At 64.2% G+C, this 461373-nt stretch carries 370 protein-coding genes, 5 tRNA genes, 4 pseudogenes and 1 riboswitch (1 of these 380 only partly in view); of the genes and pseudogenes, 183 read left to right on the plus strand and 196 right to left on the minus strand.

All coding sequences use genetic code 11. The features are described 5' to 3' along the window. Nucleotides 1-20 precede the first annotated feature (20 nt). On the minus strand, nt 21-3200 hold the full coding sequence (locus NHH73_16735) for a TonB-dependent receptor (protein USX24273.1): 3180 nt from the start codon (nt 3198-3200) through the stop codon (nt 21-23). A 184-nt stretch (nt 3201-3384) separates the two neighbouring features. Between NHH73_16735 and NHH73_16740 the strand changes: the two genes are divergently transcribed. Together NHH73_16740 and NHH73_16745 are read left to right on the plus strand one after the other, a co-directional pair. Continuing rightward, nucleotides 3385-5058, plus strand: a complete 1674-nt coding sequence (locus tag NHH73_16740) for an FAD-dependent oxidoreductase (protein ID USX24274.1) — start codon at nt 3385-3387, stop codon at nt 5056-5058. A gap of 82 nt (nt 5059-5140) precedes the next feature. Beyond that, entirely contained in the window at nt 5141-7354 is a 2214-nt protein-coding gene (locus NHH73_16745) for a patatin-like phospholipase family protein (GenBank protein ID USX24275.1), read from the plus strand. A 16-nt stretch (nt 7355-7370) separates the two neighbouring features. Here NHH73_16745 and fabI read toward each other — a convergent pair whose 3' ends face one another. The 6 genes from fabI to NHH73_16775 all read right to left on the minus strand — a co-directional run bounded on the left by fabI (nt 7371) and on the right by NHH73_16775 (nt 13239). After that, nucleotides 7371-8147 carry an enoyl-ACP reductase FabI gene (fabI, locus tag NHH73_16750; GenBank protein USX24276.1) on the minus strand — a complete coding sequence of 259 codons (777 nt, stop codon included), beginning with the start codon at nt 8145-8147 and terminating at the stop codon, nt 7371-7373. Beyond that, nucleotides 8144-9337, minus strand: coding sequence for an acetate/propionate family kinase (locus NHH73_16755; protein USX24277.1), 1194 nt, complete (start codon nt 9335-9337; stop codon nt 8144-8146). The genes fabI and NHH73_16755 overlap by 4 nt, the downstream gene beginning before the upstream one ends. Before the next feature lie 4 nt (nt 9338-9341). Continuing rightward, nucleotides 9342-10301: a phosphate acetyltransferase gene (locus tag NHH73_16760; GenBank protein ID USX24278.1), complete on the minus strand. Its 960-nt coding sequence runs from the start codon at nt 10299-10301 to the stop codon at nt 9342-9344. A gap of 105 nt (nt 10302-10406) precedes the next feature. Continuing rightward, nucleotides 10407-11633 (minus strand): S8 family peptidase, encoded by a 1227-nt coding sequence (locus NHH73_16765; GenBank protein ID USX24279.1) that lies wholly within the window; start codon nt 11631-11633, stop codon nt 10407-10409. A 50-nt stretch (nt 11634-11683) separates the two neighbouring features. Further along, nucleotides 11684-11772: riboswitch (cyclic di-GMP riboswitch) on the minus strand. 127 nt (nt 11773-11899) lie between these two features. Continuing rightward, the gene (locus tag NHH73_16770; protein USX24280.1) at nt 11900-12070 is read right to left on the minus strand and encodes a hypothetical protein; all 171 of its coding nucleotides are present in this window, start codon (nt 12068-12070) and stop codon (nt 11900-11902) included. Further along, nucleotides 12067-13239, minus strand: coding sequence for a PepSY domain-containing protein (locus NHH73_16775; GenBank protein USX24281.1), 1173 nt, complete (start codon nt 13237-13239; stop codon nt 12067-12069). The genes NHH73_16770 and NHH73_16775 overlap by 4 nt, the downstream gene beginning before the upstream one ends. Before the next feature lie 130 nt (nt 13240-13369). On the opposite strand from NHH73_16775, the gene NHH73_16780 reads away from it, so the two are divergent. Further along, on the plus strand, nt 13370-15559 hold the full coding sequence (locus NHH73_16780; GenBank protein USX24282.1) for a TonB-dependent siderophore receptor: 2190 nt from the start codon (nt 13370-13372) through the stop codon (nt 15557-15559). A 114-nt stretch (nt 15560-15673) separates the two neighbouring features. Here the strand turns inward: NHH73_16780 and NHH73_16785 are convergent, their stop codons facing one another. The 6 genes from NHH73_16785 to NHH73_16810 form a co-directional block, all read right to left on the minus strand. Then, nucleotides 15674-16300 (minus strand): hypothetical protein, encoded by a 627-nt coding sequence (locus tag NHH73_16785; GenBank protein ID USX24283.1) that lies wholly within the window; start codon nt 16298-16300, stop codon nt 15674-15676. Nucleotides 16301-16362: 62 nt separating this feature from the next. Then, entirely contained in the window at nt 16363-16590 is a 228-nt protein-coding gene (locus NHH73_16790) for a hypothetical protein (protein USX24284.1), read from the minus strand. Nucleotides 16591-16756: 166 nt separating this feature from the next. Continuing rightward, nucleotides 16757-17026: a hypothetical protein gene (locus tag NHH73_16795; GenBank protein USX24285.1), complete on the minus strand. Its 270-nt coding sequence runs from the start codon at nt 17024-17026 to the stop codon at nt 16757-16759. Between the two features lie 405 nt (nt 17027-17431). Then, nucleotides 17432-17980, minus strand: coding sequence for a hypothetical protein (locus NHH73_16800; protein ID USX24286.1), 549 nt, complete (start codon nt 17978-17980; stop codon nt 17432-17434). Next, the gene (locus NHH73_16805; GenBank protein ID USX24287.1) at nt 17981-18223 is read right to left on the minus strand and encodes a diguanylate cyclase; all 243 of its coding nucleotides are present in this window, start codon (nt 18221-18223) and stop codon (nt 17981-17983) included. A 937-nt stretch (nt 18224-19160) separates the two neighbouring features. Next, nucleotides 19161-20558, minus strand: a complete 1398-nt coding sequence (locus NHH73_16810) for a DUF2799 domain-containing protein (protein USX24288.1) — start codon at nt 20556-20558, stop codon at nt 19161-19163. A gap of 93 nt (nt 20559-20651) precedes the next feature. Between NHH73_16810 and NHH73_16815 the strand changes: the two genes are divergently transcribed. The 3 genes from NHH73_16815 (at nt 20652) to NHH73_16825 (ending at nt 23490) form a co-directional block, all read left to right on the plus strand. Continuing rightward, nucleotides 20652-21818 carry a DUF5009 domain-containing protein gene (locus tag NHH73_16815; protein USX24289.1) on the plus strand — a complete coding sequence of 389 codons (1167 nt, stop codon included), beginning with the start codon at nt 20652-20654 and terminating at the stop codon, nt 21816-21818. 9 nt (nt 21819-21827) lie between these two features. Further along, nucleotides 21828-22898 (plus strand): heparan-alpha-glucosaminide N-acetyltransferase domain-containing protein, encoded by a 1071-nt coding sequence (locus NHH73_16820; protein ID USX24290.1) that lies wholly within the window; start codon nt 21828-21830, stop codon nt 22896-22898. Between the two features lie 85 nt (nt 22899-22983). Beyond that, nucleotides 22984-23490, plus strand: coding sequence for a hypothetical protein (locus NHH73_16825; protein USX24291.1), 507 nt, complete (start codon nt 22984-22986; stop codon nt 23488-23490). A 49-nt stretch (nt 23491-23539) separates the two neighbouring features. Here NHH73_16825 and fusA read toward each other — a convergent pair whose 3' ends face one another. Then, the gene (gene fusA / locus NHH73_16830; protein ID USX24292.1) at nt 23540-25651 is read right to left on the minus strand and encodes an elongation factor G; all 2112 of its coding nucleotides are present in this window, start codon (nt 25649-25651) and stop codon (nt 23540-23542) included. 269 nt (nt 25652-25920) lie between these two features. On the opposite strand from fusA, the gene NHH73_16835 reads away from it, so the two are divergent. After that, a complete protein-coding gene (locus NHH73_16835; protein ID USX24293.1) occupies nt 25921-26967 on the plus strand; it encodes a phospholipase A in 1047 nt (348 codons plus the stop codon). A gap of 30 nt (nt 26968-26997) precedes the next feature. Here the strand turns inward: NHH73_16835 and NHH73_16840 are convergent, their stop codons facing one another. From NHH73_16840 to NHH73_16850, 3 genes are all read right to left on the minus strand, one after another. Next, nucleotides 26998-27198, minus strand: coding sequence for a hypothetical protein (locus tag NHH73_16840; protein ID USX24294.1), 201 nt, complete (start codon nt 27196-27198; stop codon nt 26998-27000). A gap of 168 nt (nt 27199-27366) precedes the next feature. Further along, complete coding sequence (locus NHH73_16845) at nt 27367-27615, minus strand: hypothetical protein (protein USX24295.1); 249 nt, start codon at nt 27613-27615, stop codon at nt 27367-27369. A gap of 58 nt (nt 27616-27673) precedes the next feature. After that, on the minus strand, nt 27674-28597 hold the full coding sequence (locus NHH73_16850) for a methyltransferase domain-containing protein (GenBank protein USX24296.1): 924 nt from the start codon (nt 28595-28597) through the stop codon (nt 27674-27676). Nucleotides 28598-28844: 247 nt separating this feature from the next. On the opposite strand from NHH73_16850, the gene NHH73_16855 reads away from it, so the two are divergent. Both NHH73_16855 and NHH73_16860 read left to right on the plus strand, forming a co-directional pair. Then, complete coding sequence (locus tag NHH73_16855; GenBank protein ID USX24297.1) at nt 28845-29408, plus strand: MbcA/ParS/Xre antitoxin family protein; 564 nt, start codon at nt 28845-28847, stop codon at nt 29406-29408. Continuing rightward, entirely contained in the window at nt 29405-29878 is a 474-nt protein-coding gene (locus NHH73_16860) for an RES family NAD+ phosphorylase (GenBank protein USX24298.1), read from the plus strand. Before NHH73_16855 ends, NHH73_16860 begins: the two co-directional genes overlap by 4 nt. A gap of 72 nt (nt 29879-29950) precedes the next feature. On the opposite strand, the gene NHH73_16865 is transcribed toward NHH73_16860, so the two are convergent. Genes NHH73_16865 through mltG form a run of 6 tightly spaced genes read right to left on the minus strand, consistent with a single transcriptional unit; the run spans nt 29951 to nt 34554 of the window. Further along, the gene (locus tag NHH73_16865; protein ID USX24299.1) at nt 29951-30628 is read right to left on the minus strand and encodes an ankyrin repeat domain-containing protein; all 678 of its coding nucleotides are present in this window, start codon (nt 30626-30628) and stop codon (nt 29951-29953) included. Between the two features lie 7 nt (nt 30629-30635). Continuing rightward, nucleotides 30636-31415, minus strand: a complete 780-nt coding sequence (locus NHH73_16870) for a TatD family hydrolase (GenBank protein ID USX24300.1) — start codon at nt 31413-31415, stop codon at nt 30636-30638. A gap of 57 nt (nt 31416-31472) precedes the next feature. Continuing rightward, complete coding sequence (locus NHH73_16875; GenBank protein ID USX24301.1) at nt 31473-31853, minus strand: PilZ domain-containing protein; 381 nt, start codon at nt 31851-31853, stop codon at nt 31473-31475. Between the two features lie 10 nt (nt 31854-31863). Continuing rightward, nucleotides 31864-32901 (minus strand): DNA polymerase III subunit delta', encoded by a 1038-nt coding sequence (locus NHH73_16880; GenBank protein ID USX24302.1) that lies wholly within the window; start codon nt 32899-32901, stop codon nt 31864-31866. A gap of 26 nt (nt 32902-32927) precedes the next feature. Continuing rightward, on the minus strand, nt 32928-33560 hold the full coding sequence (tmk, locus tag NHH73_16885; protein USX24303.1) for a dTMP kinase: 633 nt from the start codon (nt 33558-33560) through the stop codon (nt 32928-32930). Between the two features lie 4 nt (nt 33561-33564). After that, the gene (mltG, locus tag NHH73_16890; protein USX24304.1) at nt 33565-34554 is read right to left on the minus strand and encodes an endolytic transglycosylase MltG; all 990 of its coding nucleotides are present in this window, start codon (nt 34552-34554) and stop codon (nt 33565-33567) included. A gap of 162 nt (nt 34555-34716) precedes the next feature. Here mltG and NHH73_16895 point away from each other — a divergent pair, with 162 nt between their 5' ends. The 4 genes from NHH73_16895 (at nt 34717) to NHH73_16910 (ending at nt 37313) form a co-directional block, all read left to right on the plus strand. Next, nucleotides 34717-35733, plus strand: coding sequence for a folate-binding protein (locus tag NHH73_16895; protein ID USX24305.1), 1017 nt, complete (start codon nt 34717-34719; stop codon nt 35731-35733). A 1-nt stretch (nt 35734) separates the two neighbouring features. Beyond that, nucleotides 35735-36022, plus strand: a complete 288-nt coding sequence (locus tag NHH73_16900) for a DUF4936 family protein (GenBank protein ID USX24306.1) — start codon at nt 35735-35737, stop codon at nt 36020-36022. Beyond that, on the plus strand, nt 36013-36756 hold the full coding sequence (locus NHH73_16905) for an NRDE family protein (protein USX24307.1): 744 nt from the start codon (nt 36013-36015) through the stop codon (nt 36754-36756). The genes NHH73_16900 and NHH73_16905 overlap by 10 nt, the downstream gene beginning before the upstream one ends. A gap of 170 nt (nt 36757-36926) precedes the next feature. Next, complete coding sequence (locus NHH73_16910) at nt 36927-37313, plus strand: VOC family protein (protein ID USX24308.1); 387 nt, start codon at nt 36927-36929, stop codon at nt 37311-37313. Between the two features lie 25 nt (nt 37314-37338). Here NHH73_16910 and NHH73_16915 read toward each other — a convergent pair whose 3' ends face one another. The 3 genes from NHH73_16915 to NHH73_16925 all read right to left on the minus strand — a co-directional run bounded on the left by NHH73_16915 (nt 37339) and on the right by NHH73_16925 (nt 41035). Next, nucleotides 37339-37602 carry a hypothetical protein gene (locus tag NHH73_16915; GenBank protein ID USX24309.1) on the minus strand — a complete coding sequence of 88 codons (264 nt, stop codon included), beginning with the start codon at nt 37600-37602 and terminating at the stop codon, nt 37339-37341. A gap of 3 nt (nt 37603-37605) precedes the next feature. Then, nucleotides 37606-39345: a S8 family serine peptidase gene (locus NHH73_16920; GenBank protein USX24310.1), complete on the minus strand. Its 1740-nt coding sequence runs from the start codon at nt 39343-39345 to the stop codon at nt 37606-37608. Nucleotides 39346-39406: 61 nt separating this feature from the next. Beyond that, complete coding sequence (locus tag NHH73_16925; protein ID USX24311.1) at nt 39407-41035, minus strand: acyl-CoA ligase (AMP-forming), exosortase A system-associated; 1629 nt, start codon at nt 41033-41035, stop codon at nt 39407-39409. Nucleotides 41036-41322: 287 nt separating this feature from the next. On the opposite strand from NHH73_16925, the gene NHH73_16930 reads away from it, so the two are divergent. From NHH73_16930 to NHH73_16945, 4 genes are read left to right on the plus strand one after another with little or no spacing between them, the layout of a single operon-like run. Continuing rightward, entirely contained in the window at nt 41323-42186 is an 864-nt protein-coding gene (locus NHH73_16930) for a hydrolase 2, exosortase A system-associated (protein USX24312.1), read from the plus strand. Then, the gene (locus tag NHH73_16935; GenBank protein ID USX24313.1) at nt 42176-43027 is read left to right on the plus strand and encodes a hydrolase 1, exosortase A system-associated; all 852 of its coding nucleotides are present in this window, start codon (nt 42176-42178) and stop codon (nt 43025-43027) included. The genes NHH73_16930 and NHH73_16935 overlap by 11 nt, the downstream gene beginning before the upstream one ends. A 26-nt stretch (nt 43028-43053) precedes the next feature. Next, a complete protein-coding gene (locus NHH73_16940; GenBank protein ID USX24314.1) occupies nt 43054-44325 on the plus strand; it encodes a glycosyltransferase in 1272 nt (423 codons plus the stop codon). After that, a complete protein-coding gene (locus NHH73_16945; protein USX24315.1) occupies nt 44322-46754 on the plus strand; it encodes a hypothetical protein in 2433 nt (810 codons plus the stop codon). The genes NHH73_16940 and NHH73_16945 overlap by 4 nt, the downstream gene beginning before the upstream one ends. On the opposite strand, the gene NHH73_16950 is transcribed toward NHH73_16945, so the two are convergent. Both NHH73_16950 and NHH73_16955 read right to left on the minus strand, forming a co-directional pair. Beyond that, nucleotides 46751-47188, minus strand: coding sequence for a GNAT family N-acetyltransferase (locus NHH73_16950; protein ID USX24316.1), 438 nt, complete (start codon nt 47186-47188; stop codon nt 46751-46753). The two genes, NHH73_16945 and NHH73_16950, sit on opposite strands and share 4 nt — an antisense overlap. Then, nucleotides 47185-48120, minus strand: coding sequence for a LysR substrate-binding domain-containing protein (locus NHH73_16955; GenBank protein USX24317.1), 936 nt, complete (start codon nt 48118-48120; stop codon nt 47185-47187). Before NHH73_16955 ends, NHH73_16950 begins: the two co-directional genes overlap by 4 nt. A gap of 97 nt (nt 48121-48217) precedes the next feature. Here NHH73_16955 and NHH73_16960 point away from each other — a divergent pair, with 97 nt between their 5' ends. After that, entirely contained in the window at nt 48218-49297 is a 1080-nt protein-coding gene (locus tag NHH73_16960; protein USX24318.1) for a tartrate dehydrogenase, read from the plus strand. Between the two features lie 147 nt (nt 49298-49444). On the opposite strand, the gene NHH73_16965 is transcribed toward NHH73_16960, so the two are convergent. The 5 genes from NHH73_16965 to NHH73_16985 all read right to left on the minus strand — a co-directional run bounded on the left by NHH73_16965 (nt 49445) and on the right by NHH73_16985 (nt 54528). Further along, nucleotides 49445-49972, minus strand: coding sequence for a superoxide dismutase family protein (locus tag NHH73_16965; protein USX24319.1), 528 nt, complete (start codon nt 49970-49972; stop codon nt 49445-49447). A gap of 127 nt (nt 49973-50099) precedes the next feature. Next, nucleotides 50100-51098 carry an NADP-dependent oxidoreductase gene (locus NHH73_16970; GenBank protein ID USX29641.1) on the minus strand — a complete coding sequence of 333 codons (999 nt, stop codon included), beginning with the start codon at nt 51096-51098 and terminating at the stop codon, nt 50100-50102. Nucleotides 51099-51104: 6 nt separating this feature from the next. Next, a complete protein-coding gene (locus tag NHH73_16975; protein USX24320.1) occupies nt 51105-51407 on the minus strand; it encodes a Dabb family protein in 303 nt (100 codons plus the stop codon). Nucleotides 51408-51419: 12 nt separating this feature from the next. Further along, complete coding sequence (locus NHH73_16980; GenBank protein USX24321.1) at nt 51420-53345, minus strand: acyl-CoA dehydrogenase; 1926 nt, start codon at nt 53343-53345, stop codon at nt 51420-51422. 4 nt (nt 53346-53349) lie between these two features. Further along, a complete protein-coding gene (locus tag NHH73_16985) occupies nt 53350-54528 on the minus strand; it encodes an acetyl-CoA C-acyltransferase (GenBank protein ID USX24322.1) in 1179 nt (392 codons plus the stop codon). A 191-nt stretch (nt 54529-54719) separates the two neighbouring features. Here NHH73_16985 and NHH73_16990 point away from each other — a divergent pair, with 191 nt between their 5' ends. Further along, nucleotides 54720-56417 carry an MHS family MFS transporter gene (locus NHH73_16990; protein USX24323.1) on the plus strand — a complete coding sequence of 566 codons (1698 nt, stop codon included), beginning with the start codon at nt 54720-54722 and terminating at the stop codon, nt 56415-56417. Nucleotides 56418-56746: 329 nt separating this feature from the next. On the opposite strand, the gene NHH73_16995 is transcribed toward NHH73_16990, so the two are convergent. Both NHH73_16995 and NHH73_17000 read right to left on the minus strand, forming a co-directional pair. Continuing rightward, nucleotides 56747-57394, minus strand: a complete 648-nt coding sequence (locus NHH73_16995) for a PEPxxWA-CTERM sorting domain-containing protein (GenBank protein ID USX24324.1) — start codon at nt 57392-57394, stop codon at nt 56747-56749. A gap of 205 nt (nt 57395-57599) precedes the next feature. Next, entirely contained in the window at nt 57600-59687 is a 2088-nt protein-coding gene (locus NHH73_17000) for a 3-hydroxyacyl-CoA dehydrogenase NAD-binding domain-containing protein (GenBank protein ID USX24325.1), read from the minus strand. Between the two features lie 292 nt (nt 59688-59979). Here NHH73_17000 and NHH73_17005 point away from each other — a divergent pair, with 292 nt between their 5' ends. The 8 genes from NHH73_17005 (at nt 59980) to NHH73_17040 (ending at nt 66973) form a co-directional block, all read left to right on the plus strand. After that, nucleotides 59980-61677 carry a methyl-accepting chemotaxis protein gene (locus tag NHH73_17005; GenBank protein ID USX24326.1) on the plus strand — a complete coding sequence of 566 codons (1698 nt, stop codon included), beginning with the start codon at nt 59980-59982 and terminating at the stop codon, nt 61675-61677. A gap of 9 nt (nt 61678-61686) precedes the next feature. Beyond that, complete coding sequence (locus NHH73_17010; protein USX24327.1) at nt 61687-62529, plus strand: protein-glutamate O-methyltransferase CheR; 843 nt, start codon at nt 61687-61689, stop codon at nt 62527-62529. Continuing rightward, a complete protein-coding gene (locus tag NHH73_17015; GenBank protein ID USX24328.1) occupies nt 62526-63101 on the plus strand; it encodes a chemotaxis protein CheD in 576 nt (191 codons plus the stop codon). Before NHH73_17010 ends, NHH73_17015 begins: the two co-directional genes overlap by 4 nt. Next, on the plus strand, nt 63088-64629 hold the full coding sequence (locus tag NHH73_17020; GenBank protein USX24329.1) for a chemotaxis protein CheW: 1542 nt from the start codon (nt 63088-63090) through the stop codon (nt 64627-64629). The genes NHH73_17015 and NHH73_17020 overlap by 14 nt, the downstream gene beginning before the upstream one ends. 60 nt (nt 64630-64689) lie before the next feature. Continuing rightward, nucleotides 64690-65385, plus strand: coding sequence for a DUF4197 domain-containing protein (locus tag NHH73_17025; protein USX24330.1), 696 nt, complete (start codon nt 64690-64692; stop codon nt 65383-65385). Between the two features lie 746 nt (nt 65386-66131). Further along, nucleotides 66132-66371 carry a hypothetical protein gene (locus NHH73_17030; GenBank protein USX24331.1) on the plus strand — a complete coding sequence of 80 codons (240 nt, stop codon included), beginning with the start codon at nt 66132-66134 and terminating at the stop codon, nt 66369-66371. 57 nt (nt 66372-66428) lie between these two features. After that, the gene (locus tag NHH73_17035; GenBank protein USX24332.1) at nt 66429-66683 is read left to right on the plus strand and encodes a hypothetical protein; all 255 of its coding nucleotides are present in this window, start codon (nt 66429-66431) and stop codon (nt 66681-66683) included. Further along, complete coding sequence (locus NHH73_17040) at nt 66680-66973, plus strand: hypothetical protein (GenBank protein USX24333.1); 294 nt, start codon at nt 66680-66682, stop codon at nt 66971-66973. Before NHH73_17035 ends, NHH73_17040 begins: the two co-directional genes overlap by 4 nt. 182 nt (nt 66974-67155) lie before the next feature. On the opposite strand, the gene NHH73_17045 is transcribed toward NHH73_17040, so the two are convergent. Further along, nucleotides 67156-67545, minus strand: a complete 390-nt coding sequence (locus NHH73_17045; protein ID USX24334.1) for a helix-turn-helix transcriptional regulator — start codon at nt 67543-67545, stop codon at nt 67156-67158. A 100-nt stretch (nt 67546-67645) separates the two neighbouring features. On the opposite strand from NHH73_17045, the gene NHH73_17050 reads away from it, so the two are divergent. After that, complete coding sequence (locus NHH73_17050; protein USX24335.1) at nt 67646-68761, plus strand: NADH:flavin oxidoreductase; 1116 nt, start codon at nt 67646-67648, stop codon at nt 68759-68761. Between the two features lie 47 nt (nt 68762-68808). On the opposite strand, the gene NHH73_17055 is transcribed toward NHH73_17050, so the two are convergent. Continuing rightward, complete coding sequence (locus NHH73_17055; GenBank protein ID USX29642.1) at nt 68809-70437, minus strand: 3-(methylthio)propionyl-CoA ligase; 1629 nt, start codon at nt 70435-70437, stop codon at nt 68809-68811. A gap of 274 nt (nt 70438-70711) precedes the next feature. Between NHH73_17055 and NHH73_17060 the strand changes: the two genes are divergently transcribed. From NHH73_17060 to NHH73_17085, 6 genes are all read left to right on the plus strand, one after another. Next, on the plus strand, nt 70712-72109 hold the full coding sequence (locus tag NHH73_17060) for a YdiU family protein (GenBank protein ID USX24336.1): 1398 nt from the start codon (nt 70712-70714) through the stop codon (nt 72107-72109). 12 nt (nt 72110-72121) lie between these two features. Further along, a complete protein-coding gene (gene msrB / locus NHH73_17065; GenBank protein ID USX24337.1) occupies nt 72122-72520 on the plus strand; it encodes a peptide-methionine (R)-S-oxide reductase MsrB in 399 nt (132 codons plus the stop codon). Between the two features lie 18 nt (nt 72521-72538). Further along, on the plus strand, nt 72539-73168 hold the full coding sequence (locus NHH73_17070) for a septation protein A (protein ID USX24338.1): 630 nt from the start codon (nt 72539-72541) through the stop codon (nt 73166-73168). Beyond that, nucleotides 73165-73437 (plus strand): BolA family transcriptional regulator, encoded by a 273-nt coding sequence (locus tag NHH73_17075; GenBank protein USX24339.1) that lies wholly within the window; start codon nt 73165-73167, stop codon nt 73435-73437. The genes NHH73_17070 and NHH73_17075 overlap by 4 nt, the downstream gene beginning before the upstream one ends. Before the next feature lie 120 nt (nt 73438-73557). Further along, on the plus strand, nt 73558-74334 hold the full coding sequence (locus NHH73_17080; protein ID USX24340.1) for a peptidyl-prolyl cis-trans isomerase: 777 nt from the start codon (nt 73558-73560) through the stop codon (nt 74332-74334). Between the two features lie 99 nt (nt 74335-74433). Next, nucleotides 74434-75210: a peptidylprolyl isomerase gene (locus tag NHH73_17085; protein ID USX24341.1), complete on the plus strand. Its 777-nt coding sequence runs from the start codon at nt 74434-74436 to the stop codon at nt 75208-75210. A 79-nt stretch (nt 75211-75289) separates the two neighbouring features. Here the strand turns inward: NHH73_17085 and NHH73_17090 are convergent, their stop codons facing one another. Continuing rightward, nucleotides 75290-75706, minus strand: coding sequence for a YeeE/YedE family protein (locus NHH73_17090; GenBank protein USX24342.1), 417 nt, complete (start codon nt 75704-75706; stop codon nt 75290-75292). A 10-nt stretch (nt 75707-75716) separates the two neighbouring features. Further along, nucleotides 75717-76148 (minus strand): YeeE/YedE family protein, encoded by a 432-nt coding sequence (locus NHH73_17095; protein USX24343.1) that lies wholly within the window; start codon nt 76146-76148, stop codon nt 75717-75719. Between the two features lie 235 nt (nt 76149-76383). On the opposite strand from NHH73_17095, the gene NHH73_17100 reads away from it, so the two are divergent. Beyond that, nucleotides 76384-77052 (plus strand): DNA alkylation repair protein, encoded by a 669-nt coding sequence (locus tag NHH73_17100; GenBank protein ID USX24344.1) that lies wholly within the window; start codon nt 76384-76386, stop codon nt 77050-77052. 82 nt (nt 77053-77134) lie between these two features. Here NHH73_17100 and purL read toward each other — a convergent pair whose 3' ends face one another. Then, the gene (gene purL, locus NHH73_17105; protein ID USX24345.1) at nt 77135-81199 is read right to left on the minus strand and encodes a phosphoribosylformylglycinamidine synthase; all 4065 of its coding nucleotides are present in this window, start codon (nt 81197-81199) and stop codon (nt 77135-77137) included. 265 nt (nt 81200-81464) lie between these two features. On the opposite strand from purL, the gene NHH73_17110 reads away from it, so the two are divergent. Together NHH73_17110 and NHH73_17115 are read left to right on the plus strand one after the other, a co-directional pair. Then, nucleotides 81465-83105: a response regulator gene (locus NHH73_17110; GenBank protein ID USX24346.1), complete on the plus strand. Its 1641-nt coding sequence runs from the start codon at nt 81465-81467 to the stop codon at nt 83103-83105. Nucleotides 83106-83300: 195 nt separating this feature from the next. Next, entirely contained in the window at nt 83301-85319 is a 2019-nt protein-coding gene (locus NHH73_17115) for an acyltransferase (GenBank protein ID USX24347.1), read from the plus strand. A gap of 12 nt (nt 85320-85331) precedes the next feature. Here the strand turns inward: NHH73_17115 and NHH73_17120 are convergent, their stop codons facing one another. Next, nucleotides 85332-85484 (minus strand): hypothetical protein, encoded by a 153-nt coding sequence (locus NHH73_17120; GenBank protein USX24348.1) that lies wholly within the window; start codon nt 85482-85484, stop codon nt 85332-85334. Nucleotides 85485-85498: 14 nt separating this feature from the next. Here NHH73_17120 and NHH73_17125 point away from each other — a divergent pair, with 14 nt between their 5' ends. The 3 genes from NHH73_17125 to NHH73_17135 all read left to right on the plus strand — a co-directional run bounded on the left by NHH73_17125 (nt 85499) and on the right by NHH73_17135 (nt 90005). Continuing rightward, on the plus strand, nt 85499-85663 hold the full coding sequence (locus NHH73_17125; GenBank protein ID USX24349.1) for a hypothetical protein: 165 nt from the start codon (nt 85499-85501) through the stop codon (nt 85661-85663). A 75-nt stretch (nt 85664-85738) separates the two neighbouring features. Continuing rightward, on the plus strand, nt 85739-87763 hold the full coding sequence (locus tag NHH73_17130; GenBank protein ID USX24350.1) for an acyltransferase: 2025 nt from the start codon (nt 85739-85741) through the stop codon (nt 87761-87763). 160 nt (nt 87764-87923) lie between these two features. Next, complete coding sequence (locus NHH73_17135; GenBank protein USX24351.1) at nt 87924-90005, plus strand: acyltransferase; 2082 nt, start codon at nt 87924-87926, stop codon at nt 90003-90005. A 3-nt stretch (nt 90006-90008) separates the two neighbouring features. Here the strand turns inward: NHH73_17135 and NHH73_17140 are convergent, their stop codons facing one another. Both NHH73_17140 and NHH73_17145 read right to left on the minus strand, forming a co-directional pair. Beyond that, nucleotides 90009-92087 carry an ATP-binding protein gene (locus NHH73_17140; protein ID USX24352.1) on the minus strand — a complete coding sequence of 693 codons (2079 nt, stop codon included), beginning with the start codon at nt 92085-92087 and terminating at the stop codon, nt 90009-90011. Continuing rightward, nucleotides 92071-95679 carry a hydantoinase B/oxoprolinase family protein gene (locus NHH73_17145; GenBank protein ID USX24353.1) on the minus strand — a complete coding sequence of 1203 codons (3609 nt, stop codon included), beginning with the start codon at nt 95677-95679 and terminating at the stop codon, nt 92071-92073. The genes NHH73_17140 and NHH73_17145 overlap by 17 nt, the downstream gene beginning before the upstream one ends. Nucleotides 95680-95785: 106 nt before the next feature. Here NHH73_17145 and NHH73_17150 point away from each other — a divergent pair, with 106 nt between their 5' ends. After that, entirely contained in the window at nt 95786-97336 is a 1551-nt protein-coding gene (locus NHH73_17150) for an NAD(P)H-hydrate dehydratase (GenBank protein ID USX24354.1), read from the plus strand. 5 nt (nt 97337-97341) lie between these two features. On the opposite strand, the gene NHH73_17155 is transcribed toward NHH73_17150, so the two are convergent. Then, nucleotides 97342-97980: an ABC transporter ATP-binding protein gene (locus NHH73_17155; protein ID USX29643.1), complete on the minus strand. Its 639-nt coding sequence runs from the start codon at nt 97978-97980 to the stop codon at nt 97342-97344. A gap of 208 nt (nt 97981-98188) precedes the next feature. Between NHH73_17155 and NHH73_17160 the strand changes: the two genes are divergently transcribed. The 3 genes from NHH73_17160 (at nt 98189) to NHH73_17170 (ending at nt 102632) form a co-directional block, all read left to right on the plus strand. Continuing rightward, complete coding sequence (locus NHH73_17160) at nt 98189-98776, plus strand: arylesterase (protein USX24355.1); 588 nt, start codon at nt 98189-98191, stop codon at nt 98774-98776. Beyond that, a complete protein-coding gene (mnmH, locus tag NHH73_17165; protein ID USX24356.1) occupies nt 98773-99834 on the plus strand; it encodes a tRNA 2-selenouridine(34) synthase MnmH in 1062 nt (353 codons plus the stop codon). Before NHH73_17160 ends, mnmH begins: the two co-directional genes overlap by 4 nt. 299 nt (nt 99835-100133) lie before the next feature. Further along, nucleotides 100134-102632, plus strand: coding sequence for a TonB-dependent receptor (locus tag NHH73_17170; GenBank protein ID USX24357.1), 2499 nt, complete (start codon nt 100134-100136; stop codon nt 102630-102632). A gap of 194 nt (nt 102633-102826) precedes the next feature. Here NHH73_17170 and NHH73_17175 read toward each other — a convergent pair whose 3' ends face one another. The 12 genes from NHH73_17175 to NHH73_17230 form a co-directional block, all read right to left on the minus strand. Beyond that, nucleotides 102827-104704, minus strand: a complete 1878-nt coding sequence (locus NHH73_17175) for a SurA N-terminal domain-containing protein (protein ID USX24358.1) — start codon at nt 104702-104704, stop codon at nt 102827-102829. Between the two features lie 349 nt (nt 104705-105053). Further along, nucleotides 105054-105130 (minus strand) — tRNA-Asp (locus tag NHH73_17180). Nucleotides 105131-105169: 39 nt separating this feature from the next. After that, nucleotides 105170-105246, minus strand: a tRNA-Asp gene (locus NHH73_17185). A 44-nt stretch (nt 105247-105290) separates the two neighbouring features. Continuing rightward, nucleotides 105291-105366 (minus strand) — tRNA-Val (locus NHH73_17190). A 60-nt stretch (nt 105367-105426) separates the two neighbouring features. After that, the gene (locus tag NHH73_17195; protein USX24359.1) at nt 105427-105699 is read right to left on the minus strand and encodes an HU family DNA-binding protein; all 273 of its coding nucleotides are present in this window, start codon (nt 105697-105699) and stop codon (nt 105427-105429) included. A 212-nt stretch (nt 105700-105911) separates the two neighbouring features. Continuing rightward, entirely contained in the window at nt 105912-108323 is a 2412-nt protein-coding gene (lon, locus tag NHH73_17200) for an endopeptidase La (GenBank protein USX24360.1), read from the minus strand. A gap of 275 nt (nt 108324-108598) precedes the next feature. Continuing rightward, entirely contained in the window at nt 108599-109867 is a 1269-nt protein-coding gene (clpX, locus tag NHH73_17205; GenBank protein ID USX24361.1) for an ATP-dependent Clp protease ATP-binding subunit ClpX, read from the minus strand. Between the two features lie 170 nt (nt 109868-110037). Beyond that, complete coding sequence (gene clpP, locus NHH73_17210) at nt 110038-110625, minus strand: ATP-dependent Clp endopeptidase proteolytic subunit ClpP (protein USX29644.1); 588 nt, start codon at nt 110623-110625, stop codon at nt 110038-110040. Nucleotides 110626-110761: 136 nt separating this feature from the next. Further along, nucleotides 110762-112102 (minus strand): trigger factor, encoded by a 1341-nt coding sequence (gene tig / locus NHH73_17215; GenBank protein USX24362.1) that lies wholly within the window; start codon nt 112100-112102, stop codon nt 110762-110764. A gap of 33 nt (nt 112103-112135) precedes the next feature. Continuing rightward, nucleotides 112136-112222, minus strand: a tRNA-Leu gene (locus NHH73_17220). Between the two features lie 233 nt (nt 112223-112455). Further along, nucleotides 112456-115557 carry an efflux RND transporter permease subunit gene (locus NHH73_17225; protein ID USX24363.1) on the minus strand — a complete coding sequence of 1034 codons (3102 nt, stop codon included), beginning with the start codon at nt 115555-115557 and terminating at the stop codon, nt 112456-112458. After that, complete coding sequence (locus NHH73_17230; GenBank protein ID USX24364.1) at nt 115554-116702, minus strand: efflux RND transporter periplasmic adaptor subunit; 1149 nt, start codon at nt 116700-116702, stop codon at nt 115554-115556. The genes NHH73_17225 and NHH73_17230 overlap by 4 nt, the downstream gene beginning before the upstream one ends. A 155-nt stretch (nt 116703-116857) precedes the next feature. Between NHH73_17230 and hpnC the strand changes: the two genes are divergently transcribed. Next, nucleotides 116858-117700 (plus strand): squalene synthase HpnC, encoded by an 843-nt coding sequence (gene hpnC, locus NHH73_17235; protein ID USX24365.1) that lies wholly within the window; start codon nt 116858-116860, stop codon nt 117698-117700. A gap of 83 nt (nt 117701-117783) precedes the next feature. Further along, nucleotides 117784-118275, plus strand: coding sequence for a DUF1579 domain-containing protein (locus tag NHH73_17240; protein USX24366.1), 492 nt, complete (start codon nt 117784-117786; stop codon nt 118273-118275). Nucleotides 118276-118736: 461 nt separating this feature from the next. Here the strand turns inward: NHH73_17240 and NHH73_17245 are convergent, their stop codons facing one another. Beyond that, nucleotides 118737-119060 (minus strand): hypothetical protein, encoded by a 324-nt coding sequence (locus tag NHH73_17245; GenBank protein ID USX24367.1) that lies wholly within the window; start codon nt 119058-119060, stop codon nt 118737-118739. 205 nt (nt 119061-119265) lie between these two features. Between NHH73_17245 and NHH73_17250 the strand changes: the two genes are divergently transcribed. Next, nucleotides 119266-121242, plus strand: coding sequence for a glycoside hydrolase family 97 protein (locus tag NHH73_17250; protein USX24368.1), 1977 nt, complete (start codon nt 119266-119268; stop codon nt 121240-121242). Nucleotides 121243-121649: 407 nt separating this feature from the next. On the opposite strand, the gene NHH73_17255 is transcribed toward NHH73_17250, so the two are convergent. Together NHH73_17255 and NHH73_17260 are read right to left on the minus strand one after the other, a co-directional pair. Continuing rightward, nucleotides 121650-122303 (minus strand): hypothetical protein, encoded by a 654-nt coding sequence (locus NHH73_17255; protein USX24369.1) that lies wholly within the window; start codon nt 122301-122303, stop codon nt 121650-121652. 529 nt (nt 122304-122832) lie between these two features. After that, the gene (locus NHH73_17260; GenBank protein USX24370.1) at nt 122833-123090 is read right to left on the minus strand and encodes a hypothetical protein; all 258 of its coding nucleotides are present in this window, start codon (nt 123088-123090) and stop codon (nt 122833-122835) included. 189 nt (nt 123091-123279) lie between these two features. Here NHH73_17260 and NHH73_17265 point away from each other — a divergent pair, with 189 nt between their 5' ends. Continuing rightward, a complete protein-coding gene (locus tag NHH73_17265) occupies nt 123280-123507 on the plus strand; it encodes a hypothetical protein (GenBank protein USX24371.1) in 228 nt (75 codons plus the stop codon). Here NHH73_17265 and NHH73_17270 read toward each other — a convergent pair. After that, complete coding sequence (locus NHH73_17270; GenBank protein USX24372.1) at nt 123482-123892, minus strand: VOC family protein; 411 nt, start codon at nt 123890-123892, stop codon at nt 123482-123484. The two genes, NHH73_17265 and NHH73_17270, sit on opposite strands and share 26 nt — an antisense overlap. Nucleotides 123893-124000: 108 nt before the next feature. Between NHH73_17270 and hpnD the strand changes: the two genes are divergently transcribed. The 4 genes from hpnD to NHH73_17290 all read left to right on the plus strand — a co-directional run bounded on the left by hpnD (nt 124001) and on the right by NHH73_17290 (nt 127999). Then, the gene (hpnD, locus tag NHH73_17275; protein USX24373.1) at nt 124001-124834 is read left to right on the plus strand and encodes a presqualene diphosphate synthase HpnD; all 834 of its coding nucleotides are present in this window, start codon (nt 124001-124003) and stop codon (nt 124832-124834) included. Between the two features lie 64 nt (nt 124835-124898). Further along, nucleotides 124899-126248, plus strand: coding sequence for a hydroxysqualene dehydroxylase HpnE (hpnE, locus tag NHH73_17280; protein ID USX29645.1), 1350 nt, complete (start codon nt 124899-124901; stop codon nt 126246-126248). A 129-nt stretch (nt 126249-126377) separates the two neighbouring features. Continuing rightward, nucleotides 126378-127181: a DUF1700 domain-containing protein gene (locus tag NHH73_17285; protein USX24374.1), complete on the plus strand. Its 804-nt coding sequence runs from the start codon at nt 126378-126380 to the stop codon at nt 127179-127181. An 11-nt stretch (nt 127182-127192) separates the two neighbouring features. Continuing rightward, nucleotides 127193-127999 carry a DUF2807 domain-containing protein gene (locus tag NHH73_17290; GenBank protein USX24375.1) on the plus strand — a complete coding sequence of 269 codons (807 nt, stop codon included), beginning with the start codon at nt 127193-127195 and terminating at the stop codon, nt 127997-127999. Here the strand turns inward: NHH73_17290 and NHH73_17295 are convergent. Further along, a complete protein-coding gene (locus NHH73_17295; GenBank protein ID USX24376.1) occupies nt 127986-129233 on the minus strand; it encodes a TIGR03862 family flavoprotein in 1248 nt (415 codons plus the stop codon). The two genes, NHH73_17290 and NHH73_17295, sit on opposite strands and share 14 nt — an antisense overlap. Nucleotides 129234-129283: 50 nt before the next feature. Between NHH73_17295 and NHH73_17300 the strand changes: the two genes are divergently transcribed. After that, nucleotides 129284-129502 (plus strand): hypothetical protein, encoded by a 219-nt coding sequence (locus tag NHH73_17300; protein USX24377.1) that lies wholly within the window; start codon nt 129284-129286, stop codon nt 129500-129502. A gap of 70 nt (nt 129503-129572) precedes the next feature. Here the strand turns inward: NHH73_17300 and moaD are convergent, their stop codons facing one another. From moaD to thrC, 3 genes are read right to left on the minus strand one after another with little or no spacing between them, the layout of a single operon-like run. After that, nucleotides 129573-129827 (minus strand): molybdopterin converting factor subunit 1, encoded by a 255-nt coding sequence (moaD, locus tag NHH73_17305; protein USX24378.1) that lies wholly within the window; start codon nt 129825-129827, stop codon nt 129573-129575. Continuing rightward, the gene (locus tag NHH73_17310) at nt 129827-131065 is read right to left on the minus strand and encodes a molybdopterin molybdotransferase MoeA (GenBank protein ID USX24379.1); all 1239 of its coding nucleotides are present in this window, start codon (nt 131063-131065) and stop codon (nt 129827-129829) included. Before NHH73_17310 ends, moaD begins: the two co-directional genes overlap by 1 nt. 2 nt (nt 131066-131067) lie before the next feature. Then, a complete protein-coding gene (gene thrC, locus NHH73_17315) occupies nt 131068-132546 on the minus strand; it encodes a threonine synthase (GenBank protein ID USX24380.1) in 1479 nt (492 codons plus the stop codon). 237 nt (nt 132547-132783) lie between these two features. Between thrC and NHH73_17320 the strand changes: the two genes are divergently transcribed. After that, entirely contained in the window at nt 132784-135924 is a 3141-nt protein-coding gene (locus NHH73_17320; protein ID USX29646.1) for an EAL domain-containing protein, read from the plus strand. Nucleotides 135925-135933: 9 nt separating this feature from the next. Here the strand turns inward: NHH73_17320 and NHH73_17325 are convergent, their stop codons facing one another. From NHH73_17325 to NHH73_17335, 3 genes are read right to left on the minus strand one after another with little or no spacing between them, the layout of a single operon-like run. Beyond that, complete coding sequence (locus tag NHH73_17325; GenBank protein ID USX24381.1) at nt 135934-137331, minus strand: L-serine ammonia-lyase; 1398 nt, start codon at nt 137329-137331, stop codon at nt 135934-135936. Between the two features lie 41 nt (nt 137332-137372). Next, nucleotides 137373-138341 (minus strand): NAD-dependent epimerase/dehydratase family protein, encoded by a 969-nt coding sequence (locus NHH73_17330; protein USX24382.1) that lies wholly within the window; start codon nt 138339-138341, stop codon nt 137373-137375. Between the two features lie 17 nt (nt 138342-138358). Then, nucleotides 138359-139564, minus strand: a complete 1206-nt coding sequence (locus tag NHH73_17335; protein ID USX24383.1) for a glycine C-acetyltransferase — start codon at nt 139562-139564, stop codon at nt 138359-138361. A 191-nt stretch (nt 139565-139755) separates the two neighbouring features. Between NHH73_17335 and NHH73_17340 the strand changes: the two genes are divergently transcribed. After that, nucleotides 139756-140331, plus strand: coding sequence for an XRE family transcriptional regulator (locus NHH73_17340; GenBank protein USX24384.1), 576 nt, complete (start codon nt 139756-139758; stop codon nt 140329-140331). Between the two features lie 28 nt (nt 140332-140359). On the opposite strand, the gene NHH73_17345 is transcribed toward NHH73_17340, so the two are convergent. From NHH73_17345 to NHH73_17370, 6 genes are all read right to left on the minus strand, one after another. Further along, nucleotides 140360-141562, minus strand: a complete 1203-nt coding sequence (locus NHH73_17345; GenBank protein USX24385.1) for an ammonium transporter — start codon at nt 141560-141562, stop codon at nt 140360-140362. A 191-nt stretch (nt 141563-141753) separates the two neighbouring features. Then, nucleotides 141754-144213 carry a zinc-dependent metalloprotease gene (locus NHH73_17350; GenBank protein ID USX24386.1) on the minus strand — a complete coding sequence of 820 codons (2460 nt, stop codon included), beginning with the start codon at nt 144211-144213 and terminating at the stop codon, nt 141754-141756. Nucleotides 144214-144254: 41 nt separating this feature from the next. Beyond that, the gene (locus NHH73_17355) at nt 144255-146459 is read right to left on the minus strand and encodes a prolyl oligopeptidase family serine peptidase (protein ID USX24387.1); all 2205 of its coding nucleotides are present in this window, start codon (nt 146457-146459) and stop codon (nt 144255-144257) included. 89 nt (nt 146460-146548) lie between these two features. Beyond that, the gene (locus NHH73_17360) at nt 146549-147628 is read right to left on the minus strand and encodes a DUF5694 domain-containing protein (GenBank protein USX24388.1); all 1080 of its coding nucleotides are present in this window, start codon (nt 147626-147628) and stop codon (nt 146549-146551) included. Between the two features lie 125 nt (nt 147629-147753). Further along, on the minus strand, nt 147754-150159 hold the full coding sequence (locus NHH73_17365; GenBank protein USX24389.1) for an EAL domain-containing protein: 2406 nt from the start codon (nt 150157-150159) through the stop codon (nt 147754-147756). A 15-nt stretch (nt 150160-150174) separates the two neighbouring features. After that, entirely contained in the window at nt 150175-150777 is a 603-nt protein-coding gene (locus NHH73_17370) for a methylamine utilization protein (GenBank protein USX24390.1), read from the minus strand. Nucleotides 150778-151060: 283 nt separating this feature from the next. Here NHH73_17370 and NHH73_17375 point away from each other — a divergent pair, with 283 nt between their 5' ends. Beyond that, on the plus strand, nt 151061-152818 hold the full coding sequence (locus NHH73_17375; protein ID USX29647.1) for a GGDEF domain-containing protein: 1758 nt from the start codon (nt 151061-151063) through the stop codon (nt 152816-152818). Between the two features lie 13 nt (nt 152819-152831). Here the strand turns inward: NHH73_17375 and NHH73_17380 are convergent, their stop codons facing one another. The 3 genes from NHH73_17380 to NHH73_17390 form a co-directional block, all read right to left on the minus strand. Continuing rightward, complete coding sequence (locus tag NHH73_17380) at nt 152832-154229, minus strand: sel1 repeat family protein (protein USX24391.1); 1398 nt, start codon at nt 154227-154229, stop codon at nt 152832-152834. 116 nt (nt 154230-154345) lie between these two features. Next, complete coding sequence (locus NHH73_17385) at nt 154346-154966, minus strand: 3'-5' exonuclease (protein USX24392.1); 621 nt, start codon at nt 154964-154966, stop codon at nt 154346-154348. Between the two features lie 20 nt (nt 154967-154986). After that, nucleotides 154987-156237 (minus strand): Hsp70 family protein, encoded by a 1251-nt coding sequence (locus NHH73_17390; protein ID USX24393.1) that lies wholly within the window; start codon nt 156235-156237, stop codon nt 154987-154989. 195 nt (nt 156238-156432) lie between these two features. Here NHH73_17390 and NHH73_17395 point away from each other — a divergent pair, with 195 nt between their 5' ends. The 4 genes from NHH73_17395 (at nt 156433) to NHH73_17410 (ending at nt 161981) form a co-directional block, all read left to right on the plus strand. After that, a complete protein-coding gene (locus tag NHH73_17395; protein ID USX24394.1) occupies nt 156433-157569 on the plus strand; it encodes a LacI family DNA-binding transcriptional regulator in 1137 nt (378 codons plus the stop codon). Between the two features lie 3 nt (nt 157570-157572). Then, nucleotides 157573-159744, plus strand: a complete 2172-nt coding sequence (locus NHH73_17400; protein USX24395.1) for an ATP-dependent helicase — start codon at nt 157573-157575, stop codon at nt 159742-159744. Nucleotides 159745-159857: 113 nt separating this feature from the next. Continuing rightward, a complete protein-coding gene (gene pal / locus NHH73_17405) occupies nt 159858-160391 on the plus strand; it encodes a peptidoglycan-associated lipoprotein Pal (GenBank protein ID USX24396.1) in 534 nt (177 codons plus the stop codon). A 150-nt stretch (nt 160392-160541) separates the two neighbouring features. Then, the gene (locus tag NHH73_17410; GenBank protein ID USX24397.1) at nt 160542-161981 is read left to right on the plus strand and encodes a catalase; all 1440 of its coding nucleotides are present in this window, start codon (nt 160542-160544) and stop codon (nt 161979-161981) included. Between the two features lie 76 nt (nt 161982-162057). Here the strand turns inward: NHH73_17410 and NHH73_17415 are convergent, their stop codons facing one another. After that, on the minus strand, nt 162058-163506 hold the full coding sequence (locus tag NHH73_17415) for a SulP family inorganic anion transporter (protein USX24398.1): 1449 nt from the start codon (nt 163504-163506) through the stop codon (nt 162058-162060). A 204-nt stretch (nt 163507-163710) separates the two neighbouring features. Between NHH73_17415 and NHH73_17420 the strand changes: the two genes are divergently transcribed. Next, nucleotides 163711-163938, plus strand: coding sequence for a hypothetical protein (locus tag NHH73_17420; protein ID USX24399.1), 228 nt, complete (start codon nt 163711-163713; stop codon nt 163936-163938). 9 nt (nt 163939-163947) lie between these two features. Here NHH73_17420 and NHH73_17425 read toward each other — a convergent pair whose 3' ends face one another. After that, complete coding sequence (locus NHH73_17425; GenBank protein ID USX24400.1) at nt 163948-164721, minus strand: Crp/Fnr family transcriptional regulator; 774 nt, start codon at nt 164719-164721, stop codon at nt 163948-163950. 458 nt (nt 164722-165179) lie between these two features. Between NHH73_17425 and NHH73_17430 the strand changes: the two genes are divergently transcribed. After that, complete coding sequence (locus NHH73_17430; protein ID USX24401.1) at nt 165180-165968, plus strand: transposase; 789 nt, start codon at nt 165180-165182, stop codon at nt 165966-165968. A gap of 28 nt (nt 165969-165996) precedes the next feature. On the opposite strand, the gene NHH73_17435 is transcribed toward NHH73_17430, so the two are convergent. Next, a complete protein-coding gene (locus tag NHH73_17435) occupies nt 165997-168042 on the minus strand; it encodes a TonB-dependent siderophore receptor (protein USX29648.1) in 2046 nt (681 codons plus the stop codon). A 171-nt stretch (nt 168043-168213) separates the two neighbouring features. Here NHH73_17435 and NHH73_17440 point away from each other — a divergent pair, with 171 nt between their 5' ends. The 8 genes from NHH73_17440 (at nt 168214) to NHH73_17475 (ending at nt 177770) form a co-directional block, all read left to right on the plus strand. Beyond that, nucleotides 168214-168678 carry an ATP-binding cassette domain-containing protein gene (locus NHH73_17440; GenBank protein USX24402.1) on the plus strand — a complete coding sequence of 155 codons (465 nt, stop codon included), beginning with the start codon at nt 168214-168216 and terminating at the stop codon, nt 168676-168678. A 60-nt stretch (nt 168679-168738) separates the two neighbouring features. After that, a complete protein-coding gene (locus NHH73_17445) occupies nt 168739-169170 on the plus strand; it encodes a transcriptional repressor (protein USX24403.1) in 432 nt (143 codons plus the stop codon). 117 nt (nt 169171-169287) lie between these two features. After that, nucleotides 169288-170556, plus strand: a complete 1269-nt coding sequence (locus NHH73_17450; GenBank protein ID USX24404.1) for a GTP-binding protein — start codon at nt 169288-169290, stop codon at nt 170554-170556. A 23-nt stretch (nt 170557-170579) separates the two neighbouring features. Next, the gene (locus NHH73_17455; protein ID USX24405.1) at nt 170580-172892 is read left to right on the plus strand and encodes a TonB-dependent receptor; all 2313 of its coding nucleotides are present in this window, start codon (nt 170580-170582) and stop codon (nt 172890-172892) included. Between the two features lie 19 nt (nt 172893-172911). Next, nucleotides 172912-173616: an ABC transporter ATP-binding protein gene (locus NHH73_17460; protein USX24406.1), complete on the plus strand. Its 705-nt coding sequence runs from the start codon at nt 172912-172914 to the stop codon at nt 173614-173616. Further along, entirely contained in the window at nt 173576-175066 is a 1491-nt protein-coding gene (locus NHH73_17465) for a DUF3526 domain-containing protein (protein ID USX24407.1), read from the plus strand. The genes NHH73_17460 and NHH73_17465 overlap by 41 nt, the downstream gene beginning before the upstream one ends. Next, a complete protein-coding gene (locus NHH73_17470; protein USX24408.1) occupies nt 175063-176607 on the plus strand; it encodes a DUF3526 domain-containing protein in 1545 nt (514 codons plus the stop codon). Before NHH73_17465 ends, NHH73_17470 begins: the two co-directional genes overlap by 4 nt. Then, on the plus strand, nt 176604-177770 hold the full coding sequence (locus NHH73_17475; protein USX24409.1) for an esterase-like activity of phytase family protein: 1167 nt from the start codon (nt 176604-176606) through the stop codon (nt 177768-177770). Before NHH73_17470 ends, NHH73_17475 begins: the two co-directional genes overlap by 4 nt. On the opposite strand, the gene NHH73_17480 is transcribed toward NHH73_17475, so the two are convergent. The 4 genes from NHH73_17480 to NHH73_17495 form a co-directional block, all read right to left on the minus strand. Next, on the minus strand, nt 177736-179319 hold the full coding sequence (locus NHH73_17480) for an ATP-dependent DNA helicase (GenBank protein ID USX24410.1): 1584 nt from the start codon (nt 179317-179319) through the stop codon (nt 177736-177738). The two genes, NHH73_17475 and NHH73_17480, sit on opposite strands and share 35 nt — an antisense overlap. A 125-nt stretch (nt 179320-179444) precedes the next feature. Then, nucleotides 179445-180857 carry a peptidase gene (locus tag NHH73_17485; protein ID USX24411.1) on the minus strand — a complete coding sequence of 471 codons (1413 nt, stop codon included), beginning with the start codon at nt 180855-180857 and terminating at the stop codon, nt 179445-179447. Continuing rightward, nucleotides 180847-181275 (minus strand): hypothetical protein, encoded by a 429-nt coding sequence (locus NHH73_17490; protein USX24412.1) that lies wholly within the window; start codon nt 181273-181275, stop codon nt 180847-180849. Before NHH73_17490 ends, NHH73_17485 begins: the two co-directional genes overlap by 11 nt. A gap of 153 nt (nt 181276-181428) precedes the next feature. Beyond that, nucleotides 181429-181818 carry an OsmC family protein gene (locus tag NHH73_17495; protein ID USX24413.1) on the minus strand — a complete coding sequence of 130 codons (390 nt, stop codon included), beginning with the start codon at nt 181816-181818 and terminating at the stop codon, nt 181429-181431. Between the two features lie 255 nt (nt 181819-182073). On the opposite strand from NHH73_17495, the gene NHH73_17500 reads away from it, so the two are divergent. Both NHH73_17500 and NHH73_17505 read left to right on the plus strand, forming a co-directional pair. Beyond that, complete coding sequence (locus tag NHH73_17500; protein ID USX24414.1) at nt 182074-184368, plus strand: TonB-dependent receptor; 2295 nt, start codon at nt 182074-182076, stop codon at nt 184366-184368. Between the two features lie 117 nt (nt 184369-184485). Continuing rightward, nucleotides 184486-185148, plus strand: a complete 663-nt coding sequence (locus tag NHH73_17505; GenBank protein ID USX24415.1) for a PEP-CTERM sorting domain-containing protein — start codon at nt 184486-184488, stop codon at nt 185146-185148. Here the strand turns inward: NHH73_17505 and NHH73_17510 are convergent. Then, the gene (locus NHH73_17510) at nt 185141-186319 is read right to left on the minus strand and encodes a branched-chain amino acid ABC transporter substrate-binding protein (protein USX24416.1); all 1179 of its coding nucleotides are present in this window, start codon (nt 186317-186319) and stop codon (nt 185141-185143) included. The two genes, NHH73_17505 and NHH73_17510, sit on opposite strands and share 8 nt — an antisense overlap. Before the next feature lie 123 nt (nt 186320-186442). On the opposite strand from NHH73_17510, the gene NHH73_17515 reads away from it, so the two are divergent. The 4 genes from NHH73_17515 (at nt 186443) to NHH73_17530 (ending at nt 193364) form a co-directional block, all read left to right on the plus strand. After that, entirely contained in the window at nt 186443-187594 is a 1152-nt protein-coding gene (locus tag NHH73_17515) for an aminotransferase class I/II-fold pyridoxal phosphate-dependent enzyme (protein USX24417.1), read from the plus strand. 6 nt (nt 187595-187600) lie between these two features. Further along, nucleotides 187601-189805, plus strand: a complete 2205-nt coding sequence (locus NHH73_17520; GenBank protein ID USX24418.1) for an ATP-binding protein — start codon at nt 187601-187603, stop codon at nt 189803-189805. Nucleotides 189806-189822: 17 nt separating this feature from the next. Continuing rightward, entirely contained in the window at nt 189823-191127 is a 1305-nt protein-coding gene (locus tag NHH73_17525) for a M20/M25/M40 family metallo-hydrolase (protein ID USX24419.1), read from the plus strand. A gap of 65 nt (nt 191128-191192) precedes the next feature. Continuing rightward, entirely contained in the window at nt 191193-193364 is a 2172-nt protein-coding gene (locus tag NHH73_17530; GenBank protein USX24420.1) for a TonB-dependent siderophore receptor, read from the plus strand. Here NHH73_17530 and NHH73_17535 read toward each other — a convergent pair. Beyond that, nucleotides 193342-194337 carry an FAD-dependent oxidoreductase gene (locus NHH73_17535; GenBank protein ID USX24421.1) on the minus strand — a complete coding sequence of 332 codons (996 nt, stop codon included), beginning with the start codon at nt 194335-194337 and terminating at the stop codon, nt 193342-193344. The genes NHH73_17530 and NHH73_17535 overlap by 23 nt on opposite strands. Nucleotides 194338-194491: 154 nt before the next feature. On the opposite strand from NHH73_17535, the gene NHH73_17540 reads away from it, so the two are divergent. The 3 genes from NHH73_17540 to NHH73_17550 all read left to right on the plus strand — a co-directional run bounded on the left by NHH73_17540 (nt 194492) and on the right by NHH73_17550 (nt 196676). Continuing rightward, nucleotides 194492-195457, plus strand: coding sequence for a MerR family transcriptional regulator (locus NHH73_17540; protein USX24422.1), 966 nt, complete (start codon nt 194492-194494; stop codon nt 195455-195457). A gap of 67 nt (nt 195458-195524) precedes the next feature. Continuing rightward, a complete protein-coding gene (locus tag NHH73_17545) occupies nt 195525-196232 on the plus strand; it encodes a GTP cyclohydrolase I (protein ID USX24423.1) in 708 nt (235 codons plus the stop codon). Nucleotides 196233-196250: 18 nt separating this feature from the next. Continuing rightward, complete coding sequence (locus NHH73_17550; GenBank protein USX24424.1) at nt 196251-196676, plus strand: BLUF domain-containing protein; 426 nt, start codon at nt 196251-196253, stop codon at nt 196674-196676. A gap of 23 nt (nt 196677-196699) precedes the next feature. Here the strand turns inward: NHH73_17550 and NHH73_17555 are convergent, their stop codons facing one another. Continuing rightward, nucleotides 196700-196945, minus strand: a complete 246-nt coding sequence (locus NHH73_17555; protein USX24425.1) for a TIGR02450 family Trp-rich protein — start codon at nt 196943-196945, stop codon at nt 196700-196702. 110 nt (nt 196946-197055) lie between these two features. On the opposite strand from NHH73_17555, the gene NHH73_17560 reads away from it, so the two are divergent. Together NHH73_17560 and NHH73_17565 are read left to right on the plus strand one after the other, a co-directional pair. After that, the gene (locus NHH73_17560) at nt 197056-198303 is read left to right on the plus strand and encodes a DASH family cryptochrome (protein USX24426.1); all 1248 of its coding nucleotides are present in this window, start codon (nt 197056-197058) and stop codon (nt 198301-198303) included. Continuing rightward, nucleotides 198300-199844, plus strand: coding sequence for a cryptochrome/photolyase family protein (locus NHH73_17565; protein ID USX24427.1), 1545 nt, complete (start codon nt 198300-198302; stop codon nt 199842-199844). The genes NHH73_17560 and NHH73_17565 overlap by 4 nt, the downstream gene beginning before the upstream one ends. Before the next feature lie 130 nt (nt 199845-199974). Here the strand turns inward: NHH73_17565 and NHH73_17570 are convergent, their stop codons facing one another. Beyond that, nucleotides 199975-202095 (minus strand): metallophosphoesterase, encoded by a 2121-nt coding sequence (locus tag NHH73_17570; protein USX24428.1) that lies wholly within the window; start codon nt 202093-202095, stop codon nt 199975-199977. A gap of 131 nt (nt 202096-202226) precedes the next feature. On the opposite strand from NHH73_17570, the gene NHH73_17575 reads away from it, so the two are divergent. From NHH73_17575 to NHH73_17645, 15 genes are all read left to right on the plus strand, one after another. After that, the gene (locus NHH73_17575) at nt 202227-203468 is read left to right on the plus strand and encodes a TetR/AcrR family transcriptional regulator (GenBank protein ID USX24429.1); all 1242 of its coding nucleotides are present in this window, start codon (nt 202227-202229) and stop codon (nt 203466-203468) included. Between the two features lie 123 nt (nt 203469-203591). Then, the gene (locus NHH73_17580; GenBank protein ID USX24430.1) at nt 203592-205856 is read left to right on the plus strand and encodes a TonB-dependent receptor; all 2265 of its coding nucleotides are present in this window, start codon (nt 203592-203594) and stop codon (nt 205854-205856) included. 9 nt (nt 205857-205865) lie between these two features. Next, entirely contained in the window at nt 205866-207089 is a 1224-nt protein-coding gene (locus tag NHH73_17585) for a phosphatidylinositol-specific phospholipase C1-like protein (GenBank protein ID USX24431.1), read from the plus strand. 139 nt (nt 207090-207228) lie between these two features. Next, nucleotides 207229-208086 carry a transposase gene (locus tag NHH73_17590; protein ID USX24432.1) on the plus strand — a complete coding sequence of 286 codons (858 nt, stop codon included), beginning with the start codon at nt 207229-207231 and terminating at the stop codon, nt 208084-208086. Between the two features lie 145 nt (nt 208087-208231). Next, nucleotides 208232-208729, plus strand: coding sequence for a sigma-70 family RNA polymerase sigma factor (locus NHH73_17595; protein USX24433.1), 498 nt, complete (start codon nt 208232-208234; stop codon nt 208727-208729). Nucleotides 208730-208739: 10 nt separating this feature from the next. Next, nucleotides 208740-209720, plus strand: coding sequence for a FecR domain-containing protein (locus tag NHH73_17600; protein USX24434.1), 981 nt, complete (start codon nt 208740-208742; stop codon nt 209718-209720). Between the two features lie 110 nt (nt 209721-209830). After that, on the plus strand, nt 209831-212368 hold the full coding sequence (locus tag NHH73_17605) for a TonB-dependent receptor (protein USX24435.1): 2538 nt from the start codon (nt 209831-209833) through the stop codon (nt 212366-212368). 157 nt (nt 212369-212525) lie between these two features. Next, entirely contained in the window at nt 212526-213575 is a 1050-nt protein-coding gene (gene sbnA, locus NHH73_17610) for a 2,3-diaminopropionate biosynthesis protein SbnA (protein USX24436.1), read from the plus strand. Between the two features lie 5 nt (nt 213576-213580). Further along, the gene (gene sbnB, locus NHH73_17615; protein ID USX24437.1) at nt 213581-214618 is read left to right on the plus strand and encodes a 2,3-diaminopropionate biosynthesis protein SbnB; all 1038 of its coding nucleotides are present in this window, start codon (nt 213581-213583) and stop codon (nt 214616-214618) included. 4 nt (nt 214619-214622) lie between these two features. Then, the gene (locus NHH73_17620) at nt 214623-216446 is read left to right on the plus strand and encodes a siderophore biosynthesis protein (protein USX24438.1); all 1824 of its coding nucleotides are present in this window, start codon (nt 214623-214625) and stop codon (nt 216444-216446) included. Next, nucleotides 216447-217736, plus strand: a complete 1290-nt coding sequence (locus NHH73_17625) for an MFS transporter (GenBank protein ID USX24439.1) — start codon at nt 216447-216449, stop codon at nt 217734-217736. An 11-nt stretch (nt 217737-217747) separates the two neighbouring features. Continuing rightward, entirely contained in the window at nt 217748-219499 is a 1752-nt protein-coding gene (locus tag NHH73_17630; GenBank protein ID USX24440.1) for an IucA/IucC family siderophore biosynthesis protein, read from the plus strand. A gap of 4 nt (nt 219500-219503) precedes the next feature. Then, on the plus strand, nt 219504-221303 hold the full coding sequence (locus tag NHH73_17635) for an IucA/IucC family siderophore biosynthesis protein (protein USX24441.1): 1800 nt from the start codon (nt 219504-219506) through the stop codon (nt 221301-221303). Next, nucleotides 221300-222070, plus strand: coding sequence for an aldolase/citrate lyase family protein (locus tag NHH73_17640; protein USX24442.1), 771 nt, complete (start codon nt 221300-221302; stop codon nt 222068-222070). Before NHH73_17635 ends, NHH73_17640 begins: the two co-directional genes overlap by 4 nt. Before the next feature lie 13 nt (nt 222071-222083). Beyond that, nucleotides 222084-223271 carry a type III PLP-dependent enzyme gene (locus NHH73_17645; GenBank protein ID USX24443.1) on the plus strand — a complete coding sequence of 396 codons (1188 nt, stop codon included), beginning with the start codon at nt 222084-222086 and terminating at the stop codon, nt 223269-223271. Nucleotides 223272-223306: 35 nt separating this feature from the next. Here NHH73_17645 and NHH73_17650 read toward each other — a convergent pair whose 3' ends face one another. Continuing rightward, nucleotides 223307-223615 carry a helix-turn-helix domain-containing protein gene (locus NHH73_17650; protein USX24444.1) on the minus strand — a complete coding sequence of 103 codons (309 nt, stop codon included), beginning with the start codon at nt 223613-223615 and terminating at the stop codon, nt 223307-223309. 99 nt (nt 223616-223714) lie between these two features. Between NHH73_17650 and NHH73_17655 the strand changes: the two genes are divergently transcribed. Further along, nucleotides 223715-224803 (plus strand): NADH:flavin oxidoreductase/NADH oxidase, encoded by a 1089-nt coding sequence (locus NHH73_17655; protein USX24445.1) that lies wholly within the window; start codon nt 223715-223717, stop codon nt 224801-224803. On the opposite strand, the gene NHH73_17660 is transcribed toward NHH73_17655, so the two are convergent. Genes NHH73_17660 through NHH73_17670 form a run of 3 tightly spaced genes read right to left on the minus strand, consistent with a single transcriptional unit; the run spans nt 224797 to nt 230580 of the window. Next, complete coding sequence (locus NHH73_17660) at nt 224797-227874, minus strand: efflux RND transporter permease subunit (protein USX24446.1); 3078 nt, start codon at nt 227872-227874, stop codon at nt 224797-224799. The two genes, NHH73_17655 and NHH73_17660, sit on opposite strands and share 7 nt — an antisense overlap. Before the next feature lie 13 nt (nt 227875-227887). After that, on the minus strand, nt 227888-229051 hold the full coding sequence (locus tag NHH73_17665; protein ID USX24447.1) for an efflux RND transporter periplasmic adaptor subunit: 1164 nt from the start codon (nt 229049-229051) through the stop codon (nt 227888-227890). Then, a complete protein-coding gene (locus NHH73_17670; GenBank protein ID USX24448.1) occupies nt 229051-230580 on the minus strand; it encodes an efflux transporter outer membrane subunit in 1530 nt (509 codons plus the stop codon). The genes NHH73_17665 and NHH73_17670 overlap by 1 nt, the downstream gene beginning before the upstream one ends. Before the next feature lie 158 nt (nt 230581-230738). On the opposite strand from NHH73_17670, the gene NHH73_17675 reads away from it, so the two are divergent. Genes NHH73_17675 through NHH73_17685 form a run of 3 tightly spaced genes read left to right on the plus strand, consistent with a single transcriptional unit; the run spans nt 230739 to nt 233591 of the window. Beyond that, complete coding sequence (locus NHH73_17675; GenBank protein USX24449.1) at nt 230739-231551, plus strand: MipA/OmpV family protein; 813 nt, start codon at nt 230739-230741, stop codon at nt 231549-231551. Further along, nucleotides 231551-232237, plus strand: coding sequence for a response regulator transcription factor (locus NHH73_17680; GenBank protein USX24450.1), 687 nt, complete (start codon nt 231551-231553; stop codon nt 232235-232237). Before NHH73_17675 ends, NHH73_17680 begins: the two co-directional genes overlap by 1 nt. Beyond that, nucleotides 232206-233591, plus strand: a complete 1386-nt coding sequence (locus NHH73_17685) for a HAMP domain-containing histidine kinase (GenBank protein USX24451.1) — start codon at nt 232206-232208, stop codon at nt 233589-233591. The genes NHH73_17680 and NHH73_17685 overlap by 32 nt, the downstream gene beginning before the upstream one ends. A gap of 86 nt (nt 233592-233677) precedes the next feature. Here the strand turns inward: NHH73_17685 and NHH73_17690 are convergent, their stop codons facing one another. The 11 genes from NHH73_17690 to NHH73_17740 form a co-directional block, all read right to left on the minus strand. Then, nucleotides 233678-234106 carry a GtrA family protein gene (locus NHH73_17690; GenBank protein ID USX24452.1) on the minus strand — a complete coding sequence of 143 codons (429 nt, stop codon included), beginning with the start codon at nt 234104-234106 and terminating at the stop codon, nt 233678-233680. Beyond that, entirely contained in the window at nt 234103-235548 is a 1446-nt protein-coding gene (locus NHH73_17695) for a UDP-glucose/GDP-mannose dehydrogenase family protein (protein USX24453.1), read from the minus strand. The genes NHH73_17690 and NHH73_17695 overlap by 4 nt, the downstream gene beginning before the upstream one ends. Nucleotides 235549-235636: 88 nt before the next feature. Next, nucleotides 235637-236596 (minus strand): polysaccharide deacetylase family protein, encoded by a 960-nt coding sequence (locus NHH73_17700; GenBank protein USX24454.1) that lies wholly within the window; start codon nt 236594-236596, stop codon nt 235637-235639. Further along, nucleotides 236596-237648: a bifunctional UDP-4-keto-pentose/UDP-xylose synthase gene (locus NHH73_17705; protein USX24455.1), complete on the minus strand. Its 1053-nt coding sequence runs from the start codon at nt 237646-237648 to the stop codon at nt 236596-236598. Before NHH73_17705 ends, NHH73_17700 begins: the two co-directional genes overlap by 1 nt. Before the next feature lie 7 nt (nt 237649-237655). Further along, on the minus strand, nt 237656-238585 hold the full coding sequence (locus NHH73_17710; protein USX24456.1) for a formyltransferase: 930 nt from the start codon (nt 238583-238585) through the stop codon (nt 237656-237658). Further along, the gene (locus NHH73_17715) at nt 238582-239595 is read right to left on the minus strand and encodes a glycosyltransferase (protein USX24457.1); all 1014 of its coding nucleotides are present in this window, start codon (nt 239593-239595) and stop codon (nt 238582-238584) included. The genes NHH73_17710 and NHH73_17715 overlap by 4 nt, the downstream gene beginning before the upstream one ends. Then, entirely contained in the window at nt 239592-241235 is a 1644-nt protein-coding gene (locus NHH73_17720) for a glycosyltransferase family 39 protein (protein ID USX29649.1), read from the minus strand. Before NHH73_17720 ends, NHH73_17715 begins: the two co-directional genes overlap by 4 nt. A gap of 146 nt (nt 241236-241381) precedes the next feature. Beyond that, complete coding sequence (locus tag NHH73_17725; GenBank protein ID USX24458.1) at nt 241382-242533, minus strand: DegT/DnrJ/EryC1/StrS aminotransferase family protein; 1152 nt, start codon at nt 242531-242533, stop codon at nt 241382-241384. 183 nt (nt 242534-242716) lie between these two features. Continuing rightward, the gene (locus NHH73_17730; protein ID USX24459.1) at nt 242717-244951 is read right to left on the minus strand and encodes a xanthine dehydrogenase family protein molybdopterin-binding subunit; all 2235 of its coding nucleotides are present in this window, start codon (nt 244949-244951) and stop codon (nt 242717-242719) included. 10 nt (nt 244952-244961) lie between these two features. Continuing rightward, nucleotides 244962-245435, minus strand: a complete 474-nt coding sequence (locus NHH73_17735) for a (2Fe-2S)-binding protein (GenBank protein ID USX24460.1) — start codon at nt 245433-245435, stop codon at nt 244962-244964. A gap of 153 nt (nt 245436-245588) precedes the next feature. Beyond that, complete coding sequence (locus NHH73_17740; protein USX24461.1) at nt 245589-247271, minus strand: AMP-binding protein; 1683 nt, start codon at nt 247269-247271, stop codon at nt 245589-245591. A 312-nt stretch (nt 247272-247583) separates the two neighbouring features. On the opposite strand from NHH73_17740, the gene NHH73_17745 reads away from it, so the two are divergent. Then, a complete protein-coding gene (locus NHH73_17745) occupies nt 247584-248048 on the plus strand; it encodes a cache domain-containing protein (GenBank protein ID USX24462.1) in 465 nt (154 codons plus the stop codon). A gap of 8 nt (nt 248049-248056) precedes the next feature. On the opposite strand, the gene NHH73_17750 is transcribed toward NHH73_17745, so the two are convergent. Continuing rightward, nucleotides 248057-248962 carry an AraC family transcriptional regulator gene (locus NHH73_17750; protein USX24463.1) on the minus strand — a complete coding sequence of 302 codons (906 nt, stop codon included), beginning with the start codon at nt 248960-248962 and terminating at the stop codon, nt 248057-248059. Nucleotides 248963-249150: 188 nt separating this feature from the next. Here NHH73_17750 and NHH73_17755 point away from each other — a divergent pair, with 188 nt between their 5' ends. Beyond that, complete coding sequence (locus NHH73_17755; GenBank protein USX24464.1) at nt 249151-249756, plus strand: NAD(P)H-dependent oxidoreductase; 606 nt, start codon at nt 249151-249153, stop codon at nt 249754-249756. Nucleotides 249757-249801: 45 nt separating this feature from the next. On the opposite strand, the gene NHH73_17760 is transcribed toward NHH73_17755, so the two are convergent. Further along, nucleotides 249802-251484, minus strand: a complete 1683-nt coding sequence (locus NHH73_17760; protein ID USX24465.1) for a DUF4041 domain-containing protein — start codon at nt 251482-251484, stop codon at nt 249802-249804. 154 nt (nt 251485-251638) lie between these two features. On the opposite strand from NHH73_17760, the pseudogene NHH73_17765 reads away from it, so the two are divergent. Both NHH73_17765 and NHH73_17770 read left to right on the plus strand, forming a co-directional pair. After that, nucleotides 251639-251800, plus strand: a pseudogene (locus NHH73_17765) (type II toxin-antitoxin system RelE/ParE family toxin). A gap of 38 nt (nt 251801-251838) precedes the next feature. Beyond that, entirely contained in the window at nt 251839-252111 is a 273-nt protein-coding gene (locus NHH73_17770; GenBank protein ID USX29650.1) for a putative addiction module antidote protein, read from the plus strand. A 38-nt stretch (nt 252112-252149) separates the two neighbouring features. Here the strand turns inward: NHH73_17770 and NHH73_17775 are convergent, their stop codons facing one another. The 10 genes from NHH73_17775 to NHH73_17820 all read right to left on the minus strand — a co-directional run bounded on the left by NHH73_17775 (nt 252150) and on the right by NHH73_17820 (nt 269136). Then, a complete protein-coding gene (locus NHH73_17775; protein ID USX24466.1) occupies nt 252150-253463 on the minus strand; it encodes a peptide MFS transporter in 1314 nt (437 codons plus the stop codon). Next, nucleotides 253457-254590: an FAD-binding oxidoreductase gene (locus NHH73_17780; protein ID USX24467.1), complete on the minus strand. Its 1134-nt coding sequence runs from the start codon at nt 254588-254590 to the stop codon at nt 253457-253459. The genes NHH73_17775 and NHH73_17780 overlap by 7 nt, the downstream gene beginning before the upstream one ends. Before the next feature lie 210 nt (nt 254591-254800). Further along, nucleotides 254801-255493 carry an XRE family transcriptional regulator gene (locus tag NHH73_17785; protein USX24468.1) on the minus strand — a complete coding sequence of 231 codons (693 nt, stop codon included), beginning with the start codon at nt 255491-255493 and terminating at the stop codon, nt 254801-254803. Between the two features lie 76 nt (nt 255494-255569). Beyond that, a complete protein-coding gene (locus NHH73_17790) occupies nt 255570-257057 on the minus strand; it encodes a M81 family metallopeptidase (GenBank protein USX24469.1) in 1488 nt (495 codons plus the stop codon). Nucleotides 257058-257085: 28 nt separating this feature from the next. Next, nucleotides 257086-259086: a serine hydrolase gene (locus NHH73_17795; protein USX24470.1), complete on the minus strand. Its 2001-nt coding sequence runs from the start codon at nt 259084-259086 to the stop codon at nt 257086-257088. 20 nt (nt 259087-259106) lie between these two features. Next, on the minus strand, nt 259107-261074 hold the full coding sequence (locus tag NHH73_17800) for a serine hydrolase (GenBank protein USX24471.1): 1968 nt from the start codon (nt 261072-261074) through the stop codon (nt 259107-259109). Further along, nucleotides 261074-263341, minus strand: coding sequence for a TonB-dependent receptor (locus NHH73_17805; GenBank protein ID USX24472.1), 2268 nt, complete (start codon nt 263339-263341; stop codon nt 261074-261076). Before NHH73_17805 ends, NHH73_17800 begins: the two co-directional genes overlap by 1 nt. A 154-nt stretch (nt 263342-263495) precedes the next feature. Continuing rightward, nucleotides 263496-264947 (minus strand): glycoside hydrolase family 43 protein, encoded by a 1452-nt coding sequence (locus tag NHH73_17810; GenBank protein ID USX24473.1) that lies wholly within the window; start codon nt 264945-264947, stop codon nt 263496-263498. A gap of 1 nt (nt 264948) precedes the next feature. Then, on the minus strand, nt 264949-267885 hold the full coding sequence (locus NHH73_17815) for a TonB-dependent receptor (GenBank protein USX24474.1): 2937 nt from the start codon (nt 267883-267885) through the stop codon (nt 264949-264951). Between the two features lie 294 nt (nt 267886-268179). After that, complete coding sequence (locus tag NHH73_17820; GenBank protein ID USX24475.1) at nt 268180-269136, minus strand: alpha/beta hydrolase; 957 nt, start codon at nt 269134-269136, stop codon at nt 268180-268182. 170 nt (nt 269137-269306) lie between these two features. Here NHH73_17820 and NHH73_17825 point away from each other — a divergent pair, with 170 nt between their 5' ends. The 5 genes and pseudogenes from NHH73_17825 (at nt 269307) to NHH73_17845 (ending at nt 274015) form a co-directional block, all read left to right on the plus strand. Continuing rightward, nucleotides 269307-270341 carry a glycoside hydrolase family 43 protein gene (locus tag NHH73_17825; protein ID USX24476.1) on the plus strand — a complete coding sequence of 345 codons (1035 nt, stop codon included), beginning with the start codon at nt 269307-269309 and terminating at the stop codon, nt 270339-270341. A 401-nt stretch (nt 270342-270742) separates the two neighbouring features. Next, nucleotides 270743-271297 (plus strand): annotated as a pseudogene (locus NHH73_17830) (CHASE3 domain-containing protein). A gap of 90 nt (nt 271298-271387) precedes the next feature. Then, a pseudogene (locus tag NHH73_17835) lies at nt 271388-272206 on the plus strand (methyl-accepting chemotaxis protein). 110 nt (nt 272207-272316) lie between these two features. Then, nucleotides 272317-272727, plus strand: a complete 411-nt coding sequence (locus NHH73_17840; GenBank protein ID USX24477.1) for a hypothetical protein — start codon at nt 272317-272319, stop codon at nt 272725-272727. 160 nt (nt 272728-272887) lie between these two features. Continuing rightward, nucleotides 272888-274015 (plus strand): HAMP domain-containing histidine kinase, encoded by a 1128-nt coding sequence (locus NHH73_17845; protein USX24478.1) that lies wholly within the window; start codon nt 272888-272890, stop codon nt 274013-274015. A 33-nt stretch (nt 274016-274048) separates the two neighbouring features. On the opposite strand, the gene NHH73_17850 is transcribed toward NHH73_17845, so the two are convergent. After that, nucleotides 274049-274993, minus strand: coding sequence for an AraC family transcriptional regulator (locus tag NHH73_17850; GenBank protein ID USX24479.1), 945 nt, complete (start codon nt 274991-274993; stop codon nt 274049-274051). Nucleotides 274994-275105: 112 nt separating this feature from the next. Between NHH73_17850 and NHH73_17855 the strand changes: the two genes are divergently transcribed. Further along, on the plus strand, nt 275106-275642 hold the full coding sequence (locus tag NHH73_17855; protein USX24480.1) for a carboxymuconolactone decarboxylase family protein: 537 nt from the start codon (nt 275106-275108) through the stop codon (nt 275640-275642). A 98-nt stretch (nt 275643-275740) separates the two neighbouring features. Here NHH73_17855 and NHH73_17860 read toward each other — a convergent pair. The 4 genes from NHH73_17860 to NHH73_17875 form a co-directional block, all read right to left on the minus strand. Continuing rightward, nucleotides 275741-275815, minus strand: a tRNA-Val gene (locus tag NHH73_17860). Between the two features lie 87 nt (nt 275816-275902). Then, a complete protein-coding gene (gene dnaQ, locus NHH73_17865; protein ID USX24481.1) occupies nt 275903-276613 on the minus strand; it encodes a DNA polymerase III subunit epsilon in 711 nt (236 codons plus the stop codon). Between the two features lie 56 nt (nt 276614-276669). Then, a complete protein-coding gene (gene rnhA / locus NHH73_17870) occupies nt 276670-277110 on the minus strand; it encodes a ribonuclease HI (GenBank protein USX24482.1) in 441 nt (146 codons plus the stop codon). 4 nt (nt 277111-277114) lie between these two features. Further along, complete coding sequence (locus NHH73_17875) at nt 277115-277918, minus strand: class I SAM-dependent methyltransferase (protein USX29651.1); 804 nt, start codon at nt 277916-277918, stop codon at nt 277115-277117. 20 nt (nt 277919-277938) lie between these two features. Between NHH73_17875 and gloB the strand changes: the two genes are divergently transcribed. Then, on the plus strand, nt 277939-278745 hold the full coding sequence (gloB, locus tag NHH73_17880) for a hydroxyacylglutathione hydrolase (protein USX24483.1): 807 nt from the start codon (nt 277939-277941) through the stop codon (nt 278743-278745). An 86-nt stretch (nt 278746-278831) separates the two neighbouring features. Here the strand turns inward: gloB and aceB are convergent, their stop codons facing one another. Beyond that, complete coding sequence (gene aceB, locus NHH73_17885; GenBank protein ID USX24484.1) at nt 278832-280430, minus strand: malate synthase A; 1599 nt, start codon at nt 280428-280430, stop codon at nt 278832-278834. A gap of 202 nt (nt 280431-280632) precedes the next feature. On the opposite strand from aceB, the gene NHH73_17890 reads away from it, so the two are divergent. After that, a complete protein-coding gene (locus NHH73_17890; protein ID USX24485.1) occupies nt 280633-281547 on the plus strand; it encodes a LysR family transcriptional regulator in 915 nt (304 codons plus the stop codon). Between the two features lie 112 nt (nt 281548-281659). On the opposite strand, the gene NHH73_17895 is transcribed toward NHH73_17890, so the two are convergent. The 4 genes from NHH73_17895 to NHH73_17910 form a co-directional block, all read right to left on the minus strand. Continuing rightward, nucleotides 281660-281863, minus strand: coding sequence for a cold-shock protein (locus NHH73_17895; protein ID USX24486.1), 204 nt, complete (start codon nt 281861-281863; stop codon nt 281660-281662). 291 nt (nt 281864-282154) lie between these two features. Next, nucleotides 282155-282517 (minus strand): Hpt domain-containing protein, encoded by a 363-nt coding sequence (locus tag NHH73_17900; protein USX24487.1) that lies wholly within the window; start codon nt 282515-282517, stop codon nt 282155-282157. 7 nt (nt 282518-282524) lie between these two features. After that, nucleotides 282525-283175 (minus strand): uracil phosphoribosyltransferase, encoded by a 651-nt coding sequence (upp, locus tag NHH73_17905; protein ID USX24488.1) that lies wholly within the window; start codon nt 283173-283175, stop codon nt 282525-282527. A 37-nt stretch (nt 283176-283212) separates the two neighbouring features. Beyond that, entirely contained in the window at nt 283213-284940 is a 1728-nt protein-coding gene (locus NHH73_17910) for an isovaleryl-CoA dehydrogenase (GenBank protein USX24489.1), read from the minus strand. Between the two features lie 395 nt (nt 284941-285335). Here NHH73_17910 and NHH73_17915 point away from each other — a divergent pair, with 395 nt between their 5' ends. Together NHH73_17915 and NHH73_17920 are read left to right on the plus strand one after the other, a co-directional pair. Next, nucleotides 285336-287012 (plus strand): EAL domain-containing protein, encoded by a 1677-nt coding sequence (locus NHH73_17915; protein ID USX29652.1) that lies wholly within the window; start codon nt 285336-285338, stop codon nt 287010-287012. Next, entirely contained in the window at nt 287009-288505 is a 1497-nt protein-coding gene (locus NHH73_17920) for an HDOD domain-containing protein (protein USX24490.1), read from the plus strand. Before NHH73_17915 ends, NHH73_17920 begins: the two co-directional genes overlap by 4 nt. Before the next feature lie 30 nt (nt 288506-288535). On the opposite strand, the gene aroC is transcribed toward NHH73_17920, so the two are convergent. Continuing rightward, nucleotides 288536-289633 carry a chorismate synthase gene (aroC, locus tag NHH73_17925; protein ID USX24491.1) on the minus strand — a complete coding sequence of 366 codons (1098 nt, stop codon included), beginning with the start codon at nt 289631-289633 and terminating at the stop codon, nt 288536-288538. Nucleotides 289634-289944: 311 nt separating this feature from the next. Here aroC and NHH73_17930 point away from each other — a divergent pair, with 311 nt between their 5' ends. Further along, entirely contained in the window at nt 289945-292212 is a 2268-nt protein-coding gene (locus NHH73_17930; GenBank protein USX24492.1) for an EAL domain-containing protein, read from the plus strand. A 178-nt stretch (nt 292213-292390) separates the two neighbouring features. Here the strand turns inward: NHH73_17930 and NHH73_17935 are convergent, their stop codons facing one another. Both NHH73_17935 and NHH73_17940 read right to left on the minus strand, forming a co-directional pair. Next, nucleotides 292391-292849 carry a CBS domain-containing protein gene (locus tag NHH73_17935; protein USX24493.1) on the minus strand — a complete coding sequence of 153 codons (459 nt, stop codon included), beginning with the start codon at nt 292847-292849 and terminating at the stop codon, nt 292391-292393. A gap of 192 nt (nt 292850-293041) precedes the next feature. Continuing rightward, nucleotides 293042-294349: a YihY family inner membrane protein gene (locus NHH73_17940; GenBank protein ID USX24494.1), complete on the minus strand. Its 1308-nt coding sequence runs from the start codon at nt 294347-294349 to the stop codon at nt 293042-293044. 126 nt (nt 294350-294475) lie between these two features. Here NHH73_17940 and wrbA point away from each other — a divergent pair, with 126 nt between their 5' ends. From wrbA to NHH73_18000, 12 genes are all read left to right on the plus strand, one after another. After that, on the plus strand, nt 294476-295087 hold the full coding sequence (gene wrbA, locus NHH73_17945; protein USX24495.1) for an NAD(P)H:quinone oxidoreductase: 612 nt from the start codon (nt 294476-294478) through the stop codon (nt 295085-295087). Between the two features lie 27 nt (nt 295088-295114). Next, on the plus strand, nt 295115-295522 hold the full coding sequence (locus tag NHH73_17950; GenBank protein USX24496.1) for a DUF2069 domain-containing protein: 408 nt from the start codon (nt 295115-295117) through the stop codon (nt 295520-295522). Next, entirely contained in the window at nt 295519-296925 is a 1407-nt protein-coding gene (locus tag NHH73_17955) for an FAD-binding oxidoreductase (protein USX24497.1), read from the plus strand. The genes NHH73_17950 and NHH73_17955 overlap by 4 nt, the downstream gene beginning before the upstream one ends. A gap of 11 nt (nt 296926-296936) precedes the next feature. Continuing rightward, nucleotides 296937-297389 carry a DUF4124 domain-containing protein gene (locus NHH73_17960; protein USX24498.1) on the plus strand — a complete coding sequence of 151 codons (453 nt, stop codon included), beginning with the start codon at nt 296937-296939 and terminating at the stop codon, nt 297387-297389. A 65-nt stretch (nt 297390-297454) separates the two neighbouring features. After that, nucleotides 297455-300007, plus strand: coding sequence for an FtsX-like permease family protein (locus tag NHH73_17965; protein USX29653.1), 2553 nt, complete (start codon nt 297455-297457; stop codon nt 300005-300007). Then, nucleotides 300007-301098 (plus strand): carotenoid 1,2-hydratase, encoded by a 1092-nt coding sequence (locus tag NHH73_17970; protein ID USX24499.1) that lies wholly within the window; start codon nt 300007-300009, stop codon nt 301096-301098. Before NHH73_17965 ends, NHH73_17970 begins: the two co-directional genes overlap by 1 nt. Before the next feature lie 50 nt (nt 301099-301148). Further along, nucleotides 301149-302984 carry an ABC transporter transmembrane domain-containing protein gene (locus NHH73_17975; GenBank protein ID USX24500.1) on the plus strand — a complete coding sequence of 612 codons (1836 nt, stop codon included), beginning with the start codon at nt 301149-301151 and terminating at the stop codon, nt 302982-302984. 33 nt (nt 302985-303017) lie between these two features. Further along, complete coding sequence (locus tag NHH73_17980) at nt 303018-304103, plus strand: beta-eliminating lyase-related protein (GenBank protein USX24501.1); 1086 nt, start codon at nt 303018-303020, stop codon at nt 304101-304103. Nucleotides 304104-304164: 61 nt separating this feature from the next. After that, the gene (locus tag NHH73_17985; GenBank protein ID USX24502.1) at nt 304165-305712 is read left to right on the plus strand and encodes a DEAD/DEAH box helicase; all 1548 of its coding nucleotides are present in this window, start codon (nt 304165-304167) and stop codon (nt 305710-305712) included. Nucleotides 305713-305727: 15 nt separating this feature from the next. Beyond that, nucleotides 305728-306897: a sulfatase-like hydrolase/transferase gene (locus tag NHH73_17990; GenBank protein ID USX24503.1), complete on the plus strand. Its 1170-nt coding sequence runs from the start codon at nt 305728-305730 to the stop codon at nt 306895-306897. Nucleotides 306898-306982: 85 nt separating this feature from the next. Further along, on the plus strand, nt 306983-307957 hold the full coding sequence (locus NHH73_17995) for a thymidylate synthase (protein ID USX24504.1): 975 nt from the start codon (nt 306983-306985) through the stop codon (nt 307955-307957). After that, a complete protein-coding gene (locus NHH73_18000) occupies nt 307954-308664 on the plus strand; it encodes an alpha/beta hydrolase (protein ID USX24505.1) in 711 nt (236 codons plus the stop codon). Before NHH73_17995 ends, NHH73_18000 begins: the two co-directional genes overlap by 4 nt. Before the next feature lie 152 nt (nt 308665-308816). Here NHH73_18000 and NHH73_18005 read toward each other — a convergent pair whose 3' ends face one another. Continuing rightward, nucleotides 308817-311702, minus strand: coding sequence for an insulinase family protein (locus tag NHH73_18005; protein USX24506.1), 2886 nt, complete (start codon nt 311700-311702; stop codon nt 308817-308819). Between the two features lie 162 nt (nt 311703-311864). Between NHH73_18005 and NHH73_18010 the strand changes: the two genes are divergently transcribed. The 4 genes from NHH73_18010 (at nt 311865) to NHH73_18025 (ending at nt 315693) form a co-directional block, all read left to right on the plus strand. Continuing rightward, nucleotides 311865-312350 (plus strand): dihydrofolate reductase, encoded by a 486-nt coding sequence (locus tag NHH73_18010; protein ID USX24507.1) that lies wholly within the window; start codon nt 311865-311867, stop codon nt 312348-312350. Between the two features lie 40 nt (nt 312351-312390). Further along, nucleotides 312391-312957 (plus strand): DUF4337 domain-containing protein, encoded by a 567-nt coding sequence (locus NHH73_18015; protein ID USX24508.1) that lies wholly within the window; start codon nt 312391-312393, stop codon nt 312955-312957. Between the two features lie 211 nt (nt 312958-313168). Continuing rightward, on the plus strand, nt 313169-315427 hold the full coding sequence (locus NHH73_18020; GenBank protein ID USX24509.1) for an arginine/lysine/ornithine decarboxylase: 2259 nt from the start codon (nt 313169-313171) through the stop codon (nt 315425-315427). 74 nt (nt 315428-315501) lie between these two features. Next, a complete protein-coding gene (locus tag NHH73_18025; protein USX24510.1) occupies nt 315502-315693 on the plus strand; it encodes a YqaE/Pmp3 family membrane protein in 192 nt (63 codons plus the stop codon). A 9-nt stretch (nt 315694-315702) separates the two neighbouring features. Here the strand turns inward: NHH73_18025 and NHH73_18030 are convergent, their stop codons facing one another. Next, complete coding sequence (locus NHH73_18030) at nt 315703-316581, minus strand: intradiol ring-cleavage dioxygenase (protein USX24511.1); 879 nt, start codon at nt 316579-316581, stop codon at nt 315703-315705. Between the two features lie 73 nt (nt 316582-316654). After that, nucleotides 316655-317197: a periplasmic heavy metal sensor gene (locus NHH73_18035; GenBank protein ID USX24512.1), complete on the minus strand. Its 543-nt coding sequence runs from the start codon at nt 317195-317197 to the stop codon at nt 316655-316657. Between the two features lie 206 nt (nt 317198-317403). Here NHH73_18035 and NHH73_18040 point away from each other — a divergent pair, with 206 nt between their 5' ends. Continuing rightward, nucleotides 317404-318096 carry a response regulator transcription factor gene (locus NHH73_18040; GenBank protein USX24513.1) on the plus strand — a complete coding sequence of 231 codons (693 nt, stop codon included), beginning with the start codon at nt 317404-317406 and terminating at the stop codon, nt 318094-318096. A 4-nt stretch (nt 318097-318100) separates the two neighbouring features. Next, complete coding sequence (locus NHH73_18045; GenBank protein USX24514.1) at nt 318101-319624, plus strand: HAMP domain-containing histidine kinase; 1524 nt, start codon at nt 318101-318103, stop codon at nt 319622-319624. Nucleotides 319625-319631: 7 nt separating this feature from the next. On the opposite strand, the gene NHH73_18050 is transcribed toward NHH73_18045, so the two are convergent. The 4 genes from NHH73_18050 to NHH73_18065 form a co-directional block, all read right to left on the minus strand. Beyond that, on the minus strand, nt 319632-320372 hold the full coding sequence (locus tag NHH73_18050; protein ID USX24515.1) for a hypothetical protein: 741 nt from the start codon (nt 320370-320372) through the stop codon (nt 319632-319634). Between the two features lie 17 nt (nt 320373-320389). Further along, nucleotides 320390-320956, minus strand: a complete 567-nt coding sequence (gene dcd / locus NHH73_18055; protein ID USX24516.1) for a dCTP deaminase — start codon at nt 320954-320956, stop codon at nt 320390-320392. Nucleotides 320957-321010: 54 nt separating this feature from the next. Next, on the minus strand, nt 321011-321859 hold the full coding sequence (locus tag NHH73_18060; GenBank protein USX24517.1) for an alpha/beta hydrolase: 849 nt from the start codon (nt 321857-321859) through the stop codon (nt 321011-321013). Between the two features lie 75 nt (nt 321860-321934). After that, nucleotides 321935-324427 carry a DNA internalization-related competence protein ComEC/Rec2 gene (locus NHH73_18065; GenBank protein ID USX24518.1) on the minus strand — a complete coding sequence of 831 codons (2493 nt, stop codon included), beginning with the start codon at nt 324425-324427 and terminating at the stop codon, nt 321935-321937. 218 nt (nt 324428-324645) lie between these two features. On the opposite strand from NHH73_18065, the gene NHH73_18070 reads away from it, so the two are divergent. The 3 genes from NHH73_18070 to NHH73_18080 all read left to right on the plus strand — a co-directional run bounded on the left by NHH73_18070 (nt 324646) and on the right by NHH73_18080 (nt 328704). Then, nucleotides 324646-325464: a hypothetical protein gene (locus NHH73_18070; GenBank protein USX24519.1), complete on the plus strand. Its 819-nt coding sequence runs from the start codon at nt 324646-324648 to the stop codon at nt 325462-325464. Between the two features lie 94 nt (nt 325465-325558). Next, a complete protein-coding gene (locus NHH73_18075) occupies nt 325559-326359 on the plus strand; it encodes a hypothetical protein (protein ID USX24520.1) in 801 nt (266 codons plus the stop codon). Between the two features lie 449 nt (nt 326360-326808). Next, complete coding sequence (locus tag NHH73_18080; GenBank protein ID USX24521.1) at nt 326809-328704, plus strand: hypothetical protein; 1896 nt, start codon at nt 326809-326811, stop codon at nt 328702-328704. A gap of 60 nt (nt 328705-328764) precedes the next feature. Here the strand turns inward: NHH73_18080 and NHH73_18085 are convergent, their stop codons facing one another. From NHH73_18085 to NHH73_18115, 7 genes are all read right to left on the minus strand, one after another. Continuing rightward, on the minus strand, nt 328765-329565 hold the full coding sequence (locus tag NHH73_18085; GenBank protein USX24522.1) for a hypothetical protein: 801 nt from the start codon (nt 329563-329565) through the stop codon (nt 328765-328767). Between the two features lie 95 nt (nt 329566-329660). Further along, nucleotides 329661-330455, minus strand: a complete 795-nt coding sequence (locus NHH73_18090; protein USX24523.1) for a TatD family hydrolase — start codon at nt 330453-330455, stop codon at nt 329661-329663. A 4-nt stretch (nt 330456-330459) separates the two neighbouring features. After that, entirely contained in the window at nt 330460-331167 is a 708-nt protein-coding gene (gene lolD / locus NHH73_18095) for a lipoprotein-releasing ABC transporter ATP-binding protein LolD (GenBank protein USX24524.1), read from the minus strand. Next, a complete protein-coding gene (locus NHH73_18100; protein USX24525.1) occupies nt 331160-332425 on the minus strand; it encodes a lipoprotein-releasing ABC transporter permease subunit in 1266 nt (421 codons plus the stop codon). Before NHH73_18100 ends, lolD begins: the two co-directional genes overlap by 8 nt. A gap of 94 nt (nt 332426-332519) precedes the next feature. Further along, complete coding sequence (locus NHH73_18105; GenBank protein ID USX24526.1) at nt 332520-333785, minus strand: lipoprotein-releasing ABC transporter permease subunit; 1266 nt, start codon at nt 333783-333785, stop codon at nt 332520-332522. A 130-nt stretch (nt 333786-333915) separates the two neighbouring features. Next, nucleotides 333916-334608 (minus strand): PEP-CTERM sorting domain-containing protein, encoded by a 693-nt coding sequence (locus NHH73_18110; GenBank protein USX24527.1) that lies wholly within the window; start codon nt 334606-334608, stop codon nt 333916-333918. Between the two features lie 62 nt (nt 334609-334670). Further along, nucleotides 334671-339464, minus strand: a complete 4794-nt coding sequence (locus NHH73_18115) for a carboxypeptidase regulatory-like domain-containing protein (GenBank protein ID USX24528.1) — start codon at nt 339462-339464, stop codon at nt 334671-334673. Nucleotides 339465-339762: 298 nt separating this feature from the next. On the opposite strand from NHH73_18115, the gene NHH73_18120 reads away from it, so the two are divergent. The 5 genes from NHH73_18120 to NHH73_18140 all read left to right on the plus strand — a co-directional run bounded on the left by NHH73_18120 (nt 339763) and on the right by NHH73_18140 (nt 344083). Next, nucleotides 339763-340842 carry a hypothetical protein gene (locus NHH73_18120; protein ID USX24529.1) on the plus strand — a complete coding sequence of 360 codons (1080 nt, stop codon included), beginning with the start codon at nt 339763-339765 and terminating at the stop codon, nt 340840-340842. Further along, nucleotides 340839-342533, plus strand: coding sequence for a single-stranded-DNA-specific exonuclease RecJ (recJ, locus tag NHH73_18125; GenBank protein USX24530.1), 1695 nt, complete (start codon nt 340839-340841; stop codon nt 342531-342533). The genes NHH73_18120 and recJ overlap by 4 nt, the downstream gene beginning before the upstream one ends. 81 nt (nt 342534-342614) lie before the next feature. Then, a complete protein-coding gene (locus NHH73_18130) occupies nt 342615-343052 on the plus strand; it encodes an MbcA/ParS/Xre antitoxin family protein (GenBank protein ID USX24531.1) in 438 nt (145 codons plus the stop codon). Continuing rightward, nucleotides 343053-343742, plus strand: a complete 690-nt coding sequence (locus tag NHH73_18135; protein ID USX24532.1) for an RES family NAD+ phosphorylase — start codon at nt 343053-343055, stop codon at nt 343740-343742. It begins immediately after the preceding gene. 11 nt (nt 343743-343753) lie between these two features. Further along, nucleotides 343754-344083, plus strand: coding sequence for a DUF2288 domain-containing protein (locus tag NHH73_18140; protein ID USX24533.1), 330 nt, complete (start codon nt 343754-343756; stop codon nt 344081-344083). 5 nt (nt 344084-344088) lie between these two features. Here the strand turns inward: NHH73_18140 and NHH73_18145 are convergent, their stop codons facing one another. Continuing rightward, on the minus strand, nt 344089-345975 hold the full coding sequence (locus NHH73_18145; GenBank protein USX24534.1) for an alpha-amylase family glycosyl hydrolase: 1887 nt from the start codon (nt 345973-345975) through the stop codon (nt 344089-344091). Between the two features lie 248 nt (nt 345976-346223). Here NHH73_18145 and NHH73_18150 point away from each other — a divergent pair, with 248 nt between their 5' ends. After that, nucleotides 346224-347156, plus strand: a complete 933-nt coding sequence (locus NHH73_18150; protein ID USX24535.1) for a family 43 glycosylhydrolase — start codon at nt 346224-346226, stop codon at nt 347154-347156. After that, nucleotides 347156-347860, plus strand: a complete 705-nt coding sequence (locus tag NHH73_18155; GenBank protein ID USX24536.1) for a hypothetical protein — start codon at nt 347156-347158, stop codon at nt 347858-347860. Before NHH73_18150 ends, NHH73_18155 begins: the two co-directional genes overlap by 1 nt. Before the next feature lie 87 nt (nt 347861-347947). Here NHH73_18155 and NHH73_18160 read toward each other — a convergent pair whose 3' ends face one another. From NHH73_18160 to NHH73_18170, 3 genes are all read right to left on the minus strand, one after another. Beyond that, complete coding sequence (locus NHH73_18160; protein USX24537.1) at nt 347948-349972, minus strand: alpha/beta hydrolase domain-containing protein; 2025 nt, start codon at nt 349970-349972, stop codon at nt 347948-347950. A 65-nt stretch (nt 349973-350037) separates the two neighbouring features. Continuing rightward, on the minus strand, nt 350038-351111 hold the full coding sequence (locus NHH73_18165; GenBank protein USX24538.1) for a DUF4272 domain-containing protein: 1074 nt from the start codon (nt 351109-351111) through the stop codon (nt 350038-350040). Between the two features lie 14 nt (nt 351112-351125). After that, on the minus strand, nt 351126-351965 hold the full coding sequence (locus tag NHH73_18170; protein ID USX24539.1) for an aldo/keto reductase: 840 nt from the start codon (nt 351963-351965) through the stop codon (nt 351126-351128). Between the two features lie 159 nt (nt 351966-352124). On the opposite strand from NHH73_18170, the gene NHH73_18175 reads away from it, so the two are divergent. Next, nucleotides 352125-353009, plus strand: coding sequence for a transposase (locus tag NHH73_18175; protein USX24540.1), 885 nt, complete (start codon nt 352125-352127; stop codon nt 353007-353009). Here NHH73_18175 and NHH73_18180 read toward each other — a convergent pair whose 3' ends face one another. The 6 genes from NHH73_18180 to NHH73_18205 all read right to left on the minus strand — a co-directional run bounded on the left by NHH73_18180 (nt 353010) and on the right by NHH73_18205 (nt 360612). Further along, nucleotides 353010-353732, minus strand: a complete 723-nt coding sequence (locus tag NHH73_18180; protein USX24541.1) for an ABC transporter ATP-binding protein — start codon at nt 353730-353732, stop codon at nt 353010-353012. Between the two features lie 12 nt (nt 353733-353744). Continuing rightward, the gene (locus NHH73_18185) at nt 353745-355694 is read right to left on the minus strand and encodes a branched-chain amino acid ABC transporter ATP-binding protein/permease (GenBank protein ID USX24542.1); all 1950 of its coding nucleotides are present in this window, start codon (nt 355692-355694) and stop codon (nt 353745-353747) included. A gap of 3 nt (nt 355695-355697) precedes the next feature. Next, nucleotides 355698-356588, minus strand: coding sequence for a branched-chain amino acid ABC transporter permease (locus NHH73_18190; GenBank protein USX24543.1), 891 nt, complete (start codon nt 356586-356588; stop codon nt 355698-355700). 91 nt (nt 356589-356679) lie between these two features. Next, nucleotides 356680-357837: an ABC transporter substrate-binding protein gene (locus NHH73_18195; protein ID USX24544.1), complete on the minus strand. Its 1158-nt coding sequence runs from the start codon at nt 357835-357837 to the stop codon at nt 356680-356682. Nucleotides 357838-358060: 223 nt separating this feature from the next. Next, nucleotides 358061-358588: a sel1 repeat family protein gene (locus tag NHH73_18200; GenBank protein ID USX24545.1), complete on the minus strand. Its 528-nt coding sequence runs from the start codon at nt 358586-358588 to the stop codon at nt 358061-358063. 8 nt (nt 358589-358596) lie between these two features. Next, nucleotides 358597-360612, minus strand: a complete 2016-nt coding sequence (locus tag NHH73_18205) for a bifunctional 2',3'-cyclic-nucleotide 2'-phosphodiesterase/3'-nucleotidase (protein ID USX24546.1) — start codon at nt 360610-360612, stop codon at nt 358597-358599. A gap of 280 nt (nt 360613-360892) precedes the next feature. Here NHH73_18205 and prfB point away from each other — a divergent pair. The 6 genes from prfB to NHH73_18235 all read left to right on the plus strand — a co-directional run bounded on the left by prfB (nt 360893) and on the right by NHH73_18235 (nt 369314). Then, nucleotides 360893-361997, plus strand: a protein-coding gene (gene prfB, locus NHH73_18210) for a peptide chain release factor 2 (protein USX24547.1) whose coding sequence is annotated in 2 segments (ribosomal slippage) — nt 360893-360973 and nt 360975-361997 — 1104 coding nt in all. Because the reading frame shifts where the segments join, the coding sequence is not laid out codon by codon here. A gap of 17 nt (nt 361998-362014) precedes the next feature. Next, the gene (locus NHH73_18215; GenBank protein ID USX24548.1) at nt 362015-362716 is read left to right on the plus strand and encodes an HAD family phosphatase; all 702 of its coding nucleotides are present in this window, start codon (nt 362015-362017) and stop codon (nt 362714-362716) included. Between the two features lie 26 nt (nt 362717-362742). Beyond that, nucleotides 362743-364275 carry a lysine--tRNA ligase gene (gene lysS / locus NHH73_18220; GenBank protein USX24549.1) on the plus strand — a complete coding sequence of 511 codons (1533 nt, stop codon included), beginning with the start codon at nt 362743-362745 and terminating at the stop codon, nt 364273-364275. A gap of 141 nt (nt 364276-364416) precedes the next feature. Continuing rightward, the gene (locus NHH73_18225; protein USX24550.1) at nt 364417-366477 is read left to right on the plus strand and encodes a hypothetical protein; all 2061 of its coding nucleotides are present in this window, start codon (nt 364417-364419) and stop codon (nt 366475-366477) included. 183 nt (nt 366478-366660) lie between these two features. Beyond that, complete coding sequence (locus NHH73_18230; GenBank protein USX24551.1) at nt 366661-367458, plus strand: SDR family oxidoreductase; 798 nt, start codon at nt 366661-366663, stop codon at nt 367456-367458. Next, entirely contained in the window at nt 367458-369314 is a 1857-nt protein-coding gene (locus NHH73_18235) for a glycoside hydrolase family 15 protein (protein USX24552.1), read from the plus strand. Before NHH73_18230 ends, NHH73_18235 begins: the two co-directional genes overlap by 1 nt. A 92-nt stretch (nt 369315-369406) precedes the next feature. On the opposite strand, the gene ppnN is transcribed toward NHH73_18235, so the two are convergent. Then, nucleotides 369407-370777 (minus strand): nucleotide 5'-monophosphate nucleosidase PpnN, encoded by a 1371-nt coding sequence (gene ppnN / locus NHH73_18240; GenBank protein USX24553.1) that lies wholly within the window; start codon nt 370775-370777, stop codon nt 369407-369409. A 266-nt stretch (nt 370778-371043) separates the two neighbouring features. On the opposite strand from ppnN, the gene NHH73_18245 reads away from it, so the two are divergent. The 3 genes from NHH73_18245 (at nt 371044) to NHH73_18255 (ending at nt 374612) form a co-directional block, all read left to right on the plus strand. Beyond that, on the plus strand, nt 371044-372543 hold the full coding sequence (locus NHH73_18245; protein ID USX24554.1) for an oligopeptide:H+ symporter: 1500 nt from the start codon (nt 371044-371046) through the stop codon (nt 372541-372543). A 215-nt stretch (nt 372544-372758) separates the two neighbouring features. Beyond that, complete coding sequence (locus tag NHH73_18250; protein ID USX24555.1) at nt 372759-373673, plus strand: triacylglycerol lipase; 915 nt, start codon at nt 372759-372761, stop codon at nt 373671-373673. A 9-nt stretch (nt 373674-373682) separates the two neighbouring features. Next, nucleotides 373683-374612 (plus strand): lipase chaperone, encoded by a 930-nt coding sequence (locus tag NHH73_18255; GenBank protein USX24556.1) that lies wholly within the window; start codon nt 373683-373685, stop codon nt 374610-374612. Nucleotides 374613-374630: 18 nt separating this feature from the next. Here the strand turns inward: NHH73_18255 and glpD are convergent, their stop codons facing one another. Continuing rightward, nucleotides 374631-376166 carry a glycerol-3-phosphate dehydrogenase gene (gene glpD, locus NHH73_18260; protein USX24557.1) on the minus strand — a complete coding sequence of 512 codons (1536 nt, stop codon included), beginning with the start codon at nt 376164-376166 and terminating at the stop codon, nt 374631-374633. A gap of 228 nt (nt 376167-376394) precedes the next feature. On the opposite strand from glpD, the gene NHH73_18265 reads away from it, so the two are divergent. After that, nucleotides 376395-378731, plus strand: coding sequence for a PBP1A family penicillin-binding protein (locus NHH73_18265; protein USX24558.1), 2337 nt, complete (start codon nt 376395-376397; stop codon nt 378729-378731). A 17-nt stretch (nt 378732-378748) separates the two neighbouring features. Here the strand turns inward: NHH73_18265 and NHH73_18270 are convergent, their stop codons facing one another. Next, nucleotides 378749-379429 carry a TetR/AcrR family transcriptional regulator gene (locus NHH73_18270; protein USX24559.1) on the minus strand — a complete coding sequence of 227 codons (681 nt, stop codon included), beginning with the start codon at nt 379427-379429 and terminating at the stop codon, nt 378749-378751. Between the two features lie 403 nt (nt 379430-379832). On the opposite strand from NHH73_18270, the gene NHH73_18275 reads away from it, so the two are divergent. Beyond that, nucleotides 379833-380057 (plus strand): hypothetical protein, encoded by a 225-nt coding sequence (locus NHH73_18275; protein ID USX24560.1) that lies wholly within the window; start codon nt 379833-379835, stop codon nt 380055-380057. Between the two features lie 7 nt (nt 380058-380064). On the opposite strand, the gene NHH73_18280 is transcribed toward NHH73_18275, so the two are convergent. Both NHH73_18280 and NHH73_18285 read right to left on the minus strand, forming a co-directional pair. After that, on the minus strand, nt 380065-380469 hold the full coding sequence (locus NHH73_18280) for a hypothetical protein (GenBank protein USX24561.1): 405 nt from the start codon (nt 380467-380469) through the stop codon (nt 380065-380067). Nucleotides 380470-380798: 329 nt separating this feature from the next. After that, on the minus strand, nt 380799-381932 hold the full coding sequence (locus NHH73_18285) for a GGDEF domain-containing protein (protein ID USX24562.1): 1134 nt from the start codon (nt 381930-381932) through the stop codon (nt 380799-380801). A 161-nt stretch (nt 381933-382093) separates the two neighbouring features. Between NHH73_18285 and NHH73_18290 the strand changes: the two genes are divergently transcribed. The 3 genes from NHH73_18290 to serB all read left to right on the plus strand — a co-directional run bounded on the left by NHH73_18290 (nt 382094) and on the right by serB (nt 387532). Next, nucleotides 382094-383038: a 5'-nucleotidase gene (locus tag NHH73_18290; GenBank protein ID USX24563.1), complete on the plus strand. Its 945-nt coding sequence runs from the start codon at nt 382094-382096 to the stop codon at nt 383036-383038. 139 nt (nt 383039-383177) lie between these two features. Beyond that, nucleotides 383178-386621, plus strand: a complete 3444-nt coding sequence (mfd, locus tag NHH73_18295; GenBank protein ID USX24564.1) for a transcription-repair coupling factor — start codon at nt 383178-383180, stop codon at nt 386619-386621. A 68-nt stretch (nt 386622-386689) separates the two neighbouring features. Next, entirely contained in the window at nt 386690-387532 is an 843-nt protein-coding gene (gene serB, locus NHH73_18300) for a phosphoserine phosphatase SerB (protein ID USX29654.1), read from the plus strand. Here serB and NHH73_18305 read toward each other — a convergent pair. From NHH73_18305 to NHH73_18315, 3 genes are all read right to left on the minus strand, one after another. Further along, complete coding sequence (locus NHH73_18305) at nt 387524-388498, minus strand: NAD(P)/FAD-dependent oxidoreductase (protein USX24565.1); 975 nt, start codon at nt 388496-388498, stop codon at nt 387524-387526. The genes serB and NHH73_18305 overlap by 9 nt on opposite strands. Nucleotides 388499-388572: 74 nt before the next feature. Then, on the minus strand, nt 388573-389106 hold the full coding sequence (locus tag NHH73_18310) for a GNAT family N-acetyltransferase (protein USX24566.1): 534 nt from the start codon (nt 389104-389106) through the stop codon (nt 388573-388575). Nucleotide 389107: 1 nt separating this feature from the next. Then, complete coding sequence (locus NHH73_18315; GenBank protein USX24567.1) at nt 389108-389584, minus strand: low molecular weight phosphotyrosine protein phosphatase; 477 nt, start codon at nt 389582-389584, stop codon at nt 389108-389110. An 81-nt stretch (nt 389585-389665) separates the two neighbouring features. Here NHH73_18315 and NHH73_18320 point away from each other — a divergent pair, with 81 nt between their 5' ends. Then, nucleotides 389666-390637: an AraC family transcriptional regulator gene (locus NHH73_18320; protein USX24568.1), complete on the plus strand. Its 972-nt coding sequence runs from the start codon at nt 389666-389668 to the stop codon at nt 390635-390637. A 140-nt stretch (nt 390638-390777) separates the two neighbouring features. After that, on the plus strand, nt 390778-391140 hold the full coding sequence (locus NHH73_18325) for a hypothetical protein (protein ID USX24569.1): 363 nt from the start codon (nt 390778-390780) through the stop codon (nt 391138-391140). Here NHH73_18325 and NHH73_18330 read toward each other — a convergent pair. From NHH73_18330 to rimO, 5 genes are all read right to left on the minus strand, one after another. Continuing rightward, the gene (locus NHH73_18330; GenBank protein USX29655.1) at nt 391137-392570 is read right to left on the minus strand and encodes a UdgX family uracil-DNA binding protein; all 1434 of its coding nucleotides are present in this window, start codon (nt 392568-392570) and stop codon (nt 391137-391139) included. The two genes, NHH73_18325 and NHH73_18330, sit on opposite strands and share 4 nt — an antisense overlap. Continuing rightward, on the minus strand, nt 392567-393796 hold the full coding sequence (locus tag NHH73_18335) for a putative DNA modification/repair radical SAM protein (GenBank protein USX24570.1): 1230 nt from the start codon (nt 393794-393796) through the stop codon (nt 392567-392569). Before NHH73_18335 ends, NHH73_18330 begins: the two co-directional genes overlap by 4 nt. 129 nt (nt 393797-393925) lie before the next feature. Continuing rightward, nucleotides 393926-394984, minus strand: a complete 1059-nt coding sequence (gene hisC, locus NHH73_18340) for a histidinol-phosphate transaminase (protein USX24571.1) — start codon at nt 394982-394984, stop codon at nt 393926-393928. Next, nucleotides 394981-396150 (minus strand): cystathionine beta-lyase, encoded by a 1170-nt coding sequence (locus NHH73_18345; protein ID USX24572.1) that lies wholly within the window; start codon nt 396148-396150, stop codon nt 394981-394983. Before NHH73_18345 ends, hisC begins: the two co-directional genes overlap by 4 nt. A 64-nt stretch (nt 396151-396214) precedes the next feature. Then, the gene (gene rimO / locus NHH73_18350; protein ID USX24573.1) at nt 396215-397624 is read right to left on the minus strand and encodes a 30S ribosomal protein S12 methylthiotransferase RimO; all 1410 of its coding nucleotides are present in this window, start codon (nt 397622-397624) and stop codon (nt 396215-396217) included. A 131-nt stretch (nt 397625-397755) separates the two neighbouring features. On the opposite strand from rimO, the gene NHH73_18355 reads away from it, so the two are divergent. Beyond that, on the plus strand, nt 397756-398787 hold the full coding sequence (locus tag NHH73_18355; GenBank protein USX24574.1) for a LacI family DNA-binding transcriptional regulator: 1032 nt from the start codon (nt 397756-397758) through the stop codon (nt 398785-398787). Between the two features lie 63 nt (nt 398788-398850). Here NHH73_18355 and NHH73_18360 read toward each other — a convergent pair whose 3' ends face one another. The 8 genes from NHH73_18360 to phaC form a co-directional block, all read right to left on the minus strand. Next, nucleotides 398851-401286: a TonB-dependent receptor gene (locus NHH73_18360; protein USX24575.1), complete on the minus strand. Its 2436-nt coding sequence runs from the start codon at nt 401284-401286 to the stop codon at nt 398851-398853. 161 nt (nt 401287-401447) lie between these two features. Continuing rightward, nucleotides 401448-402533, minus strand: coding sequence for an ABC transporter ATP-binding protein (locus NHH73_18365; protein ID USX24576.1), 1086 nt, complete (start codon nt 402531-402533; stop codon nt 401448-401450). Between the two features lie 15 nt (nt 402534-402548). Next, nucleotides 402549-403439, minus strand: a complete 891-nt coding sequence (locus NHH73_18370) for a carbohydrate ABC transporter permease (GenBank protein USX29656.1) — start codon at nt 403437-403439, stop codon at nt 402549-402551. 77 nt (nt 403440-403516) lie between these two features. After that, nucleotides 403517-404413 (minus strand): sugar ABC transporter permease, encoded by an 897-nt coding sequence (locus tag NHH73_18375; protein USX24577.1) that lies wholly within the window; start codon nt 404411-404413, stop codon nt 403517-403519. A gap of 3 nt (nt 404414-404416) precedes the next feature. Then, the gene (locus tag NHH73_18380) at nt 404417-405682 is read right to left on the minus strand and encodes an ABC transporter substrate-binding protein (GenBank protein USX24578.1); all 1266 of its coding nucleotides are present in this window, start codon (nt 405680-405682) and stop codon (nt 404417-404419) included. A 49-nt stretch (nt 405683-405731) separates the two neighbouring features. Then, a complete protein-coding gene (locus NHH73_18385) occupies nt 405732-407114 on the minus strand; it encodes a GH1 family beta-glucosidase (GenBank protein ID USX24579.1) in 1383 nt (460 codons plus the stop codon). A 175-nt stretch (nt 407115-407289) separates the two neighbouring features. Then, nucleotides 407290-407862, minus strand: coding sequence for a polyhydroxyalkanoate synthesis repressor PhaR (phaR, locus tag NHH73_18390; GenBank protein ID USX24580.1), 573 nt, complete (start codon nt 407860-407862; stop codon nt 407290-407292). Nucleotides 407863-408063: 201 nt separating this feature from the next. Continuing rightward, entirely contained in the window at nt 408064-409800 is a 1737-nt protein-coding gene (phaC, locus tag NHH73_18395) for a class I poly(R)-hydroxyalkanoic acid synthase (protein USX24581.1), read from the minus strand. A gap of 61 nt (nt 409801-409861) precedes the next feature. Between phaC and NHH73_18400 the strand changes: the two genes are divergently transcribed. Next, nucleotides 409862-410089: a hypothetical protein gene (locus NHH73_18400; protein USX24582.1), complete on the plus strand. Its 228-nt coding sequence runs from the start codon at nt 409862-409864 to the stop codon at nt 410087-410089. A 17-nt stretch (nt 410090-410106) separates the two neighbouring features. Here the strand turns inward: NHH73_18400 and pgeF are convergent, their stop codons facing one another. Together pgeF and NHH73_18410 are read right to left on the minus strand one after the other, a co-directional pair. Continuing rightward, nucleotides 410107-410898 (minus strand): peptidoglycan editing factor PgeF, encoded by a 792-nt coding sequence (gene pgeF / locus NHH73_18405; GenBank protein USX24583.1) that lies wholly within the window; start codon nt 410896-410898, stop codon nt 410107-410109. Next, entirely contained in the window at nt 410895-411926 is a 1032-nt protein-coding gene (locus tag NHH73_18410) for an RluA family pseudouridine synthase (GenBank protein USX24584.1), read from the minus strand. Before NHH73_18410 ends, pgeF begins: the two co-directional genes overlap by 4 nt. A gap of 89 nt (nt 411927-412015) precedes the next feature. On the opposite strand from NHH73_18410, the gene NHH73_18415 reads away from it, so the two are divergent. Beyond that, complete coding sequence (locus NHH73_18415) at nt 412016-412816, plus strand: outer membrane protein assembly factor BamD (protein USX24585.1); 801 nt, start codon at nt 412016-412018, stop codon at nt 412814-412816. 57 nt (nt 412817-412873) lie between these two features. Here the strand turns inward: NHH73_18415 and yaaA are convergent, their stop codons facing one another. Beyond that, a complete protein-coding gene (gene yaaA, locus NHH73_18420; protein USX24586.1) occupies nt 412874-413644 on the minus strand; it encodes a peroxide stress protein YaaA in 771 nt (256 codons plus the stop codon). Nucleotides 413645-413682: 38 nt separating this feature from the next. Between yaaA and NHH73_18425 the strand changes: the two genes are divergently transcribed. From NHH73_18425 to NHH73_18435, 3 genes are all read left to right on the plus strand, one after another. Further along, nucleotides 413683-414132 (plus strand): putative toxin-antitoxin system toxin component, PIN family, encoded by a 450-nt coding sequence (locus NHH73_18425; GenBank protein ID USX24587.1) that lies wholly within the window; start codon nt 413683-413685, stop codon nt 414130-414132. Between the two features lie 68 nt (nt 414133-414200). Next, the gene (locus tag NHH73_18430) at nt 414201-415391 is read left to right on the plus strand and encodes a pyridoxal phosphate-dependent aminotransferase (protein USX24588.1); all 1191 of its coding nucleotides are present in this window, start codon (nt 414201-414203) and stop codon (nt 415389-415391) included. 17 nt (nt 415392-415408) lie between these two features. Further along, a complete protein-coding gene (locus tag NHH73_18435; protein USX24589.1) occupies nt 415409-416398 on the plus strand; it encodes an HD domain-containing protein in 990 nt (329 codons plus the stop codon). A 77-nt stretch (nt 416399-416475) separates the two neighbouring features. Here the strand turns inward: NHH73_18435 and NHH73_18440 are convergent, their stop codons facing one another. The 19 genes and pseudogenes from NHH73_18440 to NHH73_18530 form a co-directional block, all read right to left on the minus strand. Continuing rightward, the gene (locus NHH73_18440) at nt 416476-419232 is read right to left on the minus strand and encodes a hypothetical protein (protein USX29776.1); all 2757 of its coding nucleotides are present in this window, start codon (nt 419230-419232) and stop codon (nt 416476-416478) included. A 254-nt stretch (nt 419233-419486) separates the two neighbouring features. Then, the gene (locus NHH73_18445; GenBank protein USX24590.1) at nt 419487-421823 is read right to left on the minus strand and encodes a hypothetical protein; all 2337 of its coding nucleotides are present in this window, start codon (nt 421821-421823) and stop codon (nt 419487-419489) included. Next, nucleotides 421795-422271 (minus strand): hypothetical protein, encoded by a 477-nt coding sequence (locus tag NHH73_18450; protein USX24591.1) that lies wholly within the window; start codon nt 422269-422271, stop codon nt 421795-421797. The genes NHH73_18445 and NHH73_18450 overlap by 29 nt, the downstream gene beginning before the upstream one ends. 143 nt (nt 422272-422414) lie before the next feature. Then, nucleotides 422415-425165 carry a PEP-CTERM sorting domain-containing protein gene (locus NHH73_18455; protein ID USX24592.1) on the minus strand — a complete coding sequence of 917 codons (2751 nt, stop codon included), beginning with the start codon at nt 425163-425165 and terminating at the stop codon, nt 422415-422417. 97 nt (nt 425166-425262) lie between these two features. Then, nucleotides 425263-426402, minus strand: a complete 1140-nt coding sequence (locus tag NHH73_18460; GenBank protein ID USX24593.1) for a tetratricopeptide repeat protein — start codon at nt 426400-426402, stop codon at nt 425263-425265. Further along, on the minus strand, nt 426399-427301 hold the full coding sequence (locus NHH73_18465; GenBank protein USX24594.1) for an AAA family ATPase: 903 nt from the start codon (nt 427299-427301) through the stop codon (nt 426399-426401). The genes NHH73_18460 and NHH73_18465 overlap by 4 nt, the downstream gene beginning before the upstream one ends. Nucleotides 427302-427303: 2 nt before the next feature. Further along, a complete protein-coding gene (gene mshL, locus NHH73_18470; GenBank protein ID USX24595.1) occupies nt 427304-429100 on the minus strand; it encodes a pilus (MSHA type) biogenesis protein MshL in 1797 nt (598 codons plus the stop codon). A gap of 10 nt (nt 429101-429110) precedes the next feature. After that, the gene (locus tag NHH73_18475) at nt 429111-429500 is read right to left on the minus strand and encodes an MSHA biogenesis protein MshK (GenBank protein ID USX24596.1); all 390 of its coding nucleotides are present in this window, start codon (nt 429498-429500) and stop codon (nt 429111-429113) included. After that, nucleotides 429485-430234, minus strand: coding sequence for a hypothetical protein (locus NHH73_18480; GenBank protein USX24597.1), 750 nt, complete (start codon nt 430232-430234; stop codon nt 429485-429487). Before NHH73_18480 ends, NHH73_18475 begins: the two co-directional genes overlap by 16 nt. Continuing rightward, complete coding sequence (locus NHH73_18485; GenBank protein ID USX24598.1) at nt 430231-430947, minus strand: MSHA biogenesis protein MshI; 717 nt, start codon at nt 430945-430947, stop codon at nt 430231-430233. The genes NHH73_18480 and NHH73_18485 overlap by 4 nt, the downstream gene beginning before the upstream one ends. Next, nucleotides 430944-431888 carry a pilus assembly protein PilM gene (pilM, locus tag NHH73_18490; protein USX24599.1) on the minus strand — a complete coding sequence of 315 codons (945 nt, stop codon included), beginning with the start codon at nt 431886-431888 and terminating at the stop codon, nt 430944-430946. The genes NHH73_18485 and pilM overlap by 4 nt, the downstream gene beginning before the upstream one ends. A 136-nt stretch (nt 431889-432024) precedes the next feature. Beyond that, on the minus strand, nt 432025-432507 hold the full coding sequence (locus tag NHH73_18495; protein USX24600.1) for an agglutinin biogenesis protein MshP: 483 nt from the start codon (nt 432505-432507) through the stop codon (nt 432025-432027). Next, nucleotides 432504-433439, minus strand: a complete 936-nt coding sequence (locus NHH73_18500) for a prepilin-type N-terminal cleavage/methylation domain-containing protein (protein ID USX24601.1) — start codon at nt 433437-433439, stop codon at nt 432504-432506. The genes NHH73_18495 and NHH73_18500 overlap by 4 nt, the downstream gene beginning before the upstream one ends. Nucleotides 433440-433443: 4 nt before the next feature. Then, nucleotides 433444-434097 carry a type II secretion system GspH family protein gene (locus NHH73_18505; GenBank protein USX24602.1) on the minus strand — a complete coding sequence of 218 codons (654 nt, stop codon included), beginning with the start codon at nt 434095-434097 and terminating at the stop codon, nt 433444-433446. Continuing rightward, on the minus strand, nt 434087-434578 hold the full coding sequence (locus NHH73_18510; GenBank protein USX24603.1) for an MSHA biogenesis protein MshC: 492 nt from the start codon (nt 434576-434578) through the stop codon (nt 434087-434089). The genes NHH73_18505 and NHH73_18510 overlap by 11 nt, the downstream gene beginning before the upstream one ends. Nucleotides 434579-435043: 465 nt before the next feature. Then, a pseudogene (locus NHH73_18515) lies at nt 435044-435190 on the minus strand (prepilin-type N-terminal cleavage/methylation domain-containing protein). Between the two features lie 66 nt (nt 435191-435256). After that, nucleotides 435257-435754: a type II secretion system GspH family protein gene (locus tag NHH73_18520; protein USX24604.1), complete on the minus strand. Its 498-nt coding sequence runs from the start codon at nt 435752-435754 to the stop codon at nt 435257-435259. A 41-nt stretch (nt 435755-435795) separates the two neighbouring features. Further along, nucleotides 435796-437025 carry a type II secretion system F family protein gene (locus NHH73_18525; GenBank protein USX24605.1) on the minus strand — a complete coding sequence of 410 codons (1230 nt, stop codon included), beginning with the start codon at nt 437023-437025 and terminating at the stop codon, nt 435796-435798. 1 nt (nt 437026) lies between these two features. Next, nucleotides 437027-438733: a GspE/PulE family protein gene (locus NHH73_18530; protein ID USX24606.1), complete on the minus strand. Its 1707-nt coding sequence runs from the start codon at nt 438731-438733 to the stop codon at nt 437027-437029. Nucleotides 438734-438913: 180 nt separating this feature from the next. Between NHH73_18530 and NHH73_18535 the strand changes: the two genes are divergently transcribed. From NHH73_18535 to NHH73_18615, 17 genes are all read left to right on the plus strand, one after another. Then, the gene (locus NHH73_18535) at nt 438914-439630 is read left to right on the plus strand and encodes an ABC transporter ATP-binding protein (protein USX24607.1); all 717 of its coding nucleotides are present in this window, start codon (nt 438914-438916) and stop codon (nt 439628-439630) included. Between the two features lie 5 nt (nt 439631-439635). Continuing rightward, nucleotides 439636-440574, plus strand: a complete 939-nt coding sequence (locus NHH73_18540) for an AAA family ATPase (GenBank protein ID USX24608.1) — start codon at nt 439636-439638, stop codon at nt 440572-440574. A 62-nt stretch (nt 440575-440636) separates the two neighbouring features. Beyond that, a complete protein-coding gene (locus NHH73_18545) occupies nt 440637-442508 on the plus strand; it encodes a type II and III secretion system protein (GenBank protein ID USX24609.1) in 1872 nt (623 codons plus the stop codon). Further along, nucleotides 442505-444154 (plus strand): tetratricopeptide repeat protein, encoded by a 1650-nt coding sequence (locus tag NHH73_18550; GenBank protein ID USX24610.1) that lies wholly within the window; start codon nt 442505-442507, stop codon nt 444152-444154. The genes NHH73_18545 and NHH73_18550 overlap by 4 nt, the downstream gene beginning before the upstream one ends. Nucleotides 444155-444176: 22 nt before the next feature. Continuing rightward, nucleotides 444177-445883, plus strand: coding sequence for a Flp pilus assembly complex ATPase component TadA (tadA, locus tag NHH73_18555; protein USX24611.1), 1707 nt, complete (start codon nt 444177-444179; stop codon nt 445881-445883). Next, nucleotides 445883-447085 (plus strand): type II secretion system F family protein, encoded by a 1203-nt coding sequence (locus NHH73_18560; protein USX24612.1) that lies wholly within the window; start codon nt 445883-445885, stop codon nt 447083-447085. Before tadA ends, NHH73_18560 begins: the two co-directional genes overlap by 1 nt. 7 nt (nt 447086-447092) lie before the next feature. Beyond that, nucleotides 447093-448676 carry a hypothetical protein gene (locus NHH73_18565; GenBank protein ID USX24613.1) on the plus strand — a complete coding sequence of 528 codons (1584 nt, stop codon included), beginning with the start codon at nt 447093-447095 and terminating at the stop codon, nt 448674-448676. Then, the gene (locus tag NHH73_18570; protein USX24614.1) at nt 448673-449365 is read left to right on the plus strand and encodes a hypothetical protein; all 693 of its coding nucleotides are present in this window, start codon (nt 448673-448675) and stop codon (nt 449363-449365) included. The genes NHH73_18565 and NHH73_18570 overlap by 4 nt, the downstream gene beginning before the upstream one ends. Next, nucleotides 449362-449913, plus strand: a complete 552-nt coding sequence (locus NHH73_18575) for a hypothetical protein (protein USX24615.1) — start codon at nt 449362-449364, stop codon at nt 449911-449913. The genes NHH73_18570 and NHH73_18575 overlap by 4 nt, the downstream gene beginning before the upstream one ends. Then, a complete protein-coding gene (locus NHH73_18580) occupies nt 449903-450655 on the plus strand; it encodes a hypothetical protein (protein ID USX24616.1) in 753 nt (250 codons plus the stop codon). The genes NHH73_18575 and NHH73_18580 overlap by 11 nt, the downstream gene beginning before the upstream one ends. 22 nt (nt 450656-450677) lie before the next feature. After that, a complete protein-coding gene (locus NHH73_18585) occupies nt 450678-451403 on the plus strand; it encodes a type II secretion system GspH family protein (protein USX24617.1) in 726 nt (241 codons plus the stop codon). Next, nucleotides 451403-452173 carry an ABC transporter permease gene (locus tag NHH73_18590; protein ID USX29657.1) on the plus strand — a complete coding sequence of 257 codons (771 nt, stop codon included), beginning with the start codon at nt 451403-451405 and terminating at the stop codon, nt 452171-452173. Before NHH73_18585 ends, NHH73_18590 begins: the two co-directional genes overlap by 1 nt. Next, nucleotides 452170-452928 (plus strand): hypothetical protein, encoded by a 759-nt coding sequence (locus NHH73_18595; GenBank protein ID USX24618.1) that lies wholly within the window; start codon nt 452170-452172, stop codon nt 452926-452928. Before NHH73_18590 ends, NHH73_18595 begins: the two co-directional genes overlap by 4 nt. Before the next feature lie 53 nt (nt 452929-452981). Beyond that, nucleotides 452982-453554: a prepilin-type N-terminal cleavage/methylation domain-containing protein gene (locus NHH73_18600; protein USX24619.1), complete on the plus strand. Its 573-nt coding sequence runs from the start codon at nt 452982-452984 to the stop codon at nt 453552-453554. A gap of 61 nt (nt 453555-453615) precedes the next feature. Then, the gene (locus NHH73_18605; protein USX24620.1) at nt 453616-458184 is read left to right on the plus strand and encodes a response regulator; all 4569 of its coding nucleotides are present in this window, start codon (nt 453616-453618) and stop codon (nt 458182-458184) included. After that, nucleotides 458181-459098: a diguanylate cyclase gene (locus NHH73_18610; protein USX24621.1), complete on the plus strand. Its 918-nt coding sequence runs from the start codon at nt 458181-458183 to the stop codon at nt 459096-459098. Before NHH73_18605 ends, NHH73_18610 begins: the two co-directional genes overlap by 4 nt. 94 nt (nt 459099-459192) lie before the next feature. Continuing rightward, complete coding sequence (locus NHH73_18615) at nt 459193-460206, plus strand: DUF4892 domain-containing protein (GenBank protein USX24622.1); 1014 nt, start codon at nt 459193-459195, stop codon at nt 460204-460206. Nucleotides 460207-460312: 106 nt separating this feature from the next. Here NHH73_18615 and NHH73_18620 read toward each other — a convergent pair whose 3' ends face one another. Beyond that, nucleotides 460313-460819 carry a DUF1311 domain-containing protein gene (locus tag NHH73_18620; protein ID USX24623.1) on the minus strand — a complete coding sequence of 169 codons (507 nt, stop codon included), beginning with the start codon at nt 460817-460819 and terminating at the stop codon, nt 460313-460315. Nucleotides 460820-461132: 313 nt separating this feature from the next. Beyond that, nucleotides 461133-461373 carry the 3' portion of a hypothetical protein gene (locus tag NHH73_18625; protein USX24624.1) on the minus strand. Its footprint extends 236 nt past the window's final position, so only the last 241 of its 477 coding nucleotides appear in the window; its start codon lies off the right edge, out of view; the stop codon is at nt 461133-461135.

Consider the following 461373-nt stretch of genomic DNA (forward strand, 5'->3'; position numbering starts at 1 on the left):
TGCCCTCAGTTTTTTAACGCTCAGTTTTTGAACGACACACTCACAAAGTAACGGCGGCCGGACCACGCCAATTCGTTCACACGGAACGTATCGCCGGCGTCGGTGGTCTGGGCTTGGTCCGTCAAGTTCTTGCCTTCGATGGAGAACGTGATGTTGTCATTGTAGCGATATTGGAACTTCGCGTCGAGGAAACCGGTCTTCTCCTGGAAGTTCGGATTGCCCGAAACGTCGTTGCTACCGGTGTAGAAACGGTCGCGGTAGTTATAGGCGAGACGCGCGTTGACCTTGCCCAGGTCATACCACAGCGCGAGGTTGTAGCTGTTTTTCGACAGTCCGGCATACGGCAGCACCGTGCCGTCCAGGATGTTCAAGCGCTCGGTCCCCGCCGCATATTTGTACGTCATGCGGGTGTAGTTGGCGTCGCCGCCGAAGCCACCGAGCCAGCCAGGCAGGAAGGTGAAGGCGGTGCGCGCCGTCAGTTCGATGCCCTTGGTGGTGGCGCCCTTGCCATTGATCGCTTGCGTGACATCAAAATATTCACCGTTCTTAAACAGGTCGACGTGTTTGACGATTTGCTTCTCCAGGATGTAGCTGTCGATATCCTTCTTGAACAAACCAACGCTCACCTGGCTGTCGGCGCTCGGATAATATTCGAAGCTCAAATCCGTGTTCTTGGCGCGGAACGGCTTCAGATCCGGATTGCCGGCCGTGCAATCGTCGTCGCCGTCGCCGCCGAACACCGCCAGGCCGCTGTTGCGGATGCAGCGGGCGTTCGGCACCAGCAGGTCGACACTGGGCCGCGACATGACCTTGGACAGGCCGAATCGCACCATGAACTTGTCGGGCACAACCCAACCCATCACGTTGAGGCTAGGCAGGTAGTCGTGGTAGGTATTCTCGAGCGTGGCGATGTTGGTGCCGAACAGGTAGTCGGAGTAGCCGCTTCCGCTGCTTGGATTAGCCATGCGCACGCCGTACGTCTGCGAACCCGTTGACTTGTCGCGCGTGCCGGTATAGCGGACCCCGACGTTACCCCAGATCTGGTGATCATAAAGTTCGGTGTCGAAGTCGACGCGCAGATAGGCCGACTTGATGCGCTCTTCGACCCGATACACCGGCACTTGCGGGTGCATCGCGCCGTCGGTGCCCAAGCCGTTGTAAATGGTGTCGAAGTTGAACTTGGAGGGGTTGAAGAATTGCGCCGCCTGGCTATAGACCGGCGCCAGCCAGCCACTCGGGATATTGTCAACCTTGTCGTAGCCGCCGAAGAACGTACCCGGCGAGCGACCGCGCACGGCATCGACCAGCTGCGCCATCTGCGCGGCGCTCAGGTAGCCGCTCGAACTGGGGGCGTTGACCGCGCTGATGACATCGGGCGCCCGAATCACGCCCGTCTTGTTGTTCGGATCATAGGTGAGGGTCTGGTTTGCATTAGCCCCGCCGACGTTGATGTCGTCCGCCGTGCTCACCAGATCGGCGCCGCTACTGAACTTATACGGATCGCCTTTGTACTGCTGCGCCGACGCCTTGCGCGCCTGAACGCCGAACCAGACCTTGCTGAAGAATGGCGTCGACAGACGGTACTTGAAATCCAGCTTGGCTTGGTCTTCGTCGTTCTTGGTTTCGTAGGGCCGGTATTGCAGCTCGGCGCGTACGTAGGAGCTGCTGTCGTCGGGCGAATAACCTTGCGGGAAGGTGAAGTGCGGCATGCCCTGTTTGTCGAGCGAGACCTTCAGGCCCGGCGCGTTCTGCGTCAATACGATGCTGTTGGTCTCATTGTGGTAGTTCGAGCGCGATGTGCCACCGAGACCTTCGATCTCCAACGGACCGTTTTTGTAGGTGAAGCCCGTGCTCACGTAGCGCGAATCGATCTTCAGGTCGAAGTCGCGCGCCGAGGTACTGAACGCGCCCTGTGCGCCGATGCCGGCCAGGTAGGTGCAATTGCCGACGGTGTAGTCGGTCACATAGTGGTTGGTGACGGTCATCCCCGCCGGCGTCGAGGTAGTCGGCGCGGCGACACAGCTTCCGCCGGTGGGCACGCCGGAGGCGCTGTACGTTGGCGCCACGCCGGCGTTGGCCAGGCGGGTGACCGCGCCGAACTCGGTGCCGAAATTGCGATCGTTGAGACGCTGGTCCTGCTTGTTGCCCTGGTAGCTTACATAGGCTTTCAGCTCGTTGCTGAATTTATACTGCGCCGTGAGCTCCGCCGACGAGCGTTTGTGGTCGCGGGTCCAGATGCCGTAACGCGGCACGCCCGGCGAGTAATCGTACCATTGCGAGCTGCAAGCGGTGCGCTGGGCCGGTGTCAATGCGGTGGACGAGCAACCGGATGCTTGCGAAATACCGGCCACCGCCGGATCGAGGGAAGTGACGGTCTTCTCGGGCGAGAAGTCCCAGTCGCGCAGGAAGCGCCAGCTGGTGTTGCGCGTGTAGTCGTTGCGGGTGCGGACGTCGTCATACACCACGTTGGCCATCACCCCGAGGCGGCCGTCGAGGAACTGGTCGGCGATCAGCAGGCTGGCGCGCGGCTGCACGCCGCCACGGCTCGACGCCTGCTCGCCCGAGAGCGTGCCGGCCATCGTAAACTTCTTGAAGTCCAGCGGCTTGCGCGTGGTGATCACCACCGTGCCGCCCACGCCGCCCTCGGTCAGGTCGGCGGTGCTGCCCTTGAAGACGTCGATCGAGGCGATCAACTCGGAGGCCAGCTCGCGCAGCTCGGCGCCGCGACCGGCGCCGCCATTGGTGCCCAGCACCGACATGCCGTTGACCTCGACCCGGTTCAAATTCGGCTCGACGCCCCGGATGGAGATTTGCGAGCCTTCGCCGAAATCGCGCGTGAGCTGCACGCCGGTGATGCGCGACAGCGCTTCGCCCACGTTCTTGTCCGGGAACTGGTTGATGTCCTCCGCCACCAGCGAGTCGGAGACGGTGGAGTTGCGGATCTTGCGGTCGATCGCCGACGCCACCGATTTACGGGTGCCGACCACGGTGACGACGGCTGGCGCCACATCGTCCGGCGCGCGCGGCGTGGCCGCGGGCTGGGAGGCTGGCGCGGCGGCGTCGGTCGATTGCGCCATCGCGCCGCTACTGGCCAGGATGGAGGCGACCGCCGACGCCACAGCGGCTACGATGACACGCTGGGTGGTGCGGCTGCCGGTTTGCTTCGAGTGCTTACCTGATGTGTTCGTTGTTGTGTTCACTTTTTGTCTCCCGTCGTCTCGGCCTTGGGGTCTGGCCTTAGTTTTATGATCAGCTTGTGAGCGCATTCTAGTAGTCGCTTGCGCATAAAAATCATCGCCCGCTCAAAGAATCACAATGATGATCACCAATCGCTCTTCCTTTAGAATCTGGCAGTGCAGCATTCAACCGCGTTAAACTGTGATCATGACGACCTACGACACCTTCAAATCCCGCGCCGGCCAGGCGCTCCCCAAACTCGATGCGTCCGAGATCCGCAGGATCGAACGCTTCGGCGCGCGCGCCTGCTACCGCGACGGCGAGATGCTGTTCGAGGCAGGTCGCAGCACCTTCGGCATGTTCGTTCTGCTGGCCGGGAAAATCCGCATCAGCCGCTATGACGGATTGGGAAATACCTCGGTCATCACCGAACATCTGCCGGGCGAATTCGCCGGCGAAATGAGCCAGTTGTCGAACGCACCGTCGCTGGTCAACGGCCACGCGATCGGCGCCGTCGAAGTGCTGGTGCTGACCACGCAGTCGCTGCGCGCGCTGCTGGTGGCAGAGGCGGAACTGGGCGAGAAGATCGTGCGCGCCTTCATATTGCGGCGCGTCGAACTGATGGATAACGGCGCCAGCGGAGTCGTCCTGATTGCAACACCGGGCCATCCGCGCATGCACGCGCTGCAGGGCTGGTTGAACAGCAACGGGATTCCCAACAAGGTGCTCGACCCGCAGGCCGACGAGCAGGCGCGCGCGCTATGCGAACGCCATCACCCGCTGCCGGAGGACATGCCGCTGGTGGTGTGCCCCGACGGCAGTGTGCGCAAAAACCCGACGACGGTCGAACTGGGACGCTGCCTGGGCACCCTGCCGGAGCTGAACTCCAACCAGGTGTGGGACGTGATCGTGGTCGGCGCCGGGCCGGCCGGGCTGGCGACGGCGGTATATGCGGCTTCCGAGGGCTTGTCGGTGCTGGCGCTCGAGACGCGCGCCTACGGCGGCCAGGCCGCGGCCAGCGCCCGCATCGAAAATTACCTCGGATTCCCCACCGGGATCTCCGGCCGCGCGCTGGCCGGCCGCGCCTACGTGCAGTCGCGCAAATTCGGCGTGGAACTGGCGATCCCCGCGCCGGCCGGACGACTGGTGTGCGACAGCTACCCGCTGGAGGTGGAAATGTGCGGCAGCCTGCAACGGCTGCAAGCGCGCGCGGTGGTGCTGTCATGCGGGGCGCGCTATCGCCGCCCTTCCCTGGCCAACCTGACGCAGTTCGAGGGCAAGGGCGTGTACTACTGGGCCTCGCCGCTGGAGGCCAAGCTGTGCGCCAGCGAGGAAGTGATCCTGGTCGGCGGCGGCAATTCGGCCGGCCAGGCAGCGGTGTTCCTGTCCGGCTTCGCGTCAAGGGTGCATATGTTGGTCAGGAAGGACAGCCTGGCGTCGACGATGTCGAGCTATCTGATCGAACGGATCGACGCGACGCCGAACATTGTGCTGCACACGCACTCCGAGATCGTCGCACTGGAAGGCAGCAGCGAGGAAGGCTTGCGGCAGGTGCGCGTGCGCGACAACCGCGACGACGTCGAAACCGACTTCGACGTGCGCCGCCTGTTCCTGTTCATCGGCGCCGATCCGAATACCGGCTGGCTGGGCGACTGCGGCGTGGAAGTCGACGCCAAAGGCTTCATCCTGACCGGCTACGACGCCCCGGGCTGCGCGCTCGGAAGCCGCCAGGCCAGCCTGGAGACCAGCGTGCCGGGAGTGTTCGCCATCGGCGACGTGCGCGCCAACTCGACCAAGCGGGTGGCCGCCGCCGTCGGCGAAGGCGCCGCCGTGGTGTCGCAGATACACGCGTTCCTGGCGCGGCGGGAGACAGAGGGCTGACTCCGATGGACTGACCCGCGAATAACAAGGATCGCCGGCGCGTTTGGTTGTTTTACAGATAACACCATGCTACAGTTGGTCCATGCAAAAAATCACCCTGCTGCTTTGCTGCGTTGGCTTACAACTTCTCCAGAGCGCCCGCGCGCAGGAGGGGACGCCCGCCGCGCCACCGTCCGTCCGGCCCAAGGTGGCACTGGTGCTTTCCGGCGGCGGCGCGCGCGGCGGCGCCCACCTCGGCGTGCTCAAAATCCTTGAAGACCTGCGGATTCCGGTCGATATGATCGTCGGCACCAGCGCCGGCGCCATCGTCGGCGGCGCCTATGCCAGCGGCATGCCGCTGGCCGATATCGAGCGCGAGATGCAAACCCTCAGCACCGCCAACCTGTTTCACGACGTCGCCCGGCGCGATCTGTCGATCGCCCGAAAGGCGGACAACGCCGGCGCCTATGTCGGACCGGAGATCGGCGTCGGCCACGGTGGCGTGGCGCTTCCCAAGGGCGCCGTGGCCGGCGTGGCGCTGGAAGCGGTGCTGCGGCGGCTGACGGCGCGCCAGACGGCGACCAACTTCGATCACTTCCCCATTCCCTTCCGCGCCATCGCCACCGATGTCAGCGACGGCCAGATGATCGTGCTTGCCGACGGCAATCTGGCGCAGGCGGTGCGCGCCAGCATGGCGATACCGGCGGCGATCAACCCGGTGGAAATCGACGGCAGGCTGCTGGTCGACGGCGGCATCGCGCGCAACCTGCCGGTGGACGTGGCCCGCGCCATGGGCGCCGACGTGGTCATCGCGGTCAATATCGGCACGCCGCTGCTCCGGCGCGACGAGATCACGTCGGTGCTGTCGATGTCGGACCAGATGACGCGCATGCTGACCAACACCAACGTGCAGGTGTCGCTGCGCGAGCTCAGTGACAAAGATGTGCTGATCACGCCCAATCTGGCAGCGATCCAGGCGGCCAGTTTCGACCTGCTCAAGGAAGCCGAGGCCCAGGGGCTGGAAGCGGCCCGCGCGGCGACGCCGGAACTGCGGCGCTACGCGTTGAGCCCCGACGACTATGCCCTGCTGGCGAGCCATCGCAGCGGCGAACCAGCGCCCAAGGGGGTGTTGCTCAAAGAGGTACGCATCGCCGGCGCCCGGCGCGTGCCGGCCGATGCGCTGCGCGGCACAATGGAATCCCAGCCCGGCCAATTGTTCGATCCGGCCGTCGCCGAACGCGACATGCGCCGCCTGTATGGGCGCGGGGACTTCGAACATGTCGGCTATGCCGTTACGCCGCTGCACGACGGCAGCCACGTGATGACGACCACCGTCACCGAAAGGTCCTGGGGGCCGCAGTACCTGCGCCTCGGATTGGGTGTGTCGACCGACTTCGAAGGCGATTCCTTCTTCTCGCTGCGGGCTTCGCACCGCTGGACGTGGCTCAATTCCCTCGGCGCCGAGTGGCGCAACGAGGTGGAGATCGGCCACACCGACCGGCTGGGCACCGAATGGCGCCAGCCGCTGACTCCGGCGCAGCGCCTGTTCGCCACCGTCTACCTGGCCGGCGAACGCACGCCGCTTGACGTCTACACCAAAGGCGACCGGCTGGCGCGCTACCGTCGCGAGTCGGTCACCGCCGGCACCGACATCGGCGTGCCGCTGGCGGAATGGGGCGAGGCCAGGATAGGCTATTCGCGCGGCCACGCAAGGCTGCTGGCCGATACGAGCCTGCTCCCCACCCTGCTCTATCCCAGCGCCCGCACCGCCGCCATCCAGGCCCGACTGCGCGCCGACACGCTGGACAACCTGGCCTTCCCGCGCTCAGGCTTCGAGGCCGATGTGCAGGTGTACTCGTCGCGCACGGGCCTGGGCGCGAGCTCCAGCTATGACAAGCTGTCGTTCTCGGCGCGCACCGCCGTCGCGACCGGGCCGCACTCGCTTCAGGGCGGCGTCGAAGTACAACGCAAAATGGGCGGCAACCCGCTGCCCGATCATGAGTTGATCGCGTTCGGCGGTTTCCTCAAGCTATCCGGATACCGCACCGGCGAACTGCTCGGCAACAGCCTGCATTACGGGCGGCTGGTTTACAACTACCGCATCTCGCGCCCCGGCCTGCTTGACGGTGCCTACATCGGCTTGTCGGCGGAACTGGGACGGATGGGCGAGACGCTCGATTCGGTCGACGGCGTACAGAACGTGCGCAGCAACGCGCTATACGTCGCCATCGACACGCCGCTCGGGCCGATCTATCTGGGCGCCGGCCGCGCCTCGCGCAACAAGACGGCCTTGTATCTGTTGATTGGCAAACCCTAGCCGGTACCCGAAACCTTCAGCCGACGATATTCAGGCCGCCGTCGACATACACGGTGCTTCCGGTGAGCCGGTGCGCGTAAGGCGTCGCCAAAAACGCGCAGGTGGCGCCGACATCGTCGATGTCGACCAACTCGCCCAGCGGCGCGCGTTCCACCGCCTCGTTCAGCAAGCGGTCGAAATCCTTCAGGCCGGACGCCGCGCGGGTTTTCAACGGCCCCGGCGAAATCGCGTGCACCCGGATGCCGCGCGGTCCCAGCTCATAGGCCAGATAGCGGCATGACGCCTCCAGCGCCGCCTTCACCGGCCCCATGACGTTATAGTTGGGCACCACCTTGTTGGCGCCGTGATAGCTCATCGCGAACATGGAGCCGCCGTCCGTCATCAGCGGCGTCGCCAGCCTGGCCATCCGCACGAACGAGTGGCACGACACGTCCATCGCCTGCAGAAAACCATCGAGCGAACAATCAAGCAAGCCGCCCTGCAAATCCGACTTGGGCGCGAACGCGATCGAGTGGACCAGGATATCGAGCTTGCCGTGCACCGCCAGCGTCGCGAACAACGCTTCGAGTTGGCCAGGTTGCGTCACGTCCAGCGGCAGCAGCTGCGCGTCGATCTGCGCCGCCAGCGGCGCCACATGCGGCAGCGCCTTGTCATTCAGATAGGTCAGCACCACGTCGGCGCCCGCCTTGCGGAACGCCAGCGCGCAGCCCCAGGCGATCGAGTGCTCGTTTGCCACGCCGACCACCAGGGCGCGCTTGCCGGCCAAAATGGGAAACACAGTTTCGGTATTCATGCATCCTCCAGCACCGCCAGCGTGTGGCGGGCGATCATCAGTTCCTCGTTGGCCGGCACCACCCACACCGCCACCTTGCTGCCGGCGGCGCTGATACGCGCCACGCCGCGCGGATTGGCGTCGTTGGCGGCCCCGTTCAGCGCCACGCCCAGCCAGGCGGCGTCGCGGCAGACGGCGGCGCGCAGCGCGACGCTGTTTTCGCCTATGCCACCCGAGAACACCAACGCATCCAGCCCTCCCAGTGCTGCAGCCAGCGAACCGAGTTCGCGGCCGATGCGGTAGACCATCAAGTCGATCGCGGTCCTGGCGCGCGGATCGTCGCTGGCCTCCAGCGTACGCATATCCGCCGAGATGCCGGATACGCCCAGCAGGCCCGATTCCTGGTACAGCAGTTTTTGGACGGACGCCACGTCCATGCCCAGTTCCTCGATCAAATACAGCACCACACCCGGATCGAGGTCGCCGCAGCGAGTGCCCATCGGCAGGCCGTCGACGGCGGTAAAACCCATCGTGCTGGCGACGCTGCGCCCGGCCGACATCGCGCACATGCTGGCGCCGTTCCCCAGATGCGCGGCCACCACCTTCGCGCCGGCCAGGCCGGGGTCCGCCTGCGGCAGGCGGCTGGCGATATATTCGTAGGACAGGCCGTGGAAACCGTAACGGCGGATGCCCAGATCCGTGATCCGGGGCGGCAGCGCGAACGCCTGCGCCTGCGCCGGCTGGCCGACATGGAAGGCGGTGTCGAAGCAGCCCACCTGCGGCACGTCGGGCGCCAGCGCCATCATCGACCGCACCGGCGCCAGGTTGTGCGGCAAGTGCAGCGGCGCCAGCGGAACCAGCTTGTCCAGCTCCGTCACCACGGTTCGATCCAGCAGCTGCGGCCCGCTGCAGGCGACGCCGCCATGCACGATGCGATGCCCGACGGCCGCCACGCGCCTGCCATCGAGATGCGTCTGCGCGAAGTCGATCAGGAAGCGCATGCCGGCCTCGTGATCGATAGGCGCATCCGCCCAGCTACGTTCGCCAACCTTCGCGCCCTGTGCATCCTGTGCGATAAATCGTGTGACGCCGGCATACAGGTTCTCGATCTTGCCGCGCAGCGCCGGTTGCAGCGACGGACCGTCGAACAGCGAGAACTTGATGCTGGATGAACCGGCGTTGATGACGACGATCGAATCGTTGGGCGCCATCGCCTCAGACTCCGGTGGCGGCGACCAAGGCCGCCTTGCTGTGCACCAGCAGCACCGCCACCGCGCACGATGCCAGACGCGCCTCCACCGAATCGGCGCGGCTGGTCAGGATGATGGGCACGCGCGCGCCCAGCACGATGCCGGCCGCGCCGGCGCCGGCCATGAAGGTCAGGCTTTTGGCCAGCATATTGCCCGCCTCCAGATCCGGCGCGATCAGCACATTGGCCTGCCCCGCCACCGGCGACACCAGGTTCTTGATCGCCGCCGCCTCCGGATCGATGGCGTTGTCCATCGCCAGCGGGCCGTCGAGGATGGCGCCGGTGATCTGTCCCCGGTCGGCCATCTTGCACAAGGCCGCCGCGTCGATGGTGGACGGCATCTTGGCGCTCACCGTCTCGACGGCGGCCAGGATCGCCACCTTGACCGGATCGAATTTGAGCACCAGCGCCAGGTCGATCGCGTTTTGCACGATGTCGACCTTCTCGGCAAGACCCGGATTGATGTTGACGGCGGCGTCGGTGATGATCAGCGGTTCGCCGCGTCCCGGCACGTCCATGATGAAGCAGTGGCTCAGGCGCCGCGCGGTGCGCAGGCCCGTGTCGGCGGCCACCACGGCGCCCATCAGTTCATCGGTGTGCAGGCTGCCCTTCATCAGCGCCTGCGCCTTGCCCTCGCGCACCAGCTCCACCGCGCGCGCGGCCGACGCGTGGCTGTGCGGTGTATCGATCAGGGTTAGCGCGGAGATGTCGAACTTGGCCGCGTCGGCGGCTTGGCGGATGCGCGCCTGCGGTCCAACCAGGATCGGCTTGATCAACCCCATGTCGGCCGCATCCAGCGCCGCCTCCAGTGCGTTGCGGTCGCATGGATGGGCGACTGCCACCGTCACCGGGCCGGCGCTGCGGGCGGCGGCGATCAGACGGTCGTAGTTCGGGTGCGTGGATTGCTGCCGGGTCGATGCATTCATTGGGGCTCCTGGAGGATGACCCGGCAGATGATAGCAATCCATGCAAAAAACGCAACCGCCATTTTGTGCGGTGCGGCATACCGTTAGCGCCCTATACAGACATCGTTACTGGGGCAGCCCGGTCGTGGCGATGTCGGTGCCCGTATAGAGCAGCAGGTTGGGCGAGCCGGTGCCGGCGTTCCACACCTTGTTGGGGGTGGCGCGCGACTTGATCAGCTGAGCGACCTGGCTCGGGATCAGCGTTGGCTGGGCCTGGAGCAGCAACGCGACACTGCCAGCCACGTGCGGCGACGCCATCGACGTTCCGCTCATCGTGGCCACGGCCGTATTGCTGGAGATGCCAGCCGACGTGATGGACGAGCCGGGAGCAAAGATGTCCAGGCAGCGTCCCCGGTTGGAGTAGGAGGCACGCGCATCGTTGCTGCCGGTGGCGCCGACGGTGATGGCCGACGGCTCGCGGGCCGGCGAACTGGTGCAGGCATCCACATTGGAATTGCCCGCCGCGACCGCCACGCTGATGCCGCGCGACACCACATTGGCCACGGCCCGGTCCAGCGTGGAGGAGATGCCGCCGCCGAGCGACATGTTGACCACGGCCGGACGTACGCCGTTGGCAGCCACCCAATCCAGGCCGGCCAGCACGCCGCTCATGCTGCCGGACCCATCGCAGGCCAGCACCCGCACCGGCACGATGCTTGCCCCTTTCGCGATGCCGTACGTGGCGCCGGCCGCCGTGGCGGCGACGTGGGTGCCGTGGCCGTGGCAGTCGTTGGTGCCATTGCCATCGGCAATCGCGCTATAGCCTGCACGGACCCGCCCGCCGAAATCGACATGGGAGGCGCGCACGCCGGTGTCCAGCACATAGATTTGCACACCCTGGCCGGTGGCCGCGTAACTGTAGGCGCCATTGAGCGGCAAGGCGCGCTGGTCGGACCGGTCCAATCCCCACGGCGCGCTGGTTTGCGTGCTTTGGGTATGCGTCACAACCATGTCGGGCTCGATGGATTCCACCAGCGGATGGCGGCGGATGGCTTCCAGGTAGTGGGCGCTCGACTTGGTCGGCAGCGTCACCGTGAAGCCTTTGACGGCGTGTTCGTAGACGAAGTCCGGACGGGTGCCGGAACCATTGGCCAACGACTCGGCGTGCTGCTTCACGGCGCCGGCGCCGGGCTTGAAGACGATGATGTAACGGGTGCGCTCGGCTTGCGGGGACCGCTCCGAAGGCTGGGCGATCGCCGGCGTGCTCAGCACGGCGCCGAGCAACGGAACCATCACTACGGTGGACAGGGTGACAAACGTGCGGCGCGCAGCGGCGCCTTGCTTCTGCAACATGGTTTAGCCTCTATAACATTGATAGAGGCCGGCAAGGAATGTAGTCCTTAGACGGTAGCCCAGCTGCCATGGCGCGGACTGCGCTGTAGGCCTGAAGCTTTGCGTCCCGAGGCTTTCGCCTGGTTTGCCCTCTGGTTTCAATGAGAGCGAGGTTACCACGAAGACTTGCGGCACAAACACTTAATGCGATAAGGACAGCCGGATTTCCGTGGCATGTCGCCTGCACACAACTAGCTCATCTGTAGAGGCCCAACGCCTGCCGCAGTCTAACGGCGCAAGCCATACCATGCGCAAGCGATGGTCGGAACACCGAGCGCGACGGCGGAGACGTAATCCCACACGCCGTCGCCCAGCAACGCGGAAATCAGGCCGATCGCCGTCAGTATCGCCAGCGCGATGGGCGCTCCCCACATGCGACGGAAGGAACTCGCGCTCATCGCGCCTCCCCTTCGGTGGCATAGGCGGGCTCGCGCACTTCCGCGACCACATCATCATCCTCTTTGCGCAAAGGGGCCTTGGCCTGCACGCCCCGCTTCAACCACAGATACAAACCGCTGCCCAGCACAAAGATGGTGGCGATATCGAGCATCGCCCACAGGAACTGCATCCACGCGCCGCCGTAGTCGCCGAAGTGCAGCGGCTGCGACACCAGCAGCGCCGTCAGGTACCACGGCAACGCGCGGCGATCGGTGATCTCGCTGGTTTGCGCATCGATCAGCACCGGCTTGTACAAGCGCGACGTCAGCGCCTCGCTGCCATGCATGAAGATGCCGTAATGATGCGGGCTGGAGAACGCGGTGCCCGGAAAGGCGACGAAGGCCACCTGCATGCCCGGCTCGGCGGCAACGGCGTTGTCCATCGCCTTTTGCATCGAACCCAACTTGCCCGGCAGCGGCATATTCTTATACGGCGCAATCATCGCCGCCATTTCGGTGGTTTGCCAGTACTTCACCAGCAGATCGGCCCAGGTGTTGATCATGCCGGTGGCGCCCACCACCAGCGCCCACGTGAGCGTGACGATGCCCAGCATATTGTGCAGGTCCAGCCATTTGACGCGCGGACCGCGCTCGCGCCGTACTTCGCCGAATTGCAGCTTGCGCATGAACGGCGCGTACAGCACAACGCCGGAAATGATCGCCACCACCAGCAGCAGCCCCATGAAGCCGAGGAACAATTTGCCCCACAGGCCGGCGTACAAATCCACGTGGAGGTGGAACATCACGCCCAGGAATGTGCCTTCGAAACTCGGCTCGCCCAGCACCTGCGCGGTGCGCGCATCGACGGCGACCGACTTGAAGCCCTCGTCGGTCGGATGGTCGCCCATCGTCAGGTACCAGATCTCGCGCTCGTCCGCCTCCTGCGACATGTACATCACCAGCTTGTTCGGGTAGCGCGCCTTGGCGGCGGCGATGACGGCGTCAAGATCGGCTTTGGGCGTGTCCGGCGCCATCTTGGGCGCCTCGATGGCGTTGCCTAGCAGGTGGTCGATTTCGTGGTGGTAGATCAGCGGCAAGCCGGTCAGGCACAGCAGCAGCATGAACACGGTGCAGACCAGGCTGCTCCACTTATGAATCCAGGCCCAGCGGCGAACGGTAACAGGTGTCATTATGAAAGTGATTCGGCAAACCGGAAATTACAATGATAATGCAAATCACTCTCATTTAGTAGCGAAACTGCGGCGCACAGCGCTATAATTGAGAATCGCTCTCATTTACTTACCAAAAATTAAACGAATCATGCACACTCCACATCTGAAATTGTCCCCTTTCGCGCTTGCCGCAATGCTTATGGTCAGCGCCGCCGGCGCGCAGAGTCAAACTGCTTCGGTAGCGGCCGATACTGCCGAGGGCAAGATCCAGACCGTCGTCATCAGCGCTTCGGCGGATGCGTCCGCCGAAGGGTTGACCAAGGATTACGCCGGCGGCCAGGTCGCACGCGGCGGCCGTCTGGGCCTGCTCGGCAATGTGGACATGATGGATACACCGTTTAATACGCTGAACTTCACGCAGGCAGTGATCCAGGACCAGCAGGCGCGCAGCGTCGCCGACGTGCTGCAGAACGATCCGTCGGTGCGCGTCGCGCGCGGATTCGGCAACTACCAGGAGCTGTATGTGATTCGCGGCTTCCCGGTCAACTCGGATGATCTGGCCTATAACGGTTTGTTCGGTTTGCTGCCGCGCCAGTTCGTCGCCTCCGAATTGCTCGAACGCGTGGAAGTGCTGCGCGGCGCGAACTCCTTCATCAACGGCGCGGCGCCGGGCGGTGGTGGCGTCGGTGGTTCGATCAACCTGCTGCCCAAGCGCGCCAGCAACAACCCGCTGACGCAGCTGACGGTCGGCGTCGATAGCGGCGGCCAGGGTTACGGCGCGGTCGACATCGGCCGCCGCTTCGGCGAGAACGGCAACACCGGCATCCGCGTCAACGCAGTGCGCCGCGACGGCGACACGCCCATCGATGGCGAGAAGCGCGAGTTGTCGGTGGCGTCAGTTGGTCTGGACTTCCAGGGACGCGGCTTCCGCCTTTCGGCCGATGCCGGCTACCAGAACCACAATCTGCAAGGCGCGCGTCCGAGCGTGACCGTCAACAAAGACGTCGCCCTGCCCTCCGCCCCGGACTCCGACAGCAACTGGGCGCAGAAGTGGACGCACTCGAAGGAGCGCGACACCTTCGGCACGCTGCGCGGCGAAGTCGATCTGGCCAAGGACACGGTGGCGTGGGCCGCAATGGGCGCGCGCAGCGGCGACGAGTCCAACATCATCGCCGAGCCGACCATCAGTAGCGCCGCCGGCGCGGCAAGCATGTACCGCTTCGACAACGTGCGCCACGACAGCGTGCGCACCGGCGAGATCGGCGTGCGCACCAAGCTGCGCACCGGCGCCATTGGCCATAGCCTGAGCGCGACCGCGTCGGGTTTCTGGACTGAGTCGCGCAACGCCTACGCGTTCAGTAACTTCGCCGGCTTCGCGACCAATATCTTCAACCCGGTCGATGTCGCGGCGCCGTCAACCGACTTCTTCGTCGGTGGTTCCATGAGCGATCCAAAACTGACCGCCAAGTCCATCCTGTCCAGCTACGCGCTGGCGGACACGCTGTCCATGCTGGACGATAAAGTGCTGCTGACGGTCGGCGTGCGCCGCCAGACTATCAAATCGGACAGCTACGACTACAACTCCGGCGTCTCGCTGTCGCACTACGACCAGAGCAAAAACACGCCGATGGCCGGCGTTGTTTACCGTCCAGTGAAAGCGGTGTCGCTGTACGCGAACTACACCGAGGGCCTGCAGCAAGGTGCGGTGGCTTCCGGTGATGTCGACAATATCGGCCAGGCGTTCGCGCCGTACGTATCGAAGCAGAAGGAAATCGGCGTGAAGTACGATGTCGGCACCCTGGGCGCCAGCGCGGCGGTGTTCAGCACCAAGCAGCCATCGGCGTATGTGCAGGACCGGATCTTCGGCGTCTTCGGCGAACAGCGCAATCGCGGTCTGGAGATGACCGTGTTCGGCGTGCCGACGCGCGGCCTGCGTGTGTTGGGCGGCCTGACATTGCTCGACGCCGAGCAGCGCGTTACCGCCGGCGGACTCAATCAGGGCAACGATGTGATCGGCGTGCCGAAGACGCAGGTGAACATCGGCGCGGAATGGGATGTGCCGGGCGTGCGCGGGCTGAACCTGAATGCGCGGGCGTTGTACACGTCGTCGCAGTATGCCGACGGCGCGAATCGGCAGGAGCTGGCGTCGTGGAGCCGTTTGGATATCGGTGCGAGTTATGTCGCCACTATCGCCGATCGCAAGGTCACCTTACGCGCGCGAGTCGATAACGTGGCTGACAAGAGCTACTGGGCGTCGGCCGGTGGTTATCCGGGTTCGGGGTATCTGGTGCTAGGTTCGCCGCGTACCGCGGTGGTGTCGGCAACGGTGGATTTTTGATGTGAATGCGCGAAGTTTGTAGCGGATGCTTCGGAAAGAAAGCCCGAATTCTACATGGTCGGACCGGTCTTGCGACCGGCCGGTTCCGCACCCCAAAGCGGTCGAACAAGATATCTAATTCTTATTATCTGTTATTTTCTCAAAGTCATCAAAATGAACATGTTCATCGTTATCTTCTTGCATATTGATTACCCAAATTGACCGTTGATCCACAAAATGCACCTCATGGATGTTTAATAATTGAACAATTTGATTAAGCCAAGCTTTTAATTTTTGCGACATTCGTTGCATGTCACGTTCTGTTTTGTATGGATTTGTGGCGTGTAACAAGCCGTTACAGAGCTCATAAGCATCTCGAAATTCACCAGGCGTAAGATAACCGTCTCCAAGACTTTCATGCACGAACGTGCCATCGACCTTTTTCTTAATACCGCTCTTGATCGGGACCGGATAATAGTTTACGTTGATCTTCGCAAGGTCGTTGAGTAGAAGCTTGGCATTCCACGTCTTAGAGAAATTGTCATACGTCTTTGCGCACAAATTTCGGTTTGCAATTAAACTTCCAAACGCGATTCGTTCAAGTATCTTCCTGATTTGAAGCGCTGCTGACTCTACTGCTGGTTGAAAATAAACAGCACTTCCGGTCGATCCCAAGAAGTGCTGCGCTACAGCCACGCGTCGCTTGACTTCCTCCATCTGGCGACCGTAGAGCTCAATGGGACTCAAAGCTTTCTTTTTCAATGCTTTCTCTTTTTTTGATCATCTTCAAATGGCGCTAATGGCCGGCGACCGTTATTCCCGGATTAGAGGACGAGCGTCACGCCTTTTGGGCCAGCTTGGTAATCGATACGCCAACGCCCAAGCGGAATCTCCTCTAGAACGTCCATCAAACGTTTGTCATCGAAATACAGTGGCCCAGGGATATTGAACCTAGCCGCATAATTCGTTCCCTGCTGGGACATGTAGTCCATCTCAATTTTGAAGTCCTCAATCGTGCTAAATTCCTTCAGCAGTCCAGCGCGAAGCGCCACCAACTCTCGTCCGTCTCCACCACGTTGCTAATCAAAATGTTTAGCTGGGCGGTTTCATATACTTCTGTACTCATGACTATTTTTTTACTTTTTTAAAGACACTCGCACAGCGCAACAACGAGAATTTAGTGGGCGTCTGCTGTTGGCCATCAGCTGCAGGACGACATTAAACATCGCGGGGTAATTTCGACACCCATTCTTGAACCCGTATGAGAATAGGAGCAAGCTCCGGTACGAAGCCATCCTCATCATGCCACTGAGCGATGTCTAAATCCATAGCCAAGCTCTCAATTTCCTTAGTCAAGTCATACGGCATCGCTTCCAATGCTCGACCGTTTCCACGAATCGAATCCGCGAGGGCTCGCGCAGATGCCTGATGTGCTTGAACAAGGTCCAGCTTCGCTTGAATACGATTGATTAGAGATTCGTTTGACATTAATTTTGTAGGTCTGCTTCTGGCCGGTTGCGGCAGTCTATACACAACGAAACTGAACTTCGGCAGATGCATAAGTGCCGTAGCTCGAGTCTTTTCCTGTGCTGCCTACCGGTTCCACTTGCTTCCCTTTCCCCGAGCAAAACTTAGTCGCGTCTTGGAACATTCGGGCTTTAAGTGCGCTGCTGGAGAAATCGGTAAAATTGCCGAGCCCACCGATCATATACAAATTCTGGCCTATCTCGACCACTCCATCCGTGCGTGTTGTAGCGCAACCCATTATCGAGGAAGCGACTAAACACGCGCCGAAAGCAGAAGTAAAAAAGTTTTTCATTGTCGGGCTTCTCTCTAAGTAGCAAAATTACGTCAGGCCGCTCATGGCCGGAAAGCGCCAGCTATGCGTAAGCGCTAGTGTAGCCTCCAAGAATGCGTTGTAGGCGAATACGTCATGAATGGTGTGGTCTGGCTATTTTCCGGCGTAATGTCCGCAGGCAGTTCTATTTCTACTGACAGCTGCTCCACGAAGTCGAGAACAGCATCATGCTCAGTAGGCCCGGAAATCTCTCGCGGGGATATATCGAGCTCGAGCTGCCAATCAACGAAGAAATGGCAATTGACGCTTACTTCGCCGAGCATCACCGACAGCAGATGACTGCCCTCGCGATTAGCGAAAAGAGCTTGGCTTCCGGGGAACTGGGCATAGCTACCATCAAAGCTATAGGCAAGCTCATATTTGCGAACTAGCGAATCAAACCGTTCCCACTGCTTTGGCCCCATTTGTTGGATATAAACGTCCCGGAGAGAGCCGTCGTCAGTCCATAAATAAGGAGATGTATCGAATACAGGTCTCATTAGTTTAATGCTCACGTAATGTGAAAAGGTCCGCTTGTCGCCGCACTCGGCAATGAGCAAGGATACCATCTCGTCCAGAAAGAAAGCTCGCCAATCTCGTCGCATTCAACTCCCTGATGCGAGTGGCCGGGAGCACTCGATACCGCTGTCACCCCCGCCGTCCAGGGCCGCAGTCATATCGCTCGCATCGTCAGCGATCACCACGCGGTCACGGCCGGCCTGCTTGCCTCGGTAGAGCGCCGTGTCGGCACGGTCCACGTAGTGCTCGAACGTTTCGCCCGGCTGGCTGGTGGCGCAGCCGATCGTCACGCTGATCGAGAGCGGCCGGCTGTCGTCGGAGATCCGCAACGCCTCGACCGAGCCGCGGATGCGCTCGGCGATGGTGGCGCCCTGTTGGGCGCCCCTGACGGCATAGATGCTTGCGTTGCAGGCGCGAGGAGGAAACGTCGGGTTCTTGGCGCGTCGACCCTTTTGGTAAGGATATCATATTGCCAAAAATGAAAGGGGCACAGTTTCTCCAGATGGAGCCTTGTTTGGCCAACGTCCTCGATACCTCAACGTGTATGCGGGCGTCAGGTCAAATATCGCGGCCCAGTGTGCTTCCAACCCTTGATCGCGCCTGATTCTCTCCGGAGCATCGTAGCAATCCAGTAAATGCCACTCTGCCTCGTCGCGGAGCCAATGATCGAAGAAGGAAAATGCAATTTTCTGCTTCCCGCCGTGGATTCTTTTTCCAATACTTTTTCTAAATGAGGAAATTTCTGGTGAATAAGCCACGTTTTTGGATCGACGCACGCGATAAGATCTTCATGTCACCACTTGTGGCTTAATGCGGCTTTATCGAACATTTGGCGGCCAAAACCGCGCCCCGACCCCGACAATCTGACAACTCCTGAATTCGATAAAATGGCGTACTGGATCCCGTAGACAGGGCCGACTCCAGTAAAAGTGTTTTGACACCACGCGACAAAGATGCGCTTTTCGTCTGTCGCCATCAACTCTTCGAAGCGTAAAGAAGGTGAAGTACCACAATATCACCGCCATCGACGGACGTGATAATCGGTATTGACCTATTAAGGGTGAACCCAGGAGTTTGCGCGCTGGCGACGGACGTAGCACCAAGAAAAAGCAAAATAATTGCCAAATTAATCTTTGTCATATTGTTCGGTTTTTCTTGGTGTGCATGCCTGTGTAGGCTTTGGCGGAGCTTGGCGGATTACGCCTCGCTAATCCGCCCTACGTGGTTCAGATTGGCGCGGAGGTCTCGGCTCGCATCACGCGAAGCTTAGTAGATTTCGCGGCGCAGGCGCTGCATTTGCATGTCGTGACGCTCGACCCAGCGGCGGGCTTCGTCCAGCTGCCATTCAAGGCGGCGGATGTAGTCGATCAGCTCGCGCCGCTCCTGCTCTCGGCGGCGCTCTTGTTTTTTGCTCTCTTCGTTGACTTGGCGGTCCTTGGCGTCCTGCGCGCCGCGTATGTCGCGTTCAAGGCGACCCAGGCGCCGGTTGGCGTCGTACAGGCGACTTTCCAGATCGTTGACGTCGTTGAGTGCCTGCGCGCGTTTCATCGCCGCCACTTCGAAATCCTGGCCGCTGACGTAGGCGCGCTTTAGCTGGTTCCGCAGCTCGCCACGGCACACCTCCACCGCCATGCCGGTGTTGGCGCGCCCGCGTTCGAAGGCATTCTCCGGCACGCAGTATTTGGCGTTTTGCTCTTCCCACGCCTTGGTGTAGACATCGCGCGTCGACGGGATGACAAACACGCCGTCGCGCGAGGCGCTGGCCATGCGTTCTTCCAGCATGAACGGTTTGCCATAGCCGTCTTCCAGGCCCGCCGAGCGCCAGTGGTCGTCAAGACGCTTTTCCCAAGCCTTGCGGTATTCGGATTCGAACACCTTCAACCCTTTTCGACGCGCCTCTTTGCCGCGTGTGCCGAACTCCTTGCCGCTGACGGCATCCTGCGCGCCGAGGTTGCGCCAGTAGTTGACGATCTCCGCGTTCCATGCCGTGCGATACACTTCCTCCTGCACCTGCACACCGGCGTCGCGCGCGGCTGCGGCGCGGTCGCGGAAGCGGCTGTCCGGCGTGCCGTTGCGCGCGTCGGTGAATCCGGCGTCCTGCCAGAAGGTGCGGTTGCCGGCGTGCCAGCCGTTGGTATAGGCCGCTTCGTCGAAGCGCAATTGCGCGGTGGCGGCACGCGCCCGGCTGTCCTCCTTCATCGTCAGCGGCAGGCCTTCGGCGCCTTCGCGCTTGCCGATGTCTTCCCAATATTGGGAGTTCCCCTTCAACCAGCCCTCGTCGTAGGCCGCCTGATTTAGCGGCGTTTTACGCTTGCGAACTTCTTCGCCGGCCGCCCGCACCGCGTACTGCGATTGCTGCAATCCCTTGGCGCCGTCGATGGCGCCGACGGCCGACCACATCTCCCGGTTGCCCTGCTCCCAGCCGGCCGTGTAGCGCGCGCCGGCATCGGCGCCGGCGGGCTTTTTGTCGTCGCCGTGATCGTCGCAGAAGTCCTTGCGGTCGGCGAAGGTCGGCGGCGCGCCGTCAAGGCCGTCCGTCCGGCCGATCTGGTTCCAGTCTCCGGTCTTGCAAGCTTCTATGCGCTGCTTCATCGACGCGCCGCAGCCTCCCAGCACCAAGGGCAAAACAAGCATCATCGGCAGCAGGCGGGCAATAGAGATCATAAGGTTCACGAATGAGTTTTTAGCGGCGAGATTATAGACCCGTAGATTAAATAGATGATAATCTTCGAGTGTCTAAATAGAAAGATCAAAATCTTGCGCGTACTCGCTATCGATGCCTTCCGTGGCATCACCATCCTGGTCATGATCTTTGTGAACACGCTGGCGGGCGTGAGCGAAATGCCGCCCTGGATGGGACACGTGGCCGCCGGCGTCGACGGCATGACCTTTCCCGATGTCGTCTTCCCCGCCTTCCTTTTCATCGTCGGCATGTCGATACCGTTCGCGATGGCCCAGCGCCAGGCGGCGGGCGACAGCGGCTGGAAGTTGTGGCGCCACGTGCTGGCCCGCGCCGCCGGGATGCTGGTGTTCGGCGTCTTCATGGTCAATGCGGAAGCGGGCTACAACGAGGCGGCGATGGGGATGACCATCCACGTTTGGTCGCTGCTGTTCTACGCCTGCGCGATACTCGTATGGGCGGTCTACCGCTTCGAAAACAAGCGGCTGGTCCTCGCGCTGCGGCTGGCCGGCATCGTGGGACTTGTCGCGCTGGCGCTGGTTTTTCGCGGCGGGCCCGATGGCACCGAGAGATTGTCGCCGCAATGGTGGGGCATACTAGGGCTGATCGGCTGGGCGTACTTGTACGCGACCATCGCCTGGCGACTGACGCGCGCGCGTCCGCTGCCGATCGCGCTGACGATCCTCGCCTGCGTGGCCTGGTACTGTGTGTTCAACACCAATGCGGCGCAGCCCTCGGCGCTGTGGACGCTGCTGGGCGCGCAGTCCGGCAATGCGATCCACACCGCCATCGCGCTGTGCGGCGTGCTGACAACCACGATCTTCTTCTGCGATGGCCGGCCGCGCGCGCAGCCTTTCGGCAAGGCGCTGTTGTTCGCGGCGGTACTGGCGGCGCTGGCGTTCGCGCTGCGTCCCTGGTTCACGATATCGAAAATCGCCGCGACCCCGAGTTGGGCGCTGTACAGCGCGGCGATCTGCGTGCTGCTATTCGCGTCGATGTACTGGCTGGTTGACTTGAAACAGCAGCGCGGCTGGGTCGCGTTTTTCCGCCCGGCCGCCTCCAATCCCCTGCTTACCTACATCCTCCCGTTCATCATCTACGCGCTGATGGAGACGCTGAACCTGGCTTTTCCTTCCGTGCTGGGCGCCGGCATGCCGGGACTAATCTGGGCGTTGGTCTACGCCCTGGTCGTCCTGGCGCTGGTCGCTGGCCTCAACCGCCTGCACATCAAACTGCAACTCTAACAAACATCCATGCGCATAAATTCAATCGACGCCGTACGCGGCCTGACCGTGGCCGCCATGCTGCTGGTGAACAACGCCGGCGACTGGTCAAACATCTACCCCTGGTTCGAGCACGCGCACTGGCACGGCTGCACGCCGGCGGACTTGATCTTCCCCACGTTCCTGCTGATCGTCGGCGTGTCGCTGCACCTGGCGCTGGGCCGGCAGCTGGACGCCGACGCCGGTCCGCTCGCGCGCAAGGCCCTGGCGCGCACGGTGCTGCTGCGCGGTGCGCGCATCTTCCTGCTCGGTCTCGCCCTCAACGCCATCTCCACGCTGATGATGGACGGACGGCCATTCCGCCTGCTCGGCGTGCTGCAGCGGATCGGCATCTGCTTCGCGGTGGCGGGCCTCTTGGCCATCTACGTGCGCGGCGCGCGGGCGCAGTGGGCCTTCCTGGCCGCGATACTACTCGGGTATTGGGGAATGCTGGTCGCCGGCGGTTCGCTGGAGCCGAACCTGAATCTGGCCGACCGCATCGACAGCGCGCTGCTCGGCCCACTGTCCTATCAATACGATGCGGCGACGGGACTGGCGCACGAACCCGAAGGCATCTTGAGCACCTTGCCGTCGCTGGCGACGGTCATCCTCGGTTTGCGCGTGGGCGACTGGCTGCACGCAGGCCGGATTCGCCAGCTCGCCATCGGCGGCGTCGTGGCGCTGGCCCTCGGCGGTGTGTGGTCGCTGCTGCTGCCCCTGAACAAACAACTGTGGACGTCATCGTTCGTGTTGTGGACCGGCGGTTACGGTATGCTGGCCATCGCGCTGGCGTATCAGCTGGTCGACGTGCGCGGCTGGCCGCCACTAGGGCGCGCGATGGGCATCAATGCCATCGCCGCCTACGCCGGATCGTGGGTCGCCACCTGTCTGCTAGCCTACAGCGGCGTCTTGGCGCCGCTGTATCAAAATGTGTTCGCCACGCCGATTGCGCCGCTGCTCGGGCCGGCGGCGGCGTCGCTGGCTTTCGCGGCGTGCTTCACCGCCGTCTTCTGGCTGGCGGCGGTGTATGCGGAAAAACGTGGTTGGCGCGTCACGATTTGACCAATTTTGCTTCTAATCCAGATCAAGAAGAAAGCAATCATTCGCTATAATCCAACGTCCTTAACAACACTGAAGAAGGCTTCGGATGATCAAGCGTTTGCGTAGTTCCATCGCGGCCAGCGTGCTGCTGCCGTTGCTGGCCTGCCTGTCCGGAGCGGCCGTGGCCGACACCTTCGAGACCATCGAGTCGGCGCCGCTGAAGGAGGTTTGGCTTAATGGGGGCTTTTACTCGTATCACTTCGACCGCGATAAGGATTTAAACGATAGTAATCCGGGCCTGGGGGCGGAATATCGGTTTTCGACCGTGGCGTCGGCGACCGCCGGGCGTTTTTATAACAGCGACCGCGCGTATTCGAACTATATCGGCGTGTATTACCAGCCGTTCAAAGTCGGCCCGGTGAGGCTGGGGGCGGTGGTGGGAGGGTTTAACGGCTATCCGAAGATGCGCGATGGCGGCTGGTTCCCGGCCGTGATACCGACCGCCAGCTTTGAATATAGAAGCGTGGGGGTGAATGTCGCCTTTGTGCCGAAGTATAAGGATCGGTTGTATGGGGCGCTGTCGATACAGCTGAAGTTGAAGGTATTCGATTAAAAAACACGCGGTAACCCGCCAACGATGGCAGGTTACCGCGCATATCACATCAATGCCGCGACTTCGACGATACCGCGATCTGGTCGAGGATGTGCTTGGGCACCGCCGCGTAGTGCTTGAACTCCATCGTGTACGTCGCGCGCCCTTGCGTGAGCGATCGCAACGTCGTCGAGTAGCCGAACATTTCCGCCAGCGGCACCAGCGCCCGGATGATCTTGCCGCCGCCGCCGGGAATCTCGTCCATCCCCTGCACCATGCCGCGCCGCGCCGTCAGGTCGCCCATGGCATTGCCCATGAACTCTTCCGGCGTTTCCACCTCGACCTGCATCATCGGCTCCAGCAGCACCGGGTCCGCCCGCTTCATGCCATCCTTGAACGCCATCGAGCCCGCCATGCGGAAGGCGTTTTCGTTCGAGTCGACATCGTGGTACGAACCGAAAGTCAACGTCACCTTGACGTCCACCACCGGATAGCCTGCCAGCACGCCGCTGCGCAAGGTTTCCTGCACGCCCTTGTCGACGGCCGGAATGTACTCGCGCGGCACCACGCCACCCTTGATGGCGTCGACGAACTGATAGCCCTTGCCCGGCTCCATCGGTTCCAGGGTCAGCACCACGTGGCCGTACTGACCCCGTCCGCCGGACTGCTTGACGAACTTGCCTTCGACATCGCTGGCGGCCTTCTGGATGGTTTCGCGGTAGGCGACCTGCGGCTTGCCCACCGTCGCCTCGACGCTGAACTCGCGCCGCATGCGGTCCACCAGAATCTCCAGGTGCAGCTCGCCCATGCCGGACATGATGGTCTGGCCCGATTCTTCGTCCGTGTGCACGCGGAAGGACGGATCCTCCTGAGCCAGGCGATTGAGCGCGATGCCCATCTTTTCCTGGTCGGCCTTGGTCTTCGGTTCGACCGCCTGCGAGATCACCGGTTCCGGGAAGATCATCTTTTCCAGCACGATGACGTGATCCGGCGAGCTCAAGGTGTCGCCGGTGGTCACGCCCTTCAGGCCGACGGCGGCGGCGATGTCGCCCGCGTACACTTCCTTGATCTCCTTGCGCTCGTTGGCGTGCATTTGCAGGATGCGGCCCAGGCGCTCCTTCTGGCTCTTGGTCGGGTTGTAGACCGTGTCGCCGGAATTGACCACGCCCGAATACACGCGGAAGAACGTCAACTGGCCGACGAACGGATCGGTCATGATCTTGAAGGCGAGCGCCGAAAACGGGTCGGCGTCGCTCGGATGCCGCTCGATCGGGTTGTCGTCCTCGTCGGTACCGGCGATCGCCGGCACGTCGAGCGGCGACGGCAGATACTCCACCACCGCATCCAGCATTGCCTGCACGCCGCGATTCTTGAACGCGCTGCCGGCCAGCATCGGCACGATCTCGTTGCGGATGGTGCGCAGGCGCAGCCCGGTCTTGATCTCTTCCTCGGTCAGCACGCCGCCGTCCAGATACTTCTCCAGCAGCTCGGGCGTACCTTCGGCGGCGGCCTCGACCATCTTGTCGTGCCACTCCTGGGCCAGCGACTGCAGATCGGCGGGAATATCCTCGTAGGTGAACTTGACGCCCAGGCTCTCGTCGTCCCAGTTAATGGCGCGCATCTTCACCAGATCGACGACGCCATGGAAATTATCCTCGGCGCCGAGCGGAATCTGGATCGGCACGGCCACGCCCTTCAAGCGGTTGGCCACCTGTTCGCGTACGCGGAAGAAGTCGGCGCCGACGCGGTCCATCTTGTTGACGAAGGCGATGCGCGGCACTTTGTACTTGTTGGCCTGGCGCCAGACGGTTTCCGATTGGGGCTGCACGCCGCCGACCGCGTCATAGACCATGACGGCGCCGTCGAGCACGCGCATCGACCGTTCGACTTCGATCGTGAAGTCGACGTGGCCCGGCGTGTCGATGATGTTGATGCGGTGCTCGGCGAAGTTGCCGGCCATGCCTTTCCAGAAGGCGGTGGTGGCGGCCGAGGTGATGGTGATCCCGCGTTCCTGCTCCTGCTCCATCCAGTCCATCGTCGCGGCGCCATTGTGCACCTCGCCGATCTTGTGATTGACGCCGGTATAAAACAGGATGCGCTCCGTCGTGGTGGTCTTGCCAGCGTCGATGTGCGCGCTGATGCCAATGTTGCGGTAACGCTCGATGGGGGTCTTGCGGGTCATCACAAATCTCCTTGAACACTTCGTGTCTTTAAGCCTTGGGTAGTCTCAAGTGCGGCGATAGTTGCCGAAATCAAGCCCGGAAATACTTTCCTAATGTGCGACATACCTAACGGCAAGTAATGTAGTCTGTGTAATAAACTGCAAGCTTACATCTCACCTGGAAAAAATGCATGGTACTCCGACGTAAAACCGCCCTCCTCCTCTCCTTAGGCATGGGACCGGCTCTGGCTTTAGCACAGTCCGCACCGCCCCAGGCCGCCGATCTCGAATTGCGCATCGAACGCTGCGCGGTCCTTGGCGACGCCAGCGCCCGCCTTGCCTGTTACGATGGCCTGGCCCGCACCACGCCGACCAAGCAGGCCGCCGGCGGCGCCGCCGTCGGCGTGCCGGACCCTGGCAACGACAGCAAGATCGTCAACGGCGCGGTGGTGCCTGCCAGCACCCAGCCGGCCGAACCGCCGGCGGCGCCGGCCGACGCGCCGATCCCGGCCAAGGTCGCCGAACTGACGACCATTCCGCCGCAGGACAAGGTCTCGCGCATGGTGCAATGGTGGGAGCTGGACCGTTCGGCCAAGCGCGGCGTGTTCAACTTCCGGCCGCACCGCGACAACTACCTGTTGTTGGCCAATTACAGCACGAGCAACAACGATACGCCGTTCCAGGAATTCTCGCCCGATGGCCTGAAATCCAAGCACGTCGAATTGATGTACCAGCTTAGCTTCAAGATGAAGATGATCGAGCAAGCGTTCGGTTGGCCGGTCGACCTGTGGTTCGGCTACACGCAGGAAAGCTTCTGGCAGGCGTACAACCGTTCCGAATCGAGTCCGTTCCGCGAGACCAACTACCAGCCCGAGCTGATGTTGACCACGCCGCTGGCGCTCAATCTGGGCGGCGTCGACGTGCGCTTCCTGACGTTGGGTCTGGTGCACCAGTCGAACGGCCAGACCTCGACCTTGTCGCGCAGCTGGAACCGCGTCTATGCGCAGGTGGGTGCCGAGAAAGGCAACTTCGCGGTCAATTTCCGCCTGTGGCACAGGCTGGATAATGCGCGCTCGGACAACGACAACATCGACATCACCGATTACCTCGGCCATGGCGATTTGAACGCCAGCTATCGTTTCGACGGGCATGAATTGTCGGTGACGGCGCGGCGCAACTTCCACACCAACCATGGCGGCCTGCAAGCCGGCTGGGCGTTCCCGGTGTCGGCCAACCTGAAGGGATATGTGCAAGTTTTCAGCGGTTACGGCCAAAGTTTGATCGACTATAACTATGCGCAAAAATCCATCGGCGGTGGTTTCAAGGTCGATTTTTGATGTAGTGCCATGCGGGATGCGTTGAGTCTCTCAACGCCCCGGCGAACCGCGCAGGATGCGCGCCGGTAGCAGCACCACGGCGCGCAGCAGTTCGAACACCCCCTCCACGCCGATCCCGATCAGCCTGAACGGCAAGGTCAGCAGCCAGAACAGCGGATACAGCAGCAGCGCCAGCAAGGCCAGCGGCCAGCAGAGAAACAGCAGAACCAGCCACAGCACAAAACTCAGCATGAGACGCCCCCGATCCAGTGATGCGATTGACAATGCTGTCACTGTAGAAGGTAGGGGCGTTGCGGGCAATTTCCGTGCGACCGACTGCGTTTAAACGCGATCAATCGCAGGAATTAGGGGATAAACGGCGGAGAAAACCGGACTGTATCAGCCCGGCTACGGGCCCGGCTACTGGCCCAGGCAGATAATCTTGGTGACGTACTCGTGGGCGTTCGGCTTCTTCTTGCCGGCCCAGGCGATCGCCTCGTTGGCCTGCTCGATGGTCAGGATCGACGCCTTTTCCTTGGACTTGATGAAGGACACGCCCTCAAAGGCACCCTCCTTGCTGCGCATGACTTTGGCGAACACGGGCGGTTTGGTCTCGCCGTCGGCGATCTTGTTTTGCTGGATGAGGTAGCGCTGGTCGTTCTGTTCCATATATCTCTTTCTGTAAAAGACGAAATATACGCTCCAGAACGACCTTCGTGGGGACTTTTTAAGCGTAGGCGGCGATGCCCGTAGCCGGCTGCGTCACGGTCTCGTGCAGGATTTCGGCGCGCAGCGCGGCCTGCAGCGAGGGGATCGAGCCCCCCGCGCGGTACTGGAAGCTGACTTGCAGCACGTCGCCCTGTTTGGCCTTGATCGGCGTCGCAAGCGGCAAGGTCATGTAGTGATTCAGCCAGTCGATGGTGGTCGAACGCTCGGCCACCACGGCCAGCACGTTTTTGGTCACGAAGCGCATGGCACTGATTTCGCCGGCCTTCTCGATGACGAACTTGCCCTGCCAGGCGTAGGCCAGCTCGTTGGGCTGGTTGAAGTCGATGATGCTGTAGACGGCCGGCTGCGCCGCCTCGACGGTGCCGGGATAGACCACGTTGGTCTCCTGGAACTGGACGATGGGCGCGTAAAAGCCCTCGAAGTCATACTCCTGCTGCACCGGCTGCACCGCCATGATCACCGCTTCCGGCAGGAACACCGGCAGCGGGCCGCCGAAGCGCTCCAGGTAGCGGCGCTTGAACGACTCGATCACCTCGACCTGCTTTTCGCGCAACATGGCCACGTGGATCATCTCGCAGATGACGACATCCACCGGCTCCGGCGGCAGGTATTCGAAGGCGTCCGCGTGCACCACCTCGACCTTCTCGCCGTTGGGATTGAGCGCCAGCATCTTGCGCGCCTCCTTGACCATGTCCGGGTTGAACTCGACGCAATACACCTTCTCGGCCTTGGCCGCAGCGAACCAGGACAGCACGCCGGTGCCGCCGCCCAGCTCGAGCACTTTGGCGCCGGGCTTGACCGCGTAATCGATGGCCGACTTGAAACCGTGCATACGGTTCTGATCCATCAGCATATTGTGATGGTAGTGGACTGGAATGAATTGCCCCAGATAGCAGCTTTCGATTTCGCGTTCGTTCAGCATGGTTTCCCTTGGTTGTGGCGCATTGTGCTTTGATGCAATACGGTGAACCTATTATCGTGAAGATTGTCCAACTATAAATGGGGGAGCTAGGTGGGAAACCCCTGCCAGTTCTGCTTATTCGCAAGAAAGTTATCAGAAACCGTATTCAATTATATTATAGCGACCCGCTGCACGAAAGTTGGGCATGACGTCAAGACTTGCGAACTGCCTCATTTGATATATACTGCCGTCTCAAAGGAGACAACTCATGTCAAATCCCAAGACCGTTGCAAAGCATGCGGCAGCTTCCAGCGCTGCTCGCATTAAAGCCACAGCGGCGACCTGCGGCAACTTTGCCCTAGCGAGCACCACGGCGCCGGAGGACGCCCGCCACAGCGCCACTATCGTCGCCGGTGAGCAGCTTTATCGCGTCGATCCACAGGCGCGCATTGCGATGATCAGACAGGGTATTCCTGCGTCGATGATCGGCAACCTTTCGTCGCGCATGGGCATGAGCAAGGAAACTTTGCTGTCCAGTCTGGGCTTGTCGCGCGCGACGATCAGCCGCAAAGAGAAGGACGCCACAGTGTTGTCGAAGGATGAATCGGAACGGGTCCTAGGCGTCGAAACCCTAATTGGCATGGTGCAAACCATGGTCGAGCAGTCCGGCGATCCGACCGGGTTCGACGCCGCACGCTGGGTGTCGGCGTGGCTCACCAAGCCATTGCCTGCGCTGGCTGGCGAGACGCCGGCGAGTTACATGGATACCTTCGAGGGCCAGAAACTGGTCGCCGAGTTGCTGTCTATGAGCCAGAGCGGAGCCTACGCGTGAGCGTGCCGGTCTGGCGGATCGCGGTCGAGGCACCAACTTACGCAGCCAATGATTTGAGCGGCACCGGCGCCAAGACGACGGGCGGGCGTTGGAATAGCAAAGGTACAGCGGTGGTCTACTGCGCCGCGAACATCGCTCTGGCCACCCTTGAGACGGTCCATTATTTGCGTGGCGGCAGCCTACCATTCAATCGCTACCTGGTGCGCATCGACATTCCGGATGACGTATGGGCCGCGCGCCATGTGCTCGCGCCGCTGCCCGGCGGATGGGATGCGGTTCCAGTTGGAATGAGCGCCAGGGCGGCGGGCGACGCCTGGATTGCGGCTGGCGCGACGGCCCTCCTGCAGGTGCCATCGGTAATCGTACCGGACGAATACAACATACTGATCAATCCGCTGCACGGCGACGCTGCCGCCGTCGTCGCGACCACCCTGAAGCGCTGGATCTATGACCCCCGGTTCCTTGCCTGACTAAGCAATCCTGGCGCCGGGGCGGTTGGAAAGTGCAGCGCCACAGGCGTTACCAAAGCCGAACCGCTACACTTAACGCTGGGCCTTAGCCGCCAGGAACGCGTTGATCTTTTTGGCAATCCACGGCTTGTCCGCCTTTAGCGCGAACTCTGCCGCCGTGAGCTTGAAGCCGCGATCCTTCAGCGTGGCGTCGGCGCCTCGCTCCAACAGCAACGCCACCACCTGCTCCGCGCCTTCGCGCGCCGCCATCATCAACGGCGTCATCCCGGACGGCGATTCGGCGTCGATGTAGGCGTGCTGCTCCAGCAGGATGTTGGTGATCTCCACACTCCCGGCCGCGGCCGCGTAATGCAACGCGGTCCAGCCCTTTTGATTGACGTGCGCGCCGCGCTTGATCATGTCCAGCACCACCGGCTTATTCTGGCGGAATGCCGCCATCATCAACGCGGTGTTGCCGTTGGGCGCCTTGGCTTCCAGGTCGATACCGGGCTGATCCATAAGCACGGTGGCGACCTTGACCGCGTCGTGCCGCATCGCCAGGATCAGGCCGGTCTCGCCGCTCGGGTCGCGAACGTTGGGATTGAGGCCGCGCGCCAGCACTTTCTTGACGCCCCCGACATAGTCGACCTGCACGGCGCGGAAGAAGTCCACCTCTTCGTCCGTCTGATCGGCGGCGAAGGCCGGCAGGGCCGCCGCAACGGCAAGCACTCCCAGCAGGAAACGGCGGCGAGCTGTCTGTAGAATCAACATGAGCTTTTTACGCCACGACGTTGAATAATTTGAAGAAATTGGCGGACGTCTGTTCCGCCACTTGCTCCACCGGTACGCCTTTGAGCTTGGCGATATATTCGCCGACGTGGGCGACGAAGCCGGGCTCGTTCATCTTGCCCCGATGCGGCATCGGCGCCAGATACGGCGAATCGGTCTCGATCAGAATGCGCTCCAGCGGCACTTCCAGTGCCACCGCCTGCAAGTCCTTCGCGCTTTTGAAGGTGACGATACCCGAGAACGAAATGTAAAAGCCCATATCGATGGCCGCGCGCGCCACTTCCAGCGATTCCGTAAAGCAGTGCATGACGCCTGCGACGCCGCCGGCCTCGGTGCCGGCGCCCTCCTCGCGCATGATGCGGATGGTGTCCTCGCTGGCCGCGCGCGTGTGAATAATCAAGGGCTTACGCGTGATTCTTGATGCTTTGATGTGCGTGCGAAAACGCTCGCGCTGCCACTCGAGGTCGCCCTGCAGGCGGAAGTAATCCAGGCCGGTCTCGCCGATGGCGATAATTTTCGGATGGTTGGACAGTTCGACCAACTGCTCAACGCTAGGTTCGGGCGTGTCTTCGTAATCGGGATGCACGCCGCACGAGGCGTAAATGTGCGGGTATTCCTTGGCCAGCGCCAGCACTTGTGGGAAATCCGGCAAGTCGACCGATACGCACAACGCGTGGGTCACCTTGTTGTCGGCCATCTTGGCCAGGATCTCGGGCATGCGAGCAGCCAGCTCGGGGAAATTAATATGGCAATGGGAGTCGATAAACATGGCGATATTGTACCCCGGACGGGGCAGGCGCATCGGCGCGGCACTTCGCAAAAACGCCTACAAGGTATGCGTGGCGCGCGACGACCTCAGCGCGGCGCCAAGGATTTCCTCGATCCGCAGCCGCGCGCGCTGCCCGCTCTCGTCGTCGGGGAAATGCACGCCGATGCCCTGCGCCTTGTTGTTGTGTGCGCCGGGCGGGGTGATCCAGGCCACCTTGCCGGCGATCGGATATTTGTTGGGGTCGTCCATCAACGCCAGGATGAGGTAGATTTCGTCGCCCAGCTTGTACGGCTTTTGCGTCGGCACGAACATCCCGCCGTTCTTGAGGAAAGGCATGTAGGCGGCATACAGCGCCGCCTTTTCCTTAATTGCCAGCGACAACACCGTCGGCCGCGCGATGGGCGCGGCGTTCGGGTCGACGGGACTGGCAGCGGACATGGCTTACCTTTCAGGCAACGCAGGCGGTATAGTCGAGCAACATATCCTCCAAGAACAGCTTGGGCGACAGCGGATGGTCGGACGTCGCGCGGCGCTCGTTGGCGCCCTTGATCGCCGCCAACAGCTTGCTCACGTGGATTTTGTCCGCCAGCCCGGCCAGCTCTTTCTGGTAGCGGGGATAGTAACGAATGTTACCCGCCAGTTTGTAGGAAAACAAATCATAAAGCCAGCGTTGCAGCCAAGATACCTGCGCGCTCAGCGGCACCTTTTGAAGTTTATCAGCCACTTTCAACGCGCCTTCGACGCTTGGGCGCGCCAGCAGTTGCAGCAACACTTCCAAGTCGTCGCGGTTGCCCGTCTCGGCCTGCGCCATCGCCGCCAGCGGCGCGCCGCCCTGCTCGCGCAGCCAGCTGTCGGCGTCGGCCACGCCCTGCGCCTTGAGCCAGGCCAGCGCCTCGGCGTGGCTCGGCATCGGCAGCGCGAACTTGCGGCAACGCGACAGGATCGTCGGCAATAGCCGGTCGAGGCTGTTGGACGCCAGCAGGAACACCGTGCCCGGAGGCGGTTCCTCCAGCGTCTTCAGCAAGGCGTTGGAGGCCGGCATGTTGAGCGCCTCGGCCGGATACAGCACCACCACGCGCAGACCCTGGCGGTGGGTCGAGATGTTCATGAAATCGGCCAGATTACGGATCTGCTCGATCTTGATTTCCTTGGACGGCGCCTTGGCCGACTTGGCCGACTTCTTGGTCTCGGCCTCGCCTTCCTCGCCCCCTTCGGCGGAAGGCTCGTCCTCCAATGCCTCAGGCCGCACGCGGCGGTAGTCCGGATGGTTTTGCTGCGCGAACCAGCCGCACGAGGCACACTGGCCGCAGGCGTGGCCGTCCGGCAGTACCGCCTCGCACAGCAGCCCCTGGGCGAAGCGTTCGATAAAGTCGGACTTGCCAATGCCGGCGGCGCCATGGAAGAGGATGGCGTGCGGCATGCGCTGGCGCAGCTGTTGCAGCTGGGTCCAGGACGATTCTTGCCACGGATAGATCGTATTACTCATTATATTCAGATACTTAGGTGGCGCGTTTAAAGTAGATCGTCAAGTATTGCGCTGATCTGCAACTGGATATGCGCGATCGATTGCGTCGAATCGATCACGCGGAAACGCTCGGGAAACTGGGTTGCGCGGCGCAGATACTCGTTGCGGGTGGCGGCGAAGAAATCGGCCTTCTCCTGCTCGAACTTGTCCAGCGCGCGGGTGGCGTCGAGCCGCGCGCGCGCCACTTCCAGCGGCACGTCGAACAGCAACGTCAGGTCCGGCTGGAGATGCGGATGCACCCACTGCTCCAGCGCTTCCAGCTTGGCCAGATCCATGCCGCGCCCGCCGCCTTGATAGGCAAAGCTGGCGTCGGTGAAGCGGTCCGAGATGACCCAGGCGCCGTCTGCCAGCGCCGGGGCGATCACCTGCGCGATATGCTCGCGGCGGCTGGCGAACATCAGCAGCGCCTCCGTTTCCAGGTGCATTTTTTCATGCAATACCAGTTCCCGCAGCTTTTCGCCCAGCGGCGTGCCGCCCGGCTCGCGCGAGCTGACCAGCGCAATGCCGCGCGACTTGATGTATTCGCTGACGAATGCGATGTGGGTCGACTTGCCGGCCCCGTCTATGCCTTCGAAGGTGATGAATTTGCCGCTGTGTTGCGTGGCGCTTTGTTGAGTCATGTGGTTATCGTTGGTACTGATTCACTGCCCGGTTGTGGTCGGTCAGGTTATCGGAAAATTTGCTGGTGCCGTTGCCGCGGGCAACAAAATACAGGGCCTGCGACTTGGCGGGCGCCAGCGCCGCGGCCAGCGACTGCACACCCGGCAAGGCGATCGGCGTCGGCGGCAGGCCGTTGCGCGTGTAGGTATTGTACGGGGTGTCCGTCTCCAGGTCCTTTTTACGGATATTGCCCTCGTATTTGGTGCCCATGCCGTAGATCACGGTCGGATCGGTCTGCAGCATCATGCCGATTTTCAACCGGTTGACGAACACGGCGGCGATCATGTTGCGCTCGGACTTTTGCCCGGTCTCCTTCTCGACGATGGAGGCCATCGTCAACGCCTCGTACGGATTCTTGTACGGTAACGCTGGATCGCGCTTTTCCCAGGCCGAGGCCAGGCGGTTGAGCATCATCGTGTGGGCCTGGCGATAGATTTGCAGGTCGCTGGCGCCCTTGGCGAACAGATAGGTGTCCGGGAAGAACAGGCCCTCGGGCTGCTTGTATTCGGAGGCGATGGCGTTCATCACTTCCTGGTCGCTGAGCGAGGTGGTGTCATGCTTGAGGCCGCGATGGGCGGCGATCGCCGCGCGCATCTGGCGGAACGTCCAGCCTTCGATGATGGTCAGCTGCTCCTGCGCGAACTCGCCGCGCACCAGCTGGTCGATCAGCTTGAGCGGCGTGGTGCCGGGCTTGAGCTCGTACGAGCCGGCCTTCAGGCGGCCGCTTTTATTGGTCACGCGGGCCAGCAGGTTGAACAGCAAAGGCCCCATCGGAATACCGGCGTCGGAGATTTGCTCGCCGGCCGCGTGGGCGCCGCTGCCCGGAATGATGGTGAAGGGTATCGGTTCAACGTCGCCGACGATAATCGGGGCCTGCGACCAGTACATGAAGTAACCGCCGCAGGCGATTGCCAGGAGAACGCAGAGTGTAATTATTTTTTTGATAAATGCCATTGTTCGAGCCGGATTGTAGGATCAACTGAAATCGGTACAGCTTGCCACTTCTCGGATCGGACCGCCAGCACCGCGTTTTGCACGGCATCCGACGCGATCTTCGGGACATCACTATAATGAGCCCGTAATGATAATGCTTTAATCGTCAAACTATTGGAAATTATGTCTTCTTGGAATGAACTTTTAGCACAGCCGGCCTCCCCGCTGACGCCCGTCGCGCTGGCGGTCGGTTTTGTCGCGCCCATCACGGACCAGGGCTTGATCGCGCTGGACGGCGAGGAAGCGGCCGGTTTCCTGCACAACCAGCTCACCAACGACGTCGAGCACCTCGGGCCGGGCGACGTGCGCCTGGCCGGTTATTGCTCGCCGAAAGGCCGTCTGCTGGCCTCGTTCCTGATGTGGCGCAACGAGACGACTATCTTCCTGCAATTATCGCGCGACATCCAGGTGGCCGTGCAAAAGCGGCTGTCGATGTTCGTTCTGCGCGCCAAAGCCAAACTCAGCGACGCCACCGAGGCGCCCGCCAACCAGGTCGTGCTCGGCCTGGGCGGCGGCCTGGCCGAAGCCGTGCTGCAAACGTGGTTCGACACCCTGCCCGCCAAACCGTTCGCCAAAATCGATCATCCGCTGGGCACGCTGCTGCGCGTGGCCGACGCCTTCGGCGCCGCCCGCTACCAATGGCTGCTGTCGGGCGAGGTCGCGCAAACGGTCGCGGTCGAACTGGCCGACCGGCTCACCGTCGGCGGCAACCAGGCCTGGCACCTGTCTGAAATCCACGCCGGCATCCCGCAGATCGCCAAGGCCACGCAGGAGCAGTTCGTCCCGCAGATGGTTAATCTGGAACTGCTGGGCGGAGTGAACTTTAAAAAGGGTTGCTACCCGGGCCAGGAAATCGTCGCCCGCAGCCAGTACCTCGGCAAGCTCAAGCGCCGCACCACCCTGGTCAGCATCCCCGACCCGGCGGCCGCCGCCGGCGCCGAAGTATTCGCCACGGCCGATCCCGAGCAGCCATGCGGCATGATCGTCAACGCCGCCGCCAACGGCAACGGCGGCGTCGACGCGCTGGTCGAAATGAAACTCGCCGCGATCGAAGCGGCCTCGGTCCGCCTCGGCTCGGCGCAGGGTCCGGCCCTGGCCTTCCTCGACATGCCGTACGTGCTGGACCCGCTCGACCTCTAGCATGGATCTCTATATTTATTATCAGGTCAAGGATGCCGACACGGCTTCCTTGCAGGCTGCGGTCGTCTCGATGCAGGCGGAGCTGTCGCGTGGGCACGGCGTCGCCTGCCATCTCAAGCGTCGTCCGGAAGTCAACGATGGCTTGCAGACGTGGATGGAAGTCTACGCCGCCACGCCTGCCGGTTTCGCGGCGGCGCTGGCCGACGCCGTCGAACGGGCCGGCCTGTCCGCCTGGACTAGCGGAGCGCGCCATACCGAAATGTTTACGGATTTAGTCCCATGTGCCTGATTGTTTTTGCCTGGCGGGTGATCCCGGCGGTGCCGCTGGTGGCCGCAGCCAACCGCGACGAGTTTTATCAGCGCGCCACTGCGCCGGCGGCGCCGTGGCCCGAGCATCCACAGATCTTTGCCGGCCGCGACCTGCAGGCCGGCGGCAGCTGGATGGGCATCACGCAACCGTCCGAGTGCGGCGGCGCGGCGCGCTTTGCCGCCATCACCAACATCCGCGCGCCGTCCGAGCACCGCGAGGACGCCCCGTCGCGCGGGCGGCTGGTGGCCGATTTCCTGGCAAGCTGCGTCACGCCGCAGGAGTACGTGGAGTCCATCCGCGACAGCGCCGGTGATTACAACGGCTTCAATCTGGTGCTGGGCGACCGCGACACGCTGATCTGGTTCTCCAACCGCGGCGACGGCGACCCGCGCAACGGCAAGCCGCTCGAACCTGGCGTGTACGGCTTGTCGAACGCGCTGCTCGACGCGCCGTGGCCGAAGGTAGTCAAGACCAAGGCGCAGTTCGCCAGTTTGCTGTGCCTGGGCGCACCGGACGAAGCGTTCTTCGAAATGCTGGCCGACACCGCGCCCGCGCCCGACCAGCGCCTGCCGGAAACCGGCGTGCCGCTGGACCTGGAGCGGATGCTGTCGGCGGTGCGCATCGAAAGCCCAAGCTACGGCACGCGCACCTCGACGGTGGTCAAGCTGTACGCCGACGCCCACGCCACCCTGCATGAGATGCTAATTCAATAACTCCGGGGTCAGGTCCACCATTTCTACACGGGCTCGTGCTTACGGCGTTGGCGACCCGGCGATGGCGGATTACGCTTCGCTAATCCACCCTACGTGATCAACTGGTTGTCGCTGTCCCAACCTATGCTAGAGTTTAATCGGGCGTATTAACGGGTCTTGGAGGGTCTTCTATGAAACGTGTAACCGGCATCGGCGGCATTTTCTTCCACGCAAAGGACCCGGTCGCGCTGCGCGCCTGGTACCGGCGGCATCTGGGCATCGACGTGCAGGATTGGGGTGGCGCCGCGTTCACCTGGGCCGATCAGGCCGGCAACCCTGCCAAGGGAAGCACCATCTGGTCGATCGGCGCGGCCGACAGCAATCAGTTCGCTCCCAGCGCTTCATCGTTCATGGTGAACTACCGGGTCGAAGACCTCACCGCGCTGCTCCAGCTCTTACGCGACGAGGGCTGCCATGTGCTGGAAAACACCGACGACTCGGAATACGGCAAGTTCGGCTGGGTGGTCGATCCGGAGGGAAACAAGGTCGAGCTCTGGCAACCTCCCGCCGGACAATAGCGCGCTTATTTGCGCTTATTTGCGCTTACTTGATATGAGGCGCCATCCTCTGGACCAGGGATAGCTGCGCGACCTTGTCATGCCGCGCCAGCGCGCTCAAAGAGTCGGCCGGCAGCGACGCGAACAGCACCCGGCGCCGGGTATCGGCGTCGGCGCAGCCCAGGCGCTGTAACTCGCCCGCCTCGTCCGGCGTCAGGTGCGACCGCAGCCGCACCGAGACGTCGACATTGCCCTCTTGCGGCCGCACCAGCGCCAGGCTGAGGGCGGCGTCAAACTTCGTACCACTCATGATCTATACCTTGATCAAGCCATATCCCCACTTTATATCATGCGCGCCGGCGGCCGAATCGGGCACGGCCGAATTTTTCTTCAACCACGCCTTGGCTTGCGCCGGCGTCGCCTTCGGGTTGCTTTCCAAGAACAGCGCCAGCAGGCCGGTGACCACGGGCGAAGCCATGCTGGTGCCCGCCATCACCCGATAGCCCTGGGCGATCACATCGTTTTTATCGACGCTGGAGGCCGACGACAGGGCTGACGCGATCATCGCGCCGGGCGCGGCGACGTCGGGTTTAAGGGCGCCGCCGCGCAGCGGCCCCGGGCTGCTGAATTCGGATATCGTGTCCGGCGCCAGGCCGACCGATTGCGGAGCGCCCGAAATATCGATCCACTGGTTGCGCGAGGTGTAGGAGGCGACCGTGACGACGTCCTTGCCGGAACCTGGCGAGCCGACCAGCGTATCGAAGACCGGCGCCAGCATCTCCGCCGAACCGTAGCGCTCCTGGTCGCTCAACAGCCAGACATCGACATCGGCAGCCGCGCCCGACTTGCGCCGCACCTCCACCTTCCACAGGCCGCCCTGCACCGCGCCCTGCCCGGACACCTCCACCAGGAATTGCCGGTCGCCGCCCGGCGCCAAGGATTCCGGCGTCGAGATGACCACCTGATCGCTGCCCAACATGGTCGTCTTGGCGGCCGGATCGGTGCCGAGCAGACCTTGCCACGGCGTCGCCGCGCCGGTGGAGCTGATGACCCGCACCTCGCATTTGGTTTTGCCCGAGTACCAGCCGTTGATCAGGAACCATGGCGCCGACAGGTTGGACCGCTTCGGCTGCACTTTGATCTCGAAACGCACGGCCTGGGCGGAATCGACCTTCTGCCGCGCATGGATCGGATCGCCGCCCTCGTTGCCGGCCGCCGCCACCACCAAGCGGCCGGGGCCGCATTCATCGCTGATCCCGACGCTGGTGTCGTCCTCGCCGTCGTGGCCGTCGAAGTGGCCGCCCAAACTGAGGTTGACGACGCACGGGCGCCCGAGCTTTTTGGCCTCGTCGAAGATCCAGCGGACGGCTTCGACGATCGCGCTGTTCTGGAAATTGGTCTTGACGATGAGCAGGTCGGCGCCGCCGGCGATGCCGCTGAACGGCGCCACCGCGCCGCTGGCGATGCCGGCCACATGGGTGCCGTGGCCGTGCATGTCCGCACTGGCGTCCATCGACGCGCCCGTCAGCACGCGGCCCAGCTTGCTATAGCCGGTTCCGGGGCCTTCGCCGGCGATTTCCTGGTCCCAAATTTTCAGGATGCGGCCGGCGAAGGCCGGGTGGTTGACATCGATACCGGTATCGACGACGCCGACGATCACGCCCTCGCCGGAGACTTTATTCTGGGCGCGATATTCCGGCGCGCCGACCAGCGGCCCGGCGATATCCATCAGCGGGCGCAAACGCCTGGGCGCCGACACGCGCTCCACTTTTTCATCCTGCGCGAACTCCATCAGCTTGGCCGCCGGCACCAGCGCCGTCATCACCTCGCCGGAGCCTTTGACGAGCTTGATGCCGGCGACCGATTTGGTCTGCGGATCGGTACAGCGGACCAGGACGTGGTAAATCGGCGCCAGGTTCGGCACGCGTTTTCTGACCGACAGCAAATTCGGCGCGCCGGTCACCTGTTCGGCTTCGCTCGATGCCAACAAAACGGCCAGGCTGGCCGACATCTTGTTTTTTCCGCCGACCGCGGACTTGGATTTGCTCGCCATATTCGCCCTGTCTTAAAGTGTTAAAGATAAGACATACTGTACAACATTGGCGAGCTAAGCATCAATCGCGCGCAGGCGCATAGGCGCGCAGATACTGCGTGCTGAGCAGCTTGCGGTCGATCTTGCCATTGGCGTTGCGCGGCAGGCTGGCGTCGGCCACGACGATCTTATGCGGCAGCATGTAGTTGGGCAGGTGCGGCTTGAGCGCGGCCAGCAGGCGCGCCTCGTCGAGCGCGCGCCCGTCGCGTACCGACACCACCACCAAGATCGCCTGGCCCAGCACGGGATGCGGCACGCCCAGCGCGGCCGCCTCGGCCACCTCGGCCTGCGCGTACAGCACCGCTTCCACCTCGTTCGGACTGACCCGGTAGCCGGACGTCTTGATCATCTCGTCGGCGCGGCTGATGAAATACAGGAAGCCGTCCTCGTCGCGGCGCACGGTGTCGCCCGACCACACCGCCATCTCGGGCAGCATCAGGCCCGTCAGCGGCGAGCGGTAGGGTTTGAAGCGCTCGGCGGTGCGCGCGGCGTCGTTCCAGTAGCCGAGCGAAACCAGCGGTCCCCGGTGCACCAGTTCGCCCGCTTCGCCGGGCGCGCATTCGCTGCCGTCGGGCCGCAGCACCAGCACCTCGGCGTTGGGGATGGCCTTGCCCATCGAGTCGGGACGCCGGTCCAGCTCGGCCGGCGGCAGGAAGGTGGAACGGAACGCCTCGGTCAGGCCGTACATCAGATAGGGCGTGGCGGCCGGCAGCCTGGCGCGCAACCGGTCGAGCGTGGCGCGCGGCATGGCGCCGCCGGAATTGGTGAGGTAGCGCAGGGTACACGGCGTCGGCCAATCGAGCGCGGCCAGCTGCATCCACAGCGGCGGCACGCCGGCCAGGCCGGTGATGCGCTCGGCGATCACGGCGGCGGGCACGTCGCGCGGCAGCAAGTGGTTGATCAGCACCGCGCAGGCGCCGCTGAGGAAGGCGGTGGTGAGCTGGCTCAGGCCGTAGTCGAAACTGAGCGGCAGCACGGCCAGGATGCGGTCCTCGGCCGTGTTGCCCAGATAGCCGGCGACGCTGGCCGCGCCGGCCACCAGGTTGCGGTGCGACAGCACCACGCCCTTGGGCTGGCCGGTGCTGCCGGAGGTGTACAGGATGGCGGCGACGTCCGACTCGGTGATACGGCGCGCCGGCAAGGTCGCGGTGTCGGCCCCGGCGGCGTCGGCTTGCGCCAGCGCCCGTTCCCAGTCGAGCACCTTGATCCGGCCGATATCGGCGCACGGCGCGGCCGCGCGCGCCGCCCCCAGCGCCAGCACCGTTTGCAGGCTGTCGCAGCCGCCCAGGCCGGGCGCCAACTGGCGCAGCCGGTCGGCGCTGGTGACCAGCACCCGGACGTCGCAGTCACGCAGGATGTAGGCGACCTGTTCGGGCTTTAACAAAGGATTGACGGGGACGAACACCATGCCGGCAGCGGCGGCGCCGAACAGCGCGGCGACGTGCTCGATGTTCTTTTCCATGTAGACGGCGACCCTCTCGCCGCGCCGCGCGCCATGCGCCCGCAGCGCCGCGCAAGTGCGTGTGGTCAGGATCGCAAGTTGCTCGTAGGTGAGGCGCCGGGCGCCGTCGACCAGCGCTTCGGAAGCGGGTGCGCGCTCGGCCGAGCGGAAAATAAACTCGTGCACCAGATAGCTCGTAGCACTGCCCATATCACCCTCTTTTGCAGGTTTTTTGCGGAAAGGCCGGCTCGGCCGGCGGCGCGCAGGACGACTCGGAAGCGAACGGAGAGTCCCCTCCGATCTTAGCGGCCTGGCGCGCGCGTAGCATGTCGAATGTCAATCGGCATGCCGGTTTCCAAGCGGTCGCCGACGGCCCGGCTTTTTTTGCTGCCAAACCAGCTTTATGAGCATTTGTTTGCGCTAGGTCGTCCCAAGGGACCTGAATTCCATGGCAAGGTGATGGGGCGCATCCCCCAAAACCGTCTACGGAGTATTCAATGACCGACATGACGACCGAAGCGTTCTTTCTGCCCGCAAGCACGGACGCCGGCGGGCTACGCTATTGCCTGTACCAGCGGGCGGCCGGCGCATGTCGTGGCGCCTTGGTCTATGTACCGCCCTTTGCCGAGGAAATGAACAAATCGCGGCGCATGGCCGCCTTGCTGGCGCTGGAACTGGCGCGGCAAGGCATCGCCACCTTGCGCATCGACCTGCACGGCTGCGGCGACAGCAGCGGCGATTTCGCCGACGCCCGCTGGCGCCACTGGCGCGACGACGTCGGCCTCGCCAGCGCGTGGCTGCAACAGCGCAGCGGCCACCGCCCGGCCCTGCTCGGGCTGCGTCTGGGCGCGCTGCTGGCGCTCGATTACGCCGCCAGCGCCAGCCCCGCCTACGCGCCGGGTCACATTATCCTGTGGCAGCCGGTACTGGACGGCGCCACCTTTCTCACGCAATTTCTGCGCTTGCGCATGGCCGGCGCGATGATGAGTGCGACGGGCGCGGCCGGCAACACCACCGCCGCCCTGCGCGCGATGCTGGCGGCCGGACTGTCGCTGGAAGTCGCCGGCTACGAACTTTCCGCGGAACTGGCGCAGGCCATCGATGGCCTGAAGCTGGCGCCGCTCGGCCGCGCCGGTTGCGCGCTGCACTGGTTCGACATTGGCCCGCCGGCGCGCGCGCCCTCCCCCGCCACGGACCAGGCGCTGATAGCGCTGCGCCAGCGCGGCGCCGAAGTCGCCATGACCCGGATCGCCGGCCCGGCCTTCTGGGGCAGCCAGGAAATCGCCACCTGCCAACCGCTGCTGGAGGCGACCGCCGCGCTCGCGCGGTGGCTGGCGATGGAGCTCGTCGATGCGCTATGACGAACACGCCGTGGCCTTTCGTTGCGGCGGCGAGCAACTTCACGGGGTACTCAGTCTGCCCGGACAGCCGTCACCGCGCGGCGTGCTGATCATCGTCGGCGGCCCGCAATACCGCGCCGGCAGCCACCGCCAGTTCACCTTGTTGGCGCGCACGCTGGCGGCGCGCGGCATTCCGGTGCAACGCTTCGATTACCGCGGCATGGGCGACAGCGATGGCGCGCAGCGTGACTTCGGCGATGTCGACCTCGACGTGCGCGCGGCCGTCGACCACTTCATGGCGGCCGTGCCCGGCCTGCGCGAAGTGGTACTGTGGGGCCTGTGCGACGGCGCCTCGGCCGCGCTGTTTTACGCCAGCCAGGACGCGCGCGTGCGCGGCTTGGTACTGCTGAACCCGTGGGTGCGCACCGAAGCCGGCGCGGCGCGGACCACACTCAAGCATTATTACCGTGGCCGCCTGTTGCAGGGCGCGCTGTGGCGCAAGCTGTTCAGCGGACGGTTCGACGCCGGCGCCGCCTGGCGCTCGCTGCGCCAGCTGATGGCCGCCAGCGGCGCGGGCGGCAAGCCAGCGGCCGATGCCGGCCAGGTGCCGGCGGACCTGCCGTCGCGCATGCTGGCGGGCTGGTCGCGCTTCAAAGGGCCGGTGCTGCTCATACTGAGCGGCGCCGACCTGACCGCGAAGGAATTCACCGACCTGGCCGACGCCTCGCCCGCCTGGCAAACGCTGCTCGCGCGCGCCGGCACCACTCGACACGAACTCGGCGAAGCCGACCACACATTCTCGCGTCGCGTATGGCGCGACCAGGTCGCCGACTGGACCGCGAACTGGGTGCACACATGGTAGCGACGGCGCCATCCAAAAAAGTGTTGATGATCGCTTTCCACTATCCGCCGATGCGCGGCAGCAGCGGCATCCAACGCACGCTGAAGTTCTCGCAATACCTGCCGGAATGGGGCTGGAAGCCGGTGCTGTTGTCGGCGCATCCGCGCGCCTACGGCAACCGCGGCGACGACCAGATGGGCGAGATCCCCGCCGGCGTTCCGGTGTGCCGCGCCTTCGCGCTCGACACGGCGCGCCACCTGTCGCTGCGCGGCCGCTACGCCAGTCTGATGGCGCTGCCGGACCGCTGGGTGTCGTGGCTGTTTGGCGCGGTACCGGCCGGGCTGCGGCTGCTGCGCCGGCATCGTCCGCAAGTGCTGTGGTCGACCTACCCGATCGCCACCGCCCACCTGATCGCCTACGTACTGCAACGCCTGTCGGGCCTGCCGTGGGTGGCCGACCTGCGCGATCCGATGACCGATGTCGGCTATCCGGAAAATCCGCTCACGCGCAAGGCCTACCTGTGGATAGAGCGCCGCACGGTCGAGCGCTGCACGGTGGCCGTGTGCACCACCCCGGGTGCCGTCAAGGCCTACCGGCAACGCTTTCCGCACCTGCCCGCCGAACGCTTCCGCCTTGTGGAAAACGGCTACGACGAGGACAATTTCCTCGACGCCCAGCGCGATGGCGTCCCCAACGCGCCGTCGCCGTCCGCCGGGCGGCCGCTGGTGCTGCTGCACAGCGGCGTCATCTATCCATCGGAACGCGATCCGGCGCCCTTGTTCGCCGCCATGGCCGCGCTGCGGCGACAAGGCGTGATCGGCCCGGGCGCCTTGAAGCTGCTGCTGCGCGCCACCGGTCACGACGCCTTCCTGGCCGGATTGCTGGCTAAATATGGACTGGACGACATGGTGAGCATCGCGCCGCATCAGCCTTACCGCGCCGCGCTGGCGGAAATGCTCACCGTCGACGCGCTGTTGATACTTCAGGCGTCCAACTGCAACCACCAGATTCCCGCCAAGCTATATGAATACCTGCGCGCCGGCCGCCCGATCCTGGCGCTGACCGACGCCGCCAGCGACACCGCCGCCACGCTGCGCGCGTCCGGCATCGAAACAATCGCCGCGCTCGACTCCGAGGAGAACATCATGCAAACACTGCCACGTTTCCTGGCATTGGTGCGGGACGGCAAGGCACCGCTGGCGCCCGCCGCCGTAGTCGCCGCCCATTCCCGCCACGCGCGCAGCGCCGCGCTGGCGCAGTTGCTCGACGAGGTGGCCGGCGCTACGGGGGCGGTCAAGGCCGGCGCGGCGGCAGCGTGACGCGCGAGCCGCCGGTCGGCGCCGCCGGCGTCGTGCTGTGGCGCCTGCTGGCGCCGATACCGCTGGCGCTGCTGATGGCGCTGCTGATCCACTATCCTTTCCGGCCGCTGGCCGCCGCGCTGGCGGTAGCCGCCTACGCGGCGCTGCTCTGGTGGCGCCCGGCCCTGTGGCTGCTGCTGGTGCCGGCCGCGCTGCCATGGCTGGACCTGGGCACCTGGACCGGCTGGTTCTATGTCGATGAACTCGATCTGATGCTGATGGCAACGGCGGCGGTCGGCTACTGGCGGCTGGCGCCCTGCGAACGCACCGGCAGGCTGCCTACGGTCGCTAAGCTCTTGCTCGCCGCCGTGATCGCCGCCACCGCCATTGCCGCCGTTCGCGGCCTTCTTCCGCTACCGCCGTTGGACCTGAACGCCTTCGTCAGCTACAACAGCCACTACAACAGCCTGCGCGTGGCCAAAGGCCTGGCGTGGGCCTTGGTACTGTTGCCGCTACTGACCCGCAGCGTGGGTCCCGAACTGTCCGGCCTGCGCACATTGCTGACGCCGGGCATGCTGCTCGGCTTGTGCTGCACAGCGCTGATCCAGGGCTGGGAGCGCTGGTTGTTTCCCGGCCTGCTCAACTTTTCCACCGACTACCGGCCAACGGCGTCGTTCTCGGCCATGCACACCGGCGGCGCCGCGCTCGACGCCTTCCTGGCGCTGAGCTTCCCGTTCGTGGCCTGCTGGCTGCTGGGTCCGACCAAACACTGGCAGCTGGGCGCCGCGCTGGTGCTGCTAATGATGGGCCTGTTCACCGGTTTCACCACCTTCTCGCGCGACGTCTGGCTGGCGTATGCCGCCTCCGGCGTCGTGATCGGCTGCCTGGTGGGCGGTCCGCAACTGGCCGCCGGCAAGCTGCGGCCGGGCGTGCTGGCGGCGATGGCGGTGCTGCTCGCGGTGATCAGCGCGTTGCTGATGCGCTCGTTCGCCACCGGCGGCTACCGCACGCTGGGCGCCTTGCTCGTATTGCTGGGCGCGACCCTGCTGACGGGCGGGCTGCCGCGCGCCGCCGGCTGGGCTCTGCGGCCGCGCTACCTGGTGTGGGCCGGCGCTGCCGCCGCCGCGTTGCTGTTGCTGGATCTGGCCCTGTTCCTCGCCCTGCGCAAGCTCACGGTGCCGGGCTGGGCAAAGGCGCCCTATCTGTCGCTGGCGGCGGCAGGCTTTGCCGCCGGGCTGGCCGGCATCGCCGCGCTGGCCGGTCCGCGCGCGTGGCGAGAGCACGCCACCGCGTTGGCGCTGGGCGCCTACCCGGCCCTCGCGGTCGCCTGCCTGCTGGTGGCGCGCCACTGGGGCGGCATGCCGGCCGCACTGGACGCGGCCTGGGTGGTTGGACTGGGCGGCATGATCTGCGTCACCAGCCTGCTGTTCCACCAGCCGCTATGGCACATCGGCCGCGCCAGCGTCACCTTTGGGGCGGGCGCGGCGGCGCTGCTGGCGATGGCCATTCCGGTGCTGGGCAGCTCTTACATGGGCGAGCGCATAAGCACGGTCGCCCAGGATTGGGAGCTGCGCACCCGCCATTGGGACGAGGCCTTGCAGATGATGCCGGACGACTTGCCGACGGCTTTGCTCGGCGCCGGGCTGGGAAGTTATCCGCGCACCTATTATTGGGGCAATACTTTGGGCATCCGCCCGGGGAGTTTTCGCTACGAAACCGACCTCGCCGGCAACAACTACCTGCGAATGGCCGCGCCGGTGCATCCGCGTGGCTACAGCGATGTGCTGCGCCACATACAGCATGTTCGCCTCGAGCCGAATACCAACTACCGGATTTCGCTGGACGTCAAACGCGGCGATCCCAAGGCTGTCGTGTGGCTGGCCGTTTGCGAGCGGTGGCTGCTGTATCCGCAAAACTGCGTGTCGCCCGGACGCAAGCCGACGCCGGCGGACGGCCGATGGCAACACTTCGATCTGGACTTCTACAGCGCGGGCATGGGGCAGCGATGGGGATTACCGGTGCAGCTGGAACTGGCCAGCGGCGGCCAGGCCGGCATTGTCGATATCGACAACGTCAGCGTGCGGGCGCGCGATGGCGGCCCGGAGTTATTGCGCAATGGCGACTTCACGGCCGGCCAGGCGGGCTGGTTCTTCACCAGCGACCGCGATCACTTGCCTTGGCATATCAAGAATTTTTACATCCACACCTACTTCGAGCAGGGCTGGCTGGGGACCGTGGCGATGGGCTTGCTGCTGGTTTATGCGGCCGGACGGATGGCGCGCAGCGCCTGGCACGGCCGGGTGGAGGCGGCGGTGTTCCTGGCGGCGCTGACCGGCGCATTGGTGGTGGGCGTGTTCGACAGCCTGTTCGATGTGCCGAAGGTGCAGTTGTTGTTCATGTTGCTGCTGGCGGCGGGCCTGATGCGGCCGCGCCGGACTATCACGCCTTAGGCGAAGATGTAGCGCATGTTGATGTGGGCGATACCGGCTTCGAAAAACTCGTCGCCTTCGATCGCGAAGCCGTGGCGCTGGTAGAACGGGGCGGCGTGCGACTGCGCGCTGAGCACGACTTGGCGGTCGCCGCGCGCCCTGGCCTGCGCCATCAGCGTTTGCAGCAAGGCGCCGCCGACACCGGCGCCGCGTCCGCTCTTGCGCACCGCCATGCGGCCGATGTGGCCGTCCGGCAGCAGGCGTCCGGTGCCGACGGGCGTGCCGGCGGCGTCGTAGGCGACCGCGTGGAGGCAGACCGCGTCCATGGCGTCCATCTCCAGCTCCGCGGGAACCTTTTGTTCCTCGACGAAGACTTCAAAACGGATCATCCTGGCGTCTTCCTGCAGGACGTTCCAGTCCCCGGAACGAATATCGTATTGTGCGTGGTCGGTCATAGGCGTGGCATCTGATTGGCTGATCCCGGATTGTCGCACGCGAGATGCCGTTCGAGGAAGTCCACGAACACGCGCACCTTGGCCGAGCCGGCGAGCCGTTGCGGGTAGACCGCCCAGACATTGGCTTCCTGTGTGTACGCCGGCAATATCTGCACCAACTGGTCGCGGTCGAGATGCGCTTGTGCGTCCCAGCGCGAGCGCAGCACGATGCCGGCGCCGGCCACCGCCCACTGCAATGCGATCTCGCCATGGTTGGTCGATAGTGGGCCGTTCACCTTGACCACGCCCTCCTCGGCCGCACTGCGCAGGCGCCAGACGCCGAAGGGCAAATCGCGCTCCTTGATCGGCAGGCAATCGTGCTCCTCCAGCTCGCGCAGGGTTTGCGGCGTGCCCCGTCGCGCCAGATACGCGGGCGACGCGCACAGGATGCGGTGGTTGGTCATCAGCCGCCGGGCGATCAGCTGCGGCGCGATCGCGTCGCCGATGCGGACGTCGATGTCGAACCCTTCGCTGACGATGTCGACCAGACGATCGAACACCTCCAGCCGCACCTGCAACTCGGGATGGTCGGCCGCCAGTCCGGCGATGGCGGGCGCGACGACATTGCGCCCGAAGCCGAAACTGCTGCTGACGCGCAACTGGCCGCGCGGCACGCCTTGCCGCTCGGCGAGCTCGTCGAACAGGCCGTCCAGGCTCGCCAGTATCGCCAGCGTCCGCGCGTAGACTTGCTCGCCATCGTCGCTGACGACCACCCGTCGGGTTGTGCGGTGGAACAGGCGCACGCCCAGCGCCTGTTCCAGCATGCCGATCCGCTTGCTGACGTAGGCCGGCGACATGCCCAGCTCCTCGGCGGCGGCGACAAAGCTGGCCTTGCGCACAACCGTGGCAAACACGCGCAAATCGCTGTTTTCGATATTCTTAGTCACGTTCATTATTCACACAACGTGTTTTATGGGATCACAATTAGACACATTCTAAACCAGCCGCGGCGCGATATGCTGGCAGTCATCGGCTAACGGAGGAAAAACAATGAAAACGCACAAGATCGCAGTCATCGCTGGCGACGGCATCGGCAAGGAAGTCATGCCCGAAGGCATACGGGTGGTCGAGGCGGCCGCGAAGCGCTTCGACATCGGCATCGAATGGACCACGTTTGAGTGGGCCAGCTCCGACTACTACGTTGAGCACGGAAAGATGATGCCCGACGACTGGTTTGAACAGCTCAAGGGCTTCGACGCGATCTTCTTCGGCGCCGTCGGCTGGCCGGAGACCGTGCCGGACCATGTTTCCCTGTGGGGCTCGCTGCTCAAATTCCGTCGCCAGTTCGACCAGTATGTCAACCTGCGGCCGGTGCGCTTGATGCCCGGCGTGCCTTGTCCGTTGGCGAACAAGAAGCCGGGCGACATCGATTTCTACATCGTCCGTGAAAATACCGAGGGTGAGTATTCCTCGGTCGGCGGCAAGATGTTTGAAGGCACGGAGCGGGAATTCGTGTTGCAGGAGTCGGTCTTTACGCGCACCGGCGTCGATCGCGTGCTGAAGTACGCTTTCGAGCTGGCGCGGAGCCGGCCGAAGCAGCACTTGACGTCGGCAACGAAGTCCAACGGGATTTCGATCAGCATGCCGTATTGGGACGAGCGTTTTGCAGCGATGGGCGCAGGCTATCCCGAAGTCCGGCGCGACCAGTACCACATCGATATTTTGTGCGCGCGGTTTGTATTGTCGCCGGAGCGGTTCGACGTGGTGGTGGCGTCCAATTTGTTCGGCGATATCTTGTCGGACCTGGGGCCGGCATGCACCGGGACGATCGGGATCGCACCATCGGCCAATTTGAATCCGGAGCGGACCTGGCCGTCGTTGTTCGAGCCGGTGCATGGATCGGCGCCGGATATCTATGGAAAAAACATCGCCAATCCAGTGGCCATGATCTGGTCGGGCGCGATGATGCTGGATTTCCTGGGTGCCGGCGAGGGCAAGTACCGGGCGGCGCATGATGCGATTGTCGCGGCGATCGAATCGTGTATTCAGGACGGCGCGCGGACGCCGGATTTGGGCGGAACGGCCGATACGACGGGCGCGGGCAAGGCGATCGCGGCGGCGTTGAGGTGATTGTCGGGTCGCGGGCGGCGCTGTGGCGGATTACGCTTCGCTAATCCGCCCTACGTGGATCCTGGTTTACGCACCGTGCCGATTCTCCGCGAACACGTAGCATGCAGACCAGCGTCTCCGGCATGGCCAATTTCCGCGCCAATCGCCCTACTTTGCTGCAATGACGCCGCAGGCCAAACGGGCGCCGGAATTGCCGGTCGGCTGGGTCACCATGTCGTCCGGCGCCGCGTGGACGATCACCGAGCGGCCGACCGCGTTGGCCGGGTTGCCGTCGGTCAGGTTGATCTGCGTCAGCGGCACCGTCACATCGAGCTCGGCCACGCCCTTGTCGTTGGCGTTCAGGTTGCCGAAGTCGCCGCCGTGGTGCGCCGCCTTGGCCGGATCGCCGTGCTGCGTCGTCGACGGGTTGAAGTGGCCGCCGGCACTGGTGCCGTCCGGCGCCGAGCAGTCGCCCTTTTCGTGAATGTGGAAGCCGTGCAAGCCGGGCGTCAGTCCTTCGATGCGGGCCTTGACGCGCAAGCCGTCCTTGCCTTGCTCGAAATTCACGACGCCGCTGACCTTGTTGCCGGCGGTGGCCTTCAACGGCGCCTCGGCGGTCGTACTCGCGGCAAAGGCGGTCGATGCCGCCATCAGGGACAAACTCATCATGCAGCGCACTAGGGCGATCTTCTTCATATATTTCCTATCTTCAAGAGAGTACTTCGGGTACGTCAAGCAAGGTCTAGGCTACCGCTTATTGGTCGGATCGACAACAGTCGTAATGTAGAGTGTGTGAAACAATTCACCTATCAACAAATCACGATCAAATCAGCTTGACCAGCTGCTTGCCGAAATTCCGCCCTTCCATCAGGCCGATGAACGCGTCCGGCGCCGAGGCCAGTCCCTGCGCCACCGATTCGCGATACTTGAGTTTGCCATCGGCGACCAGCTCCCCCAGCTCCTGCAAGCCCTGCGACCAGAAGTCCATGTGCTCGGTGATGATGAAGCCGCGCAAGGTCAGACGATTGATCAGCAGCATGCGCGAGTTCTTGATCGACAGATCTGCTCCGGCGAAACCGGCGATGATGCCGCACAACGCGATGCGCGCGAAGGCGTTGGTGCGCGCCAGCGACGCATCGAGCACCGCTCCGCCAACGTTTTCGAAGATGCCGTCGACGCCATCCGGCGTTGCCGCCTCCAGATCCCGTTCCAGGTTGCCGGCCTTGTAATCGATGCAGGCGTCGAAGCCCAGTTCATCGACCACGTATGCGCATTTCTCCGCCCCGCCGGCGATGCCGACCGCGCGGCAGCCGCGCAGTTTGGCCAACTGTCCGACGACGCTGCCGACCGCGCCGCTGGCGGCCGAAACCACGATCGTTTCACCCGGTTTGGACGCCATGATCTGGTTGAAGCCGTACCATGCCGCCATGCCGGGCATGCCGACCGCGCCCAGATAAGCCGACAGAGGGATGCCGGAAGGATCGAGCTTGCGCAGCATGGCGCCGTCGGAAACGCCCATTTCGCTCCAGCCAAGCACGCCGCCGACGAACGCGCCGGCCTGATAACGCGCATTGCGCGACGCCAGCACTTGGCCGACAGTGCCGCCGATCATGGTTTCATCGAGCGCCTGGCAATCGGCGTAGCTTTTGGACGCGCTCATGCGCCCGCGCATATACGGGTCCAGCGACAGATAGTGGTTGCGGATCAACACCTGGCCGTCGGCCAACTCCGGCACGGGCACCGTCTCCAGGCGGAAGTTCTCGGGCAATACCGGGCCGCGCGGACGCGAGGCGAGGACGATGCGCTGGTAGGTCGAAGGAATATCCATTTACACCTCGTAGTCCATGCATTGGCGCTGATCGCGCACGGCGCCGAAGAACGGCTTGATCGCCACGTGGTCCGGGTGTTCCTGATAGGCGTCCAGCGCGGCCTTGTCGGTGAACTCGGAATACAAAATCACATCGTAGGTCGCCTCCAGCCCCGGCTGCGCCAGCGCCGCCTCGAACTTCAGGATGCCCGGCACCAGAGCGGCGCAACCATCGAGCATTGCTTTCATCTTGGCGGCATTGGTGGCACGGTCGCCGCCTTCGGCGTGTTCTTTCAGTTTCCACATCACGATGTGTTTCAGCATTTTTATCCTTTGTTAGAACCACGCATCCTGCATATCGAGCGTGGTGGTGTCCACGCTGGCCAGCAGCTCGAGCTGCTGCGCCACCTTCGGCAGCTCCCAGCGGTAGAAGAAGCGGCAAGCCTGCAGCTTGCCTCGGTAAAAGCTGACATCCGCAGCGTTGGCGTCGGCAAGCGCACGCGCCGCCAGGAATGCCTGCTGGAGCCAGATCCACGCCAGCACCACGTGGCCGACCGCTTCCAGATAGGCGCTGGCGTTGGCCAGCGTCTTGTTCATGTCGCCGACAGCATACAGGCTCTGCGTGACTTGTTCCACCCTCTGCCATGCCGTATCGAGCACGTCGGCGTGCGCCAGCAGTTCGGCGGCGATGTCATCGGCCGCTTCGGCCGACAGGTGTGCGCTGGCCGCGTGGACTGCGCCGGGCGCGCCGATGCCGCCGCGCACCTTGCGCACCGTGCGCCGCAACTCGGCGCCGAAGGCCTTGAACAGCGCGCCGTCCTGCGTCGCCACTTTCCGGCCCAGCAAATCCAGGCCGTGGATGCCGTGCGTGCCTTCGTGGATGGCGTTGAGGCGGTTGTCGCGGTAGAACTGTTCGACGTTGTATTCGCGCGTATAGCCGTAGCCGCCGTGCACCTGGATCGCCAGGCTATTGGCCTCGACGCACCATTGCGACGGCCACGACTTGGTGACCGGCGTGAGGAAATCGAGCAAGCGGCCGGCGTGTTCGCGCGCTTCCGGCGTTTCGGCGGTGTTCTGCTCGTCGACCAGGCGCGAGCAATACAGCACCAGTCCCAGCGCGCCTTCGACGTAAGCCTTCTGCGCCAGCAGCATGCGCCGCACGTCGGTGTGTTCGATGATGGTCAGCTGCGGCTGGGCCGGGTCCTTCTGCGCCGGATGGCGGCCTTGCGGGCGGTTGCGCGCGTAGTCAAGCGCGTGCAGATAGCCGGTGTAGCCCAGCACGGCCGCGCCGAGGCCGACGCAGATACGCGCGTCATTCATCATGTGGAACATATTGGCCAGCCCCTGGTGGGCGGTGCCGACCAGATACCCGACCGCCCCGCCTTTGCTCATCGGCTTGAATTTGCCCTCGCCGAAGTTGAGCAGGCAGTTGGTGGCGCCGCGATTGCCCATCTTGTGGTTCAGGCCGGCCAGCACGACATCGTTGCGCTCGCCCCGGCTACCATCCTCGTTGACCAGGAACTTGGGCACGATGAACAGCGAGATGCCTTTGACGCCTGGAATCAGCTTGCCGTCCGGGCCGGGTATCTTGGCCAGCACCAGATGGACGATGTTGTCCGACAGCTCGTGCTCGCCGGCCGTGATCCACATCTTGTTGCCGCTGAGGCGGTACTGGCGTTCGCCATCCACGCCGTTGACCGGATCGGGTTCGGCGCGGGTGGTGATGTCCGACAGGCTGGAGCCGGCCTGCGGCTCGGACAGGCACATGGTGCCGAAGTAGCGGCCGGCGAACATCGGATCGGCGAAGCGCCGCACCTGCTCCGGCGTCCCGCACTTGAGCAAGGTGCCGGCGTTGCTCGTGGTCAGGAAGGTGTAGGCCGTGGTGCTGACGTTGGCGGCGGTGAAGTAGCACGCCAGGGTCTTTTCCACCACGCACGGCAGCTGCATGCCGCCGCGCTCGTAGTCCTGACCCGACGCCATCAGACCCGCCGCCGAGTAGGCGTCCAGCGCCACCTTCACGTCGGGAATCATCTTGACGTTCAGGCAGTGCTCGCCGGGCACCGCGTGCGGCTCCTGGCTGTCGCTTTTCTTGTTGTGCGGCTCAAACAGATCGGCGGCCAGCTGCTCGGCCGTGTCGATGGCGGCGTCGAAGGTTTCGCGGTTGTGGTCCCGGAAGCGCTCGCGGTTAGTGAGCGATTCCACGTCCAGCCATTCGTACAGCATGAAGTCGATGTCGCGGCGCGACAGCAGTTTCGATGCCATGGGCTCAGACCACTTCGAACAGGCCGGCAGCGCCCTGGCCGCCGCCGATGCACATCGTCACCACCACATATTTGACGCCGCGCCGTTTGCCTTCCAGCAGCGCGTGGCCGGTCAGGCGCGCGCCCGACACGCCGTACGGATGGCCGACGGCGATGGCGCCGCCGTTGACGTTGAGGCGGTCCATCGGAATGCCCAGCTTGTCCGCGCAATACAGCACCTGCACGGCGAAGGCCTCGTTCAATTCCCACAAGCCGATGTCCTCGACCTTGAGCCCGGCCTTCTTGAGCAGCTTGGGAATCGCGAACACCGGGCCGATACCCATCTCGTCCGGTTCGCAGCCAGCCACGGCGAAGCCACGGAAGATGCCCAGCGGTGCCAGCCCCTTGGCGGCGGCCGTCTGCGCGCTCATGACGATGGCCATCGAGCCGCCGTCGGAGAACTGGCTGGCGTTGCCGGCGCTGATGACGCCGCCCGGCACGGCGCTGCGGATCTTGGCCACGCCTTCGTAGGTGGTGTCGGCGCGGATGCCTTCGTCGGCCGAGATCGTCACTTCGCGGCTCAGCAGCATGCCCGATTCCTTGTCGGCCACGCCCATCACCGTGGTCATCGGCACGATTTCGGCGTCGAACAGCCCTGCGGCCTGGGCGGCGGCGGCGCGCTGCTGGCTTTGCACGCCGTACTGGTCCTGGCGCTCGCGGCTGATGTTGTAGCGCTTGGCGACCGTCTCGGCCGTTTGCAGCATGGGCCAGTACAGCTCCGGCTTGTGCTCGGACAGCCACACTTCCTTATACATATGGGTGTTCATTTCCTGCTGCACGCAGGAGATCGACTCGACGCCTCCGGCGGCGTAGATATCGCCCTCGCCGGCGATAATGCTTTGCGCGGCCGTGGCGATGGTTTGCAGGCCCGACGAGCAGAAGCGGTTGATGGTCATGCCGGCGGTGGTGACAGGGCAACCGCCGCGCAGCGCGATCTGGCGGGCGATGTTGCCGCCGGTGGCGCCTTCCGGATTGGCGCAGCCGACCAGCACGTCCTCGACCTCGCCGGGCTCGATGCCGGCGCGCGCGATCGCCGCCTGCAACACATGGCCGCCCAGGGTGGCGCCGTGCGTCATGTTGAACGCGCCCTTCCAGGATTTGGCAAGCCCGGTGCGGGCGGTCGAAACGATGACGGCATCTATCATGGATATCTCCTGTGGATTATTTTAGTCGGGCCAGAATAGCATATTTAGTACGACCGTTCTTAATTCAATTTGTCAGTTTGGCGTAAGTTTGAAGCAAGCATGACGTAAGGTTCGGCGGCCACACTGCATTCAAGCTGACGGAGTAATAACTATCGCGGCTAGTGAAGTTCAAATAATTACAGGAGACATATATGGCAACCCCAACAGGCACCGCAGACCTGCGCAATCCGCCCAAATCGACGGTGATCACGCCGGAAGAACGCAAGGTGATTTTCGCCTCGTCGCTGGGCACGGTCTTTGAATGGTACGATTTCTATTTGTACGGCGCGCTGGCGTCGATCATCGCCAAGCAGTTCTTCATCGGCGACCCCACCACCACCTTCATTTTCGCGCTGCTGGCCTTTGCCGCCGGCTTCATCGTGCGTCCGTTCGGCGCGCTCGTGTTCGGCCGCCTGGGCGACATGATCGGCCGTAAATACACCTTCCTGATCACCATCCTGATCATGGGCGCGTCGACCTTCATCGTCGGCCTGTTGCCCGGCTACGCGGCCATCGGCATTGCCGCGCCGATCATCCTGGTGGTCCTGCGCATCCTGCAGGGCCTGGCGCTGGGCGGCGAGTACGGCGGCGCGGCGACCTACGTCGCCGAGCACGCACCGAACGGCAAGCGCGGCTCCTTCACCGCCTGGATTCAAACCACCGCGACACTGGGCCTGTTCCTGTCGCTGCTGGTCATCCTGGGCACCCGCACCGCCGTCGGCGAGGAAGCGTTCAACGCCTGGGGCTGGCGCGTGCCGTTCCTGGTGTCGGTGTTGCTGCTGGGTGTTTCGGTGTGGATCCGCCTGTCGATGAACGAATCGCCGGCCTTCGCCAAAATGAAAGCCGAAGGCAAGACCTCGAAAGCGCCGCTGAGCGAAGCGTTCGGCCAGTGGAAAAACCTGAAAGTGGTGATCCTGGCGCTGGTCGGCCTGACCATGGGCCAGGCGGTGGTGTGGTACACCGGCCAGTTCTACGCGCTGTTCTTCATGACGCAAACCCTCAAGATCGACGGCGCCAGCGCCAACATCATGACCGCGATCTCGCTGGCCCTGGCCACGCCGTTCTTCATCTTCTTCGGCATGCTGTCGGACAAGATCGGTCGTAAATGGATCATCCTGGGCGGTTGCGTGATTGCCGCGGCCACCTACTTCCCGCTGTTCGGCGCGCTGACCCACTACGGCAACCCGGCGCTGGAGACCGCGTTGAAGAACTCGCCAGTGGTGGTCGTCGCCGATCCGGCATCGTGCCACTTCCAGTTCAACCCGACCGGCACCACCAAGTTCCCATCGTCGTGCGACATCGCCACCGGCATCCTGTCGAACGCGTCGGTCGCCTACACCAAGGAAGCGGCACCGGCCGGCAGTGTCGCCAAGATCAAGATCGGCGACAAGGAAGTGCCATCGTTCAACGCTGTCATGACGCCTGACAACCTGAACTTCGACGCCGACAGCAAGAAGACCGAAGCCGCGCTGAAGAAAGAGGTGGCTGCCGCGATCAAGGTCGCCGGCTATCCGGCCAAGGCCGACGAGTCGCAGATGAACAAGCCGATGATCGTTGCGATCCTGTTCATCCTGGTGCTGTATGTGACGATGGTGTACGGCCCGATCGCCGCGATGTTGGTTGAAATGTTCCCGACCCGCATCCGCTACACCTCGATGTCCCTGCCTTACCACATCGGCAACGGCTGGTTCGGCGGTCTGCTGCCGACGATCTCGTTCGCGCTGGTCGCGTTCAAGGGCGACATCTACTACGGCCTGTGGTATCCGATCGTCATCGCCCTGATCACCGCCGTGATCGGCGCGCTGTTCGTCCGCGAAACCAAGGACAACAACATCTACGCCAACGACTAATGCTGGCGCGCTGAGGCGCAAAGAGGCCGGGTTCCGCTAAGCGGACCCGGCCTTTTTTTTGTTTTAGGTCACGCCGAAAATCTTCTAAACCACGTAGGGCGGATTAGGCGGCACGCCGTAATCCGCCGTTTGTGAGCCGCCAACGGAGCACGCATTGGCGGATTACGCTTCGCTCTCAAGTCCTCCGGCAGGAGGACGCTCCTTCGATGGGCCCCCGGCGGATTGGCGGGCCTCGCCCGCAAATCCGCCCTACGTGGTTTAGTGCGGCTCAGGCGGGACAAAAAAAAGGCCGCCATCGCTGGCGGCCCCAAGGCTGAACCCACTTGTTATTATTTTGACTTGCGGCGGCGCGCGATGGCGCCCACCAGTGCCAGGCCGCCCAACATCATGGCGTAGGTTTCCGGCTCCGGCACCGGCGCGACGGTGCTGTTGGTGAATTCGACGCGCAGGCCGGTCGGGTTGCCGCTGTTTTGCGCCCAGTTGGTGACCACGAAGTCCAGTTTGTTGACGCCGTCGACGAAGCCGCCGTTCGAGGCGAAGTCGCTCCAGCCCATGAAGCCGCTGGCGCTGGAAATCTGCTGGTTATTCAGCAGCACCACTACCGAATTGTCGGCGGCCATGCGGGCGCTGAAGCCGGCGCTGCCGGCCTTGTAGCCGCTCAGGTCGAACGACAGCGAGTAGGTGTAGGTGCCGGCGCTCCAGGCGTCGAAACTTTGCGCCTGGTTGCTGGTCGGCGTGATCCACTTGGAGGTGCTGTCGTTGGTCATCCAAGGGCTGATCGGCCATTGGTTGTCGTAGGTGATGACCGGGACGGTGTTGGCGATCGCGGTGTCGCTGCTGGCCGCGCTCAAGGTGTAGTGCGCGTCGGCCGTGCCGTTGGCGCCGATGCCGGTGTTGAACAGACCGTTGATGTTGGCCGCCTGGGCGGTCGAGAATGCGCTGATGGCGAGTACTGCGAAGATGATGGTGCGTTTCATTTATGCCTCTAAATAGTGGATGGTTGGGTGGTAACGTGGGGCATCGATGGGGATGCCAAGCTGTTCACGCTGCGACTCGAACCGTTTTTTAGGGCTTCGATGAAATTGTGCTTTCGAGAATTATACTCAGCTTTTAAGTAAAATGCTCACAGGCTATTAAATTTTCCTTATTGCATGTGAGCATCTGACAACAACTGCGCGGTGATCAGCTATTGAAACCCTTGCCCTCGCCGGCCAGCCGAACCAGCAGCGGCGCCGGCTGCCACGCCTCGCCGTGGCGCCCTTGCGCATACTTGTTGATGGCCGCCAGCACGTTTGGCAGTCCCACGGTATCGGCGTAGAACATCGGCCCGCCACGGAACAGCGGGAAGCCGTAGCCGGTCAGATACACCATGTCGATGTCGGACGCGCGCAGGGCGATACCCTCCTCCAGGATATTCGCCGCCTCGTTGACCAGCGCATACACCAGCCGCTCGACGATTTCCTGGTCGCCGATCTTGCGGCGGGTGATGCCCAGCTCGGCCGAGTGGGCGACGATCATCGCGTCGACCTCGGCGTTCGGGTAGGCCTTGCGGTCGCCCGGCTTGTAGTCATACCAGCCGCCGCCGGTCTTCTGGCCGTAACGGCCCATCTCGCACAGCAGGTCGGCGGTCTTCGAGTAACTGATCTCCGGCTTCTCGACATAACGGCGCTTGCGGATGGCCCAGCCGATATCGTTGCCGGCCAGGTCGGCCATGCGGAACGGCCCCATGGCCCAGCCGAACTTCTCGGCGGCCTTGTCGACCTGCTCCGGCAAGGCGCCCTCCTCCAGCAGGAAGCCGGCCTGGCGGCTGTACTGCTCGATCATGCGGTTGCCGATGAAGCCGTCGCACACGCCGGAGACGACACCGGTTTTCTTGAGCTTTTTCGACAGCGCCAGCGCCGTCGCCAGCACGTCCTTGCCGGTCTGCGCGCCGCGCACGATCTCCAGCAGCTTCATCACGTTGGCCGGGCTGAAGAAGTGGGTGCCGACGACTTCCTGCGGCCGTTTGGTGAAGCCGGCGATCTGGTCGACATCCAGGGTCGAGGTGTTGGTGGCCAGGATCGCGCCCGGCTTCATCACCTCGTCGAGCCGGCGGAACACCGCCTCCTTGACGCCCATCTCCTCGAACACGGCTTCGACCACGATATCGGCCTCGGCGATGTCCTCGTAGGCCAGGGTGCCGCTGACCAGGGCCATGCGCTGGTCGAACTTCTCCTGCGTCAGCTTGCCCTTCTTCATCGTGCTTTCGTAATTCTTGCGGATGGTGGCCAGGCCCTTGTCCAGCGTCTCCTGTTTGGTCTCCAGCAGCTTGACCGGGATGCCGGCGTTGAGGAAGTTCATGGCGATGCCGCCGCCCATCATGCCGGCGCCGATCACGGCCGCCTGCTTGATCGCGCGCGTGGGCGTATCGGCCGGCACGTCCGGCACCTTGCTGGCGACCCGCTCGGCGAAGAAGGCGTGACGCAGCGCCTTCGATTCGGTGGTGCCGATCAGGTGCATGAAGCGCTCGCGCTCGAACTTCATGCCGTCGTCGAACTTCATCGTCACCGAAGCGGCCACCGTCTCCACGCACTCGAGCGGCGCCGGGAACGGACCGGCCATGGCCTTGACCGTGTTGCGCGAGAACTGCAGGAAGGCTTCGTGGTTCGGGTAGTCGACCTTGCGCTCGCGCACCTTCGGCAGCGGACGCGCGTCGGCGATCTTTTCGGCGAAGGCGATCGCCGAGGCCAGCAGGTCGGCATCGGCCGCGAACACCTCGTCGAACAAGGCGGTGCCGGCCAGCTTTTCGGACGCCACCGGCGTGCCCGAAACGATCATGTTGAGCGCCATCTCCAGGCCCAGCACGCGCGGCAGGCGCTGCGTGCCGCCGGCGCCCGGCAGCAGGCCGAGCTTGACCTCCGGCAGCGCGATCTGCGCGCCCGGCATGGCGACCCGGTAATGGCAGCCGAGCGACAGCTCCAGGCCGCCGCCCATGCAGACCGTGTGGATGGCGGCTACCACCGGCTTGGTCGCGCCTTCGGCGGTGGCGATCAGGGTGTGCAGGCTGGGCTCGGCGAGCGCCTTGGGCGAATTGAATTCCTTGATGTCGGCGCCGCCCGAGAACGCCTTGCCGGCGCCGGTGATGACGATCGCCTTGACCGCGTCGTCCGCCAGTGCTTGCTGGATGCCTTTGACGGCGGCGGTGCGGGTGGCCAGGCCCAGGCCGTTGACCGGCGGATTGTTGAGGGTGACAACGGCGACAGCGCCGTGGACGTGATATTCAGCGGTCATGTCTCTTCCTTATTGTTGTGTGAAACGGAACGAACCAACTATACCGCAAAAAAGAACGATCGTACCGGAAAATCGCGCCGGCGGGCGCCCGCTTTTGAATGCGGCGGCCACGCTTTTAAACGCGGAGAAACTGCCGCCCCGAGTGGAAAATATGTGACACGGCGCGACGCAAAACTAATGGCTCAGCTTGTCTTCCAACTTGATTAAGGGAAATAATATAAAGCCGCGCCGCCGATGCCATCAGCGCACAACATTATCTACCCATTATTATTACCTTATATATAGGATTTCTATGGATGCGCATACACAGGCGATTCAATCGGGCGATCAGGATTTGGCGGCGATTAATACCGCGCTGAACCGGGTACAGGCGTTGATCGAATTCGATCTCGAAGGCATTATCCTGCATGCCAACGAGAATTTCCTGGCCACCGTCGGCTACACGCTGGCCGAAGTCCAAGGCCGCCACCACGCCATGTTCTGCGACCCCGAGTATGTCAAAACGGCCGAGTACAAGGACTTCTGGGCGCGCCTCGGCCGCGGCGAATACGACCGCGGCGACTACAAGCGCATGGGCAAAGGCGGCCGCGAAGTGTGGATCACCGCGTCCTACAACCCCATCATCGACGCCAACGGCAAGGCCTACAAGATCATCAAGTTCGCCACCGTCATCACCGACACCAAGATCAAGAACGCCGAGTACGAGAGCAAGGTCGCCGCCATGTCCAAGGCGCAGGCGGTGATCGAATTCGACATGACCGGCCACGTGCTGTGCGCCAACGACAACTTCCTCAGCACGATGGGCTACACCATCGACGATATTCGCGGCGAGCATCACCGCATGTTCTGCGAACCGGAATATGCGACGGGGTCGGACTATAAACGTTTCTGGCAAAAACTCAATCGCGGCGAATTCGATGCCGGCCGTTATAAACGGATCGGCAATAATGGCAAAACAGTATGGATACAGGCTACTTATAATCCCATTCTCGATTTGAATGGCAAGCCCTATAAGGTGGTGAAGTTCGCCAGCGATATTACCGCGCAGGTGGACCTGGAGAATTCGGTCGCCGCGCAGGCGGCCTCCGACGGCGCCAAGATCAAGCGCTTGCTCGCGTCGGTCGAGCGCGCCGCCTCAGGCGACCTGACCAGCAACATCGCGGTCGAGGGCGACGAGCCGCTCGACCATCTGGCCGAAGGCATCAGCAAGATGATCGCCGACCTGCGCAAGGTCATCGGCGAGGTGGTGGCCTCGGCCAACGGCTTCGCCGACGCCTCGACCACCATCGCCGACCGTTCCGGCGGCGTGGCCAACGGCACCCAGGCGCTGGGCGCCACCGTCGAGGAGATGAACGCCTCGATCGACGGCCTGACCAATTCGATCGACATCATCGCCGGCAACACCTCCAACGCCGACACCTTGGCCAAGGACACCCAGCGCGAGGCCGAGGCCGGCGCCAAGGCGGTGGCCAAGTCAATCGAGGCGATGGACCTGATCAACCGCTCGTCGGAGGACATCGGCGAGATCGTCAAGGTTATCAGCGAGATCGCCAACCAGACCAATATGCTGGCCTTCAACGCCGCCATCGAGGCCGCCCGCGCCGGCGAGCACGGCCTGGGCTTCTCGGTGGTGGCCGACGAGGTGCGCAAGCTGGCCGAGCGCTCCTCGCAGGCGACCAAGGAAATCTCCAAGCTGATCAACGAATCGGTCAAGCGCGTCTCGGCCGGCAGCGAGATCTCGCGCCAGGCCAGCGACGCCTTCGACAAGATTGTCGCCGGCGTGGCCAAGACGACCATGGCCATCTCGGACATCTCCAAGGCCACCAACGAGCAGCTGCTCACGGCGCGCGAGGTGAGCACGGCGGTGCAATACATCGCCGAGGAGGCCGAGAAGACCGCTGCCGCCTGCGACAGCATCGCCCGCTCGACCGAGGGCTTGAACGAGCGCGCCGGCGACCTGAACAAAACCGTTTCCGGCTTCGTGGTCTAAGGCGCGCCAGTGGACAACAGCGCGGGCATCCAACCGGCGACCTTGTCGGCGCTGATCGCGCTGGTGCGCGAGCACACCGGCATCGCCATGAGCGACCGCAAAAGCGTGCTGCTGGAGCGGCGCCTGCGGCCGCGGATGCTGGCGCTCGACATCGGCAGCTACCAGGCGTACGTTCAAAAGGTACGCGACGACCACGCCGAGGTGCCGCACTTCATCGACCTGGTCACCACCAACGACACGCTGTTTTTCCGCACGCAGCACGTGTGGGACTACGTTGAAAGCGAATTCCTGCCGCGCTGGTGGCGCGAGCATCCGGGCCAGACGCTGACGGTGTGGTCGGCGGCGGCCAGCAGCGGCGAGGAGCTGTACTCGATCGCCATGCTGTGCGACCAGTTCGCGGCGCTGGCGCCGGGCTTCCGCTACCGGATACTGGGCACCGACATCTCGCGCCAGATCCTGGCGCAGGCACGCGCCGGCGACTACGCGGGGCGCTCGGTGGAGCGCCTGCTGGCCTCGCACCCGGATTGGGTCGCTAAATATTTCACGGCGCGCGCCGACGGCCTGCAAGTGGTCGACGCGCTCAAACGGCACGTCACGCTGGCCCAGCACAATCTGCTCAAGCCGCTGCGGCCGCCGTCGCCGTTCACGCACCAGAAGTTCGACCTCGTGTTCCTGCGTAACGTCCTGTTCTATTTCGACCAGGAACACCAACAGGTCGTACTCCAGCAAGTCCGCCACAGTATGGCGCCCCAAGCCAGGTTGATCCTGGGCGAATCCGAATCGATGACAGGCCTCGATACCGCCTGGCAGTTCGAGCGGCCGTTGATTTATACGCTGGGTAGCCAACCATGATCTCACTCCATTCCACCCTCGGCGGCGCCGCCGTCCTTCCAGCCTTGACCTGGGACGGTCCGGAGGACGCAGCCGGCCGCATCGCCGGTCCGTTCCGCCACGTTGGCATCGGCGAACTGAAAATCGGCGGCCGCACCGAACAACTCAAGGTCCTGCTGGGCTCCTGCGTCGGCATCGCCTTCCTGTGGAAAAAACGTGGCCGCTGCGGCCTGGCCCATTGCCTGCTGGCCGAGGCGGCCATGCCGCAAACCGAACCGGGCGCGCGCTACGTCAGCCATGCGGTGCCATCGCTGCTGCGCCTGATGGGCGCCACCACGGCCGACTACGCCGACATCGTGGTGGTGGTGGCCGGCGGCGGCATGATGCTCGACGCCTGCTCGTCGCGCTTCCAGATCGGCCAGCAAAACGCCGACGCCGCCCGCAAATATCTCAAACTGTACGGCCTGAACGTGCTGGACTGCCGCGTCGGCGGCAAGACCGGACGGACTCTGGCCGTCGATTGCGCCACCTGCAGTTACCAGATCGAAGACATCGCCCCCCAGTCCCGGGAACGCCACCATGCACATGCTTGAACAAAAAACGCCGGCCGCCGCCGGCCCGACCGAACTGTTCGGCTCCTTCGTGCTCGGCCCCGACGAATTCGCCCTGCCCGCGCTGTGCATCCGCGAAGTGGTCAATTTCCCCGACAAGATGACCGCGCTGCCGCTGTCGCCGCCGTTTTTGGAAGGCATCTTCACCTTGCGCGGCAGCGTGATCCCGGTGGTCAACCTGGGCCGCGTGTTCAACCCCGCCGCGCCGGCCGCCGAGCCGTCGCACAAGATCGCCATCCTCGATTACGACGGCGTGCTGGTGGGCCTCTTGTTCCACGCCACCGGCGAAATCCTGCGCGTGCGCCCGGAGCAGCGCAGCACGCTGAGCTACGCGTCCGGCGAAAGCCACGGCGTGGTGGCCGGCACCATCCTGCTCGAGGACGGCGCCCGGCTGCTGCAAGTGCTCGACCCGGCCGCGCTGGCGCGCATCGAAAACGTGCCGCAGGTGCTGGCGCTGCAAGGCGCGGGCCGCCAGGCGGCGCGCCGGCACCAGGGCGAGCGGCGCCAATGCGTCAGCTTCCGCGTCGGCAGCTCGTCGTTCGCGCTGGAGATGGGCGCGATCCAGGAAATCATCCGCGTGCCGGAGATCCAGGCCTCGGTGCTCAACAGCGCGCTGTGCCTGGGCCGCATCAACTTCCGTGGCAGCCCGGTGGCGGTGGTGTGCTTCCACACCTTGCTGACGCCTGGCGCCACCTCCTCGCCGCCGGCCGAGCGCGTGGTCCACCCGGACCAGCGGGTGGTGATCGCCCGCATCGACGACGCCACCATCGGCTTCCTGGTCGACTCGGTCGACAACATCGTCAACTTCTTCAGCGAGGAGATCATGCCGATCCCGATGCTCGGTAAGGCGCGCGCCGGCATGTTCGGCGGCTGCATCTCCAAGCCGGATCTGGGCGACATCATCCTGCTGGAGCACCGCCAGATCCTGTCGAGCGCCGAGATCGTGGCCATGCGCACCGGCCACGCCAACCTGTATCCGAAGGACGAGTCGGGTGCCGCAGCGAAGGAAGACGGCCACGCGCGCCGCAACCAGCGCCAGGTCTACATCACTTTCGCGCTGGAGAACACTTATGCGGTCGAGATCAAGCAAGTGCGCGAGATCATCGACTATTCCGACGCCGTCACCCACGCGCCCGGCATGCCGCCGTTCATGCGCGGCATGCTCAACCTGCGCCAGCAGATGATCAGCGTGATCGACCTGCGCAGCCTGTACCAGATGGCGCCTGCCCCGCAGACGGGCCAGGCCAAGATCCTGGTCATCGAGCGCGGCCAGGACCGCTACGGGCTGCTCGTCGACGCGGTCGAAAACATCATGACCGTCAACGACAACCGCCGCTTCACCGCGCCGAAGATGATGCGCAACAGCAGCGTCAACGACGGCCCGCGCGGCGAGATGGAGGAAGTGATCGACATCGAAGGCGAAGGCGACAGCCACAAGACGCTCAGCGTTTTCGAATGCGACCGCCTGCTACAGCGTCTGGCGCGCGAAATGCCCGCACTGGCGGCTTGATACGGCCTCGGGTACAGTAGCGGGGTGCCGGCGGCCGCCGGTTTTTTATCGAGGTTCATCATGTCCGCCGTTACTTCCCTTCGCGCCTTTGCGCTGCTCCCGCTCGGGCTGGTTGCCGCCAGCGCCTTCGCCCTCTCCCTGTCCGACCTCACCAACAAGGACGCCACCGGCGGCTTGAAGGCGGCGCTGGAGCAAGGCTCGAGCCTGGCGGTGGCCAAGCTCGGCGCCGAGAACGGTTTTTTGAATAATGAGAAGGTGCGTATCAAGCTGCCGAAGATCCTGGAACAAGCGCGTCCGCTGCTGCAAATGACCGGCAAGGCGCAAAAACTCGACGACCTGGTGGTACAGATGAACCATGCCGCCGAAGCGGCAGTGCCGATGGCCAAGCCGTTGTTGATGGATGCGGTCAAGTCGATGAGCGTGACCGATGCCAAGAATATCCTGACCGGCGGCGAGACGTCGGTGACCGATTTCTTCCGCGAGAAAACGTCGGCCAAGCTGGCGCTACAGTTCCTGCCGATCGTCAAAAAGGTCACTGACAGCTCCAAGCTGTCGACCCAATACAATTCCACGATGGCGATGGCGCCGACGATGGGGCTGGTGTCGGAAGACCAGCGGACGGTCGAGGGCTATGTGACCAAGCGCGCGCTGGATGGGCTCTACACGATGATTGGCGAGGAGGAGAAAGCTATTCGTGCCGATCCGCTGGGCGCTGGTAGCAAGCTGATTGGCAAGGTGTTTGGGGCGATTAAGTAATGCTGACAAGCGCAGCGCTGCTCTCGCACAACGTGCATGATCGCGCCCAGTCTGCCATATTTAAGTGCACGGGCCACGGTCCCTTTTTTCGTGACTTAGTCTATTTCGGTCTAAATCGCGCGTTTGCGGTCTAATTGAGTCCAAAAGAGGCAGTGGCGCCCGCTCGATTAGACTGGAATCGCCTTTGCGATGAAAGTTTTCAACCGAATTAGACTCCCCGCTGCCCGAATAGACAGCGTTAGACCGCAGCCATCACGGTTTTAGACTGCGTTACCATCAAGTCTACAGCATGCATCTATAGTTGCCTGCGCGGACCCAGTGATCGTTGCCCTGAAAACGCAGCCAAACGTGTATGCTGGATGTTTCAGCTGTCGCTTGTTTTCAAGTTAGGAGCCGTGGTGCAGATCTCATGTAAATGTCGGCGTCCACCATTTTATTTTACGGATTACGATACCGTCGAGAATGGTGAGGATGCACGCGGCGCAGAGGTCTCTCTGTCGACATGCAAACGGTGCGGCGCTGTGTGGCTGACGTATCTGATTGAAGAACCACAGTACAGCCGCTCCGGACGCTGGTGGCGCGTTCAGGTTGTCCCTGAGAGCATGGCTGAAGTTTCTGTTGCCAGCGCGCGAGCGTATATCGAGCGCCAGCCTCATGGATTCGCTGGCGGTAGTTTCTTTAATTCATCAGGCCACGCAATCGTGGGTCCTATTCATGTCGCGTAGCGATGACCTCAGCCTCGGTTTATGGAACTACATATTATTTACACCGAATCTGCGATGCTGGTGTCCAAGGAACGTTTCACTTCATGGCGTGAGATACAGTACCGCTACGCCGGCTTCAAGACCTCGCTCGGTCCTTGGGAGGATGAGGCGGTAATCGCGTATCTATCGGACGAGTACGCGGACTTGATGCCTGCTGCCTCCATCCAAGTCAATGTCTTATTGGGTTCTGAAGCAGCAGCTTGCGTACTCACTTTCCAATGAGCCCAATTTTTACGACAATTTATTCAATCAGGCAGCGCTGACAACGGCTGATATCATATGAGCCACTTACAAAATCTTTTACTTCAGGCGAAAGAAGGACTGCAGCCTTGGGAGCGCATTCCTGATGCGAAACTCCCGATCATCGTGGCGCAGTGCGGCGTTGCCGAGTTGGCCGAGATTCGTGCGCGCATCGACAATCTGAGAGAAGAGCTGGCGACTATCGAAGAGTGGGATGGGGACACGCAAGACGACATCCACCTGGCGATTGGTTTTTTCAGCAAGTTAGCTGACCTGGTTGAGAATGCCTTATGAAATACGTGTCACTGATTCAAAATGGCCGCGTGCATACGTCTGGTGAACAGGTCTCCCGGTTCGAGTTCACCAACGATGTCGACCTCGCATCGATGGTGGCGCGACTCATTGATGACGGCTTCGCGTTCGTTGATGAACCGGCTGGCTGGCCCCCGGCTGAACTGCTGCGAGAGCTCAATGAGAAAGGTATTCTCAATCGGTCTTTCAAAGCAGTCACCTGGACGGGCCCGGGGATGTTTCGTATCGAAGAAGTAGCGGCGCCTGTTGGAAAGAAGTACCGCATCGATTGAAGTGGCCGCGTGCAGTCGCGGATATGGTCGGTTGAAAATTTGTGTCCATAATCGAAATTTGTGGAAAAATGCGAATCCCATTGAGACCACGCCGCTTCCCAGCGGTGTGACGCCATCATTGATCAAATCGCCTCTGCACTCAAGACGGCGCTGAGCGGAAGCCTACTTTGGGAGCGTAAGCGTCAATCCTTATCGACATCGCGCTGATCGAAGGCGCGGCGAGCCTCCTCCACCGCCGCCAGATTGTCCATCGTCCACCCGTGCATCACCTTCATCGGCTGCAGCAACGTGCGTCCCAGCGGCGTGATCGCATACTCCACCGCGATCGGCGAGACGGGAATCACGTGGCGCGTCAGCAGTCCATTGCGCTCCAGTCTGCGCAGGCACTGCGTGAGCGCCTTTTGGGTAATGCCCTCCAGACGCCGTTTGACGGCATTGAAACGCACAGGACCATCCTCCAAGGTGATGAGCACCATCATCGACCACTTATCGGAAATCTGGTCGAACAGGGAGCGGCTCGGGCAGTCGGCCGAAAAACATTGAACAGCGGGTTTGAGCGGATTATGTGGCATGGGGGTTTCCTTGACTATACCTAGGCACCTCAAGGTACCTAATTGACTCTAAGTATAATTCATATACTATCTCAATTTCCACCACAATTGAGCTAAAACAATGTCATCCATCGATACCAGCGTGCTTTTCCGCCCACTCACCATCAAATCCCTGCGACTGAAAAATCGCATTGTCATGGCCCCCATGACCCGCACCGCCTCCCCCGACGGTGTGCCGACGGATGCAAGCGCCGCGTACTACCAGCGTCGCGCGGCCGGACACGTGGGACTGATCCTGTCGGAAGGTACGGTCATCGACCGCCCGGCGTCCCGCAACGATCCTCAAATTCCGTTCTTCCATGGCGCGCCCGCGCTGGCCGGATGGAAAGGCGTGATCGATGCCGTGCACGGCGCCGGTGGCCGCATGGGACCGCAACTGTGGCACACCGGCGCCACCCGCTCCAGCGAATGGGAACCCGAGGAACCGGTCGAGAGCCCTTCCGGACTCGACGCCCCCGGCAAGCCTCGCGGCCAGGCCATGAGCGACGGCGCCATCGCCGATACCATCGCCGCCTTCGGCAAGGCGGCTGCCGACGCCAAGCGCCTCGGCTTCGACACCGTTGAGATCCACGCCGCGCACGGCTATTTGATCGATCAATTTTTCTGGTCTGGCACCAACCTGCGTACCGGCAGCTTCGGCGGCGCCACACTCAAGGAGCGCTCGCGTTTCGCCAGGGAGATCGTCACCGAGGTGCGCAAAGCGGTCGGACCGGATTTCCCTATCCTGATGCGAATCAGCCAATGGAAACAACAGGATCTGAGCGTCCGTTTGGCCGCCACGCCGACTGAGATGACGGATTGGCTGCTGCCGCTGGTCGAGGCCGGCGTCGATGTGCTGCATTGTTCGCAACGACGTTTCTGGGAGCCGGAATTCCCGGAAATCGACGGCGAGAACGGGCTCAATTGCGCCGGCTGGGCCAAGAAACTCACCGGCGCGGTCACCATCGGCGTGGGATCGGTCGGACTTGACAGCGACGTCCTGAATGCGTTCGCCGGCAAGGGCTCTGGCGTGATGAGTATCGACCGGCTAATCGAACGGATGGAACGCGAGGAATTTGACCTGATCGCGGTGGGCCGCGTCCTGCTCACCGATCCCGACTGGGTGGCGAAGATCGAGGCCGGCCAGTTCGACAACCTCAAAGGTTTCGACCCTGCCTCGCTCGCCGCAGTCGTTTAAATCGCCCCCAAGCCGCGCCCGGCAATGAGCGGGCGCGGCGCCAGCATTTAAACTGTGGGCAATTGGTAGTCCCGATACTGCTCGCGTAGTTTATTTTTCTGGATCTTGCCGGTGCCGCCGACGGGCAAAGCCTCGGCGAACACGACGTCATCCGGCAACCACCACTTGGCGACCTTGCCGGTGAAGTGAGCGAGCAGTTCATCGCGGCTCACCCGCTGTCCGGGCCGCAGCACCACCACCAATAAAGGCCGCTCATCCCACTTCGGATGCGCCACGCCGATGCACGCCGCCTGCATTACTGCCGGGTGCGCCATAGCGACGTTTTCCAGGTCGATGGTGCCGATCCATTCGCCGCCGGACTTGATCACGTCCTTGCTGCGGTCGGTGATCTGCATGAAGCCGTCGGCGTCGATGGTGGCGACGTCGCCGGTCGGGAACCATCCGTCCTCCAGCATATCGCCGCCCTCGCCCTTGAAGTAGCTCGCCAGCACCCACGGCCCTTTCACCAGTAAGTGACCGTAACTGACGCCATCCCACGGCAAGTCCTTGCCATCGTCGTCGACGATCTTCATGTCCACGCCAAAGATCGCATGCCCCTGCTTTTGCAGGATGGCGCGCTGCTGCTCCTTTGGCAGCTCGGTGTGCTTGCTGAGCAAGCCGCCGGTCGTGCCCAGCGGCGACATTTCCGTCATGCCCCAACCGTGGATGACCTCGACGCCGAATTCGTCGATCAAGGTATTCATCATCGCCGGCGGACAGGCAGAGCCGCCGATCACCGTGCGGCGGAAGGTCGAAAACTTCAGCTTGTTCTGCAGCGCGTAGTTGATCAGCCCCAGCCAGACGGTCGGCACGCCCGCCGAGAACGTCACGCGCTCGCTCTCGAACAGCTCGTAGACCGATTTGCCGTCCAGCGCGGCGCCGGGGAACACCATCTTGGCGCCCGACAGCGGCACCGAGTACGGCAGCCCCCAGGCGTTGACGTGGAACATGGGCACGACCGGCATCACGACGTCGCGCGAGGAGACGTTGAGCGCGTTCGGCATGGCCGACGCATAGGCGTGCAGCACCGTCGAGCGGTGCGAGTACAGCGCGCCCTTGGGATTGCCGGTGGTGCCGGAGGTATAGCACAAGGTGGCGGCCGTGTTCTCGTCGAACTGCGGCCAGACGTAGTCGTCCGAGTGGGCGCTGATCAGGTCTTCGTAGCACAGCAGATTGGGGATCCTGGTTTCGGCCGGCATGCGGTCGGCGGCGCCCATCAGGATGAAGCCCTTGACCGTCTTGCAATGGGCAGCGATGGCCTCAACTAGTGGCAGGAAACAGAAATCGAACAGCAGATACTGGTCCTCGGCATGGTTGCAGATATAGGCCAGTTGCTCGGGATGCAGGCGCGGGTTGATCGTGTGCAAGACGGCGCCGGAACCGGACACGCCGTAGTACGCTTCCAGGTGACGGTAGCCGTTCCACGCCAAGGTAGCCACCCGCTCGCCCTGCCCTACGCCGAGTCCGTGCAGCGCGTTCGCCAGCCGCTTGGCGCGCTGGTGGCATTCGCGGAAGGTGTAGCGGTGCAGGTCGCCCTCCACCCGGCGCGAGACGATTTCGCTGCCACCGTAGTGCCGGGCGGCGAACTCGATAATGCTGGAGATCAGCAAGGGCTGGCTCATCATCTGGCCCATCACCGGCGCCGGTGTAGCCGCCGTACTCTCCGAACTCGGGAATTGCATGACACGCTCCGCAACATGGTTATTTATGCAAACAAGTGTGGAGGGGCGGAACAAGCACCGTCAACGGTTTTCGATGCTGCAATGCAGCACCTGAAGCCTGCGGTAAAATCACCAAATCATCGGCGGTAGCCCCGCCGAGCCTACTTGAATGGACACGACTATTACTGCTTCCAATTTGCCGCTGGACAATTCATTTGCGTCCTTGCCGCCCGCTTTTTATACCCGGCTCATGCCTACCCCGCTGCCCGCACCGTATCTGGTCGCCGTCAGCGAGCCGGCCGCCGCGCTGATCGGTCTGACGCCCGCGCAACTGGCCGATAACGTCGACATTTTGATCGGCAACGCCGTGCCGGAGCGCGCTCTGCCACTGGCGGCCGTCTATTCCGGCCATCAATTCGGCGTCTGGGCCGGCCAGCTCGGCGACGGCCGCGCCATCCTGTTCGGCGAAGTGGCCACCGCCGAAGGCCCGGTGGAACTGCAGTGGAAAGGCGCCGGCATGACGCCCTATTCCCGCATGGGCGATGGCCGCGCCGTGTTGCGCTCGTCGATCCGCGAGTTCCTGTGCTCGGAAGCGATGCATGCGCTGGGCATTCCGACCTCGCGCGCGTTGTCGGTTGCCGGCTCGGACCAGGGCGTGATGCGCGAAACGGTCGAAACGTCGGCCGTCGTGGTGCGCATGGCGCCCAGCTTCGTGCGCTTCGGCTCCTTCGAGCACTGGTTCTACCGCAACAAGCCGGACGAGCTGAAAATCCTGGCCGACTACGTCATCGACCGGTCTTACCCGGAGCTGCGCGCCGAAGACAACCCGTACGTCGGCCTGCTGCGCGAAGTCAGCATCCGCACCGCCCACATGATCGCGCACTGGCAGGCGGTCGGCTTCATGCATGGCGTGATGAACACCGACAATATGTCGATCCTGGGCTTGACGATCGATTACGGCCCGTTCGGCTTCATGGAAGCCTTCGATCCCGGCCATATCTGCAACCACACCGATCAGCAGGGCCGCTACTCGTACAGCAACCAGCCGCAGGTCGGCCACTGGAACTGCTACGCGCTGGGCCAGGCGCTGCTGCCGCTGATCGGCGAGGTCGAGGCCGCACAGGCGGCGCTTGATGTGTATCAACCGGCATTCGCCGCCAAGCTGGACGAGCTGCTGCACGCCAAGCTGGGTCTGACCCAGCTGGAGCAGCATGCAGACGCCGACCGAGCGCTGTTCGACGCTATGTTCGCGCTTATGCAAGCCAATGGCGTCGATTTCACCCTCTTCTTCCGCAAACTGGGCGGCTTGAAGGCGGCCGACGCCAGCGGCGACGAACCACTGCGCGACCTGTTCATCGACCGCCCGGCCTTCGATGCTTGGGCCATCCAATACCGCAAGCGCCTGCAAGCCGAGGCCAGCGACGATGCCCAACGCCAGCTTGCGATGAACAAAATCAACCCCAAATATGTGCTGCGTAACTATCTGGCCCAAGTGGCCATCGAAAAAGCGCAAAACAAGGACTTTTCCGAGGTGGAGCGCCTGCTGGCGGTATTGCAGCGCCCATTCGACGAACAGCCCGAGCACGACCACTACGCCGCTTTGCCGCCTGACTGGGCAAGCCATCTCGAAGTCAGCTGTTCTTCTTAAGCGAGCCAATCCATGACCAATAAAGTGACCAAATCCGACGCTGAATGGCGCGACATGCTGGACCCGATGGAATACCAGGTGACGCGGCACGCCGCCACCGAGCGTGCATTTACCGGTAAATTCTGGGATCATCACGAGCACGGCATCTACACCTGCGTGTGCTGCGACACGCCGCTGTTCCGTTCCGACGCCAAGTTTGATTCCGGCTGCGGCTGGCCGAGCTATTTCGAAGCACTGGACCCGGCCAACGTGATCGAGAAAACCGACCGAACCCATGGTATGCTGCGCACCGAAATCATTTGCGCGGTATGCGATGCCCACCTGGGCCACGTGTTCCCGGACGGCCCGCCGCCGACCGGCCTCCGCTACTGCATCAATTCGGCCTCCTTGCGATTTGATCCACAAGACTAATAAACGCTATAAGACACCATGAAATTTCTGTTCGACTTTTTGCCGGTCCTGCTGTTTTTCGGCGCCTATAAGCTGTCCGGCGCCAATGCCGAGGCCTCGCAGCACTTCATCAACACTTATTTGAGCGGCATCATCTCCGGCGGTTCGGTCACCGCGGACCAGTCGCCGATCGTGCTGGCCACCCTGGTCGGCATCATCGGCACCATCGCCCAGATCGCGTATCTGAAGCTGCGCGGACAGAAAGTCGAATTCCTGATGTGGTTCTCGCTGGGCATGTTTGTGTTTTTCGGCGGCCTGACGATTTACTTGCACGATGAAGTATTCATCAAATGGAAACTGAGTATCGTCTATTGGTTCTTTGCCGTCGGTTTGCTGGTCAGCGAATTTGTCTTTAAAAAGAATCTGATGCGCAAATCGATGGGCGAAATCATCGAGCTGCCGGATGTGATCTGGTCGCGCCTCAATCTGGCGTGGATCGGTTTCTTCACCGCCATGGGCATCCTCAACTGGTATGTCGCCTTCGTTCTTTATAAAGGCGATACCAGCGCCTGGGTCAGCTTCAAGGCGTTTGGATCGACCGCCATCATGTTTGTGTTTATCGTTGCGCAGACGATTTATTTGTCGCGCCATATGAAGGATCCGACATGAGCGATACCCGGATGGACCGCATGCGCGGCCGCTTCCAGGCTGCTTTGTCGCCGGTGGAATTGGTGCTGGAAGACGATTCCGCAATGCACGCCGGCCACGCCGGCGCGGCCTCCGGAGGTGGTCACTACAATGTCAGAATCGTTTCGTTACAATTCGAGGGCCTGAAACTCGTCACAAGACATCGACTCGTGTATGATTCCGTGCACGATATGATGCATAGTGAAATACATGCATTGGCCATTACCGCATTGGCTCCGTCCGAAGTATGATGTAGCGCCCGGTGAGGAGCGGTCCTATCGGTTTCAAGAATAACTGAACACAAAGACAGATAGCTGACCGAACTCCTTCCAGGCAATTTCGCTAAAACTTTCCCCTTACAGGAATTAATAATGACTTTCAAGCCAGCCAGTTTGCTGATCGCACTTCTCGTTGTCGCCGTGCCTGCATTCGCACAGAACGTTGCCGTTGTTAATGGCAAAGCCATCCCAACCTCGCGCGTCGAAGCGGTCGTCAAGCAAGTCGTCGCTCAGGGCCAGCAGCCGGACTCGCCGCAACTGCGCGAACTGATCAAGAAAGACTTGATCGGCCGTGAAGTGATGATGCAGGAAGCGGAAAAACAAGGCTTCGGCAAGGATGCGGCTGTCAAGGCGCAGATCGACAACGCCCGCCAGGCCATCATCATCAACGCGATGATCGCCGACTACATCAAGAAGAACCCGATCGCCGACGCCGACGTCAAGGCCGAGTACGACCGCTTCACGAAACAGGCCGGCGACAAGGAATACCACGTGCGTCACATCCTGACCACGACCGAAGCCGAAGCCAACGACGTGATCGCCAAGCTCAAGGCCGGCGCCAAGTTCGAAGATCTGGCCAAAACGTCGAAAGACACCGGTTCGGCTGCCAACGGCGGCGATCTGGACTGGGCCTCGCCTTCGTCCTTCCCACCAGCGTTCTCGGCCGCCTTCGTGGCCCTGCAAAAAGGTGGCGTGACCGAGAAGCCGGTGCAGACCCCGAACGGTTTCCACGTCATCAAGGTCGACGACATCCGTCCGGCCAAGCTGCCGACCCTGGAAGAAGTCAAGCCGCAGATCTCCGAAGCGCTGGCGCAGAAGAAGCTGCAGGCGTATCAGGAAGAACTGGTCAAGAAAGCAAAAGTGCAGTAATGTTATAAAAGGCGGCGCCCTGCGGGGCGCCGTTTTTGATTCTGCGTTGGTACAATGCACCGCCGAGTGCGATTTCTTGTTTTTTTATAGGATTTAATAATGATGTTGAAGCCAGCCCGTCTGTTGTTAGCACTGATCGCTGTCGTTGCAGCCCCGGTTTTCGCGCAAAACGCCGCGACCGTCAATGGAAAGGCTATTCCTGCCGCCAAGGTAGACCAGATGGTCAAGCAAGTGGTCGCCCAAGGCCAGCAGCCTGACAGCCCGCAGCTGCGCGAAATGGTCAAGAAGGAACTGATCGGCCGCGAAGTGCTGCTGCAGGAAGCCAGCAAGCAAGGCTATGGCGCCAAGCCGGAAGTGAAGTCGGCCATCGACAACGCCGCGCAGAGCATCACCATCAACGCCATGCTGGCGGACTACGTCAAGAAGAACCCGGTCAAGGATGCTGAAATCCAGGCCGAGTACGACAAGTACAAGGCCGCCGTCGGCGACAAGGAATACCACTCGCGCCACATTCTGGTCGCGACCGAACAGGAAGCCAAGGACATCATCGCCAAGCTGAAAGCCGGCGGCAAGTTCGAAGAACTGGCCAAGGTCTCGAAGGATGGTTCGGCCAACAACGGCGGCGATCTGGGCTGGATGACTCCCGCCAAGCTGGTCAAGCCTTTCGCTGACGCCATGGTCGCCCTGAAACCAGGCGCGATCACCGAAACCCCGGTCAAGACCGAGTTCGGCTACCACGTCATCAAGCTGGAAGAGTCGCGCGCCACCAAGCTGCCGGCGCTGGCCGAAGTCAAGGGCCAGGTTTCCGAGGCGCTGCAACAGAAGAAGATCGCCGCCTACCGCGACGAGCTGATCAAGAAAGCCAAGGTCCAGTAATACTGGCCGGTGAGCGCGGCGCGGACCGCCGCCCCGCTCCCATGGAACGCCCGATGAAGTTTATCGGGCGTTTTGCTTTTCAAGCCTTGGCGCGCCGGCGCCATTCGAACAGGCCCATGCCGGCGAGCATGGCCAGCACGAACAGCAGCGCCTTGGGCTCCAGCATGCCCATGCCCACTAGTGCAGGGCCGGGGCAAAAGCCGGCGATGCCCCAGCCTATGCCGAACAGCAGCGCGCCGATGACCAGGGGACGGTCGATCTGGCGCGTCGTCGGCAGCTTGATCGGCTCGCCGGATGGCGTCACTTTGCGCCGGGTGGCCGCCGCGAAGCCGACCAAACCAACGCCGATCGCGCCGCCCATGACGAATATCAGGGAGGGATCCCAGGCGCCGGCCAAGTCGAGAAAGCCCAGTACCTTGGCGGGATTGGCCATTCCGCACAGTATCAGGCCGAGGCCGAAAATCAGTCCGGACAGTAAGGCGGTGAATATCGGCATATGCCCTCCTCTAGTTGATTAAATGACGGACCACGTAGGTGGCGGCGAAGCCTGCTGCCATAAAAGTTATTGTCGCCACCAGGGAACGTGGCGATAGCCGGGATAAACCGCAGACGCCATGGCCGCTTGTGCAGCCGGAACCGTAGCGTGTTCCCACGCCTACGATCAGGCCTGCGGCGAGCAAAATACCGTAACTGGCGTCGATTTGAATGGCGGGTAGTTCGGTGAATAAACGGTAAATTAACGGTGCGCCAAACAGGCCGGCGATGAACGCCACGCGCCAGCTGATATCGCCCTTTTGCGGCTGGAATAAGCCGCCGATGATGCCGCTAATGCCGGCTATTCTCCCGTTGAATAGAATGAGCAGGCTGGCTGCGGCGCCGATTAATAGCCCCCCCGCCAGCGATGCCCACGGGGTGAAGGATTGCCAGTCGATTGACATCGTTGTTCCTTTTTTCGATCGTGCGGTGGATTGGCCGTTGGTTGATTCCCACTATAGCATCTGTGATCGTTAATTGTTCTGGGCTGCGGTGGCGCTTGGCGGATTACGCTGCGCTAATCCGCCCTACGTGGTTCAGAAAGGCGCGAGGGACCCTTACCTCAGCACGTTGCGCCAGAATTTGGCTGTTACGTGCTAATATTTGGCGCAAACTAACGACCTATGCCCGTGGCCGCCAATGACGCCCGATATAACAGCTATTGTTGCCTCCCTTCAGGGCGTTGCCGACCCAACCCGTCGCGCGCCCATGGCCGCTTATATGCGCGATCAGTTTGAGTTTCTTGGCATCGGAGCGCCAGCGCGTCGCGCGGCAACCAAAGCGTTAAATCAAGTTATGAAGAGGCGTAGCGCGGATGAATTGATAGCAATGTCGCGGACATTGTGGGATTACCCTCAGCGGGAATATCAATACGCGGCGATCGATTTACTTGCGATGCACACCAATAAACTCGATGTCGGTCATTTGCCTGCTTTGATCCAGCTGGTGCAATCGAAATCATGGTGGGATACGGTCGATGCGATTGCATCCATCGTCGGCAAGGTTTTGCGATACCGGCATGACGATATGGATCAGGCCATCGTCCACCCAAATATGTGGGTGAGGCGGGTCGCGATATTACATCAGTTGGGCTGGCGGGATAAAACCGATGAGGCGCTGCTTTTTTCTTATTCGCTGCAATGCGCGCACGAAAAAGAGTTTTTTATACAGAAAGCCATCGGCTGGGCATTGAGGGATTACGCGCGCCACAACCCGCAGGCCGTGCGGGAATTCACCGCAAGGGAAAAAGCCAGGCTTTCTCCGCTCAGTTATCGGGAAGCGAATAAGCATCTCGCGGCCGACGGTTAAACCGGATGATCTTAACGTAATCGAGGCAGCGGGGATTTCTCCCGGCTGCCTCGATATCCAACCCCGCAATTACGCCGAGCTTTTAACCCACGAATTTACGGGCGTTGCGGAACATGCGCATCCAAGGCGAATCCTCGCCCCACGCTTCCGGATGCCAGGATTGCTGCACCGAGCGGAACACGCGCTCGGCATGCGGCATCATCACGGTGAAGCGGCCATCGGCCGTGGTCACCGACGTCAGGCCCTGCGGCGAGCCGTTCGGGTTGAACGGATAAGCCTCGGTGGCCGCGCCGCGCTGGTCGACGAAACGCATCGCCGCCACGGCTTCGGCAATGTTGCCGGTCTGGCTAAAGTCTGCGTAGCCTTCGCCGTGGGCGATGGCGATCGGCGTCTGCGTGCCGGCCATGCCGTTGAAGAAGATCGACGGCGAATCCAGCACTTCCACCATCGCGAAGCGCGCTTCGAATTTCTCCGATTTGTTGGTGGTGAACTTCGGCCACGCATGCGCGCCCGGGATGATGGACTTCAGATTGCTCATCATCTGGCAACCGTTGCAGACGCCCAGGCCAAAGCTGTCGGCGCGCGCAAAGAAGCGGGCGAACTGCTCGGACAAGGCGGCGTTGAACAGGATCGTCTTGGCCCAGCCCTCGCCGGCGCCCAGCACATCGCCGTACGAGAAACCGCCGACGGCGATGATGCCCTGGAAGTCGTCCAGCTTGACGCGGCCGGCGATCAGATCGCTCATGTGCACGTCGACGGCGGTGAAGCCCGCCTGGTGCATCACGTACGCGGTCTCGATGTGCGAGTTGACGCCCTGCTCGCGCAGGATCGCCACGCGCGGACGAACGCCCGTCGCGATGAACGGCGCGGCCACGTTCTCGGTCAGGTCGAAGGTGATCTTCGGCGTCATGCCCGGCTCGGATTCGTCCAGGATGCGGTCGTATTCGGCGTCGGCGCAGGCCGGATTGTCGCGCATGCGGGCGATGCGCCAGCTAGTTTCGCTCCACAGGCGGTGCAGCGCCGCACGCGGCTGGTTGTAGATCACCTTGGCGTCGCGGGTGAATTCGATCACGCCACGGTCGTTCGGCTTGCCGATGATATGGCTGCACGCGCCCAGGTTGAAGGAGCGCAGCACGTCCATGACCAGCGACTTCTCGTCGGCGCGCACCTGGATCACCGCGCCCAGCTCCTCGGAGAACAGCGCACGCAAGGTTTGCTCGTTGCGGCGCTCGGCGATCTGGCCGGTCCAGTTCTTGGCGTCGCCCTGGTCGGCGCCGTGGCCCTCTTCCAGGGTCAAAATGTCAAGGTTGATCGACAAGCCCGCGCGGCCGGCGAAGGCCATCTCGGTCAGCGTGCCATACAGGCCGCCGTCGGAGCGGTCGTGGTAGGCCAGCAGCTTGCCGTCGGCGTTCAACTGCTGGATGGCGGCGAAGAAGCCTTTCAGGTCTTCCGGATTGTCGACGTCCGGCGTCTCGTTGCCCAGCTGGCCCATGACCAGCGACAGCGCCGAGGCGCCCAGGCGGTTCTTGCCGCGACCCAGATCGATCAGGATGATGGCGGTGTCGCCGGCGTCGGTCTTGATCTGTGGCGTCAGCGATTTGCGCACGTCATACACCGGCGCGAAGGCCGAGACGATCAGCGAGACCGGCGAAGTGACGGCCTTCGAATCCCCTTCATCCTTCCATGTGGTGCGCATCGACAGCGAATCCTTGCCGACCGGGATGCTGATCCCCAGCGCCGGACACAGTTCCATGCCGACCGCCTTGACGGTGTCGAACAGCGCCGCGTCCTGGCCAGGCTGGCCGCAAGCGGCCATCCAGTTGGCCGACAGTTTGATGTCGGAGATATCCTTAATCGGCGCGGCGGCGATGTTGGTGATCGATTCGGCGACGGCCATGCGGCCCGACGCGGCGGCGTTGATGACGGCCAGCGGCGTGCGCTCGCCCATCGCCATCGCTTCGCCCAGATAACCTTCAAAGCTCATCGCGGTGACGGCGCAATCGGCCACCGGCACCTGCCACGGGCCGACCATCTGGTCGCGCACGGACATGCCGCCCACGGTGCGGTCGCCGATGGTGATCAGGAAGGACTTGTCGCCCACGGTTGGCAGCAGCAGCACGCGTTTGGCCGCTTCTTCCAGTTCGATGCCGGTTAGGTCGATGGCCGGGAACTCGTTTTGCACGTGATGTGCGTCGCGCTGCATCTTCGGCGGTTTGCCCAGCAACACATCCATCGGCATGTCGACCGGCTCGTTGCCGAGCTCCGGATCGATCAGCTTCAGTTGGCGTTCCTCGGTGGCGGTGCCGACGACGGCGAACAGGCAGCGCTCACGCTCGCACAGCGCCTTGAACATCGGCAGGCTTTCCGGGGCGATGGCCAGCACATAGCGTTCCTGCGATTCGTTGGACCAGATCTCTTTCGGCGCCATGCCGCTTTCTTCCAGCGGGATCTTGCGGAGGTCGAAGATCGCGCCGCGCTTGGCGTCGTTGGTGATCTCCGGGAAGGCGTTCGACAAGCCGCCGGCGCCAACGTCGTGGATCGAGATGATCGGATTGTTCGCGCCCAACTGCCAGCAGCCGTTGATCACTTCCTGGGCGCGCCGTTCCATTTCCGGATTGCCGCGCTGGACCGAATCGAAGTCCAGGTCGGCCGTGTTGGTGCCGGTCGCCATCGACGACGCGGCCGAGCCGCCCATGCCGATGCGCATGCCGGGACCGCCCAGCTGCACCAGCAGGCTGCCGACCGGGATGTCGTTCTTGTGCGTGTGCTGGCCGGAGATGTTGCCAATGCCGCCGGCGATCATGATCGGCTTGTGGTAGCCGAACACGGTGTCCTGGGCGCCGGCGAACTGCTTGCCGATATTCTGTTCGTAGGTGCGGAAGTACCCACCCAGCACCGGACGGCCGAATTCATTGCTGAACGCGGCGCCGCCAAGCGGGCCTTCGATCATGATCTGCAGCGCCGAGGCGATGCGGTCAGGCTTGCCGTAGGCCTTGGCGGACGCGCTGTCGCGGTAACCGCTTTGACCACTAAGCGGCGCGGTCACGTCGATATCGTTTTCCCAGGCCTGCACGGCGCCCGGCAGCAGCAGGTTCGAGACCGTGAAGCCGGTCAGGCCGGCCTTCGGCTTGGCGCCGCGGCCGGTCGCGCCCTCGTCGCGGATCTCGCCGCCGGCGCCGGTGGAGGCGCCCGGGAACGGCGAAATGGCGGTCGGGTGGTTGTGGGTTTCCACCTTCATCAGGGTGTGCGTCAGTTCCGTCATCGGCGCGTACTGCTGCGCCTCGCCCTGCGGGAAGAAGCGCATCACTTCGGCGCCTTCCATGATCGACGAGTTGTCGCTGTAGGCGACGATGGTGCCCTTCGGCTGCAACTGGTGGGTGTTCTTGATCATGCCGAACAGCGACTTGGGCTGCGCAACGCCGTCGATGGTCCAGTCGGCGTTGAAGATCTTGTGGCGGCAATGCTCGCTGTTGGCCTGTGCGAACATCATCAGTTCGACGTCGGTCGGATTGCGGCCGGCCTTGGTGAAGGCGGCGTCCAGGTACTCGATCTCGTCGTCCGACATCGCCAGGCCCAGGTCCATATTGGCCTTCTCCAGCGCGTTCTTGCCCATGCCGATCACATCGACCGACTCCAGCGGCTTGGCGTCCAGCGTGCGGAACAGGCCTGCCGCCTCCTCCGACGAGCGCAGCACCGATTCGGTCATGCGGTCGTGCAGCAGGGCCGCGACGGTTTGCACTTCCGCGTCCGACAGCTTCTTCGGCGCGCCGATGCTGCTGCCCAAAATGCCGGTCTTCAGGTTGATGCGGAAGGCGATGCCGCGCTCGACGCGCTTGACGTGCGTCATGCCGCAATTGTGGACGATGTCGGTGGCCTTGGAGGCCCACGGCGAGATCGTGCCGAAACGCGGGATGACGAAGAACTCTTCGACCGCGCCTTCGGTGTTGTCGGCGTGGGCCGGCTCGCCGTAGGTCAGCAGGCCGCCGAGGCGGCTGGTGTCGTCGGCCGACAGCGGCTGGGCGGCGTCGATGAAGTGGACATAGCGCGCCTGGACGGCGGCGACGGACGGCAGCGCGGCTTGCAGTTGGGTTAACAGGCGTTGGCTACGGAATGCGGACAGGGCGTTGGAGCCCGGCAGAATCAACATATTTGGAGGATGGTTGATGCAGCAAGGCTGCGGATTAAAGGGCGATGAGGCATGAGGCTAATTCTTGCAGTGTTCCTTTGCGCGCATTATACCCGTTAGCAGCTTCTCCATACAGCGCCATTTCCACCCAAAAACTGCCTCCGAAGCAACATTCAAGGCCGCTTTGCCCCAGAAAACCCCCTCTTTCCTGGCCAAACACCGGGTTTCTGTAACATTTTTACTTGCCTTGGGGTATGCTTGACCCACTATAAGCAGGGGTTTCATCATGGCGGAATATAGCGATTTGTCGGTGCTCATCGTCGACCCGAACCCGGGTATGCGCGGCAGCCTGCACAATATGCTGAACCAATCGTCGATCACCAAGATCGAATATGCGGTCAGTTCCGGCACCGCGATCCGGCAGTTGTCCAAAAAGCCCTACGACATCGTGCTGTGCGAATACGACCTGGGCAACGGCAGCGGCGAAGCCAACGGCCAGGACGGCCAGCAACTGCTCGAAGACCTGCGCCACCACAAGCTGATCGCGCAGTGGACCATCTTCATCATGCTCACCTCCGAGGGCGTCTACAGCAAGGTCATCGGCGCGGTCGAGCTGGCGCCGACCGACTACATCCTCAAACCGTTCACCGTCGATTCGCTGCTCCAGCGCATCGGCCGCGCGGTCGACCGGCGCGAGGTGTTCTGGCCGGTGTACCAACAGCTTGCCGCCGGCAGCATCCGCAAGGCCATCACCAGCTGCAAGGAAGGCGAGGACAAGCATCCGCGCTACGCCAACGATTACGCCCGGCTGCGCGCCGAGCTGCTGGTGTCGATCGACGACCTGGTGGAGGCCGAATTCGTCTATCAAACCATCCTGATGACCCGCCCCACCGCCTGGGCCCACCTGGGCATGGCGCGCTGCCAATTCGGCTTGCAGAAATTCGTCGAGGCGCAGCAAACGCTGGTCAACCTGCTGGAGGAGCATCCGAAGTTCATGGCCGCCTACGATCTGCTGGCGCGCACCCACGAGGCGCTGGGCCAGCAGGAGTCGGCCAAGAAGGTGCTGGAGGACGCCGTCGGCATCTCCCCCAACATGGTGCGCCGGCTGCGCCACCTGGGCGAGGTGGCGCTGGAGACGGGCGACGTCGGCGTGGCCGAGAAGGCCTTCAAGCAGGTCGTCGCCAAGGCCAAGTACTCGGAGTTCCGCGACCCCGAGGACCACGTCAAGCTGGTCAAGACGCTGGTCAAGAAGGGCGACGCCAACCAGGCCAGCGGCGTGATCCGCGACATGGAGCGCTCGCTGCGCGGCAACGCCAACACCGAGGCCTGCCGCGCCATCGCCGCCGGCATGGTGCAGGAAATGACGGGCAACCTGGCCGGCGCCGCCACCGAGCTGACCGCGGCCGTCAACGCCATCGAGAGCGCGCGCGGCCTGTCGACCGGCCTGAAGATCGGCCTGGTGCACAGCTGCCTGAACATCAAGCTGGACCAGCAGGCCTCGAACGTCATGCTCAACCTGATGAACGACACCGACAGCGGCGTGACGATGGACGACGCCGTGCAGGTGTTCGAACAGGCCGGCCGCCACGACTTGGCCGAGGGCATGGGCGAACAGATCAAGATGCAGGTTGGCGAATTGCTGTCCGACGCGGCGGCGATGCGCGGCCAGGGCGACCTGCGCGGCGCGCTCGACACGCTCAACGCCGGCCTGCGCAAGGCGCCGGCCAACATGTCGCTGCTGCCGGCGGCCGCCTCGGCGATGTTGAAGCAGCTGGACGATCTGGGGTGGGAGGCGCCGATGGCCGAACAATGCGCCTGGCTGCTCGAGCGCATGCGCAAGATCGACCCGGCCCACCCGTCGCTGGAGGCGCTGCAGGCGCAGTACGCCCACACCCAGCGCAAGTATGGTATCGCCACCACCGCCTGAACGCGTCACGCGCGCAGCGCCTCACCCCTGCCCGGCCCTCCACTCGCGCTTCCCGCGCCCTCACCTTATCAAATTAAATATCATTATTGATATCCATCAATAGCAATAGACGATACAATTCCGCTAATTCTGAGAAAAACTTCAATGTTGCCAGAATAAAACTATAACAGCGGTGTGTCCAAAACTAGGGGTAACATGATGGTCTCAGGTAACGGCGGTTTCAGAACCGACGTGAACGGCTTGCGCGCGTGGGCCGTTCTCGCGGTGGTGCTCTATCACTTCGGCGTGGCGGGATTCGACGGCGGCTATGTCGGTGTCGATATTTTCTTTGTCATTTCCGGTTTTTTAATGACCGGAATCATCTTCAGGGCATTGCAGGACGGCGCGCTGCAACAGCCCGGCGCCTTCCTGTGGCGCTTCTACCTGGCACGCGGCAAGCGTATCCTGCCGGCGCTGATCGTCCTCTGCGCAGCGTTGCTCATGGCCGGCTGCTTCACGCTGTCGGTCCTCGAGTTCGACGAGCTTGGCGATCAGGTCGCCAGCGCCTTGCTGTTCTTGTCGAACATCAAATTCTGGCGCGGCACCGACTACTTCACCCCCGGGGTGTTCAATATTCCGCTGCTGCACACCTGGTCGCTGTCGGTCGAATGGCAGTTCTACATGGTTTTGCCGTTGGCAATGATGTTGGTGTGGAAAATTCGGCCCTCGCGCCAAGCGATGCTGACCGCCCTTGCGCTCGGCGCCGCCGTCTCGCTGGGCCTGTGCCTGTACCAGGCCGAGATGCGGGCGGTGACCGCGTTTTACCTGCTGCCGTACCGCGCCTGGGAGATGATCGCCGGTGGCCTGGTCGCGCTGGCGGCGCACCGGCCGCCGCGCTCGCAGGCGGCGGCCGGCGCGCTGCAACTGACCGGAATGGCCATGATCGCCTGCGCCGTGCTGGCGTTCGGCCATCAGGTGTGGCCGAACTGGCGCGCGCTGGTGCCCGTCGTCGGCACCATGCTGGTGCTGGCGGCGGCGCGGCAAGCGTCGCCGCTGACCAACTGGGCCCCGCTGCAATGGACCGGCCGCATTTCGTACTCGATGTACCTGTGGCACTGGCCGCTCGCGGTGGGCCTGCATTACCTGGAGCTGCACCGCGATCCGCTGGCGATCGCCTGCGCGCTGGCGCTGACGTTCGCGCTGGGCCATTTGTCCTACGCGCTGGTCGAAACGCGGCTGCGATTGCCGCTCGAGCGCATGCCGCGCTACGCCGTCGCCGCCACGCTGGTCGCCGGCTGCGCCGCCGTGGCGCTCCCGGTGCTGCTCATCAAGCTCGAGCATGGCTATGCGGGGCGCTTCCCGCAGGACGTCGAAGCGCTGTTCGCCTCGGCGCAGGACCGTGACCAGCCCGGCGGCTGCGAGATCGTCGACCACGGCCATGACAAAGGCTGCCAGGTGGGCGGCGACAAGCTGTCGGTCATCGTGCTCGGCGACAGCCACGGCGGCGCCATCTTCGGCGCGGTGGCGGCGGCGTTGCCGAACGCCTCGATGGGCGCGCTCAACTGGACCTTGGGCGGCTGCCCCTCGCTGCAGGGCTACCGCAGCGTCATGGACGCCCCCCAGCGCTGCAGCCGCTTCCTGGCCTGGACGCTCGACCGCCTGCGCAGCATGCCGGCCAATGTGCCTGTGGTCATCATCAACCGCAGCGCGCTGTACATGGAGGGGCCGAATGAGGACGGACTCGAGCACACGCTGGCGGCGCCGCCGAGCTTTTACTTCACCGCGCCGCACGCCACCTTCAGCGCCGCCTTTTACAAGGAGGTCGGCGACCGCATGGTCGAGACCGCTTGCGCGATCGCCAGGCACCGGCCGGTGTACATGATGCGCCCGGTGGCTGAAATGCGGATCAACGTGCCCCAGACGCTGGCCCGCGCCAAGATCCTCGGCCGCGAGCGCGAGCTCGGCGTGGCGATCGACGCCTACCGGCAGCGCAACAAACAGGTCTGGGCGGCGCAGGATGCGGCCCATGCGCGCTGCGGCGTGACGATCCTCGATCCGCTGCCCTACCTGTGCCCGGACGGCACTTGCCATGCGATGGCCGGCGGCAAGGCGCTGTATTTCGACGATAACCACTTGAGCAAACATGGTAGCCGCTATTTGACGCCGCTATTCTCGTCCATTTTCACCGGTCCTGCCGCCAGCGCGACGCCAGCGCTAGCCGCGCTGCGCCACTGAAGCCACGCCGTGTTAGCGGTAAAAGATCGGCGCGCCCGGGAATTGCGACCAGTGATTGATCAAATACCACGACACGAAGTACATCGCGCACAGGAAGAAGGCGCAAGTGATCGCCGACTGCGCGGTGCCGCCTGCGCGCAACAGCCTGAACAAGGCTCGCATCATATTTCCTTCTCAGCATGCAAAAGCCGACTGTAACGAGCGGCGCGGCGCCACCGCAAGCAGCGATCGCGCCGGACCGGATGGCGCGCCCGAAGGTATCGCCATCCGCCACCACCGAAGCGGCCGAAGCGGCCGCCGGCGGCGTACCGGCGCCGGCCATATTTTTTGCCATGGGTGCTTAATTGCCAATTTGAATGTTTATAATAGCGTTTTGCTATGCACCGCCGCGTTGGCGGCTACTTTTAAAGGAGATATCTGTGGGAACTGCGGTTAAGGGAGGTTTCCGTTCGGATATCAATGGCCTGCGGGCCTGGGCCGTGCTGGCCGTCATCCTGTTCCACTTCAAAATACCCGGCCTCGACGGCGGGTATGTCGGGGTCGACATTTTCTTCGTGCTGTCCGGCTTCCTGATGACCGGCATCATCGCGCGCGCCCTGCAAGGCGGCGCGGCGGACCGGCCGGGACAGTTCCTGTGGAAATTCTTCCTCGCCCGGGGGCTGCGCATCTGGCCGGCCCTGCTGGTGATGTGCGCGGCGCTGTTTGTGGTCGGCTGGTTCACCATGTCGCCGGACGAATTCCGCAGCTACGGCGAACAGGCGCGCAGCGCCGTGCTGTTCTTCTCGAACATCAAATTCTGGCGCGAGACCGGCTATTTCACGGCCAACGCCCACAGCCTGTGGCTGCTGCACACCTGGTCGCTGTCGGTCGAATGGCAATTTTATGTGGTGCTGCCGATCGCCATGCTGGTGGCGTGGCGCATCCGGCCGACCCCGCGCGCGCTGGTGGTGCTGTTGATCGCCGGCGCCGTGGTCTCGCTGGCGCTGTGCCTGGTCATGGCGCAGCGCAGCCCCGGCACCGCCTTCTTCCTGCTGCCGTGCCGCGCGTGGGAAATGATCGCCGGCGGCCTGGTGGCGCTGGGCGCCCCGCGCGCGCCACGCTCGGCGGCCGTGCGCCACGCGCTGGAGCTGGGCGGGCTGGCGCTGATCGGCTACGCCATCCTCGCCTTCGGCCACCTGGTCTGGCCCGACTGGCACGCGCTGGTGCCGGTGCTCGGCACCGTGATGGTGCTGATCGCCGCCAAGGAGGACTCGGTGCTGACCAACTGGGCGCCGCTGCGCTGGATCGGCGCGCGCTCGTACTCGATGTACCTGTGGCACTGGCCGCTGGTGGTGGCGATCTACTACTTCGGCGACGACGCCGACCTGGTGCAGACCGCGTGCGCCCTGCTGCTCACGTTCCTGCTGGGCCACCTTTCCTACGAGCTGGTCGAAACGCGCATGCGCCGGCCGCTCGACCGCCTGCCGCGCGGCGCCGGCTCGGCCGCGCTGGCCGCCGCCTGCCTGCTCGTGGTTGTCCCCGGCACGGTGATCGCCATGCAGGGCGGCATCCCCGGCCGCCTGTCGCCCGAGATCCAGAACATGTTCGCCACCAGCGCCGAAAAACAGGACCGCATGCCGGACTGCCGCATCGTCGAACATGGCGACGCGCGCGGCTGCGCCACCGCCGGCAGCGAACTGGGCGTGATCGTCCTTGGCGACAGCCACGCGATCGCCCTGTTCGACGCGGTCAGGCAAGCCTTGCCGCGTCCCGATCTGCGTGCCGAGCGCTGGGCCACCCACGGCTGCCCGTCGATGCGGCACGTGTACACGGTGGGCAATCCCTCGCCCGAATGCGACCGCCTGGTCGGCTGGGCGCTGGATCGCCTGGCCAGCGTGCCGGCGACGGTGCCGGTGGTGATCATCAACCGCGGCTCGCTGTACATGGAAGGCCAGAACGAGCTGCACACCGACGACGACATCGCCAAGCCGGGCATCTACATGAGCAAACAATACGCGACGCGCACTCCCGAGTTTTACAAGGAAGTGCGCGACAACATGGTCGACACCGCGTGCACCATCGCCAAGCGGCGCAAGGTGTACATGGTGCGGCCGATACCGGAGAGGCGGATCGACGTGCCCAACGTCATGGGCCATGCGATGACCATGGGAAAACCGCGCGAGATCGCCGTGCCGCTCGACGAGTACGCCAAACGCCACGCCCGGGTCTGGCAGGCGCAGGACGAAGCCCACGCCCGCTGCGGCGTCGTCATCCTCGACCCGCTGCCCTATCTGTGCCGGGCCGGGCGCTGCGAGTCGGTGGAAGGGCAACGCGCGCTGTATTTCGACGACGACCACCTCAGCCGCTACGGCGCCTCGCGCCTGACGCCGATGTTCTCGACCGTGTTCGCCGGCGGCCACGCCACCGCGCACGCGCACGCGCAGCCGGGCGGCGCGGCGCCCTGAGCACCGCCGCCAGCGGCCGCCACCACGTCCCGGCGCGCGCCGAACGTTGACATAATTAAAAATATATTTTCAAATAGGAAATTATGTTTTAAAATTGGCAATTGATTGCCATTTCGCACGTTGCGTAGTGGTAAATCCAACGCCGACAGGGTGGTTCCACATGGGTAAGGTTGTGCACAGCAGTTTTCGTTACGACATTAACGGCTTGCGGGCCTGGGCCGTTCTGGCGGTCATTTTCTTCCACTTCGGCCTGCCGGGCTGGGCCGGCGGCTACGTCGGCGTCGACGTCTTCTTCGTCATTTCCGGCTATCTCATGACCGGCATCATCGCCCGCGCACTGGACGACGGCGCCGCAGCGCGCCCCGCCCGCTTCATGGGGGCGTTTTTTCTCGCGCGCGCCAAACGCATCTGGCCGGCGCTGCTGGCCATGTGCGCGCTGCTGCTGGTGGCTGGCTGGTTCGTCATGTCGGCACGCGAACTGGCCACGCTGGCCGATCAAACGGCCAGCGCGCTGCTGTTCTATTCCAACGTCAAGTTCTGGCGCGAAACCGGCTATTTCGCCGCCAGCGCGCACGGCATCTGGCTGCTGCACACGTGGTCGCTGTCGGTCGAATGGCAGTTCTACATGCTGCTGCCGGTGGCGATGGTGGCCGCCTGGCGGATACGGGCGTCGCGCCGCACGTTGATTGCCGTGCTGGCCACGGGCGCGTTGCTGTCGCTGGGCATGTGCCTCTACGCGGCGCGCCACAGCCCCGGCTCGGCGTTCTTCCTGTTGCCTTGCCGGGCGTGGGAAATGATCGCCGGCGGCCTGGCCGCGCTGGCCGTGCGCCAGGCGCCGGCCTGGCCGGCGGCGTGGCCTTCGCCGCCGTTCCGGCCCACCCTGCCCCGCCTGTTGGAACTGTCCGGTCTCGGCCTGATCGTGCTGTCCATCCTCGGCTTCGGCCATACGGCCTGGCCGGACTGGCGCGCGGCCGTGCCGGTGCTGGGCGCGGTGCTGGTGCTGGTGGCGGCGCGCCAGGATTCCGTGCTGACCTGCTCGGCGCCGATGCAGTGGATCGGCACGCGCTCGTATTCGATGTACCTGTGGCACTGGCCGCTGGCAGTCGGGTTGTATTACCTGGAGGCACGCAACTCGCCGGCCGCGATCGGCTGCGCGCTGCTGCTGACCGCGCTGCTGGGGCATCTGTCCTACCAATGGATCGAAACGGGCCTGCGCCGGCCGGTCGAGCGCCTGTCCGCCGCCGCCGCCTCGCTTGCCATGGCCTGTGCCTGCCTGGCCGTCATCCTCCCGGCCCGTATCATCAGCAGCGAACACGGTTTCGCCCAGCGCCTGCCGGCCGCCGTCGACGCGATGTTCCAGGCGGCCGGCGACCGCCTGGAGGCCGATCCCCGCTGTCAGATCCTCGCCAACGGCCACGACCGGGGCTGCGGCGCGGCCGGCCTGCCGGTGGCGGTCATCGTGGTCGGCGACAGCCACGCCGGCGCGCTGTTCGACGCCGTCGAGCGCGCGCTGCCGGCGAACGCGGGAGCGGCGATGCGCTGGACAATGGAAGGTTGTCCGCTGATGCGCGGGGTGCGCTTTGCCGCCAGCGCCTCGACCGATTGCGCGCGCTTCAACGATTGGATCCTGAACCAGGCGGCCAAGGCCTACCCCGGCGTGCCGATCGTCATCGTCAACCGCACCTCGTATTACCTCGAAGGAGCGAATGAGGACAGCGACGAGGACCCTGTCGCGCCGGCGATCTATTTCGACCAGCCGCGCAGCTCGCGCAGCGACGACCACTACCGCCAAGCCGCGCAGCGGCACGTAGAAACGGCCTGCGCGCTCGCCCGCGACCGGCGCGTCTTCATGCTGCGCCCGATTCCCGAAATGGGGATCGACGTGCCGTCGGCCAGCGCCCGGGCGCTGCTGTTCGGCGCGCGCCGCGACATCTCGCTGTCGGTGGCCGACTACCAGCGCCGCCACGCCAGGACGCTGGCCGCGCAGGACCAGGCGCACGCGCGCTGCGGCATCGTCCTGCTCGACCCGCTGCCCTACCTGTGCCCCGACGGCCGCTGCGACGCGGTGCGCGGCCAGCACGCCATGTACTTCGACGACGACCATTTGAGCCTGCACGGCGCGCGCACGCTCACGCCGATGCTCGCCGCGATGTTCGCCACGCCGCCCGGCCCCGGCCCGGGCCCATCGCCGGGCGCCTCGCCGCGCAGCCCCGCCTTGAGCGGCGCCGCCCGGACATTTTGACCGCTACGCCCGGGCGCGCTCGAGCACCAGGCGGATTTTGCGCGCCAGCGCCTGGCGCGTGTAGGGCTTGCCCAGCAACTCCAGGCCCGGATCGAGCCGACCGTCATGGACGATGGCGTTTTCGGCGTAGCCGGAGGTGAACAGCACCGCCAGCCCGGGCAATTTGCTGCGGGCGCGGCGCGCCAGTTCCGGACTGCGCAGCGGCCCCGGCATGATGACGTCGGTGAACAGCAGGTCGATCGGCACGCCGCTGTCGACGATCTCCATTGCGCCGACGGCGTCGGGGGCCTCCAGCACCGTGTAACCCAGTTCGCCTAGCATCTCGACGGCGATGTCGCGCACCGCGTCGTTGTCCTCGACAACCAGCACGGTCTCGCCGCCGCCGGCCAGCGCCGGCTCGCCCTCGCCCTCCCCCGCCGCCGGCGCGGCCTCGGCTGCGGCTTCCGGGCAGCGCGGCAGATACAGCCGCACCGTGGTGCCGGCGCCGACCTCGCTGGCGATGCTGACATGGCCGCCCGATTGCTTGACGAAGCCGAACACCATCGACAGCCCCAGCCCGGTGCCCTTGCCCTCGGCCTTGGTGGAAAAGAAGGGATCGAAGGCCCGTTGCAGCACCTCGGGCGGCATGCCGCTGCCGGTGTCGCCGACGGCGATCATCACATACTCGCCCGCCGCCACCTCGACGTGGGCGCGGGCATAGTCGTCGTCTAGCACCGCGTTGTCGATCACGATGGTCAGCTTGCCGCTGCCGTCCATGGCGTCGCGCGCGTTGATGCACAGGTTGAGCACGGCGTTTTCCAGTTGCGCGGTGTCGACGAAAGTGTGCCACAAGCCGTCGCCGATGCGCGTTTCGATGTCGACCTGGCCGTCGAGTGTGCGGCGCAGCATGTCGTCCATCCCGGCGAGCAGGCCGTCGATCCGGGCCACCTCCGGCTCGAGCGCCTGGCGCCGGCTGAACGCCAGCAGATAGCTGGCCAGCTTGGCGCCGCGCGTGACGCCGGCCAGCGCCCGCTCGACATAGCGCAGCGCGCCGTGGCCGGCGCCCAGCACCGCCGACAGCAACTGCAGGTTGCCGGAGATGATCTGCAGCAGATTATTGAAGTCGTGGGCGACGCCGCCGGTCAGCTTGCCGATCGCCTCCATTTTCTGCGCGTGCTGCAGGGCGGCCTCGGTGCGCTTGAGCACGGCGGCGGCCGCGCGCTCGGCGGTGCTGTCGCGGCCGATGCCGAGCAGATAGTTGCCGTTGAGGGCGCTGGTCCAGACGATGTAGACGAAATGGCCGTCCTTGTGGCGCAGCTGGATCTCCAGACGCGACGAGGCGGCCGCCGCCCGTATCAACGCCACGCGCGCGGCGACCTGATCGCGCTCGGCGGGATGCACCAGCGTGATGAACGGGCGGCCCGACAGCTCGCCCTCCTTCCAGCCCAGGGTGCGCGTGAACGCCGGGTTGATGGCCGCCACCGCGTCGTCGGCGTCCAGCAACAGCATCAGATCGCTCGACAGCTGCCAGATGCGGTCGCGGTCCTGCGTCAGCGCGTTCAGCTCGTCCTCCAGCGCGACCGAGAAGCGGGCGGCCTCGCGCATGGCCTGTACTTTTTCGGTGGTTTCAATGACGGTGTCGAGCATGCCGACAATGTGGCCGTGCTCGTCGAAAACGGGGCTGTAGCAAAATGTGAAATAGGCCTGCTCGCTGGCGCCGCTGCGGTTGACCACCAGCGGATAGTCTTCGATGAAGGTCGAGCGGCCCTGCCTGGTCAGCGCCCAGATCGGGTCCAGGCTGTCCCACACCTCTTCCCACACCTGCTGGAACGAGCGCCCCAGCGCGTCTGGCTTCCGGCCCAGGATCGGGCAAAAGGCGTCGTTGTAGATCATGACCTTGTGCTCGCCCCACACCAGACAGGACGGGAAATGGGAGGCCAGTACCAGGTTGGCGGTAATGCGCAACGCCGGCGGCCAGCCTTCGATCGGCCCCAGCGGCGTGGCGCCCCAGTCGTGCGCGGCCACGCGTGCGGCCATCACGCCGCCGGGCGCGAACCCGGGCGGGCTGACGGGGCTGTCGCGCGCGTCAGTCAAGCGGTTCACCATAGCCGCCGCCGCCCGGCGTTTCGATCACGAACACGTCGCCGGGGTGCATGTCGACCTTGCCGATGTGGCCCAGCCGCTCGACGCCGCCATCGGCACGCAGCACGGTGTTGCGCCCGAGCGCGCCCGGTGCGCCGCCGGCCATGCCGAACGGCGCGTGGATGCGGTTGTTCGACAGGATGGCCGCCGTCATCGGCTCGAGGAAGCGCACCTTGCGCACGCCGCCGTCGCCGCCGCGCCAGCGCCCGGCGCCACCGCTGCCGTCGCGGATCTCGTAGCTGTCCAGCCGCACCGGGAAGCGGAACTCGAGGATCTCGGGATCGGTCAGGCGCGAATTGGTCATATTGGTCTGCACCACGCTGGTGCCGTCGAAGCCCGGCCCGGCGCCGGAGCCGCCGCTGATGGTTTCGTAGTACTGGTATTTGGCGTTGCCGAAGGTGAAATTGTTCATCGTGCCTTGTGCCGCCGCCATCACTCCCAGCGCGCCGTACAAGGCGTTGGTGATGCAGGTCGAGGTCTCGACGTTGCCCGAGACGACAGACGCCGGATAATGCGGATTGAGCATGGAGCCCGGCGGGATGATCACCTTCAGCGGCTTGAGGCAGCCGGCGTTGAGCGGGATCTCGTCGTTGACCAGGGTGCGGAACACGTACAGCACCGCCGCCATGCACACCGCCGACGGCGCGTTGAAGTTGTTGTCCAGCTGGGCCGAGGTGCCGGCGAAATCGATCTCGGCGCTGCGGCTGGCCTGGTCGACCCGCACCGCCACCTGGATCTGCGCGCCGTTATCGAGCGGCAGCGTGTAGGCGCCGTCCTTGAGCGAGCCGATCACGCGGCGCACCGCCTCCTCGGCGTTGTCCTGCACGTGGCCCATGTAGGCTTGCACCACGTCCAGGCCGAAGTGCGCGACCATCTTGCGCAGCTCGTCGACGCCCTTTTGGTTGGCGGCCACCTGCGCGCGCAGGTCGGCCATGTTCTGGTCCGGATTGCGGGCCGGGTAGCGGGCGCCGGCCAGCAGGGCGCGCGTTTCGGCGTCGCGCAGGCGGCCGCCGTCGGCGCCGTCGACCAATTTGAAATTATTGATCAACACGCCCTCTTCCTCGATCATCCGCGAGTCCGGCGGCATCGAGCCGGGCGTGGTGCCGCCGATGTCGGCGTGGTGGCCGCGCGAGCCGACATAGAACAGGATGTCGCGCCCCGCCTGGTCGAACACCGGCGAGATCACGGTGACGTCGGGCAGGTGGGTGCCGCCGTTGTACGGATCGTTGAGCATGAAGACGTCGCCGGCGCGCATCTTGCCCGCGTTCTCGCGCATGACCGTTTTGATGCTCTCGCCCATCGAGCCCAGGTGCACCGGCATGTGCGGCGCGTTGGCGATCAGGTTGCCGTCGGCGTCGAAGATGGCGCAGCTGAAGTCGAGCCGCTCCTTGATGTTGACCGAATAGGCGGTGTTCTGCAGCCGCAGCCCCATCTGCTCGGCGATCGACATGAACAGGTTGTTGAAGATCTCCAGCATCACCGGATCGGCGCTGGTGCCGATGGCGCGCCGCTCCGGCAGCGCCGCCACGCGCCGCAGCACCAGGTGGTCGTGCGGCGAGACCTCGGCCTGCCAGCCCGGCTCGACGATGGTGGTGGCGTTGGCCTCGGCGATGATGGCCGGGCCGTTGACGATGTCGCCGATGCGGGTGGCCGAACGCTGGTACAGGCTGGTCTGGCGCCAGCGCCCGCCAGAGTACATGGGCACGATGGCGTCCGGCGCCAGGCCGGCGGCGCGCCGCGGCGCCGCTTCCACATGCTCGGCCGGCGCGTCCGACTTGCCGACCGCCTCCACCGACAGCGCCTCGACGATCAGCGCCTTGGCCTCCATCAGGAAGGAATAGCGCTTGCGGTAGGCCGCCTCGAACTGGGCCTGCATGCTGTCGTTGGTATCGAACAGCACGATCAGCGCCGAATCGGTGCCTTCGTAGCGCAGGTGCGCGCGGCGGATCAGGGCGATGCGCTCGTCGGCCACGCCCTGGCGGTGCAGCTCGGCGCGGGCCTGCTCGCCCAGCGCGTCCAGGCGCGCGGCCAGCCCGGGTTGCGATTGCTCCGTCAGGCGCGCCTCGACGGCCGCCTCGCGCATCGCGGTCTGGTCGGCCAGGCCCATGCCGTAGGCCGACATCACGCCGGCCAGCGAATGGACGAACACCGTCTTCATGCCCAGCGCGTCGGCCACCAGGCAGGCGTGCTGCCCGCCGGCGCCGCCAAAGCTGGTGAGCGTGTAGTCGGTCACGTCGTGGCCGCGCTGCACCGAGATCTGCTTGATGGCGTTGGCCATGTTGCCGACGGCGATCTCGATAAAGCCCTCGGCGACCTGCTCGGCGCTCGTCTCCAGCCCGGTGCTGGCGGTGATCTGCGCCGCCAGTTCGCCGAAGCCGGCGCGCACCGTGTCGGCGTCGAGCGCCTGGCGGCCGTCGGCGCCGAACAGCTGCGGAAAATGCTGCGGCTGGATTTTGCCGAGCATGACGTTGCAGTCGGTGACCGCCAGCGGCCCGCCGCGCCGGTAGCTGGCCGGGCCGGGATTGGCGCCGGCGCTGTCCGGGCCGACGCGGTAGCGGCTGCCGTCGAAATGCAGGATCGAGCCGCCGCCGGCGGCCACCGTGTGGATGCTCATCATCGGCGCGCGCATGCGCACGCCGGCCACCTGGGTGTCGAACACGCGCTCGAACTCGCCCGAGTAATGCGACACGTCGGTCGAGGTGCCGCCCATGTCGAAGCCGATCACCTTGTCGAAACCGGCCAACTGGCTGGCGCGCACCATGCCGACGATGCCGCCGGCCGGGCCGCTGAGGATGCTGTCCTTGCCCTGGAAGGCGCGCGCGTCGGTCAGGCCGCCGCTCGACTGCATGAACTGCAGGTTCACGCCCGGCATCTCGCCGGCCACCTGGTCGACGTAACGGCGCAGAATGGGCGACAGGTAGGCGTCGACGACGGTGGTGTCGCCGCGCGCGACCAGCTTCATCATCGGGCTCGCCTCGTGCGACACCGACACCTGCGTAAAACCGATGGCGCGCGCCGCCTCGGCCACCCGGTGTTCGTGCTCGTGGTAACGGTAGCCGTGCATGAAGACGACCGCCAGCGAGCGCAGGCCCTGGTCGTAGGCCGCTTGCAGGCCGGCGCGGGCGGCGTCGAGGTCGAGCGCGGTGACGATGTCGCCATGGGCGCCAACGCGCTCGTCGATCTCGATCACGTGTTGATACAGCAGTTCCGGCAGCACGATGTGGCGGTCGAACAGGCGCGGACGGTTCTGGTAGGCGATGCGCAGCGCGTCGCGGAAGCCGCGCGTGACGGCCAGCGCGGTCGGCTCGCCCTTGCGCTCGAGCAGCGCGTTGGTGGCCACCGTGGTGCCCATCTTGACGGCGCCGATCTGCGCCACGGGGATAGGCTTGCCTTTTGCAATGTCCATCATCTGGCGGATGCCGGCGATGGCGGCGTCGGCGTAGTGTTCCGGATTCTCGGACAACAACTTCAACGTGCGCAGGCGGCCATCGGGCGGACGCGCCACGATGTCGGTGAACGTGCCGCCGCGGTCGATCCAGAATTGCCAATCCATGCATGCCTCAAAACGCCAAGTGAAGCGCCTATTGTAGTGTGTGGGCGGCACGGGTGGAAGCGTCGTTCCTGCGGTGCAGGACAAATTTTGATGCTAAGATAACACCATGAATAGACTCTACTCCGTGGCCGAAATCCGCGCCATCGAACACGCCGCGGCAGCGGTACTCCCCGACGGCGCGCTGATGCAGCGCGCCGGCCAGTCCGGCGCCAACGCGGCGCTCGACATGCTGCCGTTCTCCACCAACCATGCCAGGGTGCTGGTGCTTGCCGGTCCCGGCAACAACGGCGGCGACGCGCTGGAGGCGGCCGCGCACCTGGCCTACGCCGGCGCCAACGTCACCGTGCTGCACTACCCGCCCACCGGCGAACCTTCGGCCGAGCGCCAGGCCGCGCTGCAACGCGCGCGCGTGAGCGACGTGCGCTTTGCCGATGTCACCGATACCGATGGTTCCGCCGAAGCGGCGGAAACGGCCGGCGGCGCCGAGGCGCTGGTGGCCGGCACCGACTGGAACCTGGTGGTCGACGGCTTGTTCGGCATCGGCCTGAAACGGCCGCTGAGCGGCGCGATGCGGGCGCTGGTGGACGCGGTCAACCTGCTCAAGTGCCAGGTGCTGGCGCTGGACGTGCCCAGCGGCCTGGACGCCGACACCGGCGCCATCGTCGGGCCGGACGGGGTGGCCGTGCGCGCCACGCACACGATCACCTTCATCGCCGACAAGCCGGGCCTGCACACCGCCGAGGGCCGCGATTATGCCGGCCTGGTGGATGTCTCGCGGCTGGAAATCGATGCCGCCCTGTTCCCGCCGGCCAGCATGCATGTGAACGACGTCAAGCTGTTCGCGCGCCACCTGCGCCCGCGCCAGCACAATTCGCACAAAGGCAGCTACGGCAACGTGGCGGTGATCGGCGGCGCGCGCGGCATGGCCGGCGCGCCGTTGCTGGCCGCGCGCGCGGCGCTGCACGGTGGCGCCGGCCGGGTGTACGCCTTGTTTGTCGGCGAGCCGCTGCCCTGCGACGCCGGCCAGCCGGAGTTGATGTGCCGTGGCGCGGAAGATTTCGATCTGGAGACAGCCACCCTGGTGATCGGGCCCGGGCTGGGGGCGTCGTCGGCGGCGGCCGATTTGCTGGCGCGCGCCATCGCCTGCGACGGCGCCTTGCTGGCCGATGCCGACGCGCTCAATCTGATCGCGGCCACGCCGCCGTTGGGCGCGGCGCTGGGCCAGCGCAAGCACCCGGGCGTGCTGACGCCGCATCCGCTGGAGGCGGCGCGGTTGCTGGAGTGTTCCGTTGGAGAGGTGCAGGCCGACCGGGTGCTGGCGGCGCGCAAGCTGGCGGCGGCGTTGAACGCGGTGGTGGTGTTGAAAGGCTCGGGGACGGTGATCGCGGCGCCCACCGGCGCGGTGGTCATCAATACGACCGGCAATCCGGCGCTGGCGACAGCCGGAACCGGCGATGTGTTGGCCGGTTTATGCGGTAGTTTGATGGCGCAGGGCTGGCCGCAGTGGGAGGCGGCGCTGGGCGCGGCCTGGCTGCACGGCATGGCGGCCGATGTGCTGGTGGCCGACGGCGCCGGGCCGATCGGCCTCACCGCCGGCGAACTGATACCGGCAATTAGAGTGGCGTTGAACCGCATGGTGCAGCACCACGGCAGGTAACCCCGTTACACCAAGCGGCCGGCGGCGATGGTGATGGTGCGGCCGCAACGCGCGGCCATCGACTGGTCGTGGGTGACCAACACCAAGGTCGAACCATGCTGGCGGTTCAATTCGAACATCAATTTGATGACCGATTCGCCGGTGGCCGCGTCCAGGCTGCCGGTCGGCTCGTCGGCGAACAACAGCGGCGGCTCGGTGACGAACGCGCGCGCCAGCGCCACCCGCTGCTGCTCGCCGCCGGACAGGTACTTGGGATAGTGCTTCAAGCGGCTGCCAAGGCCAACCCGGTCCAGCATCGCCTCGGCCTTTTCGCGCGCATGCGTGGCGCCGCTCAATTCCAATGGCAACATGACATTTTCGACCGCCGTCAAATGCGCCAGCAACTGGAACGACTGGAACACGAAGCCCAGCTTTTCCTTGCGCAGCGCGGCGCGGCCGTCCTCGTCGAGCGCGTAGATGTCCACGCCGTCGAGCACCACCTTGCCGGAACTCGGGGTGTCCAGACCGGCCAGCAAACCGAGCAAAGTGGACTTGCCCGATCCGGAAGCGCCTACAATGGCAAGCGTCTCGGCTTTTTGCACGGTAAAATCCACCTCGTGCAAAATCGTCAGTTCACCACTGGCATCGGCGACCCGCTTGGCCAGGCCGCTGACGGCGATGGCGGGACTCGCGAGCAGCGAGGCCGGCTGCGCGGCGGGCGCCGTGCCCGCCGTGTTATAACCACCGCCGCCGGGACCATCCGGCACGAAATTGGAAGACGCTTTAGGGAAATCGGGCATGCGAAATGTATTGAGTAAGTTGGTAACAGATTTATCGAAGAAACTAAGTGTACACGCACTGGCCGCCCTGCTCATGTTGTCGGCAGCGGCGAGCGCCTATTCTGCACCAAAAACCGTGCTTGTGCTCGGGGACAGCCTGTCGGCCGAATACGGCCTGGCGCGCGGCGCCGGCTGGGTGGCGCTGGCCGAGAAAAAGCTCAAGGACGAGAACATCGACGCCGTGCTGGTCAACGCCAGCGTCAGCGGCGAGACCACCAGTGGCGGCCGCACCCGCCTGCCGGCCCTGCTGGCCAAGTACAAACCGACGCTGGTCGTCATCGAACTGGGCGCCAACGACGGCCTGCGCGGGCTGCCGGTCAAGGCCGCCGAAGCCAACCTGCGCGCCATGAACGAGGCCGCCACCAAGGCCGGCGCCAAGGTCATGCTGGTGGGCATGCGCATACCGCCCAACTACGGACGCGACTATTCAGAGCAATTCTTTGCCATGTATGGCACGTTGAGCAAGGAATTCAAGGCGCCGCTGGTGCCCTTCATGCTCGAAGGCGTCGCCGACAAGACCCAGCTGTTCCAGCCCGACCGCCTGCACCCGCTGGCCCAGGCCCACCCGATCATCCTGGCCAATATCTGGCCGGTGCTGCAAAAAACCATCAAGGCAAAATGAAGTATCCGGAAATTCTCGGCATCGACGAGGTGCTGCATCAATTGAGCAGTTTCGACGCCATCATCGACGCGCGCAGCCCGTCCGAATACGCGCTCGACCACCTGCCCGGCGCCATCAACGCGCCGGTGCTCGACGACGAGCAACGCATCCGCGTCGGCACCATGTACAAGCAAATCAACTCCTTCGAGGCCAAGAAAGTCGGCGCGGCGCTGGTGGCGGCCAATATCGCCAACCACCTCGAGCGGCTGTGGCTCGACAAGCCGCGCGAATGGCGGCCGCTGGTCTATTGCTGGCGCGGCGGCAACCGCAGCGGCTCGATGGCGCACATCCTGGCCAAGGTCGGCTGGCCGGTGGTGCAGCTCGACGGCGGCTACAAGGCCTTCCGCGCGCACGTCAACGCCGCGCTGGAGGTGGCGCCGCCGCTGCGCTTCAAGGTCGTGTGCGGAACCACGGGCAGCGGCAAGAGCCGTTTGCTGGAGGTGTTGCACGCGCATGGCGCGCAAGTGCTGGACCTGGAACAGCTGGCCGCGCACCGGGGCTCGGTGCTGGGCAACCTGCCCAGCCAGCCGCAGCCGAGCCAGAAGGCCTTCGAGACCGCCATCTGGGATACCGTGCGCCGCTTCGACCCGGCGCTGCCGGTGTTTGTGGAATCGGAGAGCAAGAAGGTCGGCAACCTGCGCGTGCCGACGGCGCTGATGGAGACGATGCGGGCGTCGGACTGCATCTCGCTGACGTTGTCGCGCGCCAATCGCGTGCGCTTGCTGCTGGAGGATTACCAGCATTTCCTGGTCAGTCCGGCGTCGTTGAACGAGCAGCTGGAACATCTGACGGCGCTGCACGGGCGCGAGACGATCAACCGCTGGCAATCGATGTCCGATGGCGGACAAATGGCGCCGCTGGTCGAGGAATTGCTGGAGCGGCACTACGACCCGGCATATTTGCGCTCGATCGACCGCAACTTCGTCAAATTCGGCCAGGCCACAGTGCTTGAGCTTGACGATATCGACACAACCGCCTTCGACAAGGCGGCGGCGAATTTGAGCGCCACGACGCAGTAACCGCCACGCCACACCAAAACAGTGCGTCCCCCAACGCCGCTTGTAACAACTTTGTTACAAAGCGGCGCATGCGGATTTCTGCACAAAAGATCCTCCTCCCGGGCAGCCGCCCACCCCAATCCGCTAAAGTGCTTACGCAGCTTTCAGTTTGCTATCTTGGCACACATCTTGCGATAAGGTAATTGTCCCTTACGCCAGTTTCATGCCGGCGTCCCACAACCACGAACCCAAAAGAAAACCCCGCGACGGGGTCTGGGGACACTTGCGCCTAAATTTTTAAACCTGAAGGAGCGGCACCAATGAAGCAACCGATGCACACGAAAAAACGCCTGTTGACCCAGGCCGTACTGCTGGCACTGACCGCCGGCGCGACCGCGAACGTCATGGCCGCCGACGCCGACGCCGACGTTATCGCTGCCGCCGAGGCTGCAGCAGCCGCAGCGCCAGCCCCCGCCGCCGCCGGCGACAACATCTCCGCCGTCATCGTCACCGGCACCCGCCGGGGCGGCCTGAAGGCCGTCGACAGCGCATCGCCGATCCAGGTGCTCGATTCCGGCTCGCTGGAACGCACCGGTCAGCCCGACCTGATCCAGGCGCTGGCGCAGAACCTGCCCTCCTTCACCGCCCAGGCCTTCGGCGGCGACACCGCCAACATGACCCTGTCGGCCCGCCTGCGCGGCCTGAGCCCGAACAACACGCTGGTGCTGGTCAACGGCAAGCGCCGCCACACCACCGCCAACCTGGCCGTGCTGGCCGGCCCGTTCCAGGGCGGCGCCGCCACCGACCTGAACTTCATCCCGGTGGCCGCTATCGACCACATCGAGGTGTTGCAGGACGGCGCCGCCGCCCAGTACGGCACCGACGCGATTGCCGGCGTGATCAACATCATCCTCAAAAAGGACAGCTCGGGCGGCTCGCTGACGGGCACCGCCGGCCGCTACTTCGACGAGGGCGGCAAGACCGGCGACGCCAGCTTCAACATCGGCTTCGAGCCGAGCGCCAACAGCTACCTGAACCTGACCGGCGAAACCAAGTACCACGGCCACAGCATGCGCTCGGACATCGATCCGCGCGTGACCAACGCGGCCAACCTGGCGTCGATGCCGACCTTGACCCAGGCCGACGGCTACCCGTACGCCAACAAGATTTCCGGCGACGCCGCCTACCATCTCAACCTGCTGTCGCTGAACGGCGGCGTCGACCTGGGCGGCACCGAGCTCTACACCATCGCCACCTACGGCAAGAAGGAAGCCGACTCGTTCCAGAACTACCGCGTGCCGAACCGCATTCCGCGCATGTACCCGAACGGCTTCAATCCCAAACAGACCCTGGACGAGACCGACTACGGCTTCACCGGCGGCGCCAAGGGCGAGCTGGCCGGCTGGAACTGGGACCTGAGCAGCACCTACGGCAAGGACGAGGCCAAGATCGGCGTCAAAAACTCCGGCAACATCTCGCTGTTCAACGACACCGGCGCCTCGCCGACCTTGTTCCATGCGGGCACGTTCACCGCCACCCAGTGGACCACCTCGCTGGAGGTCAACCGCGAATTCGCCGTGGGCTGGGCCTCGCCGCTGTCGGTGGCCGGCGGCGTCGAGTACCGCCGCGATGGCTACGAGATCGGCGCCGGCGACGCCGCCTCGCGCTATAAGGAAGGCTCGCAATCGTATCCGGGCTTCTCGCTGACCGACGCGGGCAAGCATGACCGCAACAACAAATCGGTCTACATCGACGTTGCCGGTTCGCCGGTCGCCAACCTGAAGATCGACGTCGCCGCCCGCTTCGAGGACTACAGCGACTTCGGCAGCGCGCGCGTGGGCAAGTTCACGGCCCGCTACGACTTCACGCCGGCGTTCGCGCTGCGCGGCACGGTCAGCAACGGCTTCCGCGCGCCGACCATGGCCGAGCAGTACTACTCGGCCACCAACGTCTCGCCGACGCAGGCCTCGGTGCAGCTCGCGCCGAACTCGCCGGCCGCCGCGCTGGTGGGCATCAATGGCTTAAAACCAGAAAAGTCGCAGAACTACAGCTTGGGCATGGTGTTCCATCCGGTGCCCAAAGCCACCGTGACGGTGGACGCCTACAGCATCAGCATCCACGACCGCATCGTCGGCAGCGGCACCTTGTTCGGCTCGGGCAACACGGTTAATTCGCCGGCCGTGGTGGCCGCCATCCGCGCCAACGGCAACATCCTCGACCCGACCGTCACGCGCACCGGCATCAGCGTGTTCTCGAACGCGGCCAACACCCGCAACAAGGGCATCGAGGCGGTGCTGTCGTACGGCAGCAATTTCGGCGACCTGGGCCGGGTGGACTGGTCGGCGGCGGCCAACTACAACAAGGTCATGGTGACCAAGGTCAACCAGGCGCCGTCGCAGTTGCTGCCGCAGCGCTTGCTCGACCAGTCGGCCATCGCCTCGCTGGAGAACTCGTCGCCGAAGGTGCGCATCAACCTGGGCGGGCTGTGGAAGAAGGGAGACTGGACCGTCAACCTGCGGGAATCGATTTACGGGCCGTCGTCGGGCTATAGCTCGCTCAACAACGTCACCTACTTCGAGACCAAGATCGACACCTTGTTCACGACGGACCTTGAGGTATCGTACCGGGTGACGAAAGCGGTGACGGTGTCGGCCGGCGCCAACAACCTGTTCAACAAGTATCCGGACAAGGTCAACCAGGCGTATGTGGCGGCGGCGCGCGCGGCGCTGAACACGGCGGCGGTGACGCAGTATCCATCGTTCTCGCCGATCGGCATCAATGGTGGCTACTACTACGCGCGGGTCGGTTACACCTTCTGATCTGGCACTCCGGGGTCAGGTCCACCATTTCTACACGGGCTGGGCCGTCTCCGGCATGGGCTACCGGCGGAGCTAGGCGGATTACGCTTCGCTAATCCGCCCTACGTGTCGCCTCGTTAATTCATGCTTTAGCTAATGAAAAAGCCCCGAACGTTTTTGGCGTTCGGGGCTTTTTTTGTCTTGCTAACTCAGGCTTATTTTACTTCGGTGACCACCGCGGTCTGAATCGGCTTGAGGATCTTGACCTTGGCGCGCTGCTTGAGCAACTGGATGTATTCGTACATCTCCTGCTGCGCGACGATGCTGTTGATCTGCTCGGCTTCCGATTTGCGGCGCTCGGCGTCCTGCTCGGCAGGCTGCTGCACCTTGCCGATGCGGTAGATGCCGTAGCCCATGCCCGGCACGTCCACGCCGACGTAGGCCGGCAGCTTGCTGGTGTCGGCTTTCATGACTTCCTGCATCGCCAGGCCGTTGATGCCTTCGGCCTTGGCGCGCGAGACCAGCTTGGCCGCGCCGAAGCCGGCGGCGTCGCCCGATTTCTTGAAGGCCGCCAGTTTGTCGGCGCCGGCTTTGGTGGCCAGCTTGCCGGCTTCTTCCATCGTCACGCGCTGACGGATCGCGGCATCGACTTCGGCCAACGGACGCTTCGAGGCAGGCTTGAATTCGACGATGCGACCGGCGATCAAGGTGCTCGGCGCGGCTTCCACCGCTTCGGTGTTGCGCTTGCTGCTGATCGAGTCGTTCGAGAACAGCGCGGCCAGGAACTTGGCGTTGTTGTACGGCGCCGGGCCGGCCATCGGCGATGGATTGCGCGAGACGTTGGCGGCGCTTTCGATTTTCAGGCCCAGCTTGTCGGCGACCGGTTTCAGGCTGTCGGACTGCTCGTAGACGGTGTTGGTGAACGCTTCAGCCATTTCCGAATACTTCTTGGCGGCCTTCTGCTTTTTCAGCGCCTCGGCCACCTCGGTCTTGACCGCGTCGAGCGGCTTGACGACGGCCGGGGTCAGCGCGCTGACGGTCAGCACGTGGAAGCCGAACTCCGATTGCACCGCGTCGCTGATCTCGCCCTGCTTGAGCTTCATGACGGCAGCTTCGACCGGCGCCGGCAGCACGCCCTTGGTGACGATGTCCAGATCGCCGCCCTGCTCGGCCGAAACCGGATCTTCCGACTTGGCCTTGGCGACCTTGGCGAAGTCGGCCGGGTTCTTGCGCAGTTCGGCGACGATGGCGTCGGCCTTGGCCTTGGCGGCGGCGGTCTCGGCGGCGCTGGCGCCCTTCTTCAGGCCGATCAACACGTGCGCGGCGCGGCGCGTTTCCGGCGTCGTGAAAGCGGCCTGGTTGGCGTTGTAGTAGGTGGCGACTTCGGCGTCGGTGACGGCGATCTGGCTCATCACGGCGTCGCTGTTGAGGACCACGTATTCGATCTTGGCCTGTTCAGGCACTTCGAAGAACTTGCCGTTCTTGTCGTAGTAGGCCTTGACCATCGCGTCGGTGACTTTGACCTGCGGCACGAAATCGGCGACCGGCAGCAGCAGTTCCTGCACTTCGCGTTCCTGCGCGCCGATGTCCGACAGCGTCTTGGCGACGGTGCGCGGGGCGAAACCGGTGCTTTGCACCGAGCCGGCCAGCTGCTGCAGGGCCAGGTCGCGGCGCATGCGGGCGTCGTTCATGGCCGGGGTCAGGCCCTGGGATGCCAGGATCTGCTTGTAGCGCTCCATGTCGAAGGTGCCCGGACCGCCGAACAGTTCGGTGATGGCCTTTTGCAGCTGGACGTCGCTGACGCTCAGGTTCGCGCGCGTCACTTCGGCGGCGATCGCGCGTTCGGCGATCAGCTGGTCGAGCAGGTTTTGCTTGAATTCAGGCGTGTCGAACATCTTCTGGTCGAACTGCTCGCCCATGCGCTGGCGATAGCTGTCGAGCTGGTTGCGCAGCGCGTTGTCGAACTCTTGCTGGCTCACCGGTTGACCGGCGACTTTGGCGATCGTGGTGGCGTCATCGCCGAAGCCTTTGTAGCCCTCGAGACCGACTAACGCGAACGAAGGTACGATGATGATCGCCAGGAGAATCTGCATCAAGCGTTGATGGGTACGAATAAATTCAAACATGGTCAGCCAATTCGGATTGAGTGGAACTTGCACATACAAAAAAGGCGAACTCGCGTTCGCCAATTCCGGTTGGCGGATTTTACAGTGAGGCACCCTCTATAGCAAGGGTAAATCATGTTGGAACGGCACTGTCAATCCGCACCCCGGACACTGGGGTCGTACCCCGTACGGGGTACGACCCCGCCTGGCCCTGCGGGGTTATCTTTCCCGCGATCCGCCATATAATAAAACCGGTATCCCGATATTCAAGTGCGATATTCAAACGCGCAAAAGAAAAACCCCGCAGCTCATTATAAGCTGCGGGGTATCTTGTTCTTGGCGGAGCGGACGGGACTCGAACCCGCGACCCCCGGCGTGACAGGCCGGTATTCTAACCAACTGAACTACCGCTCCTTTGGGTCTTGCGTATTACTCAAACTCATTAGCATTTGTTGGCGGAGCGGACGGGACTCGAACCCGCGACCCCCGGCGTGACAGGCCGGTATTCTAACCAACTGAACTACCGCTCCAACAAAACACTGGGTACAACACTTTACTGCTACTGCCACAAAACTGGTGGGCGGTGAGAGGCTCGAACTCCCGACCTAAGCCTTGTAAGGGCTCCGCTCTACCAACTGAGCTAACCGCCCGTTTTGCCGCTTTTTCATCTAGTGAGCCACGCATTTACATGAGCCGCTCACCGAAGTCCGTTAGTTTACAGCATCTTTCAAAGCTTTACCAGCTTTAAATTTAGGAACTTTTGCTGCTTCGATGGTGATCTCTTCCTTGGTGCGCGGATTGCGGCCGGTACGGGCAGCGCGTTCGCTCACGGAGAAGGTACCAAAGCCGACCAAGGTCACGCTGTCGTTGTTTTGCAGGGTCGTGGTCACGCCGTCGATCACCGCGTCCAGCGCGCGCGCAGCGGCAGCTTTCGAGATGTCAGCGGAAGTGGCAATATGGTCGATCAATTCAGTCTTATTCAAAGCAATTCCCCGTCACAAAGGTTATATCGTTTAGCCGCTAAACTCCGGTATTTAAAACCGCAGCGCCGGCCGAGAAAAATCTCAGGCCGTATTAAACAAGCCAGCCCCGTGTCGTGTCAAGCGCTGCACTGTAGAAAAGTGGGCCAAAATAAAAAACAGGCGCTATAAAAGCGCCTGTTTTTGCAATACCAGATACTAATGCTGAACAAAAGTTAGTGTTTTACCACTTCTGTTTGGCCGTCGGCTTTGGCGGCCGCAGCGGCCACCGCTTCCACCGGCGCGGTTTCCGTCAGTGGATCAGGCAGGCGTTCCAGCGCGATTTCCAGCACTTTGTCGATCCAACGCACCGGCACGATTTCCAGTTTGTTTTTGACATTGTCCGGGATGTCGGCCAGGTCCTTGACGTTCTGCTCCGGGATCAGCACGGTCTTGATGCCACCGCGCTGGGCCGCCAGCAGCTTCTCTTTGAGGCCACCGATCGGCAACACTTCGCCGCGGAGGGTGATTTCGCCCGTCATGGCCACGTCGGCGCGCACCGGAATGCCCGTGAATACCGACACCATCGCCACCGTCATCGCCGCGCCGGCCGAAGGACCGTCCTTAGGCGTCGCGCCTTCCGGCACGTGGATGTGGATGTCGCTCTTCTCGAACACTTCGTTCTTGATGCCGAGGCGGTTGGCACGGCTGCGCACCACGGTGCGGGCCGCTTCGATCGACTCTTTCATCACGTCGCCCAACGTACCCGTGCGGATCACGCCGCCCTTGCCCGGCATCTGCACCGCCTCGATGGTCAGCAGATCGCCGCCCACTTCGGTCCATGCCAGACCGACGACCTGGCCGATCTGATTCTCTTTCTCGGCCACGCCGAAGTCGTAGCGGCGCACGCCCAGGAACTTGTCCAGGTTTTTCGGCGTGACGGCGACTTTCTTCTCCGACTTCTTCAGCAGCAGCATCTTGACAACCTTGCGGCAGATCTTCGACACTTCGCGTTCCAGCGAACGTACGCCGGCTTCGCGGGTGTAATAGCGAATGATGTCGCGCAAGGCGGCTTCGCTGACGGCGATCTCGTCTTCCTTCAGACCGTTGTTCTTGATCTGCTTAGGCAACAAGTAACGCTGGGCGATGCTGGTCTTCTCGTCTTCCGTGTAACCGGACAGGCGGATGACTTCCATGCGGTCCAGCAGCGCCGGCGGGATGTTGTACGAGTTCGACGTCGCCACGAACATCACGTCGGACAGATCGAAGTCGACTTCGATGTAATGGTCCGAGAACGTGTGGTTCTGTTCAGGGTCCAGCACCTCGAGCAGGGCCGACGACGGATCGCCGCGGAAGTCCGCGCCCATCTTGTCGATCTCGTCCAGCAGGAACAGCGGATTGCGCACGCCGACTTTCGCCAGCGACTGCAGCACCTTGCCCGGCATCGAGCCGATGTAGGTGCGGCGGTGGCCGCGGATCTCGGCCTCGTCGCGCACGCCGCCGAGTGCCATGCGCACGAACTTGCGGTTCGTGGCGCGGGCGATCGACTGGCCCAGCGAGGTTTTACCCACACCAGGAGGACCGACGAAGCACAGGATCGGCGCTTTCAGTTTGTCGACCCGCTGTTGCACCGCGAGATATTCCAGGATGCGTTCTTTAACCTTGTCCAGGCCGTAGTGATCGCCCTCGAGCACTTTTTCAGCGTTGGTCAGGTCGTTGTTGACCTTGGATTTTTTCTTCCAGGGCAGGCTGACCAGGGTGTCGATGTAGTTGCGCACGACAGTGGCTTCGGCCGACATCGGCGACATCAGTTTGAGTTTTTTCAGTTCGGCGGTGGCCTTGTCCAATGCCTCTTTTGGCATCTTGGCCAGCGCGACCTTTTTCTCCAGCTCGTCCAGGTCGGCGCCGTCCTCGCCCTCGCCCAGTTCCTTCTGGATGGCCTTGACCTGCTCGTTCAGGTAGTACTCGCGCTGCGATTTTTCCATCTGGCGCTTGACGCGGCCACGGATGCGCTTCTCGACCTGCAGAATGTCGAGTTCGCCTTCCAGCTGGCCCAGCAGATGTTCCAGGCGCTTGGCGACGCTGAAGATTTCCAGGATCACCTGTTTCTGCTCGAGCTTCAGCGGCAGGTGCGCGGCGACGGTGTCGGCCAGGCGGCCGGCGTCGTCGATGCCCGACAGCGAAGCGAGGATTTCAGGCGGGATCTTTTTGTTCAGTTTGACGTACTGGTCGAACTGCTGAACGATGGCGCGGCGCATCGCTTCGATTTCCGAATCGTCGCCCAGCTCGGAATCGAGCGGCGTCAGGTCGGCAACGAAGTGCGTCGGCGCGTCGGTGATGCGGTTGATGCGCGCGCGCTGCGAACCCTCGACCAGCACCTTCACGGTACCGTCGGGCAGCTTCAGCATTTGCAGAATATTGGCCACGCAGCCGATCTCATAGATATCGGACGCAGAAGGTTCGTCCTTGGCCGCAGCTTTTTGCGCGGCAAGCATGATGCTCTTGCCCTGCTCCATTGCGGCTTCCAGCGCCTTGATCGATTTCGGGCGACCTACGAACAGCGGTATCACCATATGCGGGAAAACTACAACGTCCCGCAGGGGCAATAACGGCAGTTGAGTTTGCTCTGTTAATTTGGAAGTTGTCATGGCGTACCTTATGTGAAAGCGTGATTATGATGTGGGCGCTGATATGCCGAATCACAAGACCGGAAGACAGAAATAATTCTCTTAAAAAAGAGTCTTTTCAATGTAGCCAGCCCATTCTAAAAGAACCATCCAATAAAAAAGCCACGCGCGACAGCGGCTGTCACGTGTGGCTTTTCGAATGAAGCCTGCTCTTTTATTGATTTAAATTGTACCGCCTTGCCCCACGGATGCGAAATGAATTTTGCGTCGGCGTGCGGCAAGTGTGCACAAGTTATTTAATTCTCACCAGAGGCTTTGGCCTGGTCCTGGTAAATCAATAAAGGTTTCGCGCCACTGGTGATCGTATTCTCATCGATCACCACTTTGGTGACATTGGTTTCATTTGGCAGCTCGTACATCGTGTCCAGCAAAGCGTGCTCCAGGATCGAACGCAGGCCTCGGGCGCCGGTCTTGCGCGCCAGCGCTTTCTTGGCGATGGCATGCAGCGCGGCCGGACGAATCTCCAGCTCGGCGCCTTCCATGTCCAGCAGCTTCGAGTACTGTTTGACCAGCGCGTTCTTCGGCTCGATCAGGATCTGGATCAGCGCCTCTTCGGTCAGTTCCGACAGGGTGGCGACGACCGGCAGACGGCCGACCAGCTCGGGAATCAGGCCGAACTTGATCAGATCCTCCGGTTCCGCTTCCAGCAGCACTTCGCTGGCGTTGCGTTCCTTCTTGCTCTTGACGCTGGCCGAGAAGCCGATACCGGACTTTTCCGAACGGTTGGCGATGACCTTGGCCAGGCCGTCGAACGCGCCGCCGCAGATGAACATGATGTTGGTGGTGTCGATCTGGACGAAGTCCTGGTTAGGATGCTTGCGCCCGCCTTGTGGCGGCACCGACGCCATCGTGCCCTCGATCAGCTTCAACAGCGCCTGCTGCACGCCCTCGCCCGACACGTCGCGCGTGATGGACGGGTTGTCGGACTTGCGCGAGATCTTGTCGATCTCATCGATATAGACGATGCCGCGTTGCGCTTTCTCAACGTCGTAGTTGCAGCTCTGCAACAGTTTCTGGATGATATTCTCAACATCCTCGCCCACGTAGCCCGCTTCGGTCAACGTGGTGGCGTCGGCGATGACGAACGGCACGTTCAGCATGCGCGCCAGGGTCTGCGCCAGCAGGGTCTTGCCCGAGCCGGTCGGACCGACCAGCAAGATGTTGCTCTTGGCCAGTTCGATGTCGTCTTTCTTGCCCAGGTGCTTCAGACGCTTGTAGTGGTTGTACACGGCCACCGACAGGATGCGCTTGGCGGTTTGCTGGCCGATGACGTACTGGTCCAGCAAGTCCTTGATTTCATGCGGGGTCGGCAGGTCCGACTTGGCGCTGGCGACGGATTCGATCGCGGAGGTCTCGTCGCGGATGATGTCGTTGCACAGGTCAATACACTCGTCGCAGATGAAGACCGACGGGCCGGCGATGAGTTTCTTTACCTCGTGCTGGCTCTTGCCGCAAAACGAGCAGTACAGTAATTTTTCGCCGCTGGAGGATTTTTTGTCTGACATGGGGCAGTTTTCTTTGAGTTACAGAATGGCTTTGCTGTTGCAGCGTGTGTGGCGTTCCGGAAAAGTCCGCCTACCACGACATGCTACCCGAAATAAAAACGAAACGCCCGAACGATTGATCGCCCGGGCGTTACTCAGCTATGCTGCGCAGCAATGCTGCAATGAAAGCATCAAGCCCGGTTGGACAACATTTTGTCGATCAATCCGTACTCTACAGCCTCTTCCGCGGACATGAAACGGTCACGATCGGTGTCTTTGGCGATCTGCTCGACGGTTTGGCCGGTGCGTTCGGCCATGATGGCGTTCAAGCGATGGCGCAGATACAAGATTTCCTTGGCCTGGATCTCGATGTCCGACGCCATGCCTTGCGAGCCGCCGGACGGCTGGTGAATCATGATGCGCGAGTTCGGCAGCGAGAAGCGCTTGCCCTTGGCGCCGGCGGCCAGCAGGAAGGCGCCCATCGAGGCGGCCATGCCGGTGCACAGTGTCGACACGTCAGGCTTGATGAACTGCATCGTATCGAAGATCGCCAGACCGGCCGAGACCGAACCACCGGGAGAATTGATGTACAGCGAGATATCCTTGTCCGGATTTTCGCTTTCCAGGAACAACAGCTGGGCGACCACCAGGTTCGCCATCTGGTCGTTGACGGGACCGACCATGAAGATGATGCGTTCCTTGAGCAGGCGCGAGTAAATATCGTACGAACGCTCGCCGCGACCGCTTTGTTCGACCACCATCGGCACCAGGCCGAGCATTTCAGTGTCCAGCGCCGGATTACGGTTAAAACCAGTCATTCTATTTCCTTGTGAAGCAGCTAGGCCGGAGTGACAATACTACTACAAATCGTTACAGCAAACTTGTCAGCACCATTAACACTTCGGCCGTGCTGAATTACGCTTGAGCGTTGCTTCCCATCAGTTCGTCAAAGGCCACAACCTTGGACGAAGTCTTCGACAGGCCCAGGACGTAGTTGACGACGTTTTCTTCCAATACAAGAGCTTCCACCTCGGCCAGACGGCGACGGTCGCTGTAGTAGTACTTCAGCACTTCGCGCGGGTCTTCGTAGCTCTGGGCGAAGTCTTCGACTTGCGCTTTGACCTGCTCAGGCTGGGCTTGCAGCTTGTTCTCGCCGACCAGTTGCGACAGGATCAGGCCCAGGCGCACGCGGCGCTCGGCTTTTTCCGCGAACAGTTCTTGCGGGAATGGCACGTCCTTGACGTTCATGCCGCGCTGTTCCATGTCCTGGCGGGTCATTTCGGCCAGGCGCTCGCTGTCTTGAGCGATCAGCGACTGCGGCACGTCCAGGGTGGCGGTTTTCACCAGCGCATCCATGACGGCTTCCTTGTTGCGGGCTTTGACACGGCCGGCGACTTCGCGTTCCAGGTTCACTTTGATGTCTTCGCGCATTTTGGCGACGTCGCCATCGGCCACGCCCAGCGACTTGGCGAATTCAGCATCGACTTCCGGCAGGTGCGCCCATTCCAGCTTTTTCAGCGTGATGGTGAACGACGCGGTTTTGCCGGCGACGTCTTTACCATGGTAGTCCTCTGGGAAAGCCAGTGGGAAGGTCTTGGCTTCGCCAACCTTCAGGCCCACGGTCGCGGCTTCGAATTCCGGCAGCATGCGGCCTTCGCCCAGCACGAACGGGTAGTCTTCAGCTTTGCCGCCTGGGAACTCAACGCCGTCGATCGAACCGACGAAGTCGACGGTCACGCGGTCGCCATTGGCTGCGACCGGCTCGCCGCCGTCGCCGTGTTCGCCGGCTTCGCCCTTGGTGTGGAAGTGCACGCGCTGTTTGCGCAGGATTTCAATGGTCTTGTCGATCTCGGCTTCGGAGACGTCGGCCTTGACGGTTTCGATTTCCACCGTGGTCAGGTCGCCAACGACGACTTCCGGGTAGACTTCGAACGTCGCGTCGAAGGTCAGCACGCCTTCTGGCGAGTCTTCCTTAGGCTGGATGTTCGGGTAGCCAGCTACGCGCAGCTGGGCTTCGTTTGCGGCGTCGTTGAAAGCGCGGCCAACTTTGTCGTTCAACACTTCGGTCTCGATCTGATAACCGTACTGTGCTGCGACCATTTTCAGAGGAACTTTACCCGGACGGAAGCCTGGTGCCTTAGCCGTTTTGGCTTGCACTTTCAGGCGCTTCTCAACTTCGCTGCGGACTTCGGTCAGCGGGAAGGAGATCGTGATACGACGTTCGAGTTTGCCCAAGGTTTCGACTGCAGTTGCCATGTAAAAATCGTCCAAAAAAAATAGTGATACAGTTGGTGCGAGGAGGGGGACTCGAACCCCCACACCATTGCTGGCGTCAGGACCTAAACCTGGTGCGTCTACCAATTTCGCCATCCTCGCGGCATGTTTGCACAAAAGCAAAGGGCGACTCGTAAGTGAAAACGGTCGCCCCGGCCCCACTATTCTCCGTGGGAGCTTTCAACTTCAACGCGGTATTCTAACGGGTTTTTTAGCGAAATGTGGTGATTTTTAAACTAACCAAGGTATTCATGCATTTTTCTCCTGTTTTTGCCTATTTAACCCGCAAAGCGGCGGCTTTTTGGGGTCGTACCCCACTGGGTACGACCCTGCCGTCAATGGGTTTTAACAGCGTCGCCGGTCGGCTTTTTAACGCGGAACCACGCCGCATAAAGCGCCGGCAGGAACAATAAGGTTAGCGCGGTCGCCACGATCAGGCCACCCATGATCGCCACCGCCATCGGTCCCCAGAATACGGAGCGCGACAGCGGGATCATCGCCAGCGCCGCCGCCGCGGCCGTCAGGATGATCGGACGGCAACGACGCACCGCCGATTCGACGATCGCCGTCCACGGATCGTGGCCGGCCTTGATGTCCTGCTCGATCTGGTCGACCAGGATCACCGAGTTGCGGATGATCATGCCGAACAGCGCGATGATGCCCAGGTTGGCGACAAAGCCCAGCGGACGCCCCAGCAACAGCAACGCCATCGCCGCCCCTGCCACGCCCAGCGGACCGGTCAGGAACACCAGCAACGCCCGCGAGAAGCTATGCAGCTGCAACATCAGCAAGGTGAAGATGATAAAGATCGCCAGCGGCAGGTTGGCCGCGATCGACGCCTCGGCAGAGCCGCTGTCTGCCGCCGCCCCCTTGACGGTGATCTTGTAGCCGGCCGGCAGCGCGTCGCGCAGTGCCTTGAGCTTCGGATCGATCTGGCCGGACACGGTCGGCCCCTGAATATGGTCGCCGACGTCGGCCTGCACGGTGATCGCCCATTCGCGCCCTTCCCGCCACACCACGCCCGGTTCCCACACGAAGTGTGCCCGCGCCAACTGGCTGATCGTCACGAACTTGCCGCTCGCGGTCGGGATATTCGTGTCGTTCAGGATCGAGATCGTGTTGCGCTCGTCGATGGGCTGGCGGATCTGGATATCGACCAGCTTGATGTCCTCGCGGAACTGCCCGACGGTGGTGCCGGACAGAATCGTGTTGGCAGCGCGCATGACGGTTTGCGATGTGACGCCAACGGCGCGCATCTTGTCCTGATCCAGGTCCAAACGCAGCACCTTGATCGATTCGTTCCAGTTGTCATTGACGCCCAGGGTGTTCGGATTGTCACGCATGATGTCCTTGACCTGGTCGGCGATGGCGCGCACTTTCGCCACTTCCGTGCCGGTCACGCGGAACTGCACCGGATACGGCACCGGCGGTCCGTTCGGCAGCAGCTTGACCCTGCCGCGCACCTCGGGGAAATCGACCTTGAACACATCGACGATCTTCTGGCGCAACTCGGCGCGGGCCTTCAAATCCTTCGGCAACACGACAATCTGCGAGACGTTGGTCTGCGGGAAAATCTGGTCCAGCGGCAAATAGAAGCGGGGACTGCCGGTGCCGACATAGCTGGTCACGCTGACGACGCCCGGCTGCTTGCGGATGAAGGCCTCGAATTTTTTCACCTGCGCCTCGTTGGCGGCGAAGGTCGTGCCTTCCGGGCTCCACATCTCGACCATCAATTCGGGGCGGCTGGAATCCGGGAAGAACTGCTTTTCGATAAAGTTGAAGCCGTACACGCCCAGCGCGAACACCGCCAGCGACAGCACGATGGTGGTCTTGCGGAACTCCACGCACCAGTTGACCACCGCGCGGAAGCGGCGGAAACCGGGCGTGTCGAACAGGTCGTGCTCGCTGGCGCCGTCCGCATGCGGCTTGACCTTCAGCAAGATGAAGCCGAGGTAAGGCGTGAACGTCACGGCCACCACCCATGAAATGATCAACGCCAACGCGTTGACCGAGAACAGCGAGAACGTGTACTCGCCGGCGGCCGACTTGGCCAGGCCGATCGGCAGGAAGCCGGCGACGGTGATCAGGGTGCCGGTCAGCATCGGAATAGCGGTAGAGGTGTAGGCGAAGGTGGCCGCGTCGAAGCGCGACATGCCCTCCTCCATCTTGCGCACCATCATTTCGACGGCGATGATGGCGTCGTCCACCAGCAGGCCCAGCGCGATGATCAGCGCGCCCAGCGAAATCTTGTGCAGGTCGATGTCGAGCACGCGCATGAACAGGAAGGTCACGGCCAGCACCAGCGGGATGCTCAGCGCTACCACCAGACCCGGACGGACGTCCAGCCGGAACGGCTTGGTGTGCAGGCCGAGCGCGACGAAACTGACGGCCAGCACGATCAGCACGGCCTCGATCAGCGTATGGACGAACTCGCCCACGGAGGCCTTGACCGCCTCGGGCTGGTCGGAGACGCGCTCGAGCTCGATGCCGACCGGCAGCTTGGCCTTCATCTCGGCCACGGTCTTCTCCATGTGCTTGCCGAGTTCGATGATATTGCCGCCCTTTTCCATCGACACGCCCAGGCCGATCACTTCCTTGCCGTTGAAGCGCATCTTGTCGCCCGGCGGGTCCTGGTACTGGCGCTTGATGGTGGCGAAGTCGCCCAGGCGGAACGGGGTCCCGTTGGCGCGCAGTTCCAGTTCTTCCAGATCCTTGACGGTTTTCAGCGCGCCGGTCACGCGCACCTGCAGGTTGTCGGTCGGCGTGACCAGCACGCCGGTCGACTCGACGCTGTTTTGCGTGGCGATCTGGTTGGCGATGGTCTCGATCGGGATGCCCAGCTGTGAAAACTTCTTGTGCGAGAACTCGATGTTGATCTTCTCGTCCTGCACGCCGAACAATTCGACCTTGGACACCATCTTCACGCCCAGCAATTGCTGCCGCACGAAATCGGCGTAGTCCTTCATCTCGGCATAGGTGAAGCCGTCGCCCGATAGCGCGAAGATCGACCCGTAGGTATCGCCGAACTCGTCGTTGAAGAACGGCCCCTGCACGCCGGGCGGCAAGGTGCCGCGCATGTCGCCGATCTTCTTGCGCACCTGGTACCAGGACTGCGCGACCTCTTTCGGCGGCGTCGATTCGAGCAGTTTCAGGATGATCAGGGTCTCGCCCGGCTTCGAGTAGCTGCTGATCTCATCGATGCCTGGCGTTTCCTGCAACTTCTTTTCCAGCTTGTCGGTGACCTGCTCGGCCACCTGCAGCGCGGTCGCGCCCGGCCAGTTGGCGCGCACCACCATCGCCCGGAAGGTGAACGGCGGGTCCTCATCCTGGCCCAGGTTGCTATAACTGAGGGCGCCGCCAATGAGCAACACCGCGATCAGGTAGCGGGTCAGCGGAATGTGTTCGAGCGCCCAGCGTGAGAGGTTGAAGCCCTTCATTTGGCGGCCCCGGCTGCGGGCGCGGCAGGAGCGGCGGGCGCCGGTGCCGCCACCGGCACATCGCTACCGAGGATCTTGACCTTCTGGCCCGGCTTGAGCAGATGCACACCCGCCGTGACGATGGTCTGGCCCGGCTTGACGCCGCTGCCGATGATCAAGTCGTTGCCGGCCGCGCCGGTGACCGTGACCGGCACCAGCTTGGCGACGCCGCCCTCCACCACCCACACCGACGTCACCGATTTCTCGTTGAACAAGGCCGTCAGCGGCACCTTGATCTGCGGCGTCGCCGTTTTCGACGCGAACTGAACGACGGCCGTCATGCCCAGTTTGGCTTCGGCCAGGCTGTCCGGAATGGTCACCTTGGCCGTGTAGGTGCGGGTGGCAGGATCGGCCACCGGCGAAATCTCGCGGATCTTGCCGACCACCGATTTGGTCGGATCGGCCCACAGCCGCACATGCACGTCCGAAATCTTACGCAGCGAATCGACTTTATCCTCCGGCAAGCCGATGACGATTTCCTTGTCGCCGGACTTGGCCACCCGCACCACCTCGGTGCCGGGCTGGACCACCTGCCCCGCCTCGGCCGACACCGCCGTCACGACGCCATCGACATCGGACACCAGCGACGAGTAGCCAGCCTGGTTCGATTGCCCGCGATAAGCCGCCTGCGACGCCTCGACATTGGACTGCGCCGACTTGAAGGTGGACTCCTTCTCGTCGAGCACAGCCTGGCTGACGAAGTTCTTGGTGCGCAGCTCCTGATACCGCTTCAACTCGGCCTTGGCCAGGTCGCGGCTGGTTTCAGCCGAGCGCAGCGCCGCCAGCGACTGCGCCTGCGATAATTGCAAATCCTGCGGATCGAGCTGCATCAGCACCTGGCCCTTCTTGACCAGGGTGCCGACATCGACCTTGCGGCTGACGATCTTGCCGGCGACCCGGAAGCCCAGGCGCGATTCCACGCGGGCCCGGACCTCGCCGGAGAACTCGGCGTTGACATCGACGTCGCTGCTAGTGAGCACGATGGCCCGCACCGGACGGATGTCCTCGGTTTTCTCGGGCGGCTTGGAGCAGGCGGCCAAGGTGGCGGCCATCAGCAACGCCATTAAAAGAGGGGAAATCTGACGCGGGATTTTTGGGGCGACCACAGTACTTTCCTTTTTCTTGCTCTGGAGGGTAGTTGGCACTACTATTACGGGTTGGAAATAAATGACTTTCCGTTAATTAATTATAAGCCGAGCAAATCCGTTTGCAAATGACTTTCGCGTCATTAATCTAAAATATTGCTTTAGGCTGGGTGTGTATGTCTGTCGATCACTACGAGAATTTCCCTGTTGCTTCCATTTTGTTACCAAGTCGTCTACGCCCAGCGGTTGAAGCGATCTACGCCTTCGCCCGAAGCGCCGACGATATCGCCGATGAAGGCGACGCCACGCCGGAGCAGCGGCTGGCCGCGCTGAGCGCCTACGAAGCCGCGCTCGACCGCATCGCCGCCGGCGACAGCGGCCACGCGCCGATGTTCGAACGGCTGGCGCAGGTGGTGCGCGAGTACGAACTGCCGCTCAAGCCGATGTACGCGTTGCTGTCGGCCTTCAAGCAGGATGTAGTGGTCAGCCGCTACCAGACCTATGAGGCGGTGCTGGACTATTGCTCGCGCTCGGCGAATCCCGTTGGCCACCTGATGCTGCATTTATATGGCGCGGCCGACGAACAAAACCTGCGCGACGCGGACGCGATCTGCAGCGCGCTGCAACTGATCAACTTCCTGCAGGACGTGGCGATCGACCTGCAAAAAGAGCGTATTTATATACCGCTGGAGGACCTGAACCGCTACGCCATCCTGCCCGGAGCGCTGGACCACGCCAGCGCCCGCCCCCGCTGGCGCTCGATGATGAAGTTCGAGGTCGACCGCGCGCGCGCCCTGATGCTGAGCGGCGCGCCGCTGGCGCTGCGGCTGAAGGGCCGGATCGGCTTCGAGTTGCGGATGATGGTGCAAGGCGGCCTGCGCATTCTGGATGCCATTGAAGAGGCGGAATACGATGTCTTCCTGCATCGTCCAAAGCTGACCAAGCGGGATTGGCTGAGCGTGTTCTGGGCGTCGGTGTGCATGAAAAGGCAGCTGAAGCGAGTACTGAGCGCGGCGTAAAAACCGCCGCCCGCGCGGGCTTGCCAGAAGGATAACGGTGCTTCTATACTGCGTCTTGACCAAAAGTTGAGAAAGCCAGCAAGATGCCTCTGCCGCCAGATTCCGATGCGCCCGCCGATTTCGATTTCATCATCGGCGATTGGCGCGTCGAACACCACCGTCTCAATGCGCGCTTGTGCGACTGCGCCGAATGGACGGATTTTGAAGGCTTGTCCTCGACGAGCAAGATACTTGGCGGCTTCGGCAATCTGGAAGACAACATCCTGCACTTCCCCCAAGGCTCGGTACGCGCGGTGGCGATGCGTTCGTATTGCCGCAAATCCGGGCAGTGGTCGATCTGGTGGCTGGACGGCCGCAATCCCACGCAACTCGATACGCCGGTTGTGGGCAAGTTCGACAAGCACATCGGCTTATTCTTCGCCGACGATATGCTGGACGGGAAAGCGATCAAGGTCCGTTTTACCTGGACCGCGACGCCGGGCGAAAATCCGCGCTGGGAACAAGCATTTTCGAACGACGCCGGACGCACCTGGGAAACCAATTGGAAGATGGAATTCTTCAGGATCGGCACGTAGAGGAGAACAGCGATGTCCACACATCGAGTTTCACAACGCCATTCTAGAAGGTTTACCAAACTCGCTGCGGGGTCAAGTCTGTCATTCGGACATGAGCTCGACTATCGCTGGACATGGTCCTGATTCGCGGCACTAGAACATGAACGCAAAAATGAAAAAAGCACTATTATATGCAGCCAGAATCGCTTGCGCAGCCCTACCGCTGAACAAATATTCGCTGGCTGGCTGTATATTCCAGACGACTACGAATACATGCAGCCTGAGCTAATCAAGTTACTGGAAGCAAAGGCCGGAAAATTTCTGCGTGCGTCTTCATAAATAATACCGGCCGCAAACCGCAGGATCAACGCCCCCCCGAGGGGTCAGGCCCGACATTCCGACATTTACGAACTTTCGCGCGCAAAAAAAGTTCCGCCGCCCACAGTGAATGTCCGAATAAATGTCGGCCCCGGCCCCGCTGGTTAGTCGCCTTGCAGAAGCGTAATCCGACTCTTGGTCTCGTCGCTGAAGCCCGCAAATTCCGCCTCAGTGAACACGCCATTCTGTCGCAAAAATAAGATCTTGAAAATGGCGTTTGAGCGTTTTAAATCGTTAAACATGTCGCCGAGCTCGCGGTCGCGCTCGTCCACTAATTTGAACAAGGCAAGGTAGCGCGGGTGCGCCGGCTCGTCGTGCTTGGAGGCTATCTTTTCAAATTCTGACAGTATCCGCCTGCAATAACGATCCAGCAGAACCGGCTTCAGATCCCGCACATGTCTCCAATCGGATTCTTTAATGTCTGGCATGACTTCATCTAGTAAGGATAAAGCAGCATTTTATCGAATTTCGTCGACCACGCGTCGCAGCCCAATCGCCAAACAGCAAGCCATGTCCGACATTTGCGGTTTTCCATGCCGTCGCTTGGTGAAATTCGCAATTGCCGTAGTGGCAAGTTTCTTGGAGAATGAGGGGCAATTAGACTATCCATCATAAAAATCGGAGACCCCCAACATGACAGATCACGTCCGCGCGGCCACATTCATCGCGATGACCGCCGTTGTTGCCGCCATGGCGAGCGCCAACGCCGAAACCATCACTGTCAAGTCGCCCGCCGGCAGCAACGTGGTGACCATCGACAGCGATAAACTGACCTATTCGGTCAGCCGCAACGGCAAAGTGATCATCGAGCCTTCGCCGCTCGGACTCAACCTGGACATCGGTACCATCGGCCCCGGCGCCAAGCTGACCGGCCGCACCGGCGGCAACGTCAACGAGACGTATGACATCGTGGTCGGCAAGGCGCGCAGCGCGCCCGACCGCTACACCCACGCCGACCTGGCGTTCGCTGCCGCCGGCAAACCGTTCAACTTCCACCTGTTGGTGCGGGCTTACGACGACGGCGTCGCCTTCCGCTACACCTTGCCCGAACAACCCGGCCTGAAGGCGGTCAAGGTGAAAAGCGAGAACACCCAGTTCAACTTCGCCAAGGACTACGACTGCTGGGGCGCCAACATGGGCCGCTTCGACACCAGCTTCGAGGCCGAGTATGACCAGACCAAGGCATCGAAGCTCCGTAACTTCCACCACTACATCTCGCCGCTGGTCTGCAAGACCGGCGCCGGCCAGACGACCTTCGCGATCGCCGAGTCGGACGTCAAGGACTATCCCGGCTTCTTCCTGTCCGGACGCGGCGACGCCGGCCTGGGCGTGGCGGTGACGCTGCCGCCGCGCTTCGACAACGACCGCAACTTCCGCTCCCGCAAAACCATCTCCGCCAGCGTGCAGTTGAAGGGCCAGGGCTTCCAGACGCCGTGGCGGGTGGTGATGCTGGCCGACGCGCCGGGCGACCTGGCCGCCTCGTCGCTGATTCCCACCTTGGCCGCCCCGTCGCAAATCCAGGACACCAGCTGGATCAAGCCGGCCAAAACGTCGTGGGACTGGTGGAACGACTGGGCCGTCGATGTGCCCAACGCGGGCGTCAACACCGCCACCTACAAGGCCTTCATCGACTTTTCGAAGCGCATGAAGCTGGACGATATCCTGATCGACGAGGGATGGTCGGTGGGCAGCGATATCGAACCGAACGCGGACGCCGACGTCACGCGCGGCAAGCCGGAAATGGACATGCCCGCCCTGCTCCAGTACGCGAAATCGCAAGGCGTGGGTGTGTGGCTGTGGCTGCAATGGCAGCAGCTCGACAACCAGATGGACGCGGCCTTCAAGCAGTATGAAGCCTGGGGCATCAAGGGCGTCAAGGTGGACTTCATGAACCGCAACGACCAGGAAATGGTCGACTGGTATCACAAAGTGCTGGAGAAGGCGGCCAAGCACCACCTGATGGTCAACCTGCACGGCGCCTATCCTCCGACCGGCCTGAACCGCACCTGGCCGAACTACATCACGCAAGAAGGCGTACTCGGCGCCGAGAACAACAAGTGGAGCGCGCGCATCACGGCGGGCCACAACGTCACCTTGCCTTTCACCCGCATGATCCTGGGGCCGATGGATTACACGCCGGGCGGCTTCCGCAACACCACGCCTGCCAACTTCAAGCACCGCAACCACGAGCCGATGGTGATGACCACGCGCGGCCAGGCCGTCGCCATGTACGTGGTTTATGACAGCCCGTTCCAGATGGTGTCGGACGCCCCGGCCGCCTACGCCAACGCCGACGGTGCGGAGTTCATCCAGACGGTGCCGACGTCATGGGACGAGACCCGCATCCTGTCCGGCGACATCGGCCAGTACATCGTCTCGGCGCGGCGCAAGGGCGACACCTGGTACATCGGCGCCATGACCAACGAGGCGGGCCGCACGGTGAAGGTGCCGCTGTCGTTCCTCGGCAAGGGCACGTTCAACGCACGCGTGCTGCAGGATGGCGCCGATCCGACCCGTCTGAAGGCGAGCGACAGCAAAGTCTCGGTGACCGGAAGCCTGACGTTGACGCTGGCGCCGTCCGGCGGCGCGGTGGCGGTGATCAAACGCTAGGTCCGGGGGGGGCGATAGTCGTAACACCGATCACCGATCATGTCTTGGAGCGGCGCTTGACGCTTGGCGCCGCGTCCCGGCCGCCGTAGCGGTTCATGTTGGCACCGGTAGGCGGAACGTGACGCCCCGCGCCATTTTTGCTGTGCCGTGCTTTGTGCAATTCGATAGTTTATTGATAGCCCAAGCATCGTCCAGCGCACTCGCGATTCCGTGCCTGCATTCAGACATTGCAGAATGTAGTGGGCCTAAGCTCGCTGCCACTGGGCGCAACGCGGCTAAGACCTTCCACCTCCCGTTGCGCCAATCAATCACAGTAGTACGCGGTGGAAGGTCGAGGGTGGGCGGAAGGCTCAACCCTCGAGCTTTGTACGTAAGACCTCAAGAGGCACTCAAGGAACTGGCGTCCGTCACGGCGACGTGCCTACTGTAGTTTGCAACTCGCCAGCAGCGGTTTCGATTTTCTCGATATTTCCCTCGTTTGACAAAAGAATTCCCTCAATTTCACCAATTGCAAGTTTGCGTTCGCTTTCATTTTTAGCCGCTTTTAATTTTTTGAACGCTGCCACAACAATTCCTGACTGCCGCCCGTTTATACTGCCGACTAAGGTAACCAGTTTAGTTGTAAGCGCGTCGACGGTCGCTTTAGTCGAAGATAGTTCCTTCTCCTTTAGGTCGAGTTGCGTCGTTTTCGCTGCAATCGTCGCATTTTTATTGGCGGCTTCCTGAGCGATACCCTGTAATTTTTCCAACCCCACTCTTATGGAGCATGCGTTGTCATATCTATGTACCAATGCCAAAGCATCGTACATTGTAAAGTCAGCAATGGGCTGGTTGAGATTTTTTCTTATTGCTTCCTTTCTTTCTTCCCTTTCTGCCTGGATCGACGAAGCTAGCGCCTGGAAAGTTTTTTCGAAATAATAGGTGGAGTTGATGTTGTCCACCGTTTTTCCAATCACAAGGTTTGCCAAGCTCAAACCTGCCGCGGCGTGAGGCTGGGCGCTGGCCGAAGCTGCACTCAGGCCGGTTAGAACGTCATTGAACGTGTGCGAAGAGGTATCCATTTCGGATTTGCTAGCAAATGCCCGGTTCAAGAACGTCGTGCAGTTGTGTTCAGACAAATTCAAGAGAAATGAAATATAAGAGTTTCGCAAAGAGGATAATTCGGACGGTGGAGTGTTAATGCTGGCGAAACCCTTAAATATAGTTCGTTCATCAACCGAATAGTACAGACAACTGTTTTCCGCTTTCGGGCTCTCCGACTGACTTAGACTATCTCGTTTATCTAGGCACTTTAGGTACACGTTCTGGCCAGCAATGGTAACCTCCGCCGGATTAGTATCCCATGGAACGTATGTAACGTGTTCCGGTCGCAAAATCCGATCACTGCTCGCGCACCCCATTAGCACAGCACACGACAGCAATGAAATCAAGAGTCCTTTATTTTTCATCATTACCCCTAGTAGTGTAGTTTTTTTGATATTGCACTATGAATGTAATGTAAATTTAGAAATATCGCTACGATTTTCGTTGTTCATTTACCATAATTCGTCGCAATTTCAACAACTGCATTGCCGCGTCCAGAATGCTGGCTCACTTGCGCTGGAAGGTGGGAAAAAAGGAGTTGATATAGCCGATGGATTTGTTGATCTCGTGCGCGACGCCGGCCGCCAATTGACCGATCGCTGACATCTTGTGCGATAGCATCAGTTGGTGGCGGGACTTCTCTAGCTTACTGTTCAGGTCGCGCAGTCCGACGTAGCGGATGCTGAATCGATCCATCATTTGCTGCTTTTCCGACCGCTGCCCGAGCAGCTGGCGGTTGCGCTCGCCGAGCTCCTGCGACAGCACCTCTAGCGCAAGTCTCGATCAGCAAACGAACATGCCCGAAGCTGGCATACGCGTCGTCGACCGCCTGGCTCAAGCCGTCCAGATCGATCTCGCCTTCGCGGCAATAATAAGCCTCACACGATTTAATCGTTGCCGCTGCACAATATCAACTTGTTGTGTTATGTTCGAGGAAAATTACGAGGTGTCATCATGTTGTCACATAATTCCTACTTCGGCATGGCAATGGGCCAGTCGCAGCGTCCGGATACCGAAACGTCCAAAATCGTCGAGCTCGGCGTGCGCCTGCAGCAAAGCCACGGCAAGGCGTTCGCGTCGGAATTCTTGGTGCGCCGTGCGATCCCCGTCAATGTCATCGTCCGCGTGTTGTCCGACCCGCCAGGCCGCCGTCGCGCTAACCGGATGCCGGCGGGCCTTTAAGTTCGACCACGTTACCTTCTGGGTCTGTCAAATAGATCGACGGACCCTCGCCTTCGGCGCCGTAGCGCGACTCGAGCGCGCCCGCCTCCACCCCGTGCGCCGTCAGATGCGCCCGTATCGCAGGCTCGTCAAACGGTTCCACCCGCAGGCAAAAGTGATCCACATTGCGGCCTTCCGCGCCCGGCGCCGCGCCACCCATTGCGCCTAGCTTGCCGTCGACCGGCACCAGGTCGATCATCGAGGCGCCGGCGCGCAACTGCACCAATCCGATGGCGTCCTGCCGTTTCTCCACCGGGCAGCCGAGCACGGTTCCGTAGAAATGCAGCATCCGCTCCAGTTCGATCACCCGCAAAACGATATGGTCGATTTCCCGGATCTGTATCATCGCGCCCCTCCCGCCAAATAACGAAATGGCGACTATAACCCAGCCCCCATCCGCGCGCTGAACACTATAGAATAGCGGCTTCGATAGTCATTCCTTGCTTTTTTATTCATGTCCCCCGACGACTACTGCCAGCAAAAGACCGCCCAGAGCGGCTCCAGTTTTTATTATAGTTTTCTGTTCCTGCCGCCGGAACGTCGCCGAGCCATCACCGCCCTGTATGCCTTTTGCCGCGAGGTCGACGACACCGTCGACGAATGCACCGATGAATCGGTGGCCCGCATCAAGCTGGCGTGGTGGCGCAAGGAAATCGCCAACATGTACGAGGGCAAACAAAGCCATCCCGTCACGCAGGCGCTGCACCCCCACCTGGCGATCTACAACCTGGAACAGCAGCATCTGCAAGCCATCATCGACGGCATGGAGATGGACCTCAACCAGACACGCTATCTCGACTATCCGGCCCTGACCACGTATTGCTGGCACGTGGCCTCGGTGGTCGGCATCCTGTCGGCCAGCATCTTTGGCGCAACCCGGCCAGAGACGCTGAAGTACGCGGAAAAACTGGGCCACGCCTTCCAGCTGACCAACATCATCCGCGACGTGGGCGAGGACGCGCGCAAGGGCCGCATCTATCTGCCGATCAACGAGCTGCAACAGTTCAACGTGACCGCCGCCGACCTGCTCAACGCCCGCCACAGCGAGAACTTCGAAAAGCTGATGGCCTTCCAGGTTGCCCGCGCCCAGCAGGCCTACGACGACGCCTTCGCGCTGCTGCCGAAGGAAGACCGGCGCGCCCAGCGTCCCGGCCTGATGATGGCCGCCATCTACCGCACCCTGCTGACCGAGGTGCAGGACGACGGCTACCACGTGCTCACCCAGCGCATTTCGCTCACGCCCATCCGCAAACTGTGGCTCGCGTGGAAGACCTATATTCGTGGTTAACGACGACGCCGTGACCGGGTCGCCGGAAGAAAAACGCTCGGCCGCGAAGGCCGAACCGTCCAATGTGCGCTCGGTTGCCGTCATCGGCAGCGGCTGGGCCGGTTGCGCCGCCGCCGTCGAGCTGGCGCGGGCCGGCTTCAAGGTCACCCTGTTCGAGGCGGCGCGCACGCTCGGCGGACGCGCGCGCCGCGTCGAGACGGACGGCAAGCTGCTCGACAACGGCCAGCACATCCTGCTCGGCGCCTACAGCGAGACCTTGCGCCTGATGAAGCTGGTCGGCGTCGAGCGCGACCAAACCCTGCTGACGTTGCCGCTGCAAATGCGCTATCCGCCCGGCGGCGGGGGCATGGACTTCGTCGCGCCGCGCCTGCCGGCCCCGCTGCACCTCGCGATCGCGCTGCTGCGCAGCAAAGGCCTGGACCGCGCCGACAAAATGAGCCTGGCGCGCTTCTCGAGCACGGCACGCTGGATGCGCTGGCAGCTCAATACCGACTGCAGCGTCAGCGAACTGCTGGAGCGTTTCGACCAGACCCCGCGCCTGATCCAGCTGATGTGGCGCCCGCTGTGCCTGGCGGCGCTGAACACGCCGCCGGAGCGCGCCTCCGCGCAGATCTTCCTGAACGTGCTGCGCGACAGCCTGGGCGGGAAACGCCACGCCTCGGACATGCTGCTGCCGCGCGCGGACCTGTCGGCGCTGTTCCCGGATGCGGCCTCGGCCTTCCTGCGCGCGCATGGCGGCGCCGTGCGCACCGGCGCCAAGGTGCAGGCGCTGCGTTCGATCGAAGGCCGGCTGTGGCAGGTCGACGTCAGCGGCGCGGCCGTCGGCGGCACCTGGAGCACCTATTTCAACGGCGTGGTGCTGGCCACCGGCGCCGCCCAGGCCGCCGCGCTGCTGCATGCCGTGCCCGACTGCGACACCACGGGGGTGTGCGCCCAGTTGACGGCGTTCGAGTCCGAAGCCATCACCACCGTGTACTTGCAATACGACGCCGCCACCCGGCTGGCGCTGCCGTTCTTCGCGCTGCTCGAAGACCCGCACAATTACCAGTGGGGCCAGTTCGTGTTCGACCGTGGCCAGCTCGACGCCAGCCAGGCCGGGCTGCTGGCGGTGGTCATCAGCGCCTCGGCCGGCGTGGCCGCGCAGGCGCAGGATTTGCTGGCCGAAGCGGTCGCGGTGCAGCTGGCGGCGGCGTTCCAACGGCCCGAACTGGGCCGGCCGAGCTGGTTCAAAGTCATCACCGAAAAGCGCGCCACCTACGCCAGTTCGCCTGGTCTGGTGCGTCCACGCAATGCCAGCGGCCTGCCGGGGCTGGCGCTGGCGGGCGATTACACGGCCGGCGACTACCCGGCCACCCTCGAATCGGCGGTGCGCAGCGGCGTCGCGGCGGCCGCCCATTTGAAGGGCGTCACCTAAGCCTTCCCGTCCGGTGCCCGGTTTCCGTCGCCTGCCCCGCTATTTGTGCAGCCTGTCACATGGCGTTGGCATGGGGACGGCGATCTGCGTACAGTTGCACCATCGACAAAGACGTCATTGGAACACATCATGAGCAAGCAGCAATACCTCGATGCGCTCAAGCAGGCGATGCAGGGCTTGCCACCGGAGACGGTGGCCAAGACGCTGGCCTATTACGAGCAGCGCTTTATCGACGGCCTGGTGGCCGGCAGAAGCGAAGCCGAGGTCTACAAGGAGCTCGACGAGCCGCGCAAGATCGCGATGACCCTGCGCGCCTCGGCCCACTTAAATTCTTTTCAGCAAAAGAAAACGCCGACCAACCTGGTCCGCATGCTGGTGTCGTTCGTCGGCCTGGCGATTTTCAACCTGTTCATGGTCATTCCGGCAATGGTGTACGCCGCGATGTTGCTGGCCGTCTATGTGTCGGCCTTCGCGTTCTACATCGGCGGCGTGGCGGTGACGGCCAGCGGCCTGTCGGGCCAGAACGAACTGTCGCTTGAAGGTCCGCTGCACCACGTCATGGCCCTGACCCATTCCCGTTTCGACACCAAGGAAGAGGAAGCCGAGGCCAAGAGCTGGCGCATCGCCATCAACGACATGGGCATCCAGGTCAGCAAAGCGCCAGACGGCGACGGCGAAACCGGCGCCGAGACCGTGCAGGGAACCAGCCGGGCCAGCCGCCTGTTCGACCGCGCCGAGGCGGTGGCCTCGGGCGACGTCCACATCACCACCGATTTCGACAGCGGCGCCCGCACCACGCAGACTTTCATCGGTTTCGGCTTGATCCTGGCCGGCATCGGTCTGTGTTTGATCAGCATCGTGCTGACGCGCTACACCGTGATCGGCTTGCGACGGTATGCGGCGATGAACATGTCGCTGCTGCGCGGACGCTAGGGAGGTATCAAATGCGTGCATTACTCAAAATCGGAATCGGGCTGTTGCTGCTGTCGTTCTTGCTGATCGGCGTGACGTACAGCATGCTCAAGGCCTACGGCACCACCAGTCCGACCAGCGTGGCGGGCCGCACCTTGAGCGGCGAAACCCGCAAGGTCGACGCGATGGCGGTGACCGTGGTGTTGGAGGGGCCGATCGACCTGATACTGACCCAGGGGCCGACGGCATCGATGAAGGTGCGCGGCGAACAGCGCTCGCTGGCCAATATCGAAACCATCCAGGACGGGCGCGATCTGCACATCGGCACCAAGGGCATGCTGCTCAATCCAAAACACCGCTTGCAGGTGGAGCTGGTGCTGCCGATGCTGGAGGAGCTGACGGTGCGCAGCAGCGGCGACACCAAGGTGTCCGGTTTCAGCGGCGACAGGCTGGAGCTGCGGCTGCACGGCTCGGGCAATGTGAACTTTTCTGGGCGCTATCGTAATCTGGTCGCCGGCGCGCATGGCAGCGGCAACCTGCATCTGAACGCCGGCAGCAGCGAGCATGTGGAGCTGGAGTTGGTCGGTTCGGGCGAGATCAAGTCGTCGGGCAGCTGCAAGACGCTGGACGCGCAGTTGACCGGCTCCGGCGACCTGGATGCGCGCCATCTGGCGGCGGACACAGTGACGGTGGACTTGAAGGGTTCGGGCACCAGCCATGTCTTCGCCAAGCAGTCGGCGGATTTGACCTTGCGCGGCAGCGGCGACATCCGGGTGCTGGGCAATCCGGATCAGCGCAATGTGAACCGCAGCGGTTCGGGTGACGTCAGCTGGGAATAGAACGAACGGTTTTCCAGGCCAGGGCATCGCGTCCGGCGGCGAGCCCGCTCGCCAGACACGCCGTCAGCAAATACCCACCTGTCGGCGCCTCCCAATCGATCATCTCGCCGGCCACGAACACTCCGGGCGCGGCCTTCAGCATCGTGCCCTCCAGCGCATCCCAACGCACCCCGCCGGCGCTGCTGATCGCCTCGTCGATCGGGCGCGGCCGCACCAGCCGCACCGGCAGCATCTTGATCGCCTGCGCCAGCATATCCGGATCACCGTATTCGTCCTTGCTTAAACATTCGCGCAGCAGCCCCGCCTTAACGCCCTTTATTCCCAACCGGCTTTGCAGATGACTGGCCAGCGACCGCGCGCCGCGCGGCCGCGTGACTTCATCGGCAACCCGCTCCGCCGACAAATCCGGCAGTAAATCCAGATAGATCGTCGCGCTGCCATCGGCGACGATCTGATCGCGCAAAGCCGCCGACAACGCATAAATCAAACTCCCCTCGACGCCACCCGCTGTGACGACGAACTGTCCCTGCTTGCGGAATTCCACGCCATCCGCCCCTTTGGAGATGATCGCAACAGTGGTCAGCGGATCGCCCGCGAACCGGCCGCTGAAATGCTCGCTCCAGTCGACATCGAAGCCGCAATTGGCCGGCGCCAGCGGCGCCACGTCGACCCCGCGCGCCGCCAGCAGCGGCACCCAGGCGCCGTCCGAACCCAGTCGCGCCCAGCTGGCGCCACCCAACGCCAGCACCACCGCGTCCGCGCTCACCGTCAACTCGCCGTCGGGCGTCTGCAGCAGCAAGGCGCCATCGCGCCAGCCCAGCCAGCGATGCCGCATGTGAAACCGCACGCCGTCCTCGCGCAGCCGGTGCAGCCACGCGCGCAGCAAAGGCGCGGCCTTCATATCGGTCGGAAAAACCCGGCCGGAGGTGCCGACAAACGTCTCCACCCCAAGGCCATGCACCCAGTCGCGCACGGCCTGCGGGCCGAAGGCATCCAGCATCGGCCGCAACGCGGCGGCGGCGCCGGCGTAGCGCGGCACGAAGTCCGCATACGGCTCCGCGTGGGTGATGTTCATCCCTCCGCGTCCGGCCAGCAGGAACTTGCGGCCGACCGACGCCATCGCGTCATACACGTCCACCTGCGCGCCGCCCTGCGCCAGCGTTTGCGCGGCCATCAGCCCTGCGGGCCCGCCACCGATGACGGCGACGCGAAAAGGTGTCAAACTAGACTGCATGCATTCGGTCCGATACGATCGAGATGAAGAACAATATTAATGGAGACATGATGGGCACTGCTTTTTGGATTAAACGCTATCTGCTGGCCGCCGTGCCGTTGTTTGCGATACTGGCCGCCGTCGAATGGTTCAAGGGCTCGACCTCGCGCAATGACTATCTGAGCGCCGCAGCCTGGGCGTTGATGGCGGCCGCGCTGTTCACATGGAGCGCGTGGCGCCGCAATCGCGAAGCCGAGCGCGCCGCAGCAGCGCAACCCCGCAAACCCTAAGCCGATGGGGTCTGACCCCAAGGGGTCAGACCCCGGGTGGCGGTGCGGGTTTGCCTGGCCACCTGTTGACTCAGCCGCCGGTCACCGGCGGGAAGAACGCCACCTCGGCGCCGTCGGCGACGGCGCTCTCCGCGCCGCACATGACCTGGTTGCAGGCCATGCGCAAGGCCGGACTACCCAATGCCTGCTGCCAGGCGTCGCCGCGCGCCGCCAGGTGCGCGCGCAGCTGGCCGACCGTCGTCACGGACGCCGGCAGGTCCAGCGTCTCGGACGAGGCGCCCACGGCTTCGCGAACACTGGCGAAAAATTTTACGGTAACAGCCATCAGTACATTAACTCGCTAAACGGAATAAACCGGACCATGTCTCCGGCGGAGATGGTGGTGCCGGGAGGATTGTCGATCACGCCATCGCCCCAGACGGTCGATGTCAGCACGCCGGAGCTCTGGTTGCTGAACAATTCGAGTCCGCCGCCCGCGTTGATACGCGCGCGCAGGAACTCGTTGCGCCTGTCGGCCTTCGGCATGTCGAAATCGGCGCGCATCTGGAATGCGCGCGGCGCGATCTCGCCGGAGACGCCCTGCAAGCGCAGGATGAACGGCCGCACGAACATCAGGAAGGTGATGAAGCTGGCCACCGGATTGCCCGGCAGGCCGAGGAAAAAAGCGTCCTTGACCTCGCCGAACGCCAGCGGCTTGCCCGGCTTGACGGCGATCAGCCACATATTCAGCTTGCCCTCCGCCTCGACCGCCGGCTTGATGTGGTCTTCCTCGCCGACGGACACGCCGCCGGAAGTGATGATCAGATCATGCCCTTGGGCGCTTTCGCGCAGCACAGAACGCGTGGCCTCGAGCGAATCGGGCACGATGCCGAAATCGGTGATCTCACAGCCCAGGTTCTCCAGCAGCGCGCGCAATGTGAAGCGGTTGGAATTGTAGATCGCGCCCGGCGCCAGCGGCTCGCCCGGCATGGTCAGCTCGTCGCCGGTGAAGAACACGGCCACGCGCAGCTTGCGCTTGACGGGCAATTCGGCCAGGCCGACCGACGCGGCCAGCCCCAGCTCCTGGCTGCGCAGCCGCGCGCCGGCAGGCAGGATCACGCTGCCGCTGGTGATGTCCTCGCCGGCGCGGCGTATCCATTCGCCGGACCTGGGCGCGTGCTTGACCGTGACCAGGTTGCCGACCAACTCGCACTGCTCCTGCATGACGACGGCGTCCGCGCCCTCCGGTATATGGGCGCCGGTGAAGATGCGCGCGGCGGTCCCCGGCAGCAAAGGCTGGCCGACATGGCCGGCCGGTATCCGCTGCGACACCGTCAACACCGCCTCGCCGCTGGCGCAATCGGCGGCGCGTACCGCGTAGCCGTCCATCTGGGTGTTGTCCATGCCGGGCACATTCATTCCGGACACCTGCGCGTGGGCCAGGATGCGGCCGTTGGCGTTCAGCGTCGGCAACGTTTCGATGTCGGCCACGGGACGCGCGGCGGCCAGCATCAAGGCCTGCGCCTCGGCTACGGCCAGCATCGGCCTCGGTTGATGCTTGGACGGGGACAGCGGTGCGCTCATGATCACAGACCGGTGTTGGCCGCGATGTAAGCCTTCATCTTCTCGACGTCGGGCTTCATGACCACGAATTTCTGCGGCAGGTCTTCGATGTTCTCGAAGCCTTCCGGACGTTCGGCGTCCTCGCCCAGCGCATCGAGGATGGTCTCGTTGAACTTGGCCGCCAGCGCGGTCTCCAGCACGATCATCGTCACACCGGGTTCCAGGTTTTCGCGCGCGACCTTGATGCCGTCGGCGGTGTGGGTGTCGATGACGATGCCGTAGTCGTCGGCGACGTCGCGGATGGTGTTCAGGCGGTCGTCATGGGTCGACTTGCCGGACTTGAAGCCGTACTTGGACACCAGCTTGAATTCGTCGCCGTCGCTGCCAGGCTTGCCCGACAGGTCGAAGCCGCCCTGCGTCTCCACCTTGTGGAACAGCGCGCGGGTGCGCTCGCCGTCGCGGCCAACCAGATCGTAGATGAAGCGCTCGAAGTTGGACGCCTTGGAGATGTCCATCGACGGGCTGCTGGTGTGATAGGTCTCGGCCGACTTGCGCACGCGGTACACGCCGGTGCGGAAGAATTCGTCGAGCACGTCGTTTTCGTTGGTGGCGGCGATCAGCTTGTCGATCGGCAGGCCCATCATGCGGGCGATGTGGCCGGCGCAGATGTTGCCGAAGTTCCCCGACGGGACGGTGAACGAGACCTTCTGCTCGTTCGACGTGGTGGCCGACAGGTAGCCGCGGAAGTAGTACACCACCTGCGCCACGACGCGCGCCCAGTTGATCGAATTGACGGTGCCGATCTTCTGTTTGGTCTTGAACGGCAGGTCGTTGGACACCGCCTTGACCATGTCCTGGGCGTCGTCGAACACCCCTTCGATGGCGATGTTGAAGATGTTCGGGTCCTGGAGGCTGAACATCTGCGCGCTCTGGAAGGCGCTCATTTTCTGGTGCGGCGACAGCATGAAGACACGGATGCCCTTCTTGCCGCGCATCGCGTATTCGGCGGCGCTGCCGGTGTCGCCGGAGGTGGCGCCGAAAATATTCAGTTCCGCGTTCTGCTTGGACAGCGTGTACTCGAACAGATTGCCCAGCAACTGCATCGCCATGTCCTTGAAGGCCAGCGTCGGGCCGTTCGACAGCGCCTGCAGCACCAGTTTAGTGCCATTGTCGCCCTCTTCCAGCACGCGCAACGGCGTGATCTGGCTGGCCTTTTCGCCGGCGCGGGCGTTGCGGTAGACCTCCTTGGTGTAGGTCTTGGCGGTCAGCGCGCGCAGATCGGCTTCCGGAATGTCGGTCGCGAACTTCTTCAAAATCTCGAACGCCAGGTCGGCGTAGGACAGCTGGCGCCATGCGTCCAGTTCCGCGCCGGTCACCTGCGGGTAGGCCGACGGCAGGAACAGGCCGCCGTCGGCGGCCAGGCCGCCAAGCAGAATGTCCGAAAATTGTTGGGGAGACGACGAAGCGGCCGATGCGGCGGCGCGGGTAGACACGTATTGCATAGATTAGAAAGTCCGGTTGGGCTGACAAGGTTGGCTGGCAGCTATTGGCAGAACGTTACAAAGCGAGCGGATATTATAGTGCGCCTCGCCGTTTCCGGTGCGATTGCCGTTGTTTTATGGTTATGCGCAGGCCCGGACTGGCATGTTCGGTTGTCCCGCACTGGTTTGTCTGTCATTCCGGCAATATACTGGGCAGGCCACCCCCGCCATTTTCCGCCGCCGCCGCAATCGATGATGATGAAGTCCCCAGCACGCCGCAAAGCAGCCCCTTTCGCCCGCATCCTGTGGGCCTGCTTTAGCGCCCTGTTCATTGTCACCATCGCCTTCCTGCTCTACGTGTGGACCGAAAAACGCATCGACGAAGCCAACGAGCTGCGTTACGTGTCGCGCAACCTGGTCGACGAGCTGCGCCAGTCCTCCGACGACATGACCCGCATGGCGCGTACCTACGTGGCGACAGGGGACCCGCGTTACCGGCAAAATTATCAAGAAATCATCGATATCCGCGACGGCCGCAAGCCGCGCCCGCAACGCTACGACAACGTCTACTGGGATCTGGTGATCGATGAGCAGCAGCGCCCCCGGGAGGCTGGCCAGCCCGTCGCGCTCATGGTGCGGATACAGGAAACCAATTTCACGCCTGCCGAATTGTCTCTGCTAACCCGCGCCAAGGACGAATCGGACCGCCTGACGGCGATCGAGAACAAGGCGCTGGCGATGCGCGACTTCGGCGGCGACGACGCGCTGGCCGTCGCCGCCGCCCTGGCGCTGCTCTACGACGACACCTATCACCACGCCAAGGCGGCGATCATGGAGCCGATCGCCCAGGTGAACGACAGTGTCGAGCGACGCACACGCCAGGCGGTCGAATCGGCATCGTCGGCGGCCAACCTGGCCAGGGCGGCCTTCATGCTGTTCGCGCTGGCGATGCTGGCGCTGCTATGGCGCGCCAAGCGCAATCTGGATTCGGCGCTGGGCTGTTCGGTCGGACAGCTGCAAGGCGCCATCGAACGCCTCGGACACGGCGACGTCAGCGAACCACTGGCGGTGCGCGATGGCGCCGGGGAAAGCGTCTGGACCTGGCTGGCCGGCATGCAGCAAAACCTGGCAAGGCTCGATTCGGAGCGCGGGCTGGCGCTGGCGCGCTCGCAGCGCGTCGGCCGCCTGTACGCGGCCCTGAGCCAATGCAACCAGTCCATCGTGCGCAGCACCAGCGAGCAGGAACTGTTCGACGACATCTGCGGCGCGGTGGTGACCTACGGCGGCATGTCGATGGCATGGATCGGCATGATCGACGCCGCCGGCGACGACCAGCCGCACAACGTCTCGCCGGCGGCAAGCGCCGGCGACGGCACCGAGTACCTGAACAATCTTGGCATCTCGCTCGACGAGCAGCTGCCGGAGGGGCGCGGGCCGATCGGCGTGTGCCACCGCAACGGGGAGCCGTACTGGTGCCAGGACTTCCTGAAGTCGCCGGAAACCGCGCCATGGCATGCGCGCGCGGCGCGCTATGGCTGGGCGGCGTCGGCCCACCTGCCGCTGCGGCGCCAGGGCCGGATCGTCGGCTTCTTCTCCGCCTATTCCACCACCCCGGAGGTATTCGACGCCGAGGTGCGCGACCTGTTCGTCGAAATGGCGCTCGACATCGAATTCGCGCTGAAGAACTTCGACCACGAACGCAAACGCGAGCTGACCGAGGCCTCGCTGCGCAAAAGCGAGCAGCATCTGCGCACGATCATCGAGACCGAACCGGAATGCATCAAGGTGGTGGATGCGCACGGCCGGCTGCTGGAGATGAACGCGGCGGGCCTGAAGATCCTCGAGGCGGAATCGCTGGAGGAGCTACAGAAGCACGTGCTGACGGACCTGATCCTGCCCGACTACCGCGACGCCTTCATCGCGCTGCACCAGCGCGTGATCAACGGCGAGAACGGCCATCTGGAATTCCGGGTCCAGGGCCTGAAGGGCGGCCAGCGCTGGCTCGAGACCCACGCCGCGCCGATGAACGGCGCCAATGGCGAGCAGCGCATGCTGCTCGGGATCACGCGCGACATCACCGACCGCAAATTGGCCGACGAGCGGATTCAGTACCTGGCGCATTTCGATCCGCTGACCGGCTTGCCGAACCGCGCGCAGCTGCAGGAGCACACGCTGCACTCGCTGGCGCTGGCGCGCCGCAACCGCGAATCGATGGCGCTGATGATGCTCGACCTGGACCACTTCAAGGACATCAACGACTCGCTCGGCCACAGCGTCGGCGACGGCCTGCTGTGCGAGCTGGCCAAGCGGCTGCGCCACGGCCTGCGCGAGGAGGACATCGTGGCGCGCCTGGGCGGCGACGAATTCATCTTCGTGCTGCAAAAAGCGGAGTCGCAGGACGCCGCCGAAGTGGCGCGAAAGCTGATGGAACTGATCGGCCAGCCTTTCCGCGTCGGCACGCACGACCTGAAGGTGACAGCGTCGATCGGCATCGCCTTGTATCCGGCCGACGGCGCCGACATGGAAACGCTGCTGCAGCGCGCCGACGCCGCCATGTACCAGGTCAAGCACGCGGGGCGGGCCGACTTCCGCTTCTTCACCGCCGCCATGCAGCAGCGGGCGGCGCGGCATCTGCAATTGGTCAATGCGCTGCGCTACGCGCTGGAGCGCGACCAGCTGCAGGTGGTGTATCAGCCGCAGGTGTCGCTGCCGGACCAGCGCATCATCGGCGCCGAGGCGCTGCTGCGCTGGTCGACGCCGGAGCTGGGCGTGGTGTCACCGGCCGAGTTCATCCCCGCCGCCGAGGAGAGCGGGCTGATACTGCCGATCGGCGCGTGGGTGCTGCGCCAGGCGGTGCGGCAGGCGCGCGCCTGGCTGGACGACGGCTTGCCGCCGCTGGTCATGGCGGTCAACCTGTCGGCGACGCAGTTCCGCAATACCGATCTGCCGGAGCTGATCACGCAGATCCTGCAGGAGGAAGGCTTGCCGCCGGAGTATCTGGAGCTGGAGCTGACCGAGGGCGTGGCGCTGAACGATCCGCAAGGCGCGATCGCCATGATGAACAACCTGCACGAGCGTGGAATCAGGATGTCGATCGACGATTTCGGCACCGGCTATTCGTCGCTCAGTCACTTGAAGAAGTTCAAGGTGTACAAGCTAAAGATCGACAAGTCGTTCGTGCGCGATATCAGCACCGACGCGGAGGACAAGGCGATCGTCAGCGCCATCATCAACATGGCGCGCAGCCTGGGCCTGAAGACGATTGCGGAGGGCGTGGAAACGGTCGAACAGCTGGAGTTCCTCCAGCAGCAGCATTGCAACGAGATGCAGGGATATTACTTCAGCAAGCCGGTGCCGGAACAGGCGTTCCGGCAGCTGATGCTGGAGGTGGTTGCGTAAGTTCGCGCGTCAGCAGGCCGCGTGGTTGACGGTGATGACGTGGATCGCCAGGCCGCCGAGCGAGGTTTCCTTGTACTTGGCCTGCATGTCGGCGCCGGTCTGGCGCATCGTTTCGATCACTTCATCGAGGCTGACGAAATGGGTGCCGTCGCCCTTCAATGCCAGCGACGCCGCCGTAATCGCCTTGACCGCGCCCATGCCGTTACGCTCGATGCAGGGGATCTGCACCAACCCGCCGATCGGATCGCAGGTCATGCCGAGATGGTGTTCGATACCGATTTCGGCGGCGTTCTCGATCTGGTTGTTGGAACCGCCCAGCGCCGCCACCAGGCCCGCCGCCGCCATCGCGCAGGCCACGCCAACCTCACCCTGGCAACCGATTTCCGCGCCCGATATCGACGCGTTGCGCTTGCAGAGCATGCCGATGGCGGCTGCCGTCAGCATGAAATCGCGGATGCCCGTGACCGGGTCGCTCGGCTTGCAGTCTTCCGCGTAGTAGCGCAGCACCGCCGGAATGATGCCGGCCGCGCCGTTGGTCGGCGCCGTGACCACGCGCCCGCCGGCCGCGTTTTCCTCGTTGACGGCCATCGCGTACAGGCTGACCTGGTGCAGCGCGTCGTGCGGCAATTGGTTCGCCTGGCTGGCGCTGGATTGCGATTGCGTCCACAAATCGGCCGCGCGCCGCTTGACGTTCAAACCGCCCGGCAACCGGCCGGCCGTGTCCAGGCCATGGGCGATGCAGTCGCGCATAACGTGCCAGATCTTGTCGATGCCGGCGTTCAGTTCATCCTCGCTGCGCTTGCGGCGTTCGTTCGCGCGCAGCATTTGCGGGATTGTCAGGCCGCTTCTCTCGCCATGCGCCAGCAGCTGGTCCATCGTATCGAACGGGTACGGAATCGACGGAGTGTGATCTGCTCCTTCGCCGCTCGAAGGCATCTGCGGCGCTTCGCCCTCCTCCTTGATGAAGCCACCGCCGACCGAGTAATAGACCTTGCTGGTGGTGGAACCGTCGGCGCGGCTCAGTGTGAAACGCATGCCGTTGGGGTGTTCGGCGAGCGACTCGGCCATATGGAAGATCAGGTGCTTGCCCCGTTTGAACGGCACCGTGTGGGTACCCAGCAGCTTTAACTCTCCCGCCGCTTCGGCGTCGGCCAGTTGGGCGTCGACCCGGGATGGCACCACGTCCTGCGGGGTTTCGCCCATAAGGCCGAGAATCACCGCCTTGTCGGTCGCGTGGCCAATGCCGGTGAGCGCCAAGGAGCCATACAACTCGGCACTCACCTCGGTGACATCGTCCAGCGGAGCGCAGTCGAGCAGGAAGCGGCGCGCCGCCACCATCGGTCCCACCGTGTGGGAGCTCGACGGCCCGATGCCGATCTTGAACAAATCGAATACGCTCATGTCCATCAGTTGTCTCTCTTTTTATAGTGTAGATTTACGCGGCCGCATTACGCCGCTTTGCTCAGACTGACGTCGACATTGGCCAGCATGTCGGTCACCATCTCCTCGATGCCGATGCGGGCCTTCCAGCCCCAGTCGGCCGTCGCGGTGGCGTCGTCCAGGCTTTGCGGCCACGTGTCGGCGATGGCTTGGCGGCTATCCGGCTTGTAGCCGATCTTAAAGTCAGGTACGGCGCGCGTGATGGCGGCGGCCAGCTGCTCCGGGTTGAAGGACACGCCGGCGACGTTGTAGGCCGAGCGGACCTTCACCTGTTCGGCCGGCGCTTCCATCAATTCGATGGTGGCGCGGATGGCATCGGGCATGTAGATCATCGGCAGCGTGGTCTGCGGGCCGAGGAAGCACTCATAGCGCTCGCCGCGCAGCGCGGAATGGAAGATCGCGATCGCATAATCGGTGGTGCCGCCGCCCGGTGGCGACTTGTAGCTGATGATGCCAGGGTAGCGGATGCTGCGCACGTCGACGCCGTACTTGATGAAGTAATACTCGCACAGGCGCTCGCCGGCCAGCTTGCTGATGCCGTAGATCGTGGTCGGGTCCATCACCGTCGTTTGCGCCGTGTTCACGGCAGGCGTGTTCGGGCCGAAGGCGGCGATCGACGACGGCCAGAAGACCTTGAGCGGCTTGCCGATGATGCCGCGCTCGCGCGCCACTTCCAGAATGTTCAGCAGGCCGTCCATGTTCAAGGTCCAGGCCTTCAGCGGCGCCGCTTCGCCGGTGGCCGACAGCATCGCCGCCAGTTGGTACACCTGGGTGATGCCCTCCTCCGTCACCAAGGTGGACAGCGCCTGCTTGTCCAGCACATTGAGCGGCGTGTAGCGCGCCGCGTTATACAGATTGGTCGGGCTGATGTCGCTGGCGATGACGTTCTGCTCACCGTGTCTGGCGGCCAGCGCCTCCACCAGTTCACTGCCGATTTGGCCGTTGGCGCCGATGACGAGGATGCGTTGTTGTTCCATTTTGATTCCTGACTATTTTATTTTTTAAGCAGGCCAAGCTCCGTGCCCGCCTGTTCGAATGCTTTGAGCACGGTGTCCAGCTGCTCGCGGGTATGCGCGGCAGACAATTGGACACGCACGCGCGCCTGGCCCATCGGGACCACCGGGTAGAAGAAGCCGCTGAGCAGAACGCCCAGCTCATACATTCGTGCCGCGAATTTCTGGGCGACGGGCGCATCGAACAACATGACAGGAACCACAGGGTGCGTACCCGGCTTGATAGTGAAGCCGATACGCTCGATCTCCTTGCGGAAGTAGGCGGTGTTCTCGTGCAGGCGGTCGCGCAGTTCGGTCGACTGCGACAGCCGCTCCAGCACCGCCAGCGAGGCGCCGGCGATCGATGGCGCCAGCGTGTTGGAGAACAGGTAAGGACGCGATTTCTGGCGCAGCATGTCGATCACCTCCTTGCGCGCGGACGTGAAGCCGCCCATCGCGCCGCCCAGGGCCTTGCCCAGGGTACCCGTGATGATGTCGACGCGGCCCATGACGTTGTGGTGCTCGTGGGTGCCGCGGCCGGTCGCGCCCATGAAGCCGGAGGCGTGGCACTCGTCGATCATCACCAGCGCGCCGTATTTGTCGGCCAGATCGCAGATCTTGTCCAGCTGGGCGATGGTGCCGTCCATCGAGAACACGCCGTCGGTCACGATGACTTTATGGCGCTTGTCGGCGGCCGCTTGCAACTGCGCTTCCAGGTCGGCCATATCGTTGTGGGCGTAGCGGAAGCGCGCGGCTTTGCACAGGCGGATGCCGTCGATGATGGAGGCGTGGTTCAACGCGTCGGAGATGATGGCGTCGTTCTCGTCGAACAGCGGCTCGAACACGCCGCCGTTGGCGTCGAAGGCTGCCGCGTACAGGATCGTGTCCTCGGTGCCGAGGAATTTGGAGATCGCCTGCTCCAGTTGCTTGTGCACGGTCTGCGTCCCGCAGATGAAACGCACCGACGACAGGCCATAGCCGTATTTTTCGGTCGCCTCGATCGATGCCTTGGCGACCCACTCCTCGCCGGACAGGCCGAGGTAGTTGTTGGCGCACATATTGATCAGCGTACGGCCATCCTGGGCGACCACTTCGGAACCCTGGCGCGAAGCGAGCACGCGCTCCGGCTTGTACAGGCCCTGATCGCGCAATTGATCCAGGTTTTGCTGCAGGCTGCTGAAGAAGGTGCTTTTTGCTTGGTCGCTCATGATGGTCCTTGTATGTGGTACGATTTCAGCAGATTTTCACTGCGTTATAAGAAATCCGTTATGTCGAACTCAAATTCAATATATCGAATCTTACAGAGAACCAGTGAACTGCGCAAGACGGAAGCATGCGGTTCTGGCCGCGTTTTTCCGACAGATTTACTTAGAATTTAGCCTATCCGCCGAATAAAACAATGAAAACACCTGTTTCGACGAACGCACCACCCGAGGTCGGCGCCGCCCTGCAACGTCTGCGCCTCGCGCGCGGCCTCACTTTGGAAGACCTGTCTCGCATCGCGGGGGTCTCCAAGTCGATGCTGTCGCAGATCGAGCGCGAGAAGGCCAATCCGACCATCGCCATCACGTGGCGGCTATCGAACGCGCTGGGGGTGCAGATCGGCGAACTGCTGGCGACGGCGGAGAAGGAATCCGAGACCATCCGCGTGCTCGACGCACACGAGACCCCCACGCTGCCCGGCAACCATGCCGGCTACGTGCTGCGCATCCTCGGGCCGATGGAGCTGGCGGGTAAGTATGAATGGTATGAGCTGACCTTGTCGCCAGGTGGGGAGCTGGCGTCGCAAGGGCACGATCCCGGGGCGCAGGAGCATGTCACGCTGCTGCATGGATCGGTCGAAGTGGAAGTGGGTAACACCAAGAAAAAGGTCAAGCTGGGCGGCACCGCGCGCTACCCGGGCGACCAGCAGCACACCATACGCAACGTCGGCAAGACCGAGGCGAAGGCGTTATTGGTTGTTATACACCGCTGACCCGGGGCGGGTCAGCGGAGGTACGCCACTACCAGTTCGACTCCCGCTCCGGCGTGGAGCTGATGCGGTGGATTGCCAGATCGGCGCCCTGGAACTCGTCCTCGGGATCGAGGCGCAAGCCCATCGTGACTTTCAACACGCCATAGATGGCGAAGCCGCCCGCCAGCGCGATCACCACGCCCAACACCGTCCCCGCCAACTGCGCGGCGAACGACACACCGCCCATCCCGCCCAGCGCCTTCAACCCGAAGATACCTGCGGCGATCCCGCCCCAGGCGCCGCACAGGCCATGCAGCGGCCAAACGCCCAGCACATCGTCGATCTTCCACTTGTTTTGTGCGAGCGTGAACATCCAGACGAAGATGGCGCCGGCGATACCGCCCGTCACCAGAGCGCCCATCGGATGCATCAGGTCCGATCCCGCACACACCGCCACCAGTCCGGCCAGCGGCCCGTTATAAGCGAAGCCGGGATCGTTTTTCCCCATCAGCAGCGCGACCAGCGTACCGCCGACCATCGCCATCAGCGAATTGACCGCCACCAGGCCATTCATCTTGTCCAGCGACTGGGCGCTCATGACGTTGAAGCCAAACCAGCCCACCGTCAGAATCCACGCGCCCAGCGCCAGGAACGGAATCGACGACGGCGGATGCGCGGCGATCGCGCCGTTCTTCATATAGCGCCCGCGCCGCGCGCCAAGTAAAAGCACTGCCGGCAGCGCGATCCATCCGCCCACGGCATGCACCACCACCGAACCGGCGAAATCGTGGAACTCGGCGCCGAAGGCCTGCAGCAGCCACTCCTGGATGCCGAAGCGGCGGTTCCAGACGATTCCCTCAAAGAACGGATACACGAAGCCGACCAGCAGCGCGGTGGCGATCAACTGCGGATGGAAGCGCGCGCGCTCGGCGATGCCGCCCGAGATGATGGCCGGGATGGCCGCCGCGAACGTCAGCAGGAAGAAGAACTTGACCAGCTCATAGCCGTTTTTGGCCGCCAGCACGTCGGCCGAGGAGAAGAAATTGACGCCGTAGGCGATGCTGTAACCGACGAAGAAGTAAGCGATGGTCGACACCGCGAAATCCACCAGGATCTTCACCAGCGCGTTGACCTGGTTCTTCTTGCGCACGGTGCCCAACTCCAGGAACGCGAAGCCGGCGTGCATCGCCAAAATCATGATGGCGCCTAGCAAAATGAACAATGCATCGGCGCCGTCTTTGTGTAATCCCATCAAAATCACTCCCCAAAATAATGCACGATCTGAAAACCAATACGCTTATAAGCAATATTTGTTCCAGATTGGTGCAGATTTTAAGTCCATGATTTGACTGTATTTTGTTTTGGCGGCGGCGAACGCACCATGCACGTGCGCACCGAAAAATGGCATCATTTTGGTGCGCACGTTGTGGAATTACTTCCCGCCTAGATCGGTGCGCCAGGCGGAACCGGGGGCGCCGCGCGCAATTTGACGCTGCGCGGGTCCTTCAGGTAGGCGGTAATCATCTCGGCCGCTTCCTTTCGGCTAGTGGCTGTCACGCCTTTGCCGGGATTCTTTTGCAGCCATTGCGCCAGTTCGCGCACCGATTGCGTGACTTCGGCCGCCACATTCGGATGCAGCTTGCCACCGTCCAGTAGATTGAGTACCCCGTCGACCAGCACCCAGTTGGACGCAAGCTGCACCGCCTCGCCGCCAACCACCGATGCCGGCACAGGCTCGCGCTTCCAGGTCTTTTGCAGCAGCAGCGACAGCACCTCCTGCACGCCGGGCTGCTGCGCGTCGCGCGCATGCTGCCATGAGAGACGATTGACGCGGCCGGGGTCCAGCAGGAATCCAGCCGTTTGCGCGGCGCCCGCCTCCGCGATCGAGAAGGCGTCGAACACGGAACCCATGCGGGTGGCGAAGTATTCGCGGCCACGATCATGCCCCATCGCCGGTGGCGTCAGCACATCGAGCACGTTGGCGGGCAGCGCCAGATATTCGGCGCGCAGGCTGTCGGCGAGCCGGTTCAACGCCTGGCGCTGTACGTTCGCCGGCGTGACCTTGACACCCGCCTTGCCGATGCCTGCTTTGACGTCGCCGCTGGTGGTGTAGTCGAAATCGCCACCGCCGATCAGGCGCGCCACAGCCTCGCCCTGGTAGCGTTGCAGCAGGTAGACCGGCACCAGGCGCGCTTCGAGCTCGCCGATCTGGCGCGCATCCGGCAGCACGTCGACCGAAAAGGTCTGCAGCGCGCGCTGGCGCACGGCGCCAAGTTGATCCCAAGTCTTGATCGTATCCGGGCCGAAGTCCCACAGCAGGCCGTCCGGGTGGCTGGCGCCCGGCGTGCGGTCGTCCTGATCGCTGGAGTACAACAGGCCGGCGGCCTTGGCGTCGCCCCGCAGTTTGGCCAGCGCGGCCTGCTCCTGCGCGCCGCCGCCGAAATCTCCATAGACGTATTTGACGATGTAATCGTCCCACGGGCCGACGCCCACGCCATACGCGTCGGCCAGGTCGACTTCGCCCTGGGCGTTGAGTTTCAGGATCGGATGCGGATAGTCCATCACCGAGCCGTTGCCATTGCCGCTGCGGCTGGCGGCGAAGTTGTGCGCGAAGCCCAGTGTATGACCGACTTCGTGCGCCGACAATTGGCGCAGGCGCGCCAATGCCATCTCCTCGGCCAGCTTGTGTTTGTCCGCCGGTGCGTTTTTTCCGTAAGGCGCGAGCAGGCTTTCGGCGATCAGGATGTCCTGCCGCACGCGCTGCGATCCGAGCGTGACGGCGCCGCGAATAATCTCGCCGGTGCGCGGATCGGCCAGCGCGTTCCCGTAGGACCAGCCGCGCGTGGCGCGGTGCACCCAGTGGATCACGTTGTAGCGGATGTCCATGGCGTCGACGCCTTCGGGCAGCAGCTCGACCCGGTAGGCATCCTTGAAGCCGGCCTTTTCGAAGGCGCTGGCCCACCATGAGGCGCCCTGCAGCAGCGCGCTGCGCACCGGTTCCGGCGCGCCCCGGTCGACGTAGTACACGATCGGTTTCTTGACCGTGCTGACCGCCGCCGACGGATCGGTCTTTTCGAGCCGGTGCCGCACCTGCCAGTGCACGTCGATGCTGCTGGCCAGCGGCGTGGCGAAGTCGTAGTAGTTGACGTCGAAGCCGCCGGAGAACGGATGATAGCTGCGCGGCCGCCAGCCAGCCTGGCCGTCGATCTTCGGCAGGCGCACCATGCTGATACGCTGGCGCATCGACAGGCTGACGGGATCGGCGGCGACTTGACGCACGTATTCCGCCTGGCCAGGTCCGGCGAAGGTCAGCAGCGATTCGAGTTCCACATTGTCGGGAAAGGCTTTGGCCTGTTCGGCCAGCACCGCGCTGCGCGCCGCATCGACCTGATAGGCGCCTTGTTTGGCAGCCGCCAGCCGGGCGGCGATGCCGTGGCGGTCGGCCAGCAGGAAGCTGGAGAAGTCGACCAGGTGCGCGCCGCCGTCGCTGGCGAGGATCTCGCCCGACCACAGCACGGCGCTGGCGAACGATTCCTTGACGGCGGCCCGTTCGTCCTTGTCCGCCGACGCAGCGATGTAGGCCGTGTTGTCCTGCACCAGAAACAGCTTGGCGCCATGCTTTTCGAAACGGACCATGCGCATGTCGCCGGCCTGTCCCCGATCAAGGCCGACATCATTCGAGCCCAGTGCGTATGGCAGGGAACTCAGTAGCAGGAATGGCTGCTCCAGCGACGCCACCGACAGCAGCACCCTGCCCTTGGCCGCGTCGCGCCAGACGTCGATGAAGCCCGGTTGCGATTGCAGGCCGCGCGTGACGTCCGCAACCGATTTGGCGGACGCCGACGCGCCGCCGGAATTGTTGGATTGCGCCAGCGCCGGCGCCACCGGCGCAGCGCCCAACATTATGAGAGCGAGCAGCAGTGGCCCGGCGGCTGGCGCGGCCCTCATTGCGAGCCCGCCGCCTTGACAGCCGCCGTCGCCGGCCCTGCGGTGGTTTGCACCGCCGGCGTCGCGCCATCCATTTGCAGCGCGCGGCTCAGGAAGCCCCAGCGATCCGCCACTTCCTCGATCTGCTTGGTGGTCGGCTTGCCGGCGCCGTGGCCGGCCTTGGTGTCGATCCGGATCAGGATCGGCGCAGCACCGGCCTGGTCGGCCTGCGCGGTGGCGGCGAACTTGAAGCTGTGCGCCGGCACCACGCGGTCGTCATGGTCGGCGGTGGTGATCATCGTCGCCGGATAGCAGGTGCCCTTTTTCAGGTTGTGCAGCGGCGAATACTTGACCAGCGCCTTGAACTCCTCGGCGTTGTCGGAAGAGCCGTAGTCCGATGTCCACGCCCAGCCGATGGTGAATTTGTGGAAGCGCAGCATATCGAGCACGCCCACCTGCGGGATCGCGGCGGCGAACAACTCCGGGCGCTGCGTCATCGCCGCGCCGACCAGCAGGCCGCCGTTGCTGCCGCCGCCGATCGCCAGCTTGGCCGGCGACGTCACCTTGTGCGCGATCAGCCATTCGGCCGCGCCGATAAAGTCGTCGAACACGTTCTGCTTTTGCAGCTTGGTGCCCGCCTCGTGCCACGATTCGCCATACTCGCCGCCGCCGCGCAGATTGGCCATGACGTAGACGCCGCCCATCTCCAGCCACGCCAGGTTGGCGACCGAGAACGACGGCGTCAGCGAGACATTGAAGCCGCCGTAGCCATACAGGTAGGTCGGATTGCTGCCATCGAGCTTCAAACCCTTTTTGGCGACGATGAACATCGGCACCTTGGTGCCGTCACGGCTGGTGAAGAACTCCTGGCGCGTCTCGAAGCCGGCCGGATCGAAGTCCACCTTCGGCTGGCGGTACACGCTGCTCTTGTTGGCCTTCAGGTCATAGCGGTAGATCGTCGTGGGCGTGGTGAAGCTGGTGTACGAGTAGAAGGTCTCGGTGTCGACGCGTTTGCCGCTAAAGCCGCCGGCGGTGCCCAGGCCCGGCAGTTCGATATCGTGCAGCGGTTTGCCTTTCAGGTCGAACACCTTCACCAGGCTATGCGCATCGCTCAGGTAGTCCACCAGCAGCTGGTTGTTGACGACGGACGCCGACACCAGCGTGTTGGAGCTTTCCGGCACGATCTGCTTCCAGTTCAGCACCGCCGGCTTGCGCGTGTCGATGCTGACGATGCGGCCGCGTGGCGCGTTGCGCTCGGTGTGGAACCAGAACACCGGCCCGTCGTTGCCGACGAAGTTGTAGACGGCGTCGAAATCCTCCAGCAAGCCGACGACCTTGGAATCCTTGCGGCTCAAGTCCTTGTAGAACACCCGGTTCTTGTTCTCGGTGCCTTGCGACGCCGTGATGATCAGATAGCGGCCATCCTGGGTCACGTCGGCGCTAAAGCCCCAGTCCTTGTGGTCCGGGCGGTCGTAGACCAGCGTGTCGGCGCTTTGCGGCGTGCCCAGTTTGTGGAAGTACAGCTTCTGGAAGTAGTTCACGTCGGCGAGTTTGGTCGCTTCCTTGGGCTCGTCGTAGCGGCTGTAGAAGAAACCGGAACCGTCGTGCAGCCACGCGGTGTTGGAGAACTTGACCCACTTGATATGGTCTTCGACGTCCTTGCCGCTGTCGATGTCGCGCACCTTGATCTCGTTCCAGTCGGAGCCCGATGCGGCGGTGCTGTAGGCGAGGTATTTGCCGTTCGGGCTCACGGCCAGTCCGGCCAGGGCCACGGTGCCGTCGGCGGCCAGCTTGTTCGGATCGAGCAGCAGGCGCGGCACGTCGGCCAGCGTTTTCATCGTGTAGAGCACCGACTGGTTTTGCAGGCCGTCGTTGCGGCTATAAAAATAGCGTCCGCCTTCCTTGAACGGGACGCTGAAACGCTCGAAGTTCCACAGCTTGGTCAGGCGCGTCTTGATCGCCTCGCGGCCTGGGATCTGCGACAGGTAGCCTTGCGTGAGCTTGTTCTGGGCGTCGACCCAATCCTTGGTGTCGGCGCTGTTGGCGTCCTCCAGCCAGCGATACGGATCGGCCACTTTAACGCCGTGGTAATCGTCGGTCTGGTCGACCGTACGGGTGGTCGGGTAGGTCAGCGCGGCGCCGGTGGTGGCGCAGGTCTGCGCCATGGCACCTTGTGCCAGCAGGACGGCGGCCGCCAGTGCGGCGCGTTTCAATTGCTTCATGCGTAATTCCGTGGGTCGTGAGTTGATATATCGATGATAGCTTGCCTTGTGACAAATAAGCAACGCTAGGCAGGCGATCTCATCGTGTTTTATTCGGCGCGCAGCACCCGGTCCGTGGTGACGATGCGGACGTCGTGCATCTGGTCGAGGTAAGCTTCCAGATACGCTTTGTGGGAGGCGCCGACCACCACCAGCATGCGAACGCCGGGGCGCGTGCTCATCGCGTCGCGGATGTTGGAGGCCATCCGCAGATTGCGCGTCTCCCAGTAGGCGACGTAGCCGCGCCCATAGTGCCGCGGTGAGGGTTCCTCCAGCGCCGCGCCGAAGTCGCTGCGGAAGGCCTGCTCCGGGTAAGCGGCGTCGTTATAGGCGCGATACATGGTCAATATATCCCCGGGGGTATTGAGTCGGCTTTCAAGTTGATCCGATTGCTTTCCACGGGCGGCGGTATAGGGGTTGTCCCACGCCTTGGAAATCGCCTCGCCGGCGGCTTTTTCATCTTCAGTCGGACCATCCGCCGTGTGGTCGTCCATCGCCCAGACGCGTTCCAGCCCGCTGCGCGCGGCCACCACGGCGGCGATCCGATAGCTCTCATCGCGCCGTTCCGACAGCCCATTCAACATCGGCACCAGGCTTTCCGGCAGGCCGTCGCCGGCATGGCGCTCCGCGTCCGGAAGACGCAACCACTGTACCAGGGCGGAGGCCCGCTCGCCGCCCGCGAGGAACAAGGCGGCCAGCTTGCGCCGCTGCGCCGACGACGGCGCCGCCGGCCATGCCAACAGCAGACGTTCGGCTTGGGCATTCGCTTCCGGCACATTGACGCCGGTTGCGGCGTTGGCGGGCGCCGGGTCCCAACAATAGGTCTTGACCGAATCGGCATAGCGTTGCGGATAGCTGCGCAGATACGCGCACTGCATGCCGGACAGCGATTCGATGGCGACGGCTTGCGGTTTCCATTCCATCAGCCTGTCTGTCAATAATGCGAACCTGGTCATGTCGACGGTCTTGGGCATCTGGGACAGGTGCGGCGAGCCAAGCACCATCACCTCGTTGGGCCGACCGTTTTTCAGCTTGTGGGCACCCGGCGCGAACGGCGGCGCGGTGTCGGCGGCGAAGACCGGGGCATGGCAGGCGGCGGCGATCAATACGGTCGTGAATAGACGGTGCATACAGGCTCCTGAAATGGGATTCGGGCAGTGTATGCGAGAGACGGCTGCGTCGAGGCAGGGCTTGCGACGCACGGCAAAATCGCTTGCATGAAATGCAAATATCGGCGACAGGCCGAAAGCGTGATTTAGATGAACACGTGGTTCGGGGCCACCGAGACAGCCGGCGCCTGCCACTTCTCGAGCCACGCGATCAACTGGTCGCCAGGGATCGGGCGGCTCATGAAGTAGCCCTGCCCCTGGTCGCAACCGAGGCCCGCCAGCAGTCGCCACACCGCTTCGCTCTCGATACCCTCGGCCACCACGCGCAAGCCCATGTTGTGACCCAGGTCGATGGTCGAGCGCACGATCTTGGTGTCGCCTTCATCGTGCTCCATATTGAGCACGAACGATTTGTCGATCTTGAGCTCATTGACCGGCAGCCGTTTGAGGTACGCCAGCGACGAATAGCCGGTGCCGAAATCGTCGATCGACAGATCGAAACCCATGGCGCTGAGGCGCTCCAGCGTGGTTTGCGCCCGCACCGGATCGTCCATGATGGCGCTTTCGGTGATCTCGAGGCAGAACGAGCCGGGAGCCAGTTTGTGGCGCACCAGCAGGTCGGCGAATTTGGCCGGCAGGTCCTGGTCCAGCAAATCGCGCGTGGACAGGTTGACCGATATCTTCAGATGATGGCCCTTGGCCGCCAGCTCCTGGCACAGCTCCGCCGAGCGCTCCATCACCCAGCGCGTGAGCACGCGGATAAAGCCGGTCTGCTCGGCGAACGGAATGAACTCGTCCGGGAACACGTTGCCGCGTTCCGGATGCACCCAGCGCACCAGCGCCTCCATGCCGACCACCTTGCCGGTATCGAGCATGATCTTGGGCTGCACGTGCAGGCGGAACTCGTTGCGCTCGATGGCGTTGCGCAGCTCCGTCAGCAGCGACAGGCTCTTTTCGCTGGATTTGTCCATCGCCGCGTCGTAGACCACGGCGCCGTCGTTGCGCTGCTTGGCCGCGTACATCGCCACCTCGGCCATGCTGAGCAAGGCCTCGCCGTCGCTGCCGTGGATCGGGTAACCGGCGATTCCCAGGCCGGCGCCGATGTCGACCATCTGTTCTTCCAACGACAGCGGCGTCTCCAGCGCCTGCAGGATTTCGGCCGCCATGCGCTGCGCCGCCTCGACATCGGACGCCGGCAGCAGCACCGCGAATTCGTCGCCGCCCAGCCGCGCCACCTGCGCCGACGATTGCCGCCGGTTCGCCAGCAGCAGTTGCAGGCGGCCGGCCACCTGGCGCAGCAGCGCGTCGCCGAAGCTGTGGCCCATCACATCGTTGACGTGCTTGAAGCGGTCCAGGTCCATCATCAGCACGAACACGGCTTCCTCGCGTTTTCGCGCATCCTCCATCGCGTCGTTCAGCAGCAGCAGGAACTGGGCGCGGTTGGGCAGATTGGTCAGCGTGTCCCAGTACGCCAGGCGGCGGATTTCCTGTTCGCGCTTGGCGATCCCCTCGCGCATCGCATCGAAGGCGTGGGCCAGCGCGCCGATTTCGTCTTCGCGGCTGGTGTCGATCTGGCCTTTGTAGTCGCCCTGCTCCAGGCGTTTGGCGGTATCGGCCAACTCGCTGATCGGCTGGGCGATGCGCTTGGCGGTGAAGATGATGGCCAGCGCCGAGATGGCGATGCCGCCGGCGGTGAGGAGGATCAGCCAGCGCTCCAGGCGCGCGTATTCGGCGGTCGCCTCGTCGATCGAGCGCGCCAGCAGCACGCTGGCGGTCTGCCCGCCGTCCTGGCCGATCGACATCAGGCGCGCGCTATAGCGGCCGGTTTCCACCTCGATGTCGAACGGTCCGGTGGGCGCGGCCGGCAACGCCTGCAACTGGTCGACCACCGATTGCGCCGAAGCGCCGACGTAGGTGGAACCTGCCGACATCCATTTGCCCTGCGGGTCGCGCGTCAGCACGGTGGTGTGCAGGGAGCTGACCTCGCGCATCTCGCTGGCCAGTTGGCGGTCGATCGGGAATGTCATCACGATCCAGCCGATGGTGACCGGCGCCTTGACCGGCATGACGACGATCTGGTACGGGCGGCGCTCGATGATGGCGATGCCATTGGCGCCGTCGGCCGCTTCGGCCGCGTCGAGCATGCTGACGGCCATTTTCTCCAGGCCCGCTGCCTGCGTGGTGTTGGTCGATACGCTGATCTTGCGCTCGGCGCTGATCAGCATCGTCAACGAAGCCTTGATGCGGCGGCCGCTGTTGGCCAGCGCCGATTCGATGGTGGCGCGGTCGCCTTCGTCGTTGTTGCCGATGGCGGCCAGGAACGCGGTGTCGCGCGCCAGCAGGCGGGCGCCGAAGCGCAGGCTCTGGGCGTTTTGATCGAGCAGGCGGCGGAACACCTTGGTGCCGTTATTGAGTTCCCCGGCGATGGCAAGGCGCGCGTTGTTGTCGATGCCGCGCTGGATCACCACCAGGCCGACCAGCTGCACGGCGACGATCAGGACCAGGAACAGCGCGACGATCCGGCTTTCCAGGCTGCGAAAACGCATACGCATGCTCGGGGCGATCCTTTAGTAGGCCGACGACGTGGCGTCGGCAGCCGGAGGCTTCATCGGCAGTTTGAACGTGGCCGTCGACATCGCGTCGCCCGCCTTCACAGTCAACACCTGCTCGGGTGTGGCGCCGCCGACGGTGTTGTAGTGCCAGGCTTTGACCACGTACTTGCCGCCGGCCGGCAGCGCGATGCGCGCCGCGCCGGCGGCGTCGGTCTTGGCGAAGTATGGCGTGTCGACGATCTTGACGTAGGCGAGCATCTTGTCGTGGATGTTACAGCCCAGGACCACGGTGCCGGCCTTGTCGAACACCTGCGGCGCCGCCGACTCGCCCGAATACAGTTTTTGGTCGAACTTGTGCGCGGCCGAAAACGAATAGATGTGGTGGCGGACCTTGTCGTTGTTCGGAAAGGATACTTTGCTGCCGGTCTGCACGACGGTGACCAGCGGCATGAACTTCAAACTCTTTTGCTCGATCTGCCCGCTGGCTGGCGCCTTGCCGGGGGCCGGGGCGGTCTCCGCCTCGATGTAGACCACCGTATCGGCTAGCGGATTGCCAGCCGCGTCCTGTACCTGCACGGTGACCCCGGTCGCCCCCGCCGAAGCGGTGCTCAAGAACATCAGACTAAAAACGAGGCGACGGCTATTAAGACTGTACATGGTAGGCCCGGGGAACACTTGGTCTGACTATTGTAGCGCGACAACAATGTGACATGGAAATACTTATTGCGCCACAGGACAAAATTCATGAGGCCGTCACAAACACATCATAGAATCGTACAGTTAAACCCACATTTCGCAAGCGCTAATCGTGAAAACCGCCAGCAAACCGCTGCATCGTAGCAACGCCGCACCCGCCGTGGTGACCTACATCAGGCCCGAACTCGAGGACGAGGAGGCAGTGTTGCGCGCCCATTTATACGATATCCTCGCGCGCCGCCAGCTCAGCGCGCTGTTCCAACCGATCGTCAACCTGCAGAACGGCGACATCATCGCCTACGAGGGGTTGATACGGGGGCCGTCGGACAGCCCCCTGCACTCGCCGATGAGCCTGTTCAAGGTGGCGCGCGCCAGCGGGCTGACGGTGCAGGTCGAGCACCTGTGCCGCCAGGTGATCCTGGAGCGCTTTGCCGAGCTGGAACTGCCGGGCAAGCTGTTTCTCAACGTGAGCCCCGAATGCCTGCTGCAGCGCGACGCCCGCCCCGGCGAGACGCTGGAATACATCCATCACATCGGCATCAACCCCGAGCGCGTGATCATCGAGCTGACCGAGAACCAGCCGACCTACGACTATGAGCTGATGCGCGAGGCGGTGCGGCACTACCGCGACATGGGCTTCCAGATCGCCATCGACGATCTGGGCGAAGGGTTCTCCAGCCTGCGCCTGTGGTCCGAGTTGCGGCCGGAGTATGTCAAGATCGACATGCATTTCATCCAGGGGATCAATAACGATCCGGTGAAGCTGCAATTCGTGCGCTCGATCCAGGAGATCGCCGAGAAGTCGAACACCCTGGTCATCGCCGAAGGCATCGAAACCCAAGCCGAACTGCTGGTGATCCGCGATGTCGGCGTCGCCAACGGCCAGGGCTATCATCTGGGACGGCCGCATCCGCAACCGGCGCGCTCGGCCCCGGCCGAGGTGGTCAAGGCGCTGGCGCGCACCGGTGTCGCCGTGTATCCCCGGCGCGGCGCCGAAAAGAACGCCGCCACCATCCTCAAACTGCTCAACGAAGTGCAGACCGTTCCGTCGAGCATGACCAACAACGAGGTCTACGAGATCTTCTTGAAGGAACCCAAGCTGCTGATCATTCCGGTGGTCGACGGCGATGAGCCGCAGGGACTGATCAGCCGCTTCGAGATGATCGACCACTTCGCCCGGCCCTACCAGCGCGAGCTGTACGGCAAGAAGTCGTGCCGGCAGTTCATGGACGCCACGTCCTTGATCGCCGAGCAGGACACCACCTTGCAAGAGCTGAGCTTCCGCATGGTGCAGGCCGACGCCCACCACCTGTTCAACGGCTTCATCATCACCGACCGGGGCCGCTACCTGGGCTTGGGCACCGGCCACGACCTGATGCGCGAGATCACGCAGATGCAGATCAACGCGGCGCGCTACGCCAATCCGCTGACCCAACTGCCGGGCAATGTGCCGATCAACGAACACATCGACCGGCTGCTGGAGAGCGGCACGCGTTTCTGGGCCTGTTATGTCGACCTCGACCATTTCAAACCGTTCAACGATGTCTACGGCTACCGGCGGGGCGACGACGTCATCCAGCTGACTGGCAACATGCTCAGCGAGCGCTGCGACGCCAACCGCGACTTCGTCGGCCATATCGGCGGCGACGATTTCATGGTGTTGTTCCAGAGCGAAGATTGGGAGGCGCGTTGCCAGGGCATCCTGGCGGATTTCGAGCAGAATGTGCAGGCGTTCTACAGCCTCGAGGACCGCGAGCGCGGCGGCTACCTGAGCGAGGACCGGCAGGGAAAGAAAGTGTTCTATTCGTTGATGAGTCTGTCAATCGGCGTGATCCGCGTCGATCCGCGCCAGTATTACACGCACCACCAGATCGCCACGGCAGCGGCCGAATCCAAGCGCCAAGCCAAGAAAATCCACGGCAACAGCCTGTTCCTCGACCGCCGGCAGCAGCCGCAGGGTTAGCTAAACGGTTGCATCATCGCGGTCGCTCGCGCACCGGCACGGCCCTGCGGTGCTGCGCGCGCCAGCGGCGCACCAGCTCCTGCGCTTCGACGATCGCTTCCGGCGTCATGTCGAGCGCCACCTTCTTGCGGTTGCTGGCCGCCGCGACATCGCCGGCGTCGGCCGCCAACGTCAGCCACATGAACGAGCGCGACGCGTCGCGTTTGACGCCGCGCCCGCTGCCATACATGCCGCCCAGATTGAACTGCGCCAACGCGTGACCCTGCTCGGCCGCCTTGCCATACCATTTGACGGCGTGCACATCGTCCTGGGCAACCCCCAGGCCGTTGGCGTACATTACGCCCAGGTTGTTCTGCGCGCTGGCGTCGCCCTGGTCGGCCGCGCTGCGATACCAGGCCACCGCGCGCGCATCGTCCTTGGCCACGCCATGACCATTGGCGTACATCACGCCGACATTGAACTGCGCGTTCGGCGCGCCCTGCTCGGCCGCCATCCGGTACCACTCCAGCGCGCGCTGCTCGTCGCGGCAGACGCCGCGTCCGCGCGCATACATGCCGCCCAGGTTGTACTGCGCCAGCACATGGCCGGACTCGGCCGCGCGCCGATACCAGGAAAAAGCCAGCTCGTCGTCGCGGTCGACGCCCTTGCCGTTGGCCAACATGATGCCCAGATTGAACTGGGCGTCGGCGTCCTCCTGCTCGGCCGCGCGCGTCAACCATGCATAAGCCCGCAACTGGTCGGCCGGCACGCCCAAGCCCTCCGAATACGCGACCCCGACCAGGCGCTGCGCCACCGCGTCGCCTTGCGCGGCGGCTTGCCGCAACCACGCCAGCGCCTGCGTATCGTTGCGCGCGACGCCGTGTCCATGCTTGTACATCAGTCCGAGATTGAGCTGGGCGTTGGCGTCGTTTTGCAGCGCGGCCTTGCGGAACCACGCCAGCGCCAACGGATAGTTGCGGCGCACGCCGGTGCCGTGCACATAGGCCTCGCCCAGCAAGGTTTGCGCGCTGGCGATGCCCTGCTCCGCCGCGCGGTAGAACCAGGACAGCGCGATCTCGTCGCTGCGCGCGACGCCGCGCCCCCTTTTATACATTTGCCCGAGATTTTGCTGGGCCGAAGCGTCGCCTTGCTGGGCGGCGGCGCGAAACCAGCGCACCGCCTCCTTGTCGTTATTGGGGACGCCCCGGCCGTTGTAGTACATCACACCGAGATGATTCTGGGCGAACGCCAGCCCCTGCTCCGCAGCCTTGTGCATCCAATGGAAGGCCCGATTGTCTTCCCGCGCCACGCCCTGGCCTTTTTTATAGACCATGGCAAGATTGAATTGCGCGTAGGGATTACCTCGCTCGGCCGCCTCCTTGTACCACACATAACTGTCGTAGCCATCTCTGGCGGAGCTCTGGTTTTTCATCGCGCACCCCTTGCCAACACTGCAACTATGTTGACTAAAGTGTAAGCTCGATAGTGACTTCAGATTTGAGCGTCGTCAAACGAGTGATGATGAAATGCTATCGTTTAAGCCTAAACTTACTGAGGGGACTGTTTTTGAAGGAATTGGTGCACTTTGGCGGCCGCCAGCTTGTTTACCGAGACGAGCAGGGCCGGATCGACGCCGGCGATGCCATAGGTCGAACCGATGTGTTTACCGATGTGTATCAGCACTTCGGCCGCCACTTCGGCGTCGGACTCGGCCCGGTGGGCCGCGCTTTTGAAACGGATGCCCAACTGCCCCGACAGATTGCCGAGCTTGTAGCTGGCCAGGTTCGGGAACACCCGGCGCGACAGCTTGAGCGAGCACACCAGCGCTTGATGGCCGGGCGTCAGGTTGAGCCGGGCCGCCTCGGCGCGCAGGAACTTCTCGTCGAAGCTGGCGTTGTGGGCCGACAGCGCGTCGCCGCCGATAAAGTCGAGCAGGTCGGGGACCACGCGCGAGACCGGCGGCGCGTTGTCGACCATAGACTGGGTGATGCCGGTCAGGCCGGTGATAAACGAGGGAATGCGCACGTTGCAGTTGATCAGGGACACGTAGCGCTCGACGATGCGTCCGCCGACGATGCGCAACGCCGCCACCTCGGTGATGCGGTCGCCCATGTCCGGCGACAGGCCGGTGGTCTCGAAGTCGAGCATGACGATGGATTTGTCGAGCATTTGCGTCCCTGTCTATCTACTTAGCCGAATTTGCGCACGGCGTCGAGCGCCAGCCCGGCGCCGATGCTGCCGAACAGGTCGCCTTCGACCTTGCGCGCGGCCGGCACCAGCGCGCCGATGCGCTCGCGCAGCATGCGCACGCCGCTCGAGCCGCCGGTGAAAAAGACGGTGTCGACATCGGCCGGTCCGACGCCGGCGTCGCGCAGCAGGCTCAGCACGGTATTTTCAACCGAGCCCACCAGATGGTCGATCGAGGCGTCGAACTGCGCGCGGTCGAGCTCCAGGTTGACCGCCGGCGACAAGCGGTCCAGCTCCAGCCGCACCTTGACGTCGCCGGACAAGGCGATCTTGCCCTCCTCCACCTTCATCGCCAGCCAATGGCCGGCGCGCTCGTCGATCAGGCGCTGCAGGCGGCCCAGCTTTTCCTGCTCGGCCGAATCGCGCAACAGGTCAGACAACTGGGTCCACATCTTCTTGGTGTAGGCCTGGTTGATCGTGTGCCAGGTGGCCAGGTTGAAGAAATAGCTCGACGGCACTTCGCTGTTGTTGCGCAGGCGGCTGCCGTAGCCCAGCAACGGCATCACCGAGGACAGGCTCAGGTATTTATCGAAGTCGGTACCGCCGATGTGCACGCCGCCGTTGGCGAGGATGTCGTCGCGCCGCTCGGTCTTTTTGGCGCGCGCGGGCGACAGGCGCACCAGCGAAAAGTCCGACGTCCCGCCGCCGATGTCGGCGATCAACACCAGTTCCTCGCGGTCGATCTGCGACTCGTAGTCGAACGCGGCGGCGATCGGCTCGAACTGGAAGGCGATGTCCTTGAACCCGACCGAACGGGCGACCTCGGCCAAGGTATCCTCGGCCAACTGATCGTTTTCCTTGCTGTCGTCGATGAAATGCACCGGCCGGCCGAACACCGCCGACGTGAATTCGCGCCCGGCCGACTGCTCCGCGCGCAGCTTGACCTCGCCGATGAACTGGGCCAGCAACATCCGGAACGGCAGCGCGCGGCCGCCCACCTCGGTCTGACCGTCGATCAGACTGGTCCCGAGCAAACTCTTCAGCGAGCGCATCAAGCGCCCCTCATAGCCGGCCAGATATTCGGCCAGCGCCGCACGTCCAAAGGTGACCTGTTCGTCTTCCGCGTTGAAGAAGACGACCGACGGCAAGGTGGTCTTGCCGTCCTCAAGCCCCAACATCACGGACTGGCCGGGACGCACCCAGCCGACCGTGGAATTTGACGTGCCGAAATCGACGCCGCAAGCATTGGCCATGTCGACCCTTCACACGTAATAAAGGGGCGTTATGCTATCAGAAAAACGCCCTCATCAGGGAAAATTGCTGTGCCACCACACCGAATACGTAATTTCCACATAGAAACACAATAAGTATTGCCCTAGAGTAAGTTTTTGATTATCCTCGACATGACCCATGGAAACTGCCCGGGTCCCCACGACGATAACGAGATAATGACGACATCCAAGCCGACAGTTGAGATCAGCGCCACGGAACACAAAGCCACCATCGCCCGCGAAGCGCGCCGCGTCACCTCGTACGACGTGGCGATCGTCGCCGGGGTGTCCCAATCGGCCGTCTCGCGCTGCTTCAAGCCGGGCGCCAGCGTCTCCAAGGCAACCTACGCCCGCGTCATGAAAGCGGCCTCGCTGCTCGATTACATTCCCAACGCCGCCGCCCGCAGCCTGATCACCCGCCGCTCCAACATGGTGGCGGTGATCATCACCAACCAGGCCAATCTCTATTATCCCGAGCTGCTTGCCGAGCTGAGCCAGCAGATCACCGCGCGCGGCAAGCGCGTTCTGCTGTTCACCTTGGCGCGCGAGACCGATGTCGACCGCGTGCTGACCGACGTCTGGCAGTTCCAGGTCGACGGCGTGATCGCCGCCGCCCGCCTCAGCGACGAACACATCGCCGAATTCGAGCGCCGCCACATGCCGCTGGTGCTGTTCAACCGCGCCTTGCGCAACCGCGTCGTCAACACCGTCACTTGCGATCACCTCGAAGCGGGCCGCATGCTGGTCGCGCGCCTGGCCGCCGCCGGCCATCGCCGCTTCGGCATCATCGCCGGCACCGAGGACTCCTCGGTCGCCAACGAACGCCGGCGCGGCGCCTGCGAACGCCTTGCCGAACTGGGCCTGCCGCCGCCGGTGGTGGTCCCGGGCCAATCCGACTACCGCAGCGGCGGCGCCGGCCTCAAAGCCATCATCGCGCAGCTAGGCGACGTGCCCGATGCGATCATCTGCGGCAGCGACGTGATGGCCATCGGTTGCCTCGATTACGCCCGCCACGAACTGGGCATCGACGTGCCGGGACAGCTGTCGGTGGCCGGCTTCGACGCCGTCGAGCCGTCCAACTGGTTGAGCTACAACCTCACCACCTTGCGCCAGCCGATGCCCAAAATGGCGGCCTCGGCGGCCGACCTGCTGTGCGCCGTCATCGACGGCCACGAGCACCCTTCCGATTCGCAGCCGGAGCGGCGCGTCTTCAGCGCCCAGTTCATCGAAGGCGCGACGGCCCGATTGACGCCGATGCCGGCGCTCGGCGGCACATTGGCGACCGGCATGCGCACGCCGGTCGCTATAATGTAGCGGATGAACGCAGCCCAACCTCCAAATCCCATCCGATTTACGCCGCAAGGCCTGATCCCGACGCCGGAACAAACAGCCATCCAGCTGTCGCAGAGCAAAGTGGTGCTGGTCGACGCCAACGCCGGCGCGGCCAAAACCACCACCCTGGCGATCCGCATCGGCGAGGCGCTGGCCCGCAAGCTTCCTCCCGAACAGATCCTCGCGCTGACCTTCACGCCGGAGGCGCGCGACGTCATGCGCCAGCGCCTGATCGATGTCGGCGTGCCGCAGGCGCTGGTGGCGCGCCTGGCCGTGATGACGTTCGAGGACTTCGCCGCCTGGCGGCTGGACACCATCGACGGCGACAACCTGCGCCGCTGCGCCGAGGCGCGCCAGCTGAAGGAATACGCGCTGGCCGCCGTCGACCGGGTCGGCGCGCGCTACGCCGGCCGGCTGGAGGCGCTGGAACTGAACACCCACAGCATCGCGCTAAGCCAGTTCCTCGATGTCCAACTGGGCTTGAAAGCGACGATGGCGCTGGCCGCCGACGTCGACTTCATAGGGTTGGAGGAGATCGCCGAGCTGCTCGGCGTGCCGCTGGCCGACTACCTGACCACGGTGGAATACGAAACGCTGCGGCTGGACGGCGGCGCCGGCGCGGTGTTCCGCGGCCCGTTCGACGCCACCTACGACCTGGCCTGCAACCTGGACACCGGCGCGCGCCTGGCCGAGCACTTTCCCGACTACCGGCTGGTGCTGTGCGACGAGCTGCACGATCTGAACGAGGCGGCGTTCCGCATCCTCGACGCCTTGATCGGCCGCCCGCAGTGCTTTTTTGTCGGCGCCGGCGACAAGGACCAGGTGATTCACGCGAAACTGGGCGCCAGCGAGGAGTACCTGAACCGCCGCTTCGCCGAACGCCATCCCAAGCTGGTGCGCTATCCGCTGACCTACAGTTACCGCCACGGCCCGCACCTGGCCTACGCGATGGCCGAATTCAAACACAAGGCGGTCGAATCGAGCCTGCCGGTGCACACCCAGATCCGCCAGGCGCACTACGCCACGCCGGCCGAATGCGCGCAACAGGCCATCGCCGCGATCCGCCAGTGGAAGGCCGACGGCAACGCCTACGACGGCTGCGCCATCCTGATCCGCGACCGCCACCAGTCCATGGCGATCGAGAACGCGCTGATCGAGGCCGACATCGACTACCGCACCCCGGCCATGGCAGGCTACCTGCAGCGCGACGAGATCCTGTTCTTGCGCGGCATGCTGGCCATCGGATTGAAGGACTTTGCCGCCGTCAAATCGGAACAGGTGCGCGCGGCCATCGTCGACGCCATGACGGCCTTCAGCGAAATGAAGTTTTCGGCGCGGCGCATGGACAACTTCAAGGCCCAGATCAGCAAGGACCCGGCGCTGCTGGGCGAATTGTTCATGATCGAGGACGACCGCCGCGACGGCGAGCAAATCAGCTACCGCGACGTCGCCAGCCAGGCCACCAAGAAGGCCGTGATCGACGCCATCGCCTGGCTGACCGCGCTCGATCCGGCCACGCCGGCGGCCGCCGTGCTGACGGAGCTGTGCGAGCGCGTCAAGCTGGTGGCGACCGCGCGCCGCATCTTCGTGCGCCCCTACGAGGCCGGCGTGGTCAATAAATCGGTGGCCGGCCTGCTGGAATCGGCCGCCGCCTCCGGCCAGAGCCTGCGCGAGTTCTGGACGGCGATGAACGCCCGCGAAGCCTTCATCCGCCGCAAGCGCGAACGCAAGGCGGTGTTGATCGAATGCGTGGCCAACGCCAAGGGCAAGGAGTTCGACCACGTGATCCTGCCGTTTTTGCAGGCCGACGAATTCCCGCACCCGATGCAGCCCAAGCGCGATGAGGAAAACCTGTTCTACGTCGGCGTCACCCGCGCCCGCGCGCGTCTGACTATGCTGTCGCCGGCCGATCCGGCGCTGCGCAGCGGCTTCATCGCCAATATGCGTTTGCAGCAATCGGCCGCCGCCGCCGAGGCCGCCATCGCCCGCAACCAGGCCAAGCCGGCGGAGGCGCCCGGCCGTCACTATCTGACCGCAACCTTCCACGAAAAGGACGAAGTCAAGGCGCTGGGCGCCCAATTCGACATCGCCCGGCGCGCGTGGTACGTGGAATCGGGACGCGATATGTCACCATTCTCACGCTGGCTGAAAAAATAATGCAGTGCGCCAATTAATAATAGAGAAATGCTTATATAATGTCGCTCGCGGCTGGCTGAACAGCCTCACTACACCAATGTGTCAATAACAAAATACAATTCGGGAGTATTTCCATGAACGCAAAAATCAACACCCTGCTGGCAGCCTGCACCGTAGCCCTGCTGAGCGCTTGCTCGACCCCTGCTCCAGCCCCGGCACCTGCACCAGCGCCTGCGCCGGCACCAGCGGCGGCACCAGCTCCAGCGGCCGCACCAGTTGCCGCTCCAGCCGCTGCCACCCTGCCAGCGTACCTGGACCCAAACAGCTCGATCTACAAAAACCGTAGCGTCTACTTCGACTTCGACAAGTACACCGTCAAGCCAGAGTTCGACGCCGTTGTCGCCGACCACGGTAAATTCCTGGCCGCGAACCCGAACGTGTCGATCAAGGTCGAAGGCAACACCGATGACCAGGGCAGCGCCGAGTACAACCTGGCCCTGGGCCAGAAGCGCGCCCAAGCCGTCATCACCGCCCTGAAAACCCAAGGCGTGCAAGACAGCCAGATGGAAGCCGTCAGCTTCGGTAAAGAGAAGCCAAAAGCAGCCGGCACCGACGACGCGTCGCGCGCCCAGAACCGCCGCGCCGACCTGGCCTACCCAAGCAAGTAATTTGCTAGCGGTAGCAGTAGCGTGATGAAAGCCCGGCTTCGCAGCCGGGCTTTTTTTTGCCGCGGGCTCTCCCGAAAGAGAGCTGCGCCGGGGCAACGTGTTAGTTATGCTGGAAGTTTCCATTCAACTTCAAATCACTGAAGGACTTCCATGAAAAACCTTACCACGGCCGCCGGCGCGCCGGTCGTCGACAACCAGAACACCCAGACCGCCGGCCCGCACGGCCCGGTGCTGCTGCAGGATGTCTGGCACCTTGAAAAGCTGGCCCACTTCGCGCGCGAAGTGATCCCGGAGCGCCGCATGCACGCCAAAGGCTCGGGCGCCTTCGGCACCTTCACCGTCACGCACGACATCAGCCAGTACACGCGCGCGGCGCTGTTCTCCGAGATCGGCAAGAAGACCGAGATCTTCATGCGCTTTTCCACCGTCGCCGGCGAGCGTGGCGCGGCCGACGCCGAACGCGATATCCGCGGCTTCGCCGTCAAGTTCTACACCGAGCAAGGCAACTGGGACGTGGTCGGCAACAACACCCCGGTGTTCTTCTTCCGCGACCCGCTCAAGTTCCCGGACCTGAACCATGTCGTCAAGCGCGACCCCAAGACCAACTTGCGCAGCGCCGAGAACAACTGGGACTTCTGGACCCTGCTGCCGGAAGCCCTGCACCAGATCACCATCGTCATGAGCGATCGCGGCATCCCGAAGGGCTACCGCCACATGCACGGTTTCGGCAGCCACACCTTCAGCTTCATCAGCCCGACCAATGAGCGCTTCTGGGTCAAGTTCCACTTCGTCTGCCAGCAGGGCATCGCCAATTTCAGCGACGCCGAGGCGGCCGCCGTCGTCGCCAACGACCGTGAAAGCTCGCAGCGCGACCTGTTCGACGCCATCGAAAACGGCGACTTCCCGCGCTGGAAGCTGGCGGTGCAGATCATGCCGGAGAACGAGGCGTCCAAGGTGCCGTACAACCCGTTCGACCTGACCAAGATCTGGCCGCACAAGGACTACCCGCTGATCGACGTCGGCATCCTCGAATTGAACCGCAACGCCGAGAACTACTTCGCGGACGTCGAGCAGTCGGCCTTCTCGCCGGCCAACGTGGTCCCCGGCGTCAGCTTCTCGCCGGATAAGATGCTGCAATCGCGCCTGTTCTCGTATGGCGACGCGGCCCGCTACCGCCTGGGCGTCAATCACCACGCGATTCCCGTGAACGCGCCGAAATGCCCGTTCCACAGCTACCACCGCGACGGCGCCATGCGCACCGACGGCAACCACGGCGCCGGCACCTCGTATGAACCGAACAGCCGTGGCGAATGGGTGCAGCAACCGCAATTCGCCGAGCCGCCGCTGTCGCTCGAAGGCGCGGCCGCGCACTGGGACCACCGGGTCGACACCGACTACTACTCGCAGCCCGGCAACCTGTTCCGGTTGCTGACGGACGAAAAGAAGCAGCTGCTGTTCGAGAACACGGGGCGCGCCATCCATGGCGTATCGAAGCCGGTGCAGGAACGTCACATCTTCAACTGTACCCAGGCCGATCCAGCCTACGGCGCGGGCGTGGCGGCGGCGATAGCCGCGCTGGAAGCAAAGTAAATAAAAACCGCAGGGCGGAGAAGATTCCGGCCTGCGGCTTTTTATCGCGAGATGCGGCGCTTAAGCGGCTATAGGACTACGCGGTAACCGTCACGCCAGCGCGCATCAACAGTTGTTCGCAACGTTTGGACAGATGTTGAACCTGGAGCGTCTTGCCGGCTTTGGCATAGCGTTCGCTCAGGGTCGATACCGCGACCACCGCCGAATGGTCGGCCAATCGAAGATACCGGCAATCGAGCACCACCTGTTGCGGATCGCCCTGCGGATCGAACAAATCGTTGAAGTGGGCGATGGACGCGAAAAACAGCGTGCCGTGCGGGGTATAGTTTTTGACGCCGTCGGCGCCCTGCGTCACGTCGGCACGGATTTCGCGGGCGTGGCGCCAGGCGAAACTGAGCGCCGCGATGACGATCCCGCACAGCACCGCCACCGCCAGGTCGGTCGCCACGGTGATGCAGGTGACGACCACGATGAGCAGCGCGTCATGCCTGGGCACCTTGCCCAGCACCCGCAGCGAACCCCAGGCGAAGGTCTGCTGCGCCACCACGAACATCACGCCGACCAGCGCGGCCAGCGGAATGCGTTCGATCAGCGGCGACAGAAACAGTATAAACAGTAAAATCATGATGCCGCTGACGGCGCCGGAAACCCGCGTGCGGCCGCCGGAACTCAGGTTGATCATGGTCTGGCCGATCATCGCGCAGCCGCCCATGCCGCCGAACAGGCCCGATGTCACGTTGGCGGCGCCGAGGGCGACACATTCGCGGTTCGGCAAGCCGCGCGTTTCGGTGATTTCGTCGGTCAGATTGAAGGTGAGAAGCGTCTCGAGAAGGCCTACCACCGCCATCAGCAGCGCGTACGGCAGCACGATCCGCACGGTCTCCATCGTCATCGGCACTTCGGGAATGTGGAACACCGGCAGGCCGCCGGCGATTTGCGCCATGTCGCCCAGGGTGCGGGCCGGCAGATGCAGCCCTTCGGACAACAGGCCGACCCCGACGATCGCAACCAGCGCCGGCGGCACGGCCCTGGTCAAACGGGGAAGCAAATAGCCGATCGACATCGTCAACGCCACAAGCGCGCACATCCAGACTAGCGAAGCGCCCTGCAACCAACGGCCGTCGGCCCGGAAGTGCTGCAGCTGCGACCAGGCGATGACGATGGCCAGGCCGTTGACGAAGCCGAGCATCACCGGATGGGGCACCATGCTGACCAGTTTGCCCATCCGGAGCACGCCAAACAACAGCATGATGAGACCGCTCAACACCACAGTCGCCAAAAAATATTGCAAGCCGTGCTGCGCCACCAGGGCGACGATGACCACGGCCATCGAGCCGGCGGCGCCGGAAATCATGCCGGGACGCCCACCGAAGATGGCTGTCAACGTACATATAAAAAATGCGCCATACAGGCCGGTCAGCGGATTGAGGTGCGCAACCAGCGCGAAAGCGATGCACTCGGGAACTAAAGCAAAGGACGTGGTCAGGCCGGCTAATGCATTTTTGGAAAGATTGGATGACCACATAGGAGAGAAAGAGAGGTGAAAACACGCCCACGCAGTGCGGCAAAGCCGCCGTCAGCGAGGTAAAAACGCAACAGTCCGCGTATTTTACACGGCCGCGTTTGTTTTCTCATCGGTATGGGTGAACTGGCGCACATTCAAAAAGCGGCGAGCGCGGCAAAATACCCTTGCGAACTTCTTAACCACTTTCCCGCAAGACATATCGCCATGACTACTCTGATATCCGCTACCCGCGCCCTGAACCGCCAGAAAATTGCCGTGGAACGGACGCTGTACGCGCGTTCGGCCGAGGAATCGCAATTGGCCGCGCGTTGGGCCAGCGCCTGGCATAAGTTGGTGCAGCGCAAGTTGGATAATATGGCTGCCCGTCCTGCTTCGCGGGTGGACTTCAGCGGCTTTATCGTGACGCCGCCAGCCTCCCGCGTTCTGCACTAATCCCCTCTTTTACGCCGCGCGCTGTTCGACCATCGCCGCCTTGTTGCGGCTGGCTTGGTAGCAGCTGCCCGCGCGGCGTTCCATTCCCGCACGATCCAGCACCGTCACGCAACCGCGGCGATACATGATCAAACCTTCTTCCGCCAGCTTGCCAGCCGCGCCGGTCACGCTCTCGCGGCGCACGCCCAGCATGTTGGCGATCATTTCCTGGGTGACCTTCAATTCGCTGGTCATGGAGCGGTCCAGACGTTCCAGCAACCAGCGGCACAGTTTCTGCTCGATGCTGGTGTGACGGCTGCCGGCCACGCTCTGCGCCAGTTGGGCGAACATCGCGCTGGTGTAACGCATCAACTGCTGGGCCAATGGGCCGCCGGCGTAGAACGCTTCCCGCAGCACTTCGGTGCGCAGGCGATAGCCGTAGCCATCGGCCTCGACGACCGCCGAGTAGCTGGCGCGCTCGGTTGGATAGAGGGCAACGCCTACCACGCCTTCGCGTCCGACGACGGCGATCTCGGTGGTCGCGCCGTCTTCCATCACATACTGCAGCGAAACTATCGCATTGGTCGGGAAATAGGTGTACTCGACCTTGTCGCCATAGTCGAACAAATGCTTACCGGCCGGCAACGCCACCAACTCCAGATCGCTGAACAAGGCCAGCAGATCGTCACGCGACAAGGCGCGCAGCAAATCGTTCTGCTGCGCGCCAATCAAGCTGATTGGTTGCGCGGCAGCGCCGACGTTGATCGAGCGAGTTGCGGAGGTGGTGGTATCGAAAGCGTTCATGGTTTATGCCCCTGGAAATCGTGTTGATCCTTCGAATAATGTCGTGTGGATCGCGGTGGCCTCTTTGTGCTGCACCGTTGATGACACTATATCCAGCGGGCTAACTCTGCGGTATAGGACCACCTTGTAGTCCTATGTAGGCTGTGAACATTGCAAAATGTCATCTTTGTCCTACGCAAAGCGGTTCAGCGCACATCCGGGTCAAAAAAAAGGATGTGCAATTGCCCGACTTGCTTTAGCAGACCACTCCGGGGTCAGGTCCACTTTTTCTACACGGTCTCAGCGCTACCGCCCGTTTCATCGCCAGTACGACAAAAAACCCACTGCCAACTGATCCTTCACAAACCCGTCGGCGCATCCCCAGCTATCGTCGAAATATGACCCGTCCGTTGAGAATCGAATTTCCTGGCGCGCTTTACCACATCACTTCTCGGGGTGATCGTAAGGTGGACATTTACTTGGACGACACGGACCGAGCAGTGTGGATTCAAACCTTGGCCGAGGTCTGTGCGAAGTCGAACTATATGGTGCACGCGTTTTGCCAGATGACCAATCACTACCATTTGCTACTGGAAACAGTCGATGGCAATCTATCGCAAGGCATGCGGCAGTTGAACGGCATTTACTCGCAATATTTCAATCGTCGTCATGACTTGGTCGGCCATGTGTTTCAGGGACGATATAAAGCGATTCTGGTTCAAAAGGAAAGCTATCTGCTGGAGCTAGCGCGATATATCGTTCTCAACCCGGTACGCGCGAAGCTGGTAGCAGATGCCTTGGACTGGCCTTGGAGTAGCTTCGCTTTAACCTTGGGTACCGCATCTCCGCCCACATGGTTAGACACGGACTTTACCTTGAAGAAATTCGGCGACAATCCCATCGACGCCACCAAGGCATATCGACAATTTGTCATGGACGGCGCCGGCGTAACAAGTCCGTTGTCGCGTGCCCGAAGTCAGCTGCTGCTGGGCGACGACGATTTTGTCGAGCGAATTCAGGAAATCAATCCCGCAAAAGCAATGAACGATATCGCGCGCTGCCAGCGTGGAACGCAGGCATTGCCGCTGCATGCATATCAACATCAGTACGCGGAGCGCGACGAAGCCATCGCTCGCGCGTACGCCACGAATGCCTATTCGTTCAAAGAAATAGCGCATCACTTCAATATCTCACCTACAACGGTGAGCCGCGCCGTCAAAAGCTGGAACGAGCGCCGGCCAGACGGCAATACAGCCGAGGTCGTGTAGAAAAAGTGGACCTGACCCCGGAGCTGCGTTAATACGTTGCGCGCAGCTGGACGTAGGCGGTGCGCGGGGCGCCGACCATGCGGCCGGCGTTGCCGTCGACGTTGCGCGTGTAGTAGCGCTTGTCCGACAGGTTGTTGATGCCCGCCATTACCTCGTAGCCCGGCTTGCCGGGCAGCTTCCAGCCCAGCTGCGCGTTCCACAGGCGGAAGCCGGGGATCTGCCCTACGCCGCCGTTGGCGGACTCGGCCACGGTGTTGGCGGCGTCCGAGTATTGCTTGCCTTGATGCGTGCTCGAGAAATTGGCCGTGAAGGCGCCAACCCGGTAGCGCGCGCCGACCGTGTCCGTGTTGCGCGAGTAGAACGGCACGTCCATGCCCGACGTGACGCCCGATTCCTGGATCGCCTTGGTGTACGTATAGTTGGCGTAGACGTTCAGCCCGGCCAGCGCGCTGTCGTCGCCAAAGGTGTAATCGGCCGCCGTTTCGATGCCTTTGTGGTCGGTGGCGCCGATGTTCTGGAACGTCGCCGGCGTGATGCCCGGCACCTGGATGATCTGGTTGTCGAACTTGAGCTTGAACGCGGTCAGCTCGGCGCTGACGGCGCCGGTCTTCCAGCGCGCGCCCACTTCGGCCGTCTTGGCCAGCTCGGGCTTGAGCGGATTCGATGGCGTCTGCGAGTTCAGCTGCGTGTTCTGCACGGGCCCGAACGAGGTCGTGTAGTTGGCGAACACGGTCAGCGCCTTGTTCACCAGATAGGCGACGTTGAGCGATGGCAGCGCCTTGTTGTTGTTCGATTCGAAGGTGTTGCGGCCGACGATGTCGTCGCGCTCGGAGCGGATGCGCTCGTAGCGCACGCCCGGCGTGATGCGCCAGGCGCCCAGCGCGATGCGGTCGTCGATGTAGACGGAGTGCGCGTCGGTGCTGTTGACGAAGGTGGCGGTGGCGCCGTTGACGCCGGTGGCGACGTTTTGGACATAATTGTTGTCGTCGCCCCGCTCGCGCAGGAAGCGGTAGCCGACGGTGACGTCATGCGTCATGCCGGACGCGGCGAAGCGCTGCGTATAGCGCGGCTCGATGCCCAGCACCTGATAGTTGCGCGGCTGGTAGGTCAGCTGCGTGCGCGCAGCGTTGATCAGCGCGCTCTGGCGGAAGCTTTCGTTGTAATAGGCCTTGATCTCGACTTCCTGCGTGGCCGACAAGGTGTTCAGGTAGCCGACGTCGGCGCCCTTGCGGTCGCCGCTCCAGAAGTCGGTCGGACGGGTGTTCTGGAACGGGTTGGCGTTGTACTGCGCCACCGTCAGGCCGCCGGGCGTGCGCGAGTTGACGTCGAAGTACGTCAGCTTGCCGTACACCTCGCTTTGCGGATCGATTTTGTAACGGAACTTGAGCGCGACGTCGTTGACCTTTTCATCGCTGCCCACGCGCCAGCCCGAGCCGTCCATGCCCGAATACATCAGCGCCAGGCCCAGGCCGTTGTCGAGCGTGCTGCCGACGAAGGCGCTGTACTGGCGGCTGTGGCCGGTTTCGCTGAAGTCGTTGTAGCGCACCGAGACGTCGCCGCTGATGCCGGGGCCGTCAGGAATGGCGCGGCTGCGGAAGTTGATGATGCCGCCGACGTTCTGCGGGCCGTAGCGCACCGCGCCGCCGCCGCGCACGACGTCGATCGATTCGATGTTGTTCAGGCTGACGGGGGCGAACGACAGCTGCGGCTGGCCGTACGGCGCCACCGCCAGCGGGATGCCGTCGAGCAGGATGGTCGAGCGCGGCGAGTAGCGTCCGGTCAGCCCGCGCACGCCGATGTTGAGCGAGATGGCGCTGCCGGCCGTGCCCGAGTTGTCGGTCGCCTGCACGCCCGGAATGCGGCGCAGCACGTCGCCGATGTCCAGCGCGCCGGAATTCTCGATCTCCTCCTTGCCGACGACGGTGCGCGCGCCGGGAAAATTCTTCACGCTGTTCTGCAAGCCCGAGCCGAGCCAGCTTCCCGTCACCTGGATCGATTCGATAGTCGCGGCGGCGCCGCTCTCCTGGGCGTGCAGCGCGGACGGCGCCAGCAGCAGGGAGATGGCGGCGGCCATCGCGGTCAGGGGGATATGCGCAGGGCGCGGCGCGGACAAGGCGAATTCGGACATAGATGTGATCTGGTTGGCGTTAAAGCGCAAGATGATAACACTTCTCATTCTCATCGACCAGCGGGCACTGGGACAAAATGCCTCTACCGCCTTTAAAGATGTATACGCTGGCTGACGGTGGCGCAAAACGTCGCTTTCGACAGTGGCAACGACGCCGCCGCCCAAAAGCTGTCCACCCGCCTGTTGACGGAAGTTGGCTTGCACCAGCAAGCGCAGTCGCTGCCCAAACAGCTGTCCGGCGGCCAGGCGCAACGCGCCGCGATCGCGCGCGGGCTGTTCAGCCATCCACAGGTGCTGCTGCTCGACGAGCCATTTTCCGCCGTCGATGCTTTCACACGCATGAAATTGCAGGATCTAATGCTCAAGGTGGCACGCCAGCGCGAACTGACCGTGCTGCTGGTGACGCACGATATCGACGAGGCGCTGTATCTGAGCGACAGGATTCTCCTGCTGGATGGCGTGGGGTCGCCGGCCGTGACGGAGTTCCTGCCGCCTCCCCGGCCACGCGGACGTGGCGATATCGTGCTGGCCACATTGAAGTCCTCCATTATCGATCGATTGCACGCGGTGCACGCCATCTGATCAAAAAGTCACCACTCGCCGGATGTGCGACGCGCCGTCAGAACTGGTAAAATCGCGCTCATGATGCAAACCTCCACCACAGACCAGGCAGAAACGCTGATCCGCGCCACCGGCGCGCGCGTCACGCGACAGCGCGTGACGGTGCTCGACTTCTTGCTGGGCCAGGAAAAGTCGCTGACCCACCATGAGATCCAGGACCACCTGTCGGACGAGGCGCTCGATTCGGTCACGCTGTACCGCGTGCTCGAATGGCTGACCGAAAATGAACTGGTGCACCGCATCGCCGGCGCCGACCAGGTCTGGCGCTTCAGCGCGGGCGCCGGCCACCATTCGCACGAACACGCGCATTTCCAGTGCACCAAATGCGAGGAAGTGACCTGTTTCACCGATGTCGCCCTGCCCCGCAAAATCAAGCTGCCGGACGGCTTTCAAAGCCAGGAAATCGACTTCCTGATCAAGGGCACCTGCCCGCACTGTGCGCCTAAAAAATAACAAGACGACAAAATAGTTAACGCAACATAGTTGCGTTAACGGCTGATCGGACTTATTATGCAACTCAATTGCATTAATAAATTTTGCGCCCCCGCGCCCTTTTCAGTGAGCCGTCCCATGTCTATCACCTCTCCCTCCGCCAACCCGGACTACCGTCTACCCGTCACACTCCTTTCCGGCTTCCTCGGCGCCGGCAAAACCACCCTGCTCAATCACGTGCTGGCCAATCGTGAAGGGCTGCGTGTGGCCGTAATCGTCAACGACATGAGCGAGGTGAATATCGATGCGTCGCTGTTGCGCAAGGGCGCGGAAAACGCCGGCGCCGCGCTGTCCCGCACCGAGGAGAAGATGGTCGAGATGAGCAACGGCTGCATCTGCTGCACGTTGCGCGAGGACCTGTTGCTGGAGGTGCGCAAGCTGGCCGCCGAAAACCGCTTCGACTACCTGCTGATCGAGTCGACCGGCGTCGGCGAACCGATGCCGGTGGCGGCCACCTTCGATTTCGAGGATGAAAACGGCGACTCGCTGAACCACGTCTCCCGTATCGACACGATGGTCACCGTGGTCGACGCGCTCAACCTGCTGAAGGACTACCACAGCACCGACTTCCTGGCCCAGCGCGGCGAGACCGCCGGCGAGGGCGACGACCGCACCCTGGCGGCACTGCTGTCAGAGCAAATCGAATTCGCCAACGTCATCGTGGTCAGCAAATCGGATCTGGTCGGCCCCGCGCATCTGGCCGAAGTGCGCGCCGTCATCAAGGCGCTCAATCCGACGGCCACCATCGTCCTTGCCGAAAAAGGCAACGTGCCGCTGCATACGATACTGGGTACCGGCAAATTCGATCTGGAGCAGGCCAGCCAGATGGCCGGCTGGGCGCGCGAGCTGGCCGGCGAACACATGCCGGAGACCGAGGAATACGGCATCGACAGCTTCGTGCTGCGCCAGCGAAAACCGCTGCACCCGGAGCGCTTCAACGCCTTCCTCGACGAGGCGCTGCCTGGCCTGATCCGCGCCAAAGGCTACATCTGGCTCGCCAGCCGCCCCGATTGGGCGGTGGCGTATTCGCGCGCCGGCCGCATCGCCGCCGTGGAACCGGTCGGCCAATGGTGGGCTGCCAGCGGCAGGGAGCAATGGCCTTCCCCGGGCGATCCGGATCGGCAGGCGATCGAGGCGGTCTGGGAGGAGCCGTACGGCGACCGTCTCAACGAACTCGTATTCATCGGCAGCGGCATGGACCGCGCGGCGATCGAATCCGCCTTCAACGCCTGCGTGCTGACCGACGTCGAATTCGCCGCCGGCATGCTGACGTGGCGCGGCTACAGCGATCCTTTCCCGGACTGGAGCCGGGAAGACGAAGAAGCAGAAGAACCCGCGCACGCCTGATTCCTTTTTTACGATTCCCGACCATGAAAACAACGACACGACCGCTGGTTGCGGCGATTTCGCTCGCCCTGACCACCTGTCCTTACGCCTACGCCTACGCCGACGACACGGCCGCCGACGCGGCCATGCAGAGCGTAACCATCAACAGCACCCGCAGCGCGCTCGATCCCGATTTGCCGACCACCAGCGTCACCAAGACCCAGGAAGCGCTGCAGCAGCAACAGAACATCTTCAATCCGGAGGATGCGCTGCGCAATATGCCCAGCATGACCATCCGCAAACGCTATAGCGGCGACCGCAACGCGCTGGTGGGCGGACGCAGTTTCTCCACCACGCAGGCGCCGCGCGCGCTGGTCACGATGGACGGCTACCTGCTGTCGAACTTCCTCGGCCGCTTCGACGCGCCCCGCTGGAACATGATCGCGCCGGAGGAAATGACGCGGGTCGATGTGCTGTACGGTCCCTTCTCGGCGCTCTACCCCGGCAACTCCATCGGCACCACGATCGTGGTCACCACCAGCCGCCCGATCAAATTCGAAGGGTCGGTGCGGGTGGCGATGCAGGATCAGACCTTCGACCAGTACGGCCTGAAAGACCATTACCGCAACTACCAGGGCTCAGCGCTGATCGGCGACAAACTGGCGTCGGGGCTGTGGTACAAGCTAATGGTCAACCATCAGGACTCGACCAGCCAGCCGATGGGCTACTACACCGCGACCGCCAACACCGCCGGCGTCTTCCCGACGCCGGCCGGCGCCGGCGCCGCGACCCCGGTCACCGGCGTCCGCTACGACACGGGGCCGTTCGGCACGACCCGGGCGATTTTCGGCGCCAACACCGGCGCCATCGACCATACAAAGCAGAACACCGTCAAAGCCACCTTCGGCTACGACTTCAATCGCAGCGTGAGCGCGGAGGGCTTTGTGGCGTGGTGGAGCAACGAGAGCGTGACCCGCAATCAAAGCTTCCTGCGTGACGGCGCCGGCAACACCGTCTGGTCCGGGCGGGTCGGCGACGGGGCCAACGTCTTCGTCATCCCGGTTGCCGCCTTCGCGCCGTACACGCGGGATGAACGCCACGCGCAAACCGGCGTGACCGTCAAGAGCCGCAACGGCAACGGCTGGAACGCCAGCGTATCGGCCAGCGCCTACCGCATTTTGGAGGACGTACAGCGCAACGCCGGCAGCGCCGATCCGTTCGCGGCCAGCGGCGGCGCCGGCAACGCCGTGCTGCGCGACGGCAGCGGCTTCAATTCGCTCGACGTGCAAACCACCTACTCGCCCGCCGCAGGCGACTGGACCGGTGGCGCCCACGCGCTGACCATCGGCCTGCACGCTGACGACTACAAACTCGAACAAACCACCCGCGCCACAGCCGACTGGCGCAACGCGGTCGGGCCGGTGACGCAGTTCATCGGCGGCCAGACGCGCATCGTGGCGCTCTACGGCCAGGACGCATGGCGCTTTGCGCCCCAATGGCAGGCCACCTTCGGCCTGCGGGCGGAGTCGTGGGAGGCCAGGAACGGCGCGCAACGCATCCCCGGCACGACCCGAAACTACCCACGCCGCAGCGAACAGGCATGGTCGCCCAAGCTGTCGCTGGGATGGGACGCGGCTGCCGATACCACCTTGCGCCTGTCGGCGGGACGCGGCACGCGCTTCGCCACCGTTGCCGAACTGTTCCAGGGCACTGCCGTCGGCAGCAGCATCGTCGTCAACGATCCAGATCTGAAGCCGGAACGCTCGAACGCGCTCGAGCTGATGGCCGAACAACGGGAATCCTTCGGCACCTTGCGCGCCTCGCTGTTTCAGGACGATGTGCGCGACGCGATCTGGAGCCAGCTTAATCTGAACGTCTTCCCCAACGTGACCAATGTGACCAACGTGGGCCGGGTGCGCACGCGCGGCCTGGAGCTGGTGGCGCAAATCGACCAGTTGGGCATTCGGGGGCTAAGCGCCGATGCCAACATCGCCTTCAGCAAATCGACGGTGCTGGAAAACGCCAACTACCAACCGTCCGTTGGCAAGAACTGGACCCGCGTGCCGCGCGTGCGCGGGTCCACCACGCTGACCTATGCCCCCGGCGTAAAGTGGAGCGCCTCGGCGACCTACCGCTATTCCGGACGCCAGTTCAACGAGATGAACAACTCGGACTACAACACCGACGTCTATGGCGCCATATCGCGCGTCAGCCAGGTGGATATGCGGCTGCTATTCAAGCCTGTCGCCGGCACGGAACTCGCTGTCGGCATCGACAACCTCAATAACGATCACGCTTACCAGATGCATCCCTACCCGGGCCGCACGCTGTTTGCGGAGATGCGTTACGTTTTTTAGTATCCAGCACGGAGCACGGATGATACACATTGAAAAACTAAGCAAAAGCTACGAAGGCAGAACCGTGGTCGATGGCCTCGACCTGCATGTGCAAGGCGGCGATATCTACGCGCTGCTCGGCCCCAACGGCGCCGGAAAATCCACCACCATCGGCTGCCTGTTGGGCTTCGTCGACGCCGACGCCGGCAACATCCGCCTGGCCGGCTCCAACCTGCCGCCGGCGCGCGCCGCCGTCCAGCACGCGGCCTATATCGCGGAAAACGTCGCGCTCTATGAACGCCTGACCGGCGTCGAGAACGTCGAATTCTTCATGCGGCTATTAGGCAGGAAGCCGCGCCGCGAGGAAATCGAAGCGCTGCTGGAACGCGCCGGCCTGCCGGAACACGCGTGGCACCGCATGGCCTCCGGCTATTCGAAAGGCATGCGTCAAAAAGTCGGCATCGTCATGGCGCTGGCCAAGGGCGCGCAGGTGCTGGTGCTCGACGAGCCCACGTCCGGCCTCGATCCGGAAGCCAGCGTGACCTTCGGTGAACTGGTGCGGACACTGGCCGACGACGGCGCCGCCGTCCTGATGGCGACGCACGATCTGTTTCGCGCGCAGGAGCTGGCCGACCGCTGCGGCATGCTGGTGGGCGGCCGTCTGGCCGGTGAATGGAAATTGGGAGATTTGAATGCAGGCGAACTTGAACGCAACTACCTTGGCATCCTCGCCGGCCGCGCCTGACGTGGCCGGGCGGGACGCACAATCAAATCGCCAACGGTGGCTGCGCGCGCTGCACGGCGCCTGGCAAGCCGACTGGCGCGAACGCCGGCGCGACTGGCGCGTATGGCTGGTGGTGGGCGTCGGCCTGGCACTGGCCGTATGCGCGGCGCTGTTGTCGTCGATGGAGCTGCGCGCCACGCTGGAGGGCCGCGCCATCGCTCAACAGGCGGAGCAACAGCGCTGGTCGCAGCAGGGTAAAAAGTACCCGCATTCGGCGGCCCACTACGGCGTCTATGTTTTCAAGCCGCTATCGGCGCTGGCGGCGCTCGATCCCGGCGTCGAGCACTACGTCGGCGCCAGCGTGTGGCTGGAGGCGCACAAACAGAATGAGCTGGTGTACCGTCCGGCCAACGATGAACCGGGTGTCACGCGCCAGTTCCGGTTGAATCCGGCCTTCGTGCTGCAAGTGCTGGCGCCGATGGCGATGATTTTCCTCGGCTTCGGCATGTTCGCGGCGGAGCGCGAACGCGGCACGCTGGCCGCGCTGCGCATCAACGCCGCGCCGCTGGGCGCATTGGCGCTGGCGCGCGGCGCGGTGCTGCTTTGCCTGGCGATGGTGCTCGCGCTGCCGGCCTGCATCGCGGTCGGCGTGCTCGAATGGACCCGCAGTCCGTTCAGCGACGGCTTGCCGCGCGCATTGCTGTTCGGCGCCGGCTATCTGGTCTACCTGTGCACCTGGGCCGCCTTGATCGCGGCGGTGTCGGCGCGCGCCGCCACGCTGCGCGCCAGCCTGGCGGTGTTGATCGGCTTGTGGGCCGCGACCACACTGGTAGTTCCGCGCGCGGCGGTGGAACTGTCGCGGATGGCCGCGCCGCTGCCGACCATGCAGCAGTTCCGCGCCGGCATGGACGCGGAACTCGGCATGCCGGACGATCCCGAACAGGCGGAACGCGACAAACAGCAACTGCTGCGCGAATATGGCGTCAAGGACGTCAAGGACCTGCCGGTCAACTGGGCCGGCATCAGCCTGCAACGCGGCGAACAGCACGGCGACCGCATTTTCGACGACCATTACGGCCGCCTGTTCGACGCGATGCGGCGGCAAAGCGACGCCTCGGCGCTGGCCGGGTGGCTCTCGCCGGCGGTCGCGATAGCCGGTCTTTCCAGCGCGGCGGCGGGCAGCGACACCCACCACCACTTGCAATTCATCGACGGCGCCGAGCGCCAGCGGCGCCGCATGCAGCAGGTGTTGAACCAGGCGATCACCGATCATCCGGAACAGGATGGCGTGCGCCACGACGGCGACCAGGCGCTATGGGACCAGATCTCGCCGTTCAAATTCAACTTCGAGGCGCTCGACCTGAAGGCGCTGGCGCTGCGCCAGGGCCTGCCCCTGGTTGCCCTCTTCATCGCAAGCCTGCTGCTGTGCGGCGCCGGCTTGCGCCACCTACGTAGCGGAAACTTACGATGACACAGATGTTCACACTGATCGCCTACGACTTGCGCAGCCAGTTGCGCGAGCGCGGCACGATCGCCCTGGTGCTGGTCGCCCTTGCCCTAGCGGGATTCGGATTGTTCGAAGGCGCCCGCTTCGAGCGCGACCAGCGGCGGGCGGTCGCCGACGCCGCCGCGCAGGAAGCCGCCGCGCGCGCCGAAGCCAACGCGCTGGCCACGCGCTATTTCGCCGATCCGGCGGCGCCCGAGTTCAAGTCGCTGCAATGGTACAAGACGCCGGTGGACGTGCGCGGCTACGCCTTCCGCGCACATGTCGGCTTCGCCGGCAAACCGGAGATTCCAGGCGCCGCGCTGGCGATCGGCCAGGCCGACCTGCTGCCGGCCTACGTCCGCGTGCGCGCGGAATCGATGGAACTGGCGCGAACGGCGCTGGAGATCGAGCATCCGGGCCGGCTGGCGGCCGGCCGTTTCGACTTGATGTTCTTCGTGGTGTATCTTTGGCCGCTGATCCTGCTCGCGCTATGCACTTCCGTGCTGACGCAGGACCGCGAGAGCCACCGCTTGCGCGCCTTGCAGCTGCAAGGCGTGCGACTCGGCCGCATGCTGGCGGCACAAGTCGCGGCGCGCGCGCTGTCCGCCAGCCTGGTGCTGGTGCTGGCCGTCGGCATCGCGTCGCTCGCCGCCGGCACCATACCGCCCGATGGCGCCGGCATGACCGCTCTGGCGTCGTGGGCCGGGGTGGTGCTGCTGTATTCGATGTTCTGGGCGGCGGTCACCGTCGTCATTTGCGCCGTGTGCGGCAACCGCATGACGGCCGCTTTCGCCGGCTTCGGCGCATGGCTGATGCTGGCGGTGCTGCTGCCGGGCGCGATGACGGCCGCCATTCAAATGGGCGCGCCGGTGCCGGTGCGGGAACGCTACGTCCAGGCGCTGCGCGACGCCGGCGACCAGGTCAACGCCGATAAACTGGGCAGCCTGGCGCGCTTCTACGACAGCCACCCGGAATGGAAGCCCACCGTCACCCCGCTTTCCAAGGTCTCGTCCAGCGTGTCGCGGCTGCAGCGCGCGCAGGAGCTGGAACGCATCATGGCCGGCGTCGACCGCCAGTTCGAACAGGCGCGGAGGCGCCAGCAACACCTGTTCGACCAGGCCATCGTCTTCAGCCCGGTGACCTTGGTGTATCAAACCTTGTCGGCCATCGCCGGCAATGACGGCGAGCGTCACCGACAGTTCATGGAGGAGGTGCAGCGCCATCAGGTACAGCTGCGCGACTACTTCCAGCGCGCGATCCAGCTGGCGGCGCTGGGCGACGAACGCAAGCCCTGCCCCGCCGCCTGCCTTGGCGGCTACGGCTTCCGCGACTTCGACCAGGTACCGCGCTTTGGCGCCTCCACGGCGTTGGCGCAGGTGCCGGACGCAGCGCCGCAACTGGCGGTGCTGTCGGTGTGGATCGCCGTGCTGCTGGCCATCGCGGCGGGCTTGATGGTGCGCATTCGGCGAGGCCGACGCCGGCTCCGTTATACTGCTGGATTTTCTGCTCACGACAAGAGAATATGAAGGCTCACCACCCATCCCGCCGCTACGTCCGGCCCCTCGCCGGCGCGCTCTCCCTGCTTCTGGCGCTCGGCGGCTGCGCCCAGCTGCCGACGGCCAAAACCACGCCCGACACGGTATCGGCGCTGCGCTTCATCGGCGAGCAGCGGCTGCCGTGGCGCGCGCAATTCCACGGCACGATGGTGGGCGGCCTGTCCGGCATCGACTACGACGCCGCCCGTGGCGATTGGGTGATGATCTGCGACGACCGCTCCGAACACAATCCGGCGCGCTACTACCGCGCGCGGCTCGGGTACGATGACAAAGCGTTCAAGTCCGTCGAGCTGACCAGCGTCGTCACGCTGCTGCAACCGGACGGCAAAGCCTATCCGTCGAAGGAAAACTTCAAACGGCACGGCGGCGTGGTGCCCGACCTGGAGTCGGCCCGCGTCGATCCGCGCGACGGCAGCATCTGGTACACCAGCGAAGGCGACGTGCCCGCCGGCCTGCCGCCGTTCGTGCGTCAGGCCAAAGCCGACGGCAGCTTCCTGGCGGAGCTGCCCTTGCCGGCCATGTTCGACGTGCCCGAAGACGGCAAGGCCGGACAGCGCAACAACCAGAGCTTCGAAGGCTTGAGCTTCGCGCCGGACGGCAATACGCTGTGGGTGTCGATGGAGGGACCGATGATCCAGGATGGCGCGCTGCCGGACCCGCGCACCGGCGCCGTCAACCGCATCACCCACTTCGCCCGCGACGGCAAGGTACTCGGGCAGTTCGCCTACCCGCTCGAGGCGATTCCCGCCGCGCCGGGCAAGGGCAAGTTCGCCGACAACGGCATCTCGGAAATCCTCGCCCTCAGCCACAACCGGGTGCTGGTGATGGAGCGCTCCGGCGTGCAGGCCGACGACGGCACCTTTCAGGATTTCGTCCGCATCTACGAGATCACCACCGATGGCGCCAGCGATATCCAGAACCTCGCGAGCATCAACGGCGCCACCTACACGCCGCTGAAAAAGCGTTTGGTATTGGACGTGAATGCGCTCAATCTGCCGCGGGTGGACAACCTGGAGGGCATCTCCCTCGGCCCGGTGCTGCCGAACGGCCATGCCAGCCTGGTGCTGGTCTCGGACGACAATTTCGGCAAGGACCAGGTTACGCAGCTGCTGCTGTTTGAACTGATCCCATAGCGTTCAACTGTGCGGAAAGCGCCGGCGGCGGCGCTGCCGGCGAAGGGTCGGCGGCAGCCAGCAGCGGCCCGCTTTCCTGTATCGACGGCGGCGACAGGCAGTTGTCGCACTTGCAGCAGCGCTCGAAGCCCGGCGACAGGTCGCCGAAGTAGTCCAGCAGCAGCTTCCAGCGGCAGTAGCCGCTCTGCGCGTAGCCCACCATCTGCTCCAGCCCTTCGCGGTCGCGCTCATGCTTGTCCACGTAGACCTGCGCCATGCGCTCGAACTCCGCCATCTTCGGCGGGCCTTTCGGCTGTTTGGCCACCAGGTAGGCCAGCTTGCTGTTGCGCTTCAACAGTTTGCCGTCCTTGAGCATCTTCAGGCAGATTTTCAACTGGCTGGCGGGCAGCTGCTCCAGGCGCGGTTTCAGATCGGCCTCGGTGAAGGTCATCTGCTCCGATGCGACAGCCGCCTCGTACACGGCCCGCAATTCCTCGGCCGACGGGTAGTGTTTGATCAGGAAAAACTGCTGCAGGCGTTTGTCGGCATGGTAGTACAACAGCGTGCACTCGGCGTCGAGGCCGTCGCGCCCGGCGCGGCCGGACTCCTGGTAGTAGGCTTCCAGATTGGCTGGCACTTGCAAGTGGATGACGAAGCGCGTGTCGCTCTTGTCGATGCCCATGCCGAAGGCGTTGGTCGCCACCATCACGCGGCGCTCCCCGCTCATGAACAGGTTCTGGTTTTCGCTGCGCTCGGCCGCTTTCAGCTTGCCGTGATAGAGCGTCACGCTCTCGCCGGCGTTGCGCAGCATGTCGTACATTTCCTCGGCCGCCTTGACGGTGGCGGCGTAGATGATGCCGACGCCTGCGGTCTCGCGCACCAGCTGCAGCGCCTGCGCGTCCTTTTCGCCGGGATTGGTCACCTGGCGTACGCGGTAATGCAGATTGGGGCGATAGATGCCGGTGTTGACGACCGCCATGCGCGGCCTGCCCAGCTGGGCGCGGATATCGGCGATCACTCCGTCGGTGGCGGTCGCGGTCAGCGCCAGCACCGGTGGACGCCCCAGGGCGTTGAGCGCGGCGCCGATTTCCAGGTATGCCGGTCGGAAATCGTGGCCCCACTGCGAGATGCAATGCGCCTCGTCGATGACCACCAGTGCGATCTCGCTGTTCTTGAGCAGCGCCAGGAATTCCGGCGTCACCAGCCGTTCCGGCGTGCAGAAAACGATATCCTTGTCGGCGCTTTCGATACCCTCCAGCGCGGCCAGCTCGTCGACGCGCGACAGGCTGCTGTTGATCTGCGCGGCGCTGGCGATGCCGGCCTCCTCCAGCTTTTCGGCCTGGTCCTTCATCAGCGAAATCAGCGGCGACACCACCACCGTCACGCCCTTCAGCAGGCGCGCCGGCAATTGGTAGCACAGCGACTTGCCGCTGCCGGTGGGCATGACCGCCAGCGTGTCCTGGCCGGCCAGCACGCTGTCGATGACGTGGCGCTGGCCGTCGCGCAAGGATTCAATGCCGAAGACCTTGCGCAGAAGGTCGTTGATGTGCTTGTTCTTTAGGGCTGCCATGGACACTCTTTCTATTCAGCGGGACTGGAGAAAGAGTAGACAAGGACGCCGTTGCGGTATGTACGCCAGCACACCGCCCGGGCGTGTTCGGCCGGGCGGCGGTCAGGTGCGTAGCGCGCCGACGGCTACCAGCCTATGTCCCGGAGCAACGGATACGTCAAATCGCGCGGCGGCTTGACCTCGTGCGACAGGTCGTCGTTGATCGACGGTTCCATCAGCTGGTTGGGGATGGCGCTGATGTCGTAGTGCGACACGGACGATCCGGGCAGGTTGGGATCGGTCGCGTACATCAGCACCCTCCCCGACGGATCGGTGCCGGCGCGCACCGCCAGGTTGACGCCGAGGTTGGCGAACAGGCCGGACTTGGTGCGCGAGCGCGTGGCCAGCACCTCCTTCAGCGCGGCGCCGTCCTCCAGCGAAATCCGCACCGCGGGGATGACGATGGTTGGATCGTCGCCGGCCAGGTCCTGTGGCGGCGTGCCCGCCGCGTTGTCGACGATGATGGCGCCGATGGCCCCCGCGTTCTGCACGTTCTTGACCTTTTCGACGAAAGTGCACCCGCCACGGTCGATCAGCGCGATCTTGCCCTGGACGGCCCGGGCGTTAGGTTCCGCCAACGGCGTGCACGCCAGTCCGGTGTTGGGCGGCGTATCGATGACCGGCATGACCTCGCCGGTCAGGCCCGGACTGCCCAGCGGCGGACCGAATTGCGCGACGCCGACCCGCTGCACCCCGGCCACGCGCGACGGCGACAGGATCGTCAGCAACGGCGTGCCCGGCCGCAGCACGATGCGCGCCGCCTCGGTGACGATGGGGCCGTTCCACACCAGCCGCCCGGCGCGCCTGGCGGAGGCGGCCCGTTCGGCGTCGCTCATGTCCTTCCATAACTTGTTGGTTGCCGTATCCAATAAGAAATAATCCCAGATGCTGGGGATGCCGGCCAACAGTTCGCCGGTGGCGTCGTCGGTGTAGGTCTGGAAGCCCAGGCCGTGGGCGAACTCGTGCAGCAGCACGGCCACCAGGTCGATCTGCGGCCCGTGGTTGTTGTCGAGTCCCAGATAGAACGGCGAGCCGCTGAAGCAGCCGGGCTGGCCCAGATTGACGTTGAACCGGGCGCGGATCTCGGGCATGTCGGGATCGGCGTCGATGCCGAGCAGCTTGTTGGTCTCGGCCTCGCCGTACCAGGCGTTGGCCTGCGGTGCGCCGGTAAAGTTGGCGAACACCTGCAAGGCGCCGGCCGACCCGAGCACGGCGCCGGTGTCGTTGCAGGGCAAGGCCTCCCACGTCGCCAGCACGCGGATCGGCACGCTGCTGTCGAGCGTCGCGCCCCAGATGCTCGCCGCTTGTTGGAAAGCGTTGATGCGCTGCGCGCCCAGGGTGGTGCCGCTGTTGCCGCCCACCGGCGTCACCGGCGTCGGGTCGTTGAAGCCGACGCCGGCCGGGTCGCCGTTGACGATGGCAATGGTGGCGGCGGCCCAGCTGCCCGACGAGCACAGCATGGCCAACGCGCCGCAGATGGCAATCAGTTTATTTCTCATAATGTTCTCCCGGCTCGCTGTCCGCTTCGCACGTCTCGGTGACCTTGCCGGCGGCATCCTTGCGCGCCAGCGCGTAGCGCTCGTGGCGCTCCTCGAGCATCAATGCGACGCCGCCGTGCGGCGGCCGGGTCAGCGTGGGTTTGGAGGTGGCGCCAGTGGTCGAGGCGCCCTTGGGCGGGACGGCCAACGCCGCCGCCTGCCGGGCCGTCGGCCCGGTCAGCTTGCCGGTGGCCGGGTCCTTGAAGCCCATCATGCCGGCGTGCGGCGGCGGCTCCGCCCGCCCGTGCTGCGGCGCTGGCTGCGCGACAACACTAACGTTGGGAAATTCCATGACGCCGTTGGCGGCTGGCGGCGAGGCGGTGGCGCTGCAACCGGCGGCGGCGCCAAGCAGTCCCGCCAGAAGTTTAGTCAGGTTCATATCAAGCCCTTTGGTAAGAACATCGAATCGAACAAAAACCATGGGTATGGTTCAACTTGCCCAAGTTAGACGAGGCACGGTTCGATTTGGTTCCACTTCAGGCCGGACGGATTCCTGATCCAGTTCAAGACGGGAAAGGCGATTTGAAGGATGTCAGGCGACGCTGGTCTCGATGCGCACGCCGCCCTTGAGCGTCAGCGTCACCGGCGTTTTCTCGGCGATTTCCGCCATGCGGGCTATTTGATCGGCGTCGAGCGCGCCGTGGAAGGTCAGCACGCGCTTGATCAGCAAGGCGCCGTCGGCGGCGGGCGCCAGGTGCAGCGCCACGTCGACCGCCTCCATCGGCCACTGCTTGCGGTCGGCGTACATGCGCAAGGTGATCGCCGTGCAGGAACCCAGCCCGGCCAGGATGAAGTCATACGGCGCCGGACCTTTGTTGGCGCCGCCGTTGCGCGGCGGCTCGTCGCCGGTCAGCGCGTGGCCGCCGACCTCGATCGATGTCTTATAAATATCCCTGCCGATGCGTGCGACGCCTTGTGCCATGGTCATTCTCCTTGGCGCCATTTTATCGCGCCCGACCCGCGCCGGAAGCACGATTCGCCTCCGCCAAAAGCCAGAAGCGCGCATGGTGTTTCGGCGGCAACGCATGGAAACAACGCTTTGCGCGCGCTTTCCTTGTTTCCGCAAGCTTCATATTGGTAAAGATTTGTAAATGGCAATAATTGGCATGGGCCTTCTGTAAAATAGCAGGCTTCCGACATCAAATAAGACGGCGCCGCCCGGCGGCCCGCCAGCCTCATGCAAAAGAAGCAAAAGAAACTCCTGTCCCGTTGCCTGACCGGCGGCTCGCTCGGCGTGCTGTTGGCCGCCCCGCTCGGCGCACTGGCCCAAACCACGGTTGAAAAACCCGCCGCAAAACCGGCACCGGCCAGCACCACGGCCGCGCCCGCGAAGGATGCCGCCGTGGTGCCGTCCGTCACCGTCGCCGGCGAGCGTCCGACCAACCGCATCGACCGCCAGGTGTACGACGTCAAATCCGACGTCTCGAGCACCAACGGCACCGCCGCCGACGCCCTCAACAACGTGCCGTCGGTCGCCGTCGATCCGGACGGCACCGTCACCCTGCGCGGCAGCAGCAATGTGCAGATCCTGGTCGACGGCAAGCCGTCGGCCATGCTGCAAGGCGAGAACCGTGGCGCCGCGCTGCAAGCCATGGGTGCCGACGATATCGAGTCGGTGGAAGTGATCAACAACCCCGGCGCGCAGTTCGGTAACGAGGGCGGCGGCGGCCCCATCCTCAATCTGGTGATGCGCCGCAACCGCAAGCCGGGCGGTTTCGGCACCGTCAACGCCAACGCCGGCAAGGACGGCCGCTACAACAGCGCCGTCAACGGCAGCTACAACGAGGGCCCGTGGGGCTTCCAGGGCGGCCTCAACGTGCGTCACGACGGCCGCGATTCCACCGCCGAGGTCAGCCGCGACCGCCTCGATCCGGCGACCGGCGCGTTCGTCCACAGCAGCCAGTCGTCGGTGGGCAAAGGCCTCAACGACATGGTCGGCGCCAACGGCACCGTCAGCTACAACTTGAACCAGACCGACACGCTCACCGGCAGCGCCTCCTACAACGGCCGCACCAACGACCAGCGCGGCACCGACCGCTACCTCAACGGCGCCACGTCGTTCAGCCCTGAGCGCGACTACGTGCGCACGACCGCGCGCGAAGGCGACAGCCGCAACTACAGCTGGGGCGGGCGCTACGACCACAAGGGCGAACTGCCGGGCGAATCGCTGAAGATCGACCTGCGCGTGTCCTCGTCGGACAATGAGAACGACAGCAACTACGCCAACGATTACGCCACCCCGGGCTTCATCGACACGCGCGCCTTCCAGCACAGCGACACCACCATCAAGGTGGTCGACTTCACCGGCGACTACGAGCGCCCGCTGTGGGGCGGCTCGGCCAAAGCCGGCTACAAGGCGGCCAGCACCAAAAGCACCTTCGACACGCTGTACACGGACATCGATCCACTGACGTCGGTCGCCATCGTCAACCCGGCGCGCACCAACCGCTTCGAGGTCGACGAAAAGGTATTGGCCTTGTACGCCTCCTACCAGATGCGCCTGACCGAGAACTGGGGCGTCCTGGCCGGCCTGCGCACCGAGTACACCGACATGGACATCCGCCAGATCACCAGCGGCACGCAGGACAAGAACAGCTACGTCAACTTCATTCCGAGCCTGTTCGCGACCTACAAGGTCAACGACACGGCCAATATGCGCTTCGCCTACGCGCGCCGCATCCGCCGCCCCGGCGCCAACGACCTCAACCCCTACCAGGTCTACCGCGATGAATTCAACGTCTCGGCCGGCAATCCGCAGCTGATGCCGACCAAGACCGATTCGTTCGAAGTGGGCTACGAGACCAAGGTCGCCGGTTTGGAGACCAACCTGCGCGCCTACTACCGCGAGGATTCGGACGCCATCGTCGACTACCGCTATTTCATCGCCAACAACGTGCTGCTGACGACCAAACAAAACGGCGAAGGCAGTCACTCGAGCGGACTGGAATTCACCGTCAGCGGCAAGCTGCTGCCCAATTTGACGATCAACACCAGCGGCAACCTGGCGCGCAGCCAGCAGCGGTCGCAGGATGACACCGGCGTGTATAGCACGCGCACCGCCAATTCGCTGAGCGGCCGTTTGCGCCTGAACTACCAGTACAGCGCCGCCACGCAGATGCAGATGGCGTTGCAGATGATGGGCAAGACCTTGTCGGGCCAGGGCTACCGTTCGCCGAACCGCACGCTTAATCTCAGCGCGCGCCACGCGCTGACGCCACAACTGAGCCTGGTGGCCAACGTCACCGACGTGCTGGATAAGAACAAGATGGAGACGGTCATCAACAGCAGCACCTTGCGCGAGACCAGCACCAGGCGCTTCGATGGCCGGGTGTTTTATGTGGGATTGTCGTACCGCTTCGGCGGCGCCGGCGGTTCATCATCGGAGCGCGAAGGCGGTGGCTTCGGCCCAGGCCGAGCTCCCGGCGGGCCTGGCGGCCCCGGCCCGGGCGGTTTCGGTCCGCCGGGCGCCTGAAGCGGCAAACACCAACGGCAACGGAAAACTCCCGAAAGTTACCGGAAGATACTTCCTCTAGTCTTGCAAATATGTTATTTTATATTTTTACAACACATAATCAGACTGGGAAAATTCATGACGGGTCATTTTCGTAGCATCCTGTTGGCGGCGGCTCTATCGTTCAGCTCGCTCGCGGTAGCGGACACCTTAAAACTTAGCACCGGCGAGATGGATTTTTATATCGACAACCCGCTCGCCAATGTCGACTACAAGTTGTTGGGTAACGGGCTGTCCATGAGCATGACCGGCACTCCGGTCACCGGCGACTTTGACATGCATCACGCCATACGCATCGTCGCCCACGACGGCTACGCCATCAACCTTTTTCTCGACGCTGACATCGAGCACACCACCACAACCTACGACGACGCCGGCACCAGCGTCTGGACCGCGGCGAATATAAATACGTATGGGAAGATGTACGCGACAGGCATTCCGCCGGGTGTCGCTCCGCTCACCCATACCGCCCACGATTATCTCAACGACTATTACTACTATCCAAGCCCTGAGTACTTCAGCGAAGGCTACCTGTGGCTGGACCTGCGTAACCGCTTCAACGGCGACATCCCGGGCCAATTTTCGTTCGCCAACTTCAACGTGCAGCTGAGCGTCAGGTCGGTGCCGTTGCCGGTTCCCGAAGCCGACAGCTATCTGATGATGCTCGGTGGCCTGGCGCTGCTGGGCGCCGTGGCGCGACGCCGCCGGGCGGCCGCCCGGCCGCTTGCTTCCGCTACTTAACCACCGCCAGCTTCTCGCGGGTGGCGTTCTTGAAGGTATAAATGGTCAGCACGCCATCCTTCACGTCGCCGCGCGCATCGAAGGCGATATTGCCGGTGACGCCCTTGTACTGGATCTTCGCCAGCTCCGGCAGATACCTGGCCGGATCGGGCGAACCCGCCTTGCGCATCGCCGCCACCATCGTCATCAGCGCGTCGTAGGTGTAAGGCGCATACGTCTGCACCTCGATCCCATACCGCTTTTTATACGCGACGCGGAAATCGGCCATGCCCTTCTCCTGCGACGGCTCCACCCCGCCAGCCTCCGCGCAGATCACCTGCCCGTCGCTCATCGCGTTGCCCGCCAAACGCGGCACCGAATCCGAGCACATACCGTCGCCGCCCATGAACTTGATCGGGATCGCCAGTTGCTTCATCTGGCGCAGCATCGGGCCGGCCACGGCGTCCATGCCGCCGAAGAAAATCATATCCGGCCTGGTCGCTTTGACCGCCGTCAGGATGGCGCTGAAGTCGGTCGCCTTGTCGTTGGTGAACTGGGTCGACACGATGCTCGATCCGGATGCCGCGCCGCCGCGCTTGACGTTCTTGATGAATTCATCAGCCAGGCCCTTGCCGTAGGCGGTGCGGTCGTCGATGACGGCGATGCGCTTGGCCTTGACCTGCTGCATCGCGTAGCGCGCCAGGGCGGCGCCCAGTTGTTCGTCGTTAGCGACGTTGCGGAAGGTGGTGTTGTAGCGCTGGCGCGTGTACTGCGGGTTGCTGGCCGACGGCGATATCTGCGGAATGCCGGCGTCGTAGTAGATCCGCGAGGCCGGGATCGAGGTGCCGGACGTCTCGTGTCCGATCACGCCCTGCACTTTGGCGTCCACCAGTTTCTGCGCGGCGGCCGTGGCCTGCTTCGGATCGGCGGCGTCGTCCTCCGCCTGCAGCACGATCTTGTATTTTTTGCCGCCGATGACCACCCCCTTGGCGTTGAGCTCATCGACCGCCATGCGGGCGCCGTTTTCGTTGTCCTTGCCCAGGTGGGCGATCGGGCCGGAAGTGGCCGCCACATGACCGATTTTAATGATGTCTTCAGCCTGCGCGGCGGGCGCGCCGGCGGCCAGTGCCAGCGCGACGGCGCCCGTGATCGTCGTTGTCTTTAATACAGTTGCTTTTGTTGGGAACTTCATACAATCCTCGTGGGTTAACTTGGCAAGGATACCATCCGACACCAGACTCTGCATTCCGTGCGTTGCTGCTGGTATAACTGAAGTAAAATAATTCACCGTAACATTTGCTTCAGGGATATCAATATGGAAATTTCCCAACGCATCGCGCGTATCAAGCCGTTGGCCACCACGGCCATGCACGGCCGGGTCGACGCCATGAAGGCGCGCGGCGAGGATGTGATCGATTTTTCCATCGCGATCTCGCATTTCCAGGCCCCCGAAGCGGTGCTCGAAGCGACGCGCGCGGGCCTGCGCCAGCCATCGCTGGCCTACACCGCCGTCGTCGGCGACGCCGCGATCCGCGCCCGGCTCGCCGACAAGGTCGTCAAGGAAAACGGCATCGGCGCCACGCCGGCCGACATCCTGGTCACCAACGGCGCCAAGCAGGCGCTGTACCAGGCTTTATATGTGATGGCCGATCCGGGCGACCGCGTGATCATCTTCAAGCCGCACTGGCCGGCCTACGTGGCGACCAGCAAACTGCTCGGACTCGAACCGGTGCTGGTCGACCTGCCGGACGTGATCACGGCCGAACTGCTGGACAGCCTGCCGCCGGCCAAGGTCCTGATCGTCAACAACCCGCACAACCCCACCGGCGCGGTGCTGACGGCCGCCGAAATCGACTGCATCGGCGCCTGGCTCAAACGCACCGGCACCCACGCCATCGTCGACGAGAGTTATGAGAAACTGATCTTCGACGGCGCCCATGTCAGCCTGGCCTCGCGTCCGGACTGGCGCGAGATCGGTGTCGTCACGCTGTTCTCGGCCTCGCAAAGCTACGCCATGATGGGCTGGCGCGCCGGCTTCGCGGTGGCGCCGCCTGAATTGGTGTCGGCGATGGAAACACTGCAAGGCCCGATCACCGCCGCCGCGCCGATGCTGATCCAGCTGGCGCTGGCGGCGGCCTTCGAATCGGGCGAGCCGCGCGCGATGCTGGCCGACTACCGCGCGCGCCGCGACCTGGTGCTCGACCTGAGCGCCGGCCTGCCGTGGCTGACGATGCGCTGCCCGGCCTCCGGGCCGTATCTGTGGGCCGACGTCTCGCCGCTGACGATGGACACCAGCGCGCTGTCCGAGCGGCTGCTGGCCGAGCGCTCGGTGGCGGTGATGCCCGGCGAGGCGTTGGGCGTGCCCGGCCACATCCGCATTGGCTACATCTCGGACGATGTGGCCACGCTGCGGCGCGGCGTCAAAGCTATCGTCGACTTCGGCAACGCACTGTACCGCGCGCACTGACCCGCTGTGGCCTTTCTCCTCTTCCAACTCAATAGCCTGCGCAGCCGGCTGATTTTACTGGTGGCGCTGGCGATCGCGCCGATCGCCGTGATGACCGTCGTCAGCGGGGTGCGCGAACGCCAACACGCCATCCGCGTGGCCGAGGAAAACCTGCAGCAGCTGACCAACCTGGCCGCCGCCAACGAAGCCCAGTCGATCGAAAGCGCGCGCCAGATCCTGCGCGACCTGGCCAGCGTGCCCGATTTGATGGGCGACCAGGCCCACTGCAGCCGCCTGCTGGCGAACATCCACAAGCAGAATCCGGACTACGCCAACTTCGGCTTGATCCAGCTGAACGGCGATGTCACCTGCACCGCCATCCCCTCTAAAACGGTGGTCAACCTGGGCGACCGCACGCATTTCCGCCGCGCCGTCCATTTGCGCCGCTTCGTCGCCGGCGGCTACGTCTTCGGCCGGGTGATCCAGAAGCACACCGTCAACCTTACCTATCCGCTGCTCGACGAGGGCCAGCAGGTCCAGGCCGTAGTGTTCGCCGCGCTGGACCTGACCAAGCTCGATCGCTTCGTCGCCGACATCCAGCTGCCGCCCGGGTCCCTGCTGATGACCGCCGATTCCGAAGGCAACATCATCGCCCGCAAGCCGCACCCCGAGCAATGGTACGGCAAACAGGTGTGGCCGGCGATGCGCGCGGCCATGGCCGGCGAGCCGGGAAAACCCGTGCTGCTCACCGGCCCGGACGGCATCGAGCGGCTGCACCGCTTCGCCCGGGTCGGCAACAACGGGCTGTCCGACTACACGGTCACGATCGGCATTCCGGCCGACGACATCACCGCCGTCGCACGCCGCGACCAGAAGCTCGACTTGCTGGCGTTGACGGCCACCCTGATCTTGGCGCTGCTGGCGGCATGGTTCGTCGGCGACGTGCTGGTGCTGCGCCGGGTCAAGCGGCTGGCCACCACCGCCAACAGCATCGCCTCCGGCACGCTGGCCGCGCGCAGCGGCATCACCTACGGCAACGAGGAGATCAGCGAACTGGCGCGCGCGCTCGACGCCATGGCCGCCGCGCTGCAGGAAAAGGAGCGGCAGCACCTGCTGGCCGAAACGCAGCTGCGCCAGGCCGACCAGCGCAAGGACGAATTTTTGGCGATGCTGGCGCACGAGCTGCGTAATCCGCTGGCGCCGATCAGCGCCGGCGCCCAGCTGCTCCAGAGCGGCAACGCCAGCCCGCAGTCGGTCGAACGCACCGCCGGCATCATCGTGCGCCAGGTGACGCACATGACGCGGCTGGTCGACGACCTGCTCGACGTCTCGCGCGTCACGCGTGGCCTGGTGACGTTGACGCGGGTACCGCTGAACGTCGCCGACGTCGTCGCCGACGCCATCGAACAGGCCGACCCGATGATGCGCGCCAAGCAGCACCGCTTCGACCTGGTGCTGCCGGAGACGCCGCTGCAGGTCATGGGCGACCATAAACGGCTGGTGCAGGTGCTGGTCAATGTGCTCAACAACGCGGCCAAGTACACGCCGGCCGGCGGCGCCATCCGCCTGCTGGTGCGCGCCGAGGCGGGCGAAGTCAAGATGGTCATCAGCGACAACGGCATCGGCATGTCGGACGAATTGCGCGGGCGCGTGTTCGAACTGTTCGCGCAGGCCGACCGCAACTCCGACCGCTCGCAGGGCGGCCTGGGACTGGGACTGGCGCTGGTCAAGACGCTGGTCGAACTGCATGGCGGCACGGTGGTCGTCGACAGCGGCGGCGACCAGAAAGGCAGCACCTTCACCATCAAGCTGCCCGGCGCGGCGGGCGCGCAGGCGCCGGTGGCGGCCAAGCCGGTGGCCGCGCCGCAAACGAAGCTGCGCGTGTTGGTGGTCGACGATAACATCGACGCCGCGCAAACCTTGCAGCTGCTGCTGGAGACCGTCGGCCACGAGGTCTTCCTGGCGCACACCGCGCATGCGGGGCTGGAGATCGCCCAGGCGGTCGGGCCGCAACTGTGCCTGCTCGACATCGGCCTGCCCGATTTGAGCGGCAACGATCTGGCGCGCGGGCTGCGCAAGCTGCCGCAGACCGCCAACGCCACCCTGGTGGCGGTGACCGGCTACGGACGCCGCGAGGACCGCGAGCTGGCCAAGGACGCCGGCTTCGATCACTATTTCGTCAAACCGGTCGATGTCGATGGCTTGCTCTCGGTGATCGCCACACTCCGTTGAACCTCCACAGGAATTCCATGCCCCGACTCCCCCTCACCGTCTGCACCATGCTGGCCTTGGGCCTTTCGGCCTTTCCGGCCCTCGCCCATGCCCAGGATGAGCAACGCACCATGGCGCGCATCGCCGCGCAACCGGCGGTGAAACGGGCGCTCGCCTACATCGAAAAGAACGAGCCGACGACCACCGCCAACACGCTGGCGATCAACGCCATCCCGGCGCCGACATTCGCGGAGTCGGCCCGCGCCGCAGACTACGCGGCGCGCATGAAGGCTGCCGGTCTGCACGACGTTCACCTGGACGAAGCGGGCAATGTGCTGGGCAACTATCGCGGCGCGGGCAAGGGTCCGACCATCGTGCTGGCCGCGCATCTCGACACCGTCTATCCGGCCGGCACCGACCTGACGGTGCGCGAGAAAGATGGCCGCTTCTACTCGCCCGGCATCGCCGACAACGCCCGATCGCTGGCGGCGGTGCTGGTCATCGTCAGCGCCATGCGCGACGCCGGCGTCGCGCCCGTGGGCGACATCCTGGTGGTCGCCAACGTCGGCGAGGAAGGCCTGGGCGACCTGAAAGGGGTCAAGCACCTGTTCAGCCAACGCAAGGACATCAAGGCCTTCGTCGGCCTCGAGCCGGCGCTGGGCGCGGACGGCGATCCGGTGACCCACATCGGCACCGGCAGCCGCCGCTTCAAGGTGACCGTGCGCGGCCCCGGCGGGCATAGCTACGAAGGCTTCGGCCTGCCGTCGGCGGTGCATGCCGCCGGCCGCGCGATCGCCCGCATCGACGATCTGCGCGTGCCGGCCGAACCCAAGGTGACATTCAACGTCGGCGTGATCCAGGGCGGGCAATCGATCAACAGCATCGCCGCCGAAGCGAGCATGCTGGTCGACATCCGCTCGGCCGACGCGGCGTCGCTGGCCGAGACCGAGCGGCGCATCAAGGCGGCGATCCAGCAGGGCGTGGACGAGACCAACCAGCGCTGGAACAGCAAGGCGATCGTCGCCGACATCGTGTTGATCGGCGACCGCCCGGCCGGCCAGATGGCCAAGGACGCAAAGATCGTCAAGCTGGCGCTGGCGGCGGCAAGCGCGCAAGGCCGGCCCGCGCTGCTCGACAGCCCCCATTCGACCGACGCCAACCTGCCGATGAGCCTGGGCATCCCGGCCATCACCATGCCGGCCGGAGGCAGCTCCGGCGGCTACCACTCGGAAAAGAACGAGTGGTGGGCGCCGACCAACGCGTTCGCGGCGCCGCAAAATGTCATGCTGACCCTGCTCGGGCTGGCCGGGGTCCAGGGCACCGCGCCGCCGGCTATGCCTTAAGTTAGACTGTACAGTGCGGTGCATGGCAGTGATAATGGGAATCATTCCCATTTATTTTCACTCCCATGCCCCTTGTATTGAACACCACCACCGCCTGCGTTTTGTCCGCCCTCTCCGCCCTCTCCGTGCTCGCGCCGTCCGCGCGCGCGCAAACCGAACCTGAACTGCAAACGGTCGTCATCAGCGCCAGCGCCGACGCCTCGGCCGCCGGCCTGTCGAAGGCTTTCGCCGGCGGCCAGGTCGCCAAGGGCGGGCGCATCGGGCTGCTCGGCAACATGGACAACATGGACACACCGTTCAACAGCACCAACTACACGCAGCAGTTCATCCAGGACCAGCAGGCGCGCAGCGTGGCCGACGTGCTGCAAAGCGATCCGTCGGTGCGTGTGGCGCGCGGGTTCGGCAATTACCAGGAGATGTACATCATTCGCGGCTTCCCGGTCGCTTCGGACGATCTGGCCTATAACGGCTTGTACGGCGTGCTGCCGCGCCAGTACATCGCCGCCGAACTGCTGGAGCGCGTGGAAGTGTTCAGGGGCGCCAACACCTTCCTCAACGGCGCCTCGCCGTCCGGCGGCGGCATTGGCGGCGCGATCAACTTGCTGCCCAAGCGCGCGCCGAACGTTGCGCTGACCGAAATCAGCGCCGGCCTGCAATCGGGTCGGCAAACCCACCTGGCGGCGGACATCGCGCGCCGCTTCGGCGACGAGAACCGCATCGGCCTGCGCGTCAACGCCGTGCAGCGCAAGGGCGGCACCGCCATCGACGACGAACACCGCGAGTTGCAACTGGCCGCGCTGGGCGCCGACTATCGCGGATGCGGCTTCCGGCTGTCGGCGGATCTGGGCTGGCAGGACAGTAAGCTAAGCAACGCCCGGCCCGCGGTCAACGTCGCCGCCGCGCTGCCGATTCCAGCGGCGCCGGACGGCGGCGCCAATTTCGGCCAGCCGTGGGACTACTCCAGCGAGCGCGATGTCTTCGGCACCCTGCGCGGCGAGTGGGATGTGGCCAGGGACGTGGTGGCGTGGGCCTCGTTCGGCGCGCGGCGCGGCCATGAACTGAATCGTCTGGGCAGCACCCTGAACCTGACCTCGAGCTCCGGCGCCGGCAACATGCGCCGCTTCGACAACGCCCGCGAAGACCATATCAAAACCGGCGAACTGGGATTGCGCGCCGCGCTGCGCAGCGGTCCCATAAGCCACAAACTGGCGGTGACGACGACCGGCTTCGATCTCGATTCGCGCAACGCCTACGCGACATCGGCCTACCAGGCGACGTCGCTGTACAACCCGCCGGCGATGGCCTTGCCGGTCCTGACCACGTTCGGCAACGCCATGTCCGATCCGCGCACCACCAACAAGGTGAAGCTGGTCAGCGGCGCGGTGGCCGACAGCCTGGGCTTCCTCGACGACAGCGTGCTGCTGACGGTCGGCGTGCGCCATCAAAGAATCCGGCAGACCGGCTACGCCTACAATACGGGCAGGCAGAACGCCGATTACAGCGAAAGCGCCAATACGCCGATCGCGGCGCTGGTCTACAAGGCGTCGAAACAGGTGTCGCTGTACGCGAACTATATCGAGAGCCTGCAGCAAGGGGCGGTGGCCGGATCGACCGCCGTCAACGTCGGCCAGATCTTCGCGCCGTACAAATCGCGTCAGAAGGAAGTGGGCGCGAAGTACGACGGCGGCCGTTTCGGCGCCAACGTCGCGCTGTTCACCACCAGCCAGCCGCAGGGCGTGCTGAACCCGGCCAACAAGGTGTTCGGCATCGACGGCGAACAGCGTAACCGTGGCGCCGAATTCTCGGCCTTCGGCGAACCGCTGCGCGGCCTGCGGGTGCTGGGCGGCGTGACCCTGCTCGACGCGACCCAGGAGCGCACGGCCGGCGGCACGACCGACGGCAAGGACGTTATCGGCGTACCGAAATCGCAGGTCAATCTCGGCGTCGATTGGGATGTGCCGGGCATGCCTGGCCTGAGCCTGTCGGCGCGCGCGCTGCACACGGCATCGCAAGCGGTCAACGCGGCCAACACGCAGGAACTCCCGTCGTGGAACCGGCTCGACGCCAGCGCGCGCTTCCAGCTTGATCTGGACGGCCGATCCTACACGCTGCGCGTCCGCGTCGACAACCTGACCGACAAGAGTTACTGGGCCTCGGCCGGCGGCTCGCAGGGCACCGGCTATCTGGTGCTGGGCGCGCCGCGCAGCTTCGCGCTCACGGCAAGCACGGAGTTCTAGCCAGTACCTTGGCGGCCAGCGCCAGGCCGCTCAGCCAGGCGTCTTCCACGCGGCCGCCGCCGAGCCAGTCGCCGCACAGGCCGACCTGCACCGCCGGCAGCCACACGGCCTGGCGCGAGGACGCCGCGCCGGCCTTGGCGTAGCGCCAGCGGTGCGCAGTGACGCCTAGCGGCGACGGACCGCCCAGCTTTGCGAAGGCCTCCAGCAGCAGCGCCGTCACAACCGCCTCGTCGTCCTCGATATGGGCGGCGCTCCACTCCGCGCTGGCCTGAAGCACCCAGACCTCGCTGCCGGCGCGCCCGGGTTTTGAACTGTCGCGCGCGATCCAGCGCAGCGGCCCTTCGTTGATGAAGGCGGCGTCGTAGCCCGGCGTGTGGGGCTGCGCGAAACGCAGCATCAAGGTCCAACTCGGGAGCATGGCGACCGCGTTCGACTGCATCGCCGTCAATGGCAGCAACGGTTCCAGCAGAACGGCCGCCTGCGGCGCCGGCACCGCAAGTACCAGCGCGTCGTAGCGCTCTGCGTGCAGTCCCTGCTCCTTCGAATGCAGGCGCCACCCCTCCGCCTCATGCCGCATATCGTCGATGGTGACGCCGCTGTGCACCTGCAGGCTGGCGGCGAGCCACGCCGCCGGAGCGCTCATGCGCGGCACGCCGACGAAGCGCGCCACGCTGTCCGGCTCCGCCCGGCCGCCGCCGCCGATGACGGCGATTTTCGGTTCCCACAGCGCCGCCACGCCGGCCGCCTCCCAGCGGGCGACCTCCTCGCGGAAGGCGTTGTCCCGGACCGTGAAGTATTGGGCGCCGTGGTCGCACTGCCAGCCGTCGGCACGCCGGGTGCTCATGCGGCCGCCCGGGCCGCGCGCCTTCTCGAACACGGTGACGCGGCAACCCGCGTCCTGCAAATGCCGTCCGCAGGCCAGGCCGGCCAGCCCGGCCCCGACCACCGCCACATTAAGACGTGTTTCAGACATGGCGATGAATCCTCTTCGTTATAAAGTCCAAAGTATAGAGAGAAGAATGCGGCGGAAGAAGGCTTGGCTGCCTTTCGGCGGTTCAATTTCGGTTCATGCGACGCGATGACCCGCAAAATGCTAGAATGCGCAAAATAGACGAAAGAGGAGCAGCATGTCGAAAGCGGAACAAAAAACAGAATCGAAGCCCACCGGCTATCGCAGCGGCGTGGCCGCGCGGCTGGCGGGCCTGCCCGTGGAAACGCTGCGCGTATGGGAGCGCCGCTATGGCGTCTCCGACGTCGACCGCTCACCGCACGGCCAGCGCCTGTACTCGGCCGACCAGGTCCGCCGGCTGGGCCTGCTTAAACGCGTGGTCGACCAGGGACACGCGATCGGCACCGTGGCCCGGCTTGCGGCCGATGAGTTGATCGCGCTGGCCGGCGCCGCGCCCTCGCCCGCCGGCCCTGGCGCGATCACGCAAACGCTCAAGATCGCCGTCGCCGGCGCCGCGCTGGCGCGCCGCCTTGGCGCCATCCGCACCTCGCCGGAACTCGATATCGTCGCCAGCTGCTTCCAGCTCGAAGGCGCGGCCGAGGCGATGGCCGGCGTGTCGGCCGACGTGCTGCTGATCGAATCGTCCGAGATGAGCGCCGACGCGCTGCCGCAAATCCAGGCCGCGCGCCGCGCGATGCAGGTGCGCACGGTGGTGGTGTTGTACCGCTTCTGCGACAGCGCCACGGTGCGCCGCCTGCGCGAACATGGCTGCCTGGTGGCGCGCGCGCCGTCCGACGCCGCCGAGGTGGCGGTTTTATGCAGCACCGCGCTGACCGGCGCGGCGCGCCCGCCGCCAGGTCCGCTCACGGCGCCGCCGCCGCGCCGCCTCGACGACCAGGCGCTGGCCGCGCTGTCGTCGGCCTCCTCCAGCATCAATTGTGAGTGCCCGCGCCATCTGGCGGATATACTGATGATGCTGGCCAGTTTCGAGCGCTATAGCTACCAGTGCCAAAATCGCAATGCCGGCGACGCGGCGCTGCACGAGGACCTGGGCCGCAGCGCCGGCCACGCGCGCGTGATGATGGAGCAGGCGCTGGAACGATTGGCGTACGCCGAAGGCCTGCCCCTGCCCGACAAGCAGTGAACAGCGCCGCACCCGTAGCTGTAACCGCAGTTGTACTCATTATTTGAATTTCTGATTGGACTACCGCATGACCACCGAGCAGCTTCCGGCATATCGCCCTGCCACCACCACCGCCTCCGAGCGGATCCGCGCACGCCTGATCGCCAGCAACACGCGCTTTCACGCCAACGACAATATCGCCGCCTACATCGAACCGGGTGAACTGGACCAGCTGCTGGACGAAGTCAGCGGCCATATGCAGAAGGTGCTGGAAAGCCTGGTCATCGACACCGTCAGCGACCATAACACGCAGGATACGGCGCGCCGCGTCGCCAAGATGTACATGAACGAGGTGTTCGGCGGCCGCTACGTCGACATGCCGCCGGTGACTGAATTCCCCAACGCCGCCAACCTGAACGAGTTGATGATCATCGGCCCGATCACGGTGCGCAGCGCCTGCTCGCACCATCTGTGCCCGGTGATCGGCAAGGTGTGGATCGGCGTCATGCCGAACCAGCACTCGGCCCTGATCGGCCTGTCGAAGTACGCGCGCTTGGCCAGCTGGATCATGAGCCGGCCGCAAATCCAGGAAGAGGCGGTGGTCCAATTGGCCGATCTGCTGCAAGAGAAAATGCAGCCGGACGGCCTGGCCGTTATCATGGAGGCGGACCACTTTTGCATGCAGTGGCGCGGCGTCAAGGACATGGATGCGCGCATGATCAATAGCGTCATGCACGGCTCGTTCCTGAAGGACCCGGCCCTGCGGCGCGAGTTCCTGTCGCTGATCAAACGCTGATATCACGGGAGAATACGAATGCTCGTCCGACTTTTATACGCCAGCCGCGCGGCCGCCGACACCCAAACGGGCGCCGTCACGGCCATCATGCAGCACTCGCATGCCTATAATCCGAAGCACGGCATCACCGGTGTGCTGTGCCATAGCGAACGCGCCTACCTGCAGGTGATCGAGGGTGGACGCGACCAGGTCAACCGCCTGTACGGCAAGATCCTGCGCGACACGCGGCATACCGACGTGGTGCTGCTGCATTACGAGGAAATCTGCGAACGGCGCTACTCCGGCTGGATCATGGGGCAGACCAATTTGAACAAGCTCAATCCGGGCACGTTGCTGCGCTACTCGGCGACGGCGGAATTCGACCCGCATTCGCTGTCGGGGAAAAGCTCCTTGGCACTGATCGATGAGTTGATGGCGGCAGCGGCGGTATTGGGCCGCGCCTGAACATTTAACAGCCATCATCCATCTTAAATCCAGCCCTGGCGCCACTTGGCGCCATCGGTGAGCTCGCGCCACGGCATGGTTTGCCGGCGGCGAGAGTGCACTGCCTCCAGCACGATATCGACCACCGCGCAGCCCTCTTCGGAGGGCTCGACCACTTCCACCACCATAAAGTGCTTTTCTTTATTGGCTGGCGTAACGGCCGTCCATTTGCTTAGCTTGAGTTTTTGAGGATTCAGCCGAGGCGCCGGCGTGGTACTGGTTTCCAACATCGCTGTTACTCCAACTAGATTCACTGAACCGCCATTGAACCATTTTTGCACGCGGACCGCAACGTGCGCACTGGACGACCGGATAGTCTTCCTCTAAGGTGGCTCGCACCATGATCTCCTTGCCAAACATCCTGCTCTACTGGTTCCGCAACGACCTGCGCCTGTCCGACAATCCAGTCCTGCGACAGGCATGCGCACAGGCGACGCAGCTGCTGCCGGTGTTCTGCATGCCACCTGCGACCGGCACCCAGTGGGGCTTCGAGCGCGTCGGAGCGCACCGACGGGCGCTGCTCGCCTCGGCATTGCAGGAGCTACAGCAAACACTTTCCGAGGCCGGCAGCCGCCTGCTGGTGCTCGACGGCCCGCCCGCCGACGCCCTGCCCCGGCTGGTCCGTGAGACCGGCGCCACCGCCATCATCTGCGAAGACATCGCCGCCCCCGAAGAAATGGCCGAGGTGGCAGCGCTGCACAAGGCAGGCATCGACGTCCGGACCCACTGGCAATCCACCATGCTCGACCCGGCCGGTTTGCCCTTCGCACCCGCCGACATGCCGAACCAGTTTACGGAATTTCGCCGCGCGGTCGAAAAATCGCCTGCGCGCCCGGTCGCACCGTTGTCCGTTCCGGCCATCATCCCGCCACCACCGGACCACGCGCCAACCGGCGCCGCGTTGGGCGAGGCAGGCACCGGCGGTGGCGAGGCCTCGGCGACCGCGCACCTCGCTCGCTACTTCAGCGGCAACCTGCCCCACACTTACAAGACCACCCGCGACCAACTCAACGGCGCCGACTTTTCAACCGGATTTTCGCGCTGGCTCTGGAGCGGCGCCGTCTCGGCACGCACCATCGACACCAGGTTACGCGCCTACGAGGAGCAAAACGGTGCAACCGACAGCAGCTACTGGATACGATTCGAGCTACTGTGGCGCGATCACTTCCGCTTCCTTCATCTGAAGCATGGAGCGGCGCTGTACCGCAAACGCGGCTTGCTGGCGACGCTACCCGCACAGCTGGCGCACGACGATGAAAAGATGCTGCGTTGGCGTGAAGGCCGAACCGGCCAGCCATTGGTCGACGCCGGCATGCGCGAACTGGCGGCCACCGGCTTTCTGTCGAACCGGATGCGCCAGATCGTCGCCAGCTACCTGATCTACGAACTGGAATGCGACTGGCGCGCCGGCGCGGCCTGGTTCGAGGCGCAGTTGATCGACTACGATGTCTATTCGAATCAAGGCAACTGGCTTTACATCGCCGGCCGCGGCACCGACCCGCGCGGCGGCCGGCGCTTCGACCCGGAGCGGCAGGCGCGCGTCCACGACCCGGACGGCACTTATCAACGCCTGTGGAGCGACGCATGACGACGCAAGATCAACCAACGCTGAAGCTGATTCTGGGCGACCAGCTCAACTGCCGGCACAGCTGGTTCTCGCAGCCGAGCGACGACGTGGTCTTCTTGATGATGGAAGTGCGCCAGGAAACCGACTACGTGCTGCACCACGCGCAAAAAATCATCGCCATCTTTGCCGCCATGCGCGATCTGGCGCGGCGACTGCGGGACGACGGCCACCGCGTCCACTACCTGGCGATCGACGATCCCGACAACCGTCAATCCTTTCCCGCCAATCTCGATCATCTGATCGCGCATTACGGCGCGGCGGCGTTCCGCTGGCAGGCGCCGGACGAGTACCGGCTTGACCGCCAGCTGGCCGACTATGCGGCCGGCCTGGCCATCCCGGCCGCGATGGACGACACCGAGCATTTCTACACCGCCCGCGACGAGGCGGCGGCACTGTTCGAGGGCCACGACAACTGGCTGATGGAGCGCTTCTACCGCCACATGCGGCTGCGCCATAAAGTACTGGTATCGGAAACCGGCAAGCCCGCAGGCGGCCAGTGGAACTTCGACCACGACAACCGCGAAGCCTGGAAAGGCATGCCGTGGGAGCCGGCCGACCTGCGCGGCCGCCACGACCACAGCGAATTATGGAACACGATACAGGCCGCCGGCGCGCGCAGCTTCGGCCAGCCGAACGCCGGCGATTTCGGTTGGCCGCTGAACCGCGACGAGGCGCTCGAACAGCTGGAGCGTTTCGTCAAACACGCGTTGCCGCATTTCGGCCAATTCCAGGACGCGATGAGCTTCAAGGCCTGGCGCCTGTTCCATTCGCTGTTGTCGTTCGCGATGAACAGCAAGATGCTCGATCCGCGCACCGTGATCGAACGGGTCGAGGCGGCGTGGCGCGATGGCGCCGTGCCGCTGGCATCGGCCGAGGGCTACATCCGCCAGATACTGGGCTGGCGCGAATACGTGCGCGGCGTCTACTGGCACCGCATGCCGGGTTACGACCGGCTCAACGCCTTCGGCCACACGACGCCGCTGCCGCACTGGTTCTGGTCCGGCGAGACGCGCATGCGCTGCATGGCGACCGCGATCGGCCAGTCGCTGGAGCACGCGCACAGCCACCATATCAACCGGCTGATGGTCATCGGTAATTTCGCCTTGCTGGCCGGGCTGTCGCCATACGAACTGCATCAGTGGTACCTGGGGGTCTACATCGACGCCTTCGAGTGGGTGGAGTTGCCGAATACGCTGGGCATGAGCCAGTATGCGGATGGCGGTTTGCTGGCCACCAAGCCGTACGTATCGAGCGCGGCGTATATCGACCGCATGAGCGATTATTGCAAGGGCTGCCATTACGACAAGAAGGCGCGCGTCGGCGAGAAGGCCTGCCCTTACAACGCGATGTACTGGGATTTTTTTGAGCGCAATCGGGCGTCGCTGGGCAAAAACAACCGGCTTCACATGGTGTACCTGCAACTCAAACGCATGGACAAACCAGCGCTGGAGGCGCTGAAGAAGCAGGCCGCGCACACGCGCGCCACATTGGCGGATTTGTGAGAAAACACGTAGGGCGGATTAGGCGGAACGCCGTAATCCGCCATCTATGCGCCGCCGACGGCGCAGGCATGGCGGATTACGCTTCGCTAATCCGCCCTACGTGTTTTAGACGATTGCCTGGTTCAACTCATTACCGTCGCGCCGTCAGCCACTGCGCGGCCGGCAGCGCGGCCGCCGCCACCCGCACCTCGCCGATGTTGCCGAAGAAACCGTCGGCGCGCGCGCCATCCCACGAGCCGCCGCCCACCACCCATTGCGACGTCGCCGACAACGTCGCCAGGCCGACGACATTGCTGCTGTTACGCAGCACCGGCGCGCCTTCCACATACATCACCGTGTCGTGCGTGACCGGATCGTTGACGATGGCGATGTGCACCCACGTGCCGGCGATGATCTCGCCCGACCAGCTGGCCAGGCCGCCACGCGCGCCCACCACGTCCGGCACCACTTCCCATTGCACTTCGCGCAGGCTGGAGATGGCGAACAGCAGCGGCGGCGATTCCGGATCGCCGCCGTCGAAGCCGGCCAGGCTGCCGCGCTTGCCGTCGCGCGTCATGATGTTCATCCACGCATGCTTGGACTTGTCCCACGCCTGGTTGATCTTGACGAAGGCTTCGATCGTGTAGCCGGTCTTGGCGAAGGTCTGGGCGTTGATCGCGGCCGTCGGGTCGGTGACGAAATAGCTCAGGCGCGGCGTATTCTTGTCGGTGTTGATGAAGCTGACCGACCCCGGCGCCGACGACAGGCGGTGGCGGTCGCTGCTCCAGACGATATCGCCGGCCTCGGCGCCGACGATGCCGCCCTTGTTGAGCGCGTCGCGCGTCAACGGGTTGGCGCCGGTGACATCGGCGATGCGGGTGCCGGGCGCCACCGCCGCGCCTTCGGCGCCGCCGTAGAAGCGCCAGTGCGCCACGGTCGACGCCACTTTTGGATAATCGTCCGCGTCTTTCGGCGCGGCCGCCACCACCACGGCCGGTTCCGTATAACCCTTGAGCACCAGCGCCTTGGCCTGCTCCACCAGCGACGACGCCACCGTCGCCTTGCCGGTGCCGAAGGTGGCGTTGAAGCGCGCAAAGCGCTTGGCGAAGTTGAGGTTGATGGTGAACGCTTCGTTCGGCTCGGTGAGCACGGCGCGGTCGAAGGCGTTGAGCGTGTCGGCCGGCTTCATCGGCACCCACGGCGAGAACGACAGCACCTTGATCTGGTTGTTGGTCAGGTCGAATTCGTACAGGCGCATCAAACCGTTGCCGCCCTGGTAGTCCATCTGGTAGTCGACCACCATTTCCTCGACCGCGTTGCCGAAGTTGTTGGTCTTGGTCAGGCGCGCGGCGCCGTGGTGGTGGCCGTTCAAGGTCATGAAGATCTGATCGTTGTCGCGGATCAGTTTTTCCCACAGCATCTTGCCGTAGTCGGTCTCCAGCGGGCTGAGGGCATCGGCGGCGATGTTCAACAGTTGGTGGTTGACCAGGATCACCGGCAAGGTTGGATTGTCAGCCATCACCTTGCGCGCCCAGGCGATGCCGGCGTCGGAGATGCGCCACGACAGCGACAGCACCATGAACTTTTGCTCCTGCGCGGTGAAGATGTGGTACTCGTGGAAGCCGGTGCTGTCGCGACCGCCAAAGGTGGCCTGGCGTTGCGCGCGGCGGGTGCCGAACCATTGCAAATATGGCTCGTTGGCCAGCACGCGCTGGGTGTCGGTGCCCTTGGTCTGGTCGCCGTTGTAGTCCAGGTCGTTCACGACGTCGTGGTTGCCGGCCAGGATGGAGTACGGCAGCTTGGCCACTTCCAGCACCTGCATGGCGCTGTCGGCCACCTTCCACTGCTCCGGCTTGCCGACCTGGTCGACCACGTCGCCCAGGTGGATCAGGAACGGGATGTTCAACGCGGCGGCGTTGCGCGCTACCCAGTTGGTCTGCGCGGCGAACGGCTCGTTGCCGTAGTGGCGCTGATATTGATTGCTTTCCGACGAAGTCGCGTAGCGCGAATAAAACTGGGTGTCCGGCAAGACGGCCAGGGCGAAACTGGAAATCTGCGTGCTCGGCGGCACGACGACGGGCGCGGTGCCACCGCCGTTGCCGGTGTTGCCGATGTCGCTATTGCCTCCGCCGCAGCCCGCAAGCAAGCCGCCGACGGACAGGCCCGACGCCGAGGCCAGGCCCATTTTCAGCAAGGTGCGGCGCTGCGGCTTTGGCGCGGCGGCCAGCTCGATGGAGGTTGTCGGGGAAGTGATTTCGCCTGGTTTCTTCATTTGACTGGTGCTCAAAAAAATTGTGGAGCGCTAAGTCTAGGGTGGAAGAATGACGGCCTGATGACCAAGCGCGCGCTCCCGATCAGTTATGATCGACACTTACTCGTCGCGTTCAACACCCGGGAAATAAATTGACAGCACCAACTGCAGGTAAGCGCGGCAAGGCGCCAAAGGATAGCGATTTACTGGCCGCCGCCTGCGGCATCGTCGCGCAAGACGGCTGGGCGGGACTCGCGCTGCGGCCGCTGGCTGAACGCCTGAACGTCTCGGTCACCGTCCTGAGCAACCACTACGGGACGCGCGCCGATGTCGTCGCGGCCGTGTGCCGCACCGCCCACGCCAAGGAACAGGGCGTCTTCGCCGGCTGGCGCGCCACGCTGGCAAAGCTGGATACTTTGAGCCCCGCATTGGCGGCCGATCTGGCCGATACGATCTTGCAGGAACTGGCGGTGCGCCACCGCGACTTCTCGCTGCTGTTCCTGGAGATACTCCAGAGTGGCGGCTGGGACGAACCACTGCGCGCCGCGTTCTTGCCATGGCTGGACGAGCGCATGGGCTTCTGGGCCCAGCTCGGCGCCCGCGCGGGCCTGTCGACAGCCTTGACCGACAGCGGCTGGCTGGGCGGATACTTTGTCGACGAACTCGCCTTCAGCATCAGCCTCGACCAACAGCCGGCCTACCGGATGCTGCGGCGCCTGTGTCTGCGTCGGCTGTTCTCCGGCGTTTCCGCGTCGGCAGCGACCATCGCCGAAGACGACGCCATCTTCGCAGCCTTGTTCGATGAACTGGATTACCGCGAAGGCGAAGTCGCCGTCGGCCACGGGGTCGACGTGCCCGCCGACTGGCCGGGCAAGGCCGCGCGCGCCTGCGCCATCGCGCTCACCGAGCGCGGCGTGGGGGCCCTGACCCACCGCGCCATCGCGGCCGAGGCCGGCGTGCCGCATACAACGCTGATTTACCGCTTCGCGACCCAGCAGGATCTGGTCGTCGCCGGACTGGAATTCATCATTTCGCACGTGCTGCGCGCGGTCGACGAAGGCGCGCTGTCGGGCGATCTGACCGCCGCCCCGGACCGCATGAACAATCTTGGCGACCATGGCCTCGATGTCGGCCGCGCGACCTTTGCGCTGGCCATCGCGGCGGCGCGCATGCCCAGGCTTGCCCCGAGCGCGGCAGACATGCGCCGCCGCCGGGGCATCAACCTGGTCAAGATCCTGCGCCGCGTGTCGCCCACGCTTCCCGGCATCGATATGCTGGCGGCGCAGATTGCCTCGGTCGGCTTGATCGGCTATACCTGCACCCTTCCCCTCGCGCAAAAAGACGGGTTCGTGCCCGTGTACCGACGGCTCCTCGGCTACCTCGGAGATCGATGAGAGTTCGACCAATCGTATTTTTATATAGTTTTGAAGTCGATATTTATCGACCATTTGTAATTTAGTGGTCACAATCGGCTGTTACAGTCATGGCTTTCACACACCTATACCTCCAGGGAAAGCATGACTACGACCTCCTCTTATCGCGGCGCGATGCTGCTGTGCGCCGCCGCCTGCGGCAGCGCCTACGCGGCCGAAACCGACGCCAACCGCGCCGCCCCGTCCGCCGAGTTGGCGCCGGTGATCGTCACCGCGCAGCGCCGCAGCGAAAACCTGCAAACCGTGCCGATCGCCGTGACCGCCGTCAGCGGCAAGGCGCTGGAGGACTCCGGCTACCAGTCCGTGACCGACCTGCAATATCTGGTGCCCGGCCTGCAGTACGACCCGACCCAGGGCGCGGCGTTCCAAATTCGTGGCGTGGGCAGCCAATCGTTCGATTTTTCCAACGCCAAGTCGGTGAGCGTGGTGGTCGACGATGTGGTGATGGACGCGCAGCGCGCCAACGGCCTGATCGGCCTGGTGGACATCCAGCGCGTCGACGTGTTGATGGGGCCGCAAGGCACCTTGTTCGGCAAAAACGCCACCTCCGGCGTGATCTCGGTGACGACCGAAAAACCCGAGCTCAAACGCTGGTCCGCCAACGCCGGCGTCAGCTACGGCCAGCGCCGCGACCACCTTGTCAACGCCACCGTCAACGCGCCGCTGGGCGACAGCGCCGCGTTGCGCATCTCGGCCTTCGACCAGGGCCAGGACGGTTATGGCACCTACACCACCTTGCACCGCAAGCTGGGCGAGGTCAAGGAGCACGGCTACCGCGCGCGCCTGCTGTTCAACCCGGGCAGCGATCTGGAAGTGATCCTGTCGAACGACTACCAACGTCACTGGGACAGCAACATCCGCACCGCCGTCTCCGGCGCGCCGGCCGCCGTCACTGCCGCGCAGCTTGCCGCCGGCGTCACGCCCGGTCCGCAAAACGCCGACAACGCCGACGCCTCGTTTGGCCAGCTGACCACCGAGGAATGGGGCACGTCGCTGCGCCTGCGCTACAAGCTGGGCGACGCGACGCTAACCTCGATCACCGCCTATCGCGGCTCGACCTTCGACAGCGATACCCCGGCCAATCTGGTGCCGCACAATATCTATGCCTACGTCCCCTACAACCGGGGCGCGCTCGACACGTCCAAGTACAGCCAGGAGATCCGCGTGGCGTCGGGCGGCGAGCGCTTCATCGAGTACGTCGGCGGCCTGTTCTACAACAAGCTCGACGCCGAGCAGACGCAGTTGCAATGGGCGACACTGGGCGCACCACTGATCTCCCCTTCCGGCGTGCCGCTGACCCAGCTGTACACGCTGACCGGCGCCATCGGCCGCAACGGCAACGCCTCGCTGTTCGACGCCCGTAATGTCACCACGGCGGCCTTCGGCCAGTTGAAGTTCAACCTCACGCCCCAGGCCAGCATCGGCGTGGGCGCGCGCTACACGCGCGACCGCAACAGCCAATCCCTGAGCTATATCGACCTGCCGAGCGAACCGATCACCGGCGTCAAAAACACCTTCGCGGCAACCAGCGCGCCACCGCTTTATCCGGAAGGCACGGTCAGTGGGAACAATTTCTCGTACCGCCTGTCGCCGCAGTACAAGCTGTCCAAGGACGTGATGGTCTACGCCAGCTACACCACCGGTTACAAGCCGGGCGGCGTCGCCTTTGTCGGCAATAAATACAATCCCTACCGCGACGAAACGGTGAAGAGCTTCGAGCTGGGCGTCAAATCGGAGCTGTTGGGCCGTACGCTCAGGCTCAACGCCAATGTGTTCGCCGAAAAGTTCACGGATTTCCAGACCACGTTGATGACCATGATTCCGGGCAATCCGACCTTGCAGGCGGTGATCGGCAACGCCGGCGCGCTGCGCAGCACCGGCGCGGAAGTCGGCGTGACGTGGCGCGCGGCGCCGGCGCTCACCGTGAGCGGCTCGCTGAACTACACCAACGGCAAATACACCGACTACGTCTACGACGCCAAGACCAGCTACACCGGCAGCCGTCTGAGCAACGCGCCGCGCTGGGCCGGCAACCTCGGGCTCGACTACCAGACCGCCGTCGGCGCCAGGCTGCTGCTCAAGGCGCACATGGACTTGTCCGTCCGCAGCGAGCTGTGGACCGTCGTGGGCCAACCGGCCTATTCCCGCGTGCCGGGCTATGCGTTGGCCAATGCGCGCGTCACGCTGTCGCCGGACGACAGCGCCATCGAATACGGCGTCTATGCGCGCAATTTGTTCAACCGCTACTACTCGACCGGCTGGCAGCAATACGGCCCGCTCGGGCTGCTGCACTACACCACGCCGAACGCCTACCGCACGGTTGGCGTATTCGCCAAATACAATTTCTAGGGAGCGGGCATGAATACGAAACTATTGATCCTGGCCGCGCTGCTGTGCTTGCTAGGCGGGGGTGTGGTCGCCGCACCCGCCGCACCCGTCGACGCGCCCGACGTGCCGGACACGCTGCGCATCAACCAGATCCAGGTGCTGGGCACCCACAACAGCTACAGCCAGGGACTGGACCCGCACGTCTCCGCGCTGTTCGAGGAAAAGCTGGGCAAGACCCTGGACACCGTCATCGACCGCATGTCGCCGGCCGCGCGCGCGCTGTTCAAGGAGGAGCATCCGAATCCGATGATCCCCGGCGAGATGTTGAAGTATGCGCATCCCGGCCTGGCAGCACAGCTCGACATGGGCGTGCGCAGCCTCGAGATCGACATCAATCCCGATCCCGCGGGCGGCCTGTACTCTTCGCCGGTCGCCTATCGGATGCTGCGCGAACGCGGTGTCACCGATCTGCTGCCGTTTGACGATACCGGCCTCGACAAGCCCGGCTTTAAGGTGCTGCACATTCCAGACATCGATTTCCGCAGCAGCTGTCCCACGCTGCGGCTCTGTTTGCAACAAGTGCGCGCGTGGTCGGAGGCGCATCCGCGCCACGTGCCACTGTTCCTGCTGATCGAAGCGAAGAACCAGGACATGCCCATCCTGCCGGGCGCCACGCGCACCGTGCCGTTCACGCCGGCGCTATTTGACGATCTCGACCGCGAGCTGGTCGAGGTGATGGGCCGGGAGCGCATCATCACGCCGGACGACGTGCGGGGCGACTACCCGACGCTGAACCAGGCGGTCCGCGCCGGCAACTGGCCGACCTTGGGCGACGCGCGCGGCAAGGTGGTGTTCATGATACTGACCGCCAACGGCCCGGGCACGACCGCCGACTATCTGAAGGGCCACCCATCCTTGCGCGGCCGCATGGCCTTCCTGCGCGCGCAGCCCGGCGAGGAGCACGCCGCCTTTCTGATGTACGACAACGCCCTGCTAAGGTCAGCCGAGATCAAACGCTATGTGCAGGAAGGCTACCTGATCCGCACCCGCACCGACATCGAAACCCACGAGGCCAAGATCAACAGCCTGGAGCGCGCCAACGCCGCCTTCGCCAGCGGCGCGCAAATGGTCTCCACCGATTTCGAGGTGCCCGGCAACGGTTACGGGACCAGCTATGTCGTGCGGCTGCCCGGAGGCGGGACGGCCCGCTGCCGACCGCATTCTCCGGACACCTGCAACCCGGCTGGCCGCTAACTACCCACACGGGGGTCAAGTCTAACATTCGTACACGACCTCAGCCCCTCATGTTCGCGATGTGGCATTACTGGACCGGGCGCTGGCTACTTCTGCGTTCGATCAGTAACGCTCCATGCTCGCCTGTTAGATTGAGGAGATGGCCAGACCACTTAGATTAGAATTTCCCGGCGCACTCTATCACGTCACTTGTCGTGGCAACCGACGTGAGAGCATCTTTCGCGACCGGATAGATCGTCACGCATGGCTTGAGGAAGCTGAACGCATGTGCAAGCGGTTTCATTTTATGGTCCATGCGTTTTGCCTCATGACGAACCACTTCCATTTACTCATCGAGACGCCCGAAGGCAATCTCGGGCAAGGCATGCGTCAACTAAACAGCGCGTATTCCCAACGTTTCAACCGCCGCCACGACTTGGCCGGGCATGTGATGCAAGGCCGCTACCACGCCGTCCTCGTACAGAAGGAGAGCTATCTACACGAGCTGGCGCGCTACATCGTCTTGAATCCCGTCCGCGCCGGCATTGTCGATTCGCCAGAGAACTGGGAATGGAGCAGCTACCGCGCTATGTTGAGCAAGCGGCCGCCCCCCTCCTGGCTCACGCAAGACTGGCTGCTGGCCGGCTTTGGCCCTGACCACCCAACGGCCATAGATGCTTATCGAAACTTCGTGATGGCGGGAATTGGCGCGGCAAACCCGTTAGAGAATGTTTCGTTTCAATGTATTCTTGGCGACGAGGCGTTTATCGCAGAGCATCGGAAATCGGTCGAGGAGCTCGTGTCGGAAGAGGTTGTCAGAACGCAAAGGCGTGCGCTGGCGATGTCGCTTGATGAGTATCAGCTGAGATTTGCGCCTCGCGATATGGCCATGGCGCAGGCGTATCGGTCGACGGCCTTTTCTATGAATCAAATTGCCGCCCATTTTGGCGTATCTGCCCAGACCGTGAGCCGTGCAGTCGCCGCGCTGGAAAAAAATGGGGGCGTCGGCGGCGCTTAGGATGAGATCGTGCACGAATGTTAGACTTGACCCCAGCTAGCGCTGGCGTGCGGCAGGAAGTTGCTAAACCAGACAACTCACGTTATAGTGAGAATAATTCTCATTAAGATTTTGATGTCTGGCCCTCCGCTGAACGGGAACAAGCATGTCCAACGCTGACGCGCATCGACAAATAGGCACGCTCTATAACGAGCATCACGGCTGGCTTGCCACTTGGCTGGGCCATAAGCTCAATTGCCGCAATCTGGGCGCCGAGTTGGCCCAGGATACCTTTGTGCGGCTGCTGACGGCGCGCCTGCCGCAGGATTTGCGCGAGCCGCGCGCCTATCTGACCGCCGTCGCCAAGGGACTGATGGTCAGCCATCTGCGCCGCAGGAAACTTGAAAACGCCTATCTGGAGGCGCTGGCCACGCAGCCCGAGGCCGTCCAGCCGTCGCCGGAGGATCGTCTGGCCGTGCTTGAGACGCTGACCGAAATCGATAACATCCTCGACCGCCTGCCTAACAAAGCCCGGCAGGTGTTCCTGCTGGCCCAGCTCGACGGCCTGAGCTACGCCGAGATCTGCGCGCTGCTGAACTTGTCGCTGAGCACGGTCAAGCGCCACATGGTGCTGGCCTTCCGCCGTTGCCTGGCAGCATTGTGACGGGCGTCGCGTGAAGCTGGGCTTGCGGCCCGCCCCGCCCGACCGGGCGGCGATCTCAAAACAGATCCTGACCGAGGCGGCCACCTGGCTGATGGAATTGCACGACGGTCCGCTGAGCCATCAAGAACGCGCGCAGCTCGACGCATGGCGCCAGCGTAGCGCCGAGCACGAGCTGGCGTGGGAAAAGGCCACCGCGTTGATGGGCAAGTTCGGCGCCCTGCCGCCCTCCGGCGCCACCGCGCTCAAGACCATGTCGATGCGCGAGCGGCGCGGCGCCGTCAAGCTGGTGGCGGCGCTGCTGGTGGCCGGGCCGATCGGCTGGATGGCCTACCGCAACGCCCCCTGGCCCGACGCCGGCGGCTTTCGCACCTCGACCGGCGGACGCCGCGACATCGTGCTCGACGACGGCACCCGCATCACGCTGAACACCGATACCCACATCGACGTCGCTTACGATCGCGCGCGCCGCATGGTCCACTTGCGCCGCGGCGAGATTCTCATCACCACCGCCAGGGACGCCGCCCGCCCGCCACGCCCGTTCCTGGTCGACGTCGGCGAAGGGGCGATCCGCGCGCTCGGCACCCGCTTCGTCGTGCGCCAGCTTGAACAGCGCAGCCAGGTGTCCGTGTTCGAGGGCGCGGTCGAGCTGCGGCCGCGCGACGCACCAGCGGCCGCCGCCGTCATCGCGGCCGGCCGCCAGTCGGTGTTTTCCCGCGCGCGCGTCGAGCCGTCCTCGGAGGCCGACGAGGCCGCCATCGCCTGGCAGCACGGCATGCTGATCGCCGACCGCATGCCGTTGGCGCGCTTCGTCGCCGAGCTGAACCGCTACCGACCCGGCACGCTGCGCTGCGCGCCGGCCGTCGCCGGACTTGCGGTGTCGGGCGCGTTCTCGCTGACGGACACCGACCTGACCTTGTCGCTCCTCGAGCAAACCCAGCCGGTCAAGCTGCGCTATGTGACCCGTTTCTGGGCAACCGTCGGGCCGGCCTGATGGGCCGGCCTGAAAAATATTTAAAAAAATCCAAAAATAATTGAGCCTTTCCGCGATCTCGTTCGACATATCAAATAAGAACACCACATTTGATCAGCGAAAGGCCAGTAATGAGTCATCAGCAGCAAACCTCGCGAACCGCCGGCAAGGCCGTCTTCCGGCGCACCGCGTTGTCGGTGGCAATCACCTATGCCGCCGCCGTGTTGTCGGCGGCCGCGTTGGCGCCGCTTGCCCAGGCACAGGCGCCGGCCGACACCGTCCAGTCCTACGATATTGCCGCCGGCCCGCTGGGTCAGGCGCTGTCGCGCTTTGCCGCCCGCGCGGGTGTGGCGCTGTCGTTCGATGCCGCGCTGTTGGAGGGCAAGACCAGTAACGGCCTGCGCGCGACCGTATCGGTCGACGACGGTTTTTCGCAGTTGCTGCAAGGCAGCGGCCTGCAGGCGCAGCGCCTTACCGGCGGCGGCTTTACGCTCAAACCGGCGGCCGTCGCATCGGCCGCCGCAGCCGCGCCGGCGGCGGCTGCGTCCGCCCCCGCTGGCCGGACTGCCCGCACCGACATTGCCGTCGTCGAAATGCCCGCCGTCGAAGTGAGCGCGCAGCGCACCAACAGCACCTTGATCCGTCCGACCCGCCAAAGCACGGTCATCGAACGCGACGAGCTCGACGAATTGCGCCAGGCCTCCGACAGCCTGGCCACCGTGCTCAGCAAGGCCGTCCCCGGCATGGCCGATTCCAGCCGCACCATCACCGACTACGGCCAGACCCTGCGCGGGCGCAACTCGCTGGTCCTGGTCGACGGCATCCCCCTCAACACCAACCGCGATTCGGCGCGCAACATGGCGGCGCTGAACCTGGCCAGCATCGACAAGGTCGAAGTGCTGCGCGGCAGCAGCGCGATCTACGGGTCCGGCGCCAGCGGCGGCATCATCGCCATCACCACGCGCCCGGCCGGGGGCGCGCCGTACGCCGAAACCGCCTTCTCGCTGCGCTCGCCGCTGTCGCGCCTCGGAAGCGACGGCCTGGGCGGCGAGATCAGCCACTACATGTCGGGCGCCAGCGGCGCGGTCGATTACGCCGTCAATGTCGGCCTGCAGCACATCGGCGCCTCGTACGACGGCAAGGGCAAGCGCATCGCGCCCGAACCGAGCCAGGGCGACCTGTTCGACAGCGACAACTACACCTTCGGCGGCAAGGTCGGTTTCCGCATCGACCGCGACCAGCGCGTGCAGTTTGCCGCCAGCCGCTATGTCGCCGAGCAGGACAGCGACTACGGCTCCGATCCGTCGGTGGCGCGCCTGCCGGCCGGCAGCGCCGTGGCGCGCCCGGTCGACGGCCTGCGATTGGACCACCAGAACCAGTTGCGCAACACCTTGCTCAGCGCGAGCTACCAGCACCAGGATGTGGCCGGCAGCGCGCTGTCGACCCAGCTGTACTACCGCGATTACTTCACCCGCTTCACCCCGTTCGACGCCCGCGCCGTGTCGACGCGCGGCAACAACGTCGACCAGGTGATGCAAAACTCGGAAGTCTGGGGCGGCCGCGCCACCGTCGACACCCCGCTGGCGGCCAACCTCAAAGTGCTGTGGGGCCTGGACTTCAACCAGGAGCGCAGCGACATGCCGGACGACTTTTTCAACGCCGCCGCCTACGACGCCAGCGGCGGCAAGGTGTTCCAGCCGAGCCGAACGATGCTGTACATGCCGCCGCTGACGACGCGCAGCATCGGCGGCTTCGGCCAGGCGCAGTACAAACTCAACCAGGAATGGTCGTTCGAGGGCGGCCTGCGCTACGAACATGCGCGCGCACGCTTCGACGACTTCGTGCCGCTATCGCAAATCCGCTTCGCCAACCCGCAGCAGGTGCGCGGCGGCAAACTGTCGTACGACGCCTGGATGAGCAATGTCGGCGCCGTCTTCAAACCGGTGGCCGGCCAGGAACTGTACGCCTCGTTCAGCCAGGGCTTCCAACTGCCGGACATGGGCCTGCAAATCCGCAACGCCACGCCGGCGTTCAACCTGGCGTCGTCCGCGCTGGAGCCGGTCAAGACCAATAACTACGAGCTGGGCTGGCGCGGCGGCGTCGGCGAGGTCAACGGCGCGCTGGCGGTGTTCTACACGACCTCCAAGCTGGGCGACGTGCAAAGCTTTAACAACGGCCTGATACTGACCCGCACCGCCGAGAAGATTCGCGGCCTGGAAGCGAGCGTCGACTACATGCCGCAGTCCAGCCCGTGGGGCGGCGGCGCGACGTTGACGGCGATGTCGGGCCGCGAGACGCCGCAGGGCGGCAGCTCGGACCAGACCATGACCGGCTACCGCATTCCGCCGACCAAGGTCACCGCCTATGCGCAGTACAAGCCCGGCGGCCTCTGGAGCGCCCGCCTGCAGGCGACCCACTTCGGCGCCCGCGATTCGCGCCTGAACGGCCTGACCAGCTTTGGCCGGCGCGATGTGTCGAGCTACACCACGGTCGACCTGATCGCGCGCCTGCAATGGACGACCCGCGACACCGTCACGGTCGGCATCGAAAACCTGCTGGACCGCTACTACCTGCCCGCCTACAGCCAGCTTATGCGCAACAGCAACAATACCAGCCGTCTGCCGGCCTCCGGCGCGGCGTTGAGTGTCAGCTATAACCGCCGGTGGTAAGCCGGCGTCATCTGTAAAAGAACATGTCAGTAGCCGCGCGGCGGCCGCCCCCCACAAAGAGGCGGTCTCCGCGCATCACATGCAAAGGGCGCAATCCGCGCACTACAGTGAATACGAATCATTATCAGTGCGATTCATTTACCGAAAGGAATTTATTATGATTCTTCAAAGCTTTTTGGAGCACGTCGGCGAAACGCCGATCGTTCAGCTGCACCGGATGTTCGCCGGCACAGGCCACGAGGTGTACGCCAAGCTGGAACTGCTCAATCCCGCCGGCAGCGTCAAGGACCGGCCGGCCCGCTACATTATCGAGCGCGGGCTGGCCGAAGGCACGATCCGTCCCGGCGCCCACATCATCGAGAGTTCCTCCGGCAACCTGGCCATCGCGCTGGCGATGGTGTGCCGCATCCACGGCCTGTCGTTCACCGCCGTCGTCGATCCGAAGATTTCCACCACCAACCTGCACATCATCCGCTGCTACGGCGCCAATGTCCACATGGTGACCGAGCAGGACAGCCAAGGCGGCTATCTGGAGACGCGCATCGCGCAGGTCAAGCGCATGCTGCGCGACGAGCCGCAGGCGGTATGGATCAACCAGTACGCCAACGAACTCAATTGGAAAAGCCACTACCACGGCGAGGGCGCCGAGATCCTGCGCCAGATGGACCGGGCGCCCGACTATCTGGTGCTGGGCGTGAGCACTTCGGGCACGCTGCACGGCATCGCGCGCCGCTTGCGCGAGCAGTGGCCGGCGCTCAAGGTGGTCGGCGTCGACGCCGTCGGCTCGGTGCTGTTCGGCGCCCCGCCCGGTACGCGCGAACTGCCCGGCATCGGCGCCAGCCGCGTACCCGAACTGCTCAAACGCGACGAGATCCCGCAGTGCATCCACATCGACGATTATGAATCGGCCGTCGCCTGCCGCCAGCTGGTGGCGCGCGAAGGCATCTTCGCCGGCGGTTCGTCCGGCTCGGTGATGGCGGCGATCGAGCGGCTGTGCGCCGGCCTGACGCAACCCTCGCGCATCCTTACCGTGCTGCCCGACCGGGGCGACCGCTATCTCGACACCGTCTACGACGACGCCTGGCTGCAACGCATGCAGCAGCGCCACCTGCAACGCACCGCGCCCGCCATCGCCGCCGACCCAAACACGCCTGCAAGCTCCGGCACGCCGTCGCCATCCCGCGCCAACCTCGAAACGATAGGATAAACCGCATGAACCACGCCGCATTGACCAACCACGCAGCCCCTTTCCTGCTGTACCTGAGCCGCGCCGACCTTGCCGCCCTGGGCGGCGACCGCTCGCAGCCCTATGTCGACGCCATCCACGACGGCCTCACCGCCCACGCCAACGGCCAGTACGTCCAGCCGCTCAAACCCTACCTGCGCTGGGCCGGCGCCGACCATATCGCCGACCGCATCATCGCCATGCCCTGCTACGTCGGCGGCGACGATCCCATCGCCGGCCTGAAATGGATCGGCAGCCGCCAGCACAACCCGGCCAACTACGGCATGGAGCGCGCCAGCGCGGTCATCGTGCTCAACGACGCCGACACCAACTACCCGATCGCGCTGATGGAGGGTGGGCTGATCAGCGGCATGCGCACCGCCGCCATTACCGTCGTCGGCGCGCGCTATCTGGCGCGCCGGGACTTCACCGATGTCGCCACGATCGGCTGCGGCCCCATCGGCCGCATGCAGGTGCAATCGCTGCTCGAGCAGTTCCCATCCATCGCCCGCCTGCATTTGTTCGACATGTCGGCCGCGGCGGCGGCCGCGCTGGCGAAAAAATGGTCGGAATACCACCCGCAGGTGGAGTTCGTGGTCGCGCCGTCGGCAGAAACGGCCGTGCGCGCCGCCGACGTGGTGGTAACGGCGACCGTCACCGACACGCCCTACCTGCCCTTCGATTGGCTCAAGGCCGGCGCGTTTGTCAGCAACGTCTCGATCATGGACGTGCACAAGGACGTCTACGAAAAGGCCGACAAGGTCATCGTCGACGACTGGGACCAGTCCAACCGGGAAAAGAAGATCATCAACCAGCTGGTGCTCGAAGGCCGCTTCAGCCGCGAGCAGCTGCACGCGGAACTGGGCGAGATCGTCATTGGCAAGCGGCCGGGCCGCGAGAACGACGACGAGATCATCCTGCTCAATCCGATGGGGATGGCGCTGGACGATCTGGTCTGCGCGCGCCATTTCTATCGCCTGGCGATGGCCGCCAAGGCCGGCACCCGACTGCCGTTGTACGGGTAAGCCGATGGACCTGTCCATCCCGAGTTCGGCCCTGGAGGCCCGGCGCTTGCCGGCGCACGAAGCCTTGCTGTTGCAGGATCTGGTCGACGCGCTGTGGCTGGAGCAGCTCTACGAGTTCCGCCGCCATTGCACCTTGTCGTTCGACGAACAAGGCCTGGCGTCTCTCACCGTCAGCCTGGACGGCGAGCACGCGCTGCTGGTACCGGTGACGGTCGGCGCCGGCCTGCGTCCGCTGCGGGTCGGCGCACAGGCGCCGCGGCTGCGCACGGCGGCGGCCGACACCGCGCTGCGCCTCGACGAGGTGGTGTCGCACCTGCAAAAGGCGGCATGGTGGCAGGACCGGTCGGGCCGCTTCCTGCATTTCTTCGCATTGTCGCAGCGGCAGGCCAAGGCCGACAGCCTGCGCGAGCCGGCGGTCGTGGACGCGGTGCGCCGGGCGCCCGGCGCACTGCCACACTGGGAAGTGCTGAGCTGCTTGAAAGACCGGCCTTTCCATCCGCTGGCACGGGCCAAGGAATGGGCGGGTGAGTGCGGCCACGTGGAAGCTTACCTGCCCACGGCCATGGCGCCGTTTGCGCTGGTGTGGATCGCGGTTCCGCGCGCCCGCGCACTCGGCCCCGGCGCCGAGTGCACCGTCGATTCCGCACACGCATCCCAGCCGATCGCCGCCGCGCTGCTGGACGACACCCAGCACGCACGCATCGGGCAGGCGGCGCGCGTGCACCGGGTGGGCGATGGCGCGTGGCTCTGGATGCCGGTCCATCCCTGGCAATGGCGCCACCTGCAATCGGCCGCCGCCGCGCTGGTCGCCGATTGCGTGGTGCTTGGCGACGACTTCGGCCTGGCCGCGCCGACCGCTTCCCTGCGTTCCCTTTCCCTGCCCTCGCGGCCGAACGTCCACGTCAAGCTGTCGCTGTCGGTCAACACGCTGGGGGCGATCCGCACCTTGCCGCCGCGTTACCTGACCAACGCGGTGGCCGCCGCCGACTGTCTGAACCGCCTGCGGTCGCTGGACGCCTGGCTGGCATCGCATCTGTTTTTGTGCGATGAAAACCTGTGGACCGCGATACAAAGCGCCGAGGGCAGCGGCGACGCCGGCATGATCGCCAATTCCGGGGAGCTTGCCTGCCTGGTGCGCCGCTACCCGTCGCTGCCGAACAAAACGCTGATACCGATGGCGGCACTGCCGGTCCGCCTGCAAGACGGCTCGCTGCCGGTGTTCGACCAGCTGCTCGGCGACGCCGCGACGGCGGACCAGGCCTGGACGCTGTTCGACAAGATCGCGCGGCTGCTGGCCGGCGTCGGTTTGCGTTGCGCCGGTAACGGCGTCATGCCGGAGATGCACGGCCAGAACATCGTCATGGTGTGCGGCGAACGCTCGGTCGACGCCCTGCTGCTGCGCGATCACGACACCTTGCGCATCTGCGCCGGGATGATGGGCCGGCGCGGGGTCGCCGTGCCGCTCTACCACATCGACCGCAGCACGCCGAACACGCTCGAGCTGGACGGGCTGGCGCAACTGCTGTCCTACTTCCAGACGCTGGCGATCGAGGTCAACCTCTACGCCGTGCTGGCGGCGCTGGCGCAACGTTACGACCAGTCCGAGGCGCGCGGCTGGCGCATCGTGGGCGCGGCCGTCGAGGCGGCGCTGGACGAGGCGCCGATGCACGCGGAAGATCGCGACGACATGCGCCAACTGCTGCTGGAGCAAGCCGACTGGCCGTTCAAGCGGGTGCTGGCGCCGCTGCTTGCCCGCAAGGACTTCGGCACCGGGATGCCAAGCAGCATGGGCACGATCGCCAACCCGCTGCTGGCGCAAGGCGGCTGAATGGGCTGGCGCCACATCGACGCGCACCAGCGCAACGTGCCGCTGCTGCTGGTGTGCCAGACGCTCACCACGCTGTGCATGATGACCTTGGTGCCGATCATGCCGCTGTATGTCGCGTCGCTGTCGCCGGCCGGCCTGCCCGGCGACCCGGACACGCTGATGCGGTGGGCCAACGTGGCGCTGGCCGCCCCGGGGCTGGGTGCGTTGTGCTGCGCGCCGTTCGCCGGGCGCTGGTGCGACCGTTACGGCTACCGCCGCATGCTGCTGGTGTCGCTGGCGGTGTTCATTGCCAGCGTTGTGCTGATCGCGCTGAGCACCAACCTGGCCTGCTTCATCGCGGGCCGCTGGCTGCAAGGGGCCAGCGCCATCGGCCTGGTGCTGACGGCGTTCATCGGGCGCGCCGGCGACGACAGCGTGCGCGGGCGCAATCTCGGCCTGCAGGAAAGCGCGATCGGCGCCGGCGCCCTGCTCGGCCCCGTGATCGGCGGCGCGGTGCTCGACTACTGGTCGCTGCGACCGATGCTGCTGGCCACCGCGCTGTTCACCGCCATCGCCGCCGCCCTGCTGTGGCTTTGCACCAGCGAGCCGCGCGCTGGCGACCGCGCCGCCGAATCCAAGCCCAGGCCCAGGCCCGATCGCGACAGCGCTGCCGGGATCCGGCCATCGCCCTCGTCCGTCCAAGCGCACGAGTTTCGCGGTCTCGCCACGGTGATGCGCCACCCCGAGCTGCGCCGCTGGATGCTGGCCGGCTGCCTCACCCAGGCTGCCGGTTTCGCCATGCTGACGGTGTTCGCGCTGTATATCTCGGCGCGCTTCCCCGCGCTGCACGCGCCGGGCAGCATCATCGGCTCGCTGCACGCGCTCGGCTGGCTGGCCACCATCGTCGCCGGCCCTGTCTGGGGACGGCTCAACGACCGTGGCAAGGTACGGCGGCATTTCGCCATCGCGGCCGCCACCTGCGCCTTGTCGAGCGCCTTGCTGATGGCCGCCAATGCGCTGTGGGCGATCGCGCTGCTACGCCTGATCCAGGGCGCGTGCTACGCGGCGCTGACGCAATCGATGCTGCTGGCCTGCCTGCGCCAGTTGCCGGCGTCGGTGCACGGCCACGTCACCGGGCTGGGACGCGGCTTCATGACGGCCGGGCAGCTGCTCGGCCCGATGCTGGTGATCGCCTGCGCACCGCTGCTGGCGCCGCGACAGTTGCCCTGGCTGGTGGCGGCATTGTTCCTGATGGCAGGTCTGCTCGTCTGGCGTCCCGCCGGCCGCGCCCTGCCACTACATCACATTTAAGGAGGACTCGCATGTCTATAACGATCCAAACGCGCGACGGCGTGGCGCGCCGCCTGTCGGAGCAATACATCAACACCTGGTGCCGTGAAATGGCGCTGCCCGATCCGCGCCTGGCGGCGCTGGCGGCGCTGGAGGACCGCGACGCCGGCCTGGCCGCGCACATCGCCGAGTGGCGCGCCCGTGACTGGATGCCGTTCGCCGTCACTTTCTCCGGCGCCGGCGCACGCGTGGCAGGCGCGTTCGACTATTTTTCGCCGGTCGGCTACCATCGGCTGGCAGGCCCGTTGTGGCTGCGCGGCGGCGCCAGCGGCGCCGATGCGTCGGACTGGACGCGCATCGACGATGTCGGCACGCTGTCTGACCTGATCGCCGCCGAGCTGGCGGCGACCAGCACCGCACCGGGCGCCGCCGCCAACCGCGAGCGGCTGGCGACCTTGATGCGCAACAGCATCGCCAAGGTCGGCCGCTTTCATCGCGACCCCGTGGACACACCAAGGCCCGACTACGTGGCCTCCGAACAGGGGCTGCGCTTCGGCCATGTTTTCCACGTCACCTCCAAGGCGGCGGACGGCTTTGACGACGACGACCTGCGCGCGTACGCGCCGGAGCTGGGCGCCGCGTTCCAGCTGCACTACTTCGCCGTGCGCTCCGACCTGATGGACATGCGCGCGCTCGACCGCAAGGCGGTGCCGATCGACCCCGCCGCGATGCATTTCGCCGAAGCGCTGCTGCGCGAAGGTGATTACCGGCTGCTGCCATGCCATCCGTGGCAGGCCAGCTATCTGCTGGCGCAGCCCGACATGGCCATGCTGGTGCGCGACCGCGCGGTGATTTCGCTCGGGCCGCAGGGCGAACAGGTGTGGCCGACATCGTCGGTGCGCACCGTCTGGCTGCCGTCGCTGCAACTGTTCATGAAACTCTCGCTCAATATCCGCATCACCAATTTCGTGCGCAACAACCCCGACGAGCAAGTCGCCCGCGCGCTCGACGCCAGCGTCGCCATCGGCCTGCTGCCCGAACAGCGCTTGCGGCAAGACCATTTCCGCGTGCTGCGGGAGATCGGCAGCGAAACGCTCAAAGTGCCGAGTGCCGCGCTGCGCGCCGCCTGCGCCGTCATCTATCGGGAGGCCATGCCGGCCGCCGACACCACGGAGCTGCATCTGGCCGCCGCGCTGCTGGAGGAATCCGCGCTGGGCCACGTTCCGCTGCTCGACGTGGTGCGGCGCGCGGCCGGCGGCGCCGCAACGGACGCGGCATTCATCGAACGCTGGTGGCTGCGCTACCTCGACGTCACCCTCGTGCCGATGCTGGAACTATACGCCGACTACGGCATCAGCCTGGAGGCGCACCTGCAAAACTCGCTGGTTGCCTTCAAGGACGGCTGGCCGCGCCGGGGCTACGCGCGCGACATGGAAGGCACGTCGATCAGCCGCCAGCGCTTTCCGTTCGCCGACCGCCTCGCCGCCGACAGTCCGGCGCTGTACGACGAAGCGCAGGCCTGGCACCGCTTTCAGTATTACGTGCTGGTCAACCATATCGGCCACGTGGCCGCCTGCCTCGCGCGGCTCGGCGTGTGCGGGGAGGCGACGTTGTGGCGCGCGGCGGCCGAGCGCTTGCGCGCCTGCGAAGGCAACACGCGGCAACTGGTCGACACACTGCTGCGCCAGCCAACCCTGCCGGCCAAGGCCAATATGTTGAGCAGCTTCCGCCAGCAGGGGGAAACCCCGGCCTGGATCGCCATTTCCAATCCCCTGAAGACCTGAGACCATGCCGACATTTAGCCACCTTCATTACGAACAGTTGATTCGCAGTCCGGCCTACGGCCAGGCCAGCCGCCGGGTGCTCCGGCAATTGGTCGAAGCGCTGCTGTTCGAACGCACGCTCGCCGACACCGTCATCGACGGCGACCAGTTGACACTGTCCGGCCACGACCGCGACGGCGCCGCCGTCGCCTACCGTTGCCTGGCGCAGACGACGTTCAGTTTCGGCCGGGTGCGCATCGTCAGTGCCCTGATGCGCGTCGGCGCCGACGGCGTCGAGGTCGAGGCCACCGACCCCGCGCTGTTCCTGACCGAGATCTCCGGCCTGCTCAACGCCGACCCGCAGCGCTTGCAGCAATTCGCCGCCGAACTGTTGTCGACCCAGATCAAGGATGCGCAAACACTGTACTTCCGGGGCGCCAACCCGTTGCGCGACGCCCAGTACGACCAGATCGAGGCGCGCCTGACCGACAGCCACCCCTACCACCCGAGCTACAAGTCGCGGCTCGGATTTACGCTGACCGACAACGCCGGCTACGCGCCGGAGATCGCCGAAGCGGTGCGCCCGCTGCTGCTGGCGGTGCGGCGCGCGCAAGCCCATGCGGCCGTCGCCGGTGACGTGGCGGCGGCCGGCGACACCGAAATGCTGCTGCACCGGGACGACCTGCGCCACTTCCAGCAAGAGCTGTCGCGGCGCGGCCTGTCCGCCGCCGACTATCTGCCGCTGCCGGTCCATCCCTGGCAATGGGACGAAATCATCGCGCCGGGCTACCACCAGGCGCTGGCGGACGGTGATCTGGTGCTGCTGGGACTAATGACCGAGCAATATCTGCCACAACAATCGATCCGCACGCTGTCGAGCATGACGGCGCCCCGTCGCCCGTCGATCAAGCTGGCCATGAACCTGGTCAACACCTCGACGTCGCGCGTGCTGGCGCCGCACACGGTGCGCAACGCCGCCCCGATCAGCGACTGGCTGCGGGAACTGGTGGACCGCAGCGGCTGGCCGCTGCCGATGCGCCAACCTGTGATCCTGCGCGAGATCGCCGGCGTCGGCTACACGCGCCCGGCCGGCGCGGCGACCCAATACGGCGCGCTGGCGTGCATCTGGCGCGACAGCGTACACGCGCACCTGGCGGCGGGCGAGCGGGCCGCGCCGATGACGGCCATGCTCCACATCGACAGCGACGGCCGCCCGTTCATCGACGACTGGATCGCCCGCCACGGCGCAGAACTTTGGCTGCGCACGCTGGTCGAACGCGCCTGGCTGCCGGTGCTCCATCTGCTATGGTCGCAAGGCGTGGCGCTCGAATCGCATGCCCAAAACATGCTGCTGTTGCACGTGGACGGCCTGCCCGAGCGCGTCGCGCTGAAGGATTTCCACGATGGCGTGCGTTTCAGTCCGGCCCTGCTGGCCGGACCCGCGCCAGCGCTGACGCCACCGCCCGAAGCCCATGCGCTGGTCAATCCGAACTCGTTCCTCCAGACCGACGACGCCAACGAGTTGCGCGACTTCACCTTCGACGCGCTGTTCTTTGTGAACCTGGCCGAACTGGCGTGGCTGTTCGCGCGCTTCTACGACATGCTTGAGCCGCGCTTCTGGGACATCGTCGGCGGCGTGTTGCGCGACCATCAGCGGCGCCACCCCGACATGGCGGCCCGCTACGCGCTTTTCGATTGCTTCGCCGACGAGGTGGACATCGAACTGCTGGCCAGCCGCCGCTTCCAGCCGGAGATCCGATTGCGCACGCGCGCCGCGCCCAATCCGCTGGCAGTCAAAATGCCAGGACAAGGCGGCGCGGCATGAGCGCACCCGCGACCTCGCTGAAACACCGCCTGACGTTGCCGGCGCCGCTGTACGGACTGTTCTGCTCGACGCCGGCGGCGTTGACGGTCGAGCTGATCGCCGCCGCCGGCTACGACTTCGTGCTGATCGATCTGGAACACACGTTGGTCGGCCCGGCGCAGCTGGCGGCGATGCTGATGGCGGCACGCGCCAGCGGCATCGCCGCGTTGGTGCGGGTGGCGGCGCCGCACCAGGCGATGCAGGCGCTCGACCACGGCGCCGAGGGCATCGTCTTCGCGCGCGTGCGCACGGCCGCCGAGGCGGCGCTGGCGGTCGACGCCTGCCACTTCGCGCCGCGCGGCCAGCGTGGCCTCAACAGCACCTGGCACAGCGGCTACGGCCGCGACGACCTGGCCGGGGCGATGCGCGCGATGACGGCGCAAACGCTGGTCGTGGCGATGATCGAGGACGTCGAAGGTGTACGGCACGCCGACGCCATCGCCGCCGTCGACGGCATCGACGTGCTGATGGAGGGCGCTGCCGATCTGTCGCAGTCGCTCGGCCTGCCGTGGCAGACGCGCCATCCACAAGTGCGCGAAGCCGTCGACACGATCCACGCCGCCGCCGACCGCCACGGCAAGGCTTTCTGTGCGCTGCCGCGTGCGAAGGAAGACTTCGAGGCGGCGCGCCGCCGGCAGGTGCGCCTGTTCATCCTCGGCGACGAACGCGGCATCAGCCGGCGCGCCATGGCCGAACATCTGGCACAACATCAATCCAACGTGGAATAAAAGGAAAGCCGCCATGCGCGAACAATTAATACTCGACTACATCCAGGCCCAAACGGGACCGGCGTGCGCCTATCTCTACGATATGGTCCACCTGCGCGAGCGCGCGGCACGCCTGCACCGCGCGCTGCCGCCGCGCTGCAAGCTGTTCTACGCCATCAAGGCCAACAGCGACGCGCCGGTGCTGGCCGCCCTGCACGGCAATCTGGACGGCTTCGAGGTCGCCTCGCTGGGCGAAATCGACAAGGTGCGTGCGATGGGCCGCGACGTACCCGTCATCTTCGGCGGCCCCGGCAAGACGGATGCCGAGCTCGAAGGCGCGCTCGACCAGGGCGTGATGCTGATCCACGTCGAAAGCGAGCACCAGTTGCGGCGCCTGGACTGGCTCGCCGGCCGGCGCGGCGTGACCGCGCGCGTGCTGTTGCGCCTCAATCCGGCCAGCCTGCCCGGCGAGACCCGGGCCACCTTGCGCATGGGCGGGCAAGCGACCCAATTCGGCATCGACGAGGCGCGCATGCCGGCGGCCATCGCCCTCGCCCTCGACCTGCGCCACATCAAACTGGAGGGGCTGCACATCCACGCGCTGTCGAACAACCTGGACGTCGACGACCACCTGGCGCTGTTGCGGCACTATCTCGGGCTGGCGCAGGCGTGGCAGGATACCTACCGGATCGACTTCGCGTGGCTTAACGTCGGCGGCGGCATCGGCGTCAACTACGCCGAGCCGGCGCGCCAGTTCGACTGGCCGCTGTTCTGCACCGGCTTGGCGGGATTGATGGACCAATTCAAGCCCGGCTTCCAGCTGATCTTCGAGTGCGGCCGCTTTATCAGCGCCGATTGTGGCGTGTACGTCAGCGAGGTGATCGACATCAAGACCACGCACGGCAAAAACTTTGCCATCCTGCGCGGCGGCTCCCACCACTTCCGCCTGCCCGTCTCGTGGCAACACAATCATCCGTTCTCGATCGTGCCGCGCGAGCGTTGGCCCTATCCGTTCGCGCGCCCGGCCCTTGCCGGCGACGTGGTGACAATTTGCGGCGAGCTATGCACGCCGAAGGACGTGCTGGCGCAGGATGTCCACGTCGACCGGCTGCGCGCCGGCGACTGCCTGGTGTTCGCGCTGGCCGGCGCTTACGGCTGGCACATCTCTCACCACGACTTCCTCAGCCATCCGCATCCGGAGCGGCGCCACTTCGGGGCGTGAAGGAGATGCGGCGGACTAAAATCAGCGGGATTGAATCAGCTTAGCGGCGGCTGCGCCAGCACCACCGCCAGCAGGCCGGGAAAGCGGCCGTCGATGTCGGCGCGGCGCAGCGTGTTCATGTGGGCGGTGCCCGCCGTTTCCGTATGCACCAGCCCGGCGTCGCGCAGCACCTTGAAATGGTGCGATACGGTCGATTTAGGGCGACCGCCATCGAGCTCGCCGCAGGTGGCGCCGTCCACTTGCGCCAGATGCCGGACGATTTCCAGGCGTATCGAGTCACTGAGCGCGTACAGCACGCGTTCAAGCACGAATTCGTCGGGGGTGGGATGTTTGTAGGGACGCATGAGCAGAATCATACACCTTGCGCTATACTTCTTCCATCGTTCGTATATCTTCGAACTATCGTAATTATCAATAAACCACTTTTTGACAAAAAGGTCACCATGTCCGCCCTATTCCAGCCCTACAGCCTGAAAGACGTCACCCTGCGCAACCGTATCGCGGTGCCGCCGATGTGCCAGTATTCCGCCATCGACGGCGTGCCCAACGACTGGCACCTGTCGCACTACGCCAGCATCGCGCGCGGCGGCGCCGGGCTGGTGATCGTCGAGGCCACCGCCGTCGCGCCTGAGGGACGCATCACGCCGGGTTGCACCGGACTGTGGAACGACGAACAGGCGCAGGCATTCGTGCCGATCGTGCGCGCCATCAAGGCCGCCGGCGCCGTGCCGGGCATCCAGATCGCCCATGCCGGCCGCAAGGCCAGCGCCAACCGGCCGTGGGAAGGCGACGACCATATCGCCGAAGACGACGCGCGCGGCTGGCAAACGATCGCGCCGTCCGCCATCGCCTTTGGCGCCAACCTGCCGAAGGCGCCCAAGGCGATGACGCTCGACGACATCGCGCGCGTACGCCAGAACTTCGTCGACACCGCGCGCCGCGCCGTCGAGGCCGGCTTCGAATGGCTGGAGCTGCACTTCGCGCACGGCTACCTTGCGCAGACCTTCTTCTCCGAACACTCGAACCAGCGCGACGACCTCTACGGCGGGAGCGCCGCCAACCGCGCGCGCTTCCTGCTCGAGACGCTCAAGGCCGTGCGTGAGGTGTGGCCCGAAAACCTGCCGCTGACGGTGCGTTTCGGCGTGATCGAATACGACGGCCGCGACGAGCAGACGATGCTGGAGTCGATCGAACTGGTGCGCCAGTTCAAGGCCTCCGGCATGGACATGATCAGCGTCAGCGTCGGCTTCACGATTCCGGACACGTCGATCCCGTGGGGACCGGCCTTCATGGGGCCGGTGGCCGAGCGCGTGCGGCGCGAAGCCGGCGTGCCGGTGTCGTCGGCGTGGGGCTTCGGCACGCCGGCGATCGCCGAGCAGGTGGTGCGCGACCAGCAGCTCGACCTGGTGATGGTGGGCCGCGCCCATCTGGCCAATCCGCACTGGGCCTACTTCGCCGCCAAGGAGCTTGGCGTCGAGCGGGCGTCGTGGACGCTGCCGGCGCCGTACGCGCACTGGCTCGAACGCTACTGATCGGGCAAAGGCCTGCGCACGCGCGCGGCCAGCCACTGCGCGGCGTCGTCCACATAGGCGAACACCACAGGAATGACGAGCAGGCTCAGTACCGTCGAGGTGATCAGGCCGCCGATGACGACAATCGCCATCGGCGCCCGGAAGCTCGGGTCGGCGCCCCACCCCAGCGCGATCGGCAGCATGCCCGCGCCCATGGCGAGGGTGGTCATCACGATCGGCCGGACCCGCTTGCCGCAGGCGTCGATGATCGCTTCCGGGCGCGCCAGTCCGTGGTCGCGCCGGGCCAGGATGATGTAGTCGATCAGCAGGATCGAGTTCTTGGTGGCGATGCCCATCAACATGATCAAGCCGATCATCGACGGCATCGACAACGCCGTGCCGGTGAGGAACAGCGCCAGGAAGGCGCCCGGCACCGACAATACCAGCGCGGCCAGCACGGTCACCGGCTGCAGGAAGTCCTTTAGCAGCAGCACCAACACCATATAAATGCACAGCACGCCGGTCAGCATGGCAATGGCAAAGCCTGAGGCCAGCTCGGCCATGGACTCGGCGTCGCCGATCGACGCCCGCGTCACGCCCGGCGGCATCGTTTGCAGGCTGGGCAGCGCCAGGACCGCCTCCTCGATGTCGCCCAGCGCTTCTCCGTTGAGCTCGATCTCGAAATCGATGTTCCGGCGGCGGTCGTAGCGGGTGATCTCCGCCGGGCCGCTGCCGATCTCCAGGGTGGCGACGTTCTCCAGCGCCACGGCGCCGCGCGCGCCGGGCACCGGCAGGCGCTTGAGCGTGTCGAGGTCGTCGCGGGCGCCATCGGCCAGCCGCACCACGACGGGTACCTGGCGCTCGCTCAGGTTGAGCTTGGCCAAGTCCTGGTCGTAATCGCCCGCCGTGGCCACCCGCAAGGTGTCGGCGATGCTTGCCGACGTCACGCCAAGGTCGGCGGCGCGGGCGAAATCGGGCCGCACGACCAGTTCCGGCCGCAGCAGCCCGGCGCTGGAGGTGACCTCGCCCACCCCTGGCAGGCCGCGCAACTCGCGCTCGACCTGCTGCGCGTGGCGCGCCAGCGTCGCGCCGTCGTCCCCGTAGAGCGCCAGCACATAGTTTTCCGACTCCTCCATGCCGACCTTGACGCGGGCGGCCGGCAGCGCCGCCAGCGCCACGCGCAACTGGTTTTCAATGTGCTGCTTGGTCAGGCCCGGACGGGCGTCGCGGTGCGTCAGGGTCAGGGTCAGCACGGCCGTGCGGACGTCGGCCACGCCCGGCGGGCCGCCCATGTCGGCGCCCACGCCGCCGCCGACGTGGGCATAGACCAGCTTGACGTGGGGGTTGCGCATGGCGATCGCACGCGCCCGCTCGGCCAGCGCGATGGTGTCGTCCAGCCGTGCGCCGGGCGCCAGGCTGACGGTCGCCTGGGTCTGCCAGTCGTCGTCGGGCGGGATGAAGGCGCCCGGCAACGACGCCGCCAGCATGATGCCGCCGGCGAAGAACGCGGCGGCGGCCGCCACGGTCAGGCCCCGGTGGCGCAGGCACCACGCGGCCCAGGCCAGGTAGACGCGAAGCCAGCGCGGCGCCGGCGCCGGCGCCAGGTCCTCGGGCGGCGCGCGCAGCAGGTGGGCCGCCATCATCGGCGTCAGCAACCGCGCCACCACCAGCGAAAAGAACACGGCGGTGGCCGCCGTCCAGCCGAACTGGACGAAGAACCGGCCGATGGTCCCGCCCATGAAGGCGGTCGGCAGGAATACCGCGACCAGCGTAAAGGTGGTGGCCACCACCGCAAGGCCGATCTCGTCGGCCGCCTCCATCGCGGCGCGGAACGGCGTCTTGCCCATGCGCAGGTGGCGCTCGATGTTTTCGATTTCGACGATGGCGTCGTCGACCAGCACGCCCACCACCAGCGACAGCGACAGCAGGCTCACCGTGTTGACGGTAAAGCCCATCCAGTGCATCACGGCGAAGGTCGGAATGGCCGACAGCGGCAGCGCCACGGCCGCCACGAACGTGGCGCTCCAGTCGCGCAGGAATAAGAACACCACCAGCACGGCCAGCGCCGCGCCCTCGTAGAGCAGACGCATCGAGCCGTCGTAATTCTCGCGCACCGGGTCGACGAAGTTAAAGGCCTCGATGACGACGATGTCCGGGTGCTTCGCCTTGAGGCCCTCGAGTGCGCGCTGGACGCCCTCGGCGACGTCGATCTCGCCGGCGCCGCGCGCACGCGTGATCTCGAAGCCGACCACCGGCGCGCCATTCAATAGCGCGGCCGAGCGCGGTTCGGCGACAGTGTCGGTGACCGTCGCCACCCGGTCGAGCCGCACCCGGCGGGCGTCGCCCAGGGTCACGTCCAGCGTGGCCACCTCGGCGGCCGATTGCACGGTGGCGATGGTGCGCACCGATTGCTCGGCGCCGCCCAGGTTGACGCGCCCGCCAGGCGACTCGCGCTGGATCTGGCGCAGCTGGCGCGACAGGTCGACGGCTGTCATGTTCAGCGCCAACAGCCGCGCCGGGTCCAGGGCCACGCGCACCTCGCGTTGCACGCCGCCGGCCCGGCTGACCGCACCCACGCCGGGCACCGCCAGCAGCGTCTTGCCGACCTCGTTGTCGACGAACCAGGACAGCGCCTCGGCGTCCATGTCGCTGGAGGCGACAGTGTAGGTCAGGATCGGAGCGCCGGCCAGCTCCACCTTGCGAATCACCGGGTCGCGCAGGTCGGCCGGCAGGTCGGCGCGCACGCGCGAGACGGCGTCGCGCACGTCCTCGACGGCCTGCTGCGCCGGTTTTTCGAGGTGAAACTCGATCGCGATATTGGCGTTGCCGTCGGTCAGGGTGCTGCGGATGTGCTTGACGCCCTGCACGGTGGCCAGCGCGTCCTCGATCTTGCGGGCGACGTCGGTCTCCAGTTGCGCCGGCGAGGCGCCGGGCAGGTCGGCGCTGATGGTGACCGTCGGCAGCTCGAGGTCGGGAAAGTTCTGCACCTTCATCGCGCGGAAACCCATCAGGCCCGCGAGCGTCAACAGGATGAACAGCAGGATGGCCGGGGTCGGATTACGGATCGACCAAGCGGATATATTGAAATGCATCGGGTTCTTTCGTTCAGTTGTTGCCAGCGGTGGCGGCGGTGGCGTCGATGGTGGCCGGTGCCGGCGCCTTCATCGGTGCCGGCGCGGCGCCCACCGTGACCAGGTCGCCGTGGCCGAGGAAGGCGCCGCCGGCCACCACCACCCGCGCCGGCGCCGCGATGCCGTCGACGATCTCGATCCTGTCGCCCGCGCGCCGCCCGACTGTCACCTTGGTCTGCGCCACGCGCGAATCGGCGCCCACCCGCAGTACGTAGCTGAAGCCATCACGCATCAGCACCGCGCTTTGCGGCAACGTCACCATGCGCGCGCTGCCGGTCTCGAACTCGCCGCGCGCGAACATGCCGGCGCGCGCCGGGCTCCCCGGCGGCAAGTCAACGTACACCAGACCGTTGCGCGAGAGCGTATCGACCGCCGGCGCGACCATCCGCAGGCGGCCGTTTATCGGCTTACCGCCGGCCGGCGTCACCAGCGCGGCCTGGCCCGGCTTGAGCTGCGCCAGGTCGGAAGCCGCGACCTCGGCGCGCCATTCCAGCCGGCCTCGCAGGATCAGCCGAAAGAGCTCCTGCCCGGCCGGCGGCACCGCCCCCACCGTCGCGCCGCGCGCCGAGATCACGCCGTCGTCCGGAGCCAGCACGCGGGTCTGCGCCAGGCGCAGTTGCTGGGTGTTCTCGGCGGCCCGCAACGCGTCCAGCCGCGCCTGCGCGGTGCGCTCGGCCGTGAGGTATTGCTGGATTTGCTGGGCCGACATGGCGCCGGTGGTTTGCAGTTGACGGGCGCGCTGCGCGTTGGCCCCGGCCTCGGCCAGCGCGGCCTCCGCCTCGGCGGCGGCGGCGCGGCTTTGCGCCAGCTCGGCGCCCACGGTGGCGGCGGCGAAGGTGGCCAGCACCTGGCCGCGCCGGACCACGTCGCCGACATTGACCCTGACCTCGGCCAGGCGCAGGCCGTTGGCCTCGGCGCCGATGCTGGCTTCCTGCCAGGCCGCGATATTGCCGTTGGCGGCCAGCCGGATCGGCAGCACGGCTGGCTGCGGCGTCGCGACCTCGACCGTCAGCACGCTCCTGGGAGCCGACGCCGGGGGCTTGGCCGGCTCCGGCATGGCAACCGCGATGGCGGCGACGGCAAGCGTGGCGGTCAGCGCCGCAGCCAGATAAAGGATATGGTGGCGTATATTTTTCATCATTGGTTTCCTTGTTCCTGGCGGGCCGGCGCGGTGCGGCTGACCATGTTGGCGATGGGTGGTTCGGGCGACTCGGCGGTGGTCGCGATCGAAGCCTGCGCGCCGGCTTCGGACCAGCCGCCGCCGAGCTCGCGGTACAGGGCGATCCAGGCGGCCACGCGCTCGCGCCGCAGCTCGATCACCGCGACCTGCGCGGCGAGCATGCTGCGGCGGGCGTCCTCCAGCTCGAACAAGCTGGCGGTGCCGGCTTGGTAGCTCGCCTCCGTCGCACGGTAGGAGCGCTCGAATCCGGCGGCGGCCGCATAGGTGTCGGCGCCTCGCGCAGCCGTGCTTTGTAGTGTGACCAGCGCCGTTTCGACGTCGCGCACCGCTTCGCGCAGGCGTGCCGCGTAGACCGTGGTGGCGGTCTCGTAGCGCACGCGCGCCGCCTGCGCGCTGGCGCGCAGCGCGCCGCCGTCGAACAGCGGCAAGGTCACGGTCACCGGTCCCACGCTCCAGACGCTGCCGTTGCTGCTGACACCGCCGCCACTCACGCGGCTGGCGACTATGCTGCCGGCTAGGGTAACGCGCGGCCAGCGTTGCGCCTGTGCCTGGTCGGCACGTGCGCTGGCGGCCACAACGTCGCGCGCGGCGGCGTAGATGTCGGGCCGTTGCGCCAGCACGGCGGCCGGCACGGCGGCCACGGCCAGTTCGGCTGGTTGCGGCAGGCGGGCGGCACCGGCCGCGAGCTCGCCGCGCAGCGCCGTCTCGTCCAGCGCGGTGAGTGCGACCAGCGTCTTGACCGAGAGATCGCATTGCGCGCGCTGCTGGACCAGGGCGGCGTTCGCCTGCGCGGCGCTGGCGCGCGCCAGATCGGCCGCGGCCGGCGCGCGGAAGCCGGCGTCCGCCGCCAGATTGGTCAGTTCGGCGGTCCGGGTCCGCGAACGGACGTCGAGTTCGGCCTGCACCAATTGCGCTTCGCAAGCGCGCAAGCCCAGGTAGGCGGTGGCGATCTCGGCGGCCAGGGACACCCGCGCCACATGCCAGCCGGCCTGGCTGGACTCCAGTGCGGCCTGGGCGGCGCCGGCGCCGGCGCGGTTGGCGCCGAACAGGTCCAGCTCCCAGCCGGCCTGCAAGCCGGCCGACGAAGCCTCCCCAACCGGTGCGGCGATCTCCGAGCGGGCACGACTGGCGCTGGCATTGGCGCTTAGATTGGGCATCAAGGCGGCGCCGCTGGACACCCCGGCCGCGCGGGCCTCGGCGATGCGGGCCACGGCCTCCGCCAGCGTCGGGCTGGCGCCCTGCCCGGCCGCGATCAGGCGCGGCACCAGCAAGTCGTCGAACTGCCCCCACCAAAGGCCCAGGCCGGCAAGCTGGCCGCGGTGCGGCAGCGGCGCGTGCCATTGGGCGGCCACCGGCGCCGCCGGACCGCCCGGTGTCAGCTCGGGAACGGCGGTCGCGCAGCCGGCCAACAACGCGACGGCGGCCAGCTGCGGCGCGCGCGACAGCGCCCGGCGGATAAATAGAACGAAGTTGGCGGGTGGACGCATGCGATGCCCTCGGCTTTAACAAAGCGTCACTATCGGGCAGCGCGTCTTTCCGGATACTTACCGGAAAGGACGGATTTTGATGTTTTTTCCAGGTAAGTATTCAGTAAGACGACTTGGCCGACCATGTGGTTTCACATTCAACATTCGGAGAAACCACCATGCAGTTTCCGCGCATCTTTACCTCGGCCACCCCTTCGGCAATCCACCACGTGGCGGTCGCCTCGGTCCTCGCACTCGGGCTGGGCGCCGCCTCCATGGCGAACGCCGCCCCGGGCGACGCGGCGTCCTCGTGGGGCCTGGGCGTGGCCGCCTTCACCGAGCAGCAGCCGTATGCCGGCATCGACCGGGAAAACCGCGCATTGCCGCTGATCTCCTACGACAACCAATATGTGCGCGTGTTCGGCCCCGTTGTCGAATTCAAGGCTTACAGCCTCGACCTCGGCGGTGGTCAGCGCCTCGACCTGCGCGTGGTCGGCAAATACGACTTCAGCGGTTATGAAGCCAAGGACGCGCCCATCCTGAATGGCATGCGCGAGCGCAAAGGTGGTTTTTGGGCGGGCGGCAAGGTGAAATGGACGACCGGCGTGGTCGACGTCAGCGCCGAACTGCTGGCCGACGCCTCGGGCAACAGCAAGGGACGCCGCTTCAACCTGGGCCTGGAAAAGAACTGGCGCATCGGCCAGCATGTTATATTGACGCCCCGCGCAGGCGCCAGCTGGGTCGACAAGAAATACGTCGACTACTACTATGGCGTCGCCGCCGACGAGGCGCGCGCCGGCCGTGCCGCTTACGAGGGCAAATCCGGCGTCAACGCCGAACTGGGCTTGCGTAGCACCTACGTTTTCGATGCCCACCACTCCATGTTTCTTGATCTGGGGGTGAGTAAGCTTTCCAAAAAGATCAAGGATAGCCCTCTGGTCGACCGCGCGACCGAGAGCCGCGTCGGCCTGGGATACCTGTACCGCTTCTGATGAATCGCATTCTACTAATCGAAGACCACGACCGCCTGGCCCAGCTGATGTGCAAGGCGCTGGCGGCCGCCGGCATCGCGGTCGACGTCCTCGACCGCATCGACACCGCGTGGTCCGCGATCCAGCAACTGCCGTATCAGGCGATCATCCTCGACCGCGGCTTGCCGGACGGCGACGGGCTATCGCTGTTGCAGCGCGTGCGCGCCGCCGGGCTGCACGTGCCCTGCCTGGTGCTGACGGCGCGCGACGCGCTGCACGACCGCGTCGCGGGACTTGAGGCCGGGGCTGACGACTACCTGCCCAAGCCGTTCGCCATGGACGAGATGGTCGCACGGGTGCGGGCCTTGCTGCGCCGCCCCGTGGACTTCCGTTCGCTCGATCCCAGCCACGACGACCTGACCCTGCGCCCCGGCGAGGGCCTGGTCTGCTGTGCGGAGGAAAGCGTCACCCTCGCCCCGGCGGAGATGCAGATCATGCTGATGCTGGTGCACCGCCATGCCGAGGTGGTGCGCCGCAGCGCGCTGGAGGCCGCCGCCTGGGGGCTGAGCGAGGCGGTCACGCCCAACGCGCTGGACGTGGCGCTGCACCGGATACGCCGCAAACTGCTGGCCATCGGCTCGCGCCAACGGATCATCAACGTGAGGGGACTGGGTTATGCGCTTCGCGAAACCGACGTGGCTGAATAGCCTGGGCGTCAAAGTCCTGCTCGCTTATGTGGCCGGCATGGTGCTCAGCATCACCCTGCTGCTGGCGGCCGTTTTTTACCTCATCTCGACGAAAAGCGAGATTTTGCCCAGCATGGACGTGGCCGAACGCGCGGAGGAAATGGCCGAGGCGCTGCTCTTCGATAGCGCCGGACGGCCGGTCGGCTTCATGGAAAGCGAAGACAGCCACCCCTGGACGTACGACAGTCTCCGGCGCGAGATCTCGTACCGCGTGCTGGACACGGCCGGCAACGTCGCGCTGGCGTCCGCCACCGGCCCCGGGACGGCATGGCCGTCGACACCGGCCACGCGCCGGTTGACATCCGGCCCCTTCACCTTCGATTTCGCCGGCGTGCCGATGTACGCCGGCACCGCCGCCGTCGAGCATGAGGGCAAGCGCTGGTTTGTGCAGTTCGCCGCCAGCAAGCGGATCGTCGAGCTGTTCCAAACCGAGTTCGCGCTTCCGTTCATGGGCGCCGGCGTCGTGTTGTTCAGTCTGGTCATGCTGTTCGTCTTCGGCGCCTGCGCGCTGATCACGCTGCGCTACACGCTCAAGCCGCTGCGCGAAGTGTCGGAGTCGGCCGCGTCGATTTCCCCGCGCGCGCTGCACGCGCGGCTGCGGGTCAACGCCGTGCCGGCCGAAATCGCGCCGCTGGTCGACAGTTTCAACCGCGTGCTGGAGCGCCTGGAACTGGGTTATCGCGTCCAGCAGGGTTTTCTGGCGACGGCCGCACACGAGCTGAAAACGCCGCTGGCCCTGATCCGCGCACAAGTCGAGTTGACGGGCGAAGGTAGCGAGCGCGATTCGCTACTGAGCGACATTCAGCACATGACGCGCCAGGTGCAGCAGTTGCTGCTGCTGGCCGAAGCGAGCGAGGAGCAAAATTACATTTTCGCCATGGTCGATCCGCGCGACGTCGGCGCCGAGGCGGTCGGCTATCTGCGCCGCATGGCCGATGCGGCGAACGTACGCCTGACCTTGCGCGACGACGGCCCCGTGGCGCCATGGCAGGCGGACCCGGCGACGCTGTTCACCTTGCTGAAAAACCTGCTGGAAAACGCCATCCAGCATGCCCCCCAAGGCACCGAGGTGTGCCTGACGGTCGGCGCCGGGGCGCTGACGGTACGCGATAGCGGCCCCGGGGTGACACCGGAACAGATGGCGCGGATGTTCGAGCGCTTCTGGCGTGGCGCGCACCGCCGCGACCATGGCGCCGGATTGGGCCTCTCGATTTGCCAGGAAATCGCGCGCGCGCACGGCTGGACACTGGCGGCAGAGCCGATGGCGCCTGGACTGCTGTTCCGGCTGACGACCCGACCGACGCCGGACGCGTAAACCCGGTGCGGCGCAAGGCCAAGGCCGGCACGCGCGCGTCGTTGCAGAAGTTGATGGCGCAGCCGTCGGACGGCGCCACGCCAATGCTAGCGCCGGGGAAGAAACGCCCACCAGCGGCTGCCGGCGAAGTTCCACAACAGTCCCAGACCGGTGGCCAGCGCCTGCGCCGGCCAGTAATGCCAACCCGCTCCCTGCACCAGCAGCGACATCAGCGCGGTGTTCAGGCACCAACCCAGGCCCAGCAGGGTCAAATAGCGGCCGGCCGCGCCCAGATGGCCGTCGCCGCCGCCAAACGTAAAGAAATAGTTCATCACATAGTTGACCACCGCGGCCAGCGCATAGCCGGCGCCCGACGCCGCGGCCGCGCCGGCGCCGCAGCGCTCGACGCCAAACCACAGCAGCAGGTACTGCACCGCCGTGCCAGAGGCGCCGACCAGTGCGAAGCGCAGGAACTGCCCCAACAGCGGTGTCGCCGCGAGCGCCGCCAGTGCAGCGCGGTCTATCCGGAATTTCACGAGGCGCTTATCAAGTAATCGGCATGTTGCGACACCGCCCGCCGGGCCGTGGCACGCGGCGCGCTGGACGGGGCGTTCTTGGCGAGCCGGGAGCCGCGCCCGATGCCGTGGTACTCAAACCCGTACGCGTCCATTGCCTCCGGCTCGAACAGATTGCGCCCGTCGAAGATGACCGGCTGTTTCAGCGCCGCCTTGATCTTGCCGAAATCGGGGCTACGAAACGCCTTCCACTCGGTGACGACCGCCAGCGCGTCGGCGCCGGCCAAGGCGTCGAGCGGGGTGGCGGCGAAGCGCACCCGCGCCAGCTCACCGGCGCTGAGATCCAGCGCCAAGGTCCGCGCGGCCTCGGCCATCGCGACCGGGTCGTACACGGCCACGGTCGCGCCCGCGCGTAGCAACTGGCGCAGCAGCGCGCGCGCCGGCGCTTCCCGCATGTCGTCGGTGTTCGGCTTGAACGCCAGTCCCCACACAGCGAAATGCCTGCCGTCCAGATCGTCGTCGTAGCGCCGGAGGATCTTGCGGCCCAGTAGCTGCTGCTGTTGCTGGTTGACCGCCTCCACCGCGCGCAGGATCAACAGCTCCTGGCCGAAGCGTGCGGCGGTGCGCGCGAGCGCCCGCACGTCCTTCGGAAAGCAGGAACCGCCGTAGCCGGCGCCGGCGTACAGGAAGCCGTGGCCGATACGCGGATCGGCGCCGATGCCGCGCCGCACCGCCTCGATATCGACGCCGACGCAATCGGCCAGATTGGCCAGTTCGTTCATCAACGAGATGCGCGTGGCCAGCATGGCGTTGGCGGCATATTTGGTGAACTCGGCCGAGCGCACGTCCATCCAGTGGGTGCGCTCGTGGTTGCGGTTGAAAGGCTTGTAGAGCGTGCGCAGCAGGTCACGCGCGCGCTCGCCATCGGGCGTGCCGTCGCAGCCGATGACGATGCGGTCGGGCCGCATGAAATCCTCGACTGCCGCGCCCTCCTTGAGGAACTCGGGGTTCGAGACGACCGAGAAAGCGGCAACCGAAGCGCGCCTGCCCAACTCCACGCGCAGCGCGGCGGCCACGCGCTCGCCGGTGCCGACCGGCACGGTCGACTTGTCGACCACAACCTTGAAGCCGCGCATGTGGCGGCCGATCGCGCGCGCGGCGGCCAGCACGTGCCGCAGGTCGGCGGCGCCGTCCTCGTCGCTTGGCGTGCCGACCGCGATGAACTGCAAGTCGCCGTGCTCCACGGCGGCGGCGACGTCGGTGCAAAAGCGCAGCCTGCCGGCGTCACGGTTGCGTTCGACGATTTCCTCGAGCCCCGGTTCGTGGATTGGCATGCCGCCGCCGTTGAGCAGCGCGATCTTGTCCTCGTCGAGGTCGAGGCAGACGACATCGTTGCCCAGTTCGGCCAGGCAGGCGCCCGTCACCAGGCCGACGTAGCCCGTTCCGATGATGGTGATTTTCATGCTGGCGCCCCGCTTCGTTGGAACGGATCGAGAAATTGCGACATCGGGATACTCCTCAAGATAAAGGGAAGGAAAGGAAAGGCCACGCTTACGGCGCCCCGTCCTGCATGATCACGCGCCCGGAACGCCCGGGCAGCTCGCCCCAGCCCAACGGCGACGTCGGCAACGGCGCGTGCCTGACCTTGTCGTAGTAGTCGGCCATCGCGCCGAATCGGTAGCCTTGCGCGCGCCAGCCGAGCAGCAACTGCTCGAACACCGGCGCCAGCTTTTGTCCTTCCAGTTCGGCGTGCAGCGTGTAGACATGGTCGCGCGGTGCGCCGGCGGTCAGCGACAACAGGTGCGCCGCGACGTTGTCGGGTGTGATCGTCCTGCCGTCGATCGCACGCCCGAGCAGTTCGTCGAGCGTGGGCAAGGTGGTGGGCAACTGGATGCAGTCGATCAGGCGGGCGCCGGCCACCACCCGGTGCGGTCCGCTGGCCGGGTCGCGCAGCGCGCCCCGCTCGTCCAGCGCCGCGCGGCCGTCGGAGGCATACCGGTAGCCGGTGGCCTCGTGTTCGGCGAAGGCGGCGGCGTTCATCTGCCAGCCGGCCGCGCCATGCGTGCGCGAGGCCAGGCCGAACACGTCGACATGGCGGCGCGCGGCCTTGCGCATCATCTCGCGCGTCCACTCGGCGCCGCGCGCGGCCACGTCGTCCTGCCACCGCACGTGGTCCCAGGTGTGGATGCCGCATTCGAAGCCGGCGTCGCGCACCGCGCGCAGCTCCACCGCGCAGCGCCGGCCGATGTCGGGGCCGGGCAGCAAGGTGCCGTACATCAGCGTCTTCAAGCCGTAGTGTTCCAGCACAGCGGTGCGCGCGACCTTGCTGAAAAATCCGGGCCGCAGCGCGCGCCGCAGGGCCCACCCCGTGTGGTCGGGTCCGAGGGAGAACAGGAACGTGGCGTTGGCCCCGTGCGCGCGCAGCATGCGCACCAGGTTGCCCACGCCCAGCCGGGTGCCGCGATAAGTGTCGACGTCGATCTTGAGCGTCAGTAGTGGTGGCGTCGCCATCAGTCGATCAGCGCCCGGGCCTGCGCCACTTGGCCGCGATAGGCGTCGAAGATGCGCCGCAGCGCGTCGGCCATGCCGGTGACCGGCTTCCAGTCCAGCTCCGCGCTGGTGTTGGCGATCTTCGGCACGCGGTTCTGCACGTCCTGGTAACCTTCGCCGTAGTAGGCGCCGGACGTGGTCTCGACGATCTTCACCCGACGCGCCGCCTCCGCGTACTCCGGGTAGTCGGCGGCCAGCGCCATCATCATTTGGGCCAGTTCGCGAATCGAATAATTGTTGACCGGATTGCCGATGTTGTAGATTTTTCCGGTGGCGACGCCGTCGACGTTGGCGATGATGCGCACCAGGGCATCGATACCGTCGTCGATGTAGGTGAAGGCGCGTTTTTGGGCGCCACCGTCGACCAGCGAGATCGCCTCGCCGCGCACGATATGGCCGAAGAACTGCGTCACCACGCGCGACGAGCCCTCCTTGGCGGTGTGGATCGAGTCCAGTCCCGCACCGATCCAGTTGAAGGGCCGGAACAGCGTGAAGTTCAGTCCCTCCATGCCGTAGCCCCAGATCACCCGGTCCATCAACTGCTTGGCGTTGGAATAGATCCAGCGCGGCTTGTTGATCGGGCCGCACACCAGTTCGGAGTTTTCAGGATCGAACTCCTCGTCGTGGCACATGCCGTACACCTCCGACGTCGACGGGAACACCAGGTGCTTGCCGTATTTGGCGGCCGAGCGCACGATCGGCAGGTTGGCCTCGAAATCGAGTTCGAACACGCGCAAGGGTTCCTTGACGTAGGTCGACGGCGTGGCGATGGCCACCAACGGCACGATCACGTCGCACTTCTTGACGTGGTATTCGATCCACTCCTTGTTGATCGTGATGTCGCCCTCGTAGAAATGCATGCGCGACTTGTACGCCGGGTTCTCCAGCAGGGCCGTGATGCGGTCGGTGTGCATGTCCATGCCGAACACCTCCCAGTCGGTGCTTTCGAGGATGCGCTTGGACAGGTGGTGGCCGATAAAGCCGTTGACGCCGAGGATTAGGACTTTTTTCATGATGTGCTCAGGTGATGTCGATCTGCGCCGCCGAACTGGCCAGCATGGTTTGTAACTGTTGTGGCGATATCTCGGCCGCGCCGTCCAGCAAGGAGGAAATGGCCAACATCCGGCCGTCGCCGCACACGCCGACGATCGCGCCGTCGAGCACCGCCAGGCCGGGCGCCGTGCCGGACGCCGCCCCCCCGCGCAGCAGGCGCGCTCGCGCCAAGGTCAGCGTCACGCCGCCCACCTCCGTGTGCGCGCCGGGATACGGCGGCGCCACCGCGCGGTGCAGGTTGTAGACGGTTTGCGCGTCGGCGTGCCAGTCGATGCGGCCGTCGGCCGGCGTGCGCGCGCCGAAGTAACTGCCCTGCCGCAGGTCATTGTCGCGGCGCAGAGGATCGCCCGCCAGCAGTGCCGGCAGCACGCCCCACAAGGTCTGCTCCGCCGCCACGGTGACCTTGCCGAACACCTCGAAGGCCGTGTCGTCGGGCAGGATGGGCACCGCCGTCTGCGCCACGATGGCGCCGGCGTCGGGCTTGACGGTCATCTCGTGCAAGGTGGCGCCGGTGCGGTCGGCGCCATGCAGCACGGCCCAGTTGACCGGCGCCCGGCCGCGAAACTTCGGCAGCAGCGAGCCATGCATGTTGTAGGCCGGCGCCACCGCCAGCACGGCGGCCGGCAGCATGTGGCGGTAGTAAAAACTGAACAGGAAATCGGGCCGGGCCGCGCGCACTGCGGCCAGCAGCGCCGGATCCGCAGGGTCGGGATGGACAGTGGTGGCGATGCCGTGTTCGCGGCAAACCGCCCGCACCGAGCCGTACCAGATGTTCTCGGCCGGATCTTCGTCGTGCGTGACGACAAGTGCGACGTCCACGCCGCCGGCCAGCAGTACCCGCAGGCAGCGCACGCCGACATCGTGGTAGGCGAACACCACGGCGCGCGGCGCCGTCACCGCCCCACCCCGCGCTGTTCCCGCTGCGAGATGGCCGCCGCGTTGGCGGCGTCGGCCACCTGCCGCCGCGCCGCCGGCGCCAGCTCCTCAAGGATGGTTTCCACCACATAGCGCGGCCGCGCGCGCACCTGCTGGTAGATGCGGCCGATGTACTCCCCCAGCAAGCCGATGCCGAACAAGATCACGCCCATCAAGAAGAACAGCAGCGCGAACAAGGTGAACGCGCCTTCGGCCTCGGCGCCGAGCAGCAGCCGGCGCGTCAACAGCACCAGCACCAACAGACCCGAGGCGCCCGACAGCGCCATGCCCAGCATCGAGAACATTTGCAGCGGAACCAGCGAGAAGCCGGTCACCAGGTCGAAGTTGAGCCGTATCAGGCTGTAGAACGAATACTTCGACGCGCCGGCCGCGCGCTCCTCGTGCTCGACCACGACCTCGGCCGGATTGCGCGCGAAGGTGTAGGCCAGCGCCGGCACGAAGGTGTTGACCTCGGCGCACTGGTTGACCAAGTCGATGACATTGCGGCCGTAGGCGCGCAGCATGTTGCCCTGGTCGGTGATGCGGATGTGGGTGATGCGCTCGCGCATCCGGTTCATCGCCTTCGATGCCAACGTGCGCCAGGCCGAATCCTGGCGCACGCGCCGGATCGAGCCGACGTAGTCGTGGCCCGCGCGGATCTTGTCGACCAGCTTGCCGATCTCCTCGGGCGGGTTTTGCAGGTCGGCGTCGAGGGTGACCATGATTTCGCCGCGCGCTGATTGGAAGCCGGCCAGGATCGCCATGTGCTGGCCGTAATTGCCGTTGAACAGTACCACCCGGGTGACGTCGGGCCGCCGCCGGAACTGCTCGGCCAGCAACGATACCGAGGCGTCGCGGCTGCCGTCGTTGACGAACACGATCTCGTAGCCGGTGCGCAGCGCGTCGAGTGCCGGATACAGGCGCGCGAACAGGCCCGGCAGCCCCTCCTCCTCGTTGTAGACCGGAATGACGATGGACAATTCGGGCATCATGGCAATTCTTTCGTCAGTTGATTGGAGATCACGAGCCGGCGCGCGTCGCGTGCCACCAGCCGCATCGGCACGCCGCGCTGGCGCAGCCGGTCGTACAGGGCTTGGCTGGCGATGGCCATCGAGGGCCGGCCGGCGGCGCTGTCCTGCCGCCATTGGGCGACGAACTCGTCCAGTCCGGACAGCGCCAGTCGCGGTTCCTGTTGCAGCCCGAAGGCGAATTCGTCCACGTATTCGACCAGGATGGCCGGCCGGCCCAGATAGAAGGTCAGCGACTGCTCGTAGCGGCCGACGGCGTACAGCTTGGTGGCCGGCGTCAGTTCGGCGCGGATCGCCGGCAGCAGCGCGGTGCCGGCGCGGTCCTTGCCGTACACCTCGAAACCGGCGACGATCAAGTGCGTGGCGAGAAAGCCGGCCACCGCCATCGTCAAGACGGCCGGATCGCGCCGCTCTTGGGCCGCGTGGAACCACGCCAGGCAACCGCCGACTAACATAATGCAGCCGGCGAACATCAGCCACGGCTGGTAGCTGCGCAGGCTGTGCGCCGCAGAGCCGCCCGCGCCCACGCCTATCTGCAGCGCCACCGGCACCGCGACCACCAGCAAAGCGCCGACCGTCGCCAGCAGCGCGGCGGCGACCATGTGCGGACGGCGGCCGGCGGCGTCCAGGCACAGCGCCGTGAGCAACGCCAACGCCGGGAACACCGGCACGATGTAGCCGGGCAGCTTCGAGCTCGACATGCTGAAAAACACGAAGATGAAGGCGAACCAGATCAGCAACAACAATCGCGGCTGGAACCGGCCCGGCGCGCGCCTGGCGCCGGCCGCCAACGTGTGCGGCAACCAGCCCAACCAAGGCAACATGCCAGGCAGCAGCAGCATGATGAAGGCGTACCACGGCCCCTCGCGCTGGTGGCCAGGGCTCAGGAAGCGATCGAAATGCTCGTGGATGAAGAAGAAATACGGCTGTTCGGGGTTGCGTTGGGCGACCAGGATGAACCAGGGCGCGGCGATGGTGAAAAACAACAGCAATCCCTTGCCCATGTGCAGGCGGGTCCAGATGCGCCAATCGCGCGCGGCAGCGCCGTAGAGCACCAGCACGGCGCCCGGCAGCACCACGCCGACCAGGCCTTTGGCCAGCACCGCCAGTGCCATCGCCGCCCACGCGACCAGCATCCAGGCGCGCCGCTGGCCGGCGGTGGCGCCATCGCGCTGGGCGATCAGCACGGCCGCCAGGCAGGTGGCCATCATGCCCGACAGGCTCATGTCGAGCGAATTGATCTGGCCCGACGCCAGCCAAAACAGCGTCGACGCCAGCACCAGGCCGGCATACAGCCCGACGCGGGGCGAAAACACCACACGCCCGGCACAGGCGGTCATCACCACGCCGACGATGCCGCAGACGCCGGTCCACAGCCGCGCCTGCCATTCGCCCAGGCCGAACAGGGTGAAGGTCAGCGCGTTCATCCACGCTTGCAGCGGCGGCTTCTCGAAATATTTAATGCCGTTCAGGCGCGTGGTGATCCAGTCGCCGCTGGTGAACATCTCGCGGCCGATCTCGGCGTAGCGGCCCTCGTCGGGCGGCACCAGCGTTCGCACGCCGAGCGCGCCCAGCGTGATCAGGACGAAGCCGCCGAACAGCATCCACAGCAGCGCCGTCGACAGCGTCGGGGTGGCGCCGGCGCGTTTGGACGGCGGCGCCGGGCGCGCGGCGAGCGCGTCGTCGAGCAACGCGTCGCCAGCGCCGCCGGTGAATGGCCGACGCGCCGCGTCGTGTATCGCATCGAAGTTCATTGGGACGCCTGCGGGTGGATCAGGATAGCTTCGACGGCCGCCACCACGCGCTCGACGTCCTCAAACGTCATCGCGTGGAACATCGGCAAGGTCACCGTCAGGCGGCCGACGCGTTCGGCGACCGGGAACATGCCTTCCGCGTAGCCGCGCGCGCGGTACAGGCTGAACAAATGAATCGCCGCGTAATGGAAGCCGGTGCCGATCCCCCGGCGCGCCATCGCCTCCATGAAGTCGGCGCGCGTGGACGCCCCCCGGTCGGGCAGGATGATCTGGAACAGATGCCAGTTGCTGTGGTCGAAATCGGCCAGCGGCAGCCGGGCGCCGCTCGCGGCTTCGAAGCCGTCGCCGAAGCGGGCGAAATAGTGGCGCGCCAGCGCGCGCCGGTGCGCGGTGACGGCCTCGATGTTGGCGAACTGGCCCAGGCCGATCGCCGCCATGATGTCGCTCATGTTGTGCTTGCCACCGGGAAGATCGACATCGATGCCGTCGACACCGCTGCGGGTGACGCCCTGCAGGCGGTGCCTGGCCGCCAGCGCCGCCTCGTCCGCGTCGTTCAGCACCAGGCAGCCGCCCTCGCCGGTGGTCAGGTTTTTATTGGCTTGAAAGCTGAACGACACCAGATCGCCGAACGCGCCGATCCGCCTGCCTTGCCAGCGCGAGCCAAACGCCTGCGCGGCGTCCTCCACCACGCGTAGCCGGTGGCGCGCGGCGATCGCGTACAGGCGCTCCATGTCCACCGGCAGGCCGGATAAATGCACCGGCAGCAGCGCACGCGTGCGCGGCGTGATGGCGGCTTCAAGTCGATCGAGATCGATGTTGCGGGTGGCCGGATCGATATCCGCGAACACCGGCGTGGCGCCCACGGCGAGAATGACATTGGCGGTGGCCGGCCACGAGATCGGCGTGGTGATCACCTCGTCGCCGGGGCCGATGCCGGTCACGCGCAGGGCTATCTCCATGGTGCTGGTGCCGGAGTTGAAGGTCAATACGGGCCGCCCGCCAAAATATGCGGACAGACGCTCCTCGAACTCGCGTACTTTGGGGCCGCTGGTGATCCAGCCGGAGCGCAGCACGTCGCCCACGGCGGCGATGGTGCTCTCGTCGATGGTGGGCCGAGAGAACGGCAGGAAAGGCAGCTCGCGCGTCATGGGCGATAGCCACCAACGCGGGGCGCGCGTTCCGGTGCGATGGTTAGTTGTTTGGTCGAGCTGAAAATACGCGGGAACCGCATGATTGTCTCTCCGAGTGCCGAGGCTGGGAGATCATCATCAGGCTAGTTCACTTACTGGACACTTACCGGGGGAAGTGATTGACTCTCCCCCGGCCGTCCCTCACGCCAGCTTGAACGGCATGTCGCGCAGCGGCTTGCCGGTCACGCGCGCCAGCGCATTGGCGAAGGCCGGCCCCAGTGGCGGCAGGCCCGGCTCGCCGATGCCGGTCGGCGGTTCGGCGCTCGGCACGATATGCACGTCGACCGCCGGCATGCTGGGCATGCGCGGCACCGCGAAATCGCCGAAATTGCTTTGCTCGACCACGCCATCCTTGAGCGTGATCGCCGCGCCGGGCAGGCACATCGACAAGCCCATCAGCGCCCCGCCCTGCACCTGCGCCTCGATGCTGCGCGGGTTGACCGCCAGGTTGCAGTGCACGCCGGCGGTGACGCGGTGCAGCACCGGCTCGCCCTCCTTGACCGACGCCTCCACCACATACGCCACCACGCTGTCGAACGACTCGTGCACCGCCACGCCCCAGGCGCGTCCCGCCGCCAGACGGCGTTTGCCATAGCCGCTCTTGTCGACCGCCAGCTGCAGCGCGGCGCGGTGGCGCGCCTGCTTCGGGCTGAGAAGACGCATGCGATACGCCACCGGGTCCTGTTTGGTCATGCGCGCGATCTCGTCGATCAGCGTCTCCATGACGAAGGCGGTGTGGTTGGAACCAACGCTGCGCCACCACAGGACCGGCACGTTCTGCTTCGGATGGTGCACGGTCAGGCGCATCGGGAATGGGTACGGATCGCGCATACCTTCGGTGGCGGTGCCGTCGATGCCGTTCTTCACCTGGAACGGCTCGAACGGCGAGCCGGCCGTGATCGACTGGCCGACGATGGCGTGGTCCCACGCCAGCACGTTGCCGCTGGCGTCGAAGCCGATGTGGGCGCGGTGCAGGTGCATCGGGCGGTAGTAGCCGCCGCGGATGTCGTCCTCGCGGCTCCACACGGTGCGGATCGGCGCGACCACGCCGGCCGCCCGGGCGGCCTTGGCGATCTCGCACGCCTCCACCACGAAGTCGTTGGTGGGCACGGCGCGGCGGCCGAAACCACCGCCTGCTACCGCGACGTTCATCTTGACCTTGTCCTGCTTGAGGCCCAGCACGCGCGCGGCGGCGGCCGCGTCGAGGCCCGGCATCTGGGTGCCGGTCCATATTTCGCCGGTGCCGTCGTCCAACTTGACGGTGCAATTCAGCGGTTCCATCGGCGCGTGGGCGAGATACGGGAACACGAAGTCCGCCTTGATGCTCAGCGGCGCGCCGGCCAGCGGCGCCATGTCGGCGTCGAACTTGCGGTTGCCGGGCTGGCCGGCCAGCGCGCGGTACTGGGCGAGCTGCTTTTCGCTGTCGACCTTTTCGACATCGTCGCTGTTCCACTCCAGTTTCAGGGCGTCGCGCCCGCGCTTGGCGTTCCAGTAGCCATCGGCCACCACGGCCACGCCTTCCGCGCCACGGTCTAGCGGCACGCGCAGCACCGCGCGCACACCCTTGATGGCGCGCGCGGCGCTGTCGTCGACCGATTTAATGCGGGCGCCGAACACCGGCGGCCGCGCCACCACCGCCGTCAACTGGCCATCAAGATGGGTATCGATGCCGAACGCCTGCTTGCCGCTGCTCTTGGCCTTGGCGTCGATGCGGCCGGTGGCGCGGCCGATGATGCGGAAGTCCTTGGGGTCCTTCAGCACCACCTTTTGCGGCACCGGCAGCGCGGCGGCGTCCTGCGCCAGCTCGCCATAGCCTATTTGACGCCCGCCCGGCCCCAGCACCTTGCCGGCGCGGGTTTGCAAGGTCGCCACGTCGACGTTCCAGCGTTGCGCGGCGGCCGTCAGCAGCATCGCGCGGGCGCGCGCGCCCAGTTCGCGGTACTGGGTATAACTGTGCTTGATGGCGCCGGAGCCGCCGGTCATGTGCATGCCGAACACCGGATCGATATACGCCGGATCGTCGGTGCCCATCCGCGCGGTGACGAGCGCCCAGTCGGCGTCGAGTTCCTCGGCCAGGATCATCGGCAGCCCGGTCTGCACGCCCTGGCCGAATTCGAGCCGGTTGATGGTGACGGTGACGACGCCGTCCGGCGCGATCCGGACGAAAGCCAGCGGCTGCCCGGTCGGTTTGAGGCCGGTGGCCTCCTGCGCCAGCGTCATGCCCGGGAACGTCCCCAGCGCCAGGCCGGACAAGCCCATCACCTTGAGGAAGGCGCGGCGCGGAGGACTGGCCGAGGCCAAGACGGTGCCCTGCTCGCGCTCGATCATGTTTTGCAGCGTGCGCGGCAATTCCATCGGATTGAAGTTGGTCAGCATGATGGTTCCTTTAAGCGAGGGTGCGGGCGGCGTCGGCGACGGCGGCGCGGATGCGGGCGTAAGTGCCGCAACGGCAAATATTGCCGGCCATGGCGGACTCGATCTCGGCGACGGTCGGCTGCTTCCCGCGCGGCAGCGTTTTGAGGAAGGCGATCGCGCTCATGATCTGGCCGCTCTGGCAGTAGCCGCACTGCGCGACATCGTGCTTGACCCAGGCCGCGTGCACGGCCTTGCCGACGCGGTCGCTGCCGTCGGTGGCCGCTTCGATGGTGGTGATCTTCTTGCCGTCGGCGGCGGAGACGGGCGTGACGCACGAGCGGATCGCCTGGCCGTCGAGGTGCACGGTGCAGGCGCCGCACAGCGCCGCGCCACAGCCGAACTTGGTGCCGGTCAGACCGAGCGTGTCACGCAGCGCCCACAGGATGGGCGTGTCGGCGTCGACATCGATGTCGCGCGCGTTGCCGTTGACATTGAGGGTGGTCATGGTAAGCGTATCTCCAGTGAAATTTTATCCACTGGAAGTATGACTTTGGCGGTCCTGAAACCGGTTGCCGAATCCGACCGATATCTTGCCTAAAGCGATGGTTTTCCATCCGCCTGCCGTATCCTGTTCAATCAAAAACCAGCAGCAAGCTGATCATGGCATGGCGAGCCCAAGGCCGTCGGCGACCTGTTCGCGCAGCACGAACTTTTGTATCTTGCCGGTCACCGTCATCGGGAAGGCGTCGACGAACACGATATAGCGCGGCACCTTGTAGTAGGCGATCTGCCCTTCGCAGAAGGCGCGGATCTCGTCGGCGTCGGCCTGCATGCCCGGCCGCAGGATAACGCAGGCGCACAGCTCCTCGCCGTATTTTTTATCGGGCACGCCGACGCACTGCACGTCCTGGATTTTGGGGTGCCGGTACAGAAACTCCTCGACCTCGCGCGGATAGATATTCTCGCCGCCGCGAATGACCATGTCCTTAGAGCGGCCGACGATGGTGGCATAGCCATCTTCGTCGATGACGGCCAGGTCGCCGGTATGCATCCAGCGCGCCGCGTCGATGGTTTCGCGGGTCTTTTCGTCGTCGCCCCAATAGCCGAGCATGACCGAGTAGCCGCGCGTGAGCAGCTCGCCCTTGACGCCGCGCGGCACGATGCGGCCGGAGCCGTCGACGATCTTGACCTCCAGATGCGGATGCACCCGGCCGATGGTGGCCACGCGCAACGCGACCGGGTCGTCGATCGAACTTTGGAAGCTGACCGGCGACGTCTCGGTCATGCCGTAGGCGATGGTGATCTCGCTCATGTGCATGGTGCCGATGACCCGGTTCATCACCTCGGTCGGGCAAGGCGAGCCGGCCATGATGCCGGTGCGCAAGGTCGACAAGTCATAGTGGCCGAACTCCGGATGGTCGAGGATGGCGATGAACATCGTCGGCACGCCGTGCAAGGCCGTGCAGCGTTCGGCCTGCACCGTCTCCAGCACCGCCTTGGGATCGAAACCCTCGCCGGGAAACACCATGGCGGCGCCGTGCGTGACGCAGGCCAGGTTGCCCAGCACCATGCCGAAGCAGTGGTACAGCGGCACCGGGATACACAGCCGGTCGTCGGCGTCCAGGCGCATCGCCTCGCCGATGAAGAAGCCGTTGTTGAGGATGTTGTGGTGGGTCAGGGTCGCGCCCTTGGGCGCGCCGGTGGTGCCGGAGGTGAACTGGATGTTGACCGGGTCGTCGAACTGCAGCCCGTGCTCCACCCGCGCCAGGTGCGCGAGCTGTTCGTCGGTGGGCGGCGCGAGCAACGCGCTGAAGTTGAACATGCCCTCAGTGAGCTCATCGCCCAGCCGGATCACATGCCGCAGATGCGGCAGCCGGTCGGATTGCAGCGCGCCGGGCTTGGCGTGGTGGATGGCCGGCACGACGTCGCGCACGATGGCGATGTAGTCGCTGGACTTGAACGCCGGCGCCAGGATCAGCGCGCTGCATTGGACTTTGTCGAGCACGTATTCGAGCTCCGAACGCCGGTACGATGGATTGATGTTCACCATGATGAGACCGGCCCTGGCGGTGGCGAACTGCACCAGTACCCACTCGGCGCAGTTCTGCGACCAGATGCCGACGCGGTCGCCCGGCCGCAGGCCCAGCCTGAGCAAGCCGGCGGCGACGCGGGTCACCCGTTCGTCGAACTCGCGGTAGCTCCAGCGGACGTTTTGATGCGGCACCACCACGGCGTCGCTGTCGCCGTGGCGCGCGGCGACCGAGGCCAGATACGGGCCGATCGTCACACCGATGAGCGGCACGTCATGGGCGCCGTGAACGTAGCTCAAATTTTGCTGCATAAAAATCTCCTCGTGGCCAGGTACCAGTCATTTTGTGAACTGCGCTTGCAATGATTGCTGGTCGATTTTTACGTTTACGTAAACGTAAGTCAACAATCAGCGTAGCACAGAAGTTTTGACCGCATTGCCAATGCGGCGACAATCGGACGGTGGTTTGGTAGTTGTTTTAGTGCAACGTTTAAACTTCTACGACGTTAATTGTCGAGGCTGTTACATTTCCGGGCCGATGTACCGACTACGATGGGACACACGCTCAAAAAACGGTCGCCGTGCTGACGCAAAGACCATAAAGACAACCTCAAGGAGACGAGTATGAAACAACTGCTGAAGTCGATGTCCGTCGCGGCCTGCGTGCTGGCCCTGCACATTCCGGTGCTGGCGGCAGACGACCGGGGCACGGCGGCCGAGGCCACCGCGCTGGTGCAACGCGCCGCCGAATATCTGAAGGCCAACGGTCCGGCGAAATCCTACGCCGCCTTCAACGACACGGCAGGCCCGTTCAAGGACCGCGACTTGTACGTGTTCGTCATGGACATGAACGGCAAGATGCTCTCGCACGGCGCTAACGCCAAGCTGATCGGCAAGGACTTGACCGCCCTGAAGGATTCGGACGACAAGCTCTTCATCAAGATGATGCTCGACGTCGCCAAGGCCAAGGGCAAAGGCTGGGTCGACTACAAATGGCCGCATCCGGTCACCAAGGCGATCGAACCGAAATCGACCTATGTCGAGAAGGTCGACGAGCTGGTGATCGGCTGCGGCATCTATAAACAATAAACGGGCCGTCATGACTCCTGCAGGCGCCGGATGTCCCTCAGCGGCGGCGCGCCGAACAGCCGCGTGTACTCGCGGCTGAACTGGGAGGCGCTCTCGTAGCCCACCCGCACGGCGGCGCTGCCGGCGTCGATATCCTCGTTCAGCATCAATTGCCGCGCGTCCTGCAAGCGCAGCTGTTTCAAGTATTGCAGGGGGCTCATGCCCGCCACCTCTCGGAAGTGCTGGCGGAAAGTGGACGGGCTCATGTGCGCCTGCGTGGCCAGGTCGTCCATCGGAAAATTCTTCGTGAAATGCTGTTTCAGCCAGGCGATCACTCTGGCGATCTGCTGGCTCGGCGAGCCGGCCATGACCAGGCGGCGCAAGGTCGGACCGTGTTCGCCCGTGAGCAGGCGGACGGCAATCTCCTGCTGCACCAGCGGTGCCACCAGCGGTACCAGTGCCGGCTCGCGCAGCAGGCGCAGCAGCTGGATCAACGCGCGCCGCAGGCCGGCGTCCGGCGTGGCGACCGTCAGCCCCAAGGACGAGCCGGTCGTCGCCGGCGTGGGGAAATCCATGGTGGCGGCCACCTGCCCGATCACGCGGGCATCGAGTTGCAGCCATAGGCCCAGATACGGCTCGGCCAGGCTGGCGCTCGTCACATAAGTAACCACCGGCAGGTCGACCGAGGTCACCAGGGTTTGCCCCGGCTTGAAGTCGTAGATGTCGGTCCCCAGTGTCACCCGCTTTTCGCCCCGCACCGCCATGCCCAAGCCCATGCCTAAAATGCAGGGCATCGGGTCGGTCGCGGCGCTGCGCCGGTACACCATGAGCTCGGGCACCGGGGTGGCGTAGTCGCCATCGGTTTGGGCAATCTCACTGATCAGTTCGGCCAAATCGTCTTCCGCCGCCGACGGCTTTTCCACTCCAACATTCATCGCATCCTCGCGTTCAAGCCAACCTCCCGGAGCGTAGCACGGCTTGCGGGCCGGTTTTCCGGCCTGCGCGACGACTCGTCAAATCAGGCAAAAAGCCCATCGGATCCGGCAACCGGTTTTCACCGGCGCGGCGCCACAATGTCGGCACTCAGCAACAATCACCGCCACGGCCACCGACAGGATCAACGATGAAAAAAGTACTAATTATTAATGCGCACCAGTTTTACGAAGGCTTCGCCCCGGGCAAGTTGAACCAGAAGATGGCCGGCGTCATCAAGGAAGAAATGGCGCAACGGGGTTACGAAATCGTGGAAACGTCGATACAGGAAGGCTACGATATCGCCGGGGAAGTGCAAAAACACGTCGACGCCGACCTGATCGTGCTGCAAACGCCGGTCTACTGGTTCGGCACGCCGTGGATCTACAAGAAATATGTCGACGAGGTGTTCACCGCTGGCCTGGTGCACCAGAGTTTGCTGACCGACGACGGACGCACCCGCGACGATCCGAGCAAGCAGTACGGCAGCGGCGGCAAGATGCACGGCAAAAAGTACATGCTGTCGCTGACGTGGAACGCGCCTGCGGCGGCCTTCGGCGACCCTCGCCAATCGCTGTTCGATGGAAAAAGCGTGGACGATGTCTTTGTCGCCAACACCGCCAACTACAAGTTCTGCGGTGCCGAGATCCTGCCCTCCTTCTCCTGTTTTGACGTGGTGAAGCAGGCCGATGTCGAAGGCGATGTCGCGCGGCTGCGCAAACACCTCGCCGGGATCGGATTCGACGACCATCTCTGATGCGCTCTCCAGCACTCCGACACTTGCCGAGGAATATCGCGCGGCCTATTCAACTTCCAATTCGATGGAATCATTCTGCTGCTCGTCCGCCGCAGCCATCTGATAGTTCAGCCATTCATTCGCCACGGCGGGACTCTCTGCGAGGCGCTTCTCGAGCGCGATAGTTTCGCGGAACTCCGCTGCGATCGCAGCCATCGTCCAGCTTGCATTGACACCTTGATGATCAAGATAACCGCGAATTTCACTGAGCGGCACCTTAAAGAATTCCTTACGTGGATTGACCTTGTTGACTTGTGCGCGCACGAACACTTTGTGCAACTGCGCCTCCAGACGCGGAGCGTCCTCCGACCAAATCATCGCGTGTACATCGAAGCTGAACGGGACGCTCGCATCCCCCAGTTCCTTAACGCGGTCAAGTGGCTCAAGTCGACGCGTCATGCCAAGCTTGTACATGTGTTCGCCGAAGCTGCCAACGTTCGATATGACATAGACGTGGCCGGCCTTCGTTTGCTGAGCCATCGAGAGGGCTCGTTGCCCCCGCGATTCGGCTTCTGAAAGTTTGGCTTGCAGCTCAAGAAGCTGTGCCTCAAAGACCGATCGCTGCTCGTCATTCGCCTTCGCTACCTGCGCCTGGACGCGCGCCATCGCCTTCTGAAGCGCCTCCTCCTCTTTTTCGGCGTTCCGCAACGCGCGCTCAATCTCGCGCCGCGCCTTTTCCTCTTCACGGATCTGCTCGCGAATGCGTCGCTGTTCCTCCTTGTCTCGTTCTTTGAGCGCCTGAACCAGGCTCGCATAACGGAGTTCATCAAGTCGGGTCGACAGGAAGGACTCACTCACCCGAGCATTGCGGAATGCTCCGCCATTGTGGTTGACCATCGCGTATGCATCGCGTATCTGCTGATCCAAGGTTCCGAAGTTGTCAGACTTTACCCGCGACAGAATAGAATCTACACGTCCGTTGAACGCGTCAATGACAAAACGGATGGCGGTATCGCGCCTGTGTGGCTCAACATAGTCGCAAATCGCAGCCTGCTTCTCCTCGACCATGCGTTTGGTGCGTTCCCGCGAAAGACGCAATTGCTGTCCGGCGTCCTCAAAGCCGTATTCCTCTGCAAGATCATCTAGAAGACTGAACGACGGCTGTAGATATCGATCACCATATCCCTCGACGACATTGCGCATCGCATTAGCGACCTTGGCGATCGAATCGGCCTCGTTCAACGCTCTGAACGCATCACCGGCGATTTCTTGCGCCCTCTCCTTGGCCGCCAGGACGATGCTCTCCGACTGCCGGGCCGCGTTAGCGAGAAGAGATTCGGCCTCTTGCTTGCGGGTTCGGCTCGCGTTTTCGGCAAATGATCTAAGATTTGCGGCTTCGACTTGCGCTGCAGCCATGACTGCAGCGGCGCGCTGGCCGGCATCTTTCTCCACCTGCCGCGCATCCGCTTGCGCATTCGCAAAAAACTCGGAGGCCTGGATACGGATCTCCTCGGCCTTGCGGCTTGCGTCGCGAACTTGCTTGAAGGGCGATAACGACGCAATCTCTGCTTGGCTAGCGGCGTTTGCAGTATCGAACGCGCGGCGCATTTGCGCCACCTCTCGATCGTGCTCAGCGTTCGCCGCCGCGTGCGACGTCTCGGCTGCATGGATTTTTGCTATCGACCGACGGCGCTCATAAAACAAGACTCCAATCAATACGAAGCAAATAAGAGATAGCGCAAAGCTCATCGTGGCCTTTTGTTATGAAATTTTAAAGGTCACATGATACCGAGCAATTCAAAGCGGATTCTCGCCAATTGTTACAGATGGGAAAATGATGAGTGCAAATCGGAACAACTTTTCCTGTGCGGTTTCGAAAGCGTGTAACATATAATCCACAATTGAGCTGCGCATCGATCACGGCCCCGGCTACCGTGTTTACTATGCTAGAGCCGGAGAAAAACTTTTGCTGATACTGGCCGGTGGCGATAAACGCAAGCAGCAGACGGACATCGATACTGCGGTCGCATATTGGAAAGATTGGAATAGGAGAACCGCATCGTGAAAAAATCATCCCGACCACACGACGAGACGGTAGTAGAGATGCTGCGCGAAGATCCTGCTTTTGCAGATGAATACTTGGCCACGGCGATGGAGGAAGTCGATCAGGCTGGTGGACGCCAAGCGCTACTCGCTGCGTTACGCCATGTCGCGGAAGCTCAAGGCATGGCCTTGGTCGCCGAACGTGCAGGCATTCCACGCGAAAGTCTCTACCGTGCACTGTCCCCTAATGGCAACCCGACCGTGAAAACGCTGCTGGCTGTGCTTAATGCTGCGGGCCTGAGGCTGGGCGTGCATCGAGTTGTGAGCGTGTGATGATTGCCCCTCCCAAGTTGGTCGCGACGTCGCAGGCCTTAGACCGGCTTATCAGCCGCGGCCGCGACTGTCGGCAACGCCACCTCGCTTGAACGATGGGCGCGGTGAATCGCGTGCAGCGCCAGGCCCGATACGATGCAGATACCGGCCATCAGCATGAAGAAACCTTGCGGCGTGACCAGCTCCCACAGCGCGCCGGCAAAGCCGGACAGCAGGTTGCCGGTGAACGAGCAGAAGAACCAGGCGGCGATGGTGGTGGCGGCGAAACGCTTGGGCGCCAGGCTGGCGAACAGACCCAGCCCGACCGGAAGAATATACAACTCGGCCAGCGTGAAGAGGCCGAAGAAGGCCACCAGCCACAGCCAGCTGATGGCAAAGCCGCCGGCGCCGCAGACGACGATCAACGCGGCCAGCATGGCATAGGCGGCGCCGACGCCGAGGGCGCCCATGCTCATGCGTTCGAGCGCCGGCGTTGCCCTGCCACTGGCCGCGCGGCGGTTCCAGACCCGCACCAATAGCGGACTGAGCAAAATGACGAACATCGGATTGAGCGATTGGAACCAGGTGACGGGTATCGTCATCCCGAACGCCTGGCGCTCTACCGCCGTGTCGGCCCAGACGGCAAAGGTGTTGCCGGTCTGCTCGTAGGCGATGCGGAACAGCATGACGGCAAGCGCGACGCCGACCAGCATGCGGATGCTGCCGCCGCCGCCGCCCTCCGCCACCGGCGCCTGCCGGTCGGCCGTTCTGGAGACCTCGGCGGGCAGATGCTTGCCGCCCAAAATGTAGATCGCCAGCCCGAGGCACATGCCGATGCCGGCCGCGCCAAAACCGTAGTGCCAGCCGTACACCTCGCCGAGCGTGCCGCAAATGAGCGGGGCGAGCAAGCCGCCGAGGTTGACGCCCATATAGTAGACGTTGAACGCGGCGCCGGCGCGCGGATCGCCCTTGGGATAGAGCAGCGGCACCTGGCTGGGCAGATTGGGCAGGAACAGCCCGTTGCCGATCGCGATGACGACCATGGCCGGGAAAAACAGGGCTTCGAACGCCATCATGAAGTGGCCGACGGCCATCAGCGCGCCGCCGGCGACGACGGCCGTCCTGCGACCCAGCCAGCGGTCGGCGATCAGGCCGCCGAAAATCGGCGTCAGGTAGACGCCGGCCGCGTAGGCGCCGAACACGATCGAGGAGAACGCCTGCGTGTAGTGCAGCTCCTTGGTCATGTAGTAGATTTGCAGCGCGCGCATGCCGAAGAACGAAAACTTCTCCCACATCTCGGTCAGGAACAGAATCGTCAGCCCCTTGGGCTGGCCGAACCAGGTGCCGTTGTCACGCATACCGGGCGTCAGCATGGGAAGCGCGCCGGGCTGATACGGGCCGGATCGAAGCCGGACAAGGCCGGCAAGACGCCGGCGCCTTCGCCCAACAACACCGATGCGTAATAGCGGCCGGCGCCGGGCGCCGACTGGATGCCGTAGCCGCCCTGGCCCGCCGCCCAGAAAAAGTCGGGGACCTTGGGGTCGTATCCGCCCACCAGTTCGCCGTCGGCGACGAAGGTGCGCAGGCCTGCCCACACGTGCGCCGGGCGGCGGATGCGCAGGGTCGTCATGCGCTCGATGTTGTCGATGGCGATGGCGATGTCGAGCTCCTCGGCCTGCACGTCGTGCGGGGCGACCGGGTCGGCGTTGCATGGCGAGCCCAGCAGCATGCCCGCGTCCGGCTTGATGTAGAACGATTCCTGCACATCCAGGAACAGCGGCCAGTGCGACGAGGCGATGCCCTCGGGCGGCGCGAACAGGAAGGCGGAGCGGCGTTTGGGCACCAGGCCGACCGGGTCGGCACCCGCCATCCGGGCGACGGTGTCGGCCCAGGCGCCGGCGGCGTTGACGATCACCGGAGCCTGGAAGACGCTGCGCGCGGTGGTGACGGTCCACTGGCCGTCGGCGCGGCGCAGGCCGGTGACGGCGGCGTCGTAGACGGTGCGTCCGCCGTGCTGGCGCGTGCCGCGCAGGAAGCCCTGCAACAGCGCATCGACGTCGATGTCCGAGGCGTCCTGTTCGAGCACGCCGCCGATGACGTGGTCCGCACGCAGCACCGGCAGGAATTCCAGCGCCTCGCGCGCGTCCAGCCGCCGCGCCAACGACGAGGTGGCGCGCACCGCAGCCTCGTGGGCGTCAAGCTCGGCCTCCTGGCCGGGCCCGGCGAACACGAAGGCGCCCCGTGGCGTCAGCAGCGGGTGTTCGCAAAAGCCGGCCGGCGGGTTCCTGAAGAAGTCGATGCCGGCGCGGCTCAGCGCGCGAACCTGGTCCGGCCCGTAGCTTTCCATGAACAGCGCCGCCGAGCGTCCCGTGCTGTGATAGCCCGGCTGCGTTTCGGCCTCCAGCACGATCACGCGCGCCTGGCGCGACAGCCAGTAGGCGACCGAGGCGCCGCCGATGCCGGCGCCGATCACGATGAAGTCCGCGGTTTCCTGACTCATACGACTCCCTATATTTTCGAAATAAGAAAATTTTCTATATACGAAAGATAGGTGAGTATGGAGAAGCGCGCAAGCGTTTTTTGAATTGACGCGCGAGCGTTGCCGATTGGCCGGCATGACGCCGCCTGCCGCCCGTAGAATGCGGCGGAAATCGTATTTCAGGAGTGGAAATTTTGGACGCGGTCACACGGCGCCCGTACCCGGACGGCGCTACTTCCTGGCTTTTTTGACGACCGCCGGCTGCGCCGGCGGCGCTTCCATCAGCGCGGTGTACATGGCTTCCTGGTTCGGCTCGTCCGAGGTGCACACCGACAACACGCGGCAGCATCCTTCGCCGACGGCGATGTAGGCGTGCGCCATGCCGCTGTCGAAATAGATCGAGTCGCCCGTCTCCAGCCGCGCCGGCGCGTACAGGTCCGTGTACAGGTCGACCGTGCCCTCGAGGACCATGGCGAACTCCTCGCCGGGATGGCTGATCATCTCGCCGAACTCGGCAAGCGAACGGGTGTGGATCTCGGCGATGATGGGCACGGCGCGCTTGTTGAGCAGATCCGCCGCCGGATACAGATGCGAATAATTCGGCGTGTTGATGGCGTAGCCGGTGCCGCGCCGGTTGATGCTGCGGCGCCCGCTGGCGGCCGGCGCCGCCGGCTTGCCGACCGCCGCCGCGCCGCTGAACAGCTGCGAAATGTCGACCTCGAGCGCGTTGCAAATGCGCAGCAGCTTGTCGTAGCTCAGCGACATCTTGTTGTTCTCGATCTTGGAGATGGTCGACATCGGCATGCCGCTACGGGCGCCCGCCTCGATCAGGGTCAAGCCGCGCTCCTTGCGGATGCGCCTGAGCGACTCGCCCAGGTCGCCGTCCCGTTCCGTGCCGTGCGTGCTCGCGCGTTTAGTGGCCATGCATATTCCCTGTAAGAGCGCTTATTATAGACGCCCTTGCCCGGATTGAAAACTCGGCGCCCCGTTTTCCAGGATGCTAAATTCCTGCCGCGCCATGCGGGTTCGCCATCCGAGGCCAATGGTCGAGCGGGAACAGCCGGTACGGAATGGCCGCGAAGTCGAAATCCATCGCGCCGGGCGTGCTGACGTAGTACACCTTGCGCGCCAGCGACGCGAAATCGGCGTAAAAGTGCTGGGTCGATTTCACCACGACGAAAGCCTTGTCGGCCAACCCGATGCCGATGCCGGTGAAGGCGTCGGTGCCGTAGGTTTGGGTGCGGATCGACGACAGCAGCAGGTGCAGGCCGTTGGCCGCCTCGACCCAGACGCAGTCGCCCAGCCGCTCGCGCGCACCCAGCGCGCCCTGGCTGTGATTGGCGACAACCGCGCGCACGGTCACGCGCAAGTCGACCGGCTGGCCGGAGGCCGGTCCGCACTTGCCGCCGATGCGCAAGTCCAGCTGCGCGCCCACGCCCGCGCTCCTGCAAATGTGTACTGCGCCCAAATCCCAGATCGCGCCGAGGGCGACGTTGGCAATGCCGCGTTCGATCAGCCGGCGCAGGATGAAGGTGCTATCGCCTGCCGCACCGCCGCCAGGATTGTCCGAAATGTCGGCCAGCACCACCGGACCGGTTCCCGGCGCAAAATCGCCCGCGCCTTCGAGCGCGTCGTCGAGCGCCGCATCGATGCCGACCACCTCCGGCCCGCTGCGTTCGCGCAGCGACCAGAACTCGCGCCCGAGCCGGTCGGCCACCGCGCGCGCCAGCGCCGGATCGTTGTCGGTCACCACCCACAGCTTGGCGCCCGCCTCCGGCACGTCGCCCCACGGAAAACTGTGCCCGAGCGACACGGACAGCACGCCCGGCTCGCGCTCGGCCTCGCCCATGCGCGCGACGAAGCCGCGCATCGGCTCCTTCGTGGTGTGCCACAGGCCCATCATCTTGCAGTCGAACACGGCGGTGACGGGACGCACGCGCCGCAGCGCCGTGTCCAGCAGCAGCCGGTACAACTCAAGGCCGCGCTCCTCGGTGTCGGTGTGCGGATATTCCTTGAAGGCGATGACCACGTCGGCCGCCGCGTGCAGCTGTCGCGTGAAATGGCAATGCAGGTCGAGCTCGACGCCGACCGCCACGTCCGGACCGACGATGCCGCGGATGCGCGCCGTCAGGTCGCCCTCGCAATTATCATGGCCCTCGGCGACCATGGCGCCATGCAGCAGCAGTTGCACGGCGTCGACCGGCAGCGCCGCGCGCAAGTCGGCCAGGATCTCGTCGCGCAAAGCTTCGTACACATGGCGCACCGTGCGCCCGCCCGGCTGCGCCAAGGTGCACAGGCTTTCGACGACCTCGCCGCCGTCGCCCTCGATCAGGCCGCGCAGGAAGCGCATGAACGATCCCGTGCCCTCCGGGTCGCGACGGCTGGCGTCGCCGTGGAAGATGCCGATGCCCTCGAAATCGCCCAAGCCCGTCGGCGCGGCGGCGAAGGTGTTGGTCTCGGTGGCGAAATGGGCAATGAAAAATTTCATGCGCTGCTCCGGTAGCTGTCGTCTGGATTTAATAGTTGAGGTTCCACGTCATCAATTGGCCGACCACGCCGATCCAGACCACGCCCAGCAAGGCCAGCGCCACCAGCACGGCCCACGCGCGCGTCAGGCGGGTGGCGCCGGCGCGCGGCATGCGCCACGCCACCCAGACGCCGACAGCGGCCGCGCCCACGGCCAGCAGGCCGCTGACTTCCAGCAGGCCCACCACCCAGTCGATCGCCGTGCGGTAGACGCCGACGTCGGTACTGAGCAAAGGCATGATCAGCAAGAACCACGCGCCCAGGTACAGCAAGGCCACGGCGACCGCGCCCCGTTGCAGCGCGCGCAGCCTGCGCACCTGAGGCGTGGCGCCGCTGGTGGCGCGGTCGGCGCGCCGCAACATCGCGCCCAGCGGCCATACGAGCAGCGCGCACAACAACATCGCCACGGAAAACACCAATACCCCAAGGTTGAGCGCCGACGAACGCAGCACCGAACCCTCTTGCAGCACCGATACCGGATTTTCGCTGTCGATGACGGTCTTGACGCCGTCCACCTCGGTCAGCATCAGCATCTGCTGACCACCAACCTTGCGCCAGCGCTGCGGGCCGGTTTCGCGGTAGGTGGCGATGCCGCCGGTCGCTTCCGGCGCCGTGATGGTGCCGTCCGGATTAGCCGTGATGGTGCTCTGCTGCAGCAGATAGAGCAGGCTCAGGAAACCGTGTTCGACCCGGCGCGAACTCTGGTAGCTGCCGGCGATGCGCTGCGCGTCGGCCACGGCCGAGGCGAGCGCGGGCTCGATGGCGGCCGGCGCTGCGGGGAAGTAGCGGTCCATGAAGCCGTCGAACAGCTCCTTGCGCGCGCCGTACACGGCGTCATCCTTGCCCCGGCTGTTGAAGGTGAAGAAGATGCCCACGCCCTCCCCCGGCAACAGGTTCATCTCCGTGTGGTAGACGATGGTGTCGCCGCCGTGGCCGATCACTTCGCGGCCGTTCTGCGTGCCACGGAAAAAGCCGTGCGCCATCACGCCGAAACCGGGCGGGGCCGATTCGCTGGGACTGTGCATGCGCGCCGTGGTGGCGGCGTCGAGGATGCGAACGCCATCGACCGCGCCCTGGCCCAGGTGGGCCAGCATGAAGCGGGACATGTCGGCGGCGGTGGTGGTCACCGAGCCGGCCGGCGCCGTGATGACCAGTTCGAATTCGGACGGTGGCTCGCCGGTGGTGCGGTAGCCCTTCGACAGCCACCCCGGGAAACCCTTGGGCAACGGCTGGACGAAGGTCGAATGCAGCATGCCGAGCGGGCGGAAGATGTGGTGCTCGACGTAAGCCTCGAACGGTTCGCCCGAGACGCGCTGGACGATATAGCCGGCCAGCGCGACGCCGTAGTTCGAATACGCCGGCACCGTGCCCGGCGCGAACAGCATCGGGCGCGGATGCTCTTTTAAATAGCGCTCGGTGGTCTGCGCCTGCGCCGGATCGAAGCCGAGCAAGTCCTTGATGCCCTCCTCGAAGCCGGCGCGGTGGTTCATCAAATGGCGCATCGTCACCGGTTTGCCGAAGCGCTCGTCGATCTTGAAGTCGAGGTAATCGTTGACGCTGCGGTCGAGATCGATCTTGCCATGCCGCACCAGCTGCATGACGGCGGTCCAGGTGAACAGCTTGGACGTCGAGCCGGGCCGCACCAGCGAGGTGGCCGGGTCCATCGGCACGGCGGCGGCGACGTCCGCCAGGCCGTAGCCCTTCTCCAGCAGCACCTTGCCGTCCTTGACGACGCTGATCACCATGCCGGCGATCTCGCCGCTTTTGAGCGCGTAGGGTACCCTGCCGTCGAGCCAGGCCGACAGGTCGGTCGCGTCCAGCGGCTTGCCGGGGGCGGCGACCGCCCCGCCGCCGCCCGGCGCCGACGCCGTTGGCGCCGCCGGCATTGGCGGCATGGGCGGCACTTGCGGATCGATGGCCGGGGCTTGCGCCGCCGCGCCCAGCGCCAGGCTCAGCATGAGTGCGGCGGAGAAAATGCTGCGTAGTTTCATCGGGTGGTCCTTCGCGCGGATCAGTAGTGTGGATTAAAGCTCAGCAGGTGGTGATACCAGCCGATCGCCACCAGCACGGCGAACGACAGCACCCACAGGACGGCCAGCGCCTTCGCCGCCCTGGCGCCGCCGGGGAAGACGGCGCGGGCATGCCACAGCGCCGCCAGCAGGCCGCCGACGAAGGCCAGGAAGGTGCAAGCCTGCGCCAATAGCAACAACACGCTGGGGTCGAGTTCCTCGGTCATGGCGACCGTGGCCGTCCACAAGCCGATACTGACGAACACCAGCCAGCTGGCGACCCGTACCCAGGTCGCCGGGCGCGGCGGTGGCGGCCCGGCGTGGCGGCGCCGCTGCAACGCGGCGACCGGCCACGCCAGCGCCGTCAAGGCGGCCACGCCGAGCGCGCCCAGCAGCACGATCAACGCGGTGGTGCCGGCCATGAACGGCACCGGTTCGAACACGAAGGCGAACGCATAAGGCTCCAGCCCCCAGCGCACGACCTTGCCATCCTTGACGATGGCCTGCAGGCGCCGCTTGCCGTGCTCCTCCTGCCACAGGAACGGGCGCACCTCGCGGAACACGCCACGGCTGCCGCCGATTTCGATCGCCACGCGGCCCTGTTCGATCGCCGCCACCCGCAACGGACTGAGCAGTTGCAACAGCGACAGGAAAGTCGAGTCCTCGCGCCGGGTGGTGCGGTAGGCGCCGGCCAGCATGGCGGCGTGCGCCTCGGCCGTGGCCAGGTCGACACCCGGTCCGGGCGGCGGACGCGTGTCGGGCAAGTAGCGATCGGCGAACTCGCGGTACAGGTGCTCGCGCAGCCACTTGCCCTGGTCGTGGCGGCCGGGCGAGTTGACCGACACATACAGGCCGAGGCCGTCGTCAGGCAGCAGGATCAGGTCGGAATGGAACATATTGGTGTCGCCGCCGTGACCCACCGCGCGGTGGCCGTTCATGTCCTGCTGGTAGAAACCGAGGCCGATGCCGTTGAGATCCGGCATGGCGAGCGTGATGTTGGTCTGCATCAGGGCGACCGTTTCCGGGCGCAGGATGCGCTTGCCGTCAAGCTCGCCCTGGCCGAGGTAGGCCAGCATGAAGCGCGACATGTCGGCGCCGGTCGCCGCAAGACTGCCTGCCGGCGGCATATTGACCACTTCGAAACCCTTGGGCTCGTCGTCGGCGCTGGGAAAGCCGCGCGACATCATCTTTTCCAGGGCAGCCGGCAGCGGCTGGCGGAACGTCGCGTGGCGCATCCCGAGCGGCGCGAAGATGTGCTGTTCGATGTAATCGTCGAACGGCTTGCCGGAGACGCGCTGGACGATGTAGCCGGCCAGCGACGTGGCCCAGTTGGAATAGCCGGCGGTGGTGCCGGGGTCGTACAGGTAAGGCGGGATGTAATCCTTGAGCACCTTGCCGGTGTCGGGCGTGGGGGCGTCGTAGACGATCAGCGCGCGGCCCGCCTCCTCCAGGCCGGTGGTGTGGGTCATCACGTGGCGCAAGGTGAGCGCCTTGCCGTTGCGCGAAGGCACCTTGAAGTCGAGGTAGCGGTTCAGGTCGGCGTCCAGGTCGAGCTTGCCCTGCTCCACCAGTTGCATCACCGCCGTCCACGTGAACAGTTTGGAGATCGAGCCGGGCCGGAACAGCGTGGCGGCCGGGTCGACCGGCACCGATTTGTCGCGGTCGGCGTAGCCGTAGCCTTTTTGCAGCAGCGGCTTGCCGTCCTTGACCAGCACCACCACCGCGCCGGGCACGCCGGCGATGCGCAAGGCGGTCGGCATCATGCCGTCGAGCCAGGTTTCGGCCTCATCCGCCGTCAGCGCCCGTGCCTTGGGCGGCGCCGGCATCGGTGTCGCCGGCGCCGGCGCGGAAGGCGCCACCGCCGTCGCCGGCGTGGTCGGCGGCGATTGCGCCAGCGCTGTCACGCAGCAGGCGGCCAGAGTCAGCGCGGCCAGCGCGGCCAGCCATTTCACCATCGACGGGCCGGCCATCAGAAAGCCCTCGACAGGTTCAGGCCGAAGGTGCGCGGCTGCACCGGGAAGGCGCGCAGCGGCCCGCCGAACGACGTCAGCGCGGTGTCGGCGCCGCTCAGCGCGCGCTTGTCGGCCAGGTTGCGGACATAGGCGCCAAGCTCCCAACCGTCCAGATCCACGCCTGCTTGCAGATCGACCAAGGTGTAGCCGGCCATGCGGAAATTCGGGATCGACGTGGTGGGCGTGTCGAAGCCGGCGTTGCGCGAGCCGACCTGGCGCAGCGTCACGCCGACATAGGCCGGCTTGCCGGCCGGCGCGAAATCGTAGCGCCCACCCAGCATCGTCGACAGCCGGGCCGAGTTCGGCAGCCGCTCGCCCGAGGCGCCCAGCGCCGGGGCGTCCTCCTTGAGCTTGGCGTCGGTGTAGGCCAGGCTGCCGTCGATGCTGAAGCGCTCGTCGACCTTGTAGCGCAGCGCCAGTTCCAGCCCGCGCGACTCCGCCTTGCCGGCGTTGCCGGTGAGCGTGGTGGCGCCGACGGCGATCGGTTGCTGCAGCTTGTTCCAGCGGATGTCGAATAGCGCCAACTCGACCGACAGGCGCTTGTCGAGCAGATCGGCCTTGTAGCCCAGCTCGTAGCTCCACAAGGTGTCGGCGGCGAACGACAGCGGCGCGCCCGGCACCACGGTACCGTTCTGGTCGATCGCGGGCGGATTCGGCCCGCCGGGACGGTAGCCGCTGGCGGCGCGCGCGTACACGCTGCTGACCTTGTCGAGCGAATAGCGCGCGGTGGCCAGATAGGTTTTGGAGCTGTCCTTGCCGGGCGACTCGAAGTCTTTCACGCCATTGGTGACGGTGCCGTAGACCTGGCGGTTGCGGGCGGCGCGCGCGCCGACGGTGAGCGACCAGGCCGGCGTCGGATTCCATGTCAGGTCGCCGTAGACGGCATTCTCGATGAAATTCGACGGCTGGCCGGACGTCACCAAGGTCGACTCGGCACCGTCCTCGGTCTGCGCCCACAGCCGTTGCTCGCGGTTGCCGGTTTCCTTGTTGTGGTAGTAGCCCAGCAGCCATTCCAACGGTCCGCGCGCCGACGTCAGCCGCGCTTCGGCGGTGCGCTTGCGCAGCTTGATGGCGTTGTCGAGCGCGCCGAAGTTCAGGCCCTCGGCGCCGAGGATCTCGGTGGCGTCCAGCGCGGTATCGGCCTTGAAGCGCTGGCTCGATCCGATCACATTGAGCCTGGCCCAGCCGAGGTCGTACTCGATGTCGCCGGAGAACAGGCCGGTCTTGATGGTGTAGGGTTCCGGCCGGTAGAGCCGGTGCGTCAGGTCGCCGTGCAGCGGCTGGCCGGTGGCGGCGTCGTACTGGACCAGATTGGTGCCGTTGCGCTCGATGTTTTGCTGCGTCGCGGTCAGGCGCACACGCAGCGCCCGGCTCGGGTCGAATTGCAGCGAGGCGCGCGCGCCGCGCGTGGTGCCGTCGTTGACGTGCTCGCCCGTGACGCGGCCGGTCGCGCGCACGTAGCCGCCGTCGCGCTGGTTGAAGGCGGCCACGCGCAGCGCCGCCACGCCTTCGCTGAGCGGAATATTGAGCACGGCGTTTTCCGTGTGACCGAGTCCGCCGTCCTTGCTCTCGCGCAGCGCCAGGCCGGCCTTGCCGGAAAAGCCCGTCGCGTCCGGCTCGTTGGTGACGTACTTGAGCAGGCCGCCCATGGCGCCGGCGCCGTACAAGGTGCCCTGCGGGCCGCGCAGCAGTTCGACATGGTGCAAGTCGAGCAGCGACAGGTCCAGCGCGGACACCGCCTCGCCGACGAAACTGGTGCTCGAACCGAAGGCCACCTCGTCGACATAGATGCCCACCGTCGGCGCGCCCATGCTGCCGACCGACACGCCCCGGATATTGACCTGGCCGCGCCCGGGGCCGCCGTCGCTGGCGACGAACACGCCCGGCAGCGAGCCGACGTAATCGGTCAGCGAGGCGGCCCCGGAGCGCTCCAGCGTCTCGGCGCCCAGCGTTTCGACCCGCAGCGGCACGTCGCGCACCGGCTCGCGGCGGCGCGTCGCGCTGACGGTGACGACGTCCATCCTGGCGCCCGCGTTGGCGGCGGCGGCCGGCTCCGGCTCGGCGGCCGCACCGGCCTGGGCCAGCGCTTGCGCGCATCCCAGCGAGAACACCGAAGCCATGGCCAGGGAGAGCGCGCGGCGGCGCGGCGGACCGCCCGCCGGGGCATTCCTTTGCGCAACGTCGTGTGGGGAGGACTTCGACAACTTCGATACGCTTGGGTACATGATGCACTCCTGGAGATGGGACCGCCGTCAATCCGTTTTCCAAATATTACATTATTTTCCATAATTTGAACAAATGGAAAATATGAATATTTTTTTCTATTGTGGAAAACTGGCACGCGGCCCAGCGCCATGCTCCAGGGCGGGAGCTTGTCGGCTAGCCGGCTGGCGCGTCGGCGCCGAAAAATCTCCAGTGATCGACATTGAACAGCGGCGCGCGGTACTTGCCCTTGAAGACGAAGAACACGTCATGCACGCCGGTGGCGCCGCCGACGGGTGTCTCGACGGTGCGCCAGTTCTGCCAGCCGCCGGTGTTCGGCACCGTCAGGGTGCCCAGCAACGGGCCCTGGACGTTGCCGAGCCGGATCTCGATCTGCCCGCCCCTGCCGCCGCTGGCCACGCTGGCGGCGAAGCGCGACGGCCCGGTCTTACCGAAATCGACGCCGGCCACCTTGATGTAGATGCCGTCGACGATGTCGGCCACGTGCATGCCGGCGCCCGGCCCCTTGGCGGTGCGCACGCCCGGGGCCCAGTCGAACGGCCGGTCGACGTCTTGCTTGATGCGCGAGGTCCAGGCGATCGTCTCCGCCTCGACCCGGCGATACGGGTCGAGCCGTCCGAGCTGTTCGACGCCGTCCTTGTCCCACCACGGCAGCGCCGGGATGGTGCCATCGGCGTTGTAGCTGAATTTGGCGACCGTGACCGAACGCCGCTCGCGGTGCACCGGCGACTGCGCGAAGTTCAGCTCGTAGTTAAAGCCGAACACGTAAGAATTGCCCTTGTAATCGATGATGCCGGGATGGTTGCCGGTGGACGCGGTGTTCGCCCGCATGACCGGCCCCTTGTATTGCCACGGACCGGTCGGCGAGGTGCTCATGGCGTAGCCGATGCCCTCCGGGCAGCAGGTCGACGCGTAGGCCATGTAGTAATGCTTGCCCCGCTTGTAGAACCACGGCCCCTCCTGGTAGTCGGCCGGCTTGCTGTCGCTTTTGACGATGGGGCCGGAGTACGACACCATGTCCGCATTGAGCTTGACGTACCACAGATGCGGATTGCCCCAGTACAGATAGGCCTGGCCGTCGTCGTCGATGGCCACAGTCGGGTCGATGTAGCCCTCGGCCTTGTCGATCAGCGGCTTGCCCAGCGCGTCCTTGAACGGGCCGGCCGGGTTGTCCGCCACCGCCACGGCAATGACGTTCTTGGGCCAGCCGGCCACGCTGACCGGCGCGTACAGGTAGAACTTGCCGTTGCGCGCGATCACCTGCGGCGCCCAGGCGTCGTTGTCCTGCGACGCCCACGGGAACGTTGCCAGCGAGGCGACCGCGCCGTGGTCGGTCCAGTTGACCATGTCGGTGGACGAGTACAGCAGCCAGTCGCGCATCTTGAAATCGCTGGCGTCGTCCTCGTCGTGGCTGGTGTACAGGTAGGCCACGCCGTCATGCACCAGCGGCGCCGGATCGGCGGTGAAGCGCGTCTGGACGATGGGGTTGGCGGCCGTGGCGGGCGGCAGCCCCACGGCCAGCGCCATGAGCAATGCCGCCCGCCACGATTGGTCGAGCGCGTACCTCCGGCCCGGCGTGCGGGCCCTGGTTTGCCGGGTTCGATCCATGTTAGAACGCCATCCGCACGCCGGCGCGATAGGTGCGGCCCACCACGTCATAAATCGCCGGATTGATGCCGTAGCTCAGGTTGGTCTGCGGCAGCAACACCGGGTCGCGGTCGGCCAGGTTGTCGATCTTGGCGTAGGCGGTGATTTGCGGCGAGAACTTGTAGGTCGCGCCGAAATCGAAGTAGACCGCGCCGGGAATGTGGTTGTCGGCGATGGTCGGGTGCGCCGCCGTCGGCAGCGGGCAGTTGCTGCGGCACTCGATGTACTCGTTGTTGTACACGCCGGCGCCGATCCAACGCTGCGACAAGGTCAGGCCGATCTTGCCGTAGTCCCACGACTGCTGCAGCAGCGCCTTCCACTTCGGCGTGCTGCCGAACATGTTGCCGGCGCCCTCGCTCGGTATTGTTCCCGGCAGGCCAGGATCCGAGAGCGAATGGATCATGCGGCTGGCCAGCCCGCGCAAGGTGACCGTGCCGGGCACGCCGTAGTCGTTCAGGTTGGCGCGGTAGGCGGCTTCGAAGTCGATCCCGCGCGTATGCAGCGAGGCGAAGTTGAACGCTTGCGCCAGCACGAAGTTGGTGCCTGCCGGACCGTTGATCGACACCGCGCCGCACACCTGCTGGAAGCCGGCGTAGCACAGATCGACCTCCTGTTGCGGCCCCAGCGAGCTGATCACGTTCTTGACCTTGATGTCGTAGTAATCGATCGACAGGTTGAAGTTACGCGCCCAGCTTGGCTGGCTGAGGACCACGCCGAAGGAGTTGTTGCGGGCGTTTTCCGGTTTCAGGTCGGGGTTGCCGACGTTGCGCTGCTGCACCTGGATCGACTGGCCCTGGTTGTTGTTGACCGCCTGGTTGGTGACCGTGGTGGCGGCGAACAGTTCGCTCAGGTTGGGCGCGCGCACGTCGGCCGAACTCACCGCGCGCAGGCGCAGGCCGTCGACCGGGGTTTGCCAGGTGGCGCCGAGCTTCCAGGCGCGCGCCTTGCCGGCCGTGCTGTACTTCTCCTCGCGGTCGGCCAGGTTCAGGTTGGCCTCGCCCCAGGTGGCCGATTTCAGGAATGGAATGTTGAACTCGACATACGCTTCCCTGACGTTGAACGAACCCTTGCCGTTGTGGTAGTTGCCCGCGAACCAGTTATCGCCGGTGGCGGACAAGGTCGGATCCTGCGGGTAGCTGGCGCTGTAAGGTGACTCCGCCGCCACACCGGCGCCGTACGGGTCGCCGTAGACCGAGTATTTCTCGCGCCGCCATTCGGCGCCGAACGCCAGCGAAATCGGACCGGCCCAGCCCTCGGCCACCGTGCCGTTGATGTTAGCGCTAACAACATTTTGGCTGGAATCGGTGTGTTGACGCGGCCCGTTCGACGGCGCGAGGTAGTTCCAGGTCGCGGCATCGATCGGGTTGTTGCCGAAGATGTTGATCGGCATGCAGCCGGCCGCCCGCGCCGCCGCGCTGCGGCAGACGATCTGGCCGGTGGCGGCGTCGCGCACGCCGTCGATGGCGAAGTTGTAGCGCGGGTTGAGCGTGATGTCATGCACCTCCAGCACGGTGGTGTTCTCGCCGTGCTCGGCGTAGGCGTCGTACGACCAGTCCTTGCCGAACAGGCCGAACTTGCCGTTGGCGCCGACCACGACGCGGCGCTGGGTGCGGGTCGGATGGACGTTGATGAATTCGGGGAACTGCGCATTGGCGGTGCCCACCGGCATGGTGCCGCCCGGATAGCCCGAGGCGCAACCGGCCGCCACCGAGGCCGGCAGGAAGGCGTTGTCGCACTTGATGGCCAGGTTGCCCTGCTTGGCCGCGCCCGGGCTCGGCGAGAACACCGACGTCACCTCGGCCCAGTTGCCGGTGACGTAGATTTCATTGTCGGCGTCCAGGTCCCACGACACGCGGGTGTAGGCCACCTTGCGCTTGAAGTTCATCGCCAGGTTGGTGCCGGCGCCGACGCTGCCGGACAGATCGCCGCCGACGCAGAAGTTGCCGACGCAATTGGTGCCGTACTGGAACGGATAAGGCGAGCCGTTGGCCGCGAACGCCGTGCCGCGCAGCGCGCCGCCGGTGATCAGGCCGTATTTGGCGTACTGCTGGTGCTGGGCGTGCAGGATGCTGGTGTAGCGCGGCAAGCCGGCTGCCTGCATGTCCTTGGTCGATTCCTGCAGGGCCGGATTCTTGTACCAGTCGCGTCCGTTCGGACCGACCTCGCCGAAGCCGGGCGAATCGATGCCGCCCTGCTTGGTGTACTCGCCGCTGACGGTCACGTGCAGCCGGTCGTCGGCGAAGCCCTTGCCCCAGGCCGCCTGCACGGTGCCGTTCCTGTCGTCGCCGTAGGTGGTCATGCCGCCGCCCAGATGGGCTTTGAAGCCGTTGAATTTCTTGTCGGTGATGAAGTTGACCACGCCGCCGATCGCGTCCGAGCCATAAGACGCCGAAGCGCCGCCGGTGACCACGTCGACGCGCTTGACCAGCAGTTGCGGGAACTGGCTGACGTCGGTCACACCGGTGACGTTGGCGCCGACCACACGCTGGCCGTCGAGCAGGGTCAGGGTGCGGTTGGTGCCGAGGCCGCGCAGCGACAGCGACGACAGGCCCTGCAGGCCGCTGGAGGTGCTGAACGTGTTGACCGTGCGGCCGGTGCTGCCCTGCAGCGCCGGCAGCTCGGTCAGCGTTTCGAAGAGGTTCGGTTTGGCCGCCTTGTCGAGGTCGGCGCTGGTCAGGCTGGTCGTCGGGGTCGGTTGATTGAAACCGCGCGCGGCGATCCGCGAGCCGGACACGACCACGGTGTTTTCCGGCGTGGCGGCCGCTGGCTCTGGGGTGATAGCGCTAACAGGAGCTTCCGTTTCGTTCGGCGCCTGCTGGGCGTGGCCGGGCACGGCGAACATCGCACAGGCTCCGGCGACGGCGAGGTTCATCAAGCTGCGTTGACATGGTGATTTCATTTGGTCTCCATCTATTTTTTTAGTGTGTCGTGGTGGTACTGCTGGTGTCGTTGTTGGTCACCTCCTTGGCAGGTTATCGTTTAGTAAAACATAAATTCAACTTACTAACAATTTGAATGTAGCCAGCTCATTATCGAATAACCAATAACTTTTTATCCGCTTCCGATATCCAAAACGGTATGACGCCGCGCGGCTCCCATAGAGCGTTATCGATAAAATGACAAGCGCTAACATCGCGTCGCGCGTGCATCACGGCGGGGCCGACTGTGGTCAGGCGGCCACGATTGGGAGTGTTCAACGCGGCTTCAGGTAGCCATGCATGCCCAGCCAGCGCGTGAACCCGTCGAACCATCCGGTGCTGGTGGTGGTCTTTTGGTACATGCCGAATCCATGGCCGCCCTGCTCGTACAGGTGGAACTCCACCGGGCGCTTGGCGGCGCGCCAGCTGTCGATCAGCCCGTAACCGGCGTTGGCGAAGAACGGGTCGTCGGCCGCCAGCGCGACGAACAGCGGCGGCGCGTCGGCCGGCACCGCCGCCACCGCCGACAGCGGCCCGTAGATGTTGGCGATGAACGCCGGCTTGGCGTCCTGTCCGTGCAGCGCGGTCGACATGGTCAGCATCGCGCCGGCGGAGAAACCGAGCATGCCGACGCGGTCGGGGTCCACATGCCATCCCTTGGCGCGCGCGCGCACCAGCGCGAACGCGGCGCGGGCGTCGGCGATCTGCGGCGCATAGGCGACGGCGGGGTCTTGCGGCGCGGGCGGCCGCTTGGCCGTGGCCGAAAACATTTCCGCCATCGAGCGCTCGAAGCCGGCCATGTCGGCCGGCGTCTGGTTCAGGCGGTACTTCAGCACGAACGCCGCCACGCCCCGGTCGGCCAGCGCCCTGGCGACCGCCCAGCCCTCGTTATCCATCGACAGCGTACGGAAGCCCCCGCCGGGCGCGACGATGACGGCGGCGCCGGTGGCCTTCGGGGCCGCCGGCAGCACCGGCGTCAGCGTGGCGACCGTGACGTTGCGGGCAAACACGCTGCCGTACTGGCGGTGCCAGCTTTCCGGCGCGGTCGCGCCGGGAAGGACGCCCGTGTCGAGCGTTATCGCATCGGGCTGGGCCGGCACCGGGATGGGCGTCATGCCGTCCTCGCCCGCCAGTGCAGTCCCGGCCAGCGCACAGGCCAGCGCACAGGCGAGAATAGCCGCCACCGCCGCGCCCGCGTTTGCCCGAATTTTCAGTTGTTTTACCAAAGTCATTTGTCGTCTCCGTATGGGTTCCCGGCAGCGCTATCGGCGATGCGGGAAATATTGTTGGACTTCGTACAGCACCACAGTTACCATAAAAGCATGTCAATGTTAGCGCATATCATTTGATGTTAGGGAATGATTGCGGGGGCTGCGTCAAACAAAAAATAGTGGAGACAACGATGCAACAGAAAGAAAAAGTACGTCCGCAAAGAAGCCGGGCCTGGATCGCGCTGTGCGTCGGCTCAGCGGCGTTGGCGGCATTCGCGGCGGCGGCGCAAGCGGCGTCCGGCGCGGCCGCCGGGTCGAATCCCATCATCCGCGACAAATTCACCGCCGATCCCGCGCCGCTGGTGGTGGGCGATACCTTGTATTTGTACGTCGGCCATGACGAGGCGCAGCGCGACGAGATGTTCAATATGCGCGAATGGCTGGTTTACTCGACCAAGGATATGCGCACGTGGACCAGCCACGCGCCCATCATGAACGTGAAGGATTTCAAGTGGGCCAAGGCCGACGCCTGGGCCTCGCAAACCATCGAGAAGAACGGCAAGTTTTACTTCTATGCCGCCGTCGAGCACGACGCCACCAATCCGGGCAAGGCGATCGCGGTGGCGGTATCGGACAAGCCGACCGGCCCGTTCGTCGATGCGCGCGGCTCGGCCCTCGTCACCAACAAGATGACGCCCAAGGGCACGCACAGCTGGGAAGACATCGATCCCACCGTGTTCACCGACGACGACGGCACCACCTGGCTGGCGTGGGGCAACCGCCAGTGCTACATCGCCAAGCTCAAACCCAACATGGTGGAGATCGACGGCCCGATCCAGGAGATCACGCCGCCGCACTTCGAGGAAGGCCCGTGGCTGCACAAGCGCGGCAAGCTTTACTACCTGACTTACGCCTCGCTCGACCGCAGCACGCAACGCGACGAGCATGTGTCGTATTCGACGGCGCCTTCGATCACCGGCCCGTGGACCTATCGCGGCCTGCTGACGGGTTCGGGCAAGTACAGCTTCACGATCCACCCCGGCATCGTCCAGTTCAAGGACAACTGGTATCTGTTCCTGCACAACGCCAGCTTGGCGATCGGCGACATGAACGGCGCGATCGGACGCCGCGCGGTCACCGTCGAACATTTGGAATACAACGCCGACGGCACCATGAAGCCGGTGGTGCAGACCGACGCCGGCATCAGCATCGCGCCCGCGCGCTGAGTGGGTTGTCCGCAAGGACCAGAAACGCGCCAAACACAACGCATCCGCCACAATCTCTGCTGCTTTTCCAGTAATTAGTTGCCTAAAGGCATAGTCGCGTCCACACTCGTCCAGGACAACGTGACTTGCGCTGCGGCGGCGCTCACTTGCGCGGGACCGGGCCGGAGTGATCGGTCCCGCGCTCGACCCTTGGACGAACGGAAAAAATTATGAAAACCACCCTCCCGGGCAACGCCATGGGCATCGCCACGCGCTTGAATCTTGGATTCGGACTGATCGTGGTCATATTGCTGGTTTTGCTGTCGGCCGCGTATAACAACGTCACAAAACTGAACCAGGCCAATGGTTGGAACGTACACACTTATGAGGTGCTGCGCGAAAGCCAGGACCTACTGGAGGGCATGATCAACATGGAGACTGGCGAGCGCGGCTATGCATTAACGGGCAGGGACGCGTCGCTGGAACCCTACAACGCCGGCAAGGCCGCCTTTCAAAGCCACTTGACCAAGATAAGGTCCCTCACCGCCGACAACGCGCAGCAACAGGGCCGGCTGAAAACAATCGAGGACCTGGAGCGCCAGTGGCGCGCGAGCGGGGCCGAACCGGTCATCGCGCTGCGCAAGGCCACCAACGGCGACCCCGCGCAGATGGCGGCGGTGATCGAGTTCGAACAGGCGGCCAAGGGCAAAGCCTTGATGGACCAGATCCGCGCGCTGCTGCAAGAGCTGGCCGGTGCGGAGCAGGTGCTGCTGGTCAAGCGCGCGGAGGATGCCTCTTCGCTGCAAAGCGCCACCAACTTTACCCTGATCGGCGGCGGCGCGCTGGCGATCGGCCTGTCGGTCATGCTGGCGGTGTTGCTGGCGCGCATGGTGCTGGTGCCGCTGCGGGCGATCTTGCGCGCCACCGAAGATTTGCGCAGCGGCGACGGCGACCTGACCTACAGGCTGCCGCCACAGAGCGCCGAATTCGGCCAGGTGGCGACCTCGCTCAACGGCTTCATCCAAAAACTGCATGACATCATCACCGATGTGCGCAACGGCACGTTGACCATCGCCTCGGCCAGCGAGGAAATCGCCACCGGCAACCTGGACTTGTCGTCGCGCACCGAGCAACAGGCCAGCTCGCTCGAAGAGACCGCCTCGTCGATGGAGGAACTGACCTCGACCGTCAAGCAAAACGCCGACAATGCCCGCCAAGCCACCGGCCTGGCCGCCAATGCCGCCGAGGTGGCCGTGCGCGGCAGCGACGTGGTGTCCGAAGTGGTGACGACGATGACGGCCATTAACGACTCGGCCAAGAAAATTGCCGACATCATCGGCGTTATCGACGGCATCGCTTTCCAGACCAACATCCTGGCGCTGAACGCGGCCGTCGAAGCGGCCCGCGCAGGCGAACAGGGCCGCGGCTTCGCGGTGGTGGCCACCGAGGTGCGCAATTTGGCGCACCGCTCGGCCACCGCCGCCAAGGAGATCAAAACCCTGATCAACGATTCCGTCGAGAAGGTGGCAACCGGCACCCGGCTGGTGGGCGACGCCGGCAACACGATGAGCGAGATCGTCGCCAGTGTCCGGCGCGTCACCGACATCACGAGCGAGATCAGCGCCGCCAGCAGCGAGCAGGAGGCCGGCATCATGCAGGTCAACCAGGCGATCAGCGAAATGGACGGCGTGACCCAGCAAAACGCTGCGCTGGTGGAGGAAGCGGCCGCCGCCTCCGAATCGATGCAGGACCAGGCCAAGCACCTGGAACGGGTGGTCGGCGTGTTCAAGCTCGACAGCACGGGCCGCGGCGCCGCGCCCGCGCACCCGCGCGCCGCGAAGCCGGCACGCCGGCCTGCCCTGCGCCTGGGCGGCGCCAAGGCGTAAGACAAACAAGCGCTGATGGGGAGAGATTGACGACGTCCGCCTTCCTTGCGGATAGAAGGAATTTTTTTCGATCAAAACGATCGAATACTCATCTAGCCGGAGGTTCGGAAATGAGTAGCCATCCCTTGCCCAACAAACGAGCGAACGAACCGAAGGCCGGCGAAGTTGCGGGCGGCGGTGAGCCGCCCTATGATGGAGATATGGAAAAGCGCGTCGAAAAAATCGAAGCCGACCTCACTGCGATCAAAATTGATGTCGCTTTGATTGTGGCTAACGGTGCCACCAAGACGGATATGGCAGAGTTAAGCTACGCCACCAAGGCTGAGATTGCAGAATTACGGGCCGTCACCAAGGCTGAGATTGCAGAGTTACGGGCCCTCACCAAGGCCGACATTGCGGAATCACGGGCCGCCACCAAGGCCGAAATTGCCGAAGCGAAGACCGCGATCATCCTATGGGTGGTCGGGGCGATCTTCATTTCGCAGTTGCTGCCTTCCGTCATCAAGCTGTTCACCAACTAGCCTGACCTGACTGACCACGATGATCGGGCGTCGGCCAGCCGCCCCAGCCTCGGCAACCAGCCTCGGCAACTCCGTTTTATCGTATCATATGGAAATGGATGCTTGCGCGCCATACGGCAGCGCTCGATCTCCGCGACACCCAACAAAAAAGGTTTCACTAATGCAAGCGTCGGATCAAGCCACCAGCGAAGACGATTTATCTCGATTGTCGCGGCAAATCCTGGGGATGCGGGATCTCGTCTTCGCGGAATGGGAAAGCGAGGTTCGGCGCCTGGTTGCCGGCGCCAAGCACATCTTGCACCCTATTCTCATCAATACCTTGCCTGTATTTTACGACAATATTGCAGAGGCGCTCAGCCCGGACCATCCACGTCAGCACGCCACCAGCAACAACGACATCGCGGCGGCACACGGCAACGAGCGCGCCAGGATGACGTCGTACGGGCCTGATCAGATCATCCACGAGTATCAGATTTTTCGTGACGTTTTTTCGCGGGTGGCGGACGCCCAGGGTGTCTCGCTGAACCGCGCCGAGTGGGGCATCGTGAATGCGTCGATAGACTGCGCCGTCCGCGAGGCGGTCAAGAAATTCACGGCGATGCACGACTCGATGCGCCAGCGTGTCGCCGCGTCCCTGTCGCACGATATGCGCAATCCGCTCTCGGTGATCGTCAACGGCGCCCACTTGCTGACGCTGGGGCCGCCGGCGGAGAAAACCCAAGGCCTGGCGGGAAAAATACGCGACAACGGCCGGCGCCTGAGCGCAATGATCGAAGAATTACTGGACGTGTTAAGTTTTCACAAGGGCGAGACCGTTCCGCTCGACCTGTCCCGTTTCGATCTCCTCGAACTGGCCAGGCAGGTGTGCGCGGACGCCAATGTCAGTGACGCTAAATGTTCGGTGGGCGGCTCGTCCCTGGTGGGCTACTGGTGCGAGAAATCGTTGCGCAGAGCGCTGGAAAATCTCGTCGCCAACGCGATCAAATATGGCGACGGCGCGGAGGTGGCGATCAAGGTCGATGGCGCCCACGACCGCATGATGCTGTCCGTGCACAACACGGGCAATCCGATCCCGGCGGAAAATCGAACGCGGATTTTCCAGTACCTGTGGCGTCAAGATAGCGCCCGGGACCAAAGGGGATGGGGTATCGGCCTGCCGTTCGTGCAGTCGGTGGCGGAAAGCCACGGCGGCAGCGTGGCGGTCGATAGCTCACAGGAACAGGGCACGACGTTTTTGATCGACCTGCCGATCGATTGCCGCCCGTTCGTCGCCGCAGAGCTGCCTTAGGGCCTCGTTAGCCGGCGGTGGCCGGCGGTACTTTTATTCGTACGCCGCAGGCGCGGTGAATTCTGCCGTCGTCCGGCCGCCGCGGCGCCACGCGCCCGGCCCCACCCCGTACTGACGTTTGAAGGCGCGGTGAAACGCCGCCTCCGACTGGTATCCCACCATTTCGGCGACCGCGCCGGCCGCGTGGCCGCCCGCTTCGAGCCACCGCGCCGCCCGCGCCATGCGCAGACGGGTCAGCACTTCGGCCGGCGCCGCGCCGGCGGCCCGGCCGAACACGCGCGCGAACGTGGCGCGCGACATGTGGCATAGCGCGGCCAGCGTCGCCAGGGTCCATGGCTGTTGCGGCGCATCCAGCATGGCGTGCAACGCCGGCTGCAGGCGCCGCTCGGCCAGCACCGCGAACAATCCCGGCACGCCCGGCGCCTGCGCCAGCCAACCGCGGATCAACAGGGCGAACAGCGCCGACGCCAGTTGCCGCACGATCGCATCGGAGCCATCGCGCGGTGCTTCCGCCTCCGCCTGCAGCACTTGCATCACCTGGCGCAATCCCCGCGCCTCGGCACCCTCGTCGGTGTGCACCACCAGCACGTCCGGCAGCGCCGCCAGCAGGCCGCCGCCCGCAGCGTCGACATCAAAACGGAATTCACCGCACAGGATATCTGTCGGCGCGCCCTCGCCTTCGTTGCCTTTGTAGCGCAGCAAGCCGGCGCCGCTTGTCGTCGGCGGCGTGGCGCGCGCCGGATCACCGGCGTAGAGGCGATGCGAGGCGCCGTGCGGGAACACGATGACGTCGCCGGCGTGCACCACCAGCCCGTCTGCGCCATCGATCGTTGCCGTGCCGCGCGTAATCAAGTGATAGGGGGCTACGCCGGGTTCCGCTTGCGGGTGGTCGAGCAGCCAGGGCGCGCCGAAGTGGCAACGGACGTCGAGCGCAGTGCGCACGGGGTAGAGGGCAATCAGCCGGCTGAGGGTATCCATGGATGGAAGCAATGAGACGAATGGGCAAATTATAACGGTTTCCGAGCATTAACAATCGCATGGACGCGGTCTACACTGCTTCTCATACCAACCCCATTCGAAAGGAAACATCATGGAACGCCTGTTCAACCAACCCGTCGCCGATGCCACCGGCAAAGCTGCACAACTGTTCACTGCGATCAAAAGCGCGGCAGGCATGGTGCCGAACGCCTATGCCGCGATCGGCAACAACAGCCCGCTGGCGCTGGAAGCTGCGCTCAATCTCGACGCGGCCCTGCGCAAAGCCAGCCTGTCGGCCAAGGAACTGGAGGTGATCAAACTGGCGGTGAGCGAAATCGGCGGCTGTGATTACTGCCTCGCCGCCCACACGCTGTTCGCGGGCAAGTTGGGATTGAGCCGGGAAGCCGTCGGCCGGGTACGCCATAACCTGCCCACCGGCGAGGCCCGCCTGGACGCGCTCGCAGGGTTCGTACACGCCGTGGTCGGCGCGCGTGGCGAGGTGCCCGCCGAGGTTGTGGCGGCTGTCAGGGCCGCCGGGTACAGCGATACGCAAGTCGTCGATGCGCTGCTGGCGGTCTCCGCCATCACGTTCACCAATTTGTTCAACCGGGTCAACGCGACCGCGCTGGACTTCCCTGCGGCGGACTGATCCTGGCGCGGGCGCTTTCGCCCGCAGCCTGACAGGCAAAAAAAATCCAGCCTGTAAGGCTGGATCATTTTTAAGTATCGGATATCGATACGAATTCTTGGTGGGAAGTGCAAGTTTCGAACTTGCGACCCCTGCAGTGTGAATGCAGTGCTCTACCCCTGAGCTAACCTCCCGAAGCGGGGCGAATTATCGCATACATCCCCGGCAAAATGGAAGGGCCGGCGTGAAAATTCTGCATCCGGCCCGCCGATTCGCCCAGATCAGGCCGCCGGCGCCAGGCTGGCGGTCCAGATGCACTGCCCTTTGACGGCCTTGTCGAGGCCGGCCAGGGTGGCCGCGTGCGCGGCAAGCTCATCGTCCGAGGCCGGCAGGAAGATGATGTCGGCCAGCGGCACCGGTTCGAGCAAGGCGCTGCCGACGACAACCTCTTCCTCCACATCCATGCCCAGGCTGTTCTGCCCGCGCGTCATCGACAGGTAGACGTCGGCCAGCAGCTCGGCATCGAGCAGCGCGCCGTGCAGCTTGCGGTGCGAGTTCGACACGCCGTAGCGGTCGCACAGCGCGTCCAGCGAGTTGCGCTTGCCTGGATGGAGTTCCTTGGCGTGCACCAGCGTATCGATCACGCCGCCGATGTGGGTCGAGAAGTCCGGCAGTTTCAACAACCGGAATTCGTGGTTCAGGAACCCCAGGTCGAACGGCGCGTTGTGGATGATGACTTCGGCGCCCTGGATGTATTCGCGCAGCTGGTCGACGATCTCGTGAAATCTCGGCTTGTCGCGCAAGAACTCGGTGGTCAGGCCGTGGACGTTGAGCGCGCCCTCTTCCGATTCCCGTTCCGGATTGATGTAGACGTGGAAGTTATTCCCGGTCAGCATGCGGTTGTGCAGTTCGACGCAGCCGATTTCGATGATGCGGTTGCCCAGCTTGGGGTTGATACCGGTGGTTTCGGTATCGAGAACGATTTGGCGCATAAGTACTCTGTGATTGCTACGGTCAAGCGGAGAAGTATAACAGGCCGGTCAGTGGCCTAGCGGCCCCGGGCCAGTTCGACGCCGCGGTTGGCCAGCATGTCGGCGCGCTCGTTGCCCGGGTGGCCGTTGTGGCCGCGCACCCAGCGCCATTCGACCGTGTGCATGGTTTGCGCGGCGTCCAGCGCCTTCCATAAATCCTCGTTCTTGACCGGCTCCTTGGCGGCGGTTTTCCAGCCGCGCGCTTTCCAGCCGTGGATCCATTCGCTGATGCCTTTTTGAACATACTGGCTGTCGGTGTGCAGCACCACCGTGCACGGGCGCTTGAGCGCGCTCAACGCTTCGATCACCGCCTGCAATTCCATGCGATTGTTGGTGGTGTCGCGCGCGCCACCGCAGATTTCCTTCTCGGCGCCCTCGGCCACCAGCAACGCGCCCCAGCCGCCCAGGCCTGGATTGCCCTTGCACGCGCCGTCGGTAAAAATTTCCACCTTATCCATACTGCTATTCCCGCCTTTTGTTTGTTGCAGGGACGACCACCTGGGCCGTCGCCGATTTTTTGGTCCAAGCCGGACCGATCAGATGCATGCCCTTGACCCGCTTGATCGCTTGTACGATGTAGACGCCGCCAAAGAACGGCCACCAGCGCGGCCCGGCATTATCCATGAATGCGTAGCGGTTCAGCCATTTTTCTGTGCGGCAGGCCGGCGCGTAACAGCCGAAATGGCTTTGGCTGGCGCTCATATTCAATAATTTTAACCAGTCTTTCATGCGCGGCATCGTGATCAGCTCCTCGGTGCGCGGCAGGAAAGACGTGCCGCCGACGCGCCGCATCACATGGCGCGCGCCCCACAGGCTGGCCGGGTTGAAGCCGCAGATGATCACCTGGCCTTCCGGGATCAGCACGCGTTCCACTTCGCGCAGCACCTGGTGCGGATCGGTGGAAAATTCCAGCACATGCGGCAGCACGACGAGGTCCATGCTTTGCGAGGCGAACGGCAACTCGGTGTAATCGAGCGTGAGCGCGACAGGGCGCGGCGGTGGTGCAGGCGCATGCTGCTGCTGCGGCGATAGAACCGGCGTAACGGGCGGCCGCACCTTGCGGTCGGCCAGCCATTTGTACGGCATGCGATTGGCCGCGAGCGCATCGATTTGAGGCATGCCGATCTGCACCGCGTTGAACCCGAAGATATCGGCTGTTAAATTATCGAGACATGTTTGTTCCCACGCACGCAAGTACACGCCTGCGGGCGTTTGCAGCCAGCCTTCCAGCGCTATAATGGATTGCTCCGATCCCGCTTTATCCATGTCTAGCCTTTTGTGATCCAATGACCATATCTTCTAACCAAGCTCTCTGTGTTCTGACGGTTCCAGCATTCCACGACAATTACCTGTGGCTGATACACGATGGTGTCCATGCCGCCGTGGTCGACCCGGGCGACGCCAAACCGATTCTGGCGGCGCTCAAAGCAAACGGACTCAAGCTCACCGCCATTCTACTCACCCATCACCACGCTGACCACATCGGCGGCGTTCCCGAATTATTACAGCATTATCAGGTTCCCGTTTTCGGCCCGCGCAACGAGACCATCGCCGCGGTCACCTTGCCGGTCGGCGAAGGCAAGCAGTTCGACGTGCCGGGCCTGGCGCTGCGCCTGTCCGTGCTCGACGTGCCCGGCCACACGATGGGCCACATCGCCTACGTGCGCGAGCCATCGACCGGGGAGCCGACCTGGCTGTTCTGCGGCGACACCTTGTTCGCGGGCGGCTGCGGACGCCTGTTCGAGGGCACGCCGGCGCAGATGATCAGTTCACTGGGCAAACTGGCCGCGCTACCGGATGATACCAAGGTGTATTGCGCCCACGAATATACGCTGTCCAACCTGCGCTTCGCGCGCGTGGTGGAACCGGACAATGTGGCGCTGCAGGAGCGTGTGAAAGTGGAGACCGACAAGCGCGAGCACAATCTGCCGACGGTGCCGAGCACCATCGGCGTCGAGAAGGCGACCAATCCTTTCCTGCGCTACCGGGAGCCGGCCATCGCGGAGCAGTTGGTCAAGGCCGGACGGCTTGATCGTATCGATACGGCGCTGGCGACCTTCACGGCGCTGCGCTTGTGGAAAAATGATTTTTAACCCGCACCCCGGACACGAGGGTCGTACCCGGTTGGGTACGACGGGGACGCCGAGTCCCTGCCGGGCCCTGCGGGTTCAGTGCGCGTCTAGATCTCTTCGTACAGCGGCAAGGTCAGGAACTCTGCGAACTCCGTCGATGTCGACATCTGTTCGAAGATCTGGCCCGCGCGCACATAGGTCGGACCGTCGCCGCCCGGCGCGTCGCGCTGCACCTTGGCCAACTCCTCCGGAATCATCGCGCGCACCATATCGGCAGTCACTTTGCGGCCGTCGTCCAGCACGCCCTTGTCCGAACGGATCCACTGCCACACCTGCGAGCGGCTGATTTCGGCCGTGGCCGCGTCTTCCATCAGGTTGTGGATCGGCACGCAGCCGTTGCCGGCCAGCCAGCTACCCAGGTAATGGATGCCGACGTTGATGTTGTAACGCAGGCCCGCTTCGGTGATCGGCGCTTCCGGCTTGAAGTCCAGCAGTTGTTCGGCGCTGACGTCGATGTCCGGACGCTGCTTGTCGATTTGATTCGGCTTATCGCCCAGCACCTTGGTGAATTCTGTCATCGCCAGTTCGACCAGGCCCGGGTGGGCGACCCAGCCGCCGTCGTAGCCGTCGGTGGCGTCGCGCGCCTTGTCGTTGCGCACGCCGCCCATGGCCACTTCGTTTTTCTCCGGATCGTTCTTGATCGGGATCAGCGCGGCCATGCCGCCGATGGCAGGCGCGTTGCGCTTGTGGCAGGTCTTGAGCAGCAGCAGCGCGTAGGCGCGCATGAACGGCGCTGTCATCGTCACCTTGGCACGATCGGCCAGGCAGAAATCCTTGTCCAGCTTGAACTTCTTGATGCACGAGAAGATGTAATCCCAGCGTCCCGCGTTCAGGCCGGAGCTGTGTTCGCGCAGCTCGTACAGGATCTCGTCCATCTCGAAGGCGGCCAGGATGGTCTCGATCAGCACGGTGGCCTTGATCGTGCCCTGCGGCAGGCCCAGCTCGTTTTGCGTCATCACAAAGATGTCGTTCCACAGGCGCGCTTCCAGGTGCGATTCCATTTTCGGCAGGTAGAAGTACGGGCCGGCGCCGCGCGCCAACTGCTCCTTGGCGTTGTGGAACATGAACAGCGCGAAGTCGAAGATGCCGCCGGAGATACGCTTGCCGTCGACCAGCACGTGTTTTTCATCCAGGTGCCAGCCGCGCGGACGCACGACCAGAGTGGCGATCTTGTCGTTGAGCTTGTAGGATTTGCCGTTCTGCTCGAGCGCGATGGTGCGGCGCACGGCGTCGAACATGTTGATCTGGCCGGTGATCTGGTTGTCCCAGTTCGGCGTGTTGGAATCCTCGAAGTCGGTCATGTAGCTGTCCGCGCCCGAATTGAAGGCGTTGATGACCATTTTGCGCTCGACCGGACCGGTGATCTCGACCCGGCGGCATTCCAGCGCTTTCGGAATCGGCGCGATTTTCCAGTCGCCGGCGCGGATGTGCGCGGTCTCAGGCAGGAAGTCGGGGCGCTCGCCCGCGTCGAGGCGCTTGGCGCGCTCGACCCGCACGGCCAGCAGCTGTTGACGGCGCGCCTCGAACTCGCGCGTCAGCTTGACCACCAGCGACAGCGCCTCGGCGGTGAGGATGTTTTCGTAGCCGGGCTTGATCTCGCCGGTGATTTGCATGCCTGCCGGCAAAGTGATGGTGGACTGCGTCATGGGATAGGTCTCCGTAAGAAAATATTAACTTCCATACCAAATTATAAGCACTGATGCTGCGGCTGCGCGCCTGAATCTTTAGTGTGGCTGCTCGGTTACGCGGCGTTCTGTTTTACAGTATATTCACTCATAAGTTATGCAAACGAGACTAAAAATCACTTCATCTATGCGTTTTTATCACAAGTGAGAGGCATGCCGCTTCATGGGCCAGTTCAGACAGATATCCACTTTCGTTGAGGTTGTCGCTAGGGGCAGCCTGTCGGCCGCCGCCCGCGCCGAGGGCATCGCGCCGGCCATGATCGGGCGCCGTCTCGACGCGCTGGAGAGCCGCTTGGGCGTGAAACTGCTGCAGCGCACTACCCGCAAGCTGGCACTGACCGACGAAGGCGCGGCCTTCCTGGAGGATTGCCAGCGCATCCTGGCGGAGCTGGAGGAAGCCGAGTCGGCGGTGGCGGAGCGCAGCGCGCACGCCACCGGGCACCTGATGATCTCGGCGCCGGCCGGTTTCGGCCGCCAGCACGTGGCGCCGCTGCTGCCCTCCTTCCTCACCGAGCACCGTGACGTCACCGCGACGTTGAACATGAGCGACCGCGTGGTCGACATCGTCGGCGAAGGCATCGACGTCGCGATCCGCATCGCCAGCCTGGCCGATTCCAACCTGGTCAGCGTCAAGCTGGCAGACAACGAACGCGTGGTGGTGGCGGCGCCCTCCTATCTCAAACGCTACGGCGAACCCAAGACCCTGGCCGACCTGGCCAAACACAATTGCCTGGCCATCAGCAGCGAAGGCAGCCAGCGCGGCTGGACCTTTCGCGATAACGGCAAGAACGTGGTGTTGAAGGTGAACGGCAACATGGGCTGCAACGACGGCCAGGTGCTGCACGACTGGGCGCTGGCCGGCAAGGGGCTGGCGTGGCGGTCGATGTGGGAAGTGGGCAGTGAGATCGAGGCGGGCAAGCTGCAGACGGTGCTCGATCAGCACGCGGCGCCCGGCAACGATATCTACGCGGTGTTCGCGCAGCGCCGCCATTTGCCGTTGCGCATACGCGCCTTTGTCGACTTTCTGCGGCACACCTATGCACAGGGGGATTACTGGCGCAAATCGGGCAAGCAATAAAGGGAAGCAATGAAGGTGGGCAATAACGCTTATAAAGCAGCAACTACAAAACGATAGACGAAAAAAAATCCTCGGATACCGAGGATTTCTTTATTTCGTTTGATTCAGCGTATTACAGAGGCTGAATGTTCGAAGCTTGCTTGCCCTTAGGACCAGCAGTCACTTCAAAAGAAACACGTTGGTTCTCTTGCAGCGACTTGAAGCCTGCGGACTGAATCGCCGAGAAGTGAGCGAACAGATCTTCGCCGCCTTCGTCAGGGGTGATAAAGCCGAAGCCCTTCGAATCATTGAACCATTTTACGATACCAGTTGCCATTACAATTCCTATTTCAGTTAAGTTGGGCTTGCGCCCGTGATATCGTTTGAGGCAAGAAAGAAATGACAGACTAACTGCACTACTCTTGAATCTAAACGATCCCGCATTATACCCATTTACGAGAGAAAAGCACGTGTTCACGAAAATAAATGCAAACCGCCGCTTTTTTTGGTAGAAAAACCGAGTTGTTCGGGGTTCCCGCCGGTCCTTCCTGCCCTCTTTCGTGAGTGGTGTAACTGTCACTATAGACAAGTAAATGATAACTGGTTTGATTTACATCAAGCGCACGTCTCAATCGAAAAGTGTTGCGCGGGCGTCACGCGCGGCCCAGCGCAGCAGCTTTTCCACCTCGGGCTGCACCGCTTCCCAGCCGGAACCGGAGGCCATCGCCTCGCGCAGCATGTGCTCGATACGCCGCGCCTCCTGACCCAAGGTGCCAAAGCCGAAGGTGCCGGCCGATCCGGCCACGCCGTGCAGCAGCTCGTGCAGCTGGCGCATCGACGCTTCCGCCGGCGCGCCGCTCTCGCCGCTTTCAGCGACGCAGACGGCCAGCGCCGAGGTGATTTTCTCCATCGTCACCGGCACGGTCGCGGCGAATTTTTCGTTCAGCGCCGCCAGGCGCGCGCGGTAATCAGGATCGACTGGAGTGGCCATGGCGCTGTTATTTAGTGCCGAAAATGCGGTCGCCGGCGTCGCCCAGTCCAGGCACGATGTAGGCGTGGTCGTCCAGGTGCGAGTCGAGCGAGGCGCAATAAATCTTCACGCCCGGATGCGACTTCTGGAACACCGTGATCCCTTCCGGCGCCGCCACCAGCGACAGGAAGATGATCTGTTCGTCGGTCACGCCGCGCGATTTCAGCACGTCCACCGCGTGCACCGCCGAATTGCCGGTGGCGACCATCGGGTCGCACAGGATGAAGGTGCGCTCGGCCAGATCCGGCAGACGCACCAGATATTCCACCGGCTGGTGGGTGTCGGGGTCGCGGAACACGCCGATGTGGCCCACGCGCGCCGACGGCACGAGGTTCAGCAGGCCGTCGCTCATGCCGATGCCGGCGCGCAGGATCGGCACGATCGCCAGCTTTTTACCGGCGATGACGGGTGCGTCGATCGTCATCAGCGGGGTTTCGATGGTGCGGGTGGTCAGCGGCAGGTCGCGGGTGATCTCGTAGCCCATCAACAGCGTGATTTCCTTGAGCAGTTCGCGGAAGGTACGGGTCGACGTATCCTTCTCGCGCATGTGACTCAGTTTGTGTTGGATCAGTGGGTGGTCGGTGATGAACAGATTGGGGAAGCGCGGATCTTGTTTCATTGTTTGCTCTTTTTTTACGGGTTATCGCGCCATTATACTAGGCAAGCACCAGCGCCCGATCAAGAATCGCCTCGCAATCCACGCCCGCCGGCAGCCGTCCGAAGGCCCCTCCCGGCTCGCGCGCCAGCCGCGAGGCGATGAACGCCGACGACACATATAAAGGCGCGTGGCGCAGCAGCAGGCCGGCCTGCACCGCCAGCACCACGCGCTCGGCCAGCAGCCGCGCGCCGAATTCGCCGGCCTGCGGCTGGTCCAGGTCCGCGAGCAGCGATTGGGTGTAGCGCTGGTAGTCGCCCTGCCCGGGCACTTCCCCGGCGCCTTCTCCGGCGCCGGCCAGCTCCAGCTCCGCCGCCAGCGCCTCGCGCGCGGCCGGGGTTTTGCCGAAGGCCCGCAACAGGTCCAGGCACATCACGTTGCCGGAACCCTCCCAGATCGAATTGACCGGCAGCTCGCGGTACAGGCGCGCCAGCGGGCCGTCCTCCACGTAACCGCTGCCGCCGATGACTTCCATCGCCTCGGCGCCAAAAGCCGGGCCACGCTTGCAGATCCAGTATTTGCCGGCCGGCGTCAGGATGCGCGCCAGCTGCTGTTGCGCCGGATCGCCAGCCTGGTCGAAGCAGCGCGCCAGCCGCATCGCGAACGCCGTGGCGGCTTCCGATTCCAGCGCCAGGTCGGCCAGCACGTTACGCATCAACGGCTGTTCCGACAGCGGCCGGCCGAACGCCGAACGGCCGCGCGCATGGTGCAGCGCGTGCGTCAACGCGGCCCGCATGGCGCCGGCGCTACCGAGCACGCAATCGAGCCGCGTGTGGCCGCCCATCTCCAGTATCGTCGGGATGCCGCGTCCCGGCTTGCCGACCAACCAGCCGTGGGCGCCGGTGAATTCGACCTCCGACGAGGCGTTGGAGCGGTTGCCCACCTTGTCCTTGAGCCGCTGCACGCGGATCTGATTGCGGCTGCCGTCCGGCAGATAGCGCGGCAGGAAAAAGCACGACAGCCCCGCACTGCCGCCATCGTCGGTTTGCGCCAGGATCAGGTGCGCATCGCTCTGCGGCGCCGAGAAAAACCATTTGTGGCCGACGATGCGGTACGCGTCGACGCCTTCGTCGCCATATAGCGCCCGCGCTTCGCCGGGTGGCAGCGGCTCGGCGCGGGTGGTATTGGCGCGCACGTCGGAACCGCCCTGCTTCTCCGTCATGCCCATGCCGATGATGGCGCCGCGCTTTTGCTCGACCGGCAAGGAACGCGGATCGTATTCCAGCGACAGTATCTTCGGCAGCCACTTGGCGGCGATCGCCGGCGCCTGGCGCAGCGCGGGCACGCAAGCGTAGGTCATCGTCACCGGGCATTGCGATCCGTTCTCCACCTGGCCGAACATCAGATACTTCGCCGCCCGCGCCACCTGGGCGCCCTCGCCGCCCAGCCACGGCGACGCGTGGGCGCCGTTCTCTATCAGTAGCGTCATCAGGCGATGCCAGGCCGGATGGAATTCCACCTCGTCGATGCGATGGCCGGCCCGGTCGAAGTTGTGCAGCGTCGGCGGGTAGTCGTTGGCCAGGCGCGCCAGGTCCAGGATTTCGGCGCGGCCCAGTTGCTGGCCCAGCGTCTGCAGTGCGTCGGCGTGCGCGCCGCCGCCCTCGCGCAGCAGCGCCTCCCGCAACGCGGGGTCCGACGCAAACAGGTTGAAGTTCTCCAGCGGCGCGACGGCATTGCGCACCCGATGGGTATCGAAAGGGTTGTCGAAAGCGTTGTCGAAGGCTGTCACGGCGGGTCTCCTCCCGGCCGGTGCCGGGCTACATTGACAGGCCAGACTAGCGCAAACGAAAGTGCCACGCAAGCACGCGCATCGGCACTGCGGCAGGATGCCACGCGGCCGCAAAAAACCCTCCCGGCGGTCGCCGCCCGGCTCCGACACCGCTTTTTTAGATGTTTCTCAATAGAAATGAGTAAAACTCGACGGAATGTTGTCTATTTTCATGTAAATCCAAACTCATCAGTGATACATTTCGTTCTGGTTTTGCAAGATAAAAGCAACCCAATTGTTACATGAACAACTTGAAAGTATTGAACAACGCGATGCGCCCTACTCATCCATCACAGCCCGACCGCGATCCGAGCCTCCCACCGGAAGATCTGGCGGACCATCTCGTGGACCACCTCATGGAGGAGGCTGGCGATGTCGTTTTCCGTCTCGACGCGCTTGGTGACATCGTTTTCGCCAGCCGCCGCGCGACCGCGTTGCTGGCCCGCCCGGGCGCGATCGCCGGCGGCACGCTGACCAAACTGATATGCGAAGCGGACCAGGCGCCGCTGGCGGCCGCCCTGGCCGAAGTCGCCGACTCGCGCGCCACGCGCCTGGTCGAAGCGCGCATCAAAACCCCGGACGCCGAAGTCTGGCACGAACTGCGCATTTCCTGCCACATCAACCGCCAAAACGCGGTCGCCGGGCTGCTGGTCGTCGGGCGCGACATGTCGATCCAGCACGCCACCGAGGAACGCCTGCGCCACATGGCCACGCACGACGCGTTGACCGAGCTGCCCAACCGCCTGCTGCTGTCGGACCGCATGCGCATGGTCATCGCCAACGCGCGCCGCTCCGGACAAGGCTTTGCCGTCGCCACCATCGGCCTCGATGGCTTCAAGAAGGTCAACGACGGCCTGGGCCACCCTATCGGCGACGCGATGCTGCGCATGGCCGCCGCCCGCCTGCGCAAAACCCTGCGCGACAGCGACACGCTGGCCCGCGTGGGCGGCGACGAATTCGTCGCCATCCTGCCGGGCACCGCCACCGACGCGCAGATCAAACTGGTCACCGGCCGCCTGATCGCCACCTTGCAGTCGCCGTTCGAGATCGACGGCCACACGATCTATGTCGGCGCCTCGGTCGGCGTCGCCGTGTACCCGACCCACGCCGAGGACGAGGTGCGCCTGGTCGCCCTGGCCGATGCCGCCATGTCGCGCGCCAAGGAAACCGGCAAGGCGCGCTGCGTCGTCTACAGCCCGTCCGAGGCCGGCCCGCCATCCCACGACATCTCGCTCGAAGCGGCGATGTTCCAGGCGGTGCGCGAAGGCGAGTTCCTGCTCTACTACCAGCCCATCGTCGACGCCAAAACGCGCGAGATCCAGGGCTTCGAGACGCTGATGCGCTGGAAGCATCCGACCCTGGGCATGGTGCCGCCCGCCCGCTTCATCCCCATCGCCGAGACCAACGGTTTGATCAACCTGCTGGGCGCGTGGGCGCTCAAGGCCGCGTGCGTGCAGCTCAAACAGTTCGAGGAGGTGGCGAAACGCCCCCTCTACATCTCTGTTAATATTAGCCCACGGCAATTCCGTAATGATAAGTTTCTGGACGTGCTCGACGACGCCATCGCGTTCTCGGGCCTACTTGGTGAGCAATTGGTGTTAGAAATCACAGAAGGCACATTGATGGTCGATCCGGTCCACGCCGAATCGATCCTGTCCAAAATGGCGGAGCGCAAGGCCCGCATCGCCATCGACGATTTCGGCACCGGCTACTCGTCGCTCGCCTACCTCAAACGCTTCCCGATTTCGGTGCTCAAGATCGACCGCGCCTTCATCCGCGACCTGCCGGAATCGCAAAAGGACGGCGCCATCTGCAACGCCGTGCTCGATCTGGCCAAGCACCTGGACCTGTCGGTGGTCGCCGAAGGCGTCGAAACCGAAGAACAGCTGCACTTCCTCGAGCGGCGCGGCTGCCAGTACATCCAGGGCTACCTGACCGGCAAGCCGATGGCCGCCAACGTCGCCCTGGCCGCCCTGCGCGAAAGCATCCACGTCAAGGTGGTGCCGGCCGAACTGCGTCAGGTGGCGCAATGACGGACGTCTTCAAAGCCAGCACGCCGTTGGGCGACCAGACGCTGGGCCAGCTGTGGGACTGCACGCGCCGCCGCGGCGACATGCCGGGCTTCGCCAAGGCCATCACCGCCATCCTGAGCGCCATGCGCGGCGAGGACGAGCAGGAATTCAACATGACGCGCACCGTGCTGTCCGACCCGGTGCTCACGCAAAAGGTGCTGCGGCTGGCCAACAGCGGCATGTACTCCGCTTTCGGCCAACACGTCAGCACCGTCTCGAAGGCGGTGCTGGTGCTGGGCACCGAGGCGATCGGCCATCTGGCGCTGGGACTGAAGCTGATCGAGGAACTGTCCACCACGTCCACCGACACCACCGTCGCCCACATCGAAATGGAAAAGGCCGTGCTGGCGGGCATCGTCGCCCAGCAAATCGCCTACACGGCCGAAAGCCAGCATGGCGAAGCGGCCGTGGTGTGCTCGATGCTGCACACGCTGGGCCGCATGATGGTCACCTTCTATATGCCGGAGCGCTGGAACGAGCTGCAGCGCCTGGCCGACCGGGACGGCCGCTCGATCGACGACGTCGCGCCGGAAACGCTGGGCCTGAGCATGGAGGAAATCGGCCACGCCGCCGCCCTGCACTGGGGACTGCCGGCCAACCTGGTCAAGGGCATGCGCAAACTGGCGCCGAGCGAGGACGGCGCGGAAGTCAGCGCGTCCGACTGGATCGCCGGCCTGTCGACGATGTCGGCCATGTGCGCTGAATCGCTGTGGCACGACGACCCCGCAGGCGCGGCCATCGTCCGCCAGCTGACCGAGAGCTATGCGGTGATGCTGGGCGTGGAGCCGGCCAATCTGATGCACGCCATCGAACAGGCCAAGGTGGTGGCGGCGAACGACCTGACCATCGCCCCGCTGTCGCGTCCCGCCGAGCGGCGCGCCAAGGCGCTGGCCAAGACGCGCCAGCGCGCCGCCGGCAACAAGATCCTGCTCAGCGGCCTGGCCGACATGCGCGACATGCTCGACACCGCCAGTCCGGGACAGATGGTGCAGATCGCGCTGGAAACCGTCTACAAGGGACTGGATTTTTCGCGCGCGGTGGCGTTCGTGCGCAACCGCAAGGAGAGCCATTATTCGGCCAAGATCTCCTTCGGCGAAGGCACCAGGGAGATCCTGGCGGCGATGACGTTCGACGACGCCTACGAACCGAACGTGTTCCACGCCGCCCTCAATAGCGACCGCGTGATCTTCATCGAAAACGCGCGCGACGCCAAGTTCGCCGCCAAGCTGCCGCTGTGGTGGAAAAGTTCGCTGGCCGAGGCGCGCAGCTTTGTGATCCTGCCGCTGTCGGCCAACGGCCAGCCGGCCGGCTTCCTGTACGGCGACTGGGACGACTCGTTCCCGCCGATCCAATTAAGCCAGACCGAATTCTCGCTGCTCAACGACATGCGCACGCTGGTGGTGCGCGCGGTGGAACGGCGCCACGCGCAGGAAATCGTCAGCAGCCGCGTGTAAGCAGGCCGGCGATGGCGCCGGCCGCTTCGCTTACAGCGTGATATCGGGAGTGGATACCTTGACGTCGCCGCATTGGGCGCGGTGCATCAGCGCGTGGTCGATCAGCACCAGGGCCAGCATGGCCTCGGCGATCGGCGTGGCGCGGATGCCGACGCACGGATCGTGGCGGCCGAACGTCTCGACCACCACCGGCTTGCCGTCCTTGTCGATCGAGTCGCGCGGCGAGCGGATGGACGAGGTCGGCTTAATCGCGATCGACACGGTGATGTCCTGGCCGGTCGAAATGCCGCCCAACACGCCGCCGGCGTTGTTGCCGATAAAACCTTGCGGCGTCAGCGAGTCGCCGTGCTCGGTGCCCTTTTGCACCACCGACTTGAAGCCGGCGCCGATCTCCACGCCCTTGACGGCGTTAATGCCCATCATCGCGTAGGCGATGTCGGCGTCGAGCTTGTCGTAGATCGGCTGGCCCAGGCCCACCGGCACATTGCGCGCGATGACGTCGATGCGCGCGCCGATCGAGTCGCCGGCCTTGCGCAGCTCGTCCATCGCCGCCTCCATGCGGGCGATCAGGTCGGCGTCGCCGCTGGCGGCGAAGAACGGGTTGTCATGCACGTGCGACCAGTCCTGGAACGGCACCGGGATGTCTCCCAGCTGGCTCATGCAACCGAGGAACTCGGTGCCGTATTGCTGCTTCAGCCACTTCTTGGCCACGGCCGCCGCGCCCACCACCGGCGCGGTCAGGCGCGCCGACGAACGGCCGCCGCCGCGCGGATCGCGTACGCCGTATTTATGCCAGTAGGTATAGTCCGCGTGGCCCGGACGGAAACTGTCGACGATATTGCCGTAATCCTTGCTGCGCTGGTCCTCGTTGCGGATCAGCAGCGCGATCGGCGTGCCGGTGGTCACGCCCTGGTAGACGCCGGACAGGATCTCGACCGTGTCGGGCTCCTTGCGCTGGGTGACGTGGCGCGACGTGCCCGGCTTGCGGCGGTCCAGTTCCGGCTGGATATCGGCTTCCGACAACGGCAAACCCGGTGGGCATCCATCGATCACACAGCCGATCGCCGGGCCGTGCGACTCACCAAAAGTTGTAACAGAAAACAATTTGCCAAATGTATTGCCGGACATAGGAAGAGAATCTTCGGAAAAAGGTGGAAAGTTCCTCATTCTACCAGCCAGCCGCTAGTAGCGGCCCGCCGCGCCGATAATTTGCATATGGACAAGTAATGCTTGGTACAACGGTTTTTGAAATACTTGATAAAACATTATCCAATTGAAACTAGCGATCTGCAAGCATGCGACGACTATGCAACAACTATGCAGCAAGTTGCATACAGGTACGCAACGTTACGTCCAAACCCGGGGAAATCTGCGTTCTTTTTGACAATCCGCTATATACTTGATTACAAGAACACCGAGAAATCCTGGAGAAGCTACACATGCCCCCACCGATCACGCCACTTGAGCCGTCAGAGGCCAAGGACGATCAAGACGATCTGGTATTCTTAGAAGAGCATCCGGCCACGCCCGACACCACGGGCGCGCGCAACGTATGGCGCGTCATGATCATCGACGATGACGAGGACGTCCATTCGACCACCACCTTCGCGCTCGGCAACCTCGACATGCAGCACCGGCCGCTCGAATTCGTGCACGCGTATTCGGCCAGCCAGGCGCGCGAAATGCTCGAACACGAGCACGAAATCGCCGTCATCCTGCTCGACGTGGTCATGGAACAGGACGACGCCGGCCTGCACCTGGTGCGCTACATCCGCGAGACCCTCAAGCTGGCCGACGTGCGCATCATCCTGCGCACCGGGCAGCCCGGCTACGCGCCCGAGATCGACGCCATCCGCGATTTCGACATCAACGATTACAAGACCAAGTCCGAGCTCACGCGCATCAAGCTGTTCACGACGGTGACCTCGGCCATCCGCTCGTACGAACAAATCCGCAAGATCAACGACAGCCGGCGCGGCCTCAACCAGATCGTCCAGGGCAGCACCGAACTGATGAGCCTGCACGGCGTGAAGAACTTCGCGGCCGGCGTGCTGGCGCAGATCGGCGCGCTGCTGTGCCAGGACAACAGCGGCGTGCTGTGCGTGAAGGAAGTCGGGGACGACGGCGGCCATGAGCTGGTTGTGATGGCCGCGTCAGGCGCCTACGGCCACCTCGACAACAGCTTCCTGACGGCCGGCAAGGGCCAGCGCGCGCACGCGGCCATGGAGCTGGCGCTGCTGGAGCGCCGCAACGTCTACCGCCCCGATGGCGTCACCCTGTATTTCGCCGGCAAGGCCAGCCGCGACTTCGTCGCCCACATCGACGTCTGCCGCGAGCCGGGCGAGATCAACGAGCGGCTGCTGGACGTCTTCTGCAGCAACGTCGCGGTCGGCCTCGACAACGTCGAACTGGTCTCGCACCTGCACAACGCCGCCTTCTACGACCAGCTGTCGAAGCTGCCCAACCGCACCCGCCTGGTCGAAATGCTCGACGCCACCCTCGCCGGCCCGTCGCGCGACGCGTCCACGCTGTCGCTGGTCGACCTCGACCACTTCGCCGAGACCAACGACGCGCTCGGCCACCAGTTCGGCGACCTGCTGCTGGTCGCCGTCGCCGGCCGCTTGCAGTTCGAGCTGGGTGGGCAGTTGACGGTGGCGCGCATCGGCGGCGACATCTTCTGCCTGGTGGGCGACTCGGCGCAGGTCAACCCGGCCAGGATCCTGCCGCTGTTCCAGCGCCCGTTCAGCATCGACGGCCAGGACGTGCAACTGTCGGCCACCCTGGGCCTGGTGCGGCTGTCGGAGCACGAAGGCAGCGGCGCCGACGCCCTGAAGGATGCCGACATCGCCCTCAAGCGCGCCAAATCGCAGCAACGCGCCGGCCACTTCTACTTCTCGCGCAGCATGGGCGTCGAAATCCGCGAGCGCGTGCGCATGATGCACGCGCTGCGCACCGCCTTCGGCCAGAACCAGCTGTTCGTCGTCTACCAGCCGCAAATCGACCTGGCCACGCGCCGGCCGGTGGGCGCCGAGGCGCTGCTGCGCTGGCAAACGCCGGACGGCAAATTCATCTCGCCGGACCGCTTCATCCCGATCGCCGAGTATTCCGGCCTGATCATCGATTTGGGCGAATGGGTCATGCGCACCGCCTGCCGCGAACTGGTCGCCCTGCGCAAGGCCGGACACCACGACTTCATGATGTCGATCAACGTCTCGCAGGTGCAATTCCGCCATCCGCACTTCCTGGAGATGCTGCGCAAGGCGCTCGAGGACACGCAGGCGCCGCCGCAATACATCGAACTGGAGATCACCGAATCGATGGCGATGGAGGAGCCCGACATGCTGATCAAGATGCTGGGCCAGATCAAGCAAACGGGCGTCAGCATCGCCATCGACGATTTCGGCACCGGCTTCTCGTCGCTATCGTATTTGCAGCGGCTGCAGATCGACCGCCTGAAGATCGACCGCGCCTTCGTCACCGAGATCACCGGTTCCGCGCGCGGCAGCAGCATCGCCGAGATGGTGATCCAGCTGGGCCGCAACCTGGGCCTGTCGGTCATCGCCGAAGGTGTCGAGGACGAGCGCCAGGCTCAGATCCTACAGGCGCTGGGCTGCCCGCTGGCGCAAGGCTTCCTGTTCGCGCGGCCGATGACGGCCGCCGCCCTGGACGGCTGGCTCAGCAACGACGCCCTCGAAGGCGCCGCCTGAACCAACTCCGGCAACTCCGGGGTCAGGTCCACCAATTCTACACGGGCTGATCCATAGAGCCGGATTGGCGCCCCTAGTGCCGCGTTCGTGTAGAAATGGTGGACCTGACCCCGGATGTCCAAATGAAAAAAACGCCATGGGCGCGGGCCGATGGCGTTTTTTTGCTTGCTGTTGCGCTTTAGTCCGGATGTTGATCAGCCGTCTCGGCCGGCCAGTCGCGGATATACGCCTTGAGCATGCGGTTCTCGAAGCTTTGCGCCTCCAGCACCGCGCGCGCGACGTCGTAGAACGAGATCACGCCGAGGATCGTCTTGGCATTCATCACCGGCAGGTAGCGCGCGTGCTTTTCCAGCATGATGCGGCGCACTTCGTTGACCTCGGTGTCCGGGGTGACGGTGATCGGGTGGTCGTCCATGTGCTTGCGCACCGTGCCGCCGCCCACCGTGCCGGCGTTGTCGTGCAGCGCCCGCAGCACTTCGCGGAAGGTCAGCATGCCGACCAGGTCGCCGAACTCCATGACGACCAGCGAGCCGATGTCCTTCTCAGCCATCGTGTTGGCGGCGTCCGCCAAAGGCTGGTCAGGAGAGATGGTATAAAGAATGCTACCTTTTACCTGAAGAATTTCGGAGACTTTCATTTTGGCCGTCCTGTCCGCTGAGATATAGGCTGTGTGAATGGGGTTTGTAGTTGTTCTAGCCTTATAGCGAATGTAGCCTATGCCCGGCAAAAAATCCAGCGCTGCGGATAAGCAAATCACAACATTCTTGTTCTTATGTTGTCTGGGTGTGATGCAGCGCGCTAAAGCGACCGGCAGATGGTGGCGCCGGTATCACCGGCAGTCGAGCGGTCCGAAATGCTCGGCCAGGGTTTTGCCCAGCCCCGTTTCGACGGCGTTTTCCACCTCGCGCGCCAGGCTGGCCGCTTCGCGCGCGGCCTGCAGATCGCGCTCGTCGTCGCCATCGGCCACCACGCCAGCGTTGACGGCCATGCCGCCGAAGACGAACAGGCGATAGACCTCGGCCAGCGTTAGTTTTTCCACGTTGGCGAGCAAGACCCAGTGGTCGGTGCCATCGCTGACCCGCTTGCCCCATTGGACCCGTGGCGGCGCCTCCACCTTGACCCGCCCCACCCAGCCCTCGGCCATCATTTTTTCCAGCAGATTGTCCATCTCGTCGAAACCGAGCCGGGTGCGCAGCCGGATCGCGCCGGCGCCCACCAGCGCCGTGTCGCCGCATTTACAGGCGACGTAGAGCACCTTGATGATGGCCATGGCATCGACAAACTCGCCGCCCGGCTGGGCCTCGTGCCACCAGCGCTCGTACTTCACCACCGGCAGCGCCGCCACCAGCAGCGCGCCGATCAAGGTGATCACCCACGACACATACACCCACAGCAGGAACAGCGGCAGTGCCGCCAGCGCGCCGTAAATCTTCGAATAAGTAGGAAACTGCGTGATGAAGATGGCGAAGCCGCGCTTGGCCAGTTCGAACGCCAGGCCGGCCACCAGGCCGCCCCAGGCCGCGTCCTGCCAGTCGACGTCGCGGTTGGGCACCGCCAGGTACAGCAAGGTGAAACCGGCCGTGGTCAGGGCCAGCGACGCCATCGTGTAGATGATCGCGCCCAGCACCGGCACCCGCCCGAACAAATCGACGGTGGCCATGAACACCTGCGACGACAACGTCAGCGACACGCCGATCAGCAGGGGCCCGAGCGTGATGATGGCCCAGTAGACCAGGATGCGGCGCGTCCAGCTGCGCTCCCCGCGCACCCGCCAGATGCGGTTGAATACGCGCTCGATCAGATTCATCATCGCGATCGACGTCATGATCAGCGCCACCGCGCCCACCGCCGACAGCCGCGTGGCCTTGGAGGCGAACATGGTCAGGTAATTGAGGATCGTCGTCGAGATCGACTTCGGCATCACGCTCTGGACGAAATACGCCTCCAGTGACATGCGGAAGGTGTTAAACAGCGGGAAAGTGGTGAAGATCGCCAGCGCGATGGTCAGCAGCGGCACCAGCGCGAACACGGTGGTAAAAGTGAGGCTGCCGGCGACTTGCGGCAGGCTTTCCTCGCGCAGGCGGCGATGGGCGAACAGCACCAGGTCGCGCACCTCCGGCCACGACAGCGATCGCATGGTCGCGATCCCGTTGCGGCAGGTGCTCAATACATAAAGAAGAATCGGGTGAATATATTTTGCGTACATGAGCGATAATCAGACGGCAGTGTTAGCCCCAGTGAAAAGCGCCCTATAATACCGCCGATGAACCAACCTAATCTGATTATTCTTGTATTGTTTTATTCGCGCCATGGCGCCACCCGCAAATTGGCGGAGCTGATCGCGCAGGGAGTCGAAAGCGTGCCGGGTTGTGATGCGCGCCTGCGCACCGTGCCCGCCGTCTCGACGGTGGCCGAGGCCACCGAGGCCGACGTGCCGGCCGAGGGCGCGCCCTACGTCGAGTTGGACGATTTGAAGGAATGCGCCGGCCTGGCCGTGGGCTCGCCCACCCGCTTCGGCAACATGGCGGCGGCGATGAAGTATTTTTGGGACGGCACCGCCACCGATTGGCTGGCAGGGACCCTGGCGGGCAAGCCGGCGTGCGTGTTCACCTCCACCGGCAGCCTGCACGGCGGCCAGGAATCGACTTTGCTGTCGATGATGATACCCTTGTTCCACCACGGCTTGATGGTAATGGGCCTGCCCTACACCAATCCGGAACTGATGACCACCTCCAGCGGCGGCACGCCCTACGGCGCTAGCCACTGGTCGGGCCTCGATGGCAAAAAGACCATCACCGAAGACGAGAAACGCCTGGCGATCGCGCTGGGCAAGCGACTGGCCGAAACGGCGATGAAGCTGCGCGCCGCCGCTTAATATTCAGATGCAAGACGGGGATGCAAAATGCAAAACGCGATGCACAAGTATTTTCACTGGGGCGCCATCGGCAGCCTCGGTCTGCTGATTGTCTGGTGCGTGCTGTGGGAGATGGTGCTGGCGCCGCTCAAGCCGGGTGGCTCGTGGCTGGTGCTCAAGGCCGCGCCGCTGCTGCTGCCGCTGTACGGCGTGTGGAAGCGCGACATTTACACCCTGCAGTGGACCTCGATGATGATACTGCTGTACTTCACCGAGGGCGTGGTGCGCGGCTGGAGCGACACGGACGAACTGTCCTCGCGGCTGGCCTGGGGCGAGGCGGCGATCGTCTGCGTCTACTTCGCCTGCGCGGTGATGTATCTGCGGCCGTATAAAAAAGCGGCGAAGAAGCTGTCCAAGGAATTGCTCGACAAGGTGAAGGGCACCACGGTCAAATGACGGAGTTTTTACTGGAGTGCCGTTCGCTGCTGGGCGACGCCTATGTGCTCGACACCGACGCCGACATGGCGCCCTTCCTCACCGACTGGCGCGGGCGCTTCACCGGCAAGGCCGCCGCCGTGCTGCGTCCCGGCTCGGTGGAACAGGTGGCGGCGCTGGTGAAGGCGTGCGCGCGCCACCGCGTGCCGCTGGTGCCACAGGGCGGCAATACCGGCCTGGTACTGGGCAGCATTCCCGACGCCAGCGGCACCGCCGTCGTGCTGTCGCTGGCGCGGCTCAACACCATCCGCGAGATCGACACCATCAACCGCACCATGACCGTCGATGCCGGCTGCATCCTGCAACAGGCGCAGGAAGCCGCCGCCGCCGAGGGCTGCCTGTTCCCGCTGTCGCTGGCGGCCGAGGGCAGCTGCACCATCGGCGGCAACCTGTCCACCAACGCCGGCGGCACGGCGGTCCTCCGCTACGGCAATACGCGCGAGCTGTGTCTCGGGCTGGAGGTGGTCACGCCGCAGGGCGAGATCTGGAGCGGCTTGCGCGGCCTGCGCAAGGATAATACCGGCTATGACCTGCGCGATCTGTTCATCGGCGCCGAAGGCACGTTGGGCGTCATCACCGGCGCGGTGCTCAAGCTGTACCCGCAGCCCAAGGCCAGCATCACCGCGCTGGCCGCGCTGCCCTCGCCGGCCCACGCGCTGCGGCTGCTGGTGCTGATGCAGGACCACTGCGGCTCCAGCCTGACCGGTTTCGAGCTGATGTCGCGCTACTGCCTGGAGCTGGTCGCCACGCAGTTCCCGCAACTGCCGAAGCCCTTTGCCGACGCCCATCCGCAGTACGTGCTGCTGGAACTGTCGAGCAGCGAATCGGAACAGCACGCGGTCGACCTGCTGGAGCGCGCCATCGGCGCGGCGCTGGAACGCGACGTCGTCACGGACGCCGTGGTGGCGACATCGACGACGCAATCGGCCGGTTTGTGGCAGCTGCGCGAGCATATTCCGCTGGCGCAGGCCAGGGCCGGCAAAAACATCAAGCACGATATCTCGCTGCCGGTGTCGCGCATCGCCGACTTCATCGACGTCACCGCGCCGCAATTGCAGGCGGCCTTCCCCGGCTGCCAACTGGTGTGCTTCGGACATTTGGGCGACGGCAACCTGCATTTCAACGTCGCGCCGCCCGAGGGCATTTCCAACGAGGATTTCCTGGCCAATCAAGACAAGGTCAACCGCGTGGTGCACGACAGCGTGGTCGGATTCGGCGGGTCCATTTCCGCCGAGCACGGCATCGGCGCGCTGAAACGCGACGAATTGGCGCATTACAAATCGGCGGTGGAACTCAACATGATGCGGGCCATCAAAGCGGCGCTGGACCCGCTGGGTATCATGAATCCCGGGAAAATTCTGTGAACGGGACCGCCATGAACCTCCATCTCCGCGCGCCTTGCGCCGCTGTGCTGTGCGCGGCCGCGCTGGCGGGCAACAACAGCGCCGCGCAAAGCGTCTATAAATGTACCGTGGACGGCAAGATCACCTATAGCGACATGCCCTGCCCGCCCGGCGCGCGCGCATCGTCGATGTTGGTGGTGCCGAAGGCGCCCGCCGACGCTGCGGCGGCGGCCGACCTGCAGCGCATGCAAAAGGAATCGGCGGCGCTGCAAAAGTCCCGCCAGAAGGTCGAGGAGCACGAAGCCCGCGAATCCGAGCGCGCCGCGCGGACCGCCATGTCCCAACGCAAGCGCTGCGCCAAACTCGCGCTGACCAAACAGTGGGCCGACGAAGATGCGCGTAGCGCCACCAACGCCAACGCGGCCAAGGCCAGGCTGCGCGCCAAGCGCGCCGGTGAATCGCTTTCGCTGGAGTGCGCGCACTGATGTCCGATCCGATGCGCGCGGCAGGCGGAAGGGGCGCCATCGCATCCAAAGGCGAGGCGGCGTCGATGCGCCGGCTGTCACGCTGGCTGCTGCTGGGCGAATGGCGCGCGCACCCGATGCGCGCGCTGGTCGCCATCGCCGCCATCGCCGTCGGCATCTCGCTCGGCTTCGCGATCCACCTGATCAACGCTGCCGCCTTCAACGAGTTCTCGTCGGCGATCAAGGGCTTGTCCGGCGTGGCCGATGTGCAGGTGCGCGGCACCGAGCCGGCCTTCGACGAGGCGATCTATCCGATCCTGGCGGCGCGCAACGGGGTCACCGTGGCCTCGCCGGTGCTGGAATTCGACGCCTCGGTTCCCGGACAGCGCACTGCATTGAAAATCATCGCCATCGATGTGTTCCGCGCCGGTTTCGTCGCGCCGGACCTGATCGGCGTGCCGGCCGACGGCGATCCGAGCTCCACCCTGGCAGACGATACGATTTTCCTGTCGCCCGCCGCGCAGCAGTGGCTCCATCCCACGGCGAATCAAATAACCCTGCAAGTCGGCGTCGACAAACTGCAACTGCGCGTGGCGGGGTCGCTGCAAAGCGCGCGCGCCGGCCAGCGCATCGGCGTGATGGACCTGGGCGCAGCGCAATGGCGCTTCGACAAACTGGGCCAGCTGTCGCGCGTCGACCTGAAACTGCGCGACGGCGTCAATCGCGACGCCTTCAAGGCGCAACTGGAGCAGGACCTGCAACGCGAATATCCCGGCCGCTTCCGGGTCAACCAGCCCAACGACCAGGAACAAAACAGCCGCAACGAGGGTATGAGCCGCGCTTACCGCGTCAACCTGACAGTGCTGGCGCTGGTGGCCTTGTTCACCGGCGCCTTCCTGGTGTTTTCCACGCAGGCGCTGTCGGTGATACGCCGCCGCAGCCAGTTCGCGCTGCTGCGGGTGCTGGGCATGGACCGCCGCCACCTGCTGCGCCAGATCCTGCTCGAAGGCCTGGGCCTGGGCATCGCCGGATCGGCCATCGGCATCGCCGCCGGCTACGGGCTGGCCGCCGCCGCGCTGCACTTCATGGGCGCGGACCTGGGCGCCGGTTTCTTCTCCGGCGTGCAGCCGACGGTGCACTTCACGCCCGTGGCCGCCGCCGTCTATTTCGCGCTGGGCGTCAGCGTGTCGCTGCTGGGCTGTGCCGCGCCGGCGTTCGACGCCGCCCGCGCCAAACCGGCGGTGGCGCTTAAATCCGGCACCGAGGAGGCGGCCATGTCGCGCCTGGCGACGGCTTGGCCGGCCCTGGCCTGCATCGCGCTGGCCGCGCTGCTGTCGCAGGCGCCGCCGGTGTTCGAATTGCCGATCTTCGGCTACCTGTCGATCGCGCTGCTGCTGGTCGGGGTGATCGCACTGATGCCGCGCCTGGCCGCCATCGTGTTCCGCTTCGCGCACAAACGCTGGAGCGCCGCCACCGCCAACCGGCCCGGCGCCTCGCCCGTATTAACGCTGACGTTATCGCGCCTGGCCAACGCCTCCAGCCAGGCAGGCATCGCGCTCGGCGGCGTGCTGTCGAGCTTTAGCCTGATGGTCGCCATGGCCATCATGGTCGCCAGCTTCCGCGTGTCGCTCGACGACTGGCTGCGCCAGGTCCTGCCGGCGGACGTCTACGTCAGCACCATCGGCGCGGGCACCACGGCTGGCCTGCGGCCGCAGGAACAGGCGGCCATCGCCGCCCTGCCAGGCGTGCAAAAAGCCAGTTTCCTGCGTGTGCGGGGCATTTCGCTGGCGCCGGGCCGCCCGCCCGTGGCGCTGCTGGCGAGCATCGTCAACGAGCAGGATCCCGCCCAATCGCTGGCCCTCGTGGGCGCGACGAAGCCGCCGGCGCCGGGCGGACCGCCACCGGTCTGGGTCTCGGAGGCGATGGTCGATTTGTACGATATGACAGTCGGCAAACGAGTGGAAATTCCCCTCAATGGCAAACTGCATTCCTTCCAGGTTGCTGGCGTGTGGCGCGACTACGCCCGTCCGACCGGCTCGATCCAGATGCGGCTGAGCGACTACCGCGCCATCACCGGCGACCAGCAAGCCAGCAGCGCGGCACTCTGGCTCAAACCCGGCGCGAAACCCGAGGACACCGTGCAAGCGGTGAAGCGGCTGCCGTTCGCCGCCGCGCTGGAAACCAGCGCGCCATCGGAGATCCGCGACATGAGCATGAAGGTGTTCGACCGCAGCTTCGCCATCACCTACCTGCTGGAGGCGATCGCCATCGTCATCGGCCTGTTCGGCGTGGCCGCCACCTTCTCGGCGCAGACCTTGGCCCGGTCAAAGGAATTCGGCATGCTGCGCCACGTCGGCGTCACGCGCGGGCAAATCCTGTCGATCCTGGCCATTGAGGGCGGCGCCCTGACCGGCCTGGGCATCGCCACCGGCTTTGTCCTCGGGTGGGTCATCAGCCTCGTGTTGGTTTTCGTCGTCAATCCGCAGTCGTTCCACTGGACCATGCAGCTGCATTTGCCTTGGGGTTTGTTGGCGTCGGTCGCCGGACTACTGCTGGCCGCATCCGCGCTGACTGCCCTGCTGGCGGGCCGGCAATCGCTGTCCGGCGGGCCGATACGCGCGGTCAGGGAGGACTGGTGATGCACTTGATACGTTACTTTGCGGTGTTCCTTATGCTGTTGTGCGGCGTGTCCTCGCGGGCGGCGCCGCCCGGATTTGCCCCGGTCGCGCCACTGCCGGACGGCGCTTCGCTGCGCTTCCCCGCCGATTACGGCGCCCATTTGGACTATAAAATCGAATGGTGGTATGTCACCGGCTGGCTCAATACGTCCGATGGCAAGCCGTTGGGATTCCAGGTCACCTTCTTCCGCAGCGGGACCGGGCATGACCGGGCAAACCCCAGCAAATTCGCGCCCAAGCAGCTGATCATCGGCCACGCCGCCGTCTCCGACCCGGCCAACGGCAAGCTGCTGCACGACCAGCGCAGCGCGCGCGAGGGCTTCGGCATCGCCTACGCCAAGGTCGGCGACGCCGATGTGAAGCTCGACGACTGGCGCATGACGCGCAACGCCGACGGCAGCTACGCCATCCGCGTGGACGCCGCCAACTTCGCGCTGAACCTGAAGCTGGCGCCATCGCAGCCGGTGCTGCTCCAGGGCCAGCGTGGCTATTCGCGCAAAGGCCCGCGCCCCGAGCAGGCCAGCTACTACTACAGCGAGCCGCAACTCACCACCACCGGCACCGTCACGCGCGGCGGCAAGGCGGCCGCCGTCACCGGCGCCAGCTGGCTCGATCACGAGTGGTCCAGCGACATCATGGGCGGCGATTCCGGCGCGGTCGGCTGGGATTGGATAGGCGCCAACCTCGACGACGGAGGCGCCCTGATGGCTTTCCAACTCCGCGACAAGACAGGTGCTAAACTATGGTCGCACGCGACATGGCGCGACGCATCCGGTAAGATCACGCAATTCTCACCGGAGCAGGTCGGTTTTGCCGCGCAACGGCGCTGGCGCTCGCCCCGCACCAATGCCGAGTATCCGGTCGAAAGCCGGCTCACCACCGGCAATGTGGAATGGCGGATCGTCCCCTTGCAGGACGACCAGGAACTGGATTCGCGCCGCTCGACCGGCGCGGTGTACTGGGAAGGCGCGGTGACGCTCACGCGGGACGGCAAGCCGGCCGGTCGCGCCTATCTGGAAATGACCGGGTATGTCAGCCCGATGAAACTGTAGAAGAATATTAGAACAACCCAAAGCATATTTACCGAAACCGCAGCCACACGATGACCAACAGCACCACCGCCAGCACCCCGTCCGCAGCCGCGCCCAACGTCACCCGGGAACAAAAGAAAGGAAGCCTGTCCACCTTGCGCGGCTTGCTGCCGTTCCTGGCGCCGTACAAGCGTCAATTCGTCATGGCCGGTATCGCGCTGGTGGTCGCCGCCTGCGCCACCCTGGCCATTCCAGCCGCCTTCAAACAGATGATCGACCTCGGTTTCGGCGGCACCGGCGACAAGAGCATCAAGCATGTGGATCTGGTCTTCCTGGCGCTGTTCGGCGTCGCCACCGTGCTGGCGTTGGCCACGGCCGCGCGCTTCTACACCGTCTCCTGGCTGGGCGAGCGGGTCACCGCCGACATCCGCAGCGCCGTCTACCGGCATGTGGTCACCCAGAGCCCCGAGTTTTTCGAGACCACGCAGACCGGCGAAGTCCTGTCGCGCATCACCACCGACACCACGCTGATACAAGCGGTCGTCGGCACCAGTATCTCGATGGCGCTGCGTAATGTGCTGTTGTTCATCGGCGGCCTGGTGATGCTGTTCGTGACCAGCGTTAAACTGTCGGCCATCATCATCGGCCTGCTGGTGCTAACGGTGCTGCCAATCGTGATGTTCGGCCGCCGCGTGCGCGAGCTGTCGCGCGACTCGCAGGACCGCGTGGCCGACGCCTCGGCCATGGCCGGCGAAATCCTCAACGCCATGCCGACCGTGCAGGCCTTTACGCACGAGACGATCGAATCGAACCGCTTCGGCGCCTCGGTCGAAGGCGCATTCAAGACCGCGATGCGCCGCATCCGCGCCCGCGCGCTGCTGACGATGATCGCCATCGTGCTGGTGTTCGGCACCATCGTCTTCGTGCTGTGGCTGGGCGCCCACGCCGTGCTGTCGGGCGACATGACCGGCGGCGACCTGGGTCAGTTCATCCTGTATGCCTCGATCGTCGCCGGCGCCATCGGCGCCTTGTCCGAAGTGATGGGCGAGGCGCAGCGCGCCGCCGGCGCCACCGAGCGACTGCTGGAACTGATGGCCGTCAAATCGAACATCCAGTCGCCGGCCAAGCCGCTGGCGCTGCCGCCGCGCGCCGCCAACGGCGCGGCCCTGACCCTCAACGATGTCACCTTCTCGTATCCGTCGCGGCCCGAGACGGCGGCGCTGGGCCACCTGTGGCTGGACATCAAACCCGGCGAGACGGTGGCCGTGGTCGGCCCTTCCGGCGCCGGCAAGACCACGCTGTTCCAGCTGTTCTTGCGGTTCTACGATCCGCAAAGCGGCAGCATCAAGCTCGATGGCGTGGACATCACGCAGCTCGACCTGCATACGCTGCGCGACGCCATCGGCATCGTGCCGCAGGATACGGTGATCTTCTCGGCCGACGCGATGGAAAACATCCGCTACGGCCGCGCCGGCGCCACCGACGAGGAAGTGATCCAGGCCGCCAAACTGGCCGCCGCCCACGAATTTATCGAACGCCTGCCGCAAGGGTACAAATCGTTCCTGGGCGAGCGCGGTGTGCGCCTGTCCGGCGGACAGCGCCAACGCATCGCCATCGCCCGCGCTTTGCTGAAAAACCCACCGCTGCTGCTGCTCGACGAAGCCACCAGCGCGCTGGACGCCGAATCCGAGCGCCTGGTGCAAAAGGCGCTGGAGGCGGCGATGGTCGGCCGCACGACGGTCATCATCGCCCACCGCTTGGCAACGGTGCAGCGCGCGGACCGCATCATCGTCATGGAAGACGGCAAAATCGTCGAAACCGGCACCCACACCTCGCTGGTGGCGCTGGGCGGCATCTACGCCAACCTGGCCGCACTCCAGTTCCACAACGTCCACACCGCGCATTGATCGGGGTATCATTCGTTCTTTCAGGAGAATGAATTGACCGACGCCGAACTGCGCCTCCGCTGCCGCACCCACCTTCCCGGCCATCGCCAGCCCTCACCCGCGCAGCTGTTCGCGGCGATGGCGGCGTGGTGCGAAGCCAACGGCGTGGAGCACGACACCTACGGCAACGGCACCCTGATCCAGGACTTCGAGCAAAAGATCGCAAAACTGCTGGGGTTCGAGGCGGCGCTGTTCTGCATCACCGGTACCATGACGCAAGCCACCGCGCTGCGCATCGCCTGCGAGGAACGCGGCAGCAAACTGGTGGCGCTGCACCCGACGTCGCACATCCTGCGCCATGAACGCGGCAACCATCAGCTGTTTGACCACTTCCACGCCTTGCAGATCGGTGACCAGAACCGTCCGTGGACGCTGGAAGAACTCCAGGGCATTCCCGACAAACTGGGCGCGGCGACGCTGGAATTGCCGATGCGCGAGATCGGCGGCCAATGCCCGGAATGGGACGATCTCACCGCCATCAAGGCTTACTGCCACGAGCAAGCCATCCATTTGCACCTGGATGGCGCCCGCCTGTGGGAAACCGCCGCCGCATACGGACGAACGGCAGGCGAAATCGCCGCCGGCTGCGACACGGTGTACGTGTCGCTCTATAAGGGCATAGGCGGCATGGGCGGCGCCATGCTGCTTGGCTCCTCCTCGTTTGTCGCCAAGGCGCAGGAGTGGTACCGCCGCCAGGGCGGCAATGTCTACCAGCGCACGCCGTATGTGGTGGCCGCCGCGATGCAGTTCGATGCCCGGCTGGCGGCAATGCCGGATTACTTCCGCCGCACGCTGTGGCTCTATGAGACGCTGCGCGACTATCCGCTGCTGACGCCCAATCCGGCGAGCCCGCAAGCCAGCATGCTGCACCTGCATCTGCCGGTGAGCCGCGACCGCGCTTTGAACATCCGCAACCTGATCGCCGAACGGCACAGCGTATGGCTGTTCAATGGCGCCAGCCACGGCGCGCTGCAGGACCGCAGCTCGGTGGAGCTGTACATCGGCGACAACCTGCTCAACATGCCGGACGACCGCGTGCGCGAGATACTGTCGCTGTGGTCCGCCGCACTGGCCAACTAATTTCGCACAAGCCGGGACAACCGGCTACACTGCGCCCTCTTTTCGTTTTACTGCACATACAATGACCTTCCAAGCACTCGGCCTGATCGATCCAATCCAGCGCACGCTGGACACCCTGGGCTACAAACAGCCGACGCCCGTCCAAAAGCAAGCCATTCCCGTCGTCCTGGCGGGCCGCGACCTGATGGCCGCCGCCCAAACCGGCACCGGCAAGACGGCCGGCTTCGCGCTGCCCATCCTGCAGCGCCTGACGATGGACGGCGTGACGGCGCCGAAAGCTGTACGGTGCCTGGTGCTGGTGCCGACCCGCGAACTGGCCGAGCAAGTCTACGAAAGCTTCCGCACCTACGGCGGCAATCTGCCGCTGCGCTCCGCCGTGGCCTACGGCGGCGTGCCGATCGAGCCGCAGATCACCAAGCTGCGCAAAGGCCTGGACGTGCTGGTGGCGACGCCCGGGCGTCTGAAGGACCTGCACGACCAGGGCGCGATCAGCTTCACGATGCTGCAAACGCTGGTGCTGGACGAGGCGGACCGCATGCTGGACCTGGGCTTCGAGCGCGATCTGGACATCCTGCTGGCGGCCCTGCCGAAAAAGCGCCAGACCTTGCTGTTCTCGGCGACCTTCTCCGACGAGATCCGCAAACTGGCCAAAGGTATGTTGAAGGACCCGGTATCGATCCAGGTCAGCGCCAGTAACACGGCCGTCAAAAGCGTCAAACAATGGCTGATCCCCACCGACAAGCGCCGCAAGCCGGAACTGCTGCTGCATCTCTTGAAGAAGCTTCAGTGGGGCCAGGTGCTGGTATTCGTCAAAACGCGAAAAGGTGTCGAAACGCTGGTCAAGACCTTGCAGGAGCACGGCATCTCCGCCGACTCCATCCACGGCGACAAGACCCAGCCGGCGCGCCTGAAGGCGCTGGCGCGCTTCAAAAAGGCCGAAGTGCAGCTGCTGGTGGCGACCGACGTCGCCGCGCGCGGGCTGGATATCGAGGCGCTGCCGCAGGTGGTCAACTTCGATTTGCCGACCGTGGCGGAAGACTACATCCACCGCATCGGTCGCACCGGCCGCGCGGGCATGGAAGGCGAAGCGGTCTCGCTGGTGTGCGCCGACGAAGTCGAGATCCTGAAGGCGATCGAAACGCTGACCGGTCAAGTGATCCGGCGCGAAGAGGAACCGGGCTTCGAGGCCGATCACCGCGTGCCGGAAACCGGCCCGAAAGGCGTGGCGGCTGCGCTGGCAAAGAAGGCGGCGGCCGAAGCGCCGGCCAAGAAAAAACGTCCGTTCACCGGCCCGGCCGGTGGAACGGCGGCCGGCAAGGCCCCTGGCGGAGCGGCGGCCGGCAAAGCGACCGCGCGTCCGGCTGGCGGCGACGCCTCCCTCGGCACCTGGACGCCACCCGTGCCGGCCGCCGGCAAAGGAGCCGGTGGCGCTCGCTCCGCTGGCGGCAAAGCCGGCACGGGCCGCATCTATGGCGGTGGCGGCAAACCGGCTGCGCCGAAGGGTGCTGTCGTCGTCACCGGCGGGCGTGGCGCCAAATCGCTCGCCCGCGCCGCCGGCAAAGTAACCGCGCAACCGGGCGGCCGCAAGCCCAAGTCGGGCAGCCGCTAACAGGACCCGACCGGCATGATCAAAAAGATAACGCGACGCCAGGCGATCACGCGAACATCGATAGCGCTTGGCGGCGCGTTACTGAGTGGCCTGGCCCCGGCGCTGGCCGCACCGGTCGGCGCAAAGTCGGCGCAACGTCCCAACATCCTGCTGCTCATTGCCGACGGCTGGAGTTGGCAAGGCGCCGAGGCGATCGACAGACTTGGCATGCGCATGGCGACTTTCGCGCGCCTTCAGCGCGAGGGCATCGGCTTTGAAAATGCCTTTATCGAATCGCCGGGCGCGCAACTCCCGTACATAGACCTGCTCGAAAACACTGGCTACGTGGTCGTCAGCGACAATTTCGACGCGTTCCTGGGTAATCGTCCCGCTGGCAAACCTCTTTTGTTCTGCCTTGAATCGAAAACTTTACCCCGTCGCTCCAAAGCGCCAGTGGATAGCGCAAACCTCATCGTGCCGTCCTACCTGCCCGACACGCCGGCGGTGCGTGGCGATATCGCGGCCTACCGTTCGGAGATCGAGCGCTTCGACCATGAAGCGGGCTTGCTGCTCGACCGGCTGGAACGCGCGGGTCAGTTGTCCAATATCCTGGTTGTCATGACCGGCAAAGGCGGCTGGCCCTTCCCTCGCGGCGCGGGAACGCTTTACGACGCTGGAACCCACGTGCCACTGGTCGTCATGTACCCCGGCAAATTGGATGGCGGCCGCGTATCGAAAGCACTGTTCAGCAGCGCCGATCTCGCCGCGACAGTCCTTGATGTCGCCGGCGCGGCCAAGCCAATGACGACAGGCGGGCAGTCTGTTGTGCTAACCAGCAGCGAAAGCTATCCTGCCCGCGCGATCAGAACCCCTCACTACCTCTACATCCGGAACCTGCACCCGGAGCGCTGGCCGGCCGGCGCTCCGGCGCAGCAAGCGGTGACGCCGGCGCAGTTGGACAGCGTTATCAGCTCGGCCTTCGCCCACATCGTCCCGAGCGCCACGAAAACGTCGATGATTGTCGGTCGTGGCGCTTCCGCCATGGACCGGCTGCTAGATCTTGCGACCGGCAAGCGCCCGTCGGCGGAGCTGTACGACGTGCGTACGGACCCTTACCAGCTCAATAATCTGGCCGCCGATCCAGCGATGAAAGCGGTCCTCGCACGCCTGGACAAGCAGCTAACGCGTCATAACAGAGAGACATAGCGCGGATTAGCCCAGCCTAATCGGCCATGCACGTCTCTGATAAAATAGCCGGCTTTAGAGCCGCAACGCTCACGTTGGAGAACATATGCAGCAATACCAGGAACTGATCCAGACCGTCCTCGACACCGGCAGCTGGCAAGACAATCGCACCGGTATCCGCACCCTGAGCGTGCCGGGCGCGATGATGCGTTTCGACCTGCTGAACGACGGCTTCCCCGCCGTGACGACCAAGCGCCTGGCCTTCAAATCCGTGGTCGGCGAACTGTGCGCCTTCCTGCGCGCCTCCCGCAGCGCCGCCGACTTCCGCGCGCTGGGTTGCAAGGTCTGGGACCAGAATGCCAACGAAAACAAGCAATGGCTGGACAATCCCTATCGCCTCGGTGAGGACGACCTTGGCCCGGTCTACGGCGTGCAGTGGCGCCAGTGGCCCGGCTTCAAGCTGATCGACGTTGACCAGCCCGCGCAAATCGCCGACGCCCAGAAGAACGGCTTCCGCCTGATCTCCCAGTTCGACGACGCCGGCGTGCCCAAGGTCCTGCTGCACAAATCGATCGACCAGCTGCGCGAATGCCTGGACACCATCGTCAACAATCCGGGCAGCCGCCGCATCCTGTTCCACAGCTGGAATCCGGCGGTGCTGGACGCCGTCGCCCTGCCGGCCTGTCACCTGCTCTATCAATTCATTCCCAATCCGACCACGCGCGAGCTGTCGATGTGCCTTTACGTGCGCTCGAACGACCTGGGTCTGGGCACGCCGTTCAATCTGGCGGAAGGCGCGGCGCTGATGCACCTCGTCGGCCGCCTCACGGGCTACACGCCGCGCTGGTTCAGCTACTTCATCGGCGATGCGCATATCTACGAAAACCATATGGACATGGTGAAGGAACAGCTGACCCGCGCGCCGTTCGCCGCGCCGCAGTTGCGCATCTCGGACCGCGTGCCGGACTTCGCCAAGACCGGCAAGTACGAGCCGGAATGGCTGGAGAAGATCGAACCGTCCGACTTCTCGCTGGAAGGCTACCAGCACCACGCGCCGATCACGGCGCCGATGGCGGTATGACGCGGCTGGACTTCATTCCGGGCACGTTGTGCGACGAGCGGATGTGGTCCAGGCTGACGCCGTTGTTGGGTGACGCGTTCGAGTTCAATTTCGTACCGCTGCACGAGGCCCGCACGCGGCGGCAGATGCAGGAGCTGATTGCCACGCACAGTGCGCCGGCGGCCCATCTGGTGGCGTTTTCACTTGGCGCTTACCTGGCGATCGAACACGCGGTGGCCCATCCCGAGCGGGTGAAATCGTTGATATTGATCGCCAATTCAGCCAAGGGATTGAAGCCGGCGGAGGTGCTGGCGCGCGAACGCATCGTGGCGATGTTGGAGCGGAACGCGTATGCGGGGATGTCGCGGCAGCGGTTGCGCGAGTTGCTGCATCCATCGCATCTGGACGCTGAGGCGATTGTCGGACCGATCCAGCAGATGGCGCTGGATCTTGGGAAGGATGTTTTACTGACGCAGTTTGCCACGACCATCGACCGGCCGGATTTGATGGACCGGTTGGCGGAGTTGAGTTTTCCGGTGCTGATCGTTGGCGCGGAGGAGGATAATCTGGTGCCGTCGGAGGATCTGCGGCAGATGGATGCGCGCTTCCCCAACGCCAGCTTGCAGATGCTGGCCGGTGATACCGGACATATGATTCCGTTGGAGGCGCCGGAGGCGCTGGCGCAGCATATGCTGGCCTTCCACCAAAGCGTCCACCACGATATTTAATATCTTCTAAACCACGTAGGGCGGATTAGCGAAGCGTAATCCGCCAATGCATGCGTCGCCAACGGCTCATAGACGGCGGATTACGGCGTTCCGCCTAATCCGCCCTACGTGTTTCAGAAACGATTCGCGTTAGCGTAAGCCATCAGGCCCATTTAAGCGGCGTTGGCCAACTCCACCAAATCCACCGTCTTCAATCCGGACAAGTCCTGCGACAGATCGCCGACGAACGCCGCGCGGCTGGCCTGCCCGTCCTTGATCCACGTGCGCACAGCGACGCGGATATCGTCCAGCGTGCAATTGAGCACCCCGCTACGGAACTGCTGACGCAATTCCTCGCTGATCCCGCGACGGTACAAACTCCACGCGTGCGTGACCTGCTCATGCGGAGAATTCGGTTTATCCAGCCCTTTGATCACGCAGATGATTGCCTCTTCCAACTCCTCCTGCGAGAAGTCGTTCTCCAGCATCTGATCGATCGCCACGTCGAAGTCGGCGTAGGTCTCGGCCAGGCGCGGATCGCGGTACGACGCCATGACGAACGTACCACTGCCGCCGCCATAACCCGCGCTACCGCCATACGCCCCGCCCTTTTCGCGCAAGGCCGCATGCAGCAACTGGTTGGTCATCAGCTCCGCAGCCACGGCCAGCGCCGCAGCGCCTTCTTCATGCACCATCGGCGCGCGCCAAGCCACCACGCAGTGGTTGATCTGGCTGACCGCATGCAGCGCGGCATCCGCCAGCGGCAAACTCTCCGGCGCCGCCGACGTACCAGGCGCCTCGGCCTGCGATGCCGGCAGCTTGACCATGCGCGCGAGATCGGCGCTGTCGTCGCCGGAACCGGCCGACAGCATGATCGGCGTCACGCCGGTCACACGCTTGTGCAGCGCGCTCAGACGCTCGGCGATGGCTGCGATGCCTTCCGGTGTTTTGCTCTGCTCGAGCAGCTTGCCGTAGAACGGCAGCGACGCCGCGCCGCCGACCACGTCGTCGAAACGGCGCAGCGGCGACAGCGGCGCGGTTGCGGCCAGCATGGCATAACGGTTGCCCGCCTGCGCCAAACCGGTAAGACGGTCCTGGGCTTCGCTATCGATCAGGAAGGCCAGGCGTTCATGCTCGTCGAAGCGCGTTTCCGACAGGGTGCGCGAAATCAGTTCCGCGATGCCCTCGTGATCTTCGCGCAATCCGCTGGCGCCGAACCACAACTCCAGGTTTAACGCGCCGCCAGGCTGCTGGGTCGCATCCAGGCCGACGTCGAACGATGGCGCCATCAGCTGGCGCCAGGCGTCGGCATCCTCGTAGTCCATGTCGCCGACACCGATCTCGGTGACCACGTCCGCGTAAAGACGCAGCCAAGGCCAGTCGGCGGCTTCAAAATGCGACACGTCATAGTTCACGCGCGCATACGACAAACCGTTGGAGGCAATGGTGAACGGCAGCACGCGGCCACCCTGGCCGGCGAGCGGCTCGGGCAAAGGCAGCGCAGGCGCCGGATGGATGCTGACATCCGACGGACGAATGCGCGGCAGCACCTCGGAATTGGACGGCAATTGCTGGTGCTTGTCCAGCGCCACCGTTTCGGCTTCGATGCGGGCGCGCTCGTCGTCGGTCAGCGCGGCCTCGCGTATCGCCAGTTGCGCTTCCTCCATCGCGTCGCGGGCCGTGAAGTAAGTGGCGTCCGGGATGACGCTGGTGGTCAGGCGGGTCGGGCTTTCCAGCAGCGAGCGTACCAGCGATTTGAAGTAGTCCGGGTCCTGGATCGCCTCTTCCAGCTTGGCCAGGTGGGCCTCGCCGTCCAGCGCATCGAACACGTCGCCGTTGCGCATGGCAACCGGCAGCGCATGCAGCAGGCGGCTCAAGGCGTTCGGCATGTGGGAGTTGGCGGTGTCGCGCTGGCTGTAGCGGATGTCGCGCAACGCGGCCTGCAGCGCGTCGGTCGGGACGCCCTGCTTCGCCGCGCGCTCCAGCGCGGACCAGATGCGCACGCGCGCTTTTTCGATCTGCGGCTCGGTCAAACCTTCCATGCCGACGTGGAAAATCAGCTGGCGCGGGCCGTCGTCATGGCCGTTCAGGCGCGATGGACGACCGTAACCTGCCGATTCCATCGCCTTCATCAGCGGCGAGGAGGCGTCGCCCAGCAGGCCCGCGTCGAGCAGATAGGCGTTGTAATAGGCCATCGGGTCGGTCGATTCGCCCAGCAGCCACGAGAACTGCAGGCCGAATTCGTCGGCCTTGGCCTGTTGCGACGGGATGCGCACGTCGTTGACGCGCGGCTCGGTCCAGTATTCCGCCAACTGCGGCAGCATGCGCTCCTGCGCGGCGGCCGGCAATTTGGACAGCACGCGCAGCTTGATCTGCTCCTGGATTTCCTCGGCGCTGATGGCGCCCGCCGTCATGAACACCGCTTGCGACGGATGGTAATGACTGGCGTGGAATTCCTTGAGCATTTCGTGCGTCAGTTCCGGGATCACCAGTGGATCGCCGCCGGATTCCACTTCATAGGTCGTCCCTTTGAGCAGCGTGCCTTCGATGCCGCTGTACAGCGCGCGCATCGGATCGTTGAAGGCGCCCTTCATCTCGTTGAACACCACGCCCTGGTAGGCCAGCTTGCCGTCCTTGATGACATGGCGCCAGCCTTCCTGACGGAAGTTCAGGTAGTCCAGGTTCGGGAAGAAGGTCGCGTCCAGGTATACGTCGAGCAGGTTGAAGAAGTCCTTGCGGTCGGTGCTGGCGAACGGATAGACGGTACGATCGGCGTACGTGAACGCGTTCATGAAGGTGGCGGTGGAGCGGCGCAGCATCGAGAAAAACGGATCGCGCACGGGATAACGCTCGGAGCCGCACAGCGACAGGTGCTCCAGAATGTGGGCGCGGCCGTCGCTGACGTCCGGCACCGTCGGGAAGGCGACCAGAAACACCAGCTCCTGCTGGTCGCTGGCCAGGTGGATGTGGCGCGCGCCGCTGCGCGGCTCGATATATTCTTCAACGGTCGCTTGCAGGGACGGGATGGAACGGCTGCCGGTTTTTTCGAAATTCGTCATAGGTACTCGGTATGGCCATCAGGCCGGATTCATAGGGTGTTCGCGCCAGCGTTCGCGCTTGCTACGCGCTCTGGCAAATTACTCAACGGTCATGGAAGCGGACCGCAATTTCAACGATAATACCAGCCACCGGGAATTCTCACCCAACCTTACAGAGTATCCATGAGCACACTGACCATCATCGTCGCCACCGACCAGCAAGGCGGCATCGGCATCAACAACACTTTGCCGTGGAAATTGCCGGAGGATCTGGCCCATTTCAAGCGCCTGACCACCGGCCATCCGATCATCATGGGCCGTAAAACCTTCGATTCGATCGGCCGTCCGCTGCCCAACCGCCGCAACATCGTCATCACCCGCAACGCCGGCTGGCGCCACGACGGCGTCGAGGCGGTCGACTCGGTCGACGCGGCCATCGCGCTGCTGGACGGCGCCGAAGGCTACGTCATCGGCGGCGCCGAGATCTACAAGCAGTCGATGGCCGTGACCGACCGTTTGATCGTCACCGAAGTCGGGCAAACCTTCGACTGCGACGCCTTCTTCCCCGCTATCGACCACGCGGAGTGGGAAGAAACCGCCCGCGAGCAGCACACCTCCGAAACCTCCGGCTTGCCGTACGCGCTTGTCACCTATCGCCGCAAAGTCTAACCGCCATAAAGTTTTAACTCTCTTCAAGGATCCAACAATCATGTCAGGCCAAGGTTTTCACGTACACGGACCGCACGATCACGCGGTGGAACACGCAGCCCACGGAAACGATGGCTTTTCAAACAATATTGCCGTCATGACGGCGATCCTGGCGACCGTGGGCGCCGCATTCGGCTATCTGGGCGGGGCGACACAGAACGACGCGGCCATGTTCAAGAACAACGCGGCGATCGACAAGACGCAAGCCGCCAACAGCTGGAATTACTATCAGGCCAAGTCCAGCAAGCAAAATCTGGCCGAGCTCGCCATGACTTTGCCCGGCGTCGATCCCAAGAAATATGAGGCCGAGGTCGCCCGCTACAAGGCCGAGAAGGACGATATCCGCAAGGAAGCGGAAAAATGGGAGGAATCGTCGAAGGAATGGAATCACAAGTCCGACGAGGCGATGCACCACCATCACCAATGGGCGCTGGCGACCACCGCCGAGCAAATCGCTATTTCGCTGGCAGCGATTACGTTGTTGACGCGGAAGAAATGGATGATGGGCCTGGCGTACGGCGTGGCCGGCGTCGGCATCGTGATGGGCATCTTTGCCTGGCTCCACTAAGGTCGGGCGGGCTGTAATACGCCCGTCACACCGCTGAGGCACTCTACTGCGCGGTTTGGTCATTTTTTCTATATGATATTTTTTTCCCGCAGCGGGCGCATTTCTGCGAGAATCCCGTTCTTATTTTTTTTCTGCGATCCCTAGCAATAGTGTCGCGCCCTGTCCGCCCCTTCACATTTGTCAGGGGCGGCTTGCTTTTTTGGAGACATGCATGAAATTTCGTTTCCCCATCGTCATCATCGACGAGGATTTCCGTTCCGAGAACACGTCCGGCCTGGGCATTCGCGCCCTGGCCGATGCAATGGAAAAAGAAGGCATGGAAGTGGTGGGCGTGACCAGCTACGGCGACCTGTCCCAGTTCGCCCAGCAGCAATCGCGCGCGTCGGCCTTCGTGCTGTCGATCGATGACGAGGAATTCGGCGCCGGCTCGGTCGAAGAGACCGACACGGCGTTGAAGTCGCTGCGCGCCTTCGTCGAAGAAATCCGCTACAAGAACGCCGACATCCCGATCTACCTGTACGGCGAAACGCGCACCTCGCGCCATATCCCCAACGATATCCTGCGCGAGCTGCACGGCTTCATCCACATGTTCGAGGACACGCCGGAATTCGTCGCCCGCCACATCATCCGCGAAGCCAAGTCCTATCTGGACGGCCTGTCGCCGCCGTTCTTCCGCGCGCTGGTCCACTACGCCAACGACGGTTCGTACTCGTGGCACTGCCCCGGCCACTCGGGCGGCGTGGCCTTCCTGAAGTCGCCGATCGGCCAGATGTTCCACCAGTTCTTCGGCGAGAACATGCTGCGCGCCGACGTCTGCAACGCCGTCGAGGAACTCGGCCAGCTGCTCGACCACACCGGCCCGGTGGCCGCGTCCGAGCGCAACGCAGCGCGCATCTTCAACGCCGACCACTGCTACTTCGTCACCAACGGCACGTCGACATCGAACAAGATGGTCTGGCACTCGACCGTGGCGCCGGGCGACATCGTCGTCGTCGACCGCAACTGCCACAAGTCGATCCTGCACTCGATCATCATGTGCGGCGCGATTCCGGTGTTCCTGATGCCGACGCGTAACCACCTGGGCATCATCGGTCCGATTCCGCTGGAAGAGTTCTCGATGGAAAGCATCCAGCGCAAGATCGAGGCGAACCCGTTCGCCCGCGAAGCCAAGAACAAGAAGCCGCGCATTCTGACCATCACCCAGTCGACCTACGACGGCGTGGTCTACAACGTCGAGACCCTGCGCGAGCTGCTGGACGGCAAGATCGACACCCTGCACTTCGACGAAGCGTGGCTGCCGCACGCCACCTTCCACGATTTCTACAAGGACATGCACGCGATCGGCAAGGACCGTCCGCGCGCGAAAGAGTCGATGATCTTCTCGACCCAGTCGACCCACAAGCTGCTCGCCGGCCTGTCGCAGGCCTCGCAAGTGCTGGTACGCGAATCGGAAACGGTCAAGCTGGACCGCGACGCTTTCAACGAAGCGTACCTGATGCACACGTCGACCTCGCCGCAGTATTCGATCATCGCCTCGTGCGACGTCGCCGCCGCCATGATGGAAGCGCCGGGCGGCACCGCGCTGGTCGAGGAATCGATCCTGGAAGCGCTGGACTTCCGCCGCGCGATGCAAAAGATTGACCAGGAATGGGGCAAGGACTGGTGGTTCCAGGTGTGGGGTCCGCAAAACTTCGCCGAAGAAGGCATCGGTTCGCGCGAAGACTGGGTCATCCGCGCAGAGGACGACTGGCACGGCTTCGGCAACCTGGCGCCGAACTTCAACATGCTCGACCCGATCAAGGCCACCATCGTCAATCCGGGCCTGTCGCTTGACGGCCAATTCGCCGACAGCGGCATTCCGGCGTCGATCGTCACCAAGTACCTGGCCGAGCACGGCGTGATCATCGAGAAGTGCGGCCTGTACTCGTTCTTCATCATGTTCACCATCGGCATCACCAAGGGCCGCTGGAACACCCTGCTGACCGCGTTGCAGCAGTTCAAGGACGACTACGACAAGAACCAGCCGATGTGGCGCATCCTGCCGGAGTTCGCGGCCGCCAACCCGACCTACGAAAAAATGGGCCTGCGCGACCTGTGCCAGCAGATCCACGATTTCTACAAGGCCTACGACGTCGCGCGCCTGACGACCGAGATGTACCTGTCGGACATGATCCCGGCGATGAAGCCGTCGGACGCCTTCGCCAAGATGGCGCACCGCGAAATCGAGCGCGTGGCGATCGAGGAGCTGGAAGGCCGTATCACGTCGATCCTTCTGACGCCTTACCCGCCGGGCATTCCGCTGCTGATTCCGGGCGAGCGCTTCAACAAGACCATCGTCGACTACCTGCGCTTCGCGCGCGACTTCAACGAGCGCTTCCCGGGCTTCGAGACGGACGTGCACGGCCTGGTCAAGCGGGAGGTCGACGGCAAGCGTGGTTACTTCGTCGATTGCGTCAAGCTGGACGCTTGATGCGGTGAGTATGGTAAATTGCGGGCGCGGGCATCCTGCCCGCCCCGTAGTTATCAACTAAAGACAAGACACTTATGCGCCTTATTATTGCCCTGATCCTGCCGTGGCTGACCTTCTTCACGATCGGCCGTCCGTTCGCCGGCATCATCTGCCTGATTTTGCAAATTACCCTGATCGGCTGGCTGCCAGCGGCGATCTGGGCGGTGTACGCGCTGAGCCAGTACAAGACCGACCAAAAGATCCGCGACGCCATGGGCGGCCGGTAACGCCCAGCGTCAAGCGGCCACGCCCACCGTCAACGTGGCGACATAACCATCGGTGGCATTCCCCGTCACCGTGGTCATTTGCAGCGAATACCCATCACTGAACACGTTGTCGGTCGCCAGGCTGATCGCGGCCATATTGCGCACGCTGGCGCTGTAGCCGGTGGTGGCGTACACCTCGTTGCAGGTCGCCACCGGGAAGCTGAACTGCGACGTTTTGAGGCGATTCGACGCGCTCGTCGCCGCCGACAACGACCGGTACACCTCGAAGTGCACATGCGGCACGCGTCCCGAGTAGCAGCCGGGGAAGATGGTTGTAAACGACACACTGCCGCTGCTGTCGGTCGCCTGCACACCGCGCAGATAGTTTTGCGTCGTCACGCCGCTGGAGTACAGCGAGTAATTGCCGTCGCGGTCGCAGTGCCACAGGTACACCGCGAAACCCTCAAGCGTCGCGCAACTGCCGTTGGTATTGACGATCTGTAGCTTGACGGTCAGCGGCACGCCGGCGGCCACGCCCGTGGGTCCATTAAAGCTGCCGCGAATGTCGCTGCGCACGACGCCCGATTGCGTCAGCACATTGACCACGCCGCTGGAATTGCTGTTGGTGCCATCGGCCGGATATGGGCCGCCGGTTTCCTCCGGTATCACCGAGCAGGAACCGGTGGTGGTCGGCGTGGTGGTAGTGGTTGTGGTGGCTGGCGTCGTGACCGTCGCGGTCGTGCTGCTGGTATCGGTGGCGCTGTCCGAACCGCCGCCGCAACCCATCATCGGCAGGGCCGAAGCGCCCGCCAACAGCCAGCGCAACGTCTGGCGACGGTCGCTGTTCAGATTGAGCATCGCGGCCAGATCGGCGGCCAGGCTGTGTTCGTTTTCGTCATGATGTTCCATGCTTGCTCCCCTTTTTTTAGTTGAACCGCCACCCCGCGTCCGCCGGGATGGTCGGTTGGTGCTTCCGTAAAATCTAGGGACGCGGACGGCGCGGCTTGTCCCTGCCATCCTTGTCCCCCTCCAACTTCTTGCGCTGCTCGGGCGTCAGGACCGCCAACAGCTTTTGTTCGGTACGCACGCGCTGTAAGGAAATGTTGGCCATCGCGGTGGCGGCGGCCTGTGCCAGCGCTGCGGCTTTGGCGTCGTCGTACTTCTCGGCGCCGGCCATCTCGCGCAGCGCTTCCTGCGCCTTGGCGGCGGCTTTGGCCTGTTCGCGCAGATACGGCTTCTCCTCATGCAGGATCGCGAACACCTTGTCGTCCTGCGCTTCGCTCAACGCGACGGAGCGCAAAAACAGCGGGCGCCCCACCATGCCGGCCATGCCCGGCGGACCGAACGGCGGCAGGCCGCCCTGCATGCGCGGACCGGCTTCGGGTCCATCGCGGTCGGGCCCGCCATGCGGCATGGCCGGGCGGTGGTCTTCGATCTCGTTGGCGCCGGTGGCGCCGGCGCACAACGGCAGCGCCACGGCCATGGCGAGCAAGAGCTTCCGTACGCCTGTTTTGTTATTTTTCATCTAAGTCCATCCTCATCTCAACTGGGAAACGCCATTTTCTAGTTGCCCCATGTTAAGTAGCGTAAGGACAACGTAAATCGGCGTAAAAGCCTGATTCCTGGCCGAGTTGCGCATGGGCAAGCCGTTGTAAATCGGCGTAAAAGTGAGCTGACATGCCCTTTCCGGCTGGTATGATTGCCGATCCTTATAGAAAGAATCGCGCAGCAATGAAGAGCAAAGTACTGTTGATCGACGACGACATCGAGCTGGTGGGCATGTTCCAGGAGTATCTGGAGCAAGAAGGCTTCGACGTCAAAGCCGTGCACGACGGCGAAGCCGGCACCTCCGAGGCGGCCACCGGGCAGTACGCCATCGCCATCCTCGACGTGATGATGCCGCGCATGAACGGTCTGGAGACGCTGCGCCGCATCCGCACCAACAGCCAGCTGCCGATCCTGATGCTCACCGGACGCGGCGACGACACCGACCGCATCGTCGGCCTCGAGCTGGGCGCCGACGATTACGTCACCAAGCCCTGCACGCCGCGCGAACTGACGGCCCGCATCCGCGCCATCCTGCGCCGGGCGCAGAGCGCGCCGACCGACAACGGCACGCCGGCAGCGCTCAACGTCGGCCAGCTGACCATGTGGCCGGAGCAGCGCCGCGCCGCCTGGGCCGGCGCCAAGCTGGAACTGACCAGCACCGAATTCAACCTGCTCGAAGTCCTGGCGCGCAACGCCGGACGCCCGGTCAGCAAAAACACCCTCTCCGAACAGGGACTCGGCCGCCCGCTGGCGCGCTTCGACCGCAATATCGACGTCCATCTGAGCAGCTTGCGCCACAAACTCGGCACCATCGCCGACGGCCGCTCCTGCCTGCAAACGGTCTACCGCCTTGGCTATCAGCTGATCAAGGAGTAAGCCCGTGGGACGTCTGTTCTGGAAGTTCTTCGTGTGCATACTGCTGGCACAGATGACGGCAACCGTCGGCGTCGTCGGCGGCATTTGGCTCAAGGACCGCAGCCAGCAAAAGGCCACCCCGGCCGACATCGACACCAGCCCGCCGGCGGAAATCGCCATCAACGCGGCCGCCGCCACGCTGGAATACGGGGGCACCAACGCCCTGCGGCGCATGCTCGATAATATGGACAGGCGGCGCGTCTACGCGGTCGATGACGAGGGCCGCGAAATGTTGGGCCGCATCGTCAGTCCGGCCATGCTGCGCGAGTCGCGCGCCCTGCTCAAGGACGACGGCAAGCGCCGCGTGGTGCGACAGGTGTACGACCCGCAGGGCAATCGCTATCTGCTGTTCCTGCCGTGGGCCGAGCGCCAGCGCGGCTTCGACAGCGAGTCGCGGCAACTGCTCGCCGGGTTGAAAAGCCAGCAAATGCTGTTCGAGGAACGGCGCATGGGTGGTGGTTTTGGCGGGCCTGGCGGTCCGCCGCCCGATGGCGCGGCCGCCGGCGGTCCGCCTCCCGGCCAGGCGCAAGGCGCCAATGGCGCGCCGGGCATGCAAGGCCCGCGGGGGCCGATGGGCCCACGATTCGAGCCGCTCAAGCCGTGGGTGCCGATCGTCGCAGCAATCTTCGCCAGCCTGTTGTTCTCCGTGATCCTGGCCTGGTATTTTTCGCGGCCGATCCGCGCCTTGCGGGCGGCCTTCGATGCCGCCGCCGGAGGCGACCTGGCACCGCGCTTCGTCAGCGCCTCCGGCAAAAGCCTCGCGGAACTGAACGACCTCGGTCGCGATTTCGACCGCATGACGGCGCGCCTGCGAAATCTGATCGACGGTCAAACGCGTCTGCTGCACGACGTGTCGCACGAACTGCGCTCGCCGCTGGCGCGGCTGCAGGCGGCGATCGGACTGGCGCACCAGCAGCCGGACAAAATCGCCGCCTCGATGGAGCGGATCGAACGCGAGAGCGTGCGCATGGACAAACTGGTGGGAGAGCTGCTGACGTTGGCGCGCCTGGAGGCCGGCGCGATCAAGGCCAGCCAGGAAGAGATCAGCATGGCCGATCTGCTGGAGCAAATCGCCGACGATGCCAGTTACGAGGCGGCCAGCCAGCAGCGCACCGTGGTGCGCGAGGGCGATGCCGACGTGCTGGTGGTCGGCCAGGCCGATTTGCTGGGGCGGGCGATTGAGAACGTGGTACGCAACGCCATCAAGCACAGTGCCGAAGGGGGCGAAGTGCAGTTGCAGGTGCGGTCCCTGCCCGAGGCGCGCCAGTTATGCATCCGCGTGCTGGATCGGGGGCCGGGCGTTACGCCGGCCGATCTGGAGACCATTTTCCAGCCCTTTTTCCGGTCGTCCAACGCCGGCACCGAGGGCCACGGCCTGGGTCTGGCGATCGCCCAGCATGTGATCGAAGCGCATGGCGGAAGTATAAAAGCCACCAACCGGGCGGGTGGTGGCTTGTGCGTGGAGATGATACTGCCGGTGAAGCTGTAAAAAAGCGTTATCCGTTGCGCCGGAATTCCAGGCGCTGGCTGCTCACGCCCTGGGTCACGAAGTCCGCGTCCGCCGGAATCTGAACGTTAAAGAAGTCCAGCTTGAATATCGGCAGAGAATTGAATTTCTTGGACTTGAACACCCCGCGATTCCGCTTGAGTTCGCTGTAACGGTCGCCGATGAATTCCCGGTTCACCGAGGTGAATGGCAGCATATGCTCGGCCATATCCGGGAAGTGCAACGTTGGATTTTTCCGCTTGAAGTCTTCGAAGATCTCGAACTGATCGCGGCAAATCACCTGGATCGCCGTTTCCGGGAAGTTGTTATGCTGCGTCCACAGGACATGCCAACCGCTGCTGGCCTGCTCGATGAAATCGCGCAGCCGTGGGCTCAAGATATACGCGTCCGACTCGATATGGATGATTTTATCGACGCCCAGTTCTCTCGCCACCTCGACGGAATGAAGAAAGCTGCGCCACCAACCGGGATAGTCCTTGATACTCTGCCGCCCCAGGTTATCGTCGAATCGAATGATTAAATCCTTATCTTCCACCGATGCCAGGGGAGCGGTATGGGAAACCGTCTTGATGATATCCGCCGGCGGCAGGTACGGCGACCCATCGTCGATCATCAGTCTTTTGACCACATCAAGCGGAAAATCCCGATAATAATCGAGCCAGCGCTTATATCGTGTCTCCCAGGCACGGGAGTCCCTGATATAGCTCGTACAAAAGATAATTGACTTCATTACGGTTGCGAGCGCCCTTAGGCTTTCGGCAAGGTCACGCCACGCTGGCCTTGATATTTGCCATTGCGATCCTTGTACGACACTTCGCACACTTCATCGCTTTCGAAGAACAGCACCTGGGCGCAGCCCTCGCCGGCGTAGATTTTCGCCGGCAGCGGCGTAGTGTTGGAGAATTCCAGGGTCACGTAGCCTTCCCATTCCGGCTCGAACGGCGTCACGTTGACAATGATGCCGCAACGCGCGTAGGTCGATTTACCCAGGCAGACGGTCAGCACGCTGCGCGGAATACGGAAGTACTCCATTGTACGGGCCAGCGCAAAGGAGTTCGGCGGGATGATGCACACATCGCTTTTGACGTCGACAAACGAATTCGAATCGAAGTTCTTCGGATCGACGATGGTGCTGTTGATGTTCGTGAAGATCTTGAATTCGTCGGCGCAGCGGATATCGTAGCCGTACGACGAGGTGCCGTAGGAGATGACTTTGCGGCCATCCTGCTCGCGCACCTGGTCCGGGAAGAACGGCTCGATCATCCCATGCTGCTCCGCCATGCGGCGTATCCATTTATCGCTTTTAATCGTCATCGCAAGGTATTCCTAAAATTGCCGGGAGGCGCTAAGCGCCGAATGGACGAGATTTTACGCGAAAGCCCCGTATTTAAGAACTTTTTTAGCGCCGCCGGCGGTGGATTGTTCGTCCAGCAGACCGGCGATCATGTCGGCCGTGGCGTCGGCCGCCGCCGCCGGCGTCTCCATCGGGAACAGGTGGCCGCCGGGGATCAGCCGGAAGTGGCGGCCCACCAGCGCCTGCGTGTGCTTATGGCCGGACTGGCTGGTTTCCCACGAATCGGTGCCGCCGATGAAGCCAATCGGCACCGGGAATTGTCCGCGCACGATTTTGGGCAGGTGATGGGGCAAGCTGGCGTAGACCGCCGTCTCGATCTCTCTCGTAAAGCGCAACTGAACGCCTTCCGGATGCGGTTTCATGCCGTTGTCGATGTAATCTGTCAGCACGCCCGGCGCCCAGGCGGCGAAGATATCCTTGCTGGCGAAGTGCTCATACGCGGCGGCGGCGCTGGGCCACACGTTGCGGCGGCGTTTGGAGAACTTGGCCGGCGGGACGTCATACGCCTTGCCGACCAATTTGATGGTGCGCCAGACCAGCGCGCGCCAGCCGGCGACCACCGGCGCGTCGAGCATAACGACACAGCGCACCAGGTCCGGCCGCGCGTGGGCCACCAATAAACTCAGCATGCCGCCCAGGGAGTGACCGACAAGGATCACCGGTTCCGTATAGCGCGCGGTCAGTTCGGCGATGTATTCTTCCACCAGATGCGGCCAGCAGTCGGTCACTGGATATTTCGGGTTATGCGCGTGCATATCGAGCGCCTGGATGTCGAATTGGTCGTTCAAGCGCTCGAAGAACTGGCGGTACACGCCCGCCGGATAGCTGTTGGCATGGGCGAAATGCAGCTTGGGCTTGCTCACAAGCGGTCTCCGTACGGTTATTGTCGACCAATTGTAACGGCAGTTCCCGCATGCGGCTGGTGGGAAGGCTCTAATTCAGCGGCCGTACCAGTAGCGGGCGTGCGTTTCGCGATAGCTGGCTATGTCGATCGTTTGGCCGAAATCAAGGGTCAAGGCGCCCGATTGGTCGGTCCGCAAGCGTTGGATCTGCAGTTCTCCATAGCGGTCGTAGACTTCCTTTTTGGGATGTTGATAGCGGTTGCGGTAGCCGACCTGGAACACGGCCGCCTGCGGATTCACCGCTTTTAAAAAATCCGGTGTCGAACTGGTGCCGCTCCCATGATGTGGAACCAGCAGGACATCGGCGCGCAACCGTTCCCGATCACGCGCCACGAGTTGCGACTCTTGCAAGGCTTCGATATCACCGGCCATCAGCATCGACTTGCCGCCGGCAGTGACTCTCAAAGTACAGCCACGCGCATTGGGTTTGAGCGTGTTGTCCGCATAGCTGGCGGCCAACGGATGCAGTATCTCAAAGCGCACGCCGTCCCACGTCCACGCCTGTCCGGCGGCGCATTGCACGTGCCGCCGGGCCGCCGCCACGATCGGATGATTGGGCAGCAGCGATCCGAGCACCCAATCGACCGGCAAGCCATCCAGCACGGTCAAGGCGCCGCCGGAATGATCGACGTCGCTGTGGCTGACGATCATCCCATCCAGCGACGCGATGCCGCGCGCCCGCAAATACGGCAGGATGACGCGGTTGCCGGCGTTGATTTCGGTGCCGTAGCTTGGACCGGTATCGTAAAGCATACGATGATGGCTGGTTTCGATCAGCAGGGCCATGCCCTGCCCCACATCGAAGGCGGTTACGGTCATGCGGCCCGGTTCCGGATGCGATGGCTCGGCCGCCAGCAACGGGATCCACGTCGCCAACCCGAGCCAGCGCGCCGGCCAGCCACGTGGCGCCAGCAGCCACAGGGTGCCGAACATGGCCCAACCGAAAAGCCAGAGCGGCGGTGTCGGCGCACGCCAAACGGCATAGCGCAAGCCGCTGAACCATTGCAGGCAAATGGTCAACCACTCGACCAGCAGATGCGCCAGGCCGAGCACCCACGCCGCCAAGGACATCGGCAGCATGCTGCCCACTAGCGCCAGCGGCGTGACGACAAGACTAATCAACGGTATCGCTACCGCGTTCGCCAAAGGGCTGATGACGGACACTTGCGCGAACAGCAGCATCGTCAGCGGCACCAGTCCAAGCGTGACGGCGTACTGAGTGTGCGCGCCAACGCGTAAGGCCTGCCAACATCGTGCGCCGAGCGTTGGTGCGGAATGCGCTCCGTGCGGCGCTTCATCGACGCCAGGCGCCCCCCGGTCGGGCCGCAACGTGGTGCGGCCGACGGTGGAATACAAGATGACCGCCACGGCACCGAACGACAACCAAAAACCCGGCCACAGCACCGCCCATGGGTCAAGCAGCACCACGACGCCAAGCGCGGTGCACAGCACATGCGAAACGCTGGCGATCCGGTTCAGCCACAGCGCGATGGCGACGACGATCAACATGTACAGCGTACGCTGCGCCGGCACGCCGAAGCCCGCCAACAGCACGTAGAACAAGGCGACCGCCGCGCCGACCAGCGCCGCGACTTTTTGCGCCGGCATCATCAACGGCAATTGCGCGCGGGTGAAAAACGAGTGCCTCCACAATGTGAAGGCGATCAGCGCGAACAATCCCGCCACCATCGTGATGTGCAATCCGCTGATGCTGACGAGGTGACCGATACCGGTATTGGTGAAGATCTTCCAATCCGACTGATCAATCCCGCGCTGGTCGCCGACGACCAAGGCGACGATCACGCCGGCGTAGGGTTTGTCGGGAAGCGCGGCAAGAATCCGCGCCCGCAGCGCGGCGCGGCAATGCTCGATGACGTTGCGGGTGCTGAAGACAAAATTTTCCAGGCGCCGATTGGCGTTATTCGGCCGCACGTAGCCGGTCGCGCGAACGCCCTGCTCCAATAACCAGGCTTCGTAATCGAAGCCGTATTCGTTGGCGTTGCCGTGAGGCCGCTGAAGGCGCACCGTCAGTTGCCAGCGCTCGCCCGGCTGCACGTCACCCACTTGCGTAATCTGATCGCGGAAGCCCGCGTACCACGATAGCGCAACACGCCGTGGAAGCTGCCGCGAAGTGCCGGCGACATTATCCGCCGCGACCACCCGCTCCACGACAAAGTTGAAACGCACCCCTTGCGCGAAACGGTAAGGCAAATTGTCGATAACGCCAATGACCGTGAAGTCGCGCCCTTCGTCGCTGGCGGCGAGGCCCGGTGCCAGGGCGAAATTCGCCAGCCAGGCGGCCCAAAAGAAGCCGGCAACCGTCCCTGCCAGTAGAGCATGCACAGCCCGTAACCGGCGATACATTTGACTCCGACACCAAACATGGCCGCGTCTACCAGAGCAAATTACAAAAATTGTCCAAAGGAAAAGCATCGTCGAGCTGCAATAAACCATCCCCAGCGATGGTAACTGTTGTTGCATCTGCAGAAAGGCGGTTCCGATTGCAAACCCAATAGTTAAGCAGCGCATTACCCACTTAGCTCGAATATAGTTTGTTCATGGCTCGATCATGCCTGTTGAGACGCGGTCGCTATTGACATATATCTGATCATCTCAAGTGACCCCGCTCTCTTAAAGTGTTGTTTTTTTAAGAATTCGTGTTAATTTTGATAATTTTGGAATATTATAGAATCACAAAAAACAGCGATAAGCACTGATGCCTGTCGCATCCAAAACCAGGAGGGCTTATGCGTCTCGTCTTACGGGCTTGCACTGCTGCACTCTTTTTTTTCCCATTGCTTGGTTGCAATTCTTTGTACAGTGGCTATTCGGTCACCCCGATAGAAGTAACAAAAGACAGCCCATACGCTAAACTGACCCAGCAGTTACGAAAATCGACCGCCAACGACGATCGCCTGATCGATGCCGCTTGTTTTGGCAGCGCTATTCCTGAGGGCGAGATTCCAAAATGCACTTCCCAACGGAATATGGCGATCGCCACGCTTGTCATCGCTTCGGAAGAGGCTTGTTTGCGGCATCGGCGCTCCATGTATGGCAATGAAGCAACATGGAACATCGGCTTCGGCACACTGACCAACTTATTTGCCGGTGCGGCATCGGTAGTATCCGCCGAGCATACCAAATCCATCTTGGCCGCCTTGGCATTGTTTTCCAACTCGGAACGATCGCTTGTCAATGAAACAGTCTATAAACAAATGTTGGTGACGGCTGTCGATAAAAAGATTGTTGAAATGCGCGACGAAAAAATGCGGAGTATTTACATCTTGTTAAAGAAAGATGACGTTTCCGCGTACTCCATACATGAAGCGTTGCGCGATCTCATTGTGCTCCACAACAAATGCTCATTTATAGATGGGCTTGAGAAAGCGCTACACGAAGGTACGCAGGACACATCGACCGTTAAAATGGCCCGCCTGCGGTCGAATCTTTTATTACTCCGGAGTGAAAGATCGCTCGTTAAAGAAGGCGAAAGCACGCATACAACGGGACTGGACGAGCGCATCAGGGCAGTCAACGCCGCCCTTCAGGCTGAAGAAGTCCGCTGACAGCCGATGAGATGCGACGATGCCTCCATACAAGCCAACAGCCCTGCCGCGTGCGCTATGTGCCTTGTTGACGCTGACCGCCTGCGGCTCGCCCATGAGCGGCTACACCGGTCGCGATCCAGCCATGGCATACGTTCCCATTGCGCGTGCCGGCGTCATCGACGCGCGCCCCGCGTTCAGGACAGTGTTTTGCAAGGTGATGGGCGCCACTGCTTCCGGTCCGCAACAGGCCTGCGATTACTGGCTCAGGCGGCTGGACGACGAGGGACTTGCCGTTCCGGACATCCCTTCAGGTGGACTGCGTACCGAACAGGCCTCCCGCGAGTTTGATCTCCTGATCGTAAGCGGTGTCTTCGCCGAATGCTTACCGGATGTCCCGGCTTTCGACGACGCCGTGGAGCGCTTGCGGCATCTCGGCTACGTTATCGACCGCGCACCCGTCAAAGGCCGCGCCAGCGCGACCTACAATGCCGACATTATCAAAGCCTACATCGACGGGATGAAAGCGTCCGGCAGGACGAAAAAGACCATTGTGTTAACCTACTCAAAAGGCGCCGTGGACATGCTCACGGCACTTGACCGGCATCCGGGCCTCTCCGAAGATATCGGCGCAATTGTCAGCTTTGCCGGGGCCGTGAACGGCTCGCCGCTGGCCGATCAGTACCGGGAACTCTACGAACGTCTTTTCGCGAGCATCCCTTATCACCATTGTCCCGTCACCGACGGCGGCGAAATGGGCAGCATCAGTCGGGAATACAGGCTTAACTGGATGGCGAGGCGTCCCATCTTCGCCTCGCCCGCACTATTTTCGATTGTGGCCACACCGACGCCGGACCGTCTTTCCGCAGCGCTTGTGCCCATGCACGCCGCGCTGTCCCAGGATCGATCCGCGTAACGACGGTCAAGTCCTCCATTCCGACGCAATCTTGCCGGGTGCCACGTTGCTGGGTTATGTGAACGCCGACCATTTCGCCATCGCACTACCGTTCCAGCAACGCTCGCCCAGGCTGGCCCGCACATTGATCGATAAAAACGACTTCCCACGACCACAACTGGTCGAGGCCGCTGTGTTGTACGTTGAAGCGGCGCTGGTAACTGCTCGGGAACAACCGCCTCATCCGAAGTAACGCCCCGCCACCCATCAGTACACGTTTCTTTTACGCGCAACGCCCATCTTCCTATTTTTCCGCAATCCAGCAGTCCGTTCCTAGAGCGAAGAAGTATATACAAAATAAATCCACCATCTTTTCCGACACCGGGGGTTCCATGAAGATCGCAATGATATTATTTATACTATTCTTCTGTAAAGATTCATATTCTTTCGAACAGTGGGAGCATAAACGGATGGGTGATCTCGCCTATTATTTGGCAATAGAAATCCACTGTACCGGAAAGTCTGCACCGGATATATGCAAAGATAACGACCGCGAAACGCACAGGATAAATAGAGCCATTAACAACCTCGACGAAAGATGTGAAACCCGTGCCACGAAGCTCACATGCGACCTGTTCGAAAATATCGATAACGAGCTCAAATCAAAGACTAAAGACGCACAGAAATTGCGCGATTGGCATGCCAAGCTAGACATCGAGTGCAAATCGGCAAAAAATGTCGAGTATTGCGAAAGAAAGAATTTCTTTCAGGAGCAACGCTGGAAAAGCACCTTTTTCTTCGATCCGATCTATTCTGGAGGCCAAACTGACAGCAGCGGTTTGTACACAGAGGAAAAAATTAGTTATGGCGACGTGACGGGCTGCGTCGATTATTTTCTGACACCGGAAAAATTGCTAGCTGGCAGCGAGACAAGCTTGTACAAACCCATAAAACGATTGAAAAAATATGGCGAGAACGAGATACACCTATTCCCTGAGCAGCGTGGCGATCTGGATCTATCCGTTTCCAACCGCTGCTTCGATGCAATCTGGAATTTTGAGGGTAATCGCGCGGCACACGTCAACCATACCCACTTTCAGTCCGAACTGATTTTATCGCAAAGAAAAATGCATCTGCTTGCGATCAGCCTGCGTACTTTCGAGAACAACTTATTTGGTGCGCTGACGGCCAACGCCATCTCCGACCATTACTTACAAGATAGCATGGCGCCAGGTCACATTACGGCTTGGAGAAGCAGGTTAACCGATGTGGCGGCGAACGCCCATCACGACAAAAAGAACAGGGATGGCATCGACGTAGATATCGACTCCAAGATTCTTGCGACGATGAATGCCGTCCGGATCGATGGAGTAGACACAACTATCGTCGAGAAATTACTGGAAAGGTCTGATGAAAAGGCGAATGCTTTTTCGGGCAAGTCCGTCCGTGAATATTTTCTAACATCTGGGCAGAAAAATCGTAGGGACCTGTGCGGCAAAAAAAATTGCCTGGAACTCAGCCCGGACGAGCAAATAGCATATATGAAAAAAATCGGCGATATCCTTCTCACCCTCAAGCGAACAAGGATAAGGGGCGATGATTTCCTCTGGGATGACGACCAGGGCATCCAACGCATGCTTATACTCGTCATGAACGTGCGGTCCATTTTGGACGTTCTTCAGAGTCGAAAGATTGACGAGAATGCTGCTGGCCTCACCAGGGTTATGTCCGTGGATTCTTTCAAGAACAGCAGCTGGTTCTGGGTGGAAGTAGATGAAAAGGATGAGAAAAGCGGATTGACCTTCGTCAAACCCTCCAATCTGAAAGCACATGTAGGCACGGTCGCTTACAACGTTGAGAACAGCCCGAAATTTTATGGCTATGAGAAAACGGATCCGATTTACGGCGTAAGCATAGGTTTCGACGACATGCTATTCGGAGAGCAGCAAAACAGAGCGACCCTTTTATTCGAAAGGCTTATTATCGGTAACGCCAACGAGAAACGAGACGCATTCAATCTGGCGCTAGTCGCCGGCGTACAAGCGTCTCGCTCCAAAGCCGAAAATAGCGCGGGTCTGTCGCTTCGTGGCGCCTTGGTGCTGCCGCAGACGGAGACGATTATTAGTGTTCCCCTGCGGTATATCCGCATGCACGAGGGGGAGAGAACAAGATGGAGGCCAACCATCGGTGTTCGACTGGATCAAGGCTTTACCAGTTTCTCCACTTTCTACCTGCAATTGACCCACGACTATGCCCGGCAAAAAGACGGCAGCATTCGGTCCGGCCTGTCGATCGGTGCGGGGCTGGGTTTTGCGGCGCCGGAATGCAGGATTCCTGGTATCAAACAACTGCTCGCTTGCCGATGAGCGCTTGGGGCTGTGCGGTACAGTCACCACAGCCCGGCGCCAGGGGCACCTATGCGTCGTTTACTTCGGCGAAACGTCGGTCGCCTTCACCGCGATACGCTCGTTGATGTTTTTCGCGGCGATGGTCTCGGTCAGGAACGACGTTGATTTCACCAGCAGGTCGCGCGCCACTTCTTCCAGCGGCGACCCGCTGATGCTGGCGTGATTGCCGCCCAGCCCGGTGCCGCCGCCCCACCCCATGGCCGAGATGCCGAAGCCGGTCTTCTCGTTGTTGGCCTGGAAAGTTTTGGAGGCGATGATCTTGGCGCGGCGCACGTCCACCACGCGGATGTCCATGTTCATGTGCACCTTGGACTTTTTGTAATCGACCGCGCCGGCCAGCATGCTCAGCGGCCCCTTGAGGAAGCTCAGGCCACCCAGGCCGGTCGAGCTTTGCTCGAAGCCCAGCGAGGTGATCGAGCCGGTGATCATGTAGTCGGCCGCTTCGGCTTCGACTTTTTTGCCGATCAGCGCCAGCTCCTTGTTGATTTCCTCCATTTCGGCGCGCTCCTGCACGTCGAAGCAGCCGGTCTGGGTGAGCGCGGTGGCCAGCATCTCGGTCATGCCGGTGCCTACTCCCGTGTAGCTCGGTTGCGCGACGGTGCCCGAACGTTCCCACCAGCGGTACTGGCGCGGGTCCTGCTGGCCCGCGCCGGACGAGCAATCGGCGGATTTGCATTTGAATTCGGTGAATACGACCTTGGCCGCAGGCGTCGTGCACTTCGGCACGTTGATCTGGCGCTCGGAGACTTCGCTCGTATCGGCGAAGCACATGGCGGGAACAAACAGGAGGGCGGCGGCGAGGCGAACGTCTGGTGTCATATGGATATCCGTGAGTTAGTACAGGCAAATATTGGCGATTATGCACTGCCAACTCACGAGCAATTCTATCCAAATGTCACAAAATCACTTATCACCTAAGAAACTTTCATCCGCAACAACGCTGCGTGCGCATTGGCGGTGGTCGCGCTGGCGACCTCTTCCAAGGAAATGCCACGCAGCTCGGCCAGCACAGCGCCGATGCGGGGAATCTGATCGGGGCTATTGCGCCTCGGGTGGATCCAGCTGGGTGAAATATCCGGCGCGTCGGTCTCCAGCACGATCGCCTCCAGCGGCAGCTCGGCCGCCATGCGGCGTATTTGCAAAGCGCGCGTAAACGTCATGGCGCCGCCGAAACCGAGCTTGAATCCCAGGTCGATATAGCCCTGCGCCTGCTGGAAGCTGCCATTGAAGGCGTGCGCGATGCCGCCGGCCGGACGAATCTGGCGCGCGTGCTTGAGCACCACGTCCTGCGAGCGGCGCACGTGCATCAACACCGGCAGCTCGAAGTCGCGGGCAATCTTGAGCTGTTCGCGGAAGAAGAATATCTGCTTCTCGCGCATCGCTGGCTCGGTCAACATGGGGATGAAGAAGTCCAGGCCGATCTCGCCCAGCGCCACGAAGCGCGGGTCGGCCAGCGCCGCCTCGACCTGTGCGCGCAGCACGCGCAAGTCGTCTTCCTGCGCGTTCGGAACATAGATGGGATGGATGCCGAGCGCATAACAGCCGTTATCGACGCTGGCCGCCAACTCGGCGACGATGGAAAAATTGGCCGTTTCCACCGCCGGGATCACGATCATGCCGACACCCTGCGCCCTCGCCTTCCGCGCCTGTTCGACGGATTCGCCGCCGAATTCGTGAGCGTCGAGGTGGCAGTGGGTGTCGATCCACATGATGTCAGTCCTGGTAGGGTTTCAAGCCTTCGTCGGTCAGGCGCAGCACGCGGTCGCAGCGGCGCGCCAGTTCGATGTCGTGGGTGACGATGACGAAGGCCGTGCCCAGGGTGCGGGATAGCTCCAGCATCAGGTCGAAAATCTGCTGCGCGGTGGCGTGATCCAGGTTGCCGGTCGGTTCGTCGGCCAGCACGCAGGCGGGCTGGGTGACAAGCGCGCGCGCCAGCGCCACACGCTGACGTTCGCCGCCGGACAGTTCGCCCGGCACGTGGGTGACGCGCTTGGCCAGGTTCACGCGGGCCAGGATTTGCTGCGCCGCGCTGGTGGCGTCGCTGCGCTTGACGCGCCGTATCATCAGCGGCATGCCGACGTTGTCCAGCGCGGAGAACTCCGGCAGCAGGTGGTGGAACTGGTAGACGAAGCCCAGCGAGGCGTTGCGCAGATCGCCGCGCGCCGACTCGTTCAAACTGGCGAAGTCCTTGCCCAGCAGGGTCACGCTGCCGGTGGTCGGCGTATCGAGGCCGCCCAGCAGATGCAGCAAGGTCGATTTGCCCGAGCCGGAGGCGCCGACGATGGCGACACGTTCGCCGCGCCGCACGTCGATGTCGATCCCGGCCAGCACCTTGACCGAGTAGCTGCCCTGCGTGAAGGTCTTGCCCAGGTTACGGCAGGACAGGACCACCGGTGCCGGGTTGGTCGTTGGATCACTCATAGCGCAATGCCTCCGCAGGTTTGACGCGGGCGGCCCACCAGCTTGGGTAGATCGTGGCGACGAACGCCAGCACCACGGCCACGCCGCCGATCTTGAAAACGTCTGGCCAGCGCAGGTCCGATGGCACGACGCTGATGTAGTAAATATCCTTGGACAAGAACTGCACTCCTAATAAATGTTCGATAAACGGCACGATGACGTCGATGTTCAGGGCCACCAGTACGCCGCCGGCCACGCCCAGTATGGTGCCGAGGATGCCGACCAGCGCCCCCTGGATCATGAAGATCTTCATGATCGATCGCGGCGAGGCGCCCAGGGTGCGCAGGATGGCGATGTCGGCCTGCTTGTCGGTCACCGTCATCACCAGCGTGGAGACGAGGTTGAAGGCGGCGACCGCGATGATCAACGTCAGGATGATAAACATCATGCGCTTTTCGGTCTGCACGGCGGCGAACCAGTTGGCATTGAGTTTGGACCAATCGCGCATGGTCAGGTCGCCGGACATGGTGCGCTTGAGGTCCAGCGCCACTTGCGGCGCGCGGTTCATGTCGGACAGGCGCAGGCGCAGTCCGGCAGGTGCGTCCAGGCGCAGCAGCTTTTCGGCGTCGGTCAGGTGCACGAAGGCCAGCGCGGAATCGAATTCATTATGGCCCGCCTCGAAGATGCCGACCACGTTAAAGGAGCGCATGCGCGGCAGCACCCCTGCCGGCGTGGCCTGGCCCTGGGCCAGCGCGAGGGTCACCTTTTCGCCCAGGTTCACGCGCAACGCGCGCGCGAGGTCGATCCCGAGCACGATGTTGTAGGCGCCCGGCTGCAGCGCAGCGAAACTGCCCCTGCGGGTCTGCTTCGCCACATCGGAAACGTTCGGCTCCTGCTCCGGCAGCACGCCGCGGATGATGGCTGGACGCAGGATATCGTCGCGCACCAGCATGCCCTGCGTCTCCGCGAACGGCGCGGTCCCGATCACCTCGGGATTTTTGCGCGCCTCGGCGGCGGCGGCCTGCCAGTTCGGCATCGAGCCGCGCGCGTCGAACACCTCCACGTGGGCCAGCACCGACAGCATGCGCCCGGTGACATCCTTCTGGAAGCCGTTCATCACGGACAGCACAACGATCAGCGCGGCCACGCCCAAGCCAATGCCGGCCATCGAAATCAGGGAGATGAACGAGATAAAGCTGTTGCGCCCGCTGCGCTTGCCGGCGCGCGTGTAGCGCAGGCCGACCAGCCATTCAAACGGTAGATTCTTAATGATACTCATGTGTTCCAGCGGACAAAATCGGCGAAGTCAGCAGTTTGCCATATAAATGGTGTTGGCTGCGTGCGACGCGGCACACAGCATACGTCGACGCGCCTCACTCGTAGCGCAAAGCCTGCGCCGGCTTGACGCGGGCGCCGCGCCAGCTCGGATAGATTGTCGCCACGAACGCCAGCAGCACCGAGATCACCCCGATGTTGGTAACGTCCGACAGCCGCAGGTCCGAAGGCACCGAGCTGATCAGATAGATGTCCTTGGACAGGAAGTGCATCCCGAACAAACCCTCGATGAACGGCACGATGATGTGGATATTTACCGCCAGCACGGAACCGAGCGCGATGCCGAAGCCGGTGCCCAGCACCCCGGTCAGCCCGCCCTGGATCATGAAAATCTTCATGATCGACGCCGGCGAGGCGCCCAGGGTGCGCAGGATGGCGATGTCGGCCTGCTTGTCGGTCACCGTCATTACCAGGGTGGCGACCAGGTTGAAGGCGGCGACCGCGATAATCATGGTCAGGATAATGAACATCATGTTCTTCTGGCTTTTCACCGCGGCGAACCAGGTCGAGTTGGCGCTGGTCCAGTCACGCATGAACAAATCGCCCGGCATCGTCTGCTTCAATTGGCGCGCCACCTCGGGGGCGCGCTGCATGTCGGCCAGGCGCAGGCGCAGGCCGGACGGCGCGGCCACTCCCGCCAGCTGCTCGGCATCGGTGATATTGATGAGCGCCAGACCGGAGTCGAACTGGTTGTGGCCCACCTCGAAGATGCCGGTCACGGTCAGGGACCGTACGCGCGGCTGCATGGCGCCGCCCGCGCCCGGCGCCTGGGCGCGCGCCAGGGTCACGGTCTGGCCGACCTTGACTTTCAGCGCCCGGGCCAGCTCGGCGCCCAGCACGATATTGAATTGGCCCGGTTTGAGCGTGTCGAGGCTGCCCTCACGCATGCGCTCGCCGACCTCGGAGACGTTCTTCTCGGCCTCGGGCAACACGCCGCGCACCACCGACGGGCGCAGGATATCGTCGCGGATCAGCATGCCCTCGGTTTCGACGAAGGGCGCGGCACCCCGCACCTGCGGGTTGGCGAAGGCTTCCCGCGCGCGCTGTTGCCAGTCCGGCATCGAACCACGCAGGTCGAACACCTCTACGTGCGCCAGCACCGACAACATGCGGGTGGTCACTTCCTTTTCGAAGCCGTTCATCACGGACAGCACCACGATCAGCGCGGCCGTGCCCAGGCCGATGCCGGCCATCGAAATCAGCGAGATGAAAGAGATGAAACTATTGCGGCCGCTGCGCTTGCCGGCGCGCGTGTAACGCAGGCCGACCAGCCATTCAAACGGTAAATTCTTGACTATACTCATGGGCTAACGGGGCGATCAACGGAAGTGAGCCCGAAGTTTGCCATACAAATAGCATTTCATGGGTGAAACGCCGTTGGCGCAGCGACAAATCGCCGCGCCGCCAGGGGACGGCGGCGCGACGGTCAAGCGATCAGGCGAACTTCTGGCCCTGGCTCGACTTGCGGCGGCCCATGAAGCCGACCATGCCCAGACCCAGACCCAGCATGGCCCAAGTGCTCGCTTCCGGCACGGCGGCGGCCATCGAAACGCCCAGCAGTTGCTGCGACGCCAGGCCGTTGCTGCCGGTGCCGGTGAAGCTGGTGTAGGTGTACATATTGCTCAAAACCGTGTGCTGGGACGCCAGATTCAGCATCTGGAAGGCGGCATCGGCGCTCGAATCGGAGCCGCTGATGAAATATTGAGCGCCGGTGTTGTCGTAAATCTTGCCGTCGTCGGCCACCAATTCCCACAGCGCCAGCTGGAACGCTTTTTGGCCGTCGGCGTTTTTGATGGCGTTGTCGTACGAGGTTTCATACAGCGCCTTGACGCTGTTGCTCACCGTTGCGGTGGCGCCGGTGTACACGGTGTGTTGCTGCAGATCGACCTTCGGCTGGATGCAGAAGGCCAGGAAGCTGTCCTGCGCATTGACCGTATTGGTCAGTTCCATCACCGGGATACCGACCACTGGCGTGCCATTGAAGTTCTGGCCGTCGAAGTTGAGCACCAGGCCGCCCGCATCGACGATGGCTTGCGAGTTGTAGGTCTGGCCGGCGAAGGCGGCGCCCGAGAAGGCCAGGGAGACGGCGAGGACGGCGGCTTTGATTGCGTTGAATTTGGTTTGCATGATATTTTTTCTTCTATAAAAGTAAATGTCGTTGTACAGCTTAGGGAGAAACGAATACAAAATTAGGCGAATTCAATCTGGCACTGCTGGCTCTGCCCCACCAGCTGAACCGCCTGCGCGCCATCGCCCATCAGGTCGGCCATCGTCGGCAGGGTGACGCCGGCAGCCGCAGCGTCTGCCGCCGCTACATTGAAGTAGACGTCGGTCATGTCGGCCGATTTGCCGTTGCTCATGGTGACGCTGCTGCGCTCCAGGTGCAGGTTGTTGTTAGCGTCAAGGAAAGGCAGTTCGGTGTAGCCCACGTTCAGGCTGGCCACGCCGGCCGCCTTCAGCGACACCAGCTCGCCGGCGTCGGTCTTACCGTTGCTGTTGGCGTCCTGCCAGACCAGCAGGCTGGCGAATTGCGCGTCGGTGGCGTTGACCACGCCGTCGCCGTTGCTGTCGTAGCTGGCCAGCTTGGCGAAGCCCGAACCCTTGGAAGTGCCGCCGAACAGTTCGCTCACGCTGTCGATGCTGCCGTTGCCGTTGGCGTCGACCGCCAGGAAGCCGTCGGACTTGGACAACCAGCCCGACTGGATCGCCTTGCCGGTGCCCAGCAGGTCGAAGCTGCCTTTCATGTCGCCACGGGCGATGGTGTGGATGCCGTCGCCGTTCAGATCGATGGCGATCGGCGTGATGCCGGCGTCCCAGCTCATATCGTTCTCGCCCGAGCTCAGGTCGATGGTGTCGGTCTTGGTAACGTTGACTTTGTTGACCATGTCGCCATTGACGTCCGAATCGATGGCGTCGTTGCTGCCGGTATTCTTCACGCCCCACTTCCAGTCGTTCATGTTGTAGGTCTTGAAGATGACGTTGGATTTGTCGAACATCAGGTAATACTTGCCTGGAGTCAAATCCGCGAACTTGTAGTTGCCGTTGACGTCGGTCTTGACCGTACCCAGCTTGTTGTTGGCGGTGTCGTACAGCGACACGGTAATGCCGCCGATGCCTTCCTCGCCGCTGTCCTGCACGCCGTTGTGGTTGGCGTCGCGCCAGACCTTGTCGCCGAGGCTGGCTTTGCGGTAGATGCCAGCGTCGACCGTGCGCAGTTGTTCGCCGGTGGACAGGTCGATGGTGTCGGTGCGGCCGGTGTTGCCGGTGGCCTTGGTGACATCCGAATCCTTGGTGTAGTCGCCGGCGTCGGCCTTGGTGAAGAACCAGCCCGTGCTTTTGACCACTTCGACCTGATAGCTGCCCGACTGCAGGCCGTCGAACAGGTACTTGCCGCCGTTGGCGGTGACCACCGTTTGCTTGAGCACGTTATTGCCGTCGTACAGTTTGACGGTGACGCCGTCGACGCCCTTTTCGCCCGCGTCCTGCACGCCGTTGTAATTGGCGTCTTCCCAGATGGTGTCGCCGATGCTGGAGGCCTTGACCAGGCCGGCGTCATGGGTCTTGTCGTTGACGCCGGAGGCCAGCGTGATCTGCCCGCTCTTTCCAGCGGCGTCCACGTCAGAGTCGACGCTATCGTTGCTACCCTGGTTCTGCTTGGTGAAGACATAGCCGTCCACCGGCGCGAACTTGACCGAATATTTGCCCGGGCCCAGGTCGTTGAACGAATACAAACCGCTGGCGTCGGTGGTGGTGGTGCCGACGGCCACGTTTTTCTCGTTGAACAAGGTCACGCCCACGCCCTTGACGCCGGCTTCGCCGCTTTGCTGGATGCCATCGCCGTTGCTGTCGAACCAGACCTTGTCGCCGATGCTGCCCTTCTGATAAATGCCGGCGTCCATGTTGGTGACGTTCTGGCCGGCCGTGACGGTCACGCTGCCCAGGTTGCCGCTGGCGTTGGCGTCGCTGTCGATGTCGTTGTTGCTGCCGACGTCTTGCGTGGTGACGGTGTAGCCGGTCGGGGTCTTGATGGCGACCGCATAGGTGCCCGCCTCGACGCTGAACTTGTAGTTGCCGGCGTTGTCGGTGGTGGTGGTCTTGAGGACCTTGCCGGCGTTATCGCGCAACTCGACCGTCACACCGGCTTTGCCCACTTCGCCGCTGTCCTGCAGGCCGTTGCCGTTGTTGTCGATCCAGACGCGGTCGCCGATGGTGGCGGCCGCCACCACGCCTGCGTCGACGGTCTTGTCGACCTGGCCCGAGGTCAGCGTGAAGGTGTGCGACTGGCCGGCGGCGTTGACGTCGGAATCGGCGGCGTCGTTGCTGCCCTGGTTGGCGCTGGTAAAGGCCATGCCCTCTGGCAAGCTCGCCTTATCGAACACGACACTGTAGCTACCCGGCTTGAGGTCCGAGAACTGGTAGTTGCCGTTGGCGTCAGTGGTCACGCTGGCGCCGACCTGCTTGCCAGCGGCGTCGAACAGGCTGACCTTGACGTTGCCGACGCCGGCTTCGCCGCTGTCCTGCACGCCATTCTTGTTGGTGTCGAGCCACACGCGGTCGCCGACGGCGGCGTTTTTGTACAGGCCGGCATCGATGGTGTTGTTGACCTCGCCCGGTTGCAGCACGATGGTGCCGCTCTCGCCGGTGGCGCCGACATCGCTGTCCCGGGCGTCGTCCGTGCCGGCATCCTTGCCGGTGAACTGATAACCGGCCGGAGCCTTGACCGACACCGTGTAGCTGCCCGGATCGGCGGTGAAGTTGTAACGGCCGGCCGCGTCGGTGCTGGTGGTTTGCACTACCTTGCCGCTGGCGTCCTTGAGCTCGACGGTCACGTTGCCGATGCCCGCCTCGCCGCTGTCCTGCACGCCATTGGCGTTCTTGTCTTCCCAGACGGTGTCGCCCAGCTTGGCCTGGACCACAACCACGCCGGCGTCGAGGTCGGCGTTGTTGGCGCCGGAGACCAAGGTCACCTGCGCGGTGGCGCCGGTGCCGGCGTTGGCGTCCGAGTCGGCCGCATCGTTGCCGCCCTGGTCGGCGGTGGTGAAGACGTGGCCGGCCGGCAGGGTCGCCTTGTCGAACTGCACGCTGTAGGTGCCCGGCTTGAGGTTGGTGAAGCTGTAGCCGCCGTTGGCGTCGGTGGTGACGGCCGCCCCCATCGCCTTGCCGCTGGCGTCGAGCAAGGTGACCTTGACGCCGGCCACGCCCGCTTCGCCGGCATCCTGCACGCCGTTGCGGTTGCTGTCGAGCCAGACGCGGTCGCCCAGCGAGGCGGCGCGGTACAAGCCGGCGTCGATGGTATTGTCGACCTGGCCCGGGGTCAGGGTGATCAGACCGCTCTGGCCGGTCGCGTCGATATTGCTGTCGGTGGCGGTGTTGCCGCCGGCGTTCTGGCCGGTGACGGTCATGCCGGTTGGCGCGGTGACGGCGATCTTGTACTGGCCGGCATCGACGGTGAAGCTGTAGTTGCCTTCGGCGCCGGTGGTGGTGGTGGCGACCAGGTTGCCGGTGGCGTCGCGCAATTCGACGTTGACACCGACCAGGCCCGCTTCGCCGGCGTCCTGCACGCCGTTGGCGTTGCTGTCTTCCCACACGCGGTCGCCCAGGGTGGCGCGCTCGGCGACGATGCCGGCGTCCACGGTCTGGTTGTTCTCGCCGGAGGCCAGCGTCACCTGGGTGGTGCGGCCGGCGGCGTCGGCGTTCGAATCGAGGGCCGCGTCGGCGCCCTGGCCCTGCGCGGTGAACAAGTGGTGCGCCGGCAGGCTGGTCTGGTCGAATTGCACGCTGTAGCTGCCCGGCTTGAGGTCGCTGAACTGGTAATGGCCGTTGGCGTCCGTGGTGACGGCGGCGCCGACCGGGTTGCCGTTGGCGTCGAGCAAGGTGACGCGCACGCCGGCCACGCCCGCCTCGCCGGCGTCCTGCACGCCGTTACGGTTGGTGTCGAGCCAGACGGTGTCGCCCAGCGACGCTGCGCGGTACAGGCCGGCGTCGGCCTTATTGTTGGTCTCGCCCGGTGCCAGCGTGATCGGACCGGTGTTGCCGGACGCATCGATGTCGCTGTCGGTGGCGTCGTCGCCGCCCAGGTCCTGGCCGACCGGTTTGAAGCCGGCCGGCGCCTTCACCGACACCGAATAGGTGCCCGGATCGACGTCGAAGTGGTACTTGCCGCTCGCGTCGGTGGTGGTGCTGGCGACCACTTTGCCGGCGCCGTCCTTGAGTTCGACCACGACGTTGCCGATGCCCGCCTCGCCGGCGTCCTGCACGCCGTTGCCGTTGCCGTCTTCCCAGACGAAGTCGCCCAGATGGGCCTTCGGCACGTTGAAGGTCAGGTAGTTCGGCGTGGCGCTGGTGTCGGCGGCGTTGCAGCCGACCAGGCCGCCGGCGTCGCGGACCTTGAAGCCGATGTCGAAGTTGCCCGAGGTCGTCTGGCTAGGCTCGAAGGCCAGCTTGCCGGCGGCGATGTCGGCGGCCGATACCTCGGTGTTGGCAGTGATGGCCACGCCGTTGAGCAGCAGTTTGCCGGCGGTCGGCAGCGAGGTGATGATGACGGACTGGAACGCGTCGTGCTCGACCGCGTCGACGAAGCCGAAATCGTTTTGCGACAGCACCACGGCGTTGCCGTTGTCCAGATTGAAGGTTTTGTTGGCGGCGGTCGGTGCGTCGTTGACCGGATCGACAATCACTTGCAGGGTCATGGTCACGGTGTTGCCGCCGCCCTGGTCCACGACGAATTCGATCGTGGTGAACTGGCCATTGTAATCGGCATGCCACTGGCCCGGACGGATGTAGACGGTGTCGGCATCGACTTTGCCGAACAACGGGGTGTTCTTGGTGGACGTGGTTCCGTCCGGCAGTACGACATACATGGCGCTTACGTTGAGCGAAGAGCTGGCGGCGTAGCCGGCCGCGCTCAGGATGTCGCGCACATCGTAGGTACCTTCGGTATCTTCGCAAATGTGAATAGAGGTAGCAAGGTTGATCGAACTCATGTCGTAAAGCCTTCGTATTCTTTTTAAGAGTTGGGGAGCTGAACGGCTGCCGTCACGGGGTCAGGGTGGTCAGCGGCGCGGCACGCGGAGGCATTCACGGACGCTAAGTGATGCCTGCAAATCATCTAAGTTGCTCATATTACATATGAATTTGATTTTGGACAATTGATATTTATCTACGTTAGTGATTTTATTTTCAATATCTGCTTGGAATGTTGTATTTTAAACTTGACAACTTCGACGTGACTTTGCTTGAAAGATTTTTTCGGTCCACGCCGCAATGCCCTACAATCTCGGGATGACTGAAATCACCCTTGTTCTGCCCTACGCGCTGCCCCCGCCGGAGATGGCGCGCGACCTGATCCGCGCCCTGCAAACACCCGCCCTGGCGGCGCTGGTCTCGCGCCACAGCGATGCCAAAACCATTACTTTCGACAACAACAGCCGCGTGCTGCCGCATGAGGCGTGGCTGAGCCACGCGCTTGGCCTGGCGCCGGCGCCCGATCATCCGGATACCGGCGCCCCGGTGGCCACCGCCGCCATGCGCGGTTGCGGCCCGGAGTTGGCCGCCGCCGCGGCCAGCGGCCACTGGTTCATCGTCCAGCCGGCCAACATCCAGATCTCGCGCACCCACTCGCTGCTGTCGGACCCGCGCGCGCTGCAATTGACCGAGGACGAATCGCGCGCCCTGTACGACATCGCCCGCCCGTACTTCGAGGAGCTGGGCAAGCCGCTGCTGTACGCCACGCCGGGATTGTGGTTCGCCCGCGCGGACGACTGGTCCGGCCTGCGCACCGCCTCGCCGGATGCCGCCACCACCCAATACATCAGCGACTGGGTGCCGGAGGGCGAACGCGCGCGCGACTACCGCAAGCTGCAAAACGAAATCCAGATGCTGTGGCACGAACACCCGGTCAACGAGGCGCGCCATGAGCGCGGCCTGCAGCAGGTCAATTCGTTCTGGCTGTGGGGCGGCTGCGGGCCGGTCACGCTGGCGGCGCTGCCGTTGTGGGTGGCCGGCGCCGGCGCGCCTTCGTGGATGCAGGCGCTGGCCGCGCCCGGGCGGCGCGCGCCGGAGGCCGCGCGGCTGATCGCCGACGCGGGCAACGGCGGCGGCGGTGTTACCGCCGTGCTGGCGGAGCTGATTCCGTCGGCGCAAACCGGTGACTGGGCCGACTGGCTGGCGCGCATGCAGCGTCTGGAACAGGCGTGGTTCGCGCCGCTGCTGGCGGCGCTCAAGGAGGGCCGCGTCGGCCGCGTCAACCTGGTCCTCAGCCACCGCCACGGCTGGACGACCGTATCGAGCACCAAACTCGCCCAGCGCAAATTCTGGCGCAAGCAGAACCTGAACACTTTATCGAGCACCGTCCGCACATGACCCGTATCGCCACCCGTCCCTACCCTTACCGCGAATCCGAAATGCTGCGCCAGGGAGGCATCCACCCGGTGCTGGCGCGCCTGTACGCGGCGCGCGGCCTGACCGACATCAAGGATTTGTCGAGCGAACTGGCGGCGATGATTCCGCCTTCGGGCCTGCTGCACATCGGCGCCGCCGCCGTGTTCCTGGCCGACGCCATCGCCGCCGGCAAGCGCATGGTCATCGTGGCCGACTACGACTGCGACGGCGCCACCGCCTGCGCGGTCGCGCTGCGCGGCCTGCGCGCCATGGGCGCCAATATCGACTTCATCGTCCCCAACCGCTTCGAGTACGGCTACGGCCTGACGCCGGAGATCGTGGAGCTGACGGCGCGCGAGAAGCAGCCCGACATCATCATCACCGTCGACAACGGCATCGCCAGCATCGACGGCGTGGCCGAGGCCAACCGGCGCGGCATCGAGGTGGTGGTCACCGACCACCACCTGCCGTCGGATACCCTGCCGGCCGCGCGCGTGATCGTCAACCCGAACCAGCCCGAATGCGGCTTCCCGAGCAAGCATATCGCCGGCGTCGGCGTGGTGTTCTACGTGCTGCTGGCGTTGCGCGCCGAATTCCGCAAGCGCGGCGCCTATGAGACGCAGCCGCAGCCCAAATTGGACAACCTGCTCGACCTGGTGGCGCTGGGCACCGTCGCCGACGTGGTGCGGCTGGACCCGAACAACCGCATCCTGGTGGCGCAGGGGCTCAAGCGCATGCGCGCCGGCCGCATGCACGCCGGCGTGGCCGCGCTGTTCCGCGTGGCCGGCCGCGAGCCGCGCACCGCCAGCCCGTTCGACCTCGGTTTCGCGCTCGGTCCGCGCCTGAACGCGGCCGGCCGGCTGGAAGACATGTCGCTCGGGATCGAATGCCTGATCACCGACGACGAGGGCCGCGCCTGGGAACTGGCGCAGCGGCTCAACGAGATCAACCTGAAACGGCGCGAGATCGAGGCCGAGATGCAGGACACGGCGCTGCTGCACCTCGATGCCTTCGAACCGGCCAACAGCAGCACCATCTGCGTGTTCGACGCATCGTGGCACCAGGGTGTGATCGGCATCGTCGCCTCGCGGCTCAAGGAAAAGTTCTTCCGCCCGACGATCACCTTCGCGCCCGGGGCCGACGGCTGGATCAAGGGGTCCGGCCGCTCCATCCCCGGCTTCCACCTGCGCGACGCGCTCGACCTGGTCTACAAGAAGGCGCCCAGCCTGATCGACAAGTTCGGCGGCCACGCGATGGCGGCCGGGCTGACCCTGCGCGCCGACGCCTTCGACGCCTTCTCCGCCGCCTTCGAGGAGGTCGGCCAGGCGTGGCTGAGCAAGCAGCAACTGGAACGCATCGTCGAAACCGACGGTCCGCTGGAAGACGCCTACTACACCACCTCCTTCATCGACCTGATGGCCGGCCAGGTATGGGGCCAGGGCTTCGCACCGCCGGTGTTCTGCGACGAGTTCCGCGTGGTCAGCCAGCGCATATTAAAAGAGCGCCACCTCAAACTGCTGCTGGAAAAGAACGGCGCCCGCTACGACGCCATCTGGTTCGGCCATGTCGACTCGCTGGGCGAGCGGGCCAAAGTCGCCTTCCGTCTGGACGCCAATGAATACAACGGCGTAACAAAAGTACAACTCCTGGTGGAGCACGCCGAACCAGCCTGAGGCCCGGAGCGCGGCCAGATTCACTCCCCGATTGCTATTCATCCGAAAAAGGAGTATAAGTACTCCATTACCGGAGGATCTATGAATCTGACCTATGCTTACCCTCGCAGCCGCTTCGAGCCGACCGTCTTGGTGGACCTGAACGCCAAGGCCGAGCGCGAGCGGTTATCGAAGTCGGCCCTCAAGGGCTTTTTCAAGCTCGCCGCCACGTGGCACGTGCGCGACGAGGACGCCCGCCAGCTGCTGGGCGGGCTGTCGAGCAGCGCCCTGTACGAATGGAAAAAGAACCCGGAACGCACGCTGGAGGTGGACTGCATCACCCGCATCTCCTACCTGCTGGGCATCTACAAGGCGCTGCACATCATCTACGGCGACAAGCTCGCCGACGAATGGGTCAACCTGCCCAACAACAACCAGATTTTTGAAGGCCGCACGCCGCTGGCGTACATGCTGGGCGGCGGCCTGCTGGCAATGCAAACCGTGCGTCAATTATTAGATGCGCGCCGCGGAGGACTGTAAGTGCCGGTCAGCCTGATTCCACCCCTTACCACGCTGCGCCAGTTCGACACTTGCCGTTTGCTGCCATCCCGGTTCGCCGACCTGGAGGATTCCGTGCTGTCGCCGCTGGCCGACAGCGACGACATGCTGCGCGACCTGTTCGACCTTGACAACGCCACCAACGCGCGCCTGCGCACGCAAAACGGCGGCTCTACCGGCATCAACGTCGATGAACTGGTGTTCGGGGTGCCGAACTTCCGCATCGTAAATGCCGCCTTCACCTACGCGCATCCGCAAGGCAGCCGCTTCAACGACGGCCGGCGCGGCGCCTGGTACTGCGCCTTCGACGTGGAGACCGCGCTGGCGGAAATCAGCTTTCACAAGGCGGTGGAATACGCTGAAATCAACCGCTTCGACGACAGCGTGCAGTATCAATGCATGCTGGCCGACTTCACCGCCACCTTCCACGACCTGCGCAACCAGCCGCGCTACGAAGGCTGCCTGTCGCCGGAGAGCTACATCGAATCGCAGACACTGGCCGAACGCCTGCTCGACGGCGGCTCGCTCGGCATCATCTACCCCAGCGTGAGGCGTCCGAGCGGCACCAACCTGGCCTGCTTCCGTCCCGCGCTGGTGGGCAACGTGCGCAAAGGCGCCGCCTATCGCCTGACCTGGCAAGGCAGCCCGGAACCGACCATCGACATTATCTGATCATTTTTACCATGCAAACCAAACCTGAAAACGACACTGAACTGCGCCTCAAAGTCAACCGCGAGACCGCCCGCCTGCCGTGGACCGAACTGCTCAAGCATTTCGCCGCCGGCAACGTGGTGTGGGTGGCCAACTCGCTCGACCTGGTCGATGTCGCCGTGCGCATCTCGCACGACGACAAGGCCAACATCAGCCAATGGATGAACGCCGGCCTGCTCGCGCGCGTCAGCGACGAGCAGGCGCAGGGCTGGCTGGAAGCCAACGCCGCCCTGTGGGCGGTCGTCGTCAGCCCGTTCATCCTCGTGCAGCAGGAAAAAGCGGTTCCAGCCAGCGTGCACTGAACTACTTAGAACTTGAAGCTGCCCGCGTCCAGGGTCAGCGAGCCACCGCACGCCGGCGTCGTCGCCTCACGATTGCCGGTAGCGGTGGACTGGTTACTCTCCCACACGGTGCTCACGCCGTACTTCATGAACTTGTACTGGATCGCGGTCGCCGGTGGCAGCTGGAAGGTGCGCGACCACGGCACGTTGGCGCCACTGCCTTCAATCGCCAGCTGGTTGCTGGCGCCCTGCACCCAATTACCCAGTTCCGCGCGGTTGCCGACCACATAAACGTTCTGGCCCACCACAGTGTTGGCGTTCGCCACGCGGAAGGTGACCGGCACCGTGGTGCAAGCGCCACCTCCACCGCCTCCACCGCCGCCACCCACCTTCTGGTTGATATGCAGCGCCACCGCCGGTACTGTCGAACCGCCATTGCCAGGAATACTCACGCTGATCACGCCATTGCTGCCGACGGTCACGCTGTCGCTGGTGCAGGCGGTGCCCGCCGCGTTCAGCTGTCCATGCACGACGTTGCAGTAAGTCCCCGCCGGCAGCTGCGTCTGCAGCGACGCGTTCCAGGCCGCGCTATCGTTATTGATGGCGACGTAGCCTTTGGCGCCACGGCCGAAGGCGATCTGGTTGCCGGTGCCGTTGGTGAAGTTGTCGACACCCTGGCCGGACGTCACCGCGCGGAAGGCGACCATGTTCGAGATATCGCTCCAGCGATGGATGAAGTCCCACTGCTGGTTGATCAGCGGCGCGCCGCTGGCGTCGAACGGGCTGGCGCTCGGCGGCCCCTGATCGTAGCTGGTGAAGCGGAAGCCCGAATGCAGCTGCGCCGCGCCGTACGGCCACGCGAGCATGAAGATGTTGGCCAGGTCGTAGCGTTTGGTGCCCTGCGTGTCGTTGGGCGATCCGGAGACGTAATTGCTGGCCACCAGGGAGCTGTTGTTACGCTCCGTGTCCCAGTTGTTGACGAAGACCGTCGCCTTCTCGCTCGGGATGAAACCCCAGGTCCCGCCCCAATTGCCCGGCGTTCCCATGATGGTGCGGATCTGCGACAGGTTGACGCCATTCTCGTTGCGGAACACGGCCTTGATCGCATAGGTGTACTGGAACTCGTTCAGCGTACCGCCCGCGAAGTAGCTCGATCTCACCACGTTGCTGTCCGGGATAACCTCCTGCGTCACCCACAGCGGCTCACCCGACGTGGTGGTCTGTGTCACGCCGCTCATGATGGCCTGGATATCGGACGGCTGCATATGCTTGGCCGCGTCGAAGCGCAAACCGTCCACGCCCATGGAGACCAGTTTGTTCAGATAGGTTTTCACCTGGCCTTGCACGTATGCGCCCTCCGTCTTCAGATCCGGCAGGCCGCTCAGGCGGCAAAACATCACATTGTTGCGATTACCCGGCGAGCCGTAGTCGCCGCCGGCGATATCGCAGGCCGGATGGAAGTCGCTGCCGCTGAAGAAGGGATACGTCAGCGACGTCGAATTCCAGGTCGAACCGTCGGTCGCGGTGCCGGCGCCCGCCGCCACATGGTTCACCACCACGTCCGCGTAGATGCGCACCTTGGCCGCATGGCAGGTGTTGACCATGGCCTGGAACTCGGCCTCCGTGCCCATATTACTTTTGAGCGAATTGAAGTTGACCGGCTGGTAGACGTCCCACCACGTCCCCAGGCTGGCCGCCGCCGTCGGGGGCGACACCTGCACCGCGCCGTAACCCTGTGGGCCCAGCCAGTTGGTGCACTCCTTGGCGATGTCGTTCCACTTCCAGCGGAACATCTGCACCGAGGTATCGGGCGCGTTGAGCGCGGCATGCGCCGGAATCGCCATTAGGCCGCTCAACAAGCCCGCCGCGCAAAGGGATTTCATCAGGCTGCGTTGTGTCGAATTGATCATCATGTGTCCTTATCGTTATGTTTAGGGAAATACTGTCTCCCGCACAAAATGTAGCAGAACTACAGTAAACATCAACTGGAATTTGAAAAATTTTCTCCTATATCACCCGTGCATATGTAAGGCGACTACATACACATATGTAGTCGCGATACAGATCGGAATATCAGCTGCGCGAAAAAAGTCATTAGACGGGCGCTACGGAGTGGCACAGCATGGGGTGGCAGTACACACCTATAAAAACGGAGACAAACATGAGTAAATTCACGCACCTGAAAAGGTGGGCGGCGGTCGGCTGCCTCGCGCTAGCCTCGTCCTTCAACGCCGGCGCCACCACATGGACGTTAACCGGCTCGGTCGTCACGCACGACCCAAGCATCTACAAGGAAGGCAATACCTGGTGGATCACGGAGACCAGCGACACCGGCATCGGCGTCAAATACTCGCCGGACGGTCGCGCGTGGACGCAGGGCGGCAGCATCTTCGGCGGCGGCCTGTCGTGGTGGGGCCAATACAACGGCAACTCCAAAACCGTGTGGGCGCCGGACATCCATGTCTGGAACGGCAAGGCGATCCTGTACTACGCGGTGTCCACGTTCGGCAACCAGAAATCGGCGATCGGCCTTGCCACGGCCAGCAGCATCGCCCAGGGTAACTGGGTGGACAAGGGTGTCGTCATCACGTCGGCGCCGGGCGACAATTTCAACGCCATCGATCCCAACTTCGTGGTCGACAAATCGGGGCAACCCTGGCTCAGCTACGGCTCCTTCTGGGACGGGATCTTCCTGACGCGGGTCGACGCCAGCACGCTCAAACCTATCGGCACCAAATACCGCCTGGCCGACGATGCGATCGGCATCGAAAACCCCTTCATCATCGCCAACGGCTCGTACTACTACCTGTTCGTCTCCAAGGGCACCTGCTGCGCGAAGGCCGCGAGTACTTACCACATCTCCTACGGCCGCTCCACCAGCATCACCGGGCCTTACCTGGACAAGAACGGGGTCGACATGCGCAACGGCGGCGGCACCGTGCTCGATTCGGGTGGCGCGCGCTTCATCGCACCGGGCGGCGAATCGATCAGCAACGGCGCGATGGTGCGCCACCGTCTCGACAGCCAGAACAACTACAACGGCGTGCTGTTCATCAGCGACCTGTTCTTCACCAACGGCTGGCCGACTTTCTGATGACGTACCAGGAGGAGAAACGGCGCTGGCCGGTGATGCTGTCGGCTGTCGTCGGCGGAATACTCGGCGCGTCGGCGCTGCTGTGGGCGAGGTGGCCGGGCGACGAACCGGCTGCCGCGCCCACACCTCCGCCGGCGATGGCGGCGCCAGCGACAGCGGGCGCCGCGCCGCCTCGCGCTACGTTGCCGCTCCGCGAACCCGACGTTCTATCCTCGGATATCGCGTTGACCGACAATCAGGAGCTGATCGCCGACAGCGCGCTGCGCAAGGTGATGGATTCCTACTTGTTGGGAGGCGGCGACCAGGGACGTCTACAGGCACTGCTGGACTATCTGAATCGCTACCTGCCCGCCAGCGCGGCGCGCGAGGCCGGACAGCTTGCAAACAGCTACAACGCATATTTGAGCGCGCACGACCAACTGCTGGCGGCGCAAAATTTCGGCGCCACACCCGACCTCAATCGGCTGATCGGCTGGCAGCGGCAGCGGGAGCAGTTGCGCAACCGCATGTTGGGCGAAAAAGTCACGCTCGAATGGTTCGGCAACGAAGAAGCCTACCTCACGCAGGCGCTGGAAGAACTGGGCCAGCGCCGCGACGGCACCGCGCCGCCCCCAAACAGCGCAGACGAAGACAAGATGAAGCACGACCAGCATATGCGGCAAGTGCTACGGGACGCGATCATCGCGCTACGGCCAATGGGATAAAAAAAACAACGGACACACGTAGGGCGGATTAGGCGGAACGCCGTAATCCGCCAATGCGTGATCCGCCAACGACACACGCAATACAGCTCAAGGCGCGAACAAATACTCGCAACCCTGATCAGAAGGATCGCGCGCCAGCATCCGATCATACAACCCCGAATTCTCCGACAGCGTCCGCGCCACATCCTCCGGCAGCAGCAACCCGGCCGCCACCTGCCGCTCCGCCGCCGCCTGAACAGCCGCCACAAAATCAGCCCTAGTGGGATACCGCACCTCCAAACTAGGCCGAGGATCCCCAGCCGCGACCCGCTCCGCCTCCGTCCTTGCAAACGGCACAAAACTACCGTCGAAACGCGACGTCGCCCAAGCAAATCCCGTCCCCGGCGCCCGCAAGTTCCAACCCGTATGCGTGCCCAAAGGCGCCTGCAACTCCACCAGCCGCACCCCGCCCCTGTCATTGCCATCGGCATCCGGCGTCGGCACGCGCGTCTCGAATTCCTCGCCACGTTTAACCGGCACTCCGCTACCGATCAACCTCGGCTCGCGTAGATTCTGCGCCGGCGGCGTCAAACCTAAACCCTTGGGGAAGATCGCGCGATAATCAGCAACCGTCGTCAACGAACCGTCGGCCAGTTGCGGATACGCGCTGTCCGGCGGCTGCTTGCCATTAACCACCCACGCCTCCAGCCCCACGATCAACGCCCGCATCGGCAAATAATGGTTGCTGGTGGAGACGCAAGCGGTGAACGGCGCGCGTACGCGCGAGCGCCCAACATAATGCTGCGCACCCATGAAGCCATAGACCCGCGCGTTATCCGCCGGCGCGACGTCACGCGCACCATCGGTCGTGGTGGTGATCATCGACGCACCGCGATTCCAGTACTCGGTCGACGTATTCGCGTAAATCAGCTTCGGTAAATTCCCCTGCTTGTCCCGCGCCCGATCCAGCGTGGACGCCGTCTTACCGCTGACAGGATCGCGCGACTGCGCCGTGGTAAACGGGAACGCATCCGCCGGATACTCATGCTCCTCCATCATCGACGGGTGACGCGTAGGCTGTGCGAAGCGGCTATTGAATCCCGCCGAACCGCCGGCGCCCGGCACTTGCAAGTAGGCGCCGCTGAACGCCAGCCGGCCGGATTCGTCCACATTCAGGCCGTCGTGCAGCATACGGCCGATCACACGGCCGGACTGGCTGATGCCAAACATGAGCACAGCCTTTGGCACCGGAGCCCCCTCAAACGGCGTGTCACGGAAGTAGGCCAGCAGATCGCGTATGCCGGCCAGCCCGGCGCCGGTGACGTAAGGATCTTTCGCCACGTAGGTCAATTCGTAAATGGTATCGGGCTTGAAGCCACCGTCCAACCGCACGCGGCCAGGCCCGCCCTTCTTCTCCGGCGCGACGAAACTCCAGCTGCTGCGCGGGACAGGCTTGCGCTTATCGGCGGGCCGCGCGCGTTGGGTCAGCTGCGCTTTGGGATCCCCAGACTTGGCCGGTTCGTAGGTAAGGCCACGCTGGCCGGCGTAGACAGCGATATCGACCGGCGTATTGACGGTGAATTCGTTCTGCACCTTGCCCTTGATACCCTTGGCGACAGGCGGCGCGAACACCAGCGGACGAGCGCCGGCAGCCTGCGGCGCGACGTCCCACGTCCAGGCGGAGAACAGCAGCGAGTAACCGTGACGCATCAGGAAACCGTCGCCCGCGTCGGCGGCGGTGGTGGGATCGTTGTTGACCGGGCTGCGGCCATTGACCTGCCCCATGATCGCGATGCCGCCACGGTTGTTGACGTCATAGATCAAACTGGAAGGCTGGGCGCCGGTTGGTCGCAGCAGTACGAACTCGCTGGAGAAAATCACGAGGCCGCGCCCATCGCGTGGCGCGTACTTCAAATCCACGATGACAGCATTGGACTTCGACTTGGGATCCAACGCGTAATAAGCGACGCCGCGTATCTTTTCATACGCACCGGCGTCGCCGAAGGTCATCCCGTCCGCGAACGGCGTTCGCTCGATCACTTCGATACGCTCCACCGCCGCCCGCGCTGGCATACAGAGTGCCGCCATCGCGGTCGTGGTGGCCAGCAGTGCCAGCCGGTGCCTGTAGATCATCCCGAGCCTCTATCCGTTTGCAAAACGTCTATCCTAGCAGACGTGGCGCGCAGGCGAGACCGGCGTTATGTAGGCGTATCGACTTCGTCCCAATCACGGTCTTCGAACCGGACCAACCAGTTCAACGCGTGATGACGCTCCTGCAGCACGCCATCGTTCAAACCTGCCGGCGCAGGATACTTCTTCAACAGCGCCTGGCGAGTGGCCCAATGCAAACGGTAGTGCAAATCCAACGCGTCCAGAATCTCCGTCGCCGAACGCATCGCCGGCTGCTTGCGCAAGCCTTCGGTTCCACGCTCGATGGCGGTGCGGGAGATCGAAGACACGTCACAGATCGCATCCGCGAAAGGCAGCGCATCCTGCAACCCCAAGGCCCACTGCAGTACCAGAATCGCCTCATAGCGCCACAAGTACTGCGTGATTTCCTGCTGCGTAGGCTTTTCCTGCGCCAGGAATGCACGCTCAGCGTCGGACAGGCCGGCAAACGCCGGTGGAAAGCGTTGTTGAAGATCGGCGGCCGTAATCGGCGTCTCGCCGTTCAAAGACTCGGCGCGTATCGCCACCACGAACAAGGCCAGCATCCTTCGCAGCACATCTTCGGGCGCGCGCAAGCGCAGTTCCGGCTCGGACACCAGCGGCGGCAGATCCGCCGGCACGGTGACCTTGCGGGCGGCGAGCAGCTCGTCGCTGCGCGCCTTGCGCTGCCAGGCCTGCTGCGGATACGGCACCACAGCCTGCGGCTCGCCATCTTCGCCGGAAGCGGGTAAAAGAATGCGTCCCTGTGGATCGCGCACGCTGCCATCTGCCATGAACACGATGGCGTTAGCCGCCTTCGCCCATTCGGAGAAACGAGCCATCTCGCCCTCCTCCACGGCCAGGCTGACGTGCTGGCGCACGCGCTGGAGGTGGCGGATCACGTGATAGCGCACGCGCGTCATGTTTCCCTGACCGGCGTCCGCCACGAAGTTCATGAAACCATTGAGATGCGGCTGCAATTCAGGATCGGACAGATCGCGGCGCGCGTTCAGCACATGCGCGAAGTCGAGCTTGGGCGCTTCGGCCACCGTGCAGTAGGCGTTAAGCAGGATATGGTTACCAATGTCTTTCGCAGCGAAGAATTGTTTGATTCGGTTTAGCATAAGTAATTCGTCATTTAACGCATATCCAGCGCACGGCGACGGCGCGGCGGTGGAAACGCTCGGTCCAGCGCCGCCAGGTCTTCCGCGGAGAGGCGGATATCGGCGGCGGCGCGATTAGCGCGCAAGTGTACAGGATCGACGGCCTTGGGGATGGCCATCACGCCCTCTTGATGCAGCACCCACGCCAACGCCACCTGCGCGGGCGTGACGCCATGCGCCTCGGCGACGGTCAGCAGGCCGGGATTGCCAAGCAGCGCCGCCTGTTCGCGGCCGGTCGACTCCAGCGGCGAGTAGGCCATCACCGGCATGCCTTGTTGACGACACCACGGCAGCAGATCGAACTCGATCCCGCGCTTCATCAGGTTGTAGAGCACCTGGTCGGTGGCCACGGCGCCGCAATCGACGGCGTCCTGCATGCCCTCCAGGTCGAAGTTACTCACGCCGTACTCCTTGATCTTGCCGGCCTTCTTCAGCGCCTCGAAGGCGTCGAAGGTCTCGTCCAGCGCGAAGCATCCGGGCCAATGCAGCAGATAGAGATCGATGCAATCGACCTTCAACCGTTTGAGGCTACGCTCGCAGGCCGCTTGCGTGCCTTCCAGGTTGGCGTTGTGCGGATAGACTTTGGTGACCAGGTAAACCTCGGAACGGCGACTGGCGATCGCCTCGCCGACGACCAACTCCGCGCCGCCCTCGCCGTACATTTCAGCGGTATCGATCAACGTCATCCCAAGATCAAGGCCCATTTGCAGCGCGCGGACCTCATCCTGCTTGCGGGACGGGTCTTCGCCCATGTTCCAGGTGCCTTGGCCGAGCGCCGCTACATTGCGACCGGACCGAAAGCTGACTGTTTTCATTGCGAAACTCCCTAGACACTTTAGATAGCAAATGATACCCCACCGGAAAAACCAAGCGGGTCAGCAAAAACCAAGAGGGTCAGTGCCGACATTCGGACAAAATTGAACCAAATTGAGACCGCACAGCTTGTTGTTCTGCCAAAAAGCTAACATCATCAAATGACCCGACCTCTCCGACTAGAATTTGCAGGCGCTCTCTATCACATAACCTCCAGGGGCGACCGAAAAAATACGATCTTCCGGGACGATATCGACCGTTCTAAGTGGATCTCCATCCTTGAACTCGTGTGCACGCGGTACAACTTTTCGGTACTCGGATTTTGCCAAATGACAAACCACTACCACTTGATCGTTGAGACGGTCGAGGGCAATCTCTCGCAAGGCATGCAGCAACTCAACGGTTTTTATTCGCAATATTTCAATCGCCGACACGAAGTCGTTGGGCACCTGTTCCAAGGTCGCTACAAGGCGATTTTGGTGCAGCGGGAGACGTATTTGCTCGAACTAACCAGATATGTGGTTTTAAACCCGGTGCGCGCGGGCTTCGTGACGTCGCCGGATAACTGGCGCTGGAGCAGTCACGCTTGCGTTATCGGAACGGTCCCCGCCCGCGCATGGCTGGACACGGCCGCAACACTACGGCACTTCGGGATGGAGCGCGCGTCGGCGGTGGACGCCTATCTTCGCTTCGTCATGGAAGGAATCGGCCACGAGAGCCCGCTTAAAAACGTTAGTCATCAATTGCTGCTCGGTGACAAAGCCTTCGTGGCCAAGAATTCAGGCAGCGCAGCGCGCGAGAAATTTCTTGCCGTTGCCAAAGCGCAGCGTCGTGCCGTCAGCCTATCCTTGGAGGAGTATCGGTTGCAATATCCAAATAGGGATGATGCCATGGCACACGCATACCACTCCACCGCTTATACGATGGAACAGATCGCCGCCCATTTCAGCGTCTCGTCGAAAACTGTGAGTCGAGTGGTGAACGCGTCCAAACGGAGCAGCCCGTGTCCGAATGTCGGCACTGACCCCGAGCGCTGCGAGCGTTAGTCAATGGCCGCCGCCCAGGTAAGCGGCGATGACCTTCGGATCGGTCTTCAGGCTCTCGGCCGGGCCATGCACGGAGATACTGCCATTCTCCAGCACATAGCCGTAATCGGCCACGTTCAGCGCGGCGGCGGCGAACTGCTCGACCAGCAGCATCGTTACCCCTTCCGACTTCAGGCGCAGGATGATGCGGAACACCTCCTCGACCAGGATCGGCGCCAGCCCCATCGACGGTTCGTCCAGCAGCACCACGTCCGGGTTGAGCATGATGGCGCGCGCCATCGCCAGCATTTGCTGCTCGCCGCCGGACAAGGTGCCGGCCAGTTGCCCCTGCCGCTCCTTCAGGCGCGGGAACAGCTCCAGCGCCTTTTCCAGGTCGTGCTTGATGTCGCCCTTGGGCCGCGCGCGCGTGAAGCGCGGAAAGGCGCCGAGCAGCAGGTTGTCCGTCACCGTCATCGAGGCAAACACCCGCCGCCCCTCCGGCGAATGCGCCAGGCCGGCGCGGGCGATCCGGTGCGAGTCGAAGCCGGTGATGTCCTTGCCGTCCAAGGTAACCTTGCCGCCTTTCGGCTTGATCATGCCGGAGATGGCGCGCATGGTGGTGGTTTTGCCGGCGCCGTTGGAACCGATCAGGGTCACCAGCTTGCCCTTGGGGACGTCCAGCGAAATGCCGTGCAGGACTTCGACTTTGCCGTAGGCGGCGTGCAGATTGGAGATCGATAGCATGTCTGTCCTCGATTAGTGTACGACCGGCGCCGCCGGGCCGCCATGTTCTTCGCTGCTCCCACCGAGGTAGGCTTCGATCACTTTCGGATCGCTTTGCACCGCCGCCGGTGCGCCCTCGGCGATCTTCTGGCCGAAGTCCAGCACCGTGACGGTGTCGGACAGCGCCATCACCACGTCCATGTGGTGCTCGATCAGGATGATGGTGATGCCGTGGTCGCGGATCTTGCGGATGATCGCCATCAGCTCCTTGATGTCCGGCGCGGTCAGGCCGGCCGCCGGTTCGTCAAGCAGCAGCAGGCGCGGACTGAGTCCGAGCGCGCGGCCGATCTCCAGCAGCCGCTGTTTGCCGTACGGGAGGTTGCGCGCCTCCTCGTTGGCCATCGCCGTCAGCCCGACGAACTCCAATATGCTGGCTGCGCGGTCGCGCGCGGCGCGCTCCTCTCGTTTGTAGCGCGGCGTTTGCAGCATCACATCCAGCACATTCGACTTGAAGGTGTTGTGCAGGCCGACCAGCACATTTTCGGTGGCAGTCATCTCGCCGAACAGCTGCACGTTCTGGAACGTGCGGGCGACGCCGCCCAACGCGATCTGCGACGGCGTGCGGCCCGAGATCACCGCGCCGGAGAACCTGACCTGGCCGGCGGTCGGCTTGTAGATCCCGGTCAGCACGTTCATCATCGTGCTCTTGCCCGAGCCATTGGGGCCGATCAAACCGTGCACCGAGCCCTGGATCACGTGCATGTCGACCTGGTTGAGCGCTTTCAAACCGCCGAACTGCATCAGGATCTGGTTCACATCGAGCAGCGTTTCGCCGGCGTTGCCACCCTCGGCACGCGCGAACGCCTCCGCGCCGCTGGCCTGCACCGCCTTGGCGTGCACCGCTCCCTTGCCCAGCAAGCTTTTCAGGAAGCCGACGATGCCGTCCTGCAGATAGTAGACGACGAACAGCGTCATCAAACCGAAGATGGTCAGGCGCCAGTCGACGATGTTCTCCAGTTTGAACGAGAAGGCGGCCATGCCGATCGTCGCCACCAGCGGCACCAGCACGCCGCGCAAGGTGGCGCGCTTCTTCGCCAGCATGAACGCCGAACCGATCACGCCCAGCACCGCCGCAATGACGGCGATCTTGCGGAACAACTCGATATCCGCCAGAAGGCTGGGCAGCATGACCACGATCAGCGCCCCGATCAGCGCCCCCGACCGGGTCTTGCGGCCGCCCATGATCACGGCCAGCAGGAACAGGATGGTCAGTTCGAAGTTGTAGGTGTTGGGCGAGATGTATTCCTCCGAATACGCGTAAAGGCTCCCCGCCAGCCCGGCGAAACCGGCGCTGATGATGAAGGCGTAAACCTTGTAGCGGTACACCGAAACGCCCATGCAGTCGGAGGCGATCGGGCTGTCGCGCAGCGCTTCGAAGGCGCGGCCCAGGTTGGACTTCAATATCCGGTGCACGACCAGCAGCGACACCACCATCAGCGCGGCGCACATGTAGTAGTACTCGACTTCATCCAGCTTGTGGCCGAGGATCTCCGGTTTGGACAACTTCAGTCCCATCGGCCCTTCGGTCAGGAAGGTCATCTCGTTGATCAGGATCTGGATGATGGTGCCGAATGCCAGCGTCACCATCGCCAGGTACGGGCCCGTCACGCGCAGGGCCGGCAGCGCCAGCACCGCGCCGAACAACGCCGCCCCCAGCACGCTGCCTGGCATCGCGATCCAGAACGGCGCGCCCAGTTTGAACACCAGCACCCCGGTGACATAGGAGCCGATGCCGAACAAGCCGGCGTGGCCGAGCGACACCTGCCCGGTGTAGCCGACCACGATATCGAGCCCGAACAGCAGGATCGCGTATATCAGTATGGTTTCGAAAAGATGAATGTAGTACGGGTTGGGTATCAGCACCGGATACAGCGCCAGCACCGCCAGGCCCACCACGCTTGCCGCGACGATCGTCTTGTTCATGGGTCAGACCTTTTTGATGGCGGCTTTGCCGAACAGGCCGGACGGCTTGATGGCGAGTACCAGCAGCAGCAACAACAATCCCGGTACATCCTTGTAGCCGGTCGAGATGTAGTAGCCAGCGGTGGTTTCGGTGATCCCCAACAGCAGGCCGCCGACGATGGCGCCGACACCTGAGGTCAGGCCGCCGATGATGGCGACGGCGAAGGCCTTGAGGCCGAGCGAGGCGCCCATGGTGGCGCCGGTCAGGGTCAGCGGCGCCACCAGCACGCCGGCGAAAGCGGCGGTGGCCGACGACAGCGCGTACGAGAACGTGATCACCATACTGGTGTTGATGCCCATCAGTCCCGCCGCGTCACGGTCGTTGGAGGTGGCGACGACGGCCTTGCCGTAGATCGATTTGCGGTTGAATATTTCGACCGCCGCCATGATGGCGAGCGCCCCGACGATGACCGCCACCTGCATCGGCTGCACGTTGGCGCCGAAAATCTGGAACGGCGTGGAGCTGAGCGGCGACGGGAACGTGAGGTCGTCCTTGCCCCAGATATTCTCGGCCACGTTCTTGAAGATGATGGCCAGCGCGATGGTCGACATGATCCAGCCGAATTCCGACTTGATCTTAATCGCCGGCCGCACGCCTATCCATTCGACGAACATGCCTTGCAGCGCGCCGAAGATGATCACCAGGGGGATCATCAGCAGATAACTCATGTAAGGACCGCCGTGGATGGTGCCGACCAGGCTAAGGCCGACCAGCGCGCCGAGCATCAGCGATTCGCCCTGGCCGAAGTTGAGCGTGCCGGAGGTGGCGAACGTGAGCTGGTAGCCGAATGCGATGACGGCGTAGATCATGCCGAGCGCGATGCCGCTGAAGACGAGTTGTAACAGGATTTCCATGATGTCCACCACGGTGAGGAACACGAGAAAAAGGCCAGGCTTGAACGCTCAAGACTGGCCGGTGACGATGCGCCGCTTTACTTTACTCGCCTTACTTGACCGGAATGACTTTGCCGTCCTTGACTTCACCGAAGACGGTGATGTCGGCGGTGATGGCCTCGTGGTTATCCTTGCTGAATGGCTTGCTGTACGACGTGACGACGCCGTCGATCTTCTCGTTGAGGTTTTCCAGCGCGGCCTTGATCTTCGGTCCCTCGGTGGAATTGGCCTGCTTGATGGCGGCGGCCAGCAGGAAGATCGAATCGTAGCCCTGGGCGGCCGACACCGGCGACGGCATGCGCCCGCCCGGTGGATTGTAGGCCTTCACGTAGGCGTCGATGAACGCTTTGCGCTTCGGGGTGGTGGCCTCCTGGATGAAGGTTTGCGGCATGCGGGTGCCGTTGCCGTTCTTGCCGGCGTTGTCGATGAAGTTCCCCATAGACAGCGTCCAGCTGCCGATCATCGGCACTTTCCAGTTCAGCTTTTCCATGCCGTTGGCGATTTGCGCCAACTCCGGGCCGATGCCGTAGGTGAGCACCACTTCGGCGCCGGCCTGCTTGGCCTTGAGCAGTTGGGCCGTCATGTCGACGTCCTTGATATTGTATTTTTCGGTGGCGACGGCCTTCATGCCCTTTTTATCGAGCGCCTTCTCCAGATCCTCGCGGCCCAGCTGGCCGTAGTTGGTGGAGTCGGCCAGGATGGCGACCTTCTTGAACTTGCGGCTGTCGACCGCCTCCTGGATGATCATCTGCGACTGGATTTGGTCGTTGGCGGCGTTGCGGAAGATGTAGTTCTCCGGCTTGTCGGCGAACTGCTTGGTGATGATCGAGCCGGTGGCGACGTTGTTCATGACCGGGATCCTGGCTTCCTGGTAGAAGCGTTGCGACGCCAGCGCGACGCCGGTGTTGATGTAGCCGACGGTGGCGACCACCTTCTCCTTGTTGATCAATTCCTGGGCGATCTGCACGCCGCGTTCCGGTTTGGCTTCGTCGTCGCGCTCGACGATCTGCAACTGGCGGCCCAGCACTCCGCCCTTGGCGTTGATGTCGGCAACGGCCAGCTTGACGCCGTCGCGCATGGACACGCCCATCGGCGCCGAGCCGCCGGTGAACGGACCGGCCACGCCGATCTTGATGGGGTCCGCCGCCATGGCGGAAGAAGAAAAACCGAGTACCAATGCAGCGGCCAGCAAATTCAGTTTGAAATCCATTTGTCATCTCCTGTTACAACGTTTTTATAGTAGTCGTACGCTGGAAAACGGGCTGGAAAGTTGCCCCCATCGATGGGGCATTGTAGGGGAGACAACGGGGGCCAGCAACAGATACATGTGCGGCATTGCAGCACGCGCGCGGCCCGCCGCGTGTAAGCAAGCAGTAAGGAACGACGGGGAGAAGATGGCGGCGAAGGTTAACGATGCGCGGCGCCGCCGGATGCTACATGCCGCCGGTGGACTTCTGCTTCAAGGCGCGGTTGGCGAACCGCATCTGGGTCTCGGCCAGCGCCTCGTTACGCTCGAAACCCATGGAGCCGTCGCGCAGGCCGATGGCCATCGCCATCACCGCATCCGGATATTCAAGATCGGCAGCCTTTTCGATCAGGCGGCGCGCGGCCTGATCGTCGCGTTTGACGCCGTCGCCGCTCAGATACAGATTCGCCAGCGCGAACATCGCCGCCGGCATCTGGCGGTTGGCGGCGAACTGCAGCCAGTACGCGGCCGCCTTGGCGTCGCGCGGAACGGACATGCCGTTCTGGTACATCATTCCTAGATAATAAGCGGCTTGAGGATCGCCGGCCTTGGCCGCGCCGGAGAACAGCGAGAACGCCTTCGGCAAATCGACACTGGCGCCCTGCCCCCCGCGCAGGTAAAGGCGCGCCTCGTCCACCGGAGCGGCGCTGGCCGGGCCGAGGCCCGTACCCGTAGCCGCCGCCAGCAACGCCAGTACCGCACATATTTTTCGCATGCCAGACATCATCGCTCCTCCACTTGCTTCGACAAGTCGATGGCGTACAGGGCGAAGCCCTTGCCGCCGCCATCATCCGGTTTGATCTGCGAGACCCATGTCAGCCCCGCCTCCCTGGCCAGTTCGATCATATTGGGCGGCGCGTGGAACACCACCGCGCCTTTGGTCGTCACGGGGACGAAACGCCAGCTCCGGGTCGATCCATTGCGCGCGCGGGTCAGGGTCTTGGCCTGCTTGATATAGGAAATCAGCACATCGCGGCTGCTGTCCGGCGCCTCGAGCACCGTCTTGCCGCCATCGAGGCCGGGGAAATTGCCGCCGCCGCTGGCGCGGTAGTTATTGGTCGCGACCAGGAACTCCTGCGACGGTGCGATCGGCGCACCTTTATAGTGCAACGCGACGATGCGCTGGCCGGCCGGCTTGGTCACGTCGATCCGGTAACTGACGTCGGCGCTGGTCAGCATATCGAAGTTAAAGCTGGAGAAGGACGAATTGACCAGCTCCTGCTGCGCGCCGCTGGCGGGATCGATGCGGTTGAAGCGCTCGGCCGACTTCTCCAGCCACGCTTTGAGCCCGGCGCCGTCCAGCTTCACGGCGTGCAGCGCGTTCGGATACAAATACAGGTCGGCCGCGTTGTTGAGCGCCACGCCGCCCGCCTTGACGTCGGTGTAGTCGCCCACGCCCGCCGCGCCGGCCTTGAAAGGCGACGCCATCGACAGCACCGGCAAGGCCGCGTACCTGGGCAGGTTGGCCTTGACGTAGTTCACCACGTAGTCGGTCTGCGCCTGGTTCACCAGCTGGATGGCGCTGACGTCGCCGGCATCGGCGAAATACGACGACATGCGGAAGTCGCTGGTGCCGATCGGCGCCTTCACATAGCGGATGGTCGCCTCGTGCTCGTCGGCGATCAGCGCGCCGACCGCCGGATCGGCGGCGACGTAAGTGCGGTCGGCGTTGCGCGTGCCGCGCGCTTCGACCGTGGTGCGGCTTTTGTCGACCACCCAGACCTTGCCGTCATACTTCAGGCGCAGGCCGATCACGCCCAGGTGCTTGCCCCACAAGCTGGCCATCACGGCCGGCACGCCTTGCACGGTGCCCTTGGCCTTGTCCACGCCGGGCAAATTGAAAGAGTCGACGGTGCTGGCCGCGTTGGGGAACTGCTGGTGCGCGTGGCCGATCAGCATCGCGTCGACACCCGGCAACTGCGCCAGATAGTAATTGGCGTTTTCCATCTCCGGCGTGTACGGAGCGCCATCGAGCCCGCCGTGCGAGATCGCCACCACCAGATCGGCGCCCTGCGCGCGCATCTGCGGGATGTACTTCAACGCCGTTTCGCGCACGCCTTCGGCATAGACTTTACCGTCCAGCCAGTGCTTGTCCCACGACAGGATGCCCGGCGGCGCGAAGCCGATGATGCCGACCTTGATGGTGGCCGTCACCGGCTTGCCATCCGGGCCGGTGGCGGCGATCTGGCGCGTGAGAATGCTGTAGGGCGCGAACAGCGGCTGCCGGGTGCGGGCGCTGTAGATATTCGCCAGCACGATCGGGAACACGGGACCGGCGCAGCGCGGCGCGTCGGCGGCGACACCGTCGACATCGAAATGGCTGCCGGTGACCTGGTTCAGGTACGCCAGGCCATAATTGAATTCGTGGTTGCCAATGCCGGCGCCGTCGACACCGAGCAGATTCATGGCCTTGTAGATCGCCGGCGGCTGGTCGCAGCCGACCGGGGCGACCAGCGCCTGGTAGTCGGCCAGCGCCGTGCCTTGCAGCGCATCGCCGTTATCGAGCAGCAGGTTGTTGGGGAATTCGGCGCGCGCCTGCTTGATCAGGGTAGCGGTGCGCTCCAGCCCTATCGACGGATCGGCCTTGAGTTTGTAGTAGTCGTAACCGAGCACGTTCGCGTGCAGGTCCGTCGTCTCCAGCAGCGCCAGCGTGGCCTCGGTGCCGACCGGCGTCGGGCCGTGCGGTGGCAGGCTGCCGCAGCCGATCAGCAAAAGAGGCAGGACGATGGACGCGCGCATAGATGTCGATATATGAACTGGCAATGTTTTGGGCCGGAGAACGGGAGGCGTGGAGTATTTCTCTAAATCAATACACACCACCGAATGGGTGCATATTTTATACCGCCTGTGACTGAAATGTCAGTATTTTACAACTTGACCGTAACTGCCGGTATGCAAGAGCCGTGCCCGCCGGGCATTTCGCGGGGCGCTTTTTGCCGGCGCCGACAGACAAGCGCCCGGCAAGACCCCTCATCCGGTATAATCCAAGGTTTGATTTCAGCCTAGAGAAGAAAAAAACATGGAAGCCGAACGCATCAACGCCCTCTCCGCCCTGCTCGCCGATCTGACCACGCGCGAAGCCGAACTACGGAGGTATCTTTGACTTCGATAAAAAGTCAGAGAAACTCGAACAAGTAAACGAAGAACTGGAAGACCCGACGGTCTGGAATGACCCGAAAAAGGCCCAGGACCTCGGTAAAGAGAAAAAATCGCTGGAGGCGATCGTCAGCGCGCTGACCAAGGCCGACACCGACCTCAAAGACATGAGCGACCTGTTCGCCATGGCCAAGGAAGAAGGCGACGACGACACGCTCGAAGCGCTGATCGCCGACGCCGAGGAAGTGCGCAAGGTCATCGAAGGCATGGAGTTCCGCCGGATGTTCAACAATCCGATGGACCCGAACAACTGCTTCATCGACATCCAGGCCGGCGCCGGCGGCACCGAAGCCCAGGACTGGGCCTCGATGCTGCTGCGCCAGTACCTGCGCTACTCCGAACGCAAAGGCTTCAAGGTCGAGATCATGGAGCAGTCCGACGGCGAGGTGGCCGGCATCAAGACCGCCACCATCAAGGTCGAAGGCGACTACGCCTATGGCTTCCTGCGCACCGAGACCGGCGTGCACCGCCTGGTGCGCAAATCGCCGTTCGACTCCGCCAACGGCCGCCACACGTCGTTCACGTCCTTGTTCGTCTATCCGGAAGTGGATGACTCGATCGATATCGAGATCAACCCGGCCGACCTGCGCATCGATACGTACCGCGCGTCAGGCGCCGGTGGTCAGCACATTAACAAGACCGATTCCGCCGTCCGTCTGACGCACGGCCCGTCCGGTATCGTGGTGCAGTGCCAGAACGACCGCTCGCAGCACCGCAACAAGGCCGAGGCGATGGAAATGCTGAAGGCGAAGCTGTACGAGATGGAGCTGCGCAAGCGCATGAGCGAGCAGCAGAAACTGGAAGACTCCAAGACCGACGTCGGCTGGGGCCACCAGATTCGTTCGTACGTGCTCGATCAGTCGCGCATCAAGGATTTGCGCACCAACTTCGAGACCGGTAACACCAAGGGCGTGCTGGACGGCGACCTGGACGACTTCATCTCCGCTTCGCTCAAACAAGGCGTTTGATTTTAATGACAGCTCCAATGACTTCTTCATCACAGCGCGCGTTCATCTTCGATATGGACGGCACCATCGTCGACAACATGGCCTTCCACACCAAATCGTGGCTGGCCTTCTTCGAGCGTCGCGGCCAGACGCTGGACCCGGACGCGTTCTTCCGCGACACGGCCGGCCGCCAGGGCCATGAAATCATGCGCACCTACCTGGGCGACCACCTGACCAGGGAAGAAAGCGCGGCGCTCGATTTTGAGAAGGAATCGCTGTACCGCGAGCTCTATGCGCCGCACCTGGCGGTGACCAAGGGCTTCGACCTGTTCATCGCCGCCGCCAAAAACGCCGGCATCAAGCTGGCCGTGGCCACCGCCGCGCCGAACGAGAACATCGCCTTCACGCTGGACGGCCTGGATCTGCGCAAGCAGTTCGACGCCATCGCCGGCGCGGCCGATGTAGCGCGCGGCAAGCCGAATCCGGACGTGTTCCTGCTGGCCGCCGAACGCGCCGGCGCCCTGCCCGCCAACAGCATCGTCTTCGAAGACGCGCCGCTGGGCGTGGAGGCAGCCCGCCGCGCCGGCATGCGCGCGGTGGTGCTGACCACCACCCTGCCGGCCGAAGCCTTCGCCGAATACGATAACGTCATCGCCGTGGCGCGCGACTTCAGCGAGCTCGATATCGAGGCGCTGTTCGCCTCCCAGCCCTATGTGCTCGACGACGCGACCACCAACTAATCATCACCTCAACCTAGAAACAGACCATGACTACGGATCTTCAAGAACAAGCAGCCACCCCGCCGGACGAGAACAAGATCATCGCCGAGCGCCGCGCCAAGCTGGCAGCAATCCGCGAACAGGGCATCGCCTTCCCGAACGACTTCAAACCGGAGCACAAGGCGGCCGACCTGCACGCGCAGTACGGCGAGAAGTCGCGCGAAGAGCTGGAAGCCAATCCGGTCAATGTGGTACTGGCGGGCCGCATGATGCTCAAGCGCGAAGCCGGCAAGAAGGCCGCTTTCGCCACCTTGCAGGATTCGTCCGGCGCCAAAGCCGATGGCCGCATCCAGATCTACGCCACGCTGGACCTGACCGGCGAAGCCGCGATGGCCGCGCTGCACCACTACGACCTGGGTGACATCCTGGGCGTGGTCGGCACGCTGTTCAAGACCAAGACCGACGAACTGACCATCAAGGTCAGCGAACTGCGTCTGATCACCAAGTCGCTGCGCCCGCTGCCTGACAAATTCCACGGCCTGGCCGACCAGGAAACCAAGTACCGCCAGCGTTACGTCGATCTGATCATGAACGAGGAAACGCGACGCACCTTCAAGGCGCGCACCGCCGCGATTTCGTCGATGCGCCGTTTCATGGAAAAGAACGAATTCATGGAAGTTGAAACGCCGATGCTGCACGCCATTCCTGGCGGCGCGGCGGCCAAGCCTTTCATCACCCACCACAACGCGCTGGACATGCAGATGTTCCTGCGTATCGCGCCCGAGCTGTATCTGAAGCGCCTGGTGGTGGGCGGCTTCGACCGCGTGTTCGAGATCAACCGCAACTTCCGCAACGAAGGCGTGTCGATCCGTCACAACCCTGAATTCACGATGATGGAGTTCTACGCGGCCTACACCGACTACAAGTGGATCATGAACTTCACCGAGGAGATCATCCGCCAGGCCGCCATCGACGCCCACGGCACCGCCACCCTGACCTACGGCGGCAAGGAACTGGATCTGGCGAAGGCCTTCCACCGCCTGACCATCGTCGAAGCGATCAACAAGTACGCGCCAGGCTACACGCCGGAGCAGCTGAAGGACGCTGAGTTCATCAAGAAGGAACTGCTGAAGTTCGGCGTCAAGCCGTTCGCCACCGCCGGTCTGGGCGCGCTGCAACTGGCGCTGTTCGAGGAAACCGCCGAAGCGCAGCTGTGGGAACCGACCTTCATCATCGACTACCCGGCCGAAGTGTCGCCGCTGGCGCGCGCCTCCGACACGGAAGCGGGCATCACCGAGCGCTTCGAGCTGTTCATGGTCGGCCGCGAGATCGCCAACGGCTTCTCGGAGCTGAACGACGCCGAAGACCAGTCGGCCCGCTTCCTGGCCCAGGTGGCCGCCAAGGATGCGGGCGATGAAGAGGCGATGTTCTACGACGCCGACTACATCCGCGCGCTGGAATACGGCATGCCGCCGGCCGGCGGTTGCGGCATCGGCATCGATCGCCTGATGATGATCATCACCGACTCGCCGAACATCCGCGACGTGCTGCTGTTCCCGCACCTGCGCCGCGAAGAGTAAGACTGGCGCTCGCCGCAAAAGCCGCTTGTCAGCGGCTTTTTTTCGCCCGCGATGTTGCCATAAAAGAAATTATCAATTAGAATTCAAAGTTTCTTAATAATATTAATGTGGCATCGTGCGCAGCCACTTCTGAAGGACTTCATGAAGAAATTTGCAATACTAGTTGTTGCCTCGCTCCTCGGCGCCTGCGGTGGCGGCGGTGGCGGTGGCGGCGGCAACTCGACGGTGCCTCCGGGGAATCCGGGCACGGCGCCAAGCGGCAACAACGACCCCTGCCTCACGTTCTCGCCTAATCCGCTGAGCGTGAAGGCCACTCAGGGCTCCGCTGCCACTGCGGCGGTCCAGGCTACCGCCGCTTGCAACTTCCCCGGCATCGTCAACGCTGCCATTATCGACAACAAAGGTGTCTTCGACCCCAACACGGGGTTGATTGCCGCCTCGTCATACAGCTACACCGCTCAACTGCGGACCGTGCAAACCCTGCAGGCCGGCGTCTACGAGGGCGCGCTGGAAATCCGCCTGTGCAAGGACGATCCCAAAGTCTGCGCGCAGCCTCACCAGGGCTCGCCATGGCGCCTGCCCTATCGTATTCAAGTCGACCAACCTGTCGTCACGCCGTCCACTAGCTGGATCATTCCCGACACGCAGGTCATTGTGGCCGATGGCAACTCAACGATGGCGAGCCTGACGGCGCAAACCCCTGTTGGCTTGTCCGGTATCGCGCCGGTGACGTGGCGTGCCAGCATCGCCGCCGCGCCATGGCTCAAGCTCGTCAACGGCAATGGCGTCACGAATGCCTCCAGCCTTCAGGTGGCGGTCGATTCCGCCGAGTTCGGCAAGCTCGACAACTTCGCCGACCACAAAGCCCTCGTCACCATCACGGCAGACCAACCCGACGTGCCGCCGACCACCACCGCTATTACGCTAAGGAAAGCGCTCCCCGAGCTGACCTATGTCGGGCCTTACACCATACTGCCGGGCGAATCGACGCAGTTGCGCTTGCGCGGACACGGTCTGTCCACTCTCGGCAATCCCGCGAAATCGCTGCAAGTCAGCGGCGTCAACATTAGCAATGTGCAAGTGATCAACGACAGCGAAGTCACGGTACTCGCGTCCGCCGGCAGCGCGGGCGCCGCGCGCTTTTCCATTCCCAACGCGATGGGGATCGATACCGGCGGCGCCACCGTGAAGATTGTGTTCCCGACAAAGTTAGCCTATCAAGCTTTTGCCACCGACGGCGAAAAAGGCACCGTGCGTTACGACGTCGAACGCCAGTCTTTGCTGTTGGTAAATCGCGCACAACAGAAAGTATTGCGCTATGCTTTCATTGCCGGCCGCTGGGGGACGGGAAGCGTTGCGATCAAGGACGCCGACGATGCCGCGCTCAGCCCCGACGGCCAGTCGTTGGTAGTGACCTCCACTTCCGGATTGCTTTCGCTGCTCGATCCCGCCACGCTGGCACTGCAGGCCAGCTATCAAAGCGCCGCTTACCTAGCTTCGCCATACTATATTACATCCCGCCTGGCGATAACCAATGATGGCCGCGCGTGGTTCCCCCAGGGTCATGGGAGCACCATTCTGGCGTATTTCGATTTACGCACACGCCAATTTGGACGGCACGGCGACGCTTACAACGACGGGCCATGGTTCTCGCTGTCCGGCGACGGCGAGCGCCTGGTGATGATTCAGTCCGCGTCCCCCTTTCCGACCGGCCCGGTGCAGTATATGGACGCGAGCGACGGTGTAATCCGTAAAAACCCAGACGCGAACCTGTCGATGTTTCACACGTCTTCCCAGAGCCGCGATGGGGACCGTATCATCTTCGACGATCGGGAAGTCCGTGATCGCCAATTTAACAAACTCGGAAGGTTCGCGGTGGACGACGTGGGTTACGCCGGCCTCTCCCATGGCTCAGTGATCTCACCTGACGGATTGCGCGCCTACGCCATGTACCTTGGTCCCTTGACGGATCCGGATATGAAACCGCGTATTTATGTCTTCGACACCAGCAAAGCCGTTGATGGCGTGTTTCCTGTCGTGGGCTTTTTCAATGTCGCCGATACGCCGACGAGCTGCATGCGGAGCGAATCCTACTGCGACCCGCGTATGTCGACCGCCATCAGCCCGGACGCCAAGACGCTGTTCTTCGCCGGGAACAAAAACGTGCTGGTCATTCCGGTGCCAGTCGCGCTTGCACATTGAGTAAACTTGCGATGGGCGCGCGTCAGGCCGCGCCCATCGCAGCCCGCCGGATAGCTCACATATAGCCATACGGTGGCGGGTCTGACGATTTATGTGCGGTCGGCGCGTTACGAATCGAAAGGCTCCCTGCGGGAATTCTGGCACAGGCCTAGAATAGGGCCACACCGTCGCCAGGAGTCCACTATGCACCTCACGCTGCAAAACCAGACCGCCATCGTCACCGGCGCCAATTCCGGACTCGGACGCGGCATCGCGCTGGCATTTGCCAAAGCCGGCGCCAACGTCGTCGTCAATTATCACAGCCACCAGGACCAGGCCGACGAAGTGGTCGCGCTGATCGCCGCCGACGGCGGACAGGCCATCGCGGTGCAGGCCGACGTCGGCGAAGAACCCGACGTGCTGGCCCTGTTCGACGCGGCCGTCAAGCGTTTCGGCACCGTCGATATCGTGGTAGCCAACTCCGGCCGCCAGGACGACGCGCCCAGCGCCGACATGACCCTGGCCCAGTGGGAAGGCGTCCTCAAAACCAATCTGACCGGCCAATTCCTGTGCATGCGCGAGGCGGTGCGCCTGTTCCGCAAACAGGGCCAGCGCGAAGTCTCGCGCGCGCTCGGCAAGATCATCTGCATGAGTTCCGTCCACCAGCGCATTCCGTGGGCAGGCCATGTCAACTACGCGGCGTCCAAGGGCGGCGTGCACCTGCTGATGGAAACCATGGCGCAGGAAGTCGCGCCGGAGAAAATCCGCATCAACGCCATCGCGCCGGGCGCGATCAAGACGCCGATCAACGCGGAGGTCACCGCTGATGGCGGCAGTCCGGAACTGCTTAAGCTGATCCCCTATGGCCGCGTGGGCAAGCCGGAGGATGTCGCCAACGCGGCGTTGTTCCTGGCCTCCGACCTGGCGGACTACGTGGTCGGCAGCACGCTGTTCGTCGATGGCGGCATGTCGCTGTATCCGGGCTTCGAGGACAACGGCTGATGGCCGCCGGCGCAAAAGGCAAATGGGTCGCCAAAATCAACCCGAAGGCCCGGGAACGCGCCGAACGTGACATCGCCGACCACGGCGTGATCGGCAACCTTGGCACCATCGCGCTGGTGGCCTGCGACGGCGCCATCGACTACATGTGCTGGCCGAACCTCGACAGTCCCAGCATCTTCGCAGCGCTCCTCGATGCGGAAAAAGGCGGCGTGTTCGAACTGACGCCGGAAATCGACGATCCGCGCATCGTGCAAATGTACCTGCCCGACACCAACGTCCTGCTGACCCGCTGGATGGGCAGCGACGCCAGCGCCGAAATCACCGACCTGATGATCGACACGGCCGATGTCGGCGAGACCCCTACGCGGCTGGTGCGGCGGGTGACCGCCACCCGCGGCACCGTCACCATCCGCATGCGATGTGCGCCGCGCTACGACTACGCGCGCGTGGTGCCGTCTGTCGCGATCAAAAAAGGTAGTGTGATCTTTTCCGGCAAAGGCAATCCATCGATTCGCCTGAGCGGCGACGCCGATTTTATTAAGGCTGACGGCGAGGCGAGCGCCAACGTGGTGCTGCGCGCCGGTCAGAGTGTCACCTTCATGCTCGACGAACCGGACGAAGACTTGGCCGACGCCGACACCATCGGCCAGCTGATCGACGCCACCATCGTCCGCTGGCGCGCGTGGGCGGCGCAATCGACCTACAAGGGCCGCTGGCGCGACGCCGTCACCCGTTCGGCGCTGGTGCTCAAGCTGTTGACGTCGCGCCGCCATGGCTCCATCGCCGCCGCCGCGACCTTCGCGCTGCCGGAGGCCAAAGGCGGTGTGCGCAACTGGGACTACCGCGCCGCGTGGATACGCGACTCGTCGTTCTCGATCTACGCGCTGATGCGGCTCGGTTATCACAACGAAGCCAAGGACTTCTACCGCTGGCTGGGCGATCGCGCGCTCCACTCCAGCAAGGGCGGGCAGCTGCAGGTGATGTATGCGCTGGACGGCGGAGAGATCGCGCCGGAACGCTCGCTGGATCACTTGTCCGGCTATGGCGGCGCGGCGCCGGTCCGCATCGGCAACGACGCCGTCACGCAACTGCAGCTCGACATCTACGGCGAGTTGATGGACTCGATCTACCTCAGTAACAAGTACGGTGAAGCGATTTCGCATGACCGCTGGCAGGGAGCCTGCCGGGTGATCGACTATGTTTGCCGGCACTGGAACGAGGCCGACGCGGGCATTTGGGAGGTGCGCGGCCCGCCAAGCCATCATTTGCATTCGCGGCTGATGTGCTGGGTGGCGATCGACCGGGCGATAAGGCTGGCCAGCAAACGCTCGCTAGCGGCGCCGTTCACGCGCTGGATCAAGGTGCGCAACGCCATCCACGATGACATCTGGTCCAATTTCTGGAACGAGAAGCTGGGGCATTTCGTCGAGGAGCGCGGCGGCAAGGATCTGGACGCGGCCTTGTTGCTGATGCCTTTGGTGCGCTTCGTCGGCGCCACCGATCCGCGCTGGCTCGCCACCCTGGACGCTATCGGCAAACGGCTCACCGATGACGGCATGGTGTACCGCTACAAGCGCGACGACGGCTTGCCGGGCAAGGAAGGCGCGTTCTCGGCGTGTTCGTTCTGGTATGTGGAATGCCTGGCGCGCGCCGGTCGCATGGACGAGGCACGGATGATCTTTGAAAAGCTGCTGAAGTACGCAAATCACTTGCAGCTTTATGCGGAGGAATTTGACGAGCGTGCCAAATTGATCGGCAATTTCCCGCAAGGGTTCACGCATTTGGCACTGGTCAGCGCCGCCTTCTACATCGACCGCGAGATGGAGGGTCGCGGCCAACGGGATTGGCCAGCGTGAAAAACCCCGCACCGTAAAAGGGGTCGTACCCAGTACGGGGTACGACCCCACCACCACGCACACGCGACATCAGGCGCGCAGGGTCGTTGGGTTTATTGGATCACCCGATAGCACGGCGTGTACGCCTTGCCCGCCAACTTCATCCGGCTTTGCTCGACGAACGACGCCAGCAGCGCGTCCATCGGCCCCATGATCTCCCTGTCGCCATGGATCTCGAAATGGCCGAACTTTTCGATCGCGCGGATCCCCTCGTCCTTGACGTTACCCGCGACCACACCCGAAAACGCCCGACGCAGATTCGCCGCCAGCAGATGCACTTCCTGGTTCTTGTGCAGGCTCAGATTGCGCATGTTCTCGTGCGTCGGCGCGAACGGCTTCTGGAACTCGCGGTCGATCTTCAGGCCCCAGTTGTAGTAGTAAGCGTCGCTACGGCTCTTGCGGAATTCGCGCACCTGCTTGATCCCGGCCTGCATCTCGCGCGCCACCAGTTCCGGATCGTCGATGATGATCTTGTAGCGCTGCTGCGCTTCAGGTCCCAAGGTGTCGAGGATGAATTGGTTGATCTGCACGAAGTACTCGCGCGACGTCTCCGGTCCGGTGAACACCAGCGGGAACGGAATCTCCGCGTTATCCGGATGCAGCAGGATACCCAGGATGTACAGGATCTCCTCGGCCGTGCCGGCGCCGCCCGGGAACACGACGATGCCATGACCGGTGCGCACGAACGCCTCCAGACGCTTCTCGATATCCGGCATGATCACCAGTTCATTGACGATCGGGTTCGGCGATTCGGCGGCGATGATGCCCGGTTCCGTAATGCCCAGGTAGCGGCCATGCGACAGGCGCTGCTTGGCGTGGCCGATGGTGGCGCCCTTCATCGGGCCTTTCATCGCGCCCGGACCGCAGCCGGTGCAGATGTCCAGGTCGCGCAGGCCCATTTGATAGCCCACTTCCTTCGAGTAGTTATACTCGGCGCGGTTGATCGAGTGTCCGCCCCAGCACACCACCAGATTCGGGTTCAGCATCGGCTTGAGCACGCCCGCGTTGCGCAGGATGTGGAAGACCGCGTCGGTGATGTCCTCGGTGCGGTTCATGTCGAACTTCTGCGTATCGGTCACCTCGTTGCTGACGAAGACGATATCGCGCAGCACCGCGAACAGGTGTTCGTGGATGCCTTTGATCATTTTGCCGTCGACGAAGGCGATCGCCGGCGCGCCCTTGATGTCGAGCTTGATGCCGCGCTCGCGCTGCACGATGCTGATCGAGAAGGACTCGTAACGCTCCAGCAGCTCCTTGCCGTCGTCGATGGTGCTGCCGCAATTGAGCACGGCCAGTGCGCAATTGCGGAAGACGTTATATAGGCCGCCCTGGCTAGTGTCGAGCAGCTTGTTCACTTCCGCCTTCGACAGGATCTCCAGCTGTCCTTCGGGCGAAATCAAAGTATCGATAACGTCATGTTCCATGTTGCGTAAATCCTTATTCAGATTCGATGTCACGTAGTAGGCCTGCAATGCCAATATACGACAACTCGGCAATCTTCGGGGCGGAGATTGTGCGCCGCAATTATTCCCGGCCGATTCGGGATTTATTATCACAAATGACACAATCTTGCAGCGGTTGCCTCAAAAAGTGCGTCACGTCGCGTTTGTAGATTAAAATGGCGCCCAATTTGGCCCCCCACAAGGGAGCCGGAGACACTTTTCATCGATCATAAATTAGGAGAAGCCGCATGAGCGGTGCTACCACCACCAACACGGAAGTTGCCATTCCCGAGTTCAAACAGATCATGGGCCACCCGGCCCCGCTCTGGATGTTGTTCATGACCGAATTCTGGGAGCGTTTCGCTTTCTACGGCATCCGTTGGGCGCTCGTGCTCTACGTCGTCGCACAATTCTATAACGGCGATTCGTCCGGCGAATCGGCCGCCAACCTGGTCTACGGCTCCTACCTCGCGCTGGTCTACGCCGCCGCGCTGTTCGGCGGCTATGTCGCCGACCGCGTGCTGGGATACCAGCGCTCCATCCTGGTCGGCGCGGCCTTCATGGCCGCCGGCCTGTTCATGATCGCCTTCCCCGACCAGACGGTGTTCAAGCTTGGCCTGGCCACCATCATCGTCGGTAACGGCATGTTCAAGCCGAACATCTCGACCATGGTCGGCAAGCTGTACTCCACCGGCGACACGCGCCGCGACTCCGGCTTCACCATTTTCTACATGGGGATCAACTCCGGCGCGATGGTCGCCCCGGTACTGACCGAGTGGCTCGCCACTGCGGTCTTCGGCACCAACGGCATGCCCGCTTACAAAGTGGTGTTCATGTCGGCCGGCGTCGGCATGTTGATCAGTCTTGTGTGGTTCTTCATCGGCCGGCGCAAGCTGCAAGGCATCGGCGCCCCGGACGCGCAAACCAGCGATCCGAAACGCCTGGTTTACGTCGTCCTTGGCTCGCTGTGCGTGATCCCGGTGGTCTACATGCTGCTCGCCGCCGGCGCCAAGAGCCTGCAGGCCGTGTTGACGGTGCTATTCATCCTGCTGGCGATCATGCTGATGGTCGAGGGGATCAAGAACGGCAAGGTCGCGCGCGACCGCGTCATCGCCATGCTGCTGATCTTCTTCTTCAATATCATGTTCTGGATGTTCTTCGAACAGGCCGGCAGCTCGTTCACCTTCCTGGCCGAGAAAATCGTCGACCGCGAAATGTTCAACTGGACCTTCCCGGTGGCGTGGTTCCAGACCGTGAACTCGCTGGCGATCATCACCTTCGCGCCGTTGATCGCCTTCATCTGGGTCGCCATGCGCAACAAGAACCCGTCAATCCCGCGCAAGTTCGGCCTGGGCCTGCTGTTCAATGGCGCCGCCTTCGGCCTGCTGATGTACGCGCTGTCGATGCTGGTCAATATCGACAACAAGATCCCGTTCTGGACCCTGTTCATGGTCTACGTGCTGCAATCGATCGGTGAGCTGTGCCTGTCGCCGATCGGCCTGTCGATGGTGACCAAGCTGGCGCCGACGCGCCTGGTCGGCCTGGGCATGGGCGGCTGGTTCCTGTCGACCGGTATCGGCAACAACCTGTCGGGCATCTTCGCCTCGGCGGTGTCAGGCGAAAGCGGCATGTCGGTGACCTCCGCGCTGTCCGGCTACACCTTCGGCTTCTATTCGCTGATGGCCGGCGGCGTGCTGCTGTTCCTCATCGCGCCGTTGATTCAAAAGCTGATGCACGGCGTGAAGTAACCGCCCGCTTAGCCAAGCGCTCACACAGGCAAATGCCGTCCGGTTCGTACCGGACGGCATTTTTTTTGGCTTCATCGTTTTTACCACGTTATTGCGCCGCGTCATGCTTTCTCCAAATAAGGGTGCTACATTCCATTACCGAGCGCTTGCTTTGTTTTCGATCATGGCGCCGGCGACAGCTTCTCATTTCCTAAAAAATAACTAACGGAGACAAAATGAAGAATCGCTTCTGGAAATACGTATCAATGGCCCTCATCGCCATCACCGCCCTGCCCGCGCCGTCCTGGGCCGCCGGCTACACCCAAACCAAGTATCCGATCGTGATGGTGCACGGCTTTTTGGGCTTCGAGAGCGTCGGACCGCTTGAATATTTTTACGGTATCACCTCCGCCCTGCGCAGCGGGGGCGCCAAGGTCTACGTAACGACCGTCTCCGCCGCCAACAGCACCGAGGTGCGCGGCGAGCAGATGCTCACCCAGGTCAAGCAAATCCTGGCGGTCACCGGCGCGGCCAAGGTCAACCTGATCGGGCATAGCCACGGCGGTCCGACGGCCCGCTACGTGGCCTCGGTCAGGCCGGACCTGGTGGCCTCGGTCACCAGCGTGGGCGGCGTGAACAAGGGCTCGAAGGTGGCCGATATCCTGATGGACAACGCTCCCGGCGCCAGCACCGTGGTGCTCGGTGCGGTCGCCAATCTGATGAGCATCGTGTCGAACAACACCGGCAAGCCGCAGGACGCCAGGGCGGCCATGACGTCGCTCACCACCGCCGGCTCGCTGGCGTTCAACGCCCGCCATCCTGAGGGCGTGCCGTTGTCGGCCTGCGGCGAAGGCGCGTATCAAGAGGGCGGCGTCTACTACTTCTCCTGGAGCGGCGGCAAACAGCTCACCAACGTGCTCGATCCGCTCGACGCGCCGCTCGCGCTGACGGCGCTGGCCTTCAACGGCGAGAAAAACGATGGCCTGGTCGCCAGTTGTTCGAGTCATCTCGGCCGCGTGATCCGCGACGACTACGCAATGAACCACCTCGACGAAATCAACCAGACGGCCGGCTTGGTCAGCCTGTTCGAAACCAGTCCGGTGACGGTGTTCCGCCAGCAGGCCAACCGCCTGCAGGGCCTGGGCCTCTAGGAGCGCGGCATGCACACGAACGTGAAGAGAGCCGGGATCGCCGCCCTGCTGCTGGCCGGCTGCGTGCTGTATTTCAGCCGCGACGAGGCGACGCCCGCGCCGCCGCAGAGGCGGGAGCCAGGTTCCGCCCCCTTCGCGTTCGTGCCCTCGATGGAAGGCACGCGCCCGGACGGCGACATCAAGACGCTGGCCGGCGACCAGCTGGTGGTCGACGCGGAACTCGGGCATCTGTTCGACTATTATCTGGCGGGGCTCGGCGAGAAGGGCCTGGACGCGATCCGGACGGAGATCGAGCGGGAGCTCGATCGGCGCCTCAAGCCCGGACCGGCGCGGCAGGCCAAACAGCTGCTGTCAAGTTACCTGGCCTATAAACAGGCGCTGGCGGGCGTCGAATCGACGCTGGCGCCGTCGGGCGACGTGGCGCGCTCGGCGCGCGCGCGGCTGGCGGCGATGCGCGCCCTGCGCTCGACGTATTTCACCCCCGAGCAAAGCGCAGGCCTGTTCGGCGCGACCGATATCGCGGACGACGACGCGGTGGCGCGGCTGGAGGTGGACGTCGACAAGACCTTGAGCGCGGAACAGAAACAGGCCAAAGTGGCGGAGCTGGACCGGCGCATGCCGCCGGCCTTGCGCGAGGAGCGCGAGGCGCCCGCAAAAATCATCCGTCTGGAGGAATCCGTGGCGCAGCTGCGGGCCGGCGGTGCGGGCGACAATGAGGTCTACAGCGTGCGCGCGGCGGCGTTTTCGCCGGAGGCGGCAGCGCGCCTGGCCGACGTCGACCGCGACGAGGCGGCGTGGAAAGCCCGCATCGGCGCCTATCAAACGCAGCGCGCGACATTGCTGGCGCAACCGGCGCAACAGAAAGACGCCGCGCTACAACGCCTGCGCGATGCAAGCTTCACCCCGGAGGAACAGCGCCGCCTCGGCGCCTACGAATAACCAGGCGCCGATCCACCATCACGTACGCTGCATCGGATTGGCGTTCAACCAATCCTGCAGCTTGTCGGCGGTATCGGCCGGCAGATGCAAGCCCAGTTTGGAACGCCGCCACAAAATATCCTGCGCCGTCCGCGCCCACTCGTAGCGGCGCAGATATTCCACCTCCGTCGCGAACAACCCCGGCGCGATCTGCTCGCCCATGTCCGCCACATCGGTGCGGTCGCACAGCAGCGTATGAATCCGCGTGCCATATGCCCGCGCATAGCGCAGCACCAGCAGCGGCGGCAGCCACGCATAGCGCGCCTGCATGGTGCGCACCCACGCGTCGAACTGCAGCACCGATTTATTCTGCGGCTCGGCGCCGTAGACGTCTCCTCCCGGCAGGCAGGCTTTATGCGTCCATGCGCCGTGGCGGTTGTCCAGCGACTTGGCGATCAAATCCACCGCCTCCTCGGCGAGCTTGCGGAAGGTGGTGATCTTGCCGCCGAAAACACTGAGCATCGGCGGCCCGTCGTTGTCGACCTCCAGCCGGTAATCGCGGGTGACGGCCTTGGCGTCGGCGCCATCCTCGACCAGCGGACGCACGCCGGAATAGGTCCACACCACGTCCGCCGGCACGATCGGCTTGACGAAGTACTGGCTGGCCAACTGGCACAGGTAGGCGATTTCGTCCTCGCCGATGGCGACCTGGTTGGCGTCGCCGTGGTAATCGAGGTCGGTGGTGCCGATCAGCGTGAAATCGCGCTCGTAGGGAATGGCGAAGACGATGCGCCCGTCCGGATGCTGGAAGATATAGGCGTTGTCATGCTCGAAGATGCGCTTGACGACAATATGGCTGCCTTTGATCAGGCGCAGGTGGCCGCCGCCCTCCTTCGGCAACGCCGCGTGCAGCAGGTCGGCGGTCCAGGGGCCGGCGGCGTTGACAACGTAGCGGGCGTTGACGCGGATATTGCCGCAACTGGGCTTGTACAGGGTCGCCTCCCAGCCGGCCGCCTTGCGCACCAGCGCATTGCAGACCGCCTGAGTCAGGATGGTGGCGCCCTTTTCGCAAGCGTCGATGGCGTTCAGCACCACCAGCCGCGAATCGTCGACCCAGCCGTCCGAATAGATAAAGCCGCGCTGGAACTCGGGCTTGAGTGGCTTGCCGGCCGTGTGGCAGCGCAGGTTGACGCCGGACGACGCGGGCAACAGCTCGCGCTTGGCCAGCAGGTCGTAGAGCATCAAGCCGGCCCGGATCAGCAGCGCCGGACGCTGTCCTTTCGCGTGCGGCATCACGAAGCGCATTGGCCACATGATGTGCGGGGCCGCGCGCAGCAGCGTTTCGCGCTCGATCAGCGCCTTGCGCACCAGGTTGAATTCGTAGTATTCCAGATAACGCAGGCCGCCATGTATCAGCTTGGTCGACGCCGACGACGTGTGCGACGCCAGGTCGTCCTTTTCGCACAAGACCACCGATAGCCCCCGCCCCGCCGCGTCGCGCGCGATGCCGGCGCCGTTGATGCCGCCTCCCACTATCAGGACATCGCAATCGAGTGTGTGCTGCGGTTCCGCCATGTCTTCCCCGGTTGTATCGCCAAATTAACGTGTAACCCTCTAAGTTACTCTACGTTACGTGAAATTTGCCATTCCTCATAGGGTGCTGCACCTATTCCAGCCCAAAAAGCCACGTTCCGTTAAGGAAGATCAAATTCGGAACGAAATTTTGATGGTCTATAATCGGCCCACCTGTGACCATCGTGAGACCGAGCTTTGACCGCTTCCCCTACCGCACTACCCAAGTGGATGACCCGCCGTAACGCCATCCGGGGCTTTATCGTGGCCGGCGCGGCCGCCCTGATCGCCGGCGGCCTGCTGCTGGCCTACCTGCTGCTGATCGTGGCGCCCAATCTGCCGGCGCTCGACGCCGTGACCGACTACCGGCCCAAAATTCCGCTGCGCGTCTACACCGCCGATAACGCCCTGATTGGCGAATTCGGCGAGGAACACCGCGACTTCGTCCCGATCAAGGACATGCCAGAGCTGATGAAAAAAGCGGTGCTGGCCATCGAGGACAAGCGTTTTTATGACCATAATGGCATCGACTGGCGCCGCGCGCTGGGTGCGGCGCGCGCCAATGTGGGCGGCGGGTCGCGCCGCCAGGGCGGTTCCACCATCACCATGCAGGTGGCGCGCAATTTTTTCCTGACCCGCGACAAATTCTACGGCCGCAAGCTCAATGAGGTCATGCTGGCACTGAAGATCGAGGCGGCGCTGAGCAAGGACGAGATCCTGGAGCTGTACATGAACCAGATCTACCTGGGCCAGCGCTCGTACGGCTTTGGCAGCGCGGCGCAGACCTATTTCGGCAAATCGATCAAGGAGCTCGATGTCGCCGAAATGGCCATGCTGGCCGGCCTGCCGCAAAACCCGGCCCGCCACAACCCGGCGGTCAATCCGAAACGCGCCAAACAACGCCAGCGCGTGGTGCTGGCGTCGATGCGCGACCTCGATTACATCACCGAAGACCAGTACCAGAAGGCGCTGCACCAGACCTTGCGCGTGAGTACCCGCGGGCAGCAGTTCGAGACCCATGCCGAATACGTGGCCGAACTGGCGCGTCAGGTCGTCTACGCCCAGTTCAAGGAGGACTCGTACACCAAGGGGATCAGCGTCTACACCACCATCCTCAAGGCGGACCAGGACGCGGCGTATGAATCGGTGCGCCGCAATGTGCTCAACTACGACCAGCGCCACGGCTATCGCGGCCCGGAGGCCTTCATCACGCTGCCGGCCGGCGAGGAGGAGCGCGACGACGCCATCGAGGAAGCGCTGCAGAAGCGCCCGAGCAGCGACCGCCTGATTCCGGCCGTGGTGCTGGAAGCGGGTCCGAAAGCGGTCAAGGTGCAGAACCCGGCCGGCGAGGAGATCACCATCACCGGCGACGGCCTGCGCCTGGCCGCCGGCGCCCTCACCGACAAGGCAAAGGACGCCGTGCGCCTGCGGCCCGGGGCGGTGATCCGCATCATGCAGGGTAATAAGGACGCCTGGTCGATCTCGCAGGTGCCGCTGGTGGCGGCGGCCTTCGTGTCCATCGACGCCGTCAGCGGCGGCTACCACGCCCTGGTCGGCGGCTTCGATTACAACCTGCAGAAGTTCAACCACGTCACGCAGGCCTGGCGCCAGCCCGGTTCCGCGATCAAGCCTTTCGTCTATTCGGCCTCGCTGGAAAAGGGCTTTTCGCCGGCGACACTGCTGAACGACGCGCCGCTCGACCTGACCAGCGCCGAAACGGGCAACGAGCCATGGAGCCCGCGCAACGACGACGGCAAATTCGACGGCCCGATCACCATGCGCTACGCGCTGGCCGAATCGAAGAACGTGGTGTCGGTGCGCATCCTGCGTTCGATCACCGTGCCTTACGCGCACAACTACCTGGGCAAGTTCGGTTTCGACCTGGCCAAGCATCCGAAGAACCTGACCATGGCGCTGGGCACCGGCTCGGTCACGCCGGCGCAGATGGCCGGCGCCTACTCGGTGTTCGCCAATGGCGGCTACGCGGTCGAGCCGTATCTGATCGCCAAAATCGTCGATGGCGAGGGCAAGATCATCAGCGAGGCCAAGCCCCGCACCACCCTGCCCGACGAGGCCCGAGTGATCGATCCGCGCAACGCCTTTGTCACCGACAGCATGATGCGCGAAGTGACGCGCACCGGCACCGGCGGCGCCGTGGCGCGCCTGGGCCGTCACGACATGGCCGGCAAAACCGGCACCTCCAGCGAAGCGGTCGACGGCTGGTTCGCCGGCTACGGCGGCGGCATCGTGGCGGTATCGTGGATGGGTTACGACGATTCGAAATCGTTGGGCGGCAAGGAGTTCGGCGCCACCGTGGCGCTGCCGATCTGGATCGATTACATGAAGGTGGCGATGAAGGGCCGTCCGCCGCAGGACCGGCCGGTCCCGGCGGGCATGACGCAAGTCGGCGGCGAGTGGCTGTACGACGAATTCACCGGCGACGCGGCGCGCACCACGCTGGACATCGAGGAGACGCCACCGGGCGCCGAGAACATGGTGCCGATGGCGACCGGCGCGGAGAACATCGCGCCGGTACCGGCGCCAGCGCCGGCGCCGCGCAGCCAGTAACCGCGCTACCGGAACGCTCAGGCCGACAGATAGCCGCGCATCATCCGCACGGCGCTGTCGGCGAACATGTCGGGCGTGACATTGGCGGCGCGGTACTTCCAGCGCTTGACGTACCAGTCTTGGAAGGTGGCCATGATGTGGGCCGCGACCAGGTCCGCGCTGCCCGGCGGGCGGCCCGGAATCTGCGCGATGACGTCGGCGAACAGCGACTGCACGTACAGCTCCGACGCTTTGGCCGTGTGCCGGTGCTGCGCCTGCAGCACGCGCGAATCCATGAAAACGAAGTAAAACCACGGCTGCAAAATCTCGGACACATAGATCGACGCACGGATCAGCGCCTCGAGCTTGTCGAGCGGCTCGGCCAGGTCGTCGAACAGGCGCGGCATCTCGTGGGTCGCGTGGCGCACCACGTCCTCGATCATCTCGGCCAGTTGATCCTTGTTGCTGATATAACCGTACAGGCCGCCCATCGACAGGCCGGTCTCGTGGCACAGGTCGCGCAAATTCATCGCGCGGAAGCCGACCTCGTTGGCCAGCTTGAAGGTGGCGTTGAAGATGCGTTCGAGGTTTTCCAGTGCCGGTTTGCGGCGTTTCACCGTGATGCGCTCGGCATTGCGGTCCAGCAGATAAGACCAGATATTAACGCCGTCGAGCGGCGTCATGCTCTGGAATTGTTCCAAGTCGAATTGTGCCCGCAAGATGGTCTCTGATGTGGTTTTATTAATAACGTCTCCGTTCATCTTAGCACAGGGCTCCCGCGCCCCCGCTCTAAAAATAGGTGTTTTACCTAAATAGGTGTTTTAGCTATATTCCACTTGTTCTTCGGACACAATAACAGCAAAATTCCACCTTCATTCCACCCCGAACATCGGCTCCCTTGCAACTCCTCCGACCTCTTCCAGTCTGGCGCTTACTGATCGCGGTCATGTCGGCGGTGCCGGGGGCCACGCTGGCGCAAACCACCGCCAGCATCGACGAACTGGCCGATCTGGTGCTGGGCATCGTCCAATACACGCGTTGGCCGGGCGCGCTGCCGCCGCCTGGAGGAACGCACCGCCGTGCTGTTCATCGACATTCGCTGACCGCCGGCCTGCTGGGCGCTTGCGCCGCCCCAAACCCATTGAACCGGCAGCTACCGTCGTCACGGCGCGCCAGGCGGCGCTGCAGTCGCTGGGATTCAAGCCGACCACGCGCGGCTGGGAAAAGAGCCTGAGCACCGACGGTGGCGGCGACGTCGGCGGACGGGTGACATTCGGGTTTGACAATACCACCGAAGCCGGGCGCGCCCAAAATCGCCGCGTGACGATCATCGTCAGCGCGGTGTGACCGCGGTTCAATGGACGTAGCGGGCGATGAAGTAAACGCCCGTCATCAGCAGTGAGGCAAAGCCGTACAGCTTCCACATGTGGGACATCTGCATGTTATACAAGGTGATGCGCTGTTCCACCAGCGCATCCTTGAACTCGTCGCGCTGGTTGGCCAGAGCGTCCTTGAATTCCTCGCGTTGAGCGGACAGGGCCGCGAAGAAGTCCTCGCGCTGTTTGGCCAGCGCGTCCTTGAATTCCTCGCGCTGTTTGGCCAGCGCATTATTGAACTCCAGCTTATGCTCGTGCAGCAGCCCGATAATTCGCTCGGTTGACGCATGAATCTCATTGCGCAGCGACTGCACATCTTCCTTGGTCGCAAAGCTGGTTCGTATCACCGCCACATCCACCTCCACCGCCGACATGCGTTTCACGACCACTGCGAGACGTACTTCGACACGTCCATCATATGCGCCACGAGACGCGTTTTCAACCGGATTTTCTCGTTGTTGGCAGGCATGATCGCTCCTCGGGGCACGGCGGAATGACCAAGTTAACACACGCTACCCGCGCTTCGATTGAGGCGTATCATACAAAAAAAAGCAGCCACGGGGGCTGCTTCACTGTACCGCTACGCCACGAGGTGGCTTGCTTATTGTTCGAATCACACACAATATGCGGGTCGGCGGATTTCACGTCAACAGTTATCGCACACAGTGTGGCGCGCCGGGGACAATCGCCACCTGCGCATCAGCGTGACAATTTAACCGGCGGTCACGCGATTGCGCCCGGCCCGCTTGGCCTCGTATAAGGCTGCGTCGCCGGCCGAGATCAGCCGGATCAGGTCGTAGCCATGCTGATCCGAGCAAGCCACGCCAAGGCTGGCGGTGAAGCGCACCGTCACATCGCCGGTCGACACCACGGTCAGCTCGATGCCCGCCCGCAAACGTTCGGCCAGCCGCAACGCGTCGGCCAGGTTCAAATCATCGAGCACCAGCACGAACTCCTCGCCGCCGAAGCGCGCCAGCACATCATGTGGCCGCAACTCCATCCTCAGCAAGGCCGACAAATGGCGCAACACCTCGTCGCCGACCAGGTGGCCGTGGCTATCGTTGATCGCCTTGAAATGATCGGCATCGATCATCACCACCGCCAGGCTGCGCCCGCCGCGCTGGGCGCGCAGCGCCACCCGCTTGCCCTGCAGCTCCAGGCCGGCGCGGTTGAGCGTGCCGGTCAAGGTGTCGAGCGTCGACAGCCGGCGCAGGCGCTCGGCGTAACGCCGCATCACCATCACGATCAGCCCGAACGAGATGCAGATTTGCGCCAGCGGGATCACCAAAGCCGTCACCCCCATCATCAGCGCGTTGGTCGGATCGGACAAATCGGTATCCAGCAGCATGTGCGTACCGCGCAGCAGCAGCGCACAGCCGAGCGCAACAAAGCCGGTCACGCCGATGCAATCGACACGCCAGCCGCCATGGCGCGCGATGGCGGCGGCGCACCACAAATTGAGCAGGCCGAAATAGAAGCCGCTGAACACCAGCCGCGCGCAACGGCTGGGTTCGACCAAGGTGTAGTAACCAGGAACCAGCAGCGCGAGGCCGGTGATGAGCGCGATCATCGGCCACGACAAGGTGGCCGCGCCGTACACGCGCAGGCCGCGCAGCACCAACGCCAGCCCGAAAGCGATGATGCCGTAGCCGGCCACGCTGGTGAGCAGCGCCGGCAACGTCTCCAGCAGCGTCACGACCACGCCCGCCGACACGCAGACATTGCCCGCCGCCCACCAGCGCAACTCGGGCGGGCTGTCCGCGTAGTTGGCGGACGCGGCAACCAACGCCGTGGTCAGCAGGGTTACGCACAAATGGACCAGTAACAGGGTTTCGAGATGAAGCACGCCGGATGTCCGCGATGAGCAAGGGTTGGTCAAAAACAGCGCAGTATAGAACCAATCGACAGTTGCCGTGATGAAATTTCTGATATGCCCGCCGTTGTCCGTGTGAATCGGGTAGAGTGGCACTTCTAGCAACCCGGCACAGCAACCTTCGCACTGTAACCATGGCTTACCCAATTGAGCACAAACTGGTCATCGGCATCGCTTCCAGCGCGCTGTTCGACCTCACCGAATCCCACAAGATCTATCTGGAGGGCGGCGCCGAGGAATACCGAAAGTATCAGGAGCAGCATATAGACGTAATACTGGGCAAGGGTGTGGCTTTTCCGTTCATCCGGCGCTTTCTCGGCATTAACAAACACTATGCGCAATCGTCGCCTGTCGAGGTCGTCCTGCTGTCGCGCAACTCGCCCGAGACCGGCCTGCGCGTGATGAATTCGATCGCCCACTACAACCTCGACATCTCGCGCGCCTGCTTCGTCACCGGCAAGTCGCCGTACACCTACCTGCCCGCCTTTAACACCTCGCTGTTTCTCAGCGCCAACGAGGAAGACGTGCGCAACGCGCTCGAGGCCAATTATCCGGCCGGGCTGGTGCTGCCCTCGCGCACCGAGGACGACGATGACGATACCGAACTGCGCGTGGCCTTCGACTTCGACGGCGTGATCGCCGACGACGAATCCGAAACCGTCTTCAAGCGCAACAACGACGTCGACGAATTCCACGCCCACGAGCGCGAGCGGGTGGCAATCCCGCACCAGCCGGGGCCGCTGGCCGACCTGTTCCAGAAGCTGTCGCTGATGCAGCGGCTGGAGGAACGGGCGCAGCGGCGCGATCCCGGCTATAAAAAGATCCTGCGCATCGCCATCATCACGGCGCGCAGCGCGCCCTCGCACGAGCGCGTCGTCACCACGCTCAAAAGCTGGGGCGTATCGGCCAACGAGACGTTTTTCCTCGGCGGCATGGAGAAATCGCGGGTGCTGGCCATCTTCAAGCCGCACATCTTCTTCGACGACCAGCTGAGTCATTTGAAGTCGGTCGGCGGCAACATCCCGATGGTGCACGTGCCGTTCGGCGTGGCCAACCGGCCGCCCAAGCTGGCCATCTGATTGGCCGTCCGACACCGGGTCAGGCCGGACCACGGCGCTGGCGGGCATCGTCTATAATGTCGGCACCGGCGCTGCCATTGCGGCGCCGCCTGACCGTTGACTAACCACCCGTAACCGTTAAATCTGCGTCGCCCTTATTGTGCCCTTAGTCTTAGCCAAATCGATTCCCAAACCAGGTAACCGCTTCGCCCTGCCCACCTTGCATGGCTCGTCGGATGCCTACGCGCTCGCGCTCACCGCGCTCGAACTGAAATCGCAGGGCCAGATGCTGGCCGTGATCGTCGCCAACGCCAGCGACGCCCAACGCCTGCTCGACGAGATTCCATGGTTCGGCGGCGACAAGCTGCGCTGCCATTTGCTGCCGGATTGGGAAACGCTGCCCTACGACGCCTTCTCGCCGCACCAGGACCTGGTGTCCGAGCGCCTGGCCACCCTGCACGAGATCTCCAGCGGCCAGTGCGACGTGATGCTGGTGCCGGCCACCACGGCGCTGGTGCGCATGGCGCCGCCGTCGTTCCTGGCGGGGTACACCTTCTTCTTCAAAAAAGGCGAATCGCTCGACGAGGCGCGCCTGAAAGCGCAACTGACCCTGGCCGGCTACACCCACGTGACGCAGGTGATGTCGCCCGGCGAATACTCGGTGCGCGGCGGCTTGATCGACCTGTTCCCGATGGGCTCAGCGCTGCCCTACCGCCTCGACCTGTTCGGCGACACCATCGAAACCATCCGCACCTTCGACGCCGACACCCAGCGCTCGCTGTACCCGGTCAACGAGGTGCGCCTGCTGCCGGGCCGCGAATTCCCGATGGACGAAGCGGCGCGCACCACCTTCCGCAGCCGCTGGCGCGAACAGTTCGAAGGCGATCCTTCGCGCTCGGTGGTCTACAAGGACATCTCCAGCGGCATCGCATCGGCCGGTATCGAATACTACCTGCCGCTGTTCTTCGAAGACACGGCCACCTTGTTCGACTACCTGCCGCAAGGCGCCGCGCTGGCACTGGTGGGCGACATCGACGCCGCCATCAAACGCTTCTGGACCGACACCGGCTCTCGCTACCGCTTCCTGAAGGCCGACCGCGAGCGCCCGATCCTGTCGCCGGAAGCGCTGTTCCTGTCGGACGAGCAGTTCTTCACGCTGGCCAAGCCGTATGCCCGGCTGGCGATCTCCAAGGATGCGGACAGTGGCGCCTCCGAGCTGTCGGCGCCGGTGCCCAACATCGCCGTCAACCGCCACAGCGACGACCCGCTGACCAACCTGCGCGCCTACCTGCTGCAAGCGGGCCGCCGCGTGATGATCTGCGCCGAATCGAACGGCCGCCGCGAAACGCTGCAGCAGTACTTCGCCGAATACGATCTCGCATTGACCCCGGTAGAGGGCTTCGAAGGCTTCGCCACGTCGAGCGCCAAACTGGCCCTGGGCGTGGCACCGCTGCACGCCGGCTTCGAGCTCTCGACGCCGAACGAAAACCTGATCTTCATCACCGAGACCGAGCTGTATGCGGGTTCGGGCCGCCGCGTCGGCAAGAAGAAGCAGGAAGCCGTCACCCAGGTCGAGTCGATGGTGCGCGACCTGTCGGAGCTGAAAATCGGCGATCCGGTGGTCCACATCAACCACGGCATCGGGCGCTACATGGGCCTGACCAGCATGGACCTGGGCGAAGGCGAAACCGAATTCCTGCACCTGGAATACGCCAAGGACACCAAGCTGTATGTGCCGGTGTCGCAGCTGCACGTGATCTCGCGCTACTCCGGCGCCTCGCCGGAGGACGCGCCGCTGCACTCGCTCGGCTCGGGCCAGTGGGAAAAGGCCAAGCGCAAGGCCGCCGAGCAGGTGCGCGACACCGCCGCCGAGCTACTGAACCTGTACGCCCGCCGCGCGCTGCGCGAAGGCCACGCGTTCGAATATTCGGCGCACGACTACGAGCGCTTCGCCGACAGCTTCGGCTTCGACGAAACGCCGGACCAGCAGGAAGCGATCAACAACGTCATCAAGGATATGACCTCGGGCAAGCCGATGGACCGGTTGGTGTGCGGCGACGTCGGCTTCGGCAAGACCGAGGTCGCCCTGCGCGCCGCCTTCATCGCCGTCATGGGCGGCCGGCAGGTCGCCATCCTGGCGCCGACCACGCTGCTGGCGGAACAGCATGCGCAAACCTTCGCCGACCGCTTCGCCGACTGGCCGGTGCGCATCGCCGAAATGTCGCGTTTCCGCACCGGCAAGGAGATCACGCAGGCGATCAAGGGCATGGCCGACGGCACGCTGGACATCGTCATCGGCACCCACAAGCTGCTGTCGGACGACGTCAAGTTCACCCGACTGGGCCTGGTCATCATCGACGAGGAACACCGCTTCGGCGTGCGCCAGAAGGAGGCGCTCAAGTCCCTGCGCGCCGAAGTGGACGTGCTGACGCTGACCGCCACGCCGATTCCGCGCACCTTGGGCATGGCGCTCGAAGGCCTGCGCGATTTCTCCGTCATCGCCACGGCGCCGCAAAAGCGGCTGGCGATCAAGACCTTCGTGCGCAGCGAGGGCGAATCGATCATCCGCGAAGCCTGCCTGCGCGAACTCAAACGCGGCGGCCAGGTGTATTTCCTGCACAACGAGGTCGAGACCATTCAGAACCGCATGGCGATGCTCACCGAGCTGCTGCCGGAGGCGCGAATCGCTGTCGCCCACGGCCAGATGCACGAACGCGACCTGGAAAAGGTCATGCGCGACTTCGTTGCGCAGCGCTTCAACATCCTGCTGTGCACCACGATTATCGAAACCGGCATCGACGTGCCGACCGCGAACACCATCATCATGCACCGCGCCGACAAATTCGGCCTGGCGCAGCTGCACCAGCTGCGCGGGCGCGTGGGCCGCTCGCACCACCAGGCCTACGCCTACCTGCTGGTGACGGACGTGCAGTCGCTGACCAAACAGGCGCAGCGCCGCCTGGACGCCATCCAGCAGATGGAAGAACTGGGCAGCGGCTTCTATCTGGCGATGCACGACCTGGAGATCCGCGGCGCCGGCGAGGTGCTCGGCGACAGCCAGTCCGGCGAGATGACCGAAATCGGCTTCCAGCTGTATTCGGACATGCTCAACGAAGCGGTGCGCTCGCTCAAGGCGGGCAAGGAGCCCGACCTGGCCGCGCCGCTGGCCACCACCACCGAGATCAACCTGCACGTGCCGGCGCTGCTGCCGGCCGACTTCTGCGGCGATGTGCACGAGCGCTTGTCGATTTATAAACGCATGGCCAACTGCACGGTCCAGGACAAGATCGACGACATGCAGGAGGAGATGATCGACCGCTTCGGCAAGCTGCCGGACGCCGTCAAGGCCCTGATCGAAACGCACCGTCTGCGCATCGCCGCCAAGAAGGTCGGCATCATCAAGATCGACGCGCATGGCGAAGCAGCCACGCTGCAGTTCATGGCCAAGCCGCCGATCGATCCGATGCGCATTATCGAACTGATACAAAAAAACCGCCAGATCAAGCTCAATGGCCAGGACAAACTCAAGATCACCGCCAACATGCCGGATCTCGCCGCGCGTGTCGCGCAGATCAAAGGCGCCATCAAACAGTTGACCGCCTGAGGCTGGCGTCGTACCTTGATGCATTAGCCCAAACAACGCTAAATTTTATGAAAAACGCCAAAGACACCATGAACCTGGTTTTACAGGGGCTCGACGATTGTAAAGCCCGACTTGAACGCATCGCCGCCCTCACCGCACCGAAAACCATCACCTGGATCAACGAGCGCGCGCTGCGCTGCGAAGGCATCACCTTCTCGCCGGCGCTGCGCCAAACCATCGAGGTGGCCGCCCAGGCGGCGCAACTGGACGCCACGTACTCGATCGGCATGCACAAGATGAGCGAATTCAAGCTCGTCGCCATGGACATGGATTCGACCCTGATCACCATCGAGTGCATCGACGAAATCGCCGACATGCAGGGTTTAAAGCCGCAAGTGTCCGAGATCACCGAGGCGGCCATGCGCGGCGAGCTCGATTTCGCCGAAAGCCTCAAGCGCCGCGTGGCGCTGCTCGAAGGGTTGGATGCGTCGGCGCTGGAGCGCGTCTACGACGAGCGCCTGCAGTTGTCGCCGGGCGCGGAAACCATGCTGAACGCAGTGCGCCAGGCCGGCCTGAAAACGCTGCTGGTGTCGGGCGGCTTCACCTTCTTCACCGAACGCCTGAAAAAGCGCCTGGACCTGGACTACACCAACGCCAACGAACTGGAAGTGGTCGACGGCAGGTTGACGGGCAAGGTGATCGGCACCATCGTCGACGCCGAGGAGAAGAAACGCACCGTGGAACGCGTCTGCGCGGAACTGGACATCGCGCCGTCGCAGGCGATCGTCATGGGCGACGGCGCCAACGACCTGAAAATGATGGGCATCTCGGGCATGTCGGTGGCCTTCCGCGCCAAGCCGGTGGTGCGTGAACAAGCCAACGTCGCGCTGAACTTTGTCGGCCTGGACGGCATCCTGCCCCTGTTAACCTGACCGGTGGCGCGCCACCATTCCGGCATCCTCCGGTGCGGGGCGCCATTGCGGCGTTAAATTAGCGTGGATGTTGGTCGCCGCCACCGCGCCCTGCCCCATCGCCACGCTGATTTGATTCAAACCTTTCACCACGTCGCCGACCGCATACAGTCCCGGCACGCTGGTGCGCTGATATTCATCGACCAGCAGTTCGCCGCACTCGGGCTCCATTTGCGCGCCCAATGCAGTCGCCAGCTCCGAACGCGCCGTTTCACCCAGCATCGGATACAGAACATCGAAGTGGTGCGCGGCACCGTCGCCGGTGTGGAGCACGGGGGTCATCTCCGTCGTCATGCCCACGCCCTTGACCGGCGATTGGACGTAGCGCACGCCCGCCTGCTGCAGGCGAATCCGCTGTTCGGCGTCCAGCGGCGCGGCGTCGTCTCGCTCGAACAACGTCACATCGGCCGAAAAGGTCCGCATGAAAACCGCATGGCCTACCGGGTTGGCAGTCGACGTGATCACCGCGATCTTCTTGTCCAACACGTCGTAGCCGTCGCAAACGGGGCACAGGCGCACGGCGCCGCTGCGCACCGCCTCGCGCCAGTTTTCGATCGGCAGTCCGGCGTCGGCCACGCCGCTGGCCAGGATCACCATGCGTGCGTGTACCCGCGTGTCGTTAAAATCGGCGCCAAAACCATCATCCTCTTCGACGAGGCGGGTCACCTCGCCCGAGGTGACGTGGGTATCGTAGCGCGCCAACTGATCGCGCAAGCGCTGCTGCAACTGATGTCCCGGTATGCCTTCCGGGAAGCCGCCGTAGTTATGCGTGACCGGTATCAGCGACAGGCGGCTGTGTCCCTTATCGATAATCACGACGTTGCGCTGGAAACGACGCAGGTAGATCGCGGCCTGCAGCCCGCCAGGGCCGCCGCCGATAATCAGGACATCGCAGGAAAATGGGCCACCGGGGCTGATCGCATTCATGGCGCCAGTATCCAACGGACGGGCCGGGCGTCAAATCAGCGCGCGGCCCACATCGGCGTGGGATTTAACCGACATCACGCCGGCAGCAGCGAATACATCGCGGCCGGCACCGCCAGGCTGCGTATGACCAGGCGATTGTGCAAAATGCCTTCGAAACGCGCGCCGGCCTTCTCGGCCACCTTGCGGCTGCGCTCATTCTGCTCGGCCGCGACGATCTCCAGCCGCGTCAAGCCAAGTTTGGCGAAACCATAGGCGGCCATCAGCCGGACCGCGCGCGGTGCGATCCTCTCGCCCTGGCGCGATTGCCGCACCCAGAAACCCAAATTGGCAAAGTCATGTTCGCGATTGATGTGGTTGATGCCGATGCCGCCGAGGTAGTCCCCGCCGTCGGCGTCGAAGATGCCCACGCTGAAGGCGCTGCCCTCGGCGCGATCGGCGTCGCAGGTGTGCACCCAGTGCTCGGCGTCGTCGAGCGTGAAGTCAGCATCGCACCACGGCAGCCACACGCCGACGGTCGATACCGACTCCAGCGCGGCGCGCGTCAACGCCGGCGCGTCCGCCAGCAGCAGCGGACGCAGACACAGGCCGTCGCCGGTCAGGATCGCCATGCTATTTCGCCCGCAGCAATGCGATCAGACCGTCCGAGGCGTCCTCGATATAGTCGAGCACCAGATCGAAACCGCGCCCGCCGCCGTAGTAGGGATCGGGCACCACCTCCGACCCGCTGCGGCTGGCGTGCGCCATGAACAGGCCCAGTTTATGCCGGTGCTGCGGCGGACAGGCCGCCTCCAGCATGCGCAAATTGTCGTGGTCCATCGCCAGCACATGGTCGAAGGCTTCGAAGTCCGCAGCCGCCACCTTGCGCGAGCGCTGGGCCGACAGGTCATAGCCGCGCCTGGCGGCGAACTCCATCGAGCGCGTGTCCGGCGGTTCGCCGACGTGGTAACCGTGGGTGCCGGCGGAGTCGATGACGAAACGCCCGCCGAGGCCGGCGGCCTCCAAGCGATGGCGGAACACGCCTTCCGCGGTGGGAGAACGGCAGATATTACCCATGCAAACGAACAGCACCGAAACAGCTTTGCTCATGACGACACTCGGAAAGAACACAGAAGCGGCTACTTTACGCCAGCCGCCAAGGGAATGCCATCGCATTGCTATAATTAGCATATGACCAACACTCCCCACCCCTCGCCGCGCGCAGAATACACGCGGCGCATGAACCGCGTGCTCAACTATATCGACCAGCACCTGGACCAGCCGCTCGACCTGCGGCAGCTGGCCGAGGTGGCGAATTTCTCGCCCTACCATTTTCACCGCGTGTTCGCCGCCTGGATGGGCGAAACGCTGGGCGACTACGCGCGCCGCAGGCGGCTGGAGAAGGCGGCCTTTCGGCTCAGCTGCAAGCCGGCGGTATCCGTGCTGGAGACGGCGCTCGCCACCGGTTTCGGCTCGGGCGAGGCCTTCTCGCGCGCCTTCAAGCTCAAGTTCGGCTGTACGCCAACCGAATGGCGCCTGGACACCCGCCAGCGCCTGGCCGCGCAAGCGCTGCCGACCGGCGGCCGTCACACCGACAGCAATCTGGATCAGGTACTGAGCAAGTTCGATCAGACGCCACAACGCGGCATCGACGACGATGACATCTCCAGCAACGACCAAGGAGATTTCCGTATGAACGTGAGCATCATCGACCTGCCCGCCGCGCGCGTGGCGTACCACCGTTACATCGGGCCGTACGGCCCCAGTATCGGCACCTTTTGGCGCGCGACGGTTGCGCCTTGGATACAGTCGCACGGCCTCGGCCAGCAGACGTGCTATGGCGTCGGCCTCGACGATCCCAGCATCACGCCGCCCGACAAGTGCCGTTACGACGCCTGCGTCGTGGTTCCGGACAGCTTCGACGCCGGCGGTTTGGCCGACATCGCCACCCTGCCCGGCGGCCGCTATGCCGTTGCCCGCTTCGAGGGCCCGCCCGCCGCCATCGCCGACGCCTGGACTTGGCTCACGCGCAACTGGCTGCCGGAAAGCGGCTTGCAATGCGACGACCGGCCCTGCTTCGAAATGTTCCGGCCGGACAGCGTGACCAATCCGCAAAACGGCCAGATGGTATGCGACATCTGCATTCCGGTGCGGCCGCTGTAGCACCCGGAACGGAGGCCGGCCGGCGTGCGGCATCGCACCTTTGCCGGCCTCGCCGGGACTTTTTGGCGCGATTTGTACGCCCAAGCCGAAATCACGTTGCTATACTGCGTATCAGATCCATCAACTTTAAAGGAAATACCATGTCGCAGGAATTGGTTCTGGATAGCCGGGTCGGCTCTGCTAAGACCACCGCATGGTGGCTCTACGTGGTCCACGGCGTGAGTTTCGTTTTTTCGCTGGGCTTGTTCTCGGTGATACCGCTGATCGTCAACTACGTGCAGCGCCCCGGCACGGAGGGCACGTTCGTGCACAGCCATCACACGTGGATGATCCGCTCATTCTGGTGGTACGTGGTCTGGATGGCCGTTGGCGGCCTGCTGGCGGCCACCATCATCGGCATTCCGGTCGCCTGGCTGGTGTGGGTCGGCGCCTGGATCTGGAAAGCCTATCGTTTAATCATCGGTTTTATCCGCCTCAACGAAAACTCGGCAGCGCCAATCTAGTCGTCGCCGAGCAAGCGCTTCGCCTCTCGCAAGCCTTCGACGATCACCTCGTAGGCCTGCCGGCGCGTGGCCTCGTCCGGCGCCCGCAGCACGTACGACGGATGGTACACCGTCACCACCCAGCGTCCGTCGTGCTGGACCGGCGCGTCCATCACCGACTTCATCGTCACGCTGCCGTCCTGCAGCACCGATTTCAGCGCCGTGCTGCCGAGCGCCACCACCACGTCCGGACGCACGCGCGCCAACTCCTCCTCCAGCCAAAGGTGGCAGGCGGAGATCTCCTTCTGCGCCGGGGTCTTGTGCAGCCGGCGCTTGCCGCGCAGCTCCCACTTGAAGTGCTTGACGGCGTTGGTCAGGTAGATGCTGTCGCGCTCCATGCCCGCCTGCGCCATGGCCTTCTCCAGCACCGCGCCGGCCGGGCCGACGAACGGCAGTCCCTGTAAATCCTCCTGATCGCCCGGCTGCTCGCCGACGAGCATGATGCGCGCCCGCTTCGGCCCGACGCCGGGCACCGCCTGCGTGGCGTTTTCCCACAGGTCGCAGCGGCGGCATTGGTCGAGCGTGGTGGGCTGCTCGCGCTGCGGTTGCGCGCGTTCCGGGGCAATCGGGATGGTGGTGGCGCCGCCGCGCCGGCCCACGGTGCCGGTCTGGCCGGTGCGCCGCTCGCCATTGGCGGCCGCGCTGACCATCGCCGGCACGATCGCCCCTTCCGGCAAATTCTTCCAGAAACGCGACGGGATATGGCTGCGCAGCAGGTCGGCGTTCAGGCGCGCCGGGTTAAAGATGCTGCGGTAGTACGTCAGCCACAGCGCCTCGCCGGCGTCCTCGATATCGGCCGCGCTGCGCATCAGCGACGGCGCCTCGTGCAGATGTTCGCCATCCCACAGCACGGCCGCCGCCGGCGTGGCGATCATCCACGTGACATTGCCCATGCGGCGGGCGAAATGCCGCGCAACCTGCGGCAGCACTTCGTGCGTGGGTTCGAACCAGGCCACAAAGCGCGGCGCGCCATCCTCTTCCTTGCGTTCGCGAAAACGTACATACGCGTGCATGTCGTGCTCCTCCCGATGAACAGCCTTGACCATCCCATGCAGCCGCGCGCCATCGGCATCGGCCGGCGAAATCACATCACGCTCGCCCAGGTGCCAGCGCCAGACCACCTTGTACAGAAAGGACCAGCGGTCGGGGGCGCTGAAGCAGGCGGCGCTGACGAGTAGCTCCATCAACTGGCGCGGCAGCCGCAGGGTGGTCGTCGTTGTCGCATTGGCGTCGGGCGCGCCGCCGGCTTCTTCCAGCGGCGCGGCGGAGAACAAATCGCCATCCTCCGGCTGCGATAACCATTCTACGAATTCGGGCGCGACGTGGCGCGCGATTAGCTCGCGTGCCGCGTCGCGCCATTCGTCGAACGACTGGACCACCCGCCGCATCATGCCGCCTGCAGCTCCGGCCACAGGTTCATCTGCTGGGGCGCGTCGGCCATGGCGCGGCGCAAATGCTCGGACGGACCGGCATCGTTGGACGGGAAGTAGTCGGCCGTGATGATGAAAGGCGAAATCTTCTTCATACTGCAGCGCAGCCGCGACAGATCGGCGTAACGTATTTGCCGCAGTCGCCGCAGATCGATCAGGCGCTGGGCGTTGCGCAGGCCGATGCCGGGGATGCGCGCGATCATGTGCGGCTCGGCGCGGTTGAGGTCCATCGGAAAATGCTCGCGGTGCTCCAGTGCCCACGCCAGCTTGGGATCGATGTCGAGCGCCAGATTGCCGGTCGCCGGCAGCAGCTCTTTCACCTGGAAGCCGTAGCTGCGCAGCAGGAAATCGGCCTGGTACAACCGGTGCTCGCGCAGCATCGGCGGCGGCGCCAGTGGCACGCTTTTTGGACTTTGCGGAATCGGGCTGAAGGCCGAGTAATACACGCGTTTGAGCTTGTAGCTGCCGTACAGCGTCTCCGCGGTCGTCAGGATCTGCTGGTCGTCGCTGGCGTCGGCGCCGACGATCATTTGCGTGCTTTGCCCGGCCGGCGCGAAACGCGGCGACTTGGGTTCCTCGGCCTTTTCATCGAGCTTGCGGCGGATGGAGCCCATCGCCAGCTTGATGGTGTGGACGCTTTTTTCCGGCGCCAGCTTCTGCACGCTGTCCTGCGTCGGCAGCTCGATATTGACGCTCAAGCGGTCCGCGTAGCGGCCGGCGGCAGCGATCAGCGCCGGATCGGCGTCCGGAATCGTCTTCAGGTGTATGTAGCCGCGAAACTGGTGCACCTCGCGCAGTTCGCGCGCCACCTGCACCAGCTGCTCCATCGTGTAATCGGCCGACTGGATGATGCCGGAACTGAGAAACAGCCCGTCGATGTAATTGCGGAGGTAGAAATCGGTGGTTAATTTAACCACTTCAGCCACAGTAAAGCGGGCGCGCGGCACGTTCGAGGTGCGGCGGTTGACGCAGTATTGGCAATCGTACAGGCAGTAATTGGTGAGCAGGATTTTCAGCAGCGACACGCAGCGGCCGTCCGGCGTATAGCTGTGGCAAATGCCCATGCCGGTGGTCGCGCCGAAACCGTCCTTGCCGATCGAGTTGCGCTTCGGCGCGCCGCTGCTGGCGCAGGAGGCGTCGTACTTGGCCGCATCGGCCAGGATCTCCAGCTTGTCCGTCAACTCCATGCTTGCCTCGATTTATTGACACTGTATAAAAACACAGTATAACAATGATCGAGAGCAAAAAGGGAATCGAGTGTGCGCTTTGTCCGAACTTTGACCCGGTATTTATTCAACGCCGGGCCCCAACGCAATTTACAAAATGATCACTTTCAGCGCGTCGACCAACGCGGCGCATTCCTGGTCGGTGCCAATCGAGATCCGCAGGAACTGGTCGATACGCGCCTGCTTGAAATGCCGCACCAGGATGGCCCGCTCGCGCAACGCCGCCGCGAGGCCTGCGCCGTCGTGCCCCGGATGGCGCGCGAAGATGAAGTTCGCGCGCGACGGCAGCACCTCGAACCCCAGTTCCAGCATCCGCTCCGTCAACCACGCGCGCGTGGCGATGATCGCTTGCGACGTCTGCTCCATATACGCCGTGTCCTCGATTGCCGCAACGGCGCCCGCCTGCGCCACCTGCCCCAGCGGATAGCAGTTAAAGCTGTTCTTCACCCGCTCCAGCCCCGCGATCAGGTCCGGATGGCCAACCGCGAAACCGACCCGCAGGCCGGCCAGCGAACGGGATTTGGACAAGGTCTGCACCACCAGCAGATTGTCGTAACGGTCCAGCAGCGCGATGGCGCTGTCGGCGCCGAAGTCCACATAAGCTTCGTCGATCACCACCACCTGGTCCGGATGCGCGGCCAGCAGCGCTTCGATCCGGTCTAGCGGCAGCGCGATGCCGGTCGGCGCGTTCGGATTGGCGATGATGATGGCGCCACACGGCTGCGCGTAATCGGCGACATCGATCTCGAACTGCGCGTTCAGCGGCACCTGGCGCGCCTCGATGCCATACAGGCTGCAATAGGTCGGATAAAAGCTGTAGCTGATGTCCGGGCAAAGCAGCGGCTTGTCGTGCTTGAGCAGCGCATGGAAGGTATGGGCCAACACCTCGTCCGAGCTGTTGCCGACAAAGACCTGCGCCCGCGTCAGGCCGAAGCGCCTCGCCACCGCCTCCTTGACCGCTGTGCTGGCGGGATCGGAGTACAGCCGCAGCGAATCGCCAACGGCGGCCTGCATCGCCGCCACCGCCTTTGGCGACGGCCCGTATGGGTTCTCGTTGGTGTTCAGTTTGATCAGGTTGGGCATGCGAACCTGCTCGCCCGGCGTGTACGGCGTCAGTTCGTGAACGATGTCACTCCAAAAACGGCTCACTGCATTGCTCCCATCGCGCGTTCGATATCCGCGATCAAATCGTTGACGTCTTCCAGGCCGACGTTGAAGCGCACCAGAATGCCCTGGTCGTTCCAGTCCTTGCGCATGTGCTGGATCCGGTACGGCATCACCAGGCTGTTGGCGCCTCCCCAGCTGTAACCGATCTTGAACAGTTCCAGCGCATCGACGAAGCGGTCGGTCTGTTCTTCGGTGAAGCGCGAATCGAACAGCACCGAGAACAAGCCCCCCGCGCCGCTGAAATCGCGCTTCCAGATGTCGTGGCCCGGACAATCGGCAAAGGCCGGATGCAGCACTTTGGTGATCTCGGGACGCGCTTGCAGCCACGCCGCCAGCTTGCGGGCGGCGGCGTCGTGGGCGTCGAAGCGCAGGCGCATCGTCGGCAGGCCGCGCAGCACGAGATAGGCGTCGTCCGCGCCAACGCCCATGCCGAGCCGCATGTGGGCCAGGCTCAAACGCTCATTGAGCGCGGCGTCGCGCGTGATGACGGCGCCCATCAGCACATCCGAGCCGCCGGACTGGTACTTGGTCAGCGCCTGCATGATGATGTCGACGCCCACATCGAAACCGCGCAGCGCCAGGCCGGCCGACCAGGTGTTATCCAGCGCGACCAGCACGCCGCACGCGTGCGCGGCGGCGCAAATGGCCGGCAGGTCCGGGACCTCCATCGACACCGATCCCGGCGCCTCGGTCCAGATCAGCTTTGTGTTGGGCTGGATCAGCGCGGCGATGCCGGCGCCGATCAACGGATCGTAGTAACGCGCTGTGATGCCGAAATCGGCCGACAGCCAGCGTCCCAGCTCGCGGTTGGGGTTGTAGACGTTATCGGGCAACAGCACGTCGTCGCCGGCCTTGAGCACGGCGAAATCGACCATGGCGATGGCAGCCAGCCCGCTCGGCGCCAGCAGGCAGTGTTTGCCGTCCTCGATTTCGGCAAGGCGCGCCTCAAGCGTGAAGGTCGTCGGCGTGCCGTGCAGGCCGTAGGTATAGGAGTTCTTCTCTTTCCAGTCGCCCGAGCGCATGGCCGCGACGTTCTTGAACAGTACCGTCGACGCGTGGTGGATCGCGCTGGGGAAGGCGGCGAAACCTTCCGGCGCCTGGTAGTCGGAGTGGATCAGTGCCGTTTGCGGGGATTTTTTAATCGTCATGTCCTAAACACATTAAGCCAGGTGAAAAAAAAGGCGGACCACAGCGGGTCCGCCTTCATGCTGATTACTGCGCCTCGCCCCACAGGTCGTGGGCGTCGGAGGTGGTGATCTTGACGTCGATGAACTGGCCGACGACCAGCTTCTTGTGCGGCTCGTACGGCGGTTTGACATACACAACGCCGTCGATTTCCGGCGCATCGGCGCTGGAGCGGCCGACGCCGCCGCTGCGGTTGACTTCATCGATCAACACGCGCACGGTCTTGCCGACCTTGGCCTTCAGGCGGTTCTTCGAAATCTCTTCCTGCAGCAGCATCACGCGGCCGCGACGCTCTTCGCGCAGTTCTTCCGGCACCGGATTGGCCAGCTCATTGGCGGTCGCGCCTTCGACCGGCGAGTAGGCGAAGCAACCCAGTCGGTCGATCTGCGCTTCTTTCAGGAAGTCCAGCAGGTACTCGAATTCGGCGTCGGTCTCGCCCGGGAAGCCGGCGATGAAGGTCGAGCGGATCGTCAGGTCCGGATTCATCTTGCGCCACGCCTGGATGCGGTCGAGGTTTTTCTCGCCGCTGGCCGGGCGCTTCATGCGCTTCAACACGTCCGGATGCGCGTGCTGCATCGGGATGTCCAGGTAAGGCAGGATATGGCCGTCGCCCATCATCGGGATGATTTGGTCGACGTGCGGATACGGATAGACGTAGTGCAAACGCACCCAGGCGCCGTAGGACTTGGCCAGCTCGCCGAGCGCCTCGGTCAGTTGCGTCATGTGCGTTTTGATCGGACGGCCGTTCCAGAAGCCGGTGCGGAACTTGACGTCGACGCCGTAGGCGGAGGTGTCCTGCGAGATCACCAGCAGTTCCTTCACGCCCGACTTGAACAGGTTTTCCGCCTCCAGCATCAGGTCCGCGATGGGACGCGACACCAGGTCGCCACGCATCGACGGGATGATGCAGAAGCTGCAGCGGTGGTTGCAGCCTTCCGAGATTTTCAGGTAGGCGTAGTGCTTCGGCGTCAGCTTGATGCCCTGCGCCGGCACCAGGTCGATGAACGGCTCGTGCGGTTTCGGCAGGTGGAAGTGGACCGAGTCCATCACCTCGGCCAGCGCGTGCGGGCCGGTCACGGCCAGCACCTTCGGGTGCACCTTCATGATGATGTCGTCGCCGGCGGCGTCTTTTTTCGCGCCCAGGCAGCCGGTCACGATCACCCGGCCGTTTTCGGCCAGCGCTTCGCCGATCGCGTCGAGCGATTCCTGCACGGCGGCGTCGATGAAGCCGCAGGTGTTGACGATCACCAGATCGGCGCCATCATACGACTTGGCCGTCTCGTAGCCTTCGGCGCGCAGCTGGGTGAGGATCTGTTCGGAGTCGACCAGCGCCTTGGGGCAGCCGAGCGAGACGAAGCCGACCTTCGGTGCGGCACCCGTCACGGAGGTGCTGGCGGCGGCGGGCTTGGTGATACGGGAGAGTGGTTGCGATTGCATGATAGGTTGCCTGGGGTTGCGAAATACGCCATGAAAATTACGAGCAATCGACGATTATACCCTATTCTCATAGGGAGATCATGCTAGGATAGCGCTTCACCAATATAGATTCACCAAGCTCGGGAGAACACGTGGCAACGCTGAAAGACGTCGCAATGCTGGCCGGTGTGGGCATGTCGACGGCATCGCGCGCCATCTCGGGCGCCGGCCCCGTGTCCGCCGAGTCGATGAAAAAGGTCCAGGCGGCCATCGAGCAGCTCAACTTCCGCCCTTCCTCGATCGGCCGCTCGCTGTCGGCCCAGTCGCTCGGCATTATCGGCATCTACGTGCCGTCGTTCTTCGGCGCGTACTACGGCACCATCCTCAAACAAACCGACATCGAACTGCGCGCCGTGCGCCGCCACGTGGTGGTGGCCACCGGCTGCGGCGACGGCACGCCGCGCGACGAGGCGATCGAAGCGGTCAAGTTCCTGATCGGGCGCGATTGCGACGGCATCGTCGTGCTTGGCCACGACCTGCACGACGAGGACATGCTGGCGCTGCGCAAAATGCATCCCAAGCTGGCCTTCCTCAATCGCCACAGCGCGCAGCTGGAGGAAGCCTCGTTCTGCCCCGACCACCGCCACGGCGGCGCGCTGGCGGCGCAAACCCTGCTCGAAGCGGGACACCGCCGACTGGCTGTCATCTCCGGCCCGGCCGGGACCTCGGACAACCAGGCGCGCATGGAAGGCTTCTTCGAGGAGCTGGAGCGCCAAGGCATCGGGCGCTTCGCCGTGCAGCTGATCGAATCGGACTTCTCCCGTGAAGGCGGTTTCAGCGCCACGCGCCGCCTGATCGAAGCGCGCAACGCGGGCGAGGAAGGCCATCGGTTCACCGGCCTGTTTTGCGCCAACGATGAAATGGCGGTCGGCGCGATGGCGGCCTTCCACCGCGCCGGCGTCAACGTCCCGGACGAGGTGTCCGTCGTCGGCTACGATGACGATTACTCCGCCGAATACTCGTCCCCGGGCCTGACGTCGGTGCACATACCGATGCAGCAGCTGACCCAGAACGCCGTGCGCTGGCTGCTCAATCAATGCTACGGCACCGAGCACGCCATCGCGCGCGATTTTCCGGTCACGGTGTCGAAGCGCGGCTCGGTCGCGCAACTTTCGCGGTCATAAAAAAAGGCCGGCATCGCTGCCGGCCCAAGACCACGGAGACTCCCCTGTGTCAGGTGCGCAGCGTTAGAACTTCATCGATACCCGCGCGCCTATCGTGCGCGGATTGTTGTAGTACGCCGCCCAGATCTGCTGGGTGGGCTGGCACGGCGCGCCGACCTGGGTGCAAACTTCCACCGCGTCGTATTTGACTTCCTTGTCGGTGGCGTTGTTGACGAACAGTTCGGCCGTATAAGCCTTGTTGCGCGGCTCGAAGCGCAAGCTCAAATCCAGCGTGGTGTATGCCTGCTGCTGTTTGACACCCGGATGGCCCGGCACATTGTTGTTGAAGGCGCCGGAACCGACGAACGACTCGGTCTCGTAGTGGGCCGACACGCGCGGCGTGAGGCGTCCCTTGCCGATGTCGAAATCGCGCTCGTACATCAGCGTGGTGGCAAAGGTCGGCGCGTGTTTCAGCACACTGCCGCCGACGTTGACGGTGGGCGCGGTGGTGCCGCAGGACTGGCCGTTGGCGCGCGCGGCGTCGACGTCGCACGACAGGAAGTCGTCGTAGCGCGCCTTGAGCCAGGTGGCGTTGCCGCTGAAGCGATCGACGCTGGTCGGACGGAAGTTCCACTCCGCCTCGATGCCTTTGACCGAGGCCCCGGCCGCGTTGAAGTTCTGCAGCGTGTTGTTGACCACCTGCGATTCCAGCTTGTCCTTGTAGGTCATCCAGAACGCGTCGAGATTCAGTGTGAGCTTGCGGTCGAACAGGTCGGACTTGAAGCCGATCTCGTAGCTGGTCAGCTTTTCCGGCTTGGTGGTGGCGCCGCCGTCGCCGATGGCCGGCGAGTGGAAGCCGGTCGTCACCGAGGCGAAGGTGAGGATGTCCTTGGTGACCTTGTATTCCACGCGGCCCAGCCATGTCGCCTGCCCGTACGCCAGATCGGCCGTGTTGTCGCCGTAGGTGTTGCCGCAAGTGGCTTGGTTGACCACCCCGCCCGGCCCGATGTTGTGCGTGTTGATGGTGCCGGTGCCGGGCGTGACCAGCTGCGCGATCTGGCCCGGCGTCAGGTTGACGGTGCCGCGCGGCGGATTGTCCGGCCAGTTGGGGCAGGCCCAGTTCTGGCCGCCGATATCGTACTTGTGATCCTTGGTGTAGCGCGCGCCGGCGGTCAGCTTCCACAGCGGATCGATGTCGTAGCTGGCCTGCGCGAAGGCGGCCTTCGAGTGCAGCTGGCGGTCGCCCTGGATGAAGGACATGGCCGACGCGTACTGGCCGACGGTCGGCTGCACGAAAATCACGTTGCCGTTGGCGATATCCTGTTCCAGCATCGCCTGCGAAATCTGGCTGCGGTCGATGTCGAAGCGGACCTTGTTCTTCTCCTTGAAGAAGAACAGGCCGCCCACCCACTGCAGCGCCGATTCCGAATCGGAGCGCACCTGCAGCTCGTTGGACAGGCTGTCGAACTGGCCCCATTCGGTGCGGTTCTCGGCCTTGAAGCCGGGATACAAGCCGGCGTCCGCGTCGCTGGCGTTGGTGCGCTTCAAACGGCTCCACGAACCCAGGTACTGCGTCTCGATGCCGTCGAACGGCCGCCATTGCACCTTGGCCTTGCCGGTGAGGATGGATTGATCGAGCGCGCCCGGCGTATCGATCAGCGCCGAGCGCCGATCCTGCCCCGGCGCCGGTTCGGCCGCCAGGTAGATGTTGCCGGCGCCGGTGTCGCTGTAATAGTCGGCGATGAAGGTCGCCTTCAGCTCCGGCGTGAAGCGCCACAGCAGCGAGGCGCGCGCGCCCTTCTGATCGCCGGCGCCGTATTTGCGCGTGCCCGGCGCCACGTTGGAGCCCTTGCGGAAATCGACGTAGCCGTCGCGCCGGTCCTGGATGGCGGCGATGCGCAGGGCGATATCGTCGCTGAGCGGAATGTTGATCATGCCCTGGGTCTGGATGCGGTGGTAGTCGCCCACCGTGATGCTGGCCGAGCCGAACATTTTGCCCGGATTGGGTGCGCCCGACACCAGATTGACCGCGCCGGCGGTCGAATTGCGGCCATTGAGCGTGCCTTGCGGACCGCGCGCCACTTCGACGTGGCTCAGGTCATACATCAGCGCCGTCGCGCCCTGCGGACGCGCCACGTAGATGCCGTCGACGTAGAAGGCCACCGCCGGATCGCCCAACTCCGTGTGGTTGGCCGAGCCGACGCCGCGCATGTACACATGAACGCCGCCCGAGTCGCTGTGCGGCTCGACCACGAGGCTGGGCACCATCGCCGTCATCGACGCCAGGTCCTTGACCTGGTTGTTGGCCAGCGTGTCTTGCGTGTACGCGGTGATGGCCAGCGGCGTGTCCTGCACCAGCGTATCGCGGCGGGTGGCGGTGACGATTATTTTCTCCATGTCGCCATTGTTTGCCGCCGGAGCTTGGGCGGTGGACGCGGCCTGCTGCGCCATCGCTGCGCCGCCCGTGAATGCCAGTTGCGCTATTTGCGCGATGCTCAGCGCCAGGATCGTTTTCTTCATTTTGTCTTCCTCACTTCTTCCATCGTTAGTGTGATCGTGCATCGCTCTGGCGGCGAATACGCACGAGTGGAACCGGTACCACCGCAGGACGCAGGGATGCGGCAGGCCATGCTGTGGCGGCCCGGATAACTACGTCACTACGCTACGCGGCGATTGCCGTCTTAAAGCCGCTGTTCGCTGGCTCCGTCAAACAGGGAAAGTCGTTTGGTGCGGATCGAGAAGCTGATGTCCTTGTCGCTGTCGATCGTCTGCTGGTCCTGCACGATGCCGGCGATCTGGGTGCCATGGAAGTCCAGCCACAACACGCGGTGCGCGCCCATCGCCTCCACCAGCGACACCGTGGCGCTGACCACGGAGTCTGCGCCGTCGCTGTTGCCGACATCGATGTCCTCCGGCCGCACGCCCAGCACGCATTCGCGCGTGCCGATCGGCGGCTGGCCGAACGGATAGTCCGTCACGTCGACGGCCAGGTGCTCGTTGCGGAACAGGGTACGCCCGCCATGCTGCTCCAACCGGCCCCGGAACAGATTCATGCCGGGCGACCCGAGGAAGGTGGCGACGAACAGGTTGGCCGGCGCGTTGTAGATATTGGCGGGCGTGTCGAACTGCTGCACCACCCCGCCCTTCATCACCGCCATGCGCTGCGCCAGGGTCATTGCCTCGACCTGGTCGTGGGTCACGTAGATCATCGTCGCGCCCAGTTGCTTGTGCAGCTGTTTGAGCTCGCGCCGCAGCTCGGTGCGCAGCTTGGCGTCCAGATTGGACAAGGGCTCGTCGAACAGCATCACATCGGCCTCGCGCACGATGGCGCGGCCGATGGCCACGCGCTGCCGCTGTCCGCCGGACAGGTTGGCCGGCTTGCGTTTGAGCAGAGGCCCGAGCTGCAGCATGTCGGAGGCGCGCGAGACGCGCCGCGCGATTTCCGCGTTGGGCGTGCCGCTGATGCGCAGGCCGAACGACATATTGTTCTCGACGTTCATGGTCGGGTACAGCGCGTAGGACTGGAACACCAGCGCGATGCCGCGATCCTTTGGATCGGCCCACGTCATGTCCTTGCCGCCGATTTCGATCTGGCCCGAGGTGGTATCGATCAGGCCCGCGATGCTGTGCAACAGCGTCGACTTGCCGCAGCCCGAAGGCCCGAGCAGCACCACGAACTCGCCGGCCTTGACGTCGAGGTTGAGCGACTCAATGACCTTGGTGCCGCCCAGTTCAATTTGCAGATTGCGTATCGCTACATTAGACATGATGATCCCTGACCTTTAACCTTTGACCGCGCCGGAGGCGATGCCGCGCACAAACCAGCGGCCCGAAATAAAGTACAGCGCCAGCGGCACGACCGAAGTCAGTATCGTCGCCGCCATGTTGACGTTGTACAGCCGCTCGCCGGTGGTGGTGTTGATGATGTTATTCAGCTGGACCGTCATCGGCAAATGCTCGGAACCGGCAAACACCAGTCCAAGCAGGAAATCGTTCCAGATGCCGGTGACCTGCATGATGACGGCCACCACGATCACCGGCGTCGACATCGGCAGCATCAGTTGCAGGAAGATGCGCCAGAAACCGCCGCCGTCGATGCGCGCCGCCTTGAACAGTTCCATCGGCAGCGCCGCGTAGTAGTTACGGAACAGCAGCGTCATGACCGGCATGCCGAAGATCGTGTGTATCAAGACGATGCCGGGCAAGGAGCTGAACAGATCGACGGCCGCCAGCACCCGCACCAGCGGATACACCATCACCTGGACCGGGATGAAGGCGCCCATCATCAGGATCGCGAACAGCACGCCGGCGCCGCGCGGACGCCAGAACGACAGCGCGTAGCCGTTCACCGCGCCGATCGCGATCGACAGGATGGTGCTCGGCACGACGATGGCGACCGAATTCCAGAAGCCGCCGCGTATGCCCTCGCATTCCAAACCGGTGCAGGCGGACTGCCAGGCCTGCACCCACGGTTCCAGCGTGAGCTTGACCGGCAGCGCGAACAGCGTACCGAGTCGTATCTCCTCCATCGGCTTGACCGAGGTCACCAGCATCACGTATAGCGGCAGCAGGAAGAACAGCGCCGCCACGATCAAGAACGCGTAGACTCCGGCGCGCGCCGGAGTCCAGGCCAGCGACCTGCGCCTGCCTGCCGGCGGTTTTGCGGTGGCGATACCGCTGTCATTGGCGGCGGCGCGGGACGCTTCGGCCACCGCGATGACGGCTTTCTCCTGTTTCACGACATATCCCATCAAATCCCCTTGTCGGCGCGGCGGGTGCGCACGTAATACAGCGGCGCGACAATGGCCAGCACGGTGGCGAGCAGCACGATCGATGCGGCGGAGGCCAGCCCGATATTGGCGCGGCCGAACAGATAATCCATGATGAACTTGGCCGGCACCTCGCTGGCCGTGCCGGGACCGCCCTGCGTCATCGCGACGACCGAGTCGAACACCTTCACCACCATCACGAACAGCAGCACGAACGCGGTCGACACCGAGGGCCCGAGCATCGGCAGCACGATGCTCACGTACACGCGCCAGCGCGGAATGCCGTCGATGCGCGCCGCCTTCCACAATTCCTCGTCGATGCCGCGCAGGCCGGAAAGCATCAGCGCCATCACCAGGCCGGACGCCTGCCACACGGTGGCAATGACGATGGTGTAGATCGCCATGTCCTGGTCGACGATCCAGTCGAACTTCGCCTCGGTGAACCCCAGCTTGCGCAGCACCTCCTGGATGCCCAGTTCGGGGTTAAGTATCCACTGCCAGATCAGGCCCGTCGCCACGAACGACATCGCGTACGGGTACAGGAAAATGGTGCGCAGCGCGCCCTCGGCCATCACCTTCTGGTCGATGAACACCGCCAGCAGGAAGCCGATGATCAGGCAGGCGGCGATGAACAGCAAGCCGTAGACGGCGACGTTTTGCAGCGACAGCAGCCAGCGCTCGTTGTTAAACAGACGGATGTACTGCGAGGCGCCGACGAAATCGCTGTTGGGGAAGGTGCGCGAGCTGCTGACCGATACGCGGGCCGTCCACAGCATCGTGCCCAGATAGGCCAGCAACACGGTCAATGCCATCGGGATCAGCGCGATGTAGGCGGCGACCGAGACGCTTTGACGTTTTTTCACAAGGGCGGCGGTCATGGCCTATTCATCCTTCAGTGCGCGGGCGAAGGCTTTTTGGGCGTCGTCGGCCGACTGGTTCTTATTCCAGTAATTGGTCAGCACATCCTGCAGCGCGCCGGTGGTGTCCGGCGTGGCCAGCATTTCGGAATTGGGCAGCTGGCGGCTCTTGTCGCGGATGATCGCCAGGCCCTGGCGAGCGCAGATGTCGAGCGTCGATTCATCGACGTCGCCACGGATCGGAATCGCGCCCTTGCGCGAGTTGAAGGCCACCTGTGCGGCCGGCGAGGTCACGACCGTGGCGAGCAGCTTTTGCGCCTTGATGGCGGCGGCGTTGCTGGTCTTGGGGAAGACGAAGGCGTCGCCGGCGACGATGTACGGCGCCTTGGGGCCGAAGCCGGGAAAGCAGCCGAAGTCCTTGCCCGCGACCTGTCTGGCCGACGAGAACTCGCCCTTGGCCCAGTCGCCCATGATCTGCACGCCGGCCTTGCCGCTGACGACCATGGCGGTGGCGTCGTTCCAGTTGCGCCCCGGCGAGCCGGCATCGACGAAGGCCTTCAGCTTTTTGAAGTCGACCAGCACCTGCCTGAAAGCCGGCGACATCACCGCCTTCTGGTCGCGGTCGCGGTACACCTTCAGATACAGGTCGGCGCCGCCGACCATGGCGAAGATGGCGTCGAAGGTGATTTTCTCCTGCCATACCTGGCCGCCGAAGGCCAGCGGCACCAGGCCGGCCGCCTTCAGCTTGGCCAGCTGTGCGAGGAACTCGTCCCAGGTTTGCGGCTCGGCGGTGATGCCGGCCTTTTTATAGGCGGCCTTGGAGTAGAAGAACCAGGCCGGCATATGGATATCCACCGGCGCGGCATAGAAATGGCCGTTGATCTTGATGGCGTCGAGGATGGACGCCGGCATGACCTGGTCCCACTTGCCCGCGATGGCGACGTCGTCGACGTTGTTGAGCAGCCCCTGCTCGACGAAATCGCGGAACTGCCTGGAGGTGTTGAACTGCGCGGCCGTCGGCGCGTTGCCGCCGACGATGCGGTTGATGGTGGTGGCGCGCGACTGCTCGGCGCCGGCGACCGCCTGGTCGACCCACTGGCCCCCGGCCTTATTGTAGGCGTCGGCGAACTGCTTGACGGCCTGCGATTCGCCGCCCGAGGTCCACCAATGGATCACGGTCGCCTTGAGCGGCGCGGCTGCCGGTGCGGCCGCCGGTGCGCCCTGCGCGAACGCGCCGCATCCTGCCAGGGCAAGCGCGGTGGCGCCGGCCATTTTTATCGCCTTCTTCATTCTGTCTCCTGTGGGCGTCGTGCGCCCATTTTTATTGGATGGCTGAGAGCTACGCGGTGGTTGCCGCCCTTTGCGCCAGGAATTGCGCCACCAGCTTCGCGCTGCGCTTCAGCGTGCGTTGCTGGGTGGCGTAATCCACGTGGATGATACCGAATCGGCGCTCATAACCGAAGGCCCATTCAAAATTGTCCATCAACGACCAGATAAAATAACCACGGATGTCGACGCCCGCCTTCACCGCCTGGTCGACCGCTGCCAGATGGCGATTCAGGAACGAGATGCGGGCGCGGTCATCGACCTCGCCGTCCACCACTTTATCGTCCGAGGCCATGCCGTTCTCGGTGATGTAAATCGGCGGCAGGTTCGGATAGTCGCGGTGGAAGCCGACCAGCAGGTGGCGCAGTCCGTCAGGGTGCACCTCCCAGCCCATCTGCGTGCGCTCCACGCCCTCCAGGTCCACTTCCGTGTAACCGTTTTTGCCGTCGCTGACGACGTTGGTGCGGAAGTAGTAGTTAATGCCCAGGAAATCGAGCGGCGCGCCGATGATGTCCATGTCGCCGTCCAACGTCATGGGCTGGGCGCCAGGCCACAGCTCCCACAGCGCCGACGGATAGGATTTCTTCAACAGCGGATCGAGGATCCAGTTGTTATGCTGAAGTTCGAACAGCCAGGCCGCGCGCTGGTCGGCGGCGCTGTCGCCGGTGGTCGTGCCGCGGCCGACGTTGGCGACGATGCCCACCTGCGCGGCCGGATCGTTGGCCCGCAAGTGCGCCACCGCCAGGCCGTGGCCGAGCAGCAGATGGTGCATCGCCTGCGTGGCGAACACCACGTCGGTCTTGCCGGGCGCGTGGTGGCCGGTGCCGTAGCCGTGCATCGCCGAGCACCATGGCTCGTTGAGCGTGGCCCAGGCGTCCACCAGGCCGGCCAGTTCGCGGCTGATCATGTCGGCGTATTCGGCGAAGCGGTAGGCGGTGTCGCGGTCGGCCCAGCCGCCCTTGTCCTCCAGATGCTGCGGCAAGTCCCAGTGGTACAGCGTTACGTAGGTTTTCAGGCCTTTGGCGCGCAGCGCCGTCAGCAGGTCGCGGTAGAAAGCGATGCCTTTCCGGTTCGGCTGGCCCTCTTGCGTCATCACGCGTGGCCAAGAGATCGACAGGCGGTAGGCGTCCACGTTCAGGTTGGCGAGCAGTTCGACGTCCGATTGCCAGCGGTGGTAGTGGTCGCAGGCGACGTCGCCGGTGTCGCCGGCCAGGGTCTTGCCGGGGGTGGCCGAGAAGGTGTCCCAGATCGACGGGATGCGCCCGTCTTCGGCGATCGCCCCTTCGATCTGGTAGGCGGCCGTGGCCGCGCCCAGCAGGAAATCGGGACGCCAGAGGACCGAGTCGGCCGGTGGCGAAAAACTTTCTTCCAAAGTGACGGATGCATCCAGGACCACAGCGACTCCCTTGTTTTCGTTATGAGTGGAAGCGCTTCCACAAGATGTTGTCGATAGTACTACCGATGAAATTCGGGTGTCAACGGGAATCTGGGATTTTTGTAGCTTTGCTACAGAGCTGTGATCTTGACAACGCCACGTTTCCCACCGAGCGGCGGGAAACGTCGTAAGGCAATTACTTCTTGTCCGTCGGCGGAACGCCCGGGACACCCGGCACGAAGGGGAACGTGCCAAAGATATTCTTACTCTGATTCTGCATCTGCTCCTGCATCTGCACGAACAAGCTCTTGCTCTGGTCGATGTAGTTGTTCATCATGCCCTGCATCATCGGGCCCTGGACGTTCATGAACTGGGTCCACATCTCCGGGCTGAAGGGCTTGCCTTCGAGGCCGCCGACCGTGGTGCCGGTGAATTTGCGCTGGATGTCGGTGAACGCCTGCACGTTCTTCTCCAGATAGGAACCCATCATGCCCTGCATGGCGTGGCCGTAGAAGCGGATGATCTGCGCCAGCACGTCGCTGGAGAACATCGGCGCGCCACTCGCCTCTTCTTCCAGAATAATCTGCAGCAGGATGCTGCGGCTCAAGTCCTCGTTGCTCTTGGCATCGACGACCGTGAATTCCTCGTTGTCCAGCACCAGCTGCTTGACGTCCGTCAGCGTGATGTACGAACTGGTCTGCGTATCGTACAGACGGCGATTCGGGTACTTCTTGATCAAGCGTTCAGCATTTTTTTTCGCACTACTCATCACAAGTCCGTTTATTGCGCCGCAGCGCGTCCTCTAACAATTCGAAAAAAAAGCGAACGTCGGTCCGCTTTCCCACTAAGCTACCACACCTATTATAGAGGGGAAAAAGCATATCCTGCACGAACTGATATAACTTTTGGCTTTTATTGCAACGCAACTAATTTTATAAGCTGGAAAGCAAGCCCCTTCCCCTCCGGTGCGTCAACCCTTGGCCTTGACGTAGCGTCCCGGCGCCGCCTCGATGGCTTGATAAGTGGCGTTGCCCGGCTTGGCCTTGGGCTTGACGTCCTTGCCGCCGTGCTCTGCGAGGAAGGCGGCCCATTCCGGCCACCAGCTGCCCTTCGTCTCGGTCGCGCCCGCCATCCACGCCTCTGGATCGTGCGGTTTGGCGACCGCGCGGCCGACCGGCTTGTCGTTGATCCAGTAGCTGCGCTTGTTCTTGGCCGGCGAATTGATCACGCCGGCGATGTGGCCGGAGGCGCCCAGCACGAAGCGGTTGGCCTTGGGCTTGCCCGGGTTGAGCAGGTTCATCGACTCGAACGCCGACGTCCACGGCACGATATGGTCCTCGCGCGAACCGTAGACGAACACCGGCGCATCGATCGCGGACAGGTCGACCGTGGCGCTACCCACCTTGAGCTTGCCGGGCTCGCGCAGGCGGTTCTCCAGGTACATATTGCGCAGGTAATAGCAAAACATCGGGCCTGGCAGATTGGTGCTGTCGGAGTTCCAGTACAGCAGGTCGAACGGCGGCGGCTCGTTACCCTTCAAATAATTCGACTGCACATAATTCCACACCAGATCGTTCGGACGCAGGCTCGAGAACGTGCTGGCCAGGTCGCGGCCCAGCATCAGGCCGCCCTCCTTGATTTGCTGCTCGCGCATCGACACCTGGGTCTCGTCGATGAAGACGTCGAGCACGCCGGTGTCGCTGAAGTCCAGCAGCGACGTCAACAAGGTCAGGCTGGCGGCCGGATTGTCGCCGCGCGCGGCCAGCACCGACAGCGCCGTCGACACCAGCGTGCCGCCGATGCAAAAACCGAACAGGTTCAGCTTATCCTGCCCGCTGACCTCGCGCGTCACGCGGATCGCTTCGAGCACGCCTTTTTCGATGTAATCGTCCCAGGTGGTGGATTCCAGCGACTTGTCGGCGTTGACCCAGGAAATCATGAACACGGTGTTGCCCTGCTCCACCGCGTAACGCACCAGCGAGTTTTCCGGCTGCAGGTCGAGGATGTAGAACTTGTTGATGCACGGCGGCACCATGAGCAGCGGCCGCTGGTGCACGGTCGCCGAGGCGGGCGTGTACTGGATCAGCTGGAACAGCGGGTTCTCGTAGATCACCGTGCCCGGCGTCATCGCCAGGTTGCGGCCGACCTCGAAGGCCGATTCGTCGGACAGCGAAATATGGCCCTTGTTCATGTCGGCCAGCATGTTGGCAAGGCCCTTGGTCAGGCTCTCGCCCTTGGTTTCGATCAGCATTTCCTGCGCTTCCGGATTGGTGGCGAGGAAATTGGCCGGCGACATGGCGTCGACGATCTGCTGCACGGCGAAACGGATCTTCTGCTTTTGATGGCGGTTGGTCTCGACGGTATCGACCATGGCGGTCAGGAATTTGGCGTTGAGCAGGTATGATGCCGCATTAAACGACGACATCGGATTGCCCTGCCAGGCGGGCGAACTGAACCGGCGGTCTTGCAACGCCGGGGTTTTGCCGGACAAAAAATCTTGCCACAACACGCCGAAGTCATGCAGATATTGGTTCTTCAGCTGTTCCATCGCCTGGGGTTGCACGGTGGCGCCGGCGTCCTGCATGATAGCGGCCAGCGGATTGGCGTCGGGGGCGGGGAGCTTGCTGAACCAGGATTGCCACTGCGATGGGTCGCTCATCTGCGACATCCAGGCGTTGGCAATGGCTTGAGGATCGGGCACATTCATGGTTGATTCCCTAAAAATAGTTTAAATATCTTTACCTGGACTGCTCTATGCTGAACTCGTTATGCTGATCGTTGCGATTGCTTGGATTTATGTCGTGGGACTGATGGCGCTCACCGAGCCCACCGTCGTTGCGGGAATTGTAACGTTTTTGTTCTACTGCGTGCTGCCGCTGGGCACATTGATATATATCGCCGGCACCGGCAAACGCAAGGCGCGCCGCCGCGCCGAAGAACAGGCGGCCCGGGACGCGCGCGCCGCCAGCGAGGCGGACGCCAGAGGCGAACACTAAGCCGGCGCCGCGTCGCTTCATTTGAGCCAGATCAAAGAGGCCTGACGGCCCGTGACGCCATCGCGCCGATAGGAATAGAACCGGCCCGAATTGGAGACGGTGCAGTACTCGCCGCCATGCACCTGCATGACGCCGGCCCGGTGCAGCAGGTAGCGCGCCAGCGCGTAGAGGTCGCCCAGATACTTGCCCGGCTTGCCCTCGATGGGAGAAAACGCCGCCGTCACATGGCGCACGCCGGAGTCGTCCAGCGCGCCGTTGAGGAAGGCCTGCATCACGTCCGGACCGACCTCGAACTGGTAGGCGCCGATTGCCGGCCCCATCCACGCCATCATTTCGCCGGCGCCGGCCGCGCGCATCGACTCGACCGTATTTTCCAGCACGCCGGAGACCAGGCCGCGCCAGCCGCCATGGGCGGCGCCGACCACCTTTCCCTCGGCGTCGCACAGCAGCACCGGCAGACAATCGGCCGTCATGATGGCGCACACCTTGCCGGGCACGTTGCTGACGCTGGCGTCTGCCTCGGGCACCTGCTGCGGCGCCAGCGTAGCCAGATCGACCACGGCGGTGCCGTGCACCTGCGTGAGCCAGGCCGGATCGGACGGCAGCATCGCGCGCAGGATTTCCCGGTTGCGCGCGACGTTGTGCGGCTGGTCGCCGACATGGGTGCCCAGGTTCATGCCGCCCTGCCCCATGCCGTCGTCATATGGCGGCGGGCTGACGCCGCCACGCCGCGTGGTCGACAAGGTGCCGACGTTGGCGGGCAGGCCCGGCCATTTCGGCATCAACCATTGCTGATGGATTGCGTTCAAATTTGTTCCGGTTCCTCAATGCCGGCCTTGGCGATCAGCTCGGCGAAATCCTCGGCAAGCGGCACCAGCCACTCGCACTGCTCGCCCGTGGCCGGGTGCACCAGGCCCAAGCGCCGGGCCTGCAAGGCCTGACGCGGGAAGACACTGGCCAGATGCTGCTTGCCATACATCACATCGCCGACCAGCGAAAAACCGATCGACATCATGTGGACGCGGATCTGGTGCGTGCGGCCCGTCTCCAGGCGGCACTGCATCAGACTGACGGGGCGACGGTCCAGATCGCCGCTGGCCAGCAACGCGTAGTGCGTAATGGCCGGCTTGGCGGAGAAGTTGTTCGAGACCGCCATCTTGATGCGGTCCTTCGGGTGGCGCCCCATCGATGCGTCAATAGTACCGCTAACGCGCGGCGTGCCCCACACCAAAGCGAAATACTCGCGCTTGACGGTGCGCGCGGCCAGCTGGCGCACCAGATCGGTCTGCGCCGGCAGCGTCTTGCCCACCACCATCAGGCCGCTGGTGTCCTTGTCGAGGCGGTGGACGATGCCGGCGCGCGGCACGCCGGCCAGTTGCGGGCAGTGGTGCAGCAGGCCGTTGAGCAGCGTGCCGGACCAGTTGCCGGCGCCCGGATGGACCACCAGGCCGGCCGGTTTGTTGATGACGATCAGGTGCTCATCTTCATAAACGATGTTAAGTTCCATCGCTTCCGGTTTAAAAGCCTCGTCTTCCGGCGCCGGTTGGGGCAGAATGACGATCTTCTCGTCGCCGTAGACCGTGTCCTTGTTGCTTTTGGCTACTTTGCCGTCGACCGTGACGAAGCCGTCGTCGATCCACATTTGCAGGCGGCCGCGCGAAAACTGCGGCACCAGCCTGGAAATGACTTTGTCCAGGCGCTGGCCGCACGCTTCCGGGGTCAGTTCCAGTTCGATCGGAGCCAGGCCGTCATCGTCGTCGCCGTAGTCGCCATCCTGGACTTCGAGCTCTGCGGGCAGGTCGGCGTCGGATTCATGATCGGAGGAGGATTCGGCCAAATTCGGCTTTGGAGTTAATATCACGGCATTCCCATCGGCTATAATCAGCCTATTGTAAAACTTTGGTTAAACAGCTTCTTGCAAAACATATGCAAAAAAAATTATCGGTAGTCGCAGCAACGTTGGTTCTGCTTAGTTTGTCCGCTTGCGGCATTTTCTCGGATAAAGTTGACGAGACAAAAGGTTGGACAGCTTCGAAATTATACTCGGAGGCGACTGAAGAACTGGAAGGTGCCCACTACGAGCGCGCGATTCAGCTGTACGAGCGCCTGGAATCGAGCTATCCGTTCGGTACCTACGCCCAACAGGCGCAGATGCAGATCGCCTACGCCTACTACAAGGCGCAAGACCAGGCGCAAGCGCTGGCGGCCGTGGAGCGCTTCATCAAGCTGCACCCGAACCACAACAATGTCGACTACATGTACTACCTGCGCGGGCTGATCAACTTCAACGACCAGATCGGCTTCCTGAACTTCATCTACGCCCAGGACACGACCGAGCGCGACCCGAAGGCGACGCGCGAAGCCTACGCGGCGTTCAAGCAGCTGGTGGATAAGTTCCCGAACAGCAAGTATACCCCGGACGCGCTGGACCGCATGCGCTATCTGACCAACGCCATGGCGTCGTACGAGGTGCACGTGGCGCGCTACTACTACCGTCGCGGCGCCTACCTGGCAGCGGCCAACCGCGCCATGGGCATCATGAGCGACTACCGCGACTCGCCGGCGATCGAAGAGGCGCTGTTCATCATGATCCGCAGCTACGACAAGCTGGGCATGACGGAATTGCGCGACGATACCATGCGCGTGTTCAAGCTGAACTATCCAACCAGCACCTTCCTCGACGAAGGCAAAAAGGCCGAACGTCACTGGTGGAAACTCTGGAATTAACAAAAAACCGGGACGCGATCCCGGTTTTTTGTTGGCGCCCGACCCCTTTACACTTTTTTACGCGGCGACCTTGCGGCGGAAAATCCAGGTGCCGTCGGTCGAATCCTTCTTGTCGAACGCATAACCGTCGACATCGAATTTCTTCAGCTTCTGCGGATCGGTGATGCCTTTGACGGCGGCGTAGCGCGCCATCAGCCCGCGCGCCCGCTTGGCGTAGAAGGAAATGATTTTATACTTGCCGTTTTTCCAGTCCTCGAACTGCGGCGTGATCACCGGCACGTCGAGCAGTTTTGGCTTGACCGATTTGAAGTATTCCTCGGACGCCAGGTTGACCAGGCTCTCGGCGCCCTGCTCGCCGGCGGTCTGGTTGAGCGCCTTGGTGATGGTGTCGGCCCAAAAGTCGTACAGGTTCTTGCCGCGCGGGTTGCTCAGGCGCGTGCCCATCTCGAGCCGGTGCGGATGGATCAGGTCGAGCGGACGCAGCATGCCGTACAGGCCGGACAGGATGCGGATATGCGATTGCGCGTAGTCCAGCTGCTTGGGAGTCAAGGTGCGCGCCTCCAGGCCGCCGTAGACGTCGCCGTTGAAGGCCATGACGGCCTGGCGGCCCTCGGCGGTGTCGTGCGTCCACGATGCGTAGCGGGCAACGTTGAGCGCCGACAGGTTGTCGGACAGATCCATTAGCTCGCCGATCTGCACCGGCGAAAATTCGCGCAGGCGCGCGATCAGTTGCGCCGAGTGGTCGAGGAAAGCGGGTTGGGAGTGCAGCTTGGTGGTCGGGGGCGTCTCCAGGTCGAGACTTTTGGCGGGGGAAAGCACTATCAGCATAAGATTTAAACTCAATTTCAAATAAACATACTTCCGACATGATACCTGTTCCACCAAATTCCGCACCGGCCCGCATCGTCATCGACACCAATGTCTGCCTCGACCTGTTCGTGTTCAAAGATCCGCGCTGGGCCGACCTGCTGGCCGCGCTCGAAAGCGGCGCGGTCGAGGCCGTCACGCGCGCCGATTGCCGCGACGAATACAACATCGTGCTGCATTATTCGCACTTGCCGCTCGACGAGGCCAGCCGGCCGCTGGCGGCGGCCCGCTTCGACGCGCTGATCAAGGTGGTCGCCCCGGCCGAGTCCGGTATTCGCCTGCCCGTCTGCACCGACAAGGACGATCAAAAGTTCCTCGAGGTGGCGCGCGACGCCGGCGCCGAGGTGCTCATCACCAAGGACAAGGCGCTGCTCAAACTGGCGCGCCGGCTGGCAAAGGCGGGCATGTTCAAGGTCGTGGTGCCGGAGGCGTGGCGACTCGAACGATAGATTTTTTACGCAACACCAAAGCGTGCTCGCTGAGCTAGAATAGGTCATCCGTTCACTCTCCAGCCGCCATGAATAGCCGCAACGATCTCCATACCGATATTCCGTTGACGCCGCCCCTGACCAGCCGCCTGCCGGCCGTCGGCACCACCGTTTTCACGCGCATGTCGACCCTGGCCGCGCAGTCCGGCGCCGTCAACCTGGGCCAGGGCTTCCCCGATTTTTCGTGCGAGCGCAGCCTGCTGCAAGCCGTCAACGACGCCATGCTGGCCGACTTCAACCAGTATCCGATGATGAGCGGCGCGCCGGCGTTGCGCAACGCCATCGCTGCCAAGATAGCGGCCCTGTACGGCCACGCATACGACGTCGACACCGACATCACCGTCACCGCCGGCGCCACGCAGGCGCTGACCACGGCCATCCTGTGCAGCGTGCATCCGGGCGACGAGGTGATCGTCATCGAGCCGGTGTACGACAGCTACGTGCCGGCGATCAATCTTGCCGGCGGCGTGGCCGTGGGCGTGCAGATGGAAATGGCCACGACCGGCTACACGGTGCCGTGGGCCAAGGTGGCCGCCGCCGTCAGCGGCAAGACGCGGATGATCGTTATCAACACGCCGCACAACCCGACCGGCAGCGTGCTGCGCGGCGCCGACATGCACGCGCTGGCCGACATCGTGCGCGGCACCAACATCCTGATCCTGTCGGACGAAGTCTACGAACACATGGTCTACGACGGCCAGCGCCACGAATCCGTGTGCCGCCACCCCGAGCTGGCCGCGCGCGCCTTCGTCGTCTCCAGCTTCGGCAAGACCTACCACGTCACCGGCTGGAAGCTGGGCTACGTGGCGGCGCCGCCGGGACTGACGGCCGAGTTCCGCAAGGTCCACCAGTACAACGTCTTCAGCGTCAACACGCCGATGCAGCATGGCGTGGCCAGCTACATGGCCGATCCGGCGCCCTACCTGACCTTGCCGGCGTTCTACCAGCGCAAGCGCGACCTGTTCCGCGACGGCCTGGCCGGCACCCGCTTCGAGCTGCTGCCGGCCGACGGCACCTATTTCCAGTGCGTGCGCTACGACAAGATCTCGACCCGGACCGAGGCCGAGTTCGCCGAGTGGCTCACCACCGAGATCAAGGTCGCGGCGATACCGGTGTCGGCGTTCTACCAGCAAGGCAAGGAGTCCGGCATCGTGCGCTTCTGCTTCGCCAAAAAAGACGAGACCTTGGCGCTCGCGCTGGAGCGGCTGGCCAAAGTATAAAATCGGGGACCTTCATCATGGCCGATACCAAACACCTGGACCTGCCGGGCGTCGCCTCGGCGGCGCTGGCGCCCCACCCGGCGCCGCCGTCGGTGCTGCACCAGCTCAACGTGTCGAACCGGCGGCTGGAACGGCTGCTGCAAAACCTGCGCAACGAACACGACGCCGAAAGCGAGTTGCGCGACATCGCCCGCGAGGTGGTGCGCGCGGTCGATCTGAATCCCGACATCGCCCTCGCCTGCATTTTCCTGTGCCAGATCGCCGGCAGCTACGCGGTGCGCCATTGCATCGAGACGGCGGTGGTGATTGTCGTCATGTCGCGCAGCCTCGGCAAGACCGACGCCGACACCGAAACCCTCACGGCCGCCGCATTGACGATGAACGTCGGCATGCTGCGCGACCACGAGAGCTTCCAGAACAAGCACAGCCTGAGCAAGGAAGAGATGGCCATCGTGCGCCGCCATCCGGAGGACAGCGCCGATATGCTCAAGTGTGCGGGCATCGAGGACGAGGAATGGATTTCGTGCGTGCTGCTGCACCACGAAAACGATGAAGGCAGCGGCTATCCGGCCGGCGTCGCCAGTCCGCAGGTGACGTTCAACGCCAAGCTGCTCAGCCTGGCCGACCGCTATTGCGCGCAAGTGTCGGCGCGCAACTACCGGCGTTCGGTATTGCCCGACCAGGCGCTGCGCAATCTGATGGACGACAAGGGTTCGCCGGTCGATCCGGCGCTGGCCCTGCACTTCCAGCGCGAGCTGGGCGACTTCCCGCCCGGCTGCCTGGTGCGGCTGGCCACCGGCGAAGTCGGCGTCGTCAGCCACCGGTTGGCCGGCGGCGACGAATTGCACATCCACTGCCTGCGCGACGCCACCGGCCAGGCGCTGCCGCCGGCTGAGCAACGCCTGGCCGCCGGCGACCGCCGCGCCATCGCCGAGGCCCTCAGCGAGGACCAGGCCGCGATCCGCTTCAGCATGAAGCAGATCTGGGGCCCGCAGGCCAGCCTGTAACGGCCAACGTAAAACAGGCCGGCCCAAAAAGGGGCCGGCCTGAAACGCTCACTTCACGAAACCTGCGATGCGCTACATCACGCGCGCGCGGCGGCCGACTTGCGGCGGCGCGCCACGATCACCAGTCCGCTCAGACCGATCATCATCATCATCCAGCTCGACTCTTCGGGAACGGCCGAGACGGCGGCGCCGGAACCGACCACGTAGTTGAAGGCGAACGCGCCCGGCTGGAAGTACGAGTAGGTCGACGACACCCGCACGTCCTGCGCGCCGCCGCCGAACAGGCCGAGGTCGAGCACTTTGTCGTTAAGGAACAGCATGGCGTCGTCGGCCGACGTGAACAGCCGCGAGAACAGGCCGACGCCGTTGTTGGTGATCGACAGCTCGAGCGTGTCGAAGCCGCCTGCGAACGAGGCCGACACGAAACCGAGCAGCAGGTGCTGGCCGGCGACGCCATCGAATGCGAACTGGCCGCTGGCTGTCAGCAGCGCCGGCGCCGGCATCCACGGATCCGGCACCAGCGCTGCCGTGTCGGAACTGAACGCGTGCATGCCAACCCCGGCCACCGAGGTCATGGCCGCCGTCACCACCGGCCCGAGTCCGGCGATGTCGCCGACCGCGTCCGGACCGGCGCTGACGTTCGACACCACCACCTGCCCGGCGCCACCGTGGCCGGCCAGCCGGAAGCCGTCGGCGTCATAATAGTTGGCGCCAAACGCGTTGCTGGTCACGCTGAACTGGGTGCTGGCCGGCCAGTCGCCGAGCACCGGACCGGCGCCGCCGCTGACCCGCACCGCGCCTCGCGCGCCGACGCCGCTGGCCGACGCCAGCGCATGGGCGTCACCGCCCCAGGCGGTGGCGCGGGCACTGCCGCGGCCGCCGCGCGCGAGGTTGACCGCCGTGGCCGACGCGTTCGCCGCGCCGTAGGCGTTCCACGGATCGACCCGGGTGCCGCCGCTGGCGCGCGCCTCGGCCGAGACGTTGACCGCGCCGCTGCCGGACTGGCCGAAGGCGGTGGCGCTGGCGGCGGCGCTGCTGAGCGGGATGCCGAGGATGAAGCCGGTCTCGCCGGCGCGCGCGATGGCGCTGATCGCCACCGCGTGGTTGCCGCTGGTGACGCCGCGCGCGCTGCTGGCGACCACGCCGGCCGACGGCGGGGAACCGTACCAGCCCCACAGCGCGTCGCCCGAGCGCGCCTGGCTGACGCCGTCGATGTCGCCCGAGGCGGTGATGTCGAGCGTGGCGCTGGTCGGCGCGCTACCGCTCGAATCATCGCTCGACGTGTCGACCCGCGCCTTGACGCTGGCCGTGCCTGCCGCCCCCGGACCGACGCCCGATTCAACCACCACAGCGGCGTCGGCGTAGCCGCGCGCGACGGCGGCCACATCGACGCCCTGCGCACCGCTGGTGCGCGCGGTCAGGCGGCTGGTCGCGCCGCCGCCTTGGGCCGTGGCGGCGCCCTGCGCACCGGCGCCGACCAGCACCACGACGGCCTCGGCCGAGCCGATAGTCGGCAGATAGTAATTGCTCTGGGCGCCGGTCTGGCCGCCGGTGGCCGACGCGTTGCCGCGCGCCATCCCCTGCGCGGAGATCGTCAAGGAGGCAGTCGCGTCGCCACCGTTGCCGCCGAATACGGAGGACCCGGCGCTGCCGCCGTAGGCCGCAACGCTGCCGCGCACGTCGGCCAGTCCGGTCAGCACGGCGACCGCGTCGGCCATGCCGCCCCTGCCGCCGCTGACGTAAATGCTGCCGCTGCCGCCGAACGCCTCGACCGTGCCGTCGACGGCGGCGCCGGCCGCGCTCGATGTCAGGTCCAGCAAGGCCGAGCCGGCGCCGCCGGCATAGCTGAAGTTCAATGCCTGGGCACCATCGCCGCCGACCGCCGACACGCGCGCGGTCAGGCTGGCGGCGGTGGCGTCGCTCAAGGTGAGCGCCGAGCGGGCGCTGGCGCTGCGCACGCCATCGGGCGGCTCCGGGTTATAAGGATCGTCGACGCCGCTGGCGCCGGCACGGCCGGCGACGGCGCGCTGAACCAATGTCAGGTCGCCACGCGTGCGCCCCGATACCGCGTTGACCTGCTCGACGTCGGCCGCGACGCCAGCGCTGCCCTGTAGCACGCTGAGCATTTCGGCGGCGTCGCCGCCGCGCGCTTCGGCCGTGACGCCGACCTTGCCGGTGTCCGATTGCCCGTAGGCGGTGGCGCTGGCGCCGCCGCCGGCGCCGGACCAGCCCCGCGCGCCGCCGAAGCCGCCGCCGGTGCCGCCGGCGGCCAGTGCCGTGACGCTCACCGAGGCGGCGCCGCCGACGATCGCCGAGGCCGAACTGGTGGCGGCGCCACCGTTGCCGCCGACGCCGGACGCGCCGTAGATCGGGTTGAACGGCCCAAAGACATCGCCATTGTCGACCATTTCCGCCAGCCCGCCGGGCGCGCCGCCCATGCCGCCGCGGCCGCCGTACACCAGCGTCGCCACCACCGTGTCGAGCGCGGCCGACGTACTGGTGGCGATGGCGCCGCTGGCCGATCCGCCCGAGGCGCCGGCGCCGCCGTCGCCGGCGAAGACAGTCTCGGAACGCGCGCCGCCGGCGCCACCGGCGCCACCGGCGCCGCCGTACAGCGTCAACGTCAGCGCCGCCTGTGCCTGGCCGAGGGTGGCCGACAACGGGCCGCCGGCGCCGCCGGCGCCGCCGTGCTGCCCGGGCGCCGCGCCGATCAGGCCGGACGCGCCGTCCACGCCGGTGTAGATGACATCGGCCGCGTAGGCTTGGCTGACAGCAAGCGCCAGTAACAGCGGGACCAGTTTTTTCTTCAGGTGCGACGGCAGCGTAGTTGTCATGGGGAGAGATCCGATAATTGATTTTTGGAAATTTCAATTATATTATCATGATTAGTAAATTTGCAATGCACTAAATTTTCCCGGCAGGCGCTGGCCCGGCCGCGATCCGCTTCGGCATGAAGCGGATCCGGGGCCCGCAGGCCAGCCTGTAACGGCCAACGTAAAACAGGCCGGCCCGAAAGGGGCCGGCCTGAAAGGTTCACTTCAGCGCCGAACCGCCGCGCTGAAGTTGAGCAAACCAGCGATGCGCTACATTACGCGCGCGCGGCGGCCGACTTGCGGCGGCGTGCCACGATCACCAGTCCGCTCAGACCGATCATCATCATCATCCAGCTCGACTCTTCCGGAACGGCCAACACGGGGACGCCGCCGGTCGGGTTGCCGAGCTCGCCGAGGCCGCCGATGCCACCGCCGAGCACATAGTTGAACGCGTAGCCATATGCGGCGCCAGCGAGCGACGAGCGCACCACGATGTCCTGCGCACCGGCGCCGAACATGCCCAGATCGAGCACCTTGCCGGTGAAGAACAGGTTAGCGTCGCTCAGCGACGTGAACGACTGGCTGAACAGCAAGTTACCATGGCTGCTGATCGACAGGTCGAGCGCGTCGAAGCCGGTGCCGCCCGCGCCCAGGAAGGCGAGCAGCAGATGTTGATCAACTGCCGAGGTGAACTGGAACTCGCTGATGTTGGTGCCGGCCAGCGTGGACGTCGGCAGCGAGGTGTCCACGGCGCCCGAGGCGCCATGCATGCCGACACCGTACAGTTCCGTCATCGCAGCGGCGGCGGACGCGCTCAAACCGAGGCCGGCGCCATCGGCCGGGGCCGCGCCGGCGTAGGTGTGCAGCTGAGCCTCTCCGGCCACGCCACCGCCGGCATTCAATGCGAAGCTGGCGGCGTCGAAGCGGTTCGACGCCACGGCCGCGCCCTGTGCGAAGGTGCCGGTCGCGGTCGCGCTGAAGCCGACCGGGCTACCTTTGGCGCCAACGGCATTGGCGATGGCAACCGCTTCCATCTGCTCGCCCCGGGCGCGGGCGCTGGCGTCGCTCACGCCGCCCAGCGACGACGTCACGGCCACGGCGCGCGCCGACGACAGCTGCGGACCCTGGTAGTAGTTCATGCCGCTAATGGCCTCGGCCGCGACCTTGACCACGCCGCTGCCGGAGGCGCCATACGCATTGGCGGTGGCCTTTCCAAAAGCGTTCCCGGTAAAGCGATCCGGCACGTACGTGCTGCGCGCCAGCGCGGTCAAGGTAACCGAGTGCGCCCCGCTGGTGACGCCCCGGGCGATCGACTCGGCTTCGCCGCTGACGTTCTGGAAGTACTTGAAGACGCCGCCTTCCGCCTGGGCGGTGCCGACGATGTCGCCGCCGGCGTCGATCCTCAGGTTGGCCCGCGCGCTTTGCCGGGCGTCCGTGCCGAGCGCGTAGGCGCCGGCCGTCACAGCGGCGCGGCCACCGGACGTGCCTGCGTTGACCACCGTGCTCGCCCTGGCGTCGCCTTCACTGCCGCGCCCGCCGAGACCCTCCAGGCCGGCGATTGCCCGCGATTCCACATTGACAGCGCGCGCGCCAGTGGTGGTGACGTTAACGCTGCTATTGGCGCTACGCCCGCGTGCGTAGCTGGCGCCGCTGGCGCCGGCGCCGACCAGTTCCAGCGTGGCGCTGGCGTCACCGTCCTCATACTTCCAGCCCGCAAGCGCCCCGCCCATCTGGCCGCCCACCGCGCGCGCGCTGCCGGTCGCCAGGGCGCCGGCGTTGATCGTCAACAGGCTGGTGGCGCTGGCGCCCCGAGCCGTGTTGCCCGGCCCGCCGGAGCCCGCGCCGAACTGCCCGCCGAGTGCCTCGGCCGAGCCCGACACCGCCGCCGTGCCGGTCAGCATGGCGATGGCGGTGGCCGCGCCGGCCTCGCCGCCCAGCGTATAATAATCACCCTCGGTAATGTCGCCGCCGATGGCCTTGACGCTGCCCTCGACGTCGCTGCCGGCGCGGGTCGATGTCAGCGACAGCTCGGCCCGCGCGTTACCAGCCGCCGGACTGGCGGTGCCGACCTTACCGCCGGCATTGCCGCCCTTGGCTGTGACGGTGGCCCTCAGCGCACTGGCCTGGCCGTCGCTGAGCCGCAATAACGATGCGGCGTTGCCGCCGGCGTTATTGACTGGCTGTGCCGGCATGTCAGGCGGGCCGCCGGCACCGTTGGAAATCGCGCCGCCGTTGCCGCCGATCGCATGCTGCAACAGCGACAACACGCCACGGGTCGCGCCGGCCACCATGTTTTCCAGATACACCGCCGCACCGGCGCCGGCTGGCGCGTGGTAATTGTTGGCGCCGCCGCCATTGCCCCCGGTCGCCTGTGCCAGCACCGACACGTTGCCGGTGCCGGAGTAAGCCGACGCGCGGGCCGTGGCCTTGCCGCCGTCGCCGCCCCGGCCGGCAAGCCACGCGTCCGTGTCGCCGCCGCTGCCGCCGGTGGCGTAGGCGCTGGCCGATGCCGCCCCGGACACGGAAACGCTGTTGGCCACGCTGGAGGCGTTGCCGCCGACGCCGCCATTGCTCAGCGTCAGGTCAGAATTGAGCTGGGCACCAGCCCCCACGCGGCCGCACGTTCGCTTCCGCGTGCGTGGCACCGGTCACGGACACCGCATTGACGCGCCCGAGCGCGGCCGCACCGGCCCCGCCATTGCCGCCAAGGCCGCCGTTGCCGTAAAAGCACAGCCCGTCATTGACACAATCCGGGTCGTCCGGATTGAGGACCACGGGCGCCAGGCCGGCGCCGCCGATACCGCCGTTGCCGCCGGTCAAGGTCAAGCGGTTGAACGCGCCGACGGTCAGCGACGTGTCGGTCAAGTCCCGGGCCGCGGCCCCCGCGCCACCGTTGGGCGTGGTGGCAGTGCCTGGCGTGCCGACAGCGCCGCCGGGACCGGTCACCGTGCGGTCGGCCGCGCAGGCTTGGCTAACAAGGAGCGACAACAACAGCGGCGCGATGCCGGCGATGTAGCGCGAGGAATGACGGAACGACGTGCATGACTGCGATAATTTCATTGATCTGACCCTGAAGTTGTTTTATAGACAAACGGGGCGGCTTGACCGCCACCCCGACCATTGCAAAGAATGCCATCTTATCTTATTTAAATTGGATAATTTACAATGTCATAAAATTATTTATCAATGGACAATTCAGCGGCTCAAGGCCGCCGGGTTGTCCGGCGCCGCGCCACCAGCACCAGGGTGCCCAGGCCGAGCGCCAGCATCAGCCAGCTCGACGGTTCCGGCACCGGCGCCACGGCGGCACCGGTGCCGACCAGGTAGTTGAAGGCGAACGCGCCGGGCTGGAAGTACGAGTAGGTTGACGACACCCGCACGTCCTGCGCGCCGGGACCGAACAGGCCGAGGTCGAGCACCTTGTCGTTAAGGAACAGCATGGCGTCATCGGCAGACGTGAACAGCCGCGAGAACAGGCCGACGCCGTTGTTGGTGATCGACAGCTCGAGCGTGTCGAAGCCGTCGGCGAACGAGGCCGAGACAAAACCGAGCAGCAGGTGCTGGCCGGCGATGCCGTCGAAGCCGAACTGCCCGCTGGCCGTCAGCCGCGTCGGCCCCGGCAGCCCCCCATCGTTCCCCAGGGCGGCCGTGTCGGAGCTGAACGCCTGCATGCCGACCCCGGCCACCGAAGTCACGGCAGCCGTCACGACCGGTCCGAGTCCGGCGATGTCGCCGACCGCGTCCGGGCCGGCGCTGACGTTCGAGACCACCACCTGCCCGGCGCCGCCATGGCCGGCCAGCTGGAATCCGGCCGCGTCGTAGTAATTGGCGCCGGACGCCTTGCTCGTCGCGCTGAACTGGATGATGGCCGGCCAGTCGCCCGCGATCGGACCGGCCGCGCCGCTCACCCGTATGGCGCCGCTGGCGCCGACGCCGCTGGCCGTCGCCAGCGCTTGGGCGTCGCCGCCCCAGGCGGTGGCGCGGGCGATGCCGCGGCCGCCGCGCGCGAGGTTGACCGCCGTGGCCGACGCGCTTGCCGCGCCGTAGGCGTTCCATAAATCGGCCTTGATGCCGCCGCTGGCGCGCGCCTCGGCCGAGACGTCGACCACGCCGCCGCCGGACTGGCCGAAGGCGGTGGCGCTGGCGCCGGCGCTCATGAGCGGGTAGCCCTCAAGGAAGCCGGTTTCCCCGGCGCGGGCGATGGCGCGGATCGCCACCGCATGGTTGCCGCTGGTGACGCCGCGCGCACTGCTGGTGACGTTCCCGGCCGACGGCGGGGAACCGTACCAGCCCCACAGCGCGTCGCCCGAACGCGCCTGGCTGACGCCGTCGATGTCGCCCGAGGCGGTGACGTCGAGCGCGGCGGTGGTCGCCGCGCTGTAGCTCGAAGCGTCGCTCGAGGCATCGACCCGCGCCCTGACGCTGGCAGTGCCGGCCGCCGACGGGCCGACGCCCGATTCCACCACCACGCCGGCGTCGCTGTAGCCGTGCGCGCTGGCGCTCACATCGACGCCCTGCGCGCCACTGGTGCGCGCGGTCAGGCGGCTGATCGCACTGCTGCCCACGGCGGTGGCGGCGCCCTGCGCGCCGGCGCCGGCCAGCACCACAAACGCACCCGCCTGGCCGATTCTCGGCTGGTAGTAGTTGTTCTCGGCGCCCGTCTGGCCGCCCGTGGCCGTGGCGCTGCCGCGCGCCATGCCCTGCGCCGAGATCGTCAACGAGGCAGTGGCGGCGCCGCCGTTGCCGCCGAACGTGGTTGGCCCGCCGCTACCGCCGTAGGCCGCTACGCTGCCGCGCACGTCGGCCAGTCCGGTCAGCACGGCGACCGCGTCGGCCATGCCGCCCTCGCCGCCGCCGACGTAGACGCTGCCGGTACCGCCGAACGCCTCGACCGTTCCGTCGACGGCCGCGCCGGCGGCGGTCGATGTCAGGTCCAGCAAAGCCGAGCCGGCGCCACCGCTATAGCTGAAGTTCATTGCCAGGCTGGCGTCGCCGCCCACCGCCGACACGTGCGCGACGACGCTGGCTGCCGTGGCGTCGCTTAAGGTGAGCGCAGAGCGGGCGTTGGCGCTGCGCACGCCATCGGGCGGCACGGGGTTGGATGGGTCGGCGGGCCAGCTTGGACCGGTGCGGCCGGCGACGGCGCGCTGAATCAATGTCAGCTCGCCGCTCGTGCGCCCCGACACTGCGTTGATCTGCTCGACGTCTGCCCCGACGCCGACGCCGCTGCCGAGGAAGGCCGTCGGCTGGCCGCCGTCGCCGCCGCGCGCTTCGGCCCGGACGCGGACCTTGCCGGTGTCCGATTGCCCGTAGGCGGTGGCGCTGGCGCCACCGCCGCCGCCGAAAATGCCCGCCGGGCCTTCCAAGCTGCCACCGACGCCGCCGACGGCCAGTGCCGTAACGTCGACCGAGGCGGCGCCGCCCACGACCGCCGAAGCCGAGCTGCTGGCTGCGCCACCGATGCCGCCAATGCCGGTAGCGCCGTAGATTGGATTGAACGGCCCGTAGATATCGCCGTTGTCGAGCATTTCCGCCAACCCGCCGGGCGCGCCGCCCGATCCGCCCCGGCCGCCGTACACCAGCGTCGCCACCACCGTGTCGAGCGCGGCCGACGTGCTGGTGGCGATGACGCCGCTGGCCGCTCCGCCGAACCCGCCGGCGCCGCCGTTGCCGGCGAAGATAGTATCGGAACGTACGCCGCCGGTGCCGCCAGTGCCGCCGGTGCCGCCGTATAGCGTCAGCGTCAGCGACTGCTGGGCTTGGCCAAGCACGGCCGACAACGGCACGCCGGCGCCACCGGCCCCGCCATGCTGCCCGGGCGTCGCGCCGATCAGGCCGGAGGCGCCGTCAGCGCCGGTGTAGACGATATCGGCCGCGTAGGCCTGGCTCACGGAGAGGGCCAGCAACAGCGGGACCAGGTTTTTTTTCAGGTGCGATGGCAGCGTAGTCGTCATGGGAGGTGTCCGATAATTGATTGCAGGGAATTGCAATTATATTATCACGATTAGCATATGTATAATGCTAAAAAAACACCCCGGTGAGCGACTTAAATTAGCGCGCCAACTGCTCCAGCTTGCGGTCGATGAAGGCCAGCAATTCCGGCGTCATGCCGGCCGCCCCGCGCGCGCGCGCGTAGGCGTCGCGCGCCTCGGGCAGATGCTGGTCGGCCTGCAGCGAAATGGCCAACCCCATCCACCAGACGCCGTTGCCCGGCCCCAGTTGCAGCGCGTCGCGGTAGTAGCGCGCCGCCTCGGCGTGCCGCTGCTCGCGCTGCAGCACGCCGGCCAGGAAGGCCAGGTAATCGGCGCTGTTGCCGGCGTATGGCAGGGTCGCCATCAGCGTCTCCAGCGCAGGACCGCCGCGTTCCAGTTGCAGCCGCGCCAGCACCATCGCCAGCCCCGGCTGGCGCGGATCGATGCCGAGGGACAGGCGCAGCTGGCGGATCGCTTCGTCGGTTCGCTTATTTTCCAGCAGCAGACTGACGTAGGTCTGGCGCGCCGCCTCGTTGCGCGGATCGATCTCCAGCGCCCGCTCCAGATCGGCCATCGCTACGCTCAGGCGGCCTTCCTGCAAGGCCACCAGCGCGCGGCGGTAGGCGCCGTCGGATTCGAGCTTGGGCGTCAGTTCGCGCCGGCTCACGCCCTCCGTTTGAGCGGCCTTGCGTTCGGGACGGTGCGCCTCGCCGTCGGGCACGGGGCGGCGTGGCCTGGACGCGATGGCTTCATCGGATACGGGCATGCTGCCGGACGGCAGCGTCGGCGTTGCCGCCGCGCGGGCCGACGCGGATTTGGCCGGCGGGGTGTCAAGTTGGGCCGGCTGGGCAGGTTTCCGCGCCGGCTCGGCAAGTGCTTCGGCGGCCGGCGCGGATGCCCGTTCCGGCGTCACCGGCTTGGCGGCTTCGATCACTGGCTCGGCTGGCGGCGGCACGCTCACGGCGCCCGGCGGAAGCTGGTTGAGCACCACCTTCGGCACCGGCGCCGGCGGCGCGCGGTGGCTATGCCAGTACTCCCAGCCATACCAGCCGCCAGCGGCCAGCACGGCGGCTGCCGCCACACCGGCGCCTGCCAGCATCAACGGCCGGCGATCGCGTTCCGGCGCCGGCACCGCCTTCAATTCCTGGGGATGGACCGCGTCGTCGCCGGCGCCGCCACGCTTGTCCAGATCCTGCAGCATTTTATTGATCAGGCTCATTTGGTCAGCGTCCACGTCAAACCGCACGCCGCGACCAGCACGCCGACACCGGCGGCCAGCCACGGCCAGCGCAGGCCGGCGCGCGCGCCGACGACGCCGTTGGTGTCGTGCGCCGCCAGCTTGACGTGGCGGCGCGTGACCTGCTGCCGGCCCTCGCCAAAGCACAGCATCAGCGACTTGTTGGCCATGATGTTGACCAACCGCGGAATGCCGCCGCTGGCGCGGAACAGCTTGCCGATCGCGCCCCGGCTGAACAGGCGCCCGCCCGTGTAGCCGGCCACGCGCAAACGGTGGGCCAGATAGTATTCGATGTCGTCCCGGCTCAGCGGGCCGAGGTGGTAATGGAAGGTGATGCGCTGCGCCAACTGGCGGATCGAATTGGCCTGCAAATGTTGGTTCAGCTCCGGCTGGCCGAACAGCACGATTTGCAGCAATTTGCGCTTTTCGGTCTCCAGATTGCTCAGCAGCCGCAACGCTTCCAGGCTCTCCACCGGGATCGCCTGCGCCTCGTCGAGCAACAGCATGACCTGCTTGCCGGCGTGCGCCAGTTCGATCAGGCGGTAGGTGATCGACTTGAGCATCTGGTGCTGGTCGACATCGCGCGCCAGGGTCACCTCCAGCTCGTCGGCCAGGGCCAGCATCAACGTGCGCGGCTCCAGGTAGGGATTGGGAATATAGGCGGTAACGAACTCGGGCCCGACCGTGGCGATGAACTTGCGGCACAGCAGCGTTTTGCCGGTGCCGACCTCGCCGGTGATCTTGATGAAGCCCTCGCCGCTCTTGGCGGCCACCAGCAAGGTGTTCAGCGCTTCCTGGGAATGCGGGCTGGTGAAGAAATAGCTGGTATCCGGCGTGATGCTGAACGGCGCCTCGCGCAGGCCGAAGTGTTTGCTGTACATGGTCAGTTGCGCTCCCTGGCGCGGCGCGGATCGAGCTCCTTGATGCGGCGCCCACTGTCGAGCAAGTCCTGGTTCCAGTCGGAGCTGGACTCGACGATGGTCGGCTTGATCAGCACCACCAATTCGCGTTTCTGGATCACTTCGCTGGAGGCGCGGAACAATGCGCCGACCACGGGAATGTCGCTCGCGCCCGGCACGCCGGAACGGTCCGACGTCGTCGCCTGGCGCATCAGGCCGCCGATGGCGACCACCTGGCCGTCCTGGCCGCGCACCATGCTGTCCATCTCGGAAGTCGACGACGCCGCCAGCGGCAGGCTGAAGTTACCCAAGGCACCCAGATTGACGCCCTTGTTGACGGTCGAGACCTGGCTCACCGACGGGTGCACGTGCAAGATGATGTTGCCGTGGTCGTCGATCTGCGGCGTCACGTCCAGCACCACGCCGGAGAAGAACGGTTGCAAGGTCAACGTCGGCGTGGTGACGCCGGTGCCGGTGCCGCTGGTCGTTGTCGTGGTGCTGATGCCGGTCACGAAAAACTCGTCGGTGCCGATCTTGAGCAGCGCCTTCTGGTTGTTCAGGGTCGCGATGCGCGGGCTCGACAGAACGTGCACGGTACCCTGCCCTTCGAGGAAGGAAATCAGCGCCGCGAAATTGCTGGTCTGGAACGCCAGGCCGAACAGCGAGCCGACCGCGTCGGACACGGCACCAATCGACGCGCCCGGCACGCCCACCGCGCCGGCGGCGCCGTTGCTCGACAGCGACCCCGACGCGCTCAGGCCCAGCGGCGTCAGCGACGTGCCCGGCTGCACCAGGCCGGCCGAGATGCGGCTGTTGGTGCTGAGCTTGCCGAAAGCAGCCCAGTTGATGCCGCTCTGGAAGTTGCTATTCAACTCCACCTCAAGGATCTTGGCCTCCAAAATCACCTGGCGGTCGACCGACAATTGGGTCGCGCGCAGATACTGGTCGACGTTGCGCAGCTCGTCGGGCATGGCGCGGATCACGATCACGCCTGACTGCGGGCTGATCGTCACGCTGCGGCCGTCCTTGCCCGTTTCGATGATCGCCTCCAGCGCCGTCTTGAGCTCCAGCCAGAAATCGCTGGCGGAGGTCGTTTGCACGTTGGCCGCGTCCCGCTGGCTCTGGTTGCCGCCGGAGTTGTTGCCATTGTTGCCGTTGTTACCGTTGTTGCCCGAGTTGTCGCTGTTATTGCCCGAGTTATTGTTGTTGCCGGAATTGTTTTGCGAACCGCTGTTGCTGGTGCCGGCGCTGGCCACCGACGTCGACGACACGCGCAGGCTCGACACGCCCTTGCGGATCGCGGTCAGGTAATTGACCTTGAACATCTTGGTCTGCATCGTCAGCGGACGGATGTAAATGCGCGTGCCTTCGATCTTGTAGTCGTAACCGTACAACTCGCGCACCGCGTCGAGCGCCTCGACCAAGGTCACATCCTTCAGGTTGGCGGTAATGTTGCCCGTCACCTCAGGGTTGATCAGCATGTTGTAGCGGGTGCCGGCCACGATGGAGTTGAAGAACTGCTGCACCGGCACGTTGTTGAACGACACGTTGAAGCGTTCCTCCAGCACGGCGCGCGCCTTCGGCAACTGCTCGGTCAATTGCGACACCGGCGGCAGCAAGGCGCTGGCCACGGCGTCGGCCTGCGCGGCGGCCGGAGGCTTGGCCTTGAGCGCGGCATCGACCTCGGCGTTGATCTTGTTATAGGTATCGCGCTTGGGCGGCGTCGAGCAGCCGTTCAGCAGCAGCGTCGTCATGATGGCGATGGTCAGTATTTTTTGCATATGCATTCGTTTAACGTTGATGAACGGGCGTCTTCCCGCCCGTTCCGGTGTCGGGGAACAGGGTCAGCACCTGCTTCGCCCGTCCGTGTTGCAACACCACTTGGTTCTTGCCGATCTGGACCAGCACGGCGCCATTGATCTTGTCGCCCTTGCGCAGCGTCTGGCCGTCGATGACCGCCACCTCGCGTCCGCGCGTGCCGATCAGGATCGACTGCAAGCGCGGGCCGGCGCTGACCGTCGGCGTATCGGCGGCGCCCGGCGCCAGCAGGCGCGATTCCGGCGGCGGCTGGGTCGGATCGGCCAGGGTCTGCGCTTGCACCGGCGACGCGGCCAGCACCAGCGCCGACAGCGCGCCGGCCAAGCAGGCATATCGCACCGCGGCGCTCATAGTTTCATCCATTTCTGATCCAGGCTCAGCGTATAAAGCGTCAAGGTCAGGCGCGAATTCGGATACTGTTGCGCATCCAGGCTGGCCTTGCCCCAGAACAGTTGCACCGGCAATGCCTCCAGCGCGGCCATGTAGCTGACCATGTCCAGATAGCTGCCCTGCAAGACGATCTCCACGCCGTGCCGGTACAGTAGCTCGCGCGGCTTCTGCGCGGCGACCGCCGGCTGGATTGACGGATTTGGCTGGACTGCGGCGGCAAGCGGCGGTGTGCCTGCGGCCACAGGCGGCGTGGATTCCGCGAAGCGTTCGTTCATGCCCGCCACCGGCAGGGTCTTCATCGCCATCAAGCGCAGTTTTCCGTGGCCACTCAGCAGGTTTTCCAGCAACGGCGCGATCTTCTCCGGCGCCACCAGTCCTTTTTGCACGGCCAGCAAGCTGGCGCTGATACGGTCGATTTCAGCGCGTGCCGCCTGCAATTTGGCCCGTTCCTGCGCATCCGGATCGATATTGAAGCCTTGGGCCTTGCCCGTGATTTCCATGTCGATGCCGGCGATCTGGTTTTGCTGCTGCTTGATCTGCGCCAGCAGCAGCTTTTGCCTGGCCAGCATCGGTTCAACCGCGATCGTATATATGAGGAACAGGAGCGCCGCCGTCACCGCCACGAACACCATGGCGCGCTCGCGCAGGGTCATCGCGTCCAGCTTGGTGCTCAGCTTGAGCCATTGCTGTTGCAGTTGCTGCTTCATTGTTCGGTCCTCGCCGCAGCGCTCGATTGCAGGCTGAATTGCACGAACGGCGCCGTCGTCGCCACCGGTGCGGGCACGGCTGCCGGAGCGGCGGTCGGCACGGCTACACCTTCGATGGTCGCCGGCGCGGCGGGCGGCGGCGCGGCGACCGGCGTCAGTTGCGCGTCCGGCCGTGAAATATCCAGGCTGGCGAAGCTCTTGCCTTGCATAACCCGCTCCGACTTCAAGCGCGCGATATAGGCCGGTATCAAGGTCGGCTGCATGGCACGTCCCTGCACGCCGATATCGTTGCCCGCGCCAACGATCGACACGCCTGTCAACCACAGCCCGCTGACGTTCTGTCGCGAAAACGCGCGGAAATATTCGGCATAGCCTGCCGCGTTGCCAAGCGTGCCGTCGCGCAGCACCGATTCCACTTGTTGCAGCGACTTCAATTCCGCCTCGGCCTGGGCGACCTCGCTTGCGATGGTGGCGCTTTTCTGCCGTGGCGCGAATTGCTTGCTGGCCTCCGCCAGACGGCGCTCGCGGTCGGCCAGCAAGGTTTTGCCGGACGCGGCGGATGTTTCCAGCTCGGCCACACGCTGGCCGGCGTACCACGTCAGCAGCAGCGCGCCGGCGACGATCACGCCCAAGGCCTCGGCCATCGGCAAGGCCGTGAATACTTTCTTCTGCTTGAGGAAGATGGGGTTGAACAGGTTGATCTGCTGACTCACAGCACCACCTCCTCGTGCCGCAGGGCCGCGCCCAGGGTCAGGAAGAAACGCTGTTGCTGCTCGACGTCAAGCAGCGCCGGCGCCTTGCTCAGGTCGAACACATCCTCCAGGCCCATTGCCTCGACCGGCATGTAGAGATTGGCCGCCAGATATTCGTGCAAGCCCTGCGCGCCGGTCGGCGCCAGCAGCAGCTTGATCACGTTGACATAGTTGAACTGGCGGTCGAAGTGATCCAGCGAGCGTTGCAGCTCCAGGGTAATCTTGTCGAATAAGGTTTGCTGCTTGTCGGTGTCTGGTTCCAGCAGTTGCGGCAAGGTCACGTCGATGCGGCGCGACAGGTACAGCTCGCCCTTGAAGGTGATCGTCAGCAGGCCGCCGTCGCCGTCGAACGACAGCATCGCCAGGCCACGGCCTTCGGTTTCCAGCAGCACCGAGATGTTCCGCTGCGCCATTTCCGGAATGTCGATGACGTTCAGTTCGATCTTGGCCTCGGCGAACAGGCCCTGGCGCGACTGGATCAGCGCGTTGCGGGCGGCGATGGCGAACATCGAATGGGCGCGCGACGGCGCGTTCGGGTCGACCGGAATGTCTAGCACGTCGATGGTGGCGTCGTCGACATGAAAATCGAGCATATCCTTCAAGCGCCAGCGCACCGCCGTTTTCAATTCGTCCTGCGGGACGTTGGGTGCGTCGACGGTCAGCATCTGGTATTCGCCGCCGCTCAGCATGGTGCCGAAGAGGAAATTGGCGGCCTTCAAATCCTTGCTCACTTTTTCCAGCGATTCGGAAGTCAGGCTGGCAGTGGACGGATAGAACGACGACAGCTCGACCACCGCCTTGGCGTCGCGCACGCGCTGCACGCGGCCAGCGCAGATACCGTCGCGCTGGAACGAGACGGTCAGCCAGCCATCCTTCTTTTTGCTTCTTTTGAGGAATCCCATACCAGCAACCTAGATGATTACCAGCACACGAGGTTTACGCGCTAGTTGGTTGATTATATTCAAGTTACACCGCTCGTTTGCCAAAAATTAATAGTAATGCCACAAAAACACACACATTGTCATGTGGCTTGTTTCTTTATAGCTGCGCATCGATCCGCCGTGACACATAATCCGGGCCTGGCGCGGCGTTTGGGCAGTTGCCAGTCGCCGGGTCGGGCTGGTTACAGGCGACCGACCGAATGGCGATGCCGCCTGCGGTGGAATCAGGTTGAGTCGCATCGGCGGAGCCATAACCCAATTCGGGACCGGCCAGGCAAGACACCGTCACGGTGAAGGCGCTTAACGTAGCGGCCGGCAGGCCGAAGCTGACCGCCGAGGGACAGCCCAATGGATTGCCGGCCAACGCCCCGTCTGGCTGCAAGCTAGTGAAGAGCGCCCATTCCATACCCGCACGCGCCGCCTGATATGCACGCGCGCCCTGCTCATCCTGCGAGGCGCTGCTTTGCTGCGCAGTCGTCAGCGACACTACGGCCGCCGCCAACCCTGCGAGCACCACCAGTAAAAAGATGGCGGTCACCAGCGCGACGCCGCCCGATTTTCTTATCATTCGCAGCTTCATGGCGTATTGTCGACTTGGACCTGATGGGTGAGCGTGATGGTTTCAACGGCGTTGCCACCATTGATATCTGGGCGGCCCAGCGCGAGATTCAAACCAATCAGCGAGCTCTGCTGAGTTCCGAAACCGTTGACGGAAAAATTACAAGCGACCACGTTGTTGGCCATCAGATTGCCGGCGGCCGCAGTGGGAGTCGGCTGGACGGCGAGGAAGTTGGCGGCCACTGACCGCGTTAAGGTGCCTCTGCCATTTGCCAGTCCCTGGCATCGGAAGGTCACAGGTTCCGTCACCACTTGGAAACGCTGGCCGGGCGACGTATTGGGATTGGTCGACGCGAATGGATTGATCTTATTGCCAGGCGCGTCACCGTCTTTATACCGCTCATAAGAAATGGTGCGGTCCCCTGGATTTGCATTAGTGACGCGTGCGAGATTATCGCGAAAGTAGGCATCGGCACCGACATTGGAAAACCCCGGCCCCAAGTTATAGATAACAATATAATTGTTCGCCCCCGCTGGCGAGAAAGTCAACGCAGGCGTTGGCATTGGGCCCACCACATGAAACGGCGCTGCGACAGGATTCGTGAAACTCAACGGCGTGCCGTTGACGGTATTGGCCTCGACCGAGAGATACCTGCCCCCCGATATCGTCGGGATAAACTCCAACCACCAGACGCCGTTGTTCACCGTCAGGCGCACGCTGTTGGGCAAGGCGCTGCGCAGTTCACGCGCCATTCGGCGCAAGGCCAGATCGGCCGCGTCGGTAAGCTCGGCGCGGGCGGCGGCGTCGGTGTAGTTCTGCACTGGGCGACGGATGAATAGCACCATGATGCCAGCCAGTATGCCGGTAACGACCATGACGACGATCGCCTCCACCAGCGTGAAACCACGCTGGCGAGTTGCAAAATGCCGCAAATGTCGAAGGCTGCTTTTCATGGACTTAAAGGGTTGGCGCGTACCGCGTGCGGTAGCCATCCAGCTGTATGGTTTCGCCGGGGCCGTAAGTGGTGCGGATGGTGATCTTCAACACCTGCAAGTTGTTGGCCGTCGAGACGATGTTGCGGCCGTTCGGTCCGAGCGCGCCATTGCCGTTAGGCGATCCCGCCGGACCCAGTACATTGATTTCCACAGTCGTCGTAATCGGACCCAGCGAGCTGTTTCCCATTGTATTAAGGTTTTGATCCTGACCCAGCGCGCGGCCGTTCACGTCCCGATCCACCCCATCCGCGCCGGCGAAGGCGCGTCGTTCGACGCCCGGCGTCGTCACATAATCGGCGACGCTGGCATAGGGACGCAGCGCGCCGCCCGGACGCTGGCCGAACCCTGCGGCACCGGCTGCCGTGGCGCATCCGGCTTGGGCAACTGCCGTACCGTAGTTGGCGTCGGCGGGAGCGCAAAAAGTGAGGCCGGCCGATTGCACTTCCTCCATGTAGGCTTCGGCGATCAGCATGGCCTGCTTGCGGCGCAGCGGGTCGGCACTGGATTTGGTGCCGATGTTTATAACGCCGATGATGCCGGCGGCGGCGACACCCATGATCACCATGAACATCACCAGTTCGATGATGGTGAGGCCGCGCTGGCGTTTAATAGACATATCCGGTTTCGGGGTCCACAGTGAACTGGTAAACACTGGCACCGCTGGTAAATGTCAAAGTCAATGGCGCACCCAAGCTGGACCGGCCCATGGGATCAAAGAAGAAGTTGCCGGCGGCGGGAGTTCCCGCGACCGCCATGTTGGCGGGAGTCCCTTCGCACATCCAGTTGGCGATATAGGCGTTGCCGAGCGTGCAGGCGGCGCGGGTGGCCGTGCTACCAGTGTTGCTGCTGCCCGGCGCGAAAGCGAGTGCAGCGGCGGCGTTGCAGTTATTAGTGAAACAGACAGCAACTCTGGCTGGCGTCGCCACGACGAATACCCGACGGTTTTGCGCGATGGCTAGCTTCTGCGCATAGCGGATCACGGACTTGACTTGATCGGAATATGCGCGCCCTGCGAACGTATCGCCATCAAAAAATCGCGACGCCGCAATGGCGCCGAGGATGCCCATCACCACTATCACGGTCACCAACTCAACCATGGTGAAGCCGCCGGCGGTCTGCGGGTGAGGAGCAGCGCCAGCGAGGCGCCGCTGATGGTGATGGCGAGTCAAAGCGAGACCATGCCGGCGTGACGCTTACTGACAGTTAGCGACAGTAGGCGCGTTGCTGAGGATCGGCGCAACGTTGGCGCCGGTAGACTGCGTGTACATTACAAAGCAATTCAAACCAGTTGGGGTCGTGGCCACGCTGTTTGGCTGGATCACAACAGCACCCGCAGGCACTGCAGGGTTGTTGGCGCCGAGGGCGGTACCTGCGGGAAGAATCGTGTAGTCCGAATTGCTCAGGCCTGCGGCGACGGCAATCGATGCTGCGGCCGGGTACCCGTTGACCATGGTCACGCCGACGCCCTCCATCTGCATGACATTATTAACAACTGCGGCTGGATTGATCAGGAACTGGCCCCGAGCCAGCGCCGATGCGGAAGACATCGCTCCGCGCGCGGCCGATATGGACGCGGCACGGGCATCACCACCCAAGCTCGTAAACCGTGGCAGCGCCGTCGCCGCCAAAATGCCGAGGATAACAATCACGACGATCAATTCGATCAGCGTGAAGCCCGACTGGGCTGCTGGTTTACGGAATGCGCTCATCGCTGCCTTGTTCATTACATTTCTCCAAGTCGTCCATTAAGTTGAAGAAAGACAGCGCGGATTGCGTCAGTCCTTCACTTGCTCAAAGGCCACACCGAGGGGGGCTGGTGCGCCTGACGGCTTGGCGGGGCGATGGGGCAAGCGAAGTAATTTTACCTTGAATTTCAAACGTTTCGTGGGAGCATCTAAGAAGCCACTGCTGATATTTAACAAATAAATCACCGATTTATCAGTTCGATCAAACGCCCAATTCCCTCCCCCGATGTCGTCGTCGCTAGGGGAAAAGTAAGCGCCGGCGTAATTGACGGGCTTATCTTTCAGCCAATCAAACGGATTTTGTTCGGCCAAGATCGTTAAATCTTCCGTTCCACCGGGCAATTTCCCCTGCGCAACCTTAATTTCTAAGGCGGTTCGCAAGTTCGCCACCGTTGTTCGCATCGCGGCCACCTCGGCCTCGCCTTGATAATGCCAAATCCGTTGCAGCAAAACCGTGGTCAATATGCCCACAATGACGATGACCAGGGCAAACTCCAGCAAACTTGCGCCCCGTTGTTTCTGCGTCACAAATGTTGGCAAGAAAATCAGTAACCGCCTCGTTTTCGGCATCACTTATGCAAGGCGGCTTTGCCCAGATCCCAAATCGGCAGGAAGATGCCCAGCGCCAGCACCAACACCATCATGCCCAGGAAGACAATCAGGATCGGTTCGATCTGCGCCGACAGCGTCTTGAGCTCGTAGTCGACCTCGCGTTCGTACATCTGCGCGATCTCGTCCATCAAATCGTCGATGGAACCGCTCTCCTCGCCCACCGCGATCATTTGCAGCACCACGGGTGTGAACACGCCGGCCGCCGCCGCCGTCCGCAAAATGCTGTCGCCGCGCTCGACGCCGTCGCGCATCTGCTCGACGCGGGCGCACAGGTAGGCGTTGTCCACCGTCTGCGACACCACCGTCAACCCTTGCACAATCGGCACGCCGCTGCGGTTGGACAGCGCGAAGCTGCGGGCGAAGCGCGCCATCGTGGCCTTGAGGATGATTTTGCCGGCGACCGGAATCTTCAGCTTGAACTTGTCCCACTGATACAAGCCGCGCTCCGTGCCAACCCAGGCGCGGAAGCCGAACACGCCGGCCACAACAGCGACCGCCATCATCGGCCAGTAACGCACGGTGAAATTGGAGGTGCCGATCAGTATCCTGGTCATCAACGGCAACTCGGCGTGCAGCGATTTGAACACGCCGACAAACGCCGGTATCACGAACATATTGACGACCACCATCGCAGCGACCATGGCCATCAGCACGAAACTCGGATAACGGGTTGCCGTCTTGACGCGCTCGCGCATGTCGCGGTCGAACTCCAGGTGATCGAACAAGCGCAGGAATACCTCCTCCAGCCGCCCGGTCATCTCGCCCACCCGCACCATGGACAGGTAAAACGGCGAAAACACGTCCGGATGGCGTCGCATGGCGGCCGACAGCTCGCGTCCCGAGTCGAGCGACTCGCGCAAATCCTTGATGACCTTGCCGAAAGACTTGCTGACCGCTGATTCCTGCAAGCCCGCCAGCCCGCGCATGATGGGCACGCCGGACTTGAGCAGGGTATACAACTGGCGGCTGAACAATTGCACGTCCATCGACGTGACCTTCTTCTCCAGCAGCCGCGACAGCCAGCTCTCGCCACTGGCGGCGACCGCTTTTTGCGTGACGGTGATCTCGATCGGCGTCACGCCGGTATTGAACAGTTGATCGGCGACGGCGCCGCTGTCCGGGCCCTCCAGCACGCCCTGCATCAGTTCGCCGCGCGCGTTGCGGGCTTTGTAGGCGAAGAACGGCACGTCAATCCTCGGTCTGGTTACTGATGCGCATCGCTTCGGACACCGTCGTGCGGCCCTGCACCACCAGCTGCACCGCGTGCCGGCGCAAGGTTTCGCCGGCCATCTGCGTCGCCGCCACCTTGAGGAAGTGGGCCGGATCGGGATCGTTGGCGGCATCGACCACCGCCCGCGTCATCTCCAGCAGCTCGTAGACCCCGGTACGGCCGCGATAGCCCATGCCGTTACAATGCGAGCAACCCTTGCCGTGGAAATAGCGCGCCTTGTCCACCTTATCGTTGAGTTCCATGCTCAGCCACTCGCGCTCGGTCGGCGTCAACTCGTACGGCGTGGTGCAGCTTTCACAGATCATGCGCACCAGCCGCTGCGCCAGCACCGCCTGCAGGGAACTGCCGACCATGTAGCGCGGCACGCCCATGTCCATCAGGCGAAGCGGCGTGCTCATCGCATCGTTGGTGTGCAAGGTCGACAACACCAAGTGCCCGGTCATGGCGGCCCGCAGGCCGATTTGCGCCGTTTCCTGGTCGCGCATCTCGCCGACAAGCACGATGTCCGGATCTTGCCGCAGCGCCGAACGCAGCACGCGCGCGAAATTCAGGTCGATCTTGTCGTTGACTTGCACTTGATTAATGCCGGCCAGCCGGTATTCGACCGGGTCCTCGACGGTGATCAGTTTCTTCTCGACGGAATTGAGCTCCGACAGCGCGCAGTACAAGGTAGTGGTCTTGCCGCTCCCGGTCGGCCCGGTGACCAGCACCAGGCCGTTCGGACGCTGGATGATGGCGCGGAACTTTTCCACCAGCGCGCGCGGCATGCCGATGGCGTCGAGCCGCAGCTGGGCCCCGCCCTGGCTCAGCAGACGCATCACGACCGATTCGCCGTACTGGGTCGGCATGGTCGAAATACGCACGTCGATGCGCTGGTTGCGCACCCGCACGGCGAAGCGGCCGTCCTGCGGCAGGCGCTTCTCGGAAATATCGAGGTCGGACATCAGCTTCAGGCGCAGCGCGAGCGATGGTGCGATCTTGATATCGGTTTCGGTCTGCAGGTGCAGCACGCCGTCGATGCGGAAGCGGATTTGCAGCCGCCCTTCCTGCGGTTCGATGTGGATGTCGGAGGCGCGCACCTGGGCGGCGTCGTCGAACACCGACTGCAAAAGCTTGACGATGGGCGCCTCTTCCAGGTTCGGATTGGCGGCAGCGAGCGCGCCGAAGTCGACCGAGACGTCGCCCAGATCCTGCTCCAGCTCGCGCGCCAGGTCGGAGATATCCTCGGTGCGGCGGTAGATGCGGTCGATGACGCCGAGCACCTCGGTCTCGTTGACGACGGCCAGTTCGATGTTCTGTTTGACGATGCGGGCGATCTCGTCATACGCGAACAGGTCGGTCGGGTCTGACATGCCGACGAGCAGCACGCCGCGCCGGTCCTCGAGCACCAGCGCGCGGAAGCGGCGCGCCTGCGTCTCCGGCAGCATGCGGACGATCTCGGGATTGACGTTGAAGAACTTCAGGTTCAGGTACGGGATGCTGAGCTGGCGCGCCAGCGCATTGGCGATCTGCTCCTCGGTGACGTAGCCGTTCTCGATGAACACGCGGCCAAGCTTGCGGCCGCTGCGCTTTTGGTCGGCCAGCGCCAGCCCCAGTTGTTCTTCCGACAGCAGCTTTTGCTGTACGAGAATTTCCCCCAGCCTGACTTTTTCCGGCCTTGCCATACCCGCTCCTAGATGAGACAAAACGCGCCGCTACTAATGCCGCACGACAACTTGCGGCCATTCTAGTGCAGATTACCCCACTTCCCCAATGCCAAGCTCGCCTATCTGCACAGGATGTCGCTTTCTTCGCACGAATGCGCTACAGTTGTGGTTCGTTTCCTGTGGCCACTATTCCCTTTCATGACCGTACCTGCGCTGCGCCTGCAACAAGTTGTTCAACGCTATGGCCACACCAGCGTGCTGCGCGGCGTGAATCTGGAACTGCAACCGGGAGAATGCTTCGGCCTGGTGGGCGTGAACGGCGCCGGCAAGACCAGCCTGATCAAATGCGTGCTCGATTTTTGCGCGCTCGACGGCGGCAGCATCGACATCTTCGGCCAGCCGCACCACCGCCCCGCCAGCCGCCAGCCGCTGGGCTTTCTGCCGGAACGCTTCACGCCGCCGTACTACCTGACCGGCGCCGACTTCATCCGCTATCTGCTGACCCTGCAAGGCCTGCGCTACGATGCCGCGGAAGTCGGCGCGATGATGCGCGCGCTCGACCTCGACCCCGACGCGCTCAATCGCACCGTGCGCGGCTATTCCAAAGGCATGACGCAAAAGCTGGGCCTGGCCGCCTGCCTGCTCGCGCGCAAGCCCCTCTATATATTGGACGAGCCGATGAGCGGCCTCGATCCAAAGGCCCGCGCGCTGTTGAAAGAGCAACTGCGCAGCCTTCACCGCGCCGGCAGCACGCTGTTCCTGACCTCGCACGCGCTGGCCGATGTCGACGAGCTGTGCGACCGCATGGCCATTCTGCATGACGGCCGGATCCGTTTTAGCGGCACGCCGGCGGAATGCCGCGCGCAATACGGCGCCGCCAGCCTGGAGCAAGCCTTCCTGGCCTGCATCGCGTGAGCAGCATGTACCAATCCCATTTCCAGTTGCGCGAATCGCCATTCGGCATCACGCCGAACCCGGCCTTTTTCTATTCCGGCAACACGCGCGGCGAAATCCTCGAAGCGTTGCTGTATGCGGTGTGCCACGGCGAAGGCATCATCAAGGTGACCGGCGAGGTGGGCGCCGGCAAGACCATGTTGTGCCGCATGCTGGAGAGCCGGCTGCCGCCGCATATCGAGGTGATCTATCTGGTCAACCCGAATCTGAACCCGGTCGATGTCCAGTTCGCGATCGCCGCCGAACTGGGCCTGCCGACGCGCGGCTTCCGGGTTGACGAGGTCCAGCGCGGCCTGCACGCGCATTTGATCGCGCGCCACAGCGAGGGCCAGCAGGTCGTGCTGCTGGTCGAGGAGGCGCAGGCGATGCCGCTCGAAACGCTGGAAGCGATTCGCCTGCTGACCAATCTGGAAACGGCGCGCAGCAAGCTGCTGCAGATCGTGCTGTTCGGCCAGCCGGAGCTTGACCAGCATCTGGCGCTGTCGAGCATGCGCCAGCTGCGCGAGCGCATCACGCACAGCTTCCACGTGCCGGCCATGGAACCGGCGCTGGTGGCAGAGTTCCTCGACTTCCGCCTGCGCGCGGCCGGCCACGACGGCCCGGCCGTCTTCAGCGCGGCTGCCGCCAAAATGATCGGCGACAGTTCGGAGGGCATCGTCCGCCGCATCAACATCCTGGCCGACAAGGCGCTGCTGGCAGCCTTCGCCGACGACGCCGGCGTGGTCGACAAGCGCCATGTGCGCGCGGCGATCAGCGAATCGCATTTTGGCCGTGGCGGCGCGGACACATTGTTAAATCGGCGCGCGGGCCGCTTCTTTAATCGGACTGTTGCAATCGGGTGTTTGCTGGGGCTTTTAATTGGAGCAATATGCTTGAGCGTCCTTGCGGTGGCACCGAATTTGTAAGATCATGCTAGCTATATTGCATATGCACAACATCCTGCGTTCCCCCCGGGCCGGAAGAAACAATGAATAAATTCGCCTTGACCATCGTCCCCGTGGCTTGCAGTGTGTTACTTGGCGCCTGCGCCACGCGTACGCTGCCGACCTCGCCCGCCCACGTTAGCGAAGCACCGCGCCCGGGCGGCTCGATTCCGGAGCCGGTGAGGCAAAGCGCGGTACTGCCGCCGCCCAAGCCGGCCGCCAAGGTCGAGACCTACAGCGTCACCGTGCACAAGGTACCGGTGCAATCGCTGCTGTTCGCGCTGGCGCGCGACGCCGGCCTGAACGTGGACGTCCATCCCAGCATCGAGGGCATGGTCACGCTCAACGCGCTGGACCAGACCCTGCCCCAGCTGCTGAGCCGCATCCAGCGCCAGGTCGATATGCGTTATGAAATCAACAATGGCATTTTATCGGTGCTGCCGGACACGCCGGAGTGGCGCAACTACAAGATCGACTACGTCAACATTGCGCGCAGCACCAGCAGCAGCGTCAATATCGCGACGCAGATCTCCACCACCGGCGGCGGCAGCGGCGCCTCCAACCCGGTCGGCGCGACCGCGTCGGGCGGCGGCAACACGGGCGGCAACACCCAATCGTCGAACAGCAACAGTGGCACCGCCAACGGCAGCAACAACTCGACGACGGTGGTGAACAACCGTTCCGACAACAATTTCTGGTTCACGCTGGAAAAGAATATCCGCGACATGCTGCGCAACTCCAACCTGGCCGACAACCCGGTCGATCCACTGGCCGGCATCCAGCCGAACATCCAGCAAAGCACGGCGGACGGCTCGCAACAACCCGGCCGTGGCCAGCAGACGCCGGCGGTTCTTGACGGCGGCGCCTTCGGCCAGTCGCGCACCAATAACACCCGTACCAACTCCGTCATCGTCAACGCCGAGGGCGGCTTGATCGCGGTGCGCGCGACCAGCCGCCAGCACGAGAAAATCCGCGAGTTCGTCGATATCGTGCTGGGCGCCGCCAAACGCCAGGTGCTGATCGAGGCGACTGTGATCGAGGTCCGCCTCAACAACAATTACCAGCAGGGCATCAACTGGTCGACCTTGTCGCGTTCGGGCCGCCTGGGCATGACCCAGGGCCAGGTCGGCACCACCACGCTGCCGAGCGCTGTCAATCCCGGCAGCAGCCAAGGCATTTTCCTGCTGAAATATAACAATCCCGTCACCAGCCTGGGCAGCATCGCCGCGACGCTGGAGCTGCTTGAATCGTTCGGCAAGGTCAAAGTACTGTCGAGTCCAAAAATCAGCGTGATGAACAACCAGACGGCGCTGCTCAAGGTGGTCGACAACAATGTCTTCTTCTCGATCAAGGTCACGCCGGCCGTGCTGGGCCTGAACGGCACGCCGACCTCGCCGGCCACCTACGAATCGAAGCTGGAGACGGTGCCGGTCGGCTTTGTCATGAGCGTGACGCCGCAGATCGCCGACAATGACGACGTCACCATCAACGTGCGCCCGACCATCACGCGCATAGTCGGCACCGTCGAGGATCCGAATCCGGCGCTGGCCGCCGCCAACGTGCACAGCCTCGTGCCGGTGATCCAGGCGCGGGAGCTGGAATCGCTGATGAAAGTACCGAGCGGACAGATCGCCGTGATGGGCGGGCTGATGCAAGACTCGGTCGACAACGCCAAGGATTCAGTGCCGTTGCTGGGCAGCATGCCGGTGATCGGTGACCTGTTCTCGTTCCGTAACGAGAAAAGCACCAAGACCGAACTGGTGATCTTCATGCGCCCGATCGTGGTCAAGGACGCCAGCGTCAACGGCGACTACAAGGATTACCGCTACCTGCTGCCGGGCGAAAAGCCGGACAACGAACCCTACCCCGTGCCGACAGCCCCCCCTGCCCCCACCACCAACGGGAACGGATCATGAGCTTACTGATGCAGGCGCTAAAGAAGGCCGAGCGCGCCAAACAAAGCTCGGCGGTCGAGGACGAGGTGGACAAGCCGTCGGAGGAATTCGACGCGGTGCTGGCGCTCACGCCCGAGCCGGCGCCGCACGCCGCCGTGCCGCCAGCCAAGCGCGAGCTCAGTCTGGACCTGGAGCCGATGGCCGAATTCAGCCTGGAACCGCTGGCGCCCGAAGCGCCGGCCGCCAGCCTGACGCCGCGTCCCTCGCCAAGCCCGTTGCCACCGCCCAGCGATCATCTGGACGCCGGCCTGACGTTCGACCTGACGCCCGATCCGTCCGCGCCGGTGGCGCCAACACCGGCCGCGGCGGCGCCGCAGCGCGCGCAGCCGCAAGCGCCGCTGTCGGCCACGGCCTCCGCACCGACCGCCAGCGCCGCCGCCGGGCAAAATACCCGGGCCAACGCCCAGAACAACGACGGCACCAACGCCGCCAGGCCCACGGCGGGCGCCAGAGCATCCGCCCCGGCCAAACCGCAGTCCAGCGACAAGGCCGCCGGCAAGCCGCGCGGCGCGGCGCGCGCCCGCGCGGCGGCCGCCACGACAGACGAGCCGGTCGGCATGGATCCGGAACGCCTGCGCCTGATCGGTCTGCTTTCGATACTGGCGCTGATCGTCCTCGGCTTCGGCTATTACTATTGGCAGGCGGTGGTCGCACCCGGCGCCGGTTCACGCCTGCCGCCGGTGCCGATGCCGCCTCCGGGCGCTACCGGCGCCACGCCGGTGCAGGTGATCGGCGCCGCCGCCGGCCAACCTGATCCAGGCGGCCAGCCAGCCACCGGCGCCCCCGGCGGCTTCGCCGACCCGATGGCGGTCGATCCGAGCGGCAGCGCCATGCTGGCGCCGTCGGTCAACCGTGGCGGCCGCGACGACCTGGAGCTGCGCCTGGCCCGTACCGAACAGGAACTGGCCGCCGCCCAGCAGGCGATCCAAACCCAGCTGGCAGCATCGACGCCGCGCGCGGAACGACTGCCGCCCGTTGCCGCGCCCGACAACAATGCCGAGATCCGCGTCGCCCGCGCCGTGCAGCCGGCCAGGATCGCGCCGGCCGTGGAAACCGCTTATCAATCCTTCAGCAACGGCGACCTGCCCAACGCGCAAAAGCAGTACGAGTCCGCACTGCGCCAGGAACCGACCAGCCGCGACGCGCTGCTGGGCCTGGCGATGGTGCATACCCGCCAGAACCAGGGCGCGCAAGCGGCGTCGTATTACCTGCGCATGCTTGAACTCGATCCGAACGACTCCACCGCAGTCGCCGGCCTGGTGAGCATGCGCTCGGGCGACGCCGCCCAAAGCGAAGGCCGCCTCAAGGCCATCCTGACCACCAACCCGGAGGCCGGTCCGGCGCTGTTCGCGCTGGGCAACCTGTACGCGCAGCAGAACCGCTGGTCCGACGCCCAGCAAACCTTCTTCCGCGCCTACAGCGCCTCGCCCGACAATCCGGACTACGCCTACAACCTGGCCATCGGCCTGGACCGTCTGAACCAGGGCCGGCTCGCGCTGACCTACTATCAGCGCGCGCTGGTGCTGTCGCAGGACAAGGCGGCTGCCTTCGACCAGAAGGCGCTGCGCCTGCGCATGCACGAGCTGGGCGCTCCGGCGCAGCCATAAGAAACATCACCCACCACTATCGATGGCAGAACACGCAAAACTCCCGCTCGGCAAACTGCTGATCCAAAAAGGCGTCATCAGCGAAGACCAGCTGCGCATCGCGCTGATCGAGCAAAAACGCAGCAACGAGCCGCTGGGGAAACTGTTGATCACGCTGGGCTTCGTCACCGAGGCCACGGTGCGCATGGCGCTGTCGGAAAACCTGAACCAGCAAAGCGCCGACCTCACCAGTCTGGTGGTCGACGCCATCGCCCTCAAGCTGATCCCCAAGGAAGTGGCCAAGCGCTACCGCGTGTTCCCGATCGTCTACGAGCGCCAGACCGACAACCTGATCCTGGCCATGTCCGACACCAGCAACATCGTCGCGCTCGACCAGATCAGCGCCATGCTGGTCAAAGGCATCACCATCAGCCCGCTGCTGGTGAACGAATCGGACATCTCGCGCGCCATCGACCAGTACTACGGCTTCGAGCTGTCGATCGACGGCATCCTGCACGAAATCGAAACGGGCGAGGTGAACTACGCCAGCCTGGGCACCACCTCCGACGAGTACAGCCAGCCGATGGTGCGCCTGATGGACGCCATCCTGGCCGACGCCGTGCAAAACAGCGCCTCCGACATCCACTTCGAGCCGGAGCAATCGTTCCTGCGGATCCGCTACCGCATCGACGGCATCCTGCGCCAGATCCGCAGCCTGCACAAATCGTACTGGCCGGCGATGGCCGTGCGCCTCAAAGTCATGTCGAACATGAACATCGCCGAGACGCGCGCGCCGCAGGACGGCCGCATCTCGATCAAATTCTCGGGCCGGCAGATCGACTTCCGCGCCTCGGCGCAGCCGACCACGCACGGCGAGAACTTCGTGCTGCGCGTGCTCGACCGTCAAAAGGGCCTGGTGCCGCTCGACGGCCTGGGCTTGGGCGAGGCCGAACTGAGCCTGCTAAAGCTGATGATCGCCCGCCCCGACGGCGTGATCCTGGTGACCGGTCCGACCGGTTCCGGCAAGACCACCACCCTGTATTCGATCCTGAACCACATCAACACCGAGAGCGTCAACATCATGACGCTGGAAGACCCGGTCGAATATCCGATGAACATGATCCGCCAGACGTCGGTCAACGAATCGGCCAAGATGGGCTTTGCCGAGGGCATCCGCTCGATGATGCGGCAAGACCCCGACATCATCCTGGTCGGCGAGATCCGCGACAAGGAAACCGCCGAGATGGCCTTCTCGGCCGCGATGACCGGCCACCAGGTGTATTCGACCCTGCACACCAACTCGGCGATCGGCTCGATCCCGCGCCTGCTCGACATCGGCGTCGTGCCCGACATCATGGCCGGCAACATCATCGGCATCATCGCCCAGCGTCTGGTGCGCAAGCTGTGCACGGCATGCCGCGAACCGCATATCGCCGACGATGTCGAACGCCGCCTGCTGGGACTGCCGGAGACGGCCGGTCCGCAAACTTTGTACCGCGCGGTCGGCTGCGACCATTGCGCGCACCAGGGCTACAAGGGCCGCATCGCCATCATCGAACTGCTGAAGATGACGCCGGCGCTGGACGAAATGGTGGCGCGCCGCGCCTCCTCGCGCGAGCTGAAGACGGCGGCCGCCAACAGCGGCTTCCACAGCCTGATCGACGACGGCGTGCGCCGCGTGCTCGAAGGCGTGACCACATTGGAAGAAGTTGGACGCGTAGTGGACCTCACCGAAAGGCTGGCCAACTGATGCCCCAATACTTCTACCGCGCGATGGACGCCGGCGGCCAGATCTCGCCCGGCAACATGGACGCCGCCAACGAGCCGGACCTGGAGCTGCGCCTGCACCGCATGGGCCTGGACCTGATCGACTGCCGCGTCTCGCGCGCCAAGGTCGTGGCGTTGAAACGCGTCATCACCCGCCGCGACCTGATCAACTTCTGCTTCCACATGGAACAGCTGACCGGCGCCGGCGTGCCCATCCTCGAAGGCTTGAACGACCTGCGTGAAAGCATCGACCACCCGCGCTTCCGCGAGATGATCACCGGCCTGATCGAAAACATCGAGGGGGGCCAGCAACTGTCGGCCGCCTTGGCCGCGTATCCGGAAGTGTTCGACCTGACCTTCACCAGCCTGATCACCGCAGGCGAGCAAAGCGGCAAGCTGGCCGAGGTCTTCAAGAACCTGTCGGAAAGCCTGAAGTGGCAGGACGAGCTGGCCTCGCAGACCAAAAAGATCGTCATGTACCCCGCCGCCGTGGGCGTATTCGTCACCGCCGTCACCTTCTTCCTGATGATCTACCTGGTGCCGCAGCTGACGTCCTTCGTCAAAAACATGGGCAACACCCTGCCGCTGCACACCAAGGCGCTGATTTTCGTCTCCAACATCTTCATCGATTACTGGTACGTGCTGGTGGCGGTGCCGCTGATCGCCTTCTTCGTCGGCCGCGCCTGGCTGGCGCGCAGCGAGCAGGCGCGCTACGCCGCCGACGGCTTCAAGCTGCGCGTCTGGATGATCGGCCCGGTGCTGCACAAGATCATCCTGGCCCGCTTCGCCACCTTCTTCGCGATGATGTACGGCTCCGGCATCACCATCCTCGAATGCATCCGCCTGTCCGAAGGCATCGTCGGCAACCGCGTGGTCGCGGCCGGCCTGCGCCGCGCCGGCCAGCTGATCTCCGAGGGCCAGGGCATCACGGCGGCGTTCCAGCACACCGGCATCTTCCCGCCGCTGGTGATCCGCATGCTCAAGGTCGGCGAGACCACCGGCGCGCTCGACGGCGCGCTGCGCAACGTCAGCTACTTCTACAACCGCGAAGTCAAGGAGATGATCGAGAAGGTGCAGGCGATGATAGAGCCGGCCATGACCGTGATCCTCGGCGTGATGGTCGGCTGGATCATGCTGTCGGTGATGGGCCCGATTTACGACACGATCAGCAAGATCAGAACCTGAGGCTGCCGTGACGAGCAAACACCTACTCTATCTCAGCAGCGAACAACTGCACGCCTACCAGTGGCGCAACGGCCGCTTGACGGGCGGCGTGCGCTTCAACAACGACCGCGCCGGCGTCGACGATTTCATGGACTATATCGACCATGGCAACCACGCGCCGGTCTACCTGCTGGCCGACCTGATCGAGGAAGACTTCCAGCGCGTCCACGTGCCGCACGTGGGCGCCCGCGCCGGCGCCAAGCTGATGCAGCGGCGCCTGTTGCAGCAATACCGCGAGACGCCGTTCCGCCACCACGAGGTGCAAGGGCGCGAGGCGCTGGGCCGGCGCGACGACATCGTGCTGTTGTCGGCACTGACCAATCCGTCGTCGGTGCAGCCGTGGGCCGAAGCGCTAGAGCAACTGAAAATACCGCTGGCCGGCCTGTACTCGACCACCTTGCTGAGCGAGGCGCTGGTGCGCAAGCTGGCCATGCGCGACGAGCACCTGCTGCTGGTGACACAGCAATCGGCCGGCTGGCGCCAGAGCTACTTCCAGAACGGCCAGCTGAAATTCTCGCGGCTGACGCCTGCCATCGACCGCGACGGCGACGCCGTCAACATCGGCACCGAGACCGGCAAGACCCAGCAATTCCTGACCAGCGTGCGGCTGATGGCGCGCGGCAATGTGCTGGAGACGGCGGTGATCGCCCCCGCCGCCGCCATTCCCGCATTGGAAGCGCAATGCGAGGAAGGCGCCGAGACGGCTTTCCGCTTCGTCCCGCTGGAGGGCGTGCGCGACCGGCTCGGCATCAAAACCGGCGACGGCGACGTCGCCGACATGGCCCTAACGCTGACCGATCCGCTGATGCTGGCCTTCCTGGCGCGCACGCGTCCGCCCAGCCACTACACCTTGGGGCCGTTGCAACGCTACTTCAAGCTGTGGCGCGCGCGCGTCAACCTGTATCTGTTCAGCGGCGTGCTGGCGGCGGGCTGCGCGGTACTCGCCGGGATCAACCTGTGGCAATCGGGCGACGCCCGCACCGACACCGCGCGGCTGTCCGCCGAGGCGTCCTCGTACGACCAGCGCTACAGCGCCGTCATGGCAGCGATGCCGCCACGCGTGACCACCACCGCCAACATGCGCGCGGCCGTCAACGTCGAACGCATGCTGGTGACGCAGGGGCCGGGGCCGGAACAATTGATGGGCATCGTCAGCGCCGCGCTCGAACAGGCGCCGCAGGTCCGGCTGTTGCAGCTGGACTGGAAGGTCAATCTGCCGGCCACGCAAGTCAGCGGCCAGGCCGGCGCGGCCGACATGGGCGGCGCCGGCCAGGTGGCGCCCATGTCGTCGCTGCTGGCGGGCATACCCGGGCGGCCGCCGCAGGCGCTGCTGCTGGAGGCGGAAATCATGACCGAGCAGGACGACTACCGCAACGCCGTCAATACGATGAACCTGTTCGCGCAGCAGCTCGCCAGCCATCCGCGCCTGATCGTCGAGGTCGACAAGCCGCCGCTCGACACGCGCTCCTCCGTCAAGCTCAATGGCAAGGCCGGCGTGCAGGCGGTCGAGACGCGCGCCAAATTCTCCCTGAACCTGGTGTGGCAGCCATGAGCACTCATCCCGTCACCGGCAAAAAGCCGGCGCGCGCCAAGGTCGCGCTGCCCTACTGGATCAACGAGTTCGATCTGATCCGCACGTCCGTGCTGACCGCCGTCGCCGCCGTGACGATCGGCATGACCTGCGTGCTCGTCACCGGCTGGCGCCAGCAGGACGCCGAAGCCGAGCTGCAACGGGTGCAGCGCGTGCGCGACGCCGCCTATTCGCGCTATGCGCATGTGGACAACGAGAAGCGCGACATCCGCAACTTCCAGCAGCGCTATATCGAGTTGCGCGAGCGCGGGCTGATCGGCGAAGAGAAGCGCCTGGAGTGGGTCGACGCGATCCGGCAGACGCAGGAACAGCGCAGGTTGCTGCCGCTGAGCTATGAGATCGATCCGCAACAGCCGGTCAGGCTGGAGTCGGCGCTCGATCTGGGCGAGTACCAGTTGCAAGGCAGCCGCATGCGCTTGCACATGGAGTTGTTGCACGAAATGGATTTGTTCGATTTCCTGGGGGATTTGCGCGAGCGCAGTTTCTTTGCGGTGCAGGATTGTTCGATCAAGCGTCTGGCGGTGGCGGCCGGGGAGGCCGGGGCGGTGGCCGGACCGACCTTGGGGGCGGATTGCACGCTGAACTGGATTACGATGGCGCCGGCGCCGAAAGTGGCGCCTGCTGTTGAGCGCAAGAAGGGCAAGGCATGATGAGCGCCAATATGGGCGAGCACTACGGCGCGCGTTGGCATGCGCTGGCCGCCGCACTGATTTTATCGACCGCGTGTCACGGCGCTTACGCCACACCGGGGCGCTTGTTCAATACGCCCGCCGAGCGCTCGGTACTGGAGGCCAGTCGCGGCAAAGTGGTCAAGGACGGCGTCGGCGCGCAGGCGCAAGCGCCGACCCGGCCGGACGCCCCGCCGCCCAGGGAACCCAACACGGCGCCCCCTTCCGGCCCCGACGGCGTGCAGCCGGGACTGGCCAAGCCCGGCACGGCGGCCGGCATCGATGGCGCCGCGCCGCCGGCGCCGCCCGCGCCGGCGCAGCTGGAGATGAACGGTGTCGTCCGCAGCAGCAGCGGGCGCAGCACGGTTTGGCTGAACAACACGCCGCAGAGCGGTCCGCAGAACCAATTCAGCAACCGTCACAACAAGGCGCTGACGGTCACCCTGCCCTCCGGCAGAAAAATCCTGCTGCGGCCCGGCCAGCGCTACGACCTGGCCGATGGCCGCGTCAAGGATGTCAATGAACCGTGAACGCCTTCAGCCCTCGCGGCGGCGCCGCCGTCCAGCCTTGCCGCGTCGCCAGCGTGGCGCCGCGTTGCTGCTGTTGCTGGTGGTGCTGGGGCTGGGCGCGGCGTCGTTGTTGATGAGTTTATTCAGTCCGCCATCCGGCGAGTTGCGTCCGCAGGCGCTCACGCGCGAGTCGCTGGCGCAGGCGCGCGAGGCGCTGCTGGGCTATGCCATCGTGCACCGGCGCCTGCCGCGCCCGGCGCTGTCGGCCACCGACGGCCGCGAAAGTCCAAGCCCCTGCACCAGCGACGCCGATTGCACCGGCTTTTTGCCGTGGATAACCCTGGGCCTGGTGCCGGGCGACGGCTGGAACAAGCTGCTGCGCTACAGCGTCTCACGCGACTTCGCCAACGGCAATCTCGACGAGCCTGTGGAGGCGGACAAGACCGTGTTCGACCGCAACGACGACGGCGCCGTGTTTTACCGCGTTGGCACGGCCAATTGCCGCGTCGACGACCGCTGCTCGCCGGCGGTCATCTACTCCAGCGGCAAGCATCTGGGCGTCAGCGTCGACGGCATCCCGCAACTGAGCGGCGTCACGGACAACCTCGACGAGCAGGCCAACGAAGTGGCCGTGCGCGAGTTCATGGCGCGCGCCGCCACCGGCGAGCCGCGCAGCATCGGCGGCAGCTTCAGCAACGAGGTCAGCTGGATACCGCTGCCGCTGATACGCAAGCGCGTGCGCGCCTCCACGCCCAAACGCTGAGCGCGCCCCCGAATCGACCAACATGACTTCTTATCCCTACATGCATTCACGCCACCGACAATCCGGTTTTACCATCGTCGAAATCGCCATCGTCCTGCTGGTCGTCGGCCTGATGATCGGCGGTCTGGTGGCGCCGCTGTCGTCGCAACTGGAACAGCGCCGCGTGAGCGAGACCGTACGCGCCATGGACGAGGCCAAGGAGGCGCTGTTGGGCTTTTCCTTGCGCAACGGCTACCTGCCCTGCCCGGCCATCTCGGCCACCGACGGCCGCGAGGACCGCGCCGGCGCGGTCTGCAACAAACGCTTCGGCTACCTGCCGTGGGCAACCCTGGGCGTGGGCCGGCTCGACGGCTGGGGCCGCGTGCTGGCCTACAGCGTCACGCCGGCGTTCGCCGACAGCATCGCCTTTTTCACGCTCCTGACCAGGCGCGACATCACCATCGCCACGCGCAACGCCGGCGGCGGCGACCTCGTGCCCGCCACCGACGTCGACGATATTCCGGCCGCGATCATGTCGTTCGGCCGCAACGGTTATGGCGGCACCAGCGACCAAAACACCCGCATCCTCGACGCCGGCAACAACAACGTCGACGAAAAAACCAACCTGCAAAGCGGCGGCGTGGCGCTGATCAGCCGTCCGGCCAGCACCGACCCGCGCGGCGCCGGCGGCGAGTTCGACGACATCGTCACCTGGATCTCGCCCAACATCCTGTACAACCGCATGGTGGCGGCGCAAAAGTTGCCGTGATGCGCACCCTGGCCGCCCTCACCATCGCCCGTTACACCCTGCTCGAAGCGCTGCGCAACCGGCTGCTGTGGTTGCTGCTCGTCATGGCGCTGGGCGCGGTCGGCGTCAGCGGCTTCCTGAATGAACTGGCGCTAACCGAGAGCCGGCAACTGCAGGCGGCGCTGCTTGGCGCGGTGCTGCGGCTGGCGGCGGTGTTTCTGATCGCCACCTTCGTCGTCACCAGCATGGTGCGCGAAGCCAACGACAAGGGACTGGAACTGCTGATGGCGCTGCCGCTGCCGCGCGCCGTGTATTTGCTGGGCAAGCTGGCCGGCTTCGCCGCGCTGGCGGTGCTGCCGGCCGCGCTGTTCGGCGCGCTGGCGCTGTTTTTCGCGCCGCCGGCGCAGGCGGCGCTGTGGGCCGTGTCGCTGCTGTGCGAATGCTGGATCGTCGCCGCCTTCAGCCTGCTGTGCGTGCTGACCCTGAACCAGGTGCTGCCGGCGCTGGCCGCCGCCTTCGCTTTTTATCTGCTGGCGCGCGCCGTCGGCACGCTGCAATTGCTCGGCCACGGCGCCGGCGCCGCGCACAGCGCCGGCCAACAGGCGCTGGGCGCCGCCCTCGACGCCCTGGCGCTGCTGCTGCCGCACCTGGACCGCTTCACCCGCAGCGACTGGCTGGTCTACCACGACGGCGGCGCCGCCGACCTGGTGGCCATCGCCGCGCAAACCGTCATTTACGTGGCGCTGATGGCGGCCGCCGGGTTGTTCGATTTGTACCGCAAGCAGATATGAGCATGCGCGCACAGCTCAAGCCGGTGGGCGCGGTGCCGCGCGCGGTCTTCGCGCTGCTGGCGCTGACCCTGGTGCTGCAAATACTATGGCAGGCCGGCGCAGCGCCGCCGCGCGCGCGGGCCAGGGATTTGCCGCCGGCGCCGTCGCTGGCGGCGCTGCGGCTGGCGGCGCTCGGCGAGCCGGTGGCGCTGTCGAAACTGACGATGCTGTACGTGCAGGGTTTCGACGAGCAGGCCGGCATGAGCATCGCCTGGCGCGACCTCGACTACGGCAAGGTGGCGCTGTGGCTGCAACGCGTGCTGGAACTCGATCCGCACGGCCAATATCCGCTGCTGGCGGCCAGCGAGGTGTACGGCGCGGTGGCCGATCCGGCGCGCGCGCGCGTCATGCTCGACTTCGTTTATGCCCGTTTCGCCGAGGACCCGAACCGGCGTTGGCCATGGATGGCGCACGCGGCGCTGGTCGCCAGGCACCGGCTGCACGACTTGCCGCTGGCGCGCCGCTACGCACAGGCGATCCGGCTGCGCGCGACCGGCCCGCAAGTGCCCGCGTGGGCGCGCGAAATGGAAGTGTTCATCCTGGAAGACATGAATGAGCTCGACAGCGCCCGCGCGCTGATCGGCGGCCTGTTGCGCGACGGTTTGATCACCGATCCGCACGAGCTGAAGTTTTTATCGGACCGGCTCGATCAACTGAATCATCCACTGGATCGATCAAACGGTACGAACCGGCGCGACGGCGGTCCCAAGCCATAAACCTTGCTGTAATATAGCATCCACATAGCAACACCCAAGAAAGGAAACACCCCATGCGTACGCCCCCCCCGACCCTGTTGCGCCAACGCGGCTTTACCCTGGTTGAAATCGCCATCGTGCTCGTCATCATCGGTCTGCTGCTGGGCGGCGTGCTGAAGGGACAGGGCTTGATCGACAGCGCCCGCGTCAAGAATATCATCCAGCAATCGACGTCGCTGACGGCGGCCGTCAACGCCTACCAGGACAAGTTCCGCGCGCTGCCGGGCGACGACGTGCAAGGCACCAGCCATGCGCCCGGCGCCACCGGCAACGGCAACGGCGACGGCCAGATCGCCGAATACCAGCTGGCGCCGCAGCATTTGGCGCTGTCGGGCTTCATCACCGGCTCGTTCAACGGCACCACCGACTTCATGACCAGCGCCCAGGGCGGCGCGGTCTATATCTACAACGACGTGGTCGGCGGGCGCGGCGGCAACGGCGTGCGGCTCGACAATCTGCCCGATTCGTTCGCCGAGCAGGTCGACAGCAAGCTCGATGACGGCAAGTTCAACACCGGCTCGGTGCGCGCGACCGGGCCATACACCAACGACGGCAGCGTCATCCAGCGCACGGCGTTGTTCTTCTAACGTCAAGCCGGGTTACTATGCTCCTGCCAGCCTGATCCAACGGTCACCGGGAGCCCTACACGTGCCAGCGCCAGACAAACCCAGTTCCCCCCTGCCGTCGATCCGCGCGCAGATCGCCCTGCTGGTGTTGGCGTGCGCTTTGCCGGCGGCGGTCGGTTTCGGCGCCGTGGTGCGGCAGTTCTACGGCCGCGAACGCGCCACCCTGATGGAGGACACGCGCCAGGCGGCGCGCATGGTGGCGGCCGCCATCGACCGCGACCTGATCCAGAGCGAGGGCGCGGCCGTGGCGCTGGCGACCTCGCCCAGCATCCGCGAAATCGACAAGGGCGCGCTGCGGGTCCAGGCCGGCGGCCTGCTGGGGCCGCAGTTTCCCGCGTCGCAATTTTTATTGAGCGACGAAACCGGCGGCGTGGCCATGCACGTCGGCGCGCCGCTGCCGGAAACCTTCAACCAGGTCAACAACAGCAAGCGGCTGATGCCGCTGTTCCACACCGCCCGCCCGCAGTTGTCGATCATCTACGTGGCCGGCAGCGCCTTGTTGGCGGTCGACGTGCCGGTCTTCATCGACACCCACGTGGCCTACGCCATGACGGTGCTGCTCAAGCCGGACCGACTGGCGGCCATCCTGCGCGACGAGAAGATCAAGCCGTACCAGTCGATGACCCTGTACGACGGCGATGGCACCATCGTGGCCCAGGCCGGCGGGCCGCGCCAGGTGCTGGGACAGCCGGCCGACGCCACCTTGCGCGCCCGCCTGCTGCAAGCGTCCGACGCGCTGCTGGTGACCGAGGACACCGAGGGCACGCCGGTCTATCTCAGCTATAGCCGCTCGCCCGCCAGCGGCGCCACCATCGCCATCGCCACGCCGCAGGCCAAGGCGCTGGAGGAATTGCTGCGCGCCGTCACCACCATCTCGCTGGCGATGGGCCTGGTGCTGCTGGCCGGCTTTTCGCTGGCATGGATGGTCGGCGGGCGCATCGCGCGCTCGGTGCGCGACCTGGTCGGCCCGGCCGAGGCGCTCGCCAGCGGCGCGCCGTTCACGCTGCAACCGATGAGTTTTCGCGAGGCCCAGGCGGTCGCCGACGCCTTCCACGCGCTCGAGGGCGACCTGCGGGCCCACCGCCACGAGCTGGAAAAGCTGGTCGACGAGCGCACCGCGCAGCTGGAAAAATCGCGCGCCCAGCTCGAAACCCTGTACGCCACCGCGCCGGTAGGCCTGAGCTACGTCGACAGCGAATTGCGGGTGATCCGCATCAACGACTACATGGCCGCGTTGAACGGCCAAAAAGTGGTGGCGCATCTGGGCCGCCACCTCAGCGACATGATCACCGACACCGGCGTGCGGCAAGGAGTGCTGGCCGATTACCGCACCGTGCTCGACACGGGCCGGCCGCTGACCGGCATCGAGCGCTCCGGCTACACGGCGGCCAACCCCAAACAGCTGTCGCACTGGGTGCTGAGCTACTACCCGCAGTTCGACCAGGACGGCAAGGTCAGCGCCATCACCAGCCTGCTGCTGGACGTGACCGACCAGAAGCGCGTCGCCGCCGAGCTGCTGCAGTCGCGCCAGCTGTTCAGCTCGGTCGTCGAGCACATGCCGGCGATGATCTTCCTCAAGCGCGCCGCCGACCTGCGCTACGATATGTTCAACCGCTACGGCGCCCTGCTGCTCGGCCACACCAGTGGCGAGCCGCTGATCGGCAAGAACGACTACGATTTCGTGCCGGCCGAGCAGGCCGAGCTCTACGCCATTGGCGACCGCGGCGTGCTGGCCTCGAACCCCGGCGAGATCACCGAGATCGCCGAGGAGCCGATCACCAACAGCGCCGGCCAGACGCGCTACCTGACCACCCGCAAGGTGGCGCTGCGCGACGAACACGGCGTGGCCACCCACGTGCTGGGCATCGCGCTCGACATCACCGAGCGCAAGCAGGCCAAGGAGGCGCTGCGCGCCACCGTCGAGCGCCTCGGCGAGAGCGAACAATTCGTGCGCACCGTGACCGACAACCTGCCCGGCATGGTAGCCTACTGGGACGCCGGCCTGTGCTGCCGCTTCGCCAACCGCTACTTCCTCGAGTGGCACCAGATGAGCCCGGAGCAAATGATGGGCGCGCGCATGGCCGACGTGCTCGGCGAGCGGCAATACGCCGACAATGCGCCCTACGTACAGGCCGCGCTCAACGGCGAGCCGCAGGGCTTCGCCAGCGAGCTGGCTTGGCCTTCCGGCCAGCTGAGCCATACCTGGGTCAACTACATCCCCGATGTCGGCCAGTACGGCGAGGTACGCGGTTTCTTCGTGCTGGTGTCGGATGTGACCGAACTGAAGGAGACCGAACTGCACCTGCAGGAATTGAACGTCGAACTGGTGCAGGCGCGCGACCGCGCCGAGGCCGCCAGCCGCGCCAAGAGCGAGTTCCTGGCCAATATGAGCCACGAGATCCGCACGCCGATGAACGCCATCATCGGCCTGGCGCGGCTGTTGCAGGAGGCCGGGCTGGGGCCGCGCGAGCGCGGCTACCTGGACAAGATCCAGCTGGCCACGCACTCACTGCTGAGCCTGGTGAACGACGTGCTCGACTTCTCGCGGGTCGAGGCCGGCCAGCTCGCGCTCGAGCACGCGAACTTCCAGCTCGAACAGATCCTCGACAGCATCAGCGTGCTCATCAGCGGCAGCGCCTCCGACAAGGGCGTCGAACTGGTGTTCGACATCGACCCGAGCCTGCCCAACGAACTGGCGGGCGACCCGATGCGGCTGCAGCAGGTGCTGCTCAACTTGCTGAGCAACGCCGTCAAGTTCACCGCCGAGGGCGAGGTGGTGCTGTCGGTGCGGCGGGCCGCCACGGCGCGCCCGGACGAGCGCGCGCTACTCATCGAGTTCCGCGTGCGCGACACCGGCGTCGGCATCCCCGCCGAGCAGCAGGCCCACATTTTCGACGCCTTCTCGCAGGCCGACAGCAGCACCAGCCGCAAGTTCGGCGGCGTCGGGCTGGGGCTGGCGATCTGCCGCCAGCTGGCCGACATGATGGGCGGCGCGATCGAGGTGCGCAGCGAGGCCGGCCACGGCGCCGAGTTCCTGTTCGCCTGCCCGTTCGAATGCCTGGCCGCGCCGGCGGCGCCGACCGTCCCGCTGGCGGCCGCCGCGTTGTCGCTGCTGATCGTCGACGACAGCGCCAGCGTGCGCGCCGCGCTGCAACGGGCCTGCGCCCACCTGGGCTGGCGCGCCGCGGTCGCCGCCGACGCCCAGGCGGCGCTGGCCATGCTGCACGAGAGCCATCAATCGGGACACCCCTACGACCTGTTGTTGCTTGACCGCGACATGCCCGGCATGGACGGGCCGGCGCTGCTGCAAAACATCCACGCCAGCATGGCGCTGCCGCTGCCGCCGGTGCTGATGATGGTCAACGAGCACCTGGCGGCGGCCGAGGCCCAGCACGCCGGCAGCCTGGGACTGGCCGGCATCCTGTCCAAGCCGGTGAGCCCGGCGCGGCTGCTCGAACGCGTCGCCGCGCTGATGGCCCGCGGCACTGCCGACGGCGGCGACGGCGAGGACGGCGCCGCGGCGGCGCCGCTGTCGCCGCTACACGGCCGCCTTGCCGGCATGCGCATCCTGCTGGTCGAGGACAACGAGATCAACCAGGAAGTGGCGCAATACATCCTGCTGCACGCCGGCGCCACCGTGGACGTGCGCGCCAACGGCCAACTGGCGGTGGACCTGCTGACGGCCGAACCGACGCGCTATGACGTGGTGCTGATGGATGTGCAGATGCCGGTGCTCAACGGCTATGACGCCACGGCGGCGTTGCGCGCGGCCGGCCTGACGTTGCCGGTGGTGGCGATGACCGCCAACGTCATGGAGGACGACCGCCGCCGCGCCCAGGCCGCCGGCATGGACGCCCACGTCGCCAAGCCGATCGACGTCGAAGACCTGATCGCCGTCCTGACCGGGGTGATGCGCTCGGCACCGCCGGTGCCGGCCGCCACGGCGCCCCGGTCCCCGGCCGAGGCGGTCCCGGCGCCGGCCACGGCCGCCGGCGCGCCCGCCACCGCCCTGCCCGGCATCGACGTCGACGCCGCGCTGGCACGCCTGGGCGGCGACCGCAGCGCCCTGGACGCGCTGCTGCGCCGGTTCGAGCAATCGCAGGGCGGCACGGTCGACGAGGTGCGCGCGCTGCTGGCGGACGGACGGCGCCAGCAGGCAGCGCAGGCACTGCACCGGCTGCGCGGCGTGGCCTCCAACCTGGGCGCGGGCGACGTTTCCCGGCTAAGTTCGCTTGCAGAAAACGCCCTTCACCAGGACAATGACGCCGACGATGGCGCGCTCAATGCCGCGCTCGACCAGCTGGCGACGGCGCTCGGCGTGGTCACCGCGTCCGTGCGCGGCATGGCGGCGGCGGACGCCGATATGCCCGGAGGCAACACCGATGCGTCCGATTTACCGCAAAAGCTGGCGGAGCTTCAAGGTTTGCTTCAGAATAACAACTTGAAAGCTTTGGAGCACTTCCGGGAGCTGCGGCCCGCCCTCCCAGCGACGGCGCAAGCGGTCGCCCTGGCGGAAGCAGTTGAAACACTCAATTTCAGCACTGCGGCTAAACTGGTGGAGATTATGTTGCAGCGAAAGGAAAGTGCATGAGTTGGACCGATCTGGCCAGGAATGGACGCATACTCGTGGTGGACGACGCCATGGAGAACATCCAGATCCTGCACCATGCGCTGCGCGACGAACAGGAAGTGCTGTTCGCCCTCGACGGCGAAAAGGCGCTCGACATCGCGCTGGCCCAGCAACCGGACCTGATCCTGCTCGACGCCGTCATGCCCGGCATGGACGGCTACGCCGTCTGCGGCGCGCTGCGCGCCTCGCCCCGTCTGCAGGACATCCCGATCATCTTCGTCACCGCCCTCAGCCAGCCCGAGGACGAGACCCGCGCGCTGGAGGCCGGCGCGGTCGACTTCATCAGCAAACCGTTCAACATCGCCGTGGTGCGCGCGCGCGTGCGCAGCCAGCTGACCATCAAGCGCCAGGCCGACGCCATGCGCGAGCTGAGCCTGACCGACGGCCTGACCGGCGTGGCCAACCGCCGCCACTTCAACGACACCATCGACGCCGAATGGCGCCGCTGCGCCCGCGCCGGCCTGCCGCTGTCGGTGATCATGATCGACATCGACCACTTCAAGCTCTACAACGACCACTACGGCCACCAGGCCGGCGACGCCTGCCTGCAGCAAATCAGCGCGGCGATGAAGGGATGCGCCTCGCGCCCGCAGGATTTGCTGGCCCGCTACGGCGGCGAGGAGTTCATCCTGCTGCTGCCGCAGGAAGGCCCCGAGGGCACGCAGGTGGTCGCCAGCCGCATCCTTGACGAAGTGCGCAGGCTCAACCTGGCGCACGCGGCCTCGCCGACGGCGCCCTACGTGTCGATCAGCATGGGCCTGGCGACGGCGATGCCGCCGCTCGACAGCCAGGACTCCATCGCCGTGGTGCGCGCCGCCGACGCCCGCCTGTACGTCGCCAAGCAGGCCGGCCGCAACCGCTACTTCGCCGACTGAGCATGACGCGCCGCACAGTAGGATCGATATATTGATCTTATTGCAATTCGCCCCTAGAATCGGACTGATCATTCATTCTTGACAAGGGACCCACGTGCGCACGCCTCGACTTCTCGCCTTCACGCTAATCACCGGCATTGCCGGTCTCGCACCCTTCGCCCACGGCCAGATGCCGGCGCAGGACACGGTCAAGGGCGCCAAGGACCACCCTTTGCTGTCGCGCTTTGAAGGATCGAAGCTGGTCGGTTACGGCCTCAAGGAATTCGACGAAGTGCTGCTCCCGGCGGGCAAGCGTATCGCCAACAAGGACGGCAAGGCCGCGTTCGAGAGCGCGCTCCAGCTCGAAGGCAAGTACACCCGCATCGCCTACAACTATCCGAAAGAGCGATCGTCGCTGGAAGTGATGCGTAACTACCAGGCAGCGCTCGACAAGGCCGGCCTGAAGGTGCTGTTCACCTGCGTCAAGGAAGCCTGCGGCGGCAACTTCGGCGAATACTTCCTCGACAACCGGGTCGGCGACAACTTCATCAAAGGCGGCGAAGCGAACTGGTCACCGTTCAACAACGGCCGCAACGACAGCCGCTACCTGGTCGCCAAGGGCACGCGGCCGGACGGCGCACTGGTCCACGTCGGCGTGTACGTGGTCTCGCCGGTGCAGGACAAGAACGGCGGCGTGTATCTGGAGATCGTCGAAGCCAAGGCCATGGAGGGCGGCAAGGTCTCGGCCAGCCTGAACGCCGCCGACATGGCCAAAGGCATCGCAGCCGAAGGCAAGGTCGCGGTGTACGGCGTCTACTTCGACACCGACAAGGCCGAGGTGAAAGCCGAATCGAAAGCGGCGCTGGCCGAAATGGCCAAGCTATTGCAGCAGGATCCCAAGCTGAAGGTGTACGTGGTCGGCCACACCGACAACCAGGGAGGGTTGGCGCACAACGTCGATCTGTCGCAAAAGCGGGCCGACTCGGTGGTCAAGGCCTTGGCGGCGGACTACAAGATCGACGCCAAGCGCCTCAGCGCCAAAGGCGTCGCCTCGTACTCGCCGGTAGCCTCCAATGACGCCGACGCCGGCCGCGAAAAGAACCGCCGCGTCGAGCTGGTGAAACAGTAAGCCACCGAGCACTGTCTGAACACCGTGGAGACACGTAGGGCGGTTAGCGCAAAGCGCGTAATACGCCATGCATGCATCGCCGTGGCGCATCCATGGCTGACTCGACCTAACGGTTAGTCAACGGCGCGAGTTGCTGGAGGCAGCGATTTTGTTCAGAAAATCGTTGGTTTTGGGGGATTTTCTGAATGCACGCGATGGCCGACCGTATGCGCCGCAGCCGAAGTTCGGTATGGTTGACAACACATTGTTCTGCCCAAGTGGAAGGCCAACGGCCGCCCGCACCGGTCAGGGAGCCGATCAGCTCGCACTCTTCATGACGATACAGTGCCCAGGCCGCTTGTTGTGATGTCAGCGCCTTAATCAGTCGCTCGTCGACGGGCGTGGCATGGCTGGAGGACGCGACAACCAAGCTCACGAGTTCAGCGTGCTTCGCCGCCATCTGCTTGTCGGCCTTTTCCAGCTTTTGATTCAGCAGCAGCCCCATCTGCATTGCGCTACCCTCCGGCCAGCATTCGGGCTTGTCCGTGCAGTCAACCGGCTTTGCCAGCGCCGAAAGCGGCAGGGCGACGAGCAAAACGAGTAAATAGTACCGCGTCATCACAGGACCCATCATGTTAAATCCTTAGCCGGCTTTGTTGCCACAATAAACTCTTTCCTCGAAACTGGAGGGAGGCCGGTAGATTGGAAAGTGCATCATTTGATTTATAAAACCAAGCATCAATATAAGAAGCATATCCAGACGCATAGTCGTTCCCGACGACTTTTGCATGACATCCTGTGGCGGAGCAGGAGCGACATCTCCCACGCGGCCGTCGGGCCTAGCATATCAACTTACTCAGTTGCAAAACCACCAATTCTCAATGTTAGCGATCACGCCCCAAGAAGATTTCCGACGTCGCCGAAAGGTCAACCACTTTGCGACTCGATTAGAGCCATTTCTCCACCCATCTCAGCCCAATTTTTTGTTTAGTTAAACGAACAGCCTCTGGAAAATTTGCCCATTGACTAATTGCTATTGGAGTCGCTAATTTCCTTGACCGCAAAACTACAATTTTTAGCGATCGACTGTATGTGGCGGAATCAATGTCGCTCCACAGGATAATAAGAGAGCGATAGCGGCTATTTTCAACATTAATGCCCCGCTCAATGAAACGAAAGGTTGTGAAT

The organism is Oxalobacteraceae bacterium OTU3CINTB1 (assembly GCA_024123955.1).
Taxonomy (GTDB): Bacteria; Pseudomonadota; Gammaproteobacteria; order Burkholderiales; family Burkholderiaceae_D; genus Rugamonas.

Bases quoted from the DNA above. Each gene is read 5' to 3' on its own strand.
- NHH73_16740 (USX24274.1), top strand. From the start codon at position 3,385: ATGACGACCTACGACACCTTCAAATCCCGCGCCGGCCAGGCGCTCCCC.
- NHH73_16745 (USX24275.1), top strand. From the start codon at position 5,141: ATGCAAAAAATCACCCTGCTGCTTTGCTGCGTTGGCTTACAACTTCTC.
- fabI (USX24276.1), bottom strand. From the start codon at position 8,147: ATGAATACCGAAACTGTGTTTCCCATTTTGGCCGGCAAGCGCGCCCTG.
- NHH73_16755 (USX24277.1), bottom strand. From the start codon at position 9,337: ATGGCGCCCAACGATTCGATCGTCGTCATCAACGCCGGTTCATCCAGC.
- NHH73_16760 (USX24278.1), bottom strand. From the start codon at position 10,301: ATGAATGCATCGACCCGGCAGCAATCCACGCACCCGAACTACGACCGT.
- NHH73_16765 (USX24279.1), bottom strand. From the start codon at position 11,633: ATGTTGCAGAAGCAAGGCGCCGCTGCGCGCCGCACGTTTGTCACCCTG.
- NHH73_16770 (USX24280.1), bottom strand. From the start codon at position 12,070: ATGAGCGCGAGTTCCTTCCGTCGCATGTGGGGAGCGCCCATCGCGCTG.
- NHH73_16775 (USX24281.1), bottom strand. From the start codon at position 13,239: ATGACACCTGTTACCGTTCGCCGCTGGGCCTGGATTCATAAGTGGAGC.
- NHH73_16780 (USX24282.1), top strand. From the start codon at position 13,370: ATGCACACTCCACATCTGAAATTGTCCCCTTTCGCGCTTGCCGCAATG.
- NHH73_16795 (USX24285.1), bottom strand. From the start codon at position 17,026: ATGTCAAACGAATCTCTAATCAATCGTATTCAAGCGAAGCTGGACCTT.
- NHH73_16800 (USX24286.1), bottom strand. From the start codon at position 17,980: ATGCGACGAGATTGGCGAGCTTTCTTTCTGGACGAGATGGTATCCTTG.
- NHH73_16810 (USX24288.1), bottom strand. From the start codon at position 20,558: ATGATCTCTATTGCCCGCCTGCTGCCGATGATGCTTGTTTTGCCCTTG.
- NHH73_16820 (USX24290.1), top strand. From the start codon at position 21,828: ATGCGCATAAATTCAATCGACGCCGTACGCGGCCTGACCGTGGCCGCC.
- NHH73_16825 (USX24291.1), top strand. From the start codon at position 22,984: ATGATCAAGCGTTTGCGTAGTTCCATCGCGGCCAGCGTGCTGCTGCCG.
- fusA (USX24292.1), bottom strand. From the start codon at position 25,651: ATGACCCGCAAGACCCCCATCGAGCGTTACCGCAACATTGGCATCAGC.
- NHH73_16840 (USX24294.1), bottom strand. From the start codon at position 27,198: ATGCTGAGTTTTGTGCTGTGGCTGGTTCTGCTGTTTCTCTGCTGGCCG.
- NHH73_16845 (USX24295.1), bottom strand. From the start codon at position 27,615: ATGGAACAGAACGACCAGCGCTACCTCATCCAGCAAAACAAGATCGCC.
- NHH73_16850 (USX24296.1), bottom strand. From the start codon at position 28,597: ATGCTGAACGAACGCGAAATCGAAAGCTGCTATCTGGGGCAATTCATT.
- NHH73_16855 (USX24297.1), top strand. From the start codon at position 28,845: ATGTCAAATCCCAAGACCGTTGCAAAGCATGCGGCAGCTTCCAGCGCT.
- NHH73_16865 (USX24299.1), bottom strand. From the start codon at position 30,628: ATGTTGATTCTACAGACAGCTCGCCGCCGTTTCCTGCTGGGAGTGCTT.
- NHH73_16870 (USX24300.1), bottom strand. From the start codon at position 31,415: ATGTTTATCGACTCCCATTGCCATATTAATTTCCCCGAGCTGGCTGCT.
- NHH73_16875 (USX24301.1), bottom strand. From the start codon at position 31,853: ATGTCCGCTGCCAGTCCCGTCGACCCGAACGCCGCGCCCATCGCGCGG.
- NHH73_16880 (USX24302.1), bottom strand. From the start codon at position 32,901: ATGAGTAATACGATCTATCCGTGGCAAGAATCGTCCTGGACCCAGCTG.
- tmk (USX24303.1), bottom strand. From the start codon at position 33,560: ATGACTCAACAAAGCGCCACGCAACACAGCGGCAAATTCATCACCTTC.
- mltG (USX24304.1), bottom strand. From the start codon at position 34,554: ATGGCATTTATCAAAAAAATAATTACACTCTGCGTTCTCCTGGCAATC.
- NHH73_16895 (USX24305.1), top strand. From the start codon at position 34,717: ATGTCTTCTTGGAATGAACTTTTAGCACAGCCGGCCTCCCCGCTGACG.
- NHH73_16900 (USX24306.1), top strand. From the start codon at position 35,735: ATGGATCTCTATATTTATTATCAGGTCAAGGATGCCGACACGGCTTCC.
- NHH73_16905 (USX24307.1), top strand. From the start codon at position 36,013: ATGTGCCTGATTGTTTTTGCCTGGCGGGTGATCCCGGCGGTGCCGCTG.
- NHH73_16910 (USX24308.1), top strand. From the start codon at position 36,927: ATGAAACGTGTAACCGGCATCGGCGGCATTTTCTTCCACGCAAAGGAC.
- NHH73_16915 (USX24309.1), bottom strand. From the start codon at position 37,602: ATGAGTGGTACGAAGTTTGACGCCGCCCTCAGCCTGGCGCTGGTGCGG.
- NHH73_16920 (USX24310.1), bottom strand. From the start codon at position 39,345: ATGGCGAGCAAATCCAAGTCCGCGGTCGGCGGAAAAAACAAGATGTCG.
- NHH73_16925 (USX24311.1), bottom strand. From the start codon at position 41,035: ATGGGCAGTGCTACGAGCTATCTGGTGCACGAGTTTATTTTCCGCTCG.
- NHH73_16930 (USX24312.1), top strand. From the start codon at position 41,323: ATGACCGACATGACGACCGAAGCGTTCTTTCTGCCCGCAAGCACGGAC.
- NHH73_16935 (USX24313.1), top strand. From the start codon at position 42,176: ATGCGCTATGACGAACACGCCGTGGCCTTTCGTTGCGGCGGCGAGCAA.
- NHH73_16940 (USX24314.1), top strand. From the start codon at position 43,054: ATGATCGCTTTCCACTATCCGCCGATGCGCGGCAGCAGCGGCATCCAA.
- NHH73_16950 (USX24316.1), bottom strand. From the start codon at position 47,188: ATGACCGACCACGCACAATACGATATTCGTTCCGGGGACTGGAACGTC.
- NHH73_16955 (USX24317.1), bottom strand. From the start codon at position 48,120: ATGAACGTGACTAAGAATATCGAAAACAGCGATTTGCGCGTGTTTGCC.
- NHH73_16960 (USX24318.1), top strand. From the start codon at position 48,218: ATGAAAACGCACAAGATCGCAGTCATCGCTGGCGACGGCATCGGCAAG.
- NHH73_16965 (USX24319.1), bottom strand. From the start codon at position 49,972: ATGAAGAAGATCGCCCTAGTGCGCTGCATGATGAGTTTGTCCCTGATG.
- NHH73_16975 (USX24320.1), bottom strand. From the start codon at position 51,407: ATGCTGAAACACATCGTGATGTGGAAACTGAAAGAACACGCCGAAGGC.
- NHH73_16980 (USX24321.1), bottom strand. From the start codon at position 53,345: ATGGCATCGAAACTGCTGTCGCGCCGCGACATCGACTTCATGCTGTAC.
- NHH73_16985 (USX24322.1), bottom strand. From the start codon at position 54,528: ATGATAGATGCCGTCATCGTTTCGACCGCCCGCACCGGGCTTGCCAAA.
- NHH73_16990 (USX24323.1), top strand. From the start codon at position 54,720: ATGGCAACCCCAACAGGCACCGCAGACCTGCGCAATCCGCCCAAATCG.
- NHH73_16995 (USX24324.1), bottom strand. From the start codon at position 57,394: ATGAAACGCACCATCATCTTCGCAGTACTCGCCATCAGCGCATTCTCG.
- NHH73_17000 (USX24325.1), bottom strand. From the start codon at position 59,687: ATGACCGCTGAATATCACGTCCACGGCGCTGTCGCCGTTGTCACCCTC.
- NHH73_17005 (USX24326.1), top strand. From the start codon at position 59,980: ATGGATGCGCATACACAGGCGATTCAATCGGGCGATCAGGATTTGGCG.
- NHH73_17015 (USX24328.1), top strand. From the start codon at position 62,526: ATGATCTCACTCCATTCCACCCTCGGCGGCGCCGCCGTCCTTCCAGCC.
- NHH73_17020 (USX24329.1), top strand. From the start codon at position 63,088: ATGCACATGCTTGAACAAAAAACGCCGGCCGCCGCCGGCCCGACCGAA.
- NHH73_17025 (USX24330.1), top strand. From the start codon at position 64,690: ATGTCCGCCGTTACTTCCCTTCGCGCCTTTGCGCTGCTCCCGCTCGGG.
- NHH73_17030 (USX24331.1), top strand. From the start codon at position 66,132: ATGGAACTACATATTATTTACACCGAATCTGCGATGCTGGTGTCCAAG.
- NHH73_17035 (USX24332.1), top strand. From the start codon at position 66,429: ATGAGCCACTTACAAAATCTTTTACTTCAGGCGAAAGAAGGACTGCAG.
- NHH73_17040 (USX24333.1), top strand. From the start codon at position 66,680: ATGAAATACGTGTCACTGATTCAAAATGGCCGCGTGCATACGTCTGGT.
- NHH73_17045 (USX24334.1), bottom strand. From the start codon at position 67,545: ATGCCACATAATCCGCTCAAACCCGCTGTTCAATGTTTTTCGGCCGAC.
- NHH73_17050 (USX24335.1), top strand. From the start codon at position 67,646: ATGTCATCCATCGATACCAGCGTGCTTTTCCGCCCACTCACCATCAAA.
- NHH73_17060 (USX24336.1), top strand. From the start codon at position 70,712: ATGCCTACCCCGCTGCCCGCACCGTATCTGGTCGCCGTCAGCGAGCCG.
- msrB (USX24337.1), top strand. From the start codon at position 72,122: ATGACCAATAAAGTGACCAAATCCGACGCTGAATGGCGCGACATGCTG.
- NHH73_17070 (USX24338.1), top strand. From the start codon at position 72,539: ATGAAATTTCTGTTCGACTTTTTGCCGGTCCTGCTGTTTTTCGGCGCC.
- NHH73_17075 (USX24339.1), top strand. From the start codon at position 73,165: ATGAGCGATACCCGGATGGACCGCATGCGCGGCCGCTTCCAGGCTGCT.
- NHH73_17080 (USX24340.1), top strand. From the start codon at position 73,558: ATGACTTTCAAGCCAGCCAGTTTGCTGATCGCACTTCTCGTTGTCGCC.
- NHH73_17085 (USX24341.1), top strand. From the start codon at position 74,434: ATGATGTTGAAGCCAGCCCGTCTGTTGTTAGCACTGATCGCTGTCGTT.
- NHH73_17090 (USX24342.1), bottom strand. From the start codon at position 75,706: ATGCCGATATTCACCGCCTTACTGTCCGGACTGATTTTCGGCCTCGGC.
- NHH73_17095 (USX24343.1), bottom strand. From the start codon at position 76,148: ATGTCAATCGACTGGCAATCCTTCACCCCGTGGGCATCGCTGGCGGGG.
- NHH73_17100 (USX24344.1), top strand. From the start codon at position 76,384: ATGACGCCCGATATAACAGCTATTGTTGCCTCCCTTCAGGGCGTTGCC.
- purL (USX24345.1), bottom strand. From the start codon at position 81,199: ATGTTGATTCTGCCGGGCTCCAACGCCCTGTCCGCATTCCGTAGCCAA.
- NHH73_17110 (USX24346.1), top strand. From the start codon at position 81,465: ATGGCGGAATATAGCGATTTGTCGGTGCTCATCGTCGACCCGAACCCG.
- NHH73_17115 (USX24347.1), top strand. From the start codon at position 83,301: ATGATGGTCTCAGGTAACGGCGGTTTCAGAACCGACGTGAACGGCTTG.
- NHH73_17120 (USX24348.1), bottom strand. From the start codon at position 85,484: ATGATGCGAGCCTTGTTCAGGCTGTTGCGCGCAGGCGGCACCGCGCAG.
- NHH73_17125 (USX24349.1), top strand. From the start codon at position 85,499: ATGCAAAAGCCGACTGTAACGAGCGGCGCGGCGCCACCGCAAGCAGCG.
- NHH73_17135 (USX24351.1), top strand. From the start codon at position 87,924: ATGGGTAAGGTTGTGCACAGCAGTTTTCGTTACGACATTAACGGCTTG.
- NHH73_17145 (USX24353.1), bottom strand. From the start codon at position 95,679: ATGGATTGGCAATTCTGGATCGACCGCGGCGGCACGTTCACCGACATC.
- NHH73_17150 (USX24354.1), top strand. From the start codon at position 95,786: ATGAATAGACTCTACTCCGTGGCCGAAATCCGCGCCATCGAACACGCC.
- NHH73_17160 (USX24355.1), top strand. From the start codon at position 98,189: ATGTTGTCGGCAGCGGCGAGCGCCTATTCTGCACCAAAAACCGTGCTT.
- mnmH (USX24356.1), top strand. From the start codon at position 98,773: ATGAAGTATCCGGAAATTCTCGGCATCGACGAGGTGCTGCATCAATTG.
- NHH73_17170 (USX24357.1), top strand. From the start codon at position 100,134: ATGAAGCAACCGATGCACACGAAAAAACGCCTGTTGACCCAGGCCGTA.
- NHH73_17175 (USX24358.1), bottom strand. From the start codon at position 104,704: ATGCAGATTCTCCTGGCGATCATCATCGTACCTTCGTTCGCGTTAGTC.
- lon (USX24360.1), bottom strand. From the start codon at position 108,323: ATGACAACTTCCAAATTAACAGAGCAAACTCAACTGCCGTTATTGCCC.
- clpX (USX24361.1), bottom strand. From the start codon at position 109,867: ATGTCAGACAAAAAATCCTCCAGCGGCGAAAAATTACTGTACTGCTCG.
- clpP (USX29644.1), bottom strand. From the start codon at position 110,625: ATGCTCGGCCTGGTGCCGATGGTGGTCGAACAAAGCGGTCGCGGCGAG.
- tig (USX24362.1), bottom strand. From the start codon at position 112,102: ATGGCAACTGCAGTCGAAACCTTGGGCAAACTCGAACGTCGTATCACG.
- NHH73_17225 (USX24363.1), bottom strand. From the start codon at position 115,557: ATGAAGGGCTTCAACCTCTCACGCTGGGCGCTCGAACACATTCCGCTG.
- hpnC (USX24365.1), top strand. From the start codon at position 116,858: ATGTCTGTCGATCACTACGAGAATTTCCCTGTTGCTTCCATTTTGTTA.
- NHH73_17240 (USX24366.1), top strand. From the start codon at position 117,784: ATGCCTCTGCCGCCAGATTCCGATGCGCCCGCCGATTTCGATTTCATC.
- NHH73_17245 (USX24367.1), bottom strand. From the start codon at position 119,060: ATGCCAGACATTAAAGAATCCGATTGGAGACATGTGCGGGATCTGAAG.
- NHH73_17250 (USX24368.1), top strand. From the start codon at position 119,266: ATGACAGATCACGTCCGCGCGGCCACATTCATCGCGATGACCGCCGTT.
- NHH73_17255 (USX24369.1), bottom strand. From the start codon at position 122,303: ATGGATACCTCTTCGCACACGTTCAATGACGTTCTAACCGGCCTGAGT.
- NHH73_17265 (USX24371.1), top strand. From the start codon at position 123,280: ATGTTGTCACATAATTCCTACTTCGGCATGGCAATGGGCCAGTCGCAG.
- NHH73_17270 (USX24372.1), bottom strand. From the start codon at position 123,892: ATGATACAGATCCGGGAAATCGACCATATCGTTTTGCGGGTGATCGAA.
- hpnD (USX24373.1), top strand. From the start codon at position 124,001: ATGTCCCCCGACGACTACTGCCAGCAAAAGACCGCCCAGAGCGGCTCC.
- NHH73_17285 (USX24374.1), top strand. From the start codon at position 126,378: ATGAGCAAGCAGCAATACCTCGATGCGCTCAAGCAGGCGATGCAGGGC.
- NHH73_17290 (USX24375.1), top strand. From the start codon at position 127,193: ATGCGTGCATTACTCAAAATCGGAATCGGGCTGTTGCTGCTGTCGTTC.
- NHH73_17295 (USX24376.1), bottom strand. From the start codon at position 129,233: ATGCAGTCTAGTTTGACACCTTTTCGCGTCGCCGTCATCGGTGGCGGG.
- NHH73_17300 (USX24377.1), top strand. From the start codon at position 129,284: ATGGGCACTGCTTTTTGGATTAAACGCTATCTGCTGGCCGCCGTGCCG.
- moaD (USX24378.1), bottom strand. From the start codon at position 129,827: ATGGCTGTTACCGTAAAATTTTTCGCCAGTGTTCGCGAAGCCGTGGGC.
- NHH73_17310 (USX24379.1), bottom strand. From the start codon at position 131,065: ATGAGCGCACCGCTGTCCCCGTCCAAGCATCAACCGAGGCCGATGCTG.
- thrC (USX24380.1), bottom strand. From the start codon at position 132,546: ATGCAATACGTGTCTACCCGCGCCGCCGCATCGGCCGCTTCGTCGTCT.
- NHH73_17320 (USX29646.1), top strand. From the start codon at position 132,784: ATGAAGTCCCCAGCACGCCGCAAAGCAGCCCCTTTCGCCCGCATCCTG.
- NHH73_17325 (USX24381.1), bottom strand. From the start codon at position 137,331: ATGGACATGAGCGTATTCGATTTGTTCAAGATCGGCATCGGGCCGTCG.
- NHH73_17330 (USX24382.1), bottom strand. From the start codon at position 138,341: ATGGAACAACAACGCATCCTCGTCATCGGCGCCAACGGCCAAATCGGC.
- NHH73_17335 (USX24383.1), bottom strand. From the start codon at position 139,564: ATGAGCGACCAAGCAAAAAGCACCTTCTTCAGCAGCCTGCAGCAAAAC.
- NHH73_17340 (USX24384.1), top strand. From the start codon at position 139,756: ATGAAAACACCTGTTTCGACGAACGCACCACCCGAGGTCGGCGCCGCC.
- NHH73_17345 (USX24385.1), bottom strand. From the start codon at position 141,562: ATGGGATTACACAAAGACGGCGCCGATGCATTGTTCATTTTGCTAGGC.
- NHH73_17350 (USX24386.1), bottom strand. From the start codon at position 144,213: ATGTTGGGCGCTGCGCCGGTGGCGCCGGCGCTGGCGCAATCCAACAAT.
- NHH73_17355 (USX24387.1), bottom strand. From the start codon at position 146,459: ATGAAGCAATTGAAACGCGCCGCACTGGCGGCCGCCGTCCTGCTGGCA.
- NHH73_17360 (USX24388.1), bottom strand. From the start codon at position 147,628: ATGCACCGTCTATTCACGACCGTATTGATCGCCGCCGCCTGCCATGCC.
- NHH73_17365 (USX24389.1), bottom strand. From the start codon at position 150,159: ATGCGTATGCGTTTTCGCAGCCTGGAAAGCCGGATCGTCGCGCTGTTC.
- NHH73_17370 (USX24390.1), bottom strand. From the start codon at position 150,777: ATGTTCTTGAGCACCGCTTCGGCGGGGGCGACCGGGGTCACCGTGCAG.
- NHH73_17380 (USX24391.1), bottom strand. From the start codon at position 154,229: ATGAAAAACCAGAGCTCCGCCAGAGATGGCTACGACAGTTATGTGTGG.
- NHH73_17385 (USX24392.1), bottom strand. From the start codon at position 154,966: ATGCTCGACAAATCCATCGTCATGCTCGACTTCGAGACCACCGGCCTG.
- NHH73_17390 (USX24393.1), bottom strand. From the start codon at position 156,237: ATGGCCAATGCTTGCGGCGTCGATTTCGGCACGTCAAATTCCACGGTC.
- NHH73_17395 (USX24394.1), top strand. From the start codon at position 156,433: ATGACGACATCCAAGCCGACAGTTGAGATCAGCGCCACGGAACACAAA.
- NHH73_17400 (USX24395.1), top strand. From the start codon at position 157,573: ATGAACGCAGCCCAACCTCCAAATCCCATCCGATTTACGCCGCAAGGC.
- pal (USX24396.1), top strand. From the start codon at position 159,858: ATGAACGCAAAAATCAACACCCTGCTGGCAGCCTGCACCGTAGCCCTG.
- NHH73_17410 (USX24397.1), top strand. From the start codon at position 160,542: ATGAAAAACCTTACCACGGCCGCCGGCGCGCCGGTCGTCGACAACCAG.
- NHH73_17415 (USX24398.1), bottom strand. From the start codon at position 163,506: ATGTGGTCATCCAATCTTTCCAAAAATGCATTAGCCGGCCTGACCACG.
- NHH73_17420 (USX24399.1), top strand. From the start codon at position 163,711: ATGACTACTCTGATATCCGCTACCCGCGCCCTGAACCGCCAGAAAATT.
- NHH73_17425 (USX24400.1), bottom strand. From the start codon at position 164,721: ATGAACGCTTTCGATACCACCACCTCCGCAACTCGCTCGATCAACGTC.
- NHH73_17435 (USX29648.1), bottom strand. From the start codon at position 168,042: ATGGCCGCCGCCATCTCCCTGCTGCTGGCGCCGTCCGCGCTGCACGCC.
- NHH73_17445 (USX24403.1), top strand. From the start codon at position 168,739: ATGATGCAAACCTCCACCACAGACCAGGCAGAAACGCTGATCCGCGCC.
- NHH73_17450 (USX24404.1), top strand. From the start codon at position 169,288: ATGTCTATCACCTCTCCCTCCGCCAACCCGGACTACCGTCTACCCGTC.
- NHH73_17455 (USX24405.1), top strand. From the start codon at position 170,580: ATGAAAACAACGACACGACCGCTGGTTGCGGCGATTTCGCTCGCCCTG.
- NHH73_17460 (USX24406.1), top strand. From the start codon at position 172,912: ATGATACACATTGAAAAACTAAGCAAAAGCTACGAAGGCAGAACCGTG.
- NHH73_17470 (USX24408.1), top strand. From the start codon at position 175,063: ATGACACAGATGTTCACACTGATCGCCTACGACTTGCGCAGCCAGTTG.
- NHH73_17475 (USX24409.1), top strand. From the start codon at position 176,604: ATGAAGGCTCACCACCCATCCCGCCGCTACGTCCGGCCCCTCGCCGGC.
- NHH73_17480 (USX24410.1), bottom strand. From the start codon at position 179,319: ATGGCAGCCCTAAAGAACAAGCACATCAACGACCTTCTGCGCAAGGTC.
- NHH73_17485 (USX24411.1), bottom strand. From the start codon at position 180,857: ATGAGAAATAAACTGATTGCCATCTGCGGCGCGTTGGCCATGCTGTGC.
- NHH73_17490 (USX24412.1), bottom strand. From the start codon at position 181,275: ATGAACCTGACTAAACTTCTGGCGGGACTGCTTGGCGCCGCCGCCGGT.
- NHH73_17495 (USX24413.1), bottom strand. From the start codon at position 181,818: ATGGCACAAGGCGTCGCACGCATCGGCAGGGATATTTATAAGACATCG.
- NHH73_17500 (USX24414.1), top strand. From the start codon at position 182,074: ATGCAAAAGAAGCAAAAGAAACTCCTGTCCCGTTGCCTGACCGGCGGC.
- NHH73_17505 (USX24415.1), top strand. From the start codon at position 184,486: ATGACGGGTCATTTTCGTAGCATCCTGTTGGCGGCGGCTCTATCGTTC.
- NHH73_17510 (USX24416.1), bottom strand. From the start codon at position 186,319: ATGAAGTTCCCAACAAAAGCAACTGTATTAAAGACAACGACGATCACG.
- NHH73_17515 (USX24417.1), top strand. From the start codon at position 186,443: ATGGAAATTTCCCAACGCATCGCGCGTATCAAGCCGTTGGCCACCACG.
- NHH73_17525 (USX24419.1), top strand. From the start codon at position 189,823: ATGCCCCGACTCCCCCTCACCGTCTGCACCATGCTGGCCTTGGGCCTT.
- NHH73_17530 (USX24420.1), top strand. From the start codon at position 191,193: ATGCCCCTTGTATTGAACACCACCACCGCCTGCGTTTTGTCCGCCCTC.
- NHH73_17535 (USX24421.1), bottom strand. From the start codon at position 194,337: ATGTCTGAAACACGTCTTAATGTGGCGGTGGTCGGGGCCGGGCTGGCC.
- NHH73_17540 (USX24422.1), top strand. From the start codon at position 194,492: ATGTCGAAAGCGGAACAAAAAACAGAATCGAAGCCCACCGGCTATCGC.
- NHH73_17545 (USX24423.1), top strand. From the start codon at position 195,525: ATGACCACCGAGCAGCTTCCGGCATATCGCCCTGCCACCACCACCGCC.
- NHH73_17550 (USX24424.1), top strand. From the start codon at position 196,251: ATGCTCGTCCGACTTTTATACGCCAGCCGCGCGGCCGCCGACACCCAA.
- NHH73_17555 (USX24425.1), bottom strand. From the start codon at position 196,945: ATGTTGGAAACCAGTACCACGCCGGCGCCTCGGCTGAATCCTCAAAAA.
- NHH73_17560 (USX24426.1), top strand. From the start codon at position 197,056: ATGATCTCCTTGCCAAACATCCTGCTCTACTGGTTCCGCAACGACCTG.
- NHH73_17565 (USX24427.1), top strand. From the start codon at position 198,300: ATGACGACGCAAGATCAACCAACGCTGAAGCTGATTCTGGGCGACCAG.
- NHH73_17570 (USX24428.1), bottom strand. From the start codon at position 202,095: ATGAAGAAACCAGGCGAAATCACTTCCCCGACAACCTCCATCGAGCTG.
- NHH73_17580 (USX24430.1), top strand. From the start codon at position 203,592: ATGACTACGACCTCCTCTTATCGCGGCGCGATGCTGCTGTGCGCCGCC.
- NHH73_17585 (USX24431.1), top strand. From the start codon at position 205,866: ATGAATACGAAACTATTGATCCTGGCCGCGCTGCTGTGCTTGCTAGGC.
- NHH73_17590 (USX24432.1), top strand. From the start codon at position 207,229: ATGGCCAGACCACTTAGATTAGAATTTCCCGGCGCACTCTATCACGTC.
- NHH73_17595 (USX24433.1), top strand. From the start codon at position 208,232: ATGTCCAACGCTGACGCGCATCGACAAATAGGCACGCTCTATAACGAG.
- NHH73_17605 (USX24435.1), top strand. From the start codon at position 209,831: ATGAGTCATCAGCAGCAAACCTCGCGAACCGCCGGCAAGGCCGTCTTC.
- sbnA (USX24436.1), top strand. From the start codon at position 212,526: ATGATTCTTCAAAGCTTTTTGGAGCACGTCGGCGAAACGCCGATCGTT.
- sbnB (USX24437.1), top strand. From the start codon at position 213,581: ATGAACCACGCCGCATTGACCAACCACGCAGCCCCTTTCCTGCTGTAC.
- NHH73_17620 (USX24438.1), top strand. From the start codon at position 214,623: ATGGACCTGTCCATCCCGAGTTCGGCCCTGGAGGCCCGGCGCTTGCCG.
- NHH73_17625 (USX24439.1), top strand. From the start codon at position 216,447: ATGGGCTGGCGCCACATCGACGCGCACCAGCGCAACGTGCCGCTGCTG.
- NHH73_17630 (USX24440.1), top strand. From the start codon at position 217,748: ATGTCTATAACGATCCAAACGCGCGACGGCGTGGCGCGCCGCCTGTCG.
- NHH73_17635 (USX24441.1), top strand. From the start codon at position 219,504: ATGCCGACATTTAGCCACCTTCATTACGAACAGTTGATTCGCAGTCCG.
- NHH73_17640 (USX24442.1), top strand. From the start codon at position 221,300: ATGAGCGCACCCGCGACCTCGCTGAAACACCGCCTGACGTTGCCGGCG.
- NHH73_17645 (USX24443.1), top strand. From the start codon at position 222,084: ATGCGCGAACAATTAATACTCGACTACATCCAGGCCCAAACGGGACCG.
- NHH73_17650 (USX24444.1), bottom strand. From the start codon at position 223,615: ATGCGTCCCTACAAACATCCCACCCCCGACGAATTCGTGCTTGAACGC.
- NHH73_17655 (USX24445.1), top strand. From the start codon at position 223,715: ATGTCCGCCCTATTCCAGCCCTACAGCCTGAAAGACGTCACCCTGCGC.
- NHH73_17660 (USX24446.1), bottom strand. From the start codon at position 227,874: ATGCATTTCAATATATCCGCTTGGTCGATCCGTAATCCGACCCCGGCC.
- NHH73_17665 (USX24447.1), bottom strand. From the start codon at position 229,051: ATGAAAAATATACGCCACCATATCCTTTATCTGGCTGCGGCGCTGACC.
- NHH73_17670 (USX24448.1), bottom strand. From the start codon at position 230,580: ATGCGTCCACCCGCCAACTTCGTTCTATTTATCCGCCGGGCGCTGTCG.
- NHH73_17675 (USX24449.1), top strand. From the start codon at position 230,739: ATGCAGTTTCCGCGCATCTTTACCTCGGCCACCCCTTCGGCAATCCAC.
- NHH73_17680 (USX24450.1), top strand. From the start codon at position 231,551: ATGAATCGCATTCTACTAATCGAAGACCACGACCGCCTGGCCCAGCTG.
- NHH73_17685 (USX24451.1), top strand. From the start codon at position 232,206: ATGCGCTTCGCGAAACCGACGTGGCTGAATAGCCTGGGCGTCAAAGTC.
- NHH73_17695 (USX24453.1), bottom strand. From the start codon at position 235,548: ATGAAAATCACCATCATCGGAACGGGCTACGTCGGCCTGGTGACGGGC.
- NHH73_17700 (USX24454.1), bottom strand. From the start codon at position 236,596: ATGGCGACGCCACCACTACTGACGCTCAAGATCGACGTCGACACTTAT.
- NHH73_17705 (USX24455.1), bottom strand. From the start codon at position 237,648: ATGAAAAAAGTCCTAATCCTCGGCGTCAACGGCTTTATCGGCCACCAC.
- NHH73_17715 (USX24457.1), bottom strand. From the start codon at position 239,595: ATGATGCCCGAATTGTCCATCGTCATTCCGGTCTACAACGAGGAGGAG.
- NHH73_17720 (USX29649.1), bottom strand. From the start codon at position 241,235: ATGCTGTTCGGCGGCTTCGTCCTGATCACGCTGGGCGCGCTCGGCGTG.
- NHH73_17725 (USX24458.1), bottom strand. From the start codon at position 242,533: ATGACGCGCGAGCTGCCTTTCCTGCCGTTCTCTCGGCCCACCATCGAC.
- NHH73_17730 (USX24459.1), bottom strand. From the start codon at position 244,951: ATGCTGACCAACTTCAATCCGATGGAATTGCCGCGCACGCTGCAAAAC.
- NHH73_17735 (USX24460.1), bottom strand. From the start codon at position 245,435: ATGACCACCCTCAATGTCAACGGCAACGCGCGCGACATCGATGTCGAC.
- NHH73_17740 (USX24461.1), bottom strand. From the start codon at position 247,271: ATGCAGCAAAATTTGAGCTACGTTCACGGCGCCCATGACGTGCCGCTC.
- NHH73_17745 (USX24462.1), top strand. From the start codon at position 247,584: ATGAAACAACTGCTGAAGTCGATGTCCGTCGCGGCCTGCGTGCTGGCC.
- NHH73_17750 (USX24463.1), bottom strand. From the start codon at position 248,962: ATGAATGTTGGAGTGGAAAAGCCGTCGGCGGCGGAAGACGATTTGGCC.
- NHH73_17755 (USX24464.1), top strand. From the start codon at position 249,151: ATGAAAAAAGTACTAATTATTAATGCGCACCAGTTTTACGAAGGCTTC.
- NHH73_17760 (USX24465.1), bottom strand. From the start codon at position 251,484: ATGAGCTTTGCGCTATCTCTTATTTGCTTCGTATTGATTGGAGTCTTG.
- NHH73_17770 (USX29650.1), top strand. From the start codon at position 251,839: ATGCTGCGCGAAGATCCTGCTTTTGCAGATGAATACTTGGCCACGGCG.
- NHH73_17775 (USX24466.1), bottom strand. From the start codon at position 253,463: ATGCTGACGCCCGGTATGCGTGACAACGGCACCTGGTTCGGCCAGCCC.
- NHH73_17780 (USX24467.1), bottom strand. From the start codon at position 254,590: ATGAGTCAGGAAACCGCGGACTTCATCGTGATCGGCGCCGGCATCGGC.
- NHH73_17785 (USX24468.1), bottom strand. From the start codon at position 255,493: ATGGCCACTAAACGCGCGAGCACGCACGGCACGGAACGGGACGGCGAC.
- NHH73_17790 (USX24469.1), bottom strand. From the start codon at position 257,057: ATGAAATTTTTCATTGCCCATTTCGCCACCGAGACCAACACCTTCGCC.
- NHH73_17795 (USX24470.1), bottom strand. From the start codon at position 259,086: ATGAAACTACGCAGCATTTTCTCCGCCGCACTCATGCTGAGCCTGGCG.
- NHH73_17800 (USX24471.1), bottom strand. From the start codon at position 261,074: ATGGCCGGCCCGTCGATGGTGAAATGGCTGGCCGCGCTGGCCGCGCTG.
- NHH73_17805 (USX24472.1), bottom strand. From the start codon at position 263,341: ATGTACCCAAGCGTATCGAAGTTGTCGAAGTCCTCCCCACACGACGTT.
- NHH73_17810 (USX24473.1), bottom strand. From the start codon at position 264,947: ATGGATCGAACCCGGCAAACCAGGGCCCGCACGCCGGGCCGGAGGTAC.
- NHH73_17815 (USX24474.1), bottom strand. From the start codon at position 267,885: ATGAAATCACCATGTCAACGCAGCTTGATGAACCTCGCCGTCGCCGGA.
- NHH73_17820 (USX24475.1), bottom strand. From the start codon at position 269,136: ATGACTTTGGTAAAACAACTGAAAATTCGGGCAAACGCGGGCGCGGCG.
- NHH73_17825 (USX24476.1), top strand. From the start codon at position 269,307: ATGCAACAGAAAGAAAAAGTACGTCCGCAAAGAAGCCGGGCCTGGATC.
- NHH73_17840 (USX24477.1), top strand. From the start codon at position 272,317: ATGAGTAGCCATCCCTTGCCCAACAAACGAGCGAACGAACCGAAGGCC.
- NHH73_17845 (USX24478.1), top strand. From the start codon at position 272,888: ATGCAAGCGTCGGATCAAGCCACCAGCGAAGACGATTTATCTCGATTG.
- NHH73_17850 (USX24479.1), bottom strand. From the start codon at position 274,993: ATGGATACCCTCAGCCGGCTGATTGCCCTCTACCCCGTGCGCACTGCG.
- NHH73_17855 (USX24480.1), top strand. From the start codon at position 275,106: ATGGAACGCCTGTTCAACCAACCCGTCGCCGATGCCACCGGCAAAGCT.
- dnaQ (USX24481.1), bottom strand. From the start codon at position 276,613: ATGCGCCAAATCGTTCTCGATACCGAAACCACCGGTATCAACCCCAAG.
- rnhA (USX24482.1), bottom strand. From the start codon at position 277,110: ATGGATAAGGTGGAAATTTTTACCGACGGCGCGTGCAAGGGCAATCCA.
- NHH73_17875 (USX29651.1), bottom strand. From the start codon at position 277,918: ATGGATAAAGCGGGATCGGAGCAATCCATTATAGCGCTGGAAGGCTGG.
- gloB (USX24483.1), top strand. From the start codon at position 277,939: ATGACCATATCTTCTAACCAAGCTCTCTGTGTTCTGACGGTTCCAGCA.
- aceB (USX24484.1), bottom strand. From the start codon at position 280,430: ATGACGCAGTCCACCATCACTTTGCCGGCAGGCATGCAAATCACCGGC.
- NHH73_17890 (USX24485.1), top strand. From the start codon at position 280,633: ATGGGCCAGTTCAGACAGATATCCACTTTCGTTGAGGTTGTCGCTAGG.
- NHH73_17895 (USX24486.1), bottom strand. From the start codon at position 281,863: ATGGCAACTGGTATCGTAAAATGGTTCAATGATTCGAAGGGCTTCGGC.
- NHH73_17900 (USX24487.1), bottom strand. From the start codon at position 282,517: ATGGCCACTCCAGTCGATCCTGATTACCGCGCGCGCCTGGCGGCGCTG.
- upp (USX24488.1), bottom strand. From the start codon at position 283,175: ATGAAACAAGATCCGCGCTTCCCCAATCTGTTCATCACCGACCACCCA.
- NHH73_17915 (USX29652.1), top strand. From the start codon at position 285,336: ATGGAGGAGGCTGGCGATGTCGTTTTCCGTCTCGACGCGCTTGGTGAC.
- NHH73_17920 (USX24490.1), top strand. From the start codon at position 287,009: ATGACGGACGTCTTCAAAGCCAGCACGCCGTTGGGCGACCAGACGCTG.
- aroC (USX24491.1), bottom strand. From the start codon at position 289,633: ATGTCCGGCAATACATTTGGCAAATTGTTTTCTGTTACAACTTTTGGT.
- NHH73_17930 (USX24492.1), top strand. From the start codon at position 289,945: ATGCCCCCACCGATCACGCCACTTGAGCCGTCAGAGGCCAAGGACGAT.
- NHH73_17935 (USX24493.1), bottom strand. From the start codon at position 292,849: ATGAAAGTCTCCGAAATTCTTCAGGTAAAAGGTAGCATTCTTTATACC.
- NHH73_17940 (USX24494.1), bottom strand. From the start codon at position 294,349: ATGCGATCGCTGTCGTGGCCGGAGGTGCGCGACCTGGTGCTGTTCGCC.
- wrbA (USX24495.1), top strand. From the start codon at position 294,476: ATGAACCAACCTAATCTGATTATTCTTGTATTGTTTTATTCGCGCCAT.
- NHH73_17950 (USX24496.1), top strand. From the start codon at position 295,115: ATGCAAAACGCGATGCACAAGTATTTTCACTGGGGCGCCATCGGCAGC.
- NHH73_17955 (USX24497.1), top strand. From the start codon at position 295,519: ATGACGGAGTTTTTACTGGAGTGCCGTTCGCTGCTGGGCGACGCCTAT.
- NHH73_17960 (USX24498.1), top strand. From the start codon at position 296,937: ATGAACCTCCATCTCCGCGCGCCTTGCGCCGCTGTGCTGTGCGCGGCC.
- NHH73_17965 (USX29653.1), top strand. From the start codon at position 297,455: ATGCGCCGGCTGTCACGCTGGCTGCTGCTGGGCGAATGGCGCGCGCAC.
- NHH73_17970 (USX24499.1), top strand. From the start codon at position 300,007: ATGCACTTGATACGTTACTTTGCGGTGTTCCTTATGCTGTTGTGCGGC.
- NHH73_17975 (USX24500.1), top strand. From the start codon at position 301,149: ATGACCAACAGCACCACCGCCAGCACCCCGTCCGCAGCCGCGCCCAAC.
- NHH73_17985 (USX24502.1), top strand. From the start codon at position 304,165: ATGACCTTCCAAGCACTCGGCCTGATCGATCCAATCCAGCGCACGCTG.
- NHH73_17990 (USX24503.1), top strand. From the start codon at position 305,728: ATGATCAAAAAGATAACGCGACGCCAGGCGATCACGCGAACATCGATA.
- NHH73_17995 (USX24504.1), top strand. From the start codon at position 306,983: ATGCAGCAATACCAGGAACTGATCCAGACCGTCCTCGACACCGGCAGC.
- NHH73_18000 (USX24505.1), top strand. From the start codon at position 307,954: ATGACGCGGCTGGACTTCATTCCGGGCACGTTGTGCGACGAGCGGATG.
- NHH73_18005 (USX24506.1), bottom strand. From the start codon at position 311,702: ATGACGAATTTCGAAAAAACCGGCAGCCGTTCCATCCCGTCCCTGCAA.
- NHH73_18010 (USX24507.1), top strand. From the start codon at position 311,865: ATGAGCACACTGACCATCATCGTCGCCACCGACCAGCAAGGCGGCATC.
- NHH73_18015 (USX24508.1), top strand. From the start codon at position 312,391: ATGTCAGGCCAAGGTTTTCACGTACACGGACCGCACGATCACGCGGTG.
- NHH73_18020 (USX24509.1), top strand. From the start codon at position 313,169: ATGAAATTTCGTTTCCCCATCGTCATCATCGACGAGGATTTCCGTTCC.
- NHH73_18025 (USX24510.1), top strand. From the start codon at position 315,502: ATGCGCCTTATTATTGCCCTGATCCTGCCGTGGCTGACCTTCTTCACG.
- NHH73_18030 (USX24511.1), bottom strand. From the start codon at position 316,581: ATGGAACATCATGACGAAAACGAACACAGCCTGGCCGCCGATCTGGCC.
- NHH73_18035 (USX24512.1), bottom strand. From the start codon at position 317,197: ATGAAAAATAACAAAACAGGCGTACGGAAGCTCTTGCTCGCCATGGCC.
- NHH73_18040 (USX24513.1), top strand. From the start codon at position 317,404: ATGAAGAGCAAAGTACTGTTGATCGACGACGACATCGAGCTGGTGGGC.
- NHH73_18050 (USX24515.1), bottom strand. From the start codon at position 320,372: ATGAAGTCAATTATCTTTTGTACGAGCTATATCAGGGACTCCCGTGCC.
- dcd (USX24516.1), bottom strand. From the start codon at position 320,956: ATGACGATTAAAAGCGATAAATGGATACGCCGCATGGCGGAGCAGCAT.
- NHH73_18065 (USX24518.1), bottom strand. From the start codon at position 324,427: ATGCGCTGCTTAACTATTGGGTTTGCAATCGGAACCGCCTTTCTGCAG.
- NHH73_18070 (USX24519.1), top strand. From the start codon at position 324,646: ATGCGTCTCGTCTTACGGGCTTGCACTGCTGCACTCTTTTTTTTCCCA.
- NHH73_18075 (USX24520.1), top strand. From the start codon at position 325,559: ATGAGCGGCTACACCGGTCGCGATCCAGCCATGGCATACGTTCCCATT.
- NHH73_18080 (USX24521.1), top strand. From the start codon at position 326,809: ATGGGTGATCTCGCCTATTATTTGGCAATAGAAATCCACTGTACCGGA.
- NHH73_18085 (USX24522.1), bottom strand. From the start codon at position 329,565: ATGACACCAGACGTTCGCCTCGCCGCCGCCCTCCTGTTTGTTCCCGCC.
- NHH73_18090 (USX24523.1), bottom strand. From the start codon at position 330,455: ATGTGGATCGACACCCACTGCCACCTCGACGCTCACGAATTCGGCGGC.
- lolD (USX24524.1), bottom strand. From the start codon at position 331,167: ATGAGTGATCCAACGACCAACCCGGCACCGGTGGTCCTGTCCTGCCGT.
- NHH73_18100 (USX24525.1), bottom strand. From the start codon at position 332,425: ATGAGTATCATTAAGAATCTACCGTTTGAATGGCTGGTCGGCCTGCGC.
- NHH73_18105 (USX24526.1), bottom strand. From the start codon at position 333,785: ATGAGTATAGTCAAGAATTTACCGTTTGAATGGCTGGTCGGCCTGCGT.
- NHH73_18110 (USX24527.1), bottom strand. From the start codon at position 334,608: ATGCAAACCAAATTCAACGCAATCAAAGCCGCCGTCCTCGCCGTCTCC.
- NHH73_18115 (USX24528.1), bottom strand. From the start codon at position 339,464: ATGAGTTCGATCAACCTTGCTACCTCTATTCACATTTGCGAAGATACC.
- NHH73_18120 (USX24529.1), top strand. From the start codon at position 339,763: ATGACTGAAATCACCCTTGTTCTGCCCTACGCGCTGCCCCCGCCGGAG.
- recJ (USX24530.1), top strand. From the start codon at position 340,839: ATGACCCGTATCGCCACCCGTCCCTACCCTTACCGCGAATCCGAAATG.
- NHH73_18130 (USX24531.1), top strand. From the start codon at position 342,615: ATGAATCTGACCTATGCTTACCCTCGCAGCCGCTTCGAGCCGACCGTC.
- NHH73_18140 (USX24533.1), top strand. From the start codon at position 343,754: ATGCAAACCAAACCTGAAAACGACACTGAACTGCGCCTCAAAGTCAAC.
- NHH73_18145 (USX24534.1), bottom strand. From the start codon at position 345,975: ATGATGATCAATTCGACACAACGCAGCCTGATGAAATCCCTTTGCGCG.
- NHH73_18150 (USX24535.1), top strand. From the start codon at position 346,224: ATGAGTAAATTCACGCACCTGAAAAGGTGGGCGGCGGTCGGCTGCCTC.
- NHH73_18155 (USX24536.1), top strand. From the start codon at position 347,156: ATGACGTACCAGGAGGAGAAACGGCGCTGGCCGGTGATGCTGTCGGCT.
- NHH73_18160 (USX24537.1), bottom strand. From the start codon at position 349,972: ATGATCTACAGGCACCGGCTGGCACTGCTGGCCACCACGACCGCGATG.
- NHH73_18165 (USX24538.1), bottom strand. From the start codon at position 351,111: ATGCTAAACCGAATCAAACAATTCTTCGCTGCGAAAGACATTGGTAAC.
- NHH73_18170 (USX24539.1), bottom strand. From the start codon at position 351,965: ATGAAAACAGTCAGCTTTCGGTCCGGTCGCAATGTAGCGGCGCTCGGC.
- NHH73_18175 (USX24540.1), top strand. From the start codon at position 352,125: ATGACCCGACCTCTCCGACTAGAATTTGCAGGCGCTCTCTATCACATA.
- NHH73_18180 (USX24541.1), bottom strand. From the start codon at position 353,732: ATGCTATCGATCTCCAATCTGCACGCCGCCTACGGCAAAGTCGAAGTC.
- NHH73_18185 (USX24542.1), bottom strand. From the start codon at position 355,694: ATGAACAAGACGATCGTCGCGGCAAGCGTGGTGGGCCTGGCGGTGCTG.
- NHH73_18190 (USX24543.1), bottom strand. From the start codon at position 356,588: ATGGAAATCCTGTTACAACTCGTCTTCAGCGGCATCGCGCTCGGCATG.
- NHH73_18195 (USX24544.1), bottom strand. From the start codon at position 357,837: ATGGATTTCAAACTGAATTTGCTGGCCGCTGCATTGGTACTCGGTTTT.
- NHH73_18200 (USX24545.1), bottom strand. From the start codon at position 358,588: ATGCGAAAAATATGTGCGGTACTGGCGTTGCTGGCGGCGGCTACGGGT.
- NHH73_18205 (USX24546.1), bottom strand. From the start codon at position 360,612: ATGCGCGCGTCCATCGTCCTGCCTCTTTTGCTGATCGGCTGCGGCAGC.
- NHH73_18215 (USX24548.1), top strand. From the start codon at position 362,015: ATGACTTCTTCATCACAGCGCGCGTTCATCTTCGATATGGACGGCACC.
- lysS (USX24549.1), top strand. From the start codon at position 362,743: ATGACTACGGATCTTCAAGAACAAGCAGCCACCCCGCCGGACGAGAAC.
- NHH73_18225 (USX24550.1), top strand. From the start codon at position 364,417: ATGAAGAAATTTGCAATACTAGTTGTTGCCTCGCTCCTCGGCGCCTGC.
- NHH73_18230 (USX24551.1), top strand. From the start codon at position 366,661: ATGCACCTCACGCTGCAAAACCAGACCGCCATCGTCACCGGCGCCAAT.
- NHH73_18235 (USX24552.1), top strand. From the start codon at position 367,458: ATGGCCGCCGGCGCAAAAGGCAAATGGGTCGCCAAAATCAACCCGAAG.
- ppnN (USX24553.1), bottom strand. From the start codon at position 370,777: ATGGAACATGACGTTATCGATACTTTGATTTCGCCCGAAGGACAGCTG.
- NHH73_18245 (USX24554.1), top strand. From the start codon at position 371,044: ATGAGCGGTGCTACCACCACCAACACGGAAGTTGCCATTCCCGAGTTC.
- NHH73_18250 (USX24555.1), top strand. From the start codon at position 372,759: ATGAAGAATCGCTTCTGGAAATACGTATCAATGGCCCTCATCGCCATC.
- NHH73_18255 (USX24556.1), top strand. From the start codon at position 373,683: ATGCACACGAACGTGAAGAGAGCCGGGATCGCCGCCCTGCTGCTGGCC.
- glpD (USX24557.1), bottom strand. From the start codon at position 376,166: ATGGCGGAACCGCAGCACACACTCGATTGCGATGTCCTGATAGTGGGA.
- NHH73_18265 (USX24558.1), top strand. From the start codon at position 376,395: ATGACCCGCCGTAACGCCATCCGGGGCTTTATCGTGGCCGGCGCGGCC.
- NHH73_18290 (USX24563.1), top strand. From the start codon at position 382,094: ATGGCTTACCCAATTGAGCACAAACTGGTCATCGGCATCGCTTCCAGC.
- serB (USX29654.1), top strand. From the start codon at position 386,690: ATGAACCTGGTTTTACAGGGGCTCGACGATTGTAAAGCCCGACTTGAA.
- NHH73_18305 (USX24565.1), bottom strand. From the start codon at position 388,498: ATGAATGCGATCAGCCCCGGTGGCCCATTTTCCTGCGATGTCCTGATT.
- NHH73_18310 (USX24566.1), bottom strand. From the start codon at position 389,106: ATGGCGATCCTGACCGGCGACGGCCTGTGTCTGCGTCCGCTGCTGCTG.
- NHH73_18315 (USX24567.1), bottom strand. From the start codon at position 389,584: ATGAGCAAAGCTGTTTCGGTGCTGTTCGTTTGCATGGGTAATATCTGC.
- NHH73_18320 (USX24568.1), top strand. From the start codon at position 389,666: ATGACCAACACTCCCCACCCCTCGCCGCGCGCAGAATACACGCGGCGC.
- NHH73_18325 (USX24569.1), top strand. From the start codon at position 390,778: ATGTCGCAGGAATTGGTTCTGGATAGCCGGGTCGGCTCTGCTAAGACC.
- NHH73_18330 (USX29655.1), bottom strand. From the start codon at position 392,570: ATGATGCGGCGGGTGGTCCAGTCGTTCGACGAATGGCGCGACGCGGCA.
- NHH73_18335 (USX24570.1), bottom strand. From the start codon at position 393,796: ATGGAGTTGACGGACAAGCTGGAGATCCTGGCCGATGCGGCCAAGTAC.
- NHH73_18345 (USX24572.1), bottom strand. From the start codon at position 396,150: ATGACGATTAAAAAATCCCCGCAAACGGCACTGATCCACTCCGACTAC.
- rimO (USX24573.1), bottom strand. From the start codon at position 397,624: ATGCAATCGCAACCACTCTCCCGTATCACCAAGCCCGCCGCCGCCAGC.
- NHH73_18360 (USX24575.1), bottom strand. From the start codon at position 401,286: ATGAAGAAAACGATCCTGGCGCTGAGCATCGCGCAAATAGCGCAACTG.
- NHH73_18365 (USX24576.1), bottom strand. From the start codon at position 402,533: ATGTCTAATGTAGCGATACGCAATCTGCAAATTGAACTGGGCGGCACC.
- NHH73_18375 (USX24577.1), bottom strand. From the start codon at position 404,413: ATGACCGCCGCCCTTGTGAAAAAACGTCAAAGCGTCTCGGTCGCCGCC.
- NHH73_18380 (USX24578.1), bottom strand. From the start codon at position 405,682: ATGAAGAAGGCGATAAAAATGGCCGGCGCCACCGCGCTTGCCCTGGCA.
- phaR (USX24580.1), bottom strand. From the start codon at position 407,862: ATGAGTAGTGCGAAAAAAAATGCTGAACGCTTGATCAAGAAGTACCCG.
- phaC (USX24581.1), bottom strand. From the start codon at position 409,800: ATGAATGTGCCCGATCCTCAAGCCATTGCCAACGCCTGGATGTCGCAG.
- NHH73_18400 (USX24582.1), top strand. From the start codon at position 409,862: ATGCTGATCGTTGCGATTGCTTGGATTTATGTCGTGGGACTGATGGCG.
- NHH73_18415 (USX24585.1), top strand. From the start codon at position 412,016: ATGCAAAAAAAATTATCGGTAGTCGCAGCAACGTTGGTTCTGCTTAGT.
- yaaA (USX24586.1), bottom strand. From the start codon at position 413,644: ATGCTGATAGTGCTTTCCCCCGCCAAAAGTCTCGACCTGGAGACGCCC.
- NHH73_18425 (USX24587.1), top strand. From the start codon at position 413,683: ATGATACCTGTTCCACCAAATTCCGCACCGGCCCGCATCGTCATCGAC.
- NHH73_18430 (USX24588.1), top strand. From the start codon at position 414,201: ATGAATAGCCGCAACGATCTCCATACCGATATTCCGTTGACGCCGCCC.
- NHH73_18435 (USX24589.1), top strand. From the start codon at position 415,409: ATGGCCGATACCAAACACCTGGACCTGCCGGGCGTCGCCTCGGCGGCG.
- NHH73_18440 (USX29776.1), bottom strand. From the start codon at position 419,232: ATGACAACTACGCTGCCGTCGCACCTGAAGAAAAAACTGGTCCCGCTG.
- NHH73_18450 (USX24591.1), bottom strand. From the start codon at position 422,271: ATGAAATTATCGCAGTCATGCACGTCGTTCCGTCATTCCTCGCGCTAC.
- NHH73_18455 (USX24592.1), bottom strand. From the start codon at position 425,165: ATGACGACTACGCTGCCATCGCACCTGAAAAAAAACCTGGTCCCGCTG.
- NHH73_18460 (USX24593.1), bottom strand. From the start codon at position 426,402: ATGAGCCTGATCAATAAAATGCTGCAGGATCTGGACAAGCGTGGCGGC.
- NHH73_18465 (USX24594.1), bottom strand. From the start codon at position 427,301: ATGTACAGCAAACACTTCGGCCTGCGCGAGGCGCCGTTCAGCATCACG.
- mshL (USX24595.1), bottom strand. From the start codon at position 429,100: ATGCAAAAAATACTGACCATCGCCATCATGACGACGCTGCTGCTGAAC.
- NHH73_18475 (USX24596.1), bottom strand. From the start codon at position 429,500: ATGGATGAAACTATGAGCGCCGCGGTGCGATATGCCTGCTTGGCCGGC.
- NHH73_18480 (USX24597.1), bottom strand. From the start codon at position 430,234: ATGAAGCAGCAACTGCAACAGCAATGGCTCAAGCTGAGCACCAAGCTG.
- pilM (USX24599.1), bottom strand. From the start codon at position 431,888: ATGGGATTCCTCAAAAGAAGCAAAAAGAAGGATGGCTGGCTGACCGTC.
- NHH73_18495 (USX24600.1), bottom strand. From the start codon at position 432,507: ATGAAGCTGCGAATGATAAGAAAATCGGGCGGCGTCGCGCTGGTGACC.
- NHH73_18500 (USX24601.1), bottom strand. From the start codon at position 433,439: ATGAAAAGCAGCCTTCGACATTTGCGGCATTTTGCAACTCGCCAGCGT.
- NHH73_18505 (USX24602.1), bottom strand. From the start codon at position 434,097: ATGTCTATTAAACGCCAGCGCGGCCTCACCATCATCGAACTGGTGATG.
- NHH73_18510 (USX24603.1), bottom strand. From the start codon at position 434,578: ATGGTTGAGTTGGTGACCGTGATAGTGGTGATGGGCATCCTCGGCGCC.
- NHH73_18530 (USX24606.1), bottom strand. From the start codon at position 438,733: ATGGCAAGGCCGGAAAAAGTCAGGCTGGGGGAAATTCTCGTACAGCAA.
- NHH73_18535 (USX24607.1), top strand. From the start codon at position 438,914: ATGACCGTACCTGCGCTGCGCCTGCAACAAGTTGTTCAACGCTATGGC.
- NHH73_18540 (USX24608.1), top strand. From the start codon at position 439,636: ATGTACCAATCCCATTTCCAGTTGCGCGAATCGCCATTCGGCATCACG.
- NHH73_18545 (USX24609.1), top strand. From the start codon at position 440,637: ATGAATAAATTCGCCTTGACCATCGTCCCCGTGGCTTGCAGTGTGTTA.
- NHH73_18550 (USX24610.1), top strand. From the start codon at position 442,505: ATGAGCTTACTGATGCAGGCGCTAAAGAAGGCCGAGCGCGCCAAACAA.
- tadA (USX24611.1), top strand. From the start codon at position 444,177: ATGGCAGAACACGCAAAACTCCCGCTCGGCAAACTGCTGATCCAAAAA.
- NHH73_18560 (USX24612.1), top strand. From the start codon at position 445,883: ATGCCCCAATACTTCTACCGCGCGATGGACGCCGGCGGCCAGATCTCG.
- NHH73_18570 (USX24614.1), top strand. From the start codon at position 448,673: ATGAGCACTCATCCCGTCACCGGCAAAAAGCCGGCGCGCGCCAAGGTC.
- NHH73_18575 (USX24615.1), top strand. From the start codon at position 449,362: ATGATGAGCGCCAATATGGGCGAGCACTACGGCGCGCGTTGGCATGCG.
- NHH73_18580 (USX24616.1), top strand. From the start codon at position 449,903: ATGAACCGTGAACGCCTTCAGCCCTCGCGGCGGCGCCGCCGTCCAGCC.
- NHH73_18585 (USX24617.1), top strand. From the start codon at position 450,678: ATGACTTCTTATCCCTACATGCATTCACGCCACCGACAATCCGGTTTT.
- NHH73_18590 (USX29657.1), top strand. From the start codon at position 451,403: ATGCGCACCCTGGCCGCCCTCACCATCGCCCGTTACACCCTGCTCGAA.
- NHH73_18595 (USX24618.1), top strand. From the start codon at position 452,170: ATGAGCATGCGCGCACAGCTCAAGCCGGTGGGCGCGGTGCCGCGCGCG.
- NHH73_18600 (USX24619.1), top strand. From the start codon at position 452,982: ATGCGTACGCCCCCCCCGACCCTGTTGCGCCAACGCGGCTTTACCCTG.
- NHH73_18610 (USX24621.1), top strand. From the start codon at position 458,181: ATGAGTTGGACCGATCTGGCCAGGAATGGACGCATACTCGTGGTGGAC.
- NHH73_18620 (USX24623.1), bottom strand. From the start codon at position 460,819: ATGATGGGTCCTGTGATGACGCGGTACTATTTACTCGTTTTGCTCGTC.